Genomic DNA, 338,855 nt, shown 5'->3' with positions numbered 1-338,855 from the left:
GTTTTACTTCCAGTCTTCCCACGCGTGCCCCGCCCTCCATGCGCTATCCACATGGCAGGTGTGGACAAAATCGTGCCGTCACCTTGCTATCCACACTTTAGTCCACAACTGTGGATAACTTCTGACGAGGTTATCCACAACCGACGTCCCCATCTGTGGATAACCCTAACTGCTGTGAAAAACTCGCTGAACTGCAGGTTCTTTAGTTCTTCACAAAGTTATGCACCGCCGAAACGGTAGTTATCCACAGAAAGTGGCGGTTGCTCACAGAAACCATCCATGGGGAGAAACTGTGGAAAGTGCGTAAGGATGATTTTTACCTTGGGGCGTGTGGCGATGTCTAGAATCTGGAAAACTGCGTCGGGGCAAGGGGGTTCAAGGGTCACTTGAGGCTTAGAAATTGTTTTGCCCAGCGATCTAGTTTCGGTGCTGGATAGCTCGGCGTGTCGCACGCATTCGGACGCGGCGCGCCGAAAAATTACATTTTTGTAGTTTCGGGGGTAACCAACCGGAGGGTAACCACTGGGCGCAACGTCCCGGCGTGTCTGCTGGTTGCGGCGCTGCGGGCTTCGACCGCCACGATTTGAGTTCACCTTTACAGGCGGGTACGCTGGGCTCGTCTATTGCATCGCGTATGGCTTGTTTCAGTAAGCCGGTGATGCGAGTGAGAGCACCACCGGCGCGGAAACCGGGCCACGTACGTGAGTCGGCGAAGGCGGTGCACGCGGAACAATGTACGCACCTCACGCAGAGTTTAAACCGTTTAGTGGTGGCTCATTCCCGGTTGCTAGCCGCCACGTTGTGCTTGTTTTAAGGAGCAACCGTGTCCAAGCGGACTTTCCAGCCAAATAACCGTCGTCGTGCCCGTAAGCACGGCTTCCGCACCCGTATGCGTACCCGTTCCGGCCGCGCCATCGTGTCCGCACGCCGCAACAAGGGTCGCGCAAAGCTCACCGCGTAAGCAGTACGGGACCGTGCTGCCACAACCCAACAAACTTTCATCCTCTGCGGACTTCCGCACGGTGATGAAGAAAGGGTCGAGCGCAGGTTCCCGGACAGTGGTGGTGCACTACTACGAAGACCGCGCCGTAGATCCCCCCGTTATCAGCGGAGGGCCTCGGTGCGGTCTTGTTGTTTCTAAGCAGGTTGGCAACGCCGTTACCCGCCACGCCGTTTCACGCAAGTTGCGCCATGTTTTTGCCAGTCTGACTGACGTGCCGGTGGAAGCGCGCGTTGTTATTCGGGCCCTGCCAGCGTCAGCGACGGCAACGTCACAGGAGCTATCGGCTGACGTGGCTGCATCTATGGCGCGTGCGCGAGCGAAAGCTGCACGCCAGTGAACGAACTGTACAACTCCGACGGGGAGCAGTTACCGGCGCCGCGCGGGGTGGCGTCGAGAAGCCTCGTGCGCCTCGTGCGCCTTTACCAAAAACACCTTTCCCCCCTTAAGATGTATTCGACGTGCCGCTTCACGCCAACGTGCAGTGCCTACGCGGTGGAAGCCGTCGCTCGGCATGGGGCGGCCAAAGGTAGCCTGATGGCCATAGTGCGGCTGTCCAAATGCGGGCCGTGGCACCCGGGTGGATACGACCCGGTGGTTGTGGCCGGTGACAAATAACCGTGTGAGATTTTAAAAACAACAGAGGAGACCAACTCACGTGCTGAATTTCATTTACTGGCCGATCTCTGCCGTGCTGTGGTTTTGGCACAAGGTAGTCGGTTTAGTCCTCTCCCCTGACTCGGGTCTTTCCTGGATCCTGGCGATTGTCCTTTTGACATGCACCCTGCGTGTCTTCCTGGTCAAGCCGATGGTCAACCAGCTGCGCTCCGGCCGCAAGATGCAGGAAATGCAGCCGAAAATGCAGGAAATCCGGGCGAAGTACAAAAATGACCAGCAGAAGATGATGGAGGAAACGCGCAAGCTCCAAAAGGAGATGGGCGTCAACCCTCTAGCCAGCTGTATCGTTCCGCTGGCGCAGCTGCCGGTGTTTTTGGGCCTGTTCCACGTTCTGCGCTCCTTCAACCGCACGGGTACCGGTGCCGGCCAGCTGGGCATGAGCATCGAGCAGAACCGCAACACTGCTAACTACATCTTCTCCCCGGAAGAAGTCCAGTCCTTCCTGGACGCGCGCATCTTTGGGATCCCGATTTCCGCTTACATGGGCATGCCGCAAGAGCAGTACGCGGCGTTCGCCCCCGTGGATTTCACCCGCACGAACATCATCATGGTGGCCCTGCCGCTGGTGATCTTCTGTGTGGTCATGACCCACCTCAACGCCCGGCTTTCTCTGAAGCGCCAGCGCGAGCGCATGGCTAAGCAGAAGGCAGCGCAGAAGAACAAGCCGTCGTCGAAGCAGCCGCAGAACTCTGGCGCGTTGAACCCAGAGATGATGGAACAGCAGATGAAGATGATGAACGGCATGATGCTGTGGTTCCTCCCGGCAACGCTGCTTTTCACCGGCTTCCTGTGGCACATTGGTCTGCTGATGTACATGGTGACCAACAACGTGTGGACCTTCATCCAGTCCAAGATTGTCTTTGACAAGATGGACAAGGAAGAGGCTGCGGAGGAAGAAGCCCGCGCCGCGCTCAAGCGCACAACCGCCCCCAAGGTGGGCGCTCGCAAGGTGGATCACCGTTCCAAGAAGCAACGCAAGCAAGGCAAGTAGGGTTAAAGCGTGAGCTTGACTATGAATACAGCTGGTGCGGAACCCCCCGCGCCAGCTGCCGCCATTTTCGGGGATCGTCTGCCCATCGCGCAGGCCTACCACGACTCGCTGGCTACGACCGCCGCGCAGCGCGGTTTCATCGGGCCCAAGGAAGTCGATCGGTTGTGGTCCCGCCACATCCTCAACTGCGCCGTCATCGGTGAGGCGTTCGCTGAAGGCATTCACGTCGCGGACATCGGCTCGGGCGCGGGACTACCCGGAATTCCCCTAGCAATCGCGCGCCCGGACCTGTCGATTACGCTGATCGAGCCACTGCTGAAGCGCTCCACCTATCTAGGCGAAGTCACCGAAGAACTCGGGCTCGATAACGTCACCGTCATCCGCGGTCGCGCGGAAGAGCAGAAAAGCTTGCTTTTTGACGTGGTGACGTCCCGCGCAGTCGCCCCCTTAGGCAAGCTGTCAACGTGGTCGCTTCCCTTGGTCAAGCGCGGTGGGGCCATGGTCGCGATGAAGGGGTCGTCGATAAGCGAAGAGCTCGTGCGCGACGCGAAAGAGATCGCGAAAGCCGGCGGAGTCGACGCGGAGATCCTCACCGTGGGCGAGAAGGTGTTGGAGCAGCCGACTACCCTGATCCGTATTGTTCGCGGAAATTAGGGAGGGCTCGTGGGATACACAGACGCCGATAGCACCAACTCTGCTGACCAGGTATGGGATGACACCCCGATTGCTGCAGCAGCACGCCGCGCGGCGCGGATGAACTCCGGTGAGCGCACGGTGGAGCGTCCGGAACGCGCCCGCGTGTTCACCGTGGCCAACCAGAAAGGCGGCGTGGGTAAAACCACGACTTCCGTGAACCTCGCCGCGTCCCTGGCGAAACTGGGTCAGCGCGTGCTGGTCGTGGACCTTGACCCGCAAGGCAACGCTTCGACCGCCCTGGCCGCCGAACACCGCGCCGGCACGACGTCGAGTTATGAGGTCCTCATTGGTGAGGCCACCGCGGAAGAGGCCGTCCAGCAAAGCGGCGACAACCCCAACCTGTGGTGCATCCCCGCAACCATTGACCTCGCCGGCGCGGAAATTGAGCTCGTGAGCCTCGTGCGCCGCGAGTACCGCCTGGCGGATGCTTTACGACGGGGGTTTTTGGACGATAACCCCTTCGTGGACCGTTTTGATTACGTCTTCATTGACTGCCCGCCGTCCCTCGGCCTTTTGACAATCAACGCGATGAACGCGGTGGATGAAGTCCTGATCCCGATCCAGTGCGAGTACTACGCCTTGGAAGGCGTGGGGCAACTTCTCAACAACATCTCCATGATCCGGCAGGCCTTGAACCCGCAACTGCACATTTCCGCCGTGCTGTTGACCATGTACGACGCCCGCACGAAACTCGCGGAGCAAGTGGCCAGTGAAGTCCGCGATCAGTTCGGCGAAGTGGTCTTGCGCAACGTCATCCCGCGTTCCGTCAAGGTCTCTGAAGCGCCCGGCTACAGCCAGACCGTGATCGACTACGACCCGGGTTCCCGCGGTGCGCTGGCGTACTTCGACGCCGCGACCGAGATCGCCACCCGCGGCGATTACCAACCGCACGCCACCACCGGCGCCATCGGCGTAAGCCCCGCGGTTGCCGCGGAACTTGAAGCTGACAGTTCAAACAGTGGCGACACCGGCGGCGACAACAGCACCCACGAGAGCGACTAGGGAGGAGCTACACCATGGCAGAAAAGAAAAAGGGTGGCTTGGGCCGCGGCCTGGCTGCGCTCATCCCGTCTAGCCCCGCTGACCTCGACGCCGGCAAGAAGACCGGCCCGCTGGGCGATGGCGCTGCGGACGTCATCATCGGCGGCTCCAAAGGCGCAGGTGCCAAGGCCGCGAAAGCATCCGGTACACCAACGAAGAAACCGAAGGGCGCTCCGTCCATCTCCCAGTTTGCACCGCCAGCCTCCCAGAAGTCGGCCGTCCCAGCCGCCATCGCCGCATCCGCGACGGCGGGCACCGACTCTTTCGGTGCGACCTACCAGGAAATCCCCTTAGGTCAGATCATCCCCAATGAGAAGCAGCCACGCCAGGTCTTCGAAGAAGAGCAGCTGGCCGAACTGGTTCACTCCATCAAGGAGTTCGGCCTTCTGCAGCCGATCGTTGTGCGCCCGTCCGATTCCGGCAGCCACGCCTATGAACTCATCATGGGTGAACGCCGCTGGCGTGCCGCCTCCAAGGCTGGCCTCAAGGTCATCCCCGCCATCGTGCGGGAAACCGCTAATGAAGACATGCTGCGCGACGCGCTGTTGGAAAACATCCACCGCGTCCAGCTCAACCCGTTGGAAGAAGCCGCCGCCTACGAGCAGCTTTTAGAGGAGTTTGGCGTCACCCAAGAGCAGCTCGCGGACCGCCTTGGCCGCTCGCGCCCGGTGATCACCAACTCGATTCGTCTTCTTCGCCTGCCCGTCCCCGTGCAGCGCCGCGTTGCCGCCGGAGTCCTCTCCGCGGGGCACGCCCGCGCCCTACTCGGCGTCAAAGTCGGTGCGCAAGCCCAGGAAACCCTGGCTGAGCGCATCGTCGCCGAGGGACTATCCGTCCGCGCCACGGAGGAAGCCGTCACGCTGCTCAACCGCGGCGAGGAACCAGCCAAGAAACCCCGCCTGCGGCCTGCTCAACCCGAGTACTTCACCCAGACCGCCGATCGCCTATCTGATCAGTGGGACACCACCGTCAAAGTCACCATGGGCCGCCGCAAAGGAAAAATGGTCATCGAATTCGGCGACCGCGATGACTTCGAGCGCATCCTCGGACTCATCTCCGGCAAGTAGATCTAGCCGGAAGCTCTATTTACGTGCCTAGCTAATTTCGCTGGGGTGCAACGCTTGGTGACTATCGTGGCTGACTCCAATAGTCAGCTAGACGTCGCTGAGCTTCGTCTTGGGACATCGCATCAATTTCAGAATCAGAGAGGTGCAGTTGGTCCTTGAGAGCCTGCCGAAGCCATGTAGGGAGTGCTGTTATTTGTTCAGGTTCAGAAAGTGCCTGGATGTCCGAGAAAAATGAATCTAATTGGTGAACTACTTCGACCAAGGGGACATGATCTTTGTTGCCCCTCCGTTCGATTTCATCTGTCCTATCGCGGAGAACTTTGTAAACATGTTCATTTTCCCGCTCCCCGACAGCCCAGACTTCAGCCACGGTGAGCACCGGTTGAAATCGGGAATCGGTTTCCTCTCTCCACACAATCCGGTAGTTGCGGTTGCCCACCACCAGTTTCCTAAAACCGATCAGATCACCTAAAAGTGGCTCACCCGCATGCGGTGCTCGTTCCAGCAACAACATCTTGAGTAGGATGGCTCGACCCACGCTTGGATCTTTACGAACCAAACGCTCGACGTCCGCAACTGCTTCGCTTAGGAGTCGAATGCGGGCTGCTCGTTCTGGGTTAGTCATGATAGGGAGGTAGCTGTTCTTTACCGGAACGAATCTGTTGGTCTAACTCATGCTCCAAATCTGCGCGCGTGTAGCCCATTTGATCTATCAAATCATCCAACTCGTGGCGATCGCCATTGTCATTAGCGTAACGGGCAAGTACAAGGGCTGCGTCCAACAGATCCTCGTGTCGTCGGCGCATAATCTCGATTTCCGTGGCGGATACCAGCTCAGCGACGACTCGGCCGTGGCGTGAAAGAGCAATCCTTTCGCCTGCTTCAGCTGATGAAATAAGTCCAGAAATGCCAGAGCGGTTAGCTTCAGTGATGGAAAATGTGGCCATGCTCCAAAATCTACCTAGAAATCAAGGTAGGTTCAAGACCTACGCCTGTTCGGCGCGCAAGAGTTCCACGAACGAGTAGGTACCGGTAGGTTGGTCGTCCTGTTCGAGGAGGTAGAGGCGCTTCACGGCCACGACGATGGCTTCGGCGATGAGGTCGCGCTGCTTGGGGTCCGTCACGATTGCCACGTCGTGCGGGTTGGTGAGGTAACCAACGACGACCTCGATGGAGGGCATTTCCGTTGCGCGAAGGAGTTCCCATGTGCGGCCATGGGTGTGGCAGTTGTTCAGCTGGGTGCGCGCGACGATTTCGCGCTGCACAAAGCCGGACAGGGTTTCGCCGGTCATGGAGGAAGCGCCCAGTTCGGATCCGAAGTAGAACGTGGCCACACCGTTGGCTTTTTCGTTGTGGTAGCGGTCCAGCTGGAGCGAAATCAAAAGGTCTGCTTCAAAGCTGTTGGCCATGTCAGCCCGGGCTTTGATGGAGGGGTTGTCCCCCTTCGGGCGTGACATGATGGTCTCCATGCCGGCGGCGATCATGCGGCCTTCCACGCGTGAGGCAAGATCCCACAGAATGTCTTCCTCGGAGATCTCCCCGTAACGCCCGGCCACCGTGTAGGTGGCGCCGTCTTCGCCGATGTTTGGGTCGATGACAACGCGCTTACCGCTCAGGCGGGGGCCCGCCATGCGCACTACTTCCCGTTCACGGATAGCTTGGGTGGAACCGCCGGTAATGCGCCGACCAAGAAGGCTCAGCGCGCGCAATGTTTCCGGGCCGCACACGCCATCGTCCTGGATGCCGTAGTTGATCTGGTAAGTCTCCACCGCTTCGTGGGTGGCGGGACCGAAGTGGCCATCAACCCGTCCGGAATAAAAACCTAGTTCTTGGAGCTGTTTCTGCAATTGCCCCACGTCATCGCCCACCATGATCTGGCTGGGCTGGTAGGACAACACACGGGCACCGAGGGTGTAGGATGCGTGGCGCAGTTCGCGCAGGGTGACATCATCGATGTCCCCGGAGGGGCGAATACCGCGGGATTGCTGGAACGCCTTTAAGACTTCCGCGAGCTCAGCGTCAAACAGTTTCTCTTCCTGGGAGAACTTGCGCTTGCTCCACTCCCCCACATCGCCCTCAAAGGAATCAAGAAAACCCAGCCGTGCGAGAGTGGAGCGGACCTCCGCAACACGGGCACTTGATTGCCCAACCCGCAGAGTGCTTGTCACGGCCATTCCTTTCTCCAGTAGCCAGTCCCTTTTAGCCTGCGCTTGGCACGGCACTATCTTACTTCCTTGCGCAAGGGTAGCGGTGCGCAGCCGCCCTCGCTTTCTATGCGGTCTAAGGCTGAAGGTGCCTGTGCAGTTTTTCTAGGATCTCGTTTTTTGGACGCACGCCCTGGAACTCATCTACCTTCTTGCCGCCAACGAAGACCATCACGTCCGGAATCGACATGACTTGGAACATCGCAGCAAGCGTGCGCTCCTCATCAATATTGATCTTTGCCACCTTGACCTGGTCACCCAGTTCGGCGGCAATATCATCCAAGATCGGCGACAACTTCTTGCACGGCCCACACCACGGTGCCCAGAAATCCACCACCACGGGGACATTGGACTCCACGACCTCTGTTTTAAACGTGGACTGCGTAACGGTAATCGGCGTACTCATCACATGCTCCTGTAGATCGAATTCGGTGTGCTCTTCCCACGGTGCTCGTTAGAGCGCCTCAAGGTACTGCTCAGCGTCAATCGCTGCGCGGCAACCAGAACCAGCGGCGGTAATTGCTTGGCGGTAGTGGGAATCCACCAGGTCACCGCAGGCGAATACGCCCGGGATCGACGTACGGGTGGATGGCTCCGCCACTTGCACGTATCCACCGGGGGCAAGGTCTAGCTGGCCGCCGAGGAACTCAGACCGCGGGTCGTGGCCAATGGCCACGAACATCGCAGTGGCGTCCAGGGTGGACTGCTCACCGGTGACCGTGTTGGAGACCTTCAGGCCCGCGACTTTGCCGTCGCCCTCGATGACCTCATCCACAACGGTGTTGAGAAGGAATTCAATCTTTTCATTTTCCTTGGCGCGGTCCAGCATGATCTGGGATGCGCGGAATTCCTCGCGGCGGTGGATCAACGTGACCTTGGATGCAAAGCGGGTCAGAAACGTCGCTTCCTCCATCGCGGAATCGCCACCGCCGACTACCGCGATGTGCTGGTCTTTGAAGAAGAATCCATCACAGGTTGCACAGGTGGAGACGCCGCGGCCGGTCAATTCCGCCTCGCCCGGGATGCCCAGGTGCCGTGGCGCCGCACCGGTTGCCACGATGATCGCGCGCGCGGCGTACTCCTCATCACCGACGTACACTTTCTTGATCGAATCCGCTGAGCCATCCCCCAGATCAACACGATCCACCAATTCCGACTCAAGCCGCGCACCGAAGCGCTCCGCCTGCGCGCGCATCTCCATCATCAAATCCGGGCCCATGATGCCATTTTGAAAGCCCGGGAAGTTCTCTACCTCAGTGGTATTCATCAGCTCGCCGCCGAACTCATAGCCCTCAAAAACAAGCGGTTTGAGGTCAGCGCGCGCGGTGTAGAGCGCCGCCGTGTAGCCCGCAGGGCCAGAGCCAATGATGATCACGTCATGAATAGCGGTTGCGGCAGAAGCGTCAGTCATGGTGGCCAGTGTACTTCGCGCCGGGACAGACGCAGAACATTAGTTAGAACAGCGCCAATGAGACTCCAGTGACGCTTTAGAGCTCTGCGAGATGCTTAGCGACGGCCTGTCGCGCGCGATTGCGCCGGGACTTGACGGTTCCTTCTGCCACGCCCAATTCTCGTGCCGCCTTATCAACGGTCATCCCAGCGACGTCCATGAGTAACAGCGCGCGGCGCTGGGCTACCGGCAATTCGGCGAGAACCTTGCGCATCTCTAAAAGCCGCTCCAGGTTTTCTAATGGGTTGTGCATGTACCGCTCATTGACTTCTAGGTGTACGCCGTCCCCGGCGTAGATGCTCAAATGGTTGCGGCCGTTTTCACCCCGCGTCATGTAGTCGTAGCCCGCGTTTTGAACCAGCTTGTGCAGCCACGTGGTCAGCGCCGCATCTGACCGAAACGTGTGCATCTTGGCAGAAGCATTGAGCAGAGCGTTTTGCACGATGTCTTCTGCATCAAAGTCATTGCGTGCGTACTTCAACGCCGCGACGTGCAGCATCCTGCTATAACGGCGGACGATCAACGTGAACGCCCTGTCATCCCCGTCGAGGTACGCCTTCACCAGTGCCTGATCAGTGCGGTTTGTGTTGGTTTCTGTACGTGTTGTTCGTCTTGTGCCTGTTGCTGTCGTGCGCGTGGACAATGCGGTCATCGTGGCCCCCCTACCGTGACTGTTGCCCCCATTGTGGCACGGGGTTACAACGGCCGCCGCCCAAAATTGCACACTATAGTGTGCAGTTCGTCCTTGCTTTTTAGCGCTGAGGCTGGGACACGGTAGCGCTGTTACGGCAAAGCGCGCAGGCCCACCATCGCGATTTCACCCACCGGAGTAGGGCCAACGTCCGGGCGATCAAACAGGTCAGCGCGCTCGCCCTGGAATGCGACGATGATTCCGGACACCACCGGGGTAGACGTCACATCAATCTGGTTTTGGCCGTTGTGCAAGGTCCCCGTGTCCAGTACGCGAAGATCGGTCAGGTTCGTCGGTGAGAGGTTGTCCTCTGTGAGCGCGTAGACGGTGTAATCCATGTCGCCCTTGCTCGTGGTGATCAACACCTGGTTGAGCTGGAACGTCGGCGGCGGGTTGGAATCCCCGCTGACTAGCTTGATTGCCATCTGCGGGTTGATGGTGAATTCCGTCGCGGGGTCGTCGTCGACCAGATTGGCCAGGTCCTCATTGCCGTAGCTGCCCGCGGCTGTGTCCTGGTCGCTTCCTTGCGTTCCACGCCACAGCTCCGGGCTCAGCGGGCGGACCAAAACGGGGAGGTTTGCCCGGCCAGGTTTGGCGCTCCCGTCGCCTTCCGCCACGGACTCCGCCACCGGTGTATCGGGGTTGTTCTTGCCCAACACGCCCACGAAGTAGGTGGTCAGTGCGGCAGCAATGAGGACGGTGATAACGGCGACGATCAAAAGCGCGATCGTCGCGCCAGTGCCCATGCCGCGGTCGCCGAAGCCGGACACAGTGTCTGGTTCCTCCGGCCGGTCCTCGGGTGCGTGCGGGATCGGCGGGGTGGTGACTGGTTCATTGGTCACGGTCTGCACCTCCTGGGGTGGGGCGGTTCCAATCGCGTCGAGCTGGCCAGCGAGTGCGCGGAAATCGTCCGCCTCCGCCGCATCGTCGCTAGCCAAATCTTGGGCTGCGGCAGCAGCATCAGCAAGGTCCGTAGATCGGGCCGCACCACTGAGTAGCTCAAGCGCAGAGGCGAGGGCCGCGGAATCATCGCTCATTTCCGCGCGGGGCATGATCATGGGGAATGCCAGCACGATGAACCCGTCCTCAGACACGCGCAGCTGGTCGCGGTGGTGCAAGCCCAGAGGAATCCCGGCTTCGTGCGCCTGGGCCACGTTGTCCGTCAAAGGCGCCAGGGAGTGCGCAACGGCCTCCCCGGATAAGGTCTCACCGGAGCTGGCGACTGCCTGAATCGACGATCCCGGTACCCAATCCGCAACCACGACGCAGCCGGTGCGATAGCGGATTGTCTCGATGGAACCCGCCACGGAGTTCAAGTTTAAAGCCGCGAGCTTATTCGTACGGTGACAAATTCCCGCGGCGTCAATCGCTGCCTGGCGGGGGGTGACGGCTTCCCCATCTGAGCCACACGTATCGACGAAGACTAGTGCGACATCCCGGCCGGTCTCCTGCTCGCGGGCCTGCCAGAACTGCGCCTCCGCCGTGGAGCCGTGGTGGCGCAGAAGCCTGAACCGGCCATCGGAGACCGCAGCGCCGGGCACGAGCCGGGGTCCACGAACGACGCCCGCGGACATGGGGGGTGGGACAGGGGATGCGTTGAACGAGTCCGCAGCCAGAACCTGCGAGGACACCTCGCGCGGGTCCGCGGGTGCGGCGAGCTGATCCGCAACGTCTGCAACATCCGGACTGTCTGATACGGCGGGCATGTCAGATTCTTCCGGCGCTGCGGCCGGTTTAATGACCTTGTTAAGACCCGGGATACGGCGCAAGACCTGGCCGATGCTGGCCACTTCCGGCAGGCCGGAGAAGGCCAAGACCACGCCGGTGACGATGACGAAGATGATGCCAAGCAGGCTGATTTCCACGAGCAATCCGACAGACTCGCGCAGCCCCAGGCTGTCAGTGAACCCACTGAGCGTGCCCGGGAATGCGCGCAACAGCATGCGCACCAGCCACGCCGCGAGCAGGCCGACGAGGCCCGCGCCGGCAGCCCACGCGGAGGTGAGCAGCACCGCTGGCGTACCCAGCGACCCCAGGCGACGGCGCAGCAAGATGGAACCCACCAAGGCACCGGCGATGAAACCAAAGCCGTTGGCGGCACCGAGGAGCACAACAACGTCTTGGGGGCGGTCCGCCACGACGGGTGCGAGGAACGCCAAGGCCACCTTGGTGATGGTGATTCCGGCGATGATGAACGTTGGCGTCCAGGCTTCCTCACGCGCGTAGAACACGCGCAGGTGCAACATCACTAGCGCGTAGGGGATGAGCGTGAAGGCCGAAAAGCTTAAGGTCAAGCCCAGGGTGCGGGCCTCGGCCGTGGTGAAGTTGCCGTAGCCAAACAGCGCGTTACCAATATCCGGCCCCAGCGCGGTGAGGAAGATGATGATGGGGATCAAAGCGATGAACGTGAGCTTTGTGCCCACCGTCAGGTCGCGCACCACCGCTTTATCATCACCGTGCGCAGCGTTGCGCGATAGCCGCGGCATGATCGCTGTGAGCAAGGTGACGCCGATGATGCCATACGGCACTTGGAGCAGCATCCAGTGCTGCATGTAGATCACCGGCGCGGAAGCATCAGCATTGTCCGCAATACGGTTGTTGAAGATGTAGCCCACCTGGCTGATCGCCACGTAGGAAATAATCGCCAGCGCCATCCCGCCGAACTGCTTCAGGCGATCATCGATCCCCCACAGCGGGCGCAAGTCGATCTTCAATCGCTTCAACGCCGGAAGCATGATCAGGCACTGCACAACCACGCCGGCAGTGGTTCCCAACCCCAGCAGTAACACATGCGGGTCCGTGATGGACACCGCTTCATCGGGGTGCAGACTGCCCGGTAGTAGCAGATAGGCGCACAACACCGCGATGGAGACAAGATTGTTGACCACGGGCGCCCACGCACCCGGTCTAAACACTTCCTTGGTGTTCAAAACCGCCATGAACAGTGAGAACAGTCCATAGAAGAAGATCTGGGGAAGCAGCAGGTAGGCAAACGCAGTGGATTGCCCCAGGTTCACCTTCCCCTCGCTAACAAGCAGGAGGCGCGTGAGCAATGGCGCCGCAATGACGGCGACAACGGTGACCACCGACAACAACGTGATGGTCAGCGTGAAAAGTCTTCGGATGAACGCCGCACCGTGATCCGGGTCTTCTTGTTCCGCGCGGACCAGCACTGGCACCACCAGGGCGGTAAGGACCGAGCCCAACACGATCTCCGTGATCATGTTCGGCAGCACATTCGCGGTGTTGAACGCCGACGCGATGGCACCGCCAAGCGCCGATGTAATCAGGACCGTACGGATGAATCCCGTGATGCGGCTTAGGAGTGTGGCCACCGCCATTGATCCAGTGGAACGAACTACCTGGGAATCAGACGTAGTGGACGGCTGAGCCTCTTCCGCTTGTACCTGTCGGGTCAACGATGGCTCCAAAACACTCGATCATTTGGGGACCACCCTGGGAGCTGCTCGCAGAGGGGGGGGTTTAGCGAGCTCGGGGGGGATGCTCAACCAGGGTGGTCGTCATTTAGTTTAAGGCAAAAGACGCGAGATTTCTAATTTTTTTCCTGATTTTGTGTTTGCGCTGCTGACGGCGCTAATCGCGCCCCGCGCCGGCGCTTTAACGTAACCCCCACCGCGACGATGAACGCGCCAGCGACCGCTGCGACGAGCAACCATGTGGCCACGCTGATGCCCACCGTGCGCACGGAAATGTCTACCGGCTGGGAAATCGGCTTGTTGTTCGGCGTTGCCAGGTAGAGCTGAAGGTCCGTGTTTTCCCCTTCTGTGTTGTCCCCCTCGCCCGTTTCGGGCAGGTCCGCTGTCATCTGGATAGTCATTGACCCACGCGCCGGGATGGTCAGGTTCGGCGGGGTGTTGAGTTTCGCGCCTGCCGGGCCGCGGTAGACAATCGACGCACCGACGGGAAGCGGCAGGCCGTTCTCCGCGACGATGAGCAGCGGCGAGGACGCGGAAGTGCGGGTGTAGACATTGCCCGGCGGGATAAGCGATACCGCGGAACGCAGCGCCGTGAGCGTGTCACGCCCGCCGTTAAGCCGGGTGCGGGTCGCGGCCGCGGCATCGGAATAGGTGTCCGGATTATTGCGTTCCGTAATACTCAGCGCACGCAGAAGATCAAGGCGCAGCGGCAGCGTGAAACCGTACCTGGTCAGCGCGATCCCCCGGTCATTGAGCATTAACTGCGTGAGGTCGTCGATGTAATTGGCCTGTTGGCTGGCAGAGAGCACCTCCGTGTCCGAGAACACGGTGGGGTCGGAGTACGGCGTGCCCATAGACTCCGGGGGGACCTCAGACGTGGGCGCCGGGGCGGGGTCCAGCGGGCCAGGCGTGTTGAGCAGGTAGTCCCCCATGGTCATCGGGACGGCCTTGCCGGTGCCCATAATGTCTTTAACGGTCGACGTGAGCACCTCAGCCGTGCTGGAAGACCAGTGTGCGGGCGGTGCAACCATCACTGGCGACGGCGCCTGACTGGACTCACCACCGTAGACCTCCGGGTCCACGGCAGGAACAGCCGCATTGTCGACGGCCGTCCGCAGCGCCGCGGCCGCAGTAATGTCACGCGCCACAGCGGAATCCAACCCGTACCGGTAGCGCCACGTTTCGTCGCTGTAACCCACCGTGCGCGGATGATCACCCGTTGCTGCAACCGTTGCGTTGAGCGTGGCCGGGAAGGTCACTGCCTCCACGTTCTCACCCACCTGGGCGAAGCGGCTCGATCCCAACTGCGGCAGGGTGTTGTCCGCCACGAGCACGCGCACCGTCTCCCGCGGCGCCGGGGCGGTAACTCCCGACGCATCCGGGGTGTCCGTCCGCTCCAGGTTCGTTTCCTGGTCTCCCTCCACCTTGGTGCCGGTGTCGTTTGCTTGAGCGTTGTCCGCGGAATGCTGCGCCTCCCACGCCGCGTGCATCCCGTAGGTTCCCACCACCGATGACGCGTGGTCCGCCCACCCCAGCCCGCGGGCCGCATCGGCAGTCACGTACCCCGCGCCGGGCACCACCACGTTGCGCACGACCGGGGTTTCCAGCACGCGCTCCACCGTGAACGGCCCGCGCTCAATCGCCTCCCGCATCAACCACTGGTTGCCCGTCCGGGCCACCGCATTAACGTCCGTGTTTGCCCAGGGCAGTGCCACTACGCACTCGTCTTTCGCCGCCTCCTGCAGCTTCGCCAACCACGCGCGGGCATCTTCAACGCCCTTTCCGGGCGCGGTCTTTCCTTCTTTTGGCTTCAGCCAACTGTCGCGCAGCCGTTTCTGCTCTTTCACCGCCGGCGGCCGCGCATCCGCCACCGAGTACCCGCGAGTCATGCGTTCCACCGTGTCTACCAGCGCCGGGTCGACCGCCAGGCACATCGCCGCGCTCATGGCCTCCCCCGACTCGCCGTGCGTCGCGTCTGCGTAGATGTCCACCAGCGCGTCGAGCCGCCCGCCCGGCGCGATCGCATCCGCCACGCTTTCCGACGACAGGAAAAGCGGCGGCCTATTCGGTGCCTCTCCGGTTTCCCCGGGGACCACATCGGTGCGTGCATGCAGCGGGAACAGCATGGTCACACCCGCGGGTTGCATGGGGGCACGCATTGCGTCGGCTTCCGCCTGCTGCGCGGGCTCTGCCGGCGGTGTCACTGTCAGTTGCCACCGTTCGGTGTCGATCGCTGCCCCGTCGCGGCTCAGCTCCAGCAGCACCGGGTAGTTCCCCGGCCACGGCGTGTCGATCCCGCCCTTACCGGCGGCAGTGGGGATGGGCATTTCCACTTCTCGGGATTCCCCGGGGCCCACGTCGGCGAGCTGCGCCGTCTTCCCGATGTCCACGTACTCGCCGATATCGGCAACGGCTGAAACTCGCGCATCCGCCACCGAACCTGACGCTGGGCCGCGCCGCGGGGTGATCCCCAACCCATCTACCGTCTGGTCAGTTGTGTTCCGGACCAGCACTGTCACCGTCATCACGTCGCCGGCCGGAACGGTCACCGGGGCGTCGATAAGCTCAATGCTCACGCCGTGCTGGCCCTCCCCCTGCCTAATGGCAGGGTTTGCCCATTGCTGCGCCACCGCCGGGTCGTTCGGCGCAAGCGGTACGGGGACCGCTGACGAGATTGGCCCGTCGATAAGCGGGCTGCTCACAGCAACAAGAGCCGCTGCGGCTACAGCGGCGGGGAGTCTAAAGAATCGGCGGCGATGCATGTCCAACCACCTGCTACCGCGGCGTGACCCGGCCCGCATCACGCTCCGCGCGCGCGAGATCAGGAATCTTGTCGAGGGCCTGGCGGGCCAACTTGCGCTCATCGGCGTACGCCAAATGCTCAATGAGCTGGTTCATTGGCACCCAGGACACCTCTGTTACCTCCGGGTCCTCATCATTGAGCACCCCGTCCACGTAACGCAGCAGGTTGTGGTGCACCGTCTTATGAATCCGGATGCCGTCAGAAACAAACCAATAATCAATAACCCCCAGCTCCGCGAAAGGCTCACCGTAAATACCGGTCTCCTCCCACACCTCACGGCGCGCGGTATCCCACTGGTTCTCCCCCGGCTCCACGTGGCCCTTAGGCATGGACCACAGCAAACGCCCGCGGCGATCCAACCGACCGATCAGCGCGACGTAGATCTGGCCCAAGTCCACCGTTCCGTCCGCCCCCACGGCCTCATACATCCCGGATACGACCAAGCCGCCTGCCGACGTCTCATCGCGCGTCTCCATATGGGAGTTGGCCTTCGCTGCCGAATACTTCGCCGTCGATGCCGGAGTGCGCTGCCCGCCGCGCTTAGAACTGCGCTGATTTGAACGCTGGTTTGAACGCTGGTTTGAACGCTGGTTTGAGCGCTGGTTTGAGCGCTGATTCGATTTCTTATTTCCCCGGTTCCCACCGCCGCGACGGCGCCGGCGGCGTTGGGAATTGTCCCCCGAGGATCCTTCGCCCGACTTCTGCTTCTTTTCGCTGCCACCGGTAGTAGAAGCATTCTGGGTTGAACCCCCTGACGCAGGACGAGAACCGCGCCGACGCCGCCTGCGCGGGCGCGATCCTTCCGCGCGCTGCGATGGCTGCTGCGCGCTCGTGTCACCTGTGTCATTGTCAGTCATTGGCTTCGATCGTATCGGGCCGGGGATGAACCGGGTAACTATGGGTAACAGGGGTGAAATCGGACTCAGGGCAACAACCTACGGAACCCGGTCTGGAACTTGACTGTCGCGGTATGGTGAGCCAGTGACCAAAGACTTACTGTTCGAACTGCCGGTAAAGGGCGATTCCACCGCATTCATTGTGCTGCTCGCGCGCGCACAATCGGCCGTCGAAAAGCTAAGCCCTCTGCTCACGCCGCTAGCAAACGCCTTCAAAGACGCAGGTGAATCGCTGTACCTCGTGGGCGGCCCCGTGCGCGACGCCATGCTGGGGCGCTTGGGCAACGACCTGGATTTCACTACCTCCGCGCGGCCGGAAACCATCCGCGCAATCCTCGATGGCTGGGGCGACAACGTCTGGGACACCGGCATCGAATTCGGCACCGTCTCCGCTGTGAAAGACGGCCAGCAGGTAGAAATCACCACCTTCCGCTCCGACCTCTATGACGGCGTGACCCGCAACCCGGAGGTCACCTTCGGCGACACGATCGAAGGCGACCTGATCCGCCGCGACTTCCGCGTCAACGCCATGGCGATTGAACTTATACCCACCTCCGACAGTCTGGAATTCGACTTCCACGACCCCGTCGACGGGCTCAAAGACCTGCTCAACCACACCCTCGACACCCCACAGGCCCCCGAGGTGAGCTTCCGCGACGACCCCCTGCGCATGCTCCGCGCCGCCAGGTTTGTCTCCCAACTGGGATTCGACGTTGCCCCACGCGTAAAAGATGCCATGACGGACATGGCCGAAGAGATCGACCGCATCACCGTCGAACGCGTCCAAACCGAACTGGACAAACTCATGTGCGGCGCCCGCCCCTGGGACGGCATCGACCTGATCGTCACCACCGGGCTCGCAGACCGCATCATCCCCGAAATCCCCGCGCTCAAACTCGAACGCGACGAGCACATGCAACACAAAGACGTCTACGCCCACTCGCTGACGGTCTTGAAACAAGCATGCGAGCTTGAAGGGTCAAGCCCGCAAGAAGAAGGTACAAGCTCGCAAGACCCCGACCTCGTGTTGCGCTGGGCGGCGCTTCTGCACGACATCGGCAAACCGGACACGCGCGCAGCCAAACCCGGCGGTGGCGTGACGTTTCACCACCATGAGGTTGTAGGCGCGAAGCTCGCGCGCAAGCGTTTGAGGAAGCTCAAGTACCCCAAGCACGTCATCGAGGACGTGGGGCAGCTGGTGTTCTTGCACATGCGCTTCCATGGTTTCGGCGAAGGCCAGTGGACCGACTCAGCCGTACGCCGCTACGTCACGGACGCCGGGGACCTGCTGCCCCGCCTGCACAAACTCGTACGCGCCGACTGCACCACCCGCAACCCGCGCAAGGCGGCCCGCCTCCAGAACACCTACGACCACCTGGAGGAACGCATCGCAGACTTGGCGGCCAAAGAAGACCTCGCCCGCGTCCGCCCGGACCTCGACGGGAACGAGATCATGGAGATCCTCGGCCTTGAACCCGGACCCCAGGTGGGCAAAGCATGGGCGTACATGAAGGAGCTCCGCTTGGAGCGCGGCGAGCTTGACCACGATGAAGCCGTGGAAGAACTAAAGAAATGGTGGGCTAACAATGGCTGAGTACTTCTACGCCGACCGTCTGTTCACAGCCCTAGAGCGCACCGACCCCGCGCCGGGCATGCTGCTCGTGGCCGCGCCGGGCATGCTCTCCCCCGAGTTTGCTCGCACGGTGGTGCTGGTCCTAGAGCACACGAGCGAACACACCCTGGGCGTGATCCTCAACCGCCGCAGCGACATCGCCGTGGCCAACGTCATGCCCGAATGGGTCGACGTTGTCGCCGCCCCCCAGGCACTATTCATCGGCGGACCCGTCGGGCCGCAAGCAGCCATCGGCGTGGGCGTGATCAAAAACCGCATCGATGTGGCTGAGCACGACGAGCTCACCCGCGTGGCCAATCGCCTCGTCTACGTGGACATGCACAGCGACCCCGCCCGCATGCAGGAGCTCCTAGACGGCATGCGCCTCTTCGTCGGCTACGCCGAGTGGGAACCCGGCCAGCTGGAAGACGAAATTGACCGCGGTGATTGGTACGTCGCCCCCGCTTTGCCCTCCGATGTCATTGCCCCCGCCAACGTGGATCTTACGGGCGATGTCCTGCGCCGCCAGCCCATGCCGCTGCCGCTGTTTTCAACGTTTCCGGCAAATACTGACGATAACTAGAAGACATCTCCCCGTATGACCGCACCGCAACCCTCCCGGCGCCAGGCCATCCGCCAGGGCATTCGTGATACCTGGCTCGTTGGCCTAGGTCTGATTCCGCTCGGCCTCGCATTCGGCCTGGTGATTACCCAGGCAGGTTTTGCCTGGTGGTGGGCACCGATTTTCTCCATCATCATCTACGCCGGCTCCATGGAGTTCCTCGCGGTGTCGATGGTCACGCAGGGCGTCGGACCGATCTCCGCCGCGGTCACCGGTTTCATGGTGAACTTCCGCCACATCTTCTACGGCCTCACCCACCCCCGCGAAACCATCACGTCACCCGCCGCGAGGGCTTACGCCACATATTCGCTTACCGACGAGGTGTACGCGATCACTTCCGCCCCGCCCCACCCGACGGGTGCTCGACTGGTGACGATCCACGCGCTGTGCCAATTGATGTGGGTGATCCCGGGAATCGTCGGCGCCCTCATCGGCGAGATCATTCCGCCGGACATCACCGGGATGGAGTTTGCCCTCACCGCGCTTTTCGTCGTTCTGGCCTACGAGTCGTTTCAGACGAACCGGGACTTTTCCTTGCCGCTTAGCGCACTGATTATCGCCGCCGTCGTGGCAGCGATCGTTCCGCAGGCACTCCTGATCATTGCGCTGACCACCTACTTCATCATTCTTCTTGTTCGGTTCTGGTTTCCGCGGTTGGATCAGGCACTGACACTGACACGGACACGGACACTGGGGACGGATACTCATGGCTGACTACGGCCTGCCCGATGGCGTTACCCTCCCCATGGTCGCTGCTGTCCTTATTCCAGTTGCCATCGTCACCGTTGCTCTTCGCGCTCTACCGTTTGCATTCATCAAGGCTGTCCAGGGCAGCCCGCTGATCGAGTTCCTCCGTGCGACTATGCCCGTGGGCGTCATGGTGGTGTTGGTGGCCTACACCCTTGCTAGTACCCGCGATCAACCCGGCGGTCTGTGGGCGGCACTGGCCGCCACCGCAGCCACTATCGCGTTCCACGCGTGGCGCCGCCGCCCAGGTCTTTCCATCCTCGCCGGAACCGTCGTGTACATGCTCTTAGTCAACCTTTTGTAGGTGTATTACTGCATGTAATCTTGCATGCTAGTGAACTTCCCGTTAACAACCGCGACAGTTCCCGTCGAAAGTCATAAGCTCTTCTGTGTCTAACGCCAAAACTTGAAGGAGCACCCCCATGAAACGCCGTCTTGGCGCAGCCGCCCTTGCCGTGGCTCTCACCCTCCCCCTCGCTGCAGCACCCGCTTTTGCTGAAGAGCCGACCCAGAACGACCCTAAGGTCGGTGGCACCCAGGGCTGGCCGAAGAGCTCTTTCGCTCCGCTCGGAGAGCTCAGCTCCGTGGAGCAGTCCTCCCGCGACAACCGCATCGCGGACGACGAAGAGTACGAAGCGAAGTGGAACGGCGCTATCCGTATGGACCAATTCACGTCCATCATCGAGAAGGCTTATGACATCAAGGGCCTGAAGGATGAAAACGGCAAAGCCACCTCCGAGGCCGAGCGCGTAGAGGCAAACGCGGGCAACTTCGAGCGTAAGAAGACCGACAAGAAGTCGACCGAAGACATTCTTGGCAGCTCGCTGCGTCGCGATGCCGCCCGCAACGTTCAGTTCGGTGAAACCCTGAACATCCTGATCGCCGCTGGCGTTCTCACCCCGATCCTGCTTGGCCTTGGTTGGGCGCTGAGCTCCGGCGTTATCAAGCTGCCGGAGTGCAACCTGGATAACATCAAGCTCCCGTTCTAAGCTGCACGGCTTTTAAAGCTCATAGCGCCCCCGAAAGCGGGCGCCATGAGCTATTATTCCGAATTCATGAAACGCAATTTCATCGCGCTGAGCACCGCCGTCGCGTGTGCCCTTACTATTGCCGTTGCGCCAGCGAATGCGCAGGAATCCAGTCAGCCGGTTTTTGGTGCAGGTTCTTCAGGCCGGTCCGGTTCCTCCGTGCGTAGCGACGCAGACCTCGCCCAGTTCGAGGCGTGGAAGGACCAGCAGACCGCAAACCCATCGAAGAACCTCACGTCTTCCGTTCAGAGCAACGAAAAGATGTGGAACTCCGAAGTGTTGATGAGTTCCTTTAAAGAGGACTATGCCAACAAGCGTCCGATGGGCCAAACATTTGAGATCCTGCTTGGGATCTTGATCTTCTTGCTTCTGGTGGTTCGCCCCTCTCGGGCATAGTCCGTTACGCGGTATCTCCACCGACGGTGATGGAGTCGCCCGCGTCAGCGAACTCGACTGTTTTCAGTCCCTCCAGTGTTGGCCCGGCGACGGGTTCACCCGTGGCGGTATCAAACACCGAACCGTGGGCAGTGCAGCGTACCTGCCCATTCTTTTCCTGCGTGATTTTGTTTCCCTGGTGTGGGCACACCGCAGAGTATGCGACGAAGTTTCCTTCCGTCGGCTGGGCGATGATGAAGTTGTCCATAATCACCGCTCCCCCGACTGGCACCTCTGTTTTAGCCACGGATTCCTCCGGGGGTTTCCCGCACGCCGCCAGGAATGCGCCCGCGAACGTGGTCGCGGTGCCCAGAATGAACATCCGGCGCGAGCAGGACGGAGAGTCAAACTCTGTACCAAAACGTGACCTAGCCATAGCCACTATGGTAGCCGCCGGGTTTAGCGCGTAGCGGCTTTCATGGCGGAGATGTATTCGGTCAGTTCCTCTTTGAGGGCATCCATGTCCGTGATGCGGCCGGGGTTGGGGTGGGTGCCTTCAACGTAGGCGTCAATGATCTTCGTGATCGCGGAACCGGTGATGGCGCCGGCGGCGCCGGCATCGATGGCATCGCGGACGTGCTCCGGGGTGGAAATGCCGAAGCCAAGAAGCGTCGGTGCGCCGCCGTAGGATTTCACGTTGTCCACCACTTCGCGCAGACCGGTGGTTTGAGATTCGCGCTCCGTGCCGGTGACGCCGTCGCGGGAGATCGCGTAAATGTACCCGCGGGAGTGAGCGGCAACGCCTTCGAGAATCTCCGGTCGCGCCTGCGCAGGGGCGATGTATACCGGATCAATCCCAGCGTTGATTGCGGCTTCGGAAAACGGTGCGCCCTCACGCACTGGGACGTCGGGGATCAGGATTGCATCGGCACCGGCTTCGGCGAACTCCGCGTAGAAGCTTTCCAGCCCGCGAACGTAAGGCACGTTCGCGTAGATCAGCATCCCGATGGGAATGTCCGGGAACCGGCGACGAATCTCACGGAGCTGATCCAGCGATGATGCCACGGTGGATCCGCCATCGAGGGCCCGGATGTGTGCCTTTTGAATCGTCGGTCCGTCGGCGACGGGGTCGGAGAACGGAACACCCAGTTCCAAAGCATCGGCGCCCGCTTCCACGGCGGCGGAGATAATCTCCACTGCATCTTCGGGCGTTGGGTCCCCGAGCATGATGAAAGGCACGAACGCGCCTTCGCCCTTGCCGTCGTTACGCTGCGTAAGGCGCGCGAATAGATCGTCGAAGCGGCTCATTAGTTTCCTCGATTCGTGTCGTGCTCACGGCTGGCGGCGATGACCCAGTCCGGGTGCTCATCCAAAGTGCGGCGGACGTGGGCGACGTCTTTGTCGCCGCGGCCGGAAAGGCATACCAGAATGTTCATCGGTGTCTTTTCCTCCTGCGCGCGTGCTGCGCGCTCAAGCGCATACGCCATCGCGTGGGAGGACTCGAGCGCCGGGATGATTCCCTCATACCTGCTGAGCAGCTGGAACGCCTTCAACGCGTCCTCATCAGTCACTGGTACGTACTGCGCGCGGCCGGTTGAGGCCAAGTACGCGTGCTGCGGGCCGACCGCGGGATAGTCCAGCCCAGCTGAGATTGAGTAGGACTCTTCGATCTGCCCGTCGGTGTCACGCATCAGATAGGACTTCGTGCCGTGCAGGATGCCCACGGTTCCCGCCGCGATGGCGGCGCCGTGTTTGCCGGAGTCCATTCCTTCGCCACCGGGTTCCGTGCCAATGAGCTCCACGTCTTCATCCGCGATGAACTCGGAGAACATACCGATCGCGTTGGAACCGCCGCCGACGCACGCGACAACCACATCCGGCAGTGCCCCGGTGCGTTCCAGCATCTGCGCCCGTGCTTCTTCCGCGATGACCTTGTGAAATTCCCGCACGATTGTGGGGAACGGGTGCGGGCCCGCTGCAGTGCCGAGCAGGTAGTGGGACTCGTGGAAGGTCGCGGTCCAATCACGCAGTGCTTCATTCACTGCATCCTTGAGCGTTCCTGAGCCGGAGTCAACACCGACGACCTCCGCGCCCATGAGCCGCATGCGGTACACGTTCGGTGCTTGGCGCTCCATGTCTTTGGCACCCATGTAGATGACGCAGTCTAAGTCGAGCAGCGCACACGCCAAAGCGGTGGCCGTACCATGCTGGCCAGCACCGGTTTCGGCGATGATGCGGGTTTTGCCCATCTTCTTCGCCAACAGCGCCTGGCCAATCACCTGATTGGTCTTGTGCGCACCACCATGGACGAGGTCCTCGCGCTTGAGGTAGATCTTCGCGTACTCGTTGTCCACCGGCAGGTTCCGGCACAGGGTGAGAGGCGTAGGGCGGCCGAGGTAATCACGCAGCAACGCGCGGTACTCCCCCATGAATTCCTCATCCTGCCACGCCTCCACGAATGCCTGTTCCAGCTGGTCAAGAGCCGGAAGGAGTGACTCTGGCACAAATTGTCCGCCAAATTCACCGAAGTAGGCGGGCAGAATGGTCCTGCTACGAGCGGTCTCAGCCATTATGTTCCTCTCTATTGAGGCTTACTCAATACCCGTTGGTGTGTAGAGATCGCTTACAAATCTAGTAGTGAAAGTGCCCGATTGTTTCAAAGGCCGCCCGTATCGCGCCGGCGTCTTTCACGCCCGCCCACTGACCAGCAGTGGCGGGATACTCCACACCGGAGTTGAGGTCAACGCCCGCGCACCCCACCGCCAACGCGTCGCGGAGATTCTCAGCGTTAATACCACCGGCTAACAGCGCGTGCTGCTTCACCGACTCAGGCACCAGGTCCCAGTCGAAGCGTTCGCCCGAGCCGCCGTCGCCAGAATCAAGCACAAGCTTATCGACGCGGCCAACGAGCTCCCCGGCCACCTCCACGCCATCCGGCTGAGTCATAGACACGGCACGCCACAGCGCAACATTCGATCCTGCGGCATCTAGTTCATGCCGCACGTTGTCGACGAGTGCGCGCTCGGCCTCGATACTTCCCTGGTAGGGCGCGTGAATCTGGACAGCGTGGAGCTGCGGCAGTTCCGCAACCAGTTCGCCCCACCCCTGGGTTCGCCGTGAGACCGCGACGTAGTGGAGACCTGACTCCTTCGCGATGATTTCTCGCGCCGTTTCACGTGAAACATTGCGGGGGCTGTTCTCCTCAAAGATGAGGCCACCGTAGACCGCACCCGCGGCACGTGCGGCCTGCGCAGTGGACCAGGTGGTGAGCCCGCACACCTTGTTCGGTCCGTAGACCAGCATGCGCGCTGCCCAGTCCACGTCCGGGGTGCCAGAAAGTTGGGAACCAACCAAGAACCCATCGGAGTGGCCGCCGAGCTGCCGGATGGTCTCCGCATCGCGGATCCCGGATTCCGAGATCACCAGTCCGCCCTCCGGCACGAGAGGGGCCAAGCGGGCAGATCGGTCAAGGTCAATGCTCAAGTCATGCAAGTTGCGGTGGTTCACACCGAACAACTTCGCGCCGAGGCGTTCCGCCCGCGCAACCTCATCTTCATCAATCACTTCGGTCAAAACATCAAGACCGAAACGCTCGGCTTCGGCGGCGAGCTCGCTGTACTCATCGTCGTTAAGCACGCTCAGCATGAGCAGCACGGCGTCTGCGCCGAAGTAACGCGCGGCGTGGATCTGGACCGGGTCAATGATGAAGTCCTTGCACAACACCGGCAGGTGCGTCACAGACGCGACCGTGGCCAAGTGATCATAATCGCCGGAGAAACGTTCCGGTTCACAAAGAACGGAGATCCCGGCCGCGTACCGCGAGTAGACGCTGGCCAACTCACCCGGCTCATAATGCTCGCGGATCGTGCCTAGCGACGGCGAGGACGCCTTGCACTCCATGATGTACTGGTGGCCGGGGCGCGCCAGATTGTCATACAAAGAGCGGGTGGATCGCGGCAGCCCATCAACGTCAACGTGCGCGATGCGCTTGCGAATATCTTCCAGATGACCCCGGCGCGCGGTGACGATCCCCTCGAGCACGGTGGGAAGTTTAGACACTGTAGTCGGCCCCTTCGTGGGTGGCGAGCCAGTCGCGCACCTCACCGTCGACAAGCATCTGCGTTGCTTTCTCCGTGCCTTCGCGCACAGAATCAGCGAGGCCATAGAGGTAGAAGATGGTGCCCGTAGTCGCGGCGATCGCGTCACGGTGCGCCACCGGGCCCTCACCGTTGAAGGTCGCGCGCATCGCAGCGGCGTTTTCCGTGCCGTTGCCGCCAGCTAGATCATCCAGGCTGTGGCGACTGACTCCGAAATCTTCCGGCGTGAGCGTGTAGTGCTCGATGTTTCCAGCTGAATCCAGCTCCCAGATCAAGGTGTCACCGTGGACCGCGATCTCATCGGTGCCCGCGCCGTGGACCACCATCGCGCGCGTGCGACCAAGCTCGCGCATGGTTTCCGCAATCGTCTGGCCCAGTTCCGGCTTGGCGATGCCCATGATCTGGGTCTCCGGGCGGCCAGGCGACAGCAGCGGGCCGAGCGTGTTGAACAGCGTGGGAACGCCCAGCGCCTTGCGCACCGGCTGGACGTGGGCAATCGCCGGGTTGTAGGCGGGCGCGAACAAGAACGTGAAATTGGAAGCCTCAAACTGGCGCACCGCGCGGTCCGGATCCAAGTCCAGTGGAATGTTCAGGGCCTCCAGCACATCCGCGGAACCGGACTTGGACGACACCGAGCGGTTTCCGCACTTAATCATCTTCACCCCACCAGCGGCCGCGGCCAGCGATGCCGCCGTAGTGATGTTGATCGTGTTCTTACCATCCCCGCCGGTCCCCGCCGTATCCATAATTCCCGCACCCGTGATCGGGAACGGTCGACCCGCAGCCAGAAACGCCTTCGCGGCGCCGGCAATATCAGCGAAGGTCTCCCCGCGCGTGCGCACCGTGGCCAGCAAGGCCGCAATGTGGACATCATCATAATCACCGATGGTCAGCGGCGTGAAGGCCTCAACGGCCTCTTCCAGGGAGGGCTCTTTGTTGTCCAGGAAGGCTTTCAAAATGGTGAGCGAAGATTCACTAGCCACGAGGGCTCCTTTGGGTGTTGTTCTTTTGGGTGTTGTTCTGTATCAGCGCATACACGCACCGTTCCAGCATGATTGGTCCGGCGGGGGTCAGGATGGATTCGGGGTGGTACTGCAGGCCAATGGACATCCCGTCGCGCGATTGCGCAGCCATCACCACGTTGCCCGTCGCGGCCTTTGTGCGCGCCAGCGGAACCAGTTCCTCTGGGACATCGACGGTTCCCAGTGAGTGATACCGCGCAACCGGGACGGTCACGCCCGGGGAATCAAACTCCGGCCCGCCATCAATAGCCAGACCCTCAAAGATCGGGCTGGCCAGCCCCTCGTCCGTCAACGTCATCCCGATCGACTCACCGTGAACCGGACCGCACGGCGTCACTGCCCCGCCGAAGTGCTCCACGAGCGCCTGGAAACCAAGACAGATTCCCAACAGCGGAATGCGGCCCTGCGCGGCGGCAATGAGTTCCATCATGCAGCCAGCGTCCGCCGGGTAACCCGGGCCGGGTGAAAGGATCACCAGGTCCGGAGCGGAGTCGATGATGGTCTGCGCGGGCACGGTATTCCGGTACACCGTGAACTCATGGTCCGCCAACGTACTCAGCGCGTCCACGAGGTTGTAGACAAAAGAATCTTGGTTATCTAGCAACACAATCCGGCTCATGCGTCTACCTCCAAGCGTGCTCCCGCCGCGTGCGCGATGGCGCTTAGGACCGCGTACGCCTTGTGCAAAGTCTCATCCGCCTCCGACTGCGGGTTCGAATCACGCACCACGCCCGCACCGGCCTGCACGCACGCGGTTCCCCCGCTGACGTACGCGGAACGAATCACGATGCACGTGTCCATGTCGCCGTTGCCCTTGAGGTACCCCACTGCCCCACCGTAGGACCCGCGCCGGGCACCTTCGCGCTCGCGCAGCAGCTCCGTGGCCCGCAGCTTCGGCGCGCCCGTGAGCGTACCCATGTTCATGCACGCGCGGTAGGCATCAAGGGCGTCGAGTTCCTCATCCAACGTCGCCGTCACGCGGGACACCAGGTGCATCACGCGCGAGTACCGATCCACCTGCAGCAGGTCCCGCACCCGCCTCGTGCCCGGAACGGCGACGCGCGCCATGTCGTTGCGCGCCAAGTCAACCAGCATCGTGTGCTCCGCGACCTCCTTCGAGTCGGTGCGCAACTGCAGTTCCATGCGGGTATCCAGCTCATGGTTAATGGAGCCATCCGCGTTGAGCCCACGCGGCCGCGTCCCGGCAATCGGGTACAGCTGCACCTCACGCGTTGCGGCCTCAAATTTCAAACTCGACTCCGGAGACGCCCCAAAAAGCTCGTATGGTGTGCCATCCACATCCAATCCGCGCACGTAAAACATGTACGGCGAAGGGTTCGAATCCCTCAGTGCCTTGTACGCCGCGAACGCATCCGGACACTCACAGCTAAACGCCCGCGCCGGCACGACCTGATAGATATCGCCGTTATAGATGTCGTCCATCAGCTTGCTCACGTCCGCACGGTACGCCTCATCATCTAAGTCGGCGTGTGCGACGAGCACATTGCTTGACGACGACACCCCACGCGCGGACGGAGCGTGCTCCGTCCGCGCTTCGTCGATAAGCGTGGCAAGCTCCCTCATCCGACTCTTCACATCCCCGCCGGCGATATCAACGCCCTTGAGCTTTGCCGTCTGGGATTCGTGGTCGATGAGCAGGACGATTTCCGCGGCAACGAACTGGTAGTCGGGGTACGTGTTCGGCCCAGCGCCCACGGGCGGGAGATCTTCGAACGTAGCCAGAAAATCAAAGGCAAACCCGCCAGCGACCATGGGGAGATCCCCCTGTGGATCCTCATACCCAGCGTCGAACGCGAGCGCACGAAGCGGCGCGACGTTACTCGGCGCCAAAAGCCTCTCGCGCTCATCCGCGGCCGTCGACCGAGGGAACACAAAGGTGCCCTCCTCCCCTTCAAAACCCCCAAGCTGCTGGCGCAGCCTCTGGGCAATCGCGTCCCCCGACACCGTCAAGGGCTCCACCGTCACCGCATCATCATCGCAGGTCACGCGTACCGACGATTCCAGCACCGCCAAGGAGTGCAACCCCGAACGCGTAGTGATATCGGCCGACTCCAACAGCACGACATCTGTGGCCGCCGTGCCCCCAAGGATCTCAAACAGGCGCGACGCATCCGCGTGGTAGCGCACCTGCACTTCCACAACCTGCGCGTCGAGCGCGCCTACTAAGTCACTCATATGTGTCTTTTGTGTCTTTCTCGCGAAACTAGTTGTTGCCACGCGAGTCCGCGCGGTTCGCCGCTTCACGCAGCGCAGCAATGTCTACCTTAGAAGACGGCTGCTCCTGCGCCTTCTCATTAGCCCTGAGAATCCGGGCGGTGCGCGCACCCTGATTCGCGCCGACACTGATAGAAGCCAACGCCGCAACGACCGCGACCGCGGGGAACACCCACACCCACCCCTGCGCAATAAAGGCAAACGACGCTGCAAACGCCATAGCCAGCGAGGCCAAGATCACGAAGAACCCAGTCACCTTATGCGCGGCGTCCCAGATTTCCTTGGACTCTCGCGCCTCCGGGACCTGTAAACCCACGTATTTATTACCCGGGAACTTCTGCGTTACCATCGCAGCCCCACCGGCGAGCAACACGAGTGCCACGATGAGGAAGAGAATGCCTAGTACCACGTTTACGGTCATAGAACCAGTGTAGGATATGGCGTTTGCCTTAAGATACTGTGCATGTCCTCAAAATCAGTTCTTAAATCCCTGTTGTTCTGGATCGTTGTAGCGATCGCCGCAGGTATTGCGTGCAGCTTCTTCTTCCCCACCTGGCTCGCGCGCGTGTTTGTCACTTTCAATGGCATCTTCTTCGGTTTCCTGGGCTTCTTCGTGCCCGTCTTGATCTTCGCCCTGATCACGCCCGCTATCGCTGGCCTCGGCAAGGGCGCGGGCAAGTGGCTGGGGATCACCGCCGGTATTGCGTACGGCTCAACGATCGTCTCCGGGCTCATCGCGTGGGGCGTCTCCGCTGCGCTCTACCCTTCGCTTCTGGGTAACCAGACCCTCATCACCGCGGTGGATGATATCGACGAGGGAGCCCTAAGCCCCTACTTTGAAATTGAGATGGAGCCCCCGTTCGCGGTGCTCACCGGCCTGCTGCTGGCCTTCTGCGTTGGTGTGGCCATGACCAGCGTGCAATCCGCCACGATGCACAAGTTCTTCGAGGAATTCGAGAGCGTGATCATGAAGGTCGTCAGTTCGTTCATCATCCCGCTGCTGCCGGTAGCCATCTTCGGCATGTTCCTCTCCCTGGGCATGAACGACAACCTGGGCTCCACCATGGCGGCCTTCGGCAAGGTCTTGGTCCTGGCAATCGTCATGACCATCTTGCTCATCATCGTGCAGTACCTGATCGCCGGCGCTATCGCGGGCGTCAACCCGTTCGTCGCACTGAAGAACATGCTCCCGGCCTACTTCACCGCGCTGGGCACGTCCTCGTCCGCAGCAACGATTCCGGTCACATTGCGCTCCACCCTCACCAACAAGGTGGATGAAAACGTTGCCGGCTTCGTCGTTCCGCTGTGCGCGACGATCCACCTCTCCGGTTCCATGATGAAGATCGGGCTCTACACGTTCGCGATTATCTTCATGTCCAACATGGACGTCTCCCCCGCGCTGACCCTCGGCTTCATCCTCATGCTCGGCATCATGATGATCGCCGCTCCGGGCGTTCCCGGCGGCGCCATCATGGCCGCGACGGGCCTCTTGGCCTCCATGCTTGGTTTCGACGACAACATGGTCGGCCTCATGATCGCCGCCTACATCGTCATTGACTCCTTCGGCACCGCGGCCAACGTCACGGGCGACGGCGCTATCGCCCTCGTGGTGAACCGCTTCGCCTCCGGCAAGCTTGAGGGTGTTCACGCCGCGGAAGAGGACCGTCGATAAGCTTCTTCAAGCTCTCGGCCATTCGTCTAACCTTGGGTCCATGGTGAACGCACGGCACATCGGAGTCATCGCAGCTGTCACGGCACTGTCCGGCCTTATAGGTGGCGGCGTTGGCTACGCCACGAATGACGTCCCGCCGATTGAATCATTCCAGATGCAAACAACGTCCATCACGGACGTGGAAATCTGGGATCCGGACGACGTTCTGACCAGCGAAGACGAGGCCCGCATGCTTCGCGACGCCCAGCGGATCCAGGCGCCAGAGACCGTAACCAAGCTGCGCTACCTCGTCTTTGCAACGAACCGTGAGAAGGTCAACGACTCTGTCGAAGAGTACTTGCGCGACAACCACCCTGATCTCATCGGCGAGAAAAAGTTTGCTGACGGGCTCCTGCTGGTAGGCGTGGGTTTGCAGCCGCGACAGGCTTTCGTATTTGCCGGACCTGATGTTGCTGCTGAGTTGGACTTAAAAGACGGCAGCGACCACCTCCGCGCTTCCACCGATGCGATGAAAGAGGGCGTCAAAGCTGGCAACATTCCCGCCGGCCTCTTCAAGAGTGCCCGTACCGCAACCGACGTCGAAACCGTAAGCCAGTTGCGCCACGACGCCGCCGCCGAGGAGCGTTCTGACGCGACATCGGCCGGCGGTATCGGCGCGGGTCTTGCAGGTTTGGGTGCTTCTACCGGTGCCGTTGCGTTGTCCGAACGCCGCCGTCGCAAAATTGATCAAGCCCGCGACGATTACGACCGCATCACTGGCGAGTACACGCGCCTTGCCGGGCGTCTCGACGAATTGGATATCCGCGCCAATTCCATCGCCTCGAGCTTCGCCGATCACGAACTGCGCGACCAATGGAATGACGTACGCAACCGTTTCTTTAAACTCCACGAGTTTGTCAATGGTGCCGGCGGGATCGGGGAAATTGACGTCAACGACGACAAGTCGTTCCTGGCCAAGGCAAAACAATTAGCGACTGCGCGTGAGACCGTTGACCAGGCATTTTACGCGGAGGAAAACATTGACCGCCTCTTTGAGATCGAACGCGGCGATCCCGGCGCCCGCCGTGCGGATTTGACCAAGCTCATCGAGGACGTTTCTTCCGCCCGCCACCAAGTCCGCGACCGCCAGCTTCGTGGCGACCTCACCCACCTAGAAGGCCGCATCCGCCAGCTCGACGCGAACCCCTCCTCCCCCACCTTCCTCGACGACTTTGTGCGCATCCTGTACGACTACCGCACAATCATGGCGGAAGTGAAGCGCCGCGAGTTCTCCGACGTCAAGGAGTACGAGGCACTCCACCAGCCACGCCTCTACGACCACGGATTCTTCTACGGCGGCGTGATCACCTACTCGCAAATGGACTCCTGGCACGCCACCAATGTGTCTATCCACGAGGAGCGCACCTCCTCCAGCTCTGACTCCAGCGGTTCGAGCTTCGACTCAAGCTTCTCCTCCGGATTCTCCGGCGACGGTGGCAGCTCAAGCTTCTAATCCGACGTCCCCGCCTGCGTCGTCGATTGCATGTTCGATGCAGCGCAGTGTTTTTCACGCCTTTGTCGGCGCGCTCTTTATGGTGTGAGGTGGGGCGGGCCGTCTTCCTGGCTCTCACTGGTTGCTCGTTGTTGTGACTAGAACATGTGAGCCAAAATACATAGAAAGAACGATTAAAAAGGGTTGCTAGCCGAATAAGTGTTTGGATACACTTATGGTATCGGGCGGCAAACTACTTTTTAAAGGGGGTTCCGATGACGACAAAAGGTCGTGGCGGTGGCGGTGGATCAACGTTTGTGGGTACACCTGAGCCGTATTTCAGTATTGAGCGCTTCGACGATGAGCGTGTAGCTTCAGGGCACATTCTGCGGGAGGCGGAATACGCATTGTTTTCCTGCTACGCGGAACAAGGTTTCGGCGTGTGGGACATGGATGTAGAAATAGCTACCTTGCAGCGTGATACGGGCATGAACAAATGGGCCGTTACACGCGGGATTCTGGGGTATTCACGCCTGCAGGATTTACCCATGCTCAAAGAGCTTCAGGAGGAATCGAAGCTGCTTGATACCACTCGCCTCGCAGCCATCGATACCGTCTGCAGTGAATTGGGCAACGGTGTGGATGTAGAGGTCTGGTTTGAGATTGACGGTTTCCTGGTGGACCTGTTCACCCCTAACGCCCCGAACCAGATCTTCCCTGGGACGGGCACCATCTACTATCAGTTGCGCCGCCGAATCGGAGAGATAGATCCCGGCGTGCGTTATGACGAGAAGCGGCGTAAGAAGCGTGAGAAACAGGCTGAGGGTAAAGCGACTCTCTCCTATATTCGACGTGCTGGCGGTAAAACCCTCGAGTATTCATCCGATGCGGCCACCATGTCAGCAGTTCAGGCATTCATTGAAGAGACAGCACGAGAGAACGATATCTCTCTCGCCGACGCCACGACTGCGCTGTTGACGGGCGCGCTTGTACCGCCAGTACAAGTCACGTTGTACGGTTACGTGCCCACCACCGCTCCGGAAAACGGCGGCAACCCGATTGAAGGAGCGCCCGTCTTCTTCCCTGATTCCGGGTGGACTGATCCCCACGGGCTGGCTTCACTCGACGAAATGGGTGGGCTCGACGGTGCACGGATCATCCCTCTTGATCCCGTGGCGGAGCAAGAAACGACGAGCTACCGACCCACTACGGCAATGATCGCTCTGTGCGCGGGCCGCGACGGTACCTGCCTCTGGCCCGGTTGCTCTAAGCCAGCACAGCGTTGTCAGCTCGACCACCGGATCCCATTCGATGAAGGTGGGCGAACAACCCCGAGCAACCTGTTCAGCTTGTGTCAGCACCATCACAACGTAAAAACCGATCGACGGGCGCACTACATTGTGGATCCTGAAACTCGTGAGGTGGTCTGGCTTTTCGACGATGGGACGTACGCGCTCACTCACCTCGAAGGCTTCATCGGTGACCAATTAACTCCGCGTAACCCTAGATGGCGACGTTCCTTGGACGACATCAAGGTTTCAAGGCGGCATGCAGCCCAATTCTTTGCAAAAGCTCACACGATCGCCGATCAGATTGACGATGCCTACGATGCCGGCGAAGACCCAGCAGAACTATTCGCTCAGCTCCGCGATCTTGAGGAGGAGTATGGAATCGCATTTGACATCCAACTTGTCCGACCACCGTTCTAATGATGAAGCAGGTTACAGTGGTGGGGTGACCAAGCCTTATAAGCCTGATTCATCATCCAGGGATATTCGTCTGTCAGATCTGGAGAGATCTGAGGCGCTAGCTGACTTAAGCTTTGCGCTCGGTGAAGGCCGCCTGGATCAAGATGAGTTTGATCGCAGGTGTGAAGAAGTTTACGAGGCGACCACTAAAGGAGACCTCGAACCTCTTTTCAAAGACCTGCCGATCCCAGAGCCACAGCCCAACCCCCTGGTTAAACCGGTGTCCGGTTCAGTGCCTGGCCGCGCGCTCGAGCCGTTGTATAGCAAGGGCGAGCTGACGAAGGCGCATGCGAGCGGGCAGAACATCCGGTTGGGTTTGCTTGGTTTGGGTTCGGTCGGCTCATTGGTGCCCGCGACGATTTTCGCTGGTGCTTTTGGTGCAGATTTCTTCCTGGGTCTGCCGATGCTGGTCATCCCCACTCTGTACATACTCTTGTATGTCATGAAAGTGGGGCCCTCGAGTTGGTATACACCGAGCCCGGCCCAGATTGAACGGCAGCGGCTTCGGGAGCTTAGGGCCGCGCAACGTATGGACCAGGAACGTCGGCGAAACGAACGTAAAGAATTGACCGATCAGATAACCGGGGACGCGTTGCAGATTGCGCACAAGACGATAAACCGATTCAAGAAGTAGATCTCTGGTGGATAATAGAGGTATGCAGCCCCAGACCACTTCCATTTTTTACACCAGCTACTACGGCTCAACGCAGCGGTACGCAGAAGCGCTCGCGGAACAGATAGGGGTGACAGCGGTTGAGCTACCGGATCCCGCAACCGTTACTGCGGATGGCGGGCCAATCGTCATCCTCTCCCCCATCCACGGGCCGTCTCACCCCGGCGCAAGGTTTGTGAAAGAGTTGGGGGAAGAGGTCGTCGATAAGCGAAAGCTCTGCTTGGCGACGGTGGGAATGACCCTTGATGAGGTCGCTGTCGAACAGGACGCGGCGCGCGACTTGTTGGGTAAGAGGGCAGACCGCGTGGCTCGATTCTATCTGCCGGGCCGGCTGAACTACCCTGAGCTGACGCCGTCGCACAGAAACGTCATGCGGGCGATGGTGACGATGTTGAAGCTCAAGCCGGGCAAGACCGCGAACGAGCGCATGATGATTGACAGCTACGGCAAGGACGTTGACCGGGTGGACCTTGGCCGCCTCGATGAGATCGTGGAGTGGCTTGCCGAGAGCGACGGTTAAAAGGGCAATGTTTCACGTGAAACATTGCCTCCGGTGGGTGGTCCGAAGGGGGTCGCTGTAAACTCGCTATACATGACGAACGCGAGCTCCTCCCCCGCTTTCCGTTACGGCGCGGGCCTTGCAAATGAGATTGAGACGAAGTGGCAAAAGTACTGGATTGACAATGGCACGTTCAATGCGCCGAACCCGGTCGGGCCGCTAGCTACGGGTGGAGAACTTCCGAAGGACAAGCTCAACGTTCAGGACATGTTCCCGTACCCGTCCGGCGCGGGCCTGCACGTTGGGCACCCGCTGGGGTACATCGCGACGGATGTGTTCGCGCGCTATAACCGCATGCTGGGCAAAAACGTGTTGCACACGCTCGGCTATGACTCCTTCGGATTGCCGGCAGAACAGTACGCCATCCAAACAGGAACGCATCCGCGGACGACGACGATGGCGAACATTGAGAATATGACCCGCCAGCTTGACGCTCTGGGCCTGGGTCATGACCGTCGGCGGGCCGTGGCGACAACGGACCCGGAATTCTACAAGTGGACTCAGTGGATCTTCCTACAGATTTTCAATGCGTGGTTCGACGAAGATCTGCAGAAGGCGCGGCCTATCGCTGAACTTATTGACGAACTGTCATCAGGCATCCGGAAGACAAAGGACGGCAAGGACTATTCGCAGTTGAGCGACGCTGAAAAGCGCGCCGCGGTGGACGAGTTCAGGCTGGTGTACCTATCGGATTCGATGGTGAACTGGTGCCCGGGGCTGGGCACGGTGCTGGCAAACGAGGAGGTGACAGCCGACGGGCGGAGTGAACGCGGGAATTTCCCGGTGTTCCGGAAGCGTTTGCGCCAGTGGATGATGCGTATTACCGCGTACTCGGACCGCCTGCTGGATGACCTAGAGTTGCTGGATTGGACCGAGAAGGTCAAAGCGATGCAGCGCAACTGGATCGGCCGCTCCCGCGGTGCTGAGGTGACGTTTGTTGCGCGCACTGAGGCGGGCGCAGAACACGACCTTGAGGTCTTCACCACCCGCCCGGACACGCTCTTCGGTGCGACGTACATGGTGCTCGCGCCAGAGCATGAGCTTGTCGACGAGCTGGTGGCCAGCGCTTACCCCGAGGATGTGGATGCCCGCTGGACTTTTGGTGCGTCCACTCCGCGCGAGGCCGTGCATGAGTACCGGAAGGCGATCGCGGCGAAGTCCGATGTGGAGCGCCAAGAGAATAAGGAAAAAACAGGTGTTTTCCTGGGCACCTACGCGGTGAACCCGGTGAGTGGCGCGAAGGTGCCGGTGTTCATCGCAGATTATGTTCTGACGGGGTACGGAACGGGCGCAATTATGGCGGTGCCGGCTCATGATGAACGTGACTATGAGTTTGCGCAGGTATTTGGCTTGCCCATCGTCGAGGTCCTAGAGGGCGGCGACATTGAAGAAGCGGCGTTCACGGGAGACGGACCGCACGTCAACTCGGCCAACGATGAGGGCCTGGATCTGAACGGGCTGGGCAAGCAGGAGGGCATCGACGCCGCGATTGAGTGGCTGGCCGAGAAAGGTTCGGGCCGCGAAAAGGTGCAGTACAAGCTACGTGACTGGCTTTTTGCCCGCCAGCGCTACTGGGGTGAACCCTTCCCGATTGTCTATGACGCGGAAGGCAACGCGCATGCATTGCCGGAAGACTTGCTGCCGGTAGAACTGCCAGACGTGGAAGACTACAACCCGGTTTCCTTTGATCCGGATGACGCGGATTCAGAGCCTTCTCCCCCGCTGGCGAAGGCAACTGACTGGGTCAACGTCACCCTGGATTTGGGCGACGGTCCTAAGGAGTACACCCGCGACACCAACGTCATGCCGCAGTGGGCGGGTTCGAGCTGGTACCAGCTGCGCTACATTGACCCGACGAATGATGACCAGTTCTGCGCGCTAGAAAATGAGCGCTACTGGACCGGCCCGCGCCCGGATGTCCACGGTGAGAACGACCCGGGCGGCGTGGACCTGTATGTCGGCGGTGTTGAGCACGCGGTTTTGCACTTGTTGTACTCGAGGTTCTGGCACAAAGTTCTGTACGACTTGGGTCACGTGACCAGCAAGGAACCGTACCGCCGTTTGTTCAACCAGGGATACATTCAGGCGTATGCGTACACGGATGCCCGCGGCGTGTATGTTCCGGCGGCCGATGTGGAAGAGAAGGACGGCAAGTTCTTCTACAACGGTGAGGAGGTCAACCGGGAATACGGCAAGATGGGCAAGTCCCTGAAGAATGCCGTTGCTCCTGACGACATCGCGCAGGAGTTCGGCGCTGACACGCTGCGTGTGTACGAGATGTCGATGGGTCCGCTGGATACTTCTCGTCCTTGGGCGACGAAGGACGTCGTCGGTGCGCACCGTTTCCTGCAGCGCCTGTGGCGCCTGGCGGTCGATGAGGAGTCGGGTGAGCTCACGCTGTCTGACGCACCGATGTCGGAGGAGGACGCCAAACACCTGCACAGGACGATCGCGGGTGTGCGCGACGACTATGAGAACTTGCGTGACAATACGGTCGTCGCGAAGCTGATTGAGTACGTGAACTACCTGACGAAGACGCGCGACGCGTCCGGCGGCAATGTTTCACGTGAAACATTCCAGCCGCTGGTTCAGATGGTCTCGCCGCTAGCGCCACACATCGCGGAGGAACTCTGGCAGAAACTCGGGCACAGCGACACCATTACGTTCGAGCCGTTCCCAACGTTCGATGAGCATTTGCTTATCGACGACACGGTCGAGCTGCCCGTACAGATCAACGGAAAGGTCCGGGCCCGCATCAACGTGCCTACTGACGCGGACAAGGGCACGATTGAGGAAATCGCTCTGACCGACGAACGGGTTGCCGCTCTGATCGAGGGCAAGAACGTGGTCAAGACGATTGTCGTGCCCGGGCGCATGGTGAACCTAGTGGTGAAGTAGTCGTGGCGAGTCGGCGCGCCGCTGCGGGGGCCCTTCTTGCCTACTTGTGCGTGGTCATCGCCCTGACCATGCTCAAGGCCTTCTACCGCATCGGGTATTTGTGGGACCCCGCCAACCAGATGCGTCGGGGTGTCTCGCTCCTCCCCCTCGATGAGTTCGTCGGTGCCACGTCGTGGTTCAAACCGATATTTGAGTACGGCGGCAACGTCGCCTTCTTCATACCCGTCGGGATGCTGGCGTACATTCTCTTCGAGCGCAGCACACGGCAAATCATGACCGCTACCCTATTCGGCGCTGGGTTTAGCCTGCTCGTAGAAGTATCCCAGTACGTTTTTGCACTGGGATTCTCGGATATCGACGATCTGGTAATGAATACACTCGGCGCCTTCATCGGCGCGACGCTGGCCAAATGGTGCGGTCCCAAGCTTCACGGGCTCTGGGTCGCGCTCTCGTACGTCGCCGCGGTGGTATTCGTTGGACTCCTGATCGCGGGTGAGAGTCTCGGCGACCCCAGCAAGATCAAGAACATCTAAAGATGGGAAAACAAGTAAACGCCACTCTCTTGCGAGCGTCCGCAAATAGGGACGATTTCAACCTGTTCAGTCGTGGCAAAATTGTCTATTGGCCCCGGCCAGAAAAGAAATGACCACCCCGCCTACCGATCTACGGAGAGCCGGAGGGGCTCTTGTCAGCGGGGTGGAACCTTTAGATAGATACTAGAGCATTCACCTAGGAGTGGTCTACGAAACCTCGACGACGGTGCGGCCGTGGCGGGTGCCTGCGAGAAGGCCGGCTCCGACTTCCTGAACTCCATCGAGGCCAACGGTTTCGGTGTATGCCTTGAGTTTCTGCACGTCAAGGGACTCTGCGAGGAGCTGCCAGGCTTCATCGCGGAACGGGGCGGGTGCATCGACGGAGTTGATGCCGACGAGGTTGACCCCGCGCAGGATGAACGGCATGACGGTTGTGGGAAGGTCCCCGCCGGCGGCGCGGCCGCACGCGGTGACTGTGCCGCCCCAACGAACCTGAGCCAACACGTTGGCCAGCGGAACGGACCCGACTGCGTCGAGCGCACCCGCGAAGCGGACTTTCTGCAGAGGTTTGCCGGGTTCGGAGAATTCGGCGCGGTCGAGGACATCGGTAGCGCCGAGGTCGCGCAGGTAATCGGCATACTCGTCGACGCGACCGGTCAGTGCCACGACCTCGTAACCGCGGTCTGCAAGCAGCTGGATGGTGACGGATCCGACGCCGCCGGTCGCGCCGGTGACGAGAACTGGGCCGTCCTTGTCGGGGGAGAAGCGTTCGTACCCGGCGACGGCAAGAGCAGCGGTGTAGCCGGCTGTGCCGATGGCGGCGGTGGTCCAGGCGTCGAAACGGTCGGGGACACGGGTGATCTTGGTGGAGTCGATCTTTAGCGTTTGCGTGTAGCCGCCGTGGCGACGCTCGCCGATGCCCCAACCGTTCACGGTGACGAGTTCACCTGACTCCAGGGTGCCGACTGCATCGATGCCAGCGACGGTGGGGTAGTGGCGGATGATGCCGGCGCTGCCTTCCAGGGCCATCCCGTCCTTGTAGTTGACGGAGGAGTGGGACACGTTGATCAATGTGTCGCCCTCGCCGGCGAACTCGGGTTGGGTGGGGACGAGTTGTGGGCCGTCCTCGGTAGCGATAAGGCTCTTTGCGTCTGATTGTGGTGTAGTCATGGCACCAGGGTAGTTGGGTTGGGTGGGAAGTGGCGTCGATAAGCTAATGAGCTGCGTATATAAAAAGTCCACTATATGATTTCGCGTCTAAGGGCCTAACAGACACTGCTTAAGGGGTAAGGATGGGTACAACGCTTAAAAGTGGGCGTAGTAAAGCTTGGTAGAATCGGGGCTCATGAATGAGCGCGATTGGTTCACGCGGACCGTGTTGCCGGATGGGGAGGAGCCGGATCCGCGGTTCACGCTCGCGAATGAGAGGACCTTTCTTGCGTGGACGCGTACGTCGCTGGCGTTTCTGGCCGGTGGTATCGCGCTTGAGGCGTTCGCGCTGCCGGGGCTTGATCCCGATGTGCGGCGCTTGGTAGCGGTGATGATCATCGCCGTGGGAATGGCGATTGCGGGGGGCGCATCGGTGAGGTGGGTCCGGACTGAGCGGGCGCTGCGCAACGGGCGGCCGCTGCCGGCGCCAGCGATCGCGCCGATCCTCGGGTTAGGGATCATGATCGCGTGCGTTGTAGTGATAGCGGGACTTTTCTAAAAGCAATGGATATCCCAGTCGCGGACAAAGGACTGCAGCCGGAGCGCACGACGATGGCGTGGGCGCGAACATCGGCAGCGACCATTGTGTGTGCGCTGACGCTACTGCGCTGGTCAGAGCCATACCCGGGGCTCGTGTTTGGGGCCATCGGGTTGCTCACGGTGGTAGCAATGGTGATTGCGGTGCGGGAGAGGGCGACCTATCGTCGACAAGCAATGGGGCTCAAAGATGAGCTGGTGCTGGCGAATGTGGGCGGCGTGTTCGCGATGACCGGCGCGATGATGGTGCTCGGAGTGATTGGAATGGCGCTGGTGCTGATGGCTTAGAGGGCGCTGTCGTCGAAGAACTCCTCGATGAACAGGCGGCCTGAGGGGGTGGCCTCCATGCGGTGGCGGGTGGAGGTGGGGGTGAGTACGCCGAGGCCGATGAAGAGATCGATGATGAATTCGGGGTCGTCGGGCATGGTGACGACCTCGGGGTCGATGAGAACCTCCGTCTCAAAACCCAGCCATTCGAGCACTTCATCCCACACGTCAAGGCCGAAGTAGCCGGGGAGATGATCGAAGATTTGCTGGAGCATGAGGTCGCCCTCGACTAAGGCGGTGCGGCCGCGCGGGGACAGGATGACCTGCTGGTTATCGTTGATCAGGTGGCCGAGGGACTCAAAGAAAAGGCGCAGCTCAAGGATCGGCCGGACGCTGATTTCGCGCGGCCGGCTCGACGGGATAGGTAGGCCGAGCGGTTCTGCAAGGGCGCGGACATCCGCGGCGCGCAGATTTCCTTCCTGGGTGAGTTTCCGCGGGACGGTGAAGTGCACCAATAGCGCGCGGCAATGGTCATTGATCTGGTCAAAGGGCTCGCTGAGTAGGAATTCGGGGTTATCCTCATCGATCTCCTCTGCGAAAAATTCCGAAATCGCGGCGATGAGCGTGGGGTTGCGCTCCGGGTTCGGGTCGAGGGAGAGAATATTCTGCAGGTCAGGGCGAGATTCCATGAATTCTTCGAACTTGTCGGCGATCTCTTCCGAATGCGGGTTCGCCTCTAGCTCGCCGGAGCCATCGAGCATCAGGTCCTCGGCGGTGAACGCAATGCGCTCGCTTATCGACGGATGGTCAGCAGCGGACAGACGTTGGATAAGCCGTTCCGGACTCATCACCGGCATGAAGCTAAGGAGGAGCGGCGAAACCTTTAAATTTGGGCTGTGGCCTGCGGCAAGCCGGCGCGCTTCGGTGTGGAACTGGGTCATCATGTCCGGCCCACCGCAGGCTTCGATGACATCGGGACCGAGGGCGTCGACGAGCAGTGGAGTAGGGCCCTCCACCTCAGCTGTGCCGAAGCGTTCAATGTGGACGTTCCAGTTTGCCGATGGGTCATACACGTAGGTCATCGGGGGCATATCGGCGATGGTGACGTGTTCCTCATCGAGTTCGCCCGTGGACGGCCAAGAGGAATAGACCTGATTCTTGCCTCCGACGTTGGCCATGTAAAAGTGCTTGGCCACGCCGGAAAAGCCGAAGGCTGCGTCGATGATAGGGGAGAGCTCTGAAAGGTCCGTTGTCCCCTCAAGGTTGACAAGGCGAGAAATCTCCGGGCGCGAACCCTCTATGGTCATCAGAACCGACACGATCATGGGCCCAACCTTACGGCGTTGGCACCCCATGCGCTGGGATCCAGGGCGAATTGCACACTATAGTGTACATTTCTGCGCGTTGTGGCTAGTGATCCAGAATCTCGTAGTCGCCGGAGTAGTCAATCTCTTCGGCCTGCTGTTCTGGCCCGCCCAGAAGGATCACGGTGGTGCGTGAGGACGAGGTGTTTACGATGTGAAGCATCTGGCGGCCAGCCTCAACGTGCCCGACGGCTCCGCCTGGAAGCTGGGTTTCTTCGAGTTCGATGCCGTCATCCGAGGTCATCAGAACATGCTCAAAATCCCGGTTCACCCACACGGTGAAGTCAGCATTAGGTTCAAGGTAGAGCTCCGCGCCTTCCACCGGGGCACCGACTTCCACTTCGCGGCCGAAGAGAGCGCCCGCGAACACCGTAGCGGTGCCGACCTCCCTACCGTCGAGGCCCACCAAGGTGTGAGGGAGCGGAATGTGGATGTTGTAGCCGACGTTTTCTGCAACGTCTTCGTCCAGCGTGAGGCCCAACTCAACGCCCGAGGGCGTCACCAAAACCGCGTTGCAAGGCTCATTGAAGGTCCACGCGCCGATTCGGCGAGCTGGCATTTGCTCATTGTCCATGCGGGCAAGCCTACTTGAGCTTTGGTCGTGCTCGCAGAACAAGTTCTGCACTGCCCAGCGCAGCCAGAACTGCCGTCACCCCAAGCACCGCTGGGAGGTAGCCGGAATCCACACAGACCGCGCCGAGCGCCGCGCCGGATGCGATGCCGACCTGGAAGGTGACCACGTAAATCGCGCTTGCCCGGTCCTGTTGCTGTTGTCCGGCGTGCATGAAGATCGTGGTCGCGGACGTGGGCAGAGCACCAGCCGCGGTACCCAGCACCACGATGAGCGCACCAAGAGCGATCCACTGCGCCACACCCTCAGTGAGAAATGCCAGGTACCCCAAAGCAGCGGCAACGATGAGAGCGCTCACCGCGATTGCGTTCACCCGAATCATGCGTCGATCCACGCGCCGGCCCGCGATCACCACGCCGACAATTCCGAACAGACCGTACGCGCTGAGCCCCGCTGCAACATAGGGCAGACCCACGGTCCGTTCCACGATGAGGCCCAGGTAGGAGTACGTTGTGAAAATCGCTGTCACCGCCAACGCGAGGTAGACCACTAGTTGGAGGATGGCGGAGGTGGTGGGGTGGTCGTCGTTAAGCTCACTGCGCCTAAGCTGGGGCATCGAGGGAAGCGAGAGCATGAGCACGCTTATCGACGCAACCGTCACCGCGCCCAGGATCCACGTCGAGGTGCGCCAACCGAGCGCGTTGCCGATGAACGTGGAGATGGGCGAGCCCAAGACCAGTGCGAACGTCGAGCCAAGGGACACGATGGCGACCGCCCGGCCTGTGGAGCCGGCGGGGGAAAGACGCGCTGACATGGGGTTGACCAGGGACCAGAAGAGGCCGTGGGTGACGGCGGCGCAGATACGCGCGGCAACGAGAACCCAATAATTAGCTGCGAGCGCCTGAAGAACAATTCCGCCGGTAAGGAAGACCAACGTGCTGATCAGCAGCGGGCGTCTGTTGACGTTGCGCGTAAGCCACATCAACGGCAACGTCACTACGGCGACGAGGCCTGCGTAAATGGTCATCAGGAGGCCCACGCGACCTTCGCTAACGCGCAGGTCATGGCTGATCGGGGTGATCAGGCCGACCATGAACATCTCATAGGTGACGTAGACGAACGCCGCGAAACTAATCGCGATGAGCGGCACCCACTGCATCGACTCTGAGCGTTCAGTCGTCTGCGCCGGCCTGGGCGCGCGTTTCCTCTCTCTTCCCACGAGGGTCCAGGCTAAACCTGTTCTGGCCCTGGCGCAGGCGAGTCCGTCCCAGGCGATTCGCGAAATTTTGATTTGCTGACGTATCAGTGAAAACTGTCACCGCTGTGACCTGCGGGTTTGCGGGGGATATCGAAAGTTGGATATAAATTTCGCGTATCGACGGGCGGGGAACCTAGCGGGCAGGAAGGCGACTCCTGACGATGGTGACAGCCGGCCATGGCCTGGGGCCGGGCGGTTAGGAAAGGTGCAGGTCAGAAACGTGAGATACGGTTTATGGGTCGGGGTGGTGTTAGTGACGTCAGGGGCGTGCCGGAGGGTGGGAGACAGCGGCGGGAGGGTTGGGGATCCGGGTGATCTTCGCAGTGGCGGCGGGGATGGCCGCGGCGATCGCGGATGCGTGGGTCGGGCCGGGGCCGAACGGGGTGTTGGCAGAGATCTGGGCGGCGACGGCATGGATGGTGACGGACTGGAAGAGATCCAGGCCGGCGGCACGATCGCCAAACCGCACCACCGAGCGGGCAATGCGCGCGCCCATGAGGCCAGACAGCACGTCGCCGGATCCAGGGGTAGCTGCCCACGAGTTGGCGGTATCAACGATTGATGCTCGCTGATTAATTGGGTCCACGATTATTGTTGATCTACCTTTTCGGACTATCGTGCAATTCAAGGCGTTAGCCAGGGCTTTCGTTTCGACGAAGCGTCCCGCGTGCTCGGGCAGATCGGCGGGGGCGATCCATTCTGTTGTGATGAGGCGTTCAAATTCACCGTCATGAGGCGTCAGGACGGTAAAGCCCTCCCGAGCGCGAAGGCGATCGACCAGGGTTGCTGAGTTGGAGATGAGGGTGAGCCCGTCGGCGTCGATAAGCAATGGCTCTGGGCGATCAATGAGTGCCGCGAGGTCATTGAAGGCGTCAGCGTCTGTGCCGGTGCCGGGGCCGAAGACCCACGCCTGGACGCGCCCGGCGTCTTCGAGCCGTTGCGTAGCGACGATTTCTGGGTGCGCGCGGACGACCTCGACGGCTTGCGGGCCGACGTAGCGGACCATCGACGGCGTGGCGTGGACCGCGCCGGACGCCGACAGGATCGCCGCGCCGGGATATTGGCTGCTACCAGCGCGAATGCCCACGACACCGCCGGAGTATTTATCGTCCGCGAAGCCGGGTTCGAGTGAGCCTTCGTTACAGGGGCCGAGCAACGTAAAACCGTCCGGCCACTCGTGGGCGTCCTCGATGGCGCGGAACAGGTGTGGGTTTCCGTCGGGCCAGCCGAGGTTTTCGCTGATGCTCCCGGCGTGCGTGTACGGATCCGCGAGGAGTTGGATGCCGCATTCAGGCGCGAGGCCGTGGGCGTACCGCCAGCCGCCGAATGTGACGGTGGCATCGGCGACGACGTGGGTGGCGCCTTTCTCGCCTGTGTCGGCGACGATGCCAGAAGGAACATCGACGCTTAAGATTCGCGACCAGAATCCGCGGAGTTCCTCGAGCACTTTGGCGACGTCCTCCCCGAGGGAGCCCGCGCCGCCTAGGCCGGTGAGGCCATCGATGGCAAGGCGGTAGTCGCGGAAGTCCGTCGCGTCGTGGGGGAGAACGGTCCCTCCAGCCTGCGTGAACGCCGCGAGCGCGCGTTCGTGCGCGGTGCCCCACGCCAGCCACGCGTCGACCGTGTGACCAGCGGCAAGCAGTTCTACGCCGGCGTAGAGCGCGTCCCCGCCGTTGCCGCCCTTACCGACGAGGAGGAGTACGCGGGGATCCTTTCGAATGTGGCCGACCTGGTCCGGCCACGTGAGCATCGACTGCGCTGCGAGGAAGACTGCGTGGGCTGCCGACTTCATCAGTTCATCTGGCTCTGCCTGTGTGCGAAGAAGCGGTGCTTCCGCAGCGCGGATTTCATCCGCCGTGTACGCCAGCAACATGGTTATGCATCCTCCAGGGGATTTAGCCACGTGACCCCTTCAAACTTCGCAAAGTCTCGGTCGAAAGACACCACCGATGTACCGTACTCGACCGCGAGAGCAGCTAGATGGGCATCAGGAACCAAATTCCCAACGGCTTTGGATTCAACGGTGAGCCGACGCAAGATCGCAGCGTGTCCGTTTCCGGGTTGTGGGACCCATGCATTGTCCTGTCTCAACCAAAGATCGATGTAATCAGATGCTTCTGCAGCTGAGAGCGGCGAACTTTGGATACGTGGGTTCGTGAGAATTCTCTGGAAAGCCAGCAGAGACAACCATGGAAACCCGACTCGTTGTGGACCGTTCAACGCGTCCTCTAGCCAGCGTAAAGCAGCACGATGGTGCGCAGAATCCTCTGCGACCGCATAGATGAGAACGTTGGCGTCAACGATCAACTTACGCGCTCTTCTGATTCGGGTCCATCGACCCGGTCCAAGTAATCGAGAACCTCGACAACGTTCGTGCAATCAATCTTCATTCCTACTTTTTTGGTAGGCATGGTGAACTTTTTCCTCACAGGACGTGCCGCCAATCCACGACGGGCAATCTCATTTACTGCTTCGCCAGTGCTGATCTTTTCTTCAGCAGCTAGCTCCTTGGCGGCCACGTAAATCTCGGGGTCTAGGCGAACGGTGAGCCTCATGTGTAAAAGGGTAGCACCAGTGGTGCTGCTGATCAATGGCTATTTTTGGCAGGTAGGGCACCAGTAGAGCTTGCGGCCTTCGACGACCTTGGTGGAAATGGGTGTGCCGCAGACGTAGCAGGGCAGACCCGCCCGGCGGTAGACGTAAACCTCCCCGCCGTGGTCGTCCTTCCGGGGCTCGCGGCCCATTGCCTCGGGCGTGTGGTCTTCACGGACGGTGTCAATCCGGCCTGTTTCCACGCCGTAGCGCATCAAGTCGACGAGGTCGGTCCAAATCGCGTCGAACGTACCACGGTCGAGGGTGTTTCCGGGCACGGTCGGGGACAGGTTTTGCCTGAACAAGACCTCGGCGCGGTAGATGTTGCCCACGCCGGCGAACATTTTTTGGTCCATGAGAAGCGAGCCGATGGTTCGCTTCGACCGGTGCACTGACTCCCACAGGACGTCGGGGTCGGCGTCGGCACGGATGGGGTCTTCGCCGGAGCGGTCCGTGATCGCCGCGGCTTCGGCGCTGGTAAGCAACCTGCAGAACTGCGGTCCGCGCAGGTTCGCGGCGACGGTGCCGTTGGAAATGTGCAGGCGCATTTGCCCCCATTCATCATCAGCCGGCTCAAACCTGAGCGAACCGATGAGACCCAAGTGGATGTAGACAATGTGGGCCGGGGAATCTGGGTGGGTCTCGCTGGCATCAAAGTCGATGAACAGATGTTTACCGTGGGCGTAGGCGCGGTGGAGACGCGCGCCGCAGATAAGCGATGCCTCATGCGCGAAGCGGCCCTGCGGGCTGGTGACCTCGAGCGATGTGCCGGCGAAATGCGCGTTGAGCTCGTTTGCGAGCCCATGGAGGACGTGACCTTCGGGCAAAAGTTTACGCCTCTTCGCGCTTGACGACGGGTTCCGGCGTGACAATGATCCCGTCCGAATCCGCGTACACGTAGTGGCCGGGGATAAAGTCGATGCCGCCCAAGCGGATCACGATGTCCGTCTTCCCCGCGCCTTCCTTGGCGGACTTGCGGGGGTTCGTGCCCAGTGCCTTGCAGCCGAAGTCCATCTTGGCCACCTCGGCGGAGTCGCGGATCGGGCCGTTGATGATCACCCCAGCCCAGCCGTTCTCCACGCCAGCCTCCGCGATCATGTCGCCCATGAGCGCTGTGTGCAGGCTGCCATGACCATCGACGACGAGCACCTTGCCCTCGCCGGGGGAGTTGAGCGTCTTTTTCACCAGACCGTTGTCCTGGAAGCAGGAGATCGTGACGATCTCCCCGCAGAACTCCGTGCGGCCGCCGAAGTTGCGGAACTGGGTGTCGCAGCTTTGCACATCGTCCTCGAAATCGTCGTAGATGTCCACGATGTCTGCGGTGGGGATGAACTGAATGCTGGTGTCAGTCATGGCGGTGCTCCTTTAAGGCCTAGTGGTTCTCATTCACGAGCCTACGCCGTTTCACCATGTTGGAGCCGGTCAGCTGAAAACCGAACGTACGCTGACTTGTCGATCAACCAGCCGTTTAATGCCATGCCGAGCGCATTACTTCTTCGTCCGAGAGATCAGCGTGAATACGGGCGGTACGGGCCCAATCATCCGCCGTGATCTTCCTTCGAGACTTGGGTTCCACCGTGTCTTCAATTTTGCGTCGCAGGTATTCGTTCCTGGAAAGCCCAAGTTCGGCGGCTTCAGAGTCCAAACGTTTTACGGCTGCGTCCGATATGCCCCTAATCAAAATATCCATCACGGCCTCCTCTCGATAGTGATGTCACGATATCACTGGTCTGTGGGACACAGTACCCTCAATTCCATGACATCGTTCCAGCTCGATCGACCCATCACAACCCCCCGTCTAATCATTAGACCGTTCACGCCTGCCGACGAAGACGACATGTTTGATTTCGAATCCCGAGACGATGTCGCTCGGTACCTATACAACGAGCCCCTCACTCGCGAGGATAACGCCGCAGAGCTGGCCAAGCGGATGACTCAGACGAAGCTCGAGAGTGACGGAGACACTCTTCTCTTGGCCGTTGAGTACGACGGGAAGGTCATCGGTTACGTTCTTCTGATGCTGCTGAGCCGGGAAAATCTTCAGGGCGAATTCGGATTTGTGTTTCATCCCGATTACCAAGGGAAAGGACTAGCTTCGGAAGCAGCCCGCGAGATGCTCCGCTTCGGATTTGAGACCCTAAATCTGCACCGCATCATCGGAAGGTGCGATCCGCGAAATGCTGGCTCTGCCCGGCTCATGGCTTGGGATGCGCAAGGAAGCTCACTTCCGCGAGCTAGAGATTTTCAAAGGCGAATGGGGGGACGAGTTGACCTATGCCATGCTCAAAAGGGAGTGGGACCAAATGAGCGACGCTGAATAGCCACCAGCCCCCAAGCGCACGAAAAACCCGCACTGCACAGCGGCAGGGCGGGTTCGCGTTAGTTCGAAGCTAGATGCTTAGAACTGGCCCTCCTCGGTGGAGCCCTTCAGGGCGGTGGTGGAGGAGTTCGGGTCAACGGTGGTGGCGATGGCGTCGAAGTAGCCAGCACCGACCTCACGCTGGTGCTTCACAGCGGTGAAGCCGCGGTCTGCAGCTGCGGCGAACTCGCGGTTCTGCAAAGTACGCGCGCGAATCGATGTGCCCACGGAGGCCTCCAAGGATGCGATCGAGGAGCTCGCGCGTAACGACGATCGGATCGCCGGCCTGCTCGAGGGCAAGGACGTGGTGAAGACCATCGTGGTGCCGGGCCGGATGGTTAACCTGGTGGTGAAGTAGCGGCAAGCGGAGGGCGTAAAGCGCCATCTAGTTAGTACTTGCCCTGGGCGGATGTACAACTTAAGATTGTTTGGTCAGTGTTGCCTAACTTAATTAAGGGGTACCTAATGCGACCACTTCGATCGAGTACGCTCCGCCGCAGATTGGCCTGCCTTACGGCGATAACCGTAACGGCAACGACGCTCCATACCGGACCGCTTTCGGAGGCGGAGCCGAGATCAGCGCTCTCCCCAGTCGGGATCTATACCCTTTACGGTGCCCCGGGAAACGCGCTCGGAGCGAGCATGGCGCCAACCGGATGCAACCTGCTCGGCGACGGCCGACCCGAACTATTCGTCCAAGATTGGATGTGGCAGCGCGAAGGAAAGCGACTCGGTGCCGGGTACGGGGTTACCTGGGAAAACTTCAAGCAGGCGGGTGACGGTTCCAAACCGATTGATGATGAAGACTTGGGAGTTGTGCGCCTCGAGCAGTCGACCCAGTATCAGTCCTCCCTAATGGGTTTCAGTGTTGCCTGCCTCGGGGATACGAACGGAAATGGTTACGACGATGTAGTCTTTTCCGACTACATCAACTCCGTAGCTCCAGTCGTCTTCGGCGATAAGAATCTTGATACGACCTCGTTGCAATTCATGGGGACAAAGGGCTACTTCATCAAGGGGGCTCCGCCGCGCTTCTCCAATGGCGTGAACAGCGTAGGGGATGTCGACGGCGATGGTCTTAATGACATCGCGATCATGTCGAACCATTCGAAGATCGAGGTTTTTAAGGGTGTTGACGACATCGCAACGTACGATGCCTCTTCAGACAAAAGCCGTCTCCTCATGACTGTCACTAATGGGACCGGGAAGATACAGGAATTCAAGGACATCGGTGACATAAATGGAGACGGAAATGAGGATTACGCTGCGAGTTACTACGCAGCCAAATCGCCTGAAGCCAAAGATTCCGCGAACGGGATGGTCTGGGTCATTTTCGGTACCGGAAAGCCTCAGAACCTTGATCTCTCCAAGCCGCTAGGAGAAAAAGGTTTCGTGATCTCAGGCCCTCTTGAGGGCAGAGACCGCCTTGGGATGTCCACGGTCGGAGCTGGGGACCTAAACAATGATGGGTTTGATGATTTGTTGATCGGAGCGGATTCGCTCCGAAACTCCGGGGCTGCCGTAGTTGTGTGGGGCGGGAAGTCCACTGAAGATGTGGTAACGGACTTCCACAACGAAACCAATCGCGGGGCTTATGACAGTAATGGAAAATCGAGAGGGATCGCGCTCGTTGCGCCGCAGAATAGTAGCGGAACTGGGTTTAGCGTGGCGGTGTCCCACCCGACGAGGGGTGATTCAAGTGCCGCATCTACGCTGGTAATCGGATCGTGGAGCGCTGATGGACGTGCGGGAGAGAAGGCCGCCGGGCAGGTCCACTTGGTCTCGGCCAACGCACTGACTTCCGCATCCACGGGTGTCATTTCAATGGAATCACTGCCTGCATCCCAGCACGCCACGGTGTACGGTGACCGCGCAGGGCAACGGGCTGGTAGGTCTGTGTCCGCGCCAGGAGACATGAATGGAGACGGCAACCCGGACATTGCGTTCGGCTCCGACGGAGTGCAGTCGACGGACAGAAAGCCATCGGTTACGTTGGCCACGATGCCCGCGCAACGTGCGAAAGCCCCGGTCGTACCGGTGATCGGTTCAGGCGGGACCTGGTGGGTTAACGGAACCGACACCGGTGTTGTCGCCGCGGGATCAAAGGGTGAATCCGCCTATGAGCTGTGGCTCAAGGAGCCGGGCAACGCTGAGAAGAGCATGCAGGAATACCTCGCTTCGCTCCAAGGTGAAGAAGGCAAGAACGGCGCTGACGGCAAGGACGGCGCTGACGGCAAGAACGGCGCTGACGGCAAGAACGGCGCTGACGGCAAGAACGGCGAGCCGGGCAAGGACGGCGCTGACGGCAACACGCCGTTCGTAGGTGACAACGGGAACTGGTGGATCGGGTCCAAGGACACCGGTGTGAAAGCGAACGGTTCGCAGGGAGCACCGGGACAGCCCGGTAAGGACGGCGCGGACGGTAAGGACGGCGAGCCGGGCAAGGACGGCGCGGACGGTAAGGACGGCGAGCCGGGCAAGGACGGCGCGGACGGTAAGGACGGCGCGGACGGTAAGGACGGCGCGGACGGTAAGGACGGCGAGCCGGGTAAGGACGGCGAGCCGGGCAAGGACGGCGCGGACGGTAAGAACAGTTCGTCGACGGTTGGAACCGTGATTGGCGCGGTCATCGGTGCTCTTCTCGGGACTATCGGTGGGGTACTCGCCATTGCGGGCGTTATGAACTGGCGTTTCCCGAGGGAAACGCATGAATTTGTAGAAGCAGTGCGCGCGGTACTGGAAGGACGTCGATAAGCAATGCGAAAGAGCTTTATGAAGATGGTTTTGAACCGCGCTGTATTGTTGGGTCTCGGCTCGGCGATGATGTTTGCAACCGGGCTCGGTCTTGGCGCGCCGGTGCAAGCGGAGGACACGGTTCACAGCACGCATGCGAACAATACAAGCCAGAGAAAAACCCAGGGCGTAGACATGTGCACTGGTACAGACCATGAGAGGTTCATGGTAACTGCACCGGACGGCCGTAAGTATGACGGCTGGCACCCGACGGTGATTACGCGTGCGGATGGTTCTACCTGCGCTTTTGGCCATGAACACGGGGACAACCCGGAGGATTCCAAAATCTACGCGTGGACGATGGAAAAGCTTAACCAGATCGCGCCCAACGGGCAGGCGGTGACGGGGATTCCGTTCGGGTACGTGGGGCATCAGTCTGTGGAGTACGCACAGCAGGCAAGCACCAATCCGGCCCACCGCCACGAAGACCATTACGGACACAAGGTTTTCGTGGTCAATGACGTGAAACTCGTCAACGAAGACCGCACCAAGGGATACGTGGAGGACTCCAAGGGAAAGCCCGTGACCTGTAATTATCTGATCAAGCTGCACCAAGGAACACACTCGTCTGATGCGACGAACAACAACGCGCACGAGCTGTTCTACGCGGTGCAATGCAGCGACGGAACGGAAGCCGTGGTGTCCACGCTGGACACGTTCGGCAATCCGAACGAGTTTACCGAAAACTGCAGCGGTAAAACGATCAAAACCTCGGGTTCGAATCTGCCGGCGGGAGCCGGCGGCAAGCGCCGCATTCCCACGTCCGACTGTTTGAAGAAATACAAAGATGTCTGGGCCGCCTATGAGCGGTGGGACAGCAACGGTCGGATCGAGGGACCCACCTCGGGGGTACCACTGGCGCAATACTCGCCGTTCTTTGGAGTCCGGAACCCGTCGAGAACCTGGGACAGTACAGCAAAGCAAGCCGTACCCACCGCGAAGCTGTCCAACAGTTCGGGCGCGTTTGCCATCCCAGGTTACAAGGTCGATGAGGGAACCGAGCAGTACGCACTCGGCTCGGCATTCAATGGTGCGAAGCGCGACATTTACGTGGCTGGAACCGTGCTACGCAACGCCGGTGGCCCAACGACCTGGTACACGAACCCATACGGCGGAACACCAAGCACCAGCAACTTCGTGGGGGCGGTGCCTCAATACATCGGTGCCGTCGATAACTCCTCAACCCAGGGAGCGGTGGAACGACAGGCGTTCGGGTTCAGCAGGAACTACGGTTCGGCGCAGGACAACGTGCACGCACCAAACTAGTTTCACTGGCCTAACGGGTCAGGACAACTACATCACCTCGACGACAGTGCGGCCGTGGCCAGTGCCAGCTAGGAGGCCGCGGCCGACGGCTTCGACGCCCTCGAGGTCGATGGTCTGCGTGTAGGCACTGAGCTTGTCCACATCGAGGGATTCGGCGAGAAGTTGCCACGCTTCCTCGCGGTATTCGCGTGGGGCATCAACGGAGTTGACGCCGACGAGGTGGACGTTGCGCAGGATGAACGGCATGACGGTGGTGGGGATCTCGTTGCCAGCGGCGCGACCGCACGCGGTGACCGTGCCGCCCCACCGCACGCTTGCCAGAACATTTGCGAGGGGAGCGCCGCCGATGGCGTCGAGGGCGCCGGCGAAGCGGATCTTTTGGAGAGGCTTTCCGGGGTGTTCGAACTCTGCGCGGTCGATAATCTCTGTAGCTCCGAGGTCACGCAGGTAGTCCCCGTACTCATCGGGTCGGCCGGTCAGGGCTGCAACGGTATGACCGCGGCTCGCCAGCAACTGGACGGTCACCGAACCGACGCCGCCGGTTGCGCCGGTGACGAGGACGGGAAGGTCGCCTTGGTCGGGGCGCGTTTTCTCGTAGGCGGCGACCGCGAGGGCGGCTGTGTAGCCCGCGGTGCCGATCGCGGCCGCGGTCCACGCGTCGAAGGGGGAGGGGACGGGGGTGAGGCGGGATGCGTCGATACGCATGCTCTGCGTGTACCCACCGTGGCGGCGCTCGCCGATGCCCCAGCCGTTGACGGTGACAAGGGTGCCGGGGGTGAGGGAGTCGGACTCGAGGACCTCACCGACGGCATCGATGCCAGCGACGGTGGGATAGGTGCGGATGATGCCCACGCTGCCTTCAAGAGCCATCGCGTCCTTGTAGTTGACGGAGGAATGCGAGACCCGGATGAGGGTATCGCCGGTTCCCTCGAAATCAGGCTTCGTGGGAACAAGGTCTGGACCGGATTCGGTGACAATGAGGCTGCGTGGTGCGTTCATGGCTACAAGGGTAGGGATGTGCGCGGTGAGGTGCTATCGGGCCGTGCACTGACTGGCTGTGAGCAGGGAGTATAAGGTGTGGTTTATATTCGTTCGCCTCTGGCTCGTTGAGAGTTCCTGGTGCGTGGGATTGGGTGGGCCAAACGCTCACGCGGGCCTGTAGGATCGGGGTTTGTGAGCGAGCGCGACTGGTTTACGCGGGCGGTACTTCCCAGCGGGGAGGAGCCGGACCCGCGTTTCACCCTCGCCAACGAGAGAACTTTCCTCGCATGGACACGAACGTCTCTTGCATTTCTGGCAGGTGGCATCGCGTTGGAGGCCTTTGCGCTACCGGGCATCGACCCGGAGATCCGGCGAATTGCTTCGGTGGTAGTCATTGCTATGGGTATGGCGATCGCGCTCGGGGCCGCGGTGCGGTGGGCGAGGATCGAGAGGGCCCTGCGCCACGGGCGGCCGCTGCCGGCGCCCGCGATCGTGCCGTTGATGGGCTTAGGGATCGCGGTCGCGTGCGTCGTCGTGATCGCCGGGGTGCTCTAGACGGCGGACTTATATGATCCAGGTCGCAGATGAGGGACTTCAGCCGGAGCGCACGGCGATGTCGTGGACCCGAACCGCGGCGGCGATGATGGTGTGCTCGCTCACGTTGCTGCGCTGGTCGCAACCGTATCCGACGGTGGTGTTCGGGGCCATCGGGCTGCTTGCGGTCGTGGCGGGAGTGATTGGGCTGCGGGAGCGGGCAATGTACCGTCGTCAAGCGGAAGGCCTCGCGCACGAAAGGGTGGCTGCGAATGCGCGCGGCGTCCTAGGGATGTCCGCGGCGATGCTGGTGCTCGGGGCGATCGGTATGTTCCTCGTGCTCAGCGTGTGATCTTCTGTTTAGTTGGGCGTTCCGAACTCGAGAAGGGCCGTGAGGAAATCGCGCCCGTCCGGCGTGCCCTCGATGCGGTAGCGGGTGGAGGTGGGCTCGAAGATGCCCAAACCGATGAAAAGGTCCACGACCTGCTCGGGGTTGTCCGGGGTGATCACAACCTCGGGGTCGATGAGCGTTTCGGTTTCAAAGCCCGCCCATTCCAGGATCTCTTCCCAGGTCTGCAGACCGTAGACCTCGGCGAATCCGTCGGCGACGTTGGCCAAGACAACGTCGGGCCTATCGTAGATCGACCGGGCGTAAGGGGAAATGCTCACCTGCATGCCGTCGTTGCTGAGAAGGCCAATGGACTCGAGGAACGCGCGGAGCTGCGCGACCGCTGGGACAGAGGATTCCCGTGGGTTCCGGGACGGGATGGGAAGATCCAGGTGGGACGCGATGGCGCGCACGTCCACGGCCCGCAGAGCCCCGGTGCCGGTGACCAGCAGCACGTGCTCGTAGTCGCGGGTGACCCAGAGCGTGAATTCCGTGTTCGGTGCGATGGTGAGCTCGGCGCCCTCGACCGGGGCTCCCAGGTCCACGTCTGCCCCGAAGAGGCTGCCGGCAAAGACGGTAGCCGTGCCTGCGGAATCACCGTCAAAACTCAAGATGTCGTGGGCGAGGGGAACGTGCACGTTGTAGCCGAGCTGCTCCGCCACCTCCTGGTCAAGCGTGAGGCCCAGCTCCACCCCGGAGGGAGTGACCAGGACGGCGTTGCAGGGTTCGTTGAAAGTCCAGGCGCCCACGCGCCGTGCCGGCATTTGCTCGTGCTCCATGCGGCCAGACTACCGCTACTTCAGTCTCGGACGCGCCCGCACCATGAGTTCGGCGCAGCCCAACGCCGCGAGCAGGGCTGTCACACCCAGAACGGCCGCGAGATGGCCCGAGTCCACGCACGCCGCGCCGAGCGCCGCACCGGAGGCGATCCCCACTTGGAAAGTAACCACGTAGATGGCGCTGGCGCGGTCCTGCTGCGCCTGGCCGGCGTGCATGAAGATGGTGGTGGCGGACGTGGGCAGCGCACCGGCTGCGGTGCCCAGCACCACGATGAGGGCGCCGAGGGCGATCCATTGAGTGATGCCGTCGGTGATAAACGCCACGGCACCGAAAGCCGCTGCGAGTACCAGCGTGGCTGCGGCCAGCGCGTTGATGCGGATCATGCGCGAATCCACCCGCCGGCCGGCAATGAGCACGCCCACGATCCCGAAGAGCCCGTAGGCGCTCAAACCCGCGGCCACGTACTGCAATCCGACGGTGCGTTCCACGATCAACCCCAGGTAGGAATAGGTGCTAAACACCGCCGTCACGCTCAGCGCGAGGTACACCACCAGCTGGAGGATGGCGGTGGTCTGCTTCCTATCGTCGTCAAGCGCCTTGCGCTCAAGCTGGGGCATGGAGGGAAGAGAGAGCAAGAGCACGCTTATCGACGCCACCGTCACCGCGCCCAGGATCCACGTTGAGGCACGCCAGCCGAGGGCGTTTCCGATGAACGTGGAGATCGGCGAGCCGAGGACCAGCGCGAACGTGGAGCCGAGCGAGACAACCGCCACCGCGCGACCGGTCATTCCGGCGGGGGAGAGCCGCGCGGACATGGGGTTGACCAGGGACCAGAAAAGCCCATGCGTCAACGCGGCGCACACGCGCGCGGCGACGAGAACCCAGTACGTGTGCGCGATGGCCTGAAGGACGATGCCACCGGCCAGAAAAACCAGCGTGCTGATGAGAAGGGGGCGGCGGTTGACGTTGCGGGTGAACCACATGAGCGGAAGCGTGACCACGGCCACCAGGCCCGCGTACACGGTCATGAGGAGCCCGACGAGGCCCTCGCTCACGCCGAGATCAGCGCTGATCGGTGTGATAAGCCCGACCATGAACATCTCGTACGTGACGTACACGAACGCCGCGAAGCTGATGGCTACCAGCGGTATCCACTGCATGGTGTCGGACCGTTCGGTCGTTTGAGGCGGTTTCCTCTGCGGGGGCGTTCTAGGCATCGCGTTCTCCAGTGAGCTTGGCCGTGGCGGCCGGAATAGCGCGCGCGATGGCGGACGCATGGGTCTGAGCCGGACCGTACTCCGTCTGCGCCGCCAGCGAGGCGGCCACGGCATGGATGGTCACGGCGTGAATGATCTCAGCGTGGATGATATCGGGGCTGTGTGCGATGCGCGCACCCATGAGTCCTGCCAAGACGTCTCCGGAGCCGGGGGTGGCCGCCCAAGAGTTGGCAGTGTCAACGATTGCGTCAGGTCCATTAAATGGATGCGCAATGATGGTGCACCGCCCCTTTCTCACGATGTGGCAATTCAAGGCTTCTGCCAGGGCTTTCGTTTCGTCGAAGCGGCCCTTCGGGTCCGGTCGTACGGACGGTTTCAGCCACTCCGAGCCGATGAGGCGGGCGAACTCGCCGTCGTGGGGGGTGAGCACGGTGATGCCTTCGCGCCTGCGCAGCTGGTTCTGAAGGTCCGCAGATTCGGCGAGAAGGGTGAGCCCATCGGCGTCGATGAGCAACGGCTCCGGGCGCTCGAGCAGGCGCACGAGTCTGCCCCACGCTTTGGTGCCGGTACCCGCGCCGGGGCCGAAGACCCACGCCTGCACGCGGCCGGCTTTCTCCAGGCTTTGCGTGACCACGACCTCCGGGTGGGCCCGCACCACCTCTTGGGCCTGGGGGCCGACGTAGCGCACCATCGAGGGGGTGGCGTGCAGCGCGCCCGCCGTGGCGAGGAGCGCTGCGCCGGGGTAAATGCCGCTGCCTGCGCAAACACCCACCACACCGCCGGAGTACTTGTCATCGTGGAAGCCCGGTTCGAGCGAGCCCCCCGTGCTGGGGCCTAAAAGAGTGAAGCCATCCGGCCAGTCGTGGTCGTCTTCGAGAGCGCGGAAGAGCAGCGGCGCGTCATCGGCCCAGGGGAGATTGCCACCGATCGTGCGTGAGTTCGCGCTGGTGGCGGCTATGCCCGGGTCGGCGAGGAGCTGGATACCGGTCTCGGGCGCGAGGCCGTGCGCGTAGCGCCATCCGCCGAAGGTCACCGTCGCATCGGCGACGACGTGGACCTCACCCTTGACGCCGGTGTCGGCCACGATGCCAGACGGCACGTCGACGCTTAATATGCGCGTGCGGAACGCCTTGAGGCCTTCCAGGACCTGCGCGATCTCCCCGCCACGTTCACCTAGGCTGCCCGCGCCACCCAGGCCCGTGAGTCCATCGATGGCGCGGCGGTACGTGCGGGCTTCGGGTGATGCGCTAAGTACTGTTCCGCCCGCGTGGACAAATGCGTCGAGCGCCGACCGGTGGGCGCTGCCCCAGGCCAGCCACGCATCAACCGCGTGGCCCTCCGCGAGCAGCTCCACACCGGCGTAGAGCGCATCACCGCCGTTTCCGCCCTTGCCCACCAGCAGTAGCACGCGCGGTGACGGGCGGACTGTGGCAGCAACGTCGGGCCAGGTCAGCATGTGGGCGGCGGCCAGATACACCGCGTGCGCAGCGGACCGCATCAGCTCGTCGGGGTGTTCTTGCTGGCGGAGCAGGGGTGCCTCCGCCGCCCGGATCTCATCTGCTGTGTACGCCTGAATCATGGCTCTAATGGTGATTTCAGAAGTACGTACGTTCACTTTTGGCATTCCGGGCACCAGTAGAGTTTCCGGCCTTCCACGACCTTGGTCGCGATCGGCGAGCCGCAGACGTAGCAGGGTAGGCCCGCCCGGCGGTAGACGTAGACCTCGCCGCCGTGGTCATCCTTGCGGGGTTCACGCCCCATGGCCTCGGGCGTATGGTCCTCGCGCACTGTGTCGATGCGGCCGGTCTCCACTCCGTAGCGCATGAGATCCACGAGGTCGTCCCAGATCGCGTCGAAGGTGCCGCGGTCGAGGGCATTACCGGGAACGGTGGGGGAGAGGTTGTTGCGAAATAGCACCTCAGCGCGGTAAATGTTGCCCACGCCGGCGAACATCTTCTGGTCCATGAGCAGCGAGCCGATCGTGCGTTTGGAGCGGTGGACGCGCTCAAAGACCTGATCGGGGTCGGCGTCGGCGCGGATAGGGTCTTCCCCGCTTGTGTCCGTGATCGCGGCGACCTCGGCATCTGTAAGCAAGCGACAGAACTGGGGGCCGCGCAGGTTCGCGGCGATCGTTCCGTCGGAGATGTGCAGGCGCATCTGCCCCCACTCCTCGTCCGCGGGTTCGAAACGCAGCGAGCCGATGAGGCCTAAGTGGATGTAGACGATGTGCGCCGGCGTGTCGCCGATGTCTTCGGCATCAAAGTCGATGAACAGATGCTTGCCGTGGGCGTAGGCGCGGTGGAGACGCGCGCCGCAGATAAGCGATGCCTCATGCGCGAAGCGGCCCTGCGGGCTGGTGACCTCGAGCGATGTGCCGGCGAAATGCGCGTTGAGCTCGTTTGCGAGCCCATGGAGGACGTGACCTTCGGGCAAAAGTTTACGCCTCTTCGCGCTTGACGACGGGTTCCGGCGTGACAATGATCCCGTCCGAATCCGCGTACACGTAGTGGCCGGGGATAAAGTCGATGCCGCCCAAGCGGATCACGATGTCCGTCTTCCCCGCGCCTTCCTTGGCGGACTTGCGGGGGTTCGTGCCCAGTGCCTTGCAGCCGAAGTCCATCTTGGCCACCTCGGCGGAGTCGCGGATCGGGCCGTTGATGATCACCCCAGCCCAGCCGTTCTCCACGCCAGCCTCCGCGATCATGTCGCCCATGAGCGCTGTGTGCAGGCTGCCATGACCATCGACGACGAGCACCTTGCCCTCGCCGGGGGAGTTGAGCGTCTTTTTCACCAGACCGTTGTCCTGGAAGCAGGAGATCGTGACGATCTCCCCGCAGAACTCCGTGCGGCCGCCGAAGTTGCGGAACTGGGTGTCGCAGCTTTGCACATCGTCCTCGAAATCGTCGTAGATGTCCACGATGTCTGCGGTGGGGATGAACTGAATGCTGGTGTCAGTCATGGCGGTGCTCCTTTAAGGCCTAGTGGTTCTCATTCACGAGCCTACGCCGTTTCACCATGTTGGAGCCGGTCAGCTGAAAACCGAACGTACGCTGACTTGTCGATCAACCAGCCGTTTAATGCCATGCCGAGCGCATTACTTCTTCGTCCGAGAGATCAGCGTGAATACGGGCGGTACGGGCCCAATCATCCGCCGTGATCTTCCTTCGAGACTTGGGTTCCACCGTGTCTTCAATTTTGCGTCGCAGGTATTCGTTCCTGGAAAGCCCAAGTTCGGCGGCTTCAGAGTCCAAACGTTTTACGGCTGCGTCCGATATGCCCCTAATCAAAATATCCATCACGGCCTCCTCTCGATAGTGATGTCACGATATCACTGGTCTGTGGGACACAGTACCCTCAATTCCATGACATCGTTCCAGCTCGATCGACCCATCACAACCCCCCGTCTAATCATTAGACCGTTCACGCCTGGACCCTAAATTTGCACCGCAACATCGGAAGGTGCGATCCGCGAAATGCAGGCTCTGCCCGGCTCATGGCACGGCTCGGGATGCGCAAGGAAGCTCACTTCCGCGAGCTAGAGATTTTCAAAGGCGAATGGGGGGACGAGTTGACCTATGCCATGCTCAAAAGGGAGTGGGACCAAATGAGCGACGCTGAATAGCCAACAGCCCCCAAGCGCACGAAAAACCCGCACTGCGGCGGCAGTGCGGGTTCGCGTCAGTCTAAAGCTAGGTGCTTAGAACTGGCCCTCCTCGGTGGAGCCCTTCAGAGCGGTGGTGGAGGAGTTCGGGTCAACGGTGGTGGCGATGGCGTCGAAGTAGCCAGCACCGACCTCACGCTGGTGCTTCACAGCGGTGAAGCCGCGGTCTGCTGCAGCCTCGAACTCGCGGTTCTGCAGGTCGACGAATGCGGTCATGCCCTCGCGAGCGTAGCCGTATGCCAGGTCGAACATGGAGTAGTTGAGCGCGTGGAAGCCAGCCAGGGTGATGAACTGGAAGGTGAAGCCCATTGCGCCGAGCTCCTTCTGGAACTTCGCGATCTCCTCTGCGTCGAGGTGGGAAGACCAGTTGAAGGACGGGGAGCAGTTGTAGGACAGCAGCTGGTCCGGGAACTCAGAGTGGACACCCTCAGCGAACTTCTTAGCCAGCTCGAGGTCCGGAGTACCGGTCTCCATCCAGATCATGTCAGCGTACGGAGCGTAGGACTTCGCACGAGCGATGCACGGCTCAACGCCGTTCTTCACGTAGTAGTAGCCCTCAGCGGAACGCTCGCCGGTGATGAACTCGCGGTCGCGCTCATCAACGTCGGAGGTGATCAGGGTTGCAGCCTCAGCGTCGGTGCGGCCGATGACCACGGTCGGGACGTTGAGAACGTCAGCAGCCAGGCGAGCGGACGTCAGGGTGCGGATGTGCTGCTGGGTCGGGATCAGGACCTTACCACCGAGGTGGCCGCACTTCTTCTCGGAAGCGAGCTGGTCCTCCCAGTGGGTACCAGCGGCACCAGCCTGGATCATGGCCTTCTGCAGCTCGTAGACGTTCAGTGCGCCACCGAAGCCAGCCTCACCGTCAGCGACGATCGGAACGAGCCAGTTGTCGACGGAGGTGTCGCCCTCAACGCGGGAGATCTGGTCTGCGCGGGACAGAGCGTTGTTGATGCGGCGAACAACGTTCGGCACGGAGTTAGCCGGGTACAGGGACTGGTCCGGGTAGGTGTTGCCGGAAAGGTTGGCGTCACCTGCGACCTGCCAACCAGACAGGTAAACAGCCTTCAGGCCACCGCGGACCTGCTGAACAGCCTGGTTACCGGTCAGAGCGCCGAGAGCGTGGATGTAGGAGCCGTCGCCCTTGGAGATGCCGTCCCAGAGGATCTCAGCACCACGGCGAGCCAGCGTGTGCTCTTCGATGACGCTGCCCTGGAGCTGCTCAACCTGCTCAGCAGTGTAGTCGCGGGTAATGCCCTTCCAGCGCGGGTTCTCGTCCCAGTCCTTCTGGATCTCTGCAGCGGTACGTGCCTGTCCTGTGGTTGTCATGTTTGACAGTCCCCTTTCATGGGATCTCATTTTGATGGAATCAGCCTAAAGATTTAGGCGTTCACGCCTAGTATCCCCACGATGGGTGGAGTACGTCAATCTAATGACAGGTTTCGGCCGTATCACAGTGACGCATTCGGGGGTAATTTTCGCTTCTTACCCCAATTCCCACCAGATGGTGATGCCAGCCACTATAGCGCGGGCAGCCGACGTGTGTCACGGACGGGTTACACTGGCTTGGAGTAACTGTCGGTATCACAGGGAAGAAGGATGTTATGACCACGCCGCAGATTGAAGATCGCACGGAACGCGTAGAGGTTGCAGGACTCGCTGTTGCCCGTCCGCTGTATGACTTTGTGCAGGACACGCTGCTGCCGGAGATCGGTCTGGACGCAGAGAAGTTCTGGGCTGACGCCGCCGCGCTGTTCGCAGACCTGACCCCGAAGAACAAGCAGCTGCTGGCTCGCCGCGACGAGCTGCAGGCACAGCTGGATGACTACTACCGCGAAAACCCGGGACAGCCTGACCCGGCGGAGCACGCGGAGTTCCTGCGTTCGATTGGGTACCTCGTCGATAAGCCTGAAGATGCCGCAATCCGCACGGCGAATGTCGACGAAGAGTTCGCTGACGTCGCTGGCCCGCAGCTGGTTGTGCCGATCACGAACGCGCGCTTTGCCATTAACGCCGCGAACGCGCGCTACGGCTCGCTGTATGACGCGTTGTACGGCACCGACGCGATCCCAACGGACGACGGCGCGGAGCCTGGTAAGGGTTACAACCCGGTCCGCGGTGACCGCGTGATCGCATGGGCCCGCAACTTCCTGGACCAGGCCGTGCCGCTTCAGGGCGCATCGCACGCTGATATCGATGAGTACACGGTGACGGACGCTGGCGAGCTGAAGATCGTTTCTGACGGCAACGAGGTCGCTTTGGTCAACCCGGAGGCGTACCTCGGCTACCAGGGTGAGAAGGGCAACCCGACCGGCATCGTGTTGGTCAACAACGGCCTGCACATCATCATCGAGATCGACCGCGAGTCCGAGATTGGCAAGACCGACCGCGCTGGCGTCAAGGACGTCACGCTGGAGTCCGCTGTGTCCGCGATTATGGACTTTGAGGACTCGGCAGCCGCTGTTGACGGCGCCGACAAGGCTGGCGCATACGCGACCTGGTTCGGCCTGAACAAGGGTGACATCGCGGAAACCGTGACCCGTGGTGACAAGTCGTTCACCCGCTCCCAAGCAGACGACATCGCCTTTACGACGAAGGATGGGGGCGAAGCGAAGCTGCACGGCCGCGCAATGATGCTGTGCCGCAACGTGGGCCACCTCATGACCACCCCGGCGATCCTGGTCGACGGCGAAGAGGTTCCGGAAGGTCTGCTGGATGCGATCATCACCGTCGCTTCCGCGATCCCGGGTCTGCGCGAGGACAACCCGCACCGCAACTCCCGCAGCGGCTCTGTGTACGTGGTGAAGCCGAAGCAGCACGGCCCAGAAGAGGTCGCCTTCACCAACGAGATCTTCACCCGAGTTGAGCAGATGCTGGGCCTGCCGGAGTTCACGGTCAAGGTCGGCTGCATGGACGAAGAGCGCCGCACCTCCGCAAACCTGGATGCCTGCATCGTTGAAGCAGCAGACCGCCTGATGTTCATCAACACCGGCTTCCTGGACCGCACTGGTGATGAGATCCACACCTCCATGCAGGCTGGCCCGATGGTGCGCAAGGCAGACATGCAGACCGCACCGTGGAAGCAGGCCTACGAGGACAACAACGTCGACGCTGGTATCGCGCACAACCTGCCGGGCCGCGCCCAGATTGGTAAGGGCATGTGGGCAGAGACCGAGCACATGGCTGCCATGCTGGACAAGAAGATCGGCCAGCCGCGCGAGGGCGCGAACACCGCATGGGTTCCGTCCCCGACTGGCGCGACGCTGCACGCTACCCACTACCACCAGGTGGACGTCGATGAGGTGCAGGAAGAACTGCGAAAGCAGGGCCGCCGCGACACCTTCGAGCGCCTGCTGACCGTCCCGGTCAACACCGGTGGCAACGACTTCGGTGAGGACGCGATCAAGGAAGAGCTGGACAACAACTGCCAGTCCATCCTGGGCTACGTGGTCCGCTGGGTCGAGCAGGGTGTCGGCTGCTCCAAGGTGCCGGACATTCACAACGTTGACCTGATGGAGGACCGCGCTACCTGCCGTATTTCCTCCCAGCTGCTGGCCAACTGGCTGGAGCACGGCGTGGTTACGGCGCAGCAGCTCGATGAGACCCTGCAGCGCATGGCGAAGGTCGTCGATGAGCAGAACGCGGGCGACCCGAACTACCTGCCGATGGCCGCGGACTTTGACAAGTCCATCGGTTTCCAGGCTGCTCGTGACCTGATCTTCAACGGCACGAAGTCGCCGTCCGGGTACACCGAGCCGATCCTGCACGCTCGCCGCCGCGAGTTCAAGGCAGTTCACGGCCTGGCATAAGGCCTGGCATAACGCCAACTTTTCGCCCACTTCACAAGGAAGCTTGCTGTGCCCTACGCAATCGGTTTCGACCGCGAGAAATACATTCGGATGCAGTCGGAGCATATTTCCGATCGTCGTAAAGCGATCGGCGGCAAGCTCTACCTTGAGATGGGCGGCAAGCTTTTCGACGATCACCATGCCTCGCGCGTGTTGCCTGGGTTCACCCCAGACAACAAGATTGCCATGCTGGAGGCGATCCGCGACGAAGTGGAGATCATGGTCTGCGTCAACGCGGGCGATCTGGTGCGCCAGAAGGTCCGCGCTGACATCGGGATCACCTACGAAGACGAGGTCTTGAGGCTTATCGACGTCTTCAGGGAGCGCGATTTCCTAGTGGACAACGTGGTAATCACGCACTACGAATCCGGCCCAGACCAGGCCGATGCTTTCCGCGACAAGCTGGAAAAGCTGGGGATGAAAGTAAGCCTCCACAGGGTCATCCCGGGCTACCCGAACGACATCCCGTTGATCGTGAGCGAAGAGGGGTTCGGGCGCAACGAGTACGTGGAAACGTCCCGCGACGTGGTGGTCATGACCGCGCCGGGTCCTGGCTCCGGCAAGCTTGCGACGTGCCTGAGCCAGGTGTGGGCTGATAACCGCCGCGGCATTCCCGCTGGTTACGCGAAATTTGAGACCTTCCCGATTTGGAACCTGCCGCTGGAACACCCCGTCAACTTGGCGTATGAGGCAGCAACAGTGGATCTGGATGACATCAACGTCATTGACCAGTACCACTTGGCCGCGTACGGGGAACAGGTGTCCAGCTACAACCGGGACATCGAGGTGTTCCCGCTGCTCAAGGCGCTGCTCAAAGAGGCGACGGGGACGGAGCCATACCAGTCCCCGACCGACATGGGCGTGAACATGGCTGGCATGTGCATCTCTGATGATGAGGCATGCAGGTTCGCCGGCAACCAAGAAATCATTCGGCGTTACTATGCCGCGTCCGTGGATGCGCGCCGCGGGGACGAGCCGGAGCAGGTGACTGACCGGGCCGCGAACGTGATGCGCAAGGCGGGCTTGAGTGTTGCGGACCGTCCCGTGGTGGCGCCGGCGCTTGAGGTGGAGGAGGCCAAGGGCAACCCCGGCGCCGCGTTGGAGCTGCCCGGCGGAGAGATCGTTACGGGTAAGACCTCGGATCTGTTGGGGCCATCGGCCGCAGTACTGCTCAACGCGCTGAAGAAGCTCGCGGGCATTGACGACGAGGTCCACTTGCTGGCCCCGGAGGCAATCGAACCGATTCAAACCTTAAAAACCCGCTACCTGGGCTCCCGCAACCCGCGGCTGCATACCGATGAGGTGCTGATTGCGCTGTCGTCCTCTGCCGCCCAGGATGCGAATGCGCGCAAGGCGCTGGAGCAGCTCCAGAACCTTCGCGGGTGCGATGCCCACATCACAACGATTCTGGGTTCGGTGGATGAGGGTATCTTCCGCTCCCTTGGAGTGCTGACCACCACGGAGCCAAAGTACTGGCGGAAATCGCTGTTCCACCGTCGATGACTGCGACTTCGCCGATGTCGGGCCGCTGATTAGAATTTGGGTGTGCCTGAAAAAATTCTGCTGTACTACCAGTTCCGCCCAATCGCCGACCCTGAAGCCGTTCGGCTGTGGCAGCGCGACCTGTGCGAGGGGTTAGGGCTCACCGGGCGAATCATCATCTCCCCGGACGGCATCAACGGCACCGTCGGCGGGGACATGGAAGCCTGCAAGGTCTATGTGAAGAAGACCAAGGAGTACTTCCGCGGGATCGAGTTCAAGTGGTCCGAGGGCGGGGCAGGGGATTTCCCAAAGCTCAGCGTCAAGGTGCGCGATGAGATTGTCACGTTCGGGGTACCCGAGGAACTCAAGGTCAACGACAAAGGCGTCGTTGGCGGCGGGGTGCATTTGAAGCCGGAAGAGGTCAATGAGCTCGTCGAAAAGCGAGATGACGTGGTCTTTTTTGACGGCCGTAACGCGTATGAGGCAGAGATTGGGAAGTTCAAGAACGCGGTGGTGCCGGACGTGGAAACAACGCATGACTTCATCCGTGAGCTAGATTCCGGCAAGTATGACTGGATGAAGGACAAGCCGGTGGTGAGCTACTGCACCGGCGGGATTCGTTGCGAGATTCTGTCGAGTTTGATGAAGTCGCGCGGGTTCGAGGAGGTCTACCAGATCGACGGCGGGATCGTGCGGTACGGGGAAAAATTTGGCAACTCTGGCCTGTGGGAGGGCTCCCTCTACGTCTTTGACAAGCGCATGCATACGGAATTCGGCGCCCCCGATGATCCTGATTACGTGCAGCTAGGCCACTGCGAGCACTGTGGGGCGGACACGAACCAGTTCTACAACTGCGCCAATGAGCCGGCCTGCCGCGGCTTGTACTTGAGCTGCGAGGACTGCCGGGAGAAGAACCCTTATTGCGCGGAGTGCTCCGCCACGATGCCGAGCGTGTAAATCAACCACCCCACGGTGAACGGCACCATGGGGATCCAGAAGATGCCCATCCACGGCATCCAGCGCTCGTAGCGGTTGAGCTTGCGCACCATGATGACGGCGCAGGCTAGCAACATGATGACGGGGAAAATGGACGCGGCGAGTGCCCACTGCACTCTCTCCAGCGGGGTGAGCATGAGTGCCAGCGCAATTAGGAATGTTCCCACCACGGCGATTGCCGCGAAAATGATCGCCTGCCGCGTGGACGCTTGGTTGCGGGCCCTGATCTCTTCCGGGTCGGGCTCAGCCACCAAGTCTTCTAAGGTATGCGGCTCCGGACGGCGCTTGTTCATGTAGTCGGCGGCGCGTTCGGGCTTGTTCTCAGGGTGATCATCGGGGCCGACGGGGCCGACGGGACCAGGAGTGGTCATGCTCTAGGAACCTTCCTGCGGGAACACAAGGATCGGAACTGGTACGTGGCGGAGGAATTCTTCTGCTCGCTCATCGACGCAGGAGCCGATGCACACAACATCGCCTTTCTTCCACTTGATCGAATCCACGGTATGGGCCCACCCGTCGCCGGTGCGTACTCGGGTTTGGACTTCGAAGTGTTTCGTTTTGGTAAGACCAAGATCGGAGGCAATGGCGGTAATGCAGTCTCGGGCTCGGTCGAGGAGGGCCAGGGACGCTTCATTCCATTCGTCGATAAGCGTGGTGCGCGAATGATGGGAGCTGGCGGGTGAGAACGCGACGATGCGAAGCGGGACGTCGAGGCGCAAAGCGAGCGTGGACGCGATCTGAAGCCCTTGGTTGAGATTGGAATCATCCGTGTCCAAAAAAGCGTACGTGATGCGCGTGAGACCGCGTTTGGACAGCTTCGCGGAGCGCGGCGCGAGCCCCAGCGTGACGGGCGTGGTGCGCATCAGCGTGTCCACGGCGCGGGTCGGGCTGAAGCGACCTTTCGTGGCCTTGGATGTGGAGCCGAGCAGCAGAACGTCCGCTTTGAAGCGCCGGGCCTCTTCGCTCAGCAACGCGTCGCGGCTCGGGCCGTCGGCGAGGACGTGGAAGTGCTTGTCCCACCGTTCCTTGGGCACGAAAGCTTTCAACGCCCGCTTGACCTCAGCATCGCGTGAGCTTTGCAGCTTGTCGCGCCAGCGCTTGTATTTCTTGCCGCTCAAGCTTATCGACGTTGACCACGGGCGCGTCTCCGCAGAAATTACTCGGACGCGCGAGGGAACAGTTTTAGACAGCCACCCGGCGAGCTCTATCGCATCAGTGCTGGCCGTATCCCAACCCACCGCGATGCGCAGCGGCTGATCGCGCAGGTCAGGCACTAATCGAGGGACGGTAAGGTGCGACGCCATCTCACCTCCACGAAACCGACGAGCACGAACGCTTAAGAAACCACGTTATCCGTTGCGTACGACTCTGCCAAAGCGCCGAGAATATCAACAACTCCCTGGGTTCTTTCGCGGCTAGACAGCAGCTCCGGGTCGATCGTGGACAGCATCTCAGCGACGTACTTCGTGCGCTCGTTAGCAACGCGTTCCAACTCCTCGCGGCCGAAGTCAGTCAGCTCCACCGTGACACCACGACGATCCTGCTCATCGCGCACGCGGGCCACAAGGTTACGCTCCTCGAGCTGGTGCAGCGTATTCGACGCGGTGGGCATACGAATACCCTCTTCTTGCGCGAGCTGACTAATACGCATCGGGCCCGCTGCATTAAGCCGTTCCAGAATAGATAGCTGCGGTCCGGTGATATCCGACGTCTGGGAGATACGGAAGTACGCAACGTACAGCTTTGTCAAAAACGGGCGAATCGCGCGCGCGAGCTCATCAGGGGTGTGCGGCTCATTCTTCTCGACGGAAGATTTCTGGGAGTTTTGTGCCATGTCAATCATTCTAAAACTATTTCAGTTTAGAAAGTAAACACAGTATCCACCACGGGGTTCCCGTGCACCGCGGACCAATGTTCGGGTCCGATGTTCGTACAGTGGAGGGATGCTTAGCGCAACGACGTTTCGCCTCACCCATGAGATCTCCCACGAGTGGCTCCGGCGCACCACCCTGCGGGATTACCACGCCGGCCGCATCCCCCGGGAACAGCTGTGTGACGCCGACTTCCTGCTCAAAGCCGCCGCGAAGTACCACGGCGTAGAAAGCCCTCGGCGGTGCCCGATCTGCGAATCCGACATGCACGACGTGTTGTGGGTTCACAGCGACAACCTAGGACGGAAATCCAACACCGCCCGCAGCGCCGAAGAGATCGCCTTACTTATCGACGAAGTGGGGCCGATCACCGTCCACCGCGTCGAGGTATGCCGCTCCTGCGGCTGGAACCATCTGTTGGTGGAGGGCATCGCCGTAGCAGAGGATGCGCCGGTGACGTAATTTCGGGCAAAGGGAAGTACGCTGACATAGGTGACACATCGATCTGATCCCGGGGAAGGCGACGCACCACAGCGCCGCCCGCACAAGCCGCGCACGCCGGGGCCCGCCCAGGGCTCCAGTAAGCGTCCGCAACCCCACGGCAAACCCACCAGCGCGAAACGACCCGCGCCGGGCCAAAAACCTGCGCCGAAGCCTGGCCAGAAGCCTGCACCTAAGCCTGGTCAGCGGCCTGCACCTAAGCCTGGCCAAAAGCCCGGCCAGCGGCCCGCTCCGAAGCCTGGCCAGAAACAGGGCCAGCGGCCTGCGGGCGCAGCCAAAGCGACTGTGCCCAAGAAGCCTGCGACGCCCGCGAAGCCCACGAAGGCGGCAGCTGGTGCCAAGACTCGCCCTGCCGCTGCACCGGGGAAGCACTCCTCGGCTCCAGCGAAGGGACACCCTAAGGCTGACAGTAAGACCCCTGCATCAACCCCGAAGGACGCTGCAAAGAAGACGGCGGCCTCGCGCAAGGTGCGTAAGCCGGTGTCTAAGCGGCGTAGAACCATGCAGTGGGTCCTCGCGGCGATTTTGGCGATCGCGCTGGTAATTGCCGCACCGCTAGGTGTTTTCGGGTTCAGCTACGTGCGCGCTGAGCTGCCCAAGCCCGGAGAGATTCAGACCGCGCAGATTTCCACCATCTTTGCCCGTGATGGTAAGACGCAGCTCGCGCGCATCGTGCCCGCGGAGGGCAATCGTGAGCAGGTGAAGCTTGACCAGATTCCGAAGGACGTTCAAAACGCAGTTCTGGCTGCGGAAGACCGTGAGTTCTGGGAGAACTCAGGTTTCTCCTTCACCGGCTTTGGTCGTGCCTTGATCGGTCAGGTCACAGGTGACGCGTCCGCGGGTGGTGGATCGACGATTACTCAGCAGTACATCAAGAACACCATCGTGGGTAACGAGCGCTCGTACAAGCGCAAGTACGACGAGTTGGTCTACTCGATCAAGATGACCAACAACTGGTCGAAGGAACAGATCCTTGAGGGGTACTTAAACACCATCTACTTCGGCCGAAATGCGTACGGCATCCAAGCGGCAGCGAAGGCCTACTTTGACAAGCCGGCCTCAAAGCTGACCGTGGAGGAAGGCGCAATGCTGGCTGGTCTGATCCAGATGCCGAGCCAGCTGGACCCGTGGAATAACCCGACAGGCGCCCAAGAGCGCTGGAACTACGTGCTCGACGGCATGGTGACCATGGGTACGTTATCCGCTGAAGAACGCGCCAAGGCTGCGTTCCCGAAGACTCGTGACCCGGCGACGTACTCCGCTTACACCGAGGCCACCGGTGCGAACGGTTTGATTAAGAACCAGGTCATCGATGAGTTGGCCAAGATCGGGATTTCTGAAGAAGACGTGACCAACCGTGGTCTCCAAGTCACCACGACCATTGACCCGTTTGTTCAGAAGGCGATCCTGGACACTGCCCGTGATCAGCTGTCGATCCTGCAGGAGGATGCCCGCACCGGCGTTGTGGCTATTGAGCCAGGAACGGGCGCAGTGCGCGGCTACTACGGCGGTGACGACGCGAGTGGCTGGGACTACGCAAACTCTGGTCTGCAGACGGGTTCAACGTTCAAGATCTTCGGTGTTGCTGCGGCTTTGCAGCAAGGCATTCCGCTTTCCGCAGGCTACGACTCCGCCCCGGTTACTCTGCCCGGTGGAACGACGATTTTTAACGACGGTGGGGCCCAGGCGGGCGTGACCTCGGTGGCCGAGGCGCTGAAGAACTCCTACAACACGTCATTTATTCGCCTCCAGTCCGATCTGGATAACACCACCCAAGACACCGCCGATATGGCGCACGCGTTGGGTGTGGCGAAGTCTTTGCCGAACATTCCAAAGACACTGACGGAAAACGGTAATCAACCATTCGACGGCATCATCCTGGGCCAGTACCAATCCCGCGTGATTGATATGGCCACTGGTGTGTCCACGCTGATCAACCGAGGCGTTTACCACCCGACGCACTTTGTGTCCAAGGTGACCTCCGCCGACGGTGAGGTCCTGTACCAGTTCGACCAGAAGTACACCGAACGCAGGGTCTCCGCCCAAGTGGCAGACAACGTGCTGACCGCGATGCAGCCCATCGCGGGATGGTCAAACGGCGCCCTTGCGGGTGGCCGTCCGTCAGTGGCCAAGACTGGTACCGCCCAGTTGGGCGACACCGGCCAGAACAAGGACGCCTGGATGATCGGCGGCACACCGCAGCTCGCTGTTGCCGTCTGGGTGGGTACCGCGGACAACACCTCGGCGATCTTCAATTCCTACGGTGGCGTGATGTACGGATCGATGTCCCCGACCGCGATTTGGAAACAGGTTTTGGACACCGCTTTGGCAGAGAAAGATTTTGCTAACTTCCCGGAGGCAGTCCCGGTCGACTTCGGAGTCGGCGCGTACACCGGCGGAACGTACGGCGGCGGCACCGGATATGGCTTGGGCTACGGCAACAGCTACCAGGGTCAGCAGAACTACGCTCCGGTTCAGGAAGCAGCACCGGAACCGGAACCGGTTGCGCCAGCACCAGCACCTGCACCTGCCCCAGCGCCGGCCCCACCGCCTCCGGCACCGGCTCCGGCCCCGGCGGCACCGCCACCAGCACCGATCCCGCGAATTGAGATCCCAGACTTCCTGCAGTAACAATCTGCCAGGTACTTGCTGAGAATGAAGGAACACAGTTGAGCACGAAAGTTGAGTCTTCCCGGGGCGGTGTATGGCCGGATCCTGCGAACAGAGTGCAGCCCGCGCACACTGAGCCGATCGCCCGCGACGTTGTGAACTTCTTGGGCGGGCCGATGGGCCGCTTTGCCCAGATTGGACGTGGCCGGTGGTGGACACCGCTGCGGGCGATCCTCTCCGTGGCGTGGGTGTTCTTGGCGTTCGGCGTTTTGTCGAAATCCAACTGCGCGTTGGGCAGACCGGATGATAATGGCGTCCTGCAGCTCAACTGGGATGGAAACCGCCAGCTGACGTCGTTCTGCTACAACGACATCGTTCCTCTCTACGGTGCCCGCGGACTTGACCAACCCGGTTTTGTCTATGACTGGACGTGGGAAGAAGAAGGCGTCACACGGTACATGGAATACCCGGTTTTGGCCGGGATGTTCCAAGGCCTGATGGGCAAGATTGCGCACGCTACCTATGGGATCGTCGATAAGCTTCTGCCTGAAGTTGGTTGGTACTTCTTCCTCACGGCGCTGGTCATGTCGATCCTGTGGGTCGCTGCTGCGCGAATGGTCGCGGAACTAGCAGGCAACCGAATCTGGGACACGATCCTGGTGGTGGCATCGCCGATTGTGATCGTTCACGCGTTCACCAACTGGGATATCCCGACCGTGTTCTTCCTCACCGCCGCGCTGCTGGCGGCGCGCAATAAGAAGTTCTGGCTCGCCGGCGCCCTCATTGGTCTGGGCACTGCGTTTAAAATGTGGCCGCTGTTCGCGCTGGGGGCGTACCTAGTTCTGGCGATCCGCAAGAAGAAGTTCGCGCCGTTTTTGAAGATGCTGGCGTCTGCGGTGATTGTGTGGCTGGTGGTCAACGTGCCGATCATGATGCGCAACTACGATGCCTGGAACGAGTTCCGTCGCCTTAACACGGAGCGCGGCTGGGAGTGGACCACCATTTATGCGTTCTGGTCGCGCCTGACTGGCTGGCCCGGCTTCCCGGCCGACGTGGCCTCGGGCGGGGAACCGAAGGTCCTCAACATGGTGAGCTTGGCGCTTTTCGCGGGCGCCTGCGTCGCGATTTTGGTCATGGGCCTCGTAGCCGAACGAACGCCGCGAGTAGCGGAGCTGGTGTTCCTTATCGTCGCGTTCTTCCTGCTCTTCAATAAGGTGTGGAGCCCCCAGTACTCCCTGTGGCTCGTCGTGCCGGCTGTTCTGGCACTGCCGAACTGGCGCCTCATCTTCACCTGGGGATTCTTCGACATGCTCGTGTGGCCCATCCTCATGTGGCACATGCTGGGTGTGGACAACAAGGGCGCACCAGGTGAACTGCTCAACCTAGCAATCGCGCTTCGCGACGGCTTCATCATCGCCATCATGGTGCTAGTGATTATGCAGATGTTTGGCAAGAAGCCGGACAAGGTCTACGACGCGCACAACGGCCACGATCCGCTGCTGACCACCCCGGAGCAGTGGCTGGAAGTAACCCGGGACAACGGGTGGGTGCCGGTTACAGAACGCACCAAGGAGGTGAACACACGATGGGAGCAACAACCATCGCCGGAATCGCATCCATCTTCATCGGATTTGGACTCTTCGCAGCGTGCTTCTTCTCCGTCGTCAAGCGAAAGCCCCTTGCCCTCTCAGTAGGCCTGGGCCTGGCGGCGTTCATCTTCATGACGTTCCTGCCGGTGTTTCTGGCGGTCTTCGTAGCCGTGCCTAATCCCGCCGGGTGATCGCGGCAGGGCAAAAAGGGGGCGGCTGACGATGATGACCATTTCGGCCCTTGCGCGACCCTAAAACGCCAGGTCGGCTTTCGGAAGGTGTCAGCATCGTCAGGAGTGGCCCGGCGGGGCGGGGCAGAAAAGGGGGAACGCGGGTGCAAATTTCGTGCTCAGCGCCTCGTGGGGTAGGTTGTAGGGGTTGCTTGACGCCAAGCGACCCTCCTGCCACCGCAACGGGCGGTGGCCGAAACCAATAGACCATAGGAGGTGATGAGGTCCGTGCGTCACTACGAAGTAATGATCATCCTCGATCCGTCGCAGGATGAACGCACCGTTGCCCCGTCACTGGACAAGTTCCTAGAGATCGTCCGGAATGACAACGGCAAGGTGGAAAACGTCGATGTATGGGGCAAGCGTCGTCTTGCATACCCGATCGACAAGAAGGAAGAAGGCGTTTACGCGGTAGTCAACCTTGACTGCACGTCGGAGACCGTCCTCGAACTGGACCGTCGCCTCAACCTGAGCGACTCGATCCTTCGCACCAAGGTTCTACGAACTGACAACAAGTAATCCTTGCACGACTTTTTAGAGCAGATCCCGGCATAATTGCGGGTACCACACTCATCGAAGATGTCTCACACGTAAAGGACGTAGACCCATGGCTCAAGGCGACACCCCCATCACCGTTGTTGGAAACTTGGTTGCAGACCCGGAACTCCGCTTCACTGCCAACGGCGCAGCTGTAGCGAACTTCCGCGTTGCTTCCACCCCGCGGACATTCAACCGCGATTCCGGACAGTGGGAAGACGGCGAAGCTTTGTTCCTGTCCTGCAGCGTGTGGCGCAGTACTGCTGAGAACGTCGCAGAGTCCCTGAAGAAGGGCATGCGCGTGATTGTCAACGGCCGATTGAAGCAGCGCTCCTACAACAACCGCGAGGGCGAAAGCCGCACGGTGTTTGAGGTTGAGGTTGATGAAGTCGGTCCGTCCCTGAAGTACGCCACCGCCAACGTCAACCGCGTTGCGCGCGATAACAACTCTGGTGGTTACAACAACCAGAACTCCGGCGGCGGAAACTACAACCAGGGTGGCCAGGGCAATCAGCCCTCTAACCAAGGTGGTTTCGGCCAGGGTGGCCAGAACCAGCCCTCCAACCAGGGTGGCTTTGGCAACATGAGCTACCAGGGTGGAAACGATCAAAATCAGCAGAACCAGCGCCAGCAGAGCCAGCAGAACCAGCCGGTCGATAATGACCCGTGGAACTCTGCCCCGCAGGTTGGCGGGTTTGACGGCAGCGACGACGAGCCCCCGTTCTAAACGCCCAGATCTTTTAAAAAGTCTCTAGCTACTAACTCACCACAATGGAAAGGTAAAGGGTAAGCATTCATGAAGCTGATCCTCACCGCTGCCGTTGAGAACCTTGGAGAACCCGGCGACATCGTCGAGGTCAAGGGCGGCTACGGACGTAACCTTCTCCTCCCGCGCGGACTTGCTATCCCGGCTACCCGCGGCGCAGAGAAGCAGATTGAAGACATTAAGCGTGCACAGGAGCAGCGTTCTGTGCGCGACTTGGAGCACGCAAAGGAGCTGCGTGATCAGCTTGACCAGCTCAAGGGTGTGACCGTGAAGGTTCGCACTTCTGACAAGGGTAAGCTGTTCGGTTCCGTGAAGACCGGCGACATCGTCGACGCAGTTCAGGCTGCTGGTGGCCCGGCTTTGGACAAGCGCCGCGTGGTCCTTCCGAAGGGCCTGGTCACCTCTACTGGTGGATACCAGGTCAAGGTCAACCTCCACGATGAGGTTGAGGGCAAGATCAACTTTGAGGTCGTTGGAGCGTAAGGCTTTTTAAGCACACGCTTATCGACGAAAGATTTTATAGACAACAGCATTTTTAGTGAGCGGGTTCCACTTGTGAGGAGTGGGGCCCGTTTTCATTTGTCACGACATAGGAATGGGTACATAATTGGTCCCCGTGATCACACGTTCTTTCCTCGCGCGATGGATTTCGCGCACTTCTGTTGGCGCCTGTGCGGCCGCATTATGCGCGACGGTTGCAGTTGCGCCCGCAGCTTCCGCGGCGGAAATCTACCATGGTGACCGCATGAAGCTTGTGCGTGCCGACGGCACGTTTGTCTACTGCACCTTGAATTCCGTCGTGGAGCGCGCGGGTGTGAAGTATGGGATTACCGCTGGTCATTGCCTGTCCCCGCAGGGAGCAAAGCGGACAGTGAAGATTCTTGGGCCCGATGACCGGACCGTGATTGCCAGTGACATGCGGGATTCTGGGTGGGATCTTCAGGGTAAGCGCGTGGCCGGTGCACCGTTCCGCGATGCCGGTTGGTTCAGGCTCGACCCTGGTGTTGACGTAAAGGATTGGGCCCGGGGCGGCCGAGTTACGCTGCATAAACTAGACAAGAATTTGGAGAAGCCGATCAACGATGCCTTGGCTGCGGTGAATCGTCCCATTGCTATCGGGGGCAGGATGCCGGTTACTGCTGTCCGCCCAGGCCAGATTGTCTGCAAAGACGGGGGAAGGACCGGACGGACCTGTGGCCCCGTGTGGAAAGTGAATGTTAAAACCGGTGAAATCTTCTCTTTCACCTTCTCCATTCCGGGTGATTCCGGCTCACCTGTCTACGTCATTGGCGGCGACGGAAAGGCATACATCGTGGGCATCCACGATGGCGGCGCGACGCCGTTTGAAAGTTACGCTGACGCGGCATTGCCACTTCCTTCGAAAATCAAGTAAGCAGATTTCAGAAAGTTATCCACAGGTAGCTGTGGATAGAAGTGCGTAAACGCTGGAGAACTTTCACACACCCCCACCTCCCCTGTGGATAACTTGTGGATAACTGTTAGTCACACCAGTAACAGCAGTATGTAATTGCAGGTAGACACGATGTAGGACAGCCTGTGGACATGTGGAAAATTCGGTGGAATTTCCTCTACCAGCGTGTTTGGATCTGGCCTGCGGAAACCCTCGGGATCACTTTTCGAAACCTAGCTGTAACCTTATGAATCCGCGCCTGTGGGTAAACCATTGAGTTATCCACAGGGTGTAAAGCTGTTAGCAGCTTCGTGTCGTGCCGCCGAGTAGGGTTAGTGCGACGGGACTGATTGAGGAGGCACCATGACCGAGCCAAGCGCAGTAGGGGATGGCTACGGAAGCTTTGATGACGGCGCTGCCGATGGCGGAAGCACCGAAGGCAGGGCTCCGGTGCACAACCATGCGTCGCGCAGCACCGTCGGGGCGGGATTGCAGGAGTACCGTCAGCCGCCGCATGACCTTCGCGCGGAACAGGGCGTGATTGGCTCGATGCTTCTAAGCCCCAACACGGTAGTAGAGGTGATTGATGAGCTGCGTCCGGAGGATTTCTACTACCCCGCGCACCAGCTGGTGTACCAGGCCATTTTGGACTTGTACGCGCAGGGCTCTTCCATTGACGCCGTGATTGTCAATGGCCGCCTGGACAGGCTAAACCAGCTTGAACGAGTTGGGGGAGCTCCCTACCTTCTGACGCTGATCTCGGAGGTGCCCACCGCTGCCAATGCCCGCTATTACGCGGAGATCGTCGCGGAGAAATCAACGCTACGCCAACTCGTGGACGCGGGAACTCGCGTTGTCCAGCTGGGGTATGAGGGCGAAGAAGGCATGGAGATCGAGGGTCTGGTGGACCGCGCCCAGCAAGAGGTCTTCGCCGTGGCCCACCGACAGGGCGCGGAGGATTATCAGATCCTGGAACAGCTGATCCAGCCCACGATGGATGAGATCGCAGCCTATGAGCGCGACGGGGGGTTACAGTCCGGGATCCCAACCGGCTTCATCGACCTCGATCGCCTGACTAATGGCTTGCACGCTGGGCAGATGGTGATCATCGCTGCGCGACCTGGTGTGGGTAAGTCGACGTTGGCGTTGGACTTTGTGCGTTCTGCCTCAATCCACAATGGCAAGATTTCTGCGATCTTTTCGCTGGAAATGAGTTCGTCCGAGATTGTGATGCGTCTTTTGTCTGCTGAGACGGAGATCAAGCTATCCGCGATGCGTTCGGGCCAAATGGAAGAGCACGACTGGGAGAAGCTGACTAACCGGCTTCGGGAAATCCAGGATGCACCGATCTTTATTGATGATTCGCCGAACCTGACCATGCTGGAAATCCGCTCGAAAGCGCGCAAGATCAAACAGCAGCACGGGCTAGATTTTGTGGTTCTCGACTACCTTCAGCTGATGAGTTCCGGCCGCAAGGTGGAGTCTCGTCAACAGGAAGTCGCAGAGTTCTCCCGCCAGCTGAAACTATTGGCAAAGGAGCTGGAAGTCCCCGTTATTGCGATCTCCCAGCTCAACCGTGGGCCTGAGGCCCGAACGGATAAGCGTCCGCAGTTGGCGGACCTTCGTGAATCGGGGTCGCTTGAGCAGGATGCCGATATTGTCATGCTGCTGTACCGACCCGATTCGCAGGATCGCGACAACGAGCGTGCCGGTGAGGCCGACATCATCGTCGCCAAGCATCGCGGCGGCCCGATCGACACCATCGCAGTAGCGCACCAGCTGCACTACTCACGATTTGTCAATATGGCGCGAGGGTGAGTGCTTCGCACCCACCCTCGTGAAAAACTAATTTGGAGCACCCACCCTCGTGAAAAACTAATTTGGAGCACCCACCCTCGTGAAAAACTAATTTGGAGCACCCACCCTCGCGAAAAACTAATTTGGAGCACCCACCCTCGTGGAGAACCAATGTGGAGCAGTCGCTCGGCTCTATATCAGGGCTTTTCCGCGCTGCTCGGGGAGGGTGAACGCGGCGATCGCGGCGAGGGCGAACGCGGCGGCGAAGACCCCGAACACCGCGCCCATCCCGCCGAATGCAAGGACCGGCGGGACGATGAGTGGGGCGATGATGGAGCCGATGCGCCCGAAAGCGGCGCCCGCACCGGTTCCCGCGCCGCGGATGGACGTGGGGTAGAGCTCAGGGCCGATCGCGTACAGCGCGCCCCATGCACCGAGGTTGAAGAAGGACAGCAGGCAACCAGCGGCAATTATCTGCCAGGGTGCCCCCGCGAGGCCATAGAGCACTGCAGCAAGCGCTGAACCTGCCAGGAACGTCGACAGAATGACCCGTCGACCCCAGATCTCAATTAACCACGCCGCAGCAAAATAGCCGGGAAGCTGCGCCAGCGTGATGATGAGGGTGAATTCAAAGGACTTCACCAACGTGAACCCTTGGCCGACAAGCAAGGACGGAATCCAGGTGAACGCCCCGTAGTAGGACAGGGACACTCCGAACCAGACGGCCCAGAACGCACACGTTCGTTTCCACATCGCTGGGCCCCAGATTCCGCCGGTGACCTCAGGTTCAGGGTCCGGTGCGTCGCTAAGATCTAGCTCCTCCGCGTCAGCAACGGCTTCGAAGGAGGCAACGATTTCTTCCGCTTCCTCGTGTCGATTCTTGGACTCAAGGAAGCGAACCGACTCCGGCAACCCGATGCGAACCACGATCGCGTATAACGCTGGCAGGGCGCCGATTGCAAAACCCCAGCGCCACCCGTCGTCACTGCCAGCGACGACGAAGGTGCCGATGATCGCGGCCATGATCCAACCGACCGCCCAAAATGCCTCGAGCCACACCACCATGCGGCCGCGCATCCGCCGAGGGGCGAACTCACTCACGAGCGTTGATGCGACTGGAAGTTCGGCCCCAAGGCCTAGGCCTACCAGGAAGCGGAACACCATCAGCGAACCGACGGACCACGCCAACGCCGAGGCGCCCGTGGCGAGGCCATACACAAGCAAGGTCGCCGCAAACACTTGTCGACGGCCGATCTTGTCTGCCAACATCCCACCGAGCGTGGCACCAACCGCCATGCCGATGAACCCGATTGACGCGATCCACGACGTTGTGGACTTGTCCAAGTCCCAATGCACCGCGAGTGCGGCGATAACGAAGGACACCAGCCCCACGTCCATCGCGTCTAAAGCCCAGCCAATGCCCGAACCGACCAGAAGCTTCCTGTGCTTCGAAGTAAAGGGCAGCCGGTCCAGTCGCTCATTACGGCTGAGCTCTTCCCCCGGGCGCTCAAACGCCGAGTCCGCGAAATGTAGAGTCATGCGCGCGATTATAGGGCTAGGCCTTTCGCGCCGGGCCATATTAATTCGCTGGGACTTCGCCGCGCGCCCGAAGGTTCGTCGTTAAGCGAGCGTGTACCCAGCTTCACTCACGGCTTTGGAAATCTCCGCAGCGGAGAAACCCTCACCAGTGACGACGAGCTTGCCGGATGCGTGGTCCGCGGTTGCGGACTCAACGCCGGCGACTTCACTAACTTCCTCAACGACGGACGCCTCGCAGTGTGCGCAGGTCATGCCTTCAACATCAAACTCTCGCTGTGCCATGCTGCCTATGGTAACCCCGTTTTTCTTTAGGGGTGCAAAAGGAACTTCTGGGATTTGCGGTGGGAATACCGCGCACATTGGTAGGGTTGAACACCACGAAAGCATTGATAGAAAAATCCTGATACAGGATCGACTGAAAAGGACATTTAATTATGAGCACTGTTGAGGTAAACGAGGACAACTTCACACAGACCATCGAGGACAACGAAATCGTGATCGTTGATGCCTGGGCTTCATGGTGCGGCCCGTGCCGCGCGTTCGCGCCCGTCTTTGAGAAGGCCTCTGAGAAGCACAGCGACATCACCTTTGCCAAGCTGGACACGGAAGCAAACCAGCAGCTGGCCGCAGCACTGCAGATTCAGTCCATTCCTACTCTGTTTGTTTTCCGCGAGGGCATCCTGCTGGGCGCTAACTCGGGCGCGCTGCCGCCCGCTGTGTTGGAGGACTTCATCCAGGAGATCCGCGACGTCGACATGGATAAGGTCCGCGCTGACGTAGAGCAGCAGAACGCGCAGCTTGCCGACGGCGACGCTGAACCCGCCCCTGGCGCTGAGGCTTAGACTGCTTGTGAAAGGTGACCTTATGAAACAGGTCACCTTAGTGACACTTCACATTGGCCTGGGGTTAAACTTAGAAGTAGCTTAATTCACTCTAAGGAGGCCCGCCATGAAACAACGGTTGATAGCTCACGCTGCGGCTCTTGCTTTGGCAACAACACTCATCGCCGCACCACAGAGCCAGGCCACCACGGCGGGCCCCGAAGCCGACGAGGAAAAGATTGTCCCAATCATCGACATCGCCGACCTGGACGAGCAGTCGGATGATCCCAACGAGCCGGTGACCTACGAAAACCCGAGGCCACCCGCCGGCGTTCCCACTGGTCCCCCCGTTATTGAGATTGCGTGGGGCAGGCCCGCGGCACCTCAGCATGCCGCCCCCGCGGCAATCGCTGGGTTTAGTTTTGATCCAGGGATTATCGCTGCGATTGCGATTGGCGTGCTCGCTGCGGTAATCGGCGGGATCGTCATACTTCTGAAGCCGTAGCCGTTCGCGTAGTCGTCCCTGCGGGGTGGGCAAAGCGTACGTAGACTCGGGCGCACTGCGTACAGAATGTGCGCTGCGAAAAATAGTGATCGACAGCGATTGATCCCGACGAAAGGCTTTACCCATGGCAAACCCGTTCAACAAGGGCTGGAAGTATCTCATGCAGTCCTTGGACACCAAGATCGATGAAAACGCTGATCCTAAGGTACAGATCCAGCAGGCCGCGGCGGCTGCTAAGGAGCAACACCAGGCAATTACTCGCCAGGCAGCGGAGATTATTGGTAACCGCAACCAGCTGCAGATGAAGCTGAACCGTCTCGTGGAAACTCAGGCAGACCTGCAGGACAAGACGAAGACGGCACTGCAGATGGCGGATAAGGCTACTGCGGAGGGCGATACCGCGAAGGCTGCGCAGTTCACCCAAACTGCGGAAACGTTTGCAACGCAACTAGTCTCCACGGAGCAGGAGCTCGAGGGCCTGAAGACGCAGTACGCGGCCGCGGATCAGGCAGCGCAGCAAGCCCAAGAACAGCAGCGTCAGTCCGAGGCCCGCTTGCACGAGCAGCTTGCGCAGGTGCAGCAGCTGCAGGCCCAGGCGGACCAGGCTCGCATGCAAGAAGAAACCGCGAAGACCATGGACACCATTGGCCAGTTCCGTACGGATGATTCCGTGCCCACGTTGGACGGTGTGCGTGAAAAGATTGAGCGCCGTTACGCCAACGCTCTTGGCCAGCAGGAACTTGCTGAAAACAGCGTGAATGACCGCATGGCGGAAATTTCCGCGGGTCAGACTGATATGCAGGCAACCTCCCGCTTGGAGGAAATCCGTGCCGCCATGAAGGCGGAGGCAGCCGGCGAACTTACCGCTGGTTCTGCATCCGGTGCCGAGGCTGGTGTCACCGCGGAGTCCGCCGCACAGGCTAGCGCCGGTGGTGAAGCGGGTCCCGCCGGCGGCGCTGAAGCCGCTTCGCACGAGGAATCCGCTTCGCACGAGGAAGCTAAAGACGTCTTCGATGATGAAGCACCGCTTGGCGCCATCAACGCCGAAGAGTCTGACCTGGACGATAAGTAGGAAGTGCGGCAAGGTACTTCGCCACAACGTTTAAGGGCGCCCCCACGGGGGCGCCCTTAACGTGTGCTCACTTAGCCTTTACTCGTCCGGGAATGTTCGGCGGATATTGATGAGTACCCCACGAATACCGGAGTGGAACCCGTCGCGGAGATTCACGCGCTGGTTCTCGCTCAGCGTGTACTCGTGCAGTGTCTCGCACGCGAACTGAAGGAGCGGACGGTCGATCTCTGGGGGAAGGCCGCCACCGGAGAGCATGTGCGCTTTATCGCGTTGCTCGGACGACGCAGCGTTTTCATACCACCAGGTTGCGTACTGCTGACCCACGTCAAATGGCGTTTGGAACCCGGCTGAAGTCCACACTTCCTCGGGGAGCGGCACGTAGCGGGAGCGGATCTTGCGCCGCGGCGCCATCATGGACGGCTTGGGGGCACCCTTTGGCCCCAGGCTCGCCATCGCCGCTGGTGAAGGTGGACGTGAGCTCACCGGTGTCGGCGGTTTCTCCCCGTCCGGATCCTCCTCATCAGCTTCGACAGCCCCAGGTGCGGCGGTCGATTCGTGGACGGCAATCTCCTGCTCGGTGGGCTCGGCGGATTCCTCGAGACCTGCTTCTTCTTCATCAGCTACCTGATCCGCATCGTCCGCAGCGCCGGCGCCGCCAGCAACGATCGGGTCCTGAGGCCCGTTGGACGGTGCTGCCAGATCCTCAGCCCGGACGCGTCCGCCTTCTGCGTCCGGCGCAGCTGCCCCACCATCGTCGATAAGCGGGCCGTCCTTCGTGGTATCCGTGAGGGGAGAGGTGAGCGGGAGGGAACCGTCGGGGCGGGGAACCCCGGCCATTCCTTCATCGCAGTCGAGCGGCGCGGCGTCATTGAGCGGGCGCTCCCTGATGGTGGGCGGCAGTGGGCCCTCGAGGACCTGGAGTTGCATGGCCTCGGCGAAATCTTCGCGTGGATCCAAAATCGTCGTGGTGTCGCACGCATGCCGCAACGCCGAGGACATGGAATCCCAGCCGAAGCCGTAAAGGTGCACTCGAATACCAGCTGAGGTGGCTTCCTCGACGCCAGGGATCATATCCGCGTCGCCCGAGACCAGGACGAAGTCGCTGTACTGGCCGCGCATCGCGTTGACAACGAGGTCCGCGACAAGGCGCGTATCCACGCCTTTCTGTGTTCGGCGCTCACCCCATTCGATGAGCTGGCCCATGCGCAGTTGCACGCCATCGCAGGTTCGCAGCGCGCGCTGGTAGCGGTGCGGGCCGGAATCCGGGATTCCGTCATACCAAAACTGGCGGTGGATGGGCTGATGAAGTTGATGGGTGACCATTGACCCGAGGTTGGACACTACCTCCGGGAGGTCAATTTCTAGTTGTGATCGGGCTCCTGTTTCCCACGAGTTGTAAAAGCTCGCGAGCAGGTAAGACGTGTCCACGAACACCAATGTGCGTTCAAGCATGGCTCCTAAATCGTTTCTTTTTGTTCTAAATTCGTTTTATTTCGGTGATACCAGTGTGCACCATTGCGACTTCCAACGCCACGTTCTATAGTTAGTTAGTGAAGTAATTAACCGGCTAAGAGGAGGCCGCGTGGGAAACGATACTGAACCGCTGTTTCTCCAGATCGCGCGCTATATCCAAGACCTGATCGTGGATGGCTCGCTTGAGCCAGGCTCGCGGGCGCCGTCGACAAATGAGCTCGCCGCATTCCATGAGATCAACCCGGCGACTGCGCGCAAGGGGCTCACGATTTTGGTGGATGCCGGCGTGCTGGAGAAGCGCCGCGGAATCGGCATGTTCGTCACCGCCGGCGCGCGTGAGGCAATCCTGAGTGAGCGCCGCGCGGAATTCGCGGGAACGTACATCGCCCCGCTTATCGATGAAGCGCTGCGGCTTGGGTACGACCTTCCCACATTGCAGGACCTAATCAACCGCGTTGCAGAAAGTAGAGGAATGTACACATGAACACCCCAGTTAGCTCTGCAGTTAGCCCTTCAGTAATTTCTGTGCGCGATCTGACAAAAAGCTACGAGAAGAAAAACGTTCTAACCGGGCTGAATTTCGATCTCGCACCAGGCATTCACGGCCTGCTTGGTCGCAATGGCGTGGGCAAATCCACGTTGTTGTCGATTATCGCCGGCCAGGTCAAGCCGTCGTCAGGCGATGTGCGTGTCTTTGAACACAAGCCTTTTGATAACGCCGTGGTCATGGACCGGCTGGCGTTAACTGGCGTTGATGTGGGCTACCCATCGACGTGGCGTGGGCGCGACATCCTTGCGGCCGCAGCATTGCGCTACCCCGCGTGGGACCAAACGGCTGCTGATCAGCTGACCGAAGATTTCGCACTTGATGAGGCATTGAATACTGCCTACGGGAAGATGTCCCGGGGTCAGCGCGCCATGGTGGGCAACATCGTGGGCCTTGCATCGGGAGCTGAGCTTTTGCTTTGCGACGAGCCCTACGTGGGCTTGGATACCCACAACACCGATGTGCTGTACCGGCACCTGCTCGATCTGACGGATTCTGGCCGGACGGTCATCGTGGCTACGCATCACATCGCGGATGCAGCGAAGCTACTGGATTCAGCGTTGATCCTCGGCAGGGATGGGAAAGTCGCCGCGCACCTGACTCCGGAAGACGCGGATGTGTACGTTGTCGCCACGGGATCCTTCGACAAGCCATATGGAGCGCTCGCTTATCAGCGAAGCCCGGCAGGCGACCGTGCTATTTTGCCTGCTGAAACGGCCGAGCACATAACTGGCGTGCGCGTTAAGCCGGTCGATTTCGACGAGCTCATCGATGCTGCCTTGGAGGTGAACTAGTGATGCGCGAGTCCCGTAGTCATATCGATGGCGCTTTCCTTTGGCACCAGTTCACCGCGGGAAGTAAATGGCGCTTCGTGTCATTCATCCTGGTCGGCCTCTTTTTCGGCGGAATGCTCTTCGTTGATCCCGGCAGCGTTCTCATGGCGGTGGGATCTGGCGCTTTGGTGTCCTTCTACATGTGTTTCATGGTGTTGCCTGAGCCGGGGGTCTTTCGGTCCTACGGGATGGACGCCGCACGGACCCGAAGAAACGTGCTTGCGCTGTGTCTGCCGGTAGGAATGCTGGTCGCCGCGGCATGTCTGATGATGTGCCCATTACGCACAGGCGCGCCAGCCGCACTGGCCGCTATGGTGTCTGCGCTGGTCTACTCCTCCCTCGCGGACCCCGTGGGGGACGGATCCGATGCCGGCGCGACGGATCGCTCGCGTCGCTCACTTATCGAAATGTTCCCTGGGCGCGGCGGGTTCTTTGCGCAGTTTGTTTGGCGGCCGTTGCTTGTCTGGGCACTGATCGCCGGCGTCACATTTGGATTACTTGCCGTGTTCGCTGAACTCCTCACCTCCTCACGCGGTGAACTAGGGCTGCTCCGCGTCCTCGTGCCCTTCCCGGTGCTCGTCTACCTTCTATGGGCCGCCCGTCCCGCTGAGTGGGGTGGCGTCACCCCGCTCATGGCCCGCGCGCTGGGGATCCCGATGAAACGTTGGTTCGCGCAGGTCATCCCCGCTGCCGTAATCGCCGGCCTGTGCGTCGGCACAAGTGCGTACGCGGTTCACGCGTTGGTGCACGCCGTCGTGCGTATCGGCGGACCGGGGTACGGCTACCTCCCCTTTGTAGCGGTCACCGCAGTAAGTGTGGTTGTGACCTTCACCGCGGTGTGTTCGGGACGGCAATTCGACGCTTTCGCATTCCCCGCAGCGTTCTTCAGCTACTTCTGGATGACCGACCTCTTCGAACTCCCACTGGAGACATCGCGGGACAACCTGGTCACAGCGGGCGCTCCTGTACTTCTAATCCTTGCAGTCACGGTTCTGGTTGGCGTAACCGCGATAACGCTAACCATGACGGGCCACGTAAATGTGGCGCCGCGAACTACCGAAAATGGGGCGTAAACGCCATCAAAAACGGCTTCCCTTGCACGTTTTGCGCAAAAAGGCTGCAGTGTCCATGCACTCTAAACATGCAGGTCAAAGCTCAATCTAGGCAGTGAACTTCGACGGATTTGCTTTCGTGAAAGCCCGTGTGTAACTTAGTTCAAGTCAGCGCGACCGACAACGCCTCGCCGACTGGCCCGAGAATTGATCGGGAGTTCGGTTCTTAAAAGTGTGGCGGTAGGAAAACGAGTGTTGGCAAGACTTCTACTTAAGACTTCATTGTGAGGCGAGTTTGACTTCGCTTCGTGTGAGTGTGTAGGGTCATCCAAGCCGCTTGCGGAGGGCATATTGTGTGTCTGACGGGGTGTGCGTGTGTTGTGTGAGAACTCGATAGTGTGCCAATTGTTTTGTTTGGATTGGTTTGTGTGATTGGCTGCATGCTTTTTTGTGTGTGGTGTGTGCTGGTTGCTGCGGCGTGAACCTTTGATGGCGTCGTGGTGTTCTGGTTGGTTGCATGGGCTGATTGGATTTTGTTGTGTTCTGGTTTTTCCTCGTCGGATGCGGGATGCAACGTTTTGATGCTGTGACTGTGCATGCGGATGCGTGTGTGTTTGTGTGTGTGGTTGTGGTGTTTGGTAATTTTTGGATTTTTTATAGCCAGTTCATGCTTCCGGCGGCTGAGTGTTTTTGGTTGTTGGTTGTGTGGGTGGTTTGTTTTGGTTGGGTTTTGGGCTTTTCACGGCCTGTTTCACTTTGTTTGTTGAAACTTTTTTGTGGAGAGTTTGATCCTGGCTCAGGATGAACGCTGGCGGCGTGCTTAACACATGCAAGTCGAACGGAAAGGCTCAAGCTTGCTTGGGTACTCGAGTGGCGAACGGGTGAGTAACACGTGGGTGATCTGCCCTGCACTTTGGGATAAGCCTGGGAAACTGGGTCTAATACCGGATAGGACCATCGTTTAGTGTCGGTGGTGGAAAGTTTTTCGGTGTGGGATGAGCTCGCGGCCTATCAGCTTGTTGGTGGGGTAATGGCCTACCAAGGCGTCGACGGGTAGCCGGCCTGAGAGGGTGTACGGCCACATTGGGACTGAGATACGGCCCAGACTCCTACGGGAGGCAGCAGTGGGGAATATTGCACAATGGGCGCAAGCCTGATGCAGCGACGCCGCGTGGGGGATGACGGCCTTCGGGTTGTAAACTCCTTTCGCCAAGGACGAAGAGGAATTGACGGTACTTGGATAAGAAGCACCGGCTAACTACGTGCCAGCAGCCGCGGTAATACGTAGGGTGCGAGCGTTGTCCGGAATTACTGGGCGTAAAGAGCTCGTAGGTGGTTTGTCGCGTCGTTTGTGGAATACCGCAGCTTAACTGTGGGGTTGCAGGCGATACGGGCATAACTTGAGTGCTGTAGGGGAGACTGGAATTCCTGGTGTAGCGGTGAAATGCGCAGATATCAGGAGGAACACCGATGGCGAAGGCAGGTCTCTGGGCAGTAACTGACGCTGAGGAGCGAAAGCATGGGTAGCGAACAGGATTAGATACCCTGGTAGTCCATGCCGTAAACGGTGGGCGCTAGGTGTGAGTCCCTTCCACGGGGTTCGTGCCGTAGCTAACGCATTAAGCGCCCCGCCTGGGGAGTACGGCCGCAAGGCTAAAACTCAAAGGAATTGACGGGGGCCCGCACAAGCGGCGGAGCATGTGGATTAATTCGATGCAACGCGAAGAACCTTACCTGGGCTTGACATACACCGGATCGGGCTAGAGATAGTCTTTCCCTTGTGGCTGGTGTACAGGTGGTGCATGGTTGTCGTCAGCTCGTGTCGTGAGATGTTGGGTTAAGTCCCGCAACGAGCGCAACCCTTGTCTTATGTTGCCAGCACGTGATGGTGGGGACTCATGAGAGACTGCCGGGGTTAACTCGGAGGAAGGTGGGGATGACGTCAAATCATCATGCCCCTTATGTCCAGGGCTTCACACATGCTACAATGGTCGGTACAACGCGCAGCTTCCCTGTGAGGGGGTGCGAATCGCTGAAAGCCGGTCGTAGTTCGGATTGGGGTCTGCAACTCGACCCCATGAAGTCGGAGTCGCTAGTAATCGCAGATCAGCAACGCTGCGGTGAATACGTTCCCGGGCCTTGTACACACCGCCCGTCACGTCATGAAAGTTGGTAACACCCGAAGCCAGTGGCCCAAACGTGTTAGGGAGCTGTCGAAGGTGGGATCGGCGATTGGGACGAAGTCGTAACAAGGTAGCCGTACCGGAAGGTGCGGCTGGATCACCTCCTTTCTAAGGAGCTTTATTTTTTGTGTGCATCACCTCTTGATGCCTGTTGGTTGCAGGCTGGTGTGTGGTGTGTGGGTGGTTGAGTACCCGAGTGTGGTGCTGCCAACCCAAGTTTTTATGAAATCCAGGTGGATGCACGTTCATGCTCGTAGCCGGTAATGGTGGCTACGGTTGTACACGCACGTTAAGTGTGTGTGGTTGTTATGCAGGCTTTTGTTCAGGCGGAATGGTTGGCATGCTGTTGGGTGTCTGGGGCAGCACACCACCTTGTGTGGTGGTTGTTTCGTGGCACATCATATGAGCCTGTGACTGGTTGTTGTGGGGTTGTGTGGTGTGTGTGGTGTGTGAGAACTGGATAGTGGACGCGAGCATACTTTGTTTTGTGTGTGTTTGAGTGTGTATCTGATTGTGTGTTGTGGGTTGTCTTGTTCATGTGTTTTGTTAAGGGCGCATGGTGGATGCCTTGGCATGCTGAGCCGATGAAGGACGTGTCTGGCTGCGTTAATCCTTGGGGAGTTGCCGTGTAAGCGTTGATCCGAGGGTGTCCGAATGGGGAAACCTAGCACCGGTTGTGTGGTGTTACCTGCAAGTGAATTCATAGCTTGTGTGGGGGTGACGTAGGGAAGTGAAACATCTCAGTACCTACAGGAGAAGAAAACAATTGTGATTCCGTGTGTAGTGGCGAGCGATAGCGGATGAGGCTAAACCGTGTGCGTGTGATACCTGGCAGGGGTTGCGTGTGCGGGGTTGTGGGGTGTGATTGTCACTTACTGCCATAAGTGGGTGTGCGTGGTGTGGTTAAGCGGAATCGTTTGGGATGACGAACTGGAAAAGGTGATCAGTCCTGTACGTGATGGCCATGCTGCGTGTGCTGGTTGTATCCCCGAGTAGCAGCGGGCTCGTGGAATCTGCTGTGAATCTGCCGGGACCACCCGGTAAGCCTAAATACTCAGTGTGACCGATAGCGGATGAGTACCGTGAGGGAATGGTGAAAAGTACCCCGGGAGGGGAGTGAAAGAGTTCCTGAAACTGTGTGTCTACAATCCGTCAGAGCACCTCTTTGTGTGTGATGGCGTGCCTTTTGAAGAATGAGCCTGCGAGTTAGCGGCATGTCGCGAGGTTAACCCGTGTGGGGTAGCCGTAGGGAAACCGAGTCCATGAGGCGTGTTAGTGGCGTGTTCTAGACCCGAAGCGGGGTGATCTACCCATGGCCAGTGTGAAGCAGCTGTAAGAGGTTGTGGAGGCGCGAACCCACGTAGGTTGAAAACTGCGGGGATGAGTTGTGGGTAGGGGTGAAAGGCCAATCAAACTCCGTGATAGCTGGTTCTCCCCGAAATGTATTTAGGTACAGCGTCGCATGGAGCATGCCGGAGGTAGAGCTACTGGTTGGTTGAGCGGGACTATCATCTTAGCAATGTCAGCCAAACTCCGAATGCCGGTTATGTGTGTGCGGCAGTGAGACTGTGGGGGATAAGCTTCATAGTCGAAAGGGAAACAGCCCAGATCGCCGGTTAAGGCCCCTAAGGGTGTACTAAGTGGAAAAGGATGTGTAATCGCGATGACAGCCAGGAGGTTGGCTTAGAAGCAGCCACCCTTGAAAGAGTGCGTAATAGCTCACTGGTCGAGTGGTTGCGCGCCGACAATTCAGTGGGGCTGAAGTACACCGCCGAAGCCGCGGCAAGTCGTATGACTTGGGTAGGGGAGCGTCGTGTGTGGGGTGAAGCAGTATCGTAAGGGGCTGTGGACTGCATACGAGTGAGAATGCAGGCATGAGTAACGAATGATACGTGAGAATCGTATCCGCTGGATGACTAAGGGTTCCTGGGTCAAGTTCGTCTTCCCAGGGTGAGTCGGGTCCTAAGGCGAGGCCGACAGGCGTAGTCGATGGTCAACGGGTTGATATTCCCGTACCCGTACCACACCGCAAGGATTGAATCAGTGATACTAACCACCCTGACCATCTGCCATGGTGCTCTTTGAGTACCAGGTGGGTGTGATGCGTGGGGCCTGAACTGGTAGTAGGTCAGTGATGGGGTGACACAGGTTGGTAGCACCGCCCCTTAGTGGATTGGGGTGCAAGCGTGTGGCATATCGGTGAGGTAAATCCCGCCGTGTATATATGTGAGGCGTGATGCGGAAGGCGAAAGGGCCTTTAAAGGGTGTGATCCTGTACTGTCGAGAAAAGCCTCTAGCGATGGGGTGGTACGGCCCGTACCCGAAACCGACACAGGTAGTCAGGTAGAGAATACTCAAGCGGTCGGGTGAACTGTGGTTAAGGAACTCGGCAAATTACCCCCGTAACTTCGGGAGAAGGGGGGCCATATCTGGTGATCTGAACATGCGTTGGTGAGCTGGATGTGGCCGCAGAAAACAGAGGGGAGCGACTGTTTATCAAAAACACAGGTCCGTGCGAAGACGTTGAAGTTGATGTATACGGACTGACGCCTGCCCGGTGCTGGAAGGTTAAGAGGACCTGTTAGGTAGTTTTACCGAAGCGGAGAATTTAAGCCCCAGTAAACGGCGGTGGTAACTATAACCATCCTAAGGTAGCGAAATTCCTTGTCGGGTAAGTTCCGACCTGCACGAATGGCGTAACGACTCCCCTGCTGTCTCAACCACAGGCCCGGTGAAATTGCACTACGAGTAAAGATGCTCGTTTCGCGCGGCAGGACGAAAAGACCCCGGGGACCTTCACTATAGCTTGGTATTGGTGTTTACTGCGGTTTGTGTAGCATAGGTGGGAGACTATGAAACGCTCACGCCAGTGGGTGTGGAGTCACAATGTGAAATACCACTCTGACCGTAGTGGATGTCTTAACCTTGGCCCATGATCTGGGTTGGGGACAGTGCCTGGTGGGTAGTTTAACTGGGGCGGTTGCCTCCCAAAATGTAACGGAGGCGCCCAAAGGTTCCCTCAGCCTGGTTGGCAATCAGGTGTTTAGAGTGTAAGTGCACAAGGGAGCTTGACTGCGAGACCTACAAGTCGAGCAGGGACGAAAGTCGGGACTAGTGATCCGGCACCTACTTGTGGATGTGGTGTCGCTCAACGGATAAAAGGTACCCCGGGGATAACAGGCTGATCTTCCCCAAGAGTCCATATCGACGGGATGGTTTGGCACCTCGATGTCGGCTCGTCGCATCCTGGGGCTGGAGTAGGTCCCAAGGGTTGGGCTGTTCGCCCATTAAAGCGGCACGCGAGCTGGGTTCAGAACGTCGTGAGACAGTTCGGTCTCTATCCGCCGCGCGCGTTGAAACTTGAGAAAAGCTGTCCCTAGTACGAGAGGACCGGGACGGACGTACCTCTAGTGTGCCAGTTGTTCCGCCAGGAGCACAGCTGGTTGGCTACGTACGGAAGGGATAACCGCTGAAAGCATCTAAGCGGGAAGCCTGTTTCAAGATGAGGTTTCATTAAGGTGCCCAGAAGACTACTGGGTTGATAGGCCAGAGCTGGACACACCGCAATGTGTGAAGGCGACTGGTACTAATACACCAAAAAACACAAACAAAACCCCCAACACAAACACATCAGGGGCACACCAAACAAAAACAACACGCAAATCGTCTGTATGCAACGCGTCCACTACCCGGTCACTGACACACCACAAACACAAACCCACACCCATATCGTTGGGTGATAGGTAAAGCCCCAAATAACGTGTCGGTGGTAATAGCAGTGGGGACACGCCCGGTCCCATTCCGAACCCGGAAGCTAAGCCCACCAGCGCTGATGGTACTGCACCCGGGAGGGTGTGGGAGAGTAAGTCACCGCCGACCAACAAACAACAACAACAAAATAAACACAGCGCCCGTCGACAAGGATGCCACCCAGCACCCACCACGACGGGCGCTTCACTATCCCCAAAGAGGTTAGAGATAGCCGCCGGCCAGGATTGCGATTCCGAGGAGGATCATCATTGCGGGGAAAAGGATGGTTTCAAATCTTTCCAGTAGCTCGGCTATCGGTTCGCGGCTGGTGATGTAGTGCGCGGCCCACACCAGTGGCGCGATGAGGATCAGGAAGACGATGCAGTAGACGGCAACGGTGGTTGGCGGTACCTGAACGAAAACCGGAACGTACACACCGATGTTGTCGCCGCCGTTGGCGAAGGTTACGCCGGCAACAGTGGCGATGTTCAGGGTTTTGTTTCGTAGCTGTCCGCTCTCGTCGCTATCGCTACCTGTGTCACTACTGTCTTCCCCACGGTCTCCGGACTCCCAGGCCTCCCACGCCTCCCACAGCCCGATTCCCAGCGGCACTAATCCGAAGAGTGGGATTGCCCATGGAGGGAGTACTGCCGCGGAGCCGATCGCGGTGGCGACGGAGAGAATCAGAATGCCGATGAAGCCTATGTACTGACCGGCAGCGATGGTGCGTATTGCGCCGGTGCGGCCCCGGCCCCGTGCGAAGAATAGTGACAGGATGATGATGTCGTCGATGTTCGTCGCGATGAAGAGCCCTACCGCGGCGGCGATGGAGGGGAGGAGGGGGCTGTCGTCGATAAGCATTGTGCCCCTAGTGAAGTTCGGGGAAGCCGTCGATTGTGAATTCGCGCGGACGTTGCGTGAGGGGGTCGATGAAGGACAGGGCGACGGAGGCGAGGTACATGGGGTACGCGAAATCCTCGTCGCCGAAGGGCGCGGTGATGGGGTAGACGGGGTCGCCGAGGATGGGCACGCCCGCGGCGTTCATTTGAATTCGCAACTGGTGGGTCTTCCCGGTGATGGGTTCGAGCAGGTAAATCGCGTAATCGGCGTTAGCTTCGCCCTGCGGGGGGCGGGGAATGCGGGTGATGGAACGCACGATGGTGTGCGCGTTGGGCTCGCGGTCATGCGCGATGTGCGCGGCAATTTCACCAGGTCGCTTCACAATGTGGTGCTTCCACTCAAGCGGAGGACTAAGGCCCGCATGCTTAGCGACGGCCTCATATTCCTTGTGAACCTCCCTCCGAGCGAAAAGTTCCTGGTAGGCCCCCCGAATATTCCTGTGTTTGGTAAAGAGGAGCAGGCCCGATGTCATGCGGTCGAGGCGATGAGCTGGTGTGAGTTCCTCGTTGCCCGTGGCCCGGCGAAGGCGCACAGTAGCTGACTCGGTGATGTGGGCCGCGCGCGGCATGGTCGCGAGGAACGGGGGCTTGCGCACCACCATAATGTCCGCGTCCTCGTAGACCTCTTCGATCTCATAAGGGACTGGTGTTTCAGGGGCGGGCCTGCGGTAAAAGAACACGTCTGTGCCTGGCGCCACGGGCGTGTCCGGCGTAAGCGGCGTGCAGTCGATGAGCACGACCTCGCCGGCGAAAAACCGCGCGAGCACCGCGTTGTCATCATCGTCCGGGTGGCGGTGGCGTTGGGTAAATACCAGGTGGCGGACGAAATCGAAGGCGGTTGGAACACGCGAGTCCAGGCCATCGAGGGGGTCCTCAGGGACGCGGGCGCGCGTTGCTCCCAGGCCGTCGCGCGGCGGAAGTGGCGGATAATTTCTACGGGGCATAGCAATGTAATAGTGTATTGCCCATGAATCTTGATGCGATTTTGAACCAGCTCACAGCCTTCTTCGGCGAAGGTATCGGTAAGGCCATCGCCGATTTCCTGACTTTCATCTACAACATCCTCTTCCCGCCTAACGCCGGCCCGGCTGAACGCGTAGAAATTCCGCGCTAAGCAGTTGGCGGTCACGGGCCGTTAGAAAGCCGTTAGGGCTGTTCCCGTTCGTGGTGTCGTGCCGCTCGTTACAATTGAAGTAGCGAACAGAAAGGCACACTCATGAGCAGCGAAAACCGGGATTTTGAAAACATGGTGGTCGTCGCCGTTGATGGCGGCGAACCCTCTAATAACGCGGTCCGGTGGGCCGCGAACACCGCGATGAAGCGCGGGGTCCCCCTGCGGCTGGCAACAAGCTACACCATGCCGCAGTTCCTCTATGCCGAGGGCATGGTGCCCCCGCAGGAGCTGTATGAGGATCTGCAGCGGGAGTGCCTGCAGAAAATTGAGGCAGCGCGCGCGATTGCCCATGAGATCGCTCCTGACGTAGAGATTGGCCACTCGGTGGCTGAGGCTTCTCCGATTGACATGCTGCTGGAGATGTCCCAGTCCGCGACCATGATCGTCATGGGTTCCCGCGGCCTTGGTGGTCTGTCCGGCATGGTCTTGGGCTCGGTATCCGCCGCCGTGGTATCCCACGCATCCTGCCCCGTTGTTGTGGTGCGGGAAGACAACGCGGTGACGCAAGACACGAAGTACGGTCCGGTGGTCGTCGGTGTCGATGGCTCTGAAGTGTCCGCGAAGGCAACCGAGGTTGCGTTCCAGGAGGCGGAAGCCCGTGGGGCGGAGCTGGTTGCCGTGCACACCTGGCTGGACAACCAGGTCCACGAGCCCATGGCGGGCGCAGTGTTCAGTGGCACGCAGTGGGACCAGGTAGAGGAAGAGCGCAGGTCGCTCCTTTCCCAGACTCTTGAGCCTTACCAGGACCGCTACCCATCGGTGCAGGTCAAGCAGATTGTCACACGGGACCGCCCGGTGCGCGCGTTGGTCGATCACTCGAAGGATGCGCAGCTGCTTATCACCGGTTCCCACGGACGCGGCGGATTCAAGGGAATGCTCCTTGGCTCCACGTCGCGTGCCCTTCTACAGGCCGCGCCGTGCCCGATGATGGTGGTCCGCCCGGAGACGCGTCCACGGCGGAAGTAGCCATCCCCATTCGTCCTTTGATCAGCACCCACAGAAAGAAGAGAACATGCCCGTTTTAGGTTTAGGATTCCTCGGTTGGATCGTCATCGGCGGTATTGCCGGCTGGGTCGCGTCGATCCTGATGAAGCGCGACGCGGAAATGGGGATCTGGGCCAACATTGTGGTTGGCATCATCGGTGGCCTGATCGGCGGTGCGGTTTTGGGCCTGTTCTTTGACGTTGAAAGTGCGCAGTGGTTCTTCAGCTTCCTCACGTGCGTCCTGGGCGCCTGCATCCTGCTGTGGATTGTGAACAAGGTCAGGGGATAAAAAGAACCGGTATCGTTGTGTGAACGTACCGGTTTGTCTATATTTAGAGACGTGCCCAGTCCAAAAAAGCCTACGAAGCGCCGCAACCGGCCCAGTCCACGTCAGCGACTTCTGGATGCTGCGACAAAGCTTTTCACTGAGGAAGGCATCAGGGTCATCGGCATTGACCGGATCCTGAAGGAGGCGGATGTAGCAAAGGCCTCGCTGTACTCGCTGCTGGGCTCAAAGGATAACCTGGTCATCGCGTATTTGGAGAACTTAGACCAGGAGTACCGCGATCTCTGGCGCCGCCGCACCGAAACAATGGTGGACACGGATTCGAAGATTCTGGCGTTCTACGACATTGCTATTGAGGAGCAGCCGAAGAAAGACTTCCGCGGCTCCCCCTTCATCAACGCTGCGACAGAGTACCCCCGCCCAGAGAACGATTCAGAGCGGGCCATCGTCGCCGCGTGTCATGAGCACCGCCGCTGGATGCACGACACCATGACGGAGATGCTCAACCGCAAGAATGGTTACCCGTCCGCAAACCAAGCGAGCCAGCTACTCATTTTCCTCGACGGCGGAATGACCGGCGCACGCATCGCTCGCGACGTGGCTCCGCTGGACACCGCGCGCGACCTTGCCCGGCAGATGCTTAGCGCACCGCCGATCGATTACTCGATTTAGTCTCTCGATGAGAGCCCCTATTCTTCGGGCTCATGCTTATCGACGACCTTCGGTGCGGACTGCTCCGTGTGTTCGCGTGCTTTTTCTTCGCGTCGTGCGGCTCGTTCCGCCCGCTGTTTTTCCAACGTCTGCTTGCGTAGTTCGGAACGGACCTTGGACTGCTGTTTGGCGGCTGCTTTGCGTTCAGCTTTGGCGGCAGCGGCGGTGTCTTTCAAAGATTGCTTCTCGGCCTTGATTTCGCGCCGGATGTGGCCTGCCTTCTGCGGGGTGGTCACTGCCGCGAGACGGCGGCGGCGCCAGTCCCGTTTGGTGGCTTTGCGCTCGCGTGCCTGTTTCAAGTAGGTGGTGCGGGAGGTGTCCAGATGCGTTAGGTGCGTGTCATCCAGTGGGTACTTCTTCACCACTGCGATCCACATGATGATGGTCTGCCCCAAGGTCCACAGGTTGTTGCAGAACCAGTAGAGCAACAAAGCGATGGGGATGCGCCCTGTGAGAGCCACACCGATCAGCATGAACGGCACCGCGATAGCGAAACCCCAGACGACGCGGTAGACACCGCGGGCAAACCCCTGCTCCCAATCCATGGTTGCGCGCGTGCGGATCTGGCCCAAAACCATGTTGAAGGTGGTGAAGATGATCGCGCAGATCAACAGCGGTACCGCCACCGCTCCGACCTGTTCCGCGGTGGTGCCCAGGTTGGCAAACTGCTCAGGAGTCATTGCCATGTACGCGGGCAGCGGTTCACCCATGAACCGGGTGTCCAAGAAGGACGAAACATCATCGCTGGTCAGCAGCCCGATGCTCCCGCCGGTGTGCCCGTTTTCCGGCACGGACATCCACAACAGCAGCCGGTACAAACCCAAAAACGCGGGGATCTGAATCAGCGGCGGCACGCACCCGGCGATCGGGTTGTACCCGTATTTCTTCTGCACGTCCTTGCGCGCTTCGTCGTAGGCAGCGACGTCTTCATGGGTCGTCGATAAGCGATATTGCTCTTCGAGCTCCTTGAGCTCTGGTCGCATCAGCAGTGCGGTACGGCCGGACTTCATGATTGTCCAGCTAAACGGTGCGATCATGCTGCGGATGGTGATCACCAGAAGAATAATTGCAGCCACCCACGCGGTGTCCGGCGCCGCCCCAAGCACGTCAGAGAGCAGGCGGTGCCAGAACTTCATCACCGCAGAAACCGGAAAGACGAACAGCGACATCACGGGGCTAATGATAGTGGCCCGCCGGGTGCACGGCGGTTAGGGTGTTTACCATGCGCACCACGCCACAACAGGTGCTCGGCGAAGTCTTCATCACCGTCGGTGTCATCTTCCTGCTCTTTGCCTTTTATGAGGCGTACTGGACCAACATCAAGTCCGGCCTGTTGCAGAATGATGCCCAATCGCAGCTCGCCAAAGAGTGGGAAAACCCGCGCGAAAAGCGCGCGCCGGCGCTTGGCGACGCCTTTGCCAAGCTGTACATCCCCACCTTCGGCGCTGACTACCAGTTTGCGATCCTGGAGGGAACGACGGAAGACGTGCTTGTCGCCGGACCTGGCCGGTATCAAACCACGCAGATGCCAGGGGAGCGGGGTAACTTCGCTGTCGCCGGCCACCGGGTGGGTAAAGGCGCCCCGTTCAACGATCTGGGGCAGCTACGCTCCTGCGACGCCATCGTCGTGGAAACCAAAACCGAGTGGCTCACCTACCGAGTCCTCCCCATGGAGGGAGGCGCTGGGCGCACCAAGGCGGCGTCATGCCTCCCTGAGGACCTGCGCGAACGCGTGACCAGCGGCGACTACCGCAACGTGCTGGGGCGCCACATCACAACGCCGTGGGATTCCACCGTGCTCTACCCCAAGCCCGAATCAGACCAGCCACAGCGCTCCGGCGAGAAAGGCGAGAAGGACCGCGCCGGGCTGGAAGCCGTTCTAACGCTGACGACTTGCCACCCGCAGTTCTCTAACGCCGAGCGCATGATCATTCACGCCATGCTCGTGGACGCAACCGATAAGCAGTCCGGCCCACCGGATGCAATGGAAGAAAACAGCTAGAGAAGAAAACAGCTAGAAAGGTCCGACAATGTACGCAGCTCTATGGCGCCTGTTACCAGGGCCGAAGCCTGTAAAGATCCTGCTTTTGATCGCGCTGGCGGTAGCGGTGTTTCTCCTTCTAATGGAGGTTGTCTTCCCGTGGGTGTCCACGCTGATGCCGTACACCGACGTGACGGTCTAGCCGTCAGGCATCGGCTACAGCGCGTTCAAAACCTCCACGATCGCTTCCGCCATTGCCTTTTGCCCGGCGCGGGTGGGGTGGGCGGGGTAAGAGTCAGTCTTTTCACCGGTGGGGTCGGTCCAGCGTTCCTCCGTGGGCGCGCACAGGGAGTGGAGTTCTGCGTTGTCTGGAACCACGAAGAGCGCACCGTGGCGCGCCGCCGCGTCACGGGCCATCGCGTTCATCGTCACCGTCAGACCAGCAGCCCAGTTCAGTGTTCCGCCGGGCAGTTTGTCCGTCAGCGGGCACTGGTCCGTTAAAGACGCCAGTGGCATGTAGCCGGTGGTAATGATCGTTGCGTTGGGTGCACGCTTGCGGATCTCTTCGTACACCTTGTCCAGGCGCTGCGGAAGTTCCATGACTGCATTCGCGGTGTCGTCCATCAGGCCTTCGTCACAGTCATCACCGCCCTTGCCCTCAAGTGCACCCGCAACGCAGCGGCTCCAGGGCCCGAAATTGACGTCATTACCGCCGATCGACAGCGTGATCAGGTCTGTATCCGGCTGCAGCGCCTCAATCTCCGCCGCGATGGTCTTCGGATCCGCGTCGTTTAAATCTTCAGATTCGGACCGTCCCTTATCTTCGTCTTTTCCATCAGACGTCTTCGGCTCCAGGCTTGCTGCCTGCGGGTCGGCCAAAGCATCAATATCCACGTCCCCACCGCGGTCACCGACGTTGCGGACGTTGATCACGTCATTGGTGGTCGCGCCTTGGCAGGTCGCGTCCGTAAAACCGCGGTTTTTGTTGATGCCGGGATACAGGTCCGCCAACTGGTTGGGGTAATTGTCCTTGCTGCGGGCGCAGAACTCTGGCCCGTACGAATCCCCGGACTTAGTACCCATGGAGGCATAAGAATCACCGAGGGCAACGTAGTGGCTAAATTTTTCCGGGACGTCGCGGTTGTCCGCCGTCACCGTCACCGTTCTAGTGGATTCCACCGTGACCCGTTCTGGGGGAGAGGCGACGTCTTTCGCGGATTCGCAGGACGCCAAACCAAGCGATGTGGCGACAAGGAGAGCTCCCGCAACCATGCGGGCAGATAATTTTTGGTTCATGGTTGTACATCGTAATCACGCGCCCGACACCACAGCGGGAAACTACAGCTTCAGGTTTTTAATTACTGCCTGGGCGATCAACTCCGCCTTGACGGACTGCGCCTGGTCGGTGGAAACAGCCACGGCAACGGTGCCCTTGCTCACCGCGAATACTGTGGGTAACTTGCCGCCGCGCCCGCCTTGCCACCCGCCGGGGAGTTCCGCAGGATCCGTGGAGTCAACGGGCGCTTGCTTATCGACGAATCGGCGTGCCTCATCAGCACTTCCCACGTGCCGCACGGTCACCCGCACTTGCCACTCGTCCCCGAACGACCAGAACACGCACCCTGGGGTGATAAAGCGCTGATCAACGTGCACCCCGGTGACTTTCTGGCCGTTCGTCTTTTCCACGAAGTCGTTGCTGAGGTACGGACAGGTGTCCGCATCCGTTTTGGCCCCCGGGTGGGCAACCTCCGCGATCGGGACCGCGTCGACTGGTTGTGCAGCGGGTGATTCCAGTGCAGTGGACGACCCGCTAGGTTCAAGCGAAGTGCCTGTACAACCGCACAAAATCACAGCCGTACAGGCCAGTGTCGGGGCGGTGAGTAGGCTTCTTCTCATGTCATCCATTCGTACCAGAAGGCCACGTGAATCCCTGGCGCCGAGTGCCCCGGTGCCGGACAGCCGCGCGCTGGACACCGGCGTGACGGCGCTGACTCTCACGCTGCTCGTCGTGTCTCTCGGCGGGGTGATGGGGCAAGGGTGGTTCCATGGGGCAATCTTGCTCACCACCATTGTTGCTTTCGGCGGACTGTATTTGGTGGGCGTGTACGCGATGCGTGCGTGGTCAACGCCGCTGGTGATCGTGTGGATACTCGCGCTGACCGGCGTGTGGGTAGTCGCCATGATGGAATCCCCCGTAGCCATCTATTGGGTGTTCACCCTCTTCTTCGTCTGCATGCGCGCGTTTGCGGGCTGGGTGGGGATTTTGTGCGTGGGCGTGATGTTGCTGATAGCCGTGGCGGTGCAGGTTCCGGATGGGCTTTCGTTCGGTGGTGTGATGGGGCCTGCGGTGTCGGCGCTGGTGGTGGTGCTCATCGCGTACGCATTCCAGGTCATCGCGCGGGTGAGTTCGGAGAGGGCCCAGCTTATTGACGAGCTGGTGTCCACGCGCGACAAACTGGCCGAAACTGAGCGCGCCGCAGGTGTTGTGCAAGAGCGGCAACGCCTCGCCCACGAAATCCATGACACTGTTGCGCAGGGGCTCTCCAGTATTCAAATGCTGCTGCACGCAGCGGAGCGTGACTTGCTGGCCACGGGCTTGAGCGACGAGCAGCTGGCGAGCCCGCTGCGGCGGATCGAGGTCGCGCGGCGCAGCGCATCGGACAACCTGGCGGAGACCCGAGCGATGATCGCTGCGCTCACCCCTGCACCCTTAAGCGAAAACACGCTGGTCGAGGCACTCGAGCGGATTGCGCAGTCCTGCTCTCAGACCGGGGATGTTGAGATCGAGGTTGATGTGGCGGGCACCGCCGTGCAGATGCCCATGCGGTCGGAAGCGGGTCTGTTGCGCATCGCTCAAGGCGCCATGGGCAACGTGGTTAAGCACGCAGAAGCAACCCGCTGCCGCGTGACACTGACGTATGAGCCAGATGAGGTGCGCTTGGACGTGGTGGATAACGGCAAGGGCTTTGATGTTGAGGCGACGCCGGCGCGGCCCTCAGGGCTGGGCCACATCGGTCTTGATGCGATGAAGACACGCGCTCAGGAACTCGGCGGGGACCTCGTGGTGGAATCCTCTCCGGGCGGTCCCACCGCGGTGTCAGTGTCTGTACCGCTGGCATCCACGCCGAGCACGCACCCGAATCGACCGACGGGAGCGGAATCAGGTAATCTCAATCAAAAGATTGAGGAGGTCCCATGATTCGCGTCTTGCTTGCTGATGACCACGAAATAGTCCGCCTTGGCCTGCGCGCCATCTTGGAAGAAGCGGAGGATATCATCGTGGTCGGTGAGGTAGCCACCGCCGAGGGCGCTATTTCAACTGCGCAGGCCGGCGGCATTGACGTGATCCTCATGGACCTGCGGTTCGGCGCCGGAGCCCAGGGCACGCGTGTGACCACCGGCGCGGAAGCTACGGCGGAAATCCGCCGCACCATGGATAACCCGCCGAAGGTCCTGATGGTGACCAACTATGACACGGACGCGGACATCCTCGGAGCGATCGAGGCTGGCGCCGTGGGCTACCTTCTCAAAGACGCCCCGCCGCAGGAGCTTCTTGCTGCAGTGCGCTCGACCGCCCGCGGCGACCAAGCCATGTCCTCCGTCGTGCGCGAGCGCCTTGAAACCCGCGACCGCACCCCGCGATCTTCTCTCACCCCGCGTGAACTGGAAGTCCTCCAACTCGTGGCAGAGGGATCCTCCAACCGCGAAATCGGTCAGAAACTCATGCTGTCTGAGGCGACAGTGAAATCCCACCTCGTCCACATTTACGACAAACTGGGTGTACGCTCCCGCACCTCGGCGGTGGCCTCGGCACGTGAGCAAGGTGTGTTGTAGCGGCCTCGCCGCTACAACACAGAGGGGTTAGCCGACAGGAAACTTACTTCGTCAGCTTCTGGTGAATCTCAGCCGTCAAGCGGTTGATGTCACGGTCGATGGACTCATGAGCGAGGCGTCGTTGCTCGTTGTTCATCTGCTCCACGTTGTTCACGGCGGTCTCCAGCTCGTCGAGGCGGACCTCCACGTCGGTGCGGAATGAGTCATTGAGTTTGCCGTTGGAATCATCCAGGGAGTCGCGTACTGCCCGAATGCGGCCCTTCAACTCAGCGCCTTCGGTGGAGAAACGCGCCATCTCATTCGTCGATAAGCCAGCTGCTTGCGCGCGCTGAGAAATCTGGCGGTCTTGGTACTGCGTGATCGCGCGGTACGCAAGCGGGATCAGGACCGGCAGAAGGATACGTGCGGCGCCGACCCACTGCTTCGCCTTCTTCTTGGTCAGGCCGCCTTCCCGGATCTTCTGAAGCTCCTTCTTAGCAAGGTCGGCCTCGTGCTTGCGCTTACGCTTCAGGCCCTGCTTTTCTTCCTTGAGCAGGCGCTTTTCTGCCTTGTCCAGCAGTTTCGCGGTGCGCTTGTCGTTCTTCGCCTCTTCCTTGGCGGCCTGACGGGCGTGAGCTTCTGCGGCCTTGATCTCAGCCTTCGTCTTCGCGCGGGCCTTGCGGATGGCCTCGAACAGTCCCATGGGGGCTCCTTTAAACGTGTGGTTTGGTTTACGTCGTTTTACCCGTTCAACCCTACCTGGAATAGGCCACTAAGATTTGGCCTGTGGTGTCGGCTGTGAGGGATGATATGGCGCGCACGCAGTTCGTGCGCGCGGGGGACCTCGTTGGCTGCCGGTACCGTCTGCGCCAGCGGCTCGCTCACCCGGATGTTCCGCCGCTGCCGGATGCGATCGCGCGGCAACCCCGCATCAATGCAGCTCGCGCCGCAGTTTTTGACGCGCTGCCCGTGCGCAGAGCGCTTGGCGACGGCAGGTCCAAGCGTTTCACCCGCGTCGACCTTGATCCGGCGCTGGAACAGGGCGAACTGGAAATTCAGACCGCCGCAGCGATGAAGCGACGTGCGAACCTGATTACTAACGCGGTGCTCACCGGCGAGATTGACGGCGTGGCGGTGGTCGCGGAGATTGACATTCTTGTCCGCCGCGTTGATGGGACGTACCTGCCGGTGATGGTGTCGAATCACCGCGTCGCGCGGGCTCACCCCCGGGCGACTATGCGCTACATCCCTACCGCACGGCTTGGGTTGGGTGCACCGCTGGAAGTTGGTGCGAAACTTCGCCACCGCACCCTGGACGGGTACCGGGTGGCCATGGCGGAGCTGCTTCTGCGTGAACGCGGTCTCGCGAGCGGCGAGGCTGCCGTGATCGGTCAAGACCGGGAGCGCGCCTACATCGGCGATGTTGACCGCTACGTTCTTGCGTTGCGCACTGCGCTGGCCCAGCACACGCCGACGCAACCGCGTCGGTTGAAGCAGTGCGCCAGCTGCCGTTTCTGGGCGCTGTGCGAGCCCGAACTACGCGCAATGGATGACATTTCCCTGGTGTACCCGGGTGAACGGGCGCGGGCCTTACGCGACCGCGGGCTCAACACCGTGGAGGCAGTGATCGATCAGCGCCTCGGTGAACCCAGTGAGGTCGCCGCCGCGTGGCGCGCCGGGATCCCGGTGCTTGCTCGCCAGCAGGCCCGCAGCATGGCGCGGGATTTCCCGCGCGCCGATGTAGAGATTGACGTGGACATGGAAGCGTACTTGGACCAGGGCGCGTACCTGTGGGGTGCGTTCGATGGAACCTCGTACCACGGCTTCGCCACCTGGGATGACGTCGGTGGTGCGTCCGAAGAGGCCAACTTCGTTGAGTTCTGGACCTGGCTCATGGGGCGTCGTGAGGCGGCTTTGCGTGAGGGTAAAACCTTCCGTGCATACTGCTACGCCGCGGGCGGTGAGAACCACTGGATGACCACGTCTGCGCGCCGCTTTTCTGCGATCGACGCCGGCGAAGTCTCCTCCTTCATCGCCTCCGATGAATGGGTCGATGTGTTCCCCTGGGTCAACCGCATGCTGGTGGGTACGGAAGGGCTGGGACTCAAAATCGTCGGACCAACGGCTGGTTTTACCTGGTCAGACGATGACGTTGATGGGGAGCGTTCCGTTGCCCTCCGCCTCACCGCACGCGGCAACGGGCCGGACGCGCTTGCGGCCCGGGACATGCTCCTGCGCTACAACGAGGACGACTGCCGCGCCACCTCGGCCGTGCGGGCCTTTCTCCGCGCGGGCGCGCCGGGCATCCCGGTGCTCGGGCACGTTCTCCCTGAGCTGCCCAGCGATCAAAGCGATCAAAGCTATCAATAAAAAGTTTGAAATCGGCCTTGACTGCTTAGGCAAAGCTAACCTATACTAGGTCTCGAGTTCGGGAAAAGCCCCGTCCTCGTTTACGAAAATCAGGGAACGTTGCATCTGGGTTCCTCCAGCCCCAGTCAGCGTTGAAGGGATCGTCGTGTTTCTGGGTCACGGCGATCCCTTTCCTATTTCCGCTCTCTTCCTTCTGCACGCTCCGCCAGCGCAAGCGCCACCGTCACCCCGACGAGCACGACCAGCAGGCCCACGATCGCCGCGGTAAATCCGCCCCACCCGACGTGCATGAACAACCACCCCGTTGCTGCACCAACAACAGAGGACCCCACGTAGTAGAACAGCAGGTACAAACTCGACGCCTCCGCCCGGTCGCGGCTGGCTACCTGCCCCACCCAGCCAGAGGCGCCAGAGTGCAGCGCAAAGAATGCCGCGGTGAAGCCCAGCAGACCAATCACCGTCGCCCACAATGAGCTAGACACCAACAGCACCGAGCCCACCAGCATGATCACGGCGGTACCCAGCACCACCCGGCCCCGACCGAACGTGCGAATATAGCGCCCCGCGCGTGCCGACGACCACGTTCCCGACAAGTACGTCAGATAGATCAGCGCAGAAAGCGCCGCGGGTAGACCGAAGAAATCCACCGCGCGGAACCCGAACATGTTGTACACGCTCACGAACGTCCCCATGCCCAAAAATCCCACCGCGTACAGCCCCAGCAGGCGCGGATTACGCAGGTGATTGGCCATCGCAGAAAATTCGCGTCCCACCCGCAGCGGCTTCGGCGTGAAGTTCCGCTGCGCAGGCAGCAGGAACGCCATTGCGACAGAGCAGGCCAGCGCGCTTAACGACGCCAACAGCACCGCCCAGCGCCACCCCACAAAGTCCACCGCGAAGGCTGGAATGAGGCGACCGAGCAGGCCGCCTATCGACGACCCAGACACATACAGCCCCATCGCCCCTGGTGCGGCCGACGGGGACATTTCCTCCGAAATCCAGGTCATGGCCACCGCCGGCGTTCCCGCGATGGCAACGCCCTGCACTGCGCGCAACGCAATGAGCTGCGCACCATTCGTGGCCAGTGGCAGCGCTAAGCCCACCGCCGCGGCGAGCGGCGCCGAAATAACCAACACCCTGCCGCGGCCAAAACGCTCCGACAGGATCGAGGCCGGCACGATGAACAACGCCAACATCCCCGTCGTTGCCGACACCGCCAGGGCCGCCTCGGCTTCACTCATTCCGAGCTCATCCACGAACGTCGGCAGCATCGCCTGCACGAAGTACAGGGAATTAAAAATAGACAGCCCGGCTGCAAACATCGCGACTATCGCGCGACGATACTCCGGGCTGCCTTTCTCCACGCACTTTGATTGTACGCGTCGATCGCTATCCAGCGATCGACGGTGGGACGGCCGGCAAACCGGCCGTCGATAAGCAGGTGCTTAGGCAGCGGCCTTTGCCAGGCACTGCGCGACGTCGTCCCAGTTGACAACGTTCCACCATGCCGCAACGTAGTCCGGCTTCACGTTCTTGTACTGCAGGTAGAAAGCGTGCTCCCACATGTCCAGCATGAGAACCGGGGTGAAGTCCACGGAGATGTTGCCCTGCTGGTCAGTCATCTGTTGGATGATCAGGCGGCCAGCGATGTGGTCGTAGCCAAGCACAGCCCAGCCGGAACCCTGGATGGAAGTAGCAACGCCAGCGAACTGCTTCTTGAAGCCCTCGAAGGAGCCGAAGTCACGCTCGATAGCAGCAGCCAGCTCACCGGTCGGCTCGCCGCCACCGTTCGGGCTCATGTTCTGCCAGAAAATGGAGTGGTTGGTGTGGCCACCCAGGTTGAACGCGAGGTTCTTGGACAGCGCGCGCAGCTTGTCCGGGTTAGCCTCACCGTTACGCTCAGCCTCGATGGCCTCGAGGGCAGCGTTTGCGCCAGCAACGTAGGTTGCGTGGTGCTTGGAGTGGTGCAGCTCCATGATCTCAGCGGAAATGTGCGGCTCCAGTGCGTCGTATGCGTAGGGGAGCTCAGGAAGTTCGTAAACAGCCATTGTCATAAACCTTTCTTTAGTGCGATTTTTTCTCATTCCGCGTCCGTGGCGCGGCGGGCTCGCGTGCCCGTTGCGTCCCCATAGTAGGGACATGCGGGAATTTTTGCCGTTACCAATCCGTTAAACAGGTATGTTCTTCCCGTTTGGTCGTAGTCCTGAACTCGTCGATAAGCATGACGCCCTGCCGGGCCGCCCGGAGCCGATTCTGCCGCACCCCGCGCCCCACGCTGTGCTGGGGACGCCGATTACGGGGCCGTGGAACGAGGGGCACAAACGCCTGCTCGTGGGGCTGGGATGCTTCTGGGGGGCGGAGAAAATGTTCTGGGAAACCCCCGGTGTGGAGGCCACGTCGGTGGGCTACGGCGGCGGGGTGACGCCCAACCCGACGTACCGCGAAGTGTGCTCGGGGCAGACGAACCACGTGGAACTGGTCGAAGTGGTCTACGACCCCGCGCGGGTTGGCCTGAAGGATCTCGTGCGCGCCGCGCTGGAGGCGCACGACCCGACGCAGGGCTTCCGGCAGGGAAACGACGTGGGCACGCAGTACCGCTCCGCGTTCTACACCGACACCGAAGCCGAGGCGGAGCAGATCCGCGGCTGGATCGCTGAGTACCAACAGTCGCTGAGCAGCGCCGGGTTCGGGCAGATCACCACCGAAGTCGCCAGCGTCGAGCGCGACGGCGTCACCTACTACCTAGCCGAGGACGAACACCAGCAGTACCTACACAAGGTGCCTAACGGGTACTGCCCGCACCACTCCACCGGGGTCGCCTGCGGGATTTAGCGGCGGGGGAGCCGTCGTCAAGCGTGAGTGGCCGCACCACTCAAGGATTTCAGCGAGCCGCGACCTGGGGGTTTCCGCGACAACCAACCTTGAGTGGTGCGGCCACTCAGCGAAACCCAGCCTCAGCTACGTGTGCCGGGACCCCAGGGCCTTGAGAACCTCCCGGACAAACCCCTGGGGATGTGCAATGATCTCCTTCGCCGAAAAACGAAGCATCCGATACCCCAGGTTGAGAATCCTCTTCTCCCGCTGGCGCTCCCGCAGCAATGCCTCACGGGTGTCCTCCTCGTATTTGACGGCGCCGTCGATTTCGATCAACAACCAGCCGTCAATGCACAGGTCAACAAAGTAAATCTCGACAGGAAACTGCAGGCTAACGCCGGTGATCCCGGCCTCAATCAACGCTGCGCGCGCGAAACTTTCTACCGCTGACTGCGCATCCGCGTCCGCGAAGGCGATGCAGCTGCGGGCGAGCCTTTTGTTCTTGAACCGTGGCATTGAAGCCAGCGTGGCCTCAAGCTCCTCGCGAGTGCCGAACTCACGCAGGAACGCGTCCATCGCCACCAAGCCGTCGGCGAAGCCGTGGTATCTGGCAATGTCGATTGCCGTCCGCGCGGGGGTCGTCACCGCAATACCGTGGACCGTCGTGATCTCATGGTCCTCGATGGACGCCCGTCGGTACACACACCCCCGCGGCGGCTGCGGATGGCCCGTCGCCCTCGTGACAAACTCGACCATCTCCTCTGACCGCAAAATCAGCGGCATCCCAAGCAACCGAGCCGCCGATTTACCCATGACGATTGACTTCTTGGCCAGCTTCCCCCGAAGAAACGCGCGCAACCAGTGCTTTTCATACGGTCGAAGCGCCTTGTACGCTGCATGCTCGCACACGTACGGGCCCGCTACCGTCACAAAGGTCCCAGGTTTCATGCCCTTCTTCATCAATGCTCTAAACGCAGGATCACGCTTATCGACGACCCCACCCAGCAACGCCCCATAATCATTTTTTCTCAAACCCATATTCATTGGACTCAGAAAACTGGGCCAAGGTTCCATGCTTTCCGGAGAAAGCGGTTGAGCCACCCCCAAACAGCGTTCGGACATCCTGCGTGCATGCAGGTCTGAGGCGGTGATTGCCTCGGCCGCGACGCATCAGGCCGCGACGCAGCAGGCCGCAACATCGGGCCGCGATGTACCAGGTCGCAACGCACCGAGCCGCGCCGCATCCGAACGTGCCACATCCAGCCGCGCCGCATGCCGTGATTGCACGTTTCCTTGAGTGGCCGAACCACTCAAGGAATTTCGCGGTGCGCGACCTGCGGTTTTCCATGGAAAATAACGCTGAGTGGCCGAACCACTCAAGGAATGGGGCGTGTGATCGACTCGTTGGAGACGAAACGGGGGCGCGGAGGGTCGCGCCGCAACAGGCCGCGCGCATGCCGTGTTTGCCCGTTTCCTTGAGTGGCCGAACCACTCAAGGAAACTCGCGGTGCGCGACCTGCGGTTTTCCTTGGAAAGTAACGCTGAGTGGCCGAACCACTCAAGGAATGGGGCGTGTGATCGACGCGTTGGAGACGAAAAGGGGGGCGCGGAGGGTCGCGGCGGGGCGAGTGGGGCGCGGCGGCGGGGTGATGCGGGGCCAGCGGGACGAGGCGGCGGGGTGCGCGGGGGCCGGCGGGGTGGCGCGGCGGCGGGGTGGGGGTTAGCGGCTGGGGTCGGTGATGTTGGTCGCGCGGATTTTGGTGGAGTCGGCGTGGATCCACTCGTAGATGGCGTCGATCTGTTCCTCGGTGGCGCCGGCGTCCAGGACTGCGTTCCAGTAGGCGACGGTTTCGCGCCAGTACTGGTGGCCGTGGCCGCCCTCGGGCTCGAGTGAGGACAGCTGGTCGACGCCCACCTGCCACCAGGTGACAAAGGGCATCCAATACATGGAATGCAGGACGTCAAGGTGCTGGGCGTCCGGGGCGGGGACACGACGGGAACCGGGTTCGCGCAGCCAGTCGGGGCGGCGGAACAACAGGGGCCAGTCCCACCACACCACCGGGTCAGAGGCGTGTTGGGCGAACACGACGCGGGGGAACTCCCAGTCGTTGGCGTAGTCTGAGCCGTCGAAAGTGTGGCGCAGGTGGTCCTCATGGGCGGCGAATCGGACGTGGCGCCCGCCGTCGACAACGGGGACGCGCTCCGGGCTGCCCTTGTCGCGGGATTGGGTCAAAATCGAATGGGCCTGGGTGAAGCCGGGGGTGCCGGTGAAGACGGCGCCGTCGATACGCTCGAGCATTGCCTTCGGGGAATCGAAGGAGTCGGAGATGCCGTACGCGCCCAGGGATTCGCCGCCGACGTAAAGCCGGGGACGCTTGTCCGCGGGCATCGCGTCAAGGCGCTCCTGGATCGCCGCGAGCAGCACCGATGCCGAACGCGTCGGGGCTTCGCGGTCGGAAGCATAGGAAAACGCCGACGGCATGAAGGAGTACTGCATCGCCGCGATAGCGGTGTCGCCGCGCAAGAGAAACTCCAGGCCAGAGGTGTGATAGTCACTGATCCATCCCGTGCCAGCCGACGACAACACCGCGATCGCTTTGCGCGACCAGGCATCGGTGCGGTCAAGTTCGCGCAGAACCTTTTCGGCCTGCTCCTCCGGCGTGCGGTCTTTCAGGCCGATGAAGACGCGGATGGGCTCTTTGATGGCAGCGCCATCAAAGAGGGATGGAGCAGAGGAGGCGCCGGCAGCGCCGCCAGGGGACGGGGCCGGGCCCATGACGGCGGCGATGTCGCGGGCGCGCGGGCCGCCGGCGACGACGGCGCGGCCCTGGCGGCCGAGGAAACGCCAGCGCTCCAACGACGCGTGTGACCCAGAACGCTGCGGTTCGACGGGGCGTGGCGCGCCGGGCAGGAATTCCTTGTTCAGTTCCTCGGCGTTCTTATACGCATTGGTGAGGATTCGCCGCACGACCACCTTGTCGCCGAGGAGGAAGCCAAGCGCGCCCAGCCCCGCCACGACGAGTGGCCACGAGGCGTAGGACGGCATCCACCGGCGCAGTTCCTTATTAAAGGTGTCGGCGAAAATCTGGATGCCCTCCCCGATCAGCAGCAGTGCGCCGTACCCCATGGAACCAGCCGCGATTCCGCCGAGGTAGGTGAGGCCGGAGGCGCGCTCGGAGTCGTCGATAAGCTGGGCTTGCTCTGGCCTGCGGCGAGCGGCGCTGACGTAGGCGCCCACGGTGGCCAAGCTCATGGTGATCTGCGTGCCCATGTACAGCCTGTGCCGCCACTTGGATGGCGGCCGCACCCCGAGCTGGCCTTGCACGGCGTCGACGACGTTCGCGACAGTGGTGCCCACGGTGTGCCCCGCGGTTTGGCAAATGCCCACGTTAGCTGCGGTGACCCACCACGGGTGCGGCAGCAGCGAGGGGGAGACGGCGCTCCATGCTGCGGCTTCCGCGCCGACGATTCCCGCCGCCATATTCGACGGCAGCCGGCGCACGCCCGCCAGCCGCAGGCCCGGCGTGAGGTCCGTGAGCACCTCCGCCGCAATCAGCGGTGCGTGGAGCGCCACAGAGCCGAGCATGCTTAGCGACGGAAATTTCATGCCCCCTATTGTGACAAAAAACCCTTGTGCGTAGGGGGCAGTCGGGATCAGATGGCGCCACTTCGGCGCGGTAGTGTGAACGATGCCACAGAAAAACCAAACTCGCTTGAACGCCTCGGTCAATTTTCGGTGAACAACACGTTATATACGCCTGCGAACAGAGCGATCCCGAGGCTGGCTGCCTAACGTTGGTGGGGTGACTGCTTCCGTCGTTACGCCAGCACCGCCAACAACCGTTGAGGCTGGCCCGCACATCATCGCGCACCGCGGGGCGAGTGGCCTGTACCCGGAGTCGACGCCGCGAGCGTTCCAAGAGGCGCTCAAGCTGCCGATCCACGGCATCGAGTGCGACGTACGCCTAACGCGCGACGGCAAGCTGGTGGTCCACCACGACAATACGGTTAACCGCTGCTCAAACGGCCGCGGTCGGGTGGCGAAGATGGATTTTAGCGACATGCGCGAGCTCAACTACGGTACGGCGGAGGACCCGCAGCGCGTCCTGCTTCTCGACGAGCTGCTGGACATCCTCGACGACCACCCCGGCAAGCACATCTACATTGAGACCAAGCACCCCACCCGCTACGGCCCCGAGGTCGATGAGCAGACCGTGCGCACCCTGTGGCACCGCGGGATGCTGGAGGACCCGCGTGTCCACCTGATCTCTTTCTCCCACCGCGCGATGCGCTACTTCGCGGACGCCGTGCCGGACCTTGAAACTTATTACCTGTTCCGTCTACGCGAGAAGAAGTGGAACAAAAACAACTGCATGCTTTCGCGTCCCTACGGCGTGGGCCCAGGCATCACGCACCTCAAGGCGCGCCGGGAACTGCTGCACTTCAAAGGCCTGAAGACCTACACCTGGACCGTGAACAACCCGGCGGATATGCGCTGGTGCCGCGACAACCGCGTGGACGCCTTCGCTACCGACCAGCCACAGCTGGCGCTAGAGGTCCTCTACCCAGAAGCGCTGGCGGCGTCGACGGGTGGGTACGCTGGTCTCCATGGCTAAAAGGAACCGCAAAGATCGCAAGCAGACGGATGTGCCGGAGGGCATGAGTCGTCGTCAAGCGAAGCTAGCTGCACGCGCCGCAGAGCGCGAGGCTTTCCAGAAAGACCCTCGGCCCTTTGCGGGCTTCGCTTCGGAGACCGACCTGGTTGCGCTGCAGGAGTTCGTGCCGTCCGCGACCACGACGGTCACCGTTCGCGGGGAAATCCCCGTCCACGTCGTCACCGTCCTGCCGGGCGCGGGCGCTGCTTTGCGACGACCGGAGGAAGAAGGCGGCGACCGCTTCGTAGCGCTGCAGGTCCAAGCGCATTCCCACAACCCGCACAAAGACTTGGCGTATGCGCTGAACTGGGTGGCCGATGCCGCGCCGGGCGAGACCTTGGTGTCCACTATCGCTGACGGCAACCAGCCGGAGCTGAAAGACCTGGTGGACCCGTCGGTCGAACTGGAGATCACGGAGCACGAGGACTTCAACTGGTGGTTTGCGCAGTCAGGCGATGCGGCGGGGGACAGGCCGGCTGGGCTGAACCCGCAGCTGGCGCAGGCGCTGAACAACGCGAACGCCGCGATTGTGCCGTCCACGAAGGTGCCCACTGGCCCCGGCGTGGCGGGCTCCGCGTGGTGGGTCAACCCCGGCGGCGGCAAGGCGCACATCCGCTGGGTGCGCCCCGACGACAATGAGGCACAGCTGCTCAACGCCTTGGCCCGCATCGCGGCGCGCGGCGAGCTGAACCTTGGCGAGGGCACCAAGTTGGCCGGAACCTTCCGCACCCACGGATTGGTAGTGCCGGTGTTTGACCTCGACCCGGAGGTCGCCCCCGACACGTACGTGGCAGATCTTCAGCGCCTCAACGCAGAGATTGAGAAGGAATACGCAAACGACGCTCAGCTCTCCGCCGACGAGCGCAAGCAGTTGGAGAACATCAAGTCACGGCAAGTGACCATTTAATCCCCCTTTTAGGGTTTATGCGCTGACCCGTTTCGGATATTTTTAGTGCGTGTGCATAGCATGAGCGGGTGACTGAGAATCCGCGCGCCGATGCGCCACGCCCAACTACGGTAATTTCCGCAACCGATCCCACGGATCCTGCCGGTTCCACACCGCCGCAGGTGGTCCGCCGCGGCGGACTGAAGACCCGCCACCTGAACTTCATTGCGCTGGGCTCGGCGATTGGTACGGGCCTGTTCTACGGCTCTGCCGGCGCGATTCAGGCCGCCGGTCCGTCCGTGTTACTGGTGTACCTGCTCGGCGGTGCGGTGGTGTATTTCATGCTCCGCGCCTTAGGTGAGATGTCCGTCCGCCACCCCGTTACCGGCTCTTTCGCCGAATATTCCCGCGCCCACATGGGCGGTGCCGCCGGTTACCTGACCGGCTGGATGTTCGCGTTTGAGATGGTGATCGTGGCGCTGGCGGACCTCACCGCGATTGGCATCTACATGGGGTTTTGGTTCCCCGACGTGAACCGGTGGGTGTGGATTGTGGCCGCCCTGCTCATCGTCGGTGCCGCCAACTTAGCCAGCACCAAAGCCTTTGGTGAACTCGAGTTCTGGTTCACGGTGGTCAAGGTCGGCGCGGTGATCGCCATGATCATCGCCGGCGCCGCGGTATTGGCGTTCGGCCTGTCCGATTCCGCCTCCACCGGACCTGCGAACCTGGTCAACGACGGCGGATTCTTCCCCAACGGTTTCAGCGGAATGGTGTCGTCCTTCATCCTTGTGCTCTTCGCCTTCGGTGGCACGGAAATCATCGGCGTCGCCGGTTCTGAGGCTGAGGACCCCAAGTCCTCCATCCCCAAGGCAATCAACACCGTCCCGGTGCGCATCCTGGTGTTTTACGTCTTAGCCATCCTGGTCATTTTGATGATCAACCCGTGGCGCTCCATCACCGGCGACGAGTCTCCGTTTGTTCAGATCTTCAGCGCCCTCGGCGTGAACTGGGCGGCTGCGCTGCTCAACGTCGTGGTCATTACCGCCGCGCTGTCCGCCATCAACGCGGACCTCTTCGGCGCCGGCCGCGTGCTCACCGGACTGGCCAAGCAGGAGTTCGCCCCGAAGGTCATGGCTAAAACCGTCCGTGGTGTTCCCGTCATGACCACCGTGATCCTCCTAGCCGTCATGGTCATCGGCGTGGTGGCCAACACCTACATCCCGGACCGCGTGTTTGAAATCGTCGCGTCGCTAGCAACATTCGCCACCATCTTCGTGTGGCTCATGATTCTGCTTGCGCACCTCGCTTCTCGACGAAAGATGTCCCCCGAAGAGCTGTCCTCCCTTGACTACAAGGTCCCGTTGTGGCCATGGGGCCAGTACTTTGCCATCTTCTTTATCCTGTTCACCTTCGGGATCATGCTGTGGTTGCCGGACTTCCGCGTGGCCTTCTTTGTCGGCCTTGCCTTCTCGGTCATTGCCGTAGCCATGTACTACATCACCGGCCGCCACAAAGTCCCCGGCGTGAGCAACCCCGTCCCCGGCGGCCATTAAGCGTAAAGGGTGGCACCCCCATCTCCCGGATGAACGACAGGAGATGGGGGTGCCACGTTTGTGGGGGTCAGATCAGCCCATCTGACCCAAGCTATTTACTAGTTCGACTCCGGCGTGGTGGTCGGGGCCGTGGTGGTGGACTCAGTCGACGTGGGCTCAGTCGACGTGGACTCAGTCGTCGTGGGCTCAGACGGCTTGGACTTAGTCGACGTGGGCTCAGACGGCTTGGGCTCAGTCGCTGCGCTGGTCGTCGACGTGGTGGTCGGGGACGTGGACTTCTTCTTGTCCGAACCCTTGCCTGCACCGCGTCCGCTGCTGCCAGTCGAGGACAGGACCTGGACACCGTTCGGGTCAACACAGGCCTTGTAGACCGAGACGATCGCCGCAATACCGGCTGCCAGCAGTGCCAGGCCGATCGCCGCCTGCGCGAGGTTCAGACCGACCGGTGCGAGCTGCGCGTCGATCTGCGCTGCCACGCGGGCGACCTCTGGGTTGAAGACACCCAGTGACTGCTGCAGGTTCGTGTTGGCCTGCTTGATCTGGACGCTGACCTGGTCCATCATCGGCTGCAGACCCGGTAGGCCAGCGGCAGCCACGATACCAACCGGAATCAGCAGTGCCAGCGGAATACCGAAGCTTGCCAGCGTAGCGATGCAGTGATCGCGGTCCGGCAGGTGGCTGGACAGGCCTGTCCACTTCTCCACCGTCGTAGTCACCGTGGTGGTATCCGTACCCGAGTTGTAAATCGGCGGCTCGACTACCTTGGTCGGGTCCTTCACCGTGACGGTGATCGTGTCGATGATGTTGCCCGACGGGTCCTTCACCGTCACCGTAATCTTGTCGCCCGGCTTCGCGTTGTCACCCGGGGTGAACGTGATGTTGCCGTTGTCATCGATTTTCGCGGTGCCCTTGCCCTCGCCGCCTTCAACGGTGACGGTGGTGCCAGGCTTGGTCGGACCACCCTCGTTCGGGATGGTGACCGGCTTGTCCGCCGGGGTGGAAGCGTCGTTCCAGTACGGCTCGCTGACCACGACCGTGACGTGGAAGGTGTCAATCTCCTTGTCATCTGGTCCGGTGACGACGATGAACGCGACGTCATCTGGTTCCATGTTCGGGCTCGGAGTGAAGGTGATGTCACCGCTGTTCGGATCGATCGTCGCAGTGCCCTTCGTCGGATCCGTGACCTTGACCGTGGTGCCAGGGCGAACTGGGCCGCCTTCATTCTTGACCTCTACCGGCTTGTTCGGCTGGGTTTCCGCGTCGTTCCAGTCCGGGTTCTCAGCAACGATCTCGATGGTGAATTCATCGATCTTGTTGCCCTCAGGATCCTTGACCACAACGGTGACCTTGTCGCCCGGCTTCAAGTCGTCGCTTGGAACGAAGGTGATGTCGCCGGTGGTCGGGTCGATTTCGACCTTGCCCTTGGTGGGATCAGAGATCTCCACCGTGGTGCCCGGCTTGACCGGGCCACCGGTGTTTTCCACGACGACAGGCTGGCCCGGGGTGGTTGAGGTGTCGTTCCAGTCCGGTGCCTTCTGGTCACTTGGGTTGAGCGGGTTTTCGCAGTCGCGGATTTCATCCTCGTTGCTCTTACCGTCGCCATCCCAGTCATCACTGTCAGCCAACGGCTTGCCGTTAGCATCCACCAGCGTGAAACGAACCGGTACGTTCTTCGATGGAGTTGCACCCGCTTCGAACGTGACATCCACAGCGGTACCAGCAGAGAAGAGCTTCTTGATCTCCTCGATGATCCTCTTGATGTCCTCCGGTGCAACCTTGCCCGGTTCGCACTGGCCCTTAACGATTCGGTCGCGCGTGTCCGTGAACGCCTTCGCCAGCTTGTCCTGGTTCGGTGCGGTAGCCTTCACTTTTCCGTCGCGGACGCCAGGCTTACCGACGGACCACAGGCCGTCGTGGTCGTTCTTGGCGCCGGGAACCTCGGTGAAGTTCTTCTCTTTCGGGTTGGTGCTGAACACCGGGGATGCGGTCTCGGATTCGCCGACCTTGACCTTGGTGTTCGGGTACCCAACCGTGTAGACATCCACAACATCGACGACGGTGACCGTGAAGGTTTCCTTGTCCTTGGAACCGTCCGGGTACGTTACGTCGACCTCGACCTCGATCTTGTCGCCGACCTGGGAGTCCTTCGGCGGCGTCACGGTAATGGTGCCGTCGCCGTCTACATCGACGGTCCAACCACCCGGGTTGTTGGGGATGGTCGGGGTGACCTTCGTGCCCTCGGGCAGCGGGTCACCGGTGTTCGGAACCTTCACCGGTTCACCCGGCGTGGTCTCCTGATTGTCCCAGTTCGGGGTGGTGGTCGCAGCGTTGTCGCCACCGTCCTTATTGTCCACGGTGACGGTGAACTTCTCAACGTCGACGGAACCATCAGGGTACGTCACGGTGACCGTGATCGTGGACTTGTCGCCGGTCTTTGCATCAGCCGGCGGAGTGACTGTGACGACGCCTTCAGGGGTAGTGGTAACGGTCCAGTTCTTGTCGGAGGTTACCTCGACCGTGCTGCCTGCAGGGATTGGGTCACCGGTGTTCGGGACCTTCACCGGCTCGCCGGCCGGGGTGGAGGTGTTGTCCCAACGCGGGGTGGTGTTCGTCGCGTCGCTGCCGTTGACCACGTCGACCTTGGCGGTAACGATCTCGCGTGAACCATCCGGGTAGGTCACAACGACGGGGATCTGGTACTTGCCAACCGGTGTCTCACCTGTCACGACGACGGTGCCGTCAGGTGCCACAGTGATGGACTCCGGGATACCGGTCACGCCGGGCTCGAGCTCGAATGTCGGGCCGTTCCCCTCGGAGTCAACCGGAGGATTGATGGGGTTACCCTTACCATCGGTCCAGGTTGGCTTGATCTCTCGCGACTCGCCCTTCGGGATCTGAGTGTGCGGGTAGCTCGGCTGGTACTGGGAGTTCTGCTTGTCGCCCAGGACGACCACGGAGTCGCGCGAAATCGGGTAGTTGTCGAAGTACAGCGTCGCAGTAAGAACGTCACCGTCGTTGACCTTCTTATCCCCATCAAGGTCCCACGCGGTGAAGGTGCACTTCTTCGCATCTTCGACGGTCTCAATTTCACAGACCTGCAGGGCGGTGTCCTCGATCTTCGTCGCGTCGTCATCACTGCGTTGGTTATTCTTCGTCCACACAATGCGGTTACGCATGTTGGAGAGTTCACCGTCAACGCGTACCTCAAGTGGAGTGCCGTGCGGCGCCGGGTTGTTGAAGACGTCGTACTCAAGAATGTCGATACGTGCCTCATTGGTGATCGGTGCAGCGAAGTTGACGTTGATCCAGCGGTTGTTGCCCTGCAGGAACGGCTCACGCAGCGACGTGATGTCGGTCGGGGCCTGGAGGCTACCGTTCTTCGGGTTCAGCATGCGGTTGCGACGTGGGTATGCGTACTCAGCATTGTTGTAGGTGGAGTACGAAGTCACAATCTGCTCGTTCTCATCGACCAAGAAGCCGTAGATGGAATTCGCGTTGGTCTTGTCGAAGGCTTCCTTGGGGAAGCGGGCGGTGTAGTGGCTACCGATCACGGGTGCCTTAACCGTTGCGACGATTGGGTCCTGGCCCTTGGCGCGGTAGTCTTCGAGCCACTTCTTGGTCGCCTCGGCACGCTTTGCCGGGTTGGTGCCGTTCATCGCAACCTTGTAGGACTGCGCAGCTTCCTCGGTGAGCATGGTGAGCACGACGGAGTACTTGCCGTCTGCGATCTTCGCATCGTAGGGGTCGAAGGTCTGCGTGACTTCGTTGCCCACGGCGCTCTTGCTCACGCCTTGGCCGAAGTCGATTTCGCGCCAGACCTGACCGCTTACGGTGTATTCGATCGGCTGCTTTGGCGTCTGGTACTTCGGGCTGGAAATCTCACCGCCGGCAAGACGCTTAAGCGGGCCAGCATTGTCCTCGATCCACTGTTTGCGAGGCTTGGTCATGTAGTTCGAACCGTCGTTACGCGGTTCGGGGACCTCGTTCATCCAAATTGCAGTCCTCTGAAGGTTCTGACCGGCGAACGGGAACGAGCCGAGGTTGTTCCAGAGCAGACCACCGGCGGCACCGAAGGTACCCGGAGTACCACCCGGCGCAACACGCAGCATGTTTTGCATGTTTCCGGTCATCGGATCCTTGTACGGATCAATCCAGATCTTCACCATCTGGCCGCCCGTGGCGTTGTAGATGTGCTTACGGCCGTTAGCGTCGACGAACCCCTCGCGGAGATCAAATGCGTACGCACCAGGGCCCGATGGGCTGAAGTTTGAGGTCACGTTCTTCGGGTCGGAGTCGCGGCCCTTGGTGTTCGTGGTTTTCGCGGTGTAGATCGGCGAAACCGCGCCGTCGTCGTCCATCCACTGGAGTTTCACCACGGTGCCTTCTGGCACGGGGGTGCGGCTTTCGCCGGTGGTGGAAAGCGAAGGGTCGTAGCCCTGGGCGTCCGAAGTGGTGCGGTAGACGTACGCGCGACCGGAAACCGTGTGCTTTGCGTTGGTCAGATCCGTCGCGCTCTTGACGTAGCCGTTGGCGTACGCGTCCGCCTCGAGGACCTGTGTAGGCCGGCTCTGCAGATTCGAGGCGCTTGTGGCGGTCGTGGTCGCTTCTGCAGCCTGCGCGGCGGGCAGTGCCACCGGTGCAGCGATCGGCTGGAGGACTGGGGCGACGAGCGCCAGGGACAGTGCGGCTGCCGCAATGGTGGTTCCGCGGCGGCGTGCGGTGTTCATCTTGGACATTGGGTTACCTTTCAGGAAACTTAAGTCAGTATGTGGGGAGTAGAAAAAGGTTAAGAATCGCTTCCTAGTCCTTTTGGAGCGACATTTTCCCTTTTCACCTCACATAATGCGGTTCATCTGTGAAAACTGTTGCTCTCGAAGATAGAACTTAGCACGAGCTAACCTTAATGATTGATTAGAAAGCTAAAATCACTACCCCTACTACTTACCCCCGTGACTTATAAACAACTGAGACGTAAGTTTTATGCAAGAACGACCCAAGACAACAACACCCCCACCCTCCCGGATGAACAACGGGAAAGTGGGGGTGTCGTTTGATTCGTAACCGCGCGGACCACTGTGCGCCCGGCCCGCGAACCTCAGCCAGTCCATGGCGGTGCTGCCCTTGTCCTTGGAGGAGGACATGAGCAGATCCGAAGAGAGCTTCTTGTCAGATGACTGACCAGACGGGCTGCAGTTGGGAGGGGATCGTCGATAAGCGTGCTGCTAGCGCAAGCGCGCGAAGAGAGCGTCGGCTTGAGCCTCGTCCCACAAGACAACGCTGCCGACTTCTGTGTCCTGAAATCCACCGATGGGTACGGTCTCCGTTTGGACGCCGCGCATGGCCAGCGCGACGCGTGCGAGGTGCCAGACATGATCATGCTTATCGACGATGAACAAGCCCGGACCCCTCGTAGCCAGGGCTATCGCGCGGAAGGGATTGAGCATAACCCCGGGCGAAAGCACGCGATCCATGAGCGCACCGAGGAATTGACGCTGACGCGCGACGCGATCCAAATCACCCTGCGCTGTGGCACGCGTGCGCACGTATCCCAACGCGGTCGGCCCATCCATCTTCTGGCATCCTGCCTGGACATCCAGGTTTGCCAACGGATCCTGGATCGCTTCCTCCACGCAGATTTCCACGCCGCCAACGACATCAACCATGCCGGCCAGGCCGCCCATGCCGATCTCCGCGTAATGGTCTACGCGCAGGCCCGTGTTCTGCTCAACCGTCGTGGCCAAAAGTTCTGGGCCGCCGAACGCGAACGCGGCGTTGATCTTGTCGTAGCCGTACCCAGGAATTTCCACGTAGGAATCACGCGGAATGGAGACCAACGTCGCCGTGCCCGCGTTGGGGATGTGCAGCAGCATGATTGTGTCCGTGCGCCCCTGGCCAAGGTCACCGCCCGTTCCCAGACGGTCAACCTCCTCTTGGCTCAACCCCTGCCGTGAATCGGAGCCAACAATCAACCAGTTCGTTCCCGCAGTGTTTTTCACGTGGTCATCCGGCATCGCATCCACACGGTTGAGCTTCGCGTCCGCAAACAGCGTAACGACGATCACCAGCGTCACAAGCACCGCAATCAGTGAGCCGCAGCCGCAGCCGATCCGTGGGGTGCGCGGGCGCTGCTTGTTCGGGCGCTGCTGATTCGGGCGCGGCTTTTGCGGCCGTGGTTGTTTCGGACGTGGTTGTTTCGGCTGGTAGCGGCGCTCGCCGAGGTCTGGCACGCGGCGTGGCTGGTACTCGGCGGGCTGGTACTCGGTGGCCTGGGGCTCCTCGCTGGGCATGTACTGCTTGGGGCGGTTGTGCTGCGGGGTTGTGTGCTGCGGGGCTGGTGCGGGGCGCTTGAGCACGGGGCGGCCGTAGCGGTCCACGATGGGTTTTCCGTCCGCACCGATCACGTAATCACCCAGGTTGTCGCGGGGATCATTCGAGTGCGGAGTGATAGGCATGGTCAGAGCCTAACGGTGCAACCTTGATGGATGGTTGAGGCTAGCGGAGAGTTGAGCACGAACGTGACTGTGCGGCAGCGGGTAAACTCGGGGGCCATGAGTGAACCCACAAAAACTGTCGCTTTTCTTGGCCCCCGGGGGACTTTCACGGAGGAAGCGTTGTGGGCGTTTGCCCCGTACATCGATGGTGAGATCAAGCCGCAATCCGTCGATTCCCCGTTTGAAGCGCTTGATGCGGTACACACGGGTAAAGCGGATTACGCGGTGGTGGCGATAGAGAATTCTGTCGACGGATCGGTGACGACGACGGCGGATGCCCTGATTGAGGCGCCGTCCGCACAGATTTACCGCGAGGTGGAGCTGCCCATTACTTTCGCCATCATGGTGCGCCCCGGAACGGATCTCAAAGAGCTTGCGGACTTAAGAGCCCCACGCTTATCGACGCACCCAGTGGCGTATTCCCAGGTCAAGCAGTGGATGCGCGCGAACGTGCCGGGGGCGGCGTTCCAGCCAGCGAGTTCCAACGCCGCCGCCGCGCAGGCCGTGGCTGATGGGGATGCGGATGTGGCAGCGGCCCCGCTGCGCGCGGCAGACATGTTCGGCCTTGACGTTGTTGCCCGCGACGTGGCGGACATCGCTGGGGCACGCACCCGTTTCGTTCTGGTGGGGCCGTCAGGCCGACCAACGCCGCGGACGGGTGAGGACCGCACGTCCGTGATCTTCCAGCTCCCTAATGAGCCCGGCACCTTGGTGGGTGCGCTGCAGGAATTCGCCTACCGCGGCGTGGACCTGTCCCGCATTGAATCGCGCCCCACGCGCGTGGAGGCGAACACGTACAACTTCTACGTTGATCTAGTCGGACACATTGATGACGTACCGGTAGCTGAGGCCCTGCGCAGCCTGTGGTTGCGGTCCACCGAGATCAGCTTCCTTGGCTCCTGGCCCCGCTTCGGATCCGAGCGGGCCACCCGAGAAGACGCGTTCACCTCCGAACACATCGAGCAGGCGACCAAGTGGGTTACCGCCGCGCGGGAAGGGCACCAATGCTAATTCTCCTTCGGCACGGACAGACCACTTCCAACGTGACCCGCGCGCTGGACACTGCGCTGCCCGGCGCTGACCTGACCGAACTCGGACAGCAACAGGCACGCGATGCCGGCGCGGAAATCATTAAGCGTTTCGCGCCCGCGCGGATCGCGACATCCCAGGCCATCCGCGCGCAGCACACTGGGCGGCAGGCCTTTGGCGCCTACTTGGAGCAGGCCGGCGCCGAGCTGGAAGAGCTGGTTGGGATCCAGGAAATCTCCGCCGGGCGATTTGAAATGCAAAACTCCCCCGAAGCGCACCTGGGCTACCTGTCCTCCGTCGCTGGCTACTTCGCCCGCAATCTAGATGCGCAGGTGGACGGCGGGGAAACACTCACCCAGTTCCTCGGACGCTACCGCGCCGGGCTGCGTCCCTATGAGGAAGCCGCCCGCGACGATAACGTCGTGGTGGTCAGCCACGGAGGCGCGATCCGCGCCTACGCTGCCAACGCGACATCCGTGGACTCCCAGTTTGCCACGCGCGCGTACCTACCCAACTGCGAATACGTGGTGATTAATCCCGTTGGGGACTTCGGCGACTGGGAACTCATCCAGTGGGGAGCGGCGCACAACCAGGACACCGGCTTCGCCGTTGACTAACCCCATCCCAGCTGGTGGAGCTCGTGCTCTTCGAGACCAAAGTAGTGCCCCACCTCATGGAAAACGGTGACGCGGACTTCGTGCGCTAGCTCGTCAAGGTCAGCGCACATCTGCTCGAGGGGCTCTTTGTACACGAAGATCGCCTCTGGAAGGTAGCCGGTGTGGTTCGCATGCTGTTCCGGCAGCGGCACGCCTTCGAAGAGGCCAAGCAGTTCCGGGTTGTCCTCGTTATAGTCGCGTGCCAAGACCACAACATTGTGCATGTGCGCGGTGACATGGTCGGGGAGGGCGTCAAGTGCATCGTCGATAAGCGATTCGAAAACTTCGTCGTCGACGGGGTGCATTACGGCGCTGCGCCTTCTTCGGGGGCCGGCGGCGGCGGGTCCTGCGGCCGCTGTTCAGAGCGAAGCGGGCGACGTTCGGGCTGCTTGGCCGGGGGTTTTCCGTCGATAGTAAAGCCCTCGCGGCCCGCTGTCGCGGAGCCCTTCAAGGCAGCGAAGCGGTTGTCGCGGGCGAAAATCAAGCCGCAATTGACTCTGCGGGAACCGCCGTCCCACGCTGGCTGCGGCGAGGTGCCCCAGTACACCTGGAGCGTCGACTGGTAGAGGTTTTCTTCCCCGCCAAGGAATTCCTCCGCCGCGGCGGTGCAGCGTTTCTGCAGGTACTCGTCTTGCTGCTCCACGGTTGGTGTGCGGTCCGGGAACACGGGCGCCAAGTCCTCGATGCTGGTTATCTCAATGTGGTGAACTTCGCTGCACTCGACCTCGCTCGCGGTGTTCGCCTCGTCCGTAATAATGCAGCGTCCCACGGGCGTGACGCGGGCCTGATCTTGCTCGGCCGCCCGGCCCGTCGTCAAGATTGGGGCGCCATTTTGATCGGTTTCCTGGATGCCGCACAGCATCGTACGGTCGCCCTTTTCCCACGCCTGAGCTGGGGGAAGAATCGGGGCGATGGAGTAGCGGCCGGCGGGATCGTAGCGCCCCTCAAGGTAGTTCTTGGTCTGCGCCTGGCAGAGTTCCTCGCGCAGCTGCGCTTGGCGGGTGGGGTTCGGCGGCGGCGCGTCGGGGCCGAACTCCCCAATCGGGTAGGTGCTCAAATCTTCACGGGAAGACACCTCAAAACGGTGCTCACCGGCACAGGATGCTTTCTCAAAACCGGAAATCTGCCCGTCCGGCGCGACGTTCCACGTGAGGCACTCGCCCTTGTCCGCGGTGGTGAACGGTGCGATCGGTTCGTCCTTCGGGGCGTTCGTCGGCGCGGCGTGGTTCGTCCCAGCCTCGTCCTTTGCGCCGAGCTCAAAACCCGTCGCCCCAGCGTACGCACCCATTCCGCCCGCGCCCACGAGCGCAGCGCAGAGCAGAGCACGAATGCTTATCGACGATCCCTTAAAAGCCATACCCACAATCATGCCTCCAGATCGCGGATCTTCCTAACATTTCTGGGGATAAGTTGTCGGTAAGGTAGTGAGCGTGATTGATCTTAAGTACCTGCGTGAATTCCCGGATGTTGTGCGTGCCTCCCAGGTTGCCCGTGGTGAGGACCCCGGGTTGGTAGACCGTTTGCTTGAGGCTGATGAAAAGCGGCGCGCTGCGATCCAGTCGGCGGACACCCTCCGGGCTGAGCAGAAAGCGTTTGGCAAAAAGATCGGGCAGGCGGCCCCAGAAGACCGCCCGGCGCTGTTGGAGGGGTCCAACGAACTGAAAGCCAAGGTCAAAGAAGCCGAGGAAGCGCAGAAATCTGCTGAGGCAACGGTCAATGAACTGCAGTACGCGATCGCTAACGTGATCGCCGGTGCGCCCGCGGGTGGGGAAGAAGACTTTGAGGTCCTCGAGCACGTGGGTAGTCCACGCGAGTTCGACTTTGAGGTCAAAGATCACCTGGAACTTGGCGAATCACTGGGGATCATCGACGTGGCCCGGGGCGCTGAGGTTGGTGGCGCACGCTTCTACTACCTAGTCGGCGATGGTGCGTGGCTGCAGTTGGGAATGTTGATGCTCGCGGCCCAAAAGGCACGCGAAGCAGGCTTTACGGTGATGATCCCGCCGGTGCTCGTGCGGCCGGAGATCATGGCTGGAACCGGCTTCTTAGATGCGCATGATGAAGAGATTTACTACCTCGAGCGCGATGACCTCTACCTCGTTGGAACATCCGAGGTAGCACTGGCTGGCTACCACAGGGACGAAATCATCGATTTGTCCGAGGGCCCGAAGCTGTACGCAGGGTGGTCGAGCTGCTTCCGTCGAGAAGCTGGCTCCTATGGCAAAGACACGCGCGGCATTCTGCGCGTCCACCAGTTCGACAAACTGGAGATGTTCGTCTACTGCCAGCCGGAAGAGGCAGAGGAGATGCACCAAAAACTGCTCGGGCTTGAGCGCGAGATGCTCGCTGCGGTCGAGGTTCCGTACCGCATCATCGACGTTGCTGCAGGTGACCTGGGCTCTTCCGCCGCGCGCAAATTTGATACGGAAGCGTGGGTGCCGTCGCAGGGGACCTACCGCGAGCTGACCTCGACGTCGAACTGCACGACCTTCCAAGCACGCCGTCTAGGCACGCGCTTCCGTGACGCAGACGGAAAAGCCCAGACCGCGGCCACGCTCAACGGCACGCTGGCCACCACGCGCTGGCTCGTGGCTATCTTGGAAAACGGCCAGCGAGAAGACGGATCCGTGGTTGTGCCTGAGGCGCTGCGGCCGTGGGTAGGCAAGGACGTACTTGTTCCAAAGAGGGGAAAGAAGTGACATGAAAGTCGTGGATAAGCTGTTCCGCATTCCGGATGCGCTGCCGGATGTACATCCGCACCCGACGGAGTCGAAAGAGCCGTTCTACCAGTTTGTGATCTCCGCATTCAAGCGCGTTATGCGGGCCCAGGGCCTGAGCTTCATCGTGCGCGGCGCGGAAAACGTGCCGGAGCGGGACGGCGCGATCTTCGTGATCAATCACACCGGGTACTACGACTTCATCTTCGCGGGTATCGGGCCGCATCTGCGGGGCAAACGTTTGGTGCGCTTCATGGCCAAGGTCGAAGTGTTTGACACTCCGGTCGTCGGCACGCTTATGCGGTGGATGAAGCACGTGCCGGTGGACCGCGCCGCGGGCGCTGCCTCTATCGATGAGGCGGTGCGGTGGCTTCGCAGCGGCGGGCTGGTTGGAATCTTCCCTGAGTCGACGATCTCCCGCAGCTTTGAGCTAGCGGAATTCAAGACGGGGGCCGCCCGCATCGCCGACGAAGCCGGCGTTGCCATGATCCCCACCGTGATCTGGGGCTCCCAGCGCATCTGGACTAAGGATCTGCCGAAGAACCTGGGTCGCTCGAAGACACCCGTCATCCTGTCCTACGGCGAGCCCGTGTACACCACCGGCAACCCGGAGGAGGACACCGCGCGCGTCAAAGCCGCGATGGAGGAGCTTCTTACACGCAACCATTCCGAGTACGCCGAGAAATTTGGCCCCTTCCCCAAGGGCGAACCGTGGATGCCGGCCTCCTTGGGCGGCTCGGCCCCAACGCTCGAAGCGGCGAATGAAACACAGAAGCGCGAACGCGCTGAGAAACTGGCTAAGCAGGCAGAAAAAGGATCATAATCGTGTCTGTTCCAGCAGGTTACCGCGTTGATAGCCACGTATTCCTCGTTCCCGAAACCGATGAAGTCGTCCCCACTCAGCCGGGGTGGACGTGGCGCAATGAGTGGACCCACCACCTGGTGAAGGACATCATGGTTCCGGTGATGAGCCTGCAAGGCGTGAAGTACTACATCCACGGCTCCGAACACATCCCCACGTCAGGCGGCGTGCTCATGGCCGCCAACCACACCGGCTACTACGACTTCGTCGCGGGCGCACTCCCGGGCCTTGTCCGCGGCCGCCGCCCCGTGCGCTACATGGCCAAAAAGGAACTGTGGGACGACCCGTTCACCCGCTGGATTTCCAACGGCGGCAAGCAGATCCCCGTCGACCGGTCTCGCGGCGCTGCCAGCATTGACGCCGCGGTAGAGAGCCTCAAAAACGGTGAGTACGTGGGCATCTTTCCCGATGGCACCCTGTCGCGTTCCTTCGAGCTCTCCGACTGGAAATCCGGTGCCGCCCGCATCGCGCAGAAAGCCGACGTACCGCTCGTGCCGTGCGCGATCTGGGGCTCCCAGCGCATCTGGACCAAGGGCCGTAAAAAGGAACTTGGCCGCACCGGCTACCCGATCATTGTTAACGTCGGCCCACCCGTGCCCACCGACGGCACCCCTGAAGAAGCCACCGCGCGCCTGGTTGATGCAGTACAACAGCTTCTTGATGAAGCGCGGCAGATGTACAGCGACAAGTTCGGCCCCTTCGAACCGGGCTTAGACTGGATGCCCGCTTCCATGGGTGGGTCCGCCCCGACCCCGGAGGAAGCACGCGAACTCAACCGCCGCGAAAAGGAAGAGCGGGAACGAAAGAAAGCACAAAAATAATGTCCACCGGCGCCCCGAAACTCATAGTCAGCGACATCGACGGAACGTTTTTAAACAGCACGAACCGCGTTACTCCGCGCCTGCGTGACGTGATCATGCGCGCCGTCCGCTCGGGGGCGAAGTTCGGCTTGGCGACGGGGCGTCCCCACCGCTGGCTCACCCCGGTACTAGATCAGCTGCCGATCTCTCCGATTTGTGTGTGCGCAAACGGCGCGGTGCTGTACGACCCGTCGTCGGATAGCATTCTGGCCCGCCACGAGCTGGAGCCGGATGTCATGGCGGACATCGTCTCAGCCGTGGCATCTGCGATGCCCAGCGGCATCGGCTGGGGAGTGGAGCGCGTGGGCAGCTCGGCGCTGGACCCGGAAGACGAATGCTTCCTGATTACCCAGGATTACAACCCTGACCTGTGGGACATCGGCTACGGAAAGGTCACCATCCGGGAACTCGTGTCGGTTCCCGCCGCGAAACTCTTGGTGCGCCACCCGACCATGAACTCAGCGGAGATGTTTGACATCATTGCCCCGCTGGTTGACGCGGACGACGCCCACGTCACCTATTCCATGGACGAGGGTCTCATCGAAATCGCCGCGCCGGGAATCACTAAAGCTACTGGTGTTTCCACCCTTGCCGCGCATTACGGACTCACTGCCGCTGACACCATCACGTTCGGCGACATGCCCAACGACGTGGAAATGCTCGCGTGGGCTGGCCTTGGCGTGGCCATGGGCAACGCGGCCCCCATCGTCCACGACGCCGCGGACTACATCACCGGCGACAACGATAGCGACGGGGTCGCGCAGGTGCTCGAGCGCTGGTTCTAGCCCCCAGCCCCAGCCCCTGGCCCCTGGCCCCAGCCGGTATACTTCGATTGGATATGCACAAAACCTAATATGGTTTGCGCAGGTCATAGCGCTGACCAAATCCCGGAAATTCATCGAAGTATACTGACTCCGCTTAGTTGAAAGCCCTAAGGAACGCGCGGATCTCGGCCTCGAATTCCCCATTCATGACTTCGCGCCAGCCGAAGCGAAGCACAAGCTTTCCTTGCTGCTGGATCTTCTTCTCTCGGAAGCGCTCATCGATCATGATTGTGAGCGGATCGCCGTACGTGCCGTTGTACTTTACGCGGCCGTCAAGTTCGACGGCGACGAACTCGTTGATCAAAAAATCGACGAAGGCGGTTCGCGGTTCACCGTATTCACCCAGGTAGGAAATGCGCACTTGGGCACGTAGGCTGGTCACCTCCGGGATGCGCAGAAGGATGTCGCGGGCAACGGTTTCCAGTGGGCTTTGCGACGTATCCACTGAAAACGCGATCAGCTCGCGGAACTCTCGGATCCCGCGCGAGCCCGATAAGTGCTCTGATGATTCTAAAAGGTACGGGATCGTGAAGGTTCTGGGCAATTGATTACGGAGCGATTCGATGGCAACGAGGCATTCCAGCCGGCCGTAGTAGCGAAAGATGTCGAAGAGCATGCGGATTGGTCTCACGATGGCGATCCCATCCAGAATGCGAACGTCGCTTGAACTTAAATAACTGCTCCGGTAGACGATCCGTCCACCCCGTTTGGATTTGACCGGTGGTTTCGCACCGTCACGGAGCAAAAGATCAGTGGTTGTGGCCCAGCTGAGGGTGGCTACACCCATGAGCTTTGCCGCAGCTGGTCCGGTTACAACAGCTGACCTGCAGCTATTCAGTGACTCGATGATGGATTGTAATTCCTGTTCTTGGTCCATGGTTCCCCCTGTTAAAAGCGGTCTGCCCCCTGCGGTCCGCGTGTTGAACATCTTGGCAGGAATGTGGACACGCTGGTTTTCAGGCGCTGGGAGCCCTGTGGAATTTGGGAGACCTGTGGATAATCGAATCGGTATACTTCGATGATTTTGGGAGATTTCTGCCCTCAACCGCACAGCCCTGAAATGCGGAAACCATATGCACAATAGCTTATGAATTATCGAAGTATACTGCGGCGGGTGAGGGTGGGGATTTCAACAGCCGGGCTTTCGCCACGGTCACAGATAAAACACGGTTTAATATCTGCATGTATATTGCCGCCATTGATCAGGGGACGACGTCAACGAGGTGCTTCATCACCACGGATGAAGGCGAGGTCGTTGGCACCGCACAGTTTGAGCATGAGCAAATCATGCCCCGCGAGGGCTGGGTGGAGCATGACCCCCAGGAGATCTGGGGCAATACCCGCCGCGCGATTACGGAGGCGCTGGTCGAGGCGGATCTAGAGCTGGAAGACCTCGACGCAGTCGGAGTCACCAACCAGCGCGAGACCGCGGTGATCTGGGACAAACACACGGGCAAGCCGATCTACAACGCGATCGTGTGGCAGGACACGCGCACGGAGAATTTCCCGATCAATCGTGGCGACGGCAAAAAGAAAACCGCAACTCGCAGCGGTGAAGACAAAGAGCGCTACCTGCGCACGACCGGCTTGCTGGCGAACTCGTATCCGGCCGGGCCGAAGTGGGCGTGGATCCTGGACAACGTTGAAGGTGCGCGCGAACAGGCGGAACGGGGTGATCTGCTGGCGGGCACGATCGATACCTGGCTGATCTGGAACCTCACGGGCGGCGCCCGGGCGGTCCGGCGGGGGATGAAGGAAGGCGGCATGTTCGACCGCCTCGGCATCCGAGGCAGGGCACAGCACGTCACCGACGTCACCAACGCGTCGCGCACGCTGCTCATGGATTTGGAAACGCTCGAATGGGACGACGACCTCTGCCAAGAGATCGGTGTTCCGAGGGAAATCCTGCCGGAGATTCGCCCGAGTTTCGGGCTGTTTGGCACGATGCGCCGCCGCAAAGGTTCCCGCGATGTGCCGATCACGGGGGTCCTCGGCGACCAGCAGGCCGCGTTGTTCGGCCAAGGCTGCCTCGATGTGGGCGACGCAAAAATGACCTATGGCACTGGCCTGTTCATGCTGCTCAACACCGGTGCGGAACCACAGTTTTCTGATCACGGCATGCTCACCACAGTCGCCTACCAGAACAAGGGCGAGGCCCCCGTTTACGCCCTTGAAGGTTCCGTCGCGGTCGGTGGCTCTTTGATCCAGTGGCTGCGCGATCAGCTCGGCATCATCTCCAGCGCTGAAGAATCGGAGAGGCTCGCCGCCGAAGTCGACAGCTCAGGCGGCGTGGTCATCGTCCCAGCGTTTTCTGGGCTGTTCGCCCCGCGTTGGCGCCCGGACGCGCGGGGAGTGATGACGGGGTTGACCCGGTTCGTCGATAAGCGTCATATTGCTCGCGCCGCGCTTGAGGCGACGTGTCTGCAGACCCGCGAGGTGGTCGCCGCGATGGAGAAGGACTCTGACATCGCGGTTGAGCGCTTGCGTGTCGACGGCGGAATGACAGCGAACTCCCTGCTCATGCAGATGCAGGCCGACATTTTGGACTCGGCGGTCGTGCGCCCCGACAACATGGAGACGACCGTGATGGGTGCGGCGAGCGCCGCCGGGATCGGTGCGGGCCTCATCGAGAAACCCTTCAGCCTCGGCGGCGATACCATCTGGGAAAACACAATGGCCGGCCCCGAAAGGGACCGGCTGGTGTGGCAGTGGGATGCCGCGGTGGAGCGTAGCTTGGACCTTGCCTAGCTGGTGCTAGCGCTTATTTATCGATGGTCACGTCGACGACACCCGTTTTCGCGTCGTAGTAAATGAAGCCGCGCTCGAAGGAGATGCGGAAGTCGCCGTTGGTGGGCGCCGACTCATCCTTGACTGGCCTGCCCAGCGCACCCAAGTCGCCGCCCTGCTTCAGCCATGCCGACGACAGCTCTGGGCCCATCAGGATCTCGTCGCCACCGATGCCCTCGGTTGCGATGCCGTTGTCGAAGAATGCGTAGGGGGTGCCGCCCGCGCCGGCCACCGTGCCAACGAGCTTGCCCAGGATCGGTTCGAAGGTGGTCCAGGCGTCGTTCGCCTTCTGGTTGCCGGAAATCTCAATCGCCTTACCGACGAACGGAAGAGCCTTGGCCAGGTTCACGCCCGGGATGATCTCGGCATTACCAGCCTTGCCAAGCTGGGGAAGCAAACCCGCGCCCGCAGCTGCCAAGAGCAGCGCGCCGATCACGGTGCCGATCGCGGTAGCGATGGCCAACGGATCGCCTGCAGCAAGCTTCTCGAAGGAGATCATGCTGGAAGCCTCCACCAGGTTGTTGATCATGGTGTTGTCGCCGGCGTCTGTTGTTCCGGTTTTGCCGGTTGTTCCAGTGTTCGTTCCGGTCTCGCCGCTTGGTGTCGGCTCCTGCGTGGTCGTCGTCGATGGAACCCAGCCAGTGCTTCCCTTGAGCTGGTTGTATTTCGCCTTTGCGGTTTGGCGGATGTACGGCATCTGTTTTTCTACGTACCTACCCGCGCACGCGGTGTTGCCCACGTCCTTGTGCATGAAGATGGCGGGCAGGGTCCGGCCGTTGAGGTAGACGGTGCTGGTCGGGTCGAAGTTGTGAACCGCGGCCTTCCAGCCGATCATCTCACCGACGGCGCGCAGCGATGCCTGCGTTGGGGTGGCCTCCTCGTAGTTACCCAAGATTGAGATGCCGAAGGTGTTGTTGTTAAAGCCATAGGCGTGGGCGCCCTGCGGGCCACGGTCGAGACCGCCCGCGTGGCCTTCGTAGATATTGCCGTACTTATCGACGAGGGCGTTGTACCCAATGTCGCCCCAACGATTGTTGATGGCGTGGTACGTCCAGATACCTCGAACAATGCCTGCTGACTCTGCCTCGGTGTAGTTGTTGGAACCCGCGGTGTGGTGCACCGTTGCGGCCTTCACCGGCTCCGAGTAGTACGGGGTCGATGATGCCCCGGCACCCCACTGGGCACGGGTGATCACCTTGGGCATTGCCCAGGAATATGCGTTTGCGGCCGGTGCGATCGGGTTTTCGGCAGTTCCTTCACCCGGGTCGACGAAGATTGCTTCGATGTCGGATGCAGTGGTGTGCTCCACCGGCTCGTCGGCTGGTGGCTCCTGGACCACGGCTTCGCCGTCGGTCACGCCGTCAATCGGTGCCGGTGCTACGGGCTCAGCTGGCGCCGGTGCCGGTGCGGGCGCGCCGGGGGCTACTGGAGCGGGAGCGAACGGAACCTCGTCCGCGACCGGTGCGATGTCGCCGTAGTTCGTAGCGGCGGGAGCCGGGGCTGGAGCTGGTGCCTGCTCAGGCGCTGCACCGTCCTCCGGTGCTGGCGGAATGTCAGCTTCAACGAGGTCCACGTTTCCGGTGGAAACCTGGATCCTGTGCGTCGGCTCGATCCAGATGATGTCGGTGCCGTCAGCCTCCTGGCCGTCGGGGCCTTCCAGTTCAGGCAGCTCGTACCATTCTGACCAGACGCCCGGCTCACGTTCGGCGCGGACGTAGGAGACGATGTCGCGGTTACCTTCCCAGTTCAGCGCGAACATGGAGAATTCGTTCTCGCGGTAAAATTCTTTTACGGTGCGGGCAGCTTCGCCCTCACCCTGTGCAGCCACGGCGGGGTCCGGGACGACGACACTGTCGCCGTCGCTAAGCGAAGCGCTCTCGGTGACCACTTCGGGGACCTCGGGAGCGACGTCCTGGGTTTTTTCGATGGTGGTCACGCCAGCCACGCCACCAGCGACGAGCGCCAGCGACATGACAGCGGCAATCACCGGAGTCTTTCGCTTTTGATTGAGTCGGCGGTTGATTCGCATGAAACGCTCCTGCTGTTACATGTGTGACAAAGATAGATCAGTGCGAACTATAGGGCATCAAAGTGATATTTAGTGTTTAATGTTGCGGCGTGTCGGGCCGTCGATAAGCAAAGTGCCCTGCGCTAACGTGGTGGGCATGTATGACCTCATCGTTGTCGGATCGGGATTTTTTGGCCTCACCATCGCGGAGCAAGCGGCGAGTGAGCTGGGCAAACGCGTGCTTGTGGTGGAAAAACGTGAGCACATTGGCGGTAACGCGTATAGCGAAAACGAGCCAGAAACCGGCATTGAGGTGCACAAATACGGCGCGCACCTATTTCACACGTCGAATGACCGCGTGTGGGAATACGTCAACCGTTTCACGGACTTCACCGACTACCAGCACCGGGTCTTCGCCATGCACGACGGCACGGCCTACCAATTCCCGATGGGCCTGGGCCTGATCAACCAGTTCTTTGGCCGCTACTACAGCCCGGATGAGGCGCGCGCCTTGATCGAGGAGCAGCGCGAAGGCCTCGACCCGGCCGCCGCGACGAACCTTGAGGAGCGCGGCATCGCGCTGATCGGCAAGCCGCTTTACGACGCCTTTGTGAAGCACTACACCGCCAAACAGTGGCAAACCGACCCGACCGACCTGCCGCCGGAGATCATCTCCCGCCTGCCCGTGCGCTACACCTTCAATAACCGTTACTTCAACGACAAATACGAAGGCCTGCCGGTGGATGGTTACGCCGCGTGGCTCGAGAACATGGCGTCGTCCGAGCTCATTGACGTGGAGCTGAACACCGACTGGTTTACTGTGCGCGAATCCGTGCGCGCCGCCTCGCCCGACGCCCCGGTCGTTTACACCGGGCCGCTTGACCGCTACTTCGACTACTCCGAGGGCCGCCTCGGCTGGCGCACCCTCGACTTTGAGCAGGAAGTCCTCGACACCGGCGATTTCCAGGGCACGTCCGTAATGAACTACAACGACGCCGACGTCCCCTACACCCGCATCCACGAGTTCCGCCACTTCCACCCAGAGCGGGATTACGGCGACGACAAAACGGTCATTGTCAAGGAGTACAGCCGCTTCGCCTCGGAAGACGACGAAGTCTACTACCCCATCAACACGCCCGAAGATCGCCAAAAGCTCGAAGCTTATCGACGATTGGCCGCCGACGAGTCGCGGGAGAACAAAGTGCTTTTCGGCGGCCGCTTGGGCACCTACCAATACCTGGACATGCACATGGCGATCGGCGCGGCGTTGTCGGTCTTCGACAACCACGTCCGCCCCTACTTTGAAGACGGCAAGCCGATCGACCAGCCCCGCGGGCACTAGCGGAGCGCGCCCACGCTGTTGACGACCATGTAGATGCCGACGATCGCCGCGATCCAGAGCAGAGTCACCTTGGCCTCGTACTGAAGGCGGGGAATGGCCTTCTCAAGGCGAGGGAAGAATCTCTGTCCCGCAACGAGCGCGATCGCCGCCAAGATCACGGTCGGCGCGATCATGACCCCGCAGTACGCGGCGATGGCTGCTATCTGTCCTGCCATCGGGGTGTCCCAGTCGCTGATGATTCCCATCGCCGCGATATAAGGCAGCATGGTCGCCGCTTCCGTCAGGGAGGCTCCTAAGCCCAAGATGATCATCTTGGGCAGGCTGGTTTGGATGGGCTTGTTCAGCTGCTTCGGTAGCTCGCCCGGGGCGGGTTTGACCGGGTCGGGCGCGAAGATTCCGAAGATGGCGAGAATTGCTCCCAGTACGAGGGTGATCCAGGGGAAGACGGGCGTGTCGGTGATTCGCTCTACGTACGAGCTGAGGCCGGTGAACCCCAGGAGCATGGCCACTCCAAGGGCGAAATACACCGCCGCGACGGTGAGCAGGTAGGCAGCGAGCGCGGGCACGCGCACGTTTCGCCACATGAGAATGAGTGCTAGAGGGATGACGAGCGTGCCGATGCTCAAACTGTCGAGCAGAGCTAAACCGACGAGCGGAAGGAGGGAGTGCATGGCGGGAAACCTTTTATCGTACGAACGTATGGGACCCTTACGAACGTACGACAGACTAGGCTTGTGTGCAACCATGAATGATTTTTCGCTGGACCATCAGTTCTCGGAATCGGCTGCTGCCGTTGCCGATGCGACCATTAGGATCATCGCTTCCCGCGGCCTCGACGCAGTGAGCGTGCGCGAAGTGGCCAAAGAATCTGGTCTCGCTGCGGGCTCCGTGCAGTACCACGCCCCGAACAAGGAGATCCTGCTGGCGCATGCGTTCATTCGCTCCATTCAGCGGCAGACGGCTCGTCTTGAAGAGGCGCCGATCCCCAACGATGTATTCGAGGCCCGGGTGGTGCAGCTATCTGAACTTCTCCCCCTTGGCGGCGAGCGTCTCGAGGACGCGGCGATGTGGGTTACCTACGGCTCAGCGTCAGCAACGCGCGAGTGGATTGCCGACCTTTACAGTCAGGTGCTCCGCGGCTTCCAGCAAACGGTCGTAGAGGCACTGGGCGACGTGGACCAAGCTGAGCGAAAGGCGCGACTGGTCACGGCGTTGGTGAACGGCTTGACCATCGACAACCTAGGGGCCGATGAAGCGGAGGCAGATCGTGTTGTCGGGGACCTCCGCGAAGGTTTGCGCTTGATCCTCGGTGTCTAGCTTCTTCCCGCCATCCTCGGGCGAAACTACCGCTTCCGACCAGAGCCGGGGGATCCACCCAGATATATTTGGAAGGGTAGGTCGTCCCGCCTTTTCCTTTTCTTCTGCTTCTTTCTAGGTTTTTCGGATTCATTCGCTTTCATTCTCACGAGCGCCTTTTCGAAAGAATCCAAGGTTTCGACGAGAGATGCGGGTTCTGTCATCTGGGCGTGAAGCTGTTCTGGAAAGTATGAGGTCCGTCGGGATGGAGCGCTTTCGATTCTGACCTTGCGACCGACTGCTGAGCAATAGCGACCTGTTTCGTCAATCGTGTGTGGCTCGAGGCGGCATCGCTGAAGGTTGACCCAGACTCTGTGACTGCAGAGCGGGCATCGGGTGCTTCCGTCGCTCTCAAGTTCGACGGAGATTGGTTTCACCCCGCATTCGTTCGTGTGGTTCGAAACCGTCGTCACTGCGTCCGAAACTGTCGTGTGCGTATAGCGCATACGAATCAGACAGGCGTTGTTCACGACGCTGTTCTCTTCGCTGTTGTGCTCGTTCCTCTCGCTCTTTCTTACGTTTTTTGGGGTCGTGGTGAACTGGAAGATAGTTCTTCTCTGGATTGAGCGAGAGAACTGTTTTACAGCCAGGGCACTTTACTGTCCCGTTTTTCCTCAATGACAGCTTCTGCGGTTGTGGGACCGGTCTCGTGTGTCGCACCTGCGAGGCAGAACCCAGTTCTGCGGCATGCGAACTCACCGTCCGCTTTTGCTCCGTAGCTTTGACAACTGGCGCAGTGACGGGTCGTGTTTTGGCAGGGGATTGAGCTTCAGCCTTAGTTTGACCCGGTTTGTCGGCGGGCTTGAATACGGGAGCGGGGGCTTTAATCTCGGAGACTCGAGTTTTGAACTCTTGTTCGGGCTCGGCGAAACTCGAAGGGCACGTGACCCAGCTAATACCGCGTTTTTCTAAATGCAGCGGAAACGTCTCTGCATCAGCTAAATCGAACTCGCGCTGGCATGTGGGGCACGGTTTCTTGGCGGCGCTGCTGTTGTCAGCTTGCGATGAAAGCAAGTCCATGAATCGAACCTCCCTAACGTTTTAACTCAACATTAGGCAGATGAGCGCGATGATTTTATCCGTATGAAAAATTTTCGTTATCTAACGCAATAGCGGGCTCGTTCATTCCGGCCAAATAGTCAGCTGGTCCATGGCGTCGGAAGCTGGGTGGAGACGAAGATACTCGCGCATGTAGGGCAGCTCGAAATCCACGTGACCGTACGACGTCGGGCGGATCATTTCGGCGTCGATGAGCCGTTTGCGGTAGTTGCCCGCGTACTGGGAGTTGACCCCCATCCGCTGCGCAATGTCGGACATATTAGATGGCCCATCATCTTTCGACATCGCGGTGAGGAAGGTTCGGTCCACTTCGGAGAGGTCTCCGAGGGACGGCTCGTGGACGAGTTGCCCGAGTTTCCGGCGCGCACTCACGATGCCGAGTTCAACGGACTCGTTGGTTATGACGTGAGCAGTCTGGTTCCGGAACGCGTGCTGGCCGACCAGTTGAATCATGAAAGGGTAACCACCGGTTGCCTCAGCTGCTGTACCGAGCGCGTCTGGGTCCCATGAGACACCCACGTCAGCGGCGGGTTGTTCCAAGGCGACGCGGACATCGTCGAAGGGGACCATGTCCATCTCAATGCGGTTGGCTCGACGGAGGAATGTCACGGGATTGCGGCCTTCATCGGCAGCTAGCAACGGTTTCACGGCCCCCGGAATCCCCGCCATGGTCACTGCGATCTCCCGGTTTTCGCGGACAAGGTGTTGGATAGAGGTTCCGAAGTCGATGATCTCGTCCATCTGGGCGTAATGCAGTTCATCGAGTGTGATGAGAAGCCCGACGGGGTCCTGTCCGAGTGAAGCATCTTTTGCGGATTGGAATTCTAGAAAGTTTTCTAAGGATGAGCGCAGCGTGGGCGCGGGCGCATAGGCGGGTACCGATTCTGTCGTCAGTCCGAAGTTGAGAGGGCCGGTGACTCCGCTGATCCGGCGTTTCGGGGCGTCGGACTGTTCGTCGAGAAGCCGTACGGCGCGGTCGCGAATCCGCTCGGTGAACCCGCTTGTGGCGGTCTCCGAGATGACGTGCCATGAATTAAGTCGCGCGATGTGTTCGAACTCGTTGAGCAACGCAGTCTTGCCGATCCCGCGGGGGCCGGTGACAATCGAAATGCGTTCGTGGCTGCCGGGGCCGTCGTAAAGTGCAGCTTTGAAGTCTGCGATTGCATCCGCACGTCCGACAAACACGGGCGGGGTTTTGCCGACCGTGGCTGTGTAGGGGTTACGTGGAAGGGCTATCATCGTCGCCTTACTATCTCTTACTATCTTTTGTATCTTTACTATCTTTACTATCTTCCCAATCTTCCCGCCACGGGTTGATCGGGTGCCCTATTAAACTGACCCCCGTGTCAATCTTCATCGCTGTTATCGCTCTCCTCCTCGCCACCGCCCTCGTCGCAGCGCTAGGCGAGCGCACCGGGCTGCCGTGGCCTGCGCTACTGACCATCGCGGTGGCGCCCGTGCTTTTTATTCCGGGGATTGAGACGATCTCCATTCCCGCCGAACTGATTCTGCCGATCTTCCTTCCACCGCTGTTGTGGTCGCTGGCGCGCAGAACCAGTTGGGGGATGATTCGGGCGCAGCTCAACGTGGTGCTCACCATGTCGGTTGTGCTGGTGTTTCTGACTATCGCAGCGCTGACCGCGACATCGATGTGGCTGATGCCGGGGGTCGGAATCGCCGGCGCGATGGTGCTTGCATCTGCGATCGCGCCACCGGATCCAGTGGCCGTTGATGCCGTGGCGGGGCCCGCGGGAATCCCAAAGAGGATCACCGGAACGCTGCAAACGGAGGGGCTATTCAACGACGCGGCGTCCATCGTTGCCTTCAATGTGGCATTAACCGCGCTGGTGGCCGGCAGCGAAGTGGACTTCAGTGAGGGATTTGTAAAGTTTCTCTATTCAGCCGTCGCTGCGGTGATCATCGGCCTAGTGGTCGGGCGTTTGGCGGCGAAGTTTGTTAACACCGTCCCTGATTCCGTTATTCGCACCGCGTTCACCTGGGTCATCCCTTTCGCCGTGTTCATCGCGGCTGAGGAGATCCATGCCTCTGGCGTTATCGCGATCGTGATTGCGGCGGTCGAAATGAGTTCGCGCGCGACGCTCACCGCCGAGGACCGGTTGTCAGGACACTCCTTCTGGGAGACGGTAGAGATGCTTTTCACCGGTGTCGCCTTCGGGCTGATCGGCATGAGCGTGCGTGACGCAATCGACCACGCCGGGACCATGGTGTGGGAGGCCGTCGGGATCGGGCTGGTGCTTTCTGTTGTTGCCTTTGCTGTTCGATTCCTTTGGATGTGGGTGCTGTGCAGGGTTAACCGCGCGAAGGATCGCCACGACGTGGCGCCGTTGCGCCTGCAAGAAGTGCTCCTCATGACCTGGGCAGGAATGCGTGGGCTCGTGACATTGGCGTTGGTTTTGTCCATCCCCGCGGGAACCACCAAGTACCACCACGAGCTATCGGTCATTGCTCTTTCCGTCCTTACCTTCACAATGGTTATTCCCGGAATGCTCCTGCCTTGGCTCGTGCGGCAGCTCGACTTGGAGCACGGTCCCGACGCCCACGGTGACAAGGTGAACGCGGAGCTCAACGAACGCGCCTATGAGGCCGCGCGACGGGCGGTCCAAGAGCACGGACCCGCGCTTGCCCCTGAATCTTTCGACATGGTTCAGGAATGGCTCGACACCCTGGCAGAGCGCAGGCAAGCGGACCCGGAGGGCTCAAGGCAACGCCGGGAATCATTTTTGCGCGCACGAAAAGCAGCCGCTGACATGCAGCGGATTGCTCTTGAGGCCGCAACCGCCGAACTTCAAAGCGCACGCAAGGAGCGTCAGTACAACCCGGCGGATGTCGACGCTGTACTGGAAGAACTCGATCGCATGGTCATCGCGAAAGACCGTCACTCCTTATCGATGCCCCCTCACTTCAGCCAGCCGGATTAGAACGGCGGCCGAAGCAGGGAGGTGTTGAAGCTGATCCCGTACAGCTGCTCAAGCTCGTGCAGTTCCTTGAATAGCTCGGCGGGGTCCTCCTTCCTGTCGTAGGCGTTCTCAATCTTGTCGGCGATGGCGTGAGCTCTGGCGTAGAACTCGGACGCATGCCGGCGAGCAACCTGGATGTCGGTCAGCGTTTGCTTCCACTGTGGGTCCCGCGGGGTTAGATGGTCACCGATGAACCCGTCCGGCTGGTTGAGGGCGTACGTTCCGTCATCGAACAGCCAAACAATGTCACCGCTACTGGGATCAACGAGGTAGTAGGCCCTGCGATCTGTCTTCACGTTGTGATGGTGTTGGCACAAGCTGAACAGGTTTCCTGGGGTTGTAGGTCCGCCCTCATCGAACGGCACGCGGTGGTCTAGCTGACATTTCTCCGCTTTGAGCGAACACCCAGGCCAGAGACACGTTCCGTCCCGCCCGGCGCAGAAGGCCTTCATCCGAGCGGTGGGTGTGTAGCTGGTGGTTTCTTCTGACTCGACCCCTTCCAAATGGATCAAGCGTGCACCATCCGTTCCGCCCATTTCCTCTAGTGACGCCAGCCCGTGAGTATTTGTCCACCCAGATGCGGGGAAGTAGACCGCGGCGCCGTCGATTGGCTGGCCGCCTTGATCGCTGGGAGCGGTGGGCACGTATCCAAACAGTGTGATGTTCGGCGACGGAGTGATCTTCCCGGTGAGGAGCATCGTGATTGCATCCGCGGGAGAAATTTCCTGCTCCCGTGCGGTGGCTTCAATGAACTCCCGTACCGCCGCAATGGTTGCGTTATCGGCGTCGTACTCCATCGTCTTTCCGCCCGCGCGGCTGATGAACGCTACCGTCGCCCTCTCCTCCGCTTGCTTTTCCCGCCGTTTACGACGCGCACGGTCATAGCGCAGCCCCGGATCAATCTGCCCGATTATGCGAGGAAGGTGGTAGTAGATAGTTCCCGTGCCGGGGAATGCTTGGTTTGGTGACGTTGGCGTGAACAGATCTACCAGAAATTCGTCGATTGCCACGTAGACGCAGCCATCGACAGCATTCCCAAGATCGCTCATGACCGTGTCGATCGCTGCCAGCCGCGATACATCAAGAAGTTTCGATTCTTCCTGCAGCGCCCTGAGCATGGGCAGATCCTGCAAGCGCGCGTAGCCCAGCACGGCCCTAGTGATCGCGCGTTTATTCATGCCGGTGTCGCGCTGATACCCCGCAACAGTTAAGTCCATATCAATTTCTCCGAACCCTGGCTCGGAGAAACAAGAAAACAGTGAGTACTCAGCTTCGCGCGCGATGTGCGCGGCAGCCACCATACTTTCCTCAAAGCGCTCCACCGTGAAATACGGTTCTGGAGCGCCAATTTTCGACGACCCTCCGCCGTCTCCGTCAGCCCTTGTGCTCATCGGGACCCCCTTTTCAATTTCCTGCCCGATACCACCAATCTACCGAAACACTCGTTCGATGTGCAAGGGTGTTACGAAAACTTTTTCGATAAATTTTTACGAATCGGTTTCCGCGGGAAGGGGTCGGTTAAACGCTGCCCACGCTGCGATAACAATCGGTAAGGCTAGGAAAGCGAACGCGGGAAGATTGCCCAAAGCAATATTCAGGGCTGGAATATCCGTTTTTGGCCATCCAGGATTAGCGAACATTAGTGCTATAATGAGAAACGTCAGCGGCCAATGCATAGGGGAGCGTTGACGGATGAGGGTAAGAACAAAGGGGATGAGCCAAATTGCGTAGTAGAACTGAAGAAGGCCGCTGGCCATGAAGCCACCGGCAAGGCATGCGGCAATGGTGGCGAAGGACCACATAACTGGGTCCGCTTTACGCCAGGGCCACAGGGCGGCAATGGCGGCAGCGGTTGAGGCGACGACGACGATGGTGAGGAGAGTGACCAGCCATGACGGCCAGCCGAACAGAATGCCAAGGCCGCCGACGGATCCGTTGTAGCGGGGTCGTGGTTCGCTGAGGTAGGGGACCAGGTTGCTGAAGAACAGGTCCGGCGCAGCGATGGTAAACCAGCCGATCGCAAAAAGGACGACGAAGGTCAGGCCCGCGGTGACGATCGCGGCGAGTTGGCCGAAGGCGAGCGGCACGATGAGGATCACTGCGAACTGTGGTTTGACCGTGATCGCGATGCCAGCGGCGATGCCGGCGATGTAGGTCTCAGGGCGGCTCAGGTGGCCGCGCAGTCCGGCGTCTTTGGTGCGCAGGCACATCCACACGAAGACAACTAAGAGGAGCAGCAGAAAACCGTTGATGTTGGTGAGGTAAAGGGTCGTCCGGACAGGTTCCGGGCTTAGGAAAAAGGTGGTGACGGCAAGGGGAAAAACGGTGTGGAAGTAAGTCGTCGTCGATAAGCGTGTGGCGATGGCGATCGCCGCGACGATGCTGAGTGCGCCGAGCGCGAGGAAGATGAGGCGCGCGGTGGGCTGATCAGGGAAGAGGCCGAGTGGCGCGATGACGACGGTGCCGCCCGGAGTGTAGAGGTAGTGCGGCATGTCGATCGTGTAGTCGGAATCGAAAACCGGCTGACCAGCGAGGTACTTTCGCGCCGCGTTCCACACGGGCGTGAAGTCCGTCCCCGGGTTCTTGAACGGGAGGGTGACAGCGGCCTGGATGAGGGCCAGCACCATTGCGGTGTACATAAGGGGAACGAAGCGGTTGCTTTCACGCATACGGCGCAGACTAACACGCGGACGCGACACCGCCGGTGAGCGAATTTCCCGGTGAAGAAACACTTGTGAACTACTCTTGTGGGCGTGGATATGGATTTAGATGTTTTGGTGCGTTTGCTTCTGCCGCGCAAGGGGGATCCGCATGACGTGCGGATGCTCTATCTGATCGAAGCGGAGCAGAACAAGGAGCGATTGACCTGGCCGGACCGCAGCAGGGTAACGATTCCGGCGGGCGCCGAGGTCAGCTTTGAAACGTACTTCAATGCGTTTCCGGCGGGGTATTGGTCGCGGTGGTCGTCGATAGGCGAGGTTGTGCTCGCGATGGACGTGGAGGGTGCCGCGGCGATCAGCGTGTACCGCTCGAAGCACGACGGCACGCGCATCGCGGTGACCAGCGTCGAGGCGCAGGATGAACGCGTGGTGATCCCGCTCGCACTGAACAACTTCGAGGATGGCGGCTGGCTGTGGTTCGACGTCACAGCAGAGAGCGTGACGACGATTGCGAATGCGGGCTGGTACGCCCCTGCCGGTGCGCAGCCACGGGGGGAGAAGAAGGTAGCGGTAGGCATTCCGACCTTCAACCGTCCGCGCGACGCCGTGAACGCGCTGCACGCGCTGGCGGAGGATCCGTTGGTGCTCGGCGCGATTTCGGACGTGCTCATGCCGGACCAGGGCAACCAGCACCCGGCGGATGAACCTGATTTTGCTGACGCGGAGGCGAAGCTGGGCGGCCGGTTGAGGATTTTCCCGCAGGGGAACCTGGGCGGCTCGGGAGGCTACTCCCGTATCATGTATGAGGCTTTGACCTCGACGGATGCGCCGTACATTCTCTACATGGACGACGATATCGCGATTGAGCCGGACTCGATTTTGCGCGCGGTTCAGGCAGCGCGGTACGCCAAGGACCCGATTTTGGTTGGCGGGCAAATGCTCAACCTCCAGGATCGTTCGCAGTTGCGCACGAGCGGTGAGAAGGTCAACCGCGCCGATTTCATGTGGGGCGCGGCGGAGCACGCCGTCTACGACCACGATTTTGCGAAGTACCCGCTGGGTTACACCGGCACCCAGGAAGAGGAGCTGGACCCGAAAAAGACCACGTCGCGCGCGCTGCACCGCCGCATTGACGTGGACTATAACGGCTGGTGGATGTGCCTGTTCCCCCGCGAGGTGTGCGAGGAAATTGGGCTTCCGCTGCCCCTCTTTATCAAGTGGGACGACACCGAGTATTCGCTTCGCGCGGGAGCCGCAGGCTTTCCGACGGTCACGTGGCCGGGCGCCGCGATTTGGCACATGGCCTGGGCGGATAAGGACGACGCGATTGATTGGCAGGCCTATTTCCACCTGCGTAACCGCCTCATCGTCGCCGCGATGTACCACGACGGTGGGCCCGAGGGAATTATGAAGTCCATGCTGAAGTCCACGTACAAGCACGCGATGTGCATGGAGTACTCCACCATGGCGATTCAGATCGAGGCCATGAAGGACTTCTTGGCTGGTCCTGATCAACTGTTTGACATTCTCGAATCGTCGCTGCCGCGAATTCAGGGGGTGCGGAAGGATTATGACGATGCGCGGGTGGTGTCGTCGGCAAGCGAACTGCCCGCGCCGACGGGTGCTCCTGGCGTGCCGACGAAGGTCGTTGGGGGACGCTTGGCGAAGGTGAAGAAGATTCCGTGGGCCGTGAAAACCGTGCTTCACATGCGTAAACCCGAAGATCGTGCGCATTGGGAGGCCCCGCAGCTGCGGCTGACAGCGGAGGAGGCGCGGTGGTACACGCTCTCGCGCGTGGACTCGGCGACCGTTGCGACCGCGGGCGGCACCGGCGTCGCGTTTCGCAAGCGGAATAAGCAGCTTACCGACGACCTGGTGAAGCAAACGAAGGAACTCCAGAAGGAAATCGTCGCGCGGTGGCCGGAGCTAACCCGTGCGTACCGTGAGGCGAAACACGCGCTGACCAGCCACGAAGAATGGGAGAAGATCTTCCGTGAGCAATAAGGCAGAAAGCGACCTTCTTGTCGCTGTTCAGGACACGCTCTACGGCACTCCGGGAGTGCTGCCGACGGCGCGAGGGCTGTCGCACTTTGGTGAGCACGCGCTGGGGTGGATGGGGATCGCCGCGCTTGGTGGCGTTGCTCAACGGAAGAACGAAGATGAGCGGCGGAAGTGGATCGCGATGGGCCTCGGGGCGTTCACGGCGCATGCAGCGTCGGTGGTGTTGAAACGCATCGTTCGCCGGCGGAGGCCCCACGACCCGCGGGTGAAGGTCGGTGTGTCGACGCCGTCGAAGCTGTCTTTCCCCAGTTCGCACGCGACGTCGACGTCCGCCGCGATGGTGCACTTGGCGGACATTACCGGTTCTAAGGTTCCGTTGGTAGGAATCCCAATTATGATGCTGTCTCGGATGGTGCTCGGCGTTCACTACCCCACGGACACGCTCGCTGGAGCTGCGCTTGGGGTGGGAGTCGCGCGAGCCGCAATTGAGATTGAGAGGCAGACGAAGTGACTGAGCCAGTTCAGGAACCGGTGAAAGAGCCCTTCCTCAAACCCGAACCGCACACGGAAGGCGTGGACATTCCGCGCGCGAAGAAGCCACCGCGGAATTTGGTCGATGCGATGATCAAGGGTCTTCGCCCCAAGCAGTGGGTGAAGAACGTTTTGGTCGTTGCGGCGCCGCTGGCTGCAGGATTCGACTCGTTCACTACCAACACGGCGCTGGATATTGTTTTGGCGTTCGTGGTGTTCTGCTTCGCGGCGTCGTCGATCTACTTGGTCAATGACGCCCGTGACGTTGAAAGCGACAGGCAGCACCCGACGAAGCGGTTCCGCCCGATTGCGTCTGGCATGTTGCCGATTAACTTGGCGTACGTGATGTCGGTGGTGCTGATTGTCGCCGCGATCGGGTTGTCGCTGTTGGCAACGTCCGGGGTGGGGTTGGCCATTGTGGTTGGCACCTACATTGTGCTCCAGCTCGGCTACTGCTTCGGCTGGAAGCACATCCCGGTGATTGATATCGCGCTGGTGTCGTCCGGGTTCATGCTTCGCGCGATGGCCGGTGGCGTGGCTGCTGGCATTGAGCTTTCGCAATGGTTCCTGTTGGTTGCAGCGTTCGGTTCGCTGTTCATGGCCTCCGGTAAGCGATACGCGGAGCTGTTGCTCGCGGAGCAAACCGGTGCGAAGATCCGGAAGTCCTTGCAGGGGTACACGCAGACGTACCTGCGCTTTGTGTGGACGCTGTCCGCGACGGCTGTCGTGATGTCTTACGCGCTGTGGGGCTTCACGCTGTCCAACGCTGTGCCGACGGACCAGGGCGTGTGGTACCAGATTTCTATGGTTCCGTTCATCATCGCGATCCTGCGCTACGCGGCTGATGTGGACCGCGGTAACGGTGGTGCGCCGGATGAGATCGCGTTGAATGACCGCGTGCTTCAGGCGTTGGCGTTGCTGTGGCTGGCCACGATTGCGATGGCTGTGTATGTGATTCCGGCTATCGGTTAGAAGCTGGCGAATGAATAAAGCTCGTGTTTCGCTAGCGGCGTCTGCGCTCGTCGCAGGCGTTTTCGCTTGGTGGGGCGGTTGGTCCCGCCGCTGGATGAGCGACGATGGGCTGATCGTGTTGCGCACTGTTCGCAATATTCTTGCTGGCAACGGCCCCGTGTTCAATGCCGGCGAACGCGTGGAGGCCAACACATCGACGTTGTGGCAGTACCTGATTGCCGCGTTCGGGTGGGTGCCTGGCGTTCGGCTTGAGGCGGTTGCGCTGTGGTTGGCGTTGCTGTGCACGGTCGGCGGTGTCGTCGTGGCGACCTGGGCATCGGGGGCGCTGTGGCAGCGCGCGTGGCCCGGGATGGTTGCGCCTTTCGGTGGAATTATTTACCTTTCGCTGCCGCCAGCCAGGGACTTTGCAACGTCCGGGTTGGAGTGGGGGTTGTCGCTGGCCTGGTTTGGGGTGTGGTTCGCCGGGCTCGTGGCGTGGGCGCGATGGCGCGAAGTAGGGTCCGGATGGCTGCTGTACGCGTTAGCGTTCTGGGGCGGGCTGTCGTGGCTGGTCAGGCCGGAACTCGCGCTGTATGGGGCGGCGACTGGGCTGATGCTCATCGTCGTGTACTGGCGGCAGTGGAAGCGCATTAGTCTCATCGCCGCGGCGGCGCTCCCGGTGCCAGCGGGGTACGAATTATTCCGGATGGGTTATTACGGCCTGCTCACACCGCACACGGCGGTGGCGAAGTCCGCGTCTGATTCAGCGTGGGGCGTCGGCGCGGCGTACGTGTGGGACACCGTGGGGACATATTGGTTGTGGCTGCCGTTGCTGCTTGTGGTGGGGCTCGGGGTGTGGTTCGGCCAGCGGTTGGAATCGCGCGAACTCCTCGTCGTGGGTGTGGTTGTCGCGTGCGGGCTGCTGCACTTGCTCTACGTCGTCCGCGTAGGCGGGGACTTCATGCATGGACGCATGGTGTTGCTCCCATTGTTCGCGTTGCTGATGCCGGTTGCGGCGCTGCCGCTTCGCGCGCTGAGCGGGTTAGCGTTGGGCGTGGTCGTCGTGTGGGCGTCAATCGTTGTGTATCGGGGCCACGCGCTTGGCTTTGATCCTTTTGATCTTGAGCCTACTGACCTGACGATCGTTGATGAGCGCGAGTTCTGGACCGCGATCATGCTGCGCGAACCCGGGGATCCCCCGCACAATGCAGATGATTTCTTGGGTGTCGACTTGATGCGTAACTGGAATGCAACAGTTCCGCAGGCAGTAGAAGACAACGTGGCTGCGTTTTCGCTCGTGCGGATTTCGGAGAACCCGAAGGAATACGTGTGGGACCCGTTCCCGAGGGTGGAGGCGGAGACCGATCTGCTCAACATTCCGCCGACCATTTACATGACCAACTTGGGCATGACAGGCATGAACGTGGGCTTGGACGCGCGTGTGTTGGAAACCATTGGGCTTGCCACTCCGCTCGCTGCGCGCCAACCGCGTATCGACGAAGGTCGGATCGGCCACGACAAGTTCCTCCCTAGATATTGGCAATACGCGGATACGGCGGTGGATCCGGATCGGTTGCCGGATGGCGTCGATAAGCAAAAGCTCTTGCAAGCGCGCGCGGCGTTGCGGACGCCTGAGATCAATGAGTTGCTTGCGACATCGCGTGAGCCGATGAGCGTGAAGCGCTTTGCCAAGAATGTGAAGTTTGCGCTGACTACGGGGCGGACGCTGGAGCTGGAGAAGGACCCCGCGAGCTACTTAGATGAGCAGACGCTGAAGCGTATCGACGACGGTGAGGACGTGGGCCTCCACGGCCCGCAGGTCTATTGGCCGGTACGCACCGGCGGCTAGCGGGTGGAAGATCTTGGCCGCCATTGATAACATCGCGGTAACAATGTGTGACGACTTTGCGATAGTCCTGTGTGTAATCGCAAAAATTTCCAAGCTTTGAGATAGGTGGATTGAATCCAATGACTGCGACTCGTTCTGCGCGCCGCTCTGCTATTGCCATCGTGGCTGCGCTGGCTGCACTGTTAATGATGTTCGCTGCGCCGCAGGAAGCGGAGGCGAACCCGCGCGGATGGCTCCGCCCGGACGCGACTGGAAAGTGCGAGTGGGATCGCACGAAGTTCTGGGTCCAGCGCTGTGACGTGTTCTCTCCAGCAATGGGCCGCAACATCACCATGCAGATCGTTCCGGCAACGCGCGGGGGTAACGCTGGCCTGTACCTTCTGGACGGGCTGCGCGCGACGAATCGTTCCAACGCCTGGCTGGTAGACACCAACGCGGCGCGTATTTACGAAAACACCAACATCACGTTGGTGATGCCGGTTGGCGGTGAAGGTTCCTTCTACGCCGACTGGTTCGCTCCCGCCAAGTTTGGCAACCAGATGGTGAACTACAAGTGGGAGACGTTCTTGACCAAGGAGCTCCCGCCATACCTGCAGCGCCACTTCGGTGTTGCGCCGAACAACAACTCCATCGCCGGGTTGTCCATGGGTGGAACGGCCGCGATGAACTTGGCAGCGAAGTACCCGCAGCAGTTCCGCCAGGTTCTGTCCTTCTCTGGGTACCTGACCACCACGCTGCCGGGTATGCAGACGATGCTGCGCGTGGCACTGCTTGATGCTGGTGGTTACAACCTCAACGCCATGTGGGGTCCGGTTGTCTCGCCGCTGCGTTTTGAGAACGACCCGTTCTTGAACATGAACCGCCTGCGCAACACCTCCGTGTACGTCTCTGCCGCTACCGGTGTTCCGGCCCCGAACGATGGCCCGCTGCCATTGGACATCCAGGCTTCTGCGACTGCGCTGGAAGCTGGTGCCCGCGCCACCACCCGCATCTGGGAAGCGAAGGCTCGCGCTGAGGGTCTGAACCCAGTGACGGATTACCCGTCTGCCGGCTTGCACAACTGGAACCAGTTCGGCAGCCAGCTGGCGAAGACCAAGCCGCTTGTTCTTAACCACATGCGAGCTTGGTAGATCTTCGGCGTGTCATCGCCTAAAGTCTAAAGTAAAACTTAAACTTTGCGACGAAGCTCACCTATTTAGGCCCGCGCCGTGGGAGGGGAACCCACGGGGCGGCGGTGCCAGGATAGTCGCTGACCCATTTGTGCATCTCTACATGAAGGGCAATTACCCATGCGCGTTTCACCTCGACGTTCCCCCGCTAACAAAAAGCCGGCCTCTGCAACAAAGAAGACCGTTGCCATCGGGGCTGCCTGCGCCGTGGTAGTCACGGCTGTTCCAGCCGCTGCGCAGATGAGCAGCGACTTGTCTTCGCAGCTGAGCAGCGGCCGCGGTCTTTCTGATTTGGTCCGCCCGGCTGACCCGCCGCAGCGGCCAACGCTCAAGGAGCAGGAAAACCCGAAGATCGAAGGCCTGCCGAAGGACGTGTCGGTTCAGCGCATTAAGTGGATCACGCAGCGCCGAGTCGCGCTGGACATCAACTCCGCAGCCATGCCTGGCAAGCCGATCCGCGTTGAGGTACTGCTTGCCCGCGACTGGGGCCAGAACCCGAACGCCACCTTCCCAGAGGTGTGGGCGCTCGACGGCCTGCGCGCGCGTGACGACGAAAATGGTTGGACGATTGAGACCAACATTGAGCAGTTTTACGCAGACAAGAATGTGAATGTCGTTCTTCCCGTCGGCGGTGAGTCCTCCTTCTACAGTGACTGGCAGAAAGCCGACAACGGCAAGCATTACATGTGGGAGACGTTCCTAACCAAGGAGCTGATCCCGATCATGACCAACCAGTTCCGCTCCAACGGAAAGCGCGCTGTTGTTGGTCTGTCCATGGGTGGTACCGCCGCGATGAACCTAGCTCAGCGCAACCCGCACCTGTTTGAGTTCGTCGGCTCCTTCTCCGGTTACCTGGACACAACAACCACCGGTATGCCGATGGCGATCAAGGCGGCCATGAGGGACGCCGGCGGCTACGACGCGGAGGCCATGTGGGGCCCGATGGGCTCCCAGGACTGGGTCGAACACGATCCGAAGCTGGGGATTGCGAACCTGAAGGGCAAGACCGTGTACGTCTCCGCCGGTTCCGGCACCGATGACTTTGGCAAGCCTGGTTCCGTGGCAACCGGCCCAGCTGTGCCGGCTGGTGTGGGCCTGGAGGTCATTTCCCGCATGTCAACGCAGACCTTTGAGGGGTACGCGAAGCGCGCTGGCATCCCGATCACCACTGTCTACCGCCCCTCCGGCGTCCACGCGTGGCCGTACTGGCAGTACGAGATGACGCAGGCATGGCCGAAGATGGCCGACGCCCTCGGCGTTGCGAAGGAAGACCGCGGCGCGCAGTGTGCACCGATAGGCGCGATTGCGGAAGCAACCAAGGCTGGCCAGATTGGATCCTGCGTGAACAACGAGTATGACGTGGCAGACGGTAGGGGCAAGGCCCAGGACTTCCGCAACGGTGCGGCGTTCTGGTCGCCGGAGACCGGCGCGCAGGTTCTGTTTGGTGCAATTCTGGCTACCTACAACGGCAATGGTGCCGCGAACGGCTGGCTGGGCTTCCCGCTGACCGGCGAGCAGAAGACTCCGGACGGCAAGGGCCGCTTCGCGCACTTCCAGAATGGTTCTATCTACTGGACCCCGGAAACGGGTGCTGTCCCGATCCCGGCCGACATGGTCAAGGCCTGGGGTACCGCGAAGTTTGAGGCGGGCCCGCTGGGCTACCCGGTTGAAGACGCGATCCCAGTCCGCAACGGCTTCGTGCAGAAATTCCAAGGCGGCTACGTTGCACGCAACGAGCAGAACCAAGCGTTTGTTGTCTACGGGGAGATTGGTAGGAAGTACGGCGAGATGAAGACCGCTCACTCTGAGCTGGGCTTCCCTAAGTCCAACGAGCGCCTGATCAAGGGCGGCGCGTTCCAGGAGTTCGAGCACGGAAACATCTACTGGTCGCCGCAGACCGGCGCGAAGTTCATCAAGTTCGGCGCCACCTTCGAAGAGTGGGGCAAGAACGGCTGGGAGCAGGGACGCTTCGGCTGGCCGACGTCAGACATGCGTGCGATTCCGGGCGGCACCACCATTGATTTCCAGCACGGCGGCTACAACGAGGTCGCGGGCATCGTTCGCGAGAAGGGTCGCTAAATGCGCAAGCTAGTAGCAGTAACGCTCGCAGCGGCCACGGCTTTCTCGCTCGCTGCGTGCGGCGGTAAGGAGACCGTTGAAAACGATGCGCCTGCGTCGAAATCTGCGGTTCCGACGGTGACTACGCAAGCCAGTGCGTCGTCAAGCGAAAATGCGCCGAGCGAAAGCGAGCCCGCGAGCAACGAGGGCCCGGCGCGTGAGGTCAGCGAAGAGCCGACCGCTGCGGAGATCCCTACGGGCGATGAGGAATTTTTGAACCGCCTGCGGGACGCCGGAGTGAATGTTGAGGGCGACGAGCAGGTGCTCATCAGCACTGCTCAGGGCGTGTGCGCCGACAATATGGTCACGCGCGATGCGGTCGCTGGGCAACTCATTGAGCAGCAGCGCACGTCCCTGTCGTTTGAGGAGCTGACGAAGCTTATCGACGACTCGGCGCGCGCGACAGTCTGCCCGTAACTGGTCAAGTAGGAGGCGCACGTGCGGAAACGTGCTGTATGGATTGCTCTTGCGGTTCTGGCGGTCGCGGCCGTGGTCGCGCTCGCCGTGACGCAGGGCGGAAAGAACGTGCCGGTCCCAACGCCACCGGGGCCGGGGAAAGAAACTGAAACCCAAGCGGTCGGGCCGGACTGGTGCCCGAAGGTGGAGTTCATCTCCGTTCCGGGGACCTGGGAGTCGGCGCCGGACGATGATCCGTTTGCGCCGCGGGCGAACCCGAAGAGTTACATGCTCTCTATTACCGGGCCGCTGCAGCAGAGCTACGACATTGGTGACGTGCGCGTTTTCACCGTGCCGTACACCGCGCAGTTCCGCAACATCCAGACGCCGCACGGGCGCAGGGAGATGCCGTATGACGAATCCCGCGATGAGGGAACGGCGAAGCTGAACGGCGAGCTGAAGTACGTGGCACAGACCTGCCCGCAGACCAAGTTCATCATGGCCGGGTTTTCCCAGGGCGCGGTGATCGTGGGCGACGTGGCCAGCGATATCGGTAACGGGCGTGGCGTTGTCGACGCCGATCGTGTACTCGGCGCGGTGATGATCGCGGACGGGCGCCGTGAAAATGGTGTGGGCGTGAACCCCGGCAACCCACTGGGTGGCATCGGTGCTGAGATTGCGTTGCAGCCGCTCAATGCGGTGGTGCAGGCGGTGACGCCGGGCGCGACCATGCGCGGCGCGCGCGACGGCGGATTTGGCTCCCTGAATGATCGAGCGTATGAGATTTGTGCCCCCGATGACACGATCTGCGATGCCCCGATGGGTGTAGGGGATGCGATCGGCCGTGCCAACGAGCTGGTCGGCGCGCAGGGAGTCCACGCGCAGTACGCGTCGAACCCCAACGTGATCCCCGGCTCAACGGCCAGCGAGTGGACGTTGCAGTGGGCGCGCCAAACTATCGATTCCCAGTAGGTCACAACACGGTAACATTTAGTTTTATGGATATTGAAGCTCTCCTCTACCAGTTCTATGACGAGAATGATCGGATTGACCTGCCGTCGGAGCTCTCGCTGGCGCAGCTGTGCGAGTCCCTTTATCAAGGTTCCGCGGAGTTCGGTGGCGGGGAGCTTCACGCCCTGCGCTACTGGGATTTCTCCGAAGACCGCGAAGGCGTAGCAGTTGATTTCACGCGCGCAGACGTGATCACGCGCATCAAGGCGGTGGCCACGCGCCTCCAGCAGATCGGTCAGCCGGGTGATCGCGTGGCGATCATGGCGGCGAACTCGCCGGAGTATCTCTTTGGTTTCATGGGTGCGCTGTACGCCAACCAGGTTCCGGTGCCGCTCTATGACCCGAACGAGCCTGGCCACGGCGAGCAGCTTACGGCGGTGCTGGCGGACAGCGGTGCCACGACGGTTTTGACAAACAATGCTGGCGCGAAGGCGGTGCGCGAGTTTTTCGCGCCCGTTCCCAAGCCGGAGCGTCCGCGCGTGTTGGTGGTTGATTCGCTGCCGGATTCTCTCGCGGAGAGCTACGAGCTGCCTGACGGGCTGGATCAGATCGATGACATCGCCTTCTTGCAGTACACCTCTGGTTCGACCCGCCTGCCGGCTGGCGTTGTGCTGACCAACCGGGCGATCATGACCAACATCTTGCAGATCTACAACGCTGCGGAGCTGAAGTTCCCGCTGCGCTTGGTTCACTGGCTGCCGCTGCACCACGACATGGGCATCATCATCGCGGTTTTGGTCACTATGTTGGGCATGCCGTGGGAGTTGATGAACCCGCGCGACTTTATCCAGCAGCCGAAGCGCTGGATTGACCAGCTCACCGCGCGCGAGGGGGACGAGGAGAACTTCGTCTACACAGTCGTGCCGAACTTCGCGCTGGATCTGGCTGCGCGCTACGCCAAGCCGGAGAACCCAGCTGACCTGGACTTCCAGTACGTCGACGGCATGATCATCGGCTCCGAGCCCGTCACCAAGGCGGCGCTGACCAGCTTCATCGATGCATTCGGTGAATCCAACCTGGACCAGACTGTGCTCCGCCCGAGCTACGGTCTGGCCGAGGCCACCCTGATTGTCACCACGCCGCAGACACCGGAGCGCCCCGTGTTCACGCACTTCGACCGCGATGCGGTTGCGGACGGCAGGCTCGTTGTCGTGGGCGACGATGAGTCGAACGGGATCGCTTTTGCATCCAACGGCCAGGCAGTGGGCAACATGGATTACGCCATCGTCGTCGACGGCCAGGCCGTCTACGCCAACGGCGAAGGTGATGAGGACCGGATTGGTGAGCTCTGGCTGCGCGGGGAGAACCTCGCGTCGGGCTACCTCAATCGCGAGGACGAAACCCACGAAACGTTCGGGAACTCCCTTGAGATCTCTGGGAGTAACGTGGACGGCTCCGAGGGCGATAATTCCGGTACATGGCTGGCCACGGGTGACCTCGTGGGCATCCACGATGGACAGATCTACATCACCGGTCGCGTCAAGGACCTCATCGTCATCGCCGGTCGCAACCACTACCCGCAGGACATCGAGGCCACCGTGCAGGAGGCATCCGGCCACGTCCGTGCAGATTCGGTGGCGGCGTTCGCGGTGCCAGGCGAGGACGTCGAGAAGCTCATTGTGCTCGTTGAACGCGCTGATGGCGCGAGCGAAGAGGGCGACGCTGCGGCCGAGGATGCGATCCGCGCCGCGGTGACAGCAACCCACGGCATCTCGCCGGAGGTCGTGGAGTTCCGCGCGCCGGGTGAGATTGCTAGGTCCACGTCCGGAAAGATCGCGCGCAGGGTGAATAGAAAGAAGTTCTTGGGTGAGTAACCAAACTCCACACATGACCGAAACGGACCTCATCGAATGGCTGGTCGCCTGGACTGAAAAAGCGACGCAGACGACCGTCGATAAGGCACAAGCCCCCGACGTTCCGCTGGAGCAGCTGGGCCTAAGCTCGCGCGATGTCATCATTTTGTCCGGCGAGCTGGAGAACCTGCTGGGCGTCAAGCTCGACCCCACGGTGGCGTACCAGTACCCCACCATCCGCGAGCTGGCCAACGGGCTCATCAGTGCGCAAACGCAGGGCACATCGCTTGACGACGACGCGATGCGGACCCCGCATCGCGACGCCCACCGCGGCCACGACGTAGCCATTATCGGCCGCGCCGGGCGCTTCCCGCAGGCAGATAACCCGGAGGAGTACTGGAAACTGCTGGTCGAGGGCCGGTGCGTGACCGGTTCGCTGCCGGAAGGGCGCTGGAGCACCTACGCGGGTGATGAGGTCATGATGAACAAGATCCGTGACCTCAACGTCCAGGGCGGGTACCTGGATGACATCACGAGCTTTGACAATGAGTTTTTCGGTCTGTCGCCGCTGGAAGCTGCGAACATGGACCCGCAGCAGCGGATCATGCTTGAGCTGGCCTGGGAGGCTTTGGAGGACGCGCACATTCCGCCGTCGAGCCTGCGTGGGGAGTCGGTTGGTGTGTTCGTCGGCTCCTCCTCGAATGACTACGGGCTGATCGTCGCTGCCGATCCGGCGGAAGCGCACGCGTACGCGCTGACGGGTACGTCGAGCTCGATCATCCCGAACCGTATTTCCTATGCTTTTGACTTCCGCGGTCCGTCGATGAACGTGGATACCGCGTGTTCATCATCGCTGGTCAGCGTGCACCACGCGGTGCGTGCGCTGCGTGACGGCGAGGCTGATGTGGCGTTGGCCGGTGGCGTGAACATTTTGGCGTCGCCGTTTATTTCCACCGCTTTTGCGGAGCTCGGCGTGATTTCGCCGACGGGTAAGATCCACGCTTTTTCCGACGACGCTGATGGTTTCGTGCGCTCGGAGGGAGCGGGCTTCATCGTGCTGAAGCGCCTCGAGGACGCTGAGGCTGATGGCGATGAGATCCTGGGCGTGATCAAGGGTTCGGCGACGAACTCGGATGGTCACTCCAACGGTTTGACCGCTCCGAACCCGGACGCGCAGGTAGACGTTCTGCGCCGGGCGTACGCGGACGCGGGCGTGGATCCATCAACCGTGGACCTGGTGGAGGCCCACGGCACCGGTACAGTCCTGGGCGACCCGATCGAGGCCAGTGCGTTGTCCACTGTGTTGGGGGAGGGGCGCTCGGACGCTGAGCCGCTGCTGCTCGGATCGGCGAAGTCGAACATCGGCCACACCGAATCCGCGGCGGGCGTCGCCGCGCTGATCAAGGTGATCGAGGCGCTTGGCCACGACACCGTGCCGCCGACCGCCAACTTCACCGAAGGCAACCGATTTATTGATTTCTCCACGATCGAGGTCGTCGAGGATCCCCGCGAATGGCCACAGTACTCCGGCCGCCGCGTCGCGGGTGTTTCCGGTTTTGGTTTTGGTGGCACCAACGCCCACGTTGTCCTCACCGACTACGTTGGCGCCCACGAGGCCACGCGGTTCATTGACCCGGACAACCCTAACCGCGTTGCGCTGCCGGTCAGCGGCCTGTTGCCGTCGCGCCGCAAGGAATCTGCCGCGCAGATCGCGCAGTGGCTGGAATCGACGAAGCATTCGGATTCCGATCTTCCCGCCATCGCGCGCTCGCTGGCCACGCGCAACCACGGCCGCAGCGCCGCCGTGGTCACCGCGGACACGATCGAGGCCGCCGTGAAGGGGCTCAGCTCCGTCGCTGAAGGAAAAACAACGACCGGGGTGGTCAGCCAGGACGCCCCGTCCACGATGGGCCCGGTCTTTGTGTATTCCGGGTTCGGCTCCCAGCACCGCAAGATGGCCAAGCGCCTGGTGGAGATCTACCCGCCGTTTAAGAAGCGGATCGAAGAGCTGGATAAGGTCGTGGGCGTGGAATCCGGCTGGTCGATGCTGGACATCATTCTTGATGACGAGAAGACGTACGACACCGAGACCGGCCAGGTCACCATTACCGCGATCCAGATCGCGCTGACTGATCTTATGGCAAGCTTTGGCATTCGCCCCGCCGCCACCATGGGAATGTCCATGGGTGAGATGGGCGCTGCCTACGCGTCAGGCGGTTTGAGCGCCGAGGACGCCATCATCATCGCCTGTGCGCGCGCCCGCCTGATGGGGGAGGGCGAGCAGGTTCTGGCTGGTACTGACGGTGAAGGCGCCATGGCTGTCGTCGAGTTGTCGCGAGAGGAACTCACCGAATTCATCGCGGAGCACCCCGAGGCCACCGGTGTGGAGCCGGCCGTCTACGCAGGTCCCGGGATGACCACGGTCGGTGGGCCGGGCAAGGCGGTTGATTTCCTCGTCGACAAGCTTGAAGGCGAAAAATTTGCGCGCAAGCTGGGCGTGCGCGGCGCGGGGCACACCTCGATGCTTGATCCGATTTTGGGTGAGCTCGCCGCGGAAATCGCTGGTATTACGCCGAAGCCGCTGCACACGCCGCTGTTTTCGTCCGTGCATAGGGGCAAGACCTATGGCGTCGGTGCTGTCGTCCACGACGTGGAGTACTTCACCTACATGACCAACCACCCGGTCTATTTCCAGGATGCGACGGAGGCCGCGTTCGCCGCGGGCCACACGACGTTCGTGGAGATTTCGCCGAACCCGGTTGCGCTGATGGGCATGATGAACACAGCGTTTTCCGTGGGCAAACCCGACGCGCAGCTTCTTTTCTCCCTGAAGCGAAAAGAAGAAGAGGTGGAGACCCTCTCCGACCTCGCCGCGAAGCTATACGTGCAGGGTATGCCGGTTGATTTCGCTGCGATGTTGGGCTCCGGCCCGCGTATCGACGTGCCGAAGACCGCATTTAAGAAGACGCCTTTTTGGACTACCGCGCGGCCAAGCTCCGGCAGCGCGTCCAGCGGTCGCGTCTCGCTTCCCGACGGCTCGGTGGCGTACTCCGCCTCGGCCGATTCCGTGTTCTCCGCGCTCCAGCTGGTGGAGCAGGCCGCCGCTGACCTGATCGGTACCGATGCCGCGAGCGCGAGCGCGCAGGTCGTGGAGCACGCGACGCTCCCTGCCTCTGGTGAGATCACCACCATCGCATCGACCAACCCCGCTGGTGTGGCCGTGAAAATTTACTCCGGGGCCTCGCTGTTGGCGGAAGGTTTCGCTGGGTCCGCGGCGACGGCGCGCGTATCGGTTGCCCCCGCTGCCGCCGTACCCGCCCCGGCGCCAGAATCCCCCAGCACTACCTCTGGTGTCGCCCCCGCCTCCGCATCGACCGCGACGTGGACCCCGGGCACGCCCGTGGCTGAGCACCTGCGGTTCATCGTCTCCGAGTCCATGGGCTATGACGCCGAAGACCTGCCTGATGAGCTTCCGCTCATTGACCTCGGCCTGGATTCGCTGATGGGTATGCGCATTAAGAACCGCGTGGAGAACGACTTCCAGATCCCGCCGCTTGACCTTCAGGCTTTGCGGGATGCGTCGGTCGCAGACGTGATTGCGCTGGTGGAAGACGCCGTGGCGAGCGTGCCCCGCGTCGCCCCCCGCGACGCGTCTGAGCGCATGGTCTTCGGCGCCTGGTCGAAGTACACCGGCGCTGCCCCCGCCGGCGTGACCAGCCACCTGCCCGGGATCACCGACGAACAGGCGGCAAACATCGCGGGTCACCTCACGGAGCGCTCCGGGATCGGCATCACCGCCGACAATGTGAAGGGTGCTACCGCTCTCGAGCAGTTGGCCGACCTAGTGCGCGAGGGCCTAGAAACTCCGGTCGAGGGCAACGTTCGAGTGCTTCGGCCGCGACAGGACACGGATCGCACTGGTGACGGTTCTCAGCCACCAGCCGTGTTCCTCTTCCACCCCGCTGGCGGATCCAACGTCGTCTACGAGCCCCTGACCAGGCGCCTTCCCCAAGACGTTCCGGTCTACGGCCTGGAGCGCCTCGAAGGATCACTTCAAGACCGCGTCAAGGAGTACCTGCCCGACATCATCGAGCTCGCCGATGGCGGCCCCATCGTCCTGGGCGGCTGGTCCTTCGGCGGGGCGCTGGCCTACGAGGTCGCGCATCAGCTTCAGCAGCTTCGCGCGGGCGCTGATGGGGACTCAGTGATCCCCGAGGTGAAGTTCATCGCTTTGCTGGACACCACCCGGCCGCGCAACCCCACGCCGGATACCCCGGAAAACGTTAAGGCACGGTGGGAGCGCTACGCGGCCTTCGCCAAAGAGACCTACGACCTGGATGTCGAGGTCCCCTACGAGATGCTGGAAACCCAGGGCGAAGACGCTCTCATCGAGATGCTGACCAGCTATCTCGCCGCCGCGGGCGGTTCCGACAACGGCCTGGCAGCAGGAGTCCTCGAGCACCAGCGGGCCAGCTTCGTGGACAACCAGATTCTCGCGAAGGTGGATATGCAGCGGTGGGCGGCCGTCGATAAGCCTGTGCTTTTGTTCCGCTCTGAGCGCATGCACGATGGCGCGATCATGCTGGAGCCGGCGTACGCGGACATCGCGGAAGACGGCGGCTGGGCGAAAATTGTCGATGACCTGGAGATTGTCCACCTGCCGGGCGACCACCTGGCGGTCGTGGATGAGCCCGCGATTGGCATCGTGGGTGAGAAAATGACCGAATGGCTCAACGGCGACCGCGACGTAAAGGAGTAACGTGTCCGCACCGCAGACCACCAACGAAAAGCTCGCTGACCTGCGCGATCGCCTTGAGCTCGCGCAAGACCCCGGCTCGGAGCGCGCGCGTGCTCGCCGCGACGAGGCAGGTCAAACGACGCCGCGCCAACGCATTCACGCGCTTCTCGACGAAGGGTCCTTCGTTGAAATCGGGGCCCTCGCGCGCACGCCGGGCGACCCTGAGGCCGTGTTTTCCGACGGTGTTGTGACTGGCTACGGGCGTATTGACGGCCGGCCGGTGGCGATCTACGCCCACGACAAAACCGTCTACGGCGGTTCGGTGGGCGTGACCTTTGGCCGCAAGGTGGTTGAGGTCATGGAGTTTGCCATCAAGATCGGCTGCCCGGTGATTGGTATCCAGGATTCCGGTGGCGCGCGCATTCAGGACGCGGTGACATCGCTGGCGATGTATTCGGAGATCGCGCGGCGCCAGATGCCGTTGAGTGGTCGCAGCCCGCAGATCTCCATCATGCTGGGCAAATCCGCCGGTGGTGCTGTGTATGCGCCGGTGACCACGGACTTCATCGTCGCGGTCGAGGGCCAGGCGGAGATGTACGTGACCGGCCCGGCCGTGATCAAGGAGGTCACGGGTGAGGACATCTCCTCGGCGGAGCTCGGCGGCGCACGCCAGCAGGAGCTCAACGGAAACGTCTCCGTGGTCGTGCCGAGCGAGGAAGAGGCCTTCGATTTCGTCCGCGACCTGCTGGGGCACCTGCCCACGTCGACCTTCGACGACCCGCCTGTCGTGTGGGCGCCCGCCGACGAGGACCTCGACGATTCCGCGCTGGACACGTTCATGCCGGACGACACCAACGCGGGCTACGACATGATGGACCTGCTGGTCCAGCTCGGCGACGACGAGGAGATCTTGGAGATCCAAGAGAACTACGCGCCGAACTTGATCTGCGCCATCGGGCGTATCGACGGCCGGCCAGTCGCGTTCGTGGCCAACAACCCACTGCACTTCGCGGGGTGTATCGATGCCGCTGCGGCCGATAAGGGCGCGCGCTTCATCCAGACCTGTGATGCCTACAACCTGCCGCTGATCTTCGTGGTGGACACCCCGGGGTATCTGCCCGGTGTGGAGCAGGAGAAAGTCGGCCTGATCCACCGCGGCGCCAAACTGGCGTTCTCCGTGGTGGAGGCAACCGTGCCCAAGGTCACGCTGATCGTGCGCAAAGCCTACGGCGGTGCGTACGCCGTGATGGGTTCAAAGAACTTGACCGGTGACTTGAACTTCGCGTGGCCCACCGCGCAAATCGCCGTGATGGGCTCTGCCGCTGCCGCCGTGATGATCCAAGGCAAGCAGCTCGCCGCCGTGGAGGATCCGGATCAGCGCGCCATGATGAAGAAGATGTTCATGGACTTCTACGACGAGACCATGACCAGCCCATACGTCGCCGCCGAGCGTGGCTTCATCGACGCCATGATCCAGCCCTCGGAGACGCGCCTGACCCTGCGCCGGGCCCTGCGCCAGCTGGCCACGAAGCAGACGAAGGACCTGCCGAAGAAGCACGCGATCCGCCCGATGTAACGCTCTTGGACATCGCTGCGATTCATAGATAGATTGAAAGCCAGTTTTTATTCGCCGCGTAAATGAATCGGCCGGACTTAAAGTGAGGAGAGATCTATGCTGAGCAGTGCTGTTGACATCCTGGGTGACCTGATCGCCCTCATCTACGGCTTCATCGCGCCTTTCCTGCCGCGCTAAGCCGCACGATTAGCCCAAGCACTTAAGTAGCCCGTCCGCGACATTTGTTGCAGACGGGCTACTTTTTCTCCTTGCTAGGCTTTTCGCTTCCCAACAAGCGATGCCACCCCGCGCCAGCCGAGCATGAGCAGCGCGGACATGACGGTGGCCACGATCACGAATGACCAGTGCGGCAGCGCCTGGTTGCGGATTCCCCAGATGACTAGGCCGGTCACCACGGTGACCAGCCAGATGATCACGCCCTTGTTCTGGCGGGTGATCAGCCAGCCCAGTGCTACACCGAGCGCGAACGGCCACACGGTGGACACCCAGCCGGCGAAGTTGAACGGCATGGTTTCCGACTGGTGGGCTGCCCGAGCCATGAGTGCAAAAGCCGCGATCGCGACAAAGTCCAAGGCGAGCGCAGTGGGTCTAGTAATCTTCATGCCTTCACCCTAGCGCACGGGGTCGCAGTATACTTCGATGGAAAACCGCCCGGTCGGCGATGGTAAAAGCGCAGGTCACGGTGTTGCAGATTATGTCAAAAACATCGAAGTATACTAATTCGGTCGGCTACGGTACGCAATGAAGTAGATGATCCAGCCGATCGCGGTGATCAGGGCGAATGACACGATCCGGTAGATCAGTGTCGCGGCTGTGGCCGACACCAGGGTCAGCCCCGAGGCGACCAGGGCGGCGGTAGCGACCGGCTCCACAGTGCCCAGCCCGCCGGGGGTGACTTGGGCCATTCCGGCGAGCTTGGTCATGATGAATGCCAAGGTGATTCCCTGAATAGTGGTTTCGTTGAGCCCAGCGGTTGTGCCAGGTGCGGTGCCGGTGACGGCCCAGACGCTGAGGTAGAGCGTGATCACGTCACAGAGCCGGTTGAGCAGCGAAAACAGTGCGGTGACAGCGAACTGCCCGGGACTCATCCGGATCGCAGCGACTTGGTCGACCACGGATTCCAGCTTGGTGCGCAGCTTGACCGGAACGAACCGCAGCCACCGTTTCACAACGTCCGGGTTCAACGTCGCCCAGAACAGCCCCGCGATGACAATTACGCTGATCAACAGCGTAGCCACGAGCGCGATCCATGACAGTTCGGCACCAAGAAAGACAACGGCGGCGATCCCGAGGAGGACCATCCATGCCGTGGATAAGGCGCCGCTAATGACAAAGAACCATCCGCACAGGCCGTTAGACGCGCCCCAGGTGCGCTGCACGCGGTAGGTCATCCACGCGGAGAAGGCGGGGCCGCCGGGAATGGTCGTTGACCAGGCGTTAGAGGCCAGCGTGAGGCCCGTGCAGGACCACAGCGTCGCGCGCGTGCCGCGCAGCAAGAGACGCATGACCGTCGCCATGGCCACGATGGCTAAAAACGCGCTCACCACCGTAAGCCCTACCGGAAGCGGTTCGGCATGACGAAGAGCGTCAAACGCCTGACCAAGGAATGGAAGCTGCTCGCGGAACAGGATAAGCAGCACGATGAGCAGCGCAACCGGCGCGAGCCAGCTCACCCATTTCCGGACGGCGCTAGCGTTCATCGGGGCCGTTGAGCCTCTTCATCAGCTCATCGAACGGAATGAGCTGGGAGTTCTCTTCCACGCTCACGCCAGAGCGGGCGTGCTGCGGGGTCAGAACGGTGTTGTCAATGGCGGTCTCGGGCTGCGCAGGGGAGGGCAGAGCACGCTGAGGAGCAGCTGGAGCAGCTGGAGCCCTCCGCATCCACCGCGGCGCCCACCAGTTATCCTCGCGCAGTTCGTGCATCACCGCAGGTACCAGAGCCAAGCGGATCAGTGTCGCATCGAGCGCCAGTGAGAAGATCAACCCGAAGGAGATGTACTTCATCATCACGATGTCGCTCATGGCAAACGCCGCGGCAACCACGATCATGATGGCGGCGGCAGCGGTGATGATCGAGCCGGTATGGGAGGTGCCGTCGATAATTGCGCGGTCCGTCGACGCACCCTTGCGGCGGGCCTCCACCATGCGCGAGACCAAGAAGACCTCGTAGTCAGTGGATAGGCCATACAGAATCGCGATGATGAGCACCAGCACGGGGCTCATCAACGGCCCAGGCGTGAAGTTGAACACGCCGCTGCCCACGCCGTTGACAAAGACCAGCGTGAGGAAGCCCAGCGTCGCGCCGATGCCCAGCGCGTTCATGATGACGGCCTTCGCGGGCAGGATCGCGGAGCGGAACACGATGGCCATGAGGATGAACGTCGCCACAATCATGTACAGCGCCATCCACGGCAGGCGCTCAAGCAGCGCCTCGATCGACTCGACCTCCATCGCGGGGGTGCCGGCCACGTACAGCTCGACGCCTTCCGGCGCATCAATCGCGCGCAATTGCTTAACGACGGCCTCCCCACCATTCCGGTCCTCTAACGTCCCGGAGAGAACGTTGATGCCGTCCTTGGTGGCTTGCGAGGGCTCGAGCGGGGACGCGAGCCCGGTGACTTGGCGGGTCTGCATGACGATCTGGCCGAGCTGAGCGTCGTCTGCGCCCTCGATGACCAGCTTGATCGGGTCGGTGCGGTACTGCGGGTAGTCTGCGTTGAACTGGTCTTGGGCCTGGCGCACGGCGTTGCTTGGCGGAAGGTAGGACTCGTTGATGCCGCCGAAGGTGATGCCGGCGATCGGCACGGTGAGGAGCACTAGTGCGCCGCCGACGGTGACGATAGTGAGTTTGGAGTTCTTCATCGCCCAGGCGGGGATTTGTGCCCAGAAGCGGCTGGGTTCGCCGACGCGGCGGATGGAGAACTTGTCGATGTTCGGGCCCAGAAGGCCGAAGATCGACGGCAGCACCGTGACGGATATGATCGCCGCGAAGACCACAGCGGAGATCGCGCCGTAGGCAACCGACTTTAAGAACGCCTGCGGGAACATGAGCAACCCCGATAGCGCCACGCCGATCATGAGGGCGGAGAAGATCACGGTCTCGCCGGCGGTGGCGGTGGTTTCGGCGACGGCTTCCTCGATGTCGTCGCTGCTGAGTTCGCGCTCGGCGGGATCCCCCTCGTGAGGAGCGAGCGAGCGAATGTCGTCCCCCTCGTGAGGAGCGAGCGAGCGAATGTCAGCCCTCTCGTGAGGAGCGAGCGAGCGTATGCGAGAGAGCTCCTCACGGAAGCGTGACACCATAAACAGCCCGTAGTCGATTGCCAGGCCGAGGCCGAGCAGGGTGATGATGGACTGGGAGAAGACGTTGACCTGCTGGAATTGGGCCAGGATCGCCAGGACGGACAGTGATCCGATGATGGACAAGATGCCCACGATCAGGGGCATGCCGGCCGCGACGACGCCGCCGAAGACGATGAGCAGGATGATGGCCACGAAGACCAGGCCGATCTTTTCGGCGCGGGCGATGTCGTCGGCCATGCCGCGGTCCAGTTCGTCGGCGATGGCGGTGGCGCCGGCGATCTTCACGCCCGATGTGTCGCGAAGTTCCTCCAAGGCAGGCTGGATTGCGCGGTAGTCCTTGAGGGTCTGTTCACCGTCGCCGGCGAGACCGATGGTGACGAAGCCTTGCGCGGGCTGGATGAATTCGATCTGCTGTGGGAACTGCTCGCGTAACGCCTGGCCCTGGTCTTTGGTTGCGCCGATGAGGATCACGTCGCCGGTGTTGTCGCGGCCGAAGGTGTCTTGTTCGATCTGGGCGCCGATCGTGGAATCCGCCCGCGGGTCCTCCCAGCCTTCTTGGGAAAGCCGGTTAGCCAACTGGGAGCCGAAAAGAACCTGCATGAGCAGGATTAACGCGACGACCGCCACCGGGATGATTTTTCGGTGGCGGTAGGCGAAACGGCCCCAGCGGTAAAACACTAGCTCTCCTTAACCCACAGGTACTCGCGGATTACGTGGTCTTTGTCCAAGCCTTTGCCCTCGAACTTGGTGATCACGTGGCGGTCAGTAATGATGGGTGAATCTTCCCACGGAAAGCCCTTGAAGTTAAGTTGCGGCTCGGCGTTGACCAGCTCATCGATCCATTCGGCGTAGTCGGCGTGGTCGGTGGCTACGTGTAAAACCCCGCCGTCGATAAGCTTGCGTGCGATTAAATTGAGCGTGCCTGTCTGAACGATGCGGCGCTTGTGGTGGCGGGCTTTGGGCCAGGGGTCGGGGAAGAAGATGCGCACGCCTTTTAGTGACGCGTCGGGGATCATGCGCGCGAGGACCTCGACGCCGTCGCCGCGCACCATGCGAATGTTGTCGATTTCTTCGCGCACCACCGTGCCCAACAGTTTGGCCAGGCCGGGTTTGTACAGCTCAACCGCGATGATGTTGGTGTCGGGTTCGTGGACGGCCATCGCGGCGGTGGATGTGCCTGTGCCCGAGCCGATCTCTACGATCGTGGGGTGGCCCGCGCGGCCGAACCATGCGTCGAAATCAATCAGTTGATCTGACAAGACCATGCCCAGGCGCGGCCAGTTGTCGTTGAACAGTTTCTCCTGGTTCTCGGTCAGCGTGCCGCGGCGGAAGGTCACCGAGCCCAGACGCGGGTAGTCAAGGCCGGTGTCGAATTCGGTTTGCGGTGGGCGGCCGTGCGGGAGCTCGCCCATGGAGTTGCGGTCATTCACTCTGTTAATTCTAACTTCGCGGTACACGCCCCCAAATAGGGGCATCCGCAGCGAAGCTTAGCCACGCTTAAGAGAGCTTTTGCTTATCGACGATCCCCTCCCCACCAAACCGACTGACCACCGCGAAGGGGGTGATAATGGCATCGGGCGTAGTTTTTCGGGGGAATTGGGTGGGCGTGAACGGGGGTAGTGAAGCGGAACTTCGAGCGGGCGTGAATGCATACATTGGGTGTGTTCGCGGTATGGCTGAGACTCCGATACGCTGGGGTTAACAAAAAGTTGCGTACCGAGCCAACCCAAGAGGAGAACTAATGGCCACTGCAGTGAAGGGTCTTCAAGGCACCGCCCCCACCGAGAACGAACAGCTGATTGCCTGGATTAATGAGGCAGTGGATCTGTTCCAGCCGGAACGTGTCGTGTTCGCGGACGGCTCCGATGAGGAATGGGACCGCCTGACCACCGAACTCGTGGAAAAGGGCACGCTGATCAAGCTCAACCCGGAGAAGCGTCCGAACAGCTTCCTGGCGCGTTCCCACCCGTCGGACGTGGCGCGTGTGGAATCCCGCACCTTTATTTCCACCCCGACTGAGGACGGCGCTGGCCCGACCAACAACTGGGTCGACCCGGAGGAGCTCAAGGCGGAAATGCGTGAGCACTTCCGTGGCTCCATGAAGGGCCGCACCATGTACGTTGTGCCGTTCTGCATGGGCCCCTTGGGCGACCCGGACCCGAAGCTGGGCGTGCAGCTCACCGACTCCGAGTACGTTGTGCTGTCCATGCGCATCATGACCCGCATGGGCCAGGAGGCGCTGGACAAGATTGGCCCCGACGGTGACTTCGTGCACTGCCTCCACTCCGTCGGCGCTCCGCTGGAGCCGGGTGAGGAAGACGTTGCATGGCCGTGCAACGACACCAAGTACATTTCCCAGTTCCCGGAGACCAAGGAGATCTGGTCCTACGGATCCGGCTACGGCGGCAACGCCATCCTGGCAAAGAAGTGCTACGCCCTGCGCATCGCGTCCGTCATGGCGCGCGAGGAAGGCTGGATGGCAGAGCACATGCTGATCCTCAAGCTGATCAGCCCGGAGGGCAAGAACTACCACATGACCGCGGCATTCCCGTCCGCATGTGGCAAGACCAACCTGGCCATGATCACCCCGACGGTGCCTGGCTGGAAGTCCGAGGTCGTGGGCGACGACATCGCGTGGCTCAAGCTTCGTGACGACGGGCTGTACGCCGTGAACCCCGAAAACGGCTTTTTCGGTGTCGCGCCGGGCACGAACTACGCCTCCAACCCGATCGCCATGGAAACCATGGAGCCGGGTAACACCTTGTTCACCAACGTCGCCCTCACCGATGACGGTGACGTCTGGTGGGAGGGCATGGACGGTGACGTGCCGGAGCACCTCATTGACTGGCGCGGCAACGACTGGACGCCGGAATCCGGCGAAGTTGCAGCTCACCCGAACTCCCGCTACTGCGTTGCAATCTCCCAGTGCCCATCCGCGGCCGAGGAATTCGACGACTGGAGGGGCGTTAAGGTCGACGCGATCCTGTTCGGTGGCCGCCGCCCGGACACCGTTCCGCTGGTTTCCCAGGCACGCGACTGGAACCACGGAACCATGATCGGATCCCTGCTGTCCTCCGGCCAGACCGCTGCGTCCCTAGAAGCCAAGGTCGGCTCCCTGCGCCACGACCCGATGGCGATGCTGCCGTTCATCGGCTACAACGTGGGTGACTACTTCCAGAACTGGATCGACATGGGCAACAAGGGCGGCGACAAACTGCCCGCGATCTTCCTGGTCAACTGGTTCCGCCGCGGCACCGACGGCCGCTTCCTGTGGCCGGGCTTCGGCGAGAACTCCCGCGTTCTGAAGTGGATCGTTGACCGCATCGAGGGCCGCGTTGAGGCCGAGCCGACCGCCGCAGGTCTCACCGCCCGCGCCGAGGACCTGGACCTCGAAGGTTTGGACACCCCGCTCGAGGACATCAAGGAAGCGCTTGACGCCGACCCCGAGAAGTGGGACAACGACCTCACCGAGGGCGAGGAGTACCTGAAGACCCTGGGCGACCGCGTCCCAGGCGAGATCTTCGACGAACTGGCCAAGACCAAGGCCCAGCTCTAACCCTAAAGCGGCCCCTCAGAGCTGGCCCCTCGCCTAAAGCGGCCCCTTACGGGCCGCTTTTTTGGTCGAGAAAGTATACTTCGATGCAGTATGCGATTTTTCTAATAAGGTTTCCGCAGGGTAGAAGGTTGCGGGGTTCCTTATGGATCATCGAAGTATAGTTATGCCTTCAGGACTATGACTAAGTTTGACACCGCGAACTCGCGAAGCACGGGGACCTTGGTGACCCACCACGCCCACCAGGGGTGATAGCGCGGGAATGCGCGCCATGCTGAGACAGCCGGGGTGCTGGCTGCGCTGGGGGCTGGGCCAGCAACAGCGCGGGCCCACTCAAGGCCCTCGCGCGCGCTCACCGCGAACAGCGAGGTGCCCCACACGTTCTTCGGCGGATGCCCGTGAACCCGCTGGTAGCGCCGCCGCGCGTACTCGCCGCCGATGTAGTGCTGCCACAGCCCGGTCTCGTGCCCGCCGAACGGGCCCAGCCACACGGTGTAACTCATCACCACGAGTCCACCCGGCTTCACAACGCGCAGCATCTCAGCCCCCATCGCCCGCCAGTCGGCGATATGCTCCGCGACGTTTGAAGAAAACACCACGTCAAACGCGTTATCGCGGATCGGCAGAGCCTCGCCCTCGCCGCGCAGCGCGCCATAGCCGCTCAAGCCAGCCGCAGCCATCTCGCTTACCGACGGCTCCACCCCGACATACCATGCCCCCAACCGCTCAAATTCCTTGGCGAAGTACCCCGGACCACCCCCAACGTCCAGCACAGACTTCCCCGTCAGGTCTTCGTTGGGGCGCGCGAGGTCGCGCCACAACGCGTCGATAAGCATGCTTGTGTCATGAGCGAGGCCGGAGTAAAAGATGTCCGGGCGCGTCTGCTCGTGGCGAAATGAGCGCAGCAGCCTCCACGAGCGCGCGAAAGTAGCCAGGCGTCTCGTGTTCTTCATGCGTTGGACCTTACAGAGCGCGCAATGCCCCGGCTACAATCGTGTCCCATGACTATGCCAGGAAAAATGCCTGGGGGAAGCTGTGTGGCGCTCGGCTCATGAAAATTCTGCTTTTGTGCTGGCGGGACTCTACTCACCCCCAGGGCGGCGGGTCGGAACGCTACCTCGAGCGCGTCGGGGAGTACCTGGCCGCGCGTGGCCACGAGGTCATTTATCGCACGTCGCTTCACACTGACGCGTCGCGTCGCTCGCTTCGCGACGGCATCCGCTACGAACGCGCCGGCGGCAAGTATTCGGTGTACCTGCGAGCCCCGTTCGCCGTGTGGCGGAATAGGCCGGATGTGATTGTGGATACGCAAAATGGCGTGCCCTTTTTTGCGAAGTTGTACACGCGGCGGCCCGTGGTGGCGCTGACGCACCACTGCCACCGCAGCCAATGGCCGGTCGCTGGTCCGTGGATCGGGCGGCTGGGGTGGTTTTTGGAGTCGCGCGTGGCGCCGCGTGTGTACCCGCACTACGTGACGGTGTCGGAGGCATCCGCCGCTGACCTCGCGGAACTCGGTGCGGGGGCGACGATCATTGCCAACGGCCTTGACCCGGTGCCTGATTTTCCTGTTTTGCCCGACGACGGCCGGATCCATCTGGTCACCCTGTCGCGCCTAGTGCCGCACAAGCAGATCGAGCACGCCATCGACGTCGTGCGGTCTCTGGCCGACACGGCGGATGTGGTTCTGGACATCATCGGCTCTGGGTGGTGGGAGGACCAGCTGCGTTCTTACGCGTCTGACCTGGGCGAGCGCGTGGTTTTCCATGGCCACGTGAGCGACAGCCTCAAGCATGCGCTGCTCTCGCGCGCCTATGCGCAGCTCATGCCGTCGCTCAAAGAAGGGTGGGGGATCGCGGTGCTGGAGGCCGCGCAACATAGCGTGCCGACGATCGGTTACCGCGCCGCCGGCGGCCTCCGCGATTCGATCAACGATCAGGTCACAGGACTACTGGTTGACTCCCGCACCGAACTTATCGACGCCACCCAGGCACTGATCCGGGACCGCCACCTACGCGATCGCCTCGGTGCTGCCGCGCAGGAACGTGCCGCCCAGTACAGCTGGGACGAGACCGGCCGTGCCTTTGAGGCCTACCTTTCTGATCTGTCTGCCTGATAGCCGCGGCGGGAGGCCCGTGGCAGGCGGCGGGTGGCTGCGAGGGCCAGCGGCACGATGGGCAGTAGCAACCACAAGAAGAGAAGGGCCAGCCCGATCGGTTCGGGTCGCCGGGCGGGCGCGCCGGTGTCGATGACCGTGGGGGTCGGATCACCAGGCAAGACGACCAGTCCAATTTCCAGGGCGGCGAGCTTGTCTTTCGCGGCGGTGCTTGGGGTTAAGGGGTTTGCCTCGAGGTCCTGGCTCACAATCTCGTGCGCCTTGGCGAGGCGGGGTGCAGGGGGGTCGGTGAGGGTGCCGTCGACAAGCAATTCGCCCGATTCGACGACGTTCATGGCTTTGGTTGCTGGGTCCACGATGGGGTGGCCGTCTGGGCGAACCTGCAGGTAAAAGCGCTCGTAGAGCATGACGTCGCGGCCGCGGTGGTCGACTGCGGGCACAGTGATCGGCTGCGGTTCAAGCTGCGTGAGGACGAGGGGCGCGTCAGGGACTTGGAGGAGTGCGCAGGCGAGCGCCGCTGTAGCCAATCGCGGCCGCAGTGCCCCCGCGGCGCTCACGAACGCGGGGAGGGCGAGGGCCACGAACTTCTGCGAATCGCGTAGCAACCCGAACCCCGGAACGTGCGCGATTGACCAGGTCAACGCGCCTGTCCACGACAGGAGGGGAACTGCAAAGCCGATCGCGGCGAGCACCAGAAACGCCCGAGGCACGCGCCGCCACGCCAGCGCCAACAGACCACACAACAGCACGCCAAAAATAGCGAAGCCAATGCTTCTCGACGGCGGCTGCGCATCCGCATTCCACATCCCGCCCAGGCCCAGCAACGCACCAAGCGTGCCAACGAATCCCTCCGCGCGCGGCCCGAACACGTCCGCTGAAGCCTCGGAGGCGGTGCCGGAACCGGGGTTGAGGAGGGCCGGGACGAGCCATGGCAACGTGGTGAGGAGCGCGAAAACCGGGGCTGACCAGCGCCGTGACCTTGCGGTAGTGAGGGCGGTGGCCAGCGCCAGCAGTGAACCGGTCGGGGTGAGAGAGGCCAGCCAGATTGCTAGGAGCTGGAGCGGGCCACGGGCAGACGCGATGAGGGGAATAAGCCACGCCGCGATCACGAGGGACCACTGGCCCTGGAGCAGACGCTCGACGACAAATGGGTTCCACACCGCGACCGTCATCGCTGCTGCCTGCGAAAACGGGGTGCTGCCGAGGCGGTACCCAGCCCAGGCGGCACCCGACGCGGCGGCGACCATCAAGACGCACACCGCCCACGTCGCCGGAAACGGCAGGACCGCGAGGAAAGCGTCCTGGGGTGCATTACGCGCGGGGAGGTCCCCGAAACCAAGAGATGCGTGGGTCAGGAACTGGTCCGGAAGCACCACCATATCCCGCAGTGCCAGTGCCCAGACAGAGTCTTCGGGGGCTCCCAGCGGGGCGCCGTGAGGGGCGCCGTGAGAGGCACTGTGCGGGGCAAAAACCAGGAAGAACGGCCAGGTCAGGCTCCCAATGAGGAACACTGCCCAGGCCCACAACAGGCCCACCACCCACGGCGGTTTAATGCTCGGCGCGGGCGGTGCTGGGCTAGCGGTAGCGGCGGACACCAAGCACTACTCCGCAGATGAGTGCGATCGCCGCCACCAGCCGCATCGACAGCGCAAAGATTTGCAGGGCCTTAAGCAGCTGATGCTCGCGCTGAATCGGGGCAGCCAACGCGTTTCGTGTTTCCTCATCGAGCTGGTCCGTGATCCCGTCATGTTCCCAGGTCATGTCCACTACGCGCCCAGTTTTCGCGTCGACCTCCACCGTGCGCGAGGCAGCGTAACCATCGCGGGCGAAATCACCGGAAAAAATGTATGTCACTGGCGAAGACATCGGCTGCCCCTCGCCCGGCCCCACGTAATCAAGAACGCCCGTGACCTGACCGTACGCATCCCAATACTTCACGCTGCGGCGCTGCGGTTCGAAGGGAAAGAAGAACACTTGGCCGTCGGGGCCGGTGGCGTTGTCAATATCCACTTTGCGGGAGTCGGTTCTGCGGGAGTCTGCGCCGCTGGAATCGGCGCCGCTAAAAGAGGTCTCAACGGTGCCGAGGGGCGGAGAGGCGTTCTTGGGGGCGTCGATAAGCGTGATGTGCTCATCGATGCCCGACGTCCACCGCAGATCCACCGTGCCGGGGTCCAGCGGCTTGAGCGAGCCGATGATGGGCGGCGCGAGGAAATTACCCAGAATGACCGCGAGGGCGAAGACGGCCGCGCACCACCTCATGGCTCTCCTTTAGACTCAAGCTATTACTGCACAAAACACTAGCAACATGCTGCCGGAACTTGAGGGCCTGCGCGCGGTCGCGGCGCTGGGCATCGTGATCACGCACGTCGCGTTCCAGACTGGCACGTACTCGCCGCTGCTCGAGCGCTTCGACTTTTTCGTCGCCGTGTTCTTCGCGTTGAGCGCGTTTTTGCTGGCACGCGGCACGCACCGCAGTTATTGGCGGCGGCGTTTCGCGCGCATCGCGCCGGCGTACCTCGTCTGCGTCACGGTAGTCATGGCCGCGTTGCCGCAGCTCGCAGGGCTTCGCTGGGGGCAGGTCGCTGCGAATCTTACGCTCACTCAGATCTACGTGCCGCACTCGCTTATCGACGGCCTGACCCACCTCTGGTCCCTCTGCGTCGAAGTCGCGTTTTACCTGGTGTTGCCGTTATATCTGGCGCTGGGGCGGGGTGGGCGCGCCGTGGCTGTGAGCGTTTTTGTTGTGGGTTCGCTCGCCTGGCCGTGGCTGCCGCTGGATGCGTGGGGGTCGTGGCTAGGTGGTGCTGTTGCCGGGCTGCCGGGGGCGCCGTTTGGGGCGGGTTTAAGCCCGTGGATCAACCTGCAGATCTGGCCGATCTCGTACGCGCCGTGGTTTGCCGTGGGGCTTGTGTGCGCCCTGTGTGAGGGCACGGTTCCGCGGCCGCGGATTGCGGACAGGCCCTTTCCGCGGTGGGTGTTGCCCCTGCTCAGTATGGGTATTGCATGGTTTTCTGGGGTGGTGGGGCCGGCGGGGTTGACGCATCCGTCGGCAAGCGAGTTCAACGTGCGCATCCTGCTCGGCGCGTTGTTTGCGGCCTGCTGGGTGGCGCCGTACGCGCTGTGGCCGGGCCAGAGCCTTCTGGCGCACCCATGGATGCGCGCCCTTGGGCGGTGGAGTTACTCCATCTTTTTATGGCACGTTGCGGTCCTTGCGATGGCGTTTCCGGTGCTTGGGATTGAGCTGTTCAGCGGGGGTTTTGTGCCGGTTTTGGTGTTCACCGTGGCGGTGTCCGTTGCCGTGGCGTACGTGAGTTACCACTGGGTCGAGAAACCCGCGGCGCGCATCGCGCGGAGGTAGTATACTTCGATGATCTCGGCCCCTGGGCGCGGGCTTGTGACCTGCGGGAACGTTATCGGGAATCGGTGAAAATGCATCGAAGTATACTAACCCCGCCAGCGCCAGAGCCCCGGCCAGCGCGATCAGCGGCGAATCGCCTGCGTAGTTGGCGCTTGGCCACGGCGCCCTGGCTAGCCATAGAGCCATCATGCCTATCGACGACACCGCCAACACCCACCCCGGAATCAACGTGAACCGGCGAATCGCGAGGCCAATACCGAAAACGAGTGCACCAGCCCACCCCGCGACAGCGACCGAGGCTGCCGCAGGCGCGATGAGCAGAGCCACTGGTGTGATGTGTTGAGGTGCGTGGTCTGCCACCAGCGATGTTTCGCGCGTGGAGCGCCGGCGGGCGGGCTGAATCCAAAGGCACAACGCCACAGTGAGCAGGCTGAGTGCGCCACCGATCAATAAGGATGCCCGGTACGCCGTGTCCGCCACGAATGTCATCGTGAAGGTTCCGCCAGCGCCTGCCGGAACAATGAAACCTTGCTGACCAGCGCCGACGCGTACGGGGTGGAGCGGGGTGCTGGGGTCCAACGAGCCAGGAAGCGAGGTGCCGGGGAGCGGGCGGAGTTCGGCGCGCAGACCAACGTTGAACGCTCGGGTGGAAAGGATCGTTCGGTCATGGTCGGCGGGCGTTACGGCGCCGGTCATGGGGGCCCAGTGGGGCATCGTGTGTGGTGTTCCGGGGATTGGGGAAGCAGGGGTTGGGGAAGCAGGAGCTGGCGGAATCGTGCTGGTCAGGGAAACGACCTTGGCGTCGGTCACGATCTCGTGGCGGCCGGGTTTGAGGTGGATGGGGCCGGGTTGGTGGCGGCGGCTGTCGATAAGCGAAGGCGCGGAAAGCTCAAACGTGGCGTCGCGGTCGGTGGTAAATGCGCGGCGCAGGACGTCGGTCGGCGGCGCGAGGCGTTGGAAAAAGTAGTTATCGCCAACGCCGGGGACGGTGACGATGCGGCGCACGCCCGCGTCGATCTCCGCGATGCCGCTCGCGCTGCTTAGCGCGATGCGCAAGGTAGCACCAGGCTTATCGACGGTCGTTGCCACGCCCTTTCGCACCGCCACCGTGCGGGTGGTGTCGCCGCTGGTGAGGGTGAGTTCTGTGTCGGCTGTAGTTGTGAGTGTGGCGGTGCGGGCGGGGGAGGTGACCTCGATCCAGCCGGGGTCGCCGGGGGCGGGGAACCATGCGGTGTCGGTGAGGCCATCGACGGCGGCGGTGACGGAGCGTGAGGGGTCGGCGCCGCCGAAGGCCGTTGCGTCCGCAGCCGAGGAGGACGCGCGGATGGTGCCGCCGGTTTCGTCGACGGCGACGCGGGTGCCGGCGGAGGGGTAGTCGGTTAGGTGGTTGTGGATCTCGCCGCCCTCGCTGGCGGAGGGTGAGCCGGGAAGGTGCGCGGAGACGGGGCCGGCCAGCGTGCCGTAATTGCGTGTGAGCAGGGCGGGCGTGTCGGTGACGATGTCGGGGCGCGCCGCAGGGCTAGTGCTGGCGCCAAGGAGGGTTCGGGGTGTGAATCCGAAGTGGGCGTCGAGGAGAGGGAGCACCTCGCCGCCGCCGGCGACGGTGAGGAGCCGGTCCGTGATCATCATGTCGCGCTGCGGGTCAAACACGTCGAGGGCGGCGCCGCCGCGGATAGGGGCACCCGCGCGGTCAAGGACGGCGCCGATGCCGAAGCCGCGTGTGGCTTCGTGGAAGTCAAGGCTGGTAGGGGCAGGGCCAGTAGGAGAAGGGCCAGCAGAGCCTGCGGATTCGGAAGCGTGATAGACGGCCATGAGGCCGTCGAGTCCGCGGATGGCTTCCGGATCGACCAGGGGGATTGCGTCGCGGGTGGCAAAGTTCGCGTGGCTTAGGGCCTGGATAGGTTCGTCTCGGGGCCAGCCCCAGTCCTGGCGCACAAAGGAGGCCTCGGGCACGATGAGCGTGCGCGTTCCGGCGGCGCGGGTGTCCATCGCGCTGGCGGCTGCGCGCCACCCATCCGGGATGTCATCCCAAGTCCCGAGGGGTGCCAGACGCAGGGTCCACGCGGGTGCCGTGGCAATCACGGCCACCAGGACAACAGCTACCCACGTCGGTCGTGTCGCACGGCTCAGCGCCGCACCGACGCCGAGAACCAGCGGAAGCCGCACCATCGGATCCAGTTTGTGGAGGTTCCGGAAGGGGGCGAGGGGGCCGTCGAGAAGCGAATGCGGCGTGGCGCACAGAAGAATCAGCCCCACGCACAGCAGGAGCACGAGGTAACCGCGCATGGGCATGCTTGACGACGACAACCCAGCGAACCCAACAGCCGCAACAGCGAGCGTGGCCAGGATGAAGACGGGCTCGGTGACGAGCAAGTGGCCGGCTACGCGTTCGGTGTCGACGAAGGGGGCCCATGACATGGTGCCGCGCAGAATTTCGGCGGCGTTGAGCCAGCGGGTGGTGACAAAGGCGGATTCGATGAAATCTAGAAATGGGGGTGAGTAACGGCCGAGGATGAGTAGCGGGCCGATCCACCACGCGCTGACCAGGGCGCATCCGGCGAGCCAGCCGAGGAGCGGGCGCCAAGCGTGGCGGTACACCAGCAGTAGCGCGGCGGGCAGACAAGCCATCATCGTGGCGGCGGCGTTGACTGCGCCCATCAGGGCAATGGGGATCAGTGAGGCGGCGATGTGGTGTGCGCGCAGGCGGTGGGCGAAAAGCGGAATGAGGGTCCAGGGGACTAAGGCGACGGGCCAGGCCTCGGAGCTAATGGCTGTCAGCGTGGTGAGGATGCGGGGGCTGAGCGCGTACAGCAGGGCCGGGATGAAGGCGGCTGGGCCGCGCAGACCGAAACGCTGGGCAAGGATGAAGGTGCCCGAAAAAGCGATGCTTAAAAGTAGGGACCACCACAAACGCTGGGCGACCCAGTCCGGCACAGGGTCGGTGAGCAGAAAGAATAGCCCTTGGGGGAAGAGATACCCGTAGGCCTGGTTTTGCAGTTGCCCGAACGTGAAGGCATCGGTGTAGGCGTGGGTGGCCTGGCCAAGGAAACCCGCGGGATTGGCCGTGAGGTCAAACTTAGTATCCGCGGCCGTGCGCCCGGGGGCTTGCAGGAACGCAAGCAGCGTGAGGAAAATCCAGCCCACCAGGTGGGGCTGGAGGCCTAAGGGGAGGGCGGGCTTAGCGGCGCGAACCGTACTCAGGGCCACCCAGAACCGCCTGGTCCGCAGGCACCGCGTTGCCCTCCGGCACCTGGTTCTGTCCGCTGAACGCCGCGATCCCCACGACAGCGACGATGCCCAGCACGGTGCCGGTCACGGCGCTGGCCACGACGGGGCCGAGTGCGCGGCGCTGAATCGAGGCGTGGCGGTGCGTCATGGACATTCATGCTAACACAGTGAAAACGTTTCACTTAGTGACACTTCAACCAACCCTCGACCTGGGGAAACACGGTGATTGCGGCGCGTGGGACGGGCGCGGGAGCAAACGTTTTCACGGATCCCACCGGCGCTGGCCTTGGGGCGGCCTGCGTAAACGCGCTATTGTGGCGCTGTATGACTCACGATCCAGAGCTTGGAGCCCAGCGCGCCCGCGGGCTTCGCACCAGCGCGAGGTTCGCGGTCTGGATTGTCGCCAGCCTGCTGCTCCTGCTGTTCGCTGTGTACCTCGCCGACGTTGCGCTCAACAAGGGCAAAACTCCGCGCGGTACGTACGTCGGCGGCGTCGCGGTGGGGGGAATGGTGCCTGGGGAGGCCGTCGATAAGCTTTCCCGTGAGCTTGGCGGCGTTGAAAACAAGCCCGTGACCGTGGCGGCGGGGGACAAGACCGCGGAGTTTGTGCCGTCGAAGGCGGGGCTCGGCGTGGATTGGGACGCGACGATCGAGCGCGTGGGCACCGAGAGCTACAACCCGTTTGTGCGGGTCGCGGGGCTTTTTCGCAAGCGCGAGGCAGACATTATCTCCACGGTTGACCCTGGGCACATGGAGCCAGCGATGGAGCGCGTGACGCAGGATCTTTTCGTCTCGCCTATCGACGGCACCATTTCCGTGAACAAGGGAAAAGCCGACGTGAAGGACCCCGTGCTGGGGCAGAAGGTCGAGCTTTCGCAGTTAACGGACGTTGTGCCCACGGAATGGCTGAACCCCGAGGGGATCACGCTTGAGCCGGCCGACGTGGAGCCGAAGATCAACGATGCCGCGATCAAGGCAGCGCTGGACGGGCCGGTGAAAGCGGCGCTGGCTGGGCCGCTGAAGCTCAACGGCCGCGACGATGTGAACGCGGTGATCCCGGTGGAGCGGCTCGGCGAAGTCGTGAGCTTCCCAGGCGTCGACGGCGCGATCGTGCCGAAAGTTGATTACAAGCGCACGGGTGCGATCTTCGGGGAGCAGCTTGCACCGACCGTGCACGAGATGGTCAACGCGCGGATCAACGCGGCAGGCGACATCACGCCCCACAAAGACGGGATCAAGATTGAGTGGGGCGACTCTTTGGCCGGGCTCGAGGGCCGAGTATTCGGCGAGGAGCCGCGCGAATGGGACGCGGTGTACAAGCCCGTGCCGGCGACATTTACGGATGCGGATGCGCGCAAGGCAACCTTCGATGACGTGGTTGGCGAGTTCACCACCGGCGGGTTTGAGACCGCGTCTGGGCGCAACATTGAACTTGTGGCCGCTCAGGTCAACGGCGCGTACGTGAGCCCCGGTGAGACGTTTTCGCTTAACGGCTACACGGGTCCGCGCGGTGCAGCGCAAGGCTACGTGGAGTCGGGCATTATTATCGACGGCCACGCCGGACGCGCCGTCGGCGGCGGCATCAGCCAATTTGCGACGACCTTGTACAACGCCTCCTATTTCGCGGGCATGACCGACATCGAGCACACGCCGCACTCCTATTACATCTCCCGGTACCCCGCCGGGCGCGAGGCCACCGTGTACGAAGGGGCCATCGACCTGAAGATCCGCAACGATTCGCCCCACCCGGTGCGGATTGAGACCTCCTTCGGCGGCGGGGAAATCACCGTGCGGTTGAAAGGCACGCGGACCTACAAGGTCGAGTCGGTCAACGGCGGGCGCTGGGCCGAAACCGCGCCATCACCACAGGTCGTGAGCGGACCAGGCTGCGTGCCGGGCGGCGGCGCGCCGGGGTTTACCACCTCAGACACGCGCATCATTTCTGACCTTGGCGGGCGGGAGCTCAAACGCGAGCAAGTCACGACGGTCTACGATCCGCAGCCGATCGTTCGCTGCGGGTAGTGGGCTTTGGGCCGGTTGCCTTAGAACCGGCACCCCTTCGGAGCGTGGTCGCCGACCTCCCGCTCTAATCCCCACACCACCATCGCCGTAATCTTCCTGTTCATCGGCATGAAGATGTGGTTGACGTACCCTCCGCACGTGGCTTCAACGTTCACGTTTGCAACGTCGGCGCCGCCCACCGATTCGAGCATAGAGGAGCTGTAGGGGGTAACAACACCGTCGCTAGGCGAATAAATCGACGTGTACACCACGCGCGGGTCCGTGTCTGGGAAGGTGTTGAGCTCGCGGATGTGCTCAGAGTTCCACCGCTGCTGATCACCAGCGCGAACGCGGGAACGGGTCTGCTGGCCTCCCTTACTTTCAGCGACCTCCGTCATGCCACCCATGGTGGTGCCGTGGAAGGAACCGCCCGCGGCCACGACGCGCCGAACGCTATCCGCGCCGCCAAGCTGCGCGATGTACTTCTTGGTGAGCGTCCCGCCCTGGGAATGCCCGACGAGGTCGACCTGCTTCGCGCCAGTCATCTGCTTGACCCGCTCTACGTTGGCGGCGAGCTCCTTGGCGTTGTCGTTGATATCGGCCAAGCCATAGAAACCGGGGAAAAGCGCCTGCTCTCGCGCAGGAAGCTTCCCGTAATCCCAGCCGTAGACGCAGTACCCGCGCTTCTTCAAGGCGCGGGCCGCCGGCAGCCACATCGCCGTATTCCCCGCGGTGCCGTGGACGAACAACACTGGGGTCGGGTGCTCCGGCGACGGCACACAGCCAGGCACGTTGAACACCTTCCGGCCCAGGAGGTCACCAGCGAAATGGCCGGGTCCCACCGAGCTCAGCGCATCCGAGCTGCGCACGTCGGTGCTTGTGGTTGTGGTGGGTTCGGCAGTAGTTGTGGGGGGTTCGTCGGCAAGCGCGAGCGGGCTCGAAGCGAACGTGAGGGCTGTTATAGCTGCCGCGATCCCCGCGCGGACCGATCTGAGTCTCATGTGGTGCAGAGTAACCCACCGCGAGACCCCGCGGGCTAAAACCCCGAGCCAAACCCTGGGCCAAAATGGAGCCGGCGACGAGAATCGAACTCGCACTCTCAGCTTGGGAAGCTGATGTTCTACCACTAAACTACGCCGGCAGCAGCTGCCGTGAGGCAGCAAACAATACGCGAATAACACTAGCACCGCCTCGTTCCGTCACGGAAAACGCCCGGCAACTCGTGCGCCTCCCACACCCGTTAAGCTTGAAGACGTGCTGCTTTCAGATCGTGACATTCGCTCCGCTATTGACGACGGTCGCCTGGGCATCGATCCGTTCGATGCCGCCATGGTTCAACCAAGCTCAATCGATGTGCGGCTGGACAACCTATTCCGCGTGTTCAACAACTCGCGCTACACGCACATTGATCCCAAAGAAGAAATGCCGGACCTGACCACCCTGGTTGAGGTCGGGACCGATGAGCCCTTTGTCCTCCACCCAGGCGAGTTTGTGCTGGCCAGCACCTTAGAAACGTTCACTTTGCCGGCGGACCTCGCTGGCCGCCTTGAGGGCAAAAGCTCCCTCGGCCGCCTCGGCCTGCTAACCCACTCCACCGCCGGGTTCATCGACCCCGGTTTTTGTGGCCACATCACGCTGGAACTCTCCAACGTGGCCAACCTCCCTATCACGCTATGGCCCGGGATGAAAGTCGGCCAACTCGCGCTGTTCACCATGACTTCACCCGCCGAAACCCCCTATGGCTCGGGCGCACTCGGCTCCAAATACCAAGGTCAGCGCGGCCCCACCCCGTCGAAGGCGTTCCTCAACTTCCGCTAGGGGCCTGCCCGGGGTTTTCCTGCCCCGCCGGGGGCCGCGCCCCCGCCCCCGCGCGGCAACTGCCAAGCTTCCGCGCGTAATCCTGACGATGGTGACACCAAACTCGAGGCCGTGCCCCATCATTCTGCAAAAGTGCAGGTCAGAAACGTGCAGACAGGCTTATGTGTCGGGGTGGTGTCAGCATCGTCAGGACGGTCGTGGCTCGCGCGTGCAAGGGCCTCTGCTTGCGGCTTCGTGCCTGGCTGCATAGTCTGGTTTTCAGAAGGTTTTCAATAACGGGAACGTTTTTCGTTAACGTGACCGGTTAACCCCACCGAACCGCTGAAACAATCGGCCTTGAAACTAGGAAAGAGTTGAGGACAATGACCAACCCGGAGAACTCCGCGATCGAAAACGCAGCCAAGAAAAACCTGCTGGCTAACGGCGAGGCATGCACCTGTGGCGAATCTGCAGGTCAGTGCACCTGCGGCCACCACAAGACCTGTGACTGCGCGCCGGGTGAGTGCAAGTGCGGCCACCACGCAGGGGAACAGCACGGTGGGGAACAGCACGGTGGGGAACAGCACGGTGAAGAACAGCACAAGGGTTGCGGCTGCTCCTAAACTCCCTTGGTGGCGGACTCCCTTGGTAGCGCCGGTGCGGCGGCGCGCACCGGATGCCCCCGGTGGCACTAAAGTATCCGTTTTCCGCGCCTTTAGTGCTAATAACCGGCATAATGGCGGGCATGAAAATGACTGTTATTGGCACTGGCTACCTTGGGGCAACGCACGCGGCGTGCATGGCGGAACTCGGCCACGAGGTCCTGGGGATTGACGTTGACCAGGCAAAAATCGATGCCCTGAAAAGCGGCAAGGTCCCGTTCTACGAGCCGGGCCTGCCCGAGGTCCTAGAGCGCAATATCGCCAACGGCCGCTTGAGCTTCACCACCGATTACAAAGAAGCTGCTGAATTTGCCAATGTGCATTTCATTGGCGTCGGTACGCCGCAGCAGCGGGGAAGTTACGCGGCGGATACTACGTACGTTGAGGCGGCCGTCGATAGTCTTGTTCCGCACCTTGAGGGCGAGCACGTCATCTTGGGCAAGTCCACGGTTCCGGTGGGTACGGCGGCGGCGCTGCAAGAGCGCGCGGACCAGCTGGCCGAAGAAGCTGGTAGGGGCGCGAGCGTTGAGATCGCGTGGAACCCCGAGTTCCTCCGCGAGGGTTACGCGGTGCAGGACACGATCTCCCCGGACCGCATCGTGTTGGGCGTGCGGGATGCTCGCGGCTCGCAGAACCAGAGCAGCGCCGAAGACATCGCGCGCGAGGTCTACGCGACGCCGCTGGCGAGCAACACCCCGTTCCTCGTCACTGACCTGCAGACCGCGGAGCTGGTCAAAGTCAGCGCGAACGCGTTTCTGGCGACGAAGATTTCTTTCATCAACGCCGTCAGTGAGGTGTGTGAAAACGTCGGCGCGGATGTCACTCAGCTTGCCGACGCGATTGGTTACGACGACCGCATTGGCCGCAAGTTCCTAGGCGCCGGTCTTGGCTTCGGCGGCGGCTGCCTGCCCAAGGACATCCGCGCCTTCATGGCCCGTGCTGGTGAGGTTGGGGCTGACCAGGCGCTGACCTTCCTGCGTGAGGTCGACGCGATCAACATGCGTCGCCGCGAGCGCGCCATTGACCTGTCGCGTGAGATCCTCGGATCGTTGATCGGCAAGCGCATCACGGTTCTCGGCGCGGCGTTCAAGCCGAACTCCGACGACGTGCGCGATTCACCCGCGCTTGCCGTCGCTGGCCAGCTCAACCTTGCCGGTGCCGCGGTGCGCGTCTACGACCCGCAGGCCATGGACAACGCCCGTCGCGTCTTTCCAACGCTGGATTACGCCAGCTCGCTTGACGACGCCCTGACGGACGCCGAACTGGTCATCCTGGCCACGGAATGGGGCGAATTCAAGGAGCTCGACCCCACCCACGCTGGCAGCTTGGTCGCCGAGAAGCGCATTATCGACGGCCGTAACGTCCTGCCCGTCGACGCATGGCAAGCCGCTGGCTGGCACATGTGGGCGCTCGGCCGGAACCTCTAGTTCCTTTGCGTTAAAGCTGCCCAGGGGTGCATGACTGATTTAGCCAGCCGAAGCTGGCAGAACGGGCCGCTTGTATCGGGTTAGAGGTCATTTCCCTGTGAACTAAGCCAGGGGGTAACGCAGCGCCCCGCTGCGGTGAATAATCACACGGAAGGGCTGCCGCGGACACAAGATTCGCGGTTCAAACGGCCCCGCCCGTGACGGGCAGAATGCAAATAAAAATCAGTGCTGGGAAAGTGGATTAGCGCAGCTTAGAAAAGCCCTCAGCAGGAAATTTAGGTTTACAAAGTGTCTTTTCACACGTAGAATATCCGTCGAATATCGACGTACAGAAATGGACACTTTCATGAACACTGAGCAGCCGTCCCGTGGGCGCATGTCCCTCTCAAAGCGAGTTATGAGCGCCGCGACCGTTGCCATCGTGGGCTTGACCACCGTGCAGGTGGTTGCGCCGAACACGATTTCCCTCCCCGCAGCGGATGCCGCGACGCGCACCGTCCAGGGCACCACCGTCACATACGACGACCAGAACCCGGCATCCGTGCCGTGGAACACCACTGTCAAGCAAAACGTCACCCGCTACGGTACCCTGTACCTGAGCCTGGACGCCGTCGAAAAGGACGGCATCGCGAAGACCGGCACCTACGACCAGTGGGGAAGCCCCGTTCCGCTGACCATCTGGGATCCCACCAATCAGACGATCTACCGCAATGGGTTTACGTCTGCTGTGCGCCCAGATCCGTTCAGCAATTCCAACAAGATTACGACTCAGCTTGGCGAATGGACCTACATCTCCCAAAGCTCCATGTTCCAGGTGACCTGGAACCCCGCGCCGGGCTACATCGGCTACGCCCCTCCGCTGCCGATCCAGATCGACCCGTTGAAGCCCGGCGGGCAGCCCGCGCCGCAGTACGACTACGCCACCACCGGCCTGCCAGGCAAGACCACCACCCCGCTCACGTCTACGGGTGCGCTCGGCACCGCTCAGACCGTGCAGGCCAGGACCGCGTTCCAAGGTGTCACCGATGGCATTATCTGGGACTATCAGGCGAGTTATGCATTCCAGGTGGACAGGAACGACCCGATCGCGGCCAAGGCGACGATCGCGGGCTCGGACTTCGCCACCGACGCAGACGGCAACTACGTCGGCTACGTCACCACCGAGCTGAACACCACCGAGGGCCGGTACACGATTAACCCGGACTCCGGCGAGGTCACGTTCACCCCGAACAACGACTTCTTCAAGACTGGGGACCCGGCGACCAAGCAAGCCACCCCGATCCGCGTGATCGTGTCCAACATGACCACCAACACGGTGGATGGCAACGGCCGCGTCATGGCCTACGGTGTCACCCGCCCCGCGCACACGATCAACGACAACAACCCCTCGCGCGCTGAGGTCACGACGACTTACACCCCGGCGGTGACCAAGCCGTCGGTGCAGCTCAAGGACGTCGCAGCGCAGAACCAGGTCGGCCGCGCCGTGACGTTGCGCCCGAACTACGCGCAGGCTGACGGCGCACCGGCGATCAACACGGACACCGTTGAGCTGCTGAACCCGGACGGCACGACCGCCGGCAAGACCCTCACCGTCGCGAACGAGGGTACCTGGCAAGTCAACTCTGATGGCACCGTCACCTTCACCCCGCAGGTCGGCTTTATCGGTGACCCGACCCCGGTGAAATACACCGCGAAAAACACCGCTGGTATCCAGGCGGACCCGGCCACGCTCACCGTCGACTACTTCGTGCCGGACGGTCGCCCGGCAACGACGTTCGGCACCCAGGGCGTGACGCAGAAGTCCACCGACAGGACCACTTCCGAGGGCGACCGCGGACTGACCGCCCAGCAGATGTTCCCGGGGTATCCCACCAACTGGTACAGCTCGTTCACCTACCAGCTTGTAGCCAGGAACGGCGACGTTGTCGCACCGAACACCGCTCTGAAGTACGACCACATTGGCACCTACACCATCGACGCCGCGTCCGGCGAGGTCACCTTCACCCCGGATCCGTTCTTCGTCGGCCCGGCACCGGAGGTCGGCGTGCGCATCGCCAACCTCACCACCGCGAACGGCCAGGAGCGCGGCGCGGACGGCTCCTACTTACCCGTGGTTACCGCCTCGAACGTGTACCTCCAGCCCGCGTTCGCCAACGGCAACGTCGGCGACACGCTCAAGGCCACACCGGACTACGCGATCGCCGGCCTGCCGAAGATCGACACCGAGAGCATTTCGCTTATCGACGGCTCCGGCAACCGCGTCGGCACCACCCTCACCGTCGATGGCCAGGGCACCTGGACCGTCGATCTTGCGACCGGTGAGTTCTCCTTCACCCCGGTTGCGGGCTTTTTGGGCAACCCGGCACCGGTGAAGTACACCGCGCGGAGTGTCGACGGTATCGCGGCCCGCGAGCCGTCCACCGTCACGGTTACCTACAACCCGCTGGTCACCCGTACCGCCACCACCATCGGCGGCCCGACCGACACCCAGAAATCAACCGACCTGAACTCCCCGGGCGACGCCGGCAAGACCACCGCGGAGCTCTTCCCGGGCCTTCCCGAGGCTTGGTTCAACGCGCCGATCCAGTTCAAGCTTGTCGACGGCACCAACCTCGTCGACACCCTCACCGTCGATGGCGAGGGCACCTACACCATCGATCCCGCCACCGGCGTGGTCTCGTTCACCCCGGACGCCGGGTTCCTTGGCGGCCAGCCCTCGAAGCAGGCGGGCGGGGTGAAGATTCAGGCCATCAACACCACTGCCAACGGCACGAAGGTCAACTCGACGCTCATTGCGCAGTACATCCCGACCGTTGAAGACCGCACGTACACGCTGCCGTCCGCCACCAACTCGGCGCCGCTCGGCCAGCCGGGATCGGCCACCCCGGACTACGGCACCACCATCGACCCGAAGAGCGTGCAGCTTCTCGACGCTGCCGGCAACCCCGTCGGCAAGACGCTGGACATCCCGGGACAAGGCACCTGGGCCGTCGACCCAACGACGGGCGAATTCACCTTCACACCGGTACCGGGATTCGTCGGCACGCCGGTGAGCGTGCTCTACACCGCCGCGGCCACCGACGGCGGCACGGTGACCGACACCGGTGGTGTGACCATCACCTACCCGGCGGCCATCACGGTCCCCGCCACCACCGTCGGCCCGCAGGGCACCGCCCAGAACAGCTTCGACAAGAACGCGAACGACACCGGCCGCACCCCTGCCGAGATGTTCCCGAACCTGCCCGGAGATTGGTACGGCAAGGCCAGCAGCCCGGTGAAGTTCCAGCTCGTAGGTGCAACCGGCAATGTTCTTACGGTCGACGGTGTGGGCACCTACACCATCGACCCGGACAAGGGCACCGTGAAGTTCGAGCCGGAGAAGGGCTTCACCGGCCAGGCGCCCGAGGTGCAGATCCAGACCGTCGGCCTCAGGGATGCAAGCGGCCAGCCGGCCGAGATGACCAGCACCTACCAGCCGTTCGTGGTGCCGGTGCGCGTTGAGATCCCGTCCGACTACGCCAAGGCCACCCGCATCGGGCAGCCGATCACGGTCACCCCGGAGTACCTGGACACGACGGTGGACAAGAGCACGATCCGGATCATCGCGCCGCAAGGCAGCACGCTCTCCGAAGACGGCAAGACGCTGGTTGTGCCAGGCGAGGGCACATGGACCGTCGATAAGCAAGGCAACTACTTCACCTTCACTCCGCAGGGACCTGACGGTGAGGGCGGCGCGTTTGTGGGCAGCCCGACCCCCATCGACTACACCGCCACCAACTTCGACGGTATCCCTGCACAGGTGCCCGGCCAGATCTCGGCGTTCTACCCCACGCCGGATCCGACGTCGGCTGTCACGACCAATCTGCAGGGCGTGACGCAGCACTCCGACGACAAGAACCGCCAAGACCAGGGTCTCACTGCGAAGGAGATGTTCCCGAACATCGCCCAGGCCACCTGGTGGGACCAGGCAGTCTTCGGGTTGTTTGCCCCGGACGGCACCCCGGCGGAGAACAACACCCTCACCGTCGCGGGCGAGGGCACGTACACCATCGATCCGAAGACCGGCCAGGTCACGTTTACCCCGGACCCGACATTCGTGGGTACGGCGCAGTCGGTAGGCATCGGCATCGTCAACGCCCAGGGCACACCGACGGCAAGGTACACCGCAGTCGTCGAGCCGGTGGACGTGCACCTGAACGACGCGTCCGCCATCGCTAACGTTGGTGCACCGTTGAAGGTCACACCGAAGTACCTCGATAGCATTGACAAGTCCACGGTCGAGTTCATCGGTCCTGACGGGAAGCCGGCCGGTAAGGAACTCAAGATCGACGGCCAGGGCACCTGGACCGTCGACAACAACGGCACCTTCACCTTCACGCCGGTGGAAGGCTTCTTCGGAACCCCGACCCCGGTCAACTACACCGCGAAGAACACTAACGGTGTGTTCTCCGCCGACACGGGCACGGTGACGGGGTACTACCGCGAGCCGAAGGTCTCTCCGTCGGTAAGCACTGGCGATGTGAACGAAGCGCAAACATCGAAGACCGGTAAGGAGATGTTCCCGTCGTTCCCGAGTACCTGGAACATCACCTACTCGCTGCCTGATGCTGTCGGCGGAAAGGTAGAGACGGCCGAGGGTACCTACACGATCGATGAGAAGACGGGCGTGGTCACCTTCGCACCGGCGAAGGACTTCACCGGCACCCCGGATCCGGTGACAGTGAAGGCAACTACGGCAACCGGCGCGAGCGTGACCACCACGTACCAGCCGGTCGTGTGCAAGACCACGACCACGACCAACACCGCGACCGCGACGGCGACGGAAACGGCGACTGCGACAACCACCGAAAGGACCACAGAAAGGACCACAGAGCGAACCACTGAAAAGGTCCCTGTTACAGTGACGGCCGATCCGTTGACAACAACGGTGACGCAGGATCCCGTAACCGTGACGCCGGCCCCGGTGACCACGACGGTAGAGGTCACGGGCGCCACCCAGACGGTGACAATCACCCCGACCCCGGTCACCTTGACGCCAGCCCCGGTGACCACGACGGTGAACGGCCAACCGGTGACGGTGACTGCCTCGCCGGTCGTGCACACGCCGGAGCCAGTCACCACGACGGTGACGCACCAGGCCGATCCGGTGACGGTGACTGTGGTGCCGCCGACGGTCGTCGTTACGCCTGCTCCGAATACCGTGACTGTGACGCCTCCCGCGACCACCACGACGATCGAGGTTCCGTCGAAGAACACCCAGGTGAAGGTGGAGGGATCCACGATCGAGTTCACCGCGGTGAAGGGCAACGCGTTTGCTGTGAAGCCGCAGGACGCCGACATTGACACTGCGTCGATGTACTTCACCCCGGTGACGGGCGCGATTGTGTCTCAGGACGGCAAGAGCATGAAGGTGCCTGGTCAGGGCGAGTGGAAGATCCTCGACGGCGGCATCGTGGCCTTTATTCCGAACCCGAACTTCACCGGCCCGGTCACCCCGGTTCAGGTGGAGTACAAGCGGACCGATGGGGCGATCGTTGTGACGCCAATGCGCATTCAGGGCACCTACGTCGAGGGCGCGCTGCCGGCGGTGAGTGAGACGACGAAGGTTACGGAAACGCAGAAGGCTACCGAAACGCAGAAGGTCACGGAAACTGCGACGCCGACGACTGTGACGACCACCGCGAAGTCGGGTTCCAGCGGCAAGGCTGAGGGTGAGGGCGGTTCTTCCGATGCGAAGACGGTTGCGGAGCGCTGCTTCGGTAACGCGGTGCGCTCGCCAATCGCGTGGCTGCTGCCGATCGGCCTGCTGGGATTCATCGGTGGCAAACTGATGGAGCCGTACATGGGCCAGTTCCACGCGCAGCTTGACGCTGTGAACCGTCAGATCAGCGAGCAGGTTGACGCTGTGAACCGTCAGATTAGCGAGCAGGTTCGCCGCAACACCCCGGACTGGGGACACGGTGGCCACGGCGGGTGTGACAACGACCAGTTCCGCGAGATTGCATCCCAGGTGGACGCCATCAACCGCCAGATTGCATCCCAGGTGGACGCCATCAACCGCCAGTTCGGTGCCTTTGCAAACCAACCCGGTGTGCGAGAGGCTGGCCAGGTGATCGGCGGCATCATCGCCATCGCTGCTCTGTCCGCGGTGCTGTACGACTGGTGCTCCAACGACGTGGGCAAAGCGAAGACCGCGCTTGATATCCAAAAGGATGCCAGCGGCAAGCTGACCTTGCAGAAGAAGACCGGGTCCTCTGGGGCCTCTGGTTCATCCGGCTCTTCCGGCGCTGAAGATACTGACAAGAGTTCCGGCTCAAGCAACTAAACGCTTTAGCGCATGAGGCCCCGACCTCAAGGCAACCTTAAAACACTGTGTGCCTTGGTCGGGGCCTTTGGCGTGTCTGCCGAAGCCGTCCGCCGGAATGCATGAGGTTAGTTGTTCCAGCGGGTGTCAGGGCCGGTGACGCGGTCAGCGTAACGCTTGGCGCTAGCCGGGTATTCTTCCTGCGGCAGCGGGTAGAAGTAAACGCGCGGCAGGATGGTCTCGACCTTGTCGAGGTAGTCACGCACGTAGGAATCCACCTCGGCGCGGTCGGTGGCGGACTTGTTCACGTAGATGAACAGCGGACGCGCCAGCGGGTAGGAACCGTCACGGGTGTTTTCCAGGCTTGGGGCGATGCCGTCAACGGTGACGTTGTCGATATGGTCGCGCACCTCGCCCTCGGTGGCCAGGTAGTTACCGATGCCCATGAAGCTAAGCCCGTACTCATCCTCAGCCACCCACTTGGACAGCTCCTGGATGTCGTCGGTCTCCTTCACGTCGTCGCGCAGCTCCGCGTCGCCCAGCACGGTGGTCAGGAACACGCCGCGGGTACCGGAACCAGCCTCACGGCCGTAGAGGGTGATTTCCTCATCAGGCCATTCGGGGTTGATGTCGGACCACTTGGTCACGCTGGAGTCGGTGGACCAGATCTTCTTCAGGTCATCCAGCGTCAGGTCGTTGGCCCAGTCATTGCGCGAGTTCTTCACGATCGTGATCGCGTCCAGCGCAATCGGAAGCTCGATGTACTCGACGTTGCCGTCGGCGCACTTCTTCTGGAAGTCGACGGGTTCGCCCGCGCCGGGGATCGGCACAGAGGAGTCGTTGATGTCTGCCTCGCCTGCGCAGAATTTCTCAAAGCCGTCGGTGGAGCCGATGCCCTCAATCGAAACATCGTGGTTGTAGCGCTCAGCGATGTAGCGGGAGATCGGTTCGACGGTAGCGGAACCCGTCGCGACAATCTGCTTCGCGCCGTCGCTTTCCGCGTTACCGGCGTCGGAGCTGCCGCTTTCGGTCTGGTTCGCGCAGCCAGCGAGCAGCGCCAATGCCGCCACCGGCGCCGCGACCTTTACTAATGTGCGTTTCATTTCGCGCGGCCCTCCCGCATCTCGTTGCGGAACTCATGCAGCAGGTCGAACAGGCTCGACCAGCGGCCCCGCAGGTTGGTCATGTAGTACGGCACTTTGTCGAGCTCATCAAGTTGTTCTTGGCTGAGCCCATGCTTATCGACGACCGGAGCCTCCGCCTCAGCCCCCGCCGCCAGGCCGGCGCCAGTTTCTGCATCGGTTGCGGCGACGGTACCGGCCTCGACACCAGTTTCGGTACCCGCAGCAGTACCAGCCTCCGCTTCGGCGGCGAAGGCCGCCGAAGCGTCGTCGTTAAGCAAGCGCGAGCGTGCATCGATTTCGGTGCGGACAACGGCGACCGTTTCTTCGAGCTCGGTGAGCAGAGCCTGAAGATCGTCGTCGGTGGCGTTGTTGCGGATCATTGCCTCTGCCTGGTCGGAGAGGTCTTGGTCCAAGTTGGGTTGGTTAGTCATGAGATCTCCTTTTAGGTGAGCATGTTACTGATGAAGACGGCCAAGAGCGGAATGACGAAGAACACGCCGCCGACCCACAGGAAGACGAACAGCTTGTTCTCGTCGGCGCGGCGTGCCAGCCAGTCGGAGCCGGCCGGTGGCAGCTTGCGCAGGAACGGCAAGCCAAGGATGGTCACGGCCGCAAACACATTGAACATCGTGTGGACCAGCGCACCGGTCATAGCGGCCGTCGCCTCCACACCCGTGGCGGAGAACGCCGCGATAAGGCCAGTGACCGTGGTACCGATGTTTGCACCGACCACGAACGGGAAGAGCTGGCGCACCTCGAACTTGCCGGAGCCGGCGAGCGGAACGGTCAGCGCGGTGGTGGTGGAGGAGGACTGAACAAACGCCGTGATCAGCGCGCCGGACAGTGCGCCGGTGAAGGTACCGCGGCCAAGAGCTGCGTGCAGCATCTCCTGGGCCTTGCCCACCAAAAGCGACGACAGCATGTTACCGATGAAGCTGATCGAAAGCAGGATCAATCCCACACCGACGAGGGCGAGGATGATGCCTCCCCAGACGTCGCCAAGCGGGCTCACGATGTTCTCCGTGAGGCTCACTAGCGGCTCCGTGATGAGGTCGATGAAGTCACCGACCGCCTCAAAGATGCGCGCAAACAGGTTGTCGCCCGAACCGCTCAACGACGGCGCGATGGCCGACGCCGACTTCGATAGCACGCCGAAGAACAGCTCGAGCGGGAAGAAAATCAGCAGGGCAAGCAGATTGAAGAAGTCGTGGACCGTCGCCATGGAGAAGGCGTTGCGGAACTGTTTCTTGTTACCGGACAGACCAACCGCGACCAGGGTGGACGTCACCGACGTACCGATGTTGGCACCGAACAGCATCGGCACCGCAATTCCCAGCGGCAGACCACCGGCGATCATGCCCACCACGATCGACGTCGTTGTCGAGGAGGACTGAATGATCGCCGTGGTGATGATACCGATGGCCAGACCCACAAACGGGTTCTCGGCGAAGGAGAACAGCTGCTCAGCCTGGTCGCCGGCGGCGGTCTTGAAGCCGGAGCCGATCATGCCCACCGCGTTGAGCAGCAGCCACACGGCCAGAGCCACCGAGACCCACTCGGCGACCTTCTTAGCCGTGCCCTCAAACGGGAGGAAGCCTAGCGGGTCCTTCTTTTCCCCGTCGTCCCCGTCCGCGAAGCCGTCGGCGTCTTCTTTGTTCTTGTCTTCTTTATCGCTGTCTTTATCACTGTGGTCGAATTTGCGGGAGCGGTCCGAGTTCTTGAAGTCGTCCTCGAGGGTTCCGCGCTGGGTCTTGTTGATACCCAGGTCGTCGCGGTCTTCAAGCTCGACGTATTGGTCGTCGACCGCGGATGTCCCGCGCTTTTTGCCCCGGCCGGGGCCTGTCGCTGTGCTCATGATCACCCAATCTGTTGTCGAAATCTGGCAACGATCTCCTTGACCCTACATAAGCCATGCCAAACCTGTGTGAAACCTTGGTAAACACTAGGGAAACCATTGGTGCACACGACCTGTTCCGCCTGCGCCCTGCCATCCCTCTCGCGGCCCCCGTGCCATCCTGACGATCCTGACACTCAGCACCGGGTAGTTGCCGCGGAAACCCTAAAAACGCTGGTCAAAAACGTGCAATCCGGCTAATAAGTGTGGTCGGTGTAAACAAATTCAGGGATTCCAAAATTTTTCCCCCTCCGAGGGAACCCGAGGCCATCCTTTGGAGTCCAATGGATATGAATACTTACCAGTTTCCATCTTCCTCACACGCTCCCCGGCCAATTACGCTCCACGACGGCGTCGACATCACCCCTTTCGTCCCAGGCCAACTCACCACCACCGGCGGTGGCCCGCGCGCCTCCCGAACCTTCTTCGCCATCGGCGTGGAACCTCGCCCGATGGAGTGGGCCATGCGCGATGCCGAGCTCCACCCCCGCAAGCACGCCTACGTACTCCCCGCCGGCCTGCGCGCAGTGGCCGCGGCACTGGAAAACCCCGGCTGCGTCGTGTCTGGGCTCAGCGCCCTGGCGATCTACGGCCTCAGCTTTTTCTCCAAAGGTTGCGACGCCACACTTATTGGCGAAGTCGAAAAAACCCAGTTCCCGGCCATGAAAAGTGCCCTCGTTCGCCGTCGCAAGCTCAAATCAACATGGACCGTTCGCTGGCAGGACCGCGCCATCACCGCCAGCCGCCCCCTCGATGCCCTCATCGAGGCCCTTCAAGACCTCCGCGATGGCGTTCACGCGTGGGAGGTCCCCAGTTGGGTCGCGGATGACCTTGCCTTTCGCGCAATTTCGCTTATCGACGCCTCCTCCAACCATTTCGGCTTCACCCCCACCATGATCAAAGAAGCTGCCAAGGGGAGGCTCAATAGCAGATGGATTAGGAAAATTTTGCAGCTGTCCAGCGGAAAAGCAGACTCACCAAAAGAGACCGAGATGCGCATCATCTCCCGAGCCATCCTGGAAGGCCCCGAAAGCTTTCCTTTAAAACTTGTCCGCGACGACATGCGTGACCCCTTCGCTGAGAACATTCGATGGGCCGCCGCGCAACTGGAAGACCTGCGGCTGAAACTCAGTGAGCAGGTCCCGATTTATGAAGCCACCTGGAGCGATTGGCCGATCACCATCTTTGACCTGGCCTTAACCGCGCTCAAGATCGGATTGATGTACGACGGCGAGCACCACCTTCAGCGCAGCCAGCGTGACAAGGACGCCAGCATCAGCCTGAAATGCACATTGCAAGGGTGGCTAGTGCTCCGCTTTTCCGCCGGCACGCTGGAAACCTTGCCGGGAGCGCTCGTGGCCGCGGTAAGGATGCGGGTGAACACCCTCGATCCCGCCGCCTAACCCCGCCCCATCCCCCATCCCCCATCCCCCATCCCCCATCCCCAACCCCGACCCCCAACCCCGACCCAACCCCCATCCTCGACCCAACTCCCGCCGCCCAACCCCCGCCGCCGGCGCCCTGACGATGTTGACACGCTCGAGCCGTCGCTTCCCGCGGAAACTCGGAAACTGCAGGTCAAAACGTGCAGTTTCGCTTATGGGACGGGGTGGTGTCACTATCGTCAGGCTTCGAGCCGTGGAGGGGAGAAACCGGGCCGGCGGGGAGAGGTCGGCGGGCTGGCCGGGCCAGGCGGCATGGGTTGGGTGTTGCCGCCGCCGTCGTCCTGACGATGTTGACACCTCCTAGCTGTCGCTTTCCGCGGAAACTCCGAAACTGCAGGTCAAAAACGTGCAGTTGCGCTTATGGGTCGAGGTGTTGTCACTATCGTCAGGATTCGAGCCAGGGGAGGCGAATCCGGGCCGGTGTGGAGAGGTTGACGGGCTGGCCGGGCCAGTTAGATGGAGTTGGGTGTTGCCGTCGCCGGCGTCCTGACGATGTTGACACCTCCGAACCGCCGCTTCCCGCGGAAACTCTGAAACCTCAGGTCAAAAACGTGCAGTTGCGCTTATGGGTCGGTGTGGTGTCACTATCGTCAGGAATCGAGCCGTGGGAGGGGGAAACCCGGGTTGGGGCTAGTGCTGGTGGTAGTCGGCGAGGAAGTTGCCCAGGCGCTCGATGGCGTTTTCCAGTTGGGATGCCCAGGGCAGTGTGACCACGCGGAAGTGGTCGGGCTTGGGGTAATTGAAGCCGGAGCCGCCGACCATCAGGATCTTCTCGGATTTGAGAAGGTCGAGCATGAACCGCTCGTCGTCGTGGATGTTGTACATCTCGGTGTCCACTTTGGGGAAGCAGTACAGTGCGCCCTTCGGCTCGACGACGGAAACGCCGGGGATCTCCCGCAGTTTCTTCACGGTGATGTCGCGCTGCTCTTTCAGTCGCCCGCCGTCGCGGGTCAGGCTGAGAATGGATTGGCGCCCACCCAGAGCGACCTGGATAGCGTGCTGACCAGGCACATTGGAACACAGGCGCGTGCCCGCCAGTAGGTCCAGCCCCTCCACAAACCCGGCGGCTCGTCGGCGCGGCCCGGTAATGACCATCCAGCCAGCGCGGTAGCCGCACACGCGGTACGCCTTGGATAGGCCATTGAACGTCACCGTCACCAAGTCGGGGGCAATCTCAGCCATGGAGATGTGCTTTGCGTCGTCGTAGAGAATGCGGTCATAGATTTCGTCGCTAAGCACCATGAGCTCGTGCTCCCGCGCGATGTCCGCGATCCCCTCGAGAACTTCACGCGAGTACACTGCGCCGGTCGGGTTGTTGGGGTTGATCACCACGATGGCTTTGGTGCGCGGGGTGACTTTGGAACGAATGTCCTCGAGCGAGGGGTTCCAGTCGTCCTCCTCATCGCACAGGTAGTGCACCGGAACGCCGCCAGAAAGTGAGGTCGCGGCGGTCCACAGCGGGTAGTCGGGGGAGGGGATGAGTACCTCGTCGCCGTCGTTAAGCAGGGCCTGCGTGACCATGGAGATCAGCTCGCTCACGCCGTTGCCCAGGTAGACATCGTCGATGTCAAAGGCAGGGAAGTTTTCGATCTCCTCGTAGCGCGTCACCACCGCGCGGCGCGCAGGAATGATGCCCTTCGACGTCGAGTACGCCTGGGAGTGCGGGAGGTTCGCGATCATGTCGCGCATGATCACGTCCGGCGCGTCGAAACCAAAAATTCCGGGGTTCCCCGTGTTCAGCTTGAGCACGTTGTGGCCATCAAGCTCCATCTCCTCCGCCGTCCGCGCGACAGGTCCGCGCAGGTCATAGGCCACGTTCTTGAGCTTTTCTGCTTGATCGAAGTGGCGGCAGGGCTTTCGCTTATCGACGGCACCCTTTCCCGCACCCTCGGCCGCCACCGTGTCCGCTGTGGTGTGAGTGGTGTCGGGGTTGGTGTTCGTGGCCTGGGAATCGTGGGCCTTCTTGTCGGTAGCCATGTGACTATTGTTGCACAACCTGCCTGGGGATTATTTGGCCGTGTAGGTTGTCCGGGGCGCTTTTAGAATGAAGGTATGACTACGCCAAACAATTTCAATCCGGCCCCGGGTGGGCCACAGCCGTATGGTTATCCCCAGCAAGGGGCATTCCAGCAGGGGGCGTTCCAGCAGATGCCTCAGCAGGGGATGCCTCAGCAAAGCGAATCCGGGCGCAAGATTGATTTCCCCGGTGGGCCGCTGCCGATTGTGGATGCAATTCCTTTCGCGTTTAAGCGCTTATTTACTAGTCAGTGGCACGTGTACGTCGGGCTGATGGCGCTGATATTCATCCCGCTTTTGATCTGGACCGCGATGCTGGTGGTTCCCATCCTTTTCTACGATGGGTTGGGTGCCGGTAGGGAACTGCCCGATAACCCCATCGATCTGTACGGTGTCCCGTACATGCTGGTGATCGTGGTGTTTTACCTGCTGATCATCGCGTGCAGCTTTCTCTGCAACGTCGCTTTGTGCACCACCGCCCTACGGGATGTGGATGGGGAAAAGCCTTCGTGGGACAGAGTCTTTAAAGACGTGCCGTGGGGTAAAGGCCTCGGGGCCTATGCGGCGGTATTCGGCGCAATGATGGTCGTTGTCATGGTTTTTGGCCTGCTCATCGGCCTAGCCGCAGCAATTCACCCGGCCCTGCTGTTTCTGGTTGTTCCGATCGTGCTGGTTGTTTCCTTTGTCCTCCCGCCGTTCGTGTCGTTGCTGCCGCTGTACCCAATCGATGGAAAAACCACCGTTACCGGCGCCTTTAAACGCGTGTGGGCGGACGTGAAACCACAGTTCTTCCGGGTCTGGGCCGCACTGTTCGTCCTGCAGGTGGTAATCACGGCGCTGGCCTACCTGACCTTAGGCATCGGCCTGATCTTTGTTGGTCCGCTGTCGGTGCTCGGCGTTACGTTCATCTACCGCTGGGTCGCTACCAATAACGGCGGTGCCCCGGTCGCATTCCAGGCTGGCTACCCGCAGGCTGGCTACCCGCAGCCGCCGCAGTACGGCGGGCCGAGCGGTTACCCGCAGCCGCCCCAGTAAGAGTCTTTAGAAATATTGGGTCCTGTGACATTGGATATGTGCGCGTAGCATGGGGCCTATGACATATAATTCTTATCCCCAAAACAACTTTGATGGCTATGGCCAAGAGCCTATGGCCAGCGGTAAATCAGGCCAGCCGCTCACTGTTATGCAGGGTCCACTACCTATTGGTGAAGCAATCAGCTTCGGCTTCAGCCGCTTCTTCACGAGCCAGTGGTACGTCTACCTTCTGATTTCCCTGGTGCCGATCGTGCTGGGCGCAATCGCTATGGGAGCCGCGTTTGCTCAGATCCCGGCGTCCGCGTGGCAATCCGGTGACCCGAATGTCGTCGCGAAGGCGTTGTTCGCATCCTCGGGATTGGGCCTGGTGATCGGCGGCGTTTTCCTGGCCATGATTGCGGCCTTCTTCGCCAGCTTGCTGCTCTACAACGCTGCGGTCAAAGACACCCGCGGCGTGAAGCCGACGTTTGGGAACGTCGCCCAAGGGCTGCCCTGGGGCCAGACGATCCTAGTGTTCATCCTGGTCGGCTTGCTTCAAGGGTTATTGTCTGGTCCTGGCCAGGTACCCGAGCCGAATGCCGGTGTTGCTGTCGTTGGCACGATCTTGTTTCTGGTCCAGTTCTTCCTCATGCCATTCCTGTACATGATCCCGTGGTACGCGGTCGACGGAAAGACTTCTGCCGTCGACGCCTTCAAGGCAGCGTGGGAGGACGTTAAACCCCACTACTGGCGAATTCTTCTCGCGTTCATCGCCATGGGCTTTATCTCCATTCTCCTGGTTATTTTTACGCTGGGACTCGGTGTCCTGGTGGTTATGCCGGTGATCACCCTGTTTGAAGCATTCATCTACCGCTGGATTTCTTCCCACCGCGACGGTGTAGGTGCCGCACCTGGCGTCGGCCAGGCTCCGGGCTACGGCGCTGCTGCACCGGGTTACCCGCAGCAGCCGCAGGCGGGCTACCCACAGCCGGGCTACCCGCAGCAGCCGCAGCCGGGCCAGGCCCAGGGCTACGGCCAGTCGGGTGGCTACGGCCAAGCTCCTGGTTACCCCCAGCAAGGTAACGGTCAGCCGGGAGACTTCAACCACCCCGAGGGCTACACTCCGTTCCAGTAATTTCCCAGCGAAGAGCATTTGAAAGCGGCGCGCTGACCCGTGCGCCAAACCCCGCTCGCCAGCGCATCCAATGAGGTATCAAGCGCAAGGTGGCGGGGTGCTTTTTGTGCCTGGCCGGTGCCGCTCAACCGAGCCTGCAACCGGGCATCCTGACGATGTTGACACCCCGCCGACCCATAAGGAAAACCGCAGGTTTTTGACCTGCGGTTTTCGGCTTTCCGTGGCAACTAGTGCTGGAGAGGTGTCATCATCGTCAGGATGCTGCCGGCGGTAGATGGATGACCAAGGCCAGGCCTGACGATGGTGACACTTCGGCGAAACCGAACTGGGCTTTTGCTTCCGCACGCCGGGAAAACTGTCAGGATCGTCAGGATCGTCAGGACTGGCTAGGGGCTACTAGGGGTAGGGGGAGAGAGGCGGGGCCGGCGTAGGGAGTGGGGGAGGGGAGCGGCAGGGGGTGGGACCGGGGCAGGGGGAGCGGCTGCTAGGGGAGCGGGCGAACCGCGTCGGGGCACGGTGGCCGAGAAAAAGACAGAGCGGTCTATAAACTGTGGCATCTGTGGTTCATGCCAGTGGGGTGAGACCTATTTTAATTCATCAATCTACGCAGGTGAAGCAAGAAGGAGCTGGCCGTGTTGGATTGGACCGAGCGGTATGTGTAGCGTTCGTGAAGTCACGTTAATATGTGCTGATTAATAGACAACTCGGTATATAAAGAGGAAACTGCATGACCACCACGACCACGAGCCCAGAAGCCATCGAGGAAGGTGCCAAGCGCCCGGCCCGCGGCGAGAGCCCGACTGTCCGGGCTGGCAGGGCGGCGCGGACTGGCAGTGAGCGGCCGGCGAGGCGGGAGCGCCCAGCGCGCAAACCAAAGCCGGAGGGCCAGTGGAAGGTCGACGGCAAGGCGCCGCTGAACCACGATGAGGAACTGAAGCAGCTGGAGCCAGTGATGCAGGTCAAGCAGCGCGTCATTGATATCTACTCCAAGCAGGGCTTTTCCTCGATTCCGGAAGAGGATCTGTACCCGCGCTTCAAGTGGTTGGGCATGTACACGCAGCGCAAGCAGAACCTGGGTGGGGAGCACACGGGCAAGGACAACGTGGAGCTCCAGGATGAGTACTTCATGGTCCGAGTGCGTTTTGACGGTGGGCAGTGCTCCACCGAGCAAGCCCGCGCCGTTGGCGAGATTAGCCGCGATTACTGCCGGTCCACGGCGGATCTGACAGACCGCCAGAACATTCAGCTCCACTGGATGCGCATTGAGGATGCGCCGGCGATGTGGGACAAGCTTGAGTCGGTAGGCCTGAACACCTGGGACGCCTGCGGTGACGTGCCGCGCGTGATTATGGGTTCGCCGGTGGCGGGTATTGCTAAGGATGAGATCATCGACGCTACCCCGGCGATCGAGGAGATCAAGAATGACTACATTTTGCGCGAGGAGTTCCAGAACTTGCCGCGTAAGTTCAAGTCCGCGATCAGTGGAAACGCTCGCCAAGACGTGGTGCATGAGATCAATGACATCGCATTCATCGGCGTTGAGCACCCCGAGTTGGGTCCCGGCTTCGAGTGCTACGTGGGCGGCGGTTTGTCCACAAACCCGATGCTCGCGCAGTCGCTCGGCGCGTTTGTCACGCTCGAGCAGGTCCCGGAGGTCTGGGGAGCGGTGGTCGGGCTGTTCCGCGACTACGGTTACCGCCGGCTGCGCAACCGCGCGCGCATCAAGTTCTTGGTGTCCCAGTGGGGCGTGGAGAAGTTCCGCCAGGTCCTCGAGGACGAGTACTTGGGCTATAAGCTTCCCGACGGCCCGAAGGCGCCGAACAACCTGATCGACCGCGACCACATTGGCATCCATGAGCAGAAGGACGGCAACGTCTACCTGGGCGTCAAGCCGACGATGGGTCACCTCACCGGCGAGCAGCTCATCGCTATCGCTGACCTGGCTGAATCCTACGGTCTGACCCGCCTGCGCTTCACACCGTTCAAGGAAATCCTGTTCCTCGACGTCGCGCCGGATAAGGTCAAGGACCTGGCCGCAGACCTCCAAGAAATGGGCCTCTACTCCGCGCCGAGTGAATTCCGCCGCGGCATGCTCACCTGCACGGGCTTGGAATTCTGCAAGCTCGCCCACGTCACCACAAAAGCGCGGGGCATTGAGCTTGTCGACGAGTTGGAGCAGCGCGTCCCGGACTTCGATTCCCCGATCACAATTTCGCTGAACGGCTGCCCGAACTCGTGCGCCCGCACGCAGGTCTCCGACATCGGTTTCAAGGGCCAGATGGTGGATGACGGAAACGGCAACAAGGTCGAGGGTTTCCAGGTTCACCTGGGTGGCACGATCACCCGCGAAACCTCCGACGGCGGCACCGAGGCCAACTTCGGGCGCAAGATCCGTGGCCACAAGGTCCTGTCCACCGAGCTTGGGGATTATGTGACCAGGGTGGCGCAAAATTTCGTCGATAAGCGAAATGAAGGCGAAATCTTCCGTGAGTGGGTGCTCCGCGCCGACGAGGAGGACCTGAAATGAGTTTCCGCCGCGCGCCAAACGCGAACCGCAACCACCCGGTGTTCTGCCCGTACTGCGCGGGCGAGGGGCTTTTCCCTGATGAGACCAGCGATTTCGCATGGAAATGCACCGAGTGCCTGCGGATCTTCGAGGTGAAGTTCCACGGGCAAGACGACCCGGACGTTGCGCCGCTGCAGGCGAAATCGACCGGTGAGGCACTCCAGGAATCGCTGGCCCGGCATGGCCACAACGCAGTGTTGAGGAAGGAAGACTGATGACGTTCAACTTCACATCCGTGGGAGCCGTGGGCGAGCGCCGCGATCCTGACATAAGCCCCGAAGGCCCCAAGGAGACCACGCCGCTGCCCGACGACATCGCGCGAGCCAACGCCGCGCTAGTCAGCGAGTGGGCCGACAAGCTGTACGACGCCGACGCGCAGACGATCCTTCAGTGGGCGCACGAGCACGCGCCGGGCAAGTTGGCCGTGACCTTGAGTATGGAAAACACCGTCCTGGCGGAGCTCGCCGAGAACTACCTGCCGGACGCCGACTTCCTGTTTTTGGACACCGAGTACCACTTCCCGGAGACCCTGGAGGTCGCCGACGCCGTCGAACGCCGCTACCCGCGCCATAACTTGGTGCGTGCCCGCGCTATTTTGTCGCGCGCCGAGCAGGACCGCGTCTACGGCCGTGACCTGTACCGCTCTAACCCCACGGCCTGCTGCCGCATGCGCAAGGTCGAGCCGCTCGCCGTCAGCCTCTCGCCGTACGTTGGCTGGGTCACGGGGCTTCGGCGTGACGACGGCCCGACCCGTGCCCAAGCGCCGGCGCTGAGCCTGGATGCCACGGGCCGGTTGAAGATCAGCCCGATTATCACCTGGTCTTTGGACGATACCGACGACTACATCGAGGACAGAAACTTGATTATCCACCCCTTGACCAAGCAGGGCTACCCGTCCATCGGGTGCGCTACCTGCACGCTGCCCGTGGCCGACGGCGAAGATCCCCGCGCCGGTCGCTGGGCCTTTTCGACGAAGACGGAGTGTGGTCTCCATGGCTAATCCTGTAAACACCGCGAGCGCGTCCGCTCCCATCGGAGGTGCGTCCGCTTCCATCGCAGGTGTGGCGCTCTCGCCACACCTGCGGGATCTGGAAAACGAATCAATTCACATCCTGCGCGAGGTCGCAGGGCAGTTTGACAAGATTGGCCTGCTGTTCTCGGGCGGCAAGGACTCGTGCGTGGTGTTTGAGCTCGCACGCAGGGCCTTTGGTCCCGCAACACCGCCGATCGAGCTACTGCACGTGGATACGGGGCACAACTTCCCGGAGGTCATCACCTTCCGCGACGAGCTGGTTGAAGAAACCGGTGCGCGTCTGCGCGTTGCCCACGTCCAGGACTGGATCGACCGCGGTGACCTCGTGGAACGCCCGGACGGCACGCGCAACCCGCTGCAAACGGTTCCGCTGGTGGAGACCATTGCAGAGGTCGGCTACGACGCAGTGCTCGGCGGCGCGCGCCGCGATGAGGAGCGCGCCCGCGCGAAGGAGCGCGTGTTCTCCGTCCGCGATTCCTTCGGTGGCTGGGACCCCCGCCGCCAGCGCCCTGAGCTGTGGGATCTCTACAACGGTGAGAAGCTCCCGGGCGAAAACATCCGCGTGTTCCCCATCTCCAACTGGACGGAATCGGACGTCTGGGAGTACATCGGCGCCCGCGGCATCCGCCTTCCGGACATCTATTTCGCCCATGAGCGCGAGGTCTTCTCCCGCGACGGCATGTGGCTCACCGCCGGTGAGTGGGGTGGCCCGCGGGAGGGAGAGGTCGTCGAGAAGCGACGCGTGCGCTACCGCACCGTGGGCGACATGAGCTGCACGGGGGCTGTCGACTCCACGGCGACCACCATCGACGAGGTCTTAGAAGAGCTCGCCGTGTCCACCCTGACGGAGCGCGGCGCGACGCGTGCCGACGACCGCCTGTCCGAATCCGCAATGGAAGACCGCAAGAAGGAGGGCTACTTCTGATGAGTCCTTTTGGAAATTCTGTGCAAGCTAGCGAAGCGCTTGCACACCGCGCCACGTTGAGGCTCTGCACTGCTGGAAGCGTGGACGACGGCAAGTCCACCTTCGTTGGCCGCCTGCTGCACGACACGAAATCTGTGCTGGCGGACCAGCTGGCCAGCGTGGAGCGCACCTCCGCCGACCGTGGCTTCGACGGACTTGATTTGAGCTTGCTTGTCGACGGCCTCCGCGCCGAACGCGAACAGGGCATCACCATCGACGTGGCCTACCGCTACTTCGCAACCGACAAGCGCACCTTTATTTTGGCCGATACCCCAGGCCACGAGCAGTACACGCGCAACACCGTCACGGGCATGTCCACCTCTCAGGTGGTTGTCCTGCTGGTGGATGCCCGCGACGGCGTCAAGCCGCAAACGGTCCGCCACCTCACCGTGGCGAGCCTGCTCGGCGTCAAGACCGTGATCCTGGCCGTGAACAAGATTGACCTCGTGGACTACTCCCAAGAAGTCTTCGACAGCATTCGCGAGGAATTCGAGCGCCGCTGCGCGGACCTCGGCATCGCTGAACCATACGCCGTGCCCATTTCCGCGCTGAAGGGCGACAATGTTGTCAGCTCCCACGGCTCTGAGCCCGGAAAAGGGACCGACTGGTACGAAGGCCCAACCATCCTTGAGCTGCTGGAAACCATCCCGGTTCACCACGGCCGCGCCCAAGATCTCCCGTTCCGCTTCAACATCCAATACGTCCTCCGCGACCACGCCACCGACTACCGCGCATACGCCGGCACCATCAACGCCGGCACCGTGGCCGTGGGCGATCAAATCATTGCACCGAACGGTCGCACCACCACCGTTACGCACATCGACACGTCGGACGGGTTGGACGGAACAAGTCCGTCCAACGAGACAAATGAATCCAACGGCACAAATGAATCCAACGAGAAGCATGTAGCTGGGGACGCGGTTGCGTTAAGGCTCGCAGACGACATCGATCTGGTGCGCGGTGACCTCCTCGCCTCGGGGCCGTTCCCGGACACGGTGCGCGAGTTCCACGGCACCGTGGTTGGTCTGACGGATAAGGACGTCGCGGCTGGTCAGGCCGTGAAATTGCGGTACGGCACGTCGCTGGTGCGGGCCCGGGTGGCAAGCGTGGATCGCGTGCTGGACATCGACGGCACGGTGGAATCCAACGATGACAACACCGCGCCGGACGCATTTGGTCTCAACGACATTGCGCACGTGACCATTCAAACCGCGCAGGAGCTGCCGGTGGAGGACTACGCCGCACGCGGGGCGGTGGGCAACTTCCTTCTGATTGACCAGGCTAGCGGCAACACGCTCGCCGCTGGCCTGGTGGGAACGAGGCTGCGGTGAACGCCCCAGCACTGATTACGCTGTCCCACGGGTCCCGCCACCCGAAGGCGCGCCCGGGTGTGGCGGCTCTTACCCGCGCGGCGGCGCACGTACTGGGCCTGCCGGAAGGTGGCTACGCCGACGCGCACTTGGAATTTGATACCCCTGACCTGGTGACGGCGGCGCAGAGTATCGCGGAGAACGGTTACCAGTCCGCGGTGGTTGTGCCGACTCTGTTCACCAAGGCATTCCACGCCACGCACGACGTACCGGAGGCGATCGCGGAAGCACGAGCGATCACCGGAGTCGATCTGGTAGCTGCCGATGGGTTGGGACAGGGCGATGACATCGCGGATCTCCTCGCAGCCCGAGCACTTCGTGACTGCGGAAACACAACGTCACGCATCATTCTATATCCGGTGGGTACATCCACCGTTGCCGCTGCGGAAAAGACGGTTGCGCTGGGGGCGGCCGTCGAAAAGCGTGCTGGCATTGAAGTAACAACGATTCCCGCAACGGGGCACGGCAAGCGTGATCTTGCGGATGTTGCGGCGCACGACGCGCATCTGCTGCCGCTCTTCGTCACTGAGGGGCTGCTGCTCGACCGGGCGTTTCGAATGTGGCCCGGTTCGACTTCCGCGCCATTGAGCGCGGATCTTGCTTCCGTCGTAGCTTCGCGCTACAGCCGCGCACTCGCGCACGCAGACGCCCTGGTCAGGGTGTAAATCTAACGCTTCAAGGACACGTCATGAACCGCATGATCACACTAATTCTTATTGCCTTAGCCGGCCTTGCCGGACAGCTTGTCGACGGCGGCCTGGGCATGGGCTTCGGCGTCACCTCGACGACGATCCTCATCATGCTCGCAGGCCTTGGCCCTGCGCAGGCGTCGGCGGTGGTCCATACCGCTGAGCTGGGCACGACGCTGGTCAGCGGTATTAGCCACTGGAAATTTGGCAACGTGGACTGGCGCACCGTCGCCGCGATTGGAATCCCGGGCGCCGTCGGCGCGTTCGCGGGTGCGACGGTGCTATCACACTTGTCGACGGACGCGGCGAAACCGATTATGTCCCTGATCCTTACCGCGATCGGGATCAACCTGGTCTACCGCTTCTCCCGCGGGCTGATCCGCAGGCAGCTGGCGGCCACGCCTCACTCGACGCCCTTCCTCGGCGGACTGGGCCTCTTCGGTGGCTTCATTGACGCCACGGGCGGCGGCGGCTGGGGCCCCGTGACCACGTCAACGCTGCTCTCGGCCGGTCGCTCCGAGCCACGCCGCATCGTGGGCACGGTCAACACCGCAGAGTTCTTTGTCACCGCGGCGGCCACGGCGGGCTTCGTGCTGGGGATGTGGGACGACCTGGTCAACCACTTCTCCGCAGTCCTGGCGTTGCTGCTGGGCGGCGTCATCGCCGCGCCACTAGCTGCGTGGCTGGTCACGCGCCTCAACCCGATCCTGCTCGGTGGCATTGTGGGTACGCTCATCGTGGTGCTCAACCTCCCGGTGGTGCTGAAGGTTCTGGGCGTGTCGGCGACGGTACTTGTCGCCGTGCGCGTAGCCGTGCTGGTGGTCGGCGTGGCCTTGTCCATCCTGGGCTGGAAGCGCCACCGCGAAAACTGGCGCGTTGCCAACGAGAAAGAAAACGTTGAGGACTCCTCACCGACTCCCGCTCCGACGGCAACTGCCTAAGACGCACCGGTTTAACTGTGGGTAAATGCCCACATGAATAGTTAATGACAATCGCCCCTTCTGGCCGCTACGGGAAGCGGCCGGAAGGGCTTACACCTTAGGTTCGAGAGAATGTACCAAATGTCCACCCTCGTGTTCATTGGCGTTGCTGGCTTTTTGGCCCAGCTTGTCGACGGCGGCCTTGGCATGGGTTACGGCCTCACCGCCACGACAGTCCTTATTACTTTGGCGGGGCTCACCCCCGCGGCTGCCAGCGCGGTGGTCAATGCTTCGCAGCTTGGCACCAACCTGGTCAGTGGTGCGAGCCACTGGAAGTTCGGCAACGTCGACTGGAAGCTGGTAGCGGGTATTGGCATCCCTGGCGCCGTCGGCGCGTTTGTCGGCGCGACGCTTCTGTCCAACATTTCCACCTCGGCCGCGAAGCCGATCATGGCGATCATCCTGGTGGGCCTAGGCGCGCACCTGGTGTGGCGCTTCTCCTTCGGCATGGTCCACGGCCACGCCGTTCACTCCGACGCGACGCTGAACCACAAGCCGCACAACAAGTTCTTCCTGGCCGGCATTGGCCTTCTGGGCGGCTTCTTCTCTTCCACCGGCGGCGGTGGCTGGGGTCCCGTGACCACAACCAGCCTGATGGCCGCCGGCCGCAACGAGCCACGTCGCATCGTGGGCACCGTCAACACTGCCGAGTTCTTCGTCAGCTGCGCCGCCACCTTAGGCTTCATCCTGGGCATGTGGTCCGACCTCGTGGCCAACGCGGCGGCAGTACTCGCCCTGGTCATCGGCGGTTGCATTGCGGCCCCGATCGCCGCGTGGCTCATCGGCCGCCTCAACCCCGTCCTGCTGGGTGGCTTCGTGGGATCACTCATCGTCGCGCTGAACATTCCAACGCTGTTCAAGCTTTTCGACGGTCCCCAACCCTGGCTCTTCGCCGCCCTCGCGATGGTTACCGGTATCACGCTGACGGTCATGGGCGCGCGCAAGGCCCGCCGCAACTCGCTCGCCGCCAGCGAAGCCGAGGGAGCAACGACCCCGAACGCCGACCGAGCCGCCGTAAGCAGCTGAACCGGCCGTTTCTAAATCGCTGCCCCGCCGCAACCCCGCCCCGCCGCAACCCCGCCCCGCCGCGGCCCCCGCCGATTCGCGAAATTTTGATTTGGTGTCATCGCACCGAAAAATCGCAGGGCTGTGACCTGCGACGTTTCGTTTCTCATCGAAAGTTGGATACAAATTTCGCGAATCGCCCTTTCGGGTGGTCTGCCGGGGCGTGCGTGAGCCCGCACGGCACCTTTATGTTTTACTTTCCTCTGAAACCATTAAGAGTCTCAGTAAGGAAAAATAGGAATGAAGAAGTACACGAGGGTCGCCGCGCTTGCTGTCGCAGCGTGCATGAGCGTGACTGCGACGGCCGTTCCGGCCCAGGCCGCTCACGGGGAAGTCGCGGTAGTTAAGCTGACCGCGAGCGCCGAGACGAACAAGAGCTCTGAGAGGTCTGAGCGTTCTGATAGTTCTAAGAGCTCCGAGCTTGACGACGAGACCAAGGAGACCCTCGCGATCGTCGGCGGTCTCGTTGGCCTTTTAGTAATTGGCGGAATTATCCACTTCGCCACGCCGCATGTGATCCAGTTCCTGCAGGCCAATGGCATCTTCATCCCGGGTATTACGCCGCCTCCGGCACGCGAGCCGCAAGGGATGACCCAGCGCGAGCGCGACTACGCCGCCCAGTTCATGAGGGAACTCAACGCCTATCGCGCATCCCGCGGCCTGCGCCCGGTCGTCGAAGATAAGAACCTGTCTAACGGAGCCTACGAGTGGTCGAAGCACATGCACCGTACCGGTCGTTTCGTGCACGCCACCGGCGGCAACTTCGGCGAGAACATTTACCATGCACAGGGCGGCTACATTAACGACCCGAGCTCTGCCATTAACGCGTGGAAGCACTCTCCGGGCCACAACCGGAACATGCTCGATCCGAACGCACGCTTTGGCGGTATCGGGTTCTATATCCGCGACGATAAAGCCTACGCAACCTACCGCTTCACTCGATAGGTCCATCTCGCCGTTTGTTAGTCCGACAGCACAGCCCGGCGCAACTCCCTCGCCGCCGGCGAAGCCGGTGGAGCAATGACCCCGAGCATGGGCAGAGCCGCCAGCCGCAGCGCCCCCAAACCCTGCCCCTGCTGCCGCAGCGCCCCATCGATTCGCGAAATTTTGATTTGGTGTCATATCACCGAAATATCGAAGGGCTGTGACCTGCGATATTTCGATTACTATCAAAAGTTGGATACAAATTTCGCGAATCGTCCTTTCGGGTGGTCCGCTCGGGGCGGGTTGCCCGGGGGGACAGGAGGCCGGTGCTTGCCCGGGGTAGCGGGGACCCCGAGCGGGGACCGAGCCGCGGCTGGCAGCTGGGCTGGTCGAAGCGTGAGCTTGCGCGCAGCGCCCGAGGTCCGATTCGCGAAATTTTGATTTGGTGTCATGGCACCGAAATATCGCAGGGCTGTGACCTGCGACGTTGTGATTCTTATCGAAAGTTGGATACAAATTTCGCGAATCGCCCTTTCGGGGGGCTGCCCGCGGCGGGCGGGTAGGGGTGCAAGGAACCCGGGCGTGGGCGGAGCCGTTAGTAACTGGGCCATTTATTGACCAGGTATGGCCCAGTTCAGAGCCATTGTCGCGGGGACAGTATTGACTATTCCCCTGTAGATGTCCTGGATTTTTGCTAGTCTTTCAAACGTATTTTATGTATTTCCGCTTATCTCCTGCAGCTATGTTTCTGCAGGTCACAGGCGGGGATCATTTCTACTGAAAATTCCGCTTATCGCGCGTAAGCAGAATGGAGTAACGGATGACTTTCGGTGGCAACGGCTCAGGCGGCGGGTTCGGCTCGGGCCAGGGCGGCTTCGGTAACGGCCAGGGCGGCTTCGGCTCGGGCCAGGGTGGGTTCGGTAGCGGCCAAGGTGGTTTTGGCGGGGACCAGGGCGGCTTCGGCGGCGGCCAAGGTGGCTTTGGTGGGGGTCAAGGGGGCTTCGGCGGTTCGACCGCGGCGGGGTTCGGGGACGGCGGTTCGGGGTATGGAAATTCGGGGTTCGGGGATAGCGGTTCGGGGTATGGAAATTCGGGGTTCCAGGATGATGCCTCCGCTCCCGCCTCTGCATCCCAGTTCACTATTGGGTCTGCGCCGATTGCGCAATTGATTCCTAGCCTTGTTTTGGGTCTTGTGTCTCTGGTGCTCAGCGGCTACACGTACTTCAGTTCTTTGCGTGAGATTGACACCACCTGGGGTGTGCTGAGCGGTATCGCATGGGTGCTCGCTGGTGTGTTGGGTGTCTCTGCTTTAGGCCTCTACTTCACCAAGAACACGCAGGTCAAAGCCGAAGGGCCGTATCAAGAGATCGGCTGGAAGCAGGGCCTGTTCTACGCCACGCTGGCGGTGCTGATCATCGCGGTGGTGCTGTCTGCGATCCTGTTCGCTCTGTGGGTGGGAAGGCTGTAGGTAAGCAGTAATGAAGGACCTGACAAAGAAACCGACTAGTCACGGGAAGACTAACGGGAAGACTCACGGAAAGACTCACAGCATGAAGAAGGTGAAGAAGGTTCTGCGTTCCCTCGGTGCTTTTAGCGCAGCCGCGGTGCTGCCGATGGCGTTCGGCGCGGTTGGCTTGGGGGCTGACGCACTGGCTGCGCCCGCCACGGACACGACCGTTGTTATGGCTCAAGATGACGCGCCGCGAAGCGGCTCCCGTTTGGGCCAGCGCAGCGGTGGGGAAGAGGGCGAGCGCGGCCAACGGCAGGGCGAACGCCCCGGCAAGAAGCCGGGCGAGCGCGCTGGCAAGCCGGACAAGGGGCGGAAGCAAAACCAGCCTGAGCTGCAAAAGGGCCTGCAAGACCTCGGTGCGTGCGTGAGCCGAAACGAGCAGCTGGACGTCATGCTGCTCATGGATGAGACCGGCTCACTGGTGCCCAAGGATGGGGAGTGGAAAGGTACGGACCCGGAGCACAACCGCGTGCCAGCAGCCCAGACCTTCGTGGAATCCTTGGCTGAGCGTCAGGAAGATACCGGTACCAAGGTCCGCGTGCGCGTGACGGGTTTCGGTGAGACCTACAAATCCGGTACCACGGACCAGGCTTACGGCGACTGGATGAACCTGGACACCTCCACCGTGGACAGCGTCAAGAAGGAGATCGAAGCGTTCAAAGACCGCGCGAACGAGGATTGGACGCGCCACTCGGTTGCCGTAGACGGTGCGTACAACGACTTCACGCAGTTCTCCAAAGGACAGGAAAATCCGTGCCGTATGTTGGTGATGTTCACCGACGGTGCTTCGACGTCGCCTGAGGGTGGGGAGGCAGAGAGGCAAGCGCTGTGTAGGGCTGGGGGACCCGTCGATAAGCTTCGTGCTGCGGGAATCACCCTGGTGACCATTGGTTTGCGTAACCCGGAAGACCCCACGGGTGACTTTGACATTCTGCGCCGCGCGTCGGAGGGAACGCCGCCGCCACCGTGCGGTGACCGGCCGGCGAACGGTGCATTCTTCGAGGCCACGAACGTTGGTGGCTTGGTGATCGCGTTCCAGCAGGCGCTTCGCGACGGCGGGGATTTCGAGCACGAAGGCACGGCGGGAGAGCCGTTCAAGTTCGTTCTTGATGATTCAATCAACGCGGTGCGCTTTAGCGTCACGTCGGAGCAAGACCTCGGTGAGAAGGCCAAGTTGGTGTTGACGGCGCCTGACGGCTCGACGATTGACCTCGTGGACAAGGGCGACGGCACTGTTGGTGACGCGAAGGTGGAGTGGACCTCCTACAACGAGAGGTTCCAGGCCTCGCGCGGACGCATGACGCTTCCCGACGGCGGGTCATGGGGTGGCGAATGGTCCTTGCAGTTCCAGGACTTCAACCCGGATAAAACCGATGGCCGTGTGGTCTCCAACGTGCAGATCCAGCCGGACCTGACGTTGAAGTTCACCGGATCCGAAGGTGAAGAAGAAAAGGGCCCGGTTGCATTCGCTGACGATGAATCGTTGAAGGTTCAGCTGGTTGATGGCAAAGGTAATGCTCGCAAGATGAAGGGCAAGGCCGTCACCACGATCACCTTGTCGCAGCAGGGCCAGAAACCCGTCACCATCGTGGAGAACGCTGATCTTTCCAAGGGCGAGCTAGAGATCCCAGCATCGAAGTTCCCCGAGGCGCCATTTGTTGGCCGCCTCGATGCGGCGACGACGATCACGACCTCGGGTGACAAGGGCCGTCCGTCGACGCTGTTCTCCCCGATCCTGTCTTCGACCGGTGTTACCGTGTCCAAGCAGAACATGCCGCAGCTGTCCAACGACCTGAAGTTCGCAACTGAATCTGAGACCGCTGAGGCCACGCTGAAGGTCAAGGGTCCGGGCAAGGTGTGGATTGAGCCGGGCACAAGCGTGAAATCTGACCAGCTGCCGGAGGGCGTTGGTGAGATCAAGGTGGAGTCCAAGCACAACAGCAAAGACACAGCCCTTGAAGTCCCGGCCGGTGAGACCGCGGATCTGCCCGTGACCTTTACCATCCCGGAGGCAACTCAGGGCCTGGTCAACGGTGCGGTGGATGTGTCCATCGCTGACTTGGACGATGAGGAAGAACCGGTGGTCATCCCGGTGGACACCAACGGTACGTTCACCGTTCCTCTGAACAAAGCGGCCTTCACCGGCGCATTGATCGGTGCTCTGCTTTTGTCTCTGATCATTCCGCTGTTGATCTTCTACCTGATCCGCTACCTCACCTCGCGTATCCCGACGAAGGCGACACTGCGCACCCGTGCGTTCCGCCTGGATACGTCTGGCGGTTACCCGGCGTTCGTGGATGGTTCCCCGCGCCTGGGTGAGGACAATTCCAACGAGTCCGTGGCAAGTCTGTCGCCGAACTCGTTCAGCGCCAGCGGCTACTCCGGCAAGGTCAAAGCACTCAACCTCAACCCGTTTAGTGAGGTTCCGGTGGTGGTGGAGCAGGTGCCGTCGGTAAGCGATAAGAATGCTCAAGTGAAGAATGCAGCGAAGCTGCCGCTCTCTCTCAACGGCAGCTGGTTCGTGGCCGCGAACCCGCAGGAGCCGAACGCGTACGACGCCGTGGTGCTCTACAGCGCCGCTACCCCGCAGGAGAAGCTGGACCAGCTTGCAATCGATATTGAGCGCAACGCCCCGAGCCTCGTTGAGAAAATCGCGCAACAACGCCCCGCTGAGCAGGTGAACGCAGCCGGTGACCCGAACGATCCGTTCAGCGGCACCCAGGCACCGAGCACCTCCGGTCCGGCTGACCCGTTCGCCGAGAACAACGACCCCTACGGCGGATTCAACCAGGGCGGCTTCGGCCAGGGTGGTTTCGATCAGGGCGGCCAGGGCGGCTTCGGCCAGGGCGGTCAGGGCGGTTTCGGCCAGCCCAACGATCCGTTCGGCCCGGGCCGCTAGCGCCCCTGCCCGGGCACCCTAACCAGTCACAAGCTCTACACCCTTAAAGCCCAATACCCCAGGAGAACAAAAATGTACAAGGTATTCGTCGTCGGATGCGGCGGCTCTGGTGCGAAAACGATGTCCTACATGATGGACCAGCTGAAGCAGACGCTGTCCGAAAAAGCGCCCGAGTGGTGGGCGAAGAACAAAAACAATAAGAACAAGGGTCTGCCCAACGGCTGGAAGTTTGTCACCATCGACGCGCCGACGGTGCCTGAGTCCGTGCAAAAGAACTTGCCGACGGTGACGGCGGCCGGCGGTGACTACATCTCCATGGGAACGACGGCGGGCCTTCCCGCAGTGCGTGAGAACATCGCACAAAGCGCCGCCGCGCACGCGAAGCTGGGCACTGTGGCGTCCTGGGGTTTGAAGGACCGCACGTTGGACACCCTGGCGGTGGACTCGGGTGCTGGCCAGTTCCGTGGTGTGGGACGCCAGCTGCTGCTTAACCGCCTGGCTAACGTGAACGACCAGTTGGTTGCCTCTTGGAATGAGGTCCGCGACGACAACAAGTCCAACGCGGAGCTCGTGGAAATTGCTCAGGAGATGGGCCAAAACCCTGAGGTCGACGGCCCGATTGTCTTCGTGATTTCCTCCATGGCCGGTGGTTCCGGAGCTTCCATGGCTGTGGACGTGTGCCGCCTGGTCAGTGCCCTGCCGGGTATTTCCGCGGCGAACGTCGCGCTTTATGCCGTGACCCCGGACGTGTTCACCGGTGGTGAAGACGCCACCAGCGGTCCGTACTCCGGTACAAACCCGAACGCGCTGGCAATGTTCTCCGAGCTCACCGCCGGTGTGACCGGCGCTGGCGTGGACGCGGACAAGGATTCCTTCGCCGCGATGGGCGTGAACCTGAACATGCGTGAGATCCCGGTCGGCCGCATCTTCCCGGTGGGCCGCTCTATCGGTGATGACACGGACCTTACGTTGGTGGGCAACGGCCGCCCGGAAGACATTTACCGCTCGCTTGGTTTGGGTCTAGCCGCCATGATCACGGACCACGGCATGATGAACGACTACAAGTCCCACATCATGAACAACCCGGGCAACAACATGGGCCCGTACTACGCGTGGGGCGCAACTCAGCCGGACTACATCCAGTGGGGAACCTTCGGCTACGGCAAGTTGTCTATGGGCCGCGACCGTTACGCAGAGTATTCCGCGCAGCGCCTGGCTCACTGGTCCGTGACTCACCTGCTTGAGGGCTACTACAACGCTGATGAGCCCGGCGATAAGGCTCAGCAGTTGGACCAGAAGTTGAACCAGAACTTTGACACCTGGCTGGGTCGTTTCGGCACGGTTCTTCCCGTGGACTACAGGCCTGGACAGCGTGGCAACAATGCGTTCAACTGGGTCCGCAACTACTTCGGTCGCACCACCGACCAGTGGGTCGCCAACCAGCTGTCCGGCACTTTGTCGCGCATCGATCCCGCCAACGGCATGCACGGTAAAGAGTGGATCCGCAACGTTGAAATCGCCATCAACAACCGCGCGAGCGGCATCGCGGGCGAGTTCCAGGCAGCCCGCCCGTCGCAACGCCCGTTCTACGCGGCACTCGAAGCATGGGCTGGACCCGTGGGTGAGAACAAGAATGTGCAGAAGCTGCAAAAGATCACCTTGGACATGCTTGCCAGGGAAGTCAGCCAGTACGGCGTTGCTTACGCAACGACGGTTCTGCAGCGCTTCCGCGAGTGGGTGCGCAGCCTAAGCGAGACGCTTGCCAACGTGCCCTCATACAACGGTCTTGCGCTTAACGACGATGTGCGCAGGAAGATCGTGGGTGCCGGCAAGATCAAGGACAGCTCCCAGTACATGGACATGATCTCCAGCGGATTGCGCCCGGCGCTGACCTCGGCCTCGCTGAACTTCATCAGCACTCAGATCTCCCAGCTACTCAGCGTCTTCGATTCCGAGTTCCTTGAGCGCGTGCAGCAGGAATTCCAGCTCAAGTGGCGCAACTTGGAAAACGCCATGGAAGTCGAAACCGACCCGGATCTTGGTGTGTCGCGCTTGGCCACCAATGTGCCTAAGAAATGGCCGAAAGAGTCCGATGGTGTCGTCGATACGCGCTTTAGCGCTCCCGCGACGGAGGCTTCGATCACGCCTATCGACGACTTCCGTGAGCAGTTCAAGCGCGACATTGAAAACGCACGCCCCCGGGGTGGGGAACCGCAGAGCTTTGAGTCTTCTCTGCCGGAGTGTGGCCGCGCAATCATCATGGGTGAATGGGACCAGGCCGCTGACCCGGAGAAACCACCGCTGGACACCCTGACTGTCCTTGATAACCGCTGGTGGATCCCGCCGCACCTTAATGAAGATCCTTCCAATCATGAGATCCGCTCCCCACAGGCACCGCGCGTTGAGCTGCGCATCATGCCGGAAGATATTTTGGCGCGCGCACGTCGCTTCGTGGACCGCAACGGTACCTCCTTCCACGGCTTTGTGAACCAGTCGCTGGCAGAGTACGTCCAGGGCTACGGCCAAGACGACCGCGAGCGTGAGCGCCGCACCACCCTGTTTTTGCAGAAATTCCAGCAGGCCATGCAGCTCGCCCGCCCGATGGCACAGGTGTCCTCCTCCTTGGTCCACGCGCTGACGGGTGAGAAGATCACTTACCGCTTTGCGTTCTCCGCGATTCCGTTTGCGAACAACCAGCTGATCAGGACGGAAATCCAGAACTACGTACGCGGCTTCAAGGGTGGCGCCGTGGACAATGAGACCATCGCGGACTTGGAGCAACGCTTTATTAACGACGATGGCTCGCGCGAAATCACCATCTCCGGGTCCTACAACTCATTCCCGCCGGTGGTGTTCACCAACATCCTCCCGCAGGTAGCACGCCAGTGGGCGATGACGACCGACCCGTTGAACCAGGGCCAGTTCTGGAAGATGCGCCGCGCCCGTGCTTTGCCGGCCGCCTTGCCGATGAGTGACGCTGAGCGCGCCGCGATGATCCGTGGCTGGTACGTGGGCATGATCACCGGCCACATCTACCACTCGCTGGACGTCTCCGCCGCCGCGGACCAGACCCCGGTGCAGATCTACGACACCCGCGACATGTCTGACACCTCCGGTAAGTGGTTGAGCTTCCAGGCTCCGCTGCTCACCCCACCGCGCGCCATGGGCTGGTACAAGAACTACCTGCCAGCCGTTCTGGAATCTTCCATCATGGCATGGGCCCGGATTTCTGAGCAGCCCGAGTTGAGTTCCATCCAGCCGTACCTGGTCCTGCGCTCCATGTGGGACGACGCCCCGGCGCCCACGGATTGGAACAACACCGGCTCGCTGTCCGTGGTGCAGCAGGACATTGTGAACCCGACCAAGGGCCAGCGCATCCTCCGCGATTGGCTGTGGGAAGGCAAGGGCCCCTCCCAGGAAGTTGAAATGGTTCCGGGCACATCACGGACGAAGACCACGCCTGAACAGCGCCTTGCTGCCGCTCGCGAATTCATCCGCCAGGAGCGTGAGATTGCCGTTGCCTACAGCCCTGCCGCCGGCACGAGCGACGACGGCTTCATCGGCAACACCCAGGAGAACCCGTACGGCGACGTCCGCCGCCTCGACGTCGCGATGCAACTACCTCTCTACGCCGACCTCGCCCGCGACATCGTCGCAGCCATGGATGACATCGCCTTCAGCCTTGACCTAGCCGAACGCAGCCGCAACGGCTTCGGCGCCGCCAGCGGCGGCGGAATGCCTGGAATGGATAGCACCCCGAACATGCCTGGCATGGGCGGCGGGGCCCCGAACATGCCTGGCATGGGTGGTCAGCAGCAGTACGGTCAGCCGCAGCAGCAATTTGGTCAGCCGCAATACGGCCAACCGCAGCAGCAATACGGCCAGCCACAGTACGGTCAACCGCAGTACGGACAGCCGCAGCAGCAGTACGGCCAGCCGCAATATGGTCAGCCACAGCAGCAGTACGGCCAGCCACAGTACGGCCAGCCGCAGCAGCAATACGGCCAGCAGCCGCAGTACGGTCAGCAGCAAAATGGCCAGCCCCAGTACGGCCAGCAGCCGCAGTACGAGCAGCAACAGCCACAGTTCGGCCAGCAGCCGCAGTTCGAGCAGCAACAGCCGACTATGGAGCCGGAACCGCAGCAGGCGCCACCGCAAGACGTGCCGGAATCTACTCCGACTGAGCAGGCCCCGCCCCAGCCGCAGCCCGCGCAGGAGGAGGCGCCGGGTCAACAGGCGCCGGATCACCAGGCGCCGGTCACTGACGCACCAGCTTCCGGCGCACCAGCGTCCGGCGCGCCGGTGGACGAGGCTCAGCCGTACAACCCCCAGCAAATGCCTGGACAGGAGAATTAATCCATGGCCACGTTTATCAATCTGTTCCTCCACCGCGGGCCCATCGCGCGGAGGATTCGCGAGTGCGTTTCGGACTTAACGGCACTGGACATCCTTCAGCCGAGTATCTGGATCGACATAGACGAAGACTTCAACGGGCTCTACCTCGCGCCGGGACGGGAGCCACAGGCCGACGATCTGTCGGTGTTAAGCCGCCATATCGGTCGCACGCCGGTGCACCTGGTGCTCCTAAACGTTATCGGTGGCGAGGGTTCGGAAGGTCTCATCCGACTCGAGGACGTGACGCGTTACCGGGAGCGCCTCACCCAAGACCAGGTGCCGGCGCTGAACGCAGCGTCCACCAACCTGGTGGTTACCACCGTCTTCGGCAAACTTGAGGGTGAATTTCCGCTGGTTCCTGGTTTCCAGAACCTGCTCCTTTCACCGGAAGAATCCGTAAGTCCGGCCTCCGCGTCTGATCCGTTTACGGCAAACGAGGAAAACGATGAGGACTTCGGTCTTTCGGTTGCAACCAGCGTCGCCAGCCTTTTCGGTCTGTGGGAAGGCTCGGGGTCACTCCCGGTGGAGGTTCCTAGCAACACGAACGACGGTTTGAAGCTCGTTCGTACTTTCTACCGTCGTGTTGATGGCCAGGAAGTGCAAGAGAAGATTCGTGCGCGCGTTTTGGATACGCAGAAGATTCCGGCAGTGCGACGCGATAGCAATGGTCAGCCGCTGCATGTCGTCCATAACCGGAATCAAAACGAGATTAACCAGGTCGCCGTAGCCACGCTGTTAGAAAAGCACAAGCAGTCGATTGACGCGCCGTACCATGAGGCGAAAAAAGAGGCGACCAAGCATGTCAAGGCGTCCCAAGCCATCAAGAAATTCGCGGCGTTTTACTTCCAACAGCTCATCTCGTGGCCGAAGGTCTTCGTCGATAATCTCTCTTCGGATTTGAAGACTTCGTTCAACAAGCGTGTGGACGACTTGCTTCACGGTGAGGGGTCGAAGTTCCGCGTGGACGGTTTGGACGCACCGCGTGACAGTTCGGGGTACGGCAGCCAGCAGCGTGACCAGTTCCCGCCGATTCATCACAACTCCAACCCGTCGCTGTATGCCGGGCTGTGGAAAGACTATCGCGACTCCGCTCTCGCGATGATTGACGGTAGTCCGCGTGAGCTGGAGAATCCACAACATAACGTCCAGGCGCCGGACTACCTGCGTGGATCGAAAAACGCAGTGAAGCTTGCCACGAAAGCAAGCGATGTCATCCCGGGTCCATCAGCGACATTGACGCCGGAGTTTTTCGGCGCGGGTCTGCGTGGCCAGATTGGTAACGTTCAGCTGGAGCCCTATGACATCAAGGGCATCCAGCAACTCGAAGCCCGCATTAATAACCTCAACGTGCCGGGGGGCCAGCACAGCCAAAGCCGTTTCCACCAGTGGAAAAACAAGTGGAGCGGTAGCTTAGCTGGGGAAATGGGTGCAGCTCTGTACCGCAAGGAGATTGAGCTCGAGCGCGAAAGGGACAGGGCGTGGAAGCACTATCTCCAGATGGAGCGTCAGTCGCAGGACGTGCCTGAGGAAAAAGGCCCGCTGATTTGGCGCTGGCTCGGCTACGTCACGTTCTGGTCGATGGCGTTGTTTGCCATTCTTTGGGGCCTGGGCAACCTGTTGATTGAATCAGACAAAGTCACCCCACTGCTTTTGAGGTGGGTGTCGTACTTCAACGAGTCCGAGCTGAAGACGAAGTTCTGGTTGTTTGGCATCTGGACGTTGCTCTGGTTGATCTGTTTCTTAATCCAAGTCTTCTTGGAATCACTCGCGATTCACAGAGCTGCGGGTGTGCGCCAGAGTTTGGTCACCGCGAAGGAAGCTGCTTACGCGCAGGCGTACGCCATGGACAAGGCGTTGGCGCAAATTCGTGCCTCCTACACTCAGTTCATTTCCATATCGCGTATTTACGGCTCGGTGATCGAGCGTCCATTCGGCACGGTGCGTAAGAAGACCCGTTTGACGGAGGTGCCCACAAACACAATGCCAGCGTCTGTGGTCATCGCGAAGGCAGAACCGGACGAATCAATTGTCAAAGACTTCGCGGACGACGTTCGCGAAGAGGTGTACACGCAAGGGTGGCTTGCGGAGCCAATCAAAACGGTTTACGACACCGCCATGCGCGACATCACGGCTAGACACGGTTCACTCGGTGCCGATGAAGGCACGCTGTTGACCACATGGGGTCACGGTTCGGGCGAGCTCTTGGATCAAATGGCCAACGCTGTTACCCGCAGGGAATTCGTCGAGCAAGACCGCTCCGCCGCCAAGTGGGATGTCGTCGTGCGCTTGCTTAACGACGATGGGGGCAAGCAACGCGAAAAGATGCTCAAAGATCCGGTGATCTACAGCAATGACCAGCGTTACTCGGCAGACACCGCTGGATCGTTGAGCCAAGACCAAAACTCGGGTTCCTTCAACGGCCGCTTCATTGAGCGCGCTGGCGCTGCTGGGGTTAACGCTGGCGTGGTTGTTGATTCCACGTACCGCCAGTTGAACCACGATGATGACAATGTCGGTATGTCAGAGCTGCTCGTCCAGTACGGTTCGAGCATTGACCACCAGGTCTTGGTTCTGAACCGCACCAACCAAGGCTCCCGCACCGGTTCATTTGAGGTCTACCGCCCCGCGGACGATGTCGGTTACGGCCAGCCCCAAGGCTTCGAACCGGGGGGCAGCGGACTGCCGGGCATGCCGGGTCAGCAGCCACCAACCATGCCTGGTTATTACCAGCAGCCGCAGCAGGGGAACCAGTGGCCCGACCCCACTACTGACGGCGGCAGCATCCGCATGCCGGGCATGGACTAGCTCGGGCGAACCTAGGAGAAAACCGTGAAAGAGCACGTTATGGCGCTGAGCTCCTGGCGGGAGCAGGCGATCAAGCGCGGCATCTCGACCGATGAGCTGCCCACCGCTCATGAGTTGGGACTGTTTGTCCGCTTTCGGAACAACCCGGAGAAGTTTGCGAAGAAACCCAACATCACCAATTGGGCGGAATCCCTCAACCGCCTGCTTCAGGCAGTGGACGCAGGCGCTTTCGACAAGAATGTGCCGTTGGGCGATTACTTCTTTAAGAAGACTGGCGACGCGGCAGGCAAACCTGCGCAGCCCGCGAAGCAAAAGCAAGCAAAGCAAAAGCAGGCAAAGCCGCAAGCTACGCCACAACCCGCGGAGCCTGCACAACCGTCCGCACCGCGGGCCCCTGCGCCAGCCCCGCAGGAGCAGCAGCCCACTGCTACACAGCCGGCAACCTCGCAGCCCGCTGCTCCGCAGCCGCGGCCGTTGAATATCCCGGCTGATCGCTTCGCGGCATTTGATGCCTTCGCGGATAGCGGTGAAGTTGAGGGTGCTCGCCTACGTGTTACCCCCAACGGGGATGACCCGGAGACCTACACCCTGACGTGGAAGGTCGATTCGGATGCGCCGGTGAAAATCTTCCGTGTCCTCAGCCTGGACAAGTTGATCCACGCCAATGGAACAACACCGGACAAAGGCAACCTGCTCACCATCAGTGGCGGGGACGTCTACGTCGACGACCGTGAAATTTACGGCCCGATCCGTACTTACCACGTCTGGATGAATGAGGGTAAGACGGAAGACGAGGCTCTCGCCGCGCAGCCAAAGCTCCTCGGCGCCACGCACTACGTTGTGCCGATCACGGACTTCATGCTGGAAGAAACGGGCGGGCGTATCGACGGCTCGTGGACGCACATTGAGGACACCGACCGCGTTGATGTGTGGTTGGCTGACCCGCGCCACGGTGACATCCGCGTCTTTGAGGGGGAGCGCAACCTCCACGGCTTCAACTGGACCCCGGAGCAGACGGGGCGTAACTACACCTTTAAGGCCCGCCGCTTCGTGGGCGAATACTACTCCGAGTTCTGCGAAGAAGAATCGGTCTACGTTGAGGCTGAGCTGGAGAAGATCCCGCTGGATATTCAGCGCACCGGGGACTCGTTCACCGTGAGTTGGAAGCACCCCAGCGCCGGTGCTGTGCGCGTGTACGCGACGCCGGAGCCTCTCAAACCAGGTATTGCGGAACAGCGCATCGCCACATCGGCTCTGATCGGTCAGGGCATGGGTAACAACGTCTGGTCTAACCGCAACGAGTCCGGTGGAACCACCCACACCGTTTTGTGGCCCGCTGACCAGCACTCTCTGACCATCAGCGCCGTTCACGTTGTTGGTGACTGGGCGCAGGTCGGCCACACCAAGACGTGGGTGAAGTGCGGGACCCCCACCAACGTGGATCTGTTCCAGCGCATCGAAGAGCAGATCATCACCTTTACCTGGCCAGTCAATGCGTATGCAGTTGAGCTCTACGTGGCGGACCAGGAAATCGTGAGCCAGTTCGAAGCGCAGGAGGGCGGTAACTTCACTCTGCCCAGCGGCATGACGTCCCTGGCCAGTATCACCGAGAAGGATTACAAGTACCACGGTGGCCTTCGGGTGGAGATCCCGCCAGACCCGGTTCCACTGGTCTTGATGCCCTATCGTCTCCACGAGGGGCAGCGTGTGTACGGTCGCCCCGCGATCTTAGATTATGAGGGCCTGCACAAGGTCTCTTATGAGTTCGATTTTGAGGACCGCACCCGCCGCCGTGGCTTGCAGCTGAAGATCACCTCGCACAACGAGTACCCACGCAACTTGCACTTTGTGCTTCGCGCGGAGCGCAACAACCTGCCTATTGACCACCGCAATCCGGATGCCTACGAAGTTCAGACCATGAAGGTGTCCCCGAATCTTCCCCCGGGACACAACCAATGGCTGAAGTACATCGACAGCAGTAATCCATTCATCTCCTGCCACAGCAAGCAAACGGCGGGCGAGTACTTCCAGGTGGATACGTCGCAGTTCGACGGTGATCCGAACATCTACCTGCGCCTCTTCCTGCAAGAAAGCAACACCACCGGTGAGGATGAGAACTGGACCTTTGACGATATTGATTCCGTGTTCGAGCCCCAAGCCCCAGCTGTTTTGCTGGACCCACCGCCGTACCAGCTGCGACCTTTCTACGACCCACAACGTCATGGCCAGCCCGGCCAGCAGCCGCACCCGGCAGCACCCGGCCAACCGCTGGGCCAGCCGCACGGCCAGCAGATGCCCGGCCAGCCACAGGGCCAGCAGATGCCCGGCCAGCCACAGGGCCAGCCACAGGGCAAACAGCAGGGCAAACTACGCGGGTTGTTCCGGAGGAAGTAAGCCATGACGCCGAACCAGCAGTACCCAGAATGGGAGGACCCCCGCGGCCGCAACGTGCCTGCACCGCAGGGGTGGGGACGCAACTCCGAGGACGATGAGTTCATCGACCGGATCGCAAAGTCCGGTCTAGATGATTCCGCGCCGACTGAGCAGTTCCCCGTGCAGCCACGCCGGGAACCGGCGCCGCAGCCGCCCCAGCACTCCGACTGGAATGATCCCAACTGGACGTCCCCCGATTGGAATGACACGGTGTGGGCAGAAGGGGTGGGGGAGGTCGTCGATAAGCGACTGCTCGAAGGGCCACGCTGGTCGCAGCTCACGCACGCGTCTTTTGGGGCGCCGGTGGGGAACGGCTGGGGGTTCGGGCCAAGCTACGACGCGTGGGAAGGGGACGTAAAGTTCGCCCAACGCTACGTGCGGGGCTCGATCCAGGCTGAGGACGTCAATGACTTCCTCTCCGAGGAGCAAATTGAGCAGCTCCCGGTGCGTTTTGAGTACATCCCCGTTGAGGAAAAAGGTCTGTTTTTACACAGCAAACCTGCCGGAAGTGACTCCACGGGGCGCAAGGGCAACACGTTCACCCACGCGTACATTGACCACGACACAACCGAACCCTCGCAGCTGCGCTACCCGGTGCTGGCGTACGGTTCGCCGGATTTCAAAACACCGTTCGGCTCTGCTGACGTCAACTCGATCGAGCTCAGCCATGACGACGACGGCCCCAACGCCGGCGCCTTTGACCTGCAGTGGGCGTGGATCGTGGTGCGCCAAATGATGGCGGCGGAAGGCGTGATCTACGCCGTGCAAGACGCCCTCGAGGCAGGGCAGCTGCCGGTGATTTTGACCAAGACGTCGGTCGAGGCCACCGCATGGATCATGGTTTTATCCTGCACGATGTCCGTGAAAGAAGCCCGAAGCCTCCTCCGCTTCTCCACGTTTGAGCGCGCCACTTCATTCGAGGTCCGCAGTTTCGCCGCGGAGGTCGGTCGCACGGTGTTAGCCGCACCGCTTGACGACGACCAGGCGTTCCGCGCCATCACCGGCGTCACTGTCATCGACCCACGCAGTGGATACCGGGATTACCAGCCGCACAGCCGGTGGGCGCAACAAACCAAACTGGCGATCACGCACTTCGACCCCGGCGGAGACGGTGATGTGGAGGCACTGCTAGATGCACTCGACGAGGTCAACACCCCGGACCTGGGCACGCTGCGCCTCGGTGCGGCGATGCGGCTGCTTCATATCGACGAGCCGGGCACAGACGAGCCGGGCGCGGGCGGGTTTTCGGACAGTGGTTTTTAGGCAATGGTTTTAAGGGTTTTAAGGGTTTTAAGCAAGAGTTTTAGGGGACAGGAACAACAATGGCATTTCTAGAGCAAGGCAACAGCAAAGTCCTCAGAGGCTCCGAGTTCAGACTCGAGCTAGACATTTCGGTGACACCGTCGGTGCCCATCACGACTGAGCTGACCGGTGCCGGACAAACCGTCGAACGCGGCACAACGGTCTTCGCCCGCGGTCTTTCCGGCGAGGGTGCGCTGACGATACGCCCCGCACAGGGCGGGTCGTTTGGCGACGAGGTCTACGTCGCCGTCACCCTGGTCGCGCATCCGCAGACCGGGGCGCCCGAGTCGGTGGAACTGCCGCGCTACCGCATCAGCGGCATGCCGGATTTCACCCCGGTTTCCTTCCGGTTGACGGGGGAGGGGCTGGAGGTTGCGGCTGGGACCGTCGAAAAGCTTGCGGACGCTGAAGAGCAGGTCTACGTGGACATTCGCCGCGACATCGAGGCGCACGGCGAAATGCCGCAGGACACCCAACCCCTGTCCGTACTGATCTACGTGGACCAATCCAGCTCCATGGGCTACCCCGTACTCGAAGGCAAACTCAAAGACGCCGCGACGTTTCTAGCCCAGGTCCTGAGCCAATCGCGGATCGCGCTGACGGTGACGGGCAGCAGCGCCGACGCACGTTTCGTGTCCGTGCGGGATTCCAAAGAAACCGCCGAGGAAATCCAATCCCTCACCGCGAAGAAAGAGATCGGCTGGCCGAATCCGCTGAGTGCGGCGCTGAACCGCTACGACAAGGCCGTCGTCATCACCGACGGAGTGCCCGCCGAAGCCGACGACGACCGCGTGTTCCTATTCAACCTGCGCCGCGCCATCTTCAACGAAGAATTCAACGGCATGGAGCTTACCGACGCATTCCAACAGGCCATCCACAACAAAGACCAAGCCAAGCTCAGCCGCATGGCGAACTTCCTCACCGAAGAACTCTTTGGTCTAGGCGCAGGAGAATAAGCACGTGATCATCCCAACCAAATGCCCCTACACCTTCCGGCCAATGGACCCGGAAGCAACTCAGTCGCCCTACCTGCCCGACAAAGAGCTGCCACGCGGATGGCAAAACTCCGGCACGTTCACCGTCAGCATGGCGGGCGCCCGCGCCTCAGGAAAGAGCGTCTACCTGGCGGTTCTAATCCGCCTCATGGAGCAGTTCACCATCAAATACGGTGGCGTCTGGGAGGCCGCGAACCCGCAAACGCAGGAAATCTACGACCGCCACTTCGGTAGCCTCTTCGAAGAAAAAGGCCGCGCGCTGGAATCCACGCGCCGCATGAGCGACCAAGCCACCTACACCACCGAGCCGCTCATTTTCTCCATGGGGCGATTGCTTATCGACGGAGTCCGCACCCCCCAGCCCTACTTCATGGTGTTCCGGGATGTCGCGGGCGAAGACCTCGAAGACACAAACGTCTACGACGTCCAAGATGACCTTGCGTTCATGGGCATCTCCGACCTGATCGTGTTCTTGTTCGACCCGCTCGCCGACCAAGACATCAGCCAGGCCCTTCAGGGCATGGCCGGGATGAACGCCGGACAGGCACTGTCGTCGACCCCGCCCGGCGTCGTGCTGAGCAACGTGCTGCGCATCATCGGCCCCCATCGCCCGCCAATCGCCCTGACGTTATCCAAGTTCGACGTCCTCCAGCGCCTCCGCGACACCGACGGCGCCGTCCGCAACATGGACAAGATCATGCGCAACCAGGGCGCCGCCTTCAACCGCGAAGGCTGCGGGGCAGCCCGTCCCTGGAGCGAGGACGACAGCCTGTTACTCCACTACGAGATCACCTCACTCCTGCGCACCCTCGGCGCCACCCGCCTGTTCAACCAGCTAGACAGCTGGACCGAAGGCGACCGCGCCTATGATTACCGCTGCTTCGCCGTCTCCGCCTTGGGCTTCGAAGTCCAAGACGACATGGTCAGCCACAGCGGCATCGCCCCGTTCCGCTGCCTCGACCCGGTGCGATTCATGCTGTCGCGCTACGGTTTAGGCCTCTAGTCCCGCCCGCCCCCAACCCAACCCGCCAACCGCCAACCCACCGCCCCAAACCCCCACGCGCCCGTCGATAAGCAAGGAGCCCTCAATGACACACCCCTACGCCCCCGGAGCCGCCGTCTCCGAACGCGAGCTGCACAACGAGCTATCCACGCGCGATCTGAAAGCTCAGCAGACCGAAGAACGCCGCAAAAGCGCCTGGCCGTGGATCGTGTCTGCGATCGGGGCGATCGTGGGCATCGTGTGCCTCATGATCTGGCTGTGGACCGTCGGCCCCTGGGTCCTGGACATCAAGGACAAAGTCCAAGACCAAGTCCAGCAATCCATCGAGGACGTCAACCAATACACCGACCCCGAGCAGTACCCGGACAGCTCCGTATTCGACATCCCTGGCTACGAGGAATTCCTCGAACAAGCCGACACCGCGGATCCTGACACCGCCTTCAGCTCCGACGGCCCGCTCGACTCCACGCGCTAACGAACGCCGCCGCGCGACCCCTGTGGATAACGCGGCGGCGTTGGTGTGCGTTAGCTAAAACCGCAGATCACCCGGCGTTGAAACGGCATAATCTCCGCACGCACGCGCGCCCCTGTGGATAACTCCGGAGAATTCCACAGGTTTTCGGAGGTCGAAAAACGCCCGCGAAAATCCCTGCTAAATCTTCAAGCATGACATTTAGAGATTTAGTTCACGCAGAGACGACAAGTTTCATTGATAATCTGGCCGACTTTGACCGCGAGTATGCGCTCAACGCGGGCCTCGCCGCGACGCGAGTCAACGACCTGGATAAGGTCCACCGCGCGTACTACGGCTCAACCCGCTTCACGCGGCAGCAACGCGACGCCCGCGACCTGGCGCGCGAACGCGCTGTGTCGCTGGATAAACTGGCGATGATCGAACGGCGGGTCGCTACAATTTCCGAGGTCGCCGAACAGTGGCGCATGCGCCTCACCCTGCTGCGAAAACGCGGGAGGTACAAGACGCTCCTTGAACGCGCGCGGGAGCTCATCCCGTCAGCGAAAAAGCCGCCCACACCCGGCATCCGCTTCACGCGCTCCACCAGCGGCCTGCGGACCATGACGGTCACCGCGGATGAACACCTGCTGGCCGACATAGAGCGCACGCTTAACGACGACCTCGACCCCTCCTCTCCATCCACCCCCCAAATGCTCTCGGCTTTCGAGCGCGTCGTTCGCGTTGACGACAGCGATGGCGACGACTGCAGCTGCACCAGCGACTGCACCCCCGCCGGTGACTGCGACTGCAACGACTGCGGCTGCGCGCCCGGTGACGGCGACTGCGACGACTGCGGCGGCGGCTGCGACGGCTGCGACGCCGGTGACTGCGGCTGCACCCCGGGCGCGCCCGAGGCCGGCAATAAGCGCGGCGGGCGCTCCCGCGGCGTGAAGCGATCCAGCCCGGAGCCGCTCATTCTCGTCCCGCTGCCCACCCACATTCAAATCATGGAAGGGCGCGGCGACGATATCGAGCTCCGCCTCACCAACGGGACCACGATGACGGGGGCGGAGTATGTGAATGGGGTCGTCGCTAAGCATGCGAAGCCCTTCCAACTGGGGCTTTTCCATCCAGAGGAAGGGCCGGTGAACCTCTACCGCGAGAGCCGTTTTGCTAACGACAAGCAGCGCAAACTCCTGCGGGCAGCGATGCCGATGTGCCTCGCACCGGGGTGCCGCAAGAGCGCGGACCAATGCCAATTTCACCACATGACCGCGTGGAAGCACGGCGGCGAGACGAACCTGAAAAACCTCGCCGTACTGTGCCGATACCATAACCAAATCAACGACGATGACCCCGGCGTCCACCGCCGCGGCCGCCCAGAAGCGCCGTACGGGACACCGGTTTGGGTGTCGCCCCGCGGTTACCCTGTGAGCAACTGCGATTACGGTGCGATGAATCTTCTATTCGGGATCACCGGGCTGGGGCCGCGGGTGCCTAGGGGCTAAACAAGCTGGGCGGCTGGCATCGGCGGCAGCACGCCGCGGCGGCAAGCGGCGGCACGCGGTAGCCAGCGGCGGCACGCTGCGAGCAGCGGCTGGCAGATGCCGCGGCACGACCCGACACCTGAAAAAGCAGGTGGGCGGGCGCTTTGGCGTGCGTTTTTGCAGGTGCGCGGACGCGGCACGGGCGGGGGCGCGGGCGCTAGAACCAGTTGTCGGCGGGTGTGATCTCGAAGGTGGTGCCCAGGTACTCGTCGCGGATGTATTCCGGAAGGCCGCGGACGGGGAAGGAGAAGTACCGCTTCTCGGTGCTGGTGTCCGCGAGCTTGTTCAGCTGATTGTCGGCGACGTCTCCGGTCGACTCGATGGGCAGGTTACGGGTGTACACGATGACCACCAGGTTGCCCTTATCGCGGACCGCGACGGACTCAGCGAGGACGTTGTACAGCTTTCCATCGCCTTGCTGCTTGCCGGAGGCGTCCTCGTAGAACGTGACAAAGGCGAAGGAGTCGGTCTTCTCGTCGCGGAATACGTCCTGGCGCGGATAGGGCACCGCGCGCGTGGGAGTGCCGCCATTGCGTTCCTGTTCCGTCGCTAATCGTCCCATAGACAGATGCTCGTCTCGGGGATCGGCGGCCCCAGGCTGTCCCGGGCCGCCCGGCCCAGCGATCCCGCCGGGCGCGGCCAACCCCTCGGGCATCCCGTTCAGAAGTTCGCCGGCGCCAACGTGGCTAGAAGCGGCCGCGTGGCTAGAAGCTGCCGCGTGGTTAGAAGCGTCCGCGCCGACTGAAGCGCCGGAAGCGCCCGCGCAAAGGGCTGTGGTCGGGTGGGTTTGGGGGCGTCGTTAAGCGCGTGCTTTTTTGAACTTCGAGTTTGTCCCTGTGAGACAGCCAGCGTAGGTGAGCTCGCCGAGCTCCTCGGCGCTCACTGAGCGAGTAATCTCACCGCGGGCGTCGGCGAAGTACAGGCCGCTCATGGGGGTCGTGCTGACCGGGTTCGACGGCGGGAACACGCGCGTGCCGTCGAAATAGACGCCGGCCAGCGGGTCGGCGGTGCCGTGCTCCTCAAAGTACTTCACCGCGGATTGACGCAGCTCATTCCACTTATCGACGGGCTCCTCCTGCTCATCCAGCTGAGTCATCGCAGACGCCACAGCCAGGACAAACAGCGCCCCAAGGGGGATGAACCAGAACGGCACGAGGAGCAAAAAGCCCGCCATCGCAAGGCCAATTATCCATGCAATGCAACCGCCGCGGGACTCACCCAACATCACGCACATCCCGGTGATGAAGCCGCCGACGACAATTCCGAAAACGGCAATGTCGCTTTCAAAAGAACCATTCGACAGTTTCAGCGCCATGTCCGCGACGAACGCGATGATGAAGGTGCCAAAAATCCACACCCGCGGGTCCATCGTGCGCGGAATAAAGCCGAAGACTTTATCAACCGGCAATGCGACGCGCGCCACGACTTTGTCCAGCTCTTTGTCCGCGCGGGCTGCGTCCTTGTCGCGCTGCATGATTTGGCGCTGAAGGTCGCTGAGTTCCTCGGAATCCACGCAGTAGCGTTGCACCTGGGCCGCGGTTGCGCGGGCGCTTTCGAGGTTCTCTTGGGAATCCGGCTTGGCCAGATCCGCCTGAATGCTGTCTAAGTCTTTCTCCAGCTGGCGCAGGGCCTGCTTGATCAGGTCGACCTTCTTCTTGCCGCTATCCGACTTCGCCCACGCACTCCGCGACTCCAGCCTCTGGACTTCCTTCCACGCGGTGACGATCTTCTTGTCGCGCAGCGCGGCAAAGGCCTTGCCAAACCTTTCTTGGTCCTCGTTCTCAAAACGGAACTGGCGCTGCCGAGGGGTTTCTTGCTTCTCGTTCGACGCGCCGCTCCTGCCGCCCGCGCCGGACCGCGAATTTGCCGTTTTCTGCGCTTGTGACGTGGGCGTCTTCTGTGCAGACGTTTTCGCGGCGGGCTTCTGCGCGGCCAACTTTTGCGCAGCCGCCGGGCCGCCGGTGGCGAACAGCGGCACCTCCGCAGGGTCGACGCCGAGGCGCTTGAAGTCGTTTTCCACCACCGACGCGATGGCGCCGCGCTTGGTTTCGTCCCAGGCGTCGAGGTGGTAGCTGAGCACGATCTCGCGAAGGGCGGCCGTCGCGGCGGAACCTGCGCCGGCGGAGGCGCCGGAAGCCGCAGGGGCGCCGGAAGCCGCAGGGGCGGCGGCGGAAGTGACCTGGCTCAGCACCCGGTTGGCCAGCTGCTTTTTGGCGACGTCGCCGGGGTTGCGGTCGAAGTACGCTAGGGCGCTGCGCAGCTCATCGACGGTCACGTCGCTGTTAAACACGGAATACGTTGAGCGTGGCGAGCCACCCGCATACACCTCGGGGCGAATCATCTCCATGATCCCGAAGCGGAATTCACGGTTGATTTCGCGTACCATCGCGCCGTTGAGTCCGGACAGGACGCGGATCCCGCGGGCGTTCAGCTGGTCTTTTAGCTTGTCAAAGGTCCAGTCTGGCAGCCCGTAGTGTTCGTGGGTGGCGCGCAGGCTGGTTTCGGTGACGGACTGGCCGCGGCCTTTGTCGTCGGCAAGGCTGTTGGCCAGCTCGATGGCGCTTTTGCGGAGGGCGGAGGCTTCGTCGTTAAGCAAAGTGCTCACGAACGTCTCATTGTCCAAGCTCAGCGTGGGGTCCACGGCCGCGAGCGTGTCGAGCGCCCCCACAATGTCGGCGGCCGCGTCACGACGGTAGCGGTTGGTCGATGCCGCGTCGCGCCTCAAGGCCTCTGCAATTTCGCTTATCGACGCCCCATCATCCCTCCCTTGCACCAACTGCCATACCCCGAGCTTTCCGGCGTGCTCCTTGAGGATGCGATTGGCCGTCGCGCGCTGCAGGGGCAGGTTGGTTGACGCCGCCGCGTTGAACGAAGCGGTGATCCCTTCGCTGGTGAGGTCGCGCGTCACCGCACCCCATTCGGCTGGGTAGTCGGTTTCGCGTAGGTAGCGCTCGAGGCGTTTGTCATCGAACACGTGAGCTTCCTTTCCCACTGGGGTCCTGCGGCCGGTTCCTTATGAATCATAAGGGGCGGCGCGGGAAGCTACGGGCGGCGGGCTAGTCGGCGCGGATCATGCCCACGACGACGTTGCGGGCGGCTTGGACGTCGTCGTCGGAAAGCGCGGAAAGCTGTGCCTCCAGCTGGAAGGTCTTGCCGGAGCTGGGCTCGTTGCCTTCGAGGGAGACGATGCCGTCGTTGGAGACCTTCATGATCATGTGGACCGGCGAGTGGCGCTTCAGGTTCGGCAGGTTGACCAGGCGCGCGCCCTCCTCGCCGGAGATGAGCTTGTTGGCGTTCATGTCGCGCGAGGGCACCTCGCCGGCTTGCTCGTAGATGTCGAAGCGGATCGCGGTCGTGTTGTCCTCCACGGCCAAGCCGGTGGCCTGGGCTTCGGCGGGCAGCTCCGCGCCGGCCTCGAGGAGGTGAAGGATGTACGGCTCTTGGCGTTCCTCGTCCCAGAATTGGACACCGACCGCCTTGGGAAGAACGTTCTTAATGGTCAGGTTGCGCTCGCCGCCAGGCGTTGCGACGGTGATGCGGCTCGGTTCGTTCTTCGCGCCAGCAGCGCCGGCACCAGCACCGGCACCACCAGCACCACCGGCACCCACACCCGCCGCCATCCCGAATCCTGCAACTTCGGCGCCGTCGGTAGAACCAGCACCAACACCAGCACCGGCGCCGGCGGTGGGGTCGGATAGTTGGGGGTTGCCGTCGATAAGCCCCTGCGCATAGATGGCCGCGCCTTTCGCGACGGCGAAGTCATACTCTGTGGGCGTGAGCTCCCAGCCGAACGTGGACTCGAGCGCCTCGGAGATCATGGGCATGCGTGAGGAGCCGCCGACCAGCAGGTACTTGTCAATCGTGAGGTTGGGCTTTTTCTTGCGCGCGGTTTCGATGGTGCGTTCCACAACGCGCAGCGTCTGGTCGACCAGATGCTTCGTGCGCTCCTCGAACTCGTCGCGGGTGATCTCCACGTTGGCGCGGGTCGTGTTCTGGTAGTTGCAGGGAATGCGTGTCGACGGCCGCCGCGACAACGTAATCTTGCCCTTCTCCACCTCGGCCTTGAGGTTCTGGACGAAGTTGTCATCGTAGGTCGGGTCATCCTCCAGCCCGGTTTCCATGGCGAAGTTGAAAACGACCAGGTCAAACAGCTCGTTGTCCCAGTCCGCGCCGCCGAGGGTGCGGTCGCCGTCGATGGCCAGCACTTCGATGCCTTCATCCGTGATGTCCATGATTGTGGTATCAAACGTGCCGCCGCCCAGGTCGTAAACTAAAACGGTTTGGTTGGCCCCGTCCTTCAACCCAGATGACAGCGCCGCCGCGACAGGCTCCGTGATGATGTCCAGCACGTTCAGCCCCGCGATGGTGCCGGCCTGCTTCGTGGCGGTGCGCGCCTCGATGCCGAAGTACGCCGGGACGGTAATGACAACGCCCTCGGCATCATCGCCAGTGAACTCCGCCGCCGCGTCGGTGAGGTAGTTCAGGATCAGCGCGGAAATGGATTCCGGCGTGTGCGTCACGCCGTGGATGTTCACCGGGTACTTGTCGCCCATGTGGCGCTTGATCAGCTCGACGGTGTCGTCCGGGCGGAGGCGGATCTCATTCTTCGCCTCTTTACCCACGGTGAAGTTCGTCGCGTCATCGAATAGCACCACGGATGGGGTGGTGCGATCACCTTCAAAGTTCTCAATGATTTCGGGCTGCCCGAATTCGTTGATTTGCGCCACCGCGGAGTAGGTGGTGCCCAAGTCGATGCCGTAAACCTTCACTTCACGCGTTCCTTTGTCACTGCTGTTGGTTGAGATCTCGTGTAGCTTTGGCAAATTATGCCATTAAGCGGTGCCGCTGTCGTAACGGTAAGCGACCACGTGCGCGGGAAACGCGGGTTTCGGACTCCGCGACCCGGGGTGCTTGAATCCCCTGACCTGCACTTCCTTGACGGTGTTGTGCAACGATTCATCGTCAGTGGCTACCACGGATAGCGTCTTGTGCTGTTTGCCGTCGACCGCGTCACCGGGGTTGACCTCCACCTCTTCGAAGCCGAGGGCCTCAAGCGTGTCGCGCGCCTGTTGCACGAGGTAGTGGTACTCGCCGCTAATCTGGCGGCGCAAGCTGTCTGCGTCGACGGCCTCGAGGTCTTGGAGCAGCGCGTCTTCGCTGTGCTTGAGCAGCCCCACGAGGTTCTTCGCCGCCGGCGCGAGCAGCGCCGCAATCGTGTCCTTGCGCGCGTCTTCAATCCCTGCGCCAAGCCGCTGGTAGTCCGCCGCCAGCGCCTCAATCGCACGGTCGCGTCGCTCCAGCTCCTCGTTCAGCTGCGCGATTTCCGCACGCAGCGCTTCCACCTCGCCGTCGCTCGCCGCCGCGGGTTGCTCGCGCACGCTCGCGTGGATTTCGCAGACGATGTCAAACATCTCACCCAACATCGTGTGTTGCTCTTCGCTCATCGCTTCTCGACGATCCCCCTCATCCACCCGGGGATTTCCCCCCGCCTCGTAACCGGCGTCGGGCTGCTGCGGTTCGGCGGCGTACTGGTCGCCGGCCTGCGGGTCGGCCGTAGGCTTCGTGCGGCCCAAGATGTTCCGGTTTTGGCCGCGTCCACGGGGGGCGTCCTGGTCGACGTCGCGATAGTATCCCATGGTGGTCTCCTTATAGAGCTGGATGAAGTTAGAGCTGGTTGGCCCAGGAGTTGGCGCCGATGAACTGGCCGTTTTCTCTCATGCGCTGGACATCGTTGGCGTCCAGTCCGTCGATGCGGCGGCCGTTGCGGTCCACGTAATAGATGCCGGGGCCGGGCACCGGTTTTGCGGGGGCGCGCTCGGGGATGATGCGGGTGCCGTTGGCGTAAAGGCCGGCGAGGGGCGTCGATAAGCCAGTGCTCATGAGCTCGCCGTACACCTGCTCCATGAGCGTGTTCCACTTCTTGGCGTCGCGCGCACGGACGGAGTTGTCTTTCATCGTGGAGGCGCTGAAGAAGATCGCGAAGAGTGCCGCGACGGAGAACACGCCCGAGCCGAAGCTCAACAAGGCAACGAAGGCGAAACCGGCGTAGCGCCAGCGTTTGTCCTCAATCAGCGGAAGACCAAACACGACCGCGGACGTCATGATCGCCATGAGGATGATTCGCCCGAGGAAATCGCCGTCGCCCAGCGAACTATCAATGAGCACCGCGGGAATCATCAGCAACGCGGGCAGGAACGCCATCGTGGACATGCCTACGGGGATGAACCCGAGCGGCTTGCGCATGCTTTCGTTGCCGATCTTCTGGGTCTTCTGGGACATGGTGAAGTTGATCAGGTTCGGATCAGCTTCAATGCGAACCAGCTGCTGCGCCATTTCGCCGACGTGCTGCGAGTCGGTGCAGTACCCCTCGATCTGGGCGAGTGCCGCGTGCGCGCCCGCGGAATCACCTGTGCGCAGGGCCGCGTCCATGGTGCGGGAGTCACGCTCGAGGCGGCGTAGCTGGTTGTTGACCTCTTCGACGATGTCGACGCCGTAGCTCGATCGCGGGCGCTCGCCCTGCTTGGCCATCGCGTCGAGCTTGCTCTTCGCGTCGCTCAGCCGGTTCGCATCCAGGGCCTCGCGCACGGGCTGGAAGTTCTGCTTGTCCAAACGCTCGGCGGCCGCCCGGCTCATCGCGGGTTGCGCAGGCGTCGGCGCGGGCGCGGATCGCACGCCAATAAGCTTCTCGACGTCCCGGTCTACAACCCCAAACCCTTTCAGCTTTTCGCCCACTGCCTGCGGGGTGAAGCCAGCGCCTTCGGTCTCATCGTCCCAGAATTTCAGGTAGTACGCGACGATGGCTTTGCGCAGGTCATCGTCTTCCTTGAACTGGGAACGCACCTTGGACGCGACCAGCTTGCGGTTCGCCTGATCGGGGAATTGCGTGAAGTAGGAGATCGCGGAATCTAGCTCAGCCAGGGTCACCGGCGACCCGCCATCGAGGCAGACGCCGAAGATGGAGAACTTTTTCCCGTCGTTTAATTCGGCGGGCTTGACCATCTCCATGATGCCCTTGGGAAACGCGCTGTCGATGCTGCGCGTCGTGGGTGCGGGCACTTCGTCGATGACGGTGATGCCCTTCGCGTGCAGTGCGTCGACCAGCGCGGACTGCATCGAATCGGGGATCGCACGGCGCTCACGCATTTTCGCCGCTTCGTCCGCGAAGACGAAGTTGTGGGATGTGCGCGCCTTCAGGTCGTCGGCAAGCTTGGAGAGCTCTTTTTCGTACTGCTCTTGCTCCGCCGCGACGGCGATTCCTACCAAGTCAACGGACGACAGGGACCAGCTTGCATCCAATCGTCGTAAAGCGTCCAAGCCCTTCGCGATCGCGCTCGCGGACTCGCGGTCCTTCTGATTTTTCGCGCTGGTGCGTGCGCTGTCGATGCTGGACATGACCTGCGTGGCGCGCTCGCTCAGCTGCGCATTGGGGTCGTCGAGGGTGTCGAGCTGAAGCAACTCCGCGATGCCCAGACCGGCCAGGCGCGGAATCGCCGTCTCGCGCGTCGCGGAATCGCCGCGGGCCTCAAGCGTATCTGCCATTTCAGACCACGCGGACGGGTAGTCGCTCCCGCGAAGATACTTGTTCAGCCGGACTCGATCAAGCGGTTCAGCAGTGGTCATCGGTCCCCTTTTCCAGCCCCTTTTCCAGCACGGATAGTTTCCGCAAGGATTATACGTTGCGGGGGGATTTTATTTAGAGAATTCCTCAACGAGCTTCGCGTTGAAGGCCTCCAAGTCATCCGGCGTGCGCGAGGACACAATTCGCTTATCGACGACAACCTCTTCATCCACCCAGGTCGCCCCCGCATTGGCCAGATCCGTCTTGAGCGATGGGTAGGACGTGATGGTGACCCCCTTGAGAACGTCCGCGTCCGTGAGGATCCAGCCGCCGTGGCAGATCACCGCAACGGGCTTGCCAGCGCCGACGAGTTCCTTGACGAACTTCACGGCGTTCTCATCGGTGCGGATGTGGTCGGCGTTGGACGTGCCGCCGGGCAGGATCAGCGCGTCATAATCAGCTGCGGAGGCCTCCGCCGATGTCAGGTCGACGTCAACCGTCGTGCCCTTCTTGCCCTCGATCGAGCCGGGCTTGGTGGAGATAACCACGGCGGCGGCGCCTGCCGATTCAGCTGCCTCCCTGGGGCTAGTCAGCTCCGAGTCCTCGAACCCGTCGGTGGCCAAAATTGCAATTGTTTTATCAGTTAGTGTGCTCATGCGCACCACCGTACGCGAAACTGCCGCCCCGCTGCCGCCTGTCGCCGGCCCGCTGCCGCCTGTCGCCTCTCGTAGGGCCGGCGCCTGTCGCCGGCCCGCTGCCGCCTGCCGCCTCTCGCCGGCCCGCTGCCGCCTCCCGCAGGGCCGGCGCCTGTCGCCGGCCCGCCAGCGCTAGACCTTCTCGTGGTCGCTGTCCTTCGGGGCCGGGTCCTTAGGCCCGTGCCCCTCATCAGCGGCGCCGGGTGCGGGAGGCGCACCTTCGGTGGTACGCGGCGTCAGCGGAGCCTTCGTGGAGCCGAGTTTGGTGGAGCCGCGCTTGCCGTTTTCTTCGTCGATCTGCGTTTGGCCCTTGCGGTGGCCGAGCGAGCGCATGCGGTCGCGGACGGCAAGGAAGTCTTCGCGGCTGTCTAACGTTTGGCTTTGCTGCGTGGCGATTTGGATGTCGTCGGCGGTGATTTCGCCGGTACGCAGGGAGACCATTTCGGCCCAGTAGCGCAGCCACACGGCAGCGACCGCGGCGACCGGAACGGCCAGGAAGGCGCCCAGGATGCCGAAGAGGCCGCCACCGACAGCGACGGAGAGCAGCACAATCGCGGCGTGCAGACCCATGGACTTCGACTGCAGCACCGGCTGCAGCACGTTGCCCTCGATCTGCTGCACCAGAATCACCAGGCCCAACGCCAGCAGGGCGGTGGTCAGGCCCTTGGACACCAGCGCGATGACCACGGCCAATGCGCCGGCAACGAAGGCACCGATGATCGGGATGAACCCACCGAAGAAGGTGATCACGGCCAGCACCGGCGCCAAAGGAACACCCAGGATGAGGAGGCCGGCGCCGATGAACACTGCGTCGACAAGCGAAACGATGGCTTGCGTACGAATGAATCCGGCGAGCGTGTTCCACGAACGCATGAGCACCTCAGTGAGGTGCCAGCCCGCGCGAACGCCGGTGTACTTGCGTAGCCACGGCAGGAAGCGATCGCCGTCTTTGAGGAAAAAGAAGCTTAAGACCAGCATGAGGACCAGCGTCGTACCAATGGACGTTGCCACGCCGATACCCGACACCACACCGGAGGCGATGTTGGATGCCTGGCTTTGGATGTAGCTCGTTGCTTGATCCACGGACTGGCGAATTTGATCCGTGGAGATCTCGAACGGCGAGGAGTTTTCCAACCAATCAAGGATCCGCGCGATGCCCTCTTGCGACTGCTGGTAGAGCTCCACCGACTGGGTCTTGATCATCGGTGCCATCGCGGCAAACAGCCCGAAGATCGCACCGAAGAAGCCCAGCAGAACTATGAACACGGCCAGCGCCGCGGGGACTTTGTGGTTGCGCAGCCAACGAACAGGTGGCCACAGGACGGTACAGAAGATCAGTGCCAGCAGGATCGGCAGCACGCCCGACCACACGTACGCCAGCACGCGGAAGAGGAACACCGTAGCGATGACCACAACGATGAAGCGCAGCGCCCACGCCGCCATAGTCTTGCCGTCGTGTGCAATAACCTGGCCGCGGTCGACCTGCTCTTTGGAATTAATATCGGCGGCCGCGTCGGCCGGCGTGGGGCGCTGGTTGTCCTCCGTGTCTTCGATGGATTCCAGCACGTTTACCGCGAAGTCTCGCTCCGCATTCTTTTCAGTCACGCCCGCTTATCTTGCCATAGTCCGACGACATTGCCGCATCAAAGAGAATTCTGTGAATAAACACACTTAATTGTCAGTTTCGGGGTAATATTCCTATGTAGTTGTAAGTGTTATGAAACTAACAGGTTGCTGGTCCATCCGGCGGTGGCACTTGATGAACAGTGGTCGATTACCAGTGTTCGTGGGGGCCTTCGTCGAATTTTTGAGGAGAGGTTGATCATGAATTTTCGCACTCGCATCACCGCCGTTGCCGTAGCCGCGACAGTGACCACCGGCGCATTCACCGCCCCGGCGCAGGCCTGGGAAAACAAATACGACGAGTCCGACGGTAACGAGGGCACATGCACCTTAACCTTCACCCAGGAAGAGCAGCAGACAGTTAACGACGCGTACCGCATTCTATTTGAAGAAATGGCGACCATTACGGCCGACAAGATCGCGGATCGCAAGAACGCCAGCGTCTGGCTCGACTGGGCTAAGGCGAATCCAAACGAGAATCCCACGAAATTGCAGGTCGGGAACCCGACAGTGTCAAATGCTCAGACGGCCCTGTTCCTGGGCCCAGACTCTGGCACCTACTTGATGGCCGGCAAGTACCTCGCGCAATCGCGTCAGCCGGTGATGACTACCACCACTTATAAGTTGACGCCTAGTGAGGCAAAGAAAATGAAAGGGGCAGGCGCGGTCAACACGGGTGGGTTGGTCGCCCCGGGATTGTGGGCACTAATTCGCGGCAGCCTTGAGATCGGTGACGTTCCGAAACTCGCAGGTCAAGCCTTCGAGCGGGTCGGTGCTCGAATCCAACCGACGATTTCCTCGTACGAAAAAGCGCTTACTGCCTGCGAGAATCGTGAAACCAGCGGTGGCACGGTCAAGGAAGGTTCGAGCCTGAAAACCAGCGAGGCAATCGGCCTTATCGTTGGCGGAATCCTAGGCGGCCTCGCCCTGCTGGGCCTGATCGGTTTCGCGCTCGGCCCCGTTGTTAATGATCGCCTGACGCAGTTCTGGCGCCAGGTTGGCGTGATTCGCTAGCCGCTTTGCCTGGCATCCTGACGATTCTGACACCACACCGACCTATAAGGAATGTTGCAGGTTTTTGACCTGCGGTTTTGGGGTTGCCGCGGCAAGTGCCGCTGTTGGGGTGTCAGGATCGTCAGGGTCGTCAGGCTTGTGGCGATTTTGGGCAGGGTTCCGGTTTTTTGAGGGGGCCGGAAAAGTTTTTCCGAAAAAGTTGAGCGGGTCGGGAACAACTTTGAGGGGAGGGGAGTTGTAAGGATTGAGTGAGTCAAGCTCAACCCTGAAGCTAGGTGTTCCGCGCCGGTGGTACAGTGGCTGCCAGAAGTTGAGCCTATGGCGATCAACTCGTAAACAGAATCAACTCTTTAATAGAACTGACCGGCCGGGTGGCTGGCCGGGGCTAACAAACAAACCAATGATCAGGCGCGTGAGTGGCGCCGATGAAAACAGGAGGACTTTACATAATGGGACGTGCAGTAGGTATTGACCTTGGTACAACGAACTCCGTCGTGAGTGTGCTTGAGGGTGGCGAGCCTGTAGTTATCGCTAACTCTGAGGGTTCGCGCACGACGCCGTCGGTCGTCGCTTTTGCGAAGAACGGTGAGATCCTGGTGGGCCAGTCGGCAAAGAACCAGGCTGTGACCAACGTTGACCGCACGATTCGCTCCGTCAAGCGCCACATGGGTGACTCGAGCTGGAGCATTGACATTGATGACAAGAAGTACACGCCGCAGGAGATTTCCGCGCGCACGCTGATGAAGCTGAAGCGTGACGCTGAGGCATACCTGGGCGACGAGGTCACGGACGCAGTGATCACCGTGCCGGCATACTTCGAGGACGCACAGCGCCAGGCGACGAAGGAAGCTGGCCAGATCGCAGGACTGAACGTGCTGCGCATTGTCAACGAGCCGACGGCGGCAGCTCTTGCCTACGGTCTGGAGAAGGCTGACAAGGAGCAGACCATCTTGGTCTTCGACCTCGGTGGCGGTACGTTTGACGTTTCCTTGCTGGAGATCGGCGACGGTGTCGTGGAGGTTCTGGCTACCGCCGGTGACAACGAGCTCGGTGGTGATGACTGGGATCAGCGGATCGTCGACTGGCTCGTCGATAAGTTCAAGGCCACCAACGGCATTGACCTGACCAAGGACAAGATGGCTCTGCAGCGTCTGCGTGAATCCGCGGAGAAGGCCAAGATTGAGCTGTCCTCCCAGCAGCAGGCAACGATCAACCTGCCGTACATCACGGTGGACGCGGACAAGAACCCGCTGTTCTTGGATGAGACCCTGTCCCGCACGGAGTTCCAGAAGATTACCTCTGACCTGCTGGAGCGCACGAAGGCGCCGTTCAACCAGGTGATCAAGGACGCTGGCATGAGCGTTGGCGACATTGACCAGGTTGTTCTGGTCGGTGGCTCGACCCGTATGCCGGCCGTGTCGGACCTGGTCAAGGAGCTCACCGGCGGCAAGGAGCCGAACAAGGGCGTGAACCCGGATGAGGTCGTGGCACTTGGTGCGGCTCTTCAGGCTGGTGTCCTGCGCGGTGACGTCAAGGACGTTCTGCTTCTCGACGTCACGCCGCTGTCCCTCGGTATCGAGACCAAGGGTGGTGTGATGACCAAGCTGATCGAGCGCAACACCACGATCCCGACGAAGCGTTCGGAGACCTTCACCACGGCTGAGGACAACCAGCCTTCCGTGCAGATCCAGGTCTTCCAGGGTGAGCGCGAGATGGCAAGCGCCAACAAACTGCTCGGCTCCTTCGAGCTTGGTGGCATCGCGCCGGCACCGCGTGGCGTTCCGCAGATCGAGGTCACCTTCGACATCGACGCCAACGGCATCGTCCACGTCACCGCCAAGGACAAGGGCACGGGCAAGGAGAACACGATCAAGATCCAGGACGGTTCCGGCCTGTCCCAGGAGGAGATCGACCGCATGATCAAGGACGCGGAAGCGCACGCCGACGAGGACAAGGCACGCCGCGAGGAGCAGGAGACCCGCAACAACGCCGAGTCCATGGCATACCAGACCCGCAAGTTCCTGGATGAGAACACGGACAAGATCTCCGAGGACATCCGCACCAAGGTCACTGAGGCAGCCGACGCAGTCGATGAGGCCCTGAAGGGTACGGACCTGGATGCGATCAAGGAGGCCGTCGATAAGCTGTCGTCCGAATCCCAAGAGATGGGCAAGGCTATCTACGAAGCTGAAGCCAACACGGGCGCAACCCAGGCTGACGCGGGTGAGGCGACCGCGGCCGATGACAACGTCGTGGACGCTGAAGTCGTCGAGGACGAGGAAGACAACAAGTAAGCCGACCCCCTAGACAAAGGAGTCAATCATGGCGAACAACCAGATGCCCGAGGACCCAGGGGCGCCGGAGAACACCGACGAGGAGTTCATCAGCCCGGACAAGGCCGAGTCGCTTGCCGACGAGGCGGCCGACGCAGCCGCGACCGAAGCTGAAGACGCTGATCCCCTCGCCGACCCGCTTGACGACGAAGCCTTGGACGCTGAAATCTCCGAAGCATTAAGCGACATTGAGGCCGGCGCGGACCCGGAGAACCCCAACCGCGTCGACCCCGATGCCGACGGCGACGGTGCAGTCAGCGACATTGAGCTTCAGCTCGCCGAACGAACCGAGGACCTGCAGCGCATCACCGCGGAATACGCTAACTACCGCCGCCGTACCGAGCGCGAACGCGCCGAGATCGCGGACCTGGCTAAGGCGAAGTTCGCGGACAAGCTCCTCCCACTCCTTGACGATCTGGAGCTGGCCAAACAGCACGGCGACTTGGGAGAAGGCCCGCTAAAGGCTTTCTCCGACAAGCTGCACAACGTGCTCGAAGGTCAAAAGCTCACCGCCTTTGGCGCTGAGGGCGAGACGTTTGATCCCGAGATCCACGAGGCCGTGCAGGACCTGTCCAGCGGCGACGAGAAAGTGATCGGCACCGTCCTGCGGAAGGGCTACAGCCTCGGCGGGAAGCTGATCCGCAACGCGATGGTCATCATCGCCGACCCGGCCTAGGGGCGCCGGCTCGGCCGGCCAGCCCCCGGCCGGTCAGCCCCCGGCCGGCCCCCGCCGGGCGGCCCAAGAATTAGTAATCGTTTAGAAAACTGAATACTTAAACAAAAGACATTTAGCAGTACAACGGATTTGCAGTGGCAGTACCGAAAGGAGGACGTGCACGTGGCTATGCAGCAAGAATGGGCCGACAAGGACTACTACGGTGACCTGGGAGTGACCAAGAAGGCCGACGCGGCAGAGATTAAAAAGGCCTACCGCAAGCTGGCTCGGAAGTACCACCCGGATTCGAACCCGGGAAACCAGGCGGCGGAGGACAAGTTCAAGCGTGTCTCCGAAGCGTATGCGGTGCTCGGCGATGAGGCCAAACGCAAGGAATATGACGAATTCAAGTCGATGATGAACTCCGGAGGCTTCATGCGCTTCGGGGGGCGAGGAGGTTCCGGGTTTCCGGGCGGGTTTCGCTCGCCAGGAGAAGACGCGGGCGCCGGGTTCGACCCAGGGTTCTCCGGCTTCGGGGAATCCGGCTTCGGGGCTGGACAAGGCGGAGGATTTTCTGCGGAAGGCGGTCTTGGTGACATCTTCGGTGGCCTCTTTAACCGCGGCGGCGGTGCTGGCGGCAGGTCAGCTCGGCCGACGCGGGGGGCCGACGTCGAAACGCAAATAACGCTTTCTTTCCGTGAGGCTGCCAAGGGCACGACGATCCCTGTGGAACTCACGGGTGAGGCCCCGTGTACTGACTGCCACGGCTCTGGGTCGCGCTCCGGTAAGACGTCGACCTGCCCGGATTGCCACGGCACCGGCTTTGTCAATGAGCAGCGCGGCGCGTTCGGCATGTCCCGGCCGTGTACGCGGTGCGGTGGTTCGGGCACGGTTATCGACGACCCGTGTGCCACCTGCGACGGCACCGGCACCGTGCGCCGTACCCGCTCGATCACCGTCCGCATCCCGGCGGGCGTCATCGATGGGCAGAAGGTGCGCCTAGCTGGTCAAGGTGAGGCAGGCCCCAACGGCACCCCCGCCGGTGACCTGTTCGTAGTGGTCACGGTTGAACCCGATGAAGTGTTCAGCCGTTCCGGCGATGACCTTGAGGTGACCGTCCCGGTCTCCTACGCGGAGCTCGCCCTCGGTGGCGCCGTGACCGTGCCTACCCTGGACAAGCCCGTGAAGGTGAAGATCCCCGCCGGCACTCCCAACGGCCGCACCCTGCGCGTGAAGGGCCGCGGCGTGACACGCAAGTCCGGTACCCCTGGTGACCTGCTGGTTACCGTTGAGGTCAAGGTCCCGGACAACCTTGATCCGACCGCGACGTCCGCGCTGCGCACCTACGCCCAGGCGGAGAAGGACTCCGGCTTCGACCCCCGCGCGGGGTGGGCCGGGGCCCAGTAAGGGGTGAGTCATGTCTGACCGCACTGACTCCACACCCCACAACCCCAACCCCAGCCGCGAAGAGCCCGAATTCTTCGTCATCTCCGCCGCGGCCGCGCTCACCGGCATGCATGCGCAAACCCTGCGCACCTACGACCGCATGGGCCTCGTCAGTCCGGCGCGGACGCGTGGCGGCGGTCGTCGATACTCGCGCCGCGACATCTCCACCCTGCGTACGATCCAGCGCCTCAGCCAAGAGGAAGGCGTCAATCTCGCGGGAATCAAGACAATCATTGAGCTTACCGAGCGTATCGACGATCTGGAGCACCAACTCGACTCCACCACCGCCAAAGTCGATGTGTACCGCGCCGAGAACGCCAAGCTGAAGTTTGAACTCGGCCGAACCGAACAAGAACTGGCCAGCACCCAGCAGGAACTTGCCCGCGGTACCCGCCGCGGCGGCGAGCTGGTGCACGTCCCGCGCTCCAAAGCTGTCGTGACGTGGACCCGCAAATCCCGCGACTCCCGCCGCTCCCGCGACTAGCCCCGCGCCGCAGCGACCCCCGCCGCCGCAGCGGCTAACCCGCTGCCCGCTCCCTCCCGTCGCCCGGCTCCCGCTACGGCACGCTACCCCCGCCCCAGCAGCTAACTCCACGCCACTAGCCCCGCAGCCAACCCGCCCGCAACTCCATTTCGCCACTAACCCGCCCCGCGACTAACCCGCCCCGCAGCCGGTTCATGTCGAATCATTCGACATGAACGTCGAAATTGGGAGTTTCATGTCGAAAATTCCGAAAAAATTCGACATGAAGTTTGTGGGCCGCTAGCGTGAAGTCATGGCGCACTCAGGACCTACGCCGTCATTCGACCCTACGGTTCCATACAACGATTTACCGCCGCTTCCACCGCCTGGTGAGATTGAAAATGCCCGGGTGCTTAAAGCGGTGGTCAACGCATCTCGCGAACTGGCTGCTTTGAACATGGCGTGCGAGCTTATCCCAAACCCCGATGTGATCACATCGACGATTCCTCTCCGCGAAGCGCAGGCTTCGACGGAGATTGAGAACATCGTTACCACCAACGATGAACTCTTCCGTGCGAACTGGCAGATTGATGCGGAACCATCACCAGCAGCGAAAGAAGCGTTGCGCTACAGTTTGGCTCTCCGTCGTGGCGTCGAACTCACGCAGAAGTACGCGGTTTCGGAAAAGCTCGCTATTGAGGTGTGTTCAGCGCTTCAAGGACATCAAGCTCAGATTAGGTCCACGCCGGGAACATTCATCGGGGACCCCGTCGCACAGAAAGTGCGATACACGCCGCCAAGCGGCAAGCAGATTATTGAACAGCACCTCAGTGCATGGGAGCGTTACCTCTACTCAGAGCATGGTCTCGATCCGCTCGTGCTCATGGCTCTGGCCCACTATCAGTTCGAAGCTATTCACCCGTTTTACGACGGTAATGGGCGGACTGGCCGTATCCTGAATATCCTGCTTCTCCTCCAAGAAAGAGTGCTCAACCTGCCGGTGTTGTACATGTCAGGGTTCATAGTGGATAACAAATCCAAGTACTACGAGTTGCTTACCGGAGTCACGGAGCGTGGCGAGTGGGATAACTGGATCATCTTCATGGTTTCGGCCGTCGAAAAGTCAGCGCGTGATGCGCGTGAAATGATCATCGATTTGCGCACCGCTCAAGCGGATGTTGAGGCCCAGATTCGTCGCGTGGGCATCTCGGCTGCCCATGAGCTTGGGAATCTCTTATTTGAAAAGCCATACGTCCGAATTTCGGATCTTGAAGAAGCCAAACTTGCCCATCGCCAGACAGCGTCCGTGTGGCTCTCGAAACTGGTGGACGCGGGTGTACTTGAAGAGACTAAGGCCGGGCGTTCCAAGGTGTTTGTAAACACTGTCGCCCTGGAGATTCTTACTCGCAGGTAACCGGTCCAACCGTCCACAATCTCTGGCCGTTCGATGTAGCCGACCCTGCCCCGACATCGCGGTCGGCCTGAAAGTCGCAGAGCGGCTTCGAGCGGGGTCGGCTCACGCGACGCGGGGTCCCTGCTCCCGTTCCACGCGCTCGCTCTGGCGTTAGGTCGGCCCGCACCGCCACCTGTTCATGTCGAACCATTCGACATGAATGCCGAGATCGGGAGTTTCATGTCGAAAATTTCGAAAAATTCGACATGAACAGTCGGATTTTTCACTTCTTGTCGAACGGTTCGACATGAAGGACACCTTTTGGTTCGATTGGGAGCGTAGGTGGCCCGCCCGCACCGTCACTGCGCCCGGCCGCACCCCACACGTTGCGCTGGCTCCGCTTCTGCCAACCCCTGTCTCGCTTTCTGAGAAGTGAATGGCGATCGAGCTATTTGTCGGAGTGATCGAGACGTTTGATTCTTGATCGAGCCCTTGGGTGCAAAACCCCAGGTGAGATTCTGCGGGAATACAACGGCTCGATCAGCGCGCGCAACGGCTCGATCGGCGGATGGAAGACGGGCTAGTTCTTGAGTGGCTCGGCCACTCAGCGATAGTTGACGTGGAAACCCGCAGGTCGCGGCCGGGCAATTTCCTTGAGTGGTTCGGCCACTCAGCGGAATGGGGCCCGCATGCATGGGAAAGCCCGGCTAGCAGGGAAGCTAACCGGGCTGGGGCCGCCAAGCTGCGGCTAACCGCCGAGATTCAGCAAACCGCCGAGGCAGCAGGGGCAGCTAAGGCGGGCGGCCGACTGGGGGCAGGCGGGACGCGGGGCCGCCCAGCGCGGGGGCCGGGGCAGGCGGCCGGGCGGGGCGGGGCCGGCGGGGGGCAGCCCGCCCCTGCTCAGGCCCTAGTACCGGATACCGAACTGCGCGAGGTACGCCTTGGTGCCCGGGTGGTTGGCAAAGCCCAGGAGGCCGGCGATCAGGAGGATGACGCCGGAGACGATGCCGACGATCTTCCAGGTGCGGTTGACCTCCTCGCGGGTCTTGTTCAGGCTGGAGCCGCTGGAGCCCTGCTCAGCGCCGTCGCCGTCGCCGTCACCAGCACCAACGCCAGCATCGTTACCAGCACCGCCACCTGCATTCACGGTGACCTTGGTCTCCGGACCGGCGGGGTTACCGGCGGCGTCCAGGACGGTGGCGATTACTTCGTGCTTGCCGGCCTCCGGGAAGGTGTGGGTCCAGCGAGCGGTGCCGTCGGCTTGGATGGGGGCTTCGCCGATGAGGGTGCCGTCGGGAAGCGTGAAGCGCACCTTGCCGCGGGTGCCGGCCTTGACCTTGGAGCGCAGGGTGACGGTCTGGCTGCCGTCGGCGGCCGGAGCGGATGCGGTAGCGGTGATCTGCGGCGTGATCGGGCGCGGTGCGCCGACGGCCACGGCTACGGTCGCTTCGGTGCCGGCCATCGCATTGGGGTTGGCCGGGGTGAACACGGCGCGCAGGTTGTGGGTGCCCTCCGGCAGGCGGACTTCCTGGCTGGCCTTGCCGTTTTCTACGGTCGCGGCGCCGAGCTGCTGGTTGCCGTTGTAGAACTCGACGCGGCCCGCGATGTCGGCGCGTTCAAAGACTGCGGTGACGGTGATGTCGTCGCCGCCGCGCACGTCTTGCGGGACGTCGAGGGTCATGTACGGCTCGTTGTAGTTCGTTTGCGCGCCGCCGTTGCCGGTTGCGGTGATGGTGCGTGTCGCCTCGGCGGTGGAGAATTGCTCGTCGTCAGGCGTGAACACGGCGCGGATGGTGTGCGAGCCGGCCAGCAGGGAGATCGGCTTCTTCGCCCGGCCCATGGAGACGCGGACGGTGCCCAGGGAGCGGTCGCCGTCGAAAAGCTCGACGGTGCCTTTCGCGTCGTTCGGCGCGACTCGGATGTCAATCGGCACGAGCTTGCCGGCCTCAACGCTGGCGGGCGCACTCAGGGAGATGGCGGTCTCCACGCCGAAGGTTTCGCCCTCGTTGATCACGGTCAGCGGGTACGTTGCGGTTGCTTCGGCGTCTGTCGCACGCTGCTTATCGACGGAAGTGAACACCGCCCGCAACGGGTGCTCCCCGAGTCGGTCGAAGCTGTGAGTAATGGTAGCGGTGCCGCCGTCGGTGTCGGCGCGGCCGATTTCGGTGTCGCCGTCGTAGAAGACCACGGTGCCTTGTGCATTATCCGGGGTGACGGATGCGGAAAGCTTGACGTCCTTGTTGATGACTGCCGAGCGCGGCGGGGTGAAGGTCAGCTCAGTGGTAGCCGCCTCGCGGTCCTTGACCGTGATCGGGCGCGACTTTTCCTCGCGGGACGGACCGTAAGCACCGGCCTTCGACGGGGTGAAGATGGCGCTGATCTGGTGCGTACCGGCCTCCGGGAAGGCGTACTCGATGGTTGCGTTGCCGTCTGCATCTACGGTCTTCTCCGCGATCTGCACGCCGCGGTAGAGGAAGCTGATCTTGCCCGGCAGGTTGCTCGGGGAAGCGGAAGCCTTGATGGTGACTGGCTCGTTGGTGAACGCATCGCGCGGTGCCGTGATGCGGACGGAGGTAGCCATGTTGTCTTCGCCGGTGACGGTGATTGACTTATCCGCCTCGGAGCTGGCCCAGCGGTTGGGGTCATCTGCCGTGAACACGGCCTTGATCTTTCGGCTGCCTGGCGCGAAAGAGGTGGTGAAGACGGCCGTGCCCGTTTGGACATCCACGTCCACGGGGTTCTCGTTGAGCTTGGTGGTGCCGTCGTAGAAGTCGAAGGTACCCTGAATGGTCTCGGTCGAGTTCCTGTCGTATGGGGAAACGGATGCGGTAAAGGTGACGTTCTCACCGGCCGGCGCTTCGGACGGGCTTGCATCGAGACCAGCGCGGGTCCTTTCCGCAGGGGCGGCTTCCACGGTGATCTTGCCGGTGGCGTTGGCGGGGGACCACTTAGTATTTGCATTCGGGGTGAAGGTGGCTACGATCTCACGCTCGCCAACCTTCTCGCCGATGATTTCAAATGCGGCCCTACCGTTTATAACGTTGACGGGCTCGCCCAACTGGACACCGTTCTCACTGAACGTGACGGTGCCGCGGACGTCGGCTGGCGTTCCGTCGATAGTGCTTGACGGTCGGACATCGGCGTAGAAGGTTTTCTTCTCACGGGTCTTGATGGTCGCAGTCGGCATTGTGACCCTGACGCCCGCGCCCTCAACGTCCAAGGTTGTGTCACCGTAGCCGCGGTTGTAGGCGCTTTCGCTGCTTGCGTCGGGGACGAACTCAGCGGTGATCGCCTTGGCACCCGCGGTCTGCGGGGTGTAGTTAACCTTGGTGGCGCCGCGCAGAAGCTCAGCCTCACCAACCTTGTCGCCGTCTGCGTAGAACACGATGGATCCAGAAACGCTGGCCGGGTTCATCGTGGCGCTGAGCTGCACTTGTTGGCCGGCGCGGGTTTTCGCCGGGTTCGCCGTCACAATAACTTCAGGGGTGGACTTATCAGCCGAACCCACGGAAACGGTAGTGGTGGCTTCTGAGGACCTGTACACCAGCGGGTTGTCCGGTGTGAACTCTGCGCGCACGGAGTACGTGCCAGCGGGGCGCGTGCCGCTGATGGTTGCCTGGCCGGTGGCTGGGTCGACCTTGGCGGCGCCGGAGCTTTCCGTCCCCATGTAGAACTTCACGCTACCGGTCGCCGACTTGGGGCTGACGGTGGCGGTGAGGGTGACGGTTTCTCCTTCCTTCTTGCCTTGGGTGGCGGTAAGCGTCAGCTTGGTATCCTGCGCCGGCGCCTGGTTGATGGTCACGGCGCCCTCGCTCTTGTTCTCCGCCCACACGGAACCCGGGGCCGGGGTAAACACGGCCTCCACGGTCGGGTTGTCGGTGCTGTTGAACACGGCGTTGTACAGGGTTGCCCTGCCCTGCGTAACCGAAACCGGGTCACCCAGCTGGCGTCCGTTGTGGAAGAAGGTCATGGTGCCCTCGGCGCGCGACGGGGAAATAGTCGCGGTCAGGGTGCCGGGCTTGCCGGTTTGGAACGTCTGGTTCTCTTCAACCTTGATGCTCACAGGCGCCGCGTTAACAGTCAGCTTCATGTTGGATGCGCTGGCGTTATGCGTGTCCACGCTGGGCACGAACTCCGCGGAAATGGTGATCTCACCAGGGGCTTCCGGGGTGTACTTCTGGCTGACTTTGCCGCCATCGACGGTCAGCTCAACGCGACGTCCCTTCGAGTTGCTCAAGATCACCTTGCCGGGCACGTTTGGGGTGACGTTGACGGTCACGTCCATCTGCTCGCCAGCGGTAGCAGGGTTCTTCGACACAACGATTTCAACTGAAGTGTCGGTCTTTTCCGTGGATCCCACCGCAAACGAGTGCGTTGCCTCGGAGCCTGTGTACCCCGGGGCGGAGGGGGTGAACTTTGCGCGTAGGTTGTGCGTTCCTTCAGCGAATTCGCCGGTCCACGTTGCCGTGCCGTCGGTCGTGTTGACGTTGCCTTCGCCGAGCTTGGTGTCACCGTTGAAGAACTCGACCTTGCCAGCCACCTTTTCTGCAACGGTCGCGGTGATCGTGTGGCGTCCAGCCTTCGCGTTCTGCGGTGCGGTGAGCGACAGGGTGGTCGCCTTCGCCGCCTTCACGTCGATCGTGCGGGATGTTTCAGAGCCACGCTTAGCGACGCCCGAAGCTGGCGCAAACACCGCCCTAACATTCTTGGTTCCCGTCGAACCCGGGCTGTAGTCCCTGTTCACCTCGGTGTTTGCCTCGACTGGGATCGGATCGCCCAGCTTCGTGGTGCCGTCGTAAAGCTGCACCGTGCCCTTGGCATCTGCCGTGACTTTGAGCTGGACCGTCTCACCCACGAACGCGCTCGCCGGCGCGTCCAGCGTCACCACAGCTGCGGGCAGGTCCCTGCGCGGCGGCAACTCCGGCTTCTCAATCTTGAATGCTGCGGCATACATTGGTTCAAGAACGTGCAGGTTGTTCCTGTACTTGAAGGATGCGTATTGCGGGATGTGGACACCCGGGGTGTCAGGAGCGACAAACGAGGCGTGTAGGTCGTAGGGGTAACCCTTCGCAGCGTCGTAACGGTAGCCGGTAGTGTCCCCGAGCCCCTTGGGATTAGTTTGTAGGCCGACGTAACCCTGGTTGATCTTCGGGAACTTGCCGTCCTGGAACGTCTGGCCCCACACAGGGTAAATGCGGGGGTTGACAGTCGAGCCGCCGTCGCTGTCCTTCTTGATCTGCTGGTCGACTCCATCTTCCGTTCCCACGGAGAACACGGCGCGGTTGTAGTCCCAGCCAATGCCATCCTGGTTGTACTTTTTGGCAGTGCCGTCAATGTAGGTGGAACCAACCGGCGGATTGAATCCGTATTCGTAGTAGCGGCCAAAGTTCGTACCAGTCGACGGTCCTTGCGCGACCGTCATACGCCCGCGGATGGTGTACTCATCACCGGGATTGAGGGCCAGTGGGTTGCTCGTGGAGTGCGTCTGCACGTTCGCAACCTCATCCTCCGCGACCCTGCCCTTGGTGATGCCGAAGTTGGAGTAGGTGTCCAGATCCTGGGTCTGCCCATTCGTGCCGTCGAGTCCGGCATCGTTCATCTGCACCTTTTGCGGCAGGGGCGTGTCAAAGTTTTTCGTCCCGTCGACGTACGGGTTGTAGTCAACGTTGTCAATGTTCACAACGTATCGCGCAGTCACGGTGTGCTGACCAAAGGACTTCGGTCCGAACGTGGCCTCGGCCTTTCCGCTGTTGTCAACGTTCGCGCGCTCGACCTCCTTGTTGTCCAGGTAGAAGACCACCGTTCCGCTGGTAGCGCCAGGGACGGTCGCGGTGAACTTCCCATTCGCAAACGCACCGGTATTCAAATATGCGAGGACATTCGGGCCCTCGAGGGCGACGGTCGGCGCCTGCTGCGCCTGCGCCACTGCTGCAGACAGGATCGTGGTATTCGCAGGCGTGACGACGGGGGCAATAACCGCCAGCGCAGTAAGACCTGCAATAGCGGTACGGATCGGGAAACGCTTGGCCATGACGGGGCTCCTCGTGTGGTGACGACTCTGGAATCTCAAATACAGATTCAAATACCGATTCAAATTCAGAATCGATTACAGAATCGATTACAGATTTAAATACAGTTTCAAATACAGATTTCTGCCAGGGTTGTCAGTAAACGGTTATATTCCAGAGAAATAGTAGTGCCGTCACCACACTTCCCGCACGCTGAAGAATTGATCTCACCAGGGGATTCACAAATGTTCCGCTGAGGTTCATGTGTCGTTCACCTCGATGTCTAATCCGCACCCAACCCGCACCGCACCCGCACCCACCCGCGCCGCACCCCAACCGCACCCAGGTGTCGAGCCGTCGATCACAAACACCCCAGGTGTCGAGCCGTGAACAGGGGAAATGCAAGCGTGAATATTAACGGCTCGACACTTCTCAGATTGCGGCGCGGCGCGGCGGTTTTAGCGCGCGGCGCGGCGGGGCGCTAGAAAAACGTCCGCTTGGGTCCCTGCTCGGTTGCGAGGATGAGTGAGCGGACCATCGCAGCAACGCGTCCGTCGCGGATGTCGTTCCAGGTCACGCGCAGGAAGACATATCCGCGGTTTTGGAGGCCGCGTTCGCGGGATCGTTCGTCGATAAGCGTTTGAAGCGGCTCGCCGAAGTCGCCGCGAAGCTTGCCGGCGCCGTCGAATTCGATGGCGATGAATCCGTTTATAAGCATGTCTACGCGTGCGCGGCGGATTCGGCCGGTGTCGTCGGCCCATTCGATGGTTACTTGGTATTCGATGCTGATGATTCCGGGCAGGTTCGCTTGGATAATTTGGTCCCGCCCGAGTGTTTCCAGTGCGCTTTCAGATGTCGCGACGGAGTAACGGATGAGGCTCCGGAACGGTTTGATGCCGTTGGCCTGCGGGAGTTCGCTGGCGCGGTCGAGGAGGCGTTCGGTGGTCAGCATCGGCCATTTCTGCCGCGCGGATTCCATGGACACAAGCGCCGCGAGCCGCCCGTAATAGCGGTATGTGTCCAGCAGCATCTGTGTCACGCTGACGTGCGCGACACCGTGCGTTGTTCCCACGCGGGAGGGATCGAAACCTCCGCTGCGATACACGGCTCCTTTACTGTTGCGTGTCTGCCGCCCGGCGTTGGTCCCGCTGCGCCGCTTCAGATCAGCGTGTCGCACCCACATCTCCGTGGCCACCCCCATCAGCACGGCGGCCGCAGGTCCTGTGACTACGCAGTTGCGGGTACGCGCGTAAACATTCTTAATCAATTCAAGTTCCCCCTCTTTATTCATAGAGCCAATTATCGACGACCGCCCCCAACCCCTCATCCCCCTTCCGCACACTATGGTGTGCACGTTTCCGTTGAATAGCTGATGTTCCTGTGTTAACGCGCTGTTAAGCGAGCTACCTCACCGAATGAAGTGGGGAATTCGCCCCAGATACATAAATGATGATGCATCAATAAAAGTTAACAAACGGTGAACTTCAACTGGGAAAACCATTTTGAGGGGTGAACTGTTGTGTCAACAACGGTACGCTGTCTCTTATCCATCACTCACCTCCCTCACATACAAGGAGTTTGAATGTCTACCTCGTCCCCCAAGAAGCGCCGGAACGTCAGCCTGCTGGCAGGTATCGCGGCAACGTCGCTGACAGCTGGTCTGGTGCTGATCCCACAGGCAGATGCTGAAACTAAAACTAACCTCAGCCAGCCACTCGCCTGCAACCTGCAGCTCAAAGACCCGGGGGCTATCCCGTTGGGCCAAGCCTCTGGTGTCGAGGGTGTCTACAACGCTGCTAATAAGCAGTACAGCAATTTCAAGATTACGATGGCCAGCACTTCGGCACCGGATACAGTGGCACCCGGTGAAGAGTTTGAATACGTAATTAACGCCGGTACGGTTGGCGTTCCTGCGCAGATCAAGGCAGCGGTGACGGCAAATGTTTCGCGCGTTAGCCAGCTCAATATGTGGTACGAGTTGCCTGAGAACGCTGAGTATGTCAGTCACTCCCAATCAGGCGGGCTAGCTGACGTCAAGGTGGAGAAGGTTGGAAACAAACTGCGCATCTGGATTCCGGAACCACTTAAGGGAAGCAAGGATGTGACCAAGTGGACCAAGACCGGTAAGGGCGATTACGTCCACGGGGGCGCCGAAGCAACCAAGTCTGGGGACTACTTCAACATCGCGATCCCCAAAGTAACCATCAAGCTTAAGGCAACCGGTGAGCCTGGTTCGACGATCCAGGCTGGGTTCCCTAAGGTAGACGCGGACAAGTTCGGTTCTGACCTCCCGATTCAGTTCTACGCGGACGCGAGTGCGAAGCTTGTGTTTAGCAGCATCAGTGCTAACGGCTTTATCCGCTGTGGCCTGTCGGAGGATGACACCTACTGGCCGCGTGAAAAGAATGGCACGAATCTGCCATCCGATAAATTCTCTGCCGTTTCGATCGTTGCTCCGGAGAAGACACCGGATAATGAGGCCAACGACCCGAAGGCGAAGGGCGCTGTCACCATCACCGAGGGCGATGCACTGCCGGACGCTAAGGCTCAGATCGCAGACTTCGCTAACCTCCCGGCTGGCACCACGGCTGCGTGGGCAACCACGCACACGAACGTGGGCGACAACCAGGACGGCAAGATTACAGTCACCTACCCGGATAAGACCACGGACACCGTCGCCATCAAGGTGAACGTGAAGAAGAAGGCTACCCAGGCGGAGACCTTCGAGCCGCAGGCCAAGGGTGCTGTCACGATCACCGAGGGTGACGCGCTGCCGGACGCTAAGGCTCAGATCGCAGACTTCGCTAACCTCCCGGCTGGCACCACGGCTGCGTGGGCAACCACGCACACGAACGTGGGCGACAACCAGGACGGCAAGATCACCGTCACCTACCCGGACAAGACCACCGACACCGTTGCTATCAAGGTGAACGTGAAGAAGAAGGCTACCCAGGCGGAGACCTTCGACCCGCAGGCTAAGGGCGTTGTCGAGATCACCGAGGGTGACGCGTTGCCGAAGGCTGAGGATCAGATCGCTGAATTCGGCAGCCTGCCCTCTGGTACTAAGGCAGCGTGGGCGACAACGCACACCGAGGTGAAGGATGGCCAGGCCGGAAAGATCACCGTCACCTACCCGGACAACTCCACCGACACCGTGAGCGTCACGGTGAACGTGAAGAAGAAGGACGACAACCTCAAGTACGACCCGAAGGCGAAGGCGCCTGTCACCATCATCGAGGGCAAGCAGCTGCCGGAGGCTAAGGACCAGATCGCGGACTTCGGCGACCTGCCTGCTGGTACGACGGCGGCATGGGCTTCGGAACACAAGACCGTTGGTGACAACCAGCCGGGCAAGATCACCGTCACGTACCCGGATGACACCGCGGATACCGTTGAGATCGTCGTAAACGTCAAGGCGAGCCTCGCATCGCAGAATGACCCGAAGGCCAAGGGCGCTGTCACCATTACCCAGGGCGACGAGCTGCCCACGGCAGCGGACCAGATCGCGGACTTTGACAAGCTCCCGGCGGGTACGAAGGCTGAGTGGACCTCCACACACACCGAGGTGCGCGACAACCAGACGGGCACCATCGAGGTCACCTACTCCGACGGTTCCACGGATACGGTGAGGCTTGCCGTCAACGTGAAGGCCGTGTGGGAGCCGCAGGGCAAGGCGAACGTGACCCAGGTCAAGACCGGCACGGCGATTTCTGACGAGGATGCGAAGGCGCAGATCACTAACGCCAACGACGCGCCTGCTGGAACCACGTTCGTGTGGAAGACGAAGCCGGATACCACCACGGCCGCGGAGAACGTCGAAGGTGTCGTCACGGTGACGGTGCCGGGCAAGGACGCGGTCGACATTACCGTGACGTACCTGGTCCAGGACGAACTGACCTGGCTGCCTCAGGCGGATGAGAAGACCAAGAAGGTTGAGGTCGGCGCGAAGATCGACGCGACTGACGCCAAGGCATGGATCACCAACGCCGATGCCGCCGACGCGCCGCAGGACGCTACCTACGAGTGGGTAGAGACGCCAGATACCGCCACACCGGGTGAGAAGACCGGCACGATCAAGATCACAGCTGGCGAAAAGACCTACGAGCGCACGGTGAAGTACAACGTCGTCACTGTCTACGCGCCAAAGGCCGTGGACAAGCAGGACGTTGAGATCGGCACGACGGTGGAGAACAACGCAACCACGGCTGAGGCACACGTTGCCAACGCTGCGGACGCGCCGTTCGGCACCACCTTCGAGTGGGTGAAGGTCCCCGCGACCGACAAGGTCGGCGAGTCCAAGGGCACCATCAAGGTCACCGCGCCGGACAAGGACGCGGTCGAGCTCGAGGTCGTGTACAACGTGACGTCCTCCTACGCACCCACCGTCAAGCAGGGTGCAGAAGTTGCCATCGGCACCGAGATCAAGCCGGAAGGCGCCAAGGCCCTGATCACCAACGCCGCCAAGGCCCCGGCTGGCACCACCTTCGAGTGGGGTACCCAGCCGAAGACCGACAAGGTTGGCGAGGCGAAGGGCACCATCAAGGTCACCGTTCCGGGTAAGGACGCCGTTGAAGTTCCTGTGACTATCAAGGTCACCTCCACCTACATGCCGGTGAAGAAGTCCACCGCAACCGAGGTTGAGCAGGGTGCGTCGATCAAGGACGAGGACGCGAAGGCACAGTTCACCAACGCGGACCAGGCACCGGCAGGCACCACCTTCGCTTGGAAGACTAAGCCTGTCACCACGGAGGCTGGCCCGACCACCGGTGTTGTCACGATCGCCGTTCCGGGTGCGGAACCGCAGGACATCACCGTTAACTACACGGTGAAGGCAAAGAGCAGCCAGCCGGATCCGGAGAGCCCAGCGCCCACCACGACTGTGACGGAGACGGAGAGCACCTCCACCCCGCCGACCACGACGGTGACGGAGACGGAAAGCACCGCGACGCCGACGACCACGACAGTGACGGAGACCAGCACCTCCACGTCGCCGACCACGACTTCGACGTCGACGACGACGGAGGAGCCAGCACCTGCGCCGACCACCGATAAGAAGGTCACCGTCCTGGTCAAGGGCGCTAACGGCCAGGCTGCGTTCAAGCCGGGCGACACCCTCACGGTGAACGTCAACGGTGTGGACAAGGAGCTCACTGTTGGTGCGGACGGCAAGGTTGAGATCAAGGACGGCGACCTGCCAGCAGGCATTGAGAAGTTCGAGGTCAAGGTCAAGGACACCGAGGGCAAGGAATCGATCTGGACGGTCGACCTGAAGAAGGGCACCGCAAAGAAGAAGCTCTCCACCGGCGAAATCGTTGGTGCAGTGCTGGGCTCCATCTTCGGAATCGCTGCGATCGCGTTGAGCTTCATCCCGATCCCGGGCATGAAGGAGGCCATTACCAACTTCCAGAAGCAGGCGGGCTTCTTCAACCCTGAGCTCGCAGGCATGGTGGAGAAGGCACAGCCGATCGTCGGTAGCCTCGCTGGCATTGCGATCCTGGGTGGCGTGCTTGGCACGACGCTCGGCGGCAAGGTCGAAGTGAAGGTCGAGAACAAGTAATGACCCGCAAGGAGCAGTCGCGCGCTTAGCGACGATCCTTTGAGGACGATCCTCTCAAAGACCGCATTCCCCTCCGACAGTAGGTCGGGGAGGGGATGCGGTCTTTTTGCGCGCAAACAAATGCTTGACGTGAAAACCGATTGAATTCGGGATGAACTTCCTCTGTGAGTCATGGCAAGGGGGCTGTAATTATCTGACAACGGCGTTACGGTTTTCGGTGAATAGGTTTCATCTACTCGCTTCATCTCATCTCGCAACGAGGAGTTTTTAATGTCCGCAAACTCGAAGGCAACCCGCCGCAACATCGGACTGGCAGCTCTGGCTGCTACGTCCCTGACCGCTGGTTTGGTTGTTGCTCCGCACTCTGACGCCCAGGAAGTCAAGACCACCCAGATGAAGGTGGTCATGGGCTGCAACCTGCAGATCAAGCAGGCTGACGTTCCGCGTGTTTTCCGTGGTCTGCTCGGTGGCGCTGAGGGCGTCTACAACGGCGGTAGCGATAAATACAACATGATCCGCTTCGCGCCGTCTGTCACCGCGCCGGTTGAGGTCGAAGAGGGCAAGCAGTTTGATTACGTCGTCGAACTCGGCAAGGTCGGTGCACCGGCACAGATCGCGCTTGCATCCGTTCAGTCCGCTGACCAGATGAACGTCTGGCTGGACCTGCCGCAGAACGCAACACTTAACGAGGTCGTTCTGACCGGTGGCGACCCGAACGTTACGTACAAGGTCGAGGGCAACCGCATCCGCCTCTTCCAGGAGGGCGGTGCTGACGTCTCCAAGTGGACCGAGGCCGGCGAGGCTCAGTGGGTTCACGGCGGTCTGAAGACCAAGCGCGAGCAGGTCAACGGCATCGACCAGTTCGTCGTGGATTTCCCGAAGGTCACCCTCAAGATGACCCCGAAGGATGGCACTGCTGGTCAGGAGGTCGCACCGTACCTGGACCGCACTGACCCGAAGGCATTTAGCCCCAAGGCTTTCGCGCAGCTTTACGCTAACGCCAACGCTGTGGGTCAGAACGCCAACGCTTTCGTGCGCTGTGGCCTGTCCGAGACCGACACCACCGGTGGCGACAACAAGACTGAGAAGTCGGACCTGTTCCCAAGCGTGAAGGTCAAGGAAGCTAAGCAGACCGAGGCCGCGACCACCACCCCAACCGCTAAGGATGCGGTGACCATCACCAAGGGCGACGCACTTCCTGACGCTAAGGCACAGCTCAGCGGTGTTCCTGCGAACGCAACCGCAAAGTGGACCACCACTCACACTGAGATCGGCGATGACCAGAAGGGTGGAATCAAGGTCACCTACGCTGACGGTTCCACCGACGATGTGAACATCACGGTCAACGTCAAGCGCGCCCTGACCCAGGCTGAGCAGTTCGATCCGAAGGCGATCCAGGATCCGAAGCCCGTTTACTACCAGGGCGAGCCACTCCCGGCTGCCAAGGACAGCGTTGTGGAACCCGACGCGCTCCCGGCTGGCACCACGTTCGAGTGGAAGTACCCAGCAAACAAGATCGGTGAGAACCTCACCGGTACCGTCGTGATCACCTACCCGGACGGCTCCAAGGACGAGGTCACCCGCCCGGTTGCTGTTCGCCCGAAGAAGACCCAGGCTGATGAGAACGATCCGAAGCCGATCACTGAGCCGCGCCTGAAGTACACCCTCGGTGACCCGGATCCGGATCCGCGCGAGCGCATCCAGGACTTTGACAAGCTGCCTGCTGGCACCACCGCCGCATGGACCTCCGCTCGTGGCAAGGTCGGTCCGAATCTGACCGGTATCATCACCGTGACCTACCCGGACGGTTCTAAGGACGAGGTCCGCCTCCCGGTCGATGTTTCCGCTGCTTACGCACCTCAGCCCAAGGCAAACCCGACCGACGTTGCGGTTGGCGCTGATATTGCCGACGAGGACGCTAAGGCTCAGATCGCTAACGCCGATAAGGCTCCGGAAGGAACGACCTTCACCTGGAAGACCAAGCCGGCTACCACCACCGCTGGTGTTGTCACCGGTGTTGTCACCGTCAAGGTTCCGAACAAGGAAGCCGTTGATGTCGAGGTTCAGTACGAAGTCATTGCTGCCGACGACAACACCTGGCGCCCGCAGGTAACCACCGAGGTCCAGACCATCGAAAAGGACACCGACACCGCGACGCTGACCGACTCTGACGCCAAGAACCTCGTCACCAACTTTGATGACGCGCCTGCTGACGCAAAGGTTGCGTGGAAGACCAAGCCGGACACCTCCAAGGCTGGCGCTACCACCGGTGTCATCACCATCACCACCGGTGAAGGGGCAGACGCTAAGTCCGTCGACCGTACGGTTCGCTTCAACGTGACTGAGACCTACAAGCCTGAGGCGAAGAAGGACCTCAAGGTTGAGATCGGTACCGAGATCAGCGACGACGCTGCCGTGGCAGCTATCGCAAATGTTCCGTCCGCACCGTTCGGCACCGAGTACAAGTGGTCCAAGAAGCCGGATACCTCCAAGGTCGGTAAGACCACCGGTACCGTTGAGGTCTCCATCCCGGGTGAGGCTCCGCAGCAGGTGCGCGTTGAGGTCGTGACTGTTCCTTACGAGGTCACCTCCTCCTTCGAACCGAAGAAGAACGACACCCCGGCTGACGTTGCCTACGGCACCGACACCTCTAAGTGGGGTGAGGACGAGGCCGCTTCGATGATCCAGAACGGCATCGAGGCTCCGGAAGGCACCACCTACGAGTGGGTCACCAAGCCGAAGACTGACGCAGAGGGCAAGCAGACCGGCACGATCAAGGTGACCGTCCCCGGCCACGTTGATCCAGAGACCAACGTGGCAGCCGATAAGGTCTTCAACGTCGACGTTGAGATCAACGTCGTTGATGCTCCGGTCGAGGTCGAGCCGTTCGTCGCTAAGCCTGCTGAGGGCCTGAAGGCAAAGCAGGGCCACTTGGTCAAGGACATCCACGCACGCGAGTCCATCGCTAACAAGAACGACGCTCCGGAGGGCACCACCTTCGCCTGGAAGGACAAGCCGAGCACCCAGAACATCGGTCCGAACACCGGTGTTGTGATCGTCAAGGTTCCTGGCCAGGACAAGCAGGAAGTGACCATCAACTACGTCATCGAGCCGCGCGATCCTGAGACGGCGTCTGAGAAGCCGAAGGAGATCAAGAAGAGCACCCTCCGGATCAAGGTCAAGGGCGCGAACGGTGAGCCGAAGGCTAACGCTGAGGTCAACATCAAGGTCAACGGTGTTCCGTTCACCCGCGTCACTGACGCTAACGGTGAGGCAACGATCGAGATCGAGGAGACCGCGAACGTCAACGTCGAGTACGACGGCTCCAACTACTACGTCGACCCGGCCAACGGTGCTCAGATTAAGGTCACGGAGGACGGCAAGCCGACGCCGGGCACCATCGCCGGTGCTGTCATCAGTGCGCTGCTCCTCGTGGGCGCTGTTGTCCCGATTCCGGGTCTGAAGGACGCGATCACCAACGTTCAGAAGCAGCTGGGCATCTTCAACCCGCAGATCGCTGACATCGCTGCTAAGGCGCAGCCGGCGGTATTCGGAATTGCAGGTATCGTCGGTCTGGGCCTGACGCTCAACGAGATCTTCGGCAAGAACAAGCTGGGCAAGACTGAGAACAACAAGGAGACGATCACCGTCACCATCGACAAGACGACTCAGAACTAAGAGCATTCGCTCGCTTATCGACGAGCTCTTCTAACCGCTGTGCCCTCGGACCTAGTCCGGGGGCATTGCTCTATTTCGGGGCTTTATTCCGGGGATTTATTTCGGGGTGAACTCTGCCGGACACCAGGGTAAACACAGCGTGAAGTTACTAGCGTTGTCCAGCACTTTTGGGGCCGTGGCAATAGGCTTATGCGTGATTATCTGCACGTCACCGAAGGAACGCTATGAAACGCTCGAAGTCCCTGCTCTCCAGTGCCGCGGCCATTGCTATCGCTGCTGGTACGCTCACCGTGCCCACGGGCGCACCGCTCGCGACGGCGCAAGAAACCAACAGCGCTACCGCAGCCCAGCCTATTGCGGATAAGTACGACCCGAAGGCCAAGACGGACAAGCTGGTGTTCTACCGCGGGGTGGAAGAACCGCAGCGCGGGGACCTGCCGGACCCGAAGGACAGCGTGGTCTACCCGGACGCGCTGCCGGATGGAACGACGTTTGAGTGGAAGTACCCGGCGAACAAGGTGGGGGAGGACCTCGTTGGCACGATCGTGATCACGTACCCGGATTTCTCCACGGATGAGGTCACGCGCCCGGTCGCTGTTCGTATGAAGACGCAGGCGACGGAGAATGATCCGCAGCCGATCGTTGAGCCGCGTTTGAAGTACACGTTGGGCGACCCGTTCCCGGACCCCACCACGCGAATCAAGGACTTTGGCGATCTCCCCGAGGGCACCACCGCGCAGTGGACGTCGGAGGTGGGCAAGGTGGGGGAGAACCTCACCGGCATCATCACGGTGACGTACCCGGACGGTTCCACGGATCAGGTGCGCCTCCCGGTCGATGTGTCCGCAGCGTGGGCGCCGCGTGCGAAGGCCAACCCTACGGTCGTCGCAACTAACGCTGAAGTTGCGGACGCGGACGCGAAGAACCAGATCATCAACAACGCCGACGCGCCGGCAGGCACCACCTTCACCTGGGCAACCAAACCGGTAACCACCGCACCAGGCGACACCACCGGCATTGTCACGGTGAAAGCCCCCAACGTCGAGGCAGTGGATGTCACGGTCGCCTACACCGTCGCCGCCGACACCACCGCGTGGCGCCCGCAGGTCACGGAGGACATTCAGCAGGTCACGCAGGGCACGACGCTTAACGACGACGCTGCCAAGGCCCTCATCACCAACCTCACCGCGCAGAACGCCCCGGCAAAGACCAAGGTCGCGTGGAAGTCCACCCCGGACACCACCACACCCGGCATCACCACGGGCACGATCACCATCACCACCGGTGAAGGCGCAGCGCAGAAAACCTACGAGCGCACTGTCCGTTACATCGTCGCCCCCACGTTCACCCCACAGGCGAAGCAGGGCCTGAAGATCGAGATCGGCACGAAGCCGAACGCGGATGCTTCCCTTGCCATTGCCAACGTCGCGCAAGCTCCCTTCGGCACTACCTACGAGTGGAACAAGCAGCCAGACACCAGCAAGCTCGGCGTGACGCAGGCTGAGGTCAAGGTGACCGTCCCCGGTGAGGACCCGACAAACCTCACGGTCACCTTCGTGGCGGTGGACTATGACGTCACCACCACCTTCAACCCGGTGCGCACGGACCTCCCCGTGGAGGTTGCCCGTGGTACTGACACCACCGGCTGGGGCTCCAAGGAAGCCGCCTCCATGCTTCAGAACACGGTGGAGGCCCCGGCCGGAACCACCTTCGCGTGGGCCGTCAAGCCCGCCACCGATGAACTCGGTGTCCACCAAGGCACAGTAAAGGTCACTATTCCCGGCCACACTGCCAGCGAGGCACAGGTGATTGAGGTCCCGGTGGCCATTTCGGTCGTCGATAAGCCTTCTGCTCCTGCCACTGGCAACGTCGTCAAGGTCCTGGTCAAGAATGCCAACGGCACACCCAAGTTCACCGCGGGTCAGCCCGTGACCCTCACCCTCACGGTTGACGGCGTGGATGAGCAGCGCACTTACTACGCCGGCGCACGCGGCGAGGTCACCGTCATCGCGCCTGAGGGCAAGGACGTCAAGGTTGCCTACGGCCCAGCTGGTGAGGCCGTGGCCATCACCGTGACCAAGGCGGGCATCCCGGTCAACCCCAACCCGGTTGCTCTGCTGACCCTCATCGCCGGCATCGCGTTGGCCATCGGCAGCCAGATGCCCATCCCGGGCGTCAACGATGCGATCTCGGCCGTGCAGAAGCAGATGGGCATCTTCAACCCGCAGATCGCGGGCATGGTGGAATCTGCCATCCCATTCGTCGGCGCCATCGCGGGCCTGATCAGCGCCGCGCTGTCCCTCAATGAGATCTTTGGCACTAATAAGCTCATCACCAAAACCAAAGAGGGCGAGTCGATCGAAGTCACCGTGACCAAGCGCAAGTAGCACTCGCTTATCGACGAAGAAGCACCCCCACCGCCTTCCCTCCCACGAATGGGAGGAAAGCCGATGGGGGTGCTTTACGTTGCCAGGCCTACAGCGACCGCTGACCGGATTAACGGTTCAGACCCAGCAGCGATCGTGTCGTGGAACTACTTAGCAGCCTCAACGTTGATGTTGACCTTGATGTTCTTGACCTGTGGTGCGCCCTTGGCGTCCGTGTAGGTCACCTTGATTTCACCCGTCGTGCGGCCAGCCTTGCTGGTGTCCGGCTCCTTAGCCCACACAGCGTTAGCAGTACCGACAACGTTGTCCACGAAGTCCATCGCTAGAGGCTCGTCGCCGACCTTCACCTTCGGAGCCGCAATCTTCGCGGTCGGACCGAAGGTCTTCTCCAGTGCGTAGTCCTTGAAGATCGGGGATCCCTCAAGCGCACCGTTGAGAGCCACCAGCGCGGAGGTGATCGCACCGGTCAGACCCACGATGGATCCCAGCGGGGAAAGGACGTTGCCTGCTGCGGCGGCGATCTGCGGGTTGTAGATGCCGATCTTCTTCTGCAAGTCGACGTTCAGCTGCGCAACGGCCGGCGACTGGGCTGCAACCAGCAGACCAAGACCCAGGATGGCACCGATAGCGCCACCGATAACCTGGTTGTTCTTCAATGCATCGCCCTTCTTCAGCTCCGGCTTGGAGGACTGAGCCTGTGCACCTGCACCATTCTGGTCACTCGTACCAGCGGTAGTACCTGCACTGGAACCGCCCGTACCAGCCTCGCCTGTAGCAGTAATAGAAGAACCGGTGTTCTCCTCAGCGGACGACGGTGCAATACCAGCCGGCGCGAGAAGTGCAACAGCGGTGATACCTGCGATTGCGGTGCGGTAAGAGAAACGCTTAGCCATGGGAAGTGCCCTTTCTAGTGATACAAATTTTCCCTGGTGAGGGTGCCCCGTTCGGGTACCTACATGAACTATGTCGCGCCCCCATGCTCACTTGTTACGTACAGAAAGCCAGATATTTAACTTCTTTGTAACTTCAATGTAAATGCTTAGAAATATTTCAGCTTTACCACCCACGCCAGCACCGAATCGCCATCACACCAACCAGCGCTTCAACGACAAGCGCAGAGCCCCAGACATAGCGAAACCCCAGTCCAATCGGACCGGGGTTAAGCGTTATCTACTTACGTAGATGAAGAATCAGTGCGTGGCTGCGTGAGCCTTCACTACTTCTTCTTCGGCAGGCTGGAGGTAACGTTACCGTCCTTGTCCTTGACCTGAACGCTGGAGTTCTTTGCCTCGTCCAGCTTCTGGTCCTGGCCCTTCACAGCGAAGATGATACCGGTGATCAGGCCGAGCAGGCCGGTGAGGCCGCCGATGACCGGAACAACCTTGTCAGCCTGGGAAGCCAGTGCCGGGTTGAACAGGCCGATCTGCTGCTGCAGCTGGGTGTTGAACTCCTTCAGACCCGGGAACGGGATCTGGGAAGCGATCAGGCCGAGCAGGCTGATGCCGATCAGGATGTAGCCGACGGTCTTCGGAGCGTTCACAGCGAGGCTGCTCTGGCCGTTTGCGGTGCCGAAGTTAGCGGTAACCTCAGCGTAGTAGACGGTGCCGTCTTTAAGCTCGATCTTGACGATGCCCTTGGGGTCCTGCTCCGTAGGCTTCTTCGCCCAGGTAACCTTGGAGCCCTTCGGGGCGTCAACGAACTTGGACGCGTCAACCGTGACGCCAAGCACGCGGGCGTTCTTGGTCTTGATGCCAGCGGCTGCCAGCTGCTTAGCGGTCGAAAGCGTGACCTCATCAGTCGGGGCTGCGGAAGTAGACGTGGTTGTAGAGCCGGAAGGCTGAGGCTGACCGGACGTCTGCGAAGCTGCAGACTCACCGGACTTCGGGGTCTCGGATGCGCCGGACTTCGGGGTCTCGGATGCGCCGGACTTCGGGGTCTCGGATGCGCCGGACTTCGGGGTCTCGGATGCGCCGGACTTCGGGGTCTCGGATGCGCCGGACTTCGGGGTCTCGGATGCGCCGGACTTCGGGGTCTCGGATGCGCCGGACTGGGCGGAGGAAACCTGTGCGGACTCGGGGTTGCCGGTGCCGGTGTTGTCGTTGCCCTCTGCTGCCACCGCGTAGACAGACGGGGCGGCGATCGCCAGAGCGGCGATGCCAGCGATTGCGGTGCGGGAACCGTAGCGCTTTGCCATATTTTTAGCCTTTCTAAAATTTACGAAAATCCCTTCAAGGCATACCCCGTTGGGGCAACCTCGACTGTTATGTCGGGGACACGCTTGGCTATGTTACTACCACTTCAACGATTCGTCGATTTTTGTTACAAGTACTTCCAAAGATTTCAGGTGTTTCTTATATTTAGCGGTTCGGTAGAGAATATTCCGGGGGATCGTGCGAGTTAACCGGCTCTTCGTGATTGGGAGTGCGTTGGTCGTTTCTTGGGGTGCTGGGGTGTTGCACAAGATGTGGGGGTCCTTGCTGGGTTAAGGATTTAGGTGTTCAAGCCAATCCACAACCCAACAAGGACCCTGGTATGCAGCCTAGTTCCAACATCGTCGCCGACACCATTTGCCGCACCGCGGAGCTTGGGTTGGCGATCACCAATGCCGCGCACAACGACGAGTGCACCGTTATCGACTGTGAAACGCTCGACCCGATCAATGCCTGCCCGTCGTGTCAGCAACCGGGCTTGTTGCGCGATCACACCTACCGGCAACTGGTGGATCTGCCGGTGGTCGGGTTTCCCACCCGGCTGCGGGTGCGGGTGCCGCGGTATCTATGCAGCAACGATTCCTGCGCCCAGCAGATTTTCCGGGCTTCGCTTTCCTGCGCTGATGACCGCTCGAAGGTCACCCACCGGGTGGTGCGCTGGATCCTGCAGCGCTTAGCGATCGACCGGATGAGCGTTGCCGCCACCGCCAAAGCACTCGGGATTAGCTGGCAGCTGACATGCGATCTCGCATTGTCCATGGCCAGAGCCCTCGTCGCCGACCCCGACCACTTGGCCGGGGTGCGCGTCATCGGGGTTGACGAGCACAAGTGGGCCCACAACCGCAAGGCTGCCGGCGGCGGGTTCGTCACCGTGATCGTGGACATGACTTACCAGCACACCGGCCAACCGGCCAGGTTGCTTGATGTCATCCCGGGCAGAAGCGCCGAAGTGCTCACCCGCTGGATCAACCAACGTCCGAAAATCTTCCGCGACCAGGTGGAGGTGATCACCATGGACGGGTTTCAGGGTTACGCCACCGCAGCCGATGAAGCCCTGCCTCAGGCCAGGCGGGTGATGGACCCGTTTCACGTGGTGCGTCTTGCCGGCGACAAAGTCACCGCGTGTCGGCAGCGGCTGCAGCGTGAAACCTACGGCAGGCGCGGCAGAACCAACGACCCGTTATATAAAAACCGCCGCACCATGCTCACCCGCATCGATTTTTTAACCGGTGAGCAGCAGCACCGCCTGGATGTGTTGTTCAACTACGACGACGACTACGCCGTGCTGCAAGAAACGTGGCTGGTGTACCAGGAGATCATCGACTGCTACGAAGACCCGAACAAGACCCGCGCGAAAACGAAGATGCGCCGGTTGATCAACCGGCTGCGCGGGCTACGACAAGCCGGGCTTGATGAACTCGCCCAACTCGGTCGTACCCTGCACAAACGCCGCGCCGACATCCTCGCGTTCTTCGACATCGGCGCCTCCAACGGCCCGGTCGAAGCCATCAACGGCCGCCTCGAGCACCTCCGCGGCATCGCCCTCGGATTCCGCAACATCAACCACTACATCTTGCGGTGCCTAATCCACTCCGGAGGCCTCCAACCCAAGATCAACGCACTCTAAAACACGAAGAGCCAGTTAACCCGCCGTTCAACTAGCCGTTCAGAAACGCTCTTAGATGGGGAAAGGCGCTTACCGGCGAGGAGATTCGCCGATAAGCGCCTTGCGCTGTACGTTAGCTGTGAACTACTGCGTCTTCTTTACTGTGAATGTAATCTTCCCATCCTTAACGCCGAGAGCCACGGGAACAATGGCGCCGATGAGGCCCGCGATACCAGCGATCGCGCCGAAGATCGGCAGGCCGTTCTTTACCTCACTCGCTAGCTGCGGGTTGTAGATGCCCAGCTGGCGCTGAACGTTATCAATCGCCGCATTGATGCCCTGGATGTTGGTCTGGCTGCCGATGAGCACCGCCAGGCTTAGCAGCGCTCCAATCGTGGAGCCGATAATCACACCGCGGCCCTCCGCTGTTACAGACGAGCCCTTGTCGCCTGCGGGTTTCTGTGTGGTCTCGAAGGTTACGGTGACCGGCACCTCACTGATGACCGCGCCGTTCTTGTCCTTGACTACAACGATGTAGTTGCCGGACGTCGTTGGCGTGCCGTCCTTCCACTCAGCGCTTCCGCCGGCGGGGATGTTGTTCACGAAGTCAGCAGCCTTCGGCGTCGCTCCCGCAGCTACCTTCGCGGGAGCAGGCTTAGCAACGGGCTTTGCCCCGTCCGACTTGCCCGTGAACGTGACCTTCACGGGCACTTCGGTGGTTGTTCCGTCCTTAGTAATAAGGACAGTTGCGTCCACGGTCACCGGCGTAGTAGCGCCAGCCGGGGCCTTGGGGGCCTCGCCCTTCCACGTCACCTTCGCGCCAGCAGGCACATTATCAACGAAGTCTTCAGCGTTCGGGGTCTCCCCAGCTTGCACCGGTGCCGGGTTGGACTTCGCCTTCGGAGCCTCCGGGGTCGGGGTCGTGCCAGTGTTGCCGCCAGTGTTGCCGCCAGTTGTGCCGGTAGTCGGGGTTGTGTCGGTGGAAGTCGCCGAAGTGGTGGTTGTACCCGCGGTGGACGTTGCTGCGGTGGAGGTGGTCCCCGAGGTGGACGTTACTGTGGTCGGCGTCGCCGGGGTTGTGGCCGCCGTGGTCGAAGTCGCGGTTGAGGTAGCCGTGGTGGTCGTGGCTGCCGGGGTTGTGGCCGCCGTGGTCGTAGTCGCGGTTGAGGTAGCCGTGGTGGTCGTGGCTGCCGTGGTCGTGGCCGCCGTGGTCGTAGTCGCGGTTGAGGTAGCCGTGGTGGTCGTGGCTGCCGTGGTCGTGGCCGCCGTGGTCGTAGTCGCGGTCGACGTAACCGTGGTCGTCGTAGCTGGCTTGGTCTTGACCTCGAATGGGACGTTTACGGTGTCGGTGGAGCCATCGGGGTAGGTCACGGTGATCACGCCGATGGGGTTGGCGACGGTGGGTTGCGTAGTCCAGTCGTAAGTCGTGCCCTCCGGGAGCTTATCTGCATCGGCAACAAAGCCCTTCGCGTCGGCCAGGGTGTCGCCCTCGGTGATTTCCGGTGGTGTGTCCTGTGCTGCCGCTTGCGCGTTGTAAACGCCCGTCTGGGTGACGCGATCGGGCAGCTTAGGTGCTTCAACCTTGAACGCGGCGCCGTTCATCGGAACTAGGGTGTGAAAGTTATATTTGTACTTGTAGACCGCAAACTGGGGAACGTGAATGCCGGGGGCCTCCGGTACCTTAAACTTCGCTTCGAGGTCGTAGACGTAGTTGTTGAATGCGTCGTAACTCTTCGTTGATTGCATACCAACGTAACCAGGGTTAATCGTTGGGTACGTTGTTCCTTCCTTGGTCTCTCCCCAGTACGGGTAGTAGTACTTGTTTCCTAGCTGCCCGGCTACCGTGCCAGTATCGGTACCCCGTGATCCAACTGCCCAGCTGGTGTCTTCGTTGTTCCCGTTTAGTTTTCGAGCTGAATTGTCGACGTAGGTGGAGCCTACCGGCGGGTTGATTGCGACTTCGTAGAAGCGGCCGGACGCTGTATCCCAGCGCATGTTGCCGCGGACGGTGTAAGTGTCCCCAGCCTCGAGCACGGGAAGATCGGTCGGGGTTGTTGCTTTACCGTTGATGGTGAAGCCATGGTAGCTGTCGTATTCCGTGAGGTCGGCACCAGCGTTTGCCAGTCGGATTTCCGTCGGGTACGGAGTCTTAAAGTTCTTAATTCCGTCCTCGATTGGGTTGGAGCCGTCTGCGTCGATAAAGCGAGCGGTAAGCGTGTGATCGCCGTAGGACCTCGGCGTGATGGAAGGGGTCGCTTCGCCGGAGGCGCTCAGTTCGACCGGGTTGCCTTGCGCGACGTTATCGAGGTAGAGCTGAACCTTGCCGCCGGTAACGCCGGAGACCTTTACCGTGAAAGTTTCAGCGGTTGTAATGGTCACGTTGTCCGGTCCGGTCACAGTCACGGTACGGGTGTCGGCCGCGTTGGCGACGGCGGCGGAGAGCACAGTCTGGTTGGGCACGGTTAGGGGAGTGGCGGCGATAGCAATAGCGGTGAGCCCGGCGATCGCGGCGCGGAATGGGGAGCGCTTAGGCATGGGGTAAACCTCTTGAGAAGATGGGGTAATGGAGCTGGGTAAAGACAGAAATAGGCGTGGGGTAGGTCTATCCCACGCCACTATCACTCTATGTACCACTTTGTGAACGTGTGTTCAGGGCGTAAGCCATGTCAACGGGAAGAATTCCCGAAGGTGTTAGGTACTGATTAACTCCTGATCACGTTCCGTTCTTTTTCCGTTCTTATTCGGTTTTGATTCCGTTGCGGCCCTGTTCTTGTTCCGTCTCCATTTCGTTCTGAGAAATGGGAAACCTCCTGCGAGGTGCCGTCGATAAGCATGCGCAGGCGGTGAGCAAAGTGAGGTTTAGACCACCTTGTAGTCGAAGTTGATGTAGTCGCCCTCGACGGAGGTGATGATGGCCGACAGCGTGCGGTCCTCGCCGCGGCCAGCAGGGAAAGAGCAAAAGGACGCTTGACAACGATTCCTCGCCACAAAGCGTCCTTCCGGTTGTAGGTTCAGCAGCATGCTACCCCGGGGTGCCGGTTGCTCCCGGCCATGCGCCGCTGGGTGCTGCGCACACTGGGTTAGCTGCTCTTCTTATCGGTCGTGGGGGTGTTGGTGGTGTCCTTGCTGCTGTGCAGATTAGTTTCTTGTCCGTCCGGCGCAACGACGGTCAGCTTGATCGCGTTGGCGATTCCGATCAGGGCGGCCACGATGCCGGCGATTCCGGCGGTGGCGCCGAAGATCGGCAGACCGTTCTGGACGTCGCGGGCCAAGTTGGGGTTGTAAATGCCCAGCTGCTTCTGGACGTTGTCGATGGTGTCGTTGATGACCTGACGGTGGGTTTGGCTGCCCAGCAGGATCAGCAGGCCGAGCAGGCCACCGATAACACCACCGACGACGCCGCCGATGTTGACATCGGTCTTTACCGATGAGCCCTGTTTCGTGGGCGGAGTCGACGTCGTGGTGTCCGGCGTAACCGTGACAGTCTTCACCTCACCCGTCGGATTGCCGTCTTTATCGAGAACCTGGGCCGTAACCGTCGTCTTACCGGCTTCCGGCTTCACACCTGTCAGGGTTGCGGTGCCGTTTGCGTCGAGGTCGACGATCTTTGTGGCACCGTCCGGAAGCGTGACGCGGACCTTAGTGCCCGCGTTAGCGCCCTTGACCTTGATCGTGACGGTGTAGGTGCCCTCTGCGTTCTTCACTGCCGTGATCTCCGGGGTGAGCGTTGCGGCCGTCGAGGTCGTTGGCGACGTGGACGTGGTCGGCGACGTGGACGTGGTCGGCGAGGTGGACGTGGTCGGTGAGGTGGACGTGGTCGGCGAGGTGCTGGTCGTCGGTGCCGGCTTTGCGGTGACTGTGACCTTCAGCAGGGTTTCGGACTGCTTGTATGCGGCACCGTCGCGTGGAGTGAACACCGCGCGTAGGTCGTGCGTGCCTTCGGGCAGGTCGAGCGCTGTCTCCATAGCGCCGTTGTCCACACTGATCGCGTAGAGCGGCGTGCGATCCTGGAAGATCTCGATGGTGCCCGGCACCTTCTTGTCGGCTTCGACCTTGACCTTTGTGGGAGTGCCCGCCGTCGGGGTGCCCACGGTGGTGAAGGAGATCGACGTTGCCTCCGGCTCGGCGTCCTTCGCCAGCACGGTGACCTCGCCCTCGCCAGTAGATGGATCGAAGACAGAACCCGGTGCTGGGACAAAGTCCACGTTGACCTTACGGGTTGGGATCGGGGATTCGTACTGAATGCCCTTGATCACCGCGGTGCCGTTGATTACCTCGGCTTCGCGTTCGCGTCGCTGACCAGTATTCGGGTCGAGGTCCCAGAACACGACCTTGCCCTTGGCATTGGTCGGCGTAACGCGCGCGGTGAGGTCGCCCGGGACACCGGCCTCGAAGGTCTGGCCCTCGGTGACGGTGACGGTCGTGGCGACGTTCTTCGCGGTGATGCTGACCGGAGCAGACGTGCCGCCGTTGTAGACCGAGTTCTCTGCCGGGACGAATCGGGCCACGACGGTGGTGGTGCCTGCCTTCGGGGTGACGGTGCCGGTGGCGCGGCCGTTTTCGACCGTGGCGCTACCAAGCTTGTTGCCCTTGTCGTCGTAGAACTCGACCGTGCCCTCGGCCAGCTGCGGGCTGACCGTAGCCGTGAGCTTGACTGGCTCGCCGGCGTTGACCTCCTCAGACGGGCCTGCCAGGGTGACCTTCGCGTCCTCCTTCATCATGGCCTTAATCGGCGTGGACTTGGAGCCCTCAAGGTTTGCGTTGGCCGCCGGGGTGAAGACCGCGACGACGTCGCGCTTACCCGGGATGACGAAGGCGTACTCGACGGAGGCCGTGCCGTCGTTGTCGACGGTGGCTTCACCCATCTTGTAGTCGTTGCTGTAGAACTCCACCGTGCCGCCGGTGACCGGGTTGCCATCAGAATCCGTGACGGTGGCGGTGTACTTCTTCTTAGGCTCGCCGACGTTACCGGTGGCCGGGCCCTCGATGGTGGTCTTGGTGGCCTTAACTGCCGGCGGGGTAGCGGTGACGGTCAGTTTGTGGGCTGCGTCAGCTGCGGTAGCCGAGGCGTTGAACGCAGCGCGGTCGTTCGGGATGAACTCGGCGCGGATCGTGTGCTCGCCCGGTGCGAAGATTTGCTTCAGTTCGGCGGTGCCGTTCGTGACGTCGACAAGCGCGATTTCGCGGTCGCCGTCGAGGAAGCGGACCTTTCCTTCCGCGTTGTCCGGAGTGACCTTTGCCGTTATGGTGGCCTCTTCGCCCTCGTTCTTCGCGGTGTCGCCTGACAGTTTCACCGTGGTGTTCTCGGCTGCCTTGACCACCTTGACCGTGCCGGTCGCCTTGTTGCCGTTGAGGACATCGCCCTCCGGGGTGAAGACGACCGTGATGGTCTGAGCGTCAGCGGCGTCGTTAAGCGTTGCGTTGATCGAGGCGATGCCGTTGTCATCGACCTGTGCCTCGCCGAGCTTGTCAGCGTCGGAGGTGGAGTCGCCCTTGAAGAAAGCGACCGTGCCCTTGGCGTTGGTCGGCGTGACGCGGGCGGTGAGCATGCCCTCCTGGCCGGTGGTGAAGGACTGGCCGTCGGTGAGCTTCACCGTGGAGTTCTGCTTCTGGCCAGTGACCGTGACCTCGTTGGTGCTCTTCGACGCGTTGTAGGAGGCCTGCGACGGTGCGAAGCGCGCCTCGAACTTACGCGGCGTGGTGTCCTGCGGGGTGTAGCGGTAAGTGGCCTTGCTGTTGGCAACCTTGACGTCGCCGCCGAGTTGCGTCGGGTTCGCAGCGTCGGTGACATCCCAGAACGTGACGTTGCCGACTGCCATGTTCGGGTTGACGGTCGCCGTCAGGGTAACCGGGGTGCCGATAGTCGGGTTCGCGTCGGACACAGCCAGCGTCGTCGTGCTGTCCGCCTTGATCAGGATCTTGGCGTCCGCAGCACGCGACGGCAGGTAGGTGGTGGTGCCACCGTCTGCCGGGACGTACTCGACCGTGACTGTCTGGGTGCCGCCGAGGGTGAAGGTGTGCGTGGTCTCCGCCACGCCGTTTTGGACATTGGCTTCCTTCACGGTGTTGCCGTGGCGGAAGACGACCTTGCCGGAGTTGACCTTCTCGTCGCTGCCCTGCGGCTTCACCTCAGCCTTGAGGGAGACAGGTTCACCCTTCTTGCCTTCGGTGGCACCGGTGTAGGTGGTCGTGGTCTCAAACTGGTTCGCGCTGACGGTGAGCTTGTGGGCTGCGTCGTCCGCGGTCTGGGACTCGTTGAACTCCGTCGCATCAGCCGGGGTGAACTCAGCGCGGATGGTGTGCTCGCCGACCGGGAGCTTGACGTTCAGCGTCGCCTTGCCGTCGTTGCCCACCTGCTCGGTGCCGAGCAGCGAGTTGCCCTCGTAGAAGCGGACGGTGCCCTTCGGCGTTTCGGTCGGCGCGGTGGTGTTGGCGACCGTTGCGGTGATCGTGGCGGTCTGATCTGCCTTGACGGCATTGTCACCGCCAAGGGCGATGGTGGTGTCGGCCGCGACCTTCTTCGCCACGACGTCGATCTCGCCGGTGCCCTCGTTGGCGGCAAAGTTCGGGTTGGTCGGGGTGAACCTGACCGTGATGGTCTTGTTCTCGGCGGCGGAGTTGAAGGTGACGGAATCGAGCGTTGCCGTGCCGTTGGTCACGGTGGCCGTGCCCAGGGACGTGGAGCCGTCGAGGAACTCGACCGTGCCCTCAGCGTTGTTCGGGGTCACGCGCGCGGTCAGGGTGCCGGGCTCGTCGACGGTGAAGGTCGTGTTGCCCTCCAGTGCGACGGTGGTGCCCACAGCCTTCGGGGAGATGGTGAGCTTGTTGCTTGTCGACGCCAACGTGCCCGCCGTCCGCGGCGAGAAGCGTGCCTCGACATCGATCGGGGTGGTGTTGGTCGTAGCGAGCGTGTAAGTCGCGCGGCCGTCGGTGACGGTGCCTTCGCCGAGCTTCACGTTCTTGCCGCCGGTGACGTCGTAGAAATCGACCGTGCCGGTGGCGTTGTTCGGGCTGACGTTTGCGGTCAGGGTGACCGGGGATCCCACCGTCGGTGCCGTGTTGGACGCGCTCAGCGTGGTGGTGGACGTGGCCTTGATCAGGATGTTGGCCGGGGTGTTCATCTCGGAAGCCAGGAACTTCGAGTTGTCTGCCGGGACGAACTCCAGGGTGAGCTTCTCAACTTTGGCCTCGGTGAAGGTCTTGTCGAAGGTTGCTTCACCGTTCCGCACCGGTTGCGGCTGACCGATCTGCTGGCCATCCAGCTTGAAGATGACGGTACCGCTGTTGATGACCTCGTTGCCGGTCTGCGGGGCGACCTTGGCCTTCATCCACAGCTTCACACCCTGGGTGCCCTCAGTCGGGCCCGAGTAGGTGATGGTGGTGTCGACCTTCGCCTCAGCCACGTTGATGACGTGGTTGTCGGTGGTCTGCGATGCGTTGTAGTCCGCCGTGTTGGCCGGCAGGAACTCAGCGCGAATCTGGTGCTCGCCAGCGATGAAGGAGCGCGTCAACTCTGCCTTGCCGTTTGCGACATCGACGGTGGCCAGCTCGTTGTTGCCCTCAAAGAAGCGAATCTTTCCGTCCGCAGAGGTCGGCGAGATCTCTGCGACGATGGTGACCTCTTCACCGTCGGTGGCGGTTGCCGGGCCGGTGAGCTTCACCGTGGTGTTCTCGGCGGCCTTGACCACCGTGACGGTGCCCTCGCTCTCCTTCGGTGCGAAGTTCGAACCCTCAGCCGGGGTGAACTTGACCGTGATGTTCTTGGACTCGGCCGGGGTGGTGAAGGTGATGTCGTTCTTGGTGGCAACACCGTTTACGACATCAGCAGTGCCCAGGGACGTGTTGGTGTCCGCGTCGATGAACTCGACCGTGCCGGCGGCGTTGTTCGGGCTCACCGTGGCGGTGAGGGTGCCCGGCTGTCCAGCGGTGAAGGTCTGGCCGTCGACAAGCTTGAGCGTAGCGCTCAGTGCCTGCGGGGTGACGGTCGTGGCAGGCGTGCTCTTCGACGGTGCGTATGCATTCGCGTTCGTGCCAGTCGGTGTGAAGCGTGCTTCGATCTTCTTCTCGCCGAGTGTCTTCGGGGTGTACTGCGCGGTGGCCTTGCCCCTGTTGACGGTGACGGTGTTACCGATCTTCTGCGCGTTCTCCGGATCGGTGACGTCGAAGAACTCGACGGAACCCGGAACACCGGAGGTGACCGTCGCGGTGAGGAAGACCGGGGAGCCGACAGCCGGGGTGGCGTTGGAGACGGTCAGCGTGGTCGTGGTCTCGTTGGCCTTGATCTCGAAGTTCGTCGTTGCCGGGCCGGACGCGTTGAAGCGGGAGTTCGTGGCCGGGATGTACTCGACCTTGAGATCGTGGTTTCCGGGCTCGCCGAAGGTCTTATCGAAGACCGAGATGCCCTCGCTGTTCAGCCTCTGCGGCTCGCCGATCTGCTGGCCGTCGAGGATGAAGCGGACGGTGCCCTCGGTAACCGGGTTGCCCTGGGCGTCGGTGACCTTAGCGCGCATGTAGCTCTTCTGGCCGGCCGGATTGGTCTCGGTCTGTAGGGCCTCGATGGTGGTGTCGACCTTGGCCTGCTCGACCGTGAGCGTGTGTGCGTTCTCGGTCTCAGAGGCGGTGAAGTCGGTCGCGTCGGTCGGGGTGAACTTCGCGGTGATGGTGTGGGTGCCCTCCGCGAACTTCTGGGTGAGCGTGGCCTGGCCGTTGGTCACGTCCTTCGCGTCACCGAGCGGGGTGCCGTTGTTGTAGAACTGCACCGTACCGGCAGCGTTGATCGGGGAGACCTTTGCGGTGATGGTGACGTCGTCGTCGGTGTTGGAGGTCGCCGGGCCGGACAGCTCGATGGAGGTCTGCGCCGCAACCTTCAGCTCGTTGACGGTGACGGTACCGGTGTTCTCCGACTTCGCGTAGTTGGAGCCCGCGGCCGGGGTGAATACCACGCGGACGGTCTGCTCGCCGGCGTTCGGGAACGTCGCGTTCGGGACAGTGGCCAGGCCGTTGTTCACGTCGGCCGTGCCCAGGGAGTCGTTGCCGAGGAAGAACTCGACTGAGCCTGCGGCGTCGGCAGGCGTGACGCGCGCGGTCAGCGGGCCGTCCTCGGTTGCGGTGAAGGTCTGGTTCGGCTCGAGGGCGACCGTGGACTTCGCCGTCACGTTGAAGCTGTGGTCGTCGGTGGTCTGCGACGGGAGGAACTCCGCCGCGTTCGCCGGGACGAACTCAGCGCGGACGGTGTGCTGGCCCGGAGCGAACTCGCGGGTGAGCTCAGCCTTGCCGCTGGCCACATCGACGGTGGCTAAGGTGTTGTTGCCTTCGATGAAGCGGACCTGGCCAGCAGCGGCTGGGTCGACGGTCGCGGTGAGGGTGACCTGCTCGCCCTCAGTCGCGGTTGCCGGGCCGGTGAGGTTCAGCGCGGTCTGAACCGGCGCCGGGTTGACCTTGACGGTGCCCGTGGTGTTCTGCGAAGGCTTGTAGTTGGCGTTGTCCGGAGTGAAGCGGACGGTCACCACCGGGGTGCCAGCCTGGTTGAAGGTGGCGTCGGCAAGCGTCGCGGTACCGTCTTGGACCGTAGCCTCACCGATCTTGTCATTCTCAGCGACGCTGTTGCCGCGGAAGAACTCGACCGTGCCGCCTTGGTTGGACGGGGTGACGCGCGCGGAGAGCGGACCAGCCTCACCGGCGGTGAAGGTCTGGTTGGCGTTGAGTTCCACGGACGTGCTGATGGCCTGCGGGGTGATCCCCAACTCGGTGCTCTTGGAACCGGTGTAGACGTTCTCGCCCGGGGTGAAGCGTGCCTCGATCTTCTTCGGGGTGATGCTGTCCGGGGTGTAGGACATGGACGCACGGCCGCCCGAGACATTCTGGGTCTCGCCGATCTTGACCTCATTTGCCGGGTCGGTGACGTCGAAGAACTCGACGGTGCCGCCCACAGTCGACGGGCTAACGTTCGCGGTCAGCGTGACCGGAGTTCCCACGGCCGGCGACGTGTTGTTTGCGCTGAGCTTCGTGGTGGTCGTGCCCTGGATGAGGATTTCCACGTTCTCAGCAGTCTTGGAACCCTTGTACTGGGAGCCTGCAACCGGGAGGTACTCAAGGGTGAGGTTTTCCACGCGCGCCAGGGTGAAGGTCTTGTCAAACACGAACTTGCCGGCGTACTCGCCCGTGGTCTTCGCTGCCTGCGGCTCGCCGATCTGCTTGCCGTCCAGCATGAAGCGGACCTTGCCCTCGGTGATCGGGTTGCCTTCGGCGTCCTTGACTTCTGCGAGCATGTAGAGCTTCGTGCCAGCCGGGCTGGTCTTCGGGCCGACGTAGGCCACGGTGGTGTCCACCATCTGGCGCTCAACGTTGACGGTGTGGAATGCCGGGGCGGAGCGGTTGAGGTTTGCCTCCGGTGCCGGGATGAACTCCGCGCCCACGACGTGGTTGCCTGCGGTATCGAAGGTGTGCTTCAGCTCCGCCTTGCCGTTGGTGACGTCAACGGTGTCCAGGGTGTTCTCACCCTCGAAGAAGCGCACCTGGCCGCCGGTGCCTGCCGGGCCCGGCGTAGCGGTGAGGGTGACCTCGTCGCCCGCGGTGGCGGTTGCCGGGCCGGTGAGGGAGACAGTCGATGCGCCCGCTGGGTCCTTGACGGTCACGGTGCCGGTTGCGTCCGGTGCAGCGTAGGTGCTGCCCTGTGCCGGGACGTACTTAACCGTGATGGTCTTGTCCCCAGCGGTGTCGAAGGTGACGTTGCCAAGCGTGGCAATGCCGTCTTCGATCGGTGCCTTGCCCAGCGAGTTATCGCCGTCGAAGAACTCGATCTCGCCCGGCGCGTTGTTCGGGATGATGCGCGCGGTGAGCGAACCGGCTTGGTTGGTCGTGAACGCCGGGGCGTCGACAAGGCTCAGGGATGCTGCGTTGGCAGTGACGTTGAGGTCCGCGGTCGCTTCGGAGCCGCTCACGTACTCGCCGGACGGCACGAAACGCGCGATGACCTTCTTCTGGCCCGGCGTGGCCGGGGTGTAGTTAGTGGACGCGGTGTAGGTGGTGTTCCAGAAGTTGCCGCCCTTGACCGGGGCGACCTCGGCGATCTGGGTCTCGTTACCATCGGCGTCGACCTCGATGAAGTGGACCTTGCCCGGGGTCTCCTTCGGGTCGATGGTGGCGGTCAGCGTGACCGGCGTGCCCACGCGCGGGCTGGTGCTGCTTGCCCGCAGCGAAGTGGTCGTCGCGGACTTTGTGGTCAGCGTGATCTCCTCGGACTTCGACCCCTCAAGGTTCGAGGTGACCGCCGGCACGTACTCCATGACGAGCTTGCTTAGGCCTTCGGTGCCGAAGGTCTTGTCGTAGACAGCCCTGCCGTTGCTCACCGGGATCAGCTCGTTGAGCGCCGTGCCGTCGAGGATGAAGCGGACCCAACCACCGTTGACTGGGTTGCCGTCGGCGTCGTTGACCAGGGCGACCATGTCATTCTTGGTGCCGCGGACGAATTCCTTTTTCGCCTCAGGGTCCCAAGTGGTCGCGGTGCTCACGGCCGCGCTCGCGACTGTGAAGGCGAGGTCATCGCTTGTCGACGACCTGTAGGCCGCAGCGTCGTTCGGCACGAACTCAGCGCGGACCTTGTGGCTGCCCGCGGCGAACTCACGGTTCAGGGTTGCGGTGCCGTCCGTGACATCCACGACGCCGAGCTCGGTGTCGCCCTCGAGGAAGCGGACCTTGCCCTCTGCCGCGGAAGGAGTGACGGTCGCGGTGATCGGGGCAATCTCACCTGCCGGAACAGTGGGGTTACCGGTCAGCGTCACTGTGGTGTCCTCGGCAGCCTTGGTCACTTCGACCGTGCCAGAGCCGGTGTTCTCAGCGAAGTTGGAGTTCTCCGCCGGAACGAACGTCACGGTGACGGTCGGGGTGCCAGCCTCACCGAAGGTCGCGTTCGGCAGGATAGCCACACCGTTTTCCACGGTCGCTTCGCCGAGGGTGGTCGTTCCCTCGGTGAACACGACCTTGCCCTGCGCGTTGTTCGGGCTCACGGTTGCGGTCAACGGACCAGCTTGGCCCGTCGTAAAGCTTTGGCCCGCATTGAGCGACACCGTGGTTTCGTACTTCTTCGCGGTGACCGTGAGCTCATTGCTTGTCGACGGCTGGTTGTTGCCGTCCTCGGGCACAAAGCGTGCCTCGAGCTTCTTCGCGCCCGTGGTGGTGGGGGTGTAGGAGTAGGTGGCCGTGCCGTTGTTGACTTGGCTCTCGCCGAGCTTCTCGTTGGTGTCCTTATCCCAGAACTCGACCTTGCCGGGGGCCAGCTGCGGAGTAACCGTAGCGGTGAGGGTGACCGGGGTGTTCACGGTCGGATTCTCGTTTGACGCGGTGAGCGTCGTGGTGGTCTCGGAGGAGATGGCAACGTTGGCGGCCGCGGACTGAGATCCCTTGAGGTTGGAATCGTTTGCCGGGACGAACTCCGCGGTGACGTTGTGGGTGCCGCCGTTCTTGAACTGGTAGGTCGTCTCCGCGACGCCATCCTTGACGGCGACGTTCTCGGCGAGGACTGTGGTGCCGCTGCGGAAGGTCACGGTGCCGTTGGTGACCTTCTCCGGGGAACCCTGTGACGCGACCGGATCGACCGTCGCGCGCAGCGTCACGTCTTGGTTCTGCGCGCCCTGTGTGTCACCGGTGTAGGTGGTCGTGGTGTTGAACTCGCTGGCGTTGACCGTCAGCGTGTGGACATCAGTCGTCTTCGAGGAGTTGTACTGGCCTGCATCCGTCGGGGTGAAGTCCGCGCGGATCTCGTAGACACCCGGCTCGAATGTGCGGTCCAGCACGGCCTTGCCTTCTTTGACCTCAACCGGTTGAGTGGTCAGCGGGGTGTTGTCTGCGCCATAGAAGCGAACGGTTCCGGCCGCACCAGCCGGGGCGACGGTCGCGGTGATCTGAGCGTTCTCTTTATCGGTCTTGACCGTATCGCCGGACAGCGTGATGGCGGTGTCGGTCGCTACCGGCCCGGTTGGCGGGATGGGGTCTGGGATCCTCTGTGCTGGCACGCGGAAGGCGGCCTCGTCCATGCGCTCAAGGACGTGGGTGTCGCTGTTGTACTTGTAAGAGGCGTACTGGGGAACGTAGACACCGGGGGTGGTCGGCGCGACGAAGGTCGCCTCCATGTCGTAGATGGTGCCGTTACCCGCGAAGTAGCTGTTCTCGCTCTGCCCGCCAGCGTAACCCGGGTTGACCTTCGGGTAAGAACCAGTACCGAACATCGGGTTCTTGATTCCGCTCCACGGCGCAGGGGACTTAGTCACTGTCTTGCCATCGGCCGTACCAAAAGTGGTTTCGCCGAATGACCCGTTGTGGCGCTTAATCGATCCCCGCACGTAGTCCGAACCAGCTGGCGGGTTGAAACCTGTCTCAAAAATACGCGAAGTTCCGAACCGGACTACCACCCTCATGGCGCCACGCAAGGTGTACTCCGTGCCCGCCTCAATGATGACCGGGTTGTTCAAGCTGGATACTGCGAGGTCTCCTCCAGCGGGGCCGACCTTGAAGCCCGAGTAGGTATCCGAATCTGCACCGACGTTGTCCTTCTTCTTCATATCCACCGGCGTGGTGAAGGTCGCGGTGCCATCCGGGTTCGGGTTGAAGCCTCGTGCGTCGATGTAGCGCGCGGTCACCGTGTGGGGTGCGCCAGTGGTGGCGTAGGTGGTCGGAGTGATGGACTTGGTGGCTTTACCGTCCGCTCCGACTTTTGCTACGCCCTCGACCGCAACACCGTCGAGGTAGAACTGCACGTTACCGGTCGCGGCGTTGGGAACCGTGGCGGTGAAATCACCGGCGGTGTTGATCGCGATGTCGGCAGGACCCTCGACTTTTACCTCTTGGGCCATTGCCTGGGCGACGGCGGACGCCAGGAAGGAGTCGCTCACAGGGGCGATTACGGGGGCGGAAACGGCCAGGATGGTCAGGCCGGCCAGGGCAGTACGGATGGGGAAACGCTTAGCCATTGGGGCACCTCTTGTTCGGCGGTGTTGCCCGCTGTCCACTCATTTGAAATCTTGACTTTGAGCGCAGGCAGACACCAGGTTTTAGACAGGGTTGCCCAAAAGCGTAACCGTTATCTTCCTGTTACGCATCGAAAATTATTTCCGTGACCAGCGCATTTCCGAAAATTCCGCTACTGTTCAGGTGTTGTTCACATGTTTCAGATCCGGAACGAGGAGTCTGCCGTAAAAGGCGGAAGTGCGGCAGGGTGTTCTGCGCACAGGAAGCATAAGAAAAGGACGCTTAAGCCGCGATTTCTCGCGACTCAAGCGTCCCTTCGCTCCATCGGCCTTTAGGCGGGGCCGATGTGTGGGTTACTTGATGATGTTGGAGGAGCTGTTCTGGCCTCCGTGGTTGTCGCCGTCCTTCTTGCTGCTGTGCAGCGGCTTGGTTTCGGTGACGTTTCCGTTCTCATCCGTCTTCTGCAGGGTGAGCTTGAGGGCGTTAGCGATGGACACGAGAGCCGTGACTAGGCCAGAGATACCAGCTACGGCGCCGAAGACCGGCAGACCAGCCTCAATCTGGCGGGCCAGATTCGGGTCGTGGATACCCAGCTGCTTCTGGACGTTGGTGATCGCGTCCTTGATCGCCTGGTTGTTGGTCTGGCTACCAATCATGATTGCCAGGCCCAGCAGACCGCCCAGGACGCCACCGACGATGGCACCAACATTGACTTCGCCCTCCGGCTTGATGGAGGAGCCACCCTTCTTCGGAGAATCCTTCTTCTTTTCGACCTTGATCGTTTCCTTGGTTCCGGTTGGCACGCCGTTGGTGTCAAGGACCTCCACGGTGACAGTGCCGGTTGTGGACGGAACGTTCTCAAGAGTGATCGTGCCGTCGGATGCAACGGTCACGTCTACAGTGCCGCCGGTTGGCAGCGTGACGCGGACCTGGGTTCCTGGTGTGATGCCCTTGACCTTTCCAACCAGAGTGGTTGTTGTCGGAGCAGCCTTAGTCGTGGTGGTCGATGTCGGAGCACCCGTGGTCGTGGTTGCAGACGTCGTGGTGGTCGTCGGAGCACCTGAGGTCGTAGTTGCCGACGTCGTGGTGGTCGTTGGAGCAGCCGTGGTCGTGGTTGCAGACGTCGTGGTGGTCGTTGGAGCAGCCGTGGTCGTGGTTGCCGACGTCGTGGTGGTCGTTGGAGCGGCCGTGGTCGTGGTTGCCGACGTCGTGGTGGTCGTTGGAGCAGCCGTGGTCGTGGTTGCAGACGTAGTCGACGTCGGGACAGCTGTGGTTGTCGGTGCAGCCGTGGTTGTGGTTGCAGACGTAGTCGACGTCGGTGCAGCCGAGGTCGTGGTTGCAGACGTGGTCGTGGTTGCAGACGTGGTGGTCGTTGTCGACGTCGGCGGGACAGTTGCAGCCTTGACGGTGAACATGACCGGTGTCTGCGAGGTTGCTTCCGTTCCGGTGGTGTTGTCTGCCGCCGGGGTGAACTTCGCGGTGACGGTGTAGTCGCCTTCTGCCAGTTTCGTGGTCAGGGTGGCGGTTCCGTTGGTCACTGCTGCGGTGCCCAGGGAGGTGGTGCCGTTGAAGAATTCGACGGTACCAGCCGATGCCGGATCAACCTTTGCGGTCAGGGTGACGTCGTCCTCGGTGGTCTTTTCCTCGGTAGGTGCGGTCACTGTGACCGTCGGGGCCGTCGCCGGCGCCTTCACCGTGAATTTAGGAGCAGCATCGGAAGTGCTCTCCTCGTAAGTAGCCGGATCCTGTGGGGTGAACTTCGCGGTGACCGTGTAGTCGCCAGCCGGCAGGTTGCCCGTCAGGGTTGCTTTGCCGGAATCTGCCTCGTACGTGACCGTGCCTGGCAGCTCCGTGTCGCCGTTGTGGAAGGTCACCTGGCCCGGGACCTTAGCGTCCACGGTCGCTTCGATGGTGATCTCATCAGTGGTGAGCTTGTCTTCGGTCGGTGCGGTGACGGTAACGCCCGGCTTGATCTTGTTCACGTTGAACGTTTTCGCAGCCAATGACGTCGACGCGTTGTGGGTCGTCGTGTCTGCTGGGGTGAACTTCGCGTTGACTGCGTACGCACCAGCGGGGAGCTTGTTGGTGGTCAGCGTTGCCACACCAGTGTTTGCGTCGTACGCAACGGTGCCGGGGATTGTGTCGTTGCCGTTGAAGAACTCAACCGAACCTGCCGTGGCTGGATCAACCTTGGCAGTCAGGGTGACTTCGTCGCCAACGTTCTTGTCGCCGGTCTGGTCGGACACGGTCACCGTCGGGGTGATCTTCGTTGCGTCCTGAATCGAGATCGGTGCGGCAGTGGTGTTTTTGGAACCGGCGTAGTTCGAGTTCGCTGCCGGAATGTACTTCAGCGTCAGTTGGTGCGTCTTCACCTCAGTGAAAGTCTTATCGTACTTCGCCACACCGTTGTTGACCGGCTGCGGATCGCGAAGTGGGGTGCCGTCGAGGATGAACTCAACGTCGCCGCCGTTAACAAGATTGCCGTCCTCGTCCTTGACTGTTGCCAGCATGTCCAGCTTCGTGCCAGCGGGGCTCTGCGCCGGGCCGGTGTAGGCCACGGTGGTAGGCATCTTCACAGTAACGGTTGCGGGAGCCTGGGAGCTCGCGTTGTTGGAAGCAAACTCATCCGACGATGTGAACTCGGCGGTGATGTTGTTCGTGCCCAGCGGAAGTTTCTGCGTGAGCTCAGCCTTGCCGCCGTCGACGGTGACCGGTTTGCCGATGTTGGTGCCGTTGTTCTTGAACTGAACGGTACCTGCTGCGGTGCCTGGGTTAACGGTCGCCGTGAGCTTCACCTCGTCCTTTGGGCCAGCCGCAGTCTTGTCGGCAGCAACAGCTACGGTTGGCTGAACAGGCTTGACGACGGTGAACTTGCCCTCGCCAGACACCTCAGCGTAGTTGGAGTTAGCCGCCGGGATGTACCTCATCCTGAGCGTGTGTTCTTTGTCGTCGCCAGTGTTGTTGAACGTCTTGTCGTACTTTGCTACACCGTTGACGACATCCTGTGGGTTCGGCAGCGTGGTGCCGTTGAGGATGAACTCGACCTTGCCACCATTGATCGGCTGGCCAGCTTCGTCCGTGACAGTCGCTTCCATCCAGAGCTTGCTGCTCCCGAACTTGTGCTTCGCCGGGCCTGTGTAGGTAACGGTGGGAATGGATTTCACCTGGACAGTTGCGGGCTGAGTCGTGCTTGCGTTCGTGAACGCAGCGGAGTCGGTAGGGGTGAACTCTGCGGTGATGGAGTTGGTTCCAACAGGTAGTTTCTGCGTCAGTTCTGCCTTGCCGTCGGTGACAGTTTTGGGCTCTCCGAGGTTCTCGCCGTTGTTCTTGAACTGGACGGTGCCTGCAGCGGTGTCCGGGTTGACGGTGGCCGTCAGCTTCACCTCGTCAGCAGTGGTTGCAGCGTTCTTATCTGCAGTCACTGTCAGCGTAGGCGTCTTGGGGTCCGGAGCCTTAACGGTGATCTGCTGGGCAGTGGACGTGCTGACGTCGTAAAGCGTTGTATCGCTCGGCGTGAACTTTGCGGTGACGTTGTAGGTCTTGATTTCCTCCAGCTTCCGCGTGATGGAGGCCTTACCGGTTGCCGGGTCGTAGTTCGTAGCCTTGCCCAGGGACTCGTTACCGTCGAAGAATTCCACCTCACCGGCAACCGCTGGGTTCACGGTAGCTTCCAAGGTGACATCCTGATCGGTTGTCGCGTTGGAAGGCGCAGACAACATGGTCTCAGGCTTCTGAGCAACATTCACCGTGGCCTCAACCTCAGAATCCGTGTACGCCGTGGTGGTGTCCGCGGTGAACTTGGCCTTGAGCGTGTGCTTGCCTGGGGCGAGGGTCAGTCCGGTGAACGTCTTGGAACCGGTGAAGTTGTCCTCGCGCGCGATTTCCTTGTTACCCTCGAGCAGAACCAACGTGCCCTTGGCTGCAGCATCATTAGCTTCGACCTTCAGATCAAAAGTCTCGTTTGCGTAGACGCGCTGGGTGTCAGGGGTAGCGGTCAGTGTGGTGTTGACCAGAGGATTGACCGTGACCTTGCCGGATCCGTTGGATGCCTTCCAGAGCGGCTTATCCGGTGCGAAGGAGAGGGCGAAGGTTTGATCGCCACCTTGGTCGAAAACAACGTCCTCCAGAACGGCCTTGCCGTCCTTCACGTCGACCGTCTTTGTAATTGTGTCGTTGGTGAATGTCACCTTTCCAGTCGCGTCCGCAGGCGTAACCTCCGCGGTAACCGTGCCTTTGCGCGTAGCAATGAGCGTCTGATTATCGGCAAGCTTGACGGAGCTTTCTGCTGCGGTGGGCAGCTCGTTTCGCTTAGGAAGCTCCTTCGGAGCGATCTTGAACGCGGCCTCATTCATCGGCTGAAGCACGTGGAGGTTGTCGCGGTACTTGTACACCGCGTATTCCGGAACGTGGATACCAGGAATGTCGGGAGCGGTGAACTTGGACTCGATGTTCCACTGGCGCCCAGCGCTCGTGTTGTAGTCCCTAGTGCTTTGCAGACCGACGTAACCCTGGTTGACCGTAGGCCAGAGCCGGTTGTTGTAAAGACGCTGTCCCCAGCTGGGCCCATAAGTGCCCCTAACGCTGTAGTCAGTTTGGGTGACGCCGTTCGCGTTGGCGCGGGTCTTGACCACCATCGAGGTATCGATTCCCGGGCTGTTGGCGTTGTACTGCAGAGCACTGCCTTCGACGTAATCCGAACCGACTGGAGGGTTAAACCCGACTTCATACAGTCGCCCGTAGTTGCCCAGGCCACCCCGTTGGCTGGTCATGCGGCCATTGATTTTGTATTCTTCGCCGGGCTGCAACTCGACTGGGTTGTCCAGGGAGCTCGTCTTGTCGTTGATGGCGAAGTTGGTGTAGGTATCACCATCGTCGTTGGTGCCACCAGATTCGTTCATCTGGTACTTTGTCGGGAACGGCGTGTTGATGGTCTTCGTGTCATCAGGGTTGACGTTGAAATCTTCGTTGTTCACCGTGATCACATAACGGGCGACCAAAGTGTGGTCACCGTAAGACTTAGGCGTGATCTGGGCGGTGGCAACGCCTTGATCGTTGACATCCTCGGTAGCAACCAGAACACCGTCGAGGAAGAACTGGACCTTACCGCTGGTGGCCTCGGGGACGGTTGCGGTGTAGGTTGCAGACTCCTTGATCTTGAGTGAATCGGGACCGGCCACTGAAACCTTTTCTGCGGCATTGGCCACTGAAGCGGAAAGAACAGCGGTGTTCACCGGTGCGATCACCGGGGTTGCCACTGCCAGGGCGGTCAGGCCAGCGATGGCGGTGCGGATGGGGAAGCGTTTAGCCATGGAAATTCAACCTCGTGAAGTAGTCGCCCCACCCACGCGCGGATGCTTATGGGCAGGAAAGAACAGGGGTATGTCTTGACCTTAAATCGTTTCCACGGAATTGGCACGGGCCTAATAGTTTCTTACCAGCGGATTCTTCAAAACTTCCGCGAGTGTTCAGGTCTAGTTCACTTCCACCGTGTGTTTCATCGGATTAACACTCTGGCCGATCGCCGTCGTTCTCTGTCGATCGGTCACTGCCGATCGCTCCCGATCACTTCCGACACCCTGAAAGCTAGATCCTTCCGATCGCGGCTGTCTGTTGGATACGCTTGGCATGTATTCAGAGACATCCTGACACCGCTAACACCCGCACGACCTATAAGTAATTATGCACGTTTTTGACCTGCAAGTTTATCTGCTGGACCCAGAAACTTCAGCCGACGGTGTCAAAATCGTCAGACGTCCCTGCTGATCCCAGCACCAACCCCACCACACTCCCGAGCAAAACCGCTTGTGCAAAGACGCCCGCAGCATTCACCGCTACGGGCGTCGAACATGCAGACCGGTGTCGCCGGCCAAAACTGAGGTACGGCTAGGGAGTGCTACTTTTCCACCTTCGAGCTGGTGACCTTCAAAGACCCGTCAACGCCCGCTTTGGCCAGAGTGCCAATCGACGCGGCCAGGGCGATCAAGCCCAGCACACCGCCAACCATCGGCAGGCCACGCTGTACCTGGTTGGCCAGGTCCTCGTTGAAAATGCCCAGCTGCTTTTGTGAGGTGGTGATCACCGAGTTGAGGAACGGGATGTAGGTCTGGCTGCCCAGGAGGAGGACCAGGCTGGCCGCGATTCCAAGCGCCCCGCCGATCCCGGCGGTGTTGTCCACACCACCTTCAACTTCCACGTTGATGGAGCTACCGGGGCGCAGCACGTGGACGTCGAAAAGCTCCGTGAACGGTCCCTCCGGGCGAATCCCTGTGGCATCAGCGGGGCCCAGCACGCGGGCCTTGATGCGGTAGGTGCCCGTCTTCACCGCAGTCCAGTCGTAGGAGGCGTTGCCGTCAGCATCGATGTCGCCGGCGCCCAGCGGAGTCCCGTTCTCCAGGACGAACTGCACCTGGCCCACCGTGCCCGGGTCAACCTTTGCCAACAGCTTGGTCACGCCGCCTAAAACTGCTGGCGGGATGAATCCGGCAAACGCGGGGACCGGCTGCCCCAGTGCTGATACAAGCTCCGGACCAATGTCCACGGAGTCAACATCCTCGGTGTCTTCGATGATGTCCGTGTCAATGGTTTCAGTGACCTCAGCCGTTGCACCGTTGAGATCCTTCGCTAGCGCAGAACTCGGCGCAGTAAGGCCCGCAACAACTACGGACGCGGCGGTCGCCCCAGCAATCAGTGCGCGGCGTGCGGAGTGGAGTGTCATAGCTTCCTCAATTCCCCAGGGGTGTGCGTGGTTAATAACGGATACCGATGCTGGCAAAGAAGTCCCGCACCGCCGGGTGCTTCAGAACCACCAAACCAATCGTTCCCAACAAGAACGTGATAATAACACCAATACCAGCGTAAATCCCGGTTTTGCTGGATCCATTTTCGCTCAGGCTCGACCCAGTCTTCGAGTCGTTGCTCGACCCGGTCTTCGATTCAGTGCTCGATGCGTTGGACGCCCCAGCGCTCGACGTTCCCGGTGCCACGTTCTTTTCTGCGACCGTCACCGTAAACGGTACGGAGTAGCCACCCTTGACGCCGTTCGCGCTCTTGACGTAGGAGTGGATCTCATACACACCTGGCGTAGTGAAGGTGTGCGTGAATCGCGCGGTTCCATCCGCCCCGATCGCAGCCTCGCCCAGCGGCGTTCCATCGATCAGCTCGAAGTGCATCGTCCCCTTTGTACCCGGCGCCGTACCCGCAACAAGCGTGATCATGCGGCCAAGCTCAGTCTCCTTGACCTCGCTCGCGTCAACCGCAGGAGCCGCAGGCTTATCGACGACCGGAGCCACCGTCTCCGTCACCGTCTCCCGGACCGTTTCCTTCGCCGTAGTCGGCTTGTTGACTGTCTCAGTCTCCTTCACCGTCGTCGGCTCAGTCGTGACCGTGGTCTCGGTCTTGGTTTCCGTCTCCCGGACCGTCGTCGGCTCAGTCGTGACCGTGGTCTCGGTCTTGGTTTCCGTCTCGCGGATCGTCGTCGGCTCAGTCGTGACCGTGGTCTCGGTCTTGGTCTCGGTTTCGCGAAGCGTCGTCGGCTCAGTCGTGGTGGTGGTGTTGGTCTTGGTTTCCGTCTCCGTCTCACGGACCGTCGTCGGCTGAGTCGTGGTCGTGGTGTTAGTCACCGTGGTCGGCTGAGTCGTGGTTGTGGTGTTGGTGACCGTGGTTGGCTCAGTCGTGGTGGTGGTGTTGGTCACCGTCGTCGGCGCAGTCGTGGTCGTGGTGTTGGTCTTGGTTTCCGTCTCACGGACCGTCGTCGGCTCAGTCGAGGTCGTGGTGTTGGTGACCGTGGTCGGCTGAGTCGTGGTCGTGGTGTTGGTGACCGTGGTCGGCTGAGTCGTGGTCGTGGTGTTAGTCACCGTGGTCGGCTGGGTCGTGGTCGTGGTGTTGGTCGTGGTTTCGGTCTTGGTTTCCGTCTCGCGGATCGTGGTCGGCTCAGTCGTGGTCGTGGTGTTAGTCACCGTGGTCGGCTGGGTCGTGACCGTGGTTTCGGTCTTGGTCTCGGTTTCGCGAAGCGTCGTTGGTTCCGTCGTGACCGTGGTTTCGGTCTTCGTTTCGGTCTCGCGGATCGTGGTCGGCTCAGTCGTGGTCGTGGTGTTAGTCACCGTGGTCGGCTGGGTCGTGACCGTGGTTTCGGTCTTCGTCTCGGTCTCGCGGATCGTGGTCGGCTCAGTCGTGGTCGTGGTGTTGGTCTTGGTTTCCGTCTCACGAAGCGTCGTCGGCTCAGTCGTGGTCGTGGTGTTAGTCACCGTGGTCGGCTGAGTCGTGGTCGTGGTGTTGGTCGTGGTTTCGGTCTTGGTTTCCGTCTCGCGGATCGTGGTCGGCTCAGTCGTGGTCGTGGTGTTGGTGACCGTGGTCGGCTGGGTCGTGACCGTGGTTTCGGTCTTGGTCTCGGTTTCGCGAAGCGTCGTCGGTTCCGTCGTGACCGTGGTTTCGGTCTTCGTTTCGGTCTCGCGGATCGTGGTCGGCTCAGTCGTGGTCGTGGTGTTAGTCACCGTGGTCGGCTGGGTCGTGGTGGTGGTGTTGGTCTTGGTTTCCGTCGTGGTGTTGGTCACCGTTGTCGGCTGAGTCGTGGTGGTGGTGTTGGTCTTGGTTTCCGTCTCACGGACCGTCGTCGGCTCAGTCGTGACCGTGGTTTCGGTCTTGGTTTCCGTCTCCGTCTCACGGACCGTCGTCGGCTCAGTCGTGGTGGTGGTGTTAGTCACCGTGGTCGGCTGGGTCGTGACCGTGGTTTCGGTCTTGGTTTCCGTCGTGGTGTTGGTCACCGTCGTCGGCTCAGTCGTGGTCGTGGTGTTGGTGACCGTGGTCGGCTGAGTCGTGGTGGTGGTCTCGGTCTTGGTTTCCGTCTCACGGACCGTGGTCGGTTCAGTCGTGGTGGTGGTGTTGGTGACCGTGGTCGGCTGGGTCGTGACCGTGGTTTCGGTCTCGCGGATCGTGGTCGGCTCAGTCGTGGTGGTGGTGTTGGTGACCGTGGTCGGCTGAGTCGTGGTCGTGGTGTTGGTCGTGGTTTCGGTCTTGGTTTCCGTCTCGCGGATCGTGGTCGGCTCAGTCGTGGTCGTGGTGTTAGTCACCGTGGTCGGCTGGGTCGTGACCGTGGTTTCGGTCTTCGTTTCCGTCTCGCGAAGCGTCGTCGGTTCCGTCGTGGTCGTGGTGTTGGTGACCGTCGTCGGCTCAGTCGTGGTCGTGGTGTTGATGACCGTGGTCGGCTGGGTCGTGACCGTGGTTTCGGTCTTCGTTTCGGTCTCGCGAAGCGTCGTCGGCTCAGTCGTGACCGTGGTTTCGGTCTTGGTTTCCGTCTCACGGACCGTCGTCGGCTCGGTTGTGGTGGTGATGTTGGTGACCGTCGTCGGCTCGGTTGTGGTGGTGGAGACGGTGGTGGTCGTGACAGGTTTCTCGTCGATGGTGACCGCGTGTGAGTCTTCGGATGTAGCGTACGGGCTGTTCTGCTCAGGGACGAACACGGCTTTGAACTCGTAGGACCCCGGATTGTTGCGGCTTACGGTGAATTTCGCGCGACCATCGCTGAGGGATTGGCTGTCTACCTGGTTGGGGCCGTCGTAAAGCGTGATTGTGCCCTTCGCCTCCCTTGGGGCGACCATGGCGGTGAGGGTGAAGTTCTCCCCGACGTAGTCTTTCGCGGGGCCGATCAGGGCGATGGTGGTCTGTTGCGTGGGCACGTTAGAAGCGTCGACGGTGACGGTGGTTGAGCCGTTCGATCCGTTGTGGGTGTCCACGGCGCCGCCGGTGGGGACGAATTGGGCGGTGACCGTCTTGGTGCCGCCGGACTTCGGCATGTAAGTGAACGAAGCGGCGCCATTGTTTACTGGGGCCCAGCCCAGGGAGCCATCCTCGTCGGAGAAGATCACGTGGCCCTGCACACCCGGGGTGACGTTCGCGGTGAGCGTGGTGGACTGGCCGAGGGTGACCTGGTTCGGGTCCGCGGTCACCGTCGTTGTGGTGGCCTTGCGGCCGCGCTCCTTGACGTAGAGGTTGGTGTTTGCCGAGGGGCTGTTGTACGTAGCCGAATCCTGCGGCGTGAACACAGCGGACAGCGGGTGGTTGCCGGTGGTGAAAGTATCGGTCAAGGTGGCAACGCCAGTTTGCTTATCGACGGTCGCCGTACCAATCGACACCCCGTTATCGAAGAACTCGACGGTGCCTTCGAGGGCAGGGTCAACGGTTGCTGTAACCGTGATCTGGTCGCCGGCGAACTTGTCGCTTTCCGCTTCGAGCGTGAAACCGACGGTCTTCTTGGCGACGTTGACGGTCCAGGTTGCGTCGTCGCCGTTGTAAACATCCTGGTTGGTGGGTGTGAAGACGGCTTTGTAGGTCTTGTTGCCGTCGCTGGTCGGCGTGTGCGTCGCGGTGGCGGTGCCGGCGGGTGCATCCGCGGGGAGGCCGATTTCGGTTTGGGTGCCGTCGACGACTTCGTAGAACTGCACCGAGCCGGGGATGTTGTCGCCGACGGTGGCGGTCAGGTTCAGTTCCTCACCGACGGTTCCGGTTTGCGGGGTGCCGTCGAGCGTGAGCGTGGTGGCCTTCTTTGCGACCTCAATGTCGACGGTTGCGTCGGTACCGTTGAACGCGTTCGTGTTGGTCGGGGTGAAGACGGCCTTGATGTTCTTCGTGCCCGACGTTGCCGGGGTGTAGGGCGCAGTTGCTGTGTTGTTCTCCGCGGTGACCGGCACGGCGTTGCCGATCTTGGTGTCGGTGTCGCCGGTGGTGTCGTAGAACTGGACCGTACCGGGGACGTTGTTGCCGACGGTGGCGGTCAGCGTCAGTTCTTCACCCGCAACGCCTTCGGTCGGGGTGCCGTCGAGCGTGAGCGTGGTGGCCTTCTTTGCGACCTCAATGTCGACGGTTGCGTCGGTACCGTTGAACGCGTTCGTGTTGGTCGGGGTGAAGACGGCCTTGATGTTCTTCGTGCCCGACGTTGCCGGGGTGTAGGGCGCAGTTGCTGTGTTGTTCTCTGCGGTGACCGGCACGGCGTTGCCGATCTTGGTGTCGGTGTCGCCGGTGGTGTCGTAGAACTGGACCGTACCGGGGACGTTGTTGCCGACGGTGGCGGTCAGCGTCAGTTCTTCACCCGCAACGCCTTCGGTCGGGGTGCCGTCGAGCGTGAGCGTGGTGGCCTTCTTTGCGACCTCAATGTCGACGGTTGCGTCGGTACCGTTGAACGCGTTCGTGTTGGTCGGGGTGAAGACGGCCTTGATGTTCTTCGTGCCCGACGTTGCCGGGGTGTACGCCGTGGTGGCTTTGTTGTTCTCTGCGGTGACCGGCACGGCGTTGCCGATCTTGGTGTCGGTGTCGCCGGTGGTGTCGTAGAACTGGACCGTACCGGGGACGTTGTTGCCGACGGTTGCGGTCAGCGTCAGTTCTTCACCCGCAACGCCTTCGGTCGGTGTGCCGTCGAGCGTGAGCGTGGTGGCCTTCTTGGCGACCTCGATCTCGCCAGTTGCTTCGGTGCCGTTGTAAGCGTCCTGGTTGGTGGGGGTGAAGACGGCCTTGATGTTCTTCGTGCCCGACGTTGCCGGGGTGTACGCCGTGGTGGCTTTGTTGTTCTCTGCGGTGACCGGCACGGCGTTGCCGATCTTGGTGTCGGTGTCGCCGGTGGTGTCGTAGAACTGGACCGTACCGGGGACGTTGTTGGCCACGGTTGCGGTCAGCGTCAGTTCTTCACCCGCAACGCCTTCGGTCGGTGTGCCGTCGAGCGTGAGCGTCGTGCCCTTCTTTGCGACCTCGACGTTGAGCGTTGCGTTGCTGCCAATGAAGTTTGCCGTGTCGTTGGGGGTGAACACAGCCTTGAGCTTCTTCGTCCCTGCAGAGGTCGGGGTGTAGGTCAGCTGCGCGGTGTTGTCTGCATCGGTCACGGTTGCTGTGGCGCCTGCAACGGGTGTTTCGGTTCCGTCTTCGGCGACCTCAAACAGCTGGATGGAGCCGGGAATGTTGGTGGGACCGACCTGGACCGGAAGCGTCAGTGCTCCGTTGGCCGTACCTGTGGTCGGGGCGTCGACGAACTTGATCGTGGACTGCGTCTTACCAGCCGGAGCCTTCACTGTGACGGTCTCGGTTGCCGAGGACTCCGCCCAGTTCGTGCCAGCCTTCGGCGTGAATGTTGCCTTGACGGTTGGAGTGCCCTCTTCGGTGAAGGTGTGCTTGATCGTCGCTGTGCCGTCATCAGCAACGGTGGCGGAGCCCAACTTGGTCGTGCCGACCGTGAACACGACGGTGCCTTTCGCACCAGGCGTGGTGACCGTAGCCTTCAGTTCGCCCTCAACATTCGCCTCGAACGTCTGCCCGGCAGGTACCTCGATCGTTACCTCTTTGCGCAGGTTCTTTTCTGGCAGCTCCGGCTTTTCGACGCGGTACACCGAATCATCCAAGCGGCGCAGGAAATATGTGGAGTTGTTGAAGTACTTGTAGGTCGCAAGTTGAGTGAAATAGACACCTGGAGTGGTCGGGGCCGTGAACTTGCCCTCCACGGTTTGGTTTCCTGAGTAGTTGGTAAACAAGCCCGGCTCGAGGAGCACGGCGAAGAAGCCTGGGTTTACCGGGAGGTTGGAGCCCTCCCAGGTGCCCAGAGGACTTTTCAACTTGGTCTTATTTGGTGTGATTGATTTGCCCGAGACGAAAGCCGCCCCAGGAGCAGGGTTCAAACCAAATTCGTAGATCTTTGAAGACGACGGCACGTTCATGACGCCACGGACGGTTATTTCGGTCCCAGGTTGGATCGACACTGGGTTGTCCACGGTGCCGGTCTTACCGTTGACCGTCGAAGTATAGCTGTCGTACTCCGGGCTGTTGCCGCTCTTCCGCTCCGGCGGGATGTTCACCGGCGTGTTGAAGTTCACCGTGACGTCTTCACGCGGGTTAAAGCCGTTCTTGTCCACGAAGCGGGCCGTGACGGTGTGCTCCAAGAAGGACTTCGGCGTGATGGTGCCGATCGCCTGGCCGCCAGTCACGGTTACTGGGGTGCCGACCGCGACATTGTCCAGGAAGAACTGCACGGACCCGCCGTCGGCGTTGGGGACGTTGACGGTGAAGTTGGCGGCGGTGTTGTACGCAACTGTTGCGGGAGGTTGATTGAAAGAGAGCTGGTTCTCTTCCGAGTGATCCTCACGTACCTGCGCGATGGCGATGGGGGATAGGCCTGCCGGATAGATGGATGGGGTGACGATGGTGAGGGCGGTCAAACCAGCAATAGCTGTACGGAAGGGGAGACGACGGGACACGTTGATACCTCTTGTCTAAAAGCCCCTCTCAGCTGCGCAACGGGGCTGGCTATATGGATACACCAAGGTTATAGACAGCAGGTTTTGATGTCACCTCTTCGAAGGTTTATGACCAGCGGAAATATAAAAATTCAAGAAGCGTTCAGGTCTTGTTCATTTCCCAGGTGACGCTGGCTGGATCTAGCGCGTCGTAGAGCGAAAACCCTAGGGTTGCTTGGTGCTGGCGGCTATCGAGAAAATGAACGAAAGGGAAGGAGGCCGGTCATGACTATCACTGCCGAAAAATATACGTACCAGACCTTCTGGTCAGAGGAGGACCGCGAATTCGTCACCACGGTAGCGGAGTTCCCTCGTCTTTCATGGTTGGATTCCACTCTTCAGGGATCGCAAGATGGAATGCGGAACCTCATCGAAGAGATTCTTGAGGACATGCGAAGTAACGGTGAGTAACCCCCTGCTCCTCTCGGTCAACGTGATTATTCCGGCAAGTTCAACGTGCGGATAAGCAGCTCCCTTCACCGGGAACTTTGCATGGATGCAGCGCGCGAAGGCGTTTCCCTCAATGCTTGGGTGAGTTACAAGTTGGCAAAGACGTAAGTCGTGGAAGGCCCTAACAACGTTAAAGAGCGGCAGGAGTCCAACTCTCCTGCCGCTCTTTTACGCGTTTACTGAGTCGCGCTTAGTAGTGAATCCCGATGCTCGCGAAGAACTTCTTCACAGCCGGGTGACCCAGCAGAGCGATGCTGATCGCGCCCAGCAGGAAGGCCAGCAGAACACCGATTCCGGCGTAGAGCGCGGTCTTGTTGTCCGTGCTGGAGCTGTCCGCGGAGCCTGCACCGAGCTTGACGCTCGAGCCGCCCTTGTCCGCAACGGTGACGGTGAAGCTCGGGGACTTCTGGCCCTTCGTGCCGTCGGGTGCTTGGACGTAGGACTGGATCTCGTAGGAACCCGGAGTGGTGAAGCTGTGGGTCAGCTTCGCGGTGCCGTCCTTGCCGATAGGCGCCTTGCCCAGGACCTGGCCGTCCTTGGTCACAAAGACGATCTCGCCCTTCGTACCCGGCGTCGTGGACGCGGTGAGCGTGACGTCGCGGCCAGCGGGGGTCTCCACAACCTTCGACGCATCCACAGCCGGCGCCGGAAGCGTACCCGTCGCACCTGGGACCTGCTGCGTGGTGGTCACATTGTTGGTCGCCGTCGTGGTGACGGTCTCCTTCTCTGTGACGGTCGTCGGACGGTCCACAGTGGTCGTCGCACGCTCGGTTGCGGTTTCCTTTGTGGTCACCGTTTCCTTGGCCGTCACGGTCGTCGGCTTCACCACAGTCGTCGGCTTCTCGACGGTCTCAGTCGCCGTCTCCTTCACCGTCGTGGAGAGCGTCGTTGGCTTCTCGACGGTCGTTGTATCCGTCTTCGTCTCCGTCGTCGTTGCCGTTGTCGACTTGGTGACCTCACCGACAGTCGTCGTGGCCGTAGCGGTCGTCGGCTTCTCGACGGTGGTGGTCGCCGTGGTCGTTGTCGATTCGACCTTGGTGGTCGTGGTCGGCTCGGTCTTGGTCGTCACCGACGTGACGGTCGTCGGCTTCTCAACGGTGGTCGTCGCCGTAGTCGTAGTCGGCTCGACCTTGGTGGTCGTGGTCGGCTCCGTCTTGGTCGTTGTTGCCGTGGTGGTCACGGTTGACGGGGTAGCCGTTGTGGTGGTCGTTTCTGTAGTCGTTGTCGATTCGACCTTGGTGGTTGTGGTCGGCTCCGTCTTGGTCGTTGTTGCCGTGGTGGTCACGGTTGACGGGGTAGCCGTTGTGGTGGTCGTTTCCGTGGTCGTTGTCGATTCGACCTTGGTGGTTGTGGTCGGTTCCGTCTTCGTCGTCACCGACGTAATGGTCGTCGGCTTCTCGACGGTGGTTGTCTCCGTAGTCGTTGTCGATTCGACCTTGGTGGTTGTGGTCGGTTCGGTCTTGGTCGTCACCGACGTAATGGTCGTCGGCTTCTCGACGGTGGTTGTCTCCGTAGTCGTTGTCGATTCGACCTTGGTGGTTGTGGTCGGTTCGGTCTTGGTCGTCACCGACGTAATGGTCGTCGGCTTCTCGACGGTGGTTGTCTCCGTAGTCGTTGTCGATTCGACCTTGGTGGTTGTGGTCGGCTCCGTCTTGGTCGTTGTTGCCGTGGTGGTGACGGTGGATGGGGTAGCCGTCGCGGTCACGGTATTGGTCACCGGAGCTGGTTTCGGGTTGACCTTCACGGCGTGCGTCGCTGGGAGCGTGGCGTTGAAGGCGCCGGTCGGGTTGTACGCTGCCATGTACTGGTAGTCACCAAGCGATGCATTAGGCACGGTGATTTCCGCTTTGCCGTTCTTGATCGTGACTGCCTCTCCGATAGGACCGGTTCCATCTGAGAACTGAACGGTTCCCGTGGCGCCCCTCGGGTTGACGAAGGCTGTCAGCGTGATTGAGTCGCCTTCGGTAACGGACTTCGGGCCGGTGAGCACGAGGTTCGTATCCTGATTAACGCTGCTTGCCGCTTTCACGGTGATGTCGACGCTCTTCGTCGTGCCGTTGTGGGTGGCTGCAGATGCGTTGATGGGGACAAACTCAGCCTGGACTGTCTTCTTGCCGTCGGTGCGCGGGATGTAGGTGAACTTCGCCTCACCAGTGGCTGGGTCCACCGGCGCAAAAGCTTGGACACCGGTGCCGTCGTCAAACATCACGCGGCCTTCGACTCCGGTAGGAACCTTAGCGGTGACGATGGCGGATTCGCCCACGGTCAGCTCAGACTTGTCCGAGCGAAGCTCAAGCGTCGTGTCGATCTTGTTCCGGTCGCCGATAACCAGATTTGTCGTGCTTTCAGCGGTCGGGTATGTCACGTTGTCGAGCGGAGTGAACACAGCTTTCAGCGCGTGACTTCCGGCAGTATTGAACGACTTAGTGATTGTAACTTCGCTCGTACCAGCGGCGACCGACTTGGTGTCCAATGCCTTATCACCGTCGGTGAAAACGATCGTGCCAGCCACAGCTGGGTCGATCTTGGCGGTGATTTTGACATCCTCGCCGACCTTCTTACCCTCTTCGGCTGAGAGGGTGATTGTCGTCGTCGGCTGCTTGATATAGATGTCCTGGGTCTTTTCGGAACCCTTGTAGGCCTTGGTGTCATTAGGCGTGAAGACGGCCTTGGCGGTTTGCAGACCGAGTTTGAACAGCTGTGGCTGGACCTTTGCAGTCCAGTCGTTTGCTTCATTGACCGGGATGGGTTCGCCGTACTTTACGTCGATCTTGGTACCCTGCTCTTCTACCACCGAGTAGAACTGGATCGTTCCATCGACTTTCTGATCGACCGAGGCAGAGGCATCGAACTTGACACCCTGGACGGTTTCCGAAGGCAGAGTAAGGGTGATACTGGTAGCCTGCGCCGGAGCGTGCTCGACATACACCTGCCCGGTTCCCTCAGACTCCGCCCAGTCGGTGCCTTGAGCTGGGATGAACTTAAGCTTGATGTCCTGCTCGCCGTGGGTTTCGAAGTTTACTGGGTAAAGTTTCGCTTCGCCGTTCACGATTCCTGCTGTGCCCAGCTGCTCGTCTTGCGTGCCGTTGGAACCTGGGCGGATAAACGTCACCGTTCCTGATGCTTTGGGCGAAACAGTCGCTACCAAGGTGCCGTCGACGGTAGCCTGAAGCTTTTGTTCGGGGGCCAAGGCGACGGTCACCTGTTTGCGGAGGTAGCGCTCTGGCAGCTCCGGCGAAGTGACTCGGAACACAGCGGTGTCCATGCGGTGCATGTAGCGCGTCTTATTGCCACCTGTTATTCCGGTGTACTTAAAGATGGCGAACTGAGGGTAGTAGATACCCGGGGTTTGCGGTGCCTTGAACTTTCCTTCTACCTCAGCTTTTTGGGCATTGTACATTTTGAAGTCATCCGGGCGGAAGGTAATAAACGCGTTGCCGGGGTTTGCCTTCGGATTTCCGGGCACTCCCCAGTTTCCGTCCGCGTCCTGATGCACTCGGATGCCCACGCCGTTGGAGTCAGCGCCTTGGTAAGCAACACTGGCGGTTCTGTCCGTGCGCTTAGCCGATACGAACTCAGTTCCTGAGGGTGGGTTTAGGCCGATCTCCCAAACGTTGGTGAAGCCACGTCCAGAGAAGCTATTAGATCCGGTCAGGGTGAATTCTTGGCCCTGCTTCAAAGCTAGGGGATTGCTGTCCGTTTTGCTGGAACCATTGATGGTGAATGAGTACCGGTTGTCCCTGATCTCCTCATCTGTGATGTTTTGCGACTTCACTTCTTTTGGTACGGCCGCCTCGGTCAGTTTGGTCGCAAATTCCTTGGTCACATCAGCGCGAACGTTGAATCCATTGGGGTCAACGTAACGTGCGGTGACGACGTGCTTGAAGGCGTCGGTAGTGAATGACGTCGGCTTCACCGTGATGGAGGCGTAGCCGTTCGTGATTGCAACCGGTTCGCCTTGGGCTACGCCGTCGAGGAAGAACTGGACCTTGCTGTTTGGCTCCGGGTTGGGGACCTGAACCGAGAAGGTGCCCTCGGTCCTGTAAGCGACCTCGGCGGGGTTGTCAGATGGGGTATTTGGGCGAGCCTTGAACACCAGCTTGTTGCGAGTGGACAGATCCTCGCGGACCTGGGCAACGGCTGCGGCGAGCAAGGAGGTGTTCACCGGGGCGACGACGGGGGAGGCGATGGCCAGGGCGGTCAGACCGGCGATGGCGGTTCGGAATGGGAAACGCTTGGGCATGTGTGGCGCTTTCTTTCGTGGGGCTCACGGGTGATCGTCGAGAAGCGGAAGCGTCACTTTAGAGCCCGTAACTACAACGGATGTATTGATCATAAAGCCCTGTATTGCCACTGTCAGGCCGATCGTAGGACAATAAAGAAAAGTTAGCTGAATGTTCATCTACTCGCGGGGACTGAACTCCACGGGATTGTAAACGGGAAGCTAATGAGCAGGTGAAGAGTAGGTTAATACCTACGGTTTTGTAGCTACTGGGGGCGTTTTTGTTGACAGGCTCACTTATCCTTGGCCTGGCAGGTAGCTTCAAATTTCTTCGGAATACATTCACCGATCAGGGGAGATCTCACGCAATGCGTAACCAAATCACTCGCGCCGTACTGGCTTCGGCCACTGCTGTGGCTCTTACCGGCGGGCTGGTGGCTGCGCCGCATGCTCAAGCGCAGGGCACGAACATCAAAACGACAGAAATGATGGTGCCGATCGCCTGCAAGATCCAGGCGAAGCGCACTGGAATGAACGTCGTAGTAAAAAGGGTAATCGGAGCGGCCGAGAAAACTTACAACTACTCCAACCAAGAAGATCTTCATTTCAAATCGAAAGTTACGGCACCAACCACGGTCGTTCCGGGTGAAAAATTTGACTATGTGATGGATATCGGCAAGGTTGGCGCGCCGAAGAAGATCGCCATTGCGACAGTCAAGCGGGGGTCGCAAATGAACCTTTGGATCGATCTCCCGAGCAATGCGACCGTAGAAAAGGTTGAGCTTAAGGGCGGAGACCCGAAGATTAAGGCGCGCATTGAAGGCAACCGCCTCCACTTCTACGGTGAGGGCGGGGCTGACGTTACCCAGTGGGAGGTTGGCGAGAGCAACGATAGGAACTGGAAGCACGGCGGCCTCGAAGCGGTCGACGGCGGGAACCTGTGGGTTGCAGACATGCCGGTTGTCACCCTGAAGATGAAGGCGGGTAACACTGAGGGTGCGACTATTCAGCCTTACTTTGACAAGTCTGACCCGGACAAGTTCCCGTCTACTGCTTTCGTCCAGGTGTACGCTGACGCGACCGGATCCTACGGCCCGATTAGTGCGGACGTGTCCGCCTTCGCGCGCTGCGGCCTGTCGGAGAACGACTCCTCCAACCCGAAGGTGCCTGCGACGCCGTTCCCCGCGGTGAAGATCGTCAAGCCCGCGGCGCCGGACCGCAAGGCTGCGGCCGTGGTCAAGGTTGTGAACTACAAGGACGAGCCGGTTGCTGCCGGCACCAAGGTTGACATCACGGTCGATGGAACCAGGCGAACGGTAACGCTCGGTGCGGGTGGTACAGCCACGCTGCCGGAGGAGACCATCAAGGATGGCGCGTCCAAGCAGGTCACCATCGCGCTGGCGGACAACCCGTCGGTCAAGCAAACCGTCACCCTCAAGGGCCAGGCCACCGCGCAGCCGGAGGCGGAACGCACCGCGACACTGAAGCTCCCGCGCGGGCGTTACGACGCCACGGTGAACGTCACCGTGAAGGACTTCCGTGGCAACCCGATCCCGAACGCGGTGGTGAAGGTCGGCAGCAACGACCAGGTCACCGCCAACGCCAACGGTGTTGCGACGATCACCCGCACGCTCCAGGAGGACCAGAAGGCGAATCTTCGCCTTTCGCTTGCCGACGATTCTTCGGTCACCGATACCGTGCAGCTCGTCGGTGCGGCTGACGCTAAGCCGGTAGCTGTGACCCTGCAGAAACAGGCCCGACAGGTGGAGTCGACTGTAAACGTCACCGTCGTGGACTCCAACGGCGCCACCCCGCCGGCGGGCACGAAGGTCGCGCTGCGCACCGAGGGTGCGCAGCCGGTGATCGCAGAGACCAACGCCGAGGGCGTCGCTACGCTCAAGACCAACGTCACCGAGGGACAGACCGCAAACGGTTCGGTGTACCTCGTCGAGGAGGAGACCTCTTCCGCAGACGTGACGCTTGCCCCGGGCAAGACCACAACGGCCGAGCTGGTCCGCACCGTACAGGCTGAAGACGATGACACCGTTGAGGTTACTGACGTGACCCGTAAGGCCGAGGTCACCGTCAAGCGAGCTACCGGCGAAACCCTGCCGGAGGGTACAAAGGTCAACTTGATGGTGAACGGAACCGCTGTAGAGGGAACCGTCGATAAGCATGGAAAAATCACGCTGATCCGCACCATCAAGTCCAACGCGTCGGAGGCCCTTCGCGTTGCTCTGGCTGAGACCCCTGAGACCGTGAAGACCACGAGGCTCTTCGGCGCCAGCGAGCGCGTCGGCCAAGTGGAGCTCACCATGGCCGCGCAAGAGATTGACCAGGCCATTGAGGTCACGGTGAAAAACGCCGACGGCTCGCTTTCGAAGAACAAAACGCATGCGCTCACCGTCGCTGGCGCGGAACGCTCCATCACCACCGATGCCGACGGTAAGGCGACCGTACCCGTGAAGGTCACCGAGGGTGAGGACACAACCTTCGCGGTAGCGCTCAAGGGCAGCGACGACGCGCAGTCCGCCGTCGTCACAGCCAAGCAGGGCGCTGAACCGGCCAAGGTCACGCTGACTCTCGCTCCGACTGAGGTCACCATGCCCATTGAAGTCACCGTTAAGGATGACGTTGGCAAACCGGCCGCGAACACCCCGGTTGAGATGACCATCGGTGAGAAAACCCTTACCGCTACTACCGATGCGAAGGGCACAGCTACGTTCCGTCCGACGCTGACTGAAGGCACCTCCGCCGTTGCAGTGATCAGCGCACCGGGTGGCGTCCCCACCAGCCTTGTCCTTGGCGCCAAGCGCGACCCGAAGAAGCTCCAGGTGACCGTCGATAAGCCTGCTGCTCCCGCAACGAACACGAAGCCGACTGAGAACCCCAGCACCCCGGGCAGCACGACTCCCACGCCGACGACCACCACGCCGGCGACCACCACCCCAGCACCTAGGCCGTCGACCCCGGACGCTGCAGACCCCACGACCAAGAACGCATCCTCCAACGCTGACCTGTCGGTCCTGTGGATCATCCTGGGCACCCTGCTCGCGGGCCTCGGCCTCGGCGCTGCCGCTGCATGGGGTGCAAAGCAGTTCAACATCCCACTGCCGTTCTAACCCCAAGGGGCTACCTGGCAGGTAGCCCCTTCATTCGTTTCCCACCACCGCACACCCATAAGGAATCTCATGAAAAACCGCAGGATCTCCACCCTGGCTATCGCCGGGCTGACCTCCCTGGCCGTAGCCATCAGCCCCGTGACCGCTCCGAACACGTCCGTTCTTTCCGCCGCCGTGGCGCAGGCGCAGAACTCTGCGCTCTCCTTCACCGAGGGCCCGGCGACCGTCAAGTACAACACTCCCGCGAACTTCACCGTGACAGTCCCGAACGCTGAAACGGGTTCCAAAGTTCAGTTCTTCCTGGACAACGTTCCTGTCGCTACCGTTTCTGTTTCCGGCGGTACCGCAGCTGCGAGGATCACTCCAAAGTCCTACGGCCAACACAAGGTCATCGCCCGCTACGTCGACCCGCAGGGATTCAACCCGCGTGCCGACATCAATCGCACCTTCACGACGGCCGTCGACATTCAGCCAATTATCAAGGCGGGCCCGTACGACGGGTCGGATGATGAAATTTACGATTCCCGATTCAAGTCCGGTTCCAACCTCGTAACAGGAACTCAAGCCAAGCCGTTCGTGGTTCAGCCTGGTGCGGCGTACACCCAGCAGGTCACCATGAAGGTGGTGGATGCCGGAACCGTGACCTACGAAATTGGTATCAACCCGCCAGCAGGGGCGACCTACGTCGCAGGTCGTCGCACCGATGACACGGGCAAGAACATCATTCGGCGTGGTAAGGCCGACGGTACCGCGTCGTTGGAGAACGGCGGTGGTGATTCCCGTTCTATTTGGGGCACGACCGGTGAGGTGAAGTATGGCGCGTTTTACGCATTCACCTGGCGCGGTACTGCGCCGAAGGTGAACCCCGGCTACGTCGCGTTGGACGCGTATAGCACGTTGGGCAACCTCAACCGCACGTTCGTGATCGAGGGCGACTTCAAAGCCCCGACGACACCGGGTCTTTACCTATCGCAGATGGGTTACTTCAAGTTCCGCACGGGCCCGACCCACTTCCTCCGTCTCATGGACAACGGCTACATTCGCGTTGCGGAGCCGAAGCTTCCGGACCGCAAGCAGCGCACCAACTCCACAGTTAAGGTTGCGGCCAACCAGAAGTTCGTCGCTAAGCAAGCGGGGAACCTCGAGATCACCGTTACCCCGTCCAACGCCAGCGGTACCGTGACCGTGAAGCATGGAGACAGGGTTATTGTGAATGGTGCTTCCGTGACAGGGGGCAAGGCGTCGATCGCGAACGTGAAATTCGATGAGCCGGGCACGCCTGAGCTCACCCTCGAGTTCACGTCCACGACTCCGGGCGTGAACAACTCCACTGGCAAGGGCAATGTCACGGTCGTCGAGCCGGCAGCCACGACCACCTTGGAGCTGGAGGTTCCTAAGTACGCAGTCGTGGGTGATTTCACTCCGCTGAAAGCCAAGGTTGCCCCGGCTGCTGCAGGCCGCATCGACTTCTACGACGGCGAGACGCTTATCGACGGTAGTGACGTCGACGATGAGGGCAACGGATCCATCGATGCTGTCCTTGAGAATGAGGGCGACCGTACGATTCGTGCAGTTTTCGTGCCCGGGGACAAGGAGAAGTTCGAGGGCAGCGAGGACACCCAGACGCTCAAGGTCTACGCGGAGGAGCCCCAAGCCGAGGTGAACGAGCCGGAGGCCAATACAAATCCTGCCCCGGTCGTCATTGGTTCCGAAGATCCGAAGCCGGAAGACTACATCGCCAACGCTGGTGACCTGCCGGACGGCACCAAGTACGAGTGGAAGGACAAGCCCGACTTCACGAAGGAAGGTGAGCAGGACGCCACCGTCGTGGTGACCTACCCGGACGGCTCTGTTGACGAGGTGCCGGTCAAGGTGATCGTCGAGAAGCCAAAGAGCTCGAACCCGAGCACTACATCGGCTGCTGCTCCAACTACGACGAGCGCCGCAACAAGCACGGCACCTACGACCACGACCTCAGCCGCCACGTCAACGGCTGCTACCTCGACGACTTCCACCACGACTGCGGCGTCGAGCGCTACCTCCACGACGACTTCCGGTAAGGCCACTACGACCACATCCGCTACTTCCACGGCAGCTACTACGCCTAGAACCACGTCTGGCACCAAGCCGACGACTACTGCGGCTCCTACGAAGCCGACGGCAACGGCAACGAACACCACTACGGCTACGGCAGTGGCAACGACAACGGCCACCGAGACTAAGTCGGACGCCGACACGTACAACCCGAAGCCGATTAGCACGGTGCCGACGGTCAGTGACGGCAAGCTTCCTGCGCCGGCGGGCCTGATCGCGAATGTCGATAAGCTGCCGGGCGGCACTGTCGTTTCGTGGGATCAAAAGCCTGATTTGACCAAGAGCGGAGACAATAAGGGAACGATCAAGATTGCGTATCCGGATGGCACGGCCGATCAGGTGGAGGTGACCGTTCCGGTGAAGGCGGTGACAACGGCAACGGCAACGGCAACGGCAACGTCCACCGCCGGTACGAAACCGACGACAGGCGTACAAACCACAACTGCGACTACCTCGGCTACTGCGCCGACGATCACAACTACTACGACCAGTGCGCAGCCAAGTACAACGACCGAGAAGCAGTCCTCCGGTTCTTCACAAAAGGAGCAGAACCAAGGCTCCTCCGCGCCGACGTGGCTGAAGGTGCTGCTTGGCATCTTGTTCACCGTCATTGGAATCGGCGCCGGGTTCTTCGCGTGGAACCAGTTCGGTCCGAAATAAGGTGTCAAAAGAATTGTCTGAACGTGAGCGTCCCGTCGGTGAAAACCGGCGGGATTTCCGCTTATAGTGCTTGTATGCCTCGATTCCCGATCAAGAGTGTCGATGTAGCCAACTTTGGTCCGTTTGCACACGTACAAACGGACTTCAGTAAGGACGTCAACATCATCGTTGGTGAGAACGGTACAGGAAAAACCCAGTTTCTGAAGTTGTTGTACGCCTGTACGAGTGTCATCGATTCACACGATGCAGAACTGACCAAAACTGTACTGAGCCGCGCAATCGCGGATCGGTTGAAAGGGACATTCAAACCAGACGCTCTTGGTCGCCTCGTTAGCCGTGTTCAAGGCCAGCAGACAACGTCGGTGAAAGTGAAGTATGCGGGAATCGGCGAACCCTTGGCTTTCGGATTTCACACCACCGCAAAGACTGAAGTGAAAGTCGCTTCTATACCGAACTCGCGGTTGGAGGACACCGCGGTGTTCCTCCCTTCGAGAGAGCTTCTATCGATTTATGAGGGGCTCGCTAACCTTTTTGACACAGTTCAAGTCCCGTTTGATGAGACGTGGCGTGATACCGCCCGCTTGTTGGAGCGTAAACCCCTTCTGGGGGCGCGCAGTGAAAACGCTCGTCAACTTATAACTCCGCTCTTGGAAGCTCTAGAGGGCAATGTCGTCGAGGAAAAAGGGCGTTTTTACGTGAAACGGGCAGCCGGTGATTCGACTACGAGCAAACTAGAAGCTCACCTTGTGTCAGAAGGCCATAGGAAACTCGCGATGATTGTTCGTCTAGTTCAATCCGGAGTGCTTTTAGACGGCGGGTACCTGTTTTGGGATGAGCCCGAGGCTAATCTGAACCCGAAAACTCAGCGTGCGGTGGCTCAGGCGATCTGCACGCTGGCGATGCATGGCACGCAGGTGTTTGTTGCTACACATAGCGTCTTTATGCTCCGTGAACTCCGTATGCTCCTCGAAAACAACGAAGGGGTGACGTCCCAATACATCGGTCTCGTCCGTAGCGCCGGATCCGCCGGGGTGGTGGCTGAGTCTGGAGCCGAGCAAAGCGACTTAAGTATCATCACGGCGCTAGAAGAAGAGGGTAATCAGGCGCTCCGATACTTGGGGGTGTGATTTGGTTACCCGTGTAGAAGATAGAACATCGATCTTTACTTTCGGAGACGAGTGGGAAATTAAAAGTGTGTCTCGCTGTCGAATTCAATCCGAAACGATTTGATGACCCGGGAGCGGTGCTTAAGTTCGCAGCGGATATATCGGATAAGATCGAGGCGCTATTGAAGCCGAATCTTGCGGTCAAGCCGGTGATTTACAACACGATCATCGCCGGGCGAAATCCCGAGATGGCTCAACTATGGGGCCGGGAGCTCTCAGAGAGAGCTAAAAGCGATTCCAAGCACAACGGTTGGTGACCCGGGTTTAGTCCGTAGGGGCGGTTGATACTTAGGCCCGGGTCTCGCGGCGGCGGGTGAGGAATAGGCCGGAGGCGATGAGCAGAAGGCTGGTGATCACGATCGCGATGACGCTGGCGCCGGTGCTGGCGAGGGATTGGTTGGATGCGCCGTCGTCGTTGGTGCCGCTCTCTGTTGAGGGTGACTCTTGGTTGCGTGCGTCGCTGTCGGCAGGAATACCGTCTGGCGCGTTAGGGCTAGGGTTCTGTGCTGCACCGGGATTGAAGCCGGGTAGGTGGCCGGGTACTAGGCCCGGTGCGGTACCGGGGGGAGCGGCGGGGGCAAGGGCGGCGATGATGGTGGGTGCGGCATGCGCAGCGGCACCGATTAATCCAGCAAGCCCTAGGGATCCGGCTACGATGCCGGCGATGGCAGCGGGGCTGAGCTGCGGGCTGGGCATGGTGGTGTCGACCTTGGCAACAACGATGTTGTCGTATGCGAAGGCGGTGCCGCTCACCGTGGGGAGAGGTAGGAGGATCAGTTTCGGCTGGGATACCAGGGTAGCGGAGGTAGACGGCGTTTCTTCCAGCAAATAGAGGCCCGGGGTAAGTGATGCAAAGGTAGTTGATCCTGCAGCGTCGGTCCGCTGCGATGCAATGAAGGTCAGGCCACTCATACGGGCGTCGGCAAGCGTCATGTTTTTGGCGGAATTGCGCCCGTCTACGGCGGTCACGTCAATGCCGTTAACTCGGGACAGGGTGAACTCGATATCAGATACCGGTGGCGGGGTGGCCTGGTCGTATGGGTTGCCGGCCTCCTTACGCACCGTAAGGCTAATGGTCCGAGTGGGGTCTATAGAAGATGGCGCGAGGGAAGAATCGTTTCCGCTGATGACATGGTCGTCGGCAAGCGATGCTGGCATGGGGACGCTCATGGTCACGGTGAGTGAAACGGCCGCGGTCACGATGAGGGGTCGGAGTCTACGCATTGGAATTCTCCCTACGTTCTTTGTTGATCCACCAGATCAAGCGCCATGCGCCAAGTAGCGCGGGGATTAACAGAATGAGCATCCACCACTGGAAAATCGTGCCGGAATCGGTCAGAGCACCAGTATCGGCAGGGTCCATGGGAACGCGATGGGCGTGGACTAAAAGGCGGTGAGTGTTGACACCGTATGGTGTGCAGGTGATCAATGTCAGTCGATCCTCACCGGGCACAGCGCGGAGACTATCGACATCCTCGGGCAACACAACATCGATCTTGTCGACTTCATATTTCATCTGTTCGCCGAAGGTAGAAACATAGACAGCATCGCCGACCACGACCTTGGATAGGTTGTCCCATAAAGTCGCGTTGGTCAGGCCCGTGTGGCCGGTGATCACTGCGTGGGAGCCCGGCCCGCCGACGGGCAAAGATGTGCCGTAAAGGTGTCCCAAACCATGTTGCAACGTGTTCTCTCGCGTGCCGTGGTAAACGGGGAGCCGGGAATCGATTGAGGGGATAGCAACCTGGCTCATGGCGCGCAGGCCACTGAGCTGGGCGAGGTACTCCTGGTACTCAGTGTTGTCTTCGCTGATCCGCGATAGCCACGGGTCCAAGATCGGCCCGCCGGCCTTTTCGTCGTTGTAGAGGCGAGCTTTCTCAACCTGCTCGTTGAGCGTGTGCGGATCCGCTCCGGCGACGTCACTTTCGTATTGTTCCGCGACTTTCGCTTGCTGGGAGTTATTCCATTGCGTAGCCACGATCGGATACATGAGGCCAATGACCCCAAGCAGAATAAAAATAGTGGGCAGAAGGACCCGGCGCAGCAGCGACGCTTGTTCTTCGTCGCGCGCAGGCGTTTGTACGCTCGTGCTCAATGGGTCCTCCTTCGTCATCGGTTTCAAAAGAGTGGCGGGGATATGTTGCGGGTGCCTCCCCGCGAGGGCACATGTGCTTATCGACGGGTGTTTTTACGCGTTCTTCTTACGACGCGTCATTGCCAAACCAGCGATAAGGGAAATGATGCTCAGCGCTGCGATAGCGGCGATACCCATGCCACCGGTGCCCGGAAGGGTGTTGCGGGAAGCGTAGTTCTTGACGTCGGCGGTGTACGTGATCGCTGCTGCTGGTGCGCCAGTCTGCGCGTTCGGAGTGCCAACGTTGAGCGTGATCGGGTGGAGCTCGTCGGAAGCGACGTAACCAGCAGGGGCCTCAGTTTCCTTCAGGCAGTACTGGTTGTTCGCTGTCGCGTTGTTTGCAAAGTCCTCAACATGGACACCGGTGAGCGTGGCTTTACCATCAGCGCCGGTCGTGAAAGTGTTTTGGCCACCGACGGATTGAGCAGCGCTGTTAGCGAGCTGGGTCCAGTTGCCATTGTCATTCTGGCACTTCACCAGCTGGAACTGGGCGTTCTGCAGGGCGGCATTGGTGTTGCCGTCAGTCTTATTAATGGTCACGTTGCCCCAGTAGGTGTCTACCGGTGCGGACGTGGACACGGAAGCGGCGTTGTTACCCACCTTCGAACGCAGCGTTGCAGTGTTGCGCGCGTGCTGCTGGTCACCAGTCTTTGCAGCGGTGATGGTAGTGGTAGCGGTGGTCCCAGCCTTAGTGATGCCCGCGGCGGTGAAGGTGACCACGATCTGCTGGCCGTTTTTAGCGACGTTGTAGTCCGTACCGGCGGTGAGGCCGTTCACTGCTACGACAGCGTTAGCGGCATCCAAGCCAGCCGGGAGGGTGTCCGTAATGGAGTACTCCGTTGCGCCGGTCGGGACACCGGAGGTGATGGTGTAGCTAACGTTTCCGCCCTTGTGGATGTCGGTGTCAGCCACGGTCTTGTCAATGGTGACCTTGGTGTTTTTAGGGTAAGCGTGAACGGTGTACTGCCATGCGTTTTGGCTGTACAGCGGGACGTAGACCAGGAATGGGCTGGATGGGACCAGGCCGGAGTTCTCCGGAACACTAGTCTCCGTGACCTTGTACACACCCTTAGCCAAGCCGTTGATGGGCAGATCTCCCTGGGCATTTGTAGCACCCGTAGTTGAGAATGCGCCTGCGCCGCTCCATGCAGGGGAATCAGCGGTGAGGTTTTGTGCAGCCTGCCAGTCAGCTGCAGTGTTCAGGGGGCGTACGAGCTCAACCTTGTACTCAACGCCAGCTGGAGCAGCATCCCCGGGGGCGGTACCCAGCTGAGTACCGTCGCCCTGAGCACCGGTCGCGCCGACGCGCTTGTGGATCTGCAGGCTCAATGGCTGGGTGTTGTCAATGGAGCTGACCGTCTGTGCCTGCGATACAACAGGGTTAACGGCAATGCCAGCACCTGCGCCGGCAAAGGTCAGGCCCGCGGCAAGAGCAAGTGCCGCGGTCTTGGTCATGGTGCGTGCCATGGAAGTGGTCCTTTCGAAAGTGTCGGACTAGCCGATCAGTGTGGAGTTGGTGTGGTGTGGGTAAGCGCTGGGCCCCGAGGCTTCAGCGAGCTTGCAAATGAGTGGGAGCGGCTGCTCGCCTAACGACGCCCAGTGGGCCCAGCCCGGCGTCGCTCTACCTGTGCATTCATGGTTTTTCCTTGCCTTTTGTGTTTCTTTGTGCTTGGAGATTGAGGTTGTGGTGTCTAGGTTGATGTCTTGGTTATTTCCCGCCGTCGGGTTTCGATCACGACCAAGCCGATCAGAATTAAGAGCGTGAATAGCAGCGACTGGAGCCATACACCCATGCCGCCGGTTTCGGGGAGATTCCCTACCGCTACCGGGATGGTTAAGACGTTGACCGTCGTGCTTCCGCTCACTTCTTGTCCGCTTGTCGGTCTGAATACTGCGGTGACCTGCCGGTCATTGCCAACGGTGTTGAAAACAGCCTCGGGCAAAGTTGCTGTTCCACCGATCACGTTCGCCGTACCAAGGGAAACGCCGCCGTCGAAGAACTCGATGGTGCCACCGGTGGTTGCACCATCTACCTTTGCGGTGAGCTGCGTGGGGATGCCTGCGTAGATCGGGGTTTGGGCCGTGACTGTCACAGTCGTCGTAGTCACCACGGGTGCTTCGGCCACTTTCACGTTCCCACTGCCGGATGACGGTCCGAACTTCGACGGGGACGCTGGCGTGTATTTGGCAGTCACCCCGATTGAGTCGCCAGCCGCGCTGAATACCGCCGCGGGTAACGTTGCCGTCCCATTAGTTACATTGACTGGACCGCCGATCACGCTGCCGTCGTTACGCGTGAAGGTCACTGTTCCGTTCGTGACCACCGCTCCTTGTGGGTCGGTGACCGTAGCGGTCAGCGCACCTGGGGTATTAACGGTGAAAGTTTGGTTGGGCGTGACCGTGACCGTAGGCGTCACTGGCTTCACGTTGACGGATCCGTTAGTTGGCCCACTTGCCGACCAATTCGAGCCCGGCGCAGGGACGTACTCCACCGTTACTGGCGTAGTGGGGTTGGCATACTCAAAAGTGGTGTTAGCTAGCGTGGCTGTTCCATTGCGTACCTGCGCCGTGCCGATCTCTGCGCCGTTTTGGTCCTTGAACCTGACCGATCCCGACGCAACCGCCCCGCCTGGCGCCGTCACTGTCGCGGAAAGCGATCCCGGAGTACCTGCCGTCAATTCCTGGTTGGGATTTAACGCCACTGTGGTCTCCACAGGCTTCACCTTGATTGTGCCTTGAGCGTTGGACTTCGGTGTGTACGGCGAACCTGGCGCCGGCTCATACTTGACTATGACGGGAACTGCGTCGCCGATTTGGTTGAACGTAACGTTGGTGATCGTTGCAACACCTTCGGCGTTCACCCCAGCGGTGGCTATCCACGACCCGTCGGCTCGCTCAAACCTGATACTTCCCGTGGTAACGGCCGCCCCATCGGCACCCGTTACCTTTGCGGAAAGCGAGCCGGGCGTTCCAACGGTGAGCTCCTGATTCGGAGTCAGCGTGACCGTCGTGTCCACGCCACTGACCTTGACGGTTCCGGACCCTTGAGTGGTTTCGAAGAGCGACGTGTTCCCAGGGATGAATCGCACCGTGACAGGTTGTGCATCATTCGGGGCGGGAAATGCCGTGGTCAGGGTCGCTTTCACCACGCCACTTGCATCTGGCCGGCCAGATGCGATTCTGGTGGATCCGCGGTAGAACTCAACCGTTCCGTTCAAGGCCCCGGAATCAAATTCCTGGAGGCGCGCAGAAATCTGGGCGGGGGTGCTGCCCGTTGAATTTTCAACCGTTGTCTTCCCCGCGACGAACTCCTGATTTGGGTCCAGCGTGACCTTGATCTTCCGTTTTGGCAATTCTTGCGGTTTCACCCGGAAGATCGCAGTCTCCATGGGTCGGAGATAGTGGTTTGTATTGAAATTATATTTGAACTGTGCGAACTGTGGAACGTAAATTCCTGGGGTATTCGGAGCCTTGTAAACACCCTGAACGTTTGGGGTTGTGCGGCTTTCACGGTAATTATCGGTGCGTTGCACTCCGAAGTAGCCAGCAGTGACCGACGGGTAACCGGTTTGACCCCAACTCGGCCACTTGACGTCGCTCAGGTTCGTGGGCAACCTCGTAACCCCGCCAGTACCGTTTCCGCGAGTAAGAACGGTCGTGTTCCGATTATCTGTGCGCCTGCCACTGACGTACTCTGCGCCCGCGGGTGGATTGATTCCTAGCTCGTAAACGTCCGTCCAACTGACACGGGTCCCGCCGATAGCTACCGACGCATCCAGCGTGATTTGCTGACCCGGATCGACCGCAAGCGGGTTAGATACGTTTCGTTCTTGACCGTCTACCTTTGAATTATACGTTGACTCACCGTCATTTCGGCCAGGCCCTTGTTCGACGAGCTTCGTTAAATCCAGTGGGGTTTGGAAGTTTGCCTGCACGTCAGGATGTGGATTGAAACCATCAGCGCTGATGTACCTCGCGGTGACAACGTGGGGATACTGCGAGTTCGTGTACGACACCGGTGTGATTGTTTTAGTGACGCTGTCGCTGGCGCCGTTACCCAAATTGACTGGGTTATCAACGGGAACCCCGTCCAAGTAGAAATGAATCTTTCCACTCTGCGGGTTTGAGATGTCGACCCTGAAAGTCCCAGAAGAGTTGATATTTATCGTCTGCGGCGCGCTGACAAAGCGTACCGATGTGGTCTGCGCTTGGGCGATCGTTGGCGAGACCCCGGGGAGGTGGGGTTGGGTGATGCCGAGAAGGGCCAATACGAAAAAGAGCACGGTGACTCTTACATGCAGTGTGCGTCGCATTGCGCTCCTCTCTCCAGAACAATGGATTCGTGTCTTAGCTGCAGTAGCTTCGAGGGGACGAAACAGCCAAGAAAACCTCATATAAAGATAAATCCTCGGACGCCTTTGTGCAGCGCACTCCTAGCTCTACGGATCTGCTGAACCCGAATCTGATGAACCCCAATTCAAAAAGATGAAACGGCAACAAATATGTGATGCTTAAGTTGCAGAATTTCACTTTGTCTACTGCAGCAGTTTCCCTGATGTCTGTTATTAATTCACCAGAGATTCATCCGCGTCCATGGTCGTGAGGCCCTCCCGCTTCCGCTCCCGGCGGATCCACCACACAAGCGCGGCGAGGATCAGGGCGGTAAGGACCATGAGCAGCCACATCCACCACTGCATGATGGACTGTTTGTCTTCGAAGACGCCTTGGTCGGCGTCGTCCCAGGGGACGCGGTGGGCGTGAACTAGGAGTCGGTGGGTGTTGATGCCGTAGGGGGTGCAGGTGATCAGGGTCAGGCGGTCTTCGCCCGGGATAGGTTGGAGGCCGTCGGTGTCTTCCGGTTCGACGACTTGGATGTCATCGACGACGTATTTCAGTTTTTCGCCGAAGGTGTTCAGGTACACCGCGTCGTTAAGCTTTACTTGCTCTAAGTTGTCAAAGAGCGTGGCGTTGGTGATCCCCGTGTGACCCGTGATGACGGAGTGGGTGCCCGCACCGCCGAGCGGAAGGGCCGTGCCGTACATGTGGCCCAGGCCGATCTGCAGTGTCTTTTCCGCCGTGCCGTGGTAGACGGGGAGCGTGAGGTTGATGCTGGGGATGACCATCTGACTCATCGCGGGCGCACCGCTGAGTTGCTTCAGGTAGTGCTGATACTCGGCGTTGTCTTCACTGATGCGAGCAAGCCACGGGTCCAGGATGGGGCCGCCCTTGAGCTGCGAGTTGTACTCGCGCGCGGCCTCAATCTGGGGGTTGAGTTGCTGCTGCGGCAGGTTGCGCATCTCCTCCGCGTAGTTCGCCGCGACCTTTTGCTGCAGGTAGTTGTTGTATTGCGTGGATACCACTGGGTACAGCAGCACCGCGATGCCAATCAGAATGATGATCGCGGGAAGGCCCACTCGCTGAAAGAACGTGGCGCGCTTCGCGTGGCGGGGTTTCGTTGTAGGCGCGCTCATGGGGGTCAAGCTTAGAGTCAAAGTTACGATCGCTTCGCGTACGGCTACGCCGCGTATCGACGACGCGTCCCAACCGCAGCCGCCACACCCGCCACGATGATCATGAGTGCCGCCGCCGTTGTGGACCAGATGCCCCGGCCGCCGGTGGCCGGGAGCGTGCCGCCATCCTGCGGACCGATGACGGTGATCGTCTCGGTGCCTTCGATCGTTGTGCCGCTGCCGGTCGGGGTGAACACCGCCTTGATTTGCCGGTCACCGGAGACGTTGATGATGGCGTTGTCCAGCGTTGCCGTGCCGCCGGTGACCGGGACGCCGTTGGCCTGGTCCAGCGGGGATCCGAGGGGGACCGGGTTGTTCGGGTCGGTCACGTCGAAGAACTGCACGGTGCCGGTAAGGGTGTCGTCGTCAAGCCTGGCCTTGAGCTGCGAGGGGATGCCGGCGTAGACGGGGGTGTCGTTGAACGGAGTGATGGTGGCAGCGACGGTGGGTTCTTCGACCGTGATGTCCGCGGTGGTCGTGGACTCATTCCACGGCGTGCCGTCCTCGGGGGTGAACTTCACTTCGACGGGGTAGGTGCCGGCCTGGGCGAAGGTGATGTCGGGGAAAGTCACGGTGCCGTCGGTGCCAACGGGAAGCGTGGCGGTGACGGGCTGGCCGTTGTCGTAGCTGATGGTCACGTTGCCGACGGGCGTTCCGGTTCCGCCGCCCTTCGGTGCGACGGCGACCTTAAGCGTTCCGGGCTTGCGGACCGTGAACGTCTCGGGATCGGGCGTTGCGGTGATTTCGGTGTCCGCGGCTGGCTGGTTGCTCTTGATAGTCGCGGTCTTCGTGGATTCCTGGAAAATCGTCGGCTCGGTGGAGTTCAGGGTCGCGATGATCTCGTAGCCGTTGGCGGGGTCGAACGGTGCGGTGACGCTGGCCACGCCGTTGGTGATGGTCTGGGCACCAAGGGGCGTGACCTGACCCGTTGTCTTGTTGCGGGCTTTGAACGTGACCGTTCCCTTGATCAGCGGGTCGGGCATGGTCGCGGTGATGGTGCGGTTGTTATCCGATGCAGGATCGCCGACGGCGAGTGTGAAGTTCGGCTTGTGCGGGGCGATGACCTTGGTGGAGGCGAACTTGGCCAGCGCGGCGTCGTTCGGGCGGCACAGTGTGGTGACGGTGTCGTACCACTCCACGAAGCCCAGCGTGTTGGCGTAGTTAAGTTCCTTGTTGTTGGCGATACTGGCGTTCTCCAGGCTGCCAGCGTTACGCAGGCCGAAGTTGACGAACTCGCCGTCGGTCTGCCCCGCGGTGACATCCACCGTGACTTCGGGCAGTTGATAGGTGCCAAACTGCAGCTTCGAACCCCTACCGGTACCGAAGCCGATGCCGTAGCCGGCGTCGTTACCACTGCGCGGGTAGGCCTCGCTGAAGTCCGGTCGACCTGGGTAATCATCACCCATCATGCGTAGGGTCATTCCGTTCGGGTCCCTTGTGTCCCCGGCTGCGGTGGAATCGTACCGGAACACCGTTGGCGGGCGGTGGTACGTGTTGGTCCTGTAGTTGAAGCCGCTCACGTTCGTGCCCGTGCTGGTGACTGCGGCGCTGTCGATGGTCGCGTTATTCGGAAGGGTTACGTCGAACGTTATGCGGCCTATGTAGCCGCGGCTACCGCCGCCATTGGTGACGGTTCCCTGGCTGAGCTGGTACTTCACCTGGTACTTTTCACCCGTGGCCACGTACTTCGGGTACGTGACCGTGATCTGCTGCGGCGCCTGGTATGTGCGCGTTGCCGGTAGCCCAGTTTGCACGTTGAAAGACTGGCAGCTCAACGTGGTGTTGATGGTTTCCGTCACGGTTTCCGCCGCGTTCGCCTCTTGGATTGCGATGGGGGAGAACACCGACATCGTCGAAAGGATACCCGCCACGGCGGCGGTTGCAGCCGGTGCCCGGAAGAACTTCCGGGACTGGGCCTTCTGAGTGTGCGTGCGCTTAGACATTGCGGGCCCCCTTCTTGCCGCGGCGGGCCAAAACGATACCGAAGAGGATCAAGATGCTGCCAGCGAGGATGGACCAGAGCACGTTCGCACCGGTGGAAGCCAAGGAGTCTTCTGAATCATCGATGTTTCCTGCTCCATCGGTTCCTTCACTGCCAGTCCCCGTGCTGGAAGCCCCGGCTCCAGGTTGTTCTGGGTAATCTCCCTGGCCCGGAGCGCCGGGCGCATCCGGGTTTGCTGGCAGCGCGCCGGGCTGACCTGGTAGTCCTGGCTGTCCAGGTGCTCCCGGGAGAGCCGGTACCCCAGGCAAGCCAGGGAACGCGCCCGCAGGGAATTGCGCCAGGATTGAAGGCAGCGTTGCGATAGCCAAGACCCCTGGGAGCACCATCGCGGCAATCGCGGCAGCACGAATGAAAGCACGCGTGGTTGCATCCAGCCCAGCCTTTGTGACAATGAGACTGTCGGTCACGAACTCTTGGTTGAGTGAGTCTCCCAACGGAAGGAGAATCAGTTGCGGATCAGACGTCCGATAATCATGCTGCGTATCCGGCGCGGATTCTTCAAGCAGGTACAACCCGGCGGTGAGCTGAGCGAAGCGGGTTTCGCCGGAGTCGTTGGTCTGCTGGGTGGCGATCGCGGTCAAGCCCTTCGCCCGAGCTTGATCAACAGTCATCGCTTTTGCGGCTTCGCGAGCGTCGGTTGTGCTGACGTCGGTATTATCCACACGGCTGAGCGTGAACGGGATGCCCGCGTTACCACCGGGAGGGAGGGCGCCAGCGGGAACAGCGTCGTTAGGGTTCACCGGTGTCTTCTTGACGGTCAGGCTTAACTGGTTGAGCTGAGGGATGAAATTCTCTATGTTCAAGCCCTTGTCATTACCTGCGACAACCTGCGCGTCAGCAAGGGGTGCGCTGACCACGGGCGCGCCAACGCCGGTGCTCAGTAGCACACTCGTCAGCGCCCCGAGGGCGATCTTGCGCATCCGCATGGGAATCCTTTTCACGGTCAGTTTTTAAAGAGTGGCGGGGATAGATTTACGCGCCTCCCCTTCACCGGGCGCGGTTGGTGAAGAACCTTTCACCAACGGGGTGCCGCACTAAAGCGCCTGTTTGCGTAGTGCAGCGCTTGTTTGCGTAGTGCAGCGTTAAGCTGCACTACGCAGCGTTGCGGCGAGCAGCGAATGCACCCGCGCCAACGATGCCCAAGCCGGCCAGAACGATAAGCACGATACCCATGCCACCGGTGTTGGGCAGGAGGTTGCGGGAAGTCGAGTTGGTGATTTCGACAGACGCGTTCTTGTTGGCCACCGTCAGGTTCACCGGGCGGAGGTTGTCGTCGCCGACGTAACCAGCAGGAGCCTTGGTCTCCTTGACGCAGTACTTCGCGGCATCGCCAGCTGCGCCGTCGACGTAGTCCTGAACGTGAATACCGTTGATGGTCACCTTGCCGTCCGCGCCGGTGGTGAAGGTTGCAGTGGTTCCGACGGTCTCAGGCTGGGTGCCAACAACCTGGCTCCATGCGCCGCCCGCACCCGCCTGGCACTGAACCAGCTGGAAGTCAGCACCCTGCAGGCCGGCACCAGCGGAGCTCTTCTTGGTGATGGTCACGTTGCCCCAGTGGGAAACGACCTCGTTGGAGGTGTAAGTGGTGTTTCCTGCGGTAACGGTGGCCTTGTTGGTGGCCTGGTTGACCGTGCCGTCGTACTTCGCGCTGATGACAACCTGGACGCGCTTGTTGGCGGTGGTGATCTTGTTACGGCCAGCCTCAGTGAAGGTGACGGTGACTTGCTGGCCGTTCTTGGTCACGGTGTAGTCGGTGTTTGCGACGAGGGTGCCCGCGCTGGAGTCAACGAAGCTCGGGGTCGCGGTGGCGCCAGCGGCATCGAGGCCAGCAGGAAGGGTGTCGGTGAACACGAAGTTGTCACCCACACCGGCACCGGCTGCGCTGTCACCGGAAGCGACGATGGTGTACTCGACGTTGCCGCCGTTGTGGATGCCAGCGTCCTTCACGGACTTGGCAATGGTGGCGGTGTTGTTCTTCGGGTAAGCGTGAACGTTGTAGATCCAGTCGCCGTTCTCAGCGGCCATCGGGACGTACACGAGGAACGGCTTGCCCGCGATGACGCCGGTCGGGACCGCGGTCTCGGTGACGCGGTAGACACCCATCGGGAGGTTGTTGAAGTATGCGTCGCCAGCAACACCGTCAGCGCCGGTGGTCTTGGTCTGCGGGCTGAAAGAGGTGTCCGCGGTCGCATTTTCGACGGTAAGCGTACGAGCGGCCTCCCAGTCGGCCGGGGTGTCCAGCTTCTGCACGAGCTCGATCTGGAACTCGACGCCGTTACCAGCCTGGCCCGGGACGCCAGCCATCTCCTGACCGGTCGCCTTGGTGTTGGTTTCCGCACCGAAGCGCTTGTGGATGGTCAGCGAACGGGAGTTGTTCGGGTTAATGGTGCTGACGGTCTGCTGTGCGCCAGCAACGGCGGACTCGATTGCGACCCCGCCGACGCCGGCGAAGGTCAGGCCAGCAGCCAGAACGATAGCTGCGGACTTGCGGATGGCACGTGCCATAGTGGTAATCCTTTCGAGGATGTCGCCGGCCCCGAAAGCGGGATCGAGCGCAAGTTTTAGTTGGAAGGTGAAACTTTTGTAAAACTGCACCCGCGCCGTTTGCGGTTGTGAGCGTGGACGGGAATCTTCCTACCGCACACCGCCGCAATTCATGGTCATCCTTTTGATAACAAAGGGATAACCAATGGCTGTGAGTGCCTGCAAAGAAGATTAGATGTCGCTGGAAGCAAATGCCTAGTTGGTTTCCAAAAATTCACCTTTGTGACACCTTCTGGTTTCCACGATGTACCTACACGTTTGATGTGGTCCTGGGCAGATGTGGTCCTGGACAGGGGTGTGCGGGGGTTTGGTTTGTCGGCGGGGGATGCGGTGAAAAAAACTCCGCCCCACCGTTGGAAGGACCGGTGGGGCGGAGTTTTCGACCTGTGTTCTTGGAAGGAACATCACCTACTGTACAGCGTTTCCTTGAATAATTCACCCAGGCGCGGATAATTTTTGTTGACCTTTGGGCAAACAAACTGGTGCCTGTGCAAACGGAAAGTTAACGGAAAGCGTTGTTTGGGTACTACGGTGCGGTAGGGGGCGTCGATAAGCAAAAAGCCCCGCCGAAGCGGGGCCTGAGCTGTAATTATTACTTGCGGGTAACTACGGAAGTTTCCTTGCGGTTGATGACGCTGCGGGCACCAGCAGCACCGGCAAGGGTGGAGAGGACTGCGCCGAGCAGCAGGCCAGCGAAGGTCCACCAGGTACCAGCGGCAGCCTGCGGAGCGTACTCATTGTATGCATCGCGGGCGTTGTCGCGAGCCTCTTCAGCGCGGTCGCGAGCCTCGTCACGAGCGTTGTCGATGTCTTCCTGGGTAACCTCATCAGCACGGTCCTGAGCAGCGTCAGCAGCGTTCTCAGCGTCCTCGGAGGTGACGGTTGCAGCGTTGGAAGCAGTCTCAGCAGCGGTGCCAACAACGTTGCCCAGCACGCCGAACGCGCCGCCAACGATGGAGGTGCCCAGCCAGCCGACCAGGATCAGGGTAGCAATCAGGCTGGAAGCCCAGGTAGCAAAACCGTGGAACAGACCAGCGCGCACGCCGAGGGCACCGGAGACGTAGCCAGCTGCGAGGAACGCAACGATCAGGCCGATGACGGTGAAGATGCCGGTCGCGGTACCGGAGGAGCCCTGCAGACCCATGGCGCCAGCGCCGATGCCCAGCAGAATAATGATGCCCAGGAAGGTCACCACGCCGGCGATGATGGCGCCCCAGGAGACGTTGCCGTCAGACACGTTCGGGGAGTCGGTGCCGATGGTTGCTTCCTGTGCGGAGTGGTCATCAGCAGCAGCGCGGCGGTCAACCTCAACTGCGGTGGAGGTGGAAGCGTCGTCGTAGTCGAGGGCGCGAGCGTCCTCGTGGCGGTTAACGCGGTTGGTCATGAGAAGATCCCTTCAAAAGTTTCGCTGTATTAGCACGGGGCGTTGTACCCCTTTTTGTTGTTAGGTTTGAGTGCCTGTTGGCAACCTTGGGCAACGATATATAAGTGGAATGTTTTACGTTGTCACGATCTGGTAACGGGCTGGGGTGGTGTAGAGCTGGCTGTTAGTAGCATGCGGCGGCGCTGAGTGGGCTGGACCAGCAGTGATGTCTGGAATTTCAAGGTGAGTAGGGTACGGCGGGGCTGCAATGCGCGGGGTTTCTGTGATCAGTTTGTAACGGAGTCGTCGTTAAGCTGATGCTCTATTTCCAGCTTCCCGTTGCTGAATCGTTTTAGTTCGCGCCCCACAGCGCGCGGCGGTGGCGGAGAATTCGTTCAAGGTCGCGTCGCTGGCGGGGGTGCGAATCAATCGCGGCGTTAATACGATCCGCGGCGTGCGCGGTGGCGCGAAGTGCTTTAGCCATGATGTCGTCTATCGCTAATTCTGGAAGGCCGATCTGGGTGGCGAAAGCACGGAAAATTTTCGCGCTGATGTTGTCTCTTCTACCTTGAACGGTCAGGGCCATTGACGTGTCGCCGTAAGGCAGCGTGCTAGGGATGTCATAGATCGGAGCGACGTGATAGCCTACCCCGCGGTCCAAAACGGAAATGTTCTTTGCGTGCAGGTCACCGTTGCCGGTCAGCCAGGCCAACGCCACCATGTAGGCGAGCGTGCGTGCTGCGAGCAGCGGCGCACTTGTAACGGACATAACTGCAGCGGCAACGTCCTCCATCGTCGGCGAGTACTTGTCGGCTGGATAGATGCCTAAGATTTGTGCCGCGTCTTCCACTGGCAAACGGGCGTGGCCCACGCGGTCGAAGCGGCTGACTAGAAGTGCTGATCGTCCGTGAACGTCATGGATGATTTTCGTGGTGGATACCGGGAAGCTCTTCGCATTAATCTCGGCCATTGCGAAACATTCCCGCTCATTCTCCACAAGCATTGGGTACTCGGGGGGCGAGACCTTCAGGATGAAGTCCTCCTCGGAGCTTTGCGCGAGTCCTTTTTGGTGGACATGTACAGGTGCGGCGATGGTGCGTGCCGATGCCTTGTCTTGAACGCCCGCCATGGCTACCGGATCGACGATTCCTGAATCAGCCAGCACTGAACTGAAATCCAAGTCGTGGTCCAGATCCACATGGGCGATGGCATCGACCGGTGCTTCCCCAGGCCTTACCACACTTACTGCACCCACGGTGTTAGCGCCGACGGCCAAAAGCAGATCCAGCTCATTGTCGGCCGACGTTTTCACAGCGTTTTTTAGGCTGGTTAACCTGCGCCCTTCCGGCAAAAGGTTGGAGAAATATGGTGGTAGAGCTCCTGCCATGTTCACCCACGGGCCGCCGTCGAGGGGGAGGGTCGAGGCTACGCGCCAGCCGTTGTGGGCGGCCTCCGGGGTGTAGGAAAACTCAACGGCTCCGCCTGTGTACACCGCTGGAGTGTTTTGGGCCGAATACGCGTTTAGGCGGACAAAATGACCAGCTAAATGGGGGCCGAGGTAGACGTCCGCGACGACGGTTCCGTGCTTTCTCGCGCTATCCATTACCTGTACCTCGGGCGGCCATCGGGTTCCGGCTCACTGGGGCTAGCTCGTAGCCGAGCACTCCAAGCACGCGGATTGCCTTCCCCATCTCTAACGTTTCCTTGCCGTGTTCAAGGTCGCGAACAAAGCGGTCGGAGACCTGAGCCAAGTTCGCGAGTTCCACCTGCGTGAGCCCTAGGTTGCGTCGCTCTTGCCTGACCGCGGCCCCTATGTGCTCAACTCCCACGCATACCTCCTTGGTCTCGTGGCGTCTAGTAAGTACCTTTCTGGCGATTAAGTTCGCCCAAATTCGGAGCGTACGGTCGTATTTTACACGGTATCGAGGGGGTTAGCGGTCAGTTCTTGGGAAAATCTGCGTGTACGTTCCGAATTGGAGGTTGGCGTAGGAGTTGCTGATGGAACGGGTTGGGCCGGACGGGGGCCCGACGGGGCGTGGGCGAAATTTGTATCCAACTTTCGATAGAAAATGTAAATCCGCAGGTCACAGACCTACGGGATTTTAGTGATTTATCAGCAAATCAAAATTTCGCGAATCGGCCCTGGGACGCCCCGGGCCGGGGCCGCTGTGGGCGGGCCGGGGTGGGCAGCCGGGGCTTACTTGAAGGGGTTTTCGATGAATGCGGCGCCGCCGATGTTGCGGAGGTTGGCGCGGGCCAGGTCGACCATGTTGCCGATGCCGCCGGCCATGACGGTGCGGACGGCGGACTCGGTGAAGCCCTCGACCATTTCCAGTTTGATGTCTGGCGGCAGGGACAACGCGTTGCCGTCCGTGACAATGTCCACTAGGACTGGGCCGTCGTGGTTGAAGGCTTCTTTGAGGGTCTTCTCCAGTTTCTTCGGGTCCTCGACGCGGTAGGACTTGATTCCCAGGGCGCTGGCCACGTCGGCGTAGTTGACGTCGTCGTGGGTGGTCTGGAATTCCTTGAGGCCGGCGACCATCATTTCAAGCTTGACCATGCCCAGGGTGGAGTTGTTGAACACCATCATCTTGATCGGCAGGTCATGCTGTTTGACGGTTACCAGTTCGCTGAGCAGCATGGACAGGCCACCGTCGCCGCTGAATGTCACCACTTGGCGGTCGCGGTTGGCGCTTTGGGCACCGATTGCCTGTGGCAGAGCGTTGGCCATGGTGCCGTGGCGGAAGGACGCCAGCTCATCGCGCTTGCCGTTCGGGGTGATGTAGCGGGCAGCCCACACGTTGCACATGCCCGTGTCCACGGTGAAGACGGCGTCGTCGGCAGCCAGTTCGTCGATAAGCTTGGCGGCGTACTCGGGGTGAATGGGTGTGGCTTTCGCAGCCTTGCCGCCGCCGTAAGCTTCGATGACCCACTCGAGAGCTTTTGCGTGGCGCTTGAGCATCTTGTCCAGGAACTTCCGCGACTTCTTTTCCTCCAGGTGGGGGAGGATGTTTTCAATCGTGGACTTGACGTCACCCACGACGGGAACGGAAATCTTTGTGCGGCGGCCGATCACGGCGGGGTTGACGTCCACCTGGGCGACGTTGGCGTCCGGCAGCCAGTCGTTGTAGGGGAAGTCGGTGCCCAGCAGGATCAACAGGTCAGACTCCATCATGGCGTCGTAGCACGCGCCGTACCCCAAAAGGCCGGACATGCCCACGTCATAGGGGTTGTCGTACTGGATGTGCATCTTGCCGCCGAAGGAGTGGCCGACCGGGGCTTTGATTTTCTCAGCCAGAGCGAAGACTTCCTCGCGGGCGCCGATGCAGCCGGCGCCGCAGAACAGCGTGACGGTGTCGGCTTCATTGATGGCTTCGACTAGGGCTGCAGCCTCTGACGGGTCGGGGAAAACGCGGCGGTTGTCGCCGCGCGCGATCACGGACTGGCCGATCGGCTCATCGGCAGCTTCCAGGCTTGCAACGTCGCCCGGAAGCACGATGACGGAGACGCCGCGGCCACCCATCGTCGACTGGATCGCGTTGTGCAAAACGCGGGCGCCCTGGTCAGCGGTGTGGATCATCTCGCAGTAACCGGAACATTCCGCGAAGATTTGCTCCGGGTGGGTCTCCTGGAAGAACTCGGAGCCGATCTGCAGGCTGGGGATGTGGGACGCGATGGCCAGCACCTTGCCGGAGTTGCGGTGCGAGTCATACAGGCCCTGGATAAGGTGCAGGTTTCCCGGACCGCAGGAGCCAGCGCAGACCGCCAGCTCACCGGTGACCAGGGATTCCGCGCCAGCGGCGAAGGCCGCAGCCTCCTCATTGCGGACGTGAACCCATTCAATGTTGGACTCCGCCACTGCGTCAGACACCGGGTTGAGCGAGTCGCCCACGAGCCCGTAAATGCGCTTCACGCCTAGTTCTTCAAGTTTCTCCACCAACTGGTGGGCAAAATTCTTCGACATCACAGATCCTTATCAATTAACTTGGACTAATGCGTGCCCGATGGTACGCGCGTTTGTGTCGGCCCGTCGGCGATGCCCTTCAGCGCGTTAAGGAATGCTGGGTCGTCCCAATAATCGTTGTGGCCGCCCTGGATGCCATAGATCGGCGTGGCGCCGAAGCCGGGGCGCGCCGGGTTGTAGCCGTGCACCGCACCGGTAGGTCCGCGCAGGGCCTTGATTATGTCCTTGTCCGAGTCCGCGACGTACACCCCGGGGCCGCCACCGGGATGTACGGTGCTGGTGCTGGGTGCCCACGGGTGGCCGTCGTTAAGCAAGCGAAGCTCATCGGCGTGCTCAACTGGCACCCCGGGGGAGCCCGCCAGCACGACGGCGTCAGCTTCAAGACCGTGCTCTTTAGCGGCCTTCGCCGTGACCACGGAACCGTAACTGTGGCCCATGACCACCTGGCGGGCGTCCGGGTAGCGGCGGTTCAGCGCCGATTGGAAGGCGGCCAAGTCATCCGCACCCTTGCGCGCCGCGCCGGGGGATAGGCCCCTGGCCAGGTCTTTCGGTGCGTCGTAGCCCTGCCAGACCACCACCGACGCCCCAGTTTTCTCCGCGATGTGCTGCGCGCGGTAGATCGCGCCGGGCAGGTTATCCACCCCGCCGCTGGACACGCCGGAGACAACCGTGATGATGGAATTCGGATTCACCGCATCACCCACCATCACCGTGTAGCCGCTCGGCCCGCCCTCCAGCACGGTGCCGCCCGCGCGCTCCACCGCCTCTCGGACCTCGGGCGGGGCGCTGGCAAGATGTTCTTCATTAAGCGCGCCCACCGCCACTCCGTCGGCGTCCGCGAGTCTGCTGACCTGCGCCTCCGCCCCGCACATGGCGCCCGCTGCGAGCTCCGCCGCGCACGCCGCGTCCAGTTCCTCGCCCATCTCACGCAGCCACGCAATCACAGCCTGCTGCGCTGCGAACCTCCCCGGCGAGGCCCCGCTAAACCGCAGCTGATCAGCGAAGAACTCCAGTTGCCGCTGCAACCCCGCCACGGTCTCTAGCACGCGCGCGTTGCGGGCCAGCTCCTTCGAGGACTTTTCGTAGCGCCGCGCAAGCCGCCGCATCATCGCCAACCCGGCTTCCGGTGCCTCGCCTGCAAAGCCGGCCGCATTGATCTGCAGTGCTATCAAGAAAACCTCATCCATCCTGTTCAGGACTTCTTTTTCCGCGATGCGCAAGGACTCCGCGGCGGCCGTTAACTCATTAGATTTCAGGGGAAAGGCGATCATCGCGCACCCCACTCGCTGTCAAGCGTGCGCACCTTCTGTACAAACGCCCGCATCGCGCCAACGTGCGCGTGGAGGTTCTCGCCGCATTCGCGCACATGCTTATCGACGTCCTCCTGCACCCCCGCTAGCGCCCCCGCCGTCTTACTTGGCGAAAGACCAACGTGGCTAAGCGGCGACCATTCCGGCAGGTCAGGGATTGCATCCGTACTGATGTGCATAAGTGAAACTGGTGAAACTTTCATTGCGTGTCCTTTGTGTGTGTTGAGTTTTGAGCTGCTTTTTTAAGACCGGCTTTGTGTATCCGCCGTGCGGGGGTGTGCTGGAAAGCGTTGCCCCCGAACGCCGTGATCATGGCCGTGAGTAAAAGATTGCATGTTTGCGTTTTTCCCGCTTATGGATCCGCGGGGGCCTGTGGAATTCTCGGTGGGGAGGGCATAGGTTGGGCGTATGCGTCTTGCACTAGTGCAGTTCCCCGCAGGCCCGGATACTTTGGACAATGCCACCCGCGCCTGCGAAGAAGTCCGTAAAGCGGCAGCTCAGGGGGCTTCTGTGGTCGTTTTCCCAGAGGCCACGTCCCAGGCTTTTGATTCCGGTCCGCTGTCCGCATCCGCCGAGCCCCTGTGTGAGGAAGTTATCCACAGGCCCGACGGGTCGGCGGTTTCTCCACAGGGGGAAGAGTCGGCCAGCCCGTTCTCCACAGCGCTGCGGGAGGTTGCGCTGGAACTCGGGGTCACCGTGGTCGCGGGAATGTTCCGCCCCGCTGATGCTGGCCGCGTCTTCAATACGGTGCTGGTCACTGGCCCCAAGGTGCACCTGGGTTATGACAAAATCCATCTCTTCGACACGGCCACCTACCGTGAATCTGACACCGTTGCGCCCGGCTCACAGCTGGTGATGTTCCAGGTGGGAGAGGTAAACGTCGGGGTGGCCACCTGCTTTGACATTCGCTTCCCGGACCATTTCATAAAGTTGGCCCAGCGCGACGCAAGCATCGTGCTCGTGCCCACGAGCTGGGCCGATGGGCCGGGCAAGCGTGATCAGTGGCGGGTTCTCACGCGGGCGCGGGCGCTGGACGCGGGGGTGTTCATCATCGCCGTGGATCAGCCGCGCCCGGGGGGTGAGGCGATGGCGGGGCGTAAGTCCGGCCCGACCGGCATCGGCCATTCGGTAGTGGTTGCCCCCGACGGGCGCGTTGTCGCGGAATCCGGGTGGGAGCCGGAGCTACTCATCGTTGATATTGATCCCACCGAGGCCGCGACGCGGCGAAAGAACCTTCCGCTGTTCTAGACCGGCAGTTTCAGCGCAGCCAGAACGGGGTGGCGTCGGGAGCCATGATCGTGCAGGCCTCCTCCGCCGCGCCCAGTTCCTCGCGCAGCACCATCATGTCCTGCTCGGCTCCGCACAGGACGGTTTCGCTGGTGAGCGCCAAGTCTTTCAGCTGCGCCAGGTGCTGGGCTGGGTCGGGGTAGTTGCCGGGGTCGAGGGTGAGCCACGGTTGCAGTGCCGCAAACTGCTGAAGTCCGGACAGCTGCGGGTAGATCGGCGCGTTATAGAACGCGAGGTAAGTCAGGGGAGGGGTGTCCAGCTCCAGCAGGGCGAACGTGATCGCCTTGGCCGCCGCGACACCGGAATCGGTGGTGATGATAACCAGTCGCTGCGGCTGGTCACCCGGCGTGGTTCGGTCTGCGCCGATGGCGTTGAGCTTCTTCGGGTCCAAGGTCGCGCCATGGGCACCGCCGATGGACCAGTATTCGCCGATTTCCGGGGTGTGGCCCACCGCGTCGGGTAGGAAGAACTCCAGCTGGCCGAACTTGTTGGAGGCAATGGCCGGGGTCAATGAAATCCACTCGCCCCTGGCAGGGTCGGCGCCAGCCGGGTTTCCGGTTGGGTCCGTGGCGGGGGTGGGTAGCAGCGTCGATAAGCGTTGGCCCGGAGAGTACGGGATGGGAACTGGGGCTTCGAGGCGCACGTGGAACCACCCGTCACCTGGGGCGACGTGAGTGACGCGGGCGGCGATGGCTTGGGGGACCTGGGCCTCGGTGAAGGCGAGCGCGATGTCGGCCATGGACTCGATGAGCTCGGTGGCCTGGTAGCCGTATCCGGGGGCCATGCCGGCGATGGACTCGCCGATGGGGGTAGCCAGTTCAGCGTACGCGCTGTCCGGGATTCCGTATTTGCGCTGGTCGGCAACGAATTCGATGAGGTCCTCTTCGGTGAGGACGTTCAGGCCGTGGGCGCCGCTGAGAATGGTGACCAGGGCGTCGGCAAGCTCCCAGCGCTCGGCGAGTCCGGGCGGGGCGAAGTCCCCCCACTGCGCGTGCGCGAGTTCCGCGATGCGTGCGCGGAGGGCGTCCGGGGAGATTTTCATGCCTTACATTATGCGTTCCTGCGGGGCGCATTAGCCATGCTTGAGCGGGGTCCACTCAAGTTCATGGGCGGGTGTCGCGGAAAAAGTTATGCTTGAGTGGAACAGACTCAACTTGTTGGGCGTTAGAACGAATAACCATTAAAAGCGAAACATAGATGTAGAAAGGATGGGCTCCCATGGGCTCCTTCAACCCCACAACCAAAACTCAAGAGGCGCTGCAGGAGGCACTGTCCACCGCGGCCGCGAACGGCAACCCGGACATTAGGCCCGCGCACCTCCTCGCTGCGATTTTGACGCAGCCAGACGGAATCGCCGCACCTGTGCTTAAGGCCACGGGCGTCGATCCGGACACTGTTATTAAAGAAGCCCAGGCGCTTGTCGACGCGTTGCCTTCGGCAACGGGTAGCAACCTGGCGAACCCGAACTTCAACCGGGAGGGGCTGGCTGCATTGAACAAAGCGCAGGAGCTGGCCACTGAGCTGGGCGATGAATATGTCTCCACTGAGGTGCTGCTGGCCGCGATCGCGCGCGGTGAGGATGATGCTGCGGAGCTTTTGAAAAAGCGCGGGGCAACCTATGAGGTGATAAAGGGTGCTTTTCCGTCCGTACGCGGGCAGCAGAAAGTCACCACCGCGGACCCGGAGGGGCAGTTCCAGGCGCTGGAGAAGTACTCCACCGACCTCACGGCGCGGGCGCGCGAGGGCAAGATTGACCCGGTGATTGGGCGTGACAGTGAGATCCGTCGCGTGGTGCAGGTGCTTTCCCGCCGCACGAAGAACAACCCGGTTTTAATCGGTGAGCCCGGCGTGGGTAAAACCGCGATCGTCGAAGGGCTGGCGCGGCGCATCGTCGCCGGTGACGTGCCTGAGTCGCTGAAGGGTAAGACACTCATCTCGCTTGACCTCGGCTCGATGGTCGCGGGCGCAAAGTACCGCGGTGAGTTTGAGGAGCGCCTCAAGGCCGTGCTGGATGAGATCAAGTCGTCTGAGGGCGAGATCATCACGTTCATCGATGAGCTGCACACCATCGTCGGCGCCGGTGCCACCGGTGAGGGCGCGATGGACGCGGGCAACATGATCAAGCCGATGCTCGCCCGCGGTGAGCTGCGCCTGGTCGGTGCGACGACGTTGGATGAGTACCGCAAGTTCATTGAGAAGGACGCTGCGCTGGAGCGCCGTTTCCAGCAAGTGTACGTGGGTGAGCCGACGGTGGAGGACACCATCGGTATCCTGCGCGGACTCAAAGACCGTTACGAAGTCCACCACGGTGTCCGCATCCAGGACTCCGCGTTGGTGGCGGCCGCTGAGCTGTCCAACCGGTACATCACTTCGCGCTTCCTGCCGGACAAGGCCATCGATCTTGTGGACGAAGCAGGCTCGCGCCTGCGCATGGAAATCGACTCCTCCCCGCAGGAGATCGATGCCCTAGAGCGCGTCGTGCGCCGCCTGGAGATCGAGGAGATCGCGCTGTCGAAGGAATCCGATGCCGCATCGGTCGAGCGCCTTGACACGCTGCGCCAGGAACTCGCCGATCAAAAGGAAAAACTCGGTGAGATGAAGGCCCGCTGGGCCAACGAGAAGGCCGAGATTGACCGCGTCCAAGCCGCCAAGGAGGAGCTGGAGAAACTACGCAACGAGTCCGAAATCGCCGAACGCGACGGCGACTTCGCCCGCGTCTCCGAGCTGCGCTACGGCCGCATCCCGGAGCTTGAGGCCGAGGTGGCTTCTGCCGAAGCCACGGCGGCCGAGTCGACGCGGACCATGCTCACCGAGGAAGTCACACCGGACGTCATCGCTGACGTCGTATCGTCCTGGACCGGCATCCCCGCCGGCAAGATGATGCAGGGTGAGACCGAGAAACTGCTGCGCATGGAAGAAGTCTTAGGCGAGCGCGTCGTGGGTCAGCACGACGCCGTCATCGCGGTGTCTGACGCCGTGCGCCGTTCCCGCGCCGGGATCGCCGACCCGAACCGGCCGATCGGTAGCTTCCTGTTCCTCGGCCCCACCGGTGTGGGTAAGACGGAGCTGGCCAAGTCGCTCGCGGAGTTCCTCTTCGACGATGAGTCCGCCATGATCCGCATCGACATGTCCGAGTACGGGGAGAAGCACTCCGTCGCCCGCCTCGTCGGTGCACCTCCGGGATACGTCGGCTACGACGCTGGCGGCCAGCTCACGGAGGCCGTTCGTCGCCGCCCCTACTCGCTCGTGCTTTTCGACGAAGTGGAGAAAGCGCACCCGGACGTCTTCGACGTACTGCTCCAGGTCCTCGACGAGGGCCGGCTTACCGACGGCCAGGGCCGCACCGTGGACTTCCGCAACACCGTGATCATCCTGACCTCCAACCTGGGTGCTGGTGGTGACCGGGACCAGATCATGGAAGCGGTGAAGCGTGCCTTCAAGCCGGAGTTCATCAACAGGCTTGACGACGTGGTGGTTTTCGATGCCCTCGAAGCCGACCAGCTGGTGGGCATCGTGGACATCCAGCTGCGTTCGCTCGCCGAACGCCTGGCTACCCGCCGCCTGGGCCTCGACGTCACCGACGACGCCAAGCGCTGGCTCGCCGAGCGCGGCTACGACCCGGCCTACGGCGCTCGTCCCCTGCGCCGCCTGATCCAGCAGGCCATCGGTGATCAGCTGGCCAAGGCGCTGCTCGCCGGCACTATTCGCGACGGCGATGTTGTCCGCGTCGACGTGGCCGCCCCCGCCGACACAGCCGACACCGTCGACACAGCTGAGACCACCCCGGGCCTGACCGTCACCGCCGCCGCGGCTCCCTCGGAATAACCCGCGAGCCCGCCTATCCGCCTACCCGCCTACGCGCTTACCCGCGGGCCCGCTCGTCCGCTCACCCGCGCGCCCGCTCGTCCGCTCACCCGCGCGCCAGCTCGTAGGCGGGCGCGCGGTCGTCGATAAGCGAATGCGTCCAGCGCGATGGCGCGTTGCAACCTAGACTCGGGCGCATGGGAATCTACGTGCCCGCCGAAGAGCTCCGTGAAGAAATCCGTACCGGTAAAAAACTCACAGTCCTGGCTGCGCTGTGGGACCCCCGCCCGGGGCGCGCGTACATGCGCTTTAAATCGCACCACATTCCGACGGCGCAGTTCTGCGACCCGGCCTCCACACTCGCTGGCATGCCCGGCTCGGAGGAAGGCCGCAACCCGCTGCCCACTCAAGAACAGGTGCAAAAAGCCGTCAACCAGTGGGGAATTGAACGCGACCGGCCAGTGGTCATCTACGACGACGGCCGCGGTTTCTTCTCTGCCCGCGCCTGGTGGATCCTCATGTGGGCAGGCATCACCGACATCCGCATCCTCAACGGCGGCTTCCCGTACTGGTGGGACCAAGGTTTAGAGACGGTCGCTGGCCCCGGCCCCATCACCGTTCACTCCGAGACGCCCGTGGAGATCGGTCAGCTCCCCACCATGGAGATCGACCAGGTCAAGCAATACAAGGGCATGCTTATTGACGCCCGTGGTTCCCGCCGCTTCTCCGGCAAGAAAGAACACTTAGACCTTAAAGCCGGCCACATCCCGGGCGCCGTCAACATCCCGGGGCAGTCCTGCTTCGACGAGCACCGGCGCATCCTGCCGGTCGACGACATCCTGGAAAACCTAGCGAAAAGCGGCATCACCCAGCACACCGACCCGTCGCAAGCCGTCGTCTACTCCGGGTCTGGCAACCACTCCGCGATGCTGCTCGCTGCGATGCACCACGCCGGCCTGCCAATCCTCACCCACTTCATTGGCGGCTGGTCCCAGTGGTCCGCCGACCACGCCAACGACATCGAGATCTAGCCCGCCCTCGCCCTCTCCCCTTCCACCCCTTTCACCCCTTCCTCCATCCGCGCCCTCCAGCGCCACGGCCTCCTCCGACCCCGCCCCTCCCACCCCGCCAGCGCAGGAGGAAAGTTGGCCGGGAAGGCCGGAAACCGGCATTTTTCGGCCGTTTTTCTTGCTCAGGGACAACTTTGCTCGGCCCCGCCGCGCCCGACCGGTGCTCCGGGACAACTTTACTTCCGGAACTTAGCCCGGGGAACCGTACGAGTAGTCGGTCATGGCCCGGCCAGTGTGCTCCGCCGGTCTTACCCCTGGGCGCGTCGGACTAGGAGGGACAGCGCTGAACCGCCGGGAGGAAAGTTGGCCGGGAAGGCCAAAAACCGCTGCTTTTCGGCCGTTTTTCTTGCTCCGGGACAACTTTGCTCGACCCCGCCGCGCCCGGCCGGTGCTCCGGGCCAACTTTACTTCCGGAACTTAGCCCGGGGAACCGTACGAGTAGTCGGTCATGGCCCGGCCAGGGTGCTCCGCCGGTCTTACCCCTGGGCGCGTCGGACTAGGAGGGACAGCGCTCAACCGCCGGGAGGAAAGTTGGCCGGGAAGGCCAAAAACCGCTGCTTTTCGGCCGTTTTTCTTGCTCCGGGCCAACTTTGCTCGACTCCGCCGCGCCCGACCGGTGCTCCGGGACAACTTTACTTCCGGAACTTAGCCCGGGGAACCGTACGAGTAGTCGGTCATGGCCCGGCCAGTGTGCTCCGCCGGTCTTACCCCTGGGCGCGTCGGACTAGGAGGGACAGCGCTGAACCGCCGGGAGGAAAGTTGGCCGGGAAGGCCGAAAACCGGCATTTTTCGACCGTTTTTCTTGCTCCGGGCCAACTTTGCTCGGCCCCGCCGCGCCCGGCCGGTGCTCCGGGCCAACTTTGCTCTCGGGCAGCAGCGGCGGTGGGGCGCCGGATGTAGAAGGCGATCCGGGACGATCTGGGAACTCTGGGAAGATGTGTTCGGGCTCTGGCTCGTTGGTGCCCGGGTAATGTCGCGCGCCAAAGTAAAGTTCGTAGCGATGGCTTTCATACTTCTTTTTCTGTCGCTGTTTTCTTTGGTCGGGGCGTTCCTTCTTCTGCGCTCGGACAATCCGTACTTGTCGGTGGGGACTGCCAAGTCGCCCAAGTCTAGTGATCGCGTGTCTGCTGGTCAGAGTGGTGGATCGGGCGTTCAGAAGAGTGTCGAACGGAAGGATGGGTCGCAATCGGGTGCTGTCGATGCCGCTGCTGCCGACGGGAATCACAAAAAGGAAAACGGGGAGCCGGAAAGCGCACCGGATGCGAAACCGGGGAAGTTGGGGGAGGCGAAGCCCGAGGGAGAACAGCAGAAGCTGGGGCACGGGCCGAAGAGGGGGCCGAAGAGGGGTGGGGCGAAGCAAAAGTCGAAGCCGAAGCCGAAGCAGAAGAACCGGCCGAAACGGGGTGAGCCGGCGCGCAAGACGTGGGCTGAGCAGCACGGGTTTGTCTACATCAAGGAAGATGAGTTCTTGCTCGGTGAGTTCACCCGGGGGGCGGCGGCGTCGGGAGCGCCGGTGAAGAATGTGGCGACGGGTGCGGCGTATGGGCATGAATCGCGGGTGTTCGATCTCGCGGATACGCCGGTGATCGCGATGAATACCGGGGTGCCCAGTGACATTGTTGTGGATATGAGGAGGGGCGCGGGGGAGGGCGTCGATAAGCAAAAAGGCTCTGACCTTGTAGAAGTGGACACGATCGAGGATTTCCTGGTGCTCGCGACGGAGCCTGACGCGGCGCGGCGCATGTTGGACGTGCGCGTGGCCACGGCGGTGGAGGCGCTGCCGCAGAATGTGACGGCGGTGTGGTTTGAGACGGAGTGGGTATTGGCGCAGCTCACGCCGGGTTCGGAGCCGTCGGATGCGATTTTCGCGCCGCTGGCGATGCTTGCGGACACGGCGCGGACGTTCCCGCCGTCGTCGGCGCGGGTGCTGAGCCTGCCTGGCGGCACGCGCGAGGCGGTGGAGTCGGTCGACGTCCCGGAGTCCGAAGGAAACGTCGATGAGCAGGTGAAACGTCCGATCGTCGCGCGGCCTGAGGAGCCCCTGGAGATGCCCACGCGGGTCACGGGCGGGACGCGCGGCGAGTTGGAGGAACGCGAGATCGGCGCCGATGACGTCGAGGCCATCGGGGCGGGCGAGGAGCGGCGCGTGCTTAACGACGGCACCAAAGCCACCCGCGCCGGAAAACCCACACCGCCACCGTCCATCTTCGGCGACTAGAAGTTGGGTAAAATTACCCACTATGACTAACCTCCAGAGGCTTGCAGAGCTGGTCAAGGAACTCGCGGTTGTCCACGGCAAGGTGACGTTGTCGTCGGGCAAAGAGGCTGATTACTACGTTGACCTGCGCCGGGCGACGTTGCACCATGAGGCAAGTCCGCTGATTGGCGCGCTGCTGCGTGAGCTGACGAAGGACTTGGATTTCGATGCCGTCGGCGGCCTGACCCTCGGCGCCGACCCAGTTGCCACGGCAATCATGCATGCGGATGGCCGTCCGATTGACGCGTTCGTCGTGCGCAAGGAAGCCAAGAAGCACGGCATGCAGCGTCGCATCGAAGGCCCGTCTATCCAGGGTAAACGGGTGCTCGTGGTGGAGGACACCACCACGACTGGTAACTCGCCTCTGACTGCCGTTGAGGCCTGCCGCGCGGAGGGCGCGGAGGTAGTTGCGGTGGCAACCGTCGTCGACCGCGCGACCGGCGCCGCCCAAGTCATCGAGGACGCCGGCGTGGAGTACAGGTTCCTGCTGGGCCTCGAAGATTTGGGCCTTGCTTAACGACGATCGGGGCCGTCCGGGCCCGGATGCCGCGGGCCCGGATGCCGCGGAGGCTGGCGCGAAAGGCCCCACCGAATGGAACGAGGGCCGCCACGGCGTGGGCCCTTGGGAAGGCCAGTGGCCGGACGACCCCCGCTTCGACCCGGAATTTCTCCGTGACGGGGACCGTCGCAACGTGGTTGACGCCTACCGGTACTGGTCCTTAGAGGCGATCCGGGCTGAATTGGATTCGCGCCGCCACCCGTTCCACGTTGCGATTGAGAACTGGGAACACGACATGAATATCGGCACCGTCGTGCGCACGGCGAATGCGTTCCTAGCTGAGGCCGTGCACATTGTGGGGCGCAAGCGGTGGAACCGTCGCGGCGCGATGGTGACCGACCGTTACCAGCACATTTGCCACCATGAGAACCTGGAATCGCTCGTCGCAATGGCGCGGGAGCGAGGGCTCACGATCGTGGCTATCGATAACACTCCCGGCGCCGTCCCGCTGGAAACGGTGGAGCTGCCGCGCGATTGCATTCTGCTCTTCGGCCAAGAAGGCCCCGGCGTGACCGAAGAGGCCCAAGGGGTGGCTAGCATGACGTGCTCCATCGCGCAGTTCGGTTCGACGCGGTCGATCAACGCGGGTGTCGCGGCCGGTATCGCGATGCACGCGTGGGTGCGCCAGCACGCCGATCTCTCCCAAGCCTGGTGACGTAAATCACTATTCGCTCTGACCTGTTGGCATGGTACAAATTTTATTGAACTACATAACAATGCCGTAACGGTTGGGGAACATTTTTGCCCGCTGTGACATTGCACTGCACAAGAACCCGCTGCTGTAGGCATGTAGCGCAACGTTTCGATCCAGGTTTGGGAGGTGGCAGGAATGGCAGAGATCTGGGCGCATCGCGCGGACCTCGCTGAGGAGGCAATCGCTGCTCGGCACGGCACGAAGTTATGGGGCATCCCGGGGACAAATCTGGCCGTGGTTGCCTGGCCGCCGATCCAATCGGAGCGCCTGTTTGTCCAGTGGCATTACTGGTGGCAGGCGCATTACCTCGACTGCCTCGTCGATGCGAATCTGCGCCGCAGCACGAAGCAACGCCGCTTCCGCATTAACCGGACGGCGCGCGCGGTGGCGTGGCGCAACGTCGGCAAGCTGGTCCGCAATTCTTATTACGACGACAAGGCATGGCTCGCCCTCGCGCTCGCGCGGGCCGCGGAGGCGGACAAGGTGCGTCGCCCGAAGCAGCTCGAAGCACTGCAGAGCAACCTCCTCGCAGGCATCGATGGCACCCGCCGCGTCCTGCCGTGGCGCTCAAAGGACAATTTCTTTAACGTTCCCGCCAACGGCCCCGCCGCAATCATGATGGCGCGCACTGGTCGCGTCGAGGAAGCCCGCACGATCGTCGACTGGATCTTAGCCAACCTCATGAACAAAGACGGCCTGGTCATGGACGGCATCCGCGACAAAGACGCTGGCCCCCACACCGTCACCGCCATCTACACCTACAACCAGGGCACGCTGCTCGGCGCCATGGTAGAGCTTTCATTGCTTAACGACGAAGCGCTCGCCGCCTCTGCGCCGAGCGCCACCTCCGGCGATTACTACCAAGAGATCACGTCGCTGATCCAGGCGATTTCGATGCACATGGCCACCCCGGCCGGCGTGATTGACCACCCGCGCGACGGGGTCGGTGACGGCGGGCTGTTCCGCGGAATCTTGGTGCGTTACCTCGCGGACGCGGCGGTGCGCCTCCCAGAATCCCAGGTCGCGGCAAAGGCGGCAGCGGAGCGCCTGGTCATGGCCTCGGCTGAAAGCATGTGGGAGAACCGCTTGGAGGTCGACGGGCTGCCGGTCTTCCCGTGCCGCTGGACAGAAGACGCCCGTCTGCCGCACAACTACTACCGGGATATAGAACACAGCTCAGGAAATGCAGCATCGAACCTGAGCAATATCGCGGAGCGCGAACTATCCTGCCAGCTCTCGGGCTGGATGCTGCTGGAGGCGGCGGCGCGAATCACAGCCCATAAGGCGAAGGGGAACCCGATGCTGTGAGGCCGGTCGTCGATAAGCGTGCTTAGCTGCGGCGAACGTCGGCCGAAAGTGGTAGGTATGGAAGTGTCACTGCCATCAAAAGTAAAGGACTCGATACATGCCTATCGCAACCCCTGAGGTCTACAACGAAATGCTCGACCGCGCCAAGGCAGGCGGCTTCGCCTTCCCGGCCATCAACTGCACCAGCTCGGAGACCATCAACGCAGCTCTGCGTGGTTTCGCCGAGGCTGAGTCCGACGGCATTATCCAATTTTCCACCGGCGGTGCGGAGTTCGGCTCCGGCCAGTCCGTGAAGAACAAGGTCGCCGGCGCGAAGGCACTGGCCCAGTTCGCGCACGAAGTTGCCGCGCACTACGACATCAACGTGGCGCTGCACACGGACCACTGCCAGAAGGAAGTTCTGGATGAGTACGTCCGCCCGCTGATCGCGATCTCCCAGGAGCGCGTGGACCGCGGCGAACTCCCACTGTTCCAGTCCCACATGTGGGACGGCTCCGCTATCCCGATCGATGAGAACCTGGAAATCGCCCAGGAGCTGCTGGAGAAGGCTCACAACGCGAACATCATCCTCGAGGTTGAGATCGGCGTCGTCGGCGGCGAGGAAGACGGCGTTGAGGCGAAAGCCGGCGCGAATCTCTACACCACGCCTGAGGATTTTGAAAAGACCATCGACGCCATCGGTACTGGTGAGAAGGGCCGCTACCTGCTCGCCGCTACCTTCGGCAACGTCCACGGCGTGTACAAGCCGGGCAATGTGAAGCTGCGCCCGGAGGTTCTGGATGAGGGCCAGAAGGTGGCCATCGCCAAGCTTGGGCTCGAAGAGGGCTCCAAGCCGTTCGACTTCGTCTTCCACGGTGGCTCCGGCTCCGAGAAGGAGAAGATCGAGGAAGCTCTGCGCTACGGCGTGATCAAGATGAACGTGGACACCGACACCCAGTACGCGTTCACCCGCCCGATCGTGACCCACATGTTCCAGAACTACGACGGCGTGCTCAAGGTCGACGGCGAAGTGGGCAACAAGAAGGTCTACGACCCGCGCTCCTACATGAAGAAGGCCGAGGTCTCCATGGCCGAGCGTGTCGTTGAAGCCTGCCAGGACCTCCACTCCGTGGGCAAGACCCTGTCGAAGTAGCACCTTTGCTTATCGACGAATAACCCGCCGCCCGCTCTCCCCGCGCCGCGCGGCGGGTTTTCTTTGCCTCAATCCCTCGCCGCGGCTCACCCCCGCGCCCGGCACCGGCGCCCAGCACCGGCCCCGGCACTCCGAGCCCCCGGCCCCACACGCGCGGCCGGCTGGTTTACTCTGATCCCGTGAACCACATTACGACGCGCGCGCGGGTCGCCGCGCAACAATCTTTAACGGCGCGCGCGGAGCGCGTTCTGCGGCGCATCTTGCCCGCCCTGCAGATTGGCCTCGCCGCGGGTTTGGCCTACTGGATCGCCCACGAATGGGTAGGCCACCACCAACCCTTCTTCGCGCCGGTATCGGTCGTTCTGATCGTTGGTTTCTCTGGCGGCGAGCGCATCAACCGCGCCTTCGACATCTCCCTCGGCTGCGTTTTCGGCGTTCTGCTCGGTGACCTGTTCTTCGCCCCGTTGGGTGCCGGCGGCTGGCAGATCGCGCTCGCCGTCACGGTGTCGCTGCTGTTCGCGTCATTCTTCACAAAATCGGAACTAGTCGCAGCTCAGTGCGCGATTGGCTCGGTGCTCATCGCGACGATCCTGCCGCCAGGTTCCGCCGTGACCGGCATCGACCGCACGATCGACGCCTTCATCGGGTCGCTCGTTGGACTCGTGGTGCTCGGCTTGTTGCCCACCGCGCCACTCACCGCCGCGCGCCTAGAAATCGCCAGCGTGCTCAAGGTCCTGAGCGCCGTGCTTAGCGACGTCTCCTCCTCCCTCCGCAACGCCCAAACCACCGCACCAGCCACTAGCCCGACCGCCACCCCGACCCGTTCTGCCCCCCGCGACACTACGGCGGCGGCCCTGGAAACGATTCGCGGAACCCAAACCGGCATCGATGCCATCTCATCCGCCACAAAATACGGCCGTGAACAGGCACGTTTGTCCCCGTTCTTCTGGCGTACTCGTGGTGAGGTCACCTCTCTATCCCAAGTCGCAGTTCCCACCGATAACGCGATCCGCAACACCCGCGTGCTGGTCCGCCGCGCTTTAGTTCTTGCTGAAGACCGCGATCCGGTCTCAGACACCCAGCTTGAAATCCTCAACGAACTTGCGGACATCACCCTCGACATCGCTGCCGTCTACGACTCTCCGTTCCGGCGTTTGCCCAGGTACAGCCGCGACCGCTCGGCCGCGCTCGGGTTCACTAAGACCCCAAGCCCCTTCAAGCAAGCCCGTGCCGAGAAAATTCCTGAGCTTGAGCAACGCCTGCGCGTTCTCGCAGCCAAAACTGGCCTTGATGTCCTTGATGTTCCTGGCCAGGATCGCCCGGCGTTGTCCGCAGCGGTGATCTTGGGGCAGTCGCGTTCCCTGATCGTTGATCTTCTCCAGATTTGCGGCGTCCCCCGGGAGAAGGCCATCGCGACGCTCGCACCAACATCGGATCACCCTGGCTTCGCGCCCGACCTCACGACCGACCTCACGACCGATACGCGAAATTAGTAACCAACTTTCGATAGGCCTTTTAAAACCCCAGGTCACAGGCTCGGGCTAAATTGGTGAGACATCAGCAAATCAAAATTTCGCGAATCGCCGTTGTGAGACGTTCATCACCACAGGGAACCTGGACTCGCTCGCCGCAGTCTAAAGGGTATGAAAAACCCTAATTACAGAAAATCAGTACACCCATACCCCGAACACTCACATCCAGAACACCCGCACCCAGAACACCCAACCCCAGAACACCCAACCCCAAAACACCCAACACCAGAACCACTCAAACCCCCGGTGAAGTTGGAAAACAACATGTCCATCTTCCATTCGGTCGAGGGGTGGATCAATACGCAAGGCCTTGGCGAGCTCGTCTCCGGCAAGTACTGGTTTTTGCCCAATGACGGCACAGAGCGTTCCGCGCACCTCGCCTCGCTGCAGGCCTTTCATCATCCAAGGCGCATCCAGTTCAACGTTATCGCTGCAGCGCGCGCGGTCGCGATGGCGCTTGAGCGCCCCGGATACGTCATCATCGGGTTGAGCGCATTGATGGTCTTCGGTCTCGGTTTCTTCGGCGACGCATGCGACACCACCCTCGCGGGCCCCGTCCGACTCACAAAGTTGGGGATGGCGCGCAGCCCCACGGTCTTTCGTCGATACGCGAGCGAAACGTGGACTGTCTTCTACGATCGACGGCCGGTTGCTATCAGTGCGCCCGCGGTCGCTGTCGTCGATACGCTTAAGCACCTTCGCTCCGGCTTCCACCAATGGCCCACCCCTGCGTGGTTTGCGGATGCCGTGCTCTTTCGAGCAATTTCGCTTATCGACGCGACCCGCCGCCACCTCGGGATCCACCCCCACGACATCCTCGACGCCGCCCGCGGGAAAGTGGACCGAAAATGGCTGTTGAAAGCACTGCGGCTTTCCAGTGAGCTTGCCGATTCACCGAAGGAGACCGAGGTGCGCATGCTCCTTAAAATTCTGTTGACCGAGCCGAGGCTCGCGTCCCAGGAATTCTGGGACAGCCTGGCGATCCCGTCGAAATTCTGGGCCGCGGTCCGCGCGCTGAAGCTGCAGGTGAGCGAGCAGGTGCCTGTGTTCAAAGGGGAGCGGCTGATAACGGTGCTGGATCTAGCGCTGGTTGAGCTCAAAATCGCGATCATGTACGACGGGGAACACCACCTCGCCCGGAAGCAGCGCGATCGGGATGCGCGCATCTATTTGGAACTCGAGGCCCAGGGCTGGATCGTATTGCGCCTGTCCGCGAATACCCTGGCGGATCTTCCCGAATACCTTGCGGTTGCGCTCCGGGCGCGAGTGGGCGGCCTGCCGGAGCTCCCCTAACCCGCGGACGCGCGATTCGCCGCCCGGACCCGATCCCGGGCCGGGCGGTCCGCCCCGCCGCGAAGGGGCGATTCGCGAAATTTGTATCCAACTTTCGATAGGCCTCGCATCGTCGCAGGTCACAGCCCTGGGCGATTTCGGTGCCATGACAGCAAATCAAAATTTCGCGAATCGGTCCTGGGGCGCGGAGGCCCGCGGCGGCCCGCGAAGGCCCGCGGGCCCGACTTAGAAACGAAAACTGCCCCGACCAATACGGTCAAGGCAGTTTTCTTTAGTTAATTAGTGCCTAGGCACGGTGCCCGTTGGGGGCGGGGTGCTTAGCGGTTCTCGAAGCCGCGCTCGCCCTCGACGCCCTCGACGACCTGGCCGTCGGTCTCGATGCGCTCCTTGGCAACGTCCTCGGAGACGCGCTGGGTTTCCTGAACGGTCTCGGTGCCCAGGGAAACCTTCTCAACCGGCACGGATTCCTTGGACACGGTCACGCGGTCCTCGTGCAGGGTAACGGAAGCCTCAGCCTCGCCGATCTGGCCGTCGAAGTTAGCGCGGTCAGCGTCGGTGATCGGCTCGCGGGTGATGCGGACCTCTTCGCGCTCAACCGGAACCTCGACGGTCTCGGTCTCGTGAACGACGTACTTGCGCAGGCGAACCTGGCCAGCCTCGACGCGCTCCTTGCCAACGTTGAGCTGCTCCTCGGAACGGATCAGGGTGCCGTCCTCAGCAACCTGAGCGTCTGCGAACTCGCGGCGGTCAGCCTCAACGTTCTCGCCAGCAGCGTAGCCAGCGCCTGCAGCTGCCTCGCCGGTCTGGTCGTACTCAGCGCCGGTTGCGTAACGTGCGCGGTCCTCGGTGCCCTCGAGACCGTAGTGGCGGTAGAAAGCCTCCTGGTCAGCGTTGGTGAGGTGGCCGTTCTCGTCCAGATCCGGAGCGTCCTCGATGCGCTCCTTCGGGAAAGCGAGGTGCAGGTCGCCATCGGTCAGGGAGTGGCCGCGCAGCGGAACGATGGACTCGCCGGAGCCGAACAGGCCGTGGTTGACGGAGATGAAGTCCGGCTGGCCGGTGGTGTCGTTAACGTAGACGTCCTTGACGGAACCAACCTTCTCGCCGTTTACGTCGTATGCGGTTGCGTTTGCAAGGTCCTCGATGCGGTTGAAGTCAGACATAATGTTCTCCTTGTTGCTTTCGCTTTTAAAGCTTTTGGTTTTTTCGTTTCGTTTGAAGCGAACAATTACGAACTTAGCCACGCTTGACGACGGCCCGCTCGCGCCAACCATCCCACCCCAAAGATCAATCGAAAGTTTGAGGGCGTTCCGGGTAATGCTCCGTATTATGTCGCGCACCCAAGGGCTTTTGGGGCTTTCATGGGGTTTTGTGGGGTGGGGTAACGGAGGGGAATCTGCCAGCGCACGGGACGGTCGCGGATAGGTCACCGAAAGGTCACGGGGAATCACATTCGAAACAAATGTGATATGAATCACATTTTCCGGGATTGGGGGAACCTAAGGTTTTTCCGGTCGTCCGGCGGTCGTTTTCGCCCCACTGGCACCGTCGCGGGGCAACCGCGGAGTAGTCACCGATTAGTTGCTGGGCCGAACTGCTTGAATGTCGCGCAAATGCCGGTAAAACGTGGCTGCGGTCTGCGGTTTTGGGGTTTTGATGGCGCGTGCAGCGGAGGCCCCGCCAGCGCCATCGACCGATACGGTGAACCCCGGCCCGCCCACCTGGACCGCGCGCCCGGTGAGAACCGTGGCGGGATCGGGCCGCAGGCGCGGCTCGGAACCACGCGCGGTTCCACTCGCGGGCATTGACAAAAGAGTTGCTGCGGCCAAGCCGGGCGCGCCCTGGGTGGGGACGATCCGCGCGCCGCGAGCGGCCTCGCGCGCAAAGCGAGCGCTGGCCCGACGCTCCTTGACGCGGCCCAGCCATCCTTGGGTGCTGCCGGGCTCGGCGGGTGCTGGCTGGGAGAGGAGTACGCCAGAATCCACGATGATTTCACCGATAAACGGTCCGCCATCCGCGCCCAGGATCGTGGCGGAGCCGGCGATGACTTCGCCTTTGTCAGTGCGAATGCACGGCAGGGGCGAGACTGATCCATGAAGAGCGACATCAACGGCGTCGTCGCGACTCAGAGCCTCAAGTCCCCACACGGCTGCGGCCGGGGATGCCGGTGCCTGGGAGGAAGGCACGTCAGGGATAAAGGACACCTCGGCCCACAGGTAATCCCCGCGCATCATGCGGGTCAACACGGCGGACAGCGCAGCGTCAGAACCGGACACGATTACGCGGAGGGGTTCGCTGAACTTCTGGGGCGCGAAGGTTGGCTCGGCCATGTAGGGGGCGGATGGGTTGGAGGTGAGGTCGGTGAGGGAGGGGGTGTCGTCGATAAGCGAAAGCTCCTTGGCGATGGAATCAAGGAACCGTAAGTCGCCGCGGGAGGGGACGGGGGGCAAAGCGACGCGTTGTGTGCCGGGGATCGACAGGTCGCAGCATGCGCAGTGAATGATCCGCATGCGGTTCACGGTACAATATGCACGGATTCAAGCTAAGGGGAGTGATCTCATGTCCGCCATCATCATCGTCGGTGCTCAATGGGGCGACGAGGGCAAAGGCAAGGCCACGGACATCCTGGGCGGCCGCGTTGATTACGTGGTCAAGCCCAACGGCGGCAACAACGCTGGTCACACGGTGGTTGTTGGCGGTGAGAAATATGAGCTTAAGCTGCTGCCCGCGGGTGTGCTGAGTGAAAATGCCACGCCCGTGCTGGGTAACGGCGTGGTGATCAACCTTGAGGCGCTCTTCAGCGAGATCGACGGGCTGGAGGCGCGCGGCGCGAACGCGTCACGGCTGCGGATCAGCTCGAACGCGCACCTCGTCGCGCCGTACCACCAAACGCTGGACA

General features: G+C 61.4%; 244 protein-coding genes, 1 tRNA gene, 3 rRNA genes and 3 pseudogenes (1 of these 251 only partly in view). 138 read left to right on the top strand and 113 right to left on the bottom strand.

Features of this window, described 5'->3' with window-relative positions; all coding sequences use genetic code 11:
• Window positions 1-823: 823 nt before the first annotated feature.
• From rpmH to CAQUA_RS11140, 7 genes are all read left to right on the top strand, one after another.
• On the top strand, window positions 824-961 hold the full coding sequence (gene rpmH / locus CAQUA_RS11170) for a 50S ribosomal protein L34 (protein WP_196825056.1): 138 nt from the start codon (window positions 824-826) through the stop codon (window positions 959-961).
• Between the two features lie 13 nt (window positions 962-974).
• Window positions 975-1,340, top strand: coding sequence for a ribonuclease P protein component (gene rnpA, locus CAQUA_RS11165; protein WP_196825057.1), 366 nt, complete (start codon window positions 975-977; stop codon window positions 1,338-1,340).
• Window positions 1,341-1,345: 5 nt separating this feature from the next.
• A complete protein-coding gene (yidD, locus tag CAQUA_RS11160; RefSeq protein ID WP_231375936.1) occupies window positions 1,346-1,618 on the top strand; it encodes a membrane protein insertion efficiency factor YidD in 273 nt (90 codons plus the stop codon).
• A gap of 40 nt (window positions 1,619-1,658) precedes the next feature.
• Window positions 1,659-2,669 (top strand): membrane protein insertase YidC, encoded by a 1,011-nt coding sequence (gene yidC / locus CAQUA_RS11155; RefSeq protein WP_196825059.1) that lies wholly within the window; start codon window positions 1,659-1,661, stop codon window positions 2,667-2,669.
• 21 nt (window positions 2,670-2,690) lie between these two features.
• The gene (gene rsmG / locus CAQUA_RS11150; protein ID WP_196825686.1) at window positions 2,691-3,323 is read left to right on the top strand and encodes a 16S rRNA (guanine(527)-N(7))-methyltransferase RsmG; all 633 of its coding nucleotides are present in this window, start codon (window positions 2,691-2,693) and stop codon (window positions 3,321-3,323) included.
• Between the two features lie 99 nt (window positions 3,324-3,422).
• On the top strand, window positions 3,423-4,367 hold the full coding sequence (locus CAQUA_RS11145) for a ParA family protein (protein ID WP_196825687.1): 945 nt from the start codon (window positions 3,423-3,425) through the stop codon (window positions 4,365-4,367).
• Window positions 4,368-4,381: 14 nt separating this feature from the next.
• Window positions 4,382-5,473 carry a ParB/RepB/Spo0J family partition protein gene (locus CAQUA_RS11140; protein WP_196825060.1) on the top strand — a complete coding sequence of 364 codons (1,092 nt, stop codon included), beginning with the start codon at window positions 4,382-4,384 and terminating at the stop codon, window positions 5,471-5,473.
• Window positions 5,474-5,534: 61 nt separating this feature from the next.
• Here CAQUA_RS11140 and CAQUA_RS11135 read toward each other — a convergent pair whose 3' ends face one another.
• From CAQUA_RS11135 to CAQUA_RS11095, 9 genes are all read right to left on the bottom strand, one after another.
• Window positions 5,535-6,098: a type II toxin-antitoxin system RelE family toxin gene (locus CAQUA_RS11135; RefSeq protein WP_196825061.1), complete on the bottom strand. Its 564-nt coding sequence runs from the start codon at window positions 6,096-6,098 to the stop codon at window positions 5,535-5,537.
• Window positions 6,091-6,420, bottom strand: coding sequence for a type II toxin-antitoxin system Phd/YefM family antitoxin (locus CAQUA_RS11130; protein ID WP_196825062.1), 330 nt, complete (start codon window positions 6,418-6,420; stop codon window positions 6,091-6,093). The genes CAQUA_RS11135 and CAQUA_RS11130 overlap by 8 nt, the downstream gene beginning before the upstream one ends.
• A gap of 39 nt (window positions 6,421-6,459) precedes the next feature.
• A complete protein-coding gene (locus tag CAQUA_RS11125) occupies window positions 6,460-7,647 on the bottom strand; it encodes an N-acetylmuramoyl-L-alanine amidase (RefSeq protein WP_196825063.1) in 1,188 nt (395 codons plus the stop codon).
• Window positions 7,648-7,753: 106 nt separating this feature from the next.
• Window positions 7,754-8,083 carry a thioredoxin gene (gene trxA / locus CAQUA_RS11120; RefSeq protein ID WP_196825064.1) on the bottom strand — a complete coding sequence of 110 codons (330 nt, stop codon included), beginning with the start codon at window positions 8,081-8,083 and terminating at the stop codon, window positions 7,754-7,756.
• Window positions 8,084-8,131: 48 nt separating this feature from the next.
• Window positions 8,132-9,088: a thioredoxin-disulfide reductase gene (gene trxB / locus CAQUA_RS11115; RefSeq protein ID WP_196825065.1), complete on the bottom strand. Its 957-nt coding sequence runs from the start codon at window positions 9,086-9,088 to the stop codon at window positions 8,132-8,134.
• 76 nt (window positions 9,089-9,164) lie between these two features.
• On the bottom strand, window positions 9,165-9,779 hold the full coding sequence (locus tag CAQUA_RS11110; protein ID WP_196825066.1) for a sigma-70 family RNA polymerase sigma factor: 615 nt from the start codon (window positions 9,777-9,779) through the stop codon (window positions 9,165-9,167).
• Window positions 9,780-9,910: 131 nt separating this feature from the next.
• The gene (locus CAQUA_RS11105; protein ID WP_196825688.1) at window positions 9,911-13,159 is read right to left on the bottom strand and encodes a murein biosynthesis integral membrane protein MurJ; all 3,249 of its coding nucleotides are present in this window, start codon (window positions 13,157-13,159) and stop codon (window positions 9,911-9,913) included.
• Window positions 13,160-13,371: 212 nt separating this feature from the next.
• The gene (locus CAQUA_RS11100) at window positions 13,372-16,017 is read right to left on the bottom strand and encodes a hypothetical protein (RefSeq protein ID WP_196825067.1); all 2,646 of its coding nucleotides are present in this window, start codon (window positions 16,015-16,017) and stop codon (window positions 13,372-13,374) included.
• 13 nt (window positions 16,018-16,030) lie between these two features.
• The gene (locus tag CAQUA_RS11095; protein ID WP_196825068.1) at window positions 16,031-16,915 is read right to left on the bottom strand and encodes an NUDIX hydrolase; all 885 of its coding nucleotides are present in this window, start codon (window positions 16,913-16,915) and stop codon (window positions 16,031-16,033) included.
• Window positions 16,916-17,039: 124 nt separating this feature from the next.
• Between CAQUA_RS11095 and CAQUA_RS11090 the strand changes: the two genes are divergently transcribed.
• The 6 genes from CAQUA_RS11090 to CAQUA_RS11065 all read left to right on the top strand — a co-directional run bounded on the left by CAQUA_RS11090 (window position 17,040) and on the right by CAQUA_RS11065 (window position 21,359).
• Window positions 17,040-18,548: a CCA tRNA nucleotidyltransferase gene (locus CAQUA_RS11090; RefSeq protein ID WP_196825069.1), complete on the top strand. Its 1,509-nt coding sequence runs from the start codon at window positions 17,040-17,042 to the stop codon at window positions 18,546-18,548.
• Window positions 18,541-19,149 (top strand): YqgE/AlgH family protein, encoded by a 609-nt coding sequence (locus CAQUA_RS11085; protein WP_196825070.1) that lies wholly within the window; start codon window positions 18,541-18,543, stop codon window positions 19,147-19,149. The genes CAQUA_RS11090 and CAQUA_RS11085 overlap by 8 nt, the downstream gene beginning before the upstream one ends.
• A 15-nt stretch (window positions 19,150-19,164) precedes the next feature.
• Entirely contained in the window at window positions 19,165-19,902 is a 738-nt protein-coding gene (locus CAQUA_RS11080; RefSeq protein WP_196825071.1) for an AzlC family ABC transporter permease, read from the top strand.
• Complete coding sequence (locus CAQUA_RS11075; RefSeq protein WP_196825072.1) at window positions 19,895-20,239, top strand: branched-chain amino acid transporter permease; 345 nt, start codon at window positions 19,895-19,897, stop codon at window positions 20,237-20,239. Before CAQUA_RS11080 ends, CAQUA_RS11075 begins: the two co-directional genes overlap by 8 nt.
• Window positions 20,240-20,357: 118 nt before the next feature.
• Complete coding sequence (locus CAQUA_RS11070) at window positions 20,358-20,924, top strand: hypothetical protein (RefSeq protein ID WP_196825073.1); 567 nt, start codon at window positions 20,358-20,360, stop codon at window positions 20,922-20,924.
• Window positions 20,925-20,990: 66 nt separating this feature from the next.
• Window positions 20,991-21,359, top strand: coding sequence for a hypothetical protein (locus CAQUA_RS11065; protein ID WP_196825074.1), 369 nt, complete (start codon window positions 20,991-20,993; stop codon window positions 21,357-21,359).
• Window positions 21,360-21,363: 4 nt separating this feature from the next.
• Here the strand turns inward: CAQUA_RS11065 and CAQUA_RS11060 are convergent, their stop codons facing one another.
• The 8 genes from CAQUA_RS11060 to CAQUA_RS11025 all read right to left on the bottom strand — a co-directional run bounded on the left by CAQUA_RS11060 (window position 21,364) and on the right by CAQUA_RS11025 (window position 29,113).
• A complete protein-coding gene (locus CAQUA_RS11060; RefSeq protein WP_196825689.1) occupies window positions 21,364-21,720 on the bottom strand; it encodes a Rieske (2Fe-2S) protein in 357 nt (118 codons plus the stop codon).
• Window positions 21,721-21,797: 77 nt separating this feature from the next.
• Window positions 21,798-22,646 (bottom strand): tryptophan synthase subunit alpha, encoded by an 849-nt coding sequence (trpA, locus tag CAQUA_RS11055; RefSeq protein WP_196825075.1) that lies wholly within the window; start codon window positions 22,644-22,646, stop codon window positions 21,798-21,800.
• Complete coding sequence (trpB, locus tag CAQUA_RS11050; RefSeq protein ID WP_196825076.1) at window positions 22,646-23,908, bottom strand: tryptophan synthase subunit beta; 1,263 nt, start codon at window positions 23,906-23,908, stop codon at window positions 22,646-22,648. Before trpB ends, trpA begins: the two co-directional genes overlap by 1 nt.
• A 61-nt stretch (window positions 23,909-23,969) precedes the next feature.
• Window positions 23,970-25,397: a bifunctional indole-3-glycerol-phosphate synthase TrpC/phosphoribosylanthranilate isomerase TrpF gene (gene trpCF, locus CAQUA_RS11045; protein WP_290178424.1), complete on the bottom strand. Its 1,428-nt coding sequence runs from the start codon at window positions 25,395-25,397 to the stop codon at window positions 23,970-23,972.
• A complete protein-coding gene (gene trpD / locus CAQUA_RS11040; protein WP_196825078.1) occupies window positions 25,390-26,418 on the bottom strand; it encodes an anthranilate phosphoribosyltransferase in 1,029 nt (342 codons plus the stop codon). Before trpD ends, trpCF begins: the two co-directional genes overlap by 8 nt.
• Entirely contained in the window at window positions 26,411-27,076 is a 666-nt protein-coding gene (locus CAQUA_RS11035; RefSeq protein ID WP_196825079.1) for a glutamine amidotransferase-related protein, read from the bottom strand. Before CAQUA_RS11035 ends, trpD begins: the two co-directional genes overlap by 8 nt.
• Window positions 27,073-28,653 (bottom strand): anthranilate synthase component 1, encoded by a 1,581-nt coding sequence (locus CAQUA_RS11030; RefSeq protein WP_196825080.1) that lies wholly within the window; start codon window positions 28,651-28,653, stop codon window positions 27,073-27,075. The genes CAQUA_RS11035 and CAQUA_RS11030 overlap by 4 nt, the downstream gene beginning before the upstream one ends.
• A gap of 28 nt (window positions 28,654-28,681) precedes the next feature.
• A complete protein-coding gene (locus CAQUA_RS11025) occupies window positions 28,682-29,113 on the bottom strand; it encodes an SdpI family protein (RefSeq protein ID WP_196825081.1) in 432 nt (143 codons plus the stop codon).
• Between the two features lie 42 nt (window positions 29,114-29,155).
• On the opposite strand from CAQUA_RS11025, the gene CAQUA_RS11020 reads away from it, so the two are divergent.
• From CAQUA_RS11020 to CAQUA_RS10990, 7 genes are all read left to right on the top strand, one after another.
• Window positions 29,156-30,364, top strand: a complete 1,209-nt coding sequence (locus CAQUA_RS11020; protein WP_196825082.1) for a dicarboxylate/amino acid:cation symporter — start codon at window positions 29,156-29,158, stop codon at window positions 30,362-30,364.
• A 40-nt stretch (window positions 30,365-30,404) separates the two neighbouring features.
• Window positions 30,405-31,856, top strand: a complete 1,452-nt coding sequence (locus tag CAQUA_RS11015) for a DUF5129 domain-containing protein (RefSeq protein ID WP_196825083.1) — start codon at window positions 30,405-30,407, stop codon at window positions 31,854-31,856.
• Between the two features lie 254 nt (window positions 31,857-32,110).
• Window positions 32,111-33,544, top strand: coding sequence for an HNH endonuclease signature motif containing protein (locus tag CAQUA_RS11010; protein ID WP_196825084.1), 1,434 nt, complete (start codon window positions 32,111-32,113; stop codon window positions 33,542-33,544).
• Window positions 33,545-33,569: 25 nt separating this feature from the next.
• Window positions 33,570-34,217, top strand: a complete 648-nt coding sequence (locus CAQUA_RS11005; RefSeq protein WP_196825085.1) for a DUF1707 SHOCT-like domain-containing protein — start codon at window positions 33,570-33,572, stop codon at window positions 34,215-34,217.
• A gap of 22 nt (window positions 34,218-34,239) precedes the next feature.
• Window positions 34,240-34,776, top strand: coding sequence for a flavodoxin domain-containing protein (locus CAQUA_RS11000; protein WP_196825086.1), 537 nt, complete (start codon window positions 34,240-34,242; stop codon window positions 34,774-34,776).
• A 72-nt stretch (window positions 34,777-34,848) separates the two neighbouring features.
• A complete protein-coding gene (gene leuS, locus CAQUA_RS10995) occupies window positions 34,849-37,713 on the top strand; it encodes a leucine--tRNA ligase (RefSeq protein WP_196825087.1) in 2,865 nt (954 codons plus the stop codon).
• Between the two features lie 50 nt (window positions 37,714-37,763).
• The gene (locus CAQUA_RS10990; RefSeq protein ID WP_435383916.1) at window positions 37,764-38,246 is read left to right on the top strand and encodes a VanZ family protein; all 483 of its coding nucleotides are present in this window, start codon (window positions 37,764-37,766) and stop codon (window positions 38,244-38,246) included.
• Window positions 38,247-38,453: 207 nt separating this feature from the next.
• On the opposite strand, the gene CAQUA_RS10985 is transcribed toward CAQUA_RS10990, so the two are convergent.
• The gene (locus CAQUA_RS10985) at window positions 38,454-39,416 is read right to left on the bottom strand and encodes an acrylyl-CoA reductase family protein (RefSeq protein ID WP_196825088.1); all 963 of its coding nucleotides are present in this window, start codon (window positions 39,414-39,416) and stop codon (window positions 38,454-38,456) included.
• Between the two features lie 175 nt (window positions 39,417-39,591).
• Here CAQUA_RS10985 and CAQUA_RS10980 point away from each other — a divergent pair, with 175 nt between their 5' ends.
• The gene (locus CAQUA_RS10980; RefSeq protein WP_196825089.1) at window positions 39,592-39,954 is read left to right on the top strand and encodes a YidH family protein; all 363 of its coding nucleotides are present in this window, start codon (window positions 39,592-39,594) and stop codon (window positions 39,952-39,954) included.
• A 5-nt stretch (window positions 39,955-39,959) separates the two neighbouring features.
• Window positions 39,960-40,280 carry a DUF202 domain-containing protein gene (locus CAQUA_RS10975; protein ID WP_196825090.1) on the top strand — a complete coding sequence of 107 codons (321 nt, stop codon included), beginning with the start codon at window positions 39,960-39,962 and terminating at the stop codon, window positions 40,278-40,280.
• Here CAQUA_RS10975 and CAQUA_RS10970 read toward each other — a convergent pair.
• From CAQUA_RS10970 to vapB (CAQUA_RS10930), 9 genes are all read right to left on the bottom strand, one after another.
• Window positions 40,277-41,584 carry an IS1096 element passenger TnpR family protein gene (locus tag CAQUA_RS10970; protein WP_196825091.1) on the bottom strand — a complete coding sequence of 436 codons (1,308 nt, stop codon included), beginning with the start codon at window positions 41,582-41,584 and terminating at the stop codon, window positions 40,277-40,279. The genes CAQUA_RS10975 and CAQUA_RS10970 overlap by 4 nt on opposite strands.
• An 85-nt stretch (window positions 41,585-41,669) precedes the next feature.
• On the bottom strand, window positions 41,670-42,197 hold the full coding sequence (locus CAQUA_RS10965; RefSeq protein ID WP_196825092.1) for a hypothetical protein: 528 nt from the start codon (window positions 42,195-42,197) through the stop codon (window positions 41,670-41,672).
• A gap of 10 nt (window positions 42,198-42,207) precedes the next feature.
• Window positions 42,208-43,353, bottom strand: coding sequence for an MFS transporter (locus CAQUA_RS10960; protein ID WP_196825691.1), 1,146 nt, complete (start codon window positions 43,351-43,353; stop codon window positions 42,208-42,210).
• Between the two features lie 358 nt (window positions 43,354-43,711).
• The gene (locus CAQUA_RS10955) at window positions 43,712-45,325 is read right to left on the bottom strand and encodes a bifunctional ADP-dependent NAD(P)H-hydrate dehydratase/NAD(P)H-hydrate epimerase (RefSeq protein WP_196825093.1); all 1,614 of its coding nucleotides are present in this window, start codon (window positions 45,323-45,325) and stop codon (window positions 43,712-43,714) included.
• A 2-nt stretch (window positions 45,326-45,327) separates the two neighbouring features.
• A complete protein-coding gene (locus CAQUA_RS10950; protein ID WP_196825094.1) occupies window positions 45,328-45,759 on the bottom strand; it encodes a type II toxin-antitoxin system VapC family toxin in 432 nt (143 codons plus the stop codon).
• On the bottom strand, window positions 45,756-46,007 hold the full coding sequence (locus tag CAQUA_RS10945; RefSeq protein WP_196825095.1) for a hypothetical protein: 252 nt from the start codon (window positions 46,005-46,007) through the stop codon (window positions 45,756-45,758). The genes CAQUA_RS10950 and CAQUA_RS10945 overlap by 4 nt, the downstream gene beginning before the upstream one ends.
• A gap of 39 nt (window positions 46,008-46,046) precedes the next feature.
• Window positions 46,047-46,871, bottom strand: coding sequence for an Fpg/Nei family DNA glycosylase (locus CAQUA_RS10940; RefSeq protein WP_196825096.1), 825 nt, complete (start codon window positions 46,869-46,871; stop codon window positions 46,047-46,049).
• A gap of 4 nt (window positions 46,872-46,875) precedes the next feature.
• On the bottom strand, window positions 46,876-47,397 hold the full coding sequence (gene rraA, locus CAQUA_RS10935) for a ribonuclease E activity regulator RraA (protein ID WP_196825097.1): 522 nt from the start codon (window positions 47,395-47,397) through the stop codon (window positions 46,876-46,878).
• 115 nt (window positions 47,398-47,512) lie between these two features.
• The gene (gene vapB, locus CAQUA_RS10930; RefSeq protein ID WP_196825098.1) at window positions 47,513-47,734 is read right to left on the bottom strand and encodes a type II toxin-antitoxin system VapB family antitoxin; all 222 of its coding nucleotides are present in this window, start codon (window positions 47,732-47,734) and stop codon (window positions 47,513-47,515) included.
• 21 nt (window positions 47,735-47,755) lie between these two features.
• Here vapB (CAQUA_RS10930) and CAQUA_RS11260 point away from each other — a divergent pair.
• Window positions 47,756-48,184, top strand: a pseudogene (locus CAQUA_RS11260) (GNAT family N-acetyltransferase); the annotation flags it as partial.
• 37 nt (window positions 48,185-48,221) lie between these two features.
• On the top strand, window positions 48,222-48,365 hold the full coding sequence (locus CAQUA_RS10920) for a GNAT family protein (RefSeq protein ID WP_231375535.1): 144 nt from the start codon (window positions 48,222-48,224) through the stop codon (window positions 48,363-48,365).
• 77 nt (window positions 48,366-48,442) lie between these two features.
• On the opposite strand, the pseudogene CAQUA_RS10915 reads toward CAQUA_RS10920, so the two are convergent.
• Window positions 48,443-48,604: pseudogene (locus CAQUA_RS10915) on the bottom strand (isocitrate lyase); the annotation flags it as partial.
• A gap of 19 nt (window positions 48,605-48,623) precedes the next feature.
• Here CAQUA_RS10915 and CAQUA_RS10910 point away from each other — a divergent pair.
• From CAQUA_RS10910 to CAQUA_RS10900, 3 genes are all read left to right on the top strand, one after another.
• Window positions 48,624-48,761, top strand: a complete 138-nt coding sequence (locus CAQUA_RS10910; RefSeq protein ID WP_196825100.1) for a hypothetical protein — start codon at window positions 48,624-48,626, stop codon at window positions 48,759-48,761.
• Window positions 48,762-49,045: 284 nt separating this feature from the next.
• On the top strand, window positions 49,046-51,157 hold the full coding sequence (locus CAQUA_RS10905; protein ID WP_231375536.1) for a hypothetical protein: 2,112 nt from the start codon (window positions 49,046-49,048) through the stop codon (window positions 51,155-51,157).
• An 18-nt stretch (window positions 51,158-51,175) separates the two neighbouring features.
• Window positions 51,176-52,462: a hypothetical protein gene (locus CAQUA_RS10900; RefSeq protein WP_196825101.1), complete on the top strand. Its 1,287-nt coding sequence runs from the start codon at window positions 51,176-51,178 to the stop codon at window positions 52,460-52,462.
• Between the two features lie 27 nt (window positions 52,463-52,489).
• Here the strand turns inward: CAQUA_RS10900 and CAQUA_RS10895 are convergent, their stop codons facing one another.
• Window positions 52,490-53,461: an acrylyl-CoA reductase family protein gene (locus CAQUA_RS10895; protein WP_196825102.1), complete on the bottom strand. Its 972-nt coding sequence runs from the start codon at window positions 53,459-53,461 to the stop codon at window positions 52,490-52,492.
• 174 nt (window positions 53,462-53,635) lie between these two features.
• On the opposite strand from CAQUA_RS10895, the gene CAQUA_RS10890 reads away from it, so the two are divergent.
• Together CAQUA_RS10890 and CAQUA_RS10885 are read left to right on the top strand one after the other, a co-directional pair.
• Window positions 53,636-53,998: a YidH family protein gene (locus CAQUA_RS10890; RefSeq protein ID WP_196825103.1), complete on the top strand. Its 363-nt coding sequence runs from the start codon at window positions 53,636-53,638 to the stop codon at window positions 53,996-53,998.
• A 13-nt stretch (window positions 53,999-54,011) separates the two neighbouring features.
• Window positions 54,012-54,329, top strand: coding sequence for a DUF202 domain-containing protein (locus CAQUA_RS10885; RefSeq protein ID WP_196825104.1), 318 nt, complete (start codon window positions 54,012-54,014; stop codon window positions 54,327-54,329).
• Window positions 54,330-54,337: 8 nt separating this feature from the next.
• Here the strand turns inward: CAQUA_RS10885 and CAQUA_RS10880 are convergent, their stop codons facing one another.
• From CAQUA_RS10880 to aceA, 7 genes are all read right to left on the bottom strand, one after another.
• The gene (locus tag CAQUA_RS10880) at window positions 54,338-55,144 is read right to left on the bottom strand and encodes a hypothetical protein (protein WP_196825105.1); all 807 of its coding nucleotides are present in this window, start codon (window positions 55,142-55,144) and stop codon (window positions 54,338-54,340) included.
• A 15-nt stretch (window positions 55,145-55,159) separates the two neighbouring features.
• On the bottom strand, window positions 55,160-56,305 hold the full coding sequence (locus tag CAQUA_RS10875; protein ID WP_196825693.1) for an MFS transporter: 1,146 nt from the start codon (window positions 56,303-56,305) through the stop codon (window positions 55,160-55,162).
• A gap of 49 nt (window positions 56,306-56,354) precedes the next feature.
• Window positions 56,355-57,941, bottom strand: a complete 1,587-nt coding sequence (locus CAQUA_RS10870; protein WP_196825106.1) for a bifunctional ADP-dependent NAD(P)H-hydrate dehydratase/NAD(P)H-hydrate epimerase — start codon at window positions 57,939-57,941, stop codon at window positions 56,355-56,357.
• A gap of 32 nt (window positions 57,942-57,973) precedes the next feature.
• Window positions 57,974-58,795: an Fpg/Nei family DNA glycosylase gene (locus CAQUA_RS10865; protein WP_196825107.1), complete on the bottom strand. Its 822-nt coding sequence runs from the start codon at window positions 58,793-58,795 to the stop codon at window positions 57,974-57,976.
• 4 nt (window positions 58,796-58,799) lie between these two features.
• Window positions 58,800-59,321 carry a ribonuclease E activity regulator RraA gene (gene rraA, locus CAQUA_RS10860; RefSeq protein ID WP_196825097.1) on the bottom strand — a complete coding sequence of 174 codons (522 nt, stop codon included), beginning with the start codon at window positions 59,319-59,321 and terminating at the stop codon, window positions 58,800-58,802.
• 115 nt (window positions 59,322-59,436) lie between these two features.
• Window positions 59,437-59,658, bottom strand: a complete 222-nt coding sequence (gene vapB, locus CAQUA_RS10855) for a type II toxin-antitoxin system VapB family antitoxin (protein WP_196825098.1) — start codon at window positions 59,656-59,658, stop codon at window positions 59,437-59,439.
• 401 nt (window positions 59,659-60,059) lie between these two features.
• Window positions 60,060-61,352: an isocitrate lyase gene (gene aceA / locus CAQUA_RS10850; protein WP_196825108.1), complete on the bottom strand. Its 1,293-nt coding sequence runs from the start codon at window positions 61,350-61,352 to the stop codon at window positions 60,060-60,062.
• 275 nt (window positions 61,353-61,627) lie between these two features.
• Between aceA and CAQUA_RS10845 the strand changes: the two genes are divergently transcribed.
• The 3 genes from CAQUA_RS10845 to trhO are packed head-to-tail and all read left to right on the top strand — an operon-like array spanning window position 61,628 to window position 66,310.
• Window positions 61,628-63,832, top strand: a complete 2,205-nt coding sequence (locus tag CAQUA_RS10845; protein ID WP_196825109.1) for a malate synthase G — start codon at window positions 61,628-61,630, stop codon at window positions 63,830-63,832.
• Between the two features lie 48 nt (window positions 63,833-63,880).
• The gene (locus tag CAQUA_RS10840; protein ID WP_196825110.1) at window positions 63,881-65,374 is read left to right on the top strand and encodes a DUF1846 domain-containing protein; all 1,494 of its coding nucleotides are present in this window, start codon (window positions 63,881-63,883) and stop codon (window positions 65,372-65,374) included.
• A gap of 42 nt (window positions 65,375-65,416) precedes the next feature.
• Complete coding sequence (gene trhO / locus CAQUA_RS10835) at window positions 65,417-66,310, top strand: oxygen-dependent tRNA uridine(34) hydroxylase TrhO (RefSeq protein WP_196825111.1); 894 nt, start codon at window positions 65,417-65,419, stop codon at window positions 66,308-66,310.
• Here trhO and CAQUA_RS10830 read toward each other — a convergent pair.
• From CAQUA_RS10830 to CAQUA_RS10820, 3 genes are all read right to left on the bottom strand, one after another.
• Window positions 66,271-66,720, bottom strand: a complete 450-nt coding sequence (locus CAQUA_RS10830) for a hypothetical protein (protein WP_231375539.1) — start codon at window positions 66,718-66,720, stop codon at window positions 66,271-66,273. The two genes, trhO and CAQUA_RS10830, sit on opposite strands and share 40 nt — an antisense overlap.
• A 3-nt stretch (window positions 66,721-66,723) precedes the next feature.
• Complete coding sequence (locus CAQUA_RS10825; protein WP_196825112.1) at window positions 66,724-67,623, bottom strand: universal stress protein; 900 nt, start codon at window positions 67,621-67,623, stop codon at window positions 66,724-66,726.
• A gap of 62 nt (window positions 67,624-67,685) precedes the next feature.
• Complete coding sequence (locus CAQUA_RS10820; protein ID WP_196825113.1) at window positions 67,686-68,183, bottom strand: MarR family winged helix-turn-helix transcriptional regulator; 498 nt, start codon at window positions 68,181-68,183, stop codon at window positions 67,686-67,688.
• 109 nt (window positions 68,184-68,292) lie between these two features.
• On the opposite strand from CAQUA_RS10820, the gene CAQUA_RS10815 reads away from it, so the two are divergent.
• The 8 genes from CAQUA_RS10815 (at window position 68,293) to dnaB (ending at window position 77,682) form a co-directional block, all read left to right on the top strand.
• Window positions 68,293-68,682: a DUF5318 family protein gene (locus tag CAQUA_RS10815; protein WP_196825114.1), complete on the top strand. Its 390-nt coding sequence runs from the start codon at window positions 68,293-68,295 to the stop codon at window positions 68,680-68,682.
• 540 nt (window positions 68,683-69,222) lie between these two features.
• The gene (locus CAQUA_RS10810) at window positions 69,223-71,352 is read left to right on the top strand and encodes a transglycosylase domain-containing protein (RefSeq protein ID WP_196825695.1); all 2,130 of its coding nucleotides are present in this window, start codon (window positions 69,223-69,225) and stop codon (window positions 71,350-71,352) included.
• A gap of 155 nt (window positions 71,353-71,507) precedes the next feature.
• Window positions 71,508-73,025: a glycosyltransferase family 87 protein gene (locus CAQUA_RS10805; protein WP_196825696.1), complete on the top strand. Its 1,518-nt coding sequence runs from the start codon at window positions 71,508-71,510 to the stop codon at window positions 73,023-73,025.
• A gap of 353 nt (window positions 73,026-73,378) precedes the next feature.
• A complete protein-coding gene (gene rpsF / locus CAQUA_RS10800) occupies window positions 73,379-73,669 on the top strand; it encodes a 30S ribosomal protein S6 (RefSeq protein WP_196825697.1) in 291 nt (96 codons plus the stop codon).
• A gap of 88 nt (window positions 73,670-73,757) precedes the next feature.
• Window positions 73,758-74,414, top strand: a complete 657-nt coding sequence (locus CAQUA_RS10795) for a single-stranded DNA-binding protein (RefSeq protein ID WP_196825115.1) — start codon at window positions 73,758-73,760, stop codon at window positions 74,412-74,414.
• Between the two features lie 69 nt (window positions 74,415-74,483).
• Window positions 74,484-74,936 (top strand): 50S ribosomal protein L9, encoded by a 453-nt coding sequence (rplI, locus tag CAQUA_RS10790; protein WP_196825116.1) that lies wholly within the window; start codon window positions 74,484-74,486, stop codon window positions 74,934-74,936.
• A gap of 133 nt (window positions 74,937-75,069) precedes the next feature.
• Window positions 75,070-75,846, top strand: a complete 777-nt coding sequence (locus tag CAQUA_RS10785; RefSeq protein WP_196825117.1) for a chymotrypsin family serine protease — start codon at window positions 75,070-75,072, stop codon at window positions 75,844-75,846.
• A 381-nt stretch (window positions 75,847-76,227) separates the two neighbouring features.
• Complete coding sequence (gene dnaB, locus CAQUA_RS10780; RefSeq protein WP_196825118.1) at window positions 76,228-77,682, top strand: replicative DNA helicase; 1,455 nt, start codon at window positions 76,228-76,230, stop codon at window positions 77,680-77,682.
• 171 nt (window positions 77,683-77,853) lie between these two features.
• Here dnaB and CAQUA_RS10775 read toward each other — a convergent pair whose 3' ends face one another.
• Entirely contained in the window at window positions 77,854-79,200 is a 1,347-nt protein-coding gene (locus CAQUA_RS10775) for an MFS transporter (RefSeq protein WP_196825119.1), read from the bottom strand.
• Window positions 79,201-79,281: 81 nt separating this feature from the next.
• A complete protein-coding gene (locus tag CAQUA_RS10770; protein WP_196825120.1) occupies window positions 79,282-79,482 on the bottom strand; it encodes a heavy-metal-associated domain-containing protein in 201 nt (66 codons plus the stop codon).
• Window positions 79,483-79,634: 152 nt separating this feature from the next.
• Between CAQUA_RS10770 and trxA (CAQUA_RS10765) the strand changes: the two genes are divergently transcribed.
• From trxA (CAQUA_RS10765) to CAQUA_RS10755, 3 genes are all read left to right on the top strand, one after another.
• Entirely contained in the window at window positions 79,635-80,042 is a 408-nt protein-coding gene (trxA, locus tag CAQUA_RS10765) for a thioredoxin (protein WP_196825121.1), read from the top strand.
• 106 nt (window positions 80,043-80,148) lie between these two features.
• Window positions 80,149-80,526 carry a hypothetical protein gene (locus CAQUA_RS10760; RefSeq protein WP_196825122.1) on the top strand — a complete coding sequence of 126 codons (378 nt, stop codon included), beginning with the start codon at window positions 80,149-80,151 and terminating at the stop codon, window positions 80,524-80,526.
• 124 nt (window positions 80,527-80,650) lie between these two features.
• Window positions 80,651-81,598, top strand: coding sequence for a PspA/IM30 family protein (locus CAQUA_RS10755; RefSeq protein ID WP_196825123.1), 948 nt, complete (start codon window positions 80,651-80,653; stop codon window positions 81,596-81,598).
• Window positions 81,599-81,676: 78 nt separating this feature from the next.
• On the opposite strand, the gene CAQUA_RS10750 is transcribed toward CAQUA_RS10755, so the two are convergent.
• Window positions 81,677-83,050: an NYN domain-containing protein gene (locus CAQUA_RS10750; protein ID WP_196825124.1), complete on the bottom strand. Its 1,374-nt coding sequence runs from the start codon at window positions 83,048-83,050 to the stop codon at window positions 81,677-81,679.
• Between the two features lie 130 nt (window positions 83,051-83,180).
• Here CAQUA_RS10750 and CAQUA_RS10745 point away from each other — a divergent pair, with 130 nt between their 5' ends.
• The 6 genes from CAQUA_RS10745 (at window position 83,181) to rrf (ending at window position 91,565) form a co-directional block, all read left to right on the top strand.
• The gene (locus tag CAQUA_RS10745) at window positions 83,181-83,555 is read left to right on the top strand and encodes a GntR family transcriptional regulator (protein ID WP_196825125.1); all 375 of its coding nucleotides are present in this window, start codon (window positions 83,181-83,183) and stop codon (window positions 83,553-83,555) included.
• Window positions 83,552-84,412, top strand: coding sequence for an ATP-binding cassette domain-containing protein (locus CAQUA_RS10740; RefSeq protein WP_196825126.1), 861 nt, complete (start codon window positions 83,552-83,554; stop codon window positions 84,410-84,412). Before CAQUA_RS10745 ends, CAQUA_RS10740 begins: the two co-directional genes overlap by 4 nt.
• A gap of 77 nt (window positions 84,413-84,489) precedes the next feature.
• Window positions 84,490-85,524 (top strand): hypothetical protein, encoded by a 1,035-nt coding sequence (locus tag CAQUA_RS10735; protein WP_196825127.1) that lies wholly within the window; start codon window positions 84,490-84,492, stop codon window positions 85,522-85,524.
• A 752-nt stretch (window positions 85,525-86,276) separates the two neighbouring features.
• A 16S ribosomal RNA gene (locus CAQUA_RS10730) occupies window positions 86,277-87,794 on the top strand.
• Window positions 87,795-88,222: 428 nt separating this feature from the next.
• Window positions 88,223-91,295, top strand: a 23S ribosomal RNA gene (locus CAQUA_RS10725).
• Between the two features lie 153 nt (window positions 91,296-91,448).
• Window positions 91,449-91,565, top strand: a 5S ribosomal RNA gene (gene rrf, locus CAQUA_RS10720).
• Together the 16S, 23S and 5S rRNA genes form the textbook arrangement of a ribosomal RNA operon.
• Window positions 91,566-91,658: 93 nt before the next feature.
• On the opposite strand, the gene CAQUA_RS10715 is transcribed toward rrf, so the two are convergent.
• Window positions 91,659-92,297, bottom strand: coding sequence for a cadmium resistance transporter (locus CAQUA_RS10715; RefSeq protein ID WP_196825128.1), 639 nt, complete (start codon window positions 92,295-92,297; stop codon window positions 91,659-91,661).
• Window positions 92,298-92,304: 7 nt separating this feature from the next.
• The gene (locus CAQUA_RS10710) at window positions 92,305-93,279 is read right to left on the bottom strand and encodes a pseudouridine synthase (protein ID WP_196825129.1); all 975 of its coding nucleotides are present in this window, start codon (window positions 93,277-93,279) and stop codon (window positions 92,305-92,307) included.
• A 23-nt stretch (window positions 93,280-93,302) separates the two neighbouring features.
• Here CAQUA_RS10710 and CAQUA_RS10705 point away from each other — a divergent pair, with 23 nt between their 5' ends.
• The 4 genes from CAQUA_RS10705 (at window position 93,303) to CAQUA_RS10690 (ending at window position 95,451) form a co-directional block, all read left to right on the top strand.
• Window positions 93,303-93,449, top strand: a complete 147-nt coding sequence (locus CAQUA_RS10705) for a hypothetical protein (protein ID WP_196825130.1) — start codon at window positions 93,303-93,305, stop codon at window positions 93,447-93,449.
• 102 nt (window positions 93,450-93,551) lie between these two features.
• A complete protein-coding gene (locus tag CAQUA_RS10700) occupies window positions 93,552-94,475 on the top strand; it encodes a universal stress protein (protein ID WP_196825131.1) in 924 nt (307 codons plus the stop codon).
• Window positions 94,476-94,521: 46 nt separating this feature from the next.
• The gene (locus CAQUA_RS10695; protein WP_196825132.1) at window positions 94,522-94,782 is read left to right on the top strand and encodes a GlsB/YeaQ/YmgE family stress response membrane protein; all 261 of its coding nucleotides are present in this window, start codon (window positions 94,522-94,524) and stop codon (window positions 94,780-94,782) included.
• Window positions 94,783-94,833: 51 nt separating this feature from the next.
• Window positions 94,834-95,451 (top strand): TetR/AcrR family transcriptional regulator, encoded by a 618-nt coding sequence (locus CAQUA_RS10690; protein WP_290178394.1) that lies wholly within the window; start codon window positions 94,834-94,836, stop codon window positions 95,449-95,451.
• A 17-nt stretch (window positions 95,452-95,468) separates the two neighbouring features.
• Here the strand turns inward: CAQUA_RS10690 and yidC (CAQUA_RS10685) are convergent, their stop codons facing one another.
• On the bottom strand, window positions 95,469-96,659 hold the full coding sequence (gene yidC / locus CAQUA_RS10685) for a membrane protein insertase YidC (protein WP_231375944.1): 1,191 nt from the start codon (window positions 96,657-96,659) through the stop codon (window positions 95,469-95,471).
• Window positions 96,660-96,712: 53 nt separating this feature from the next.
• Between yidC (CAQUA_RS10685) and CAQUA_RS10680 the strand changes: the two genes are divergently transcribed.
• Both CAQUA_RS10680 and CAQUA_RS10675 read left to right on the top strand, forming a co-directional pair.
• Entirely contained in the window at window positions 96,713-97,492 is a 780-nt protein-coding gene (locus CAQUA_RS10680; protein ID WP_196825134.1) for a class E sortase, read from the top strand.
• Window positions 97,493-97,520: 28 nt separating this feature from the next.
• Window positions 97,521-97,673: a hypothetical protein gene (locus tag CAQUA_RS10675; protein WP_196825135.1), complete on the top strand. Its 153-nt coding sequence runs from the start codon at window positions 97,521-97,523 to the stop codon at window positions 97,671-97,673.
• Between the two features lie 14 nt (window positions 97,674-97,687).
• Here the strand turns inward: CAQUA_RS10675 and CAQUA_RS10670 are convergent, their stop codons facing one another.
• Window positions 97,688-98,767, bottom strand: a complete 1,080-nt coding sequence (locus CAQUA_RS10670; RefSeq protein WP_196825136.1) for an SGNH/GDSL hydrolase family protein — start codon at window positions 98,765-98,767, stop codon at window positions 97,688-97,690.
• Window positions 98,768-98,809: 42 nt separating this feature from the next.
• On the bottom strand, window positions 98,810-99,367 hold the full coding sequence (locus tag CAQUA_RS10665) for a DUF2020 domain-containing protein (protein ID WP_196825137.1): 558 nt from the start codon (window positions 99,365-99,367) through the stop codon (window positions 98,810-98,812).
• On the opposite strand from CAQUA_RS10665, the gene CAQUA_RS10660 reads away from it, so the two are divergent.
• Complete coding sequence (locus CAQUA_RS10660; RefSeq protein ID WP_196825138.1) at window positions 99,366-100,670, top strand: sensor histidine kinase; 1,305 nt, start codon at window positions 99,366-99,368, stop codon at window positions 100,668-100,670. The two genes, CAQUA_RS10665 and CAQUA_RS10660, sit on opposite strands and share 2 nt — an antisense overlap.
• Complete coding sequence (locus tag CAQUA_RS10655; protein WP_196825139.1) at window positions 100,667-101,305, top strand: response regulator transcription factor; 639 nt, start codon at window positions 100,667-100,669, stop codon at window positions 101,303-101,305. The genes CAQUA_RS10660 and CAQUA_RS10655 overlap by 4 nt, the downstream gene beginning before the upstream one ends.
• Window positions 101,306-101,348: 43 nt before the next feature.
• Here the strand turns inward: CAQUA_RS10655 and CAQUA_RS10650 are convergent, their stop codons facing one another.
• Complete coding sequence (locus tag CAQUA_RS10650; protein WP_196825140.1) at window positions 101,349-101,987, bottom strand: DUF6474 family protein; 639 nt, start codon at window positions 101,985-101,987, stop codon at window positions 101,349-101,351.
• A gap of 107 nt (window positions 101,988-102,094) precedes the next feature.
• On the opposite strand from CAQUA_RS10650, the gene CAQUA_RS10645 reads away from it, so the two are divergent.
• Window positions 102,095-103,654, top strand: a complete 1,560-nt coding sequence (locus CAQUA_RS10645) for a TM0106 family RecB-like putative nuclease (protein ID WP_196825141.1) — start codon at window positions 102,095-102,097, stop codon at window positions 103,652-103,654.
• 173 nt (window positions 103,655-103,827) lie between these two features.
• Here CAQUA_RS10645 and CAQUA_RS10640 read toward each other — a convergent pair whose 3' ends face one another.
• Both CAQUA_RS10640 and CAQUA_RS10635 read right to left on the bottom strand, forming a co-directional pair.
• Window positions 103,828-104,976, bottom strand: coding sequence for an MFS transporter (locus tag CAQUA_RS10640; protein WP_196825699.1), 1,149 nt, complete (start codon window positions 104,974-104,976; stop codon window positions 103,828-103,830).
• Between the two features lie 123 nt (window positions 104,977-105,099).
• Entirely contained in the window at window positions 105,100-105,702 is a 603-nt protein-coding gene (locus tag CAQUA_RS10635; protein ID WP_196825142.1) for a superoxide dismutase, read from the bottom strand.
• Between the two features lie 130 nt (window positions 105,703-105,832).
• Between CAQUA_RS10635 and msrA the strand changes: the two genes are divergently transcribed.
• The gene (gene msrA, locus CAQUA_RS10630; RefSeq protein WP_196825143.1) at window positions 105,833-106,486 is read left to right on the top strand and encodes a peptide-methionine (S)-S-oxide reductase MsrA; all 654 of its coding nucleotides are present in this window, start codon (window positions 105,833-105,835) and stop codon (window positions 106,484-106,486) included.
• 126 nt (window positions 106,487-106,612) lie between these two features.
• On the opposite strand, the gene CAQUA_RS10625 is transcribed toward msrA, so the two are convergent.
• Together CAQUA_RS10625 and CAQUA_RS10620 are read right to left on the bottom strand one after the other, a co-directional pair.
• Window positions 106,613-107,512, bottom strand: a complete 900-nt coding sequence (locus CAQUA_RS10625; RefSeq protein WP_196825144.1) for a type IV toxin-antitoxin system AbiEi family antitoxin — start codon at window positions 107,510-107,512, stop codon at window positions 106,613-106,615.
• 676 nt (window positions 107,513-108,188) lie between these two features.
• The gene (locus tag CAQUA_RS10620; RefSeq protein WP_196825145.1) at window positions 108,189-110,075 is read right to left on the bottom strand and encodes an alpha/beta-hydrolase family protein; all 1,887 of its coding nucleotides are present in this window, start codon (window positions 110,073-110,075) and stop codon (window positions 108,189-108,191) included.
• Window positions 110,076-110,271: 196 nt separating this feature from the next.
• On the opposite strand from CAQUA_RS10620, the gene CAQUA_RS10615 reads away from it, so the two are divergent.
• The 3 genes from CAQUA_RS10615 (at window position 110,272) to CAQUA_RS10605 (ending at window position 113,562) form a co-directional block, all read left to right on the top strand.
• Window positions 110,272-111,084: a glycerophosphodiester phosphodiesterase family protein gene (locus tag CAQUA_RS10615; protein WP_196825146.1), complete on the top strand. Its 813-nt coding sequence runs from the start codon at window positions 110,272-110,274 to the stop codon at window positions 111,082-111,084.
• Complete coding sequence (locus CAQUA_RS10610) at window positions 111,077-112,030, top strand: DUF5926 family protein (protein WP_196825147.1); 954 nt, start codon at window positions 111,077-111,079, stop codon at window positions 112,028-112,030. The genes CAQUA_RS10615 and CAQUA_RS10610 overlap by 8 nt, the downstream gene beginning before the upstream one ends.
• A 113-nt stretch (window positions 112,031-112,143) precedes the next feature.
• Window positions 112,144-113,562, top strand: a complete 1,419-nt coding sequence (locus CAQUA_RS10605) for an amino acid permease (protein ID WP_435383927.1) — start codon at window positions 112,144-112,146, stop codon at window positions 113,560-113,562.
• A gap of 98 nt (window positions 113,563-113,660) precedes the next feature.
• Here the strand turns inward: CAQUA_RS10605 and CAQUA_RS10600 are convergent, their stop codons facing one another.
• Both CAQUA_RS10600 and CAQUA_RS10595 read right to left on the bottom strand, forming a co-directional pair.
• Window positions 113,661-118,298 (bottom strand): Rib/alpha-like domain-containing protein, encoded by a 4,638-nt coding sequence (locus CAQUA_RS10600; protein ID WP_196825148.1) that lies wholly within the window; start codon window positions 118,296-118,298, stop codon window positions 113,661-113,663.
• A gap of 486 nt (window positions 118,299-118,784) precedes the next feature.
• The gene (locus tag CAQUA_RS10595; protein ID WP_196825149.1) at window positions 118,785-120,014 is read right to left on the bottom strand and encodes an LCP family protein; all 1,230 of its coding nucleotides are present in this window, start codon (window positions 120,012-120,014) and stop codon (window positions 118,785-118,787) included.
• Window positions 120,015-120,110: 96 nt separating this feature from the next.
• On the opposite strand from CAQUA_RS10595, the gene pheA reads away from it, so the two are divergent.
• Both pheA and CAQUA_RS10585 read left to right on the top strand, forming a co-directional pair.
• A complete protein-coding gene (gene pheA / locus CAQUA_RS10590; RefSeq protein ID WP_196825150.1) occupies window positions 120,111-121,064 on the top strand; it encodes a prephenate dehydratase in 954 nt (317 codons plus the stop codon).
• Window positions 121,058-121,699 (top strand): histidine phosphatase family protein, encoded by a 642-nt coding sequence (locus CAQUA_RS10585; RefSeq protein WP_196825151.1) that lies wholly within the window; start codon window positions 121,058-121,060, stop codon window positions 121,697-121,699. The genes pheA and CAQUA_RS10585 overlap by 7 nt, the downstream gene beginning before the upstream one ends.
• Here CAQUA_RS10585 and CAQUA_RS10580 read toward each other — a convergent pair.
• Together CAQUA_RS10580 and CAQUA_RS10575 are read right to left on the bottom strand one after the other, a co-directional pair.
• Window positions 121,696-122,043, bottom strand: coding sequence for a metallopeptidase family protein (locus CAQUA_RS10580; RefSeq protein WP_196825152.1), 348 nt, complete (start codon window positions 122,041-122,043; stop codon window positions 121,696-121,698). The genes CAQUA_RS10585 and CAQUA_RS10580 overlap by 4 nt on opposite strands.
• On the bottom strand, window positions 122,043-123,095 hold the full coding sequence (locus CAQUA_RS10575; RefSeq protein ID WP_231375544.1) for a septum formation family protein: 1,053 nt from the start codon (window positions 123,093-123,095) through the stop codon (window positions 122,043-122,045). The genes CAQUA_RS10580 and CAQUA_RS10575 overlap by 1 nt, the downstream gene beginning before the upstream one ends.
• A gap of 73 nt (window positions 123,096-123,168) precedes the next feature.
• On the opposite strand from CAQUA_RS10575, the gene serS reads away from it, so the two are divergent.
• From serS to CAQUA_RS10555, 4 genes are read left to right on the top strand one after another with little or no spacing between them, the layout of a single operon-like run.
• Entirely contained in the window at window positions 123,169-124,437 is a 1,269-nt protein-coding gene (serS, locus tag CAQUA_RS10570) for a serine--tRNA ligase (protein ID WP_196825154.1), read from the top strand.
• Window position 124,438: 1 nt separating this feature from the next.
• A complete protein-coding gene (locus CAQUA_RS10565) occupies window positions 124,439-125,278 on the top strand; it encodes a lysophospholipid acyltransferase family protein (RefSeq protein WP_196825155.1) in 840 nt (279 codons plus the stop codon).
• A gap of 2 nt (window positions 125,279-125,280) precedes the next feature.
• Window positions 125,281-126,138, top strand: coding sequence for a lysophospholipid acyltransferase family protein (locus CAQUA_RS10560; RefSeq protein WP_196825156.1), 858 nt, complete (start codon window positions 125,281-125,283; stop codon window positions 126,136-126,138).
• Window positions 126,138-126,962, top strand: a complete 825-nt coding sequence (locus CAQUA_RS10555) for an HAD family hydrolase (RefSeq protein WP_196825157.1) — start codon at window positions 126,138-126,140, stop codon at window positions 126,960-126,962. Before CAQUA_RS10560 ends, CAQUA_RS10555 begins: the two co-directional genes overlap by 1 nt.
• 133 nt (window positions 126,963-127,095) lie before the next feature.
• Here the strand turns inward: CAQUA_RS10555 and CAQUA_RS10550 are convergent, their stop codons facing one another.
• Window positions 127,096-127,878 (bottom strand): putative endonuclease domain-containing protein, encoded by a 783-nt coding sequence (locus CAQUA_RS10550; RefSeq protein WP_290178380.1) that lies wholly within the window; start codon window positions 127,876-127,878, stop codon window positions 127,096-127,098.
• Between the two features lie 305 nt (window positions 127,879-128,183).
• Between CAQUA_RS10550 and glpK the strand changes: the two genes are divergently transcribed.
• Complete coding sequence (glpK, locus tag CAQUA_RS10545; protein ID WP_196825159.1) at window positions 128,184-129,749, top strand: glycerol kinase GlpK; 1,566 nt, start codon at window positions 128,184-128,186, stop codon at window positions 129,747-129,749.
• Between the two features lie 13 nt (window positions 129,750-129,762).
• Here glpK and CAQUA_RS10540 read toward each other — a convergent pair whose 3' ends face one another.
• Window positions 129,763-131,817: a peptidoglycan recognition protein family protein gene (locus CAQUA_RS10540; RefSeq protein WP_196825160.1), complete on the bottom strand. Its 2,055-nt coding sequence runs from the start codon at window positions 131,815-131,817 to the stop codon at window positions 129,763-129,765.
• A gap of 79 nt (window positions 131,818-131,896) precedes the next feature.
• On the opposite strand from CAQUA_RS10540, the gene glf reads away from it, so the two are divergent.
• On the top strand, window positions 131,897-133,138 hold the full coding sequence (glf, locus tag CAQUA_RS10535; RefSeq protein WP_231375546.1) for a UDP-galactopyranose mutase: 1,242 nt from the start codon (window positions 131,897-131,899) through the stop codon (window positions 133,136-133,138).
• On the opposite strand, the gene CAQUA_RS10530 is transcribed toward glf, so the two are convergent.
• Window positions 133,135-133,809 carry a GAP family protein gene (locus tag CAQUA_RS10530; RefSeq protein WP_196825162.1) on the bottom strand — a complete coding sequence of 225 codons (675 nt, stop codon included), beginning with the start codon at window positions 133,807-133,809 and terminating at the stop codon, window positions 133,135-133,137. The genes glf and CAQUA_RS10530 overlap by 4 nt on opposite strands.
• 73 nt (window positions 133,810-133,882) lie before the next feature.
• Between CAQUA_RS10530 and CAQUA_RS10525 the strand changes: the two genes are divergently transcribed.
• On the top strand, window positions 133,883-134,455 hold the full coding sequence (locus CAQUA_RS10525; protein WP_196825163.1) for a TetR/AcrR family transcriptional regulator: 573 nt from the start codon (window positions 133,883-133,885) through the stop codon (window positions 134,453-134,455).
• 1,161 nt (window positions 134,456-135,616) lie between these two features.
• On the opposite strand, the gene CAQUA_RS10520 is transcribed toward CAQUA_RS10525, so the two are convergent.
• Complete coding sequence (locus tag CAQUA_RS10520; RefSeq protein ID WP_196825164.1) at window positions 135,617-136,792, bottom strand: ATP-binding protein; 1,176 nt, start codon at window positions 136,790-136,792, stop codon at window positions 135,617-135,619.
• A 104-nt stretch (window positions 136,793-136,896) separates the two neighbouring features.
• Here CAQUA_RS10520 and CAQUA_RS10515 point away from each other — a divergent pair, with 104 nt between their 5' ends.
• On the top strand, window positions 136,897-138,492 hold the full coding sequence (locus CAQUA_RS10515) for a cation:proton antiporter (RefSeq protein ID WP_196825165.1): 1,596 nt from the start codon (window positions 136,897-136,899) through the stop codon (window positions 138,490-138,492).
• On the opposite strand, the gene CAQUA_RS10510 is transcribed toward CAQUA_RS10515, so the two are convergent.
• Window positions 138,489-139,922 (bottom strand): HNH endonuclease signature motif containing protein, encoded by a 1,434-nt coding sequence (locus CAQUA_RS10510; RefSeq protein WP_196825166.1) that lies wholly within the window; start codon window positions 139,920-139,922, stop codon window positions 138,489-138,491. The genes CAQUA_RS10515 and CAQUA_RS10510 overlap by 4 nt on opposite strands.
• A 96-nt stretch (window positions 139,923-140,018) precedes the next feature.
• Window positions 140,019-141,200, bottom strand: coding sequence for a glycosyltransferase family 87 protein (locus tag CAQUA_RS10505; RefSeq protein ID WP_196825167.1), 1,182 nt, complete (start codon window positions 141,198-141,200; stop codon window positions 140,019-140,021).
• A gap of 90 nt (window positions 141,201-141,290) precedes the next feature.
• Here CAQUA_RS10505 and CAQUA_RS10500 point away from each other — a divergent pair, with 90 nt between their 5' ends.
• The 11 genes from CAQUA_RS10500 to CAQUA_RS10450 all read left to right on the top strand — a co-directional run bounded on the left by CAQUA_RS10500 (window position 141,291) and on the right by CAQUA_RS10450 (window position 159,324).
• On the top strand, window positions 141,291-143,195 hold the full coding sequence (locus tag CAQUA_RS10500) for a glycosyltransferase (RefSeq protein WP_196825701.1): 1,905 nt from the start codon (window positions 141,291-141,293) through the stop codon (window positions 143,193-143,195).
• Complete coding sequence (locus CAQUA_RS10495) at window positions 143,185-143,703, top strand: phosphatase PAP2 family protein (RefSeq protein WP_196825168.1); 519 nt, start codon at window positions 143,185-143,187, stop codon at window positions 143,701-143,703. The genes CAQUA_RS10500 and CAQUA_RS10495 overlap by 11 nt, the downstream gene beginning before the upstream one ends.
• Window positions 143,700-144,695 carry a decaprenyl-phosphate phosphoribosyltransferase gene (locus tag CAQUA_RS10490; RefSeq protein WP_196825169.1) on the top strand — a complete coding sequence of 332 codons (996 nt, stop codon included), beginning with the start codon at window positions 143,700-143,702 and terminating at the stop codon, window positions 144,693-144,695. Before CAQUA_RS10495 ends, CAQUA_RS10490 begins: the two co-directional genes overlap by 4 nt.
• 10 nt (window positions 144,696-144,705) lie before the next feature.
• Window positions 144,706-146,523 carry an arabinofuranosyltransferase AftB family protein gene (locus CAQUA_RS10485; protein WP_196825170.1) on the top strand — a complete coding sequence of 606 codons (1,818 nt, stop codon included), beginning with the start codon at window positions 144,706-144,708 and terminating at the stop codon, window positions 146,521-146,523.
• Between the two features lie 119 nt (window positions 146,524-146,642).
• Window positions 146,643-147,653, top strand: coding sequence for an alpha/beta hydrolase (locus CAQUA_RS10480; RefSeq protein ID WP_196825171.1), 1,011 nt, complete (start codon window positions 146,643-146,645; stop codon window positions 147,651-147,653).
• Between the two features lie 159 nt (window positions 147,654-147,812).
• Window positions 147,813-149,771: an alpha/beta hydrolase-fold protein gene (locus tag CAQUA_RS10475; RefSeq protein ID WP_196825172.1), complete on the top strand. Its 1,959-nt coding sequence runs from the start codon at window positions 147,813-147,815 to the stop codon at window positions 149,769-149,771.
• Window positions 149,772-150,227: a DUF732 domain-containing protein gene (locus tag CAQUA_RS10470; protein ID WP_196825173.1), complete on the top strand. Its 456-nt coding sequence runs from the start codon at window positions 149,772-149,774 to the stop codon at window positions 150,225-150,227.
• 21 nt (window positions 150,228-150,248) lie between these two features.
• Window positions 150,249-151,178 (top strand): cutinase family protein, encoded by a 930-nt coding sequence (locus tag CAQUA_RS10465; protein ID WP_376993207.1) that lies wholly within the window; start codon window positions 150,249-150,251, stop codon window positions 151,176-151,178.
• A 26-nt stretch (window positions 151,179-151,204) separates the two neighbouring features.
• Window positions 151,205-153,031: a FadD32-like long-chain-fatty-acid--AMP ligase gene (locus tag CAQUA_RS10460; protein ID WP_196825174.1), complete on the top strand. Its 1,827-nt coding sequence runs from the start codon at window positions 151,205-151,207 to the stop codon at window positions 153,029-153,031.
• A gap of 13 nt (window positions 153,032-153,044) precedes the next feature.
• Window positions 153,045-157,769, top strand: a complete 4,725-nt coding sequence (locus CAQUA_RS10455) for a type I polyketide synthase (protein ID WP_196825175.1) — start codon at window positions 153,045-153,047, stop codon at window positions 157,767-157,769.
• Window position 157,770: 1 nt separating this feature from the next.
• Window positions 157,771-159,324 carry an acyl-CoA carboxylase subunit beta gene (locus CAQUA_RS10450; protein ID WP_196825176.1) on the top strand — a complete coding sequence of 518 codons (1,554 nt, stop codon included), beginning with the start codon at window positions 157,771-157,773 and terminating at the stop codon, window positions 159,322-159,324.
• 251 nt (window positions 159,325-159,575) lie between these two features.
• On the opposite strand, the gene CAQUA_RS10445 is transcribed toward CAQUA_RS10450, so the two are convergent.
• The 4 genes from CAQUA_RS10445 to trmB all read right to left on the bottom strand — a co-directional run bounded on the left by CAQUA_RS10445 (window position 159,576) and on the right by trmB (window position 164,036).
• Entirely contained in the window at window positions 159,576-159,926 is a 351-nt protein-coding gene (locus tag CAQUA_RS10445) for a DUF3054 domain-containing protein (RefSeq protein WP_196825177.1), read from the bottom strand.
• 114 nt (window positions 159,927-160,040) lie between these two features.
• Complete coding sequence (locus CAQUA_RS10440) at window positions 160,041-161,024, bottom strand: lysylphosphatidylglycerol synthase transmembrane domain-containing protein (protein ID WP_196825178.1); 984 nt, start codon at window positions 161,022-161,024, stop codon at window positions 160,041-160,043.
• The gene (locus CAQUA_RS10435; protein WP_196825179.1) at window positions 161,014-163,302 is read right to left on the bottom strand and encodes an MMPL family transporter; all 2,289 of its coding nucleotides are present in this window, start codon (window positions 163,300-163,302) and stop codon (window positions 161,014-161,016) included. The genes CAQUA_RS10440 and CAQUA_RS10435 overlap by 11 nt, the downstream gene beginning before the upstream one ends.
• Window positions 163,302-164,036 (bottom strand): tRNA (guanosine(46)-N7)-methyltransferase TrmB, encoded by a 735-nt coding sequence (trmB, locus tag CAQUA_RS10430; RefSeq protein WP_196825703.1) that lies wholly within the window; start codon window positions 164,034-164,036, stop codon window positions 163,302-163,304. Before trmB ends, CAQUA_RS10435 begins: the two co-directional genes overlap by 1 nt.
• A gap of 329 nt (window positions 164,037-164,365) precedes the next feature.
• Here trmB and CAQUA_RS10425 point away from each other — a divergent pair, with 329 nt between their 5' ends.
• Window positions 164,366-166,180, top strand: coding sequence for a phosphoenolpyruvate carboxykinase (GTP) (locus tag CAQUA_RS10425; RefSeq protein ID WP_196825180.1), 1,815 nt, complete (start codon window positions 164,366-164,368; stop codon window positions 166,178-166,180).
• 161 nt (window positions 166,181-166,341) lie between these two features.
• On the opposite strand, the gene CAQUA_RS10420 is transcribed toward CAQUA_RS10425, so the two are convergent.
• On the bottom strand, window positions 166,342-167,130 hold the full coding sequence (locus CAQUA_RS10420; protein WP_196825181.1) for a class I SAM-dependent methyltransferase: 789 nt from the start codon (window positions 167,128-167,130) through the stop codon (window positions 166,342-166,344).
• Between the two features lie 98 nt (window positions 167,131-167,228).
• Between CAQUA_RS10420 and CAQUA_RS10415 the strand changes: the two genes are divergently transcribed.
• Entirely contained in the window at window positions 167,229-168,290 is a 1,062-nt protein-coding gene (locus CAQUA_RS10415) for a glycosyltransferase family 4 protein (RefSeq protein WP_196825182.1), read from the top strand.
• Here CAQUA_RS10415 and CAQUA_RS10410 read toward each other — a convergent pair.
• Window positions 168,266-169,885, bottom strand: coding sequence for an MmpA family trehalose lipid delivery protein (locus CAQUA_RS10410; RefSeq protein ID WP_290178364.1), 1,620 nt, complete (start codon window positions 169,883-169,885; stop codon window positions 168,266-168,268). The two genes, CAQUA_RS10415 and CAQUA_RS10410, sit on opposite strands and share 25 nt — an antisense overlap.
• A complete protein-coding gene (locus tag CAQUA_RS10405) occupies window positions 169,866-170,549 on the bottom strand; it encodes a hypothetical protein (protein WP_196825183.1) in 684 nt (227 codons plus the stop codon). Before CAQUA_RS10405 ends, CAQUA_RS10410 begins: the two co-directional genes overlap by 20 nt.
• Window positions 170,550-170,595: 46 nt before the next feature.
• Here CAQUA_RS10405 and CAQUA_RS10400 point away from each other — a divergent pair.
• Window positions 170,596-171,537, top strand: a pseudogene (locus tag CAQUA_RS10400) (acyltransferase family protein); the annotation flags it as partial.
• Here the strand turns inward: CAQUA_RS10400 and CAQUA_RS10395 are convergent.
• A complete protein-coding gene (locus CAQUA_RS10395; RefSeq protein WP_290178362.1) occupies window positions 171,481-174,792 on the bottom strand; it encodes an alpha-(1->3)-arabinofuranosyltransferase domain-containing protein in 3,312 nt (1,103 codons plus the stop codon). The pseudogene CAQUA_RS10400 and the gene CAQUA_RS10395 overlap by 57 nt on opposite strands.
• A gap of 34 nt (window positions 174,793-174,826) precedes the next feature.
• The gene (locus CAQUA_RS10390; protein WP_196825185.1) at window positions 174,827-175,024 is read right to left on the bottom strand and encodes a DUF2613 domain-containing protein; all 198 of its coding nucleotides are present in this window, start codon (window positions 175,022-175,024) and stop codon (window positions 174,827-174,829) included.
• Window positions 175,025-175,200: 176 nt separating this feature from the next.
• On the opposite strand from CAQUA_RS10390, the gene CAQUA_RS10385 reads away from it, so the two are divergent.
• Window positions 175,201-176,898 (top strand): VanW family protein, encoded by a 1,698-nt coding sequence (locus tag CAQUA_RS10385; RefSeq protein ID WP_196825186.1) that lies wholly within the window; start codon window positions 175,201-175,203, stop codon window positions 176,896-176,898.
• Between the two features lie 20 nt (window positions 176,899-176,918).
• Here CAQUA_RS10385 and CAQUA_RS10380 read toward each other — a convergent pair whose 3' ends face one another.
• Both CAQUA_RS10380 and CAQUA_RS10375 read right to left on the bottom strand, forming a co-directional pair.
• On the bottom strand, window positions 176,919-177,878 hold the full coding sequence (locus CAQUA_RS10380) for an esterase/lipase family protein (RefSeq protein WP_196825187.1): 960 nt from the start codon (window positions 177,876-177,878) through the stop codon (window positions 176,919-176,921).
• 66 nt (window positions 177,879-177,944) lie between these two features.
• Window positions 177,945-178,018 (bottom strand) — tRNA-Gly (locus tag CAQUA_RS10375).
• Window positions 178,019-178,131: 113 nt separating this feature from the next.
• Here CAQUA_RS10375 and dcd point away from each other — a divergent pair.
• Window positions 178,132-178,695, top strand: coding sequence for a dCTP deaminase (dcd, locus tag CAQUA_RS10370; RefSeq protein ID WP_196825188.1), 564 nt, complete (start codon window positions 178,132-178,134; stop codon window positions 178,693-178,695).
• Between the two features lie 269 nt (window positions 178,696-178,964).
• On the opposite strand, the gene CAQUA_RS10365 is transcribed toward dcd, so the two are convergent.
• Entirely contained in the window at window positions 178,965-179,276 is a 312-nt protein-coding gene (locus CAQUA_RS10365) for a hypothetical protein (RefSeq protein ID WP_196825189.1), read from the bottom strand.
• Window positions 179,277-179,419: 143 nt separating this feature from the next.
• Here CAQUA_RS10365 and CAQUA_RS10360 point away from each other — a divergent pair, with 143 nt between their 5' ends.
• Both CAQUA_RS10360 and CAQUA_RS10355 read left to right on the top strand, forming a co-directional pair.
• Window positions 179,420-180,763: a UDP-glucose dehydrogenase family protein gene (locus tag CAQUA_RS10360; RefSeq protein WP_196825190.1), complete on the top strand. Its 1,344-nt coding sequence runs from the start codon at window positions 179,420-179,422 to the stop codon at window positions 180,761-180,763.
• Between the two features lie 346 nt (window positions 180,764-181,109).
• A complete protein-coding gene (locus CAQUA_RS10355; RefSeq protein ID WP_196825191.1) occupies window positions 181,110-187,088 on the top strand; it encodes an Ig-like domain-containing protein in 5,979 nt (1,992 codons plus the stop codon).
• Between the two features lie 107 nt (window positions 187,089-187,195).
• Here CAQUA_RS10355 and CAQUA_RS10350 read toward each other — a convergent pair whose 3' ends face one another.
• From CAQUA_RS10350 to CAQUA_RS10340, 3 genes are read right to left on the bottom strand one after another with little or no spacing between them, the layout of a single operon-like run.
• Window positions 187,196-188,170: a phosphate ABC transporter substrate-binding protein PstS family protein gene (locus CAQUA_RS10350; RefSeq protein WP_196825192.1), complete on the bottom strand. Its 975-nt coding sequence runs from the start codon at window positions 188,168-188,170 to the stop codon at window positions 187,196-187,198.
• The gene (locus CAQUA_RS10345) at window positions 188,167-188,622 is read right to left on the bottom strand and encodes a hypothetical protein (RefSeq protein WP_196825193.1); all 456 of its coding nucleotides are present in this window, start codon (window positions 188,620-188,622) and stop codon (window positions 188,167-188,169) included. Before CAQUA_RS10345 ends, CAQUA_RS10350 begins: the two co-directional genes overlap by 4 nt.
• Window positions 188,623-188,633: 11 nt before the next feature.
• Window positions 188,634-190,046, bottom strand: a complete 1,413-nt coding sequence (locus CAQUA_RS10340; RefSeq protein ID WP_196825194.1) for a Na/Pi symporter — start codon at window positions 190,044-190,046, stop codon at window positions 188,634-188,636.
• A 503-nt stretch (window positions 190,047-190,549) separates the two neighbouring features.
• On the opposite strand from CAQUA_RS10340, the gene CAQUA_RS10335 reads away from it, so the two are divergent.
• Window positions 190,550-191,488, top strand: coding sequence for a putative endonuclease domain-containing protein (locus CAQUA_RS10335; protein WP_196825195.1), 939 nt, complete (start codon window positions 190,550-190,552; stop codon window positions 191,486-191,488).
• 672 nt (window positions 191,489-192,160) lie between these two features.
• Here the strand turns inward: CAQUA_RS10335 and CAQUA_RS10330 are convergent.
• Window positions 192,161-193,507 carry a pyridoxal phosphate-dependent aminotransferase gene (locus CAQUA_RS10330; protein WP_231375548.1) on the bottom strand — a complete coding sequence of 449 codons (1,347 nt, stop codon included), beginning with the start codon at window positions 193,505-193,507 and terminating at the stop codon, window positions 192,161-192,163.
• A gap of 75 nt (window positions 193,508-193,582) precedes the next feature.
• On the opposite strand from CAQUA_RS10330, the gene CAQUA_RS10325 reads away from it, so the two are divergent.
• The 21 genes from CAQUA_RS10325 (at window position 193,583) to CAQUA_RS10225 (ending at window position 224,590) form a co-directional block, all read left to right on the top strand.
• Window positions 193,583-194,581, top strand: a complete 999-nt coding sequence (locus CAQUA_RS10325) for a phage holin family protein (protein WP_196825196.1) — start codon at window positions 193,583-193,585, stop codon at window positions 194,579-194,581.
• Window positions 194,582-194,639: 58 nt separating this feature from the next.
• Window positions 194,640-195,695 (top strand): hypothetical protein, encoded by a 1,056-nt coding sequence (locus CAQUA_RS10320; protein ID WP_196825197.1) that lies wholly within the window; start codon window positions 194,640-194,642, stop codon window positions 195,693-195,695.
• Between the two features lie 727 nt (window positions 195,696-196,422).
• Window positions 196,423-198,222: a nitrite/sulfite reductase gene (locus tag CAQUA_RS10315; protein WP_196825198.1), complete on the top strand. Its 1,800-nt coding sequence runs from the start codon at window positions 196,423-196,425 to the stop codon at window positions 198,220-198,222.
• Window positions 198,219-198,476, top strand: coding sequence for a hypothetical protein (locus CAQUA_RS10310; protein WP_196825199.1), 258 nt, complete (start codon window positions 198,219-198,221; stop codon window positions 198,474-198,476). The genes CAQUA_RS10315 and CAQUA_RS10310 overlap by 4 nt, the downstream gene beginning before the upstream one ends.
• Window positions 198,476-199,261, top strand: a complete 786-nt coding sequence (locus CAQUA_RS10305; RefSeq protein WP_196825200.1) for a phosphoadenylyl-sulfate reductase — start codon at window positions 198,476-198,478, stop codon at window positions 199,259-199,261. Before CAQUA_RS10310 ends, CAQUA_RS10305 begins: the two co-directional genes overlap by 1 nt.
• The gene (gene cysD, locus CAQUA_RS10300; protein WP_231375549.1) at window positions 199,254-200,219 is read left to right on the top strand and encodes a sulfate adenylyltransferase subunit CysD; all 966 of its coding nucleotides are present in this window, start codon (window positions 199,254-199,256) and stop codon (window positions 200,217-200,219) included. Before CAQUA_RS10305 ends, cysD begins: the two co-directional genes overlap by 8 nt.
• The gene (locus CAQUA_RS10295) at window positions 200,219-201,589 is read left to right on the top strand and encodes a sulfate adenylyltransferase subunit 1 (RefSeq protein WP_196825201.1); all 1,371 of its coding nucleotides are present in this window, start codon (window positions 200,219-200,221) and stop codon (window positions 201,587-201,589) included. Before cysD ends, CAQUA_RS10295 begins: the two co-directional genes overlap by 1 nt.
• Entirely contained in the window at window positions 201,586-202,293 is a 708-nt protein-coding gene (locus CAQUA_RS10290) for a sirohydrochlorin chelatase (protein WP_196825202.1), read from the top strand. Before CAQUA_RS10295 ends, CAQUA_RS10290 begins: the two co-directional genes overlap by 4 nt.
• 32 nt (window positions 202,294-202,325) lie before the next feature.
• Window positions 202,326-203,258 (top strand): sulfite exporter TauE/SafE family protein, encoded by a 933-nt coding sequence (locus tag CAQUA_RS10285; protein ID WP_196825203.1) that lies wholly within the window; start codon window positions 202,326-202,328, stop codon window positions 203,256-203,258.
• 120 nt (window positions 203,259-203,378) lie between these two features.
• On the top strand, window positions 203,379-204,323 hold the full coding sequence (locus CAQUA_RS10280) for a sulfite exporter TauE/SafE family protein (protein WP_196825204.1): 945 nt from the start codon (window positions 203,379-203,381) through the stop codon (window positions 204,321-204,323).
• A 279-nt stretch (window positions 204,324-204,602) separates the two neighbouring features.
• Entirely contained in the window at window positions 204,603-205,307 is a 705-nt protein-coding gene (locus tag CAQUA_RS10275; RefSeq protein WP_196825205.1) for a CAP domain-containing protein, read from the top strand.
• Between the two features lie 799 nt (window positions 205,308-206,106).
• Complete coding sequence (locus CAQUA_RS10270; RefSeq protein WP_196825206.1) at window positions 206,107-206,754, top strand: hypothetical protein; 648 nt, start codon at window positions 206,107-206,109, stop codon at window positions 206,752-206,754.
• Window positions 206,755-206,836: 82 nt separating this feature from the next.
• Window positions 206,837-209,695, top strand: coding sequence for a vWA domain-containing protein (locus tag CAQUA_RS10265; protein ID WP_196825207.1), 2,859 nt, complete (start codon window positions 206,837-206,839; stop codon window positions 209,693-209,695).
• A 72-nt stretch (window positions 209,696-209,767) separates the two neighbouring features.
• Window positions 209,768-214,051, top strand: coding sequence for a tubulin-like doman-containing protein (locus CAQUA_RS10260; protein WP_196825208.1), 4,284 nt, complete (start codon window positions 209,768-209,770; stop codon window positions 214,049-214,051).
• A 3-nt stretch (window positions 214,052-214,054) separates the two neighbouring features.
• Entirely contained in the window at window positions 214,055-216,895 is a 2,841-nt protein-coding gene (locus CAQUA_RS10255; protein ID WP_196825209.1) for an ABC transporter ATP-binding protein, read from the top strand.
• Window positions 216,896-216,919: 24 nt separating this feature from the next.
• Window positions 216,920-219,289 carry a SaeA-related protein gene (locus CAQUA_RS10250; protein ID WP_196825210.1) on the top strand — a complete coding sequence of 790 codons (2,370 nt, stop codon included), beginning with the start codon at window positions 216,920-216,922 and terminating at the stop codon, window positions 219,287-219,289.
• A 3-nt stretch (window positions 219,290-219,292) separates the two neighbouring features.
• Entirely contained in the window at window positions 219,293-220,591 is a 1,299-nt protein-coding gene (locus CAQUA_RS10245) for a GAP1-N2 domain-containing protein (RefSeq protein ID WP_196825211.1), read from the top strand.
• 59 nt (window positions 220,592-220,650) lie between these two features.
• Window positions 220,651-221,586, top strand: coding sequence for a hypothetical protein (locus CAQUA_RS10240; RefSeq protein WP_196825212.1), 936 nt, complete (start codon window positions 220,651-220,653; stop codon window positions 221,584-221,586).
• A 4-nt stretch (window positions 221,587-221,590) separates the two neighbouring features.
• Window positions 221,591-222,628 (top strand): hypothetical protein, encoded by a 1,038-nt coding sequence (locus CAQUA_RS10235; RefSeq protein ID WP_196825213.1) that lies wholly within the window; start codon window positions 221,591-221,593, stop codon window positions 222,626-222,628.
• Window positions 222,629-222,713: 85 nt separating this feature from the next.
• Window positions 222,714-223,103, top strand: a complete 390-nt coding sequence (locus tag CAQUA_RS10230; protein ID WP_196825214.1) for a hypothetical protein — start codon at window positions 222,714-222,716, stop codon at window positions 223,101-223,103.
• Window positions 223,104-223,294: 191 nt separating this feature from the next.
• Window positions 223,295-224,590 (top strand): HNH endonuclease signature motif containing protein, encoded by a 1,296-nt coding sequence (locus CAQUA_RS10225; RefSeq protein ID WP_231375550.1) that lies wholly within the window; start codon window positions 223,295-223,297, stop codon window positions 224,588-224,590.
• A 196-nt stretch (window positions 224,591-224,786) separates the two neighbouring features.
• Here the strand turns inward: CAQUA_RS10225 and CAQUA_RS10220 are convergent, their stop codons facing one another.
• From CAQUA_RS10220 to CAQUA_RS10190, 7 genes are all read right to left on the bottom strand, one after another.
• The gene (locus CAQUA_RS10220) at window positions 224,787-225,191 is read right to left on the bottom strand and encodes a hypothetical protein (protein WP_196825215.1); all 405 of its coding nucleotides are present in this window, start codon (window positions 225,189-225,191) and stop codon (window positions 224,787-224,789) included.
• A 237-nt stretch (window positions 225,192-225,428) separates the two neighbouring features.
• On the bottom strand, window positions 225,429-227,603 hold the full coding sequence (locus CAQUA_RS10215; protein WP_196825216.1) for a PTS sugar transporter subunit IIC: 2,175 nt from the start codon (window positions 227,601-227,603) through the stop codon (window positions 225,429-225,431).
• An 82-nt stretch (window positions 227,604-227,685) separates the two neighbouring features.
• Window positions 227,686-229,398, bottom strand: a complete 1,713-nt coding sequence (locus CAQUA_RS10210) for an Hsp70 family protein (protein ID WP_196825217.1) — start codon at window positions 229,396-229,398, stop codon at window positions 227,686-227,688.
• A 63-nt stretch (window positions 229,399-229,461) separates the two neighbouring features.
• Window positions 229,462-230,265, bottom strand: a complete 804-nt coding sequence (gene grpE / locus CAQUA_RS10205) for a nucleotide exchange factor GrpE (RefSeq protein ID WP_196825218.1) — start codon at window positions 230,263-230,265, stop codon at window positions 229,462-229,464.
• A gap of 28 nt (window positions 230,266-230,293) precedes the next feature.
• On the bottom strand, window positions 230,294-232,249 hold the full coding sequence (locus CAQUA_RS10200; RefSeq protein ID WP_196825219.1) for a hypothetical protein: 1,956 nt from the start codon (window positions 232,247-232,249) through the stop codon (window positions 230,294-230,296).
• A gap of 69 nt (window positions 232,250-232,318) precedes the next feature.
• Window positions 232,319-232,843, bottom strand: a complete 525-nt coding sequence (locus CAQUA_RS10195) for a type 1 glutamine amidotransferase domain-containing protein (RefSeq protein WP_196825220.1) — start codon at window positions 232,841-232,843, stop codon at window positions 232,319-232,321.
• Window positions 232,844-233,014: 171 nt separating this feature from the next.
• The gene (locus CAQUA_RS10190) at window positions 233,015-234,487 is read right to left on the bottom strand and encodes an AI-2E family transporter (protein ID WP_290178344.1); all 1,473 of its coding nucleotides are present in this window, start codon (window positions 234,485-234,487) and stop codon (window positions 233,015-233,017) included.
• A 219-nt stretch (window positions 234,488-234,706) separates the two neighbouring features.
• On the opposite strand from CAQUA_RS10190, the gene CAQUA_RS10185 reads away from it, so the two are divergent.
• The 6 genes from CAQUA_RS10185 to CAQUA_RS10160 all read left to right on the top strand — a co-directional run bounded on the left by CAQUA_RS10185 (window position 234,707) and on the right by CAQUA_RS10160 (window position 241,830).
• Window positions 234,707-235,519: a hypothetical protein gene (locus CAQUA_RS10185; RefSeq protein ID WP_196825221.1), complete on the top strand. Its 813-nt coding sequence runs from the start codon at window positions 234,707-234,709 to the stop codon at window positions 235,517-235,519.
• Window positions 235,520-235,968: 449 nt separating this feature from the next.
• Window positions 235,969-237,813 carry a molecular chaperone DnaK gene (gene dnaK / locus CAQUA_RS10180; RefSeq protein ID WP_196825222.1) on the top strand — a complete coding sequence of 615 codons (1,845 nt, stop codon included), beginning with the start codon at window positions 235,969-235,971 and terminating at the stop codon, window positions 237,811-237,813.
• 25 nt (window positions 237,814-237,838) lie between these two features.
• The gene (gene grpE, locus CAQUA_RS10175) at window positions 237,839-238,528 is read left to right on the top strand and encodes a nucleotide exchange factor GrpE (protein WP_196825709.1); all 690 of its coding nucleotides are present in this window, start codon (window positions 237,839-237,841) and stop codon (window positions 238,526-238,528) included.
• A 162-nt stretch (window positions 238,529-238,690) separates the two neighbouring features.
• Window positions 238,691-239,914, top strand: a complete 1,224-nt coding sequence (gene dnaJ / locus CAQUA_RS10170) for a molecular chaperone DnaJ (protein ID WP_196825223.1) — start codon at window positions 238,691-238,693, stop codon at window positions 239,912-239,914.
• Between the two features lie 10 nt (window positions 239,915-239,924).
• Window positions 239,925-240,437 carry a heat shock protein transcriptional repressor HspR gene (locus CAQUA_RS10165; RefSeq protein WP_196825224.1) on the top strand — a complete coding sequence of 171 codons (513 nt, stop codon included), beginning with the start codon at window positions 239,925-239,927 and terminating at the stop codon, window positions 240,435-240,437.
• 292 nt (window positions 240,438-240,729) lie between these two features.
• Complete coding sequence (locus CAQUA_RS10160; RefSeq protein WP_231375553.1) at window positions 240,730-241,830, top strand: Fic family protein; 1,101 nt, start codon at window positions 240,730-240,732, stop codon at window positions 241,828-241,830.
• An 886-nt stretch (window positions 241,831-242,716) separates the two neighbouring features.
• Here the strand turns inward: CAQUA_RS10160 and CAQUA_RS10155 are convergent.
• Complete coding sequence (locus CAQUA_RS10155; RefSeq protein ID WP_196825225.1) at window positions 242,717-247,840, bottom strand: Ig-like domain-containing protein; 5,124 nt, start codon at window positions 247,838-247,840, stop codon at window positions 242,717-242,719.
• Between the two features lie 458 nt (window positions 247,841-248,298).
• The gene (locus CAQUA_RS10150; RefSeq protein ID WP_196825226.1) at window positions 248,299-249,108 is read right to left on the bottom strand and encodes a hypothetical protein; all 810 of its coding nucleotides are present in this window, start codon (window positions 249,106-249,108) and stop codon (window positions 248,299-248,301) included.
• Window positions 249,109-249,399: 291 nt separating this feature from the next.
• Here CAQUA_RS10150 and CAQUA_RS10145 point away from each other — a divergent pair, with 291 nt between their 5' ends.
• The 3 genes from CAQUA_RS10145 to CAQUA_RS10135 all read left to right on the top strand — a co-directional run bounded on the left by CAQUA_RS10145 (window position 249,400) and on the right by CAQUA_RS10135 (window position 259,439).
• Entirely contained in the window at window positions 249,400-253,374 is a 3,975-nt protein-coding gene (locus CAQUA_RS10145; RefSeq protein ID WP_196825227.1) for a Rib/alpha-like domain-containing protein, read from the top strand.
• Window positions 253,375-253,644: 270 nt separating this feature from the next.
• The gene (locus CAQUA_RS10140; protein ID WP_196825228.1) at window positions 253,645-257,052 is read left to right on the top strand and encodes a Rib/alpha-like domain-containing protein; all 3,408 of its coding nucleotides are present in this window, start codon (window positions 253,645-253,647) and stop codon (window positions 257,050-257,052) included.
• A gap of 224 nt (window positions 257,053-257,276) precedes the next feature.
• Window positions 257,277-259,439: a Rib/alpha-like domain-containing protein gene (locus CAQUA_RS10135; RefSeq protein WP_196825229.1), complete on the top strand. Its 2,163-nt coding sequence runs from the start codon at window positions 257,277-257,279 to the stop codon at window positions 259,437-259,439.
• Between the two features lie 146 nt (window positions 259,440-259,585).
• Here CAQUA_RS10135 and CAQUA_RS10130 read toward each other — a convergent pair whose 3' ends face one another.
• Window positions 259,586-260,332: a Rib/alpha-like domain-containing protein gene (locus CAQUA_RS10130; RefSeq protein WP_196825230.1), complete on the bottom strand. Its 747-nt coding sequence runs from the start codon at window positions 260,330-260,332 to the stop codon at window positions 259,586-259,588.
• Window positions 260,333-260,655: 323 nt separating this feature from the next.
• Window positions 260,656-261,633: a hypothetical protein gene (locus tag CAQUA_RS10125; RefSeq protein WP_196825231.1), complete on the bottom strand. Its 978-nt coding sequence runs from the start codon at window positions 261,631-261,633 to the stop codon at window positions 260,656-260,658.
• A 338-nt stretch (window positions 261,634-261,971) separates the two neighbouring features.
• Between CAQUA_RS10125 and CAQUA_RS10120 the strand changes: the two genes are divergently transcribed.
• Window positions 261,972-263,276, top strand: coding sequence for an ISL3 family transposase (locus tag CAQUA_RS10120; protein WP_196823808.1), 1,305 nt, complete (start codon window positions 261,972-261,974; stop codon window positions 263,274-263,276).
• A 123-nt stretch (window positions 263,277-263,399) separates the two neighbouring features.
• On the opposite strand, the gene CAQUA_RS10115 is transcribed toward CAQUA_RS10120, so the two are convergent.
• The 6 genes from CAQUA_RS10115 to CAQUA_RS10090 all read right to left on the bottom strand — a co-directional run bounded on the left by CAQUA_RS10115 (window position 263,400) and on the right by CAQUA_RS10090 (window position 290,443).
• Entirely contained in the window at window positions 263,400-265,790 is a 2,391-nt protein-coding gene (locus CAQUA_RS10115; protein ID WP_196825232.1) for a Rib/alpha-like domain-containing protein, read from the bottom strand.
• 324 nt (window positions 265,791-266,114) lie between these two features.
• Window positions 266,115-266,243, bottom strand: a complete 129-nt coding sequence (locus CAQUA_RS10110) for a hypothetical protein (protein ID WP_269208582.1) — start codon at window positions 266,241-266,243, stop codon at window positions 266,115-266,117.
• 92 nt (window positions 266,244-266,335) lie between these two features.
• Window positions 266,336-277,219 carry an Ig-like domain-containing protein gene (locus CAQUA_RS10105; protein ID WP_196825233.1) on the bottom strand — a complete coding sequence of 3,628 codons (10,884 nt, stop codon included), beginning with the start codon at window positions 277,217-277,219 and terminating at the stop codon, window positions 266,336-266,338.
• A gap of 351 nt (window positions 277,220-277,570) precedes the next feature.
• Window positions 277,571-282,526, bottom strand: coding sequence for an Ig-like domain repeat protein (locus CAQUA_RS10100; RefSeq protein ID WP_196825234.1), 4,956 nt, complete (start codon window positions 282,524-282,526; stop codon window positions 277,571-277,573).
• 584 nt (window positions 282,527-283,110) lie between these two features.
• Window positions 283,111-283,932, bottom strand: a complete 822-nt coding sequence (locus tag CAQUA_RS10095) for a hypothetical protein (protein ID WP_196825235.1) — start codon at window positions 283,930-283,932, stop codon at window positions 283,111-283,113.
• Between the two features lie 31 nt (window positions 283,933-283,963).
• Complete coding sequence (locus CAQUA_RS10090) at window positions 283,964-290,443, bottom strand: beta strand repeat-containing protein (RefSeq protein WP_196825236.1); 6,480 nt, start codon at window positions 290,441-290,443, stop codon at window positions 283,964-283,966.
• A gap of 264 nt (window positions 290,444-290,707) precedes the next feature.
• Here CAQUA_RS10090 and CAQUA_RS11255 point away from each other — a divergent pair, with 264 nt between their 5' ends.
• Both CAQUA_RS11255 and CAQUA_RS11250 read left to right on the top strand, forming a co-directional pair.
• Window positions 290,708-290,893 carry an antitoxin HicB gene (locus tag CAQUA_RS11255; RefSeq protein ID WP_331273460.1) on the top strand — a complete coding sequence of 62 codons (186 nt, stop codon included), beginning with the start codon at window positions 290,708-290,710 and terminating at the stop codon, window positions 290,891-290,893.
• 45 nt (window positions 290,894-290,938) lie between these two features.
• Complete coding sequence (locus CAQUA_RS11250; protein ID WP_435383915.1) at window positions 290,939-291,040, top strand: toxin-antitoxin system HicB family antitoxin; 102 nt, start codon at window positions 290,939-290,941, stop codon at window positions 291,038-291,040.
• Window positions 291,041-291,122: 82 nt separating this feature from the next.
• Here CAQUA_RS11250 and CAQUA_RS10080 read toward each other — a convergent pair whose 3' ends face one another.
• Window positions 291,123-295,175, bottom strand: coding sequence for an Ig-like domain repeat protein (locus CAQUA_RS10080; RefSeq protein ID WP_196825237.1), 4,053 nt, complete (start codon window positions 295,173-295,175; stop codon window positions 291,123-291,125).
• Between the two features lie 347 nt (window positions 295,176-295,522).
• On the opposite strand from CAQUA_RS10080, the gene CAQUA_RS10075 reads away from it, so the two are divergent.
• From CAQUA_RS10075 to CAQUA_RS10065, 3 genes are all read left to right on the top strand, one after another.
• Window positions 295,523-298,276 carry a hypothetical protein gene (locus tag CAQUA_RS10075; protein WP_196825238.1) on the top strand — a complete coding sequence of 918 codons (2,754 nt, stop codon included), beginning with the start codon at window positions 295,523-295,525 and terminating at the stop codon, window positions 298,274-298,276.
• Between the two features lie 69 nt (window positions 298,277-298,345).
• Window positions 298,346-301,030, top strand: a complete 2,685-nt coding sequence (locus tag CAQUA_RS10070; protein WP_196825239.1) for a Rib/alpha-like domain-containing protein — start codon at window positions 298,346-298,348, stop codon at window positions 301,028-301,030.
• A 23-nt stretch (window positions 301,031-301,053) separates the two neighbouring features.
• The gene (locus CAQUA_RS10065; protein WP_196825240.1) at window positions 301,054-302,157 is read left to right on the top strand and encodes an AAA family ATPase; all 1,104 of its coding nucleotides are present in this window, start codon (window positions 301,054-301,056) and stop codon (window positions 302,155-302,157) included.
• Window positions 302,158-302,484: 327 nt separating this feature from the next.
• On the opposite strand, the gene CAQUA_RS10060 is transcribed toward CAQUA_RS10065, so the two are convergent.
• From CAQUA_RS10060 to CAQUA_RS09995, 14 genes are all read right to left on the bottom strand, one after another.
• On the bottom strand, window positions 302,485-303,420 hold the full coding sequence (locus tag CAQUA_RS10060; RefSeq protein ID WP_196825241.1) for an isopeptide-forming domain-containing protein: 936 nt from the start codon (window positions 303,418-303,420) through the stop codon (window positions 302,485-302,487).
• Window positions 303,413-304,291: a class C sortase gene (locus CAQUA_RS10055; RefSeq protein ID WP_231375554.1), complete on the bottom strand. Its 879-nt coding sequence runs from the start codon at window positions 304,289-304,291 to the stop codon at window positions 303,413-303,415. The genes CAQUA_RS10060 and CAQUA_RS10055 overlap by 8 nt, the downstream gene beginning before the upstream one ends.
• 93 nt (window positions 304,292-304,384) lie before the next feature.
• Window positions 304,385-305,797 carry a SpaH/EbpB family LPXTG-anchored major pilin gene (locus CAQUA_RS10050; protein ID WP_196825243.1) on the bottom strand — a complete coding sequence of 471 codons (1,413 nt, stop codon included), beginning with the start codon at window positions 305,795-305,797 and terminating at the stop codon, window positions 304,385-304,387.
• Between the two features lie 224 nt (window positions 305,798-306,021).
• Window positions 306,022-308,613 (bottom strand): Ig-like domain repeat protein, encoded by a 2,592-nt coding sequence (locus tag CAQUA_RS10045; RefSeq protein WP_196825244.1) that lies wholly within the window; start codon window positions 308,611-308,613, stop codon window positions 306,022-306,024.
• A gap of 282 nt (window positions 308,614-308,895) precedes the next feature.
• Window positions 308,896-309,801: a class C sortase gene (locus CAQUA_RS10040; RefSeq protein WP_196825245.1), complete on the bottom strand. Its 906-nt coding sequence runs from the start codon at window positions 309,799-309,801 to the stop codon at window positions 308,896-308,898.
• Between the two features lie 44 nt (window positions 309,802-309,845).
• Window positions 309,846-311,783, bottom strand: a complete 1,938-nt coding sequence (locus tag CAQUA_RS10035; protein ID WP_196825246.1) for a hypothetical protein — start codon at window positions 311,781-311,783, stop codon at window positions 309,846-309,848.
• Window positions 311,776-312,768 (bottom strand): pilin N-terminal domain-containing protein, encoded by a 993-nt coding sequence (locus CAQUA_RS10030; RefSeq protein ID WP_196825247.1) that lies wholly within the window; start codon window positions 312,766-312,768, stop codon window positions 311,776-311,778. Before CAQUA_RS10030 ends, CAQUA_RS10035 begins: the two co-directional genes overlap by 8 nt.
• Window positions 312,769-312,934: 166 nt before the next feature.
• On the bottom strand, window positions 312,935-314,347 hold the full coding sequence (locus CAQUA_RS10025; RefSeq protein WP_196825248.1) for a SpaH/EbpB family LPXTG-anchored major pilin: 1,413 nt from the start codon (window positions 314,345-314,347) through the stop codon (window positions 312,935-312,937).
• A 631-nt stretch (window positions 314,348-314,978) separates the two neighbouring features.
• Window positions 314,979-315,770 (bottom strand): hypothetical protein, encoded by a 792-nt coding sequence (locus CAQUA_RS10020; RefSeq protein ID WP_196825249.1) that lies wholly within the window; start codon window positions 315,768-315,770, stop codon window positions 314,979-314,981.
• A gap of 331 nt (window positions 315,771-316,101) precedes the next feature.
• Window positions 316,102-317,352 (bottom strand): type II toxin-antitoxin system HipA family toxin, encoded by a 1,251-nt coding sequence (locus CAQUA_RS10015; RefSeq protein WP_196825250.1) that lies wholly within the window; start codon window positions 317,350-317,352, stop codon window positions 316,102-316,104.
• Window positions 317,345-317,578 carry a helix-turn-helix transcriptional regulator gene (locus CAQUA_RS10010; protein ID WP_196825251.1) on the bottom strand — a complete coding sequence of 78 codons (234 nt, stop codon included), beginning with the start codon at window positions 317,576-317,578 and terminating at the stop codon, window positions 317,345-317,347. Before CAQUA_RS10010 ends, CAQUA_RS10015 begins: the two co-directional genes overlap by 8 nt.
• A 368-nt stretch (window positions 317,579-317,946) precedes the next feature.
• Window positions 317,947-319,713 carry a pyruvate dehydrogenase gene (locus CAQUA_RS10005; RefSeq protein WP_196825252.1) on the bottom strand — a complete coding sequence of 589 codons (1,767 nt, stop codon included), beginning with the start codon at window positions 319,711-319,713 and terminating at the stop codon, window positions 317,947-317,949.
• Between the two features lie 26 nt (window positions 319,714-319,739).
• On the bottom strand, window positions 319,740-320,984 hold the full coding sequence (locus CAQUA_RS10000) for an alpha/beta hydrolase (protein ID WP_196825253.1): 1,245 nt from the start codon (window positions 320,982-320,984) through the stop codon (window positions 319,740-319,742).
• On the bottom strand, window positions 320,981-321,226 hold the full coding sequence (locus CAQUA_RS09995; protein WP_196825254.1) for a hypothetical protein: 246 nt from the start codon (window positions 321,224-321,226) through the stop codon (window positions 320,981-320,983). Before CAQUA_RS09995 ends, CAQUA_RS10000 begins: the two co-directional genes overlap by 4 nt.
• A 205-nt stretch (window positions 321,227-321,431) precedes the next feature.
• On the opposite strand from CAQUA_RS09995, the gene CAQUA_RS09990 reads away from it, so the two are divergent.
• Window positions 321,432-322,271: a nitrilase-related carbon-nitrogen hydrolase gene (locus tag CAQUA_RS09990; protein WP_196825255.1), complete on the top strand. Its 840-nt coding sequence runs from the start codon at window positions 321,432-321,434 to the stop codon at window positions 322,269-322,271.
• Between the two features lie 10 nt (window positions 322,272-322,281).
• On the opposite strand, the gene CAQUA_RS09985 is transcribed toward CAQUA_RS09990, so the two are convergent.
• The gene (locus CAQUA_RS09985; protein WP_196825256.1) at window positions 322,282-323,352 is read right to left on the bottom strand and encodes a ferredoxin reductase domain-containing protein; all 1,071 of its coding nucleotides are present in this window, start codon (window positions 323,350-323,352) and stop codon (window positions 322,282-322,284) included.
• 176 nt (window positions 323,353-323,528) lie between these two features.
• Here CAQUA_RS09985 and clpB point away from each other — a divergent pair, with 176 nt between their 5' ends.
• The 9 genes from clpB (at window position 323,529) to CAQUA_RS09940 (ending at window position 335,959) form a co-directional block, all read left to right on the top strand.
• A complete protein-coding gene (clpB, locus tag CAQUA_RS09980; protein ID WP_196825257.1) occupies window positions 323,529-326,135 on the top strand; it encodes an ATP-dependent chaperone ClpB in 2,607 nt (868 codons plus the stop codon).
• Between the two features lie 176 nt (window positions 326,136-326,311).
• Window positions 326,312-327,145: a sulfurtransferase gene (locus CAQUA_RS09975; protein WP_196825258.1), complete on the top strand. Its 834-nt coding sequence runs from the start codon at window positions 326,312-326,314 to the stop codon at window positions 327,143-327,145.
• 1,159 nt (window positions 327,146-328,304) lie between these two features.
• A complete protein-coding gene (locus CAQUA_RS09970; protein WP_290178328.1) occupies window positions 328,305-329,402 on the top strand; it encodes a TtfA family protein in 1,098 nt (365 codons plus the stop codon).
• A gap of 22 nt (window positions 329,403-329,424) precedes the next feature.
• Window positions 329,425-329,958 carry an orotate phosphoribosyltransferase gene (gene pyrE / locus CAQUA_RS09965; RefSeq protein WP_196825260.1) on the top strand — a complete coding sequence of 178 codons (534 nt, stop codon included), beginning with the start codon at window positions 329,425-329,427 and terminating at the stop codon, window positions 329,956-329,958.
• Complete coding sequence (locus CAQUA_RS09960) at window positions 329,951-330,655, top strand: TrmH family RNA methyltransferase (protein WP_196825261.1); 705 nt, start codon at window positions 329,951-329,953, stop codon at window positions 330,653-330,655. Before pyrE ends, CAQUA_RS09960 begins: the two co-directional genes overlap by 8 nt.
• A 174-nt stretch (window positions 330,656-330,829) precedes the next feature.
• Window positions 330,830-332,002: a glycoside hydrolase family 76 protein gene (locus CAQUA_RS09955; protein WP_196825262.1), complete on the top strand. Its 1,173-nt coding sequence runs from the start codon at window positions 330,830-330,832 to the stop codon at window positions 332,000-332,002.
• Between the two features lie 97 nt (window positions 332,003-332,099).
• A complete protein-coding gene (gene fbaA / locus CAQUA_RS09950) occupies window positions 332,100-333,134 on the top strand; it encodes a class II fructose-bisphosphate aldolase (protein ID WP_196825263.1) in 1,035 nt (344 codons plus the stop codon).
• A gap of 179 nt (window positions 333,135-333,313) precedes the next feature.
• On the top strand, window positions 333,314-334,627 hold the full coding sequence (locus CAQUA_RS09945; RefSeq protein WP_196825264.1) for an FUSC family protein: 1,314 nt from the start codon (window positions 333,314-333,316) through the stop codon (window positions 334,625-334,627).
• 303 nt (window positions 334,628-334,930) lie between these two features.
• A complete protein-coding gene (locus CAQUA_RS09940) occupies window positions 334,931-335,959 on the top strand; it encodes an endonuclease domain-containing protein (protein WP_196825265.1) in 1,029 nt (342 codons plus the stop codon).
• 317 nt (window positions 335,960-336,276) lie between these two features.
• Here CAQUA_RS09940 and CAQUA_RS09935 read toward each other — a convergent pair whose 3' ends face one another.
• Window positions 336,277-337,119 carry a PRC and DUF2382 domain-containing protein gene (locus CAQUA_RS09935; protein WP_196825266.1) on the bottom strand — a complete coding sequence of 281 codons (843 nt, stop codon included), beginning with the start codon at window positions 337,117-337,119 and terminating at the stop codon, window positions 336,277-336,279.
• A 414-nt stretch (window positions 337,120-337,533) separates the two neighbouring features.
• Window positions 337,534-338,466 (bottom strand): hypothetical protein, encoded by a 933-nt coding sequence (locus tag CAQUA_RS09930; protein ID WP_196825267.1) that lies wholly within the window; start codon window positions 338,464-338,466, stop codon window positions 337,534-337,536.
• 49 nt (window positions 338,467-338,515) lie between these two features.
• Between CAQUA_RS09930 and CAQUA_RS09925 the strand changes: the two genes are divergently transcribed.
• Window positions 338,516-338,855, top strand: partial view of an adenylosuccinate synthase gene (locus CAQUA_RS09925; RefSeq protein ID WP_196825268.1) — the beginning only. Its footprint extends 950 nt past the window's final position; the window shows 340 of its 1,290 coding nt (coding positions 1-340); it begins with the start codon at window positions 338,516-338,518; its stop codon lies beyond the right edge, outside the window.

The organism is Corynebacterium aquatimens (genome assembly GCF_030408395.1).
GTDB lineage: Bacteria > Actinomycetota > Actinomycetes > Mycobacteriales > Mycobacteriaceae > Corynebacterium > Corynebacterium aquatimens.
Note: the sequence above shows the minus strand (reverse complement) of the source record. Positions and strands in the feature narration are given on the sequence as shown.

Bases quoted from the DNA above. Each gene is read 5' to 3' on its own strand.
- CAQUA_RS10220 (WP_196825215.1), bottom strand. From the start codon at position 225,191: ATGGGACGATTAGCGACGGAACAGGAACGCAATGGCGGCACTCCCACG.
- CAQUA_RS10020 (WP_196825249.1), bottom strand. From the start codon at position 315,770: ATGACCAACCGCGTTAACCGCCACGAGGACGCTCGCGCCCTCGACTAC.
- CAQUA_RS09995 (WP_196825254.1), bottom strand. From the start codon at position 321,226: ATGAAAGTTTCACCAGTTTCACTTATGCACATCAGTACGGATGCAATC.
- CAQUA_RS09935 (WP_196825266.1), bottom strand. From the start codon at position 337,119: ATGTCTGACTTCAACCGCATCGAGGACCTTGCAAACGCAACCGCATAC.
- CAQUA_RS10775 (WP_196825119.1), bottom strand. From the start codon at position 79,200: ATGACTCTACATTTCGCGGACTCGGCGTTTGAGCGCCCGGGGGAAGAG.
- CAQUA_RS10150 (WP_196825226.1), bottom strand. From the start codon at position 249,108: ATGAATAAAGAGGGGGAACTTGAATTGATTAAGAATGTTTACGCGCGT.
- CAQUA_RS10405 (WP_196825183.1), bottom strand. From the start codon at position 170,549: ATGAGGTGGTGCGCGGCCGTCTTCGCCCTCGCGGTCATTCTGGGTAAT.
- CAQUA_RS10530 (WP_196825162.1), bottom strand. From the start codon at position 133,809: ATGCACTCCCTCCTTCCGCTCGTCGGTTTAGCTCTGCTCGACAGTTTG.
- CAQUA_RS10525 (WP_196825163.1), top strand. From the start codon at position 133,883: ATGAATGATTTTTCGCTGGACCATCAGTTCTCGGAATCGGCTGCTGCC.
- vapB (WP_196825098.1), bottom strand. From the start codon at position 47,734: ATGGATATTTTGATTAGGGGCATATCGGACGCAGCCGTAAAACGTTTG.
- CAQUA_RS10985 (WP_196825088.1), bottom strand. From the start codon at position 39,416: ATGACTACACCACAATCAGACGCAAAGAGCCTTATCGCTACCGAGGAC.
- CAQUA_RS10035 (WP_196825246.1), bottom strand. From the start codon at position 311,783: ATGTCTAAGCGCACGCACACTCAGAAGGCCCAGTCCCGGAAGTTCTTC.
- CAQUA_RS11060 (WP_196825689.1), bottom strand. From the start codon at position 21,720: ATGTTCATTCTGGGCACCGCGACCACGTTCGCGGGCGCATTCCTGGCG.
- CAQUA_RS10225 (WP_231375550.1), top strand. From the start codon at position 223,295: ATGACATTTAGAGATTTAGTTCACGCAGAGACGACAAGTTTCATTGAT.
- CAQUA_RS10710 (WP_196825129.1), bottom strand. From the start codon at position 93,279: ATGCCCCGTAGAAATTATCCGCCACTTCCGCCGCGCGACGGCCTGGGA.
- CAQUA_RS10380 (WP_196825187.1), bottom strand. From the start codon at position 177,878: ATGAGACTCAGATCGGTCCGCGCGGGGATCGCGGCAGCTATAACAGCC.
- CAQUA_RS10115 (WP_196825232.1), bottom strand. From the start codon at position 265,790: ATGCCTAAGCGCTCCCCATTCCGCGCCGCGATCGCCGGGCTCACCGCT.
- pheA (WP_196825150.1), top strand. From the start codon at position 120,111: ATGAGTGAACCCACAAAAACTGTCGCTTTTCTTGGCCCCCGGGGGACT.
- CAQUA_RS10505 (WP_196825167.1), bottom strand. From the start codon at position 141,200: ATGCGTGAAAGCAACCGCTTCGTTCCCCTTATGTACACCGCAATGGTG.
- CAQUA_RS10875 (WP_196825693.1), bottom strand. From the start codon at position 56,305: ATGCAGTGGATACCGCTGGTAGCCATCAGCTTCGCGGCGTTCGTGTAC.
- CAQUA_RS10145 (WP_196825227.1), top strand. From the start codon at position 249,400: ATGTCTACCTCGTCCCCCAAGAAGCGCCGGAACGTCAGCCTGCTGGCA.
- CAQUA_RS10550 (WP_290178380.1), bottom strand. From the start codon at position 127,878: ATGGACCAAGAACAGGAATTACAATCCATCATCGAGTCACTGAATAGC.
- CAQUA_RS10165 (WP_196825224.1), top strand. From the start codon at position 239,925: ATGTCTGACCGCACTGACTCCACACCCCACAACCCCAACCCCAGCCGC.
- trpA (WP_196825075.1), bottom strand. From the start codon at position 22,646: ATGAGCCGCTTCGACGATCTATTCGCGCGCCTTACGCAGCGTAACGAC.
- CAQUA_RS10135 (WP_196825229.1), top strand. From the start codon at position 257,277: ATGAAACGCTCGAAGTCCCTGCTCTCCAGTGCCGCGGCCATTGCTATC.
- CAQUA_RS09990 (WP_196825255.1), top strand. From the start codon at position 321,432: ATGCGTCTTGCACTAGTGCAGTTCCCCGCAGGCCCGGATACTTTGGAC.
- CAQUA_RS11140 (WP_196825060.1), top strand. From the start codon at position 4,382: ATGGCAGAAAAGAAAAAGGGTGGCTTGGGCCGCGGCCTGGCTGCGCTC.
- CAQUA_RS11035 (WP_196825079.1), bottom strand. From the start codon at position 27,076: ATGAGCCGGATTGTGTTGCTAGATAACCAAGATTCTTTTGTCTACAAC.
- leuS (WP_196825087.1), top strand. From the start codon at position 34,849: ATGACGAACGCGAGCTCCTCCCCCGCTTTCCGTTACGGCGCGGGCCTT.
- CAQUA_RS10070 (WP_196825239.1), top strand. From the start codon at position 298,346: ATGAAAAACCGCAGGATCTCCACCCTGGCTATCGCCGGGCTGACCTCC.
- CAQUA_RS10355 (WP_196825191.1), top strand. From the start codon at position 181,110: ATGAACACTGAGCAGCCGTCCCGTGGGCGCATGTCCCTCTCAAAGCGA.
- CAQUA_RS10555 (WP_196825157.1), top strand. From the start codon at position 126,138: ATGTCCACCGGCGCCCCGAAACTCATAGTCAGCGACATCGACGGAACG.
- CAQUA_RS10275 (WP_196825205.1), top strand. From the start codon at position 204,603: ATGAAGAAGTACACGAGGGTCGCCGCGCTTGCTGTCGCAGCGTGCATG.
- CAQUA_RS10680 (WP_196825134.1), top strand. From the start codon at position 96,713: ATGCGCACCACGCCACAACAGGTGCTCGGCGAAGTCTTCATCACCGTC.
- msrA (WP_196825143.1), top strand. From the start codon at position 105,833: ATGTTCTTCCCGTTTGGTCGTAGTCCTGAACTCGTCGATAAGCATGAC.
- CAQUA_RS11015 (WP_196825083.1), top strand. From the start codon at position 30,405: ATGGTGAACGCACGGCACATCGGAGTCATCGCAGCTGTCACGGCACTG.
- CAQUA_RS11095 (WP_196825068.1), bottom strand. From the start codon at position 16,915: ATGACTGACAATGACACAGGTGACACGAGCGCGCAGCAGCCATCGCAG.
- CAQUA_RS10645 (WP_196825141.1), top strand. From the start codon at position 102,095: ATGGCGCGCACGCAGTTCGTGCGCGCGGGGGACCTCGTTGGCTGCCGG.
- CAQUA_RS10330 (WP_231375548.1), bottom strand. From the start codon at position 193,507: ATGGCTACCGACAAGAAGGCCCACGATTCCCAGGCCACGAACACCAAC.
- rsmG (WP_196825686.1), top strand. From the start codon at position 2,691: ATGAATACAGCTGGTGCGGAACCCCCCGCGCCAGCTGCCGCCATTTTC.
- CAQUA_RS10415 (WP_196825182.1), top strand. From the start codon at position 167,229: ATGAAAATTCTGCTTTTGTGCTGGCGGGACTCTACTCACCCCCAGGGC.
- CAQUA_RS10805 (WP_196825696.1), top strand. From the start codon at position 71,508: ATGGGCCGCTTTGCCCAGATTGGACGTGGCCGGTGGTGGACACCGCTG.
- CAQUA_RS11100 (WP_196825067.1), bottom strand. From the start codon at position 16,017: ATGCATCGCCGCCGATTCTTTAGACTCCCCGCCGCTGTAGCCGCAGCG.
- CAQUA_RS10270 (WP_196825206.1), top strand. From the start codon at position 206,107: ATGACTTTCGGTGGCAACGGCTCAGGCGGCGGGTTCGGCTCGGGCCAG.
- grpE (WP_196825218.1), bottom strand. From the start codon at position 230,265: ATGGGATACTATCGCGACGTCGACCAGGACGCCCCCCGTGGACGCGGC.
- CAQUA_RS10670 (WP_196825136.1), bottom strand. From the start codon at position 98,767: ATGAACCAAAAATTATCTGCCCGCATGGTTGCGGGAGCTCTCCTTGTC.
- CAQUA_RS10265 (WP_196825207.1), top strand. From the start codon at position 206,837: ATGAAGAAGGTGAAGAAGGTTCTGCGTTCCCTCGGTGCTTTTAGCGCA.
- CAQUA_RS10955 (WP_196825093.1), bottom strand. From the start codon at position 45,325: ATGTTGCTGGCGTACACGGCGGATGAAATCCGCGCTGCGGAAGCACCG.
- CAQUA_RS11070 (WP_196825073.1), top strand. From the start codon at position 20,358: ATGAAACGCCGTCTTGGCGCAGCCGCCCTTGCCGTGGCTCTCACCCTC.
- CAQUA_RS10655 (WP_196825139.1), top strand. From the start codon at position 100,667: ATGATTCGCGTCTTGCTTGCTGATGACCACGAAATAGTCCGCCTTGGC.
- CAQUA_RS10705 (WP_196825130.1), top strand. From the start codon at position 93,303: ATGAATCTTGATGCGATTTTGAACCAGCTCACAGCCTTCTTCGGCGAA.
- CAQUA_RS10580 (WP_196825152.1), bottom strand. From the start codon at position 122,043: ATGCACCCCGTCGACGACGAAGTTTTCGAATCGCTTATCGACGATGCA.
- CAQUA_RS10315 (WP_196825198.1), top strand. From the start codon at position 196,423: ATGACCACCACGACCACGAGCCCAGAAGCCATCGAGGAAGGTGCCAAG.
- CAQUA_RS10635 (WP_196825142.1), bottom strand. From the start codon at position 105,702: ATGGCTGTTTACGAACTTCCTGAGCTCCCCTACGCATACGACGCACTG.
- dnaK (WP_196825222.1), top strand. From the start codon at position 235,969: ATGGGACGTGCAGTAGGTATTGACCTTGGTACAACGAACTCCGTCGTG.
- CAQUA_RS10975 (WP_196825090.1), top strand. From the start codon at position 39,960: ATGGATATCCCAGTCGCGGACAAAGGACTGCAGCCGGAGCGCACGACG.
- CAQUA_RS11085 (WP_196825070.1), top strand. From the start codon at position 18,541: ATGGCTGAGTACTTCTACGCCGACCGTCTGTTCACAGCCCTAGAGCGC.
- CAQUA_RS10565 (WP_196825155.1), top strand. From the start codon at position 124,439: ATGAAAGTCGTGGATAAGCTGTTCCGCATTCCGGATGCGCTGCCGGAT.
- CAQUA_RS10255 (WP_196825209.1), top strand. From the start codon at position 214,055: ATGGCCACGTTTATCAATCTGTTCCTCCACCGCGGGCCCATCGCGCGG.
- CAQUA_RS09955 (WP_196825262.1), top strand. From the start codon at position 330,830: ATGGCAGAGATCTGGGCGCATCGCGCGGACCTCGCTGAGGAGGCAATC.
- CAQUA_RS10770 (WP_196825120.1), bottom strand. From the start codon at position 79,482: ATGGCACAGCGAGAGTTTGATGTTGAAGGCATGACCTGCGCACACTGC.
- CAQUA_RS10160 (WP_231375553.1), top strand. From the start codon at position 240,730: ATGGCGCACTCAGGACCTACGCCGTCATTCGACCCTACGGTTCCATAC.
- CAQUA_RS10610 (WP_196825147.1), top strand. From the start codon at position 111,077: ATGGCTAAAAGGAACCGCAAAGATCGCAAGCAGACGGATGTGCCGGAG.
- CAQUA_RS10795 (WP_196825115.1), top strand. From the start codon at position 73,758: ATGGCTCAAGGCGACACCCCCATCACCGTTGTTGGAAACTTGGTTGCA.
- CAQUA_RS10385 (WP_196825186.1), top strand. From the start codon at position 175,201: ATGACTCACGATCCAGAGCTTGGAGCCCAGCGCGCCCGCGGGCTTCGC.
- CAQUA_RS10280 (WP_196825204.1), top strand. From the start codon at position 203,379: ATGTCCACCCTCGTGTTCATTGGCGTTGCTGGCTTTTTGGCCCAGCTT.
- CAQUA_RS10700 (WP_196825131.1), top strand. From the start codon at position 93,552: ATGAGCAGCGAAAACCGGGATTTTGAAAACATGGTGGTCGTCGCCGTT.
- CAQUA_RS11000 (WP_196825086.1), top strand. From the start codon at position 34,240: ATGCAGCCCCAGACCACTTCCATTTTTTACACCAGCTACTACGGCTCA.
- trmB (WP_196825703.1), bottom strand. From the start codon at position 164,036: ATGGGCGAGCTCCCGCACGGCCGCCCACCGCAAACCGAATTCGACACC.
- CAQUA_RS10050 (WP_196825243.1), bottom strand. From the start codon at position 305,797: ATGGCACGCACCATGACCAAGACCGCGGCACTTGCTCTTGCCGCGGGC.
- CAQUA_RS10830 (WP_231375539.1), bottom strand. From the start codon at position 66,720: ATGACCACTCCTGGTCCCGTCGGCCCCGTCGGCCCCGATGATCACCCT.
- CAQUA_RS10585 (WP_196825151.1), top strand. From the start codon at position 121,058: ATGCTAATTCTCCTTCGGCACGGACAGACCACTTCCAACGTGACCCGC.
- CAQUA_RS10980 (WP_196825089.1), top strand. From the start codon at position 39,592: ATGAATGAGCGCGATTGGTTCACGCGGACCGTGTTGCCGGATGGGGAG.
- CAQUA_RS10920 (WP_231375535.1), top strand. From the start codon at position 48,222: ATGCTGGCTCTGCCCGGCTCATGGCTTGGGATGCGCAAGGAAGCTCAC.
- CAQUA_RS10475 (WP_196825172.1), top strand. From the start codon at position 147,813: ATGCGCGTTTCACCTCGACGTTCCCCCGCTAACAAAAAGCCGGCCTCT.
- CAQUA_RS09975 (WP_196825258.1), top strand. From the start codon at position 326,312: ATGGGAATCTACGTGCCCGCCGAAGAGCTCCGTGAAGAAATCCGTACC.
- CAQUA_RS10260 (WP_196825208.1), top strand. From the start codon at position 209,768: ATGTACAAGGTATTCGTCGTCGGATGCGGCGGCTCTGGTGCGAAAACG.
- CAQUA_RS10245 (WP_196825211.1), top strand. From the start codon at position 219,293: ATGACGCCGAACCAGCAGTACCCAGAATGGGAGGACCCCCGCGGCCGC.
- trxA (WP_196825121.1), top strand. From the start codon at position 79,635: ATGAGCACTGTTGAGGTAAACGAGGACAACTTCACACAGACCATCGAG.
- CAQUA_RS10575 (WP_231375544.1), bottom strand. From the start codon at position 123,095: ATGGCTTTTAAGGGATCGTCGATAAGCATTCGTGCTCTGCTCTGCGCT.
- CAQUA_RS10695 (WP_196825132.1), top strand. From the start codon at position 94,522: ATGCCCGTTTTAGGTTTAGGATTCCTCGGTTGGATCGTCATCGGCGGT.
- CAQUA_RS10895 (WP_196825102.1), bottom strand. From the start codon at position 53,461: ATGAACGCACCACGCAGCCTCATTGTCACCGAATCCGGTCCAGACCTT.
- CAQUA_RS11080 (WP_196825071.1), top strand. From the start codon at position 19,165: ATGACCGCACCGCAACCCTCCCGGCGCCAGGCCATCCGCCAGGGCATT.
- CAQUA_RS10285 (WP_196825203.1), top strand. From the start codon at position 202,326: ATGATCACACTAATTCTTATTGCCTTAGCCGGCCTTGCCGGACAGCTT.
- CAQUA_RS10230 (WP_196825214.1), top strand. From the start codon at position 222,714: ATGACACACCCCTACGCCCCCGGAGCCGCCGTCTCCGAACGCGAGCTG.
- glpK (WP_196825159.1), top strand. From the start codon at position 128,184: ATGTATATTGCCGCCATTGATCAGGGGACGACGTCAACGAGGTGCTTC.
- CAQUA_RS10445 (WP_196825177.1), bottom strand. From the start codon at position 159,926: ATGAAGATTACTAGACCCACTGCGCTCGCCTTGGACTTTGTCGCGATC.
- CAQUA_RS10340 (WP_196825194.1), bottom strand. From the start codon at position 190,046: ATGAGCACAGCGACAGGCCCCGGCCGGGGCAAAAAGCGCGGGACATCC.
- CAQUA_RS10005 (WP_196825252.1), bottom strand. From the start codon at position 319,713: ATGTCGAAGAATTTTGCCCACCAGTTGGTGGAGAAACTTGAAGAACTA.
- cysD (WP_231375549.1), top strand. From the start codon at position 199,254: ATGGCTAATCCTGTAAACACCGCGAGCGCGTCCGCTCCCATCGGAGGT.
- CAQUA_RS10075 (WP_196825238.1), top strand. From the start codon at position 295,523: ATGCGTAACCAAATCACTCGCGCCGTACTGGCTTCGGCCACTGCTGTG.
- CAQUA_RS11025 (WP_196825081.1), bottom strand. From the start codon at position 29,113: ATGACCGTAAACGTGGTACTAGGCATTCTCTTCCTCATCGTGGCACTC.
- CAQUA_RS10755 (WP_196825123.1), top strand. From the start codon at position 80,651: ATGGCAAACCCGTTCAACAAGGGCTGGAAGTATCTCATGCAGTCCTTG.
- CAQUA_RS10080 (WP_196825237.1), bottom strand. From the start codon at position 295,175: ATGCCCAAGCGTTTCCCATTCCGAACCGCCATCGCCGGTCTGACCGCC.
- CAQUA_RS11135 (WP_196825061.1), bottom strand. From the start codon at position 6,098: ATGACTAACCCAGAACGAGCAGCCCGCATTCGACTCCTAAGCGAAGCA.
- CAQUA_RS11065 (WP_196825074.1), top strand. From the start codon at position 20,991: ATGAAACGCAATTTCATCGCGCTGAGCACCGCCGTCGCGTGTGCCCTT.
- CAQUA_RS10335 (WP_196825195.1), top strand. From the start codon at position 190,550: ATGCGCGATGCCGAGCTCCACCCCCGCAAGCACGCCTACGTACTCCCC.
- CAQUA_RS11105 (WP_196825688.1), bottom strand. From the start codon at position 13,159: ATGGCGGTGGCCACACTCCTAAGCCGCATCACGGGATTCATCCGTACG.
- pyrE (WP_196825260.1), top strand. From the start codon at position 329,425: ATGACTAACCTCCAGAGGCTTGCAGAGCTGGTCAAGGAACTCGCGGTT.
- CAQUA_RS10345 (WP_196825193.1), bottom strand. From the start codon at position 188,622: ATGACTAACCAACCCAACTTGGACCAAGACCTCTCCGACCAGGCAGAG.
- fbaA (WP_196825263.1), top strand. From the start codon at position 332,100: ATGCCTATCGCAACCCCTGAGGTCTACAACGAAATGCTCGACCGCGCC.
- CAQUA_RS10305 (WP_196825200.1), top strand. From the start codon at position 198,476: ATGACGTTCAACTTCACATCCGTGGGAGCCGTGGGCGAGCGCCGCGAT.
- CAQUA_RS10140 (WP_196825228.1), top strand. From the start codon at position 253,645: ATGTCCGCAAACTCGAAGGCAACCCGCCGCAACATCGGACTGGCAGCT.
- CAQUA_RS11145 (WP_196825687.1), top strand. From the start codon at position 3,423: ATGAACTCCGGTGAGCGCACGGTGGAGCGTCCGGAACGCGCCCGCGTG.
- CAQUA_RS10905 (WP_231375536.1), top strand. From the start codon at position 49,046: ATGGCGCCAACCGGATGCAACCTGCTCGGCGACGGCCGACCCGAACTA.
- CAQUA_RS10845 (WP_196825109.1), top strand. From the start codon at position 61,628: ATGACCACGCCGCAGATTGAAGATCGCACGGAACGCGTAGAGGTTGCA.
- CAQUA_RS09930 (WP_196825267.1), bottom strand. From the start codon at position 338,466: ATGCGGATCATTCACTGCGCATGCTGCGACCTGTCGATCCCCGGCACA.
- CAQUA_RS09940 (WP_196825265.1), top strand. From the start codon at position 334,931: ATGTCCATCTTCCATTCGGTCGAGGGGTGGATCAATACGCAAGGCCTT.
- CAQUA_RS10520 (WP_196825164.1), bottom strand. From the start codon at position 136,792: ATGATAGCCCTTCCACGTAACCCCTACACAGCCACGGTCGGCAAAACC.
- CAQUA_RS10640 (WP_196825699.1), bottom strand. From the start codon at position 104,976: ATGTTTGCAGCCGGGCTGTCTATTTTTAATTCCCTGTACTTCGTGCAG.
- trpB (WP_196825076.1), bottom strand. From the start codon at position 23,908: ATGGCTGAGACCGCTCGTAGCAGGACCATTCTGCCCGCCTACTTCGGT.
- CAQUA_RS11130 (WP_196825062.1), bottom strand. From the start codon at position 6,420: ATGGCCACATTTTCCATCACTGAAGCTAACCGCTCTGGCATTTCTGGA.
- CAQUA_RS10310 (WP_196825199.1), top strand. From the start codon at position 198,219: ATGAGTTTCCGCCGCGCGCCAAACGCGAACCGCAACCACCCGGTGTTC.
- CAQUA_RS10500 (WP_196825701.1), top strand. From the start codon at position 141,291: ATGGATTTAGATGTTTTGGTGCGTTTGCTTCTGCCGCGCAAGGGGGAT.
- CAQUA_RS10360 (WP_196825190.1), top strand. From the start codon at position 179,420: ATGAAAATGACTGTTATTGGCACTGGCTACCTTGGGGCAACGCACGCG.
- CAQUA_RS10900 (WP_196825101.1), top strand. From the start codon at position 51,176: ATGAAGATGGTTTTGAACCGCGCTGTATTGTTGGGTCTCGGCTCGGCG.
- CAQUA_RS10595 (WP_196825149.1), bottom strand. From the start codon at position 120,014: ATGCCTATCACTCCGCACTCGAATGATCCCCGCGACAACCTGGGTGAT.
- CAQUA_RS10195 (WP_196825220.1), bottom strand. From the start codon at position 232,843: ATGAGCACACTAACTGATAAAACAATTGCAATTTTGGCCACCGACGGG.
- CAQUA_RS10105 (WP_196825233.1), bottom strand. From the start codon at position 277,219: ATGGCTAAGCGTTTCCCCATCCGTACTGCCCTGGCCGGCCTGACCATC.
- rplI (WP_196825116.1), top strand. From the start codon at position 74,484: ATGAAGCTGATCCTCACCGCTGCCGTTGAGAACCTTGGAGAACCCGGC.
- CAQUA_RS10600 (WP_196825148.1), bottom strand. From the start codon at position 118,298: ATGTCCAAGATGAACACCGCACGCCGCCGCGGAACCACCATTGCGGCA.
- CAQUA_RS10970 (WP_196825091.1), bottom strand. From the start codon at position 41,584: ATGATCGTGTCGGTTCTGATGACCATAGAGGGTTCGCGCCCGGAGATT.
- CAQUA_RS10740 (WP_196825126.1), top strand. From the start codon at position 83,552: ATGAACACCCCAGTTAGCTCTGCAGTTAGCCCTTCAGTAATTTCTGTG.
- CAQUA_RS11030 (WP_196825080.1), bottom strand. From the start codon at position 28,653: ATGAGTGACTTAGTAGGCGCGCTCGACGCGCAGGTTGTGGAAGTGCAG.
- CAQUA_RS10660 (WP_196825138.1), top strand. From the start codon at position 99,366: ATGTCATCCATTCGTACCAGAAGGCCACGTGAATCCCTGGCGCCGAGT.
- CAQUA_RS10625 (WP_196825144.1), bottom strand. From the start codon at position 107,512: ATGAATATGGGTTTGAGAAAAAATGATTATGGGGCGTTGCTGGGTGGG.
- vapB (WP_196825098.1), bottom strand. From the start codon at position 59,658: ATGGATATTTTGATTAGGGGCATATCGGACGCAGCCGTAAAACGTTTG.
- trxB (WP_196825065.1), bottom strand. From the start codon at position 9,088: ATGACTGACGCTTCTGCCGCAACCGCTATTCATGACGTGATCATCATT.
- glf (WP_231375546.1), top strand. From the start codon at position 131,897: ATGTTGCGGCGTGTCGGGCCGTCGATAAGCAAAGTGCCCTGCGCTAAC.
- CAQUA_RS11075 (WP_196825072.1), top strand. From the start codon at position 19,895: ATGGCTGACTACGGCCTGCCCGATGGCGTTACCCTCCCCATGGTCGCT.
- CAQUA_RS10815 (WP_196825114.1), top strand. From the start codon at position 68,293: ATGCTTAGCGCAACGACGTTTCGCCTCACCCATGAGATCTCCCACGAG.
- trxA (WP_196825064.1), bottom strand. From the start codon at position 8,083: ATGAGTACGCCGATTACCGTTACGCAGTCCACGTTTAAAACAGAGGTC.
- CAQUA_RS10480 (WP_196825171.1), top strand. From the start codon at position 146,643: ATGACTGCGACTCGTTCTGCGCGCCGCTCTGCTATTGCCATCGTGGCT.
- CAQUA_RS10095 (WP_196825235.1), bottom strand. From the start codon at position 283,932: ATGACACTCCACTCCGCACGCCGCGCACTGATTGCTGGGGCGACCGCC.
- CAQUA_RS10715 (WP_196825128.1), bottom strand. From the start codon at position 92,297: ATGCTTATCGACGACAGCCCCCTCCTCCCCTCCATCGCCGCCGCGGTA.
- CAQUA_RS10420 (WP_196825181.1), bottom strand. From the start codon at position 167,130: ATGAAGAACACGAGACGCCTGGCTACTTTCGCGCGCTCGTGGAGGCTG.
- CAQUA_RS10155 (WP_196825225.1), bottom strand. From the start codon at position 247,840: ATGGCCAAGCGTTTCCCGATCCGTACCGCTATTGCAGGTCTTACTGCG.
- CAQUA_RS10650 (WP_196825140.1), bottom strand. From the start codon at position 101,987: ATGGGACTGTTCGAGGCCATCCGCAAGGCCCGCGCGAAGACGAAGGCT.
- rraA (WP_196825097.1), bottom strand. From the start codon at position 59,321: ATGACTGACACCAGCATTCAGTTCATCCCCACCGCAGACATCGTGGAC.
- CAQUA_RS10200 (WP_196825219.1), bottom strand. From the start codon at position 232,249: ATGACCACTGCTGAACCGCTTGATCGAGTCCGGCTGAACAAGTATCTT.
- CAQUA_RS10470 (WP_196825173.1), top strand. From the start codon at position 149,772: ATGCGCAAGCTAGTAGCAGTAACGCTCGCAGCGGCCACGGCTTTCTCG.
- CAQUA_RS10425 (WP_196825180.1), top strand. From the start codon at position 164,366: ATGGCCACTGCAGTGAAGGGTCTTCAAGGCACCGCCCCCACCGAGAAC.
- CAQUA_RS09985 (WP_196825256.1), bottom strand. From the start codon at position 323,352: ATGAAAATCTCCCCGGACGCCCTCCGCGCACGCATCGCGGAACTCGCG.
- CAQUA_RS10460 (WP_196825174.1), top strand. From the start codon at position 151,205: ATGGATATTGAAGCTCTCCTCTACCAGTTCTATGACGAGAATGATCGG.
- CAQUA_RS10350 (WP_196825192.1), bottom strand. From the start codon at position 188,170: ATGAAACGCACATTAGTAAAGGTCGCGGCGCCGGTGGCGGCATTGGCG.
- CAQUA_RS10820 (WP_196825113.1), bottom strand. From the start codon at position 68,183: ATGGCACAAAACTCCCAGAAATCTTCCGTCGAGAAGAATGAGCCGCAC.
- CAQUA_RS10025 (WP_196825248.1), bottom strand. From the start codon at position 314,347: ATGGCACGTGCCATCCGCAAGTCCGCAGCTATCGTTCTGGCTGCTGGC.
- CAQUA_RS10485 (WP_196825170.1), top strand. From the start codon at position 144,706: ATGAATAAAGCTCGTGTTTCGCTAGCGGCGTCTGCGCTCGTCGCAGGC.
- CAQUA_RS10185 (WP_196825221.1), top strand. From the start codon at position 234,707: ATGAATTTTCGCACTCGCATCACCGCCGTTGCCGTAGCCGCGACAGTG.
- CAQUA_RS10880 (WP_196825105.1), bottom strand. From the start codon at position 55,144: ATGGAGCACGAGCAAATGCCGGCACGGCGCGTGGGCGCCTGGACTTTC.
- CAQUA_RS10945 (WP_196825095.1), bottom strand. From the start codon at position 46,007: ATGAGGCTCACCGTTCGCCTAGACCCCGAGATTTACGTGGCCGCCAAG.
- CAQUA_RS10510 (WP_196825166.1), bottom strand. From the start codon at position 139,922: ATGAGCACAAGGGCTGACGGAGACGGCGGAGGGTCGTCGAAAATTGGC.
- CAQUA_RS10750 (WP_196825124.1), bottom strand. From the start codon at position 83,050: ATGCTTGAACGCACATTGGTGTTCGTGGACACGTCTTACCTGCTCGCG.
- clpB (WP_196825257.1), top strand. From the start codon at position 323,529: ATGGGCTCCTTCAACCCCACAACCAAAACTCAAGAGGCGCTGCAGGAG.
- CAQUA_RS10030 (WP_196825247.1), bottom strand. From the start codon at position 312,768: ATGCGGATGCGCAAGATCGCCCTCGGGGCGCTGACGAGTGTGCTACTG.
- dnaB (WP_196825118.1), top strand. From the start codon at position 76,228: ATGACCGAGCCAAGCGCAGTAGGGGATGGCTACGGAAGCTTTGATGAC.
- CAQUA_RS10675 (WP_196825135.1), top strand. From the start codon at position 97,521: ATGTACGCAGCTCTATGGCGCCTGTTACCAGGGCCGAAGCCTGTAAAG.
- CAQUA_RS10965 (WP_196825092.1), bottom strand. From the start codon at position 42,197: ATGGACAATGAGCAAATGCCAGCTCGCCGAATCGGCGCGTGGACCTTC.
- CAQUA_RS10390 (WP_196825185.1), bottom strand. From the start codon at position 175,024: ATGACGCACCGCCACGCCTCGATTCAGCGCCGCGCACTCGGCCCCGTC.
- CAQUA_RS11125 (WP_196825063.1), bottom strand. From the start codon at position 7,647: ATGGCCGTGACAAGCACTCTGCGGGTTGGGCAATCAAGTGCCCGTGTT.
- CAQUA_RS10240 (WP_196825212.1), top strand. From the start codon at position 220,651: ATGGCATTTCTAGAGCAAGGCAACAGCAAAGTCCTCAGAGGCTCCGAG.
- CAQUA_RS11110 (WP_196825066.1), bottom strand. From the start codon at position 9,779: ATGACCGCATTGTCCACGCGCACGACAGCAACAGGCACAAGACGAACA.
- CAQUA_RS10620 (WP_196825145.1), bottom strand. From the start codon at position 110,075: ATGAAATTTCCGTCGCTAAGCATGCTCGGCTCTGTGGCGCTCCACGCA.
- CAQUA_RS10295 (WP_196825201.1), top strand. From the start codon at position 200,219: ATGAGTCCTTTTGGAAATTCTGTGCAAGCTAGCGAAGCGCTTGCACAC.
- CAQUA_RS10540 (WP_196825160.1), bottom strand. From the start codon at position 131,817: ATGCGAATCAACCGCCGACTCAATCAAAAGCGAAAGACTCCGGTGATT.
- CAQUA_RS11255 (WP_331273460.1), top strand. From the start codon at position 290,708: ATGACTATCACTGCCGAAAAATATACGTACCAGACCTTCTGGTCAGAG.
- CAQUA_RS10125 (WP_196825231.1), bottom strand. From the start codon at position 261,633: ATGGCAAAGCGCTACGGTTCCCGCACCGCAATCGCTGGCATCGCCGCT.
- CAQUA_RS10000 (WP_196825253.1), bottom strand. From the start codon at position 320,984: ATGATCGCCTTTCCCCTGAAATCTAATGAGTTAACGGCCGCCGCGGAG.
- yidC (WP_231375944.1), bottom strand. From the start codon at position 96,659: ATGTCGCTGTTCGTCTTTCCGGTTTCTGCGGTGATGAAGTTCTGGCAC.
- CAQUA_RS10120 (WP_196823808.1), top strand. From the start codon at position 261,972: ATGCAGCCTAGTTCCAACATCGTCGCCGACACCATTTGCCGCACCGCG.
- CAQUA_RS10100 (WP_196825234.1), bottom strand. From the start codon at position 282,526: ATGGCTAAACGCTTCCCCATCCGCACCGCCATCGCTGGCCTGACCGCC.
- CAQUA_RS10665 (WP_196825137.1), bottom strand. From the start codon at position 99,367: ATGAGAAGAAGCCTACTCACCGCCCCGACACTGGCCTGTACGGCTGTG.
- CAQUA_RS10130 (WP_196825230.1), bottom strand. From the start codon at position 260,332: ATGGCTAAGCGTTTCTCTTACCGCACCGCAATCGCAGGTATCACCGCT.
- CAQUA_RS10885 (WP_196825104.1), top strand. From the start codon at position 54,012: ATGATCCAGGTCGCAGATGAGGGACTTCAGCCGGAGCGCACGGCGATG.
- CAQUA_RS10870 (WP_196825106.1), bottom strand. From the start codon at position 57,941: ATGATTCAGGCGTACACAGCAGATGAGATCCGGGCGGCGGAGGCACCC.
- aceA (WP_196825108.1), bottom strand. From the start codon at position 61,352: ATGACAACCACAGGACAGGCACGTACCGCTGCAGAGATCCAGAAGGAC.
- CAQUA_RS10760 (WP_196825122.1), top strand. From the start codon at position 80,149: ATGAAACAACGGTTGATAGCTCACGCTGCGGCTCTTGCTTTGGCAACA.
- CAQUA_RS10455 (WP_196825175.1), top strand. From the start codon at position 153,045: ATGACCGAAACGGACCTCATCGAATGGCTGGTCGCCTGGACTGAAAAA.
- CAQUA_RS10440 (WP_196825178.1), bottom strand. From the start codon at position 161,024: ATGAACGCTAGCGCCGTCCGGAAATGGGTGAGCTGGCTCGCGCCGGTT.
- CAQUA_RS10960 (WP_196825691.1), bottom strand. From the start codon at position 43,353: ATGCAGTGGGTGCCGCTCATCGCGATTAGTTTCGCGGCGTTCGTCTAC.
- CAQUA_RS10040 (WP_196825245.1), bottom strand. From the start codon at position 309,801: ATGAGCGCGCCTACAACGAAACCCCGCCACGCGAAGCGCGCCACGTTC.
- CAQUA_RS10325 (WP_196825196.1), top strand. From the start codon at position 193,583: ATGACTACGCCAAACAATTTCAATCCGGCCCCGGGTGGGCCACAGCCG.
- CAQUA_RS10015 (WP_196825250.1), bottom strand. From the start codon at position 317,352: ATGGATAGCGCGAGAAAGCACGGAACCGTCGTCGCGGACGTCTACCTC.
- rraA (WP_196825097.1), bottom strand. From the start codon at position 47,397: ATGACTGACACCAGCATTCAGTTCATCCCCACCGCAGACATCGTGGAC.
- CAQUA_RS10060 (WP_196825241.1), bottom strand. From the start codon at position 303,420: ATGCGTAGACTCCGACCCCTCATCGTGACCGCGGCCGTTTCACTCACC.
- CAQUA_RS11010 (WP_196825084.1), top strand. From the start codon at position 32,111: ATGACGACAAAAGGTCGTGGCGGTGGCGGTGGATCAACGTTTGTGGGT.
- CAQUA_RS10320 (WP_196825197.1), top strand. From the start codon at position 194,640: ATGACATATAATTCTTATCCCCAAAACAACTTTGATGGCTATGGCCAA.
- CAQUA_RS11020 (WP_196825082.1), top strand. From the start codon at position 29,156: ATGTCCTCAAAATCAGTTCTTAAATCCCTGTTGTTCTGGATCGTTGTA.
- CAQUA_RS10810 (WP_196825695.1), top strand. From the start codon at position 69,223: ATGCAGTGGGTCCTCGCGGCGATTTTGGCGATCGCGCTGGTAATTGCC.